Source organism: Pseudomonas putida, from assembly GCF_002906855.1.
GTDB classification, from domain to species: Bacteria; Pseudomonadota; Gammaproteobacteria; order Pseudomonadales; family Pseudomonadaceae; genus Aquipseudomonas; species Aquipseudomonas putida_N.
In genome coordinates this window covers 1639975-2048347 of sequence record NZ_MINI01000038.1, presented here as the reverse complement: position 1 = coordinate 2048347, position 408373 = coordinate 1639975, and the positions used below count along the sequence as shown (strand labels likewise).

The 408373-nt window shown below is 62.3% G+C and carries 345 protein-coding genes, 16 tRNA genes and 7 pseudogenes (1 of these 368 cut by a window edge); 143 read left to right on the top strand and 225 right to left on the bottom strand.

Annotated elements, in window-relative coordinates:
* Positions 1-46: 46 nt before the first annotated feature.
* The 8 genes and pseudogenes from BGP85_RS22095 to BGP85_RS22055 form a co-directional block, all read right to left on the bottom strand.
* Positions 47-163: pseudogene (locus BGP85_RS22095) on the bottom strand (Y-family DNA polymerase); the annotation flags it as partial.
* Positions 153-581, bottom strand: coding sequence for a LexA family protein (locus BGP85_RS22090; protein WP_021785658.1), 429 nt, complete (start codon positions 579-581; stop codon positions 153-155). The gene BGP85_RS22090 and the pseudogene BGP85_RS22095, both read right to left, overlap by 11 nt.
* A 105-nt stretch (positions 582-686) precedes the next feature.
* A complete protein-coding gene (locus BGP85_RS22085) occupies positions 687-1481 on the bottom strand; it encodes a DNA adenine methylase (RefSeq protein ID WP_103449855.1) in 795 nt (264 codons plus the stop codon).
* A gap of 150 nt (positions 1482-1631) precedes the next feature.
* Positions 1632-2192 carry a lysis protein gene (locus BGP85_RS22080; RefSeq protein ID WP_103449854.1) on the bottom strand — a complete coding sequence of 187 codons (561 nt, stop codon included), beginning with the start codon at positions 2190-2192 and terminating at the stop codon, positions 1632-1634.
* On the bottom strand, positions 2189-2740 hold the full coding sequence (locus BGP85_RS22075; RefSeq protein WP_103449853.1) for a glycoside hydrolase family 19 protein: 552 nt from the start codon (positions 2738-2740) through the stop codon (positions 2189-2191). The genes BGP85_RS22080 and BGP85_RS22075 overlap by 4 nt, the downstream gene beginning before the upstream one ends.
* Before the next feature lie 1281 nt (positions 2741-4021).
* Positions 4022-4720, bottom strand: coding sequence for an anti-sigma factor (locus BGP85_RS22065; RefSeq protein WP_103449851.1), 699 nt, complete (start codon positions 4718-4720; stop codon positions 4022-4024).
* On the bottom strand, positions 4717-5265 hold the full coding sequence (locus tag BGP85_RS22060) for a sigma-70 family RNA polymerase sigma factor (RefSeq protein WP_103449850.1): 549 nt from the start codon (positions 5263-5265) through the stop codon (positions 4717-4719). The genes BGP85_RS22065 and BGP85_RS22060 overlap by 4 nt, the downstream gene beginning before the upstream one ends.
* Positions 5266-5368: 103 nt before the next feature.
* Complete coding sequence (locus BGP85_RS22055) at positions 5369-5896, bottom strand: DUF3455 domain-containing protein (protein ID WP_103449849.1); 528 nt, start codon at positions 5894-5896, stop codon at positions 5369-5371.
* A gap of 176 nt (positions 5897-6072) precedes the next feature.
* Between BGP85_RS22055 and BGP85_RS22050 the strand changes: the two genes are divergently transcribed.
* From BGP85_RS22050 to BGP85_RS22040, 3 genes are all read left to right on the top strand, one after another.
* Positions 6073-6648 carry a sigma-70 family RNA polymerase sigma factor gene (locus tag BGP85_RS22050; protein WP_181004553.1) on the top strand — a complete coding sequence of 192 codons (576 nt, stop codon included), beginning with the start codon at positions 6073-6075 and terminating at the stop codon, positions 6646-6648.
* Complete coding sequence (locus tag BGP85_RS22045; protein WP_103449847.1) at positions 6645-7349, top strand: anti-sigma factor; 705 nt, start codon at positions 6645-6647, stop codon at positions 7347-7349. The genes BGP85_RS22050 and BGP85_RS22045 overlap by 4 nt, the downstream gene beginning before the upstream one ends.
* A 73-nt stretch (positions 7350-7422) precedes the next feature.
* Complete coding sequence (locus tag BGP85_RS22040; protein ID WP_103449846.1) at positions 7423-7983, top strand: fasciclin domain-containing protein; 561 nt, start codon at positions 7423-7425, stop codon at positions 7981-7983.
* A gap of 137 nt (positions 7984-8120) precedes the next feature.
* Here the strand turns inward: BGP85_RS22040 and BGP85_RS22035 are convergent, their stop codons facing one another.
* A complete protein-coding gene (locus BGP85_RS22035; protein ID WP_103449845.1) occupies positions 8121-9242 on the bottom strand; it encodes a site-specific integrase in 1122 nt (373 codons plus the stop codon).
* Positions 9243-9343: 101 nt separating this feature from the next.
* Between BGP85_RS22035 and dusA the strand changes: the two genes are divergently transcribed.
* The 4 genes from dusA (at position 9344) to BGP85_RS22015 (ending at position 14072) form a co-directional block, all read left to right on the top strand.
* Positions 9344-10354: a tRNA dihydrouridine(20/20a) synthase DusA gene (gene dusA / locus BGP85_RS22030; protein ID WP_103449910.1), complete on the top strand. Its 1011-nt coding sequence runs from the start codon at positions 9344-9346 to the stop codon at positions 10352-10354.
* A 247-nt stretch (positions 10355-10601) separates the two neighbouring features.
* Positions 10602-11528 carry a transaldolase gene (gene tal, locus BGP85_RS22025; protein ID WP_103449844.1) on the top strand — a complete coding sequence of 309 codons (927 nt, stop codon included), beginning with the start codon at positions 10602-10604 and terminating at the stop codon, positions 11526-11528.
* A 96-nt stretch (positions 11529-11624) separates the two neighbouring features.
* Positions 11625-13466: an alkaline phosphatase D family protein gene (locus BGP85_RS22020; protein WP_103449843.1), complete on the top strand. Its 1842-nt coding sequence runs from the start codon at positions 11625-11627 to the stop codon at positions 13464-13466.
* 150 nt (positions 13467-13616) lie between these two features.
* Positions 13617-14072, top strand: a complete 456-nt coding sequence (locus BGP85_RS22015) for an REP-associated tyrosine transposase (protein WP_103449842.1) — start codon at positions 13617-13619, stop codon at positions 14070-14072.
* Positions 14073-14133: 61 nt separating this feature from the next.
* Here the strand turns inward: BGP85_RS22015 and rssC are convergent, their stop codons facing one another.
* Positions 14134-14616, bottom strand: coding sequence for an anti-sigma factor antagonist RssC (rssC, locus tag BGP85_RS22010; RefSeq protein ID WP_027919583.1), 483 nt, complete (start codon positions 14614-14616; stop codon positions 14134-14136).
* The gene (gene rssB, locus BGP85_RS22005; protein WP_103449909.1) at positions 14613-15797 is read right to left on the bottom strand and encodes a two-component system response regulator RssB; all 1185 of its coding nucleotides are present in this window, start codon (positions 15795-15797) and stop codon (positions 14613-14615) included. The genes rssC and rssB overlap by 4 nt, the downstream gene beginning before the upstream one ends.
* Positions 15798-16067: 270 nt before the next feature.
* Between rssB and BGP85_RS22000 the strand changes: the two genes are divergently transcribed.
* Positions 16068-16367, top strand: coding sequence for a PilZ domain-containing protein (locus BGP85_RS22000; RefSeq protein ID WP_103449841.1), 300 nt, complete (start codon positions 16068-16070; stop codon positions 16365-16367).
* Between the two features lie 51 nt (positions 16368-16418).
* Here the strand turns inward: BGP85_RS22000 and BGP85_RS21995 are convergent, their stop codons facing one another.
* Entirely contained in the window at positions 16419-17126 is a 708-nt protein-coding gene (locus BGP85_RS21995) for an MlaA family lipoprotein (RefSeq protein WP_103449840.1), read from the bottom strand.
* A gap of 188 nt (positions 17127-17314) precedes the next feature.
* Here BGP85_RS21995 and BGP85_RS21990 point away from each other — a divergent pair, with 188 nt between their 5' ends.
* Together BGP85_RS21990 and BGP85_RS21985 are read left to right on the top strand one after the other, a co-directional pair.
* Positions 17315-17878 carry a phosphonoacetaldehyde phosphonohydrolase-related protein gene (locus BGP85_RS21990; RefSeq protein WP_103449839.1) on the top strand — a complete coding sequence of 188 codons (564 nt, stop codon included), beginning with the start codon at positions 17315-17317 and terminating at the stop codon, positions 17876-17878.
* A gap of 123 nt (positions 17879-18001) precedes the next feature.
* Complete coding sequence (locus BGP85_RS21985) at positions 18002-18265, top strand: DUF4404 family protein (RefSeq protein ID WP_103449838.1); 264 nt, start codon at positions 18002-18004, stop codon at positions 18263-18265.
* Between the two features lie 39 nt (positions 18266-18304).
* Here the strand turns inward: BGP85_RS21985 and queF are convergent, their stop codons facing one another.
* Positions 18305-19135 carry an NADPH-dependent 7-cyano-7-deazaguanine reductase QueF gene (queF, locus tag BGP85_RS21980; RefSeq protein ID WP_103449837.1) on the bottom strand — a complete coding sequence of 277 codons (831 nt, stop codon included), beginning with the start codon at positions 19133-19135 and terminating at the stop codon, positions 18305-18307.
* 68 nt (positions 19136-19203) lie between these two features.
* On the bottom strand, positions 19204-19737 hold the full coding sequence (locus tag BGP85_RS21975) for a cupredoxin domain-containing protein (RefSeq protein WP_103449836.1): 534 nt from the start codon (positions 19735-19737) through the stop codon (positions 19204-19206).
* A gap of 150 nt (positions 19738-19887) precedes the next feature.
* On the opposite strand from BGP85_RS21975, the gene cinR reads away from it, so the two are divergent.
* Both cinR and BGP85_RS21965 read left to right on the top strand, forming a co-directional pair.
* Positions 19888-20568 (top strand): two-component system response regulator CinR, encoded by a 681-nt coding sequence (gene cinR, locus BGP85_RS21970; protein ID WP_103449835.1) that lies wholly within the window; start codon positions 19888-19890, stop codon positions 20566-20568.
* On the top strand, positions 20568-21911 hold the full coding sequence (locus tag BGP85_RS21965) for a heavy metal sensor histidine kinase (protein ID WP_181004552.1): 1344 nt from the start codon (positions 20568-20570) through the stop codon (positions 21909-21911). The genes cinR and BGP85_RS21965 overlap by 1 nt, the downstream gene beginning before the upstream one ends.
* Positions 21912-22018: 107 nt before the next feature.
* Here the strand turns inward: BGP85_RS21965 and BGP85_RS21960 are convergent, their stop codons facing one another.
* From BGP85_RS21960 to BGP85_RS21950, 3 genes are read right to left on the bottom strand one after another with little or no spacing between them, the layout of a single operon-like run.
* Positions 22019-23260, bottom strand: coding sequence for a lipoprotein-releasing ABC transporter permease subunit (locus BGP85_RS21960; protein ID WP_103449834.1), 1242 nt, complete (start codon positions 23258-23260; stop codon positions 22019-22021).
* 59 nt (positions 23261-23319) lie between these two features.
* Entirely contained in the window at positions 23320-24003 is a 684-nt protein-coding gene (gene lolD, locus BGP85_RS21955; protein WP_181004551.1) for a lipoprotein-releasing ABC transporter ATP-binding protein LolD, read from the bottom strand.
* A gap of 7 nt (positions 24004-24010) precedes the next feature.
* On the bottom strand, positions 24011-25261 hold the full coding sequence (locus tag BGP85_RS21950; RefSeq protein ID WP_103449832.1) for a lipoprotein-releasing ABC transporter permease subunit: 1251 nt from the start codon (positions 25259-25261) through the stop codon (positions 24011-24013).
* A gap of 93 nt (positions 25262-25354) precedes the next feature.
* Here BGP85_RS21950 and BGP85_RS21945 point away from each other — a divergent pair, with 93 nt between their 5' ends.
* Together BGP85_RS21945 and BGP85_RS21940 are read left to right on the top strand one after the other, a co-directional pair.
* Positions 25355-25939, top strand: coding sequence for a PilZ domain-containing protein (locus BGP85_RS21945; RefSeq protein WP_103449831.1), 585 nt, complete (start codon positions 25355-25357; stop codon positions 25937-25939).
* A 30-nt stretch (positions 25940-25969) separates the two neighbouring features.
* A complete protein-coding gene (locus BGP85_RS21940; RefSeq protein WP_103449830.1) occupies positions 25970-26686 on the top strand; it encodes a glycerophosphodiester phosphodiesterase in 717 nt (238 codons plus the stop codon).
* Between the two features lie 48 nt (positions 26687-26734).
* Here BGP85_RS21940 and sthA read toward each other — a convergent pair whose 3' ends face one another.
* From sthA to BGP85_RS21925, 3 genes are all read right to left on the bottom strand, one after another.
* Positions 26735-28129, bottom strand: coding sequence for a Si-specific NAD(P)(+) transhydrogenase (gene sthA, locus BGP85_RS21935; protein WP_103449829.1), 1395 nt, complete (start codon positions 28127-28129; stop codon positions 26735-26737).
* Between the two features lie 202 nt (positions 28130-28331).
* Positions 28332-29303, bottom strand: a complete 972-nt coding sequence (locus BGP85_RS21930) for an FAD:protein FMN transferase (RefSeq protein WP_103449828.1) — start codon at positions 29301-29303, stop codon at positions 28332-28334.
* Between the two features lie 208 nt (positions 29304-29511).
* Entirely contained in the window at positions 29512-30975 is a 1464-nt protein-coding gene (locus BGP85_RS21925) for a glyceraldehyde-3-phosphate dehydrogenase (RefSeq protein ID WP_103449827.1), read from the bottom strand.
* A 169-nt stretch (positions 30976-31144) separates the two neighbouring features.
* Here BGP85_RS21925 and mfd point away from each other — a divergent pair, with 169 nt between their 5' ends.
* Genes mfd through BGP85_RS21910 form a run of 3 tightly spaced genes read left to right on the top strand, consistent with a single transcriptional unit; the run spans position 31145 to position 38489 of the window.
* Positions 31145-34594: a transcription-repair coupling factor gene (mfd, locus tag BGP85_RS21920; protein ID WP_103449826.1), complete on the top strand. Its 3450-nt coding sequence runs from the start codon at positions 31145-31147 to the stop codon at positions 34592-34594.
* Positions 34595-34603: 9 nt separating this feature from the next.
* The gene (locus BGP85_RS21915) at positions 34604-35176 is read left to right on the top strand and encodes a CsiV family protein (RefSeq protein WP_103449825.1); all 573 of its coding nucleotides are present in this window, start codon (positions 34604-34606) and stop codon (positions 35174-35176) included.
* A gap of 4 nt (positions 35177-35180) precedes the next feature.
* Positions 35181-38489 carry a DEAD/DEAH box helicase gene (locus BGP85_RS21910; RefSeq protein WP_103449824.1) on the top strand — a complete coding sequence of 1103 codons (3309 nt, stop codon included), beginning with the start codon at positions 35181-35183 and terminating at the stop codon, positions 38487-38489.
* 110 nt (positions 38490-38599) lie between these two features.
* On the opposite strand, the gene nagZ is transcribed toward BGP85_RS21910, so the two are convergent.
* From nagZ to BGP85_RS21895, 3 genes are read right to left on the bottom strand one after another with little or no spacing between them, the layout of a single operon-like run.
* Complete coding sequence (gene nagZ, locus BGP85_RS21905; RefSeq protein ID WP_181004570.1) at positions 38600-39598, bottom strand: beta-N-acetylhexosaminidase; 999 nt, start codon at positions 39596-39598, stop codon at positions 38600-38602.
* 22 nt (positions 39599-39620) lie between these two features.
* Positions 39621-40145 (bottom strand): L,D-transpeptidase, encoded by a 525-nt coding sequence (locus BGP85_RS21900; protein WP_103449822.1) that lies wholly within the window; start codon positions 40143-40145, stop codon positions 39621-39623.
* 40 nt (positions 40146-40185) lie between these two features.
* Positions 40186-40893, bottom strand: a complete 708-nt coding sequence (locus BGP85_RS21895) for a TetR/AcrR family transcriptional regulator (RefSeq protein ID WP_103449821.1) — start codon at positions 40891-40893, stop codon at positions 40186-40188.
* A gap of 212 nt (positions 40894-41105) precedes the next feature.
* Between BGP85_RS21895 and lexA the strand changes: the two genes are divergently transcribed.
* Together lexA and sulA are read left to right on the top strand one after the other, a co-directional pair.
* On the top strand, positions 41106-41714 hold the full coding sequence (gene lexA, locus BGP85_RS21890; RefSeq protein ID WP_103449820.1) for a transcriptional repressor LexA: 609 nt from the start codon (positions 41106-41108) through the stop codon (positions 41712-41714).
* A gap of 13 nt (positions 41715-41727) precedes the next feature.
* Positions 41728-42204, top strand: coding sequence for an SOS-induced cell division inhibitor SulA (gene sulA, locus BGP85_RS21885; protein WP_085674816.1), 477 nt, complete (start codon positions 41728-41730; stop codon positions 42202-42204).
* A gap of 39 nt (positions 42205-42243) precedes the next feature.
* Here the strand turns inward: sulA and BGP85_RS21880 are convergent, their stop codons facing one another.
* The 7 genes from BGP85_RS21880 to BGP85_RS21850 form a co-directional block, all read right to left on the bottom strand.
* Complete coding sequence (locus tag BGP85_RS21880; RefSeq protein WP_004376430.1) at positions 42244-42477, bottom strand: hypothetical protein; 234 nt, start codon at positions 42475-42477, stop codon at positions 42244-42246.
* 50 nt (positions 42478-42527) lie between these two features.
* On the bottom strand, positions 42528-43043 hold the full coding sequence (locus BGP85_RS21875) for a DUF6586 family protein (protein ID WP_103449819.1): 516 nt from the start codon (positions 43041-43043) through the stop codon (positions 42528-42530).
* Between the two features lie 88 nt (positions 43044-43131).
* The gene (gene topA / locus BGP85_RS21870; protein ID WP_103449818.1) at positions 43132-45744 is read right to left on the bottom strand and encodes a type I DNA topoisomerase; all 2613 of its coding nucleotides are present in this window, start codon (positions 45742-45744) and stop codon (positions 43132-43134) included.
* A 100-nt stretch (positions 45745-45844) separates the two neighbouring features.
* On the bottom strand, positions 45845-46096 hold the full coding sequence (locus BGP85_RS21865) for a DUF1653 domain-containing protein (RefSeq protein ID WP_103449817.1): 252 nt from the start codon (positions 46094-46096) through the stop codon (positions 45845-45847).
* Positions 46097-46175: 79 nt separating this feature from the next.
* Entirely contained in the window at positions 46176-47351 is a 1176-nt protein-coding gene (fadA, locus tag BGP85_RS21860) for an acetyl-CoA C-acyltransferase FadA (RefSeq protein ID WP_103449816.1), read from the bottom strand.
* Positions 47352-47382: 31 nt separating this feature from the next.
* Positions 47383-49530, bottom strand: a complete 2148-nt coding sequence (gene fadB, locus BGP85_RS21855; protein ID WP_103449815.1) for a fatty acid oxidation complex subunit alpha FadB — start codon at positions 49528-49530, stop codon at positions 47383-47385.
* Positions 49531-50000: 470 nt separating this feature from the next.
* Positions 50001-50438, bottom strand: a complete 438-nt coding sequence (locus BGP85_RS21850) for a hypothetical protein (RefSeq protein ID WP_103449814.1) — start codon at positions 50436-50438, stop codon at positions 50001-50003.
* A gap of 110 nt (positions 50439-50548) precedes the next feature.
* On the opposite strand from BGP85_RS21850, the gene BGP85_RS21845 reads away from it, so the two are divergent.
* A complete protein-coding gene (locus BGP85_RS21845) occupies positions 50549-50989 on the top strand; it encodes a universal stress protein (protein WP_103449813.1) in 441 nt (146 codons plus the stop codon).
* A 57-nt stretch (positions 50990-51046) separates the two neighbouring features.
* Here BGP85_RS21845 and BGP85_RS21840 read toward each other — a convergent pair whose 3' ends face one another.
* Positions 51047-52975 carry an ATP-binding cassette domain-containing protein gene (locus BGP85_RS21840; protein ID WP_103449812.1) on the bottom strand — a complete coding sequence of 643 codons (1929 nt, stop codon included), beginning with the start codon at positions 52973-52975 and terminating at the stop codon, positions 51047-51049.
* Between the two features lie 222 nt (positions 52976-53197).
* Between BGP85_RS21840 and BGP85_RS21835 the strand changes: the two genes are divergently transcribed.
* Positions 53198-55126, top strand: coding sequence for a transglycosylase SLT domain-containing protein (locus BGP85_RS21835; RefSeq protein ID WP_103449811.1), 1929 nt, complete (start codon positions 53198-53200; stop codon positions 55124-55126).
* 60 nt (positions 55127-55186) lie between these two features.
* On the opposite strand, the gene BGP85_RS21830 is transcribed toward BGP85_RS21835, so the two are convergent.
* Positions 55187-55990 (bottom strand): MOSC domain-containing protein, encoded by an 804-nt coding sequence (locus BGP85_RS21830; protein ID WP_103449810.1) that lies wholly within the window; start codon positions 55988-55990, stop codon positions 55187-55189.
* A gap of 55 nt (positions 55991-56045) precedes the next feature.
* Complete coding sequence (locus BGP85_RS21825) at positions 56046-56981, bottom strand: chemotaxis protein CheV (RefSeq protein ID WP_027919546.1); 936 nt, start codon at positions 56979-56981, stop codon at positions 56046-56048.
* 349 nt (positions 56982-57330) lie between these two features.
* Between BGP85_RS21825 and BGP85_RS21820 the strand changes: the two genes are divergently transcribed.
* From BGP85_RS21820 to BGP85_RS21810, 3 genes are all read left to right on the top strand, one after another.
* Complete coding sequence (locus BGP85_RS21820; protein WP_103449809.1) at positions 57331-57840, top strand: histidine kinase; 510 nt, start codon at positions 57331-57333, stop codon at positions 57838-57840.
* A 361-nt stretch (positions 57841-58201) separates the two neighbouring features.
* Positions 58202-59092: a sensor histidine kinase gene (locus BGP85_RS21815; RefSeq protein WP_103466523.1), complete on the top strand. Its 891-nt coding sequence runs from the start codon at positions 58202-58204 to the stop codon at positions 59090-59092.
* Positions 59089-59748, top strand: a complete 660-nt coding sequence (locus tag BGP85_RS21810) for a response regulator (RefSeq protein WP_103449807.1) — start codon at positions 59089-59091, stop codon at positions 59746-59748. Before BGP85_RS21815 ends, BGP85_RS21810 begins: the two co-directional genes overlap by 4 nt.
* Here BGP85_RS21810 and yegS read toward each other — a convergent pair.
* A complete protein-coding gene (gene yegS / locus BGP85_RS21805) occupies positions 59732-60619 on the bottom strand; it encodes a lipid kinase YegS (protein ID WP_103449806.1) in 888 nt (295 codons plus the stop codon). The two genes, BGP85_RS21810 and yegS, sit on opposite strands and share 17 nt — an antisense overlap.
* A gap of 308 nt (positions 60620-60927) precedes the next feature.
* On the opposite strand from yegS, the gene BGP85_RS21800 reads away from it, so the two are divergent.
* Together BGP85_RS21800 and BGP85_RS21795 are read left to right on the top strand one after the other, a co-directional pair.
* Positions 60928-62382: a mannose-1-phosphate guanylyltransferase/mannose-6-phosphate isomerase gene (locus BGP85_RS21800; RefSeq protein WP_103449805.1), complete on the top strand. Its 1455-nt coding sequence runs from the start codon at positions 60928-60930 to the stop codon at positions 62380-62382.
* A 51-nt stretch (positions 62383-62433) separates the two neighbouring features.
* Positions 62434-63681, top strand: coding sequence for a glycosyltransferase family 4 protein (locus tag BGP85_RS21795; protein ID WP_103449804.1), 1248 nt, complete (start codon positions 62434-62436; stop codon positions 63679-63681).
* Here BGP85_RS21795 and BGP85_RS21790 read toward each other — a convergent pair.
* Both BGP85_RS21790 and moaB read right to left on the bottom strand, forming a co-directional pair.
* Positions 63670-64896, bottom strand: a complete 1227-nt coding sequence (locus BGP85_RS21790) for a molybdopterin molybdotransferase MoeA (protein WP_103449803.1) — start codon at positions 64894-64896, stop codon at positions 63670-63672. The two genes, BGP85_RS21795 and BGP85_RS21790, sit on opposite strands and share 12 nt — an antisense overlap.
* Complete coding sequence (moaB, locus tag BGP85_RS21785; protein ID WP_085674853.1) at positions 64880-65419, bottom strand: molybdenum cofactor biosynthesis protein B; 540 nt, start codon at positions 65417-65419, stop codon at positions 64880-64882. Before moaB ends, BGP85_RS21790 begins: the two co-directional genes overlap by 17 nt.
* 168 nt (positions 65420-65587) lie before the next feature.
* On the opposite strand from moaB, the gene BGP85_RS21780 reads away from it, so the two are divergent.
* Together BGP85_RS21780 and BGP85_RS21775 are read left to right on the top strand one after the other, a co-directional pair.
* Positions 65588-65809 (top strand): YgdI/YgdR family lipoprotein, encoded by a 222-nt coding sequence (locus BGP85_RS21780; protein WP_027596642.1) that lies wholly within the window; start codon positions 65588-65590, stop codon positions 65807-65809.
* Between the two features lie 81 nt (positions 65810-65890).
* Positions 65891-65967: transfer RNA gene (locus tag BGP85_RS21775), tRNA-Pro, on the top strand.
* Between the two features lie 53 nt (positions 65968-66020).
* On the opposite strand, the gene mqo is transcribed toward BGP85_RS21775, so the two are convergent.
* The 4 genes and pseudogenes from mqo to BGP85_RS21760 all read right to left on the bottom strand — a co-directional run bounded on the left by mqo (position 66021) and on the right by BGP85_RS21760 (position 71360).
* The gene (gene mqo, locus BGP85_RS21770; protein WP_103449802.1) at positions 66021-67604 is read right to left on the bottom strand and encodes a malate dehydrogenase (quinone); all 1584 of its coding nucleotides are present in this window, start codon (positions 67602-67604) and stop codon (positions 66021-66023) included.
* Between the two features lie 187 nt (positions 67605-67791).
* Positions 67792-68496: a methyl-accepting chemotaxis protein gene (locus BGP85_RS29670; protein WP_374755336.1), complete on the bottom strand. Its 705-nt coding sequence runs from the start codon at positions 68494-68496 to the stop codon at positions 67792-67794.
* Between the two features lie 228 nt (positions 68497-68724).
* Positions 68725-68835 (bottom strand): annotated as a pseudogene (locus BGP85_RS29665) (hypothetical protein); the annotation flags it as partial.
* Positions 68836-69596: 761 nt separating this feature from the next.
* Positions 69597-71360 (bottom strand): ABC transporter transmembrane domain-containing protein, encoded by a 1764-nt coding sequence (locus tag BGP85_RS21760; RefSeq protein ID WP_103449800.1) that lies wholly within the window; start codon positions 71358-71360, stop codon positions 69597-69599.
* A 205-nt stretch (positions 71361-71565) separates the two neighbouring features.
* Between BGP85_RS21760 and BGP85_RS28970 the strand changes: the two genes are divergently transcribed.
* On the top strand, positions 71566-71739 hold the full coding sequence (locus BGP85_RS28970) for a PA1571 family protein (RefSeq protein ID WP_181004550.1): 174 nt from the start codon (positions 71566-71568) through the stop codon (positions 71737-71739).
* Positions 71740-71809: 70 nt separating this feature from the next.
* Here the strand turns inward: BGP85_RS28970 and pdxB are convergent, their stop codons facing one another.
* The 3 genes from pdxB to rlmM all read right to left on the bottom strand — a co-directional run bounded on the left by pdxB (position 71810) and on the right by rlmM (position 74447).
* Positions 71810-72952: a 4-phosphoerythronate dehydrogenase PdxB gene (gene pdxB, locus BGP85_RS21755; RefSeq protein ID WP_103449799.1), complete on the bottom strand. Its 1143-nt coding sequence runs from the start codon at positions 72950-72952 to the stop codon at positions 71810-71812.
* Between the two features lie 60 nt (positions 72953-73012).
* Positions 73013-73255: a sulfurtransferase TusA gene (gene tusA, locus BGP85_RS21750; RefSeq protein ID WP_103449798.1), complete on the bottom strand. Its 243-nt coding sequence runs from the start codon at positions 73253-73255 to the stop codon at positions 73013-73015.
* 127 nt (positions 73256-73382) lie between these two features.
* Positions 73383-74447 (bottom strand): 23S rRNA (cytidine(2498)-2'-O)-methyltransferase RlmM, encoded by a 1065-nt coding sequence (gene rlmM / locus BGP85_RS21745; protein WP_103449797.1) that lies wholly within the window; start codon positions 74445-74447, stop codon positions 73383-73385.
* Positions 74448-74669: 222 nt separating this feature from the next.
* On the opposite strand from rlmM, the gene acnA reads away from it, so the two are divergent.
* Together acnA and BGP85_RS21735 are read left to right on the top strand one after the other, a co-directional pair.
* A complete protein-coding gene (gene acnA / locus BGP85_RS21740) occupies positions 74670-77411 on the top strand; it encodes an aconitate hydratase AcnA (protein ID WP_103449796.1) in 2742 nt (913 codons plus the stop codon).
* A 306-nt stretch (positions 77412-77717) separates the two neighbouring features.
* Positions 77718-79283 (top strand): methyl-accepting chemotaxis protein, encoded by a 1566-nt coding sequence (locus BGP85_RS21735; protein ID WP_103449795.1) that lies wholly within the window; start codon positions 77718-77720, stop codon positions 79281-79283.
* Positions 79284-79352: 69 nt separating this feature from the next.
* Here the strand turns inward: BGP85_RS21735 and BGP85_RS21730 are convergent, their stop codons facing one another.
* The 5 genes and pseudogenes from BGP85_RS21730 to BGP85_RS21710 form a co-directional block, all read right to left on the bottom strand.
* Positions 79353-80237 (bottom strand): pseudouridine synthase, encoded by an 885-nt coding sequence (locus BGP85_RS21730; RefSeq protein ID WP_103449794.1) that lies wholly within the window; start codon positions 80235-80237, stop codon positions 79353-79355.
* A gap of 50 nt (positions 80238-80287) precedes the next feature.
* Positions 80288-80596, bottom strand: a complete 309-nt coding sequence (locus tag BGP85_RS21725; protein ID WP_103449793.1) for a transcriptional regulator — start codon at positions 80594-80596, stop codon at positions 80288-80290.
* A 71-nt stretch (positions 80597-80667) separates the two neighbouring features.
* Positions 80668-81099 (bottom strand): D-Ala-D-Ala carboxypeptidase family metallohydrolase, encoded by a 432-nt coding sequence (locus BGP85_RS21720; RefSeq protein ID WP_103449907.1) that lies wholly within the window; start codon positions 81097-81099, stop codon positions 80668-80670.
* 109 nt (positions 81100-81208) lie between these two features.
* Positions 81209-81448 (bottom strand): glutaredoxin family protein, encoded by a 240-nt coding sequence (locus BGP85_RS21715; RefSeq protein ID WP_103449792.1) that lies wholly within the window; start codon positions 81446-81448, stop codon positions 81209-81211.
* 76 nt (positions 81449-81524) lie between these two features.
* Positions 81525-82639: pseudogene (locus tag BGP85_RS21710) on the bottom strand (ammonium transporter).
* Positions 82640-82958: 319 nt separating this feature from the next.
* On the opposite strand from BGP85_RS21710, the gene BGP85_RS21705 reads away from it, so the two are divergent.
* The 6 genes from BGP85_RS21705 (at position 82959) to BGP85_RS21680 (ending at position 89930) form a co-directional block, all read left to right on the top strand.
* Positions 82959-83273, top strand: a complete 315-nt coding sequence (locus BGP85_RS21705; protein WP_103449790.1) for a DUF883 family protein — start codon at positions 82959-82961, stop codon at positions 83271-83273.
* 9 nt (positions 83274-83282) lie between these two features.
* Positions 83283-83657 (top strand): phage holin family protein, encoded by a 375-nt coding sequence (locus BGP85_RS21700; protein ID WP_103449789.1) that lies wholly within the window; start codon positions 83283-83285, stop codon positions 83655-83657.
* On the top strand, positions 83654-83983 hold the full coding sequence (locus tag BGP85_RS21695) for a hypothetical protein (protein WP_103449788.1): 330 nt from the start codon (positions 83654-83656) through the stop codon (positions 83981-83983). Before BGP85_RS21700 ends, BGP85_RS21695 begins: the two co-directional genes overlap by 4 nt.
* A 103-nt stretch (positions 83984-84086) precedes the next feature.
* Positions 84087-85418: a deoxyguanosinetriphosphate triphosphohydrolase gene (locus BGP85_RS21690; RefSeq protein WP_103449787.1), complete on the top strand. Its 1332-nt coding sequence runs from the start codon at positions 84087-84089 to the stop codon at positions 85416-85418.
* A 283-nt stretch (positions 85419-85701) separates the two neighbouring features.
* Positions 85702-86322: a response regulator transcription factor gene (locus BGP85_RS21685; RefSeq protein ID WP_103449786.1), complete on the top strand. Its 621-nt coding sequence runs from the start codon at positions 85702-85704 to the stop codon at positions 86320-86322.
* Between the two features lie 8 nt (positions 86323-86330).
* Positions 86331-89930 (top strand): ATP-binding protein, encoded by a 3600-nt coding sequence (locus BGP85_RS21680; protein WP_103449785.1) that lies wholly within the window; start codon positions 86331-86333, stop codon positions 89928-89930.
* A gap of 38 nt (positions 89931-89968) precedes the next feature.
* On the opposite strand, the gene BGP85_RS21675 is transcribed toward BGP85_RS21680, so the two are convergent.
* Positions 89969-90313 (bottom strand): YggL family protein, encoded by a 345-nt coding sequence (locus BGP85_RS21675; protein ID WP_085674884.1) that lies wholly within the window; start codon positions 90311-90313, stop codon positions 89969-89971.
* A 187-nt stretch (positions 90314-90500) separates the two neighbouring features.
* Here BGP85_RS21675 and dacB point away from each other — a divergent pair, with 187 nt between their 5' ends.
* On the top strand, positions 90501-91964 hold the full coding sequence (gene dacB / locus BGP85_RS21670) for a D-alanyl-D-alanine carboxypeptidase/D-alanyl-D-alanine endopeptidase (RefSeq protein ID WP_103449784.1): 1464 nt from the start codon (positions 90501-90503) through the stop codon (positions 91962-91964).
* A gap of 126 nt (positions 91965-92090) precedes the next feature.
* Here the strand turns inward: dacB and BGP85_RS21665 are convergent, their stop codons facing one another.
* Positions 92091-94484, bottom strand: coding sequence for a sensor domain-containing diguanylate cyclase (locus tag BGP85_RS21665; protein WP_103449783.1), 2394 nt, complete (start codon positions 94482-94484; stop codon positions 92091-92093).
* A gap of 94 nt (positions 94485-94578) precedes the next feature.
* The gene (rlmKL, locus tag BGP85_RS21660; RefSeq protein WP_103449782.1) at positions 94579-96771 is read right to left on the bottom strand and encodes a bifunctional 23S rRNA (guanine(2069)-N(7))-methyltransferase RlmK/23S rRNA (guanine(2445)-N(2))-methyltransferase RlmL; all 2193 of its coding nucleotides are present in this window, start codon (positions 96769-96771) and stop codon (positions 94579-94581) included.
* Between the two features lie 563 nt (positions 96772-97334).
* Between rlmKL and rmf the strand changes: the two genes are divergently transcribed.
* Positions 97335-97550 (top strand): ribosome modulation factor, encoded by a 216-nt coding sequence (gene rmf, locus BGP85_RS21655; protein WP_079227119.1) that lies wholly within the window; start codon positions 97335-97337, stop codon positions 97548-97550.
* Between the two features lie 96 nt (positions 97551-97646).
* On the opposite strand, the gene BGP85_RS21650 is transcribed toward rmf, so the two are convergent.
* Complete coding sequence (locus BGP85_RS21650; protein ID WP_103449781.1) at positions 97647-98672, bottom strand: quinone-dependent dihydroorotate dehydrogenase; 1026 nt, start codon at positions 98670-98672, stop codon at positions 97647-97649.
* Positions 98673-98799: 127 nt separating this feature from the next.
* On the opposite strand from BGP85_RS21650, the gene BGP85_RS21645 reads away from it, so the two are divergent.
* The 4 genes from BGP85_RS21645 (at position 98800) to BGP85_RS21630 (ending at position 103650) form a co-directional block, all read left to right on the top strand.
* On the top strand, positions 98800-100002 hold the full coding sequence (locus tag BGP85_RS21645; protein WP_103449780.1) for a CmpA/NrtA family ABC transporter substrate-binding protein: 1203 nt from the start codon (positions 98800-98802) through the stop codon (positions 100000-100002).
* 11 nt (positions 100003-100013) lie between these two features.
* Positions 100014-100589, top strand: a complete 576-nt coding sequence (locus BGP85_RS21640; protein ID WP_103449906.1) for an ANTAR domain-containing response regulator — start codon at positions 100014-100016, stop codon at positions 100587-100589.
* A gap of 172 nt (positions 100590-100761) precedes the next feature.
* Positions 100762-101973, top strand: coding sequence for a nitrate/nitrite transporter (locus BGP85_RS21635; RefSeq protein ID WP_103449779.1), 1212 nt, complete (start codon positions 100762-100764; stop codon positions 101971-101973).
* 9 nt (positions 101974-101982) lie between these two features.
* Positions 101983-103650 carry a bifunctional protein-serine/threonine kinase/phosphatase gene (locus tag BGP85_RS21630; protein ID WP_103449778.1) on the top strand — a complete coding sequence of 556 codons (1668 nt, stop codon included), beginning with the start codon at positions 101983-101985 and terminating at the stop codon, positions 103648-103650.
* Positions 103651-103727: 77 nt separating this feature from the next.
* Here the strand turns inward: BGP85_RS21630 and BGP85_RS21625 are convergent, their stop codons facing one another.
* The 8 genes from BGP85_RS21625 to ppsA form a co-directional block, all read right to left on the bottom strand.
* Positions 103728-104765 carry an OmpA family protein gene (locus tag BGP85_RS21625; RefSeq protein WP_103449777.1) on the bottom strand — a complete coding sequence of 346 codons (1038 nt, stop codon included), beginning with the start codon at positions 104763-104765 and terminating at the stop codon, positions 103728-103730.
* Positions 104766-104876: 111 nt separating this feature from the next.
* Complete coding sequence (gene sigX / locus BGP85_RS21620) at positions 104877-105443, bottom strand: RNA polymerase sigma factor SigX (protein ID WP_003248665.1); 567 nt, start codon at positions 105441-105443, stop codon at positions 104877-104879.
* Positions 105444-105556: 113 nt separating this feature from the next.
* Positions 105557-106381 carry a mechanosensitive ion channel family protein gene (locus BGP85_RS21615; protein ID WP_103449776.1) on the bottom strand — a complete coding sequence of 275 codons (825 nt, stop codon included), beginning with the start codon at positions 106379-106381 and terminating at the stop codon, positions 105557-105559.
* Positions 106382-106383: 2 nt separating this feature from the next.
* Complete coding sequence (locus tag BGP85_RS21610; protein WP_103449775.1) at positions 106384-106647, bottom strand: CrfX protein; 264 nt, start codon at positions 106645-106647, stop codon at positions 106384-106386.
* Between the two features lie 93 nt (positions 106648-106740).
* Positions 106741-107736 carry a zinc transporter ZntB gene (locus BGP85_RS21605; RefSeq protein WP_103449774.1) on the bottom strand — a complete coding sequence of 332 codons (996 nt, stop codon included), beginning with the start codon at positions 107734-107736 and terminating at the stop codon, positions 106741-106743.
* 27 nt (positions 107737-107763) lie between these two features.
* The gene (gene rraA, locus BGP85_RS21600) at positions 107764-108255 is read right to left on the bottom strand and encodes a ribonuclease E activity regulator RraA (RefSeq protein ID WP_085674904.1); all 492 of its coding nucleotides are present in this window, start codon (positions 108253-108255) and stop codon (positions 107764-107766) included.
* A 198-nt stretch (positions 108256-108453) separates the two neighbouring features.
* Positions 108454-109446, bottom strand: coding sequence for an alpha/beta fold hydrolase (locus tag BGP85_RS21595; RefSeq protein WP_258035905.1), 993 nt, complete (start codon positions 109444-109446; stop codon positions 108454-108456).
* A 102-nt stretch (positions 109447-109548) separates the two neighbouring features.
* Positions 109549-111924, bottom strand: a complete 2376-nt coding sequence (gene ppsA, locus BGP85_RS21590) for a phosphoenolpyruvate synthase (protein ID WP_103449772.1) — start codon at positions 111922-111924, stop codon at positions 109549-109551.
* A 190-nt stretch (positions 111925-112114) separates the two neighbouring features.
* On the opposite strand from ppsA, the gene ppsR reads away from it, so the two are divergent.
* Entirely contained in the window at positions 112115-112933 is an 819-nt protein-coding gene (gene ppsR / locus BGP85_RS21585) for a posphoenolpyruvate synthetase regulatory kinase/phosphorylase PpsR (protein WP_103449905.1), read from the top strand.
* Between the two features lie 78 nt (positions 112934-113011).
* On the opposite strand, the gene BGP85_RS21580 is transcribed toward ppsR, so the two are convergent.
* The gene (locus tag BGP85_RS21580; protein WP_103449771.1) at positions 113012-117877 is read right to left on the bottom strand and encodes an NAD-glutamate dehydrogenase; all 4866 of its coding nucleotides are present in this window, start codon (positions 117875-117877) and stop codon (positions 113012-113014) included.
* 274 nt (positions 117878-118151) lie between these two features.
* On the opposite strand from BGP85_RS21580, the gene BGP85_RS21575 reads away from it, so the two are divergent.
* From BGP85_RS21575 to BGP85_RS21560, 4 genes are all read left to right on the top strand, one after another.
* Entirely contained in the window at positions 118152-118505 is a 354-nt protein-coding gene (locus BGP85_RS21575) for a hypothetical protein (RefSeq protein ID WP_103449770.1), read from the top strand.
* A 196-nt stretch (positions 118506-118701) separates the two neighbouring features.
* The gene (locus tag BGP85_RS21570) at positions 118702-119412 is read left to right on the top strand and encodes a FadR/GntR family transcriptional regulator (protein ID WP_103449769.1); all 711 of its coding nucleotides are present in this window, start codon (positions 118702-118704) and stop codon (positions 119410-119412) included.
* 103 nt (positions 119413-119515) lie between these two features.
* The gene (gene lhgO, locus BGP85_RS21565; protein WP_103449768.1) at positions 119516-120709 is read left to right on the top strand and encodes an L-2-hydroxyglutarate oxidase; all 1194 of its coding nucleotides are present in this window, start codon (positions 119516-119518) and stop codon (positions 120707-120709) included.
* A 42-nt stretch (positions 120710-120751) separates the two neighbouring features.
* On the top strand, positions 120752-122083 hold the full coding sequence (locus BGP85_RS21560; protein WP_103449767.1) for an MFS transporter: 1332 nt from the start codon (positions 120752-120754) through the stop codon (positions 122081-122083).
* Positions 122084-122143: 60 nt separating this feature from the next.
* Here BGP85_RS21560 and BGP85_RS21555 read toward each other — a convergent pair whose 3' ends face one another.
* Positions 122144-123349, bottom strand: a complete 1206-nt coding sequence (locus BGP85_RS21555; RefSeq protein WP_181004549.1) for a phospholipase effector Tle1 domain-containing protein — start codon at positions 123347-123349, stop codon at positions 122144-122146.
* A gap of 173 nt (positions 123350-123522) precedes the next feature.
* On the opposite strand from BGP85_RS21555, the gene BGP85_RS21550 reads away from it, so the two are divergent.
* The 6 genes from BGP85_RS21550 to BGP85_RS21525 are packed head-to-tail and all read left to right on the top strand — an operon-like array spanning position 123523 to position 130327.
* Positions 123523-124482 (top strand): AAA family ATPase, encoded by a 960-nt coding sequence (locus BGP85_RS21550; protein ID WP_027919334.1) that lies wholly within the window; start codon positions 123523-123525, stop codon positions 124480-124482.
* A gap of 3 nt (positions 124483-124485) precedes the next feature.
* Positions 124486-125430 carry a DUF58 domain-containing protein gene (locus tag BGP85_RS21545; RefSeq protein WP_103449765.1) on the top strand — a complete coding sequence of 315 codons (945 nt, stop codon included), beginning with the start codon at positions 124486-124488 and terminating at the stop codon, positions 125428-125430.
* Positions 125427-125921 carry a DUF4381 domain-containing protein gene (locus tag BGP85_RS21540; protein WP_103449764.1) on the top strand — a complete coding sequence of 165 codons (495 nt, stop codon included), beginning with the start codon at positions 125427-125429 and terminating at the stop codon, positions 125919-125921. Before BGP85_RS21545 ends, BGP85_RS21540 begins: the two co-directional genes overlap by 4 nt.
* On the top strand, positions 125914-126990 hold the full coding sequence (locus tag BGP85_RS21535) for a vWA domain-containing protein (protein ID WP_079227103.1): 1077 nt from the start codon (positions 125914-125916) through the stop codon (positions 126988-126990). The genes BGP85_RS21540 and BGP85_RS21535 overlap by 8 nt, the downstream gene beginning before the upstream one ends.
* The gene (locus BGP85_RS21530; protein ID WP_103449763.1) at positions 126987-128705 is read left to right on the top strand and encodes a tetratricopeptide repeat protein; all 1719 of its coding nucleotides are present in this window, start codon (positions 126987-126989) and stop codon (positions 128703-128705) included. The genes BGP85_RS21535 and BGP85_RS21530 overlap by 4 nt, the downstream gene beginning before the upstream one ends.
* The gene (locus tag BGP85_RS21525; protein ID WP_103449762.1) at positions 128702-130327 is read left to right on the top strand and encodes a BatD family protein; all 1626 of its coding nucleotides are present in this window, start codon (positions 128702-128704) and stop codon (positions 130325-130327) included. The genes BGP85_RS21530 and BGP85_RS21525 overlap by 4 nt, the downstream gene beginning before the upstream one ends.
* Positions 130328-130837: 510 nt before the next feature.
* On the opposite strand, the gene BGP85_RS21515 is transcribed toward BGP85_RS21525, so the two are convergent.
* From BGP85_RS21515 to BGP85_RS21495, 5 genes and pseudogenes are all read right to left on the bottom strand, one after another.
* A complete protein-coding gene (locus BGP85_RS21515; protein ID WP_103449760.1) occupies positions 130838-131794 on the bottom strand; it encodes an SEL1-like repeat protein in 957 nt (318 codons plus the stop codon).
* Between the two features lie 68 nt (positions 131795-131862).
* Positions 131863-132825, bottom strand: coding sequence for a phospholipase D-like domain-containing protein (locus BGP85_RS21510; protein WP_146048991.1), 963 nt, complete (start codon positions 132823-132825; stop codon positions 131863-131865).
* 523 nt (positions 132826-133348) lie between these two features.
* Positions 133349-134419 carry a T6SS immunity protein Tli4 family protein gene (locus BGP85_RS21505; RefSeq protein ID WP_146048990.1) on the bottom strand — a complete coding sequence of 357 codons (1071 nt, stop codon included), beginning with the start codon at positions 134417-134419 and terminating at the stop codon, positions 133349-133351.
* Entirely contained in the window at positions 134413-134916 is a 504-nt protein-coding gene (locus BGP85_RS21500; protein WP_103466519.1) for a hypothetical protein, read from the bottom strand. The genes BGP85_RS21505 and BGP85_RS21500 overlap by 7 nt, the downstream gene beginning before the upstream one ends.
* A 391-nt stretch (positions 134917-135307) precedes the next feature.
* Positions 135308-137098: pseudogene (locus BGP85_RS21495) on the bottom strand (type VI secretion system Vgr family protein); the annotation flags it as partial.
* Between the two features lie 340 nt (positions 137099-137438).
* On the opposite strand from BGP85_RS21495, the gene BGP85_RS21490 reads away from it, so the two are divergent.
* Genes BGP85_RS21490 through BGP85_RS21480 form a run of 3 tightly spaced genes read left to right on the top strand, consistent with a single transcriptional unit; the run spans position 137439 to position 142908 of the window.
* The gene (locus BGP85_RS21490) at positions 137439-138677 is read left to right on the top strand and encodes an exonuclease SbcCD subunit D C-terminal domain-containing protein (protein WP_103449759.1); all 1239 of its coding nucleotides are present in this window, start codon (positions 137439-137441) and stop codon (positions 138675-138677) included.
* Positions 138674-142318 (top strand): AAA family ATPase, encoded by a 3645-nt coding sequence (locus BGP85_RS21485; RefSeq protein ID WP_103449758.1) that lies wholly within the window; start codon positions 138674-138676, stop codon positions 142316-142318. The genes BGP85_RS21490 and BGP85_RS21485 overlap by 4 nt, the downstream gene beginning before the upstream one ends.
* Positions 142315-142908 (top strand): glutathione S-transferase, encoded by a 594-nt coding sequence (locus BGP85_RS21480; RefSeq protein WP_103449757.1) that lies wholly within the window; start codon positions 142315-142317, stop codon positions 142906-142908. Before BGP85_RS21485 ends, BGP85_RS21480 begins: the two co-directional genes overlap by 4 nt.
* Positions 142909-143036: 128 nt before the next feature.
* Here BGP85_RS21480 and BGP85_RS28965 read toward each other — a convergent pair whose 3' ends face one another.
* The 11 genes from BGP85_RS28965 to BGP85_RS21430 all read right to left on the bottom strand — a co-directional run bounded on the left by BGP85_RS28965 (position 143037) and on the right by BGP85_RS21430 (position 154892).
* The gene (locus tag BGP85_RS28965; RefSeq protein ID WP_177334226.1) at positions 143037-143213 is read right to left on the bottom strand and encodes a hypothetical protein; all 177 of its coding nucleotides are present in this window, start codon (positions 143211-143213) and stop codon (positions 143037-143039) included.
* A gap of 123 nt (positions 143214-143336) precedes the next feature.
* On the bottom strand, positions 143337-144467 hold the full coding sequence (locus BGP85_RS21475; protein ID WP_181004569.1) for a lactonase family protein: 1131 nt from the start codon (positions 144465-144467) through the stop codon (positions 143337-143339).
* Positions 144433-144723 carry a DUF5629 family protein gene (locus BGP85_RS21470; protein ID WP_103449755.1) on the bottom strand — a complete coding sequence of 97 codons (291 nt, stop codon included), beginning with the start codon at positions 144721-144723 and terminating at the stop codon, positions 144433-144435. The genes BGP85_RS21475 and BGP85_RS21470 overlap by 35 nt, the downstream gene beginning before the upstream one ends.
* A gap of 66 nt (positions 144724-144789) precedes the next feature.
* On the bottom strand, positions 144790-147165 hold the full coding sequence (locus BGP85_RS21465) for an efflux RND transporter permease subunit (protein WP_103449904.1): 2376 nt from the start codon (positions 147163-147165) through the stop codon (positions 144790-144792).
* Positions 147166-147185: 20 nt separating this feature from the next.
* Positions 147186-148211, bottom strand: coding sequence for a WD40/YVTN/BNR-like repeat-containing protein (locus tag BGP85_RS21460; protein ID WP_374755335.1), 1026 nt, complete (start codon positions 148209-148211; stop codon positions 147186-147188).
* 184 nt (positions 148212-148395) lie between these two features.
* Positions 148396-151053, bottom strand: coding sequence for an aminopeptidase N (gene pepN / locus BGP85_RS21455; RefSeq protein WP_103449754.1), 2658 nt, complete (start codon positions 151051-151053; stop codon positions 148396-148398).
* 13 nt (positions 151054-151066) lie between these two features.
* Entirely contained in the window at positions 151067-151897 is an 831-nt protein-coding gene (locus BGP85_RS21450; protein ID WP_103449753.1) for a DUF2797 domain-containing protein, read from the bottom strand.
* On the bottom strand, positions 151894-152154 hold the full coding sequence (locus BGP85_RS21445; RefSeq protein WP_054885767.1) for a YeaC family protein: 261 nt from the start codon (positions 152152-152154) through the stop codon (positions 151894-151896). The genes BGP85_RS21450 and BGP85_RS21445 overlap by 4 nt, the downstream gene beginning before the upstream one ends.
* A gap of 13 nt (positions 152155-152167) precedes the next feature.
* Positions 152168-153034, bottom strand: coding sequence for a rhomboid family intramembrane serine protease (locus tag BGP85_RS21440; protein ID WP_103449752.1), 867 nt, complete (start codon positions 153032-153034; stop codon positions 152168-152170).
* A complete protein-coding gene (locus tag BGP85_RS21435) occupies positions 153031-154002 on the bottom strand; it encodes a metallophosphoesterase (RefSeq protein WP_103449751.1) in 972 nt (323 codons plus the stop codon). Before BGP85_RS21435 ends, BGP85_RS21440 begins: the two co-directional genes overlap by 4 nt.
* The gene (locus tag BGP85_RS21430) at positions 154002-154892 is read right to left on the bottom strand and encodes an NAD(+) kinase (protein ID WP_103449750.1); all 891 of its coding nucleotides are present in this window, start codon (positions 154890-154892) and stop codon (positions 154002-154004) included. The genes BGP85_RS21435 and BGP85_RS21430 overlap by 1 nt, the downstream gene beginning before the upstream one ends.
* 44 nt (positions 154893-154936) lie before the next feature.
* Here BGP85_RS21430 and BGP85_RS21425 point away from each other — a divergent pair, with 44 nt between their 5' ends.
* Both BGP85_RS21425 and cybB read left to right on the top strand, forming a co-directional pair.
* Positions 154937-155962: a DUF1853 family protein gene (locus BGP85_RS21425; RefSeq protein ID WP_103449749.1), complete on the top strand. Its 1026-nt coding sequence runs from the start codon at positions 154937-154939 to the stop codon at positions 155960-155962.
* Positions 155963-156018: 56 nt separating this feature from the next.
* A complete protein-coding gene (gene cybB / locus BGP85_RS21420) occupies positions 156019-156564 on the top strand; it encodes a cytochrome b561 (RefSeq protein ID WP_103449748.1) in 546 nt (181 codons plus the stop codon).
* Here the strand turns inward: cybB and BGP85_RS21415 are convergent.
* Together BGP85_RS21415 and BGP85_RS21410 are read right to left on the bottom strand one after the other, a co-directional pair.
* The gene (locus tag BGP85_RS21415) at positions 156555-157445 is read right to left on the bottom strand and encodes a 1-aminocyclopropane-1-carboxylate deaminase/D-cysteine desulfhydrase (RefSeq protein ID WP_103449747.1); all 891 of its coding nucleotides are present in this window, start codon (positions 157443-157445) and stop codon (positions 156555-156557) included. The genes cybB and BGP85_RS21415 overlap by 10 nt on opposite strands.
* Positions 157446-157499: 54 nt before the next feature.
* Positions 157500-159536, bottom strand: a complete 2037-nt coding sequence (locus tag BGP85_RS21410; protein WP_103449746.1) for an NADPH-dependent 2,4-dienoyl-CoA reductase — start codon at positions 159534-159536, stop codon at positions 157500-157502.
* Between the two features lie 185 nt (positions 159537-159721).
* Here BGP85_RS21410 and BGP85_RS21405 point away from each other — a divergent pair, with 185 nt between their 5' ends.
* Both BGP85_RS21405 and BGP85_RS21400 read left to right on the top strand, forming a co-directional pair.
* Complete coding sequence (locus BGP85_RS21405) at positions 159722-160840, top strand: nitrilase-related carbon-nitrogen hydrolase (protein ID WP_103449745.1); 1119 nt, start codon at positions 159722-159724, stop codon at positions 160838-160840.
* Positions 160841-160844: 4 nt separating this feature from the next.
* Positions 160845-161885: an AraC family transcriptional regulator gene (locus BGP85_RS21400; protein ID WP_103449744.1), complete on the top strand. Its 1041-nt coding sequence runs from the start codon at positions 160845-160847 to the stop codon at positions 161883-161885.
* A 224-nt stretch (positions 161886-162109) separates the two neighbouring features.
* Here the strand turns inward: BGP85_RS21400 and BGP85_RS21395 are convergent, their stop codons facing one another.
* The 21 genes from BGP85_RS21395 to leuC all read right to left on the bottom strand — a co-directional run bounded on the left by BGP85_RS21395 (position 162110) and on the right by leuC (position 182063).
* Positions 162110-162925 carry a DUF2242 domain-containing protein gene (locus BGP85_RS21395; protein ID WP_103449743.1) on the bottom strand — a complete coding sequence of 272 codons (816 nt, stop codon included), beginning with the start codon at positions 162923-162925 and terminating at the stop codon, positions 162110-162112.
* Positions 162926-163114: 189 nt separating this feature from the next.
* A tRNA-Asp gene (locus BGP85_RS21390) sits at positions 163115-163191 on the bottom strand.
* A 140-nt stretch (positions 163192-163331) separates the two neighbouring features.
* A tRNA-Asp gene (locus BGP85_RS21385) sits at positions 163332-163408 on the bottom strand.
* 99 nt (positions 163409-163507) lie between these two features.
* Positions 163508-163584, bottom strand: a tRNA-Asp gene (locus tag BGP85_RS21380).
* A gap of 67 nt (positions 163585-163651) precedes the next feature.
* Positions 163652-163727: transfer RNA gene (locus tag BGP85_RS21375), tRNA-Val, on the bottom strand.
* 148 nt (positions 163728-163875) lie between these two features.
* Positions 163876-164646: an SDR family oxidoreductase gene (locus BGP85_RS21370; RefSeq protein ID WP_181004548.1), complete on the bottom strand. Its 771-nt coding sequence runs from the start codon at positions 164644-164646 to the stop codon at positions 163876-163878.
* Entirely contained in the window at positions 164646-165857 is a 1212-nt protein-coding gene (locus BGP85_RS21365) for an O-succinylhomoserine sulfhydrylase (protein WP_103449741.1), read from the bottom strand. Before BGP85_RS21365 ends, BGP85_RS21370 begins: the two co-directional genes overlap by 1 nt.
* A 15-nt stretch (positions 165858-165872) precedes the next feature.
* Complete coding sequence (purF, locus tag BGP85_RS21360; protein WP_103449740.1) at positions 165873-167378, bottom strand: amidophosphoribosyltransferase; 1506 nt, start codon at positions 167376-167378, stop codon at positions 165873-165875.
* A 42-nt stretch (positions 167379-167420) separates the two neighbouring features.
* The gene (locus BGP85_RS21355) at positions 167421-167978 is read right to left on the bottom strand and encodes a CvpA family protein (protein WP_103449739.1); all 558 of its coding nucleotides are present in this window, start codon (positions 167976-167978) and stop codon (positions 167421-167423) included.
* A gap of 171 nt (positions 167979-168149) precedes the next feature.
* Entirely contained in the window at positions 168150-168812 is a 663-nt protein-coding gene (locus tag BGP85_RS21350) for an SPOR domain-containing protein (RefSeq protein ID WP_103449738.1), read from the bottom strand.
* A 4-nt stretch (positions 168813-168816) separates the two neighbouring features.
* Positions 168817-170103 (bottom strand): bifunctional tetrahydrofolate synthase/dihydrofolate synthase, encoded by a 1287-nt coding sequence (gene folC / locus BGP85_RS21345; protein ID WP_103449737.1) that lies wholly within the window; start codon positions 170101-170103, stop codon positions 168817-168819.
* On the bottom strand, positions 170103-170996 hold the full coding sequence (gene accD, locus BGP85_RS21340; RefSeq protein WP_103449736.1) for an acetyl-CoA carboxylase, carboxyltransferase subunit beta: 894 nt from the start codon (positions 170994-170996) through the stop codon (positions 170103-170105). Before accD ends, folC begins: the two co-directional genes overlap by 1 nt.
* A 222-nt stretch (positions 170997-171218) precedes the next feature.
* On the bottom strand, positions 171219-171839 hold the full coding sequence (locus BGP85_RS21335) for a phosphoribosylanthranilate isomerase (protein WP_103449735.1): 621 nt from the start codon (positions 171837-171839) through the stop codon (positions 171219-171221).
* Positions 171840-171900: 61 nt separating this feature from the next.
* The gene (truA, locus tag BGP85_RS21330) at positions 171901-172755 is read right to left on the bottom strand and encodes a tRNA pseudouridine(38-40) synthase TruA (protein ID WP_027919148.1); all 855 of its coding nucleotides are present in this window, start codon (positions 172753-172755) and stop codon (positions 171901-171903) included.
* A 98-nt stretch (positions 172756-172853) separates the two neighbouring features.
* Positions 172854-175580, bottom strand: coding sequence for a FimV/HubP family polar landmark protein (locus BGP85_RS21325; RefSeq protein WP_103449734.1), 2727 nt, complete (start codon positions 175578-175580; stop codon positions 172854-172856).
* Between the two features lie 72 nt (positions 175581-175652).
* Positions 175653-176657: an aspartate-semialdehyde dehydrogenase gene (locus tag BGP85_RS21320; RefSeq protein WP_103449733.1), complete on the bottom strand. Its 1005-nt coding sequence runs from the start codon at positions 176655-176657 to the stop codon at positions 175653-175655.
* 141 nt (positions 176658-176798) lie between these two features.
* On the bottom strand, positions 176799-177911 hold the full coding sequence (gene asd / locus BGP85_RS21315; RefSeq protein WP_103449732.1) for an aspartate-semialdehyde dehydrogenase: 1113 nt from the start codon (positions 177909-177911) through the stop codon (positions 176799-176801).
* 63 nt (positions 177912-177974) lie between these two features.
* A complete protein-coding gene (gene leuB / locus BGP85_RS21310) occupies positions 177975-179057 on the bottom strand; it encodes a 3-isopropylmalate dehydrogenase (protein ID WP_103449731.1) in 1083 nt (360 codons plus the stop codon).
* Between the two features lie 54 nt (positions 179058-179111).
* Positions 179112-179876 (bottom strand): class I SAM-dependent methyltransferase, encoded by a 765-nt coding sequence (locus BGP85_RS21305; protein ID WP_103449730.1) that lies wholly within the window; start codon positions 179874-179876, stop codon positions 179112-179114.
* A 112-nt stretch (positions 179877-179988) separates the two neighbouring features.
* A complete protein-coding gene (gene leuD, locus BGP85_RS21300) occupies positions 179989-180633 on the bottom strand; it encodes a 3-isopropylmalate dehydratase small subunit (RefSeq protein ID WP_103449729.1) in 645 nt (214 codons plus the stop codon).
* Entirely contained in the window at positions 180630-182063 is a 1434-nt protein-coding gene (gene leuC / locus BGP85_RS21295; protein WP_103449728.1) for a 3-isopropylmalate dehydratase large subunit, read from the bottom strand. Before leuC ends, leuD begins: the two co-directional genes overlap by 4 nt.
* A gap of 131 nt (positions 182064-182194) precedes the next feature.
* Between leuC and BGP85_RS21290 the strand changes: the two genes are divergently transcribed.
* Both BGP85_RS21290 and BGP85_RS21285 read left to right on the top strand, forming a co-directional pair.
* Positions 182195-183073, top strand: coding sequence for a LysR family transcriptional regulator (locus tag BGP85_RS21290; protein ID WP_103449727.1), 879 nt, complete (start codon positions 182195-182197; stop codon positions 183071-183073).
* A 61-nt stretch (positions 183074-183134) separates the two neighbouring features.
* Entirely contained in the window at positions 183135-186431 is a 3297-nt protein-coding gene (locus tag BGP85_RS21285; RefSeq protein ID WP_103449726.1) for a PAS domain S-box protein, read from the top strand.
* 62 nt (positions 186432-186493) lie between these two features.
* Here BGP85_RS21285 and BGP85_RS21280 read toward each other — a convergent pair whose 3' ends face one another.
* From BGP85_RS21280 to gltX, 10 genes are all read right to left on the bottom strand, one after another.
* Entirely contained in the window at positions 186494-186937 is a 444-nt protein-coding gene (locus tag BGP85_RS21280) for an Hsp20 family protein (protein WP_103449725.1), read from the bottom strand.
* A gap of 242 nt (positions 186938-187179) precedes the next feature.
* Positions 187180-188151: a tRNA dihydrouridine synthase gene (locus BGP85_RS21275; RefSeq protein WP_103449724.1), complete on the bottom strand. Its 972-nt coding sequence runs from the start codon at positions 188149-188151 to the stop codon at positions 187180-187182.
* A 50-nt stretch (positions 188152-188201) separates the two neighbouring features.
* A complete protein-coding gene (locus BGP85_RS21270) occupies positions 188202-188636 on the bottom strand; it encodes an acyl-CoA thioesterase (protein WP_085675562.1) in 435 nt (144 codons plus the stop codon).
* 43 nt (positions 188637-188679) lie between these two features.
* The gene (locus BGP85_RS21265) at positions 188680-189507 is read right to left on the bottom strand and encodes an alpha/beta fold hydrolase (RefSeq protein ID WP_103466517.1); all 828 of its coding nucleotides are present in this window, start codon (positions 189505-189507) and stop codon (positions 188680-188682) included.
* 24 nt (positions 189508-189531) lie between these two features.
* Entirely contained in the window at positions 189532-190071 is a 540-nt protein-coding gene (locus BGP85_RS21260) for a TetR/AcrR family transcriptional regulator (protein ID WP_103466515.1), read from the bottom strand.
* Positions 190072-190244: 173 nt separating this feature from the next.
* A tRNA-Glu gene (locus BGP85_RS21255) sits at positions 190245-190320 on the bottom strand.
* Between the two features lie 42 nt (positions 190321-190362).
* Positions 190363-190438, bottom strand: a tRNA-Ala gene (locus BGP85_RS21250).
* Between the two features lie 53 nt (positions 190439-190491).
* Positions 190492-190567: transfer RNA gene (locus tag BGP85_RS21245), tRNA-Glu, on the bottom strand.
* Between the two features lie 72 nt (positions 190568-190639).
* A tRNA-Ala gene (locus tag BGP85_RS21240) sits at positions 190640-190715 on the bottom strand.
* A gap of 233 nt (positions 190716-190948) precedes the next feature.
* Positions 190949-192430: a glutamate--tRNA ligase gene (gltX, locus tag BGP85_RS21235; protein ID WP_103449723.1), complete on the bottom strand. Its 1482-nt coding sequence runs from the start codon at positions 192428-192430 to the stop codon at positions 190949-190951.
* A 143-nt stretch (positions 192431-192573) separates the two neighbouring features.
* Here gltX and BGP85_RS21230 point away from each other — a divergent pair, with 143 nt between their 5' ends.
* Positions 192574-193629, top strand: a complete 1056-nt coding sequence (locus BGP85_RS21230) for an HlyD family secretion protein (RefSeq protein ID WP_103449722.1) — start codon at positions 192574-192576, stop codon at positions 193627-193629.
* Positions 193630-193678: 49 nt separating this feature from the next.
* Complete coding sequence (locus BGP85_RS21225) at positions 193679-195169, top strand: MDR family MFS transporter (protein ID WP_178083399.1); 1491 nt, start codon at positions 193679-193681, stop codon at positions 195167-195169.
* Between the two features lie 133 nt (positions 195170-195302).
* On the opposite strand, the gene uvrB is transcribed toward BGP85_RS21225, so the two are convergent.
* The gene (gene uvrB / locus BGP85_RS21220; RefSeq protein ID WP_103449720.1) at positions 195303-197318 is read right to left on the bottom strand and encodes an excinuclease ABC subunit UvrB; all 2016 of its coding nucleotides are present in this window, start codon (positions 197316-197318) and stop codon (positions 195303-195305) included.
* A 287-nt stretch (positions 197319-197605) separates the two neighbouring features.
* Here uvrB and BGP85_RS21215 point away from each other — a divergent pair, with 287 nt between their 5' ends.
* The 3 genes from BGP85_RS21215 to BGP85_RS21205 all read left to right on the top strand — a co-directional run bounded on the left by BGP85_RS21215 (position 197606) and on the right by BGP85_RS21205 (position 200348).
* Complete coding sequence (locus BGP85_RS21215) at positions 197606-198802, top strand: amino acid aminotransferase (protein ID WP_103449719.1); 1197 nt, start codon at positions 197606-197608, stop codon at positions 198800-198802.
* A 62-nt stretch (positions 198803-198864) separates the two neighbouring features.
* Positions 198865-198940, top strand: a tRNA-Asn gene (locus BGP85_RS21210).
* Between the two features lie 124 nt (positions 198941-199064).
* Positions 199065-200348: a nucleoside deaminase gene (locus tag BGP85_RS21205; RefSeq protein ID WP_374755334.1), complete on the top strand. Its 1284-nt coding sequence runs from the start codon at positions 199065-199067 to the stop codon at positions 200346-200348.
* On the opposite strand, the gene BGP85_RS21200 is transcribed toward BGP85_RS21205, so the two are convergent.
* The 5 genes from BGP85_RS21200 to BGP85_RS21180 all read right to left on the bottom strand — a co-directional run bounded on the left by BGP85_RS21200 (position 200321) and on the right by BGP85_RS21180 (position 203810).
* Positions 200321-200752, bottom strand: coding sequence for a cupin domain-containing protein (locus tag BGP85_RS21200; RefSeq protein ID WP_181004547.1), 432 nt, complete (start codon positions 200750-200752; stop codon positions 200321-200323). The genes BGP85_RS21205 and BGP85_RS21200 overlap by 28 nt on opposite strands.
* Positions 200753-200855: 103 nt before the next feature.
* Positions 200856-201416 carry a DUF1285 domain-containing protein gene (locus tag BGP85_RS21195; RefSeq protein ID WP_103449718.1) on the bottom strand — a complete coding sequence of 187 codons (561 nt, stop codon included), beginning with the start codon at positions 201414-201416 and terminating at the stop codon, positions 200856-200858.
* Between the two features lie 10 nt (positions 201417-201426).
* Positions 201427-202032, bottom strand: a complete 606-nt coding sequence (locus BGP85_RS21190) for a DUF4823 domain-containing protein (protein ID WP_085675552.1) — start codon at positions 202030-202032, stop codon at positions 201427-201429.
* A 66-nt stretch (positions 202033-202098) separates the two neighbouring features.
* A complete protein-coding gene (locus BGP85_RS21185) occupies positions 202099-203067 on the bottom strand; it encodes a GTP 3',8-cyclase MoaA (protein ID WP_103449717.1) in 969 nt (322 codons plus the stop codon).
* Positions 203068-203174: 107 nt separating this feature from the next.
* Positions 203175-203810: a TetR/AcrR family transcriptional regulator gene (locus tag BGP85_RS21180; RefSeq protein ID WP_011532895.1), complete on the bottom strand. Its 636-nt coding sequence runs from the start codon at positions 203808-203810 to the stop codon at positions 203175-203177.
* Positions 203811-203881: 71 nt separating this feature from the next.
* Between BGP85_RS21180 and BGP85_RS21175 the strand changes: the two genes are divergently transcribed.
* A complete protein-coding gene (locus tag BGP85_RS21175; RefSeq protein WP_103449716.1) occupies positions 203882-205015 on the top strand; it encodes an aminotransferase class V-fold PLP-dependent enzyme in 1134 nt (377 codons plus the stop codon).
* Positions 205016-205922: 907 nt separating this feature from the next.
* On the opposite strand, the gene BGP85_RS21165 is transcribed toward BGP85_RS21175, so the two are convergent.
* The 12 genes from BGP85_RS21165 to BGP85_RS21110 all read right to left on the bottom strand — a co-directional run bounded on the left by BGP85_RS21165 (position 205923) and on the right by BGP85_RS21110 (position 215722).
* Positions 205923-206705, bottom strand: coding sequence for a TatD family hydrolase (locus tag BGP85_RS21165; protein ID WP_103449714.1), 783 nt, complete (start codon positions 206703-206705; stop codon positions 205923-205925).
* A gap of 30 nt (positions 206706-206735) precedes the next feature.
* Complete coding sequence (locus tag BGP85_RS21160; RefSeq protein WP_103449900.1) at positions 206736-207722, bottom strand: DNA polymerase III subunit delta'; 987 nt, start codon at positions 207720-207722, stop codon at positions 206736-206738.
* Positions 207715-208347 carry a dTMP kinase gene (gene tmk, locus BGP85_RS21155; protein WP_103449713.1) on the bottom strand — a complete coding sequence of 211 codons (633 nt, stop codon included), beginning with the start codon at positions 208345-208347 and terminating at the stop codon, positions 207715-207717. Before tmk ends, BGP85_RS21160 begins: the two co-directional genes overlap by 8 nt.
* Positions 208348-208356: 9 nt before the next feature.
* The gene (gene mltG / locus BGP85_RS21150) at positions 208357-209484 is read right to left on the bottom strand and encodes an endolytic transglycosylase MltG (protein ID WP_103449712.1); all 1128 of its coding nucleotides are present in this window, start codon (positions 209482-209484) and stop codon (positions 208357-208359) included.
* Between the two features lie 4 nt (positions 209485-209488).
* A complete protein-coding gene (gene pabC, locus BGP85_RS21145) occupies positions 209489-210304 on the bottom strand; it encodes an aminodeoxychorismate lyase (protein WP_103449711.1) in 816 nt (271 codons plus the stop codon).
* On the bottom strand, positions 210304-211548 hold the full coding sequence (gene fabF, locus BGP85_RS21140; RefSeq protein WP_103449710.1) for a beta-ketoacyl-ACP synthase II: 1245 nt from the start codon (positions 211546-211548) through the stop codon (positions 210304-210306). The genes pabC and fabF overlap by 1 nt, the downstream gene beginning before the upstream one ends.
* Positions 211549-211721: 173 nt before the next feature.
* Positions 211722-211958, bottom strand: a complete 237-nt coding sequence (gene acpP / locus BGP85_RS21135; RefSeq protein ID WP_060513099.1) for an acyl carrier protein — start codon at positions 211956-211958, stop codon at positions 211722-211724.
* Positions 211959-212162: 204 nt separating this feature from the next.
* Positions 212163-212903: a 3-oxoacyl-ACP reductase FabG gene (gene fabG, locus BGP85_RS21130; protein ID WP_103449709.1), complete on the bottom strand. Its 741-nt coding sequence runs from the start codon at positions 212901-212903 to the stop codon at positions 212163-212165.
* 15 nt (positions 212904-212918) lie between these two features.
* Positions 212919-213857: an ACP S-malonyltransferase gene (fabD, locus tag BGP85_RS21125; RefSeq protein ID WP_103449708.1), complete on the bottom strand. Its 939-nt coding sequence runs from the start codon at positions 213855-213857 to the stop codon at positions 212919-212921.
* A gap of 127 nt (positions 213858-213984) precedes the next feature.
* Positions 213985-214995, bottom strand: coding sequence for a phosphate acyltransferase PlsX (gene plsX / locus BGP85_RS21120; RefSeq protein WP_103449707.1), 1011 nt, complete (start codon positions 214993-214995; stop codon positions 213985-213987).
* Between the two features lie 3 nt (positions 214996-214998).
* Positions 214999-215181: a 50S ribosomal protein L32 gene (gene rpmF / locus BGP85_RS21115; protein ID WP_003247154.1), complete on the bottom strand. Its 183-nt coding sequence runs from the start codon at positions 215179-215181 to the stop codon at positions 214999-215001.
* A 13-nt stretch (positions 215182-215194) separates the two neighbouring features.
* Positions 215195-215722 carry a YceD family protein gene (locus BGP85_RS21110; RefSeq protein ID WP_027919446.1) on the bottom strand — a complete coding sequence of 176 codons (528 nt, stop codon included), beginning with the start codon at positions 215720-215722 and terminating at the stop codon, positions 215195-215197.
* 96 nt (positions 215723-215818) lie between these two features.
* Here BGP85_RS21110 and BGP85_RS21105 point away from each other — a divergent pair, with 96 nt between their 5' ends.
* Positions 215819-216397, top strand: a complete 579-nt coding sequence (locus tag BGP85_RS21105) for a Maf family protein (protein WP_103449706.1) — start codon at positions 215819-215821, stop codon at positions 216395-216397.
* A 36-nt stretch (positions 216398-216433) separates the two neighbouring features.
* Here the strand turns inward: BGP85_RS21105 and BGP85_RS21100 are convergent, their stop codons facing one another.
* Genes BGP85_RS21100 through rluC form a run of 3 tightly spaced genes read right to left on the bottom strand, consistent with a single transcriptional unit; the run spans position 216434 to position 219112 of the window.
* Positions 216434-217468 (bottom strand): S49 family peptidase, encoded by a 1035-nt coding sequence (locus tag BGP85_RS21100; RefSeq protein WP_103449705.1) that lies wholly within the window; start codon positions 217466-217468, stop codon positions 216434-216436.
* A 2-nt stretch (positions 217469-217470) separates the two neighbouring features.
* A complete protein-coding gene (locus tag BGP85_RS21095) occupies positions 217471-218166 on the bottom strand; it encodes an HAD family hydrolase (protein ID WP_258035903.1) in 696 nt (231 codons plus the stop codon).
* Positions 218156-219112: a 23S rRNA pseudouridine(955/2504/2580) synthase RluC gene (gene rluC / locus BGP85_RS21090; RefSeq protein WP_103449704.1), complete on the bottom strand. Its 957-nt coding sequence runs from the start codon at positions 219110-219112 to the stop codon at positions 218156-218158. The genes BGP85_RS21095 and rluC overlap by 11 nt, the downstream gene beginning before the upstream one ends.
* A gap of 802 nt (positions 219113-219914) precedes the next feature.
* On the opposite strand from rluC, the gene rne reads away from it, so the two are divergent.
* The gene (rne, locus tag BGP85_RS21080) at positions 219915-223178 is read left to right on the top strand and encodes a ribonuclease E (protein WP_103449703.1); all 3264 of its coding nucleotides are present in this window, start codon (positions 219915-219917) and stop codon (positions 223176-223178) included.
* A gap of 169 nt (positions 223179-223347) precedes the next feature.
* Here the strand turns inward: rne and murB are convergent, their stop codons facing one another.
* The 8 genes from murB to BGP85_RS21040 form a co-directional block, all read right to left on the bottom strand.
* The gene (murB, locus tag BGP85_RS21075; protein ID WP_103449702.1) at positions 223348-224367 is read right to left on the bottom strand and encodes a UDP-N-acetylmuramate dehydrogenase; all 1020 of its coding nucleotides are present in this window, start codon (positions 224365-224367) and stop codon (positions 223348-223350) included.
* Entirely contained in the window at positions 224364-224828 is a 465-nt protein-coding gene (locus BGP85_RS21070) for a low molecular weight protein-tyrosine-phosphatase (protein WP_103449701.1), read from the bottom strand. The genes murB and BGP85_RS21070 overlap by 4 nt, the downstream gene beginning before the upstream one ends.
* A complete protein-coding gene (gene kdsB / locus BGP85_RS21065; protein WP_103449700.1) occupies positions 224828-225592 on the bottom strand; it encodes a 3-deoxy-manno-octulosonate cytidylyltransferase in 765 nt (254 codons plus the stop codon). Before kdsB ends, BGP85_RS21070 begins: the two co-directional genes overlap by 1 nt.
* Positions 225589-225774 carry a Trm112 family protein gene (locus tag BGP85_RS21060; RefSeq protein WP_103449699.1) on the bottom strand — a complete coding sequence of 62 codons (186 nt, stop codon included), beginning with the start codon at positions 225772-225774 and terminating at the stop codon, positions 225589-225591. Before BGP85_RS21060 ends, kdsB begins: the two co-directional genes overlap by 4 nt.
* A gap of 43 nt (positions 225775-225817) precedes the next feature.
* A complete protein-coding gene (lpxK, locus tag BGP85_RS21055) occupies positions 225818-226819 on the bottom strand; it encodes a tetraacyldisaccharide 4'-kinase (RefSeq protein WP_103449698.1) in 1002 nt (333 codons plus the stop codon).
* On the bottom strand, positions 226819-227253 hold the full coding sequence (locus tag BGP85_RS21050; protein ID WP_085675533.1) for an ExbD/TolR family protein: 435 nt from the start codon (positions 227251-227253) through the stop codon (positions 226819-226821). The genes lpxK and BGP85_RS21050 overlap by 1 nt, the downstream gene beginning before the upstream one ends.
* Positions 227250-227885 (bottom strand): MotA/TolQ/ExbB proton channel family protein, encoded by a 636-nt coding sequence (locus tag BGP85_RS21045; protein ID WP_028690976.1) that lies wholly within the window; start codon positions 227883-227885, stop codon positions 227250-227252. Before BGP85_RS21045 ends, BGP85_RS21050 begins: the two co-directional genes overlap by 4 nt.
* Before the next feature lie 72 nt (positions 227886-227957).
* The gene (locus tag BGP85_RS21040; RefSeq protein ID WP_103449697.1) at positions 227958-230177 is read right to left on the bottom strand and encodes a DNA internalization-related competence protein ComEC/Rec2; all 2220 of its coding nucleotides are present in this window, start codon (positions 230175-230177) and stop codon (positions 227958-227960) included.
* A 142-nt stretch (positions 230178-230319) separates the two neighbouring features.
* Between BGP85_RS21040 and BGP85_RS21035 the strand changes: the two genes are divergently transcribed.
* On the top strand, positions 230320-230946 hold the full coding sequence (locus tag BGP85_RS21035) for a DUF2062 domain-containing protein (RefSeq protein ID WP_146048989.1): 627 nt from the start codon (positions 230320-230322) through the stop codon (positions 230944-230946).
* Here the strand turns inward: BGP85_RS21035 and BGP85_RS21030 are convergent.
* From BGP85_RS21030 to BGP85_RS21020, 3 genes are all read right to left on the bottom strand, one after another.
* A complete protein-coding gene (locus BGP85_RS21030) occupies positions 230830-231609 on the bottom strand; it encodes an ABC transporter permease (protein WP_103449696.1) in 780 nt (259 codons plus the stop codon). The genes BGP85_RS21035 and BGP85_RS21030 overlap by 117 nt on opposite strands.
* Positions 231606-232538 carry an ABC transporter ATP-binding protein gene (locus BGP85_RS21025; protein WP_103449695.1) on the bottom strand — a complete coding sequence of 311 codons (933 nt, stop codon included), beginning with the start codon at positions 232536-232538 and terminating at the stop codon, positions 231606-231608. Before BGP85_RS21025 ends, BGP85_RS21030 begins: the two co-directional genes overlap by 4 nt.
* Positions 232539-232671: 133 nt before the next feature.
* Entirely contained in the window at positions 232672-233295 is a 624-nt protein-coding gene (locus BGP85_RS21020; protein WP_103449694.1) for a glutathione S-transferase, read from the bottom strand.
* Positions 233296-233531: 236 nt separating this feature from the next.
* On the opposite strand from BGP85_RS21020, the gene BGP85_RS21015 reads away from it, so the two are divergent.
* Both BGP85_RS21015 and BGP85_RS21010 read left to right on the top strand, forming a co-directional pair.
* Positions 233532-235979 carry an acyl-CoA dehydrogenase gene (locus BGP85_RS21015; RefSeq protein WP_103449693.1) on the top strand — a complete coding sequence of 816 codons (2448 nt, stop codon included), beginning with the start codon at positions 233532-233534 and terminating at the stop codon, positions 235977-235979.
* A gap of 91 nt (positions 235980-236070) precedes the next feature.
* Positions 236071-236481 (top strand): PA2817 family protein, encoded by a 411-nt coding sequence (locus BGP85_RS21010; RefSeq protein ID WP_103449692.1) that lies wholly within the window; start codon positions 236071-236073, stop codon positions 236479-236481.
* 137 nt (positions 236482-236618) lie between these two features.
* Here BGP85_RS21010 and BGP85_RS21005 read toward each other — a convergent pair whose 3' ends face one another.
* The 4 genes from BGP85_RS21005 to BGP85_RS28955 all read right to left on the bottom strand — a co-directional run bounded on the left by BGP85_RS21005 (position 236619) and on the right by BGP85_RS28955 (position 244902).
* The gene (locus tag BGP85_RS21005; protein ID WP_103466513.1) at positions 236619-237107 is read right to left on the bottom strand and encodes a hypothetical protein; all 489 of its coding nucleotides are present in this window, start codon (positions 237105-237107) and stop codon (positions 236619-236621) included.
* A gap of 60 nt (positions 237108-237167) precedes the next feature.
* Complete coding sequence (locus BGP85_RS21000) at positions 237168-240038, bottom strand: hypothetical protein (protein ID WP_103449691.1); 2871 nt, start codon at positions 240036-240038, stop codon at positions 237168-237170.
* A gap of 30 nt (positions 240039-240068) precedes the next feature.
* Positions 240069-244391, bottom strand: coding sequence for a hypothetical protein (locus BGP85_RS28960; protein ID WP_181004546.1), 4323 nt, complete (start codon positions 244389-244391; stop codon positions 240069-240071).
* Between the two features lie 88 nt (positions 244392-244479).
* A complete protein-coding gene (locus BGP85_RS28955; protein WP_181004545.1) occupies positions 244480-244902 on the bottom strand; it encodes a hypothetical protein in 423 nt (140 codons plus the stop codon).
* A 322-nt stretch (positions 244903-245224) separates the two neighbouring features.
* Between BGP85_RS28955 and BGP85_RS20985 the strand changes: the two genes are divergently transcribed.
* The 3 genes from BGP85_RS20985 to BGP85_RS20975 all read left to right on the top strand — a co-directional run bounded on the left by BGP85_RS20985 (position 245225) and on the right by BGP85_RS20975 (position 251192).
* Positions 245225-247261 (top strand): hypothetical protein, encoded by a 2037-nt coding sequence (locus BGP85_RS20985; protein WP_258035902.1) that lies wholly within the window; start codon positions 245225-245227, stop codon positions 247259-247261.
* 183 nt (positions 247262-247444) lie between these two features.
* Positions 247445-249637: an autotransporter outer membrane beta-barrel domain-containing protein gene (locus BGP85_RS20980; protein ID WP_103449690.1), complete on the top strand. Its 2193-nt coding sequence runs from the start codon at positions 247445-247447 to the stop codon at positions 249635-249637.
* 79 nt (positions 249638-249716) lie between these two features.
* Positions 249717-251192, top strand: coding sequence for a hypothetical protein (locus tag BGP85_RS20975; protein WP_103449689.1), 1476 nt, complete (start codon positions 249717-249719; stop codon positions 251190-251192).
* 38 nt (positions 251193-251230) lie between these two features.
* Here the strand turns inward: BGP85_RS20975 and BGP85_RS20970 are convergent.
* From BGP85_RS20970 to BGP85_RS20950, 5 genes are all read right to left on the bottom strand, one after another.
* Positions 251231-251306, bottom strand: a tRNA-Gly gene (locus BGP85_RS20970).
* Positions 251307-251392: 86 nt separating this feature from the next.
* A tRNA-Gly gene (locus BGP85_RS20965) sits at positions 251393-251468 on the bottom strand.
* A gap of 3 nt (positions 251469-251471) precedes the next feature.
* Positions 251472-251547, bottom strand: a tRNA-Glu gene (locus BGP85_RS20960).
* Positions 251548-251639: 92 nt separating this feature from the next.
* Positions 251640-251715: transfer RNA gene (locus BGP85_RS20955), tRNA-Gly, on the bottom strand.
* 4 nt (positions 251716-251719) lie between these two features.
* Positions 251720-251795, bottom strand: a tRNA-Glu gene (locus BGP85_RS20950).
* A gap of 342 nt (positions 251796-252137) precedes the next feature.
* Between BGP85_RS20950 and BGP85_RS20940 the strand changes: the two genes are divergently transcribed.
* Positions 252138-252905: a hypothetical protein gene (locus BGP85_RS20940; RefSeq protein ID WP_103449687.1), complete on the top strand. Its 768-nt coding sequence runs from the start codon at positions 252138-252140 to the stop codon at positions 252903-252905.
* Between the two features lie 49 nt (positions 252906-252954).
* Here BGP85_RS20940 and BGP85_RS20935 read toward each other — a convergent pair whose 3' ends face one another.
* Complete coding sequence (locus BGP85_RS20935; RefSeq protein WP_103449686.1) at positions 252955-253437, bottom strand: GAF domain-containing protein; 483 nt, start codon at positions 253435-253437, stop codon at positions 252955-252957.
* 2 nt (positions 253438-253439) lie between these two features.
* Positions 253440-254327, bottom strand: a complete 888-nt coding sequence (locus tag BGP85_RS20930; protein WP_103449685.1) for an ATP-binding protein — start codon at positions 254325-254327, stop codon at positions 253440-253442.
* A gap of 76 nt (positions 254328-254403) precedes the next feature.
* On the opposite strand from BGP85_RS20930, the gene BGP85_RS20925 reads away from it, so the two are divergent.
* Complete coding sequence (locus BGP85_RS20925; RefSeq protein WP_103449684.1) at positions 254404-256758, top strand: hybrid sensor histidine kinase/response regulator; 2355 nt, start codon at positions 254404-254406, stop codon at positions 256756-256758.
* Here the strand turns inward: BGP85_RS20925 and BGP85_RS20920 are convergent.
* Together BGP85_RS20920 and msrB are read right to left on the bottom strand one after the other, a co-directional pair.
* On the bottom strand, positions 256748-257236 hold the full coding sequence (locus BGP85_RS20920) for a glutathione peroxidase (RefSeq protein WP_103449683.1): 489 nt from the start codon (positions 257234-257236) through the stop codon (positions 256748-256750). The two genes, BGP85_RS20925 and BGP85_RS20920, sit on opposite strands and share 11 nt — an antisense overlap.
* A gap of 2 nt (positions 257237-257238) precedes the next feature.
* Positions 257239-257640: a peptide-methionine (R)-S-oxide reductase MsrB gene (gene msrB, locus BGP85_RS20915; protein ID WP_103449682.1), complete on the bottom strand. Its 402-nt coding sequence runs from the start codon at positions 257638-257640 to the stop codon at positions 257239-257241.
* A gap of 178 nt (positions 257641-257818) precedes the next feature.
* Between msrB and BGP85_RS20910 the strand changes: the two genes are divergently transcribed.
* Together BGP85_RS20910 and htpX are read left to right on the top strand one after the other, a co-directional pair.
* Positions 257819-259030, top strand: a complete 1212-nt coding sequence (locus BGP85_RS20910) for a pyridoxal phosphate-dependent aminotransferase (protein ID WP_085675507.1) — start codon at positions 257819-257821, stop codon at positions 259028-259030.
* Between the two features lie 276 nt (positions 259031-259306).
* Entirely contained in the window at positions 259307-260194 is an 888-nt protein-coding gene (gene htpX, locus BGP85_RS20905) for a protease HtpX (RefSeq protein WP_003259721.1), read from the top strand.
* 48 nt (positions 260195-260242) lie between these two features.
* On the opposite strand, the gene BGP85_RS20900 is transcribed toward htpX, so the two are convergent.
* Entirely contained in the window at positions 260243-260890 is a 648-nt protein-coding gene (locus tag BGP85_RS20900) for a thiopurine S-methyltransferase (RefSeq protein WP_103449681.1), read from the bottom strand.
* 101 nt (positions 260891-260991) lie between these two features.
* Between BGP85_RS20900 and BGP85_RS20895 the strand changes: the two genes are divergently transcribed.
* Positions 260992-261744, top strand: a complete 753-nt coding sequence (locus BGP85_RS20895; protein ID WP_103449680.1) for a DODA-type extradiol aromatic ring-opening family dioxygenase — start codon at positions 260992-260994, stop codon at positions 261742-261744.
* Between the two features lie 57 nt (positions 261745-261801).
* Here the strand turns inward: BGP85_RS20895 and BGP85_RS20890 are convergent.
* Positions 261802-263527: pseudogene (locus tag BGP85_RS20890) on the bottom strand (DEAD/DEAH box helicase).
* A 306-nt stretch (positions 263528-263833) separates the two neighbouring features.
* Positions 263834-264589 (bottom strand): spermidine synthase, encoded by a 756-nt coding sequence (locus BGP85_RS20885; protein WP_103449678.1) that lies wholly within the window; start codon positions 264587-264589, stop codon positions 263834-263836.
* 117 nt (positions 264590-264706) lie between these two features.
* On the opposite strand from BGP85_RS20885, the gene BGP85_RS20880 reads away from it, so the two are divergent.
* Positions 264707-266053 (top strand): class II 3-deoxy-7-phosphoheptulonate synthase, encoded by a 1347-nt coding sequence (locus BGP85_RS20880; protein ID WP_103449677.1) that lies wholly within the window; start codon positions 264707-264709, stop codon positions 266051-266053.
* Here BGP85_RS20880 and BGP85_RS20875 read toward each other — a convergent pair.
* Together BGP85_RS20875 and BGP85_RS20865 are read right to left on the bottom strand one after the other, a co-directional pair.
* The gene (locus BGP85_RS20875; protein WP_103449676.1) at positions 266034-267254 is read right to left on the bottom strand and encodes a winged helix-turn-helix domain-containing protein; all 1221 of its coding nucleotides are present in this window, start codon (positions 267252-267254) and stop codon (positions 266034-266036) included. The two genes, BGP85_RS20880 and BGP85_RS20875, sit on opposite strands and share 20 nt — an antisense overlap.
* A gap of 119 nt (positions 267255-267373) precedes the next feature.
* Entirely contained in the window at positions 267374-267592 is a 219-nt protein-coding gene (locus BGP85_RS20865; protein ID WP_027919490.1) for a DUF1127 domain-containing protein, read from the bottom strand.
* A gap of 96 nt (positions 267593-267688) precedes the next feature.
* Between BGP85_RS20865 and BGP85_RS20860 the strand changes: the two genes are divergently transcribed.
* Positions 267689-268540, top strand: a complete 852-nt coding sequence (locus BGP85_RS20860; RefSeq protein ID WP_103449896.1) for a LysR substrate-binding domain-containing protein — start codon at positions 267689-267691, stop codon at positions 268538-268540.
* Positions 268541-268543: 3 nt separating this feature from the next.
* Here BGP85_RS20860 and BGP85_RS20855 read toward each other — a convergent pair whose 3' ends face one another.
* Positions 268544-269293 carry a sulfite exporter TauE/SafE family protein gene (locus BGP85_RS20855; RefSeq protein ID WP_103449895.1) on the bottom strand — a complete coding sequence of 250 codons (750 nt, stop codon included), beginning with the start codon at positions 269291-269293 and terminating at the stop codon, positions 268544-268546.
* Positions 269294-269406: 113 nt separating this feature from the next.
* Here BGP85_RS20855 and BGP85_RS20850 point away from each other — a divergent pair, with 113 nt between their 5' ends.
* From BGP85_RS20850 to BGP85_RS20840, 3 genes are all read left to right on the top strand, one after another.
* Positions 269407-270363 (top strand): LysR family transcriptional regulator, encoded by a 957-nt coding sequence (locus BGP85_RS20850; RefSeq protein WP_103449674.1) that lies wholly within the window; start codon positions 269407-269409, stop codon positions 270361-270363.
* Between the two features lie 55 nt (positions 270364-270418).
* Complete coding sequence (locus tag BGP85_RS20845) at positions 270419-270874, top strand: MarR family winged helix-turn-helix transcriptional regulator (RefSeq protein ID WP_027919493.1); 456 nt, start codon at positions 270419-270421, stop codon at positions 270872-270874.
* A gap of 141 nt (positions 270875-271015) precedes the next feature.
* Complete coding sequence (locus BGP85_RS20840) at positions 271016-271444, top strand: organic hydroperoxide resistance protein (RefSeq protein ID WP_027596038.1); 429 nt, start codon at positions 271016-271018, stop codon at positions 271442-271444.
* A gap of 56 nt (positions 271445-271500) precedes the next feature.
* Here the strand turns inward: BGP85_RS20840 and efp are convergent, their stop codons facing one another.
* The gene (gene efp / locus BGP85_RS20835) at positions 271501-272070 is read right to left on the bottom strand and encodes an elongation factor P (RefSeq protein WP_013971530.1); all 570 of its coding nucleotides are present in this window, start codon (positions 272068-272070) and stop codon (positions 271501-271503) included.
* Between the two features lie 48 nt (positions 272071-272118).
* Positions 272119-273252: an elongation factor P maturation arginine rhamnosyltransferase EarP gene (gene earP, locus BGP85_RS20830; protein WP_103449673.1), complete on the bottom strand. Its 1134-nt coding sequence runs from the start codon at positions 273250-273252 to the stop codon at positions 272119-272121.
* A 131-nt stretch (positions 273253-273383) separates the two neighbouring features.
* On the opposite strand from earP, the gene BGP85_RS20825 reads away from it, so the two are divergent.
* The gene (locus BGP85_RS20825) at positions 273384-273782 is read left to right on the top strand and encodes a hypothetical protein (protein WP_103449672.1); all 399 of its coding nucleotides are present in this window, start codon (positions 273384-273386) and stop codon (positions 273780-273782) included.
* A gap of 2 nt (positions 273783-273784) precedes the next feature.
* Positions 273785-274255 (top strand): GreA/GreB family elongation factor, encoded by a 471-nt coding sequence (locus BGP85_RS20820; RefSeq protein WP_103449671.1) that lies wholly within the window; start codon positions 273785-273787, stop codon positions 274253-274255.
* Here BGP85_RS20820 and BGP85_RS20815 read toward each other — a convergent pair.
* Positions 274243-275187, bottom strand: a complete 945-nt coding sequence (locus BGP85_RS20815; RefSeq protein WP_103449670.1) for a LysR family transcriptional regulator — start codon at positions 275185-275187, stop codon at positions 274243-274245. The genes BGP85_RS20820 and BGP85_RS20815 overlap by 13 nt on opposite strands.
* 117 nt (positions 275188-275304) lie before the next feature.
* Between BGP85_RS20815 and BGP85_RS20810 the strand changes: the two genes are divergently transcribed.
* From BGP85_RS20810 to BGP85_RS20795, 4 genes are all read left to right on the top strand, one after another.
* Positions 275305-276054, top strand: a complete 750-nt coding sequence (locus BGP85_RS20810) for a 3-oxoacyl-ACP reductase family protein (RefSeq protein WP_103449669.1) — start codon at positions 275305-275307, stop codon at positions 276052-276054.
* 136 nt (positions 276055-276190) lie between these two features.
* A complete protein-coding gene (locus BGP85_RS20805) occupies positions 276191-277372 on the top strand; it encodes an MFS transporter (protein WP_103449668.1) in 1182 nt (393 codons plus the stop codon).
* A 119-nt stretch (positions 277373-277491) separates the two neighbouring features.
* Positions 277492-277872, top strand: a complete 381-nt coding sequence (locus tag BGP85_RS20800) for a hypothetical protein (protein ID WP_103449667.1) — start codon at positions 277492-277494, stop codon at positions 277870-277872.
* 117 nt (positions 277873-277989) lie between these two features.
* The gene (locus BGP85_RS20795) at positions 277990-280128 is read left to right on the top strand and encodes a TonB-dependent siderophore receptor (RefSeq protein ID WP_103449666.1); all 2139 of its coding nucleotides are present in this window, start codon (positions 277990-277992) and stop codon (positions 280126-280128) included.
* A gap of 172 nt (positions 280129-280300) precedes the next feature.
* On the opposite strand, the gene BGP85_RS20790 is transcribed toward BGP85_RS20795, so the two are convergent.
* Positions 280301-280390: transfer RNA gene (locus BGP85_RS20790), tRNA-Ser, on the bottom strand.
* Between the two features lie 199 nt (positions 280391-280589).
* Between BGP85_RS20790 and BGP85_RS20785 the strand changes: the two genes are divergently transcribed.
* From BGP85_RS20785 to BGP85_RS20775, 3 genes are all read left to right on the top strand, one after another.
* Positions 280590-281279 carry a crotonase/enoyl-CoA hydratase family protein gene (locus tag BGP85_RS20785; RefSeq protein WP_103449665.1) on the top strand — a complete coding sequence of 230 codons (690 nt, stop codon included), beginning with the start codon at positions 280590-280592 and terminating at the stop codon, positions 281277-281279.
* 80 nt (positions 281280-281359) lie between these two features.
* Positions 281360-282079 carry a lysophospholipid acyltransferase family protein gene (locus BGP85_RS20780; RefSeq protein WP_103449664.1) on the top strand — a complete coding sequence of 240 codons (720 nt, stop codon included), beginning with the start codon at positions 281360-281362 and terminating at the stop codon, positions 282077-282079.
* Positions 282080-282174: 95 nt separating this feature from the next.
* Positions 282175-283146 (top strand): magnesium and cobalt transport protein CorA, encoded by a 972-nt coding sequence (locus BGP85_RS20775; RefSeq protein WP_103449663.1) that lies wholly within the window; start codon positions 282175-282177, stop codon positions 283144-283146.
* Between the two features lie 58 nt (positions 283147-283204).
* Here BGP85_RS20775 and BGP85_RS20770 read toward each other — a convergent pair whose 3' ends face one another.
* Positions 283205-283939, bottom strand: coding sequence for an amidotransferase (locus BGP85_RS20770; RefSeq protein WP_103449662.1), 735 nt, complete (start codon positions 283937-283939; stop codon positions 283205-283207).
* Between the two features lie 479 nt (positions 283940-284418).
* On the opposite strand from BGP85_RS20770, the gene BGP85_RS20765 reads away from it, so the two are divergent.
* Entirely contained in the window at positions 284419-285219 is an 801-nt protein-coding gene (locus BGP85_RS20765) for a c-type cytochrome (RefSeq protein WP_103449661.1), read from the top strand.
* A gap of 51 nt (positions 285220-285270) precedes the next feature.
* On the opposite strand, the gene BGP85_RS20760 is transcribed toward BGP85_RS20765, so the two are convergent.
* From BGP85_RS20760 to BGP85_RS20745, 4 genes are all read right to left on the bottom strand, one after another.
* Positions 285271-285603, bottom strand: coding sequence for a ribonuclease E inhibitor RraB (locus BGP85_RS20760; RefSeq protein ID WP_060508850.1), 333 nt, complete (start codon positions 285601-285603; stop codon positions 285271-285273).
* 174 nt (positions 285604-285777) lie between these two features.
* Positions 285778-286014 (bottom strand): hypothetical protein, encoded by a 237-nt coding sequence (locus tag BGP85_RS20755; RefSeq protein WP_103449660.1) that lies wholly within the window; start codon positions 286012-286014, stop codon positions 285778-285780.
* Positions 286015-286141: 127 nt separating this feature from the next.
* A complete protein-coding gene (locus BGP85_RS20750; RefSeq protein WP_103449659.1) occupies positions 286142-288199 on the bottom strand; it encodes an LTA synthase family protein in 2058 nt (685 codons plus the stop codon).
* Between the two features lie 144 nt (positions 288200-288343).
* Positions 288344-288535, bottom strand: a complete 192-nt coding sequence (locus BGP85_RS20745; RefSeq protein ID WP_027919512.1) for a PLDc N-terminal domain-containing protein — start codon at positions 288533-288535, stop codon at positions 288344-288346.
* Positions 288536-288659: 124 nt separating this feature from the next.
* Between BGP85_RS20745 and BGP85_RS20740 the strand changes: the two genes are divergently transcribed.
* Complete coding sequence (locus BGP85_RS20740) at positions 288660-289598, top strand: ZIP family metal transporter (protein WP_103449658.1); 939 nt, start codon at positions 288660-288662, stop codon at positions 289596-289598.
* Between the two features lie 62 nt (positions 289599-289660).
* On the opposite strand, the gene BGP85_RS20735 is transcribed toward BGP85_RS20740, so the two are convergent.
* Both BGP85_RS20735 and BGP85_RS20730 read right to left on the bottom strand, forming a co-directional pair.
* Positions 289661-290191, bottom strand: a complete 531-nt coding sequence (locus tag BGP85_RS20735; RefSeq protein WP_103449657.1) for a hypothetical protein — start codon at positions 290189-290191, stop codon at positions 289661-289663.
* Between the two features lie 58 nt (positions 290192-290249).
* Positions 290250-290774 (bottom strand): ankyrin repeat domain-containing protein, encoded by a 525-nt coding sequence (locus tag BGP85_RS20730; RefSeq protein ID WP_103449894.1) that lies wholly within the window; start codon positions 290772-290774, stop codon positions 290250-290252.
* Between the two features lie 267 nt (positions 290775-291041).
* On the opposite strand from BGP85_RS20730, the gene BGP85_RS20720 reads away from it, so the two are divergent.
* The gene (locus BGP85_RS20720) at positions 291042-291314 is read left to right on the top strand and encodes a DUF3509 domain-containing protein (RefSeq protein WP_027596016.1); all 273 of its coding nucleotides are present in this window, start codon (positions 291042-291044) and stop codon (positions 291312-291314) included.
* Between the two features lie 117 nt (positions 291315-291431).
* On the opposite strand, the gene BGP85_RS20715 is transcribed toward BGP85_RS20720, so the two are convergent.
* The 3 genes from BGP85_RS20715 to aroC form a co-directional block, all read right to left on the bottom strand.
* Entirely contained in the window at positions 291432-291974 is a 543-nt protein-coding gene (locus BGP85_RS20715; protein WP_103449656.1) for an oxidase, read from the bottom strand.
* On the bottom strand, positions 291971-293128 hold the full coding sequence (locus BGP85_RS20710) for an MFS transporter (protein WP_103449655.1): 1158 nt from the start codon (positions 293126-293128) through the stop codon (positions 291971-291973). The genes BGP85_RS20715 and BGP85_RS20710 overlap by 4 nt, the downstream gene beginning before the upstream one ends.
* 134 nt (positions 293129-293262) lie before the next feature.
* Positions 293263-294354 (bottom strand): chorismate synthase, encoded by a 1092-nt coding sequence (gene aroC / locus BGP85_RS20705; RefSeq protein WP_103449654.1) that lies wholly within the window; start codon positions 294352-294354, stop codon positions 293263-293265.
* A 142-nt stretch (positions 294355-294496) separates the two neighbouring features.
* Between aroC and BGP85_RS20700 the strand changes: the two genes are divergently transcribed.
* The gene (locus tag BGP85_RS20700) at positions 294497-295459 is read left to right on the top strand and encodes an alpha/beta hydrolase (RefSeq protein ID WP_103449653.1); all 963 of its coding nucleotides are present in this window, start codon (positions 294497-294499) and stop codon (positions 295457-295459) included.
* Positions 295460-295562: 103 nt separating this feature from the next.
* The gene (locus BGP85_RS20695; protein ID WP_103449652.1) at positions 295563-296351 is read left to right on the top strand and encodes a hypothetical protein; all 789 of its coding nucleotides are present in this window, start codon (positions 295563-295565) and stop codon (positions 296349-296351) included.
* Positions 296352-296451: 100 nt separating this feature from the next.
* Here BGP85_RS20695 and prmB read toward each other — a convergent pair whose 3' ends face one another.
* On the bottom strand, positions 296452-297360 hold the full coding sequence (gene prmB / locus BGP85_RS20690) for a 50S ribosomal protein L3 N(5)-glutamine methyltransferase (RefSeq protein ID WP_103449651.1): 909 nt from the start codon (positions 297358-297360) through the stop codon (positions 296452-296454).
* A 180-nt stretch (positions 297361-297540) separates the two neighbouring features.
* Between prmB and BGP85_RS20685 the strand changes: the two genes are divergently transcribed.
* From BGP85_RS20685 to BGP85_RS20665, 5 genes are all read left to right on the top strand, one after another.
* The gene (locus BGP85_RS20685) at positions 297541-298131 is read left to right on the top strand and encodes a cysteine hydrolase family protein (protein ID WP_103449650.1); all 591 of its coding nucleotides are present in this window, start codon (positions 297541-297543) and stop codon (positions 298129-298131) included.
* Positions 298132-298219: 88 nt separating this feature from the next.
* The gene (locus BGP85_RS20680; RefSeq protein ID WP_103449649.1) at positions 298220-298540 is read left to right on the top strand and encodes a hypothetical protein; all 321 of its coding nucleotides are present in this window, start codon (positions 298220-298222) and stop codon (positions 298538-298540) included.
* 76 nt (positions 298541-298616) lie between these two features.
* Positions 298617-299177 (top strand): Smr/MutS family protein, encoded by a 561-nt coding sequence (locus tag BGP85_RS20675; protein ID WP_103449648.1) that lies wholly within the window; start codon positions 298617-298619, stop codon positions 299175-299177.
* Between the two features lie 70 nt (positions 299178-299247).
* Entirely contained in the window at positions 299248-299793 is a 546-nt protein-coding gene (folE, locus tag BGP85_RS20670) for a GTP cyclohydrolase I FolE (RefSeq protein WP_103449647.1), read from the top strand.
* Between the two features lie 58 nt (positions 299794-299851).
* Positions 299852-300217, top strand: a complete 366-nt coding sequence (locus BGP85_RS20665) for a glutaredoxin (RefSeq protein ID WP_103449646.1) — start codon at positions 299852-299854, stop codon at positions 300215-300217.
* Positions 300218-300251: 34 nt separating this feature from the next.
* Here BGP85_RS20665 and BGP85_RS20660 read toward each other — a convergent pair whose 3' ends face one another.
* The gene (locus tag BGP85_RS20660) at positions 300252-300854 is read right to left on the bottom strand and encodes a glutathione S-transferase family protein (RefSeq protein WP_103449645.1); all 603 of its coding nucleotides are present in this window, start codon (positions 300852-300854) and stop codon (positions 300252-300254) included.
* Positions 300855-301000: 146 nt separating this feature from the next.
* On the opposite strand from BGP85_RS20660, the gene BGP85_RS20655 reads away from it, so the two are divergent.
* A complete protein-coding gene (locus tag BGP85_RS20655) occupies positions 301001-302191 on the top strand; it encodes a benzoate/H(+) symporter BenE family transporter (RefSeq protein WP_103449644.1) in 1191 nt (396 codons plus the stop codon).
* Between the two features lie 108 nt (positions 302192-302299).
* On the opposite strand, the gene BGP85_RS29660 is transcribed toward BGP85_RS20655, so the two are convergent.
* The 3 genes and pseudogenes from BGP85_RS29660 to BGP85_RS20645 form a co-directional block, all read right to left on the bottom strand.
* Positions 302300-303163, bottom strand: a complete 864-nt coding sequence (locus tag BGP85_RS29660; RefSeq protein ID WP_371263261.1) for a methyl-accepting chemotaxis protein — start codon at positions 303161-303163, stop codon at positions 302300-302302.
* A pseudogene (locus BGP85_RS29655) lies at positions 303161-303385 on the bottom strand (HAMP domain-containing protein); the annotation flags it as partial. The pseudogene BGP85_RS29655 and the gene BGP85_RS29660, both read right to left, overlap by 3 nt.
* Positions 303386-304354: 969 nt before the next feature.
* Positions 304355-305752 (bottom strand): aminotransferase-like domain-containing protein, encoded by a 1398-nt coding sequence (locus tag BGP85_RS20645; RefSeq protein ID WP_103449642.1) that lies wholly within the window; start codon positions 305750-305752, stop codon positions 304355-304357.
* Positions 305753-305902: 150 nt separating this feature from the next.
* Here BGP85_RS20645 and BGP85_RS20640 point away from each other — a divergent pair, with 150 nt between their 5' ends.
* Positions 305903-307063, top strand: a complete 1161-nt coding sequence (locus BGP85_RS20640) for an MFS transporter (protein ID WP_103449641.1) — start codon at positions 305903-305905, stop codon at positions 307061-307063.
* 29 nt (positions 307064-307092) lie between these two features.
* Here the strand turns inward: BGP85_RS20640 and BGP85_RS20635 are convergent, their stop codons facing one another.
* Both BGP85_RS20635 and BGP85_RS20630 read right to left on the bottom strand, forming a co-directional pair.
* Positions 307093-307875, bottom strand: coding sequence for a lipopolysaccharide biosynthesis protein (locus BGP85_RS20635; protein WP_103449893.1), 783 nt, complete (start codon positions 307873-307875; stop codon positions 307093-307095).
* Positions 307876-308030: 155 nt separating this feature from the next.
* Positions 308031-308792, bottom strand: coding sequence for an SDR family oxidoreductase (locus BGP85_RS20630; RefSeq protein WP_103449640.1), 762 nt, complete (start codon positions 308790-308792; stop codon positions 308031-308033).
* A 173-nt stretch (positions 308793-308965) separates the two neighbouring features.
* Between BGP85_RS20630 and BGP85_RS20625 the strand changes: the two genes are divergently transcribed.
* Both BGP85_RS20625 and kdsA read left to right on the top strand, forming a co-directional pair.
* Entirely contained in the window at positions 308966-309967 is a 1002-nt protein-coding gene (locus BGP85_RS20625) for an NADP-dependent oxidoreductase (protein ID WP_103449639.1), read from the top strand.
* Positions 309968-310024: 57 nt separating this feature from the next.
* Positions 310025-310867: a 3-deoxy-8-phosphooctulonate synthase gene (gene kdsA, locus BGP85_RS20620; protein WP_060483789.1), complete on the top strand. Its 843-nt coding sequence runs from the start codon at positions 310025-310027 to the stop codon at positions 310865-310867.
* 423 nt (positions 310868-311290) lie between these two features.
* Here kdsA and pyrF read toward each other — a convergent pair whose 3' ends face one another.
* Positions 311291-311992 carry an orotidine-5'-phosphate decarboxylase gene (gene pyrF / locus BGP85_RS20615; protein WP_054886624.1) on the bottom strand — a complete coding sequence of 234 codons (702 nt, stop codon included), beginning with the start codon at positions 311990-311992 and terminating at the stop codon, positions 311291-311293.
* A gap of 184 nt (positions 311993-312176) precedes the next feature.
* Between pyrF and BGP85_RS20610 the strand changes: the two genes are divergently transcribed.
* Positions 312177-312344, top strand: a complete 168-nt coding sequence (locus BGP85_RS20610) for a DUF2897 family protein (protein WP_103449638.1) — start codon at positions 312177-312179, stop codon at positions 312342-312344.
* Positions 312345-312405: 61 nt separating this feature from the next.
* On the opposite strand, the gene BGP85_RS20605 is transcribed toward BGP85_RS20610, so the two are convergent.
* The 11 genes from BGP85_RS20605 to BGP85_RS20555 all read right to left on the bottom strand — a co-directional run bounded on the left by BGP85_RS20605 (position 312406) and on the right by BGP85_RS20555 (position 325928).
* Positions 312406-312735 carry a ComEA family DNA-binding protein gene (locus BGP85_RS20605; protein WP_103449637.1) on the bottom strand — a complete coding sequence of 110 codons (330 nt, stop codon included), beginning with the start codon at positions 312733-312735 and terminating at the stop codon, positions 312406-312408.
* A gap of 117 nt (positions 312736-312852) precedes the next feature.
* A complete protein-coding gene (locus tag BGP85_RS20600; RefSeq protein ID WP_103449636.1) occupies positions 312853-314862 on the bottom strand; it encodes a polysaccharide biosynthesis protein in 2010 nt (669 codons plus the stop codon).
* Positions 314863-314904: 42 nt separating this feature from the next.
* On the bottom strand, positions 314905-315909 hold the full coding sequence (locus BGP85_RS20595; RefSeq protein WP_103449635.1) for an MraY family glycosyltransferase: 1005 nt from the start codon (positions 315907-315909) through the stop codon (positions 314905-314907).
* Positions 315906-316838: a UDP-glucose 4-epimerase family protein gene (locus BGP85_RS20590; RefSeq protein ID WP_103449634.1), complete on the bottom strand. Its 933-nt coding sequence runs from the start codon at positions 316836-316838 to the stop codon at positions 315906-315908. The genes BGP85_RS20595 and BGP85_RS20590 overlap by 4 nt, the downstream gene beginning before the upstream one ends.
* Positions 316839-316882: 44 nt before the next feature.
* Positions 316883-317992, bottom strand: a complete 1110-nt coding sequence (locus BGP85_RS20585; protein ID WP_103449633.1) for a glycosyltransferase family 4 protein — start codon at positions 317990-317992, stop codon at positions 316883-316885.
* Positions 317989-319134, bottom strand: a complete 1146-nt coding sequence (locus BGP85_RS20580) for a glycosyltransferase family 4 protein (RefSeq protein ID WP_103449632.1) — start codon at positions 319132-319134, stop codon at positions 317989-317991. The genes BGP85_RS20585 and BGP85_RS20580 overlap by 4 nt, the downstream gene beginning before the upstream one ends.
* Positions 319131-320027: a GDP-mannose 4,6-dehydratase gene (locus BGP85_RS20575; protein ID WP_103449631.1), complete on the bottom strand. Its 897-nt coding sequence runs from the start codon at positions 320025-320027 to the stop codon at positions 319131-319133. The genes BGP85_RS20580 and BGP85_RS20575 overlap by 4 nt, the downstream gene beginning before the upstream one ends.
* Positions 320027-321058 (bottom strand): GDP-mannose 4,6-dehydratase, encoded by a 1032-nt coding sequence (gmd, locus tag BGP85_RS20570; protein ID WP_103449630.1) that lies wholly within the window; start codon positions 321056-321058, stop codon positions 320027-320029. Before gmd ends, BGP85_RS20575 begins: the two co-directional genes overlap by 1 nt.
* Before the next feature lie 344 nt (positions 321059-321402).
* Complete coding sequence (locus BGP85_RS20565; RefSeq protein ID WP_103449629.1) at positions 321403-322803, bottom strand: TolC family outer membrane protein; 1401 nt, start codon at positions 322801-322803, stop codon at positions 321403-321405.
* Entirely contained in the window at positions 322800-324125 is a 1326-nt protein-coding gene (locus BGP85_RS20560) for an HlyD family type I secretion periplasmic adaptor subunit (RefSeq protein WP_103449628.1), read from the bottom strand. Before BGP85_RS20560 ends, BGP85_RS20565 begins: the two co-directional genes overlap by 4 nt.
* Positions 324126-324137: 12 nt before the next feature.
* Positions 324138-325928 carry a type I secretion system permease/ATPase gene (locus BGP85_RS20555; protein ID WP_103449627.1) on the bottom strand — a complete coding sequence of 597 codons (1791 nt, stop codon included), beginning with the start codon at positions 325926-325928 and terminating at the stop codon, positions 324138-324140.
* 588 nt (positions 325929-326516) lie between these two features.
* Here BGP85_RS20555 and BGP85_RS20550 point away from each other — a divergent pair.
* From BGP85_RS20550 to BGP85_RS20515, 8 genes are all read left to right on the top strand, one after another.
* Complete coding sequence (locus BGP85_RS20550) at positions 326517-327398, top strand: hypothetical protein (protein ID WP_103449626.1); 882 nt, start codon at positions 326517-326519, stop codon at positions 327396-327398.
* 17 nt (positions 327399-327415) lie between these two features.
* Entirely contained in the window at positions 327416-328810 is a 1395-nt protein-coding gene (locus BGP85_RS20545) for a DUF4214 domain-containing protein (protein ID WP_103449625.1), read from the top strand.
* Positions 328811-328953: 143 nt separating this feature from the next.
* Entirely contained in the window at positions 328954-331428 is a 2475-nt protein-coding gene (locus BGP85_RS20540; RefSeq protein WP_103449624.1) for a glycosyltransferase family 2 protein, read from the top strand.
* Positions 331425-333908: a glycosyltransferase family 2 protein gene (locus BGP85_RS20535; RefSeq protein WP_103449623.1), complete on the top strand. Its 2484-nt coding sequence runs from the start codon at positions 331425-331427 to the stop codon at positions 333906-333908. The genes BGP85_RS20540 and BGP85_RS20535 overlap by 4 nt, the downstream gene beginning before the upstream one ends.
* A gap of 25 nt (positions 333909-333933) precedes the next feature.
* Entirely contained in the window at positions 333934-335538 is a 1605-nt protein-coding gene (locus tag BGP85_RS20530; protein WP_103449622.1) for an aldolase catalytic domain-containing protein, read from the top strand.
* On the top strand, positions 335535-336230 hold the full coding sequence (locus BGP85_RS20525; protein ID WP_103449621.1) for an acylneuraminate cytidylyltransferase family protein: 696 nt from the start codon (positions 335535-335537) through the stop codon (positions 336228-336230). The genes BGP85_RS20530 and BGP85_RS20525 overlap by 4 nt, the downstream gene beginning before the upstream one ends.
* A complete protein-coding gene (locus BGP85_RS20520; RefSeq protein ID WP_103449620.1) occupies positions 336227-336907 on the top strand; it encodes an HAD family hydrolase in 681 nt (226 codons plus the stop codon). The genes BGP85_RS20525 and BGP85_RS20520 overlap by 4 nt, the downstream gene beginning before the upstream one ends.
* A 37-nt stretch (positions 336908-336944) precedes the next feature.
* A complete protein-coding gene (locus BGP85_RS20515) occupies positions 336945-338054 on the top strand; it encodes a hypothetical protein (RefSeq protein WP_181005070.1) in 1110 nt (369 codons plus the stop codon).
* Between the two features lie 175 nt (positions 338055-338229).
* Here BGP85_RS20515 and BGP85_RS20510 read toward each other — a convergent pair whose 3' ends face one another.
* Both BGP85_RS20510 and BGP85_RS20505 read right to left on the bottom strand, forming a co-directional pair.
* Positions 338230-339240: a hypothetical protein gene (locus BGP85_RS20510; protein WP_103466510.1), complete on the bottom strand. Its 1011-nt coding sequence runs from the start codon at positions 339238-339240 to the stop codon at positions 338230-338232.
* Position 339241: 1 nt separating this feature from the next.
* Complete coding sequence (locus tag BGP85_RS20505) at positions 339242-342661, bottom strand: glycosyltransferase (protein WP_103449619.1); 3420 nt, start codon at positions 342659-342661, stop codon at positions 339242-339244.
* Positions 342662-343093: 432 nt separating this feature from the next.
* Here BGP85_RS20505 and rfbB point away from each other — a divergent pair, with 432 nt between their 5' ends.
* From rfbB to BGP85_RS20435, 14 genes are all read left to right on the top strand, one after another.
* On the top strand, positions 343094-344194 hold the full coding sequence (gene rfbB / locus BGP85_RS20500) for a dTDP-glucose 4,6-dehydratase (RefSeq protein WP_103449618.1): 1101 nt from the start codon (positions 343094-343096) through the stop codon (positions 344192-344194).
* Positions 344191-345093 (top strand): dTDP-4-dehydrorhamnose reductase, encoded by a 903-nt coding sequence (gene rfbD, locus BGP85_RS20495; RefSeq protein WP_103449617.1) that lies wholly within the window; start codon positions 344191-344193, stop codon positions 345091-345093. Before rfbB ends, rfbD begins: the two co-directional genes overlap by 4 nt.
* 11 nt (positions 345094-345104) lie before the next feature.
* Positions 345105-345986, top strand: a complete 882-nt coding sequence (gene rfbA, locus BGP85_RS20490; RefSeq protein ID WP_103449616.1) for a glucose-1-phosphate thymidylyltransferase RfbA — start codon at positions 345105-345107, stop codon at positions 345984-345986.
* Complete coding sequence (rfbC, locus tag BGP85_RS20485) at positions 345986-346534, top strand: dTDP-4-dehydrorhamnose 3,5-epimerase (RefSeq protein ID WP_103449615.1); 549 nt, start codon at positions 345986-345988, stop codon at positions 346532-346534. The genes rfbA and rfbC overlap by 1 nt, the downstream gene beginning before the upstream one ends.
* Positions 346535-346758: 224 nt before the next feature.
* Positions 346759-348786: a hypothetical protein gene (locus tag BGP85_RS20480; RefSeq protein ID WP_103449614.1), complete on the top strand. Its 2028-nt coding sequence runs from the start codon at positions 346759-346761 to the stop codon at positions 348784-348786.
* Positions 348787-349648: 862 nt separating this feature from the next.
* Positions 349649-350638 (top strand): FAD-binding oxidoreductase, encoded by a 990-nt coding sequence (locus tag BGP85_RS20475; RefSeq protein ID WP_103449613.1) that lies wholly within the window; start codon positions 349649-349651, stop codon positions 350636-350638.
* Positions 350639-350650: 12 nt separating this feature from the next.
* Positions 350651-351424 carry a glucose-1-phosphate cytidylyltransferase gene (gene rfbF / locus BGP85_RS20470; RefSeq protein ID WP_103449612.1) on the top strand — a complete coding sequence of 258 codons (774 nt, stop codon included), beginning with the start codon at positions 350651-350653 and terminating at the stop codon, positions 351422-351424.
* 7 nt (positions 351425-351431) lie between these two features.
* Positions 351432-352517, top strand: coding sequence for a CDP-glucose 4,6-dehydratase (gene rfbG, locus BGP85_RS20465; protein ID WP_103449611.1), 1086 nt, complete (start codon positions 351432-351434; stop codon positions 352515-352517).
* Between the two features lie 28 nt (positions 352518-352545).
* Positions 352546-353859: a lipopolysaccharide biosynthesis protein RfbH gene (gene rfbH / locus BGP85_RS20460; protein ID WP_103449610.1), complete on the top strand. Its 1314-nt coding sequence runs from the start codon at positions 352546-352548 to the stop codon at positions 353857-353859.
* 3 nt (positions 353860-353862) lie between these two features.
* Entirely contained in the window at positions 353863-355572 is a 1710-nt protein-coding gene (locus BGP85_RS20455; RefSeq protein ID WP_103449609.1) for a thiamine pyrophosphate-binding protein, read from the top strand.
* Positions 355569-356504 (top strand): NAD-dependent epimerase/dehydratase family protein, encoded by a 936-nt coding sequence (locus BGP85_RS20450; RefSeq protein ID WP_103449608.1) that lies wholly within the window; start codon positions 355569-355571, stop codon positions 356502-356504. The genes BGP85_RS20455 and BGP85_RS20450 overlap by 4 nt, the downstream gene beginning before the upstream one ends.
* Entirely contained in the window at positions 356491-356895 is a 405-nt protein-coding gene (locus BGP85_RS20445; protein WP_103449607.1) for a GtrA family protein, read from the top strand. The genes BGP85_RS20450 and BGP85_RS20445 overlap by 14 nt, the downstream gene beginning before the upstream one ends.
* On the top strand, positions 356888-357820 hold the full coding sequence (locus BGP85_RS20440) for a glycosyltransferase family 2 protein (protein ID WP_103449606.1): 933 nt from the start codon (positions 356888-356890) through the stop codon (positions 357818-357820). Before BGP85_RS20445 ends, BGP85_RS20440 begins: the two co-directional genes overlap by 8 nt.
* Positions 357821-357832: 12 nt before the next feature.
* Entirely contained in the window at positions 357833-360124 is a 2292-nt protein-coding gene (locus BGP85_RS20435) for a DUF7024 domain-containing protein (RefSeq protein ID WP_258035901.1), read from the top strand.
* A gap of 273 nt (positions 360125-360397) precedes the next feature.
* On the opposite strand, the pseudogene BGP85_RS20430 reads toward BGP85_RS20435, so the two are convergent.
* The 10 genes and pseudogenes from BGP85_RS20430 to ihfB form a co-directional block, all read right to left on the bottom strand.
* Positions 360398-361423: pseudogene (locus tag BGP85_RS20430) on the bottom strand (IS110 family transposase).
* A gap of 124 nt (positions 361424-361547) precedes the next feature.
* Positions 361548-364085, bottom strand: a complete 2538-nt coding sequence (locus tag BGP85_RS20425) for a glycosyltransferase family 4 protein (RefSeq protein ID WP_103449605.1) — start codon at positions 364083-364085, stop codon at positions 361548-361550.
* A 5-nt stretch (positions 364086-364090) separates the two neighbouring features.
* On the bottom strand, positions 364091-365593 hold the full coding sequence (locus BGP85_RS20420) for a methyltransferase domain-containing protein (RefSeq protein WP_258035900.1): 1503 nt from the start codon (positions 365591-365593) through the stop codon (positions 364091-364093).
* On the bottom strand, positions 365497-366711 hold the full coding sequence (locus BGP85_RS20415) for an ABC transporter ATP-binding protein (RefSeq protein ID WP_103449603.1): 1215 nt from the start codon (positions 366709-366711) through the stop codon (positions 365497-365499). Before BGP85_RS20415 ends, BGP85_RS20420 begins: the two co-directional genes overlap by 97 nt.
* The gene (locus BGP85_RS20410) at positions 366708-367502 is read right to left on the bottom strand and encodes an ABC transporter permease (RefSeq protein ID WP_103449602.1); all 795 of its coding nucleotides are present in this window, start codon (positions 367500-367502) and stop codon (positions 366708-366710) included. Before BGP85_RS20410 ends, BGP85_RS20415 begins: the two co-directional genes overlap by 4 nt.
* A gap of 2 nt (positions 367503-367504) precedes the next feature.
* On the bottom strand, positions 367505-368866 hold the full coding sequence (locus BGP85_RS20405) for a phosphomannomutase (RefSeq protein ID WP_103449601.1): 1362 nt from the start codon (positions 368864-368866) through the stop codon (positions 367505-367507).
* Positions 368867-368996: 130 nt separating this feature from the next.
* A complete protein-coding gene (locus BGP85_RS20400; RefSeq protein ID WP_103449600.1) occupies positions 368997-370439 on the bottom strand; it encodes a mannose-1-phosphate guanylyltransferase/mannose-6-phosphate isomerase in 1443 nt (480 codons plus the stop codon).
* A 320-nt stretch (positions 370440-370759) separates the two neighbouring features.
* Positions 370760-372205 carry an MBL fold metallo-hydrolase RNA specificity domain-containing protein gene (locus BGP85_RS20395; protein ID WP_103449599.1) on the bottom strand — a complete coding sequence of 482 codons (1446 nt, stop codon included), beginning with the start codon at positions 372203-372205 and terminating at the stop codon, positions 370760-370762.
* Positions 372206-372307: 102 nt separating this feature from the next.
* Positions 372308-372571 carry a lipopolysaccharide assembly protein LapA domain-containing protein gene (locus BGP85_RS20390; RefSeq protein ID WP_103449598.1) on the bottom strand — a complete coding sequence of 88 codons (264 nt, stop codon included), beginning with the start codon at positions 372569-372571 and terminating at the stop codon, positions 372308-372310.
* A 21-nt stretch (positions 372572-372592) separates the two neighbouring features.
* A complete protein-coding gene (gene ihfB, locus BGP85_RS20385; protein WP_012313292.1) occupies positions 372593-372889 on the bottom strand; it encodes an integration host factor subunit beta in 297 nt (98 codons plus the stop codon).
* Positions 372890-373394: 505 nt separating this feature from the next.
* Between ihfB and BGP85_RS20380 the strand changes: the two genes are divergently transcribed.
* Positions 373395-373850, top strand: coding sequence for an REP-associated tyrosine transposase (locus BGP85_RS20380; RefSeq protein WP_103449597.1), 456 nt, complete (start codon positions 373395-373397; stop codon positions 373848-373850).
* 364 nt (positions 373851-374214) lie between these two features.
* Here BGP85_RS20380 and rpsA read toward each other — a convergent pair whose 3' ends face one another.
* From rpsA to mtnA, 7 genes are all read right to left on the bottom strand, one after another.
* Positions 374215-375891 carry a 30S ribosomal protein S1 gene (rpsA, locus tag BGP85_RS20375; protein WP_027918186.1) on the bottom strand — a complete coding sequence of 559 codons (1677 nt, stop codon included), beginning with the start codon at positions 375889-375891 and terminating at the stop codon, positions 374215-374217.
* 124 nt (positions 375892-376015) lie between these two features.
* Positions 376016-376702 (bottom strand): (d)CMP kinase, encoded by a 687-nt coding sequence (gene cmk / locus BGP85_RS20370; protein ID WP_103449596.1) that lies wholly within the window; start codon positions 376700-376702, stop codon positions 376016-376018.
* Positions 376699-378906, bottom strand: coding sequence for a bifunctional prephenate dehydrogenase/3-phosphoshikimate 1-carboxyvinyltransferase (locus BGP85_RS20365; protein WP_258035908.1), 2208 nt, complete (start codon positions 378904-378906; stop codon positions 376699-376701). The genes cmk and BGP85_RS20365 overlap by 4 nt, the downstream gene beginning before the upstream one ends.
* 192 nt (positions 378907-379098) lie before the next feature.
* Positions 379099-380193: a prephenate dehydratase gene (gene pheA / locus BGP85_RS20360; protein WP_060508965.1), complete on the bottom strand. Its 1095-nt coding sequence runs from the start codon at positions 380191-380193 to the stop codon at positions 379099-379101.
* The gene (gene serC, locus BGP85_RS20355; protein WP_103449594.1) at positions 380193-381278 is read right to left on the bottom strand and encodes a 3-phosphoserine/phosphohydroxythreonine transaminase; all 1086 of its coding nucleotides are present in this window, start codon (positions 381276-381278) and stop codon (positions 380193-380195) included. The genes pheA and serC overlap by 1 nt, the downstream gene beginning before the upstream one ends.
* A gap of 149 nt (positions 381279-381427) precedes the next feature.
* Positions 381428-384190, bottom strand: coding sequence for a DNA gyrase subunit A (gene gyrA / locus BGP85_RS20350; RefSeq protein ID WP_103449593.1), 2763 nt, complete (start codon positions 384188-384190; stop codon positions 381428-381430).
* A gap of 418 nt (positions 384191-384608) precedes the next feature.
* Positions 384609-385685: an S-methyl-5-thioribose-1-phosphate isomerase gene (gene mtnA, locus BGP85_RS20345; RefSeq protein ID WP_103449592.1), complete on the bottom strand. Its 1077-nt coding sequence runs from the start codon at positions 385683-385685 to the stop codon at positions 384609-384611.
* 112 nt (positions 385686-385797) lie between these two features.
* Between mtnA and ubiG the strand changes: the two genes are divergently transcribed.
* The 3 genes from ubiG to BGP85_RS20330 are packed head-to-tail and all read left to right on the top strand — an operon-like array spanning position 385798 to position 387941.
* On the top strand, positions 385798-386496 hold the full coding sequence (ubiG, locus tag BGP85_RS20340; protein WP_103449591.1) for a bifunctional 2-polyprenyl-6-hydroxyphenol methylase/3-demethylubiquinol 3-O-methyltransferase UbiG: 699 nt from the start codon (positions 385798-385800) through the stop codon (positions 386494-386496).
* Positions 386497-386498: 2 nt separating this feature from the next.
* Entirely contained in the window at positions 386499-387170 is a 672-nt protein-coding gene (gene mupP / locus BGP85_RS20335) for an N-acetylmuramic acid 6-phosphate phosphatase MupP (RefSeq protein WP_103449590.1), read from the top strand.
* A 30-nt stretch (positions 387171-387200) separates the two neighbouring features.
* A complete protein-coding gene (locus BGP85_RS20330; protein WP_103449589.1) occupies positions 387201-387941 on the top strand; it encodes a YciK family oxidoreductase in 741 nt (246 codons plus the stop codon).
* 81 nt (positions 387942-388022) lie between these two features.
* Here the strand turns inward: BGP85_RS20330 and BGP85_RS20325 are convergent, their stop codons facing one another.
* The 7 genes from BGP85_RS20325 to BGP85_RS20295 form a co-directional block, all read right to left on the bottom strand.
* Positions 388023-388808, bottom strand: a complete 786-nt coding sequence (locus BGP85_RS20325) for a TenA family transcriptional regulator (protein ID WP_103449588.1) — start codon at positions 388806-388808, stop codon at positions 388023-388025.
* A 39-nt stretch (positions 388809-388847) separates the two neighbouring features.
* A complete protein-coding gene (locus BGP85_RS20320) occupies positions 388848-391304 on the bottom strand; it encodes an EAL domain-containing protein (RefSeq protein ID WP_103449587.1) in 2457 nt (818 codons plus the stop codon).
* Positions 391305-391404: 100 nt separating this feature from the next.
* Entirely contained in the window at positions 391405-393237 is a 1833-nt protein-coding gene (locus BGP85_RS20315) for an ABC transporter ATP-binding protein (protein WP_103449586.1), read from the bottom strand.
* A complete protein-coding gene (locus BGP85_RS20310; RefSeq protein ID WP_103449585.1) occupies positions 393230-393862 on the bottom strand; it encodes a DsbA family protein in 633 nt (210 codons plus the stop codon). Before BGP85_RS20310 ends, BGP85_RS20315 begins: the two co-directional genes overlap by 8 nt.
* Positions 393863-393865: 3 nt before the next feature.
* Positions 393866-394798, bottom strand: a complete 933-nt coding sequence (gene trhO, locus BGP85_RS20305; RefSeq protein WP_103449584.1) for an oxygen-dependent tRNA uridine(34) hydroxylase TrhO — start codon at positions 394796-394798, stop codon at positions 393866-393868.
* Between the two features lie 109 nt (positions 394799-394907).
* Positions 394908-395204 (bottom strand): BolA family protein, encoded by a 297-nt coding sequence (locus tag BGP85_RS20300; protein ID WP_103449583.1) that lies wholly within the window; start codon positions 395202-395204, stop codon positions 394908-394910.
* Positions 395205-395214: 10 nt separating this feature from the next.
* Positions 395215-395739 carry a DUF2059 domain-containing protein gene (locus tag BGP85_RS20295; RefSeq protein WP_027918170.1) on the bottom strand — a complete coding sequence of 175 codons (525 nt, stop codon included), beginning with the start codon at positions 395737-395739 and terminating at the stop codon, positions 395215-395217.
* A 154-nt stretch (positions 395740-395893) separates the two neighbouring features.
* Between BGP85_RS20295 and BGP85_RS20290 the strand changes: the two genes are divergently transcribed.
* On the top strand, positions 395894-397288 hold the full coding sequence (locus BGP85_RS20290; RefSeq protein ID WP_103449582.1) for a class II fumarate hydratase: 1395 nt from the start codon (positions 395894-395896) through the stop codon (positions 397286-397288).
* A 118-nt stretch (positions 397289-397406) separates the two neighbouring features.
* Here the strand turns inward: BGP85_RS20290 and BGP85_RS20285 are convergent, their stop codons facing one another.
* A complete protein-coding gene (locus tag BGP85_RS20285) occupies positions 397407-398360 on the bottom strand; it encodes a DMT family transporter (protein WP_103449581.1) in 954 nt (317 codons plus the stop codon).
* A 117-nt stretch (positions 398361-398477) separates the two neighbouring features.
* Positions 398478-399971 carry a polyphosphate:AMP phosphotransferase gene (gene pap / locus BGP85_RS20280; protein WP_103449580.1) on the bottom strand — a complete coding sequence of 498 codons (1494 nt, stop codon included), beginning with the start codon at positions 399969-399971 and terminating at the stop codon, positions 398478-398480.
* Positions 399972-400074: 103 nt separating this feature from the next.
* Here pap and mnmC point away from each other — a divergent pair, with 103 nt between their 5' ends.
* From mnmC to BGP85_RS20255, 5 genes are all read left to right on the top strand, one after another.
* Positions 400075-402042 carry a bifunctional tRNA (5-methylaminomethyl-2-thiouridine)(34)-methyltransferase MnmD/FAD-dependent 5-carboxymethylaminomethyl-2-thiouridine(34) oxidoreductase MnmC gene (gene mnmC / locus BGP85_RS20275; protein WP_103449579.1) on the top strand — a complete coding sequence of 656 codons (1968 nt, stop codon included), beginning with the start codon at positions 400075-400077 and terminating at the stop codon, positions 402040-402042.
* A gap of 172 nt (positions 402043-402214) precedes the next feature.
* Entirely contained in the window at positions 402215-404002 is a 1788-nt protein-coding gene (locus BGP85_RS20270; RefSeq protein ID WP_103449578.1) for an N-acetylglutaminylglutamine amidotransferase, read from the top strand.
* A 3-nt stretch (positions 404003-404005) separates the two neighbouring features.
* Positions 404006-405751 (top strand): N-acetylglutaminylglutamine synthetase, encoded by a 1746-nt coding sequence (ngg, locus tag BGP85_RS20265; RefSeq protein WP_103449577.1) that lies wholly within the window; start codon positions 404006-404008, stop codon positions 405749-405751.
* A 109-nt stretch (positions 405752-405860) separates the two neighbouring features.
* Positions 405861-407045: an osmoprotectant NAGGN system M42 family peptidase gene (locus tag BGP85_RS20260; protein ID WP_103449576.1), complete on the top strand. Its 1185-nt coding sequence runs from the start codon at positions 405861-405863 to the stop codon at positions 407043-407045.
* Positions 407046-407100: 55 nt separating this feature from the next.
* Entirely contained in the window at positions 407101-407328 is a 228-nt protein-coding gene (locus BGP85_RS20255; protein WP_013971435.1) for a YheU family protein, read from the top strand.
* Between the two features lie 66 nt (positions 407329-407394).
* On the opposite strand, the gene csrA is transcribed toward BGP85_RS20255, so the two are convergent.
* Positions 407395-407583, bottom strand: a complete 189-nt coding sequence (csrA, locus tag BGP85_RS20250; protein ID WP_103449575.1) for a carbon storage regulator CsrA — start codon at positions 407581-407583, stop codon at positions 407395-407397.
* A 126-nt stretch (positions 407584-407709) separates the two neighbouring features.
* Positions 407710-408373, bottom strand: the 3' portion of a protein-coding gene (locus BGP85_RS20245; RefSeq protein ID WP_103449574.1) for an SDR family oxidoreductase. 146 nt of this gene lie beyond the right edge of the window; only the last 664 of its 810 coding nucleotides appear in the window; the start codon falls outside the window, past its right edge; it ends in the stop codon at positions 407710-407712.

Genomic DNA, 408373 nt, shown 5'->3' with positions numbered 1-408373 from the left:
GGTGGCGCGGACTCTACAGGATTTACTAACGATTCCCACCCCTCAGATCGTTGTTGCTCAGGACGACGATGGGGGTTTTGGCAAGATCCGGCCGGAACACTCGCTCGCAGCTCGCATAGAAGGAGTTACAGTCGATCAGCGCGAATACTTGGTCACTGGGCATGATCGCGCACGCTGTAGCGAACCACACCCCAGATGACCAGGTCGTCGCCCTCCATGACGTGTCGCGGCGGGTAAGCGGGATTTTCCGACTGCAGGATAACCACCCCGTTGCGCCGGAACAGGCGCTTGCATACAGGCTCCGCGTTTATGGCAGCGATCACGATATCGCCATGCACAGCTTCGTTGCTTCGGTCGACTATGAGCAAATCACCGGAGTAGATCCCCGCGCCTTGCATACTGTCGCCCTCCACCTTCACCAGGTAGACATGGGGAGCGCGTAAGTCAAAGAGCTCGTCGAGGGAGATGTGTCGCTCCAGATGATCCGCAGCCGGCGACGGGAAGCCTGCCGGCACTTGGAACGAATACACCGGCAGCAACGTGGGTCCGCCCGTCGGCGTACCGATGAAGGTGATGGTCATGAGGTACGATCCAAATTAACTGTATATGCGTACAGTTAACTGTGAGATTCTTCCTAGGTCAATGTGCACCTGCCGGGTAACCGACAGGCGCCCAAAAGTGCAGCATCAGAACAGCTGCCCCAAGCCAGCCGGTTGCCAATTCATGATCACCAGCTCGCCGGTCACTTCCGCCTTGCCTTGGCGCTGGTTCGTATTGGTGTAGCGAATATCCAGGTACTCGAAATGGAAGCCGTCGAAGGCACGCCGGATATCTGGGTGGTCGTTGATGCTGACCATCACCTTGCCCTTGCACCGTCGCATGAAGTCGGCCATCCGCTCGTACTCCTCGAAGGGGAAGTCCACGCCATAGCCGGCGGTCTGCCAGTAAGGCGGGTCCATGTAGAAGAAGGTGTGCGCTCGATCGTAGCGCTCCGCGCAGGCGAGCCAGGACAGGTTCTCGACATAGGTACCGGCGAGGCGCTGCCATGCGGCGGACAGATTCTCCTCGATGCGCAGCAGGTTGATGGCCGGTCCGGTGGTAGCGGTACCGAACGTCTGCCCCGTGACCTTGCCACCGAAGGCGTGCTGCTGCAGGTAGAAGAAGCGTGCAGCACGCTGGATGTCGGTCAGGGTTTCAGGGCGCGTCATCTTTTGCCACTCGAAGATCTGGCGGGAGCTGAGCGCCCATTTGAACTGGCGCACGAACTCCTCGAGGTGGTTCTGGACAACGCGGTAGAGGGTGACCAGGTCACCGTTGAGATCGTTCAGCACCTCCACCGGGGCGGGCTGGGGACGCATGAAGTACAACGCGGCACCGCCTGCGAAGACTTCGACATAGCATTCATGAGGGGGAAAGAGGGGGATCAAGCGGTCGGCCAGGCGGCGTTTGCCACCCATCCAGGGAATGATTGGAGAGGTCATAGGCATGCAAGTCTTTACTGTATGGATAAACAGGTGCTAGGCTCGCCGCGCTTTGTGCACAAGGCAGAGGCTGCGGCTGGACTTGCAGGAATGGTCTGCGGGTTCGGCGGGCCGGCTGGATGTTGACGCATCCACCCGGCTCGCCTCTTTTCACTTGGTGACTTCGCGCACGTAGGCCTGGCAGGCCTGCAACGCGATCAGCCCCCGGTTGCCTTCGTCGGTGATGGCGACAATTCGTTGAGCATGCGCTGGGTCAAGTTGGGCGCGTACGGTGCCAGGTACCACGCCTCCGGTGCCGGCGGCTTCTCGCACCCCACCGTCACAACGCGAGGCGGCAAAGGCTCCGGCGTCGACAAGGACTGACAGCCGCAGATCAGAGGTAGCAAGCCTGTCACGCAGGCGAGCTTGAGCTTGTTGAGCATCGTTCATTTCCTTCCAGTGCGTTTGGGCCTGCTGCTGCAGGCGGGCTTCCAGGGCGCCGCGCGCCTTGCGTTGTTCATCCAGCCGGTCTAGCGCCGCAGCTGCTGCCTTCTCCCGCTCAAGGAGATGCGCCCGATCCTTCGCCGCCAGCTGTTCACCGTAATTGTCTGCCTGCTCGGCGAGCTGTTTCATGTAAGCGTTTTCCTGCCACATCCAGGCTGCGCGGGCGCCGGCAGCGCACGCGATGAGCAGCGCAGTCACGACGAGCAAGCGAGTGGCCCAGGCGTTCACTGCAGCACCTCGAGCGCCCGCTTGTAGATCGCTTTGCGCTCATCAAGGCCATTGGTCCCGCCATTGATCCGCTTGGTGATGGCCAGGATGTCGCCCTTATCGGCCAAGCTGTTCAGGCCTTCTTTCTGCCAGAACCAGCCGGCCGACATCGACGCGTAGACCGGCTGCTCGAGCAGCTCGGGGGTATTGAGCAACCGGCTGTCCCCGAACAGGGCCTCGCTGCAGGCCTGATAGTTGAACTTGCCCGTCACCTGGATGAGCCCGCGACCGCAGTACAGCTGGCCATCACCGTCTGCCTCAGGCGTATTGCCCAGGCGCTCTGCCAGGCGGCCGGTGTCGTACTTCGACAGGTACTTGTCATTGCCCAGCTCGCGCACGTACTGCAGCTGGCCCGACTCATGCCCGATCTGAGCGAGGAACGCGGCCATGCGCAGGCGCGTGATGATGGCGAACTTGCCCATGGTGGCGTTGAGGCCGGGAACAAAAACGCCGGCTTTGCGGCCGGCGTTCGGGAGGATCTGCAGCAGCTGTTTCTCGTTGATAGGCATCGTCCATCTCCTGTAGGTAGCCGTCTCGACCGTTACCGATTTTTGAACTGCAGCCACCGGTGGTGGCATCCCTACAGCGGACTTGCTTGGCCGTGATGGTGAAACCGCCGATGCAGGTGCGGGTGCCGGCGGCGCCTTCACCACAGGCACCGGTGCCGGCATACCGACCACGGGGCTGATCGCCACAAGGGGCGCTGCTGGTGGGCTCTCTGCAGTAACTACCCTGGGCTGCTCTTTGCCTTTTGGCTCAGGCGCCTCTGCCACGGCCTCTGGCTTATCCTCCCCGAACAGTTTCTTACTCAGCCACCCGCCGAGCGCTTCGCCACCGATACCACCGATGGCCATGCCAATCGCCCCGCCAATCGCGGTACCGATGACTGGCACAGCCGAACCGATTGCAGCCCCCACCGAAGCACCTGCCCAGGCGCCGGCCATGCCGACTGCCGCGCCGCCATACCCTTCTGCCTTCTCGTCACGCGTTTCAGCATTGACTGCAGTGTCGAGCACACCGGGAATGGCGTCCGCAAACTTGCCACCCGGCAGTTTGCCGATGTACCGGGTGACACCGCGCACGCCACGAACCATCTGCCCCAGGCGTCCAAGCTCAGGGGAAGCCGCACCGGCCAGCGCCTGAGCGCCATGAACAGGCAGTTGAACCGCAGGTTTCGGCAGTTGCTCCGCCAGTGTCAACGTGGGTACCAACGCTTTTGGCGGACGGGCCACCGGAACCGAAGCTGGAGCCGAGGCTACTGCTCGAGGAGCTGGCACGCTTGGCCGCGACCGAGACAACTTGGCCGCAACCCGACGACGACGCCGACGCGCACGGCGGCTCCCAGGTTGCTCTGCCGTTCCCGCCCCGATGCTGCTCTCACCAACACGGCCGATTGCGTTCGCGTTCACCACGAACACCCGTTGCGGATCATTGCCAACCACTGGGCCGGCGTCATTGCTGGCCGGGGCGCCAAGCACCTTGCCCAGTGCGTCCAAGCCCACATCTACCACCGGAATACCCGTCTTGGGCAGAGCGACATCGGCTTGAGCTGCCTCCGCCTTGCCTCCACGCCGGTAACCCAACGCCCCAACCGCAGCCGCCAGGGCTCCCAGCCCCATCACCACTTCCGGCAGCTTGTCCGAGAGCTTGGTGATGCCCTATAACCGGGAAATTGCACCTCGCCTGGCCAGGTGCCGGTGGCCGTCGACATCGTCGACGATCAATCCGGACCGGACTTTGGCGAGGGCAGCTAACGACCCAAAGCGGTCAGTGGTTCTAGACCTTTTTGCTCAAATCACTTTTACCGCGCGGCCAATGAACTTAACCGGCCCCGTCGGCAGCCCGGTAGGTGAACCGCTGGATTTCTCCAGTGTAAGCTCGAACAACTGGTTGGCCTCCAGCGGTGGTAGGCTCTGTAGCGGAACACGATAGGGCTCTCCGGGCTTGACCAGGCCCAGTGAAACTGGTGCGCGCCACTGTTCACCCTTGGTCCAGAACTGAAGGGCCATGCCTTCGGGGACAACATCCAGGCCAAGCGGGATCAACTCGATCATGCGGCTGTCGCTGGTCTGCATCACCCAGCCGGCTGTCTGGCTGCTGGGTGCCACCAGTACCACCACGAATTGAGTGGTGGGCGGGGGCGCAGTAAGCAATGTAAACGCTAGGGCCGCGCTTGCAGCCAGCCCCGCAGCACTCAGCCCTTGCCAAAGGCCGAGGCGTCGCCACCATTTGACTCGCTGTTGTACGGCGGGTGCGGCCAGTTCACTCAGGCTGCGCTGGATACGGCCCCACAGGCGAGCGCTTGCTGGTTGCGGCGCAGCCAGCGCGGTCAGCTCCAGCAAACGTGCCTCCCAGGTATCCACGGCGGCGCGCAAAGCCGGATCGCTGCCCAGGCGCTCAATCACTGTGGCATGTTGCTGTGGCGACAGGGTTCCCAGCACAAACTCGCCGGCGAGGCTGTCCAGTTCCTCGGCAGTATCCGGCTTCATTCCAGGCACTCCCGTAATGCCTTGAGGCTGCGCTTGATCCAGGCTTTGACGGTGCCCAAGGGCGCCCCCAGAAGCCCAGCGATTTCGGCGTGGCTGCAGCCGTCCACATAGGCGTGCAGGATGCAACGCTGCGGTGCAGGCTGCAGTTTTTCGAGGCAACGGTAGATCTTCGCCGACCCTGACCAGAGGTCAATGTCATCGAATCCCCCGTGCAATGTGGGCGTCGTATCCATATCGGCTTCGTCCAGCACCGTTTCGCGGCGGGAATCGCGGATCGAATTCAATGCCAGGTGGCGGGTGATACTGTAGATCCAGCCGCGTGCCGAGCCGCGCGCCGGGTCGAAGCTAGCGGCGCGGGTCCAGATGCGGATAAACGCGTCGTGGACGATATCTTCTGCGCTGGCGTCGTCACGCGCGATGCGCCGAGCAACGCCCAGCAGGCGTGCGCCTTCGTGGTCGTAAAGCGCCTGCAGGGCACGCCGATCGCCCTGTGCGCAGGCCTCCAGGCAGCGGTGGAAGTCGAAGGGGGCGACAGGCGAATTCAACGTGTGCAGCTTCCTTGTGTCATGCAAGGTACCCCGGCCATCCAGCCGGGGGCTTGCCAACGAGCGTAGATGAACGATTGCAAGGTGTCTGCTCAAGTGCGTCTTACTTGGCTGTCCAGAACACATAGTCGGCCTGGTACTGGACGACCTGCTTGGTACCTTTGTTCTGCGCTGTGCAGTCGCTTGCCGGTGCCACGCCGCCGCGGGTGGCCAGGCGCTGGATATAGCTGACCCCTTGCATGGCGCCTTTGCCTTCGGCCGGGTTGGCCTTGACCAGTTGATAGGGTATGGCTCCTTTGTCTGCGGGTGACACCGCCAGCTGGGTACCGGTGACTTTCGAACCATCCTTGGCTTGCCAGGTGGCGGGGGGGCCGAAGTAGTCGCCCACCTGTTTGCCTGCACGGTCATTGAGCACGGCCTTGGGGCCGACGAAGGTCCATTCGGTTTGGCCAGGAGTGTTGGCCTTGTCGCGGCACTCGTAGGTGATTTCGCCGACGCCGACGGTCTCGAGTAAGACGCGATGGCCATCGGGCACCTTGACCGAATCTGGCACTGTGGATTGGGCGTGAGCGGGTTGCACCGCCAGGGCGAGGCAGCAGGCGAGCAGACAGGCGGAGTGTTTGAGGCTCATGGGTAGTGCTCCTTACAGGTCATTTGGTTGGGCAGTCACAAGGCTGCCCATTCAGCAATACCCGCCAACGGTCGAACTGGATGCACCGGATGGAAAAAAAGCTGCGCCATGGCCACCCGAGCAGCGCCTGCAAAGCAGGCTAGAGTGAATGAATGCATCGCAGGAGACCGCCCACTTTGCCTATCAGACCGAACACTGCGGAGTCCGCCCCACGGGAACCCGAGGTCCAGGCACAGGATGTGCTACTGCAGGCGTGCGGCAGCGGTAACCGCCTGGCCTTCGAAACCTTGTACTGCGCCACTTCGGCCCGACTGTTCGGGATCTGCCTGTACTACCTGGGCAACCGCGCCGAGGCAGAAGAGGTACTGCAGGAGGCCTACACCAGTATCTGGCTCAAGGCTTCCAGTTTCGACCCCGGGCTCGCCAGCGCCTACACATGGCTTGCGACCATCACTCGGCACAAGGCCATCGACCGGCGCCGCGCCCGGCGTGTACACGAGCCACTTGAAGCCGCCACGCAATGGGCTGCCAAGGACACGGTCATCGACAGCATCGAGCGCGAACGCCAGGGCAATGCGATCGATCGCTGCCTGGCAACGCTGGCGGAGGATCAGCAACGCTATATCCGCGTGGCATTCTTCGAGGGCTGCTCGTATGCCGAACTGGCCGAACGCCACAGTATCCCGCTGGGCACCATGAAAAGCTGTATCCGTCGGGGGCTGCTGGTCTTGCGTGGGTGCCTGGGCCTATGAACGAGCAAGGTGTGCCATCCGACGAACGCGATCAGTTGATCGCCGAATACGTGCTGGGCGTGCTCAGCGCCGAGGACCGCGCCCAGGTCGAGGCCATGGCTGCACGGGACCCCAATGCTCAGGCGGCAATTGCAGCATGGCAGTCTCACTTTGCGTGCTGGCTTGATCGACTGCCCGAGGTCAGCCCGCCAGCGCATGTCTGGCAGGCGATCGAGGCGAAACTGTTCCCAGTAATCGGCCAGCCGCAGCGCGAACGACCGGTTTGGTGGCGCAGCCTCGGGTTCTGGCGCTGGACTTCGGCGGCTCTGGCGGCCTGCCTGCTCGCAAGCGTTATCACGCTCGTACAGCCGCCACACCCAACGCCGCCTGCAATGCTTGCCCGGCTGGAGCAGAGCGACGGGGTTACACTTTTCGCCGCGACGGTTCAAACCGGTGGCACCAGCGTGCTGTTCGTCCCCACCCGAACCAGCACCTGGCGATACCGCACTGCCCAAGCCTGGGTGATCGGCGGCGATGGCACGCCACGTTCGCTCGGTCTCTTGGCGGCCAATGCAGCCACCGCACTGACCGTGCCTTCGGAGCTTGCTGGAGCACTCACCGACGGTGCGGTGCTGGCGGTATCTCTGGAGCCTCTGAAAGGCTCGCCGACCGGGCTGCCGACCGGGCCGGTCATCGCTCAAGGAAAAATATCGTCGTTGTGATGCATCCGTTGGGGTTGCTGCTCCGTATATTCCTCACCTTCATCCGAAGGCCAAAGAATCGAGGAGACGCATCATGCTTACCTTTGTTCAACGTGTTACCGCGACCTGCCTAGTCGCCCTTTGCCTGACGGCATCCCCTAGCTTCGCCGCCAGCCCGCTTATGGTCGGCGGTGCGCCGATGTACCCCAACAAGACCATTGTCGAAAACGCGGTGAACTCCAAAGACCACACCACGTTGGTGGCGGCTGTCAAAGCAGCGAGTCTGGTGGACACCCTCAACAGTAAAGGTCCTTTCACTGTCTTTGCACCGACCAACGAAGCCTTCGCCAAGCTACCTGCCGGTACAGTCGACACCTTGGTAAAACCTGAGCACAAAGCGGATCTGACCAAGATACTGACCTACCACGTTGTGTCCGGCACCCTCACTGCCAAGCAATTGATGACCGAGGCCAAGGCACACGGCGGCAAGATCATGCTGAAAACCGTCCAGGGTGAACCTCTAACCGTCATGCTACATGGCAGCCAGCTTTGGGTGATGGACGCCAAAGGTGGTAAGGCCGCGGTCACCATCGCCGATGTGATGCAGGCCAATGGCGTGATTCATGTGGTCGATACGGTGTTGATGCCGAAGTAGCGTTGTTGGCCATGGCGGGCATTCTGGCGATGTCCGCTATGGGTCGAAAGCAGCCGTACTCGACTGACCGCAATCGACCCAAAGCCGATGCCTACCACTAGTAAGCGCTTATATAGGTAGCATCGTTACCCACCCGCCTACTCCGCCCGGGCGCCGAGTTTAACCGGTGCCTGAATGATCTGATCCATCCACTTCCAGCCTTTATACCCATCACCTCGCCCACGCAAATGGGTATACCGCCGCAGCGAGTTCCAATCACGGTGACCAGATACACTTGAGACCCTCGGTATGTCCCAGTCCATTTCAAACAACCGACTCACCCCTTCGTGACGCAAGTCGTGGAAGTGCAGATCCTCTATCCCTTTCATCTTGCATGCCTTCGACCAGGCTGTACCGATTGAATCCGTGTTGTAAGGAAATATCTCGCGACATTCTCTGGGCATGCTCTGCACGATGATCCACGCTTCATCCGGCAAGTAACACCAGACATCGTTGCCGATCTTCTGACCGGGGTTTTTCATGTCCCGCACCTTCACTGCCTGCCGGTGCTCATCGAGATCTTCCCACCGTATGCGTGTGATCTCGTCCATTCGGCGGGTCGAAAAAATCGCGAACGCTACTACCTTGGGCATGTGGATGACGCTCGGACGCCGCTGCAACATCTCGAAGAAGTGCTCCATCACCTTATCGATCTCATCGAGCGTAGGACGCCGATCCCGCTCTCGGCTCTTCAGGTTGTAGCCGAACTTCTTCAGCACCAGACGCGCATCTGGCATTGCTTGCGCGTCAATCTCATACCCCCACGCCGCCCTGGCGAGGGACAGCACCGACCCCAGGTGCGCCAGGTCATTGCCGGCAGTCTGCGGTTTAATGCCTCCACCTTCAGGACTCATGCGCCACAGCGCATAGTCCACCAGCACCTGCTGGGTGAGGTCAGAATCCACCTTCTCCCCCAGGTAGCTGTTCTTGATGGCATTCAACGTGCGGCGCTTCGTATCGCCCAACGGCCGGGCTTTCTCGGCCTCGACTAGGTAGCGGTCGATCATCTGCTTGACCGTGTGCCCTACCCGGCTGGCCCGCTCGATTGCACCAGGCTCCGCCAACTCGGTTTCCCGTCGCTTCGCCCAGGCCACCGCCGCCTGTTTGCGGGCGAACGTCTGGCTCTCTTGGTAGACTGTCACCTTATCGCGGTTGATGCGGATCTGAGCTGTGTAGCTGATGGCGCCGTCGGCCTTCTTGCGGGGTCTGATCGTTGCCATGAGAATTGGTACACGTCCTGATTCGATTGGTACATTGCAACAAGCGCTTGGTAAAAACGCCCCAAAACCCCCGAAAATCGGTACGAAACACGTTGAACGAAATCACTGCAAAATCAGGCGCTAAGCCAGATACCACGCGCCCTGAGCCGTCCAGACGCTTCAGCGTGGCTCCCATGATGGACTGGACGGACCGTCATTGCCGGTTCTTCCTGCGCCTGCTCTCCAAGCAAACCCTGCTCTACACCGAAATGGTCACCACCGGTGCCCTGCTGCACAACGACGCGCACCGTTTCCTGCGCCACGACGTCTCCGAGCACCCGCTGGCCCTCCAGCTGGGCGGCAGTGTGCCGGCCGACCTGGCCGCCTGCGCCAAGCTGGCCGAGGAAGCCGGCTACGACGAGGTCAACCTCAACGTCGGCTGCCCGAGCGACCGGGTGCAGAACAACATGATCGGTGCCTGCCTGATGGCCCATCCGGCACTGGTGGCCGATTGCGTGAAAGCCATGCAGGATGCGGTATCCACGCCGGTGACGGTGAAGCACCGCATCGGCATCAATGGCCGCGACAGCTATGCCGAGCTGTGCGATTTCGTTGGCCAGGTGCGTGAGGCCGGCTGCCGGAGCTTTACCGTGCATGCGCGCATTGCGATTCTCGAGGGCCTGTCGCCGAAGGAGAACCGCGAGATCCCGCCGCTGCGCTACGACGTGGCCGCGCAGTTGAAGGCGGACTTCCCAGACCTGGAGATCGTGCTCAATGGCGGGATCAAGACCCTGGCGGAATGCCAGGCGCACCTTGAGACCTTCGATGGCGTAATGCTGGGGCGTGAGGCGTACCACAACCCTTACCTGCTGGCCGAGGTGGATCAGCAACTGTTTGCCAGCCAAGCGCCGGTGGTGAGCCGCAGCGAGGCACTGGAGCAGTTGCGGCCTTATATCGTGGCGCACATGGAGAGTGGTGGCGCGATGCATCACATCACCCGGCATATTCTGGGTCTTGGCCAGGGTTTCCCAGGGGCGCGACGGTTCCGCCAATTGTTGTCGGCGGATATTCACAAGGCGGCGGAGCCGCTGAAGGTGTTCGATCAGGCGGCGGAGTTGATGCAAGGGCGGTGAGGTTGGGGTTGCGGCGAGTCTGACAGGTGCTTGCCACAATATCTTCAGCGCCTGTGGGATCGAGCGCCGCGCGGGCGGCGCTCGATCCCACAGGCGCTAAAACACTCAAGGCGAGCCCTCAGGGAACCTCGCGCCAGCTGCTGACTCGAATCATCACCTTCGGCAATTCTGCCCTGCCCCACTGGCCTCTTGAGCGCCCGTCGGGCCTCGGGTAATGTCGAGTAAATGCACAGGACAGAGCACGCCCATGACCTCCAAGCTGGAACAACTCAAGCAGTTCACCACCGTGGTTGCCGACACCGGGGACCTGGATGCCATCACCCGCCTCAAGCCGGTCGATGCCACCACCAACCCGTCGCTGCTGCTCAAGGCCGCCGCCATGCCGGGCTATGCCGAGCTGCTCAAGCAGGTGAAGGCCGATGCCAAGGGCAATGTCGACCTGGCCTGCGACAAGTTCGCCGTGGCCGTGGGCGCGGGCATTCTCAAGGTCATTCCGGGGCGAATTTCCACCGAGGTGGATGCGCGCCTGTCGTTCGATGAGCCGGCGCTGCTGAACAAGGCACGTCAGCTGATCGGCCTGTACGAAGCCGCCGGGGTATCGAAAGACCGCGTGCTGATCAAGCTGGCCTCCACCTGGGAAGGCATCCGCGCCGCCGAAAAGCTGGAAAAGGAAGGCATTCAGACAAACCTGACCCTGCTGTTCTCCTTCGCCCAGGCCCAGGCCTGCGCCGACGCTGGCGTGTTCCTGATATCGCCGTTCGTGGGCCGTATCTACGACTGGTACAAGAAAAGCACCGGCCAGGACTACGTCGGCGCCGAAGACCCGGGTGTGCAGTCGGTCACGCGCATCTACAACTATTACAAGACCAATGGCTACGACACCGTGGTCATGGGCGCGAGCTTCCGCAATCTCGGCCAGATCGAACAGCTGGCCGGCTGCGATCGCCTGACCATCAGCCCGGACCTGCTGGACAAGCTGGGCAGTGACCAGGGCGAGCTGCCGCGGATTCTCAAGCCGGGCAATGCCGGTGAGGCCAAGCAGGTGCTGAACGAAAGCCAGTTCCGCTGGGCGATGAACGAAGATGCCATGGGCACCGAGAAACTGGCTGAAGGCATTCGCCAGTTTGCCCGCGATCAGGAAAAGCTCGAGAAGTTGATGGCTGAAAAAGCCTGATACATCTAAGGTTTGCCAGACGGGCGGGAAATGTTCAGCATTTTCCGCCCGTTTTGTTTCAGCGGGCTATGAATGCGTTCTGAACTCAAAGGCAAAATGACCTCATCCCCATTGCCCCTCGTACTCGCCGGCCCGGTAATGCGCCGCCTGGAACCGCAAAGGCTAGCCATCTGGCTGGTCGGCAGCCAACCCCTGCAGCCCGAATTCATCCTCGACGGCACCGCCAAGGTCGATTGCCAAGTCGTTGCTGTCGGCCAGCACGCCTTCATTCACCTGCTGGACATTCACTTCGCCGAGCCCCTGCCGCGCAACGTCGCCATCGCCTACGAGCTGCTGATCGATGGCCTGGGCATCGCCGACTGGGCCCCGCACCTGCTTTACCCTTGCAGCCATCGCCCCAGCCTGGTGCTGCGCGACCGCCTTGACCAGGTGCTGCATGGGTCCTGCCGCAAGCCGCATCACCCGGCCGCCGACGGCCTGCTCTGCGCTGACCGGTTGCTACAAACCTGCCAACGACCGGAAGACCGCCCCGCCGTGCTATTGATGACAGGCGACCAGATTTATACCGACGACGTCGCCGGCCCGATGCTGCGCGCCATCCATTCACTGATCGAACGCCTGGGGCTGTTCGACGAATCGCTGGACGGCGCGGTGGTCACCGACAGCCAAACGCTCTACAGCCACCCGGCCAGCTACTACCATCGCGCCGACCTGTTGCCCGCCCAGCAGGGCAACGAAACCCTGCGCGAGCGCTTCTTCGGCGGCAAGCGCAAGCCGATCTTCTCCTCCAGCAACGCCGACAACCACTTGGTGACCTTCGCCGAGGTCATGGCCATGTATCTGCTGGTGTGGGCGCCCGCGCCCTGGCGCCTGGTAGACCTGGGCATGCCTAGCGGCCTGAGCCAGCAAGACCAGGCGCGCTACCGCGAGGAACTGCCGCTGATCGAGGCCTTCGCCGCCAGCCTGAGCGACGTGGCACGGGTGATGGCCCACCTGCCCTGCCTGATGATCTTCGACGACCACGACATCACCGACGACTGGAACCTCTCGGCGCAATGGGAAGAAACCGCTTACGGCAACCCCTTCTCGCGGCGGATCATCGGCAATGCGCTGCTGGGCTATCTGCTGTGCCAGGCTTGGGGCAACGACCCGGATGGCTGCAACATACTGGTCAGCCAGTGCCAGACGCTAACCCGGCAGCAGGATGAGCTGATCGGCGAGCTGTTGCGCTTCCAGGGCTGGCAGTACAGCCTGCCCAGCGAGCCGCCGCTGCTGGTGCTGGACACCCGCACCCGCCGCTGGCGCAGCGAAAGCGACCTGGGCAAGCCGTCCGGCCTGCTCGACTGGGAAGCGCTGTGCGAGCTGCAGCAGGCGCTGCTGGACCACCCCTCGGCAATCATCGTGTCACCGGCACCGATCTTTGGCGTCAAGCTGATCGAGACCGTGCAGAAGGTGTTCAGCTGGCTGGGCTACCCGTTGCTGGTGGATGCCGAAAACTGGATGGCCCACCGTGGCGCGGCGCAGGTGATCCTGAACATCTTCCGCCATTCACGCACACCGGGGCACTACGTGATCCTCTCGGGCGACGTGCACTATTCGTTCGTCTACGAGGTGCTGATCCGCCACCGCCAACGCAGCCCGCATCTGTGGCAGGTGACCAGCAGCGGGATCAAGAACGAGTTCCCACGGCGCTTGCTGGACGTGCTGGACCGGCTCAACCGCTGGCTGTATTCGCCACGATCACCACTGAACTGGTTCACCAAGCGCCGGCAGATGGAGGTGGTGCCACTCACGCCCAGCCGCAGCAAGGCCGGGGAGCGGCTGTGGAATGGGGCGGGGTTGGGGCAGGTGCTGTTCGATGAGCAAGGGCGGCCGGCGCGGGTGTTCCAGCTGAGTGCGGATGGCAGTGAGGCGACCGAGTTTGCGCAGCGGGATTAAATGTCACCTGGCGACCACGCGAATCCTGTAGGAGCGGGCTTGCCCCGCGAAAGGGCCAGTACTGGCAACCAATATCCAGCAACCATTACCTGCTTCACGCCACGGCTACCTGAACTATGTTTCGCTTGAACGCTCATCAAGGGATATCACATGGATCGTGCCCACAACCACCTCCTGCGCCGTGGCCGCTTTTCTCAACCGGGCGAGCTTTACCTGCTCACCACTGTCACCTATCAGCGACAACGCATCTTTACTCAGATGCGCTTTGCCCGCGCCGTCATTCATCAACTGCGGAAAACTGATAGTGATGGACTGACCCAATCTTTGGCGTGGGTCGTCATGCCTGACCATGTGCATTGGCTGATTGAACTGCAAACTGGAACCCTGTGCCATCTGATGCGCCGGTTCAAATCATGCAGTAGCCATGCGCTTTATCAAGCTGGCATGGCGCGCCGCAAAATATGGCAAGCAGGGTATTACGACCGAGCGCTACGCCGAAAAGAGCATGTGCAGGAAGTCGCCAGGTACATTATTGCCAATCCGATAAGGGCTGGACTGGTGACGCGGTCGGGGGACTACCCACACTGGGATGCGATCTGGGTATGAACTGGTGGCCCTTTCGCGGGGCAAGCCCGCTCCTACAATGACCGTGTCATACCGAAAGGGATCAGGTCCGCTCCAGCGCATTCACCAGGTCATGGAAGGCTTCGCGGTTGGAGTCATTGAGCCCCATGAGGATCTTGTGCGCCTCCAGCACCTTGGAGCGCACCACATCCTCGTTCTGATCCTGCGACGGCAGATCGGTCAGGCACTCTGGGCGTGGCACCGGGCGGTCGACGATGTTGAACACCTGGTCGAAGCCCATGGATTGCAGCAGGCGCGAAATGTCCGGATTGGTGGTAACCACGGTCGGCAACAGGCCAACCTTCTGCCGCGACAGGATCGACAGCTTGGCCAGCAGGCCCAAGGTGGTGCTGTCGATGCTCTCGGTTTCGGTCAGGTCGATGACGATGGTCGAGAAGTTCAGCGCGGTGAAAATCTTCTCGATCGTCGCATCCAGCGCCGAACACAGTGTCAGACGCACTTCACCGACGAATTTCAGTACAAAGGTACCGCTCTGCTCGGCGAACTGGATTCTACCGGTACTCATTGAAGGTTCCTGCTCAACACCAATAGGGCGATATCATCCGGCATCTCCCCAAGCGTAGCCAATCCAAATCGTTGGCGCAGCCCATCCAGGCTACCACCCGCTGCATTGACGATCTCCGGCAAGGCAGCTTCTTTATCTTTGAGCGTATGCCCCGGCAAAAGGTCCAGAATGCCATCGGACATCAAGCTCAGGCTGAACTGCGGCGGCAGCTCGATCACCAGGTCCTGGTAGGTCGCCTCGTCGAACAGCCCCACCGGCAGGCCGCGGCCTTCCAGGTAGCGGGCCTGGCCCGGGGTATACAGCACCGGCAGCGGCAAGTGGCCGCCCACGGCGTAGGTCAGCAGGCCGGTTTCTTCATCAATCACACCACCGACCATGGTCACGTGCTTGCCCAACTTGCAGTTGATCAGCCCGCGGTTGATGTGGCTGAGCACTTCCGAAGGCTTGAACTCGCGCAGCTTGCTGCTGCGCTTGAATTCGAACAACAGCCGCGTGGTCATGAACTTCAGCAACACCGTGACGAACGCCGATGATGCACCGTGCCCGGAGACATCGGCCAGGTAGAAGGCTATGCGCCGCTCATCCACACGGAAGTAGTCGGCGAAATCACCCGACAGGTACAGCGACGGGATGATCTGGTGCTCGAAAGAGAACTCGCCGAGCTTCCAGGGGCTTTCCGGCAGCATGTTCATCTGCACCTGGCGACCAGCGGTCTGGTCCTCCTGCAACAGGTGCAGGCTGGCTTCCAGTTCACGGTTGGCCGCTTCCAGCTTGTCGCGGTAGCGCTGGTTTTCCAGCACCAGGCGCGAACGGTCAAGCGCCCGGCGTACCGAGTGTTCGAGCACGGCGAGGTCTTCCAGCGGCTTGATCAGGTAGTCGGCAGCGCCCAGGCGCAAGGCCTCGACCGCATCGCTCATCACGCCGGCACCCGACACCACGATCACCGGCAACTGCGGTGCGCGCTCGCTGATCTGGCGGATCAGTTCGAGGCCGCCCATCTGCGGCATGCGCAGATCGCAGATCACGAGGTCGGGCTGGTGTTCTTCGAAGACCTGGAGCCCCTGCTGGCCATTACCGGCCTGGAGGACGCTGAAGCCACTGTCTTCCAGATAGGCGGCGAGGCTCGCACGGACCACGTCGTCATCATCGATGATCAGCAGCGTTGCACTGATTTTCTGCATGTGGGCGAACGGCGCCGATTTGGGTGGGTGCAGGGGTGCCAGCAAGGCTGACATCCAACTGCTGGAATACTCTGTGGTAACGCTCTACTTGAGTTGTAGGCCAAGAACGCGGCCCAGGCAACCAGTCGAGATACCTCGTAAGGCGCAGACGGTACTCCCATCCGCAAGGCGTTTCAAGCATACGTCGGTCGAGTACGCTGCTCTTTACAGGGTAAATCACCGAGAGTTATAAAAACGCCAACCAGTACAACCTATTGGGAAGGATGCAGCATGCCTCATACACCCTCCAACCACAGCGAGAAACGCGATTTCATCCGCATGCGCATCGACACCGAGGTCAGCCTGCTGCATGAGGGGCAGGTCATCGCGGCGGTGTGCCTGGACCTTTCCAACGGCGGCATGCAGGTCCAGGCGCCGCAGCAATTCAAAGTCGGTGACCACCTGGAGGTGCGCATCGACTCCGATCACCCGGCCCTCAAGGGCCTGCACACCAGCACCGAGGTGGTGTGGATCGCCGATCAACCCGATGGGCAGCAGAAACTCGGCCTTCGCATCCTGGCCATGCATTGAGCGGTAACAAAAACGGCGACCCGAAGGTCGCCGTTTTCATGCCTGCACGGATCAGAAGTCGTCTTCGACTTCGCCATCCTTGACCTTGAACTCGCGGTTCTGCAGATAGGCATTGCGGATGAAGATGTATTTGTCACCCTGAATCAGCTTCTCGGCCGACAACAGGCTGGCCCGGGTGTCGACCACGTTCAGGGCGAAGATCGAGTTACGCACCGGTACATCGTTGATGTAGCGGTAGGGTTCGGTATAGGTGTCGGGGTACTTGGCCAGGCCGTCCCGCACGGTGCTCGGGCCGAGCAGCGGGATCACGACGTACGGGCCGCTGGGCACGCCCCAGCGACCGAGGGTCTGGCCGAAGTCTTCGTCGTTGCGCTGCAGGCCCATCTTGGTGCCGACGTCAAAGAAGCCGCCAAGGCCGAACACGGTATTGACGATCAGCCGCGCGGTATCCACGCCCGCTGCATGGGGCTTGAATTGCAGCACGTCGTTGGCCAGGTTGGTGACATCCCCGACGTTGTTGAACATGTTGTGGATGCCATCCTGCAAGAACTGCGGGGTGACCCACTGGTAGCCCTTGGCCAATGGCTTGAGGCCATAGGTATCGATCGTATCGTTGAAACGGAAAATCGGTCGGTTGACCGCTTCCCAAGGATCTTCCTCGGTGGCGGCCTGAGTGGCTGCCATGGGCGCCAGCAGCAAGCTGGCGCAGACAAAGGCCTGGGTGACTCGCTCGATCACACCGGCACCGATCCTACGCATAGATGTTTCTCCATCGAAATTCTCGGCCGCAAGCGCAACGGGGCGCTGCTGTACTGCGGCAGTATAGAGCCTTGCACGCTGATAAACAGCTTTACACATTTTTGCTCAATAAATTGTGAACAACTGTTGCCCGTCACAGCACGGTAACAATCGTCGAATAGCCTGCGGATTATTTCAGGGACGTTACCATGCTCGCTGCACCCGCCATTACCGCTGTGCTGTTCGGCCTGCGCGGCTGCCTGGTCCAGGCCACCGACGGCAGCCCCCTGCCCGCCCCTGGCGCCCTCGAAACGCTGGCTGGCCTGCGCCATGCGCAGGTGCCGTGCATCTGGCTGGACGACTTGAGCAGCTTGCAAAGCAGGCGCCTGGCCACCGTGTTACCAGACTGGTTGCCAGGTCACTCGGTCAACGGCGTGCGCTGGCCGGCGCCGAATGCCTGCTGGCAGGCCTTGATGAGCCTGGACAGCGAACGCCTGGAAGGTTGCGTGCTGGTCAGCGGTGAGCCCAAGCTCTTGCAGTCAGGCCTCAACGCCGGCTTGTGGACAGTGGGGCTGGCGGCCTGCAGCCCGTCGTGCGACCTCTCCTCCAGGCAATGGCAGGCCATGACCCAGCAAGAGCAGGATCTGGCCCGCGGCAAGGCCACGCTGGCCCTGTTCAGCCTGGGCGTGCATTCGGTAATCGACCACCTCGATGAACTGGATACCTGCCTTGCCGACATCGCGCTGCGCTGCAGCAAGGGCGAAAAACCCTGACACAGCACCATTGATGCGGATCATGCAAAGCGCCAGCGAGTGGATTACGCTAGGAGACAGGCGAGAACCTTTGCCGCTTCGCTGAGGTCCATGCCTTGCCAAGCCATTGATGGAGAAAAGCTAATGCCTGCCCGCGAATTGCAAGAGCGCTTGAACAGCCTGCGCGAGCAACTGGACCGCAACGTACCGCTTACGGATGAAGAACTGGCCGCCCTGCACGAAGAAGCCAGGCAGATCGAAGCGCAGTTGAAGCTCGAGGAAGCCACGCCGGACAACAACGTGGTCGACGGGGTGAACCTGGCGATCGAACGCTTCGAGGCCGACCACCCGGATTTGACCGCCACCCTGCGCAGCATTGCCAACTCGCTGCACAGCATGGGTATCTGAAACGACCGGGGCCGCTTTGCGGCCCCAGCTACATAGAACTTACTGGCGAACCAGTCGCAGGTTCGCCGGGCTAATCGCCCCGGTGCTGCGGTATGGGTTGATATCCAGCCCGCCGCGGCGCACATACCGCGCATACACGGTCAGGTGCTCAGGCTGCAGCAGGTTCTTCAAGTCCAGGTAGATCCGCTCCACGCACTGCTCATGGAAGTCGGCGTGCTGGCGGAAGCTGATCAGGTAGGTCAGCAGGCTGGCATGGTCCAGCGCCCTGCCCTTGTACTCCACCACCACGCTGCCCCAGTCTGGCTGGCCGGTCACCGGGCAATTGGACTTGAGCAGGTGGCTGTGCACCGTCTCTTCGACCATGCGCTCCGGGTTGCAGCTCAGCAATTCAGGTTGCGGTTGCTCGTAGTTGTCGATCGCCACATCCAGCGCATCGATGCATTCCCCGGGCAAGGCAACCACGCCCTGCGCCTCCACCTCCGCCAGGGTGCGCACCTGCACGCCAACTGGCTTGCCAGCGGCCGCCGAAAGGTCCTTCTCCAGGCACGCCTGCAGCTCGCCGATCGAGGCGAATACGGTCTGGTTCAACGAGTTGAGGTAGAGCTTGAAGGACTTCGACTCGATGATGTTCGGCGAATCGGCCGGAATGGCGAACTCACCGATGGCCACCACCGGTTTGCCCGAGGGCAGCAACCACGACAGCTCGAAGCAGTTCCAGTAATCCACGCCCTGCCACGGCAAGGTCTGGGCAGTCACGCCCAGCTCAGCCCACTTGGCCGTACGCGGGATCGGGAACAGCAACGAAGGCGTGTAGGTGGCGATGTATTCGCTGGACTTGCCCAGCGGAGAATGTTCGGCGGCGGGATGCATGGAAACTGACCTGGAGGTTCGAAATTGCCCCTAGTCTACCGGTTTTGCACCCCGCCTTGGAGTGCCAGTCACTCGATGGTCAGCTCCCCGACCATACCGGCCTGATAATGCCCCGGCACGTTGCAGGCGAATTCAATCGGTGCCGACTTGCGGAAGGTCCAGGTCAGTTCGGCGCGCTGGCCAGGCTGCACCAGTACGGTGTTGCCACCGCCATGGCCATGGGCACCGTGGTCCATCTGGCCAGGGGTCATCGGGGCATGGCCCATCTGCGAATGGTCCATGCCCTCATGCTGCATGGCAGCGTTGTACATCTTGCCCTGCATGGCGATCATTTCCTTCTGGTGTTCAGCATGCATGGCCTTGTCACCGAGGTTGAACTCATGGGGCAACTTGCCTTCGTTGATCAGCACGAAACGCACGGTCTCACCGGCTTTCACCTGCAGGCTCTTGGGCTCGAAGGCGATGTCCTTGAGCACTACCTCGACAGTGCGAGTGGCCTTGACTGCCGGGGCGGGCTCGCCGAAAGCGAAGGTTTTCGCCTCGCCGGCCAGGGTGGGCAGGCTGACCAGGGCCAAAGCGGCGGCGATGAACAGGTGTTTCATGATGACTCCAAAGATCACAGCGGGATGAGACCACTCTAGAAAGGCACGGCTGGCGGTTAGCTGACGGGAAGATTACAACTTTGTCAGCTTGGGCGAGCAGGCACATCGTCACGTATCATTTCAGCCATCACCCGACCCTGTAGGAGCCTCATGAAACTGCTGATCGTCGAAGACCAGGCCCGCACCGGCCAGTACCTGAGCCAGGGCCTGAGTGAAGCCGGCTTCGCCACCGAACTGGCTACCGACGGCGAGACCGGCCAGTACCTGGCCCTGACCGGCGACCACGACTTGCTGATCCTGGACGTGATGCTGCCCGGGCGTGATGGCTGGCAGATTCTGCAGGCCGTGCGCACTGCCGGGCTGGATACCCCGGTGCTGTTCCTCACCGCCCGCGACGCCGTCGAAGACCGCGTGCACGGCCTGGAACTGGGCGCCGACGATTACCTGGTCAAGCCGTTCGCCTTCTCCGAACTGCTGGCCCGGGTACGCAGCCTGCTGCGCCGCGGCGCCAGCCCCAGCCAGGACACCACCCTGATCCTGGCCGACCTGCGCCTGGACCTGATTCGCCGGCGCGCCGAACGGGCCGGCACACGCATCGACCTGACCGCCAAGGAGTTCGCCCTGCTCGAACTGCTGCTGCGCCGCCAGGGCGAGGTGCTGCCCAAGTCGCTGATTGCCTCGCAAGTGTGGGACATGAACTTCGACAGCGACACCAACGTGATCGAAGTGGCGGTACGCCGCCTGCGCCTGAAGATCGACGACCCGCACCCGAACAAGCTGATCCATACCGTGCGCGGCATGGGCTACGTGCTCGAAGAGCGCCAGGACTGATGCGCCGGCTTTCCCTCGGCACGCGTCTGGCACTGCTGTTTGCCGCCTGTACCGCCACCGTGTCGCTGGGTGCGGGGCTGCTGTTCAACCGTGCCAGCGAGCAGCATTTCGTCGAACTGGACCAGCAACTGCTGGAATCGCGCCTGTCCCTGTTTCGCAGCCAGCTCGCCGGCCTGAAGGGCCCTGACGATCTGCAGAGCCGTTTGCCAGCCTTGCGCAACGAGCTCAGCCACCAGGCTGACCTGGCGCTGCGCATCGACGGCCGCGACGGCGCGATCTGGTTTGCCAGCCGCGACGGCCTGCCAGACACACCGTCAACGTCCGGGCTGACGACCCTGTACGCAGACGGCGTCGATTATCGAAGCCTGGCAGTGCCGGCGGACGATCAGACGGCTGCGCAACTGACACTGTTTCTCGACATCACCCATCACCAGCACTTCCTGCAAGGCATGCAGCGCCTGATCTGGCTCACCGTCGGGCTGTCGGCCCTGGCCACTGCGCTGCTGGGTGCCTGGGCCGCGCGCAGCGGCCTGCGCCCACTGCGCCAGATGGGCCAGGTGGCCAACAGCGTGTCGGCGCGCTCACTGACCACCCGTCTGCCGGTGGTGCAAATGCCCGAGGAGCTGGCGGAACTGGCCACCACCGTGAACGCCATGCTGCAACGCCTGGACGACGCCTTCCAGCGCCTGTCGGCGTTCTCCGCCGACATCGCCCACGAGCTGCGCACGCCGCTGTCCAACCTGCTGACCCACACCCAGGTCACCCTCACCCGCCCGCGCAGCCTGGAGGAATACCGCGAAGCACTGCATGGCAACCTCGAAGAACTGCAGTGGATGGCGCAGATGATCAACGACATGCTGTTCCTCGCCAAGGCCGACCACGGCCTGCTGGTGCCGGGGCAGGCGGCGCTGGCCTTGCACGATGACGTGGACGCGCTGCTGGAATATTACGCGCCGTTGGCCGAGGACAATGAGGTGCAGTTGCTGCGCGAAGGCGAGGCGGTCTTGCAGGGGGATCGGCATATGCTGCGACGGGCGCTGTCCAACCTGCTCGACAATGCCTTGCGCTTCACGCCGCCGGGCGGGCAGATACGGGTGACGCTGGAGCCGGGCTTGCGGATTTGCGTGGCCAATACCGGGACGGCAATCGAAGCGGCGGCGTTACCGCGCCTGTTTGATCGTTTCTACCGGGTGGACCCGGCGCGGCGGGAAGGGAGTAGTGAGCATGCCGGGTTGGGGTTGGCGATTACCCGATCGATCGTGCAGGCCCATGGCGGGAGTATTCGGGCGCAATGCGGGGACGGCTGGACAAAGTTCGTGATCGAGCTGCCTGAAATCCGGTGAAACGGGGGGCTGCTTTGCAGCCCATCGCGGGGCAAGCCCGCTCCTACAGGGAAATGCGTTACCTGTAGGAGCGGGCTTGCCCCGCGAAGAGGCCCTGGCTGGATGGCTCAGACCGCCAGGCCAATCGCCGGCTGAACCTGCGATGCCCGATACGCCGGATAGATGGTCGCCAGGAAGCTCATCACCAACCCGGCAGCACAGATCATCAGCACATCCCCGCCCTGCAGTTCGGACGGCAAGCTGCTGACGAAGTAAACATCGGAAGTGAAGATGTGCTGCCCGCTCACCCGCTCCAGCCAGCCGACGATCTGGCTGACATTGAGCGCGGCAATCACCCCGAGCACCCCGCCGATCAAGGTGCCGACAATGCCGATCAGGCTGCCCTGAACCATGAACGTACCCATGATCTGCGCAGGCGTGGCACCCAGGGTACGGAGGATGGCGATGTCCGGCCCCTTGTCGTTCACCACCATCACCAGGGTGGCGATGATGTTGAATGCCGCCACCGCAATGATCATCAGCAGCAACAGGCCGATCATGGTCTTTTCCATCTTCATCGCGCTGAACAGGCTCCCTTGGGTGTGCGACCAGTCATCGGCGCGGTAGCCATCGCCCAAGCCCGCAGCGATTGCCTTGGACACCTGCGGTGCTGCGTACAGGTCATGCAGCTTCAGGCGCACACCCTGTACCTGGCCAGGTGCCCAGCGCTGCATTTCGCCGGCATCTGCCACATGCATGTAGGCCTGCGAGCCGTCCAGCTCGGCACCGACCTTGAAGATGCCAACCACAGTCAGGCGCTGCATGCGCGGGGTGATACCGCCGGGTTCCTTGCTGATTTCCGGCACGATCAGGGTCAGCTTGTCGCCAGTGTTGAGGCGGAAGCGCCGCGCGGTCAGTTCGCCGATGACCACGCCGTACTCGCCCGGCTGCAGGTTCTGCAGGCGGCCCTGAACAATATGCTGGCCGACGATCGAGACCTTGTCTTCCTCGGCCGGGTCGATGCCGCTGACCTGGATCGGCTGCATCGCCCCCTTGTACGAAAGCATGCCTTCCATCTCGGTGATCGGCGCCGCGGCCATCACGGCCGGGTTCTGCAACGCAGCGTCGGCCGCCTTGCGCCAGTCGTCCAGCGGCTGCACGCCAAGGATCGAGGCATGCGGCACCAGGCCGAGAATGCGCGAGCTCATTTCGCGCTGGAAGCCGTTCATCACCGACAGCACCACGATCATCGCCAGCACGCCCAGCGACAGGCCGATCATCGAGGTCATCGAAATGAACGAGATGAAGTGGTTGCGGCGCTTGGCCCGGGTGTAGCGCGCGCCAATGAAGATGGGCAAGGGTCTGAACATGTTGGAAACACCCAATTAAAACGGGAAAACGGGGTGGCATCGCCACCCCGTGCACTCGGTCAGATCGCCACCAGGTGGCCGTCGTCGAGCTTCAGTACGCGGTCCATCTGGCGTGCCAGATTGAGGTCGTGGGTCACCACCAGGAAGGCGGTGCGCGACGCACTGGACAACTCCTGCATCAGTTCCTGGATGCCCTGAGCGGTGTGGTGGTCGAGGTTGCCGGTCGGCTCGTCGAGCATCACCAGGCCCGGGCGGTTTACCAGGGCACGGGCGATCGCCACCCGCTGGCGCTCGCCACCGGACAGTTCGGCCGGCTTATGGTGCAGACGATGACCCAGGCCGACCCGCTTGAGCAGCGCTTCGGCACGCTCACGGGCCTGCGGAATGGCGGTGCGGCCGATCAGCAGCGGCATGCACACGTTCTCCATGGCGGTGAACTCTGGCAACAGGTGGTGGAACTGGTAGACGAAGCCCAGCTCGCGGTTGCGCAGCAGGCCGCGCGCACGCTCGCCGAGGGCCGACAGTTCTTCCCCGGCCAGCCATACGCTGCCCTGGGTCGGCCGGTCGAGGCCGCCGAGCAGGTTGAGCAAGGTACTCTTGCCGGAGCCGGAGCTGCCGACGATGGCCACGCGCTCACCGGCATGCAGCTCCAGGTTGAGCCCGGACAGTACCTGCACCGACTCCGGGCCCTCGTCGTAGGACTTGCCCAGGTTGCGGCAACTCAGAACGGCTTTATCACTCATGCGCGACTCACTCATAACGTAGCGCCTCTGCAGGCTGGGTGCGGGCCGCACGCCAGGCCGGGTACAGGGTGGCGAAGAAACTCAGGACCAGCGCCGCACCGCAGACCATGTACACGTCCTGGGACTGGATCTGCGACGGCAGGTAATCGATGAAGTAGACGTCGGCGTTGAGGAACTTGTGCCCGATCAGTTTCTCGATGCCGGCGATCACCGCGCTCACGTTCAGCGCGGCGACGATCCCGACCACGGCGCCGATCAGGGTGCCGATCACCCCGATCACCGTGCCCTGGACCATGAAGATCAGCATGATCTGCCCCGGCGTGGCGCCCAGGGTCCGCAAGATGGCGATATCGCCGCGCTTGTCGTTGACCACCATCACCAGAGTGGAAATGATGTTGAACGCCGCCACCGCGACGATCAGCAGCAACAGCAGGCCGATCATGGCCTTTTCCATGCGGATCGCCTGGTACAGGTTGCCGTGGGTACGGGTCCAGTCGCGGCTGTAGTACTCCTGGTCGCCCAGCTGCTGGGCGATGCTCCAGGCCACCCGCGGCGCCTGGAACAGGTCGTCGAACTTCAGGCGCAGGCCCTGGACCTGGTCCGGCTTCCAGCGGTGCAGGCGGGACAGGTCGGTGATGTTGGTCAGGCCCAGGTAACCGTCGATCTCGCCCGCGCCAACGTGGAAGGTGCCGACCACGGTGAAGCGCTTCATGCGCGGGAACATGCCGGCCGGGGTCACGCTGACCTCGGGGGCGACGAAGGTCAGCTTGTCGCCGATGGCGACGCCCAGCTTGGCTGCGGCCTTGTCGCCGATCATGATGCCCCACTCGCCGGGCGCCAGCTTGTCGAGGCTGCCTTGCTGGATGAAGTTGTCGATGATCGACACCTCGCGCTCGCGCGCCGGGTCGATGCCATTGAGCAACACCTTCTGCACCTTGCCGTCATGGGTCAGCAGGCCCTGCATCTGCGTGTACGGGGCAACCGCCAGCACCTGCGGATTCTGCTTTACTTGTTGGGCAAGGGCAGACCAGTCGTTGATCGGCTGGCCGCTCTCCAGCGTGGCGTGGGGGATCATGCCCAACACGCGGGTACGCATCTCGTGATCAAAACCGTTCATGACCGAGAGCACCACGATCATCACCACCACGCCCAGGGCGAGGCCGATCATCGAGGTCAGGGAAATGAACGAGACGAAGTGGTTACGGCGCTTGGCACGGGTGTAACGCGTACCGATGAATGCGAAAAGAGGTCTGAACATGTCGGGGCTTGTTCGGATGAAAGGGAACGTCCTTGTGGCGAGGCGCCTACGGCGGCTTTACACTCGGACCACCGCCGCAACCATGGGTTCGCCATGACGACATTAGACGAAGAAGATCGCCGCGAATACTACCGCATCGAAGATCGGATCGCACTGGAAATCAGCCCCCTCAGTGCGGCCGAAGCCCTTGAGGCAGAACTGTTGCAGGATGATTCACCGCTGTTCAACCTGCTCAGCGAGCTGCACCTGTCCGACTTCGAGTCGCAGCACCTGCTGCGCCAGCTGAGCGAGAAGGACCGCACCCTGGCGGCGTTCCTGCGGGCGCAGAACAAGCGCCTCGACCTGCTCAGCGCAGTGGTCGCGCAAACCCTGCTCGGTGAAATCGGCCAACCCCAGCGGGTAATCATTTCCGAAGGTGGCATCGAGTTCGCGCAACCCCAGCAGATCGCCCCCGGCACCCGGGTGAAGGTGAAGATGGTGCTGATGCCACGCGCCCACGGCCTGCTGCTGCGCGGCAAGGTCACCCACTGCGACCCGCGCCCGGACGGCGATTTCGAGGTCGGCACGGAATTCACCGACATGACCGATGCCCAACGGCAACTGCTGGCCCGCTACATCCTGCAGCGCCAACAGCAGCAACGGCGCCAGCAACTGGAACAAGACGGCCCCGCCTCCTGAGCCCTATCCCCCTGATTTGAAGGAACGAACGTGACCCTGATCTACGGCCACCGCGGCGCCAAGGGCGAAGCCCCCGAAAATACCCTGAAGAGTTTTCAGCAGTGCCTGTCCCACGGCGTAACCCGCTGCGAACTGGACCTGCACCTGTCGGCCGACAACGAGCTGATGGTGATCCACGACCCCACCCTCAAGCGCACCACCGGCCGACGCGGCAAGGTGGTCGAGCACCCGGCTGCCGAATTGATCAAGATCGATGCGCGCAAGGGTGGCCCGGGCCACGTGCAGCCCTGCCCTATTCCGAAACTCGAAGAGCTGTTCGAGAAGTGCCCATTCGAGCATTGGCAGCTGGAGGTCAAGAGTGCCTCGCGCACCCGCGCCGCCACCACCGTGCTGGCGATCCGCGAACTGGCGCAGCAATACGGCCTGCTGGACAAGGTGACCATCACCTCCAGTTCACGGGAAGTGCTGGGCGCGGCCCAAGAACTGGTACCGGATGTGAAACGCGGGCTGGTTGCCGAGTACGCCTGGCTCGACCCGTTGAAGGTCGCGCAGAACTATGGCTGCGAACTGCTGGCTTTGAACTGGACACTATGCACCCCCGAGCGCCTGCTCAAAGCCCAGGGCCAGGGTCTGCATGTGTCGGTGTGGACGGTCAACGAACCGGCGCTGATGCGCCGGCTCGCTGATTTTGGCGTGGACAGCCTGATTACAGACTTTCCCGGTTTGGCCAAGACCACCCTCGGGTAGGGCTGAAATCGGTCTCCCCGACCGGCTCAGGCCACCGGCCGGAGCCGCTCAAAAAAGCCGGTTCAGGCCGTCGTAGGCAGCTACCCGATAGGCTTCGGCCATGGTCGGGTAGTTGAACGTGGTGTTGACGAAGTACTTCAGATTGTTCTGCTCACCCGGCTGGTTCATGATCGCCTGGCCGATGTGAACGATTTCCGAAGCCTGGTAGCCGAAGCAGTGCACGCCGAGGATTTCCAGGGTTTCGCGGTGGAACAGGATCTTCAGCATGCCTTGCGGCTCGCCGGCGATCTGTGCGCGCGCCATGCCCTTGAAGAACGCCTTGCCCACTTCGTATGGCACCTTGGCCTGGGTCAGCTCCTGCTCGTTCTTGCCGATAGAGCTGATCTCCGGGATGGTGTAGATGCCGGTCGGCACGTCGTTGACGAAGCGCCAGCTGCCGTTGTCGACGATGCTGCCGGAAGCCGAACGGCCCTGGTCGTGGGCAGCACTGGCCAGGCTTGGCCAACCGATCACGTCACCGGCGCCATAGACGTTCGGCACGCTGGTGCGGTAGGCCTCGTCGACCTCGATCTGGCCACGGCTATTGACCTTGATGCCGATGTTTTCCAGGCCCAGCTTGTCGGTGTTGCCGGTACGGCCGTTGCACCACAGCAAGGCGTCGGCCTTGATCTTCTTGCCCGACTTCAAGTGCAGGATCACACCATTGTCCAGGCCCTCGACACGCTCGTACTCTTCGTTGTGGCGTACGGTGATGTTGTTGTTGCTGAAGTGGTAGCTCAGCGCCTGGGAAATTTCCGAATCCAGGAAGCTCAGCAGCTGGCCGCGGTTGTCGACCAGCTCGACCAGCACGCCCAGGCCACTGAAGATCGAGGCGTATTCGCAACCGATTACCCCGGCACCGTAGACGATCAGCTTGCGCGGGGTGTGGCTCAGGCTGAGGATGGTGTCGCTGTCGTAGACGCGCGGGTGGTGGAAATCGATGTCCGCCGGGCGGTACGGGCGCGAGCCGGTGGCGATGATGATGTGCTTGGCGTTGAGCTTCTCGACCACGCCATTGGGGCAGACCACTTCGATGGTCTGCTCGTCGGCGAAGCTGCCCGTGCCGAAGAACAGGTCTACGCGGTTACGGGCGTAGTAGCCGGTACGTGAAGCGACCTGCTTGGCAATGACCTTCTCGGCGCTCTTGAGCACGTCCGGGAACGAGAACCAGCGCGGCTCACCGATGGCGCGGAACATCGGGTTGGTGTTGAACTGCATGATCTGCCGCACCGAGTGACGCAGCGCCTTGGACGGGATGGTGCCCAGGTGGGTGCAGTTGCCGCCGACCTGACGGCGGCTGTCGACCATTGCCACCTTGCGCCCCGCTTTGGCGGCGTTCATTGCCGCGCCTTCACCGGCCGGGCCGGAACCCAGCACCACTACGTCGTAGTTGTAGACAGCCATGCGTACTCCTTCAGAACTGGCCCGGGGTTACGGTTACCCGCGGGACTCGATCATGCCGCCGGGGCGTCATGAGAAAATTCGGGTGCAGTCTAATCAAGCGTGAACGCCGCGCACATTAACCCTTGGTCGCGTCGTAGGCCATTTTTACCTGCACTACATGTCATTCACCGATCCCTGGCGGCGATCATCCCTGCCAACGCTTTCAATCGCCTTTCACCGCCTGCTCGAATGCCGGGGTCGCTCGGGAGACGAAGCCACCTTCGCCCCGAGTCACCAAAACCGCAGCAAGATCATGGGCCAGGGCGAAATCCCAGCCGCGCTCCGGCCCCAGGATCAACAGCAGGGTCGAATAGCCATCAGCCTGCAGCGTCGAGGCATCGAGCACGGTAACCGCGGCCAGGTCGTGGTCGACCGGGCGCCCCTGGCGGGCATCGAAGGTGTGTGAATAGCGCCGGCCATTCTCCTCGAAATAGTGGCGATAGTCACCCGAGGTCGATACCCCCAGGCCATTGACCGGAATGATCTGACGGGCGATCTGGCGGTCTTCGCGGGGCAGTTCCAGGGCGATGCGCCAGGGGCTGCCATCGGGCTTGCGGCCCACGGCCTTGAGCTCACCGGTGGCTTCGGCGACGAAACTGGCCACGCCCATGGCGCGCAGGCGCTCGGCGATCAGGTCGACGGCATGGCCGGCAGCGATACTGTTGAAGTCCAGTTGTACCGGGGCGTCCTTGCACAGCGCCTGGCCGTCGACGCGCAGGTGATGATAGCCGACGCGCTGGCGTGCCTGGGCCAGGGCCTGCGGGGTGGGGAGCTGTTCGTGGCGGGCCTGCGGGCCGAAGCCCCAGAGGTCGAGCAGCGGCTCGACGGTGAGGTCGAAAGCGCCGTCACTCAGCTCTGCGAGGTGCTGGCCGAAGGCGACCAGTTCGAGCATGTCGGGCGGCAAGGCCATGCACTGGTTGGCGGGCAGCAGGTTGAACTGGCTGACCGTGGAGTCGCCGCGGTAGGTCGAGTAATGCTGATCGATGTCGTTGAGCAGGCTTTCGACCGCTGCCTGGACCTGGGCCGGGGCCGGGCCGCCGGGCTCGCGGACGTACTGGATGCTGTAGCTGCTGCCCATGGTCGGGCCGCCCAGGCGCTCCAGAGTCGGGCCCTGGTTGCAGGCGCTGAGGAGCATCAACAATATTGAAAGGAGTGCGCGCAATATCGAGTTCTCGATTGCCTGTGCCGGCCCTTTCGCGGGGCAAGCCCGCTCCTACAGGCGATCGCTTTTCCCTGTAGGAGCGGGCTTGCCCCGCGAAAGGGCCGGCACAGATGACCACAAATGCCAGGCAAAAAAAACGGGAACCCGAAGGTTCCCGTTTTTTCATGCGCTTACAAGCGAATCAGCGTGGAAACGCTGGCGGGTTCACACCCGACATCTCTTCCATCACGCGAACGACCTGGCAGCTGTAACCGAATTCGTTGTCGTACCAGACGTACAGGACAACGCGGTTGTCGTTGGCGATGGTCGCCTCGGCATCCACCACACCGGCGTGGCGCGAACCGACGAAGTCGGTCGAAACCACTTCCTGCGAGCTGACGTAGTCGATCTGCTTGTGCAGCTCCGAGTGCATGGCGGTCTGGCGCAGGTACTCGTTGATCTCGTCGCGGGTGGTCGGCTTCTCGAGGTTCAGGTTGAGAATGGCCATCGAAACGTTCGGCGTCGGAACGCGAATGGCGTTGCCGGTCAGCTTGCCCTTCAGCACTGGCAGTGCCTTGGCGGCAGCGGTGGCGGCGCCGGTTTCGGTGATGACCATGTTCAGCGGCGCGGCGCGGCCACGGCGGCTGCCCTTGTGGAAGTTGTCGATCAGGTTCTGGTCGTTGGTGAACGAGTGAACGGTTTCGACGTGGCCGTTGACGATGCCGTACTGGTCGTTGATGGCCTTGAGCACCGGCACGATGGCGTTGGTGGTGCAGGAGGCTGCCGAGATGATCTTGTCATCGGCAGTGATGTCGCCGTGGTTGATGCCGTGCACGATATTTTTCAGCGCGCCCTTGCCAGGTGCGGTGAGGATCACGCGGGCAGCGCCCGGGCAGGCCAGGTGCTGGCCCAGGCCGTCGGCGTCACGCCACACGCCGGTGTTGTCGACGATCAGCGCATTGTTGATGCCGTACTGGGTGTAGTCGACTTCGCTCGGGCTCTTGGCGTAGATGATCTGGATCAGGTTGCCGTTGGCAGTGAGGGTGTTGTTGGCTTCGTCGATGGTGATGGTGCCATCGAACGGGCCATGCACCGAGTCACGGCGCAGCAGGCTGGCGCGCTTGACCAGGTCGTTCTCGGCGCCCTTGCGCACGACGATGGCACGCAGGCGCAGGCCGTCGCCGCCACCGGTCTTCTCGATCAGGATGCGCGCCAGCAGGCGGCCAATGCGGCCGAAGCCGTACAGGACGACGTCGGTACCCTTGCGAGCCGAAGCGTTCTGCTGACCAACCACGTCGGCCAGTTCTTCACGGACAAACTGCTCGGCAGTTCGGCCATTGCCTTCCTGCTTGAACTTGTTGGCCAGCTTGCCCAGGTCGACCGAAGCGGCGCCCAGTTTCAGCTCGCTCATGGCCTTGAGCAGGGGGAATGTCTCGTGTACGGACAGTTCGGTCTCGTCGGTCTGACGGTGACGCGCAAAGCGGTGGGCTTTGAGGATCGAGATAACCGAACGGTTGATCAGGCTGCGGCCATAAATCGAGCTCACCACGTTGTTGTTGCGGTAGAGCTGACCGATAAGCGGGATCATCGCTTCAGCCAGAGCTTCACGATCAATCCACTCACCAAGACACTGGTCGGGCTTCTGAGTCACGGGAACCTTCCACATGTAGGGACAGAAAAAAGGGGCTACATTATGACGCCCCTGCGCGTAACCGGCAATGAGCGCCTGTCGCCGATGGCAAAGCCCGCAGTTCATGGCCTGTCGAGGCCTGACAGCAGGCACCGTCACCGGTACAATCGATCTCTTTGCCGCAACGCTTGGAGTGCAATCTCCCGTGTCAGTTCTGCGCCTTCCGCAAATGTCGGCCACGGCCGGCAAACAAACCTGGGGCAACCTGCCCGGTGCCGCCCTCAGCCTGGCCATCGCCGAGGCCGCCAGCAGCGCGGGCCGCTTCACCCTGCTGCTGACCGCCGACAGTCAGGCGGCCGATCGTCTGGAACAGGAGCTGCGCTTCTTTGCTCCGCAACTGCCGGTGCTGCCGTTTCCCGATTGGGAAACCCTGCCCTACGACCTGTTCTCGCCACACCAGGACATCATTTCCCAGCGTATCGCCAGCCTCTACCGGCTGCCGGAGCTGAGCCACGGCATTCTGGTAGTACCGATCACCACCGCCCTGCACCGCCTGGCCCCCACGCGCTTCCTGCTGGGCAGCAGCCTGGTGCTGGACGTGGGCCAGACCATCGACGTCGAACAGATGCGCACGCGCCTGGAAGCCACCGGCTACCGCTGCGTCGACACGGTCTACGAGCATGGCGAGTTCGCCGTGCGTGGCGCATTGATCGACCTGTTCCCGATGGGCAGCAAGCTGCCCTATCGCATCGACCTGTTCGATGACGAGATCGAGACCCTGCGCACCTTTGACCCGGAGACCCAGCGCTCGATCGACAAGGTCGACTCGATCCGCCTGCTGCCGGCGCGCGAGTTCCCCATGCAGAAGGAAGAGGTGACCCGCTTCAAGGCGCGCTTCCGTGAGCGCTTCGATGTCGATTTCCGCCGCAGCGCGATCTTCCAGGACCTGGCCAGCGGCATCATTCCCGCTGGCATCGAGTACTACCTGCCACTGTTCTTCGAAGAAACCTCGACCCTGTTCGACTACCTGCCCGCCGACACCCAGGTGTTCTCGCTGCCGGGCGTCGAGCAGGCTGCCGAGCACTTCTGGAACGACGTGCGCGGGCGCTATGAAGAACGCCGTGGCGACCTGACCCGCCCACTGCTGCCGCCGGCCGAACTGTTCCTGCCGGTGGAAGACTGCTTCGCCCAGCTCAAGCAGTGGCCACGGGTGGTGGTCAGCGCCGACGACCTCGAAGCCGGTGCCGGCCGCGAACGCTTCCCGGCGCGCGCCCTGCCCAACCTGGCCATCGAAGCCAAGGCCAACCAGCCGCTGGCGGCCCTGGCCGGGTTCCTCGACCAGTTCAGCGGCCGCGTGCTGTTCACCGCCGAATCGGCGGGCCGCCGCGAGGTACTGCTGGAGCTGCTCGAACGCCTCAAGCTGCGCCCGCAGACGGTCGACAGCTGGGCCGACTTCATTACCGGCCGGGAGCGCCTGGCGATCACCATCGCCCCGCTCGACGACGGCCTGCTGCTGGAAGACCCGGCCGTCGCTCTGGTCGCCGAGAGCCCGCTGTTCGGCCAGCGCGTGATGCAACGCCGGCGCCGCGAAAAACGCGGCGAGGCGGCCAACGACGCGGTCATCAAGAACCTCACCGAGCTGCGCGAAGGCGCACCGGTGGTGCACATCGACCATGGTGTGGGCCGCTACCTGGGCCTTGCCACCCTGGAGATCGACGGCCAGGCCGCCGAATTCCTCACCCTGGAATACGCCGAGGGCGCCAAGCTGTATGTGCCGGTGGCCAACCTGCACCTGATCGCCCGCTACACCGGCAGCGATGACGCCCTGGCGCCACTGCACCGGCTGGGTTCCGAAGCCTGGCAGAAAGCCAAGCGCAAGGCCGCCGAACAGGTTCGCGACGTGGCAGCCGAGCTGCTCGACATCTATGCCCGCCGCGCCGCGCGCAAGGGCTATGCCTTTGCCGACCCGGCTGCCGATTACGCCACGTTCAGCGCAGGCTTCCCGTTCGAGGAGACCCCCGACCAGCAAGCGGCGATCGAGGCGGTGCGCGTCGACATGCTGGCACCCAAGCCGATGGACCGCCTGGTGTGCGGCGACGTCGGTTTCGGCAAGACCGAAGTGGCCATGCGCGCAGCCTTCATCGCCGTGCACAGTGGCCGCCAGGTGGCGGTGCTGGTGCCAACCACCCTGCTTGCCCAGCAGCACTACAACAGCTTCCGCGACCGCTTCGCCGAATGGCCGGTGAAGGTCGAAGTGATGAGCCGCTTCAAGTCGGCCAAGGAAGTGGCCGCTGCGGCCGCCGACCTCGCCGAAGGCAAGATCGATATCCTCATCGGCACCCACAAGCTGCTGCAGGATGACGTGCGTTTCAAGGACCTGGGCCTGGCGATCATCGACGAGGAACACCGTTTCGGCGTGCGCCAGAAGGAGCAGCTCAAGGCCCTGCGCAGCGAAGTGGACATCCTCACCCTGACCGCCACGCCGATCCCGCGCACGCTGAACATGGCGGTGGCGGGCATGCGCGACCTGTCGATCATCGCCACCCCGCCGGCGCGACGCCTGTCGGTGCGCACCTTCGTCATGGAGCAGAACAAGAGCACGGTCAAGGAAGCGCTGCTGCGTGAGCTGCTGCGCGGCGGCCAGGTGTACTACCTGCACAACGATGTGAAAACCATCGAGAAGTGCGCCGCCGACCTGGCCGAACTGGTCCCGGAAGCGCGTATCGGCATCGGCCACGGGCAGATGCGCGAGCGCGATCTGGAACAGGTGATGAGCGACTTCTACCACAAGCGCTTCAACGTGCTGATTGCCTCGACCATCATCGAGACCGGCATCGACGTGCCCAGTGCCAACACCATCGTCATCGAGCGTGCCGACAAGTTTGGCCTGGCCCAGCTGCACCAGCTGCGCGGCCGCGTTGGCCGTAGCCACCACCAGGCCTACGCCTACCTGCTGACGCCGCAACGGCAGAAGATCAGCGCCGACGCCGAAAAGCGCCTGGAGGCCATCGCCAATACCCAGGACCTCGGTGCCGGCTTCGTGCTGGCCACCAACGACCTGGAAATCCGCGGTGCCGGCGAGCTGCTTGGCGAAGGCCAAAGCGGGCAGATCCAGGCGGTGGGCTTCACCCTGTACATGGAAATGCTCGAACGTGCGGTCAAGGCCATCCGCAAGGGTACCCAGCCCAACCTCGAGCAGCCGCTGGGCGGCGGCCCGGAAATCAACCTGCGCCTGCCGGCGCTGATCCCCGAGGACTACCTGCCCGACGTGCACGCCCGCCTGATCCTCTACAAGCGCATTGCCTCGGCGGCCGACGAAGAAGGCCTCAAGGACCTGCAAGTGGAGATGATCGACCGCTTCGGCCTGCTGCCCGAGCCGACCAAGAACCTGATGCGCCTGACCCAGCTCAAGCTGCAGGCGGAAACCCTCGGCATCAAGAAGGTCGACGCTGGCCCCAACGGCGGCAAGCTCGAATTCGAAGCCGAGACCCCGGTCGATCCGCTGACCCTGATCAAGCTGATCCAGGGCCAGCCCAAACGTTACAAGTTCGAAGGCGCAACGCAGTTCCGCTTCCTGGTACCGATGGAACGCCCCGAAGAACGCTTCAATACCCTGGAGGCGCTGTTCGAGCGCCTGACCCCAAAGCCTGCCTAAGGAAGATCCATGCGTGCCATCCGTTGCCTGACCCTGCTGCTCGCGCTGTTCGCGCCAGCCGCCTTTGCCGAAGGGATGTATCAGGTGGAAATGATCCTGGTGCGGCAGAACAGCGTGCCCGCCTTCACCAGCCCGTTCGCCCCGGAAGACTGGAGCGCCGGCGCCCCGCGCCTGGACAAGGGCGCCGAACGCCCGCTGGCCCTGCAGGACGAGGCCACCCGGCTGAAGGCCACCGCCGACTACACCGTGCTGTTGCACAAGGCCTGGCAGCAGCCGGTCAGCAGCGACACCAGCCGCATCGCCCTGGGCGTCGGCAACGAGCAGTTCGGCCACTTCCCCATCGAGGGCAACCTGGGCATTACTGCCGGTCGCTTCATCGCCGTAGAGGCCAACTTCTGGGTCAACCAGCTCGACAGCAACGGTAACGTGCTGCAAAGCGAGCAGTTCAAGCAGAGCAACAGCAACATGAAAGGCGGCCAGCTGACCTTCCTTGATGGCGGCCACCTGGCGCTGCTGCTGAAGGTCACGCCACCGGGCACGCCGAAGATGCCAGTGATGGACCCGGAGATGATGGAGCAGTAAGCCGATGAAGCATGATGCCTTGGCGTTGCTGAACGAATATCCGAACTGGACCCAATCGTTCAGCCAGGCAACCCTCAAGCGTGCCGAACGGTACGCCGAAGAAGGCAAGGTCGAGATCGAAAGCTGCTCGGGGGCGATCATCGAGGCCAACTGCAAAGGGAGCGAAGGCAACCATTATCGGCAAACCATCACCGTCAATGCCGTCAACGGCCGCTGCCACGTGCGCGGCCAGTGCAGCTGCCCCGTGGGGCACAACTGCAAACACTGCGCAGCCGCGCTCTTTTTACTGAGTGACCCGTACTCCACACCTGCGCAAAGCCAGGGCACACTGCCCGCTGAACTGCAGCGCTGGCTCACCGACCTGGAACAGGCGCCACCTAGAACCGCCGACTCGCAAGACAAACGCGGCCGCATGGTGTGCTATCAGCTCAAACTGACCGAAGGTGCAGGTTGCGCCTTGCAGGTACGCAAGGGCACGCGCACTGAAGATGGCATCCGCTACAGCCGCGTCCAGTCTCTTTACGAATTCCTGTACGAACCGCCGCGCTTCGTCACGGATGATGACATCCGCATTCTGCGTCTGTTGTCCGCACTCAATCAGGGCGGCTACCAGGACCGTGGCTATCCACTCAAAGGCCAGGAAGGAGGCGAGCTGTTCCAGCGCGCCCTGGAAACCGGCCGGATGTTTTTTGATGTCGATTTGCCGCTACTTCAGGAAGGTGCTGCACGCCCTGCCGAGTTTCGCTGGGTGCGCCTGGACAATGGCAACTACCGAGGCGTCTGGTGCAGCGGCGAAGAACGGTTGCTCTGCGTCATACCGTTGCTACCGCTTTACTATTTCGATGTCATGACCCGGGAAGTCGGCAGGGTCGAGCACACCCTGGACCCGCACATCGCCATGCAGCTGACGATCGCGCCCGATGTGCCGGAACACCTCGTGGTGCCCCTCAGCCATAAGCTAAAAGCCCTGAATCACCGGGTTCCCACGCCCACGACCGTAGATGTGCAAGTGATCGACGATATCCACCCCAAACCTCATCTGACCCTTGGCAGCCTCGAATTCAGTGCCTACACGCCCAAGACCGGGCGCATGCAACGGCAGATGCAGCACCGCGCCGCACTGGCGTTCGACTACGACGGCCTGCGCGCCAGCGGCAGCGACGACAAGCCATTGACCCGCCTGGTCGACGCCACCAGCCAGCGCATCCGCCGCCAGCCCCAGGCCGAGCAGGCGCTGCGCAAGGTGCTGCGCGACCTCGGTTTCAAGCCCGCCACCCGGCAGAGCAAAGCCTTGCCCGACAGCGCTGGCGAGATGCTCCAGCTGCCCGACGACGAGGCCTGGCTGCGCTTCGCCCGTGAGAGCCTGCCACGCTTGCGCGAGGCCGGCTGGGACATCGACACCCACCGCGACTTCGCCTTCAACCTGCAGGAGGTGGACGACTGGTACGCCAGCATCGACGAAGCGCCTGGGCATGAATGGTTCGACCTGGAACTGGGCATCGTGGTCGAAGGCCAGCGCCACAGCCTGCTGCCGATCGTGCTGCAACTGCTGCGTAGCAACCCCGAGCTGCTGCGCCCCAGCGAGCTGGCGCGGCGCAGCGACGACGAGCACCTGCTGATCGACCTCAACCGTGGCCGCCTGGACAGCCCGGCGCTGCGCGTCGCCCTGCCCTACGGCCGCATCAAGGCGGTGATGGGCACACTCGGCGAGCTGTACCTGCACGAGGATGCGGTCGGCCCGACCCTGCGCATGGACCGCGCCGACGCCGCACGCCTGAACGACATCGAACACCTGCCACTGCACTGGGAAGGCGGCGCCCATGTGCGCGACCTCGGCCGACGCCTGCGCGATGCCCGCGACTTGCAGGTCGAAGTGCCGGTCGGGCTCAACGCCACCTTGCGGCCCTACCAGCAGCAGGGCCTGAACTGGCTGCAGGCCCTGCGCGAAATGGGCACCGGCGGCATCCTTGGCGATGACATGGGGCTGGGCAAGACCCTGCAGGCCCTGGCCCACCTGCTGCTGGAAAAACAGGCCGGGCGCCTGACCGCCCCGGCACTGGCAGTGATGCCCACCAGCCTGGTGCCCAACTGGCTCGACGAAGCCCAACGCTTCGCCCCTGGCCTGCGTGTTCTGGCCCTGCACGGACCGGGCCGCAGCAAGCACTTCGCCAAGCTGCACGAATACGACCTGGTGCTCAGCACCTATGCCCTGGTACCACGCGACCTGGAACACCTGAGCGCTCAAGCCTGGCATGTGCTGGTGCTGGACGAGGCGCAGAACATCAAGAGCAGCACCAGCAAGGCCGCCCTCGCCGTCTGCGAGCTGCAGGCCAACCAGCGCCTGTGCCTGACCGGCACGCCAATGGAGAACAACCTGGGTGAGCTGTGGTCGATCTTCCACTTCCTCATGCCCGGCTGGCTGGGTGACGTGAAACGCTTCAACCAGGATTACCGCACCCCGATCGAACGCCACGCCGATACCGAGCGCCTGGCCCACCTGGTCAGCCGGGTGCGCCCATTCCTGCTGCGCCGCACCAAGGAACAGGTGGCCACCGAGCTGCCGGCCAAAACTGAAATGGTCCACTGGGTTGAACTCAGTGACGCCCAACGCGACACCTATGAAGCGGTGCGCGTGGCCATGGACAAGAAGGTCCGCGACGAAATCGCCCGCAATGGCGCGGCGCGCAGCCAGATCGTGATCCTCGACGCCCTGCTCAAGCTGCGCCAGGTGTGCTGCGACCTGCGCCTGGTCAAAGGTGTCGAGACCAAGGGCAACCAGGCCGACAAAGGCAAGCTAGGTGCGCTGCTGGAGATGCTCGAAGAGCTGCTCAGCGAGGGCCGCCGGGTTCTGCTGTTCTCGCAGTTCACTTCGATGCTGGCGCTGATCGAGCAGGAGCTGGAAAAGCGCAAGATCCGCTACAGCCTGCTTACCGGCGACACCCGCGACCGGCGCACGCCGGTGCAACAGTTCCAGCAGGGGGACAGCGAAGTATTCCTGATCAGCCTCAAGGCTGGGGGTGTGGGGCTGAACCTCACCGCTGCGGACACCGTGATCCACTTCGACCCGTGGTGGAACCCGGCCAGCGAGAACCAGGCGACCGACCGCGCCTACCGGATTGGCCAGGACAAGCCGGTGTTCGTGTTCAAGCTGATTACCCGGGGGACGGTGGAAGAGAAGATCCAGGCGCTGCAGCAGGAAAAGGCAGCACTGGCGGCGAGCCTGCTCGATGGTGGGCAGGCGGGGCAATGGCGGCTGGGGGATGAGGAGATCGAGGCGCTGTTTGCGCCGTTGCCAGGCAAGCGTGGGCGCTAGCCTGTACCGGCCTCTTCGCGGGACAAGCCCGCCCCTACAGGTAGCGCACCGTTCTTGAGGTAGGTGAAGTCCTGTAGGAGCGGGCTTGTCCCGCGAAGAGGCCAGTACAGTCAATCGACCAGTTGTGCGTCTTTCAAGGCCCCCAGGGCCTCCAACCAACGCGGCTGCTGGCGATAATCGGTACGCGCAAAACCACGCCCACGCATCTGCGCAATGCGCGGCGACGGCTTGACCTTCAAGCGCTGCGCTGCGGTCAACGCCAGCTCCGCCGCTGCCCGGTCGTTGCACACCAGGCCCATGTCGCACCCGGCGCTCAGCGCCGCCTCGATGCGATTGGCGGCATCACCAACCACATGCGCACCGGCCATGGACAGGTCGTCACTGAAGATCACTCCGTCAAAGCCCAGCTCGCCACGCAGTATGTCCTGCAGCCAGCGCCGCGAGAACCCGGCCGGCTGGTTGTCGACCTGCGGGTAGATCACATGCGCCGGCATCACCGCCGCCAATTGCCCGCTGAGGCGTGAGAACGGCACCAGGTCCGCCTGGCGCAGCTGATCGAGGCTGCGCTCGTCGGTAGGAATCGCTACGTGCGAATCCGCCTCGGCCCAGCCATGCCCCGGGAAGTGCTTGCCACAGGCCGCCATGCCCGCTGCATTCATGCCACGAATGAACGCGCCGGCCAGCTGTGTAGCACGCTCAGGGTTACCTTCGAAGGCACGGCTGCCTACCACCGCGCTGCGCTGGTGGTCGAGGTCGAGCACTGGAGCGAAGCTGAGGTCGAGGCCGACTGCCAGCACTTCGGTCGCCATCAGCCAGCCGCACTGCTCGGCCAGGTATTCGGCGTTGGCATTGTCGGCAATGGCGCGCATCGCCGGCAGGCGCACGAAGCCCTGGCGCAGACGCTGTACCCGCCCGCCTTCCTGGTCGACCGCCAGGATCAGGTCGGGGCGGATGGCGCGGATCGAAGCGCACAGCTCGCGCACCTGGCGCGGGCTGTCGATGTTGCGGGCAAAGATGATCAGGCCGGCCACTTCCGGCTGGCGCAGGAGCTGGCGATCTTCGGCAGTCAGCCATTTACCGGCGATATCCACCATCAGGGAGCCTTGCAGGCTGGCGGTCATAGGCAATCCTTCATTGCAGATTCAGTGAAGCCCACTGGGGGCAGGCGGCCTCGTCGATACGCACCGGGCAATGTGCCGGAACGCGCTCGAACAGGCCAAGCAGATCGGTGTTGCGCAAACGTATGCAGCCATGGGACAGCGGCACGCCCAAGGGTTCCGTGTCTGGCGTGCCGTGCAGATAGATATAGCGGCGAAAGGTGTCGACACTGCCCAGGCGGTTGATGCCCGGCTCGCAGCCACTGAGCCAGAGGATGCGGGTCAGGATCCAGTCACGCCCTGGATGCTGCGCGTGCAGCGCTGGCGACCAGACCTCGCCGGTCCAGCGCCGGCCTTGCAGCACGGCATTGACTGGCAAGCCCGCGCCGATCCGTGCACGCACCAGTTGCAGCCCTCGCGGCGTGCAACCCGAGCCGATGCGCTCACCCGCACCATTGCGCGCAGTGGACACCGCAAGGCGCACGCGCAGCTGGCCCTGGGCAAAGCCATAGAGGCACTGGTCGGCGAGGGAGATGTGCAGGAAATCGAGGTCAGGCATGGGCGCTAGCTTAGCCGAAGCGCCCCGCCCCGCCCAGCCTTCAGGCCTTGGCGGTGCTGCTGCCAGTCTTGCTCCGCGGGCGCAGCTGGGCACTGGCCATGGCGTTGTCGGTGACACCGGTGTCGGCACGCATGCCGGCGGCCAGGAACGGTACCATAAGGCGCATGACCTGCTCGATCGAAGTATTGATGCCGAAATCGGTCTCGGCAATGGCGCGCAACGCCTTGATCCCGGACATGCTGAACGCCGCAGCACCGAGCATGAAATGCACGCGCCAGAACAGCTCCAGCGGCGGAATGCGCGGTGCGGCTTCATTCACAAGCAGCATGTAGCGGCGGAACACCTTGCCGTACATGTCCTCAAGATAGCGCCGCAAGTGGCCCTGGCTCTGACTGAAGGCCAGGCCCAGCAGGCGCATGAAGATCGACAGGTCGTTATTGCTGCGCGGTTGCACGACTAGCGCCTGCTCCACCAGCATTTCCAGCAGCTCTTCGAGGCTGGGCTTTTGCTCGGGCTTGGCCTGACGCCGTTCCAGTTCGCGTTCCAGGCTGGCACAGAACGGCCCGAGGAAGCGCGAGAAGACCGCCTGGATCAGCGCCTTCTTCGAGCCGAAGTGATAGTTGACCGCTGCCAGGTTGACCCCGGCCTTGCTGGTGATCAGCCGCAATGAGGTTTCCGCGAAGCCTCGTTCCGCGAACAGCTGCTCGGCAGCATCGAGGATGCGTTCAACGGTTTCAGATTGGGCCATCACTACTCCGCCAGACAGAGACAAACAGGTGTTTGAAACATACGTTTCAGGCCTGCTTATGTCAAGGCTCGGTGACTGGGCGGTCGCCATTTAAAAGCGCCAGACTGCAGGCTGCAAGTGTCATCCTGCGTATTTCCCGTTGCTTTGTGCTTGCAGCGCATCCAGTACTGTATATAATTCCAGTCACTGTATAAAAAGACAGAGCGCCTGCCATGTTGAAACTGACGCCACGCCAAGCCGAGATCCTCGCCTTCATCAAACGCTGCCTCGAAGACAACGGCTTCCCTCCGACGCGTGCGGAAATCGCTCAGGAGCTGGGCTTCAAGTCGCCGAACGCCGCCGAGGAGCACCTCAAGGCCCTCGCCCGTAAAGGCGCGATCGAAATGACCCCGGGCGCTTCCCGCGGCATCCGCATCCCGGGTTTCGAGGCCAAGGCCGAAGAAAACGGCTTGCCGATCATCGGCCGCGTAGCGGCTGGCGCCCCTATTCTCGCCGAGCAGCACATCGAGCAATCCTGCAACATCAACCCGACCTTCTTCCACCCCCCCGCCGACTATTTGTTGCGCGTGCACGGCATGAGCATGAAGGATGTCGGCATCTTCGACGGCGACCTGCTGGCCGTGCACACTTGCCGCGAAGCCCGTAATGGCCAGATCGTCGTCGCCCGCATCGGCGATGAAGTGACCGTCAAGCGCTTCAAGCGCGAAGGCAGCAAGGTCTGGCTGATCGCCGAAAACCCCGAGTTCGCCCCCATCGAAGTCGACCTGAAAGAACAGGAACTGGTGATCGAGGGTTTGAGTGTCGGCGTCATTCGCCGCTGATCCAGGAGGCGTCATGCAGCAGTCTATCCAAGCACATCAGCAGGTCCAGCTTCCACTGTTCGAAGCGTTTCTCGCCCAGCCGGTACTGCCAGGCCTGAAGGCCAGCGAGCAGGCACGCAAGAGCAGCCATCCGGAGCTGTTCAGCGAGCTGTCCCTGCGTGGCGCCCCCGAACACTGCCAGAGCCTGTTGGCACCGGTGCTGCGCGAGCTGAGCGAAGAGGAAGAAGCCCGCTGGCTGACGCTGATCGCTCCACCGGCCAGCCTGACCCAGGCCTGGCTGCGCGATGCCGGGCTCAACCGCGAACGGATCCTGCTACTACATCCCCGCGGCAATCAAAGCGCGCTGCAACTGGCTTGCGAAGCGCTGCGCCTGGGCCGCAGCCACACGGTCGTCAGCTGGCTTGGCAGCGTCAACGCTACCGCTCGCCAACAACTGTTACGTGCAGCCAGTGCCGGAAACGCACAAAGCCTGAACATCCGCCTCGGCTGATGTTCAGGCTTTGCCTGTGAAGCAGTACAAGCAGACGCTCTAGTGGAGCACGCGCGGCCCTTCGTCGCGCTCCAGCTCACCATCCATCAGGCGACCAGCCATCTGTACGCCAACGCTCAGCATGGCCTTGGCAACTTCGACATGTTGGCCCTGCAGGAACGCCTTGGCGTCTTCCGAGAAATCCAGGGTTACCAGGGAGCCTTCATCCTCGGCGCGACGCAGCTCGATACGGCCATCAGGCAACTCGACAATTTCCAGAAACGACGTAGACATATAGGGCTGTTCTCCACGAAAGGCGGCTAGTGTACCAGCCGTTGCGGCTATCAGCACTCACTCAACGCGTCGCGGAAACGTCTCACCAAGCCTTTTAGGTTATTACGCCAGCTTTCCAGCTCTTCCCGCGAAAGCGCTGGGTGCTCGGGCTCATCGAGATTGACGGCCTGAATCAGTGGCTGGGTAACGTCGGTTTTTGCTGCTTTTTTCGCGACCGGTGGTCGGAACAAATCGGCATAAGCGCTGAGCAGTTGCGCCAACCAGGTTTCGCGTTGGCGAACCAGCTCCAGCATCTCTGCAACTTCAGGAATGGCGATGTTGTTCAGCGCATCGTCGGCTAGCGCCTGCTCGACCGAAGCCACCACGGGCAGGCGGTAGAAACCGCCGATTTCATGACACAGCCCCAACAGCGCGCCGTACAGGTGGAACAGCGCCGACTCGCGCTCGGCCTGGACCAGGCCTTGGGCGTTCATGGCCTGGCTCTGTTCGGCCTTGGCCATCGACTCCAGGGCGAGGCCTGCGAAGAACAGTTTCTGGTTGGTGCGGGTGTAGAGTTCCTGGGCCATTTCAGTGCCCTCCGTGAGGCTGCAAGGCGGATAGCTGCATCATAAATGATTGGGGCCGCAAAGCGGCCCCAATCACAGCACTGATGGATCAGCGCTTGTCTTCAACCTTCCACGCACCACCGTCGTAGAAAGCCTTCCAGCCAGTCGGCTTACCATCGACCTCGGACTGCACATACTGCTCCTTGGTCTTGCGGCTGTAACGAATCACCGCCGGGCGACCTTCAGGGTCCTTCTGCGGCGCATCGCACAGGAAGTGGTACTTCGGATCGATCTCGTGCTTGTGCGGCACGATCTCCAGCACCAGCGGTGCCCGGGTCTCGCGGTTTTTCGGGAACTGGCTGGCAGCCAGGAACAGCCCCGAAGCGCCGTCACGCAGCACGTAAGTGTCGTCGACCTTCTCGCACTTGAGCTCCGGCATTTCCACCTTGTCCATCTTAGGTGGCGCCGCCTCACCGCTCTTGAGCAGTTTGCGGGTGTTCTTGCACGTCGGGTTGGTGCAACCGAAGAACTTGCCGAAACGGCCCGTCTTGAGCTGCATTTCGCTACCGCACTTGTCGCACTCCAGGCTCGGCCCTTCGTAGCCCTTGATACGGTAGCTGCCCTCTTCGATTTCGTATCCGGCGCAATCCGGGTTGTTACCGCAGATGTGCAGCTTGTGCTTCTCGTCCAGCAGGTAGGCATCCATCGCCGTGGCACAGATCGGGCAGCGGTGCTTGCCGAGCAGCACGCGCGATTCCGATTCACCCTCGTCGTCCGCGGCAATCTCGTCGCCCGGCACCAGGTTCACGGTCGCCTTGCAACGCTCTTTCGGCGGCAGGCTGTAACCCGAGCAACCGAGGAACACGCCAGTGGAAGCGGTGCGGATCATCATCGGCCGGCCGCATTCCTTGCACGGAATGTTGGTCATGGTCGGCTGATTGGCACGCATGCCGCTTTCGGCGGATTCGGCAGTCAGCAGCTTCTTGCTGAAGTCGCCGTAGAACTCGTCGAGCACGTTCTTCCAGTCACGCTCGCCCTGGGCCACGTCGTCGAGGTTCTCTTCCATGCCGGCGGTGAAGCCGTAGTCCATCAGGTTGGAGAAGCTTTCCGACAGGCGCTCGGTGACGATGTCGCCCATCTTCTCGGAGTAGAAACGGCGGTTGTGCAGGGTGACGTAACCGCGGTCCTGGATGGTGGAAATGATCGCCGCATAGGTCGACGGGCGGCCAATGCCGCGCTTTTCCATTTCCTTGACCAGGCTGGCTTCAGTGAAGCGCGCTGGCGGCTTGGTGAAGTGCTGGCTCGGGTCGAGCTGAATCAGCTTGAGCGCCTCGCCCTGGGCCATTTCCGGCAGCACATCGTCTTCGCCCGGCTTGCTCTGTTGTGGCAGCACGCGGGTGTAACCGTCGAACTTGAGGATGCGGCCCTTGGCGCGCAGCTCGAAGTCACCAGCGGCCACGGTAACGCTGGTGGACAGGTATTGCGCCGGTGGCATCTGGCAGGCCAGGAACTGGCGCCAGATCAGCTCGTACAGGCGCTCCGCGTCCCGTTCCATGCCGCTGAGCTTGGTCGGATGGGTGTTGACGTCGGAAGGGCGAATCGCCTCGTGCGCTTCCTGGGCGCCTTCCTTGCTGCCATACACCAGCGGGGCTTCCGGCAGGTACTGCTTGCCGAACTCGCGCTCGATGTAGCTGCGCGCCATGTCCAGGGCGTCGGCCGACAGGTTGGTCGAGTCGGTACGCATGTAGGTGATGTAACCCGCTTCATACAGACGCTGGGCCATCATCATGGTCTTCTTCACCCCGAAGCCCAGGCGGTTGCTCGCGGCCTGCTGCAGGGTGGAGGTGATGAACGGGGCCGACGGCTTGCTGCTGGTCGGGCGGTCTTCGCGCTTGATCACGCTGTAGCTGGAAGCCTTGAGCTTCTCCAGCGCGGCCATGGCCTGGGCTTCGTTCAGCGGCTTGAAGGCTTCGCCCTTCTCGCGCGCCACTTCGAAGCGCACCTTGGCGCTCTTGGCAGTGCCGAGATCGGCATGCACTTCCCAGTATTCTTCCGGGACGAAGGCACGGATCTCGCGCTCACGCTCGACCACCAGCTTCACCGCCACCGACTGCACGCGGCCGGCAGACAGGCCTCGGGCGATCTTGGCCCACAGCAGCGGCGAGACCATGTAGCCCACCACGCGGTCGAGGAAGCGCCGCGCCTGCTGGGCATTGACCCGGTCGATGTCCAGCTCGCCCGGCTGCGAGAACGCTTCCTGGATAGCCTTCTTGGTAATTTCGTTGAACACAACGCGCTTGTAGCGGGTGTCGTCACCACCGATGGCTTCGCGCAGGTGCCAGGCAATGGCTTCCCCTTCGCGGTCCAAGTCGGTTGCGAGATAGATGGTGTCGGCATCCTTGGCCAGGCGGCGCAGCTCTTCGATCACCTTTTCCTTGCCGGGAAGGATCTCGTACTTGGCCTTCCAGCCGTGCTCGGGGTCGACGCCCATGCGCGCCACCAGCTGGCGACGGGCCTTTTCTTTTGGCGACAGCGCCGGAGCCTCACCCGCAGCGGCCTTGCCACGCTTGGCGGCCGGCTCTTTGCTTGCGCTGGCCGAACCGCTGGTGGGGAGGTCTCGGATATGGCCGATACTCGACTTCACCACGTACTGGTTGCCCAGGTACTTGTTGATGGTCTTGGCCTTGGCCGGGGATTCCACAATGACCAGCGATTTGCCCATGGATCGGAGTATTCCTGAATCTGAAGATGAAAAACGCGTCAGGTGCCAGACGCGGCACCGCTATATATAGTGGCAAAAGAGTGAGGTCAAGCGTGGTCGATCACGCTTGCGACTTGCCAGACAGCTCGGGCAGCCCTTCTTCGGCCTTGACCAAAGCAAAGCGCGGCACCTGCTCGCCGTCAACCTCGACGGACTCCAGGAACATCGCAAGGGGCCTTACCCAGAAACTGTAATCACCATACAGGCATTGGTAGAAGACCATCCACTCTTCGTTCTCGGAGTGCCGTGCAACACTGAAGACACGGTACTCAGGCCCTTTGTAATGCCGGTATACGCCTGGTTGTATCTGCATGTCGCCCTTCCTCTTGAAACAAATTCTGTAAAAAACAAAAACCGGGGCACAAGGCCCCGGCTGCTGTCCCGCAACGCGATCAGACGCGTTCGAAGACAGTGGTGATACCTTGGCCGAGGCCGACGCACATGGTCGCCACGCCCAGAGTACCGCCGTTCTGCTTCATGACATTGAGCAGGGTGCCGGAAATACGTGCACCAGAGCAACCGAACGGATGGCCCAAAGCGATGGCGCCGCCGTGCAGGTTAACCTTCTCATCCATCTTGTCGAGCACTTTCAAGTCTTTGAGCACTGGCAGGGCCTGTGCGGCGAAGGCTTCGTTGAGCTCGATGAAGTCGATATCGGCCATGGTCAGGCCGGCGCGCTTGAGGGCTTTCTGGGTCGCTGGCACCGGGCCGTAGCCCATGATCGCCGGGTCGACACCGGCTACCGCCATCGAGCGGATCACCGCCAGTGGCTGGATGCCCAGGTCCATGGCGCGCTGGCCAGACATGACGATCATGCACGAAGCACCGTCGGTAATCTGCGACGAAGTACCGGCCGTCACGGTGCCGCCTTTGGGGTTGAACGCCGGTTTCAGCGACGCCAGGCCCTCGAGGGTGGTCTCCGGGCGAATGGTCTCGTCGAAGTCGAAAACCTTCAGGAAACCGTTCTCGTCATAGCCCTGCATCGGGATGATCTCGTCCTTGAACTTGCCTTCGACCGTCGCCTTGTGGGCGAGCTGGTGCGAACGCAGGCCGAACAGGTCCTGTTGTTCACGGCTGATGCCATGCATCTTGCCCAGCATCTCGGCGGTCAGGCCCATCATCCCGGACGCCTTTGCCGCGTGCAGCGACATGTGCGGGTTGGGATCGACCCCATGCATCATGCTGACGTGGCCCATATGCTCGACGCCGCCGACCACGAATACATCGCCGTTGCCGGTCATGATCGCCTGGGCAGCGGTTTGCAGCGCGCTCATCGACGAGCCGCACAGGCGGCTGACGGTCTGCGCGGCCGAAGTGTGCGGGATCTGGGTCATCAGCGACGCCATGCGGGCGATGTTCCAGCCCTGCTCCAGGGTCTGGTTGACGCAGCCCCAGATCACGTCTTCGACTTCTTTCGGGTCGACCTTGTCGTTGCGCTCCAGCAGCTTGCTGATCAGGTGCGCGGACATGTCTTCGGCGCGGGTGTTGCGGTGCATGCCACCCTTGGAGCGGCCCATGGGGGTGCGACCGAAGTCGACAATCACCACGTCTCTTGGATTCAGGCTCATATCAAATCTCTCGCTCTAGCTCGTTGACCACTCAGTTGAAGAAGCGCTGGCCGTTCTTGGCCATTTCGCGCAGCTTCGCGGTCGGGTGGTACAGCGGCCCCAGGTCGGCGTACTGGTCGGCCAGGGCAACGAATTCGGCCACACCGATCGAGTCGATGTAACGCAGCGCACCACCGCGGAATGGAGGGAAACCAATGCCATAGACCAGACCCATGTCGGCTTCGGCGGCGGTTTCGACGATGCCGTCTTCCAGGCAACGCACGGTCTCCAGGCACAGTGGCACCATCATCCAGTTGATGATGTCTTCGTCGGTCACTTCACGCTGCTCGAAGACGATCGGCTTGAGCACATCCAGCACGGTGGCATCGAAGACTTTTTTCGGCTTGCCGCGTTTGTCAGTCTCGTAGGCGTAGAAACCCTTGCCGTTCTTCTGGCCCAGGCGGTTGGCCTCGTACAGCGCGTCGACGGCCGAGCGGCGCTCGTCCTTCATGCGGTCCGGGAAGCCTTCGGCCATCACATCGCGGCCGTGGTGACCGGTGTCGATGCCGACCACGTCCATCAGGTAGGCCGGGCCCATCGGCCAGCCGAACTTCTCCATGACCTTGTCGATGCGCACGAAGTCCACGCCAGCGCTGACCAGCTTGGCGAAACCGCCGAAGTACGGGAACAGCACACGATTGACCAGGAAGCCCGGGCAGTCGTTGACCACGATCGGGTTCTTGCCCATCTTCTTGGCGTAGGCCACGGTAGTGGCGACGGCGACTTCACTGGACTTCTCGCCACGGATCACTTCCACCAGCGGCATCATGTGCACCGGGTTGAAGAAGTGCATGCCGACGAAGTTTTCCGGGCGCTTGAGCGCCTTGGCCAGCAGGTTGATGGAAATGGTCGAGGTGTTGGAGGCGAGAATCGCATCTTCCTTCACCTGGCCTTCCACGTCGGCCAGCACGGCTTGCTTGACCTTCGGGTTCTCGACCACGGCTTCGACGACGATGTCGACGTTGGCGAAGTCGCCGTACGACAGGGTCGGACGAATGGCGTTGAGTGCCTCGGCCATTTTCGCCGGGGTCAGGCGGCCTTTCTCGACGCGGTTGCCGAGCAGCTTGGAGGCCTCGTTCAGGCCCAGCTGGATAGCTTCCTCGCGGATGTCCTTCATCAGGATCGGGGTGCCCTTGACCGCCGACTGGTAGGCGATGCCGCCACCCATGATGCCGGCGCCGAGTACGGCGGCCTGCTTCACGTCGTGGGCGATTTCGTCATGGGCCTTGGCCTTGCGCTTGAGTTCCTGGTCATTCAGGAACAGGCCGATCAGGCTTTCGGCAACCGAAGTCCTGGCCAGCTTGGCGAAGCCAGCCGCCTCGACTTCCAGGGCCTTGTCGCGGCCGAAATTGGCGGCCTTCTGGATGGTCTTGATGGCTTCGACCGGCGCCGGGTAGTTCGGGCCAGCCTGGCCAGCGACGAAGCCCTTGGCGGTCTCGAAGGCCATCATCTGCTCGATGGCGTTGAGCTTGAGCTTTTCCAGCTTGGGCTGGCGCTTGGCCTTGTAGTCCAGCTCGCCGCTGATGGCGCGTTTGATCAGGTCCAGGGCACCGGCCTGCAGCAACTCAGGAGCTACCACAGCATCGACGGCGCCGACCTTCAGGGCGTCTTCGGCACGGTTTTCCTTGCCGGCGGCGATCCACTCGATGGCGTTGTCCGAGCCGATCAGGCGCGGCAGGCGTACGGTGCCGCCGAAGCCTGGGTAGATGCCCAGCTTGACTTCCGGCAGGCCGATCTTGGCGCTGGTGGACATGACCCGGTAGTCGGCTGCCAGGCACATTTCCAGGCCGCCGCCCAGTGCGATGCCATTGATGGCCGCCACGGTCGGCACTTCGAGGTCTTCGAAGGCATTGAAGATGCGGTTGGCTTCCAGGTTGCCGGCAACCAGTTCGGCCTCGGGCAGCTTGAAGTTTTCGACGAACTCGGTGATGTCGGCGCCGACGATGAACACGTCCTTGCCACTGCTGACGATCACGCCTTTCACCGAGGCGTCGGCCTTGATGGCATCGACGGCCTGGCGCAGCTCGTCCAGGGTCAGGCGATTGAACTTGTTGACGGACTCACCCTTGAGGTCGAACTTCAGTTCGACGATGCCGCTTTCAAGAGCCTTAACCGTGATGGCTTTACCTTCGTAAATCATCAACTGATCTCCACGATATGGAAGCTGAACTGTACACGCCGATCGCTGGTGGAAGAGTAGGTCTTGCCGCCCTTGCCCCAGGCACACCCGTCAGCGCGCTAGTCGGGATTCTGTATGAGCGGTGTGACATACAAACGCTCAATTCATACGCCCGTTTGATTTGGGTATGCACACATTCTCCGAAAAGATCGGCGTTGTCAAATGCTCACGAACGGGGTGAAAACGCGACTTTCCGGTCATTTTGAATCGCCGTAGCACAAAACATGATGACAGTGATTACCGATCATTCATGTCAGCGATTGACCACAAGCAAACGGACGGGACTGCAATTTTTTCATGCAGTGGGCCAGGCAGTGGCTACACTGCGACTGGATTCAACAATTTCCCGGCCTGCCTGGCCTTTTCTGCGCTGCAGAAACGACAAAGCGGCAACCTGGTAACTACCGGGTTGCCGCTTTGTCGTTATGCCATCAAGCGAGGGTGTCGAAGGCGTGGGCAATATCCTGCAATACAGATTCATCCCCGCGTTCGCTCCAGTACAGGGCGATCATGCGCTTGTCGGCCTCGACCTTGTAGACGGTCTCCGGCAGGCGCGCGAACACCTCGTTCAGGCGCGGCTCCTCGCACACTTCCTTCCACTGGTTCCACCAGACGCCAGGGCTGACCTGCCAGTAGCACCAGCTGTCTTCATGCCCCCGACGGCGCCCACGGTGGTACTGCGGGCACGGGCTTGGCGGCTCATTTTCCAGCCAGTGCGGCCACTGCTGCGGTGCCAGCTGCATGGCCAGGCCCATGCGCCGCGCCTCCAGGCGCAAGCTCATCTGCTGCCCCTGCTTGCGCGACAGGCGCAACCAGGAAAGCGGACTGAGCACCAGCGCAAGGATTGACACCACTAGCCATACCGTCATATCTGTAGATTCCATAAAGCGTTGCAAATGAGCGGGTTACTCAGTATTCACGGATGACCTGCCGGAAAGCGACCATACTTCTACTATCGCGATTGTCAGGAGTACAGCTCATGTCCTACGAACATCTTCTGGTCGCTGTCGACCTTACCGAAGAATGCGATCCGGTGATCAAGCGCGCCATGAAGCTCGCCGAACCCACTGGCGCCAAGGTCTCGCTGGTGCATATCGTCGAACCGATGGCCATGGCCTTTGGCGGCGACGTGCCGATGGACTTGTCGCAACTGCAACAGCAGCAGTTCGACCAGGCCAAGGAGCGCATGGACCGCCTGTTCAACAAGTACCCCGACATCAAGCGTGGCGACTCGCACCTGACCTACGGCCAGCCGCGCCAGGAAATCCACCAGTTGGCCAAGGATCAGAAGTGCGACCTGATCGTGGTCGGCAGCCATGGCCGCCATGGCCTGGCATTGCTGCTGGGCTCCACCGCCAACGACGTGCTGCACGGGGCGCCGTGCGATGTGCTGGCGGTGCGACTGCAGAAGAAAGAGTGATGTAGCCAGGACAGGCCTCTTCGCAGGTTTACCCGCGAAGAGGCCTGTGAGGACTGCTCAGCCTTCCAGCTCAGCCCACCGCTCTACCAGCGCATCCAGCTCACCCTGCAGCTTCTCGATCTTGGCCAGCACTGCCGAAGTTTCGGCAATCGGCCGCTGATAGAAGCCAGCAGCGTTCACTTCTTCTTGCGCCTCGGCCATGCGCTTCTCGACCTCGTCGATCTGCCCCGGCAGCATTTCCAGCTCGCGCTGCAGCTTGTAGCTGAGCTTCTTCTTCGAAGCATCCGCCGCCGGCGCGGCTGGCGCAGGCGCTGCCACTTCCACCGGCTTTTCGACCACGGCACTGTTGAGCTCGGACTTGCCACCCTTGCTCTCGGTCACGCCGAGCAGCTTCGCCGAACCACCCTGGCGGATCCAGTCCTCGTAGCCACCGACGTACTCGCGCACCTTGCCCTCACCTTCGAACACCAGCGTGCTGGTGACGACGTTATCGAGGAAGGCCCGGTCGTGGCTGACCATCAGCACGGTGCCTTTGTAGTTGGACAGCACCTCTTCGAGCAGCTCGAGGGTTTCCACATCCAGGTCGTTGGTCGGTTCGTCGAGCACCAGCAGGTTAGCCGGCTTGCTGAACAGCTTGGCCAGCAGCAGGCGCGCACGCTCACCACCGGACAGCGCCTTGACCGGCGTGCGCGCACGCTGCGGGCTGAACAGGAAATCACCGAGGTAGCTCAGCACATGGCGGTTCTGGCCATCGATCTCGATGAAGTCGCGGCCTTCGGCGAGGTTGTCGATGACGGTCTTTTCCAGGTCGAGCTGGTGACGCATCTGGTCGAAGTAGGCCACTTCCAGCTTGGTGCCGCGCTCGACCTTGCCTGCAGTAGGCTCCAGGTCGCCGAGCATCATCTTCAGCAGGGTGGTCTTGCCGGTACCGTTGGCACCCAGCAGGCCGATACGGTCCTGGCGCTGCAGGACCATGGAGAAGTCCTTGACCAGCAGCGGGCCATCGGCGTGATGGAAGCTGACGTTCTCCAGCACCATCACCTGCTTGCCGGACTTGTCTGCCGCCTCGATCTGGATGTTCGCCTTGCCCTGGCGCTCGCGACGCTCGCCGCGCTCCACACGCAAGGCCTTGAGCGCACGCACGCGGCCTTCGTTACGGGTACGGCGGGCCTTGATGCCCTGGCGGATCCACACCTCTTCCTGGGCCAGGCGCTTGTCGAACAGCGCATTGGCCGTCTCTTCGGCGGCCAGCGCGGCCTCCTTGTGCACCAGGAAGCTGGCGTAGTCGCCATTCCAGTCGATCAGGCCGCCGCGGTCCAGTTCGAGGATGCGCGTGGCGAGGTTCTGCAGGAAGGAACGGTCGTGGGTGATGAACAGCACGGCGCCGTTGAAGCCGCGCAGGGCTTCTTCGAGCCAGGCGATGGCACCGATGTCCAGGTGGTTGGTCGGTTCGTCGAGCAGCAGCAGATCAGGCTCGGACACCAGCGCCTGGGCCAGCAGCACGCGGCGGCGCCAGCCACCGGAGAGCTCGGCCAAGGTCTTGTCCGCGGGCAACTGCAGGCGGCTCAGGGTGCTTTCCACCACCTGCTGCAGGCGCCAGCCGTCGCGGGCCTCCAGTTCGTGCTGGACGTGCATGAGTTTTTCCAGGTCGTCATCACCCTGGATGTTCTGGCTCAGGTGATGGAACTCGGCCAGCAGCTCTCCAACGCCATCCAGGCCAGCGGCGACCACATCGAACACCGTGCGCTCGTCGGCAACCGGCAGCTCTTGTGGCAGCTCACCGATCTTCAGGCCAGGGGCGCGCCAGATCTCGCCGTCGTCGCCCTTCTGCTCGCCCTTGACCAGGCGCAGCATGCTCGACTTGCCGGTGCCGTTGCGGCCGATGATGCACACCCGCTCGCCACGGGCGATCTGCCAGGACACTTTGTCCAGCAGCGGCATCGCGCCGAATGCGAGGGACACATCGCTGAATTTGAGCAGGGTCATGTTCGTCTCCAGAAAGCGGGCGCGCATTCTACCTGACTTGGCCCTTTCCGGCATTAAGTTGACTACCGCACAGGGGCTTGGCGACACCCGGTCGGCGTTAACGCCCGGTTACAAGCACAGCGCTATCACCCGCCGCCGGCAAACGGCTAAGCTAAGGCAATCAGATTTCAACAGTGCTGGCTTCGCCGTCACTTCCCCATGGTTCAACTGCCCGGACGTATCATGCGCAGCCGCCTGTTACAGATTGCTTCCTGCCTGCTGCTCACCGCCGCCACCGTCAGCGCGGCGCAGGCCACCGACCTTTCCCAGCAACGCCAGTACTACGACGAGGCCAAGCGTGCGCTGGCCAAGGGCGACAAAGGCCCTTACCTGCGCTACGCCCAGGCGCTGCGCGACTACCCGCTCACACCGTACCTGGCGTACGACGAACTGACCGCGCGTCTGAAGACTGCCAGCAACGAGGAAATCGAAGGTTTCCTGGCCAAGCACGGCGACCTGCCCCAGGCCAACTGGATGAAATTGCGTTGGCTGCGCTGGCTGGCCGAACGCGGCGAGTGGAACACCTTCGTCAAGTACTACGACCCCAAGCTCAATTTCACCGAGCTGGACTGCCTCAATGGCCAGTACCAGTTGAGCCATGGCCAGCGCGCCGAAGGCTTCGCCAGCGCCGAAAAACTGTGGAACGTCGGCAAGTCGCAACCGGCTGCCTGCGACACTCTGTTCGGCATGTGGGCCGCAGAAGGCCAGCTGACAGAAGCCAAACGCTGGAACCGCGCCAAACTGGCGGCCCAGGCGCGCAACTACGCGCTGGCAAACAACATGGTGCAAGGCCTGACTACCCTCGCACCGCAGGGCCGCTTGCTGATCGACGTGGCGCAAAAGCCCGAGCTGCTCAACCAGCCCTCGCGCTTCACCCCGGCCAACGAAGCCATGTCCGACGTGGTCAGCCTCGGCCTGCGCCGCCTGGCCCGACAGGACCCTGACCGCGCCATGGAGATGCTCGACGACTACGCCCAGCGCATGCACTTCTCGCGCGACGAGAAAGTCGCCATCGCCCGCGAGATCGGCCTGACCCTGGCCCGCCGTTACGATCCGCGCGCCCTTGACCTGATGACCCGCTACGACCCCGAGCTGCGCGACAACACGGTCAGCGAATGGCGCCTGCGCCTGCTGCTGCGCCTGGGCCGCTGGGAAGACGCCTACGAGCTGACCCGGCGCCTGCCTCAGGACCTGGCCAGCAGCAACCGCTGGAAGTACTGGCAGGCACGCAGCCTGGAGCTGGCCCAGCCGAACAACCCGCAGATTCCGTTGCTGTACAAGAACGTGGCGCGCGAGCGTGACTTCTATGGCTTCCTCGCGGCTGACCGGGCAAAAACGCCTTACCAGCTGAACAACAAGCCACTGCTGCTGAGCCCGCAACTGGTCAACAAGGTGCGCAATACCCCGGGCATCCAGCGTGCCCTGGAGTTCCACGCCCGCGGCCAGGTCGTCGAAGGCCGCCGCGAGTGGTACCACGTCAGCCGCCACTTCACCCGCGATGAAATGGTCGCCCAGGCACGCCTGGCCTACGACATGCACTGGTACTTCCCGGCCATCCGCACCATTAGCCAGGCGCAGTACTGGGACGACCTGGATATCCGCTTCCCGATGGCCTATCGCGATACCCTGGTGCGTGAAGCCAAAGTGCGTGGGCTGCACTCGAGCTGGGTATTCGCCATTACCCGCCAGGAGAGCGCCTTCATGGAGGATGCCCGCTCCAGCGTCGGTGCCAGTGGCCTGATGCAGGTGATGCCGGCCACCGCCAAGGAAACCGCACGCAAGTTCAGCATCCCGCTGGCTTCGCCGCAGCAGATGTTCAACCCGGAGAAGAACATTCAGGTCGGCGCGGCCTACCTGAGCCAGGTGCACGGCCAGTTCAACGGCAACCGGGTATTGGCGTCCGCAGCCTACAACGCAGGCCCCGGGCGCGTGCGGCAGTGGCTCAAGGGCGCCAAGCACCTGAGCTTCGACGTGTGGGTGGAATCGATCCCGTTCGACGAAACGCGCCAGTATGTGCAGAACGTGCTGTCGTATTCGGTGATCTACGGGCAGAAGCTCAATGTGCCGCAACCGCTGGTGGACTGGCATGAGCGGTATTTCGATGACATGTGATCAGGACTGAGCCGGTACTGGCCTCTTCGCGGCGGTTCGGCGCGAAGAGGCCGGCACGGGTTATTCGAGCACTTCGACTTCCATCCCCACCTCAAGCCAGCCACTGCCATCCACGGCCAGATTCTGCCCGAACAGGATATCCCCTTCCCTCTCGCGGAAAGTCTTCAGGGTCGTCAACGGCTCGCGATCGACACTGCGCTCCCCGGTCGCTGGATCGAGCGTGGTGAAAATGCATCTCACGCTTGGCTTGAGCACTCGAAACTCCAGCGCACCAATGCGAATCCGCTTCCAGCCATCCTCGGCAAACGGCTCAGCACCCTGCACCACCAGGTTCGGCCGAAAGCGCAGCATTTCCATGGGCCGGCCGATCCTGTGGCTCAGATCATCCAGCGAGCCCTGGCCGATCAGCAATAACGGAAAGCCATCAGGGAACGCCGCACGGTCGCTGTTCAGGCCATAACCGTTGGGCAGGTAGCGCGCCCGCTGCTCCGGGCAATGCACCAGGCGTACCGCCTTGCCGAGCCACTGCGACAGCCAGGCAGCCACCTCGTCGCCCGCGTCGGGCACGCGCAAGGTATCGCGCCAGATGGTCACACCGCGCAGCGCATCGTCAGCAGCAGGCACCGCAACGCGCATTGGCGATTGCCCAGGCAACTCCAGCAGCAACTCGCCATCCTCGCCCGCGCGGGCCTTCAACTGGCCCAGTTGTGGCCAGGCGCGCTGGGTGAGGAAGCGTCCATTCTCTTCCTCTACCACCATCCAGCGTCGATCGCCCTGCAACCCCAGAAGGCCCACCGGCGAACCCTGCAGGCATTGCGCCTGCCCCGACTTCACCGGGTATCGATACAATTTACTGAGAAACATCCCTGCCGCCTCATACCTTGTCAAAAGCCAAGCTTATACCTGGCCAGCAGCAGGATCACGCGTTGCTGGTATCCAGCAGCAGGCGCTGCTTGACCACATCGACCAGGCGATCAGGCTGGAACTTGGAGAGGAAATTGTCGCAACCGACCTTCTTCACCATCGATTCGTTGAAGCTGCCCGACAAGGAGGTGTGCAGCACCACGTATAGCTTGCGCAGGCGCGCATCGCTGCGAATCTCGGTGGTCAGCCGATAACCGTCCATCTCTGGCATTTCCGCATCGGTGAAGACCATCAACAGTTTCTCGCAGACATCTTCCCCGGCATCAGCCCAGCCCTTGAGCAGGCGCAGGGCCTTCAGGCCATCACTGGCCACATGAAGCTTGACCCCGAGTTGCGACAGGGTATCGCGCAGCTGCGCCAGCGCCACGCTGGAGTCATCCACCAGCAGCACTTCGCGGCCACGCGCGCGCGCCAGTACCGGATCGGCCAGCTTGTCGCCGGAAACCCGGGCGTTGTAGGGCACGATCTCGGCCAGCACCTTCTCGACATCGATCACTTCGACCAGCTTGTCGTCCACCTTGGTGATAGCGGTCAGGTAATGCTGGCGCCCGGCACTGGAAGGCGGCGGCATGATGGCTTCCCAGTTCATGTTGACGATGCGATCGACGCCCCCCACCAGGAACGCCTGCACCGAGCGGTTGTACTCGGTGACGATGATGGTGCTGTCCGGCCCTGGCTGCAGGGGACGCATGCCGATCGCCTGGGACAGGTCGATCACCGGCAAGGTCTGCCCACGCAGGTTGACCACACCACAGACGAACGCGTGGCGCTGCGGCATCAGGGTCAGTTTGGGCAGTTGCAGCACTTCCTGTACCTTGAAGACGTTGATCGCGAACAACTGGCGACCGGCCAGGCGGAACATCAGGATTTCCAGACGGTTCTCACCCACCAGCTGCGTGCGTTGGTCTACCGTGTCGAGAATGCCAGCCATTGGAAAACCCCCAGGGTTGTGTCGAAAAAATGAAATGATCCGTTCTATATCGGCGCTTCCCTGCGCATCTTGATCCTTGCGAAAAAATGCTCCGCAGGGCAATTGATATCACATTAGCATCATGCTTTACTGCGACACGACCCGCTTGGATCCATTCCAGGTCAACTTGTCGCCCCCTAGGCACCATCAGGGAAACCCCTAGGAGCAATCAGGTGCAACCTGATGTTCGCGATATCCTTTAGCCATTAATGTGACGCCATTCTCACTGCATGAATGGAGTCAGGCTTTTGCTAGCGATCGACATGGCGTGGCCATCCCCTGCTCCAGCCCAACGCGCCGGAGTGTCTTGATGGACAGCAGCGTCTCTAACATCGACACCCTGCAGGACTTCCTGCTGGATGCCCAGGTCTTGTTGACCCAGTCCCAGGAATGCCTGCAGCACCTGGAACTGATCCGCAATGATCCGGACGCCTGCCAATGCCTCAACAACGCCCTCCAGACCCTGGCCCGACGCGCCGGCAACCTGGGCCTGCTCGAAGTCGCCCACTATGCAAGCGTCCTGCACCAGCTGCTTGCCCCAGCCTGCCACCAGCAGTGCCTGGACAATGCAGCCCTGCCCTCGCTGAATGCCTGCCTGACCTTGCTGGCCTGGCAACTGGAACTGGTCGACCTGCACACCGGCCGGCTCGCCCTCGATACCTGCGAGCAGGTGACGCTATTGAGCGAACTGGCAGCCGCCCTGAATCAGCCATTGCCGCAAACGTGTGCGTCTTGCAACGATAACGGCAACGACTGCGTGCATCCGTATTCAACGGTGCCTGCCAGATCACCAGCCAGCGGGTCGACGCTGCGCCACTAGACGGCTTGGCAAACGTAACTAAGCACAGGTTTGAAAACGCGAAAAGGTTCAACTTGTGATGCTCTTCACTAGTTCAGCCCCCTTTCACTTGAATGGCCTTTTGCAAGTTGAACTTGCAGCGCTAATCACCCGGTTAAGCAATGGCACTTTGATGCCTTGCAACCCTGGCGAGCCCCCTCTCCCGGGCCCGGAAATGCTGAGTTTCAAAGCATTACCAGCCGCGACCAAATTGAACCGAAGTGTTAAGATGCGCGCAAACAAATGCCGGCCGCGCGCCATTTGTTGCAAGCACAACGCCAAAGCCTCTGCCATGAGCTATGCACGGCCCCCATCAGCAAGACTTCAGTGGCTTGTCAATTTTATGTTCCCACGCTTGAAGATATCTCTGCGCTGCCGTTCACGCGCCACATTGCTGCGTTGGGCGACAGCATTGCTGTGCGTGGTGTCCCTGCTGGCCAACCTGGCCCTGTTTGGCGGCGGGAACGGCATGCCTGCCAGTCTGTTGCTCCTGCAACTGGTGGCCACGCTTGGCGTCTGCTGGCACCTGAGCCACGGTGCCAAGTCGATCAGCCTGCGCCCGGCCGAGTTGGCCGGGCGCATGCTCAAGGTCCAGGAAAGCGAGCGCCAGCACCTGAGCCGCGAACTGCATGACGACATCGGCCAGCTGCTCACCGCCGCCAAGATGCAGTTGGAATGGTTGCAACGCCGCGTACCGAACGACTTGCAAGTGCACTGTGGCAGCTTGCGCAGCACCCTCGAAGACACGCTGAGCAAGGTGCGCGACGTATCTGCCATCCTCAACCCGCGACAACTGGCCAGCCTTGGCCTCGAAGCCAGCCTGCGGGCGCACCTGGTACGCACTCTGGAAAGCACCGACGTGCACTGGAGCCTGGAATGCCATCAGCGCCTGGGCGGAATCTCCGAAGAGGTCGCCATGGCGGCGTTTCGCATCACCCAGGAGGCGGTGACCAACATGCTGCGCCATGCCCGGGCTCGCAACCTGACCATCCGCCTGCAACGCAGCGCAGCAGGGCTTGCCCTGTCGATCCAGGACGACGGCCAGGGCTTTCTCCCTGCCGCCAATCCAGCCGAGGCCGGCCAGCGCGGCATGGCCGGCATGCAGGAGCGCGCCACCGCCCTCAACGGCAGCCTGGTGATCACCAGTCAGCTGGGCCTGGGCACGACGATTGACGTGCTGTTCCCGTGGCCACCCCGTACCCATGAACGCGCCAGGACTACCGCTTCATCATGACCTGTAGATTGCTGCTGGTGGATGACCACTCGCTGATCCGTGCCGGGGTCCGTGCCCTGGTCTCCGACATCCCTGGCTACACCGTGGTCGGCGAAGCCGATGACGGCGATCAGCTGCTCGAGCACGTTCAGCAACTGGCACCCGACATCGTCCTGCTGGACATTTCCATGCGCTCGACCAGCGGCCTCGATGCCCTCACCCAGCTGCGCGCCACTGGCAACACCTGCAAGGTGCTGATCCTGTCCATGCATACCGACCCGGACCTGATCATGCGGGCACTGGAAAGTGGCGCCCACGGTTACCTGCTCAAGGATGCCACGGCGACCGAACTGGAGCAGGCCCTGGTCGCCTTGCGCAATGGCGAACGCTACCTCAGCCCGGCCATTGCCCATACGGTGATCAACCAGGCACTGATGCGTGCGCAGCACGGCAAGCCGTCTGGCGTCGACCGCCACAACCTCACCGCGCGGCAACTGGAGATCCTGCGCCTGATCGTGCGCGGCAAGTCCACCCGCGAAATCGCCGCCGGCCTGGGCCTGTCGATCAAGACCGTGGAAACCCACCGCTCGCAGATCATGAAGCGCTTGCAGATCTACGACGTGGCCGGCCTGGTGCTGTTCGCGGTGCGCGAGAAAATCATCAGCCTGGATGACTGACCAGCGGTGAGTTCAGCGGCAAGTGCAGGCGCAGCGCACCCGGCACCGCCGCAAAGCGCAGGCTGTCGGCCTGCAGGGGTTCGCCGTCGAGGTTGATGTCCAGCCCCTGCGAACAGGTTATTTCGACCCACGGCAAACGCGCCCGCACGAACAACCCCTCACCCGCCAGCAAGTCACGCAGTGCGCCGACCATTTCCTGGGGTGCCGGCAAGATGGCGATGTCGAGCTGGCCATCATCGACTTGCGCCTCCGGGCACAACACTTGCCCGCCGCCGGCCTGGCGACCATTGCCAATCCCCAGCGCCAGCAGGTCACCCTGCCAGTCGAACCCCGGCCCCGACAGCTGGACCGAGGCGGCCTGCAACTCGCTGAAGCGCGACAGCCCGGTGAACAGGTAGGCCGCGGCGCCGAGCATTTTCTTCAGGTCTTCAGAGGTGCTGGCGGTAACCTGGCTACCGAAACCGCCCGTGGCCATGTTCAGAAACAATTGGTCGCCCACCTGGCCCAGGTCGATCGGTCGTGGCGGTAGCTCCAGCAATGCCAGGGCCTCTGCAGGTTCCAGTGAAATACCGGCGGCCCTGGCGAAGTCATTGGCTGTTCCCAGCGGCAGCAGCGCCAGGCTGGCTTCGCAACGTGCCTGGCCCATGGCCTCGGCGACATCGCGCAAGGTGCCGTCACCGCCGCCAGCGATCACCTGGCTGTACCCGGCCGCCAGTGCTTCGCCCACCAGCCGCCGGGCATCGCCGCCTTCCCAGGTCACCCGTACATCCAGCGTCCAGCCACGCTCGCGCATGGCTGAAACTGCCTGGCGTACCGCTTCGTTCATGGCCTGCTTGCCATGCAGGATCAAGATTGCCTTGCGCTGTGGCATCGCGTGTCTCCGTGGCGATCGTTCGGTCCAGATCTCGACCACAAACAGGGCCGAAATGCTGCACGGCGCAGGAAAATCTGCTCTAGGTCGCGCATTGACTGAGTGCGAAGTCGAGCAAAAAAACTGTCAGATTCACCTAAATATCATTGAAAGCATTTCTGATCGGGCGCATGATCGACAAAAATTTGGCCTTCATGGAAGAAGCTTTAGTGAAAAGTCGGTTTTTTGACTTTTCCGCCAAAACCGTGACAGGTCGCGAAGTTCCCCTTCACTGCGCTGTAACCAGCGCCATGAGTCGAGGCTGTGAAATGAGCGTTCTGATCCCCTGCATCATCGCCGGCGGTGCCGGCACCCGCCTGTGGCCGGTTTCTCGCGAAGCCATGCCCAAACCCTTCATGCGCTTGCCCGATGGCCAGAGCCTGCTGCAGACAACCTTCATCCGCGCTGCGGCGCTACCGGGCGTCGAGCGGATCCTGACGGTGACCAACCGCGAAGTGTTCTTCCGTACCCAGGACGAATACCGCCAGGTAAACCCCGACAAGCTTGCCCTCGACTACCTGCTGGAAACCAACGGCCGCAACACCGCACCCGCGATCGCTGCAGCCGCGCTGCACTGCGCCAGGCATTATGGCCCCGACAGCGTGCTGCTGGTGTTGCCGGCCGACCACCTGATCCAGGACGCCGAGGCCTTCGCCACCGCCGTCGAGCACGCCCGGCAACTGGCCAACGATGGCTGGCTGGCCACCTTCGGCCTGCTGCCCAGCCGCGCCGAAACCGGCTTCGGTTACATCGAGCAAGGCGAGGCAATCGGCAAGCATGCGCATAAGGTCGCCTGCTTCGTGGAGAAGCCCGATGCCCTCACCGCCCGCCGCTACCTCGAAGGCGGCCGCCACCTGTGGAATGCCGGCATGTTCTGCTTGCGTGCAGGCACCGTACTCGCCGAACTGCAGGCGCATGCCCCTGAACTGCTAGCCTGCGTGACCTGCTGCCTGGAGCAGAGCGCGACCAAGCAGGGCGACAAGGCACGGCAGGTAGAACTGGACCCAGACAGCTTCGCCCTGGCCGAGGACATCTCCATCGACTACGCCTTGATGGAGCGGTCCGACAAGGTTGCCGTGGTGCCTTGCGAACTGGGCTGGAGCGATATCGGCAGCTGGGAGGCGGTGCGCGAACTGCGCCACACCGACGACGACGGCAACCACTGCAACGGTGAAGCGGTGCTGCACGACGTGACCAACTGCTACATCGACTCACCAAAGCGCCTGGTCGGCGCCGTCGGCCTGGACAACCTGATCGTCATCGACACCCCTGATGCATTGCTGATCGCCGACGCCGCGCGCAGCCAGGAGGTCAAGGTGATTGCCCAGCAGCTCAAGCATCAGGGCCATGAAGCCTACCGCCTGCACCGCACCGTCACCCGCCCCTGGGGCACGTACACCGTGCTTGAGGAAGGCCCGCGCTTCAAGATCAAGCGGATCATGGTGCGCCCTGGCGAATCGCTGTCACTGCAGATGCACCATCACCGCAGCGAGCACTGGATCATCGTCAGCGGCATGGCCTGCGTGACCAACGGCGAAGAAGAGTTTCTACTCGACACCAACGAGTCGACCTTCATCAAACCCGGCCGCACTCACCGCCTGACCAACCCCGGCGTGATCGACCTGGTGATGATCGAAGTCCAGAGCGGCGAGTACCTGGGCGAAGATGACATCGTGCGCTTTACTGATATTTACGGACGCGTCCCGGCGGCAGCCATCGGCTGAAGGCTGGCGGACGCGTTTTTTGTCCGCAGCCTTCAGCGAGGTTTCCGGTTCATGCGCATTCTCTGGACTCTGCCTTACCTGCCCTGGCCCACCACCAGTGGCAGCAAGACCCGGCAATACCACCTGCTGCGCGCCCTCGCGCAGCAGGGCCACCGGATCACCTTGCTGGTCCAGTCGAAAATCCCCTTGTGCGATGCCGCCCGCGAAGCCCTCGAACCCTTGCTCGATCGCTTGATCGTGCTGCCCCGACGCCCACTGCACAGCCCGCTCAACCTGCTCGCCTCGCCCATCATCGATTACCCGATGCGGGCCATCATCAACGGCCTGGCCCCTGGCTTGCGGCACCAGTTCGAGCAACTGTTGGACGAGCCCTGGGACGTCATCCAGATCGAACACAGCTACAGCTTCCAGCCGTTCGAAAAAGCACTGCAGGCACGCGAACTGCCCTACATGCTCAGCGAACACAACCTTGAGTCAGTGAGCGGCGCCGCCTGCCATGACCGCTTGCCGCTGTGGCTGCGCCCGCTCAATGCCTTCGACCGTTGGCGCTATCGGCGCTGGGAGCAACGCGTGCTGCGCCAGCCCACCGAAGTGGTGGCGGTTAGCCCGCATGACGCCGAACTGATCAGCCAGGTCAGCGGTCGCCCGGTCAATGTGGTGGTCAATGGCGTCGATTGCGATTACTACCAGAACGTCCACCCGGCCCTGCACAGCCAGCGCCTACTGTTCGTGGGCAACTTCGAGTACGCCGCCAATGTCGAGGCCATTGAATGGGCCCTGGAAGAAATCCTGCCCCAGGTGTGGATGAGTAACCCGGCGGTACGCCTGGCCATCGCCGGGCATGCCCTGCCGATCAGCTGGAAACTGCGCTGGAACGACCCACGCATCGAGTGGGTCGGTTATCGCCCTGACCTGCGCGAGCTGCAGAGCCGTTCCGCGCTGTTCTTTGCACCCTTGCGCTATGCCGGTGGCTCCAAGGTGAAGATCCTCGAAGCCATGGCAGCCGGGCTACCGGTGATCAGTACCGGCAAAGGCGTATCAGGCCTGGCCGCCAACAACGGCGAGCACTACCTGGGCAGTGACGACGGTGACCAGTTGGCGCTAATGGTCACGCAACTGCTCAACCAGCCGTGGCGCATGTGCCAATTGAGCGAGGCCGGCCGCCAGTTTGCCCGTAATCGCCACGACTGGAGCGTGGCCGCCCAGCAACTGGAAATGGTGCACATGCGCCTCACCCAGTCGGCACCGGCCGACGCCACCCAGGGCGGTGGCGCCTGGCTCGGTCGCTCAGCCGAGTAGTTCGCTCAGCGGTATGAACGGCACGCTGTCGCCCGGCTTCGGCGTGCTGCCCTCGCGCACCTCCACCAGCCCCTCGGCCCAGGCCGCGCTGCGCAGCACACCGGAGCTCTGGTTCTTGTAGATGCGCACCTGGCCATTGTCGATGCGCGCACGCAGGTACTCGCGACGGGTGCCAGCCTTGGTCCATTCGAAGCCGGCCGGAACATCGAAACGCAGCGGTGTGACATCGGCTACGCCCTGGCGGCGCAACAGGTAGGGCCTCGTCAGCAGGCCGAACGTCACCAGGGTCGACGCCGGGTTGCCGGGCAGGCCGATCACCGGCACACCGCGGTAATGCCCGAAGGTCAGCGGCTTGCCAGGCTTGATCGCCAGCTTCCATAAGGCCAGTTCGCCAGCTTCGCGCAGCGCGGCGCCGAGGTAGTCGGCCTCGCCCACGGAAACGCCGCCAGTGGAGAGGATCAGGTCGACATCACCCAGCCCCCCCAGGCATTCGCGGGTACGTTCCAGGTCATCGGGAAGAATGCCCATGTCGCGCACTTCGCAGCCCAGCCGTTGCAGCCAGCTGACCAGCAAGCGTCGGTTGCTGTTGTAGATCTGCCCCGGGCCCAATGGCAGGCCAGGCTCAACCAGCTCATCGCCAGTGGACAGCACCGCCACCCTTACCCGCCGCACCACCTGCAACTGCGCGTGGCCAAGGGTTGCCGCCAGGCCCAGTTCGATAGGCCCGAGCCGCGTGCCAGCGACCATCACCTGCTCGCCTTTGCGAGTTTCCTGGCCCTGCGGGCGAACGTTCTGATCAAGCGTCAGTGCTTCGAGGAAGCGCACCCGGCCACCTTCCAGCACCTCGGTGTTTTCCTGCATTTCGACACAGTCGGCACCTGCCGGCATCGGCGCGCCGGTGAAAATCCGGGCGCAAGTGCCGGGCTGCAGAGGTTCGGGGGCGTGGCCGGCGAAGATCCGCTGGCTGACCGGCAAAGGCTCGCCCTGCAGGTCGGCCAGGCGCAAGGCATAACCGTCCATGGCACTGTTGGGCCACGGCGGCAGATCGAGCGTGGCCACCAGTTCGGTGGCCAGCACGCGGCCTTCGGCCTCGGCCAGCGAGACGTTTTCGGTTTCCCGGATTGGCGCGGCCTCGGCCAGCGCCAGCAGGCGCTCCAGGGCTTCTTCCACCGGCATCAGTGGCCTGGTAGCGGGTGCCTCAGCCACGGCTGTCACAGGCCGCTGCCTGTTTCAGGTGGGCGACGAAATTGCACGGCCGATGGCGGGCATCCAGCTGCTCGGCGAGGATGCCGTCCCAACCGGTGCGCACGGCATTGGTCGAGCCCGGCAGGCAGCACACCAGGGTGCCGTTGGCCAAGCCGGCAAGGGCGCGCGATTGCACGGTGGAGGTGCCGATATCGGCCACGGAAATCTGCCGGAACAGTTCGCCGAAGCCTTCAACCTGCTTGTCCAGCAGGCACGCTACGGCTTCTGGCGTGCTGTCACGGCCGGTAAAGCCGGTACCACCGGTGATCAGCACCACCTGCACGCTGTCGTCGGCAATCCATGTGGCGACCTGGGCACGGATCTTGTACAGGTCGTCCTTGAGCAGCACGCGGGCGGCCAGTGTGTGGCCAGCGGCGGTGAGGCGGTCGACAAAGGTTTGCCCGGAAGTATCGGTTTCAAACGTGCGGGTGTCGCTGACCGTGAGCACGGCAATGTTCAGCGCCACGAAGGGGGTATCTGCCTTGGCTTTCATGGGTGTCCGTCGCAGGAAAAGGGGATGGGCGCAGTTATATCACAGGCGGCCGTGCAGGCAGGCACAGGTCAATAACCCAGACTTGCCGCTATGCTGGAATGTAAAAGGAACTTGCGTGGACGCCCTGCGTCATAAAGTCATCTTGCACCATCGCACTGGAGAAACACGATGATTCAACGGACCCTTCCCGCCTTTCTGCTCGCCCTGGGCCTTGGCGCCCTCGCTGGCTGCGCATCGCCGACCGTGATCACCCTCAATGACGGCCGCGAAATCCAGGCAGTGGATACACCATCCTTTGACGAGGACTCCGGTTTCTACGAATTCGAGCAGCTCGACGGCAAACGCACGCGCCTGAACAAGGACCAGATCCGCACCGTCAAGGAGCTGTGATCCGCGTGCTGTTTTTGGCATAAGCCCTTTTAACTACAAGGGCTTGTGCCAGAAAATTCCATGCAGTAGGATTTTGCTTATCGGAGTGTAGCGCAGCCAGGTAGCGCGTCTCGTTCGGGACGAGAAGGCCGCAGGTTCGAATCCTGTCTCTCCGACCAAAACCTTCAGCAAAAAGCCCGCCTTGCGCGGGCTTTTTGTTGTGCCTCGGAAATTAGTTGACCGCTGTCACCTGCTCCGCCTGCACCGGCACATACAGCAACTGCAGACGCGAGCTGCTCCACTCACGGGTGCGGTTGGTCAGCTCGATGTCGTTATTCAGCTTCTGCCCATAGCTCGGCACGATATCCTTCAGGCGCGCCTGCCATTCCGGCGTCTTGATGCGGTCCTTGAAGGTTTTCTCCAGCACCGTCAGCATGATCGGCGCGGCCGTCGAGGCGCCCGGCGAAGCCCCCAGCAGCGCGGCGATGCTGCCATCCTGCGCGGCCACCACTTCGGTACCGAACTGCAGGATGCCACCGAGTACCGGGTCCTTCTTGATCACCTGCACGCGCTGGCCAGCCTGCAGCAGCTTCCAGTCCTCGTTCCTGGCATTGGGGAAGTACTCGCGCAGGGCCTGCATGCGGTCGTGGAAGCTGAGCATCAACTGGCCCATCAGGTAGGTGCTGAGGTCGAAGTTGTCGATCCCAGCGTTCACCATCGGCAGGATATTGTGGCTGGTCAGCGAGGCGAACATGTCCAGCAACGATCCGTGCTTGAGGTACTTGGTGGAGAAGGTCGCGAACGGGCCGAACAGCAACACTTCCTGGCCATCGATCACCCGCGTGTCCAGGTGGGGTACCGACATCGGTGGCGCCCCGACCGAAGCCTTGCCATACAGCTTGGCCTTGTGCCGAGCGACGATGTCCGGGTTGTCGGTCATCAGGAACTGGCCACCAACCGGGAAACCGGCATAACCGTCCGCCTCCGGGATGCCCGACTTCTGCAGTAGCTTCAGCGCGCCGCCACCGGCCCCGATGAACACGAAGCGGGCATTGACGCTGGCCTCCTTGCCGCCTTGGGCCAGGTCAGCCACCACCACTTTCCAGGTGCCATCGGCATTGCGCACGATATCGCGCACTTCGTGGCTCAGGTGCAGCTTGACGTTGGGGTTGCGGGTCATCGAGGCAAACAGCTGGCGGGTGATCTCGCCGAAGTTCACGTCGGTACCGATGGCCATGCGCGTGGCGGCCACTCGCTGTTGCGGGTCACGCCCCTCCATCACCAGCGGCACCCACTTGCGGATCTGCTCGTGGTCTTCGCTGATCTCCATGCCCCGGAACAGCGAGCTGTGCTGCAAGGCGGCAACGCGCTTGTGCAGGAAGGCGATGTTCTCGTCACCCCAGACGAAGCTCATGTGCGGCACATTATTGATGAACGACTTCGGGTTGCTGAGCACACCCTGCTCGACCTGGTAGGCCCAGAACTGCTTGGAGATCTCGAACTGCTCGTTGACCCCGACAGCCTTGCTGATGTCGATGCTGCCGTCCTTGCCTTCGCTGGTGTAGTTCAGCTCGCAGAACGCGGAATGGCCAGTGCCGGCGTTGTTCCAGGCGTTAGAACTCTCTTCGGCGACCTGGTCCATGCGCTCGTAGACGCCGACTTTCCAGTTCGGTTCCAGCTCGGTGAGGTAGGTGCCCAGGCTTGCACTCATGATGCCGCCGCCAATCAGCAGCACATCGACGGTCTTCGCAGGCTCTTCGGGTTTGGAGCAGCCGATGACGCCCAGGCAGAGGAACGTCAGCAGGAATTTCTTCATTGATGTTGTCCAGTTGTTGTGTACACGCGCGGCGCATAGAGCAGGAAGCGTGCCAACTGGGTTTGGACCAATGAATACGGGTGTGACAGCGGGTCGCATGGCGACATTCCGCCACAGCGAGAACAGTTTTTCCTGCTCAATGGCGGGTTTCCCCCAAAGGGGGCCGCTGCGCGGCCCCGGCCATTGATCAGGCGGTCAGCCGCGAGGTGACCTCACCCAACTGCCCCGACAACCCATGCAGGCGCTGCCCCGCTTGCTCGGTATGCTGCACCGCCTCCTGGTTGGCGGTGGCAATCCGGGTGATTTCGATCAGGTTGCGCGAAATGTCTTCGGCCACGCTGGTCTGCTCTTCGGCCGCCGTGGCGATCTGCCGGTTCATATCGCGGATCGCCTCCACCGCCAAGGTGATGCGCTGCAGCATCTGCCCGGCTTGTTGCACCTGCTCGGCGCCCTCCTCGCTGCGCTGCTGGCCGCTCTCGATGGCCTTGACCGCCTCCACTGCGCCCGACTGCACGGCTTCGATGATCTGGTGAATCTCGGCAATCGATGCCGCCGTGCGTTGGGCCAGGCTGCGCACCTCATCGGCGACCACGGCAAAGCCACGCCCGGCCTCACCCGCACGGGCCGCTTCGATGGCGGCATTGAGCGCCAGCAGGTTGGTCTGCTCGGCAATGCCACGGATCACTTCCAGCACCTTGCCGATGCGGGAGCTGTCATTTTCCAGGTCGCGGATCACCGCAGCAGTGCCGGCGATCTCGCGGTTGACCACGCCAATGATGTCAATGGTCTGCTGCATCACCTGTTCACCCGCCTGGGCGCTGTGGTCGGCATCATCGGCGGCACGTGCAGCCTCGGCGGCGTGGCGGGCCACTTCCTGGGCGGTGGCAGACATCTCGTGCATGGCCGTGGCCACCTGGTCGGTGCGCTGGAACTGGTCGTGAGTACCACGGGCCATGTCACCGGCGATATTGCGCAGCTGGCCGCTGGCGCCTTCCAGCTCCTGCGCGTTGTCCTTGAGGCGGCCAACGGTCTCGGCGAGGAAGTCGCGCAGGGTATTGGCAGCACGCGCCAGACGGCCCAGTTCGTCCTCGCGACGGCTGTCGACGCGGGCGGCAAAGTGGCCCTGGCTGAGTTGCGCCACGTATTCGATCAGTTGGCGAATCGGCTCGATCAGGCTGCGGTTGAGCAGCCACAGGCTGAGCAGGCCGACCAGCAATGCCGACCCCAGCATCACCAGCACGCCCAGCCACACGGTGCGTTCGGCACCGGCATTGATCTCGGCGGCACGGCCCCGGGCTTCGGCGCGCAGCTGCTCGACCAGCGCGCTCATCTGCTCGCTGGCCGCCCGGTCCACGCCCTTCACCGCCTGGTCACCGGCTACCGGGTCGCCACCAGCCCCCAGAAATGCCTGACGCCCTTGTGCGTATGCCTGGCCGAGCTGACGATGGCTGTCACGCAGTTGCTGCAGCGGTGCCTTGAGCTTGGCATCGCTGCTGTCGATCAATTCCCCAAGCAGTTGTTGAACCTGCTGCTCGCGGGCCTGGAACTGCTGCCAGTACTTGTCCAGCTCGGCCGGCTGGCGGCCACGCAGCAGCACATTCTTCCATTCCTGCACCTGGATCTTGAACTGCAGGTTGGCTTCATCGATCAATTGCGACGCCCGCAGCGGCCCGTCCACCAGTTCGCCATAGCCTCGCACGCTGGATGACAGGAACTGGAAGCACACCAGGGCGATCAGCAGCATCGCCGCCAGGCTGCCGCCCAGCAGGGTGAGAATTTGCACTCGGAGTGATTTACGCAACATCGCGGATCTCGGGAACAAGGAATAAGGAAACGGCGCGCCGTAGCAGCGCCGCGACAGACATCCTTGTCCTCGTTCGCAGGCCAAAAAAAAGCTGCCATCGATCGATAGCAGCCAGGTCGAGCACTTACGCAACAGTTGAATTCAATACTCTCAGGCAATTGCTACAGAAATGTTACAAGTGCACGAAGCTAGCCCGTGGTGAACTGAAGCTCGGCCAGGCGAGCGTACAACGGGCTTTCTTCGATCAGCTGCCGGTGCGTGCCGACCGCGACCACTCGCCCCTTGTCGATCACCGCGATGCGGTCGGCGTGCTGCACCGTGGCTAGGCGGTGCGCGATGACCAGCGTGGTACGCCCGGCCATCAGGCTCGGCAGGGCCTGCTGGATCAGGTGCTCGCTCTGCGCATCGAGGGCGCTGGTAGCTTCGTCGAGCAGCAGGATCGGCGCATCCACCAGCAGCGCCCGGGCGATTGCCAGGCGCTGCTTCTGGCCACCGGAAAGGCCAACGCCGCCCTCGCCCAGTGGCGTCTGGTAACCCTGTGGCAGTTGCCGGATGAATTCGTCGGCATGGGCGCCCTGCGCTGCCGCCTCGACGTCGGCCAGGGTCGCCTCGGGCCGACCGTAGCGGATGTTGGCCTCGACCGTGGCGCGGAACAGTGACGGGTTCTGCGCCACCAGGGCGAACTGGCGGCGCAAGTCGTCCGGAGCCAGCGCCGTGATCGGCTGGCCGTCGAGCAGGATGCGCCCCTGCTGCGGATCGTAGAAGCGCAGGAGCAAGTCGAACAAGGTCGACTTGCCCGCCCCCGACGGCCCCACCAAGGCCACGGTCTGGCCTGGTTCGATGGTCAGGCTGAGGTGGTCGATGGCCGCCACCGATGGCCGCGAGGGATAGGCGAAAGTCAGCTGCTGCAGTTCGATGCGCCCACTGGCACGCTGCTGCGCTAGCGTCACGGGGGCCGCTGGCGCCAGGATCGTGCTGCGCGCGGCCAGCAGCTCGGCGATGCGCTCGGCGGCCCCGGCGGCGCGCTGCAACTCGCCGATCACTTCACTCAGGGTGCCGAAGGCACTGCCGACGATCAGGCTGTAGAACACGAATGCTGCCAGCTCCCCTGCGGAAATGCGCCCGGCAATCACATCCATGCCCCCCACCCACAGCATGACGCCAACCGCGCCCAGCACCAGCACGATCACCAGGGTGATCAGCCAGGCACGCTGGGCGATACGTTGCCGGGCCACGGTAAACGCAGCCTCCACCGTACCGGCGAACAGCTCGCGGTCACGTGCCTGGTGGTTGTAGGCCTGCACGGTCTTGATCTGCCCAAGGGTCTCGGCCACATAGCTGCCGACATCGGCCACCCGATCCTGGCTCTGCCGCGACAGGCTGCGCACCCGCCGGCCAAACAGCAGGATCGGCGCCAACACCAGCGGCAATGCCACCACCACGATGCTGGTGAGCTTGGGGTTGGTGATGAACAGCAGCACCACGCCACCGATCACCATCAATGCATTGCGCAGGAACATCGACAGCGACGAGCCGATCACCGATTGCAGCAAGGTCGTATCGGCGGTCAGCCGCGACTGGATCTCGGAACTGCGGTTATCCTCGAAAAAGCCTGGATGCAAGCCCACCAGGTGATCGAAGACCGCGCGGCGGATGTCGGCAACGCAGCGCTCGCCGATCCACGACACCAGGTAGAAGCGGCTGAACGTACCTGCCGCCAGAGCCAGCACCAACACCAGGAACAGACCGATGGTCTGGTTCAACTGGTGCGCTGAGCGGGTCATGAAACCCTGATCGACCAGCAGGCGGATACCCTGGCCCATGGACAGGGTGATGCCGGCGGTGACGACCAGCGCCAGCAAGGCCAGCAAGGCCTGGCGACGGTACGGACGCATGAACTGCCAGGCCAGGCGCAGGGCACGGCGTTGGCGAGAAGAAGCCGAATCGAGCATGAGGTGAACCGGGGAAAGCAGGAAGAATGAAGACTACCATTCATCCACGTTGCGCGTACCTATAACCCATCGATCTAACAGGCCTCTGGAGCTTTGCCGCGCTTTCTGCTGGACTGTGCAGGCCTTGGTGCACACGATAACTTTTGTAACAGGCCAGTCACGGCGCAGGTTTAACCTGAACCTGATCCTGATGAGGAGATATTCTATGAGCTTGCAACATGGCAGCGACACTGTGAAGCCGCAGAACAAACCACAACCCAAGGCCTGTGGTTCGATCGTCGACGCCCAGGGCCGCGAGATCGAGATCACCGAGCAGATGATCCAGCAGGCCTGCAAGGACCTGGAAGACAGCCGCGTGAAGAAAGTACGCCACGGCTGAAGCAAGAATGCTTTGAAACCCGGCTATATGCCGGGTTTTTTGTTTTTACCCGTACTGGCTTATCGGGCAATCAGGCCAACACGCCGCCCAGGGCATTGACCATCTGCGCCAACTGCGGCGCCTCGCCCCTCACGCGCACCGCCAACCCTTCGATCTCCCGCCGTGGCGGATACTGCTTGCGCAACTGGTCGAACGCCGCCCGCTGCTCAGCCACATCGTCACTCAGGCTGCGACGGAAATCGGCATCATCCCGCCGTGGGTCATACACTGCCCGGCACAGAGCCGCCAGAGCCCAGGCAGGCTCCGCCGTGCCGTCCAGCTCGATTTGCGCCAACGGCGGCGGCGGCAGCAGATCGGCCAGCCGCACGCTTTCGGCTTCGCCCAGGTAGCGGCACAAGGCCTGATAGATCTGCGCCGTGCCACGCTGGCGGCCATCCAGGCTGTAGCCGGCAATGTGCGGCGTGGCCAGGGTGCACAGGTCTGCCAACTGCAGGTCGACCTGCGGCTCGCCTTCCCAGACATCGAGCACCGCGTGCACATCTTCACGATCCAGCAGCAGCTCACGTAGCGCTGCGTTGTCCACCACTGGCCCGCGGCTGGCGTTGATCAGCCAGGCACCGGGGCGCAGTTGCGCCAGCTGCGCTTCACCGAGCAGGTGCCAGGTCGGATGCTCACCGCCACGCTGCAGCGGGGTGTGCAGGCTGATCACGTCGCATTGTTCAAGGATCGTCGCCAGGCTGACGAAGTCGCCGCCCTCGGCGGCTTGGCGCAGCGGGTCGCAGACCACCACCTTCCAGCCCAGGCCGTGCAGCACACGCACCAGACGGCCACCGACTTCGCCAGCGCCCACCACACCATAGGTGCGTTGTGGCAGTGCCACGCCGTCCAGGTCGGCCAGGGTCAGCAGGCTGCCCAGCACGTAATCGACCACGCCACGGGCATTGCAGCCCGGTGCGCTGCTCCAGTGGATGCGGGCTTCGGCGAAGTAGTCCAGGTCCAGGTGGTCGGTGCCGATGGTGCAGGTGCCGACGAAGCGCACCTTGCTGCCTTCGAGCAGTTGCCGGTCGACCTTGGTCACCGAGCGCACCAGCAGCACATCGGCGTCCTTGACGCTGGCGGCGTCGAGGCTGCGGCCGGGATAACGGCGGATCTCGCCGAAGCTTTCAAAGAAGGCATCGAGCAGCGGGATATTCTCGTCGGCAACTATCAGCATGGCGCTCTCCTGTCTGGAGAGCGCAGTGTAGGCGCTACGCGAGGTGTGTTCCAGCGCGGTTCAGTCGGTTTTCTTGCGGATCCAGTACAGGTAGGTACCGGCTTCTTCCTGCTGCTGCAGCAATTCGTGGCCGAGGAAGTTGCAGAACTTGGGGATGTCACGGCGGGTCGACGGGTCGGTGGCGATGACCTTGAGCAGGCCGCCAGCGGCCAGGTTGCGCACGTGCTGGTGCAGCATCATCACCGGTTCCGGGCAGTTGAGGCCGGTGGCGTCGAGGATGGCATCGGGGGTGAAATCAGTCATGGGGGGCTCCGCAAATGATCGCCTATTGTGGCGCATCCGGTCGTGTCGACCAAGAGGTAGGGCGCTGGTGCATGCCTTGAGTGGTGCGTGTGGCCCACGCAGCACTCAAGACTTGCGCCTGGCAACCTCAACGCGGTTTCAAATCGAGCCGACGCAAATGGCAAGTCACTTCCTCACGGTCGTGATACAGCTGCTTGCAGGCAATCGACACCTTGACCTTACGCGCCTTGAAAGTCGCCTCCATACGGTCCAGCAACCGGCGCACCTCGGCATAACGCTGCTTCATCGGCAACTTCAGGTTGACCACTGCCTCACGGCACAGCCCCTCCCCCAGCCACGTCTCGATCAGCGAGGTGGTCCGCGCCGGCTTCTCGACGATATCGCAGACCATCCAGTCCACCGGCTGCTTCGGCTGCCAGGTGAAACCGTCCGCCATCAGGTGCTCTACCAGCCCAGTCTCCATCAGGCTTTCGGCCATCGGCCCATTGTCGATGGCAGTGACCAGCATGCCACGGCGCACCAGCTGGTAAGTCCAGCCGCCTGGCGAAGCGCCCAGGTCGACACCCTTCATGTCGTCGCCAAGGCGCTGCTCCCAGTGCTCACGCGGGATGAACTGGTGCCAGGCCTCTTCCAGCTTGAGCGTCGAACGGCTGGGGGCCTCGCGCGGGAACTTCAGGCGCGGGATACCAATCGGCCAAAGCGCGCTGTTGTTCGCCTCGGCCACGCCAACGAATACCCGACGGCCGCTGATGAAAGTCAGCAGCAGGCGCGGCAGGCTGGCGTTGTCGACCAGGCGGCCGGCCTTTTCCAGGGCCTTGCGCAGCGGCACTTCGAACTTGCGGCAGAAAGTCGACAGCTCCTTACCCTCGTTGCTGTCCAGTACCTCCAGCCACAGGCTGCCGAACACCGGGTGCTCGGCCAGATGCGCCAGCAGCACGCTGATGCGGTCGGTTTCCGGCAGCTCGATGTACGTGCCCCGCGCCCACTGGCGAGGGAAGATCAGTTGCGCGAAGCGCAGCTGGGCCATCAGGCGCTCGGCACCTTCGGCCTCGGCACAGACGAACTCGGCACAAGCGCTCTGCGGCTTGCCCTTGGCATAACCGGCCACACCCAACTGGGCGGCATGTTCGCTGATCTCGGCGCAGACCTCACCCTCGAAACCGGGCCGGCAATGCATGAACAGGGTATTCATCTCTCACTCCACTACGGCTGGCGCACCACGGGCGCCGGCAGGGCGGCGATGATAAAGGAAGATCGGAACCTGCGACATGCCCCGCCGGTCCAGAAAAGAGTCAGGGGCACCAAACGGAGCTAACCTGACCATTCAGCCAGGTCCGTGCCGTACGGGCCGAAACAGCGCGGTGGCACCGGCCACAAGCAGCCGTGCCGGGCCCCGCCGCACAAGGAGTTGGCAATGCCCTCGCTCGATAGCCTGAACACCCTCAAGACCCTCCAGGTGGCTGACCGCACCTATCACTATTACAGCCTCGTTGAAGCCGGCCGCAAGCTAGGCGATCTGCAGCACCTGCCCATGTCGCTCAAGGTACTGCTGGAAAACCTGCTGCGCTGGGAAGACGGCAAGACCGTCGGCACCGATGACCTGCGCGCCCTCGCCGACTGGCTGCATAAGCGCCGCTCCGACCGCGAAATCCAGTACCGCCCGGCGCGAGTGCTGATGCAGGACTTCACCGGCGTGCCGGCAGTGGTCGACCTGGCCGCCATGCGCGCCGCCATGGCCAAGGCCGGCGGCGACCCGCAGCGAATCAACCCGCTGTCGCCGGTGGACCTGGTGATCGACCACTCGGTGATGGTCGACCACTACGCCAAGCCGCAGGCCTTCTCCCAGAACGTCAACATCGAAATGCAGCGCAATGGCGAGCGCTATGCCTTCCTGCGCTGGGGCCAGAGCGCGTTTGACAACTTCCGCGTGGTACCGCCGGGCACCGGCATCTGCCACCAGGTCAACCTGGAATACCTCGGGCGCACGGTATGGACCCGCGACGCCGGTGACCGCACCTATGCCTTCCCCGACACCCTGGTCGGCACCGACTCGCACACCACCATGATCAACGGCCTCGGCGTGCTCGCCTGGGGCGTGGGCGGCATCGAGGCGGAGGCGGCCATGCTCGGCCAGCCGGTGTCGATGCTGATCCCCGAAGTGATTGGCTTCAAGCTCACCGGCAAGCTGCGCGAAGGCATCACGGCCACCGACCTGGTGCTGACCGTGACGCAAATGCTGCGCAAGAAAGGGGTCGTCGGCAAGTTCGTCGAATTCTACGGCGACGGCCTGGCCGACCTGCCGTTGGCCGACCGCGCGACCATCGCCAACATGGCACCCGAGTACGGCGCCACCTGCGGGTTCTTCCCGGTTGACGAGGTCACCCTCGACTACCTGCGCCTGTCCGGTCGCCCCAGCGAAACGGTGCAACTGGTCGAACAGTATTGCAAGGCCCAGGGCTTGTGGCGCCTGCCTGGTCAGGAGCCGATCTTCAGCGATACGCTGGCCCTGGACATGCAAGACGTCGAGGCCAGCCTGGCCGGGCCCAAGCGGCCACAGGACCGGGTCGCCCTGGGCCTGGTCCGCCAGGCCTTCGACCACTTCATCGAACTGCAGCCCAAGCCGCTGGCCAAGGAGGTCGGCCGCCTGGAGAGTGAAGGCGGTGGCGGCGTGGCGGTCGGCAACGCCGATCAGGCCGGCGAAATCGACTACAACCATGAAGGGCAGACCTACACCCTGCGCGACGGCGCCGTGGTGATCGCCGCAATTACCTCGTGCACCAACACCTCCAACCCCAGCGTGATGATGGCGGCCGGCCTGGTCGCGAAGAAGGCCCTGGAAAAAGGCCTGCAGCGCAAGCCCTGGGTCAAGAGTTCGCTGGCCCCCGGCTCGAAGGTGGTGACCGATTATTACGAGGCTGCAGGACTGACACCTTACCTCGACCAGCTTGGCTTCAACCTGGTCGGCTATGGCTGCACCACCTGCATCGGCAACTCCGGGCCACTGGACGATGCCATCGAAAAAGCCATCGGCAGTGCCGACCTCACGGTCGCCTCGGTCCTCTCTGGCAACCGCAATTTCGAAGGCCGCGTACACCCGCTGGTCAAGACCAACTGGCTGGCCTCACCACCGCTGGTGGTGGCCTACGCGCTGGCCGGCAGCGTGCGCATGGACCTGACCAAGGATGCACTGGGGACGGGCAAGGACGGCAAGCCCGTCTACCTGCGCGACATCTGGCCAAGCCAGCAGGAAATCGCCGACGCCGTGGCCAAGGTCGATACCAGGATGTTCCACAAGGAATACGCCGAAGTGTTCTCCGGCGATGCGCAATGGCAGGCCATCGAGGTGCCCCAGGCGGCGACTTATGTCTGGCAGGACAACTCCACCTACATCCAGCACCCACCGTTCTTCGATGATATCGGCGGGCCGCTGCCCGAAATCAAGGACATCCAGGGTGCGCGTATCCTCGCCCTGCTCGGTGACTCGGTCACCACCGACCACATCTCCCCGGCCGGCAACATCAAGGCCGACAGCCCGGCCGGGCGCTACTTGCGCAGCAAGGGCGTGGAGCCGCGAGACTTCAACTCCTACGGCTCACGGCGCGGTAACCACGAGGTGATGATGCGTGGCACCTTCGCCAATATCCGCATTCGCAACGAGATGCTGGCGGGCGAAGAAGGTGGCAATACGGTGCATGTGCCCAGCCGAGAAAAGCTGTCGATCTATGACGCCGCCATGCGCTACCAGGCCGAGGGCACACCGCTGGTGGTGATCGCCGGCAAGGAATACGGCACCGGCTCCAGCCGCGACTGGGCGGCCAAGGGCACCAACCTGCTGGGGGTCAAGGCCGTGCTGGCGGAGAGTTTCGAACGCATTCACCGCTCCAACCTGGTGGGCATGGGCGTGCTGCCACTGCAGTTCAAGGCAGGGCAGGACCGCAAGCAACTTGGGCTGACCGGCAAGGAGCAGATCGACCTGCTGGGCCTCAGTGGCGCGCAGATCAAACCCGGCATGAGCCTGCCGCTGCGGATCACCCGCGAGGATGGGCAACAGCAGCAGATCGAAGTGCTCTGCCGGATCGATACCCTCAACGAAGTGGAGTACTTCAAGTCAGGGGGGATTCTGCATTATGTGCTGCGGCAGATGATTCGCAAGTGACCTGCTGACCCCATCCACTGCCCTGTTGCCTTTAGCGCCGCGCCTGCGGCGCTGGAGGCGCATGCCCACAAGAAAAGTCTGCCATTGCCAGTAGCACTTTGATGGCCGGTCGGTCATCATTGGCTCTAACTGTCATCTAACGGTCATGAACGCAAGCAAACTGCCCCTTCCCAGCACTGGACGGCGGTCGCCCATACTGCAATCGCGCTGATGGCCAATTGCCCCAGATCAAGTAATTTAAATATCCATTCAATAAAACCAGTGGCTTGCCGATATCTGTCGAAAGCCTTACGGACTATTCAGCTCATGCGCAACAACCAGCCGATTACCCAAAGGGAACGGACTTTCCCTGCCCAACAACGGTTGATCTCCACCACCAATGCCAAGGGTGTGATCACCTACTGCAACGATGCGTTCGTCGAGATCAGCGGTTTCACCCGTGAAGAGCTGATTGGCGCCCCCCACAACCTGGTGCGCCACCCCGATGTGCCGACTGCGGTGTTTGCCCACATGTGGCAAACCCTCAAGCAAGGCTTGCCGTGGATGGGCATCGTCAAGAACCGTTGCAAATCCGGCGACCACTACTGGGTCAACGCCTACGTCACACCGATTTTCGAGAACAACCAGGTCGTCGGTTTCGAGTCGGTGCGCGTCAAACCGACCGCCGAGCAAATCCGCCGTGCCGAGGCCTTGTACCAGCGCATCAACGACGGCAAGACTGCCATCCCGCGCCGTGATCGCTGGCTGCCGGTACTCCAGGACTGGCTGCCGTTCATCCTGGTCAGCCAGGTCGGTTTCCTGATTGGCAACTGGCTCGGCCACTCCTGGGGCTTCGCGCTGGCCGCCGGCCTGTCGGTACCGCTCGGCCTGTTCGGCCTGAGCTGGCAGCAGCGCGGCCTCAAACGCCTGCTGCGCCTGGCCGAGCAGACCACCTCCGACCCGCTGATCGCGCAGATGTACACCGACAGCCGTGGCGTGCAGGCACGTCTGGAGATGGCCATGCTCAGCCAAGACGCGCGCATGAAGACCTGCCTGACCCGCCTGCAGGACAGCGCCGAGCACCTCAGCGACCAGGCCCGCCAGTCCGATGCCTTGGCGCACAAGAGCTCCTCGGGCCTGGAGCGCCAGCGCGTGGAGACCGAACAGGTCGCCGCCGCCGTCAACCAGATGGCCGCTACCACCCAGGAAGTGGCCAACCACGTGCAACGCACCGCTGACGCCACCCAGGAAGCCAACCGCCTGACCAGCCAGGGCCGTCAGATCGCCGGGGAAACCCGGGATGCCATCGAGCGCTTGTCCAGCGCCGTGGGCGGGACCGGGCAGACCGTGACCCAACTGGCCAAGGACAGTGACGAGATCGGTGGTGTGGTCGATGTGATCAAGGGTATCGCCGACCAGACCAACCTGCTGGCGCTCAACGCCGCCATCGAAGCGGCCCGTGCCGGCGAGATGGGCCGTGGTTTCGCCGTAGTCGCCGACGAAGTACGCCAGCTGGCCCAACGCACTGCCGAATCGACCGGGCAAATCCACGGCCTGATCGCCAAACTGCAACAGACGGCAAACAACGCCGTGCTGACCATGGAAACCGGCCACCGCCAGGCCCAGGAAGGCGTCGAGCGCGTCATGCAGGCCGACCAGGCACTGGTCGGCATCAGCGAAGCAGTGGCCAATATCACAGACATGGCGACCCAGATCGCCGCCGCCACCGAAGAGCAGACTGCAGTGGCCGACGAGATCAGCCGCAACATCAGCACCATCGCCCAACTGGCCGACCAGACAGCCGAGCAGGCGCAGCATTCGGCGCTTCTCAGCGAAGAGCTGACCAGCACTGCCGGCGGCCAGTATTCGCTGGTGGAGCGATTCAACCGCTAGGTCGGTTGCCGACCTGTACCGGGCTCATCCCCGCTTTGCTGGCGAAGAGCCCGGTACAGGCCGCAACACTCACCAGTCCAGTGTCAGCCTGCTCTCGAAGTAGCGCTCCTCGCCGGTCAACGGGTCGGCAAATCGCAAGCTCTGCGCCAGCAGCTTCAACGGCCGCTGATAGTCGTCTTGTTCCTTGAGCAACTCGGGATAGAACGGGTCATTGCAGATCCCCGCCCCCAACGCCGCCATGTGCACTCGCAACTGATGCGTCTTGCCCGTTACTGGCGACAGCCCGTAGCGCCACATCTCACCATGCCTCTCGAGCACTTCGGCAAAGGTCTCGCTGTTGGCCTCCCCTGCCACTTCGTGCATGCGGAAGAACGGCTCGCCATGCACCAGGCGACTCTTATGCACCAAGGGGAATGCATGCTGCGGCAAAGCGGCAGCGATGGCTTGATAGCGCTTGTCGATCCGCCGCTCAGGGAACAACCGTTGATACACGCTGCGCGTCTGCGGATTGGCGGAGAACAGCACCAGCCCGGCGGTGTGCCGGTCGATGCGATGCAACGGCACCAGGTGCGGGTTGCCCAGGCGTCGGATCAGGCGGCGCAACAGGGTGTGCTCGACGTATTCACCGGTTGGCGTCACCGGCAGGAAATGCGGCTTGTCGGCCACCACCAGGTGCTCATCCACATGCAGGATGGTTTCCTGCACCGGAATCGGCCGCTCGTTGGGCACCTCGCGAAAATAGTGAAGACGCATACCGCGCCGGTAGGGCAAGTCGGCAGCAATCGCCCTGCCCTCGGCATCGAGCACCCGGCCGCGCGCGAAGCGGTCAAGCCACTGCGCGCGCTCAATGGCCTTGAAATGGTCGCACAAGCAATCGAGTACCGTCTCCCAATTGCCGGGCGGCAGGCAGACCGTGCTGGCTTGCTGGTGGGCGGGGTCGAAAGACGTGGTCATGGCAGGGCTCGAGCAATCAAAGCCGGGCATTATCCCCCAAGCCCGGCGCCTCAACCAGCCTCGATCACCCCCTCGCTATGCGCCTTCAACCAACGCAGTACCTGCACGGGTTCCCAGCGCCCAGGGTCATATAGCGCATAGACCAGGCCCTGGTAACCCACGACATCCAGCCCACGGTGGTAACCGGCACGCTGGAACAAGGCCTCGATCTCGGCAAAACACGTGTTGAAATGCACCTTGCCGAACGGCGTACGGTCGTCGGTGACCAGGCCTTCGAGGCGCAATTCCAGCACGGCGTCGCACACCCGCTCCACCGGCATACGGTTGACGCTGTACTTGAGTTGCTCGACGTTGAGCATGAGTTCACCTCGATACTGTATTTATATACAGCATACGAAGAGCGACACCGCGCCGTCAATCGGCTCGAACGCTACTGCAAGCCTGGCAGGTAGCCCGTACCCTTGCGAATGGTCAGCACCTCGCCGCGCGGTGCGGCCGTTGATACCGACAGATGAACCCAGCGGTCGAATTCCAGGATCAACTGGTCGAACGCCACATCACTCTTGCTTATCTGCCTGACCACTTCCCGGTTATCGACGCCGATCACCGTGAAATCCGCAGCCAGGCCTTGCACGTGTTGGCTGCCTCGCGCCCCGCCGACGCGCGCATTGACCGCCGCACTGCGGTATCCGCTGCTGACAATGATAGGGCAACCGAACAACCCTCGGACCTGCTCGAGCGCTTGGCAAAGCAGCCGCAGATTACTCAAGACTTCAGGCGTAGGGGTGTTGTCCAACCCTTCTCTCGCGGCAACTTGCGAAGTAATCAGCTCTTCCAGGGCGAAATGTGGCGTGATCAGCATGGCGGGGCTCTCGATGAAGATGCAAAATGGACCGATGACCATTCAACGGTTCGTCATCTTCATTCCTGGCCTGCAGGCCATACACGAGGGCAAGCATTCCCGCTGCCCGTCACTGGGCGAGGAAGGCCACTACCTGTTCGGCATCGAATGGCCAGTGCAGCTCTGCCGAATTATCGCAGCGCCGCAACACCGGAATGATCAATCCGTACCGCTCGAACAACGCCTGGTCATCGGCGATATCGACCAACTCGATCAGCAAGCCGTGTTCAACAAAGGGCATCAGCACGGCTTCGGCCACTTCGCACAAGTGGCACCCGACGGTACCGAAGAGTTGGCATTCAGGCAGCATGGAGGGCAAGAACCGATTTGGCTGTAGGAAGAGACTTATTCTAAGTCTGTCCTGCCCACTCTGCACCTGACCCTGCTCAATCCTGGCTGGTGGCACCGATCCGGTGCAGCGACAGGTCTGCGCCCTGGAACTCCTGCTCATGGCTCAAACGCAGGCCATGCAGTTGGCGAATCAGGCCATACACGGCAAAACCACCGATCAGTGCGACCAGGACGCCAGGCCGCACAAGCCGTGCAGCGGCCAGACACCGAGCACATCGTCGATCTTCCAGCGATTCTGCGCAGCCGTGAAACTCCAGACGAACAGCACCCCTGCCACCAGGCCGGTGGCCAGCGCACCGATGGGGTGCATGAGATCAGAGCCGGCACAGATCGCCACCAGACCCGCCAGCGGGCCATTGTGCAGGAAGCCCGGGTCGTTGCGCCCGGCCAGCAAGGCCGCCAGGGTGCCGCCGACCATGGCCATCAGCGAGTTGATCGCCACCAGGCCGCTGACGCCCTGCAAGGTCTGGGCACTCATCACGTTGAAGCCGAACCAGCCGATGATCAGGATCCACGAGCCCAGCGCCAGGAACGGAATGCTCGACGGTGCGAAGGCCACCAGCCGACCGTCCCGATAGCGCCCGCGCCGCGCACCCAGCAACAGCACCGCCGCCAGCGCCAGCCAGCCGCCCATGGCATGCACCACCACCGAGCCGGCAAAGTCATGGAACGGCGCACCGAAACGGGCCTGCAGCCAGGCCTGCACACCCAGATTGCCATTCCATACCACCCCCTCGAAGAAGGGGTAGATGAACGCCACGATCAACGCCGTGGCACATAGCTGCGGCGCGAACCGCGCACGTTCGGCGATCCCCCCCGAGATGATCGCGGGAATCGCGGCGGCGAAGGTCAGCAGGAAAAAGCATTTGACCAGCGCATAACCGTGGTCAGCTGCCAGTTGCGACGCTGGCTGGAGGAAATTCACGCCATAGGCGATCCAGTAGCCGATGAAGAAATACACCAGCGCGGAGATCGCGAAATCACTGAGGATCTTTGACAGCGCGTTGACCTGGTTCTTGTGGCGCACGGTGCCCACTTCGAGGAACGCGAAGCCGGCGTGCATGGCGAGCACCAGAATGGCGCCCATGAGGATGAACAGGGTATTGGAGCCGTGGACGAGGGAGTCCATGGCGCTGTGCATGTTTTCCATGAAAGTGGCAGACCTGCTAAAAAGGCACCAGGACAGTTCAAGAATCTGCATCCCTGCACCGAATCGGTGCCAGCTTTTGCCCTGATTTGCCGAACCGGGCGCAGCCTGCGTGGTTTTTTCTTGGGTTTGTCGTGGATTGGGTTAAGGTTTATCGGTATCCATCAGGGGCGACGCCCTGGTTCGGCGCACCGCCCCGGGCTACGCCCCGCGTTGTGGCAGATTTCATTAGCAAGGCCCATACCAGCCCTCTAGTGAACCTTCCACACACCCAGTCACTCGAATGACCTACATACCTGCACACCTGCATAGGGAGAGCCCAATGGCCAGCAAATCGGCAAAGACTGCACAAGAGATATTGATGGCTGACTTCCAGGCCTTGGTCCGCGATACCGAGAAACTGCTGGCCGATACCGCCAACCTGGCGGGCGACCAGGCCGACGAGCTGCGCGAGCAGATCCACGAGCGCCTGACCCAGGCCCGCGAAACCTTGCAACTGACCCAAGACTCTGTGCGTGAACGCGGCCAGGCAGCGCTCGGCAGCGCCGAACAGTACGTCCAGGAAAACCCCTGGCAGGCCATCGGGATTGCCGCAGGGGTCGGCCTGTTGATCGGCCTGCTGGCCAATCGGCGCTGAGGAGTCCCCATGGAGAATGACAGCATTGGCACCAGCGCCTCGGGCAAACGCCTGGGCGCGGCGCTGCTGGGGCTGCTGCACAGCCACATCGAACTGTTCGGCATCGAGCTGCAGGAACAGAAAGCACGCACCCTGAGCCTGCTGCTTTTTGCCGGCCTGGCACTGGTGTTCGCGCTGCTGCTGCTGACGGCCTTGTCCGGCTTGCTGCTGGTGCTGCTGTGGGACAGCTATCGCCTGGCTGGCATCATTGGCCTGTGCGTCTTCTATGGCGTGGCGGCGCTGTATTGCGGCCTGCGCCTGAAAGCTGCCGTATTCGATGAGTCGTCCCCCTTTGGCGCGACTCTCGACGAACTGGCCAAGGATCGGGAGCGCCTGTTGCCATGAGCCTGCCGGAACTACCGAATACCCGTAACCCACGGGAACTGCGCAAGGCGCTGCTGCGCCTGCGCATGGAAATGCACCGTCAGGAAATTCGCCATGAGTCCGGGCAGCTGCTGCAACCCTTGCAGCGCCTGCGAGGCATGGGCAGCTCGCTTCATGACGGGTTGGGTATCAAGCATGCCCCCTTGTGGGGCATCGGTGCCGTCGTGGCGCTGGGTTTTCTCACCGGCAAAGGGGTACGCAGCGGTAACCTGAGCCGCCTGGTCCGCCTGGGAACCAGCCTGCTGCCACTGGTGCGCCTCTACCTGCAGGGCAACCGTCGCCCTTGATCGCCTACCGGCCCTGATCCCACAGGGCCGGTCCCTATCTGCCCCTTGCACGCCTGCTCACGACACCGGAAGCTATACCCCTCGATCGACAGGAGACCGCGCCTTGGACTGGCACACCCTGCTCACCCGCGAACGCCTCGGCAAAGCCCTCTACAGCGCCGAAGAACTCGGCCGCAGCCCCTTTCACAAAGACCATGACCGGATCATCTTCTCAGGGGCGTTTCGCCGCCTCGGGCGCAAGACCCAGGTCCACCCCGTTTCCAGCAACGACCATATCCATACGCGCCTGACCCATTCCCTGGAGGTCAGCTGCGTGGGCCGCTCGCTGGGCATGCGCGTCGGCGAAACGCTGCGCGACAGCCTGCCTGAGTGGTGTGAGCCCAGCGACCTGGGCATGATCGTGCAGTCGGCCTGCCTGGCTCACGACATTGGCAACCCACCATTCGGCCACTCCGGCGAAGACGCCATTCGCCACTGGTTCCAGCAGGCCGCCGGGCGTGGCTGGCTGGACGACATGAGCGACGACGAGCGCGCCGACTTCCTCAACTTCGAAGGCAACGCCCAAGGCTTTCGCGTACTCACCCAGCTCGAGTACCACCAGTTCGATGGTGGCACCCGGCTGACCTACGCGACCCTTGGCACCTACCTCAAATACCCCTGGACCGCCCGGCATGCCGATGCCCTCGGGTACAAGAAGCACAAGTTCGGCTGTTACCAGAGCGAGCTGCCACTGCTCGAACAGATCGCCCGCAAGCTCGGCCTGCCGCTGCTCGAAGAACAGCGCTGGGCACGCCATCCGCTGGTTTACCTGATGGAAGCGGCAGATGACATCTGCTACGCCCTGATCGACCTGGAAGACGGCGTAGAGATGGAGTTGCTGGACTACGCCGAAGTCGAGGCGTTGTTGCTCGACCTAGTCGGTGACGATTTGCCGGAAACCTATCGCCAGCTTGGCCCTGCCGACTCCCGGCGACGCAAACTGGCCATACTGCGTGGCAAAGCGATCGAGCATCTGACCAACGCTGCTGCGCGCGCCTTCGTCGAGCAGCAGCAGGCACTGCTGGGCGGGCGCCTGAGCGGTGACCTGGTCGAGCACATGCACGGCCCGGCCAAGCGCTGCGTACTGCAGGCCAAGGACATGGCACGCAACAAGATTTTCCAGGACAAGCGCAAGACGCTGCATGAGATTGGCGCCTATACCACGCTGGAAATCCTCCTCAACACGTTCTGCGGTGCCGCTCTGGAACAGCACGGCGGACGCACCCCTTCGTTCAAGAGCCGCCGCGTGCTCGATCTGATCGGTAACAACGCACCCACCCCGCAAGACTCGCTGCACAAGGCGTTCCTGCGCATGATCGATTTCATCGCCGGCATGACCGACAGCTATGCCAGCGAGATGGCCCGGGAAATGACCGGGCGCTCGAGCCCGACCTGAAGTCACGTCAGCGTCGCCCGGTAGCAGTACCGAGCGACGCCTTTGACGTTAAGAAACTTCCTACAAACAACCCCAGTTCATTAAACATCAACTACACAGGCCAATGAAAAGTTAGCAAAACACCTTCAACAGCGAAGCATATCCTTACACTTCGTAGCCGAAATTGATCTTAGCTGTAAGCCGTTTCCCATATATAGCCAATCTTCCGACTGCGTCCCCCTGCCGACTTGCAACTGGGGTAAGGTGCCTCCTGCCTCCGTCATCCGCCGCAGGAAACCTGTACATGAATACTGTATTTATTGTCGATGACCATCCTGTCATCCGCCTTGCTGTCCGCATGTTGCTCGAGAATCAGAACTACAAGGTAGTGGGCGAATCGGACAACGGTGTGGAAGCCATGCAGATGATTCGTGAATCTCAACCTGAGCTGGTCATTCTGGACATCAGCATCCCCAAGCTCGACGGCCTAGAGGTCCTTTCGCGCTTCCAGGCCATGGCCCTGCCGCTCAAAGTCCTGATCCTCACTGCACAGTCTCCGGCGCTGTTCGCCGTGCGCTGCATGCACTCGGGCGCGGCGGGTTATGTATGCAAGCAGGAAGACTTGAGCGAACTGCTCAGTGCTATCAAGGCCGTACTCGCCGGATACAACTATTTCCCCAGCCAGGCCATTCACAGCAATCACGAAACAGCAGACTCTGATTTGCGACTTTTCCGACTCGTTAACGACCGAGAGCTTATGGTCTTGCAACTTTTCGCCCAAGGCCGCAGCAACCAGGAGATCGCCAAAGGGATGTTCCTCAGCAACAAGACCGTCAGCACCTACAAGAAGCGACTCATGCAGAAGCTGCAGGTCGACTCGTTGGTCGACCTGATCGAAATGGCCAAACGCAACGCGCTGGTCTGAGGTCGTCAATGGTGCAATTGATCGCCTGCCTCGGGCTTGTCCTGACGCTGGCCTGCAATCTGGTACAGGCCTCATCACATGAAGTCGTGCCCTTTACGCTGCTCGCCCGCTCTTCAACCATGCCACTGAGCCCGCAACTGACGGAGCAACAACAGCATTGGCTGCAGGGCCGGCAAGCCCTGATCCTGGGCACCTCGGCGCCCGACTATCCACCCTTTGACATCACCAGTGGCGGGCAGATCTACCAAGGTCTCACCGCCGAATATGCCAGCCTGATCAGCAAAGCACTGAACCTGCCGATCCAGGTCATGCGCTATCCCCACAGGCAGGCGGCGCTACAGGCGCTCAAACGTGGAGAGATCGACCTGCTCGGCAGCGCCAATGGTTATGAAGCGGCAACCGAAGGACTGACGCTTTCACACCCTTATGCGGTTGACCAACCCGTGCTGGTCACCCGGGAAGATGAACCGCGTGCCCTTAGTGGCGGCCTGAATGGCATGCGCCTGGGCATGCTCTACCACTACTTGCCCCAGGAGGTAGTTCATGCCGCCTACCCCAAGGCCGAAGTCCTGGTTTTCGGCTCCTCCACCCAGGCCCTCAATGCCGTGGCTTTTGGCCAGGCCGACGTGTTCTTCGGCGATACCATTTCGACGCACTATCAGCTCAATCGTGGCCACCTGCCACGCCTGCGCATCGCCAGCTTCGGTCAACACGAGAACTTCGGTTTCAGTTTTGCCATGCGCGCCGAGGATGAGCAGCTCAAGGAATTGGTCAATGCAACCCTCGACCGCCAGTCCGGCGCCGTGCGCACCAGTATTCTCAAGCGCTGGAGTGCTGGCAGTGAGCTGCTGCTAAGTGATCGCCAGCTTCAGTTGACCCCCGAGGAAGAGCATTGGCTGCTCAGCCATCCGGTCATGCAGGTCGCCATCGATGAAACGGCGTCACCGCTGTCCTATTTCGATGGCAATGGCCATTTTCGCGGGATAACGGCCGACCTGCTTGACCTGATACGCCTGCGTACCGGCCTGCGCTTTGAGGTACAGCGGGCCAATGGCATCGCCGATATGCTCGCCCGGCTGGAGAGCGGGCGTGTGAGCATGATCGCCGCCCTTGCCAGCGACGGCTCCACCGACAAGCGCCTGCACCTGAGCCGGCCATACCTCGAAAGCCCACATGTACTGGTCACCCGCGCCCAGGATGAGCAGTACGGTTCACTGGAGAAACTGAACGGGCGCCGGGTTGCCATTTCCCGTTACAGCAACCTGGACGACTTGCTGACAACCCGTTTCCCACAGATTGGCTGGATCGATACCGAGAGCCCCTTTTATTCCGTGGCACTGCTCAACAGTGGCGCTGTCGACGCCGTGATCACCCCATTGATTGATGCCAACCACGCCTTGGCCAGCAATACCAACCTGATCATTCGCAGCACGGTGGGCAGCGAGCCGGCCATCTTTTCCATGGCCACCCGCGATCAGGACATGCCACTGGCCTCGATCCTCGACAAGGCCCTGCTGAGTATTTCACCGGAAGAGCTTGGGGTCATAAACAACCGTTGGCGTGGCTACGACCTGCATGAAGACGCCAGCTGGTCAACCTTGCGACGCCTGATCCTGAAAGTGCTTCTGGGCACTGGCGTGTTACTGCTGCTGGCATTGATCTGGAACGCCCGCCTGCGGGGGCAGATCAAACAGCGCCAGCGCGCCGAACGTGCATTGAACGATCAGCTGGAGTTCATGGGGGCGCTGCTCAACGGTACGCCACACCCCATGTACGTCCGCGACCGGGAAGGCCGCCTGCAAAGCTGCAACGCCAGCTACCTCGAAGCCGTCCAGTCCGGCCTTGAAGAGGTGATTGGCAGGCGTCTGGATGAGAGCCTGTTCGCGGGCGCCGAGAACATCCGCCAGATCCAGGCAGACTATCAACAGGTGATGGCTGCCGGCGTGCCGCTGATCATCGACCGCCCTCTGCGCTTGCGGGATCGTGAAATTACCATCTATCACTGGATCCTGCCCTATCGTGATTCGCTGGGTGAAGTGCAAGGGATCATCGGCGGCTGGATCGACATCAGCGAGCGCCGCAAGCTGGTTCAGGAGCTGCGCGAAGCCAAACGCCTGGCCGACGACGCCAATCGCGCCAAGAGCACCTTCCTTGCCACCATCAGCCACGAAATCCGCACACCGATGAACGCGGTCATCGGCATGCTCGAACTGGCATTGAGGCGCGCCCTGCAGGGGCAGGCGGATCCCGCCTCGCTGGAAGTCGCCCATCACTCGGCCAGGGACCTGCTGGGCCTGATCGGCGATATCCTGGATATCGTGCGTATCGAGTCAGGCCACCTGTCCCTCAGCCCGGAAGCAGTCGATCCCGCGGTATTGGTCGAGTCGGTTGGCCGCGTATTCGATGGTCAGGCCCGGCAGAAAGGCCTGGCCCTTGACATCAGTATCAGCCCCAGCGCTCGCTGCCATGGGTTGCTCGACCCACTGCGCTTCAAGCAGGTGTTGTCCAACCTTGTCAGCAATGCCATCAAGTTCACCGAGCAAGGGCAAGTACACGTCACGCTCCACTTGCGCGAAGAAGGCCCTGGCTCCCCCCCAACCCTGGAGCTCGAAGTACGTGACAGCGGCATCGGCATTCATGACGATGACCTGCAGCGGCTGTTCAACCCGTTCGTCCAGGCCAACCCGCACAGCCCGGGTGCGCGTGCAGGCACTGGGCTGGGCCTGGCTATATGCCGCAGCCTGTGCGAGATGATGGGTGGCAACCTGAGCATCAAGAGCCTTCCGGGGTTGGGCACACAGGTTCGCCTGCTGATGCCGCTGGAGCGCGTCGACGCCCCGGCGTGCCCCGCTTTTGAAGTCGAAGAGGTCGAAGCTCCCGCCCCCGGCCTTAAAGTGCTGGTCATCGATGATCACCCTGCCAACCTGCTATTGATGGCGCAGCAACTGAGCTATCTGGGGCTCAGCCATGCCAGCGCCAGCAATGGCCGCGAAGGCCTGGACAAATGGCGGAACGTACCATTCGACGTACTGGTACTCGATTGCAACATGCCACACATGAACGGTTACCAGCTAGCCACCACCGTGCGCAGCGAGGAACGCCAGAGCGGGCGCCCGCGTTGCGTCATCCTCGGCTACACGGCGAACGCGCAACCCGAAGTCAGGCAAAAGTGCCTCAGCGCCGGCATGGACGATTGCCTGCTCAAGCCCATCAGCTTGCGTACACTCAGCCAACGCCTGGCCAAGATTGCGCCCCATCGACGGCAAGCCATTGCGCCACTGTTCAACCTGGCAGGCCTGGCTGGCATCGTCGGCAACAACGCCAGCAGTCGTGCTCGTTTTCTCACCGCCGTGCACACAAGCCTGCAGGAAGATCTGGCAATGCTCATGGACCTTGATCCGCACCATCAGGCCGCCGAGATTCGCGAGCAGGCGCACAAGATCCTCAGCGCGGCACGGCTGCTGGAAGCCAAGGGCATGATGAAGGCCTGCAAGGCCCTGGAGGAAGAACGTTCGTCTGCAGCCTGCATCAAACTGCAGCGCCAGGTACTGGCTCGGCATATGCGCCGAGTGGAGAAAGCGCTGGCCAGGGAACTGACCAGCGCTTGACTGAGCGACGCCCGCGCGGGGCGCCGCTCAAGCACAGATCAGGAAGCCGGGTTGATCGGCTTTTCCGGATACCAGGCGTCCAGCAGTGGGCTGACTTCGATGTTGGTCAGTTCGCTGCGGCCTTTGAGCCAGGCTTCGACAGTGGCGCGCTGCTCTTCGCTGACCGAACCACGGTTGGCCAGGCAAACCAGACCGAAGTCATCGCCGCCGACGTAGTCCAGGCCGTTGGCATCCATGGCTTCTGCCAGGAAAGCGTCGAGGAAGGCATCAATGGCTTCGTCAGACAGGTCTTCCTTGAAACCCAGGTTCAGTTCGAAACCCAGCTCCTGGAATTCATCAACGCACAGCTTCTTGCGCAGACGACGGGAACGGTTGGTAGCCATGAAACAATCCTCTTGAGTAATTACGCGCGGCACTTTACCAGTTTCCACGCTACAAAGGCGCTTTTCCGTCGAACGTGGCGCATGAACGCTGCGCTTGGGGCATAATGCGCTCTATATTTCATCCTGGGGTGACCATCTCTTACAGCCCCATTGTCTTTTTCCCTCGTCCGCAGGGTATTTAATCCATATGATCAAAAAGCTCCGCCCCCTCGTTCTCGCCGGCCTGCTGCTGCCGCTTGCATTGCCCAGCCAGGCCGCTGCCGTCAACACCTCCCTGCCGCCGAAAGTCCAGCAGGCGCTCAAGGCCAACAAACTGCAGGACAGTGCACTGTCGCTGGTCATGCTGCCGCTGAACGGCCCAGGCTCGGCCACCGTGTTCAACGCCGACGTATCGGTCAACCCGGCATCGACCATGAAGCTGGTGACCACCTACGCGGCCCTTGAACTGCTCGGCCCGACCTTCCAGTGGAAAACCGAGTTCTACACCGATGGCACCCTGAGCAACGGTGTGCTCAATGGCAACCTGTACCTCAAGGGCGGTGGCGACCCCAAGCTGAACATGGAAAAGCTCTGGCTATTGATGCGCGACCTGCGCGCCAATGGCGTACGCACCGTTACCGGTGACCTGGTGCTGGACCGCAGCCACTTCGTGCAACCCAACCTGCCGCAGTTCGACGATGACGGTGGCGACGTCAACAAGCCGTTCCTGGTCAAGCCCGACTCGCTGATGATCAACCTCAAGGCCCTGCGCTTCGTAACCCGCAACGACGGCGGCAAGGTCACCGTCGCGGTCGAGCCACCGATCGCCAGCATCCGCATCGACAACCAGGTCAAGGCCGTAGCTTCCAAGCAGTGCAGCGGCGACGTGCGCTACAACCCGGTGCCCCAGGCCGATGGCATCAGCGTGACCGTCACCGGCCAGTTGGGCGATGGCTGCAACTCGCAGACCTACCTGTCGCTGCTTGACCACCCGACCTACGCTGCCGGCGCGGTGAGGGCCATCTGGAACGAACTGGGCGGCAGCATCCAGGGCCGAGACCGCATCGAGAACGTGCCGAAGAGCGCACGCCTGCTGGCCCGAGCTTTCTCGCCCGATCTGGTGGAAGTGATCCGCGACATCAACAAGTACAGCAACAACACCATGGCCCAGCAGCTGTTCCTGAGCCTGGGTGCGCAGTTCCGCACCGACGCCGATGGCGACGACGCCCGTGCCGCACAGCGCGTGGTGCGCCAGTGGCTGGCGAAGAAGGGCATCACCGCGCCGCACCTGGTGATGGAGAACGGCTCCGGGCTGTCACGTGCCGAGCGGGTCAGCACCCGCGAGATGGCGGCGCTGCTGCAGGCGGCGTGGAACAGCCCTTACTCGGCCGAGTTCATCAGCTCGATGCCGCTGGTGGGCATGGACGGCACCATGCGCAAACGCCTCAAGCGCACCGCCATGACCGGTGAAGGGCACATCAAGACCGGTACCTTGAACACCGTGCGGGCGATTGCCGGCTTCAGCCGCGACAGCAACGGCAACACCTGGGCAGTGGCGGCGATCCTCAACGATCCGAAGCCATGGGGCGCCTCGCAGGTGCTCGATCAGGTGCTGCTGGACCTGTATCGCCAGCCGAAGCTGAACAACAGCGCGACGGCAGCCGCGCAATGATGCTTCGATAACCTGTTCCGGCCTCTTCGCGGGGCAAGCCCGCTCCTACAGATACTGCCCAAATCTTAAAAAATGGCGCAAATCCTGTAGGAGCGGGCTTGTCCCGCGAAGAGGCCGGGGCAGCCATCAGGCCAGTTCTGACTCTACCCGGTCCCGGCCTGCCTGCTTGGCCGCATACACCCCGGCATCCGCCCGCAACAACAAAGCATCGGCCCCCTCCCCCTGCCGCCATCCGGCCACGCCAAAGCTCGCCGTCACCTTGCCCACCCCTTCGACCGGCACACTGCGCACGCCGTGCCACAGCTCCGTCGCCAGCATCCGCGCCTGCTCGGCATTGCTGCCCGGGCACAGCACCATGAACTCCTCCCCACCCAACCGGCAGAACACATCGGTGCGACGCAAGCGCTGACCGATCCGTTGGCACAGACTGCGCAGCACGTGGTCCCCCACGGCATGGCCGTACTGATCGTTGATCCGTTTGAAATGATCGATGTCGAGCATGATCACGGCCAGGTCCAGCTCATCACGCTGAGCGCGGTCCAGTTCGACCTTGAGCCGCTCCTGGAAATAGCGGCGGTTGTGAATGCCGGTCAGCGCGTCGGTCACCGACAGTGTCCGCAACTCCTCCTCGACCCCCTTGAGGTCGGAGATGTCGGTGAGGTAGCCATGCCACAGTGTGCAACCGTCCTCGCCAGGCTCCGGCGTCGCTTCGCCGCGCACCCAACGCAAGCCGGCACGCGGCAGGCATACCCGGTACTCTTCGCGCCACGGTGAAAGGTGTTCTGCGGAGTAACGCACCGAACGGCGCACGCGCTCCAGGTCATCGGGGTGAATGCGTTCGAATACCGCCGTGGCATGCTCGCGCAGCAACTGCAGGTCGACCTCGTAGATGTCGAACAGCCCCTGGCTGGCATAGGGGAAGCACGAGTGACCATCGGCATCCAGCTGGTACTGGTAAATCCCGCCAGGCACTTCCGCGCTGAGCTTCTCCAGCAAGCGATCACGCAGGGCCAACGCCTCGTGTACCCTGCGCCGCTCGGTGACATCGATGCAGATCGCCAGGTAGCCGACCCACAACCCCTGCTCGTCGAGCACGGCGGTGACCAGCATGTTGGCCAGCAAATGGCTACCATCCTTGCGCACCAAGGTCCACTCGCCCGGTTCGCCACCACTGTCCTGGATGGTTTCGGCGAACATCGCCTGGCCACCGGCGATATGCCGCCCATAACGCAGGCTCAAGGCATGGGCGCGATGGCTGAGCTCTTCAGGCATCACCAGGTCTTCCAGCTGCAGGTGCCCGACGGCTTCACTGGCCGAATAGCCCAGCATGCGTTCAGCACCGGCGTTAAAGGTGCTGACCTCGCCCTTGAGACTGGTCGCGATGATGGCCACCTGGGTTGCGGCATCCAGTACGCTGCGCAACTGGTTGTGGGTATCGCGTAACGATTGTTCGCTGACCCGCAGCTCCGCCGTGCGCTGCTCGACCAGGGTCAAGGCCCGCTGGCGCTGGCTGAACAGGCTGTAGAGCAACGCGCTCAGCAACAGGCTCAGCAAACCGCCGAGCAGCGCCACGGACAGGACGGCGGCAGACTGGTTGGCCTGCATGAATGCCTGGCTCGGGCGAATGTCGAGCTGGAAATGGTGGTCGGCCAGGTGCAGCAACTGCGTGCTGACCAAGGCCAGTGCCGCCACCGGGTTCTGCGAATCGAACAGCACTTCATGGCCATCTCGCCCGCTAGGGTCGATGATACGGACCACCAGGTTGTCATTCGCAGCGACCGGCAGGCCTTCGGTGACCAACTGGCGCATGTTCAGCAAGGCCATGACATAACCCGCCGGCGGGTCATCAGGCCGTGCATCGGAGAACACCGGAGCTACCATCAGTAGCCCACGAGTAAAGTCGGGGGCGACGCTGAGCATGTCCAGCGGTTCGGAAACCGCCATGCTGCCGGGCTGCAGTGCCCGCGCCAAGGTCTGCTCGCGGGCCGGCTGGCTGCGCAGGTCGAGGCCGTAGGGTTGCCCCTGCAGATGGTCGGCCTGGGTGTAGAGCACCGGGTAGTAATGGTCGCGCCGTGGCGATGGGCGCCAATTACCTGCGCCATCCACCTCGCGGATCAGGTAATTTTGCCCCAACCAGATGCTCGCCTGACGCTCGAACTCGCGCCGTTGCCCGGCCTCGACCCGTGGTGCCCAGGAATAAGCCTGGGTCCGCTGCAGCAGAGGCCGGGCGTAGCCATCAAACTCGTTCGGGGTGATTTCATTGGAGTAGGTGAAGAATCGCCGCAAGCCATCCAGGCGTTGTTCCTGGTCATCGAAACGCTCGGCAATGCGGCTATGGCGCTCGCTGGCCAGCAGCTCGAAGCGCTGGCGCAACTGCTGTTTGTAGAATGCCTGGGCGGCCAGCGCCAGGCCAACCGACAGCAGGACGCCGGCGACCAACGCCACCAGCGCCACCGCCCAGGCAGCCATCGCCTCGCTGCACAGGCCCAGCACCTTCGCACGCACGCCCCACTTCGACATAGATCGATCTCATCACGTCAGCGTCCTGCGAATTCTCTGGCCCTGTGCTGAGTTATAGCTATTGGCCATTAGGCACGCAATGCGCCTCGTCGAATTAACGCAATTGCAGGCGCCAGGCGCGGTGAATGCGGTTGTTGCGGGCGAAGTCCGGGTCCAGGGTCTGGGCGCTGATTTCCTCCACCGCATAGCGCGTGCTCACATGCTCGTCGAGCTGGAACTTGCGGAAGTTGTTGGAGAAATACAGCACGCCACCCGGTGCCAGGCGAGCCATGGCCAGGTCGAGCAGTTGCACATGGTCGCGCTGGACGTCGAACACCCCTTCCATGCGTTTGGAGTTGGAGAAGGTCGGCGGGTCGATGAAGATCAGGTCGTAGCTGTCGCGGTTGGCTTCCAGCCAGGCCATCACATCACTCTGCTCCAGGCGGTTACGCTCGGAGAAACCGTTCAGCGACAGGTTGCGCCGCGCCCAGTCCAGGTAGGTTTTCGACAGGTCGACGCTGGTGGTGCTGCGTGCACCGCCCTTGGCCGCATGCACGGTGGCCGTGGCGGTGTAGCAGAACAGGTTGAGGAAGCGCTTGCCGCTGGCCTCGCGCTGGATGCGCATGCGCATCGGGCGGTGGTCGAGAAACAAACCGGTGTCGAGGTAGTCGGTCAGGTTGACCAGCAGCTTGACGCCACCCTCGTTCACTTCCTGGAAGCGACCTTCGGTAGCCTGGCGCTCGTACTGACGAGTGCCGCTCTGGCGCTCGCGACGCTTGAGCACCACACGCTGTGGGTCGATGTTCAGTGCCTGTGGGATCGCCGCCAAGGCATCGAGCAGACGTGCCTGGGCCTTGTCCGGGTCGATCGAACGGGGGGCTGCGTATTCCTGCACGTGCACCCAGTCCTGGTAGAGGTCGACTGCCAGGGCATACTCAGGCATGTCGGCATCGTACAGGCGGTAGCAGTCGATCTGCTCACGACGGGCCCACTTGCCGAGCTGCTTGAGGTTCTTCTGCAGGCGGTTGGCAAACATCTGTGCGCCTTCCGACAGGCGTGCCGGCTCGCTGGCAACCGCCACTGGGCGGCGGACCTGGCCATTGTCGGCCTGGGCCTCGCGGCGCTCGCCGGTGACGAACTGGTCAGGCTGGACCTTGAACAGCAGCAGCTTGCACGGCAATGCGCCGTTCCAGAAGGCATATTGCTTGCGGCTGCGGATGCCCATGCGCTTGCCCAGCTCCGGTGCGCCGGTGAACACCGCCGCTTCCCAGCCCATGCAGGCCTGGCGCAGGCGCTCGCCAAAGTTCTGATAGAGGTACAACAGGCTGGCCTCGTCACCCAGGCGCTCACCGTACGGCGGGTTGCTGATGACCAGGCCTTTCTGGTTCTGGTCCGGGCGTGGCTCGAAGGTGCTGACTTCGCCCTGGTAGATCTTCACCCAGTCGCCCAGGCCTGCACGCTCTACGTTGTTGCGCCCCGGCTGGATCAGCCGCGGGTCGGCTTCATAACCGCGAATCCACAGTGGCGGCTTGGCCAGGCCGGCTTGTGCGCGGGCCAGGCCCTCTTCATGGACCTTGCGCCAAGTGGCCGGCACATGGCCGAGCCAGGCACTGAAGCCCCAGCGTTCACGCTTGAGGTTGGGCGCGATATCGGCAGCGATCATCGCCGCCTCCACCAGGAAGGTACCAACACCGCACATCGGGTCCGCCAGGGCGCCGCCTTCGGCGGCAATGCGCGGCCAGCCAGCGCGGATCAGCACCGCAGCCGCGAGGTTTTCCTTCAGCGGCGCGGCACCTTGCTGCAGGCGGTAACCGCGCTGGTGCAGGCTGTGGCCGGACAGGTCGAGCGAGAGGATCGCCTCGCCACGATCCAGGCGCAGGTGCACGCGCACATCCGGGTCGACCTTTTCCACCGACGGGCGCAGGCCCTCACGGTTGCGCAGCTTGTCGACGATCGCGTCCTTGACCTTGAGCGCACCGAAATGGGTGTTGTCGATGCCCGAGCCATGGCCACTGAATTCCACCGCCAGGGTACCGTCGGCAGCCAGGTGGTCGGCCCAGTCGACAGCATGCACGCCATCGTAGAGGTCGTCGGCGTTCTTCATCGAGAAGCGCTTGAGCACCAGCAACACGCGGTTGGCCAGGCGCGACCAGAGGCACAGGCGGTAGGCGGTTTCCATGTCGGCGGCGCCGCGAATGGCCGAAGTGTGCTCACGCACATCATCGAGGCCGAGGCCTCGGGCCTCTTCGGCAAGCAGGCCTTCCAGGCCTTTGGGGCAGGTAAGATAGAGTTCGAAACGGTCCGACATGAGTATTCCAGCGCCTTGGGCTATATAAGTGACGAGGCGACGCATCGCCTTGCCGATGTTTGCCCGAACGCCCTTCCAGCAAGCGTCCGAGTGGCCTTCCCCGCTGCATCAGCGCAGCCGAGGGGCCGGGCCGCCTGATGGATCCGCTGCTCGCCAGGTGGCAAAAACAGCTTAGATCATCAGGCAGTACCAATAATTTCCGTCGACTTCGGGGCCGGTGTGACCCTTCGTCGCATTACCAAATATTTCTGTCATCCCGCAGCAACGCTGGCGAAATGACGTCAAGGTTAGGCAAACCCTGATCACAGCGGGCTCAACGCCAAACAAGGTTGAGTCGCATTTATTTACTTATCCCCTCACCCTTGGAAACGTTACGTGCTTATGACAAATCGATCATTCACACGGTGACCTGCATTCGATAGAACTGGTCTCAGGCCGCTTCGCAACGAGGTGGCACTTTCAGCTCGCCACGCCGGCAGCGAGCGCAAAACCGGCAGAAAGACTCTGCCCGGCCTCGGAGAGGCCGACGGGACATTACAGTCAACAAGTGAGGGCAACACCCTATGAGAAGACTTAAGCGTGATCCGTTGGAAAGAGCATATTCACGTGGCTACCAATATGGGGTCACCGGCAAATCCCGCGAACTTTGCCCCTTTACTCTTCCTTCAGTTCGCCAAGCCTGGATCAACGGCTGGCGCGAAGGTCGCGGCGATAACTGGGACGGAATGACTGGCACCGCTGGCATCCATAGACTCAACGAAAATCACGCCGTTGGCTGAACGAGGACACTGAATTCGAGTCACCATGCGCGCCCTATCCGGGCGGCGGGCTTCGGCCCAGGGGCCCCTTGACGGGGCCCTTTTTTATGCCCGCCCTCAGCCCTTGGGCATTGCCGCGATCGCATCCACCGCTTCGCGAATCAGTGCCGGCCCCTTGTAGATGAAGCCCGAGTAGATCTGCACCAGGCTCGCCCCAGCGGCGATCTTCTCTGCCGCATGACGGCCTTCGGTAATGCCACCGGCGGCGATGATCGGCAGCTTGCCACCCAGCTCGCCCGCCAGCACCTTGACGATGTGGGTGCTCTTCTGCAGTACTGGCGCACCCGACAGGCCACCGGCCTCGCCACCATGCTCCAGCCCTTCGACACCTTCGCGACCCAGGGTGGTGTTGGTGGCAATCACTGCATCCATTCCCGACTCCATCAGCGCCGAAGCCACCAGTGCGGTTTCTTCGTCGCTCATGTCCGGTGCGATCTTGATCGCCAGCGGCACGCGCTTGCCCTGCTCGGCGGCCAGGTGCTCACGGCGTTCGGCCAGGGCATCGAGCAGCTGCTTGAGCGAGTCGCCGAACTGTAGGCTGCGCAGGCCCGGGGTGTTCGGCGAGCTGACGTTGACGGTGATATAGCTGGCTTCGCGATAGACCTTGTTCAGGCAGATCAGGTAATCGTCGACCGCACGCTCGACCGGGGTATCGAAGTTCTTGCCGATGTTGATGCCCAACACGTCGTCGTAGCGCGAAGCACGCACGCGCTCGAGCAGGTGATCGACACCCAGGTTGTTGAAGCCCATGCGGTTGATGATCGCCGTTGCCTGCGGCAGGCGGAACAAGCGTGGCTTGGGGTTGCCCGGCTGTGGACGCGGGGTCACGGTGCCGATCTCGACAAAGCCGAAGCCCAGCTGAGCAAAGCCGTCGATGGCCGCACCGTTCTTGTCCAGGCCCGCAGCCAGCCCCACCGGGTTGGCGAAGTTCAAGCCCATCACGGTCACCGGCAACGCGGCCGGCTGCTTGCACAGCACGCCGTTGAGCCCAAGCCGGCCACCAGCGCCGATCAGGTCCAGGGACAGGTCATGGGAGGTTTCCGGGGAAAGCTTGAACAGCAGCTGGCGGGCCAGGGTATACATGGGCGGGCAAGGCTCGGGGTGAGTGAGGCAGCGATTATAGCCAGCGCGCGCCCGGCATGACAGGGGCTTGGCACATGGGTTGCTACTTCCCTTGCCTACAGCCTGTTCAGTTTGGCCGAGGACCTTCGTGAATACAGCACCTCTAGCCTGGGTAAACGGCAGCGACGCACCGGAAAAACCCAGCCTCAACATCGGCTACATGGCCCTGACCGATTGCGCCTCGGTGGTGGTCGCCGCCACCCAGAGCTTCGCCCAGCAACACGGCCTGACCCTCAACCTCAAGCGCCAGGGCTCTTGGGCCGGCCTGCGCGACAAGCTGGCCAGCGGCGAGCTGGACGCTGCCCATTGCCTCTACGGCCTGGTCTACGCCGTGCACCTTGGCATCGGTGGTGTACCGGCCAGCGACCTGGCGGTGCTCATGGGGCTGAACCAGAATGCCCAGGCCATCAACCTGTCGCCGGCCCTGCAACGCAGGGGCGTGACCAGCCCTGAGGCACTGGCGCAACAGGTGCACCAGCACGGCGCACGGCTGACCTTCGCCCAGACCTTCCCCACCGGCACCCATGCCATGTGGCTGTATTACTGGCTGGCCAGCCAGGGCATCCACCCGTTGCACGACGTCAGCAGCGTGGTGGTGCCACCGGCACAGATGGCGGCGCATATCCAGGCCGGGCGCATCGACGGTTTCTGCGTCGGTGAGCCCTGGGCCGCTGCTGCCGTCAGCCAGGGCCAAGGCTTCACCCTGGCCACCAGCCAGTCGATCTGGCCCGACCACCCGGAGAAGGTACTGGCCTGCACCCGCACCTTCGTCGAGCACAACCCCAATAGCGCACGTGCACTGGTCAAGGCGGTGCTTGCTGCCAGCCGGTTCATCGAACAGAGCCCGGAGAACTTGCGCAGCACCGCGCAACTGCTCAGTGGTAGCGCCTACCTCGACACACCGGTCGAAAACGTCGAGCCGCGCCTGCTGGGTGACTATCAGGACGGCCTGGGCAACGCCTGGCACGACCGGCACGCCCTGCGCCTGCACGACCAGGGCCGCGCCAACCTGCCTTACCTGTCGGACGGCATGTGGTTCATGACCCAGTTCCGCCGCTGGGGCCTGCTGCGTGACGACCCCGACTACCTCGGTGTTGCTCGCCAGGTGCAGCAACTTGCACTGTACCGCGAGGCCGCCGAAGCACTCGGCGTGCCCTGCCCCGAGTCAGCCATGCGCAGCAGCCTGCTGATCGACGGTACGCGCTGGGACGGCACGGATCCGTATGCCTATGCACGCAGCTTCCGCCTGCACGCCCTGGGCCATGCGCCCGATGCCCGAGTCGGTCTGTGAGGGCCATCACCATGCTGCGCATCCTGCTGATCGACGATACCCAGAAGAAGGTTGGCCGCCTCAAGGCCGCACTGCGCGATGCCGGATTCGAAGTGATCGAGGCGCCAGACCTGACCATTGACCTGCCGGCCTGCGTCGAAACGGTGCGCCCGGACGTGGTGCTGATCGATACCGACTCACCCGACCGTGACGTCATGGAGCAGGTGGTGCTGGTCAGTCGCGACCAGCCACGGCCCATCGTGCTGTTCACCGACGAGCATGACCCTGCGGTGATGCGCCAGGCGATCCAGGCCGGGGTCAGCGCCTACATCGTCGAAGGCATCCATGCGGCGCGGTTGCAGCCCATTCTCGATGTCGCCATGGCGCGCTTCGAGAGCGACCAGGCGCTCAAGGCCCAGCTGTTGGCCCGCGACCAGCAGCTGGCCGAGCGCAAGCGCATCGAGCAGGCCAAAGGGTTGCTGATGAAAATGAAAGACTGCAACGAGGAACAGGCCTACACCCTGATGCGTCGACAGGCCATGAGCCGGCAGCAGAAGCTGATCCAGGTGGCCGAGCAGATCATCGCCATGCACGAAATGCTGGGCTGAGGCCACCTCGCCAGACCCGAGTTGGCCCAGCTCTTGCTGAAGATATTTCACCGGTAGCCAACGGCGGTTGCCTCATAAAACTCCCGACAAAGACGTCGCTCGCCCCTCCACGCCAGTGGACCGGGTAGCGGCGTCTTTTTCGTTTCCGTTGCATTGCCGAGTGAGGTGTTCGATGAGTACCAGCTTCTGGAAATCCGGGCATGTGCCCACGCTGTTCGCCGCGTTCCTGTATTTCGACCTGAGCTTCATGGTCTGGTACCTGCTTGGCCCGCTGGCGGTGCAGATCTCCACTGACCTGCAACTGAGCGCCCAGCAGCGCGGCCTGATGGTGGCTACGCCGATCCTTGCCGGCGCAGTACTGCGCTTCGTCATGGGTGTGATGGTCGATCGCCTGTCGCCGAAGACCGCTGGCCTGATCGGCCAGGTGATCGTCATCATCGCCCTGGCCGGCGCCTGGTATCTGGGCGTGCAAAGCTATGAGCAAGCCCTGCTGCTGGGTGTATTCCTCGGTGTTGCCGGTGCTTCGTTCGCCGTGTCGTTGCCGCTCGCCTCGCAGTGGTATCCGCCGCAGCATCAGGGCAAGGCCATGGGCATCGCGGGTGCGGGCAACTCGGGAACCGTGTTTGCCGCCCTGCTGGCCCCGGTGCTGGCCGCCGGGTTTGGCTGGAACAATGTATTCGGCTTTGCCGTGCTCCCGCTGCTGCTGACCCTGGCGCTGTTCGCCCTGCTTGCCCGCAATGCCCCGCAAAGACCCAAGCCCAAGGCGGCAGCCGACTACCTCAAAGCCTTGGGTGACCGTGACAGCTGGTGGTTCATGTTCTTCTACAGCGTCACCTTCGGTGGCTTCATCGGCCTGGCCAGCGCCTTGCCCGGCTACTTCAGCGACCAGTACGCCCTGAGCCCGGTCACCGCTGGCTACTACACCGCCGCCTGCGTGTTCGCCGGCAGCCTGATGCGCCCGCTGGGTGGCGCCCTGGCCGACCGCTTCGGTGGCATCCGCACGCTGCTCGGCATGTACAGCGTGGCCGCGATCTGCATCGCGGCCGTCGGCTTCAACCTGCCAAGCGCCGCAGCTGCCTTGGCGCTGTTCGTCAGTGCCATGCTCGGCCTCGGCGCCGGTAATGGCGCGGTGTTCCAGCTGGTACCACAACGCTTCCGCCAGGAGATCGGCGTAATGACCGGGCTGATCGGCATGGCCGGTGGCATCGGTGGTTTCCTGCTGGCGGCAGGGCTCGGCGCCATCAAGCAGCACACCGGCGACTATCAACTGGGCCTGTGGCTGTTCGCCAGCCTCGGCCTGTTCGCCTGGTTCGGCCTGCACGGGGTCAAGCAACGCTGGCGCACCACCTGGGGCTCGGCTGCGGTTACCGCTGCGCGGGTCTGAGGCACGAAGATGAGCCTGCAGCTCAGCTTCGCCCAGGCCAGCGCCACTGGGCCACGCACGGAGAACCAGGACGCCCTGCGCCTGGTCACGCCAGCACCGGAGCTGGCCGCCAGCAAAGGCTACCTGTTCGCCCTCGCCGACGGTGTCAGCCAGTGCGCCGACGGTGGCCTGGCAGCCCGCGCCAGCCTGCAGGCGCTGGCCATGGACTATTACGCCACGCCCGCCACCTGGGGCGTGGCCCAGGCCCTGGACCGCCTGCTGCTGGCACAGAACCGCTGGTTGCGCGCCCAGGGCAGCCAGCCGCTGCTGACCACACTGAGCGCATTGGTGCTACGCGGGCGCCGCTTCACCCTGGCACACGTGGGCGATTGCCGTGCCTATCGCTGGCACGCCGGTCGCCTGCAGTGCCTGAGCGAAGACCATGTCTGGGACCAGCCCGGCATGCAGCACGTGCTCAAGCGTGCACTGGGCCTGGACCAGCACCTGCTGGTCGACTACCTGGACGGCGAGCTGCAGGCTGGCGAGTGCTACCTGCTGCTCAGCGACGGCGTCTGGGCCAGCCTCGGCGACCAGCACATCCAGGCCGTGCTGCGCGAGCAGCCCGACCTGCAGTCGGCCGCTGACACCCTGGTTGCCAGCGCCCATCACAATGGCAGCCAGGACAACGCCAGCGCCTTGCTGGTGCGGGTCGAGCAGCTGGGCGCGGCCAACCTCGGCGACACCCTGGTGCAACTGCAGCAATGGCCATTGCCTGGCCCCCTGCGTGAGGGCCAGGCGCTCGATGGCTGGCAGGTCGAGACGCGCCTGACACACAGTCGCCAGTCGCTGCTCTACCGAGTACGCGATACCCAGGGCCAACCCTGGCTGCTGAAAACCCTGCCCGGCGAGCGCGAACAGGAACCCGGCGCCGCCCAGGGTCTGCTGCTGGAAGAATGGTTCCTGCGGCGGGTCGCTGGCCGTCACTTCCCCGAGCTGCATGCTGCGAGCCAGCGCCAGTACCTGTACTACGTGATGCGCGAACACAGCGGCAAGACCCTCGCCACCCACCTCGACGAACACGGCCCACTGGCACTGGCACAGTGGCTGGAGATCGCCCGCCAGCTGCTGCAGGCCGTTGGTGTGCTGCACCGGCGCAACCTGCTGCACCGCGACATCAAACCGGAAAACCTGCACCTGGGGGATGATGGCCAGGTGCGCCTGCTGGACTTTGGCCTGGCCTACTGCCCAGGCCTCTCGCAGGAGCCGACGCACGAATTGCCCGGCACGCCCTCGTACCTCGCACCGGAAGCCTTCGAGGGCCAGCCACCGTGCCCGCGTCAGGACTTGTATGCCGCCGGGGTCACGCTCTATCGGTTGTTGACCGGGCATTATCCATACGGAGAAATCGAGGCCTTCCAGCGCCCGCGCTTTGGTCAGGCCGTAAACCCCTCCCGTTATCGCCCCGACCTGCCCGAATGGCTCCAGCACAACGTGCTGCAAGCTGTTGCCGTGGAACCGGCGCAACGTTTCGAAACCGCCGAGCAATGGTTGCTGTTGCTCGAACGCGGTGACCGCCAGGATCTGCCCAGCCGCCCCCGCCCACTGCTGGAGCGTGAGCCGTTGAAAGTCTGGCGCAGCCTGGCCCTGCTGGCCCTGCTGCTCAACCTGATACTGTTGTTCGCCCTGCTCAAGGGCTGAACGCACCCTTGAACCACAAACTGCAGGCAAAGAAAAACCCGGCCTAGGCCGGGTTTTTCATTGAAGCTTCAAACCAATTACTTGGCCTGGGCTTCTACCTGAGCTTCAACGCGACGGTTGATAGCGCGGCCTTCTTCGGTGGCGTTGTCGGCAACCGGACGGGTTTCGCCGTAGCCAACCGACTGAACGCGGCTGGACTCAACACCGTACTGCTGGGTCAGAACCTGCTTCACAGCATTGGCACGACGCTCGGACAGCTTCTGGTTGTAAGCGTCTGGACCGACGGAGTCAGTGTGACCTTCAACCACGGTGGTGGTCTGTGGGTACTGCTTCATGAAGTCAGCCAGGTTCTTGATGTCGCCGTAGCTGTTTGGCTTGACGACCGACTTGTCGAAGTCGAACTTGACGTCCAGCTCAACACGAACGACTTCGGCAACAGCCGGGCAGCCATCAGCGTCAACGGTAACGTTGGCTGGGGTGTCTGGGCACTTGTCGACGTTGTCGCAAACGCCGTCGTTGTCGGAGTCGGAGCAGACTTCGGCAACTGGAGCCGGAGCAGCAGCAACCTTGCCACCGCTACCACCGAAGTTCAGACCCACACCAACGGTTGGGCCCCACTCGGTGTTGCCGTCGTCGATGTTGTACATGGCTTCAACGCCAGCACGGGCGAAGAACATGTCGGTGATGTACCACTTGGCGCCAGCGCCAACGTTGGCGAAGGTGGAGTGGTCGCGGCCGCTACGAGTGGCCTGGCCCAGGCTCTCGTGAGCGAAACCAGCGGAAACGTACGGACGCAGAGCGTCGCCGACGGTACCGAAGTGGTAGGTAGCGTCCAGCTTGGCCTTGGAACCTTTGATGTCTTTGTTGAAGACTTCGCCACGAGCGTTGTGAGTCTCGTTGTAGCCCAGGTCCAGGGATACGTCGTCAGTCAGGAAGTAGCCCAGACGAACGCCAGGATTGGTGCCGTCGTTCTTGAAGTTACGTTCGCTGTCGTAGTACTGCTTGGTAACGTTACCTTCGATTTCGACTGCGCCCTGGCCTTGAGCCATAACGCCGAACGAAGTAGCTGCGACGAGCGAGCCAATGGCCAAGCCCAAGGTGTTTTTCAATTTCATCCGTTAAATCCCCATCTGGTGATAGTTAAGCAGTCCCACCAACATCCGGGGGGACAACTCGACGGCAAGTCTAGCAGAACTCGCCGATCCGTTAGAGATATTTACAAGGGGCTAAGTTTCATCCAGCCCTGCAAATTTCTCACGAAGCTTGTCTAGCGCGCGCTTGTAGCGCATTTTCGTTGCGCTCAAGCCCATGTGCATGATATCGGCGATCTCCTGAAATTCCAGTTCCGCGACAAAACGCAGCACCAGAATTTCCCGATCGATCGGGTTCACATGCACCAGCCACTTGTCCAGCCCGCCTTTTTCTTCCGGTTTCGGAGCCTTGTCTTCGGACGCCTCTTCGACAGGGTCCAGGCTCAAGGCATCCATCAGCCGGCGTTTACGACGCTCCTTGCGGTACTGGGTAATGCATTCGTTGTAGGTAATGCTGTAGAGCCAGGTCTTGAACTTGGACTTGCCCTCGAAGTTCTTCAGACCGTAGAGCACCTTCAGCATCACTTCCTGACAGACATCGTCAGCGTCGCGGTCGTTCCCCAGGTAACGCGCACAGACGTTGAACAGGGTCCGCTGGTAGCGCCGCATGAGTTCCTCATAGGCGCGGGTTACGTGATACAGCTCCTCATGCGAACGCGCCACCAACTCCTCGTCGGTGAGTTCGCGGGGGTCGTAACGCATGGGCGGCGAATGAACTTTATTCAAAACGGATCTGGCCGACAGTCAGGTCAATGTCGCCGCTCAGCCCCGTTGGGCTGATTTCGCGGCGGCATACATTAACAGCTTTTGTGCGGTTAGCGGCTATTGACTCGCTGCTCCAGGAGCACGCGATTGGACAGCGACACCAGTTCGCCATCATCGGTCAACAGCGTCGTCTTGACCGTGCCGATCTCTTCGATCATTCCTTCAACCTCTCCAATCCGCACCTGCTGGCCGACCTGGTAAAGTTCGCGAACATAGATGCCGGCCAGAATCTGCCCGGCGATTTCGCGGCTGCCAAGGCCCATGGCAAGCGCAACGGCCAGACCAACGGTTATCAGGCCAATGACGATCACATGGTTGAGCAGGTCGGTTTTGACCTCGAGCTGGCTGATGGCCACCGAGATGCTGATGATGATCACCAGGCCTTGGGTGATGCGCCCCAGGCCTGCGGAGTATTCCAGGCCAATCCCTTCCGCCGCGCCGCGCACCAGGCCGTTGGCCACCTGCGCCAGCAGTACGCCGACCAGCAGTACCAGGGCTGCGCCGAACACCTTGGGCAGGTACAGGGCGAGCATGTCGAGGGTGGCCGAAACCCGCTCCAGGCCCAGCGATTCAGCGGCAGAGACGAGGAAGATCAGCAATACGAACCAGTAGACGATCTTGCCAATCAAGGTCGAGATAGGCACCTGGATGCCACCCCGGGCAAGCATCTTGGTCGCCCCGGTGCCGGCCATCAGGCGGTCCAGGCCGAACTTGGCCAGGAGTTTGGAAAGCAGTGTGTCGAGCAGCTTGGCCACCACGAAACCGAGCAGCACCACGACCAGCGCGCCGAACAGGTTGGGGATGAAGTTCGCTACCTTGGTCCATAGGGCGGTCATCGCAGTGACCAGGCTCTGGGTCCAGAGATCGAGTTCCATATTCAATCGGCCTTATCTGCTTTGCTGCCATTGGCAGCGTTGCGGGTAGAGTGTCGGCGCACCGGCGCAACGTGCGCCGAGCCATTGTTCACGGCGATCAGCAGCGCCTGGCTCCAGCGGCCAAGCAGGCTGAACAGATCACCGGCGCCGACCTGACGGTTGGCGGTTTTCAGCACGCGCCCCAGGCACGCGGCATCGTCTCGCTCCTCACCGGAGGGCGACGCCTTGAGCAGGTCACGCAGGGATTCTTCAAACGGATCGTGCATAGGCACCTCGCGCAGTGTCACTCAGAGACGAGGTGGCCGGGCGATGGGTCACACATCGCAGTGGAACGAATGTTTCAAGATCACTCGGCATCTTCAGACCCAGCGCAACCGCCGGAACAACCACCACTGCCCCACCGCCAGGCCAAGCACGACGATGCAGGCCAGCAGGAAGCCATAAGGGTTGCTCGACCCCGGAATGCCGCCAACGTTGATGCCGAGCAGCCCCGTGATGAAGCTCATGGGCAGGAAGATGCAGGTGATGATGCCGAAGCGGTACATGGTCCGGTTCATCCGCTCGCTGCGCCGACGGTCTTCGCTTTCCAGCACCAGCGCTGCCCGCTCGCGGGTCAGTTCGAGCTCTTCGAGGTAGCGGATCAGGCTGTTGTTCAGCTCATTCCAGTAATCCGCGTCGGCATCACAGAACCAGCTCCATTTGCTGCGCGACAGCTGGGCATAGATCTCCCGCTGTGGCGCCAGGAATCGGCGCAGCCCTGCGGCGCGGCGGCGAATCTGCTGTAGGCTGCCATGCTCCGGCGTATACCGTTCGTCGGATTCGACCTTTTCCTCTTCGTCGTCGACCAGCTCCGAGAGGTCGCTGACCAGGCTCTGGACCTTCTCGGTCAGCAGTTCGCCCATCAACAGCAGCAGTTCGGACGCCGATTTCGGCCCCCGGCCCTCTTCAAGCTGCTGAAGGATCTCATCGCTGGCACGCAACGGCCGCAAACGCAGCGAAATGACCCGCTGCGCCTGGGCATGGATGCGTACCGAAACCATGTCCTCGGGCTCGGCGCCCGGGTTGAGGTTGACCCCGCGCAGGAACAGCAGCATCTGCTCTGCGGCCTGCGGCAACAGCCGTGGCCGGGTATTCTCCTCCAGCAGCAGGTCGCAGGCGAACTCGCTCAGGCCACTGTCCTGCAGCAACCAGGTGCGGGTTTGCGGATGACTGCGATCCCAGTGCAGCCACAGGCTTTCGTGTGGCTGCAATTGCAGGTCGTCCAGCTCGGTCCGGGCGATCGAACGCGCGCCGCCTTTACCATCGAGCACCAGGGCATGCACCAGCCCCCACTGCGCGTTGTCTTCCTCGAACATCAAAGCTCCATCAGCGCGTACGGCGCATCACTCCGGCATTTTCAGCGGGCTTGGCGAGATGATCACGCCGTTGTTGTCGGCATACAGGTACTCGCCTGGGCGGAAGGTAACGCCGGCAAAGGTCACAGCCACGTTGAGGTCACCGATACCACGCTTGTCGGTTTTCATTGGGTGGCTGGCCAGCGCCTGCACTCCGACATCAGTCTGAATCAGTACGTCGACGTCTCGCACGCAGCCGTAGATCACCAGACCTTCCCAGCCGTTCTTGGCGGCCTTTTCGGCGAGCATGTCACCGAGCAGGGCACGGCGCAGCGAGCCGCCCCCGTCGACCACCAGGACCTTGCCCTTGCCATCGAGCTCGACCTGATCCTTGACCAGCGAGTTATCTTCGAAGCACTTGATGGTGACGATCTGGCCACCGAAGGAATCGCGGCCACCGAAGTTGCTGAACATCGGTTCCAGCACCTGTACCAGGTCCGGGTAGGCGTCGCACAGGTCGGGCGTTACGTAATGCTGCATGGGAAGCTCCTGTCAGTCACAACGAAAGCGGGTATCGGCCAAGGCTACACCGTAGCAGCTGTCGCAGTCATCCGGGACTGAGCGGTCAAGTTTTGCCTGTACCGGCCTGATCGCGGGGCAAGCCCGCTCCTACAGGATTACCACAGCCTTGTAGGCGCGGGCTTGCCCCGCGAAGAGGCCGGTAAAGGGGAAGCAGATTCAGCCGACAGGCACAGGCTCACGCACCACCGTCGACTCATGCACCGGCAACAGCGGATCGCGCAACCAGCGCTCCACCAACGGCCAGACCTGCGTCTGCGCCGCCTTGCTCACCAGCATGTCGACATGCCCAAAGGCCTCGAAACCCTCTTCACGGCCCAGGCGCAGGAACTGCTTGCGCTCGCCACCCAACTGATCGAAGAGCTTGCGGCAAGCCCACACCGGGTCCTGGAAGTCCCCCGCGCCGGCCACCGCCAGCAACGGCACATCCACGTCGGCCAGCCCCGCCCACCAGTCGTTCTGCTTGTCGCCAAAGCGCCCGAACAGGCCATGCCAGCGCATGCTCTCAAGGGCCAGGCCGATCGGCTCGTCTTCCGGCCCACGCTTGAACCGCGCCCCGGAAATCTGCCCCCAACGCTTGAGCAGCATTTTCGCCCCCCAAGTCAGCGGCGGCACTTTGAGCGGCCAGTAGACACGGCTGATCTGAGTACCGAAAAGCGCCACGCTGGCCACCTGCCCGGCCTTGAGAAAACCGCCACCCAGGGCCGCCACCAAGGTGGTTCCACCCAGGGAGTGGCCGACCCAGTGCGGCGCCTGGCCAGACTGCTCATGGACGAATGCAGCAATCAGCGGCAGGTCGTCGCGGGCGTAGTCGGCCACGCTGTTGTGCGTCCAGTTGCGGTTACGCGGGGACAGGCCGTGGCCGCGCATCTCCGGGATCCAAACATCGAACCCGGCCCGCGCCAGATAGGCCCCCAGGCCGATGCCCTTGGGCGAATACCAGAAGCGCCGGTTGGAGAAACTGCCATGCAGCAGAATCACCGGCACGCCCTGAGCCCGGCCAAGATCAGCCAGGCCCAGACGGGTAATGGCCAGCTCGACGGTAGGGTCAGGGCCGTTGCCGGCCTTGATCCGGTACACGTCTTCGCTGAGGTCGCCGCGGCGCTCGGCACTGAGCAAGGCCACGGGAAAAAGGTTGCTGCTGCTTTGCATAAGGTTGCTTGGTGCACAAAAAAGGGCGTGATCCATCACTGGAACTCGCCCTGGAAAAAACCAGGCGGGGGCGCGCCAGACGCGCCCCCGCAATTTACCGCATCAGGCCGCGCCCTGCCCTTCGGCCAGGAAGAACCAGGTCTCCAGGACCGAGTCCGGGTTCAGCGACACGCTTTCGATGCCCTGCTCCATCAGCCACTTGGCCAGGTCCGGGTGGTCCGATGGGCCTTGGCCGCAGATACCGATGTACTTGCCGGCCTTGTTGCACGCCTGGATGGCGTTGGCCAGCAGCTTCTTCACGGCCGGGTTACGCTCGTCGAACAGGTGGGCGATGATGCCCGAGTCGCGGTCCAGGCCCAGGGTCAGCTGGGTCAGGTCGTTGGAACCGATCGAGAAGCCGTCGAAGTACTCGAGGAACTCTTCGGCGAGGATCGCGTTGGACGGCAGCTCGCACATCATGATCACGCGCAGGCCATTGTCGCCGCGGGCCAGGCCGTTTTCCGCGAGCAGGTCGACGACCTGGCTGGCTTCGCCCAGGGTGCGCACGAACGGCACCATGATCTCGACGTTGGTCAGGCCCATCTCGTTGCGCACGCGCTTCAGCGCACGGCACTCGAGCTCGAAGCAGTCACGGAACGACTCGCTGATGTAGCGCGAGGCACCGCGGAAGCCCAGCATCGGGTTTTCTTCTTCCGGCTCGTACAGTTTGCCGCCGATCAGGTTGGCGTACTCGTTGGACTTGAAGTCCGACAGACGCACGATGACCTTTTTCGGGTAGAAGGCCGCCGCCAGGGTGCTGATGCCCTCGACCAGCTTCTCGACATAGAAACCGACCGGGTCGTTGTAGCCGGCGATACGCTTGTCGACGCTTTCTTTCAGGTCGGCTGGCAGGCCGGCGTAGTTCAGCAGCGCCTTGGGGTGCACGCCGATCATGCGGTTGATGATGAATTCCAGACGCGCCAGGCCCACACCTGCGTTAGGCAGCTGGGCGAAGTCGAAGGCGCGGTCCGGGTTGCCGACGTTCATCATGATCTTGAACGGCAGTTCCGGCATGGCGTCCACCGAGTTCTGCTTGACGTCGAAGCCCAGCTCACCTTCGAAGATGAAGCCGGTATCGCCTTCGGCGCAGGATACGGTGACGCCCTGGCCGTCTTTCAGCACCTGGGTGGCGTTGCCGCAGCCGACCACGGCCGGGATGCCCAGCTCACGGGCGATGATCGCCGCGTGGCAGGTACGCCCGCCACGGTTGGTGACGATGGCGCTGGCGCGCTTCATCACCGGTTCCCAGTCCGGGTCGGTCATGTCGGAGACCAGTACGTCGCCCGGCTGCACCTTGTCCATCTCGGACACGTCATTGATCACGCGGACCTTGCCGGCGCCGATGCGCTGGCCAATGGCGCGGCCTTCGACCAGCACGGTGCCCTTCTCTTTCAGCAGGTAACGTTCCATGACGTTGGCGCTGGCGCGGCTCTTCACGGTCTCAGGGCGGGCCTGGACGATGTACAGCTTGCCGTCGTCACCGTCCTTGGCCCATTCGATGTCCATCGGGCGCTGGTAGTGCTGCTCGATGATCATCGCCTGCTTGGCCAGCTCGTTGACTTCGTCGTCGCTCAGGCAGAAGCGGGCGCGATCGGCACGGTCAACCTCCACGGTCTTGACCGAACGGCCGGCCTTGGCTTCGTCGCCATAGACCATCTTGATCGCCTTGCTGCCCAGGTTACGGCGCAGGATAGCCGGGCGGCCAGCTTCCAGGGTTTGTTTGTGCACGTAGAATTCGTCAGGGTTGACCGCACCCTGCACCACGGTTTCACCCAGGCCGTAGGCGCCGGTGATGAACACCACGTCACGGAAGCCCGACTCGGTGTCGAGTGTGAACATCACGCCAGCGGTGCCGGTTTCCGAGCGGACCATGCGCTGCACGCCAGCGGACAGGGCCACCAGCTTGTGGTCGAAGCCCTGGTGCACGCGGTAGGCGATGGCGCGGTCGTTGAACAGCGAGGCGAACACTTCCTTGGCCGCGCGGATCACGTTGTCGACGCCACGGATGTTGAGGAAGGTTTCCTGCTGGCCGGCGAACGAGGCATCCGGCAGGTCTTCGGCAGTGGCCGAGGAACGCACGGCCACGGCCATGTTGTCGTTGCCCTTGGACATTTCGGCGAAGGCGGTGCGGATTTCCGCATCCAGGCGGGCCGGGAACTCGGCCTCCATTACCCACTGACGGATCTGTGCGCCGGTCTTGGCCAGGGCGTTGACGTCATCCACGTCGAGGGCGTCGAGGGCCGCATGAATCTGGTTGTTCAGGCCACTCTGTTCGAGAAAGTCACGGTACGCCTGAGCCGTAGTGGCAAAGCCGCCCGGCACCGACACACCGGCACCAGCGAGGTTACTGATCATCTCGCCCAGGGATGCGTTCTTGCCCCCCACATGCTCCACATCGTGGACGCCGAGCTTATCGAGGGAAACTACGTACTCTACCAAGGTGATCTCTCCACTAACTGTATTGGAAAAACTCAAGGGCGCCCGCCTGCCTTCGTTGACTGGGCCGGACACTTGTGGCCTGTACCTGGAAAATAGGTTCGCAAAATATGGCAGAATGCTGACAGCCACGTTCGGCAAACCGAACTTATCATATCCAAGAATCGTCATCAGCTTAAGGCCCAGATCGCAAATGAAACGAACCGCGTTCTTCATCTCCGATGGCACCGGCATCACCGCCGAAACCCTGGGCCAGAGCCTGCTCGCTCAATTCGAAAGCATTCCGTTCAGTAAATTCACCCGTCCGTACATCGACAGCCCGGAAAAAGCGCGGACCATGGTGCAACAGATCAACGCTGCCGCAGAGCGCGATGGCATGCGGCCGATCATCTTCGACACCATCGTCAATCAGGATATCCGTGAGATCCTGGCGACGTCGAACGGCTTCATGATCGACATCTTTTCTTCGTTTTTATCCCCGCTTGAGCAGGAACTGACTGCCCATTCGTCGTATTCCGTGGGCAAATCGCACTCGATTGGCGGCAACTCCAACTACATGGAACGCATCGAGGCGGTGAACTTCGCCCTGGATAACGATGACGGCGCGCGCACCCACTACTACGACAAGGCCGACCTGATCCTGGTCGGCGTGTCGCGCTGCGGCAAGACCCCGACCTGCCTGTACATGGCCATGCAATTCGGTATCCGCGCCGCCAACTACCCGCTGACCGAGGACGACATGGAACGCCTGCAGTTGCCGGCGGTGCTGAAAAAGCACCACAGCAAGCTGTTCGGCCTGACCATCGACCCTGACCGTCTGACCGCCATCCGCCATGAGCGCAAGCCCAACAGCCGCTATTCGAGCTTTGCCCAGTGCGAGTTCGAGGTGCGCGAGGTGGAGAACCTGTTCCGCCGGGAGAACATTCCAAACATCAACTCCACGCATTTCTCGGTGGAAGAGATTTCGGCGAAGATCCTGGTGGAGAAAGGCGTGGAGCGCAGGTTCAAGTAAGCCCGCGAAAGGGCCGGCACAGGAGCACAAAAAAAGCCCCGACATCGCTGCCGGGGCTTTTTCATTTCAGCGCGCAGATCAGGACGGCACCACCGCCGCCTGCCCACTCAGCGCCAAATCAACCAACTCGCGGTTGGCCACCGCGTACATCGCATAGTCGGTACCGGTGGCATTGCGCAGGTCGTCGAGCATGGCGCGCCAGCGCTCGACCATCACCCGGTGCTGCTCGGCCCACAGCGCCACACGGGCGTCCATGTCTTCCGGAGCATCGACCATCTGCAGCACCGAGATGGTGATTGCCCGCTGCTGCAGGTCGATGTCGTCGCGGAACGCCTCGCGGGCCAGGGCCTGCCAGTTGTTTTCCACCGGCAGGTTGCTGATTTCCTGCAGGTACCAGGTCAGGTCCAGCGCGCTGCCCACGGCGAAGAACGCCTTGGCCACCTGCGCCGGGTCATGGCCGGTGACGTCCGAGGCCTCGATGATCGGCAACAGGGTGTACAGGTGAGTGGTACCGGCAACCATGCGCGCCAGTAACTCTGGTACGCCGGCATCGACGAAGCCCTGGTAACGCACCATCCAGCGCTCGCGGGTCGGGCCTTCCAGCAGCTCGTCGAGCTTGAGCCCCAGCTGGGCGATCTTCGGCCCGAAGTGCGCGCTGTCACGCCCGGCATCCTGCTCGTTGCGTCGGCTACGCAGGAACCAGCGGGTGGCGCGGCGGCCCAGGCGCATCAGCTCGTCCATCAGCGTCAGCTGGATTTCCGCTGGCACCTGATAGTCCAGCGCCTCGATCTGGCGGAACCAGTGCGGCAGGTGGAAGATGTCGCGCACGATCACATAGGCGCCGGCCACGTTGGCCGGGCTCATGCCGGTCGACTCCTTCAGGCGCTGAACGAAGGTGATGCCCATATTGTTGACCAGGTCGTTGGCGATCTGGGTGCTGACGATCTCGCGCTTCAGGCGGTGACGGCGCATGGCATCGGCGAACTTGCTGACCAGCGACGGCGGGAAGGCAGTTTCCATGTCGCGGGTCAGGTAGTCGTCGTCTGGCACCAGCGACTTGAGCAGCTGCTCCTTGAGGTCGATCTTGCTGTACGAGATCAACACCGACAGCTCGGCACGGGTCAAGCCCTGGCCAGCGGCCAGGCGCTCGGCCAGCTGTTCCTCGGACGGCAGGAACTCGATGGCCCGGTCCAGCTTGCCACGGCCTTCGAGGTCGGCCATCAGGCGCTTGTACTCGGCGATCCGCTCGCGGGCGCGGCGGGCGGCCAGCGACAGCGCCTGGGTCTGCTTGTAGTTGTTGCCCAGCACCAGGCCGGCGACTTCGTCGGTCATGCTGCCGAGCAGCTGGTTGCGCTGCTTCTCGGTCATGTCGCCACCCTGCACCACTTCGTTGAGCAGGATCTTGATATTGACCTCGTGGTCGGAGCAGTCCACGCCACCGGCGTTGTCGATGAAGTCGGTGTTGGTGGCGCCGCCGTGCAGGCCGAACTCGACACGGCCGAGCTGGGTCATGCCGAGGTTGCCGCCCTCGCCCACTACCTTGCAGCGCAGCTCGTTGCCGTTGACCCGTAGCGCATCGTTGGCCTTGTCGCCGACATCGGCGTGGCTTTCGCTGCTGGCCTTGACGTAGGTGCCGATACCGCCGTTCCACAGCAGATCGACCGGGGCCTTGAGCAGCGCGTGCAGCAGCTCGGTCGGGGTCAGGCGATCGGCCTCGATGGCAAAGCGCTCTTTCATCTGCGGGCTGATGGCGATGCTCTTGGCACTGCGCGGGAAGATCCCGCCGCCTTCGGACATGATGCTGGTGTCGTAGTCGCTCCAGGCCGACCGCGGCAGGTCGAACAGGCGCTGGCGCTCGACGAAACTGGTGGCCGGGTCGGGGTTCGGGTCGATGAAGATGTGCAGGTGGTTGAACGCCGCCACCAGTTGCAGTTTGTCGGACATCAGCAGGCCGTTGCCGAACACGTCGCCGGCCATGTCGCCGACGCCGATCACGGTGATCGGGTCCTGCTGCACGTTGATGCCGCGCTCGCGGAAGTGGCGCTGCACGCCAACCCAGGCGCCACGGGCGGTGATGCCCATCTTCTTGTGGTCGTAACCGGCCGAGCCACCCGAGGCGAACGCATCGCCGAGCCAGAAGCCGTAGTCGATGGCAATGCCGTTGGCGATGTCGGAGAAGGTCGCGGTGCCCTTGTCGGCCGCCACCACCAGGTACGGGTCGTCGTCATCGTGACGGACCACGTTGGCCGGCGGCACCACGCCACCGTCCTTGAGGTTGTCGGTGATGTCGAGCAGGCCGGAAATGAAGATGCGATAGCAAGCCACACCCTCGGCGGCGATCTCGTCGCGGGTGCCGCCCAACGGCAGCCGACGCGGCAGGAAGCCGCCCTTGGCGCCAACAGGCACGATGACCGAGTTCTTCACCTGTTGGGCTTTGACCAGGCCCAGCACCTCGGTGCGGAAGTCTTCCTCGCGGTCCGACCAGCGCAGGCCGCCGCGGGCGACGTTGCCGAAGCGCAGATGCACGCCCTCGACTCGAGGCGAATAGACGAAGATCTCGAACTTCGGCACCGGCTTGGGCAGCTCGGGGATCAGCTTGGGGTTGAACTTGAAGCTGAAGTACGACTTGTTCTGACCGTTGGCATCCGGCTGGTAGAAGTTGGTGCGCAGGGTGGCCTTGATCAGGTCCAGGTAGCGCCGCAGGATGCGGTCCTCGTTAAGCACCTGGACCTCGTCCAGGGCCGTGAGGATCGCCTGCTCCAGGCGCTGCTGCTTGTCATCCAGGTCTTCATTGGTGAGCTTGCGCGCCAGGTAGAAGCGGGTCTTGAACAGCCGGGTCAGCTCGCGGGCGATGTCGGTGTGGTTGTTCAGGGTGCTGGCGATGTAGCCAAGGTCGAAGCCCAGGCGGATCTGCTTCAGGTAGCGGGCATAGGCACGCAGCAGCGCCACGTCACGCCATGGCAGGCCGGCAGTGAGCACCAGGCGGTTGAAGGCATCGTTCTCGGCGTCGCCCTTGACGATGTGGATGAAGGCATCCTGCAGGGTGTCGTTGAGCTGCTGGATGTCCAGGTCCAGGCCTTCGCTGTAGGTGAAGGCGAAGTCGTGGATCCAGAACTCACGCCCGCTGGCGTGGCGCAGACGGTAAGGGAACTCGCCGAGCACGCGCAGGCCGAGGTTTTCCAGGATCGGCAGCACATCCGACAGCGCCAGCGGGGTGTCGGCGTGGTACAGCTTGCAGTGCAGCAGGCGCTCGCCCAGGCGGGTCAGGGGCTGGTAGAAACTCATCGCCAGCGGCTTGCTCTCGGACAACGCCACCACGTGCTGCAGGTCGACCACCGCCGAATGCGCCGGGAAGCGCTCGCGGTAGCCCGCCGGGAAGCCCTTGGGGAAGTCGCCGAGGATGTTGGTGCCCTGGGCTTCGCCGAAGTTCTCGATGACCAGCGCCGAGTAGTCGTCTTGCCACGAGCGGCAGGCCTGGATCACTTCGTTTTCCAGCTGCTGCGGGTCGATGTCGATGCGGTTCTTCGGGTCGACCCGAAGGATCAGTTGCACACGTGCCAGCACCGATTCGGAGAAGAAGGTCCAGAATTCGCAGTCGCTGGCCTTCAGACGCTCCATCAGCACCTGCTGGATCTTCTGCCGCACTTCGGTGGAGTAGATCTCGCGCGGCACGTAGGCCAGGCCGTAGCAGAAGCGCCCGTACGGGTCCTTGCGCAGGAACACGCGAATCTTGTTGCGTTCCTGGATCTGCACGATCGACATCACAGTGTTGAACAGCTCGTCGATCGGGGTCTGGAACAGGTCATCGCGCGGCAGCACTTCGAGCACCTGGGCCAGTTCCTTGCCCAGGTGCGCTTTCGAATCGAAGCCGGAACGGCGCTCGACTTCGGCGACCTTCACGCGGATGTAAGGGATGGCATGCACGCTCTCGCCGTACACCGACGAGGTGTACAGGCCCATGAAGCGGTGTTCCTTGATGACCTTGCCATCGGCATCCAGCTGGCGGATCGACACATAGTCCGGGTAGGCCGGGCGATGCACGCGGCTGGGCAGTGCGGCCTTGGCGAACGACAGCAGCAGCGGCTCGTTGAGGTAGGCCACGGCGTAGTCTTCGATGCGCAGTTCTTCCGCCGTCAGGCCCACCCGCAGGCGGCGCGGCAGACCAAGGAACGACTGTTCGTCGTAGACCATCTGGCCACCGTCGCTGTCGGCCTGGACGGTGAATTCTTCATAGCCGAGGAAGGTGAAGTGGTTGTCCAGCAGCCATTCGAGGAAGGCCTTGACCTCGCCCTTTTCATGCTGGGCCGGGCCGTAGGCGGTGTTCTCCACTTCAGCGACGACTTCGCGCAGCTTGGCTTTCATCGGCTCGAAATCAGCCACCGCCACGCGCACTTCGGCCAGCACCTGCTCGATCTCGCGGGCCAGCACGGTCAGCTCGGCGGCATTGGCGCAGCGGTCGATCTCCAGGTACATCAGCGACTCGTGGCGCACGCCCTCGCCCTGGGTACCCTTGGGCAGCAGCTCGAGCAGTTCGCCCTTGACGCCCCGGCGCACGCTCAGCACCGTGGTCTGCAGGGTGTGGATACTGTAGCCACGGCGGTTCAGCTCGGTGCGTACCGAGTCGACCAGGAACGGCAGGTCGTGGTGCAGCACTTCGACCACAGTGTGGGTAGATTGCCAGCCATTGCGTTCGTAATCGGGGTTGTACACCCGCACTTGCGGGTACTCGGGGTCGAAGCGCTCGATGATGCGCCACGCTGACAGGGTGCAGCCGGCCAGGTCCGAAAGCCGGCGCTGGGTGAGTTCGTCCAGAGAGATGATGCCGAAGAACTGCTCGGCGAATAGCGCCACTTGTGGCAGGGACTGTTCGCTGATGTGCTGCGCCAGGGCCGCTTGCAGTTGATGCTGGAAGTCGGCTTTGCTGGCTGCGGTGAAGAACGCCATCTATGGTACTCCGCTTGGGCTTTGTATTAGTTGAAGCGTCGCGCACGTCCGCCATGTACGGATCAACAATAGCCAACCCATGGCAAGCCGGACGGTAAAACCAGACGTTGAACATGGCAGGCACGTTCAGGGCTCGCCGAAGCTTAACGACTGAGCGGTCATTGCCGCTTGCGAGGCTGCGACAATTTCGGTCAAGGGCTGGCAACTTTACGTTTATGGATGTGTGCAAGGCTGTCAGAATTCCCTCTCATTTCCAGAAACCCGAGCCGTTGCCATGCAAATCAAGACCGCCCTGCTGTTCGCCACCCCTTGCGATGACGAGGAAGACAACATGGCGACCTTGTGCTGCCACAGCGACAAGGGGCAGATGTTTCTGCTGACCCGTTATCCGGATGAAGACACCGTCGACCTGACCCTGGATGACGAGCCGTCGACCCTGGATGGGCTGAAGGTGACCTTGAGTGCACAGCGTTTGCTGATCGAGGTGGCGACTGGGGATCGGGATGCGCTGAAAGGGGATGAGGCACTGGAGATCGTGCTGACTTCGGCAGGGTCCGACCTTGAGGAAGTGGCGCTGACCTTACGTAATATCCTTGACGGCACTGGCACCTTCGTCAGCGAGCTCTGATTTTCCTGTGCCGGCCCTTTCGCGGGGCAAGCCCGCTCCTACAGGTATCCCACAATCCAAAACCTGTGTTGCACCTGTAGGAGCGGGCTTGTCCCGCGAAAGGGCCAGACCTCACCCCATAACCCAATGAATACATTGACAGCGCCGCCCCACGACAGGCATTGTCTGACAACCTGATAACTAGGCAACCGTTTCCATGCTAGAGCTCCAGCGCCCCGACACCCTGGTAGACCGTGTCGTCAGCGCCATTCGCGCCGAGATCGACTCCGGCCGTCTGGCCGCCGAATCGCGCCTGCCCACCGAACAGCAACTGGCCGAACAGCTGAACGTCAGCCGCTCGGTGGTGCGTGAAGCCGTGGCGCAGCTCAAGGCCGACGGCGTGCTGATCGCCCGTCGCGGGCTCGGTTCCTACATCTCGCAAACACCTGCCGGTACCGTGTTCCGCTTCCCCGGCAGCAATGGCCGCAAGCCGGACCTGGTGCAGATGTTCGAAATGCGCCTGTGGATCGAAACCCAGGCCGCCGCGATCGCCGCCCGCCGCCGCGACGAGCACGACCTGGCCCACATGGCCAAGGCCCTGCAGGAAATGCTCGACAAGCGCAGTGACTTCGCCACCGCCTCGGCCGCCGACGTGGCCTTCCACCGGGCGATTGCCGAAGCCAGCAAGAACGATTACTTCGTGGCCTTCCACGACTTCCTCGGTGGCCAGCTGGCCAGTGCCCGGCGCACCGCCTGGGAAAACTCCGCAGCCCACTCGGTGGGTGGTTCGGCCGATGCCAATCGTGAACACCAGATGCTTTACCAGGCCATCGCCGATGGCGACCGCCAGGCGGCTGCGGCCTGCGCCGAAGCGCACCTGCGCGCCTCGGCCAAGCGCCTGAAGATCGACCTCCCCGCCCTCGACTGACCCTGGAGAAACCGACGCGGCCTGACGCGGGCCTTTTTACGCACTACTTAGTCTGACAACCTGATAAGCAGATCCACCGACAAGAACATCAAGGTACCCCTGCATGACTTACGACTACTGCATCATCGGCGGCGGCATCGTCGGCCTCGCTACTGCGATGGCCCTGCTCGAGCAGCGCCCGGGCGCATCTCTGCTGATCCTGGAGAAGGAAGCCAGCCTCGGCCGCCACCAGACCGGCCACAACAGTGGCGTGATCCATGCAGGCATCTACTACGCACCGGGCAGCCTCAAGGCCGACCTGTGCAAGCGCGGCGCCCAGGCGACCAAAGACTTCTGCATCGAGCACGGCATCGCCTTCGAGGTCTGCGGCAAACTGCTGGTGGCCTCCAACGACCTGGAAGTGCAACGCATGCAGGCCCTGTACGAGCGCTCGCAGCAGAACGGCCTGAAGGTCGAGCGCCTGGACGCCGCTGCGCTGGCTGAACGTGAACCGAACATCGTCGGCAAGGGCGCGCTGTTCCTCGATGCCACCGGTATCGTCGACTACACCCAGGTATGCAACGCCATGGCCAAAGTGATCCGCCAGGCAGGCGGCGAGGTGCACCTGTCCACCCGCGTGCGCGCCATCCAGGAGCACGCCGACCATGTCGCCGTCGACACCGACAGCCACACCTGGCGCGCCCGCCAGCTGGTGGCCTGCGCCGGCCTGCAGTCCGACCGCCTGGCGCGCCTGGCCGGGGTGAAGATCGACCACCAGATCATCCCTTTCCGCGGTGAGTACTACCGCCTGCCGGCCAGCAAGAACCAGATCGTCAACCACCTGATCTACCCGATACCCGACCCGGAGCTGCCATTTCTCGGCGTGCACCTTACGCGCATGATCGACGGCAGCGTTACCGTCGGCCCGAATGCCGTGCTCGGCTTCGGCCGCGAGAACTATCGCAAGCTTTCGGTCAACTGGCGCGACGTGGCCGAGTACGCCCGCTTCGCGGGGTTCTGGAAAACCATTTGGAACAACCTCGGCTCCGGCACCACCGAGATGAAGAACTCGCTGTTCAAGCGCGGTTACCTGCAACAGTGCCGCAAGTACTGCCCATCGCTGGAGGTCGCAGACCTGCTGCCTTACGAAGCGGGCATTCGCGCCCAGGCGGTGATGCGCGACGGCACCCTGGTGCATGACTTCCTGTTCGCCGAGACCCCGCGCATGGTGCATGTCTGCAATGCCCCTTCGCCGGCTGCCACCTCGGCCATCCCCATCGGCCAGATGATCGCCGAGAAGATCCTCAAGGCCCGCTGAAATCTGCGTCACCCACAACTACAAAGACAATAAGGAACCCCCATGTCGGTACATGAGGCGGCCCCGGCCGCGCACGAGACCCCGCAACAGCAACGCAAGCGCCTGCGCAAGGTGGCGGCGGCGACCATCTTCGGCTCGATGCTGGAGTGGTACGACTTCTACCTCTACGCGACCATGGCAGCGATCGTGTTCTCGAAGATCTTCTTCGATGCCAGCAACCCGGCAGTAGCCTCGCTGCTGGCCTTCTCCACCTTCGCCATCGGCTTCATCGCCCGTCCCTTCGGCGGCGTCCTGTTCGGTTACCTGGGCGACCGCTTCGGGCGCAAGCACGTACTGGTAATCACCTTCTGCATGATGGGCGTGTGCACGGCGCTGATCGGGCTGATTCCAAGCTATGCCAGCATCGGCATCTGGGCACCGATCCTGCTGGTGGTGATCCGCATCATCCAGGGCCTGGGCGCGGGGGCCGAGCTGTCCGGCGCGGCGGTGACCTCCTACGAACATGCCAGCGAAGGCAAGCGCGGCAGCCAGGGCGCCTGGCCGGCGCTGGGGCTGAACCTGGGCCTGCTGCTGTCGTCGCTGACCGTGTACCTGCTGACCATGAATGGCAACGAATTCCTCCTGGCCGGCGGCTGGCGCATCCCGTTCATTGCCAGCATCGCCCTGGTGGCGGTCGGCCTGTGGGTGCGCAAGAGCATCCCCGAGACGCCGGACTTCAAGGAACTCGACAAGGCCGACAGCAGCAAGCCACAGGTGTCGCCGCTGAAGCTGCTGTTCAGGAACGACCTCAAGGGCCTGGCCGTGGTGTTCTTCGTGGCCATCGGCTACAACGCCCTGAGCTACATCTTCAAGACCTTCTCGCTAGCCTACCTGACCCAGTTCAAAGGCGTGGAAGCGCATGTCACCTCGCTGTCGGTGACCATCGCCAGCCTGGTGGCGATCTTTGCCGTGCCGTTCTTCGGCTGGCTGTGCGACCGCTGGAGCAGCAAGACCGTGCTGATGCTCGGCGGAGTCCTGTCGGCTCTGTTCGCCTACCCGTTCCTGCAGCTGTTGAGCACCGGTGAGCCCACACAGATCTACATCGCCATCGCGATCGGCACCGGCATCCTCGCGCCGATGATGTTCGCCCCGCAGGGGTCGTTTCTCAGCCGCCAGTTCCCGACCCAGACACGCTCGTCGGGCTTTGGCACCGGCCGTGAGATCGGCACTGCGGTAGCCGGCGGCCTGGCGCCGCTGGGCGGCCTGGCCCTGGTGGCCCGATCGGCAACCCATTCCACCGATGGCGTGGCGCTGATCCTGGCGATTGCCGGGGTGCTGGTGGTGGTGTTCGCCCTGTGCGACCAGGGGCGCAAGCACTCAAGCGCGAAGAACTGAAGCCTGTTACTGCCTCATCACCTCGCTGGCGATGAGGCAGGTACTGTCAGGCAGGCCCCTTCAGCCAACAGGATTCTCATGCACCACCCTGCCCCCCTGCGCCGGCCGGTCGACAAACAGCACATCCAGCCCGCTGCAACGCAATCCCTTCAACGCGTTCCAGTGCGCTGAGGCATGTACATACCTCTTTTGCAACAATGCCTCTTCCTCCGCAGTCAGCCATGCCCCGCCGTTCAGCACATAGTCGTGCAGCGAGCGACTGATCCCCCGCAGCTCATCCGGCACCCGGTGAGCCTCGACATCACCCAAGGGCAAAAAAGGCACGCCGTGACGCAGGCCCAGTTCACGCATGATGCTCAGGTAAACCCGCGACAGGTGGCCGTACACTTCTCGTTCCCGGTAAACCGCCGCATAAACGTCTTTCTGCGCCTCATCCCGCTGCGCCCGAGCTCCGCTCACCGGCTCTTCCCAAGTAAGCACACGCGCCACGGGGTCGCCAAGCTCGGTGAGCAAGGCGTGGGCCTGGGCATAGGCGTTGGTTCGTTCGGCTTGCGTTGCCTGCGTCACCCGGCTCGAAAAGGGCTTGTTCAGCAACACCTGCTCGAGCATCGATTGCGCATAACCGCCACCGATGTTGGAATGCACGCCAGGCACGATGATGTCGTTGCCACTGAGCACCAAGGCAAAGTTGTGCCGTTGCTCATCCCTGGCCACCAGTTGCACCACCTGCCGGGCAATGCCCTCTGGCAACCCAAGGCATAGGCCGCCCAGGCGCGCGTCGGCGGGGTCGAATTGACCACGCAGGGGCTCGACGATGGCCGCGACCGTGTCGAACAGGCCAATGAAGTTGATCACCCGCGCACGCTGCAGTTCGGCCGGCAGCCCTTCATCGCTACCAAGCTGGTTGGCCAACTGCCTGGCCGTCGCCGCGCCGCGGCTAAAGCCGAACAGGTCGAACTCGACCCGCTCGGGTACTGCTAGCAGGCGCAACTGCTCGCCAACCCTGACCAAAGCCTGGTTCACACGCGCCTGCACACCGGTTGCGCCCCTGCCAGTTCCCTGCGCATACAGCGAATCGGCCTCTCCCGTGGTCGTACCAACCCCTTCCACATACAGTTTGATGAATGCCTGGCCACCCACCTCCCCTTGCGGGTAAAGCCCATGCAACAGGGCGATGTTGCTGAGAGGCTGGGAGACATTGCCCTGGTTGTTGCCCGTACCGTCAAAGAAGATACCCACTCGCACACAGCTGCATTGCTTGCCCATCGTCGTATTCCTGTTCAGCTTGGAGGCAACAGGAAGCGACAAACTGTCCATGGGCAACATCAGCGAACCCCACAACGCCTGCGTGCAGATTTCGACGCGGCACCGCGGATAGATTAAAGTATCCCCCCTGCCAGGCTGCCCGCCCCCTGGCGCAAACCCAGGAACCGTCGCCGATGGAACACCGTGAAGCGCTGATCGCGCTACGCACCTTTCTTTCCTCCCAGATCCTAGGCCAGGAGAAACTGGTCGAGCGCCTTTTGATCGTGTTGCTGGCCGACGGCCACATGCTGGTCGAGGGTGCGCCGGGCCTGGCCAAGACCAAGGCCATCAAAGAGCTGGCCGAAGGCATCGAGGCGCAGTTCCATCGCATCCAGTTCACTCCCGACCTGCTCCCGGCCGACATCACCGGCACCGAGATCTATCGCCCGGAAACCGGCAGCTTCGTGTTCCAGCAGGGGCCGATCTTCCATAACCTGGTGCTGGCCGACGAAATCAACCGCGCTCCGGCCAAGGTGCAGTCGGCGCTGCTCGAAGCCATGGCCGAGCGCCAGGTCAGCGTGGGCCGCAGCACCTACGACCTGTCGCCGCTGTTCCTGGTCATGGCCACGCAGAACCCGATCGAGCAGGAAGGCACCTACCCGCTGCCCGAAGCCCAGCTCGACCGTTTCCTGATGCACGTGAAAATCGGCTTCCCCGATGCCGCCGTAGAGCGCCGCATCCTGGCCCAGGCTCGGGGCGAAGCGCTGGGCGGCGAGGTGAAGCCTGAGCGCCGCGTCAGCCAGCAGGCGATCTTTGCCGCGCGCAAGGAAATCCTCGGCCTGTACATGGCCGACGCCGTGGAGGAATACCTGGTGCAACTGGTCATGGCCACCCGCACTCCGGCCAAGTTCGACGCCGAGCTGGCCGACTGGATCGCCTACGGCGCCAGCCCGCGTGGTTCGATCGCCCTCGACCGCTGCGCGCGTGCTCATGCCTGGCTGGCCGGGCGCGACTTCGTCAGCCCCGAAGACATCCAGGCGGTGCTGTTCGATGTGCTGCGCCACCGCATCATCCTGTCGTTCGAAGCCGAAGCGGCGGGGATCGACCAGGACCGCGTGGTCCAGCGCATCCTCGACGTCGTGGCCGTCGCCTGACCCATGCCCACCGCGCCGCAGGCCGAACCCGGCATCCGCATTGGCCTCGCCGAACTGATCGACATGCGCCACCGCGTGCGCGAGATCCAGCTGTTTTCACGTCCTGGCCAGCGCAGCCCGCTGGTCGGCCTGCACCACTCCAAGCTGCGCGGGCGCGGCGTGGACTTCGACCAGGTGCGCGTGTACCAGGCCGGTGACGATGTGCGCAACATCGACTGGCGCGTCACCGCACGCACCCAGGAGCCACACACCAAGCTGTTCCACGAGGAACGCGAACGGCCGATCTTCATCCTCGTCGAACAGAGCCAGCGCCTGTTCTTCGGCTCGGGGCTGATGTTCAAGTCGGTGCTCGCAGCCGAGGCCGCCGCGCTGTTCGGCTGGGCCGCGCTGGGCCACAACGACCGCATCGGCGGGCTGGTGTTCGGCGACAACGAGCACCACGAGATCAAGCCACGGCGCAGCAAGCAGAGCCTGCTGCAGCTGCTCAACCGCCTGGCCAAGGTCAACCAGGCCCTGCACACCGAAGCCGCGCCACAGACCGACAGCCTCGGCCTGGCTCTGCGCCGCGCCCGTGAAGTGCTGCGCCCCGGCAGCCTGGCCATCATCATCTGCGACGAACGCTCGCTCAGCGCCCAGGCCGAGCAACACCTGGCCATGCTCTCGCGCCATTGCGACCTGTTGCTGATGCCGGTGTCCGACCCGCTCGACCACGCCCTGCCCGCCGCCGGCCTGCTGCGCTTCGCCCAACGCGGCTCGCAGCTGGAGCTCGACACCCTGGACGCCAACCTGCGCCAGGCCTACCGTCAACAGGCCGAAGCGCGCATCGAGCGCTGGGAGCTGATGGCGCAGAAGCTGCGCGTACTGTTGATGCCGCTCAGCACCCAGAGCGAGATGATCGAGCAACTGCGCGAGTATCTGAACGCCCAGCGCCCCGGGAGCGGCCAATGAACCCGCTGGACCAGTTGCAACCACTGATTGCACCGCCGGCAATCGGCATGTGGCCGCCGGCACCGGGCTGGTGGCTGCTGCTCGCATTGCTGCCGCTGCTGGTCTGGGGCCTGTGGCGGTTGCGCCGCTGGCGCCCGGGCAAGCGCCCGGTGGTGCGCGCCGAGCTGCCGCTCGACCCGGTGCGCCTGGAAGCCCTGGCCGAACTCGCCCGCCTGCCGCGCCCCTATGACGGCGCCCCGGCCGGCGCCTGGCTGCAGCAGATCAACGCCCTGCTCAAGCGCCTGTGCCGCAACCACTACCCCGGTGCCAACAGCCATACCTTGAACGGCCGCCAGTGGCTGGCCTTTCTCGACAACCGCTGCCCGGCCGCCGGCCTGACCCGCTGGATGGTGCTGGTCGAAGGCGCCTACAAGCCCGAGTGCAAACTCGACGACAAGGCCATCGTCGGGCTCAGCCAGGCGGTCGAAACCTGGATTCGCAAACATGTTTGAACTGGCCTGGCCGTGGATCTTCGTGCTGCTGCCGCTGCCGTGGCTGGCGCGCCTGCTGCTGCCCGCCGCCGACAGTGGCGAGCCGGTGCTCAAGGTCGGCTTCCTCGACGAGCTGGAAGGGCTGGCCGGGCGCCGTGCACGCCTGAACCTGCCGACCCTGCGCCAGCAGGCGCCATATGTACTGATCTGGCTGTTGCTGCTGCTGGCCGCTGCGCGCCCGCAATGGCTCGGTGAACCGGTGCCGGTGGCCGCCAGTGGCCGCGACCTGCTGGTGGCGGTGGATGTGTCGGGCTCGATGGACTTCCCCGACATGCAGTGGAAAGACGAAGACATCAGCCGCCTCGACCTGGTCAAGGCATTGCTCGGCGACTTCCTGCAGGACCGCGAAGGCGACCGTGTCGGCCTGATCCTGTTCGGCAGCCAGGCCTACCTGCAAGCCCCGCTGACCTTCGACCGGCGCACCGTGCGGACCTTCCTCGACGAAGCGCAGATCGGCATCGCCGGCAAGAACACCGCCATCGGTGACGCCATCGGCCTGGCGGTCAAGCGCCTGCGCCAGCGCCCGGCACAAAGCCGGGTATTGGTGCTGGTCACCGATGGCGCCAACAACGGCGGGCAGATCCACCCGCTGACCGCCGCCCGCCTGGCCGCCCAGGAAGGCGTGCGCATCTACACCATCGGCATCGGCGCCAACCCTGAGGCCAGCGGCACGCCCGGCCTGCTCGGCCTGAACCCGAGCCTGGACCTCGACGAAGCGTCGCTCAAGGAAATTGCCGACATCACCCACGGCGCCTACTTCCGCGCCCATGACGGCGCCGAACTGAACGCCATCGGCGACACCCTCGACCAGCTGGAGCCGGTGGCCCAGCAACCGACCCAGGCGCGCACGGCCAAAGCCCTGTATGCCTGGCCGCTGGCCTTGGCCCTGCTGCTCAGCGTGTTGCTGGTGGTGGCGGTGCAATGGCCCGACAACCTGCTGCACAAGGTGCTGCGCAAACCGCGTTTCCTGCAGCCCCATCCGGAATGGCGCCAGCGCCTGAAACGCCTGCGCTTGAGGAAACGCCGATGATCGATCTCTGGCCACAATGGCTGCGCCCGGTCTGGCTGCTGGTCGTGCCCCTGCTCGGCTGGCTGCTGTTCAAGCTGTGGCACCGGCGCAAGCGCGCCGGGCGCTGGCAGATGATCCTGCCGCCAGCGTTCCACCCGGTGCTGCTCGGCGGCGGCACTGGCAGCAACAGCAAGCTGCCCTGGGTGGCCCTGGGCCTGGCCTGGCTGCTGGTGGTACTGGCCCTGCTCGGGCCAAGCTGGCAGCGCCTGGAAGAAACCCGCCAGCGCCCGGCCGACCCGCTGGTGATCCTGCTCGAACTGACCCCGCAGATGCTTGCCGAAGACGTTGCGCCCAACCGCCTGGAACAGGCCCGGCGCAAGATCCTCGACCTGCTCGAACACCGCAATGACAGCCAGACCGCGCTGGTCGTCTATGCCGGCAGTGCCCACACCCTGGTGCCGCTGTCGGATGACCTTGGCACCACGCGTAACCTGCTGGAAGCCATCGACCCGTCGATCATGCCCAAACCCGGCCAGCGCGCCGACCTGGCCGTGCAGAAAGGCCTGGCCCTGCTGGCCCAGAGCGGCCTCGGCCAGGGTCGCCTGCTGCTGGTCGGCTCGGCGCTGAGCGCGCCGGAGCGCCAAGGCATCACCCAGGCCCTCGGCCGCCAGGGCCCGAGCCTGCTGATGCTCGGCATCGGTACCGGCGACGGCGCGCCCGTGCGCCAGGCCAATGGCGAATATCTCAAGGATGACCAGGGTGGCATCCTCCTGCCGCGGCTCGACAGCGCCAGCCTCAAGGCCTTCATCAGTGGCACTGGTGGGCGCTACCGCCATGCCCGCATCGACGACCTCGACCTGCGCGGCCTTGGCCTGTTCGACAACCCGCGCCACCTGCACGATGCCGGCCAGACCCTGCAACTGGACAGCTGGGCTGACCAGGGCTACTGGCTGTTGCTGCCATTGTTGCTGCTGGCCGCCTGTGCCGGGCGCCGCGGCTGGCTGTTCTGCCTGCCGCTGCTGCTGGCCCTGCCGCAACCGAGCCAGGCCTTCGAATTCAACGACCTGTGGCTGCGCCCCGATCAACAGGGCCAAATGCTGCTGCGCAAGCAACGCCCGGCAGACGCCGCCCGGCATTTCCAAGACCCGCAATGGCGCGGCATGGCGTTGTACCAGGCCGGCGACTATGCCGGTGCCGCCGAGGCCTTTGCCCAGGGCGACAGTGCCGCAGCCCACTACAATCGAGGCAATGCCCTGGCCCGCAGCGGCGAGCTGGAAGCCGCCCTGGATGCCTACGAACAGGCGCTGGAGCGCCAGCCCGACCTGCAGCCGGCACTGGCCAACCAGGCGCTGGTGCAGCAGCTACTGCAGCAACGCAAGGCCCAGGCCGAAGAACAACCGGCCAACAGCGATGCCCAAGGCACCCCCGGCAGCGAAACCGAAGGCAACAGCAGCTCGGCCAGCAGCCCCACCCAAGGCACCCCCGGCAGTGAGGAACAGGCCAAGGCCGAAGAGCCCGGTGAAGGCAGCAACAACAGCCAGGCGGCGCCTGGCAACCAGGGCGGCGATGACGACAGCATCACCCAGCCGCCGCAGCGCCCGGTATCGACCAGCCTCGATGCCGAACAGCGCCAGGCCCTGGAACAATGGCTGCGCGAGATCCCCGACAACCCGGCGGAGCTGTTGCGGCGCAAATTCTGGTATGAACAGCAATTGCATCAGGAAAACACACGATGAGTCGCTTCGGCGTCTTTCTACTCAGCCTGTTGTGGACCGTCACGGCCCAGGCCCTACCCACGCTGCAGGCCAGCGTCGATCGCACGCGCCTGGAAGCCGGCGAAACCCTTGAGCTGACCCTCGAAAGCCAGGACGTGACCGAGTTCGGCAAGCCCGACCTGCGCGCCCTGGACAGCGACTTCGAAGTGCGCGGCACGCGTCAGCTGAACAGCCTGCACACCCTCGACGGCGAAACCCGCGCCAGCACCCGCTGGATCATCACCTTGCTGCCACGGCGCAGCGGCAGCCTGCGTATCCCCGAACTACAACTGGGCCAGTCGCACAGCCAAGCCATCGACCTGCAAGTGCTGCAGGCCGACAGCAGCCGCCCGGAAATCGCCTCGCAGGTGTTCGTCGAGGCCACCCTGGACAGCAACGCGGTGTACGTCCAGGCCCAGGCCGTGCTGACCCTGCGCATCTACCACTCGGTGTCGCTGTACGACGACAGCAGCCTGAGCCCGCTGCAGCTGGAAAACGCCAAGGTCGAGCCGCTGGGTGAGTCGCGCACCTACGAGAAAGAAATCAACGGCGTGCGCCATGGGGTGATCGAAACCCGCTACGCGGTGTATCCGCAGCAGAGCGGCGATCTCGACATCCCACCGTTGACCTTCACCGCCACCGCCGCCGACAACGGCCAGCAACCCGCCGGCACCACCCGGGCAGGCCGCCAGGTGCAGGTCAGTTCGTTGCCTCTGCGCCTGGCCGTGCGCCCCATCCCCGCCGACTGGCCCGCCAACGTGCCCTGGCTGCCGGCACGCAGCCTGACCCTGGAAGAACACTGGAACCCCGACCCGGCCAGCCAGCAGCCACAGATCGGCGACTCGCTGACGCGCAGCATCACCCTGCGCGCCGAAGGCCTGTCCAGCACCCAACTGCCGCAGCTGCCTGCCACCGAAATCGTCGGCCTGCGCCGTTACCCGGACCAGCCGGTGCTGCGCAACGAGATCAGCGAGCGCGGCATGACTGCCAACCGCGAGGAACGCGAGGCCCTGGTGCCGACTCACAGCGGCAAGCTGGCCTTGCCGGCATTGGAAGTGACCTGGTGGAACACCCGCGAAGACCACTTGGAGCACAGCAGCCTGCCGGCGCGTATGTTGGACGTGCAGGACAACCCGGCACTGAGCGCCGACACTCCGGTTGGCGACAGCAGTGGTGCCAGTCACCTGCTCTGGCCTTGGCAGCTCGCCACCCTGTTGTTCGCCCTGACCACGGTGCTGGGCTTCGCCCTGTGGTGGCGCGCCCGCTCGCGACCAGCGGTGCTGCGCGCTGCGCAGAATGGCCCGAGCCCCCGTACTCTGCTGGATGACCTCAAGCGCGCATGCCAGGCCAACGACCCCCAGGCCACCCGCCAGGCGCTGGATGCCTGGGCACGGCAGCAGCCGGAAACCCTGGCCGAGATGGCGGCGCGGTTCGTGCCGCTGTCGGATGCGCTGGACGGGTTGAACGGGGCGTTGTACAGCGAGAGTGGGCAGTATTGGCAGGGTGAGGACCTGTGGCGGGTGATCGGAACGATTCCGCCGGCGGAACAGGTGTTGTTGCCGACTGGGGAGATTGGGAGTTTGCCGCCGCTTTATCCGAAGTGAGGGGTGTGGCTGAGAGGTGCACACGTTTGGGATCTTCAGCCAGGAACCTGACAGCCCGGACGCAATCATGATTTAGGTCAATGCGTCCTTCGACATTTGCGCGCGACCGCTCTGACGCATAGCACAATTTCGAGTGCTAAAAGGTGCATTATCGCGGGACCGACGCCTTTGCTTTAAATGTGAATACAAGCATGAGGCAGGCTTGCACAAACAAATAGACAGACAGATAGAAAAGGGATTCATACTTACCCTTACTGACGCCAAAGAAGACCATAGAATAATAAGCCCCAGGAAGCGACAGAACAAACGAAATAAGAAATTGATACTTAGGAATACAATCCAAAGGTCGCTTCCCGCTGCACAAGAATACGATCGCTTTGAAAGGAGCGTAACAGGCCCCGGAAAGCGGGATCGCCAAAATTACAGCCATCAATATATAGAATAGAATGCCCGGCATTTTCTGTCCGCCTCTTTAATCCATGCTGATACCGTCGACCCGAGTTACATTACTCAGGTTTTCCGCGGAAGACCAGTTACAGGATCAAGATGTTTCTCTGCACTTAGACGCTCAACCAAGTCCTGACTAGGCTTCACCGGATTTGTTTTCGACGCACGCTCTTTCTGCCATTGAAACGAACCATCCCAACTGGGGAGCTGGGCAGGCGGAAGAGGTACGATATCATCTATATCGGGCAGCTTTGCTCCAAGCTGCTCATTTTCCTCTAAGAAATCACTTATTTTCTTGTATCTTACAGAGCGCTCCTTATCGGCCTCTAATGCAATATAATAAAGACTGTCTTCTGGGGGGGCATCAAAAGCTTCTCCAAGTTTTCTGGCTGATGCAGCATCTCCCGATTTTACGCCTTGCTGATAAACCTGCACCGCTTCGTTGTAATTGGCACTCACGCGTAGAGAAACCGCCAAATTTTCCGCAGCTCGCCTGTGCCCTTGGAACGCCGCGCAACGACGCATCTCCGTCACTACGCTATGCGTTCCTATAACACGACCCAACAGACTTGCAACATAGAACTGCGCATCAGGACTTCCCAAGTCTGCCGCCTTACGGAAATAAGCGTTTGCTTTATCGCGGTCCTGCTCAACGCCAAAACCTAATTCAAGGTAATGCGCCATATCATAATAGGCGCCAGGTATGCCTTGAGCCATAGCGCTTTCAACAAGTTCAATTGTTTCTTTTTGTGGGTCGGGAGAATTAGCCAGTCCCTGAGAGATGAGTGCCTGCAAATTGGTAGAAGCCTTGTAGTGACCATGAGATGCTGCAATACGATAGTATTTTGCAATTTCATTGAAATCCTTGGGCCCCTCCTGCTGCTCTAGAAAAAGCCCGTACTTATAAAGCGAATCTGCGCCTGGATCCAATGGCGGAAGCACATCAGCCTCACGACGGCATTCAAATGTGAGATCTTTATACATTTCGGACGTATCGGACGTTTCAGTCTGCATCGGCATCAGGCGCTCCTCGAATGCTATAATTAAGCCAATAAAAATAACACACGCAATATATATACTTATACATTTTAATCCAAGTTTTTACGTGCAGGGCTGTCGCGAAAGAATTCTATTAGCGAAGCATATGGAGCTTTTTTCTCATCCAATGATGAAATTTTATTTTGCTCTTGACGTTGATTATTTTCCAAAATGATATCATTCCACCTGAGAAATGCTTCCGCTGCATCGTCTTGCGCACCCATCCCCTTCGTATGTATATCCCAAAGGTGTTTGCGAAGAGGTTTTGACAACGCAGAACTCTCATGGCATATATTGAGCTCGCTGTCGACCTCCATGCTGCGTATGTTTATATTGGCGGAGCCTAACGTCGTGCATACATCATCGATTATCGCTAGCTTGCTATGAATATAAACAGGCATCCAGTTATCTGGCGGTGAATCAGGAGCGACCAATGTGCAGATGTGCACCTTGAGCCCCGGGATCTCTACCGGAACAATGGCTGCATCTTTCTTGATCGCAATCGACGCCTCGAGTTCCTTCTGCCTGGCTTCTGCCGCTGCGACTTTGGCTTCACGCTCATTTTTCATCTTTTGCAAGAGCCTGGAATCTACCAGGGGTTGTGCAACATAGTTCAGTGACATCAAGGATTGCCTGGCGCTTATCGTTTCTGAGCGTGCCAGCCTGAGTTGTTCATCCAGCTTTTCATTTCGCTCAAGCTTCGAAACGGTAGGCATGACATCTTCCCGCCCCAGGCTGCGCAACATCCTGTGAGTGTTCATTGAGCCGTCACCCATTCCTTCGTCGCTTGAGTTCGTTACGACAAACAGGTGAATAGCCCCATGTTTCGCATGGTTCCTGCCCCATTCCAGCTGCTTTTGCGCGGCGTTTTTTATTGCGGTTGCAACAGGTTCCCACCTGAAATACTGATTCTCCATGTATATATAATTTGTGACGTTATTGGTCGCTTTCAGATAAAGCGCCTTGATATCATGCACACCTTCCTGCTGCTGTGTACGAAGCAGTTGCGCCATGACAGGCGTGCCTGCATCGGGTCGAACTTTTAAATTCGTTGCACTACTTTTTCGTTTCGACAGCAGATCAACGCCGGTTTCACGCTTCCACGCCTGACAAAAGTTGTGATTGAGGTGCTCAAGGATCGGTCCTGTGACTTTACTGGAGATATCCTGACCCGATTAATAAAAATAGGGAGATGATGCAGCCAACAATTGCAAGGCCAATACTGGCGACTCCTAAAAAGCGCACAGGGTTTGGGGAAATAGAAATCATGGGCAGTTTTCTCACTGTGGGATTGTCATAATGCAGTATGAGTTGTCATTCCGATATTTCAAAAAACGTCGCAGCGATGCCATGTCCCCAGCATGGACTGGGGAACCGACGGTTTTGACGAAAGCTACACTCTGCGTGAAAAACCTTGTTGCTCGGTGACGCTGCATTTGAAATAACCTCGGAAGGCTAATTTACAACCCGTAGACTCCGCTTTCTTAGCTATTTTCGCTTTGACAGAGCTTCGTCTCAAGAATTTTCACACAGATACTAGTATGAGATGAGTGAGTTGAGAGCCTCATCCCATATCCTCATAAAACGTTCCTCGTCTATGGAGTCCGTTTCCGTTGGGTCAGGAAATCCTGCGCCATTCTTCGGCGGCTGCTTGGTGGTGTAGCTGTAATCCAAATCGAAACGAACTTCAGGTTTGTCATCGCTATTTGGTTCGCCGGGATAATACCATACAGCATTAACTTCAGTGAGATATCCCTCACCGGATTTCTCTGTGCTCGCCTCAATTACCTCTTCGCCTAGAAGATTATTAATAGTCCGCTTGGTGTTGCGATAGGTGCGGTGTTGGAAATCAGATTTCATCATCCAAGCAGCCCCGTCAGCCGGTTTGAAGATGCTATTATTTCTTTGAGATAAATATTGATTAGCTGTGCCGCCATATTGTTTTGATGTAAACTTTGCCCTTAAATTTGGATGTTCTGCGAAATTAAAGTCCACATAAACACCTTCGTTGCCAGTCTGGTGAGTGATGCAACCAGTTACATAGCAAAGGCTTTGCTGATTGCCCATATCGCTGAGCGGTATTGAATCAAGAATTAGACTGATTTGTTTTTCGCTATTGAGTGTGCTGTCATTGCCGAGTACAAATTTCATGTTGTTGAACCATTTGTATGCCAGCGTGGAATACACTACTTTGTTAATCGGCTCGCCATCGAGTCCTTCGCCGGTAATTCGAGTGTGGTCGTATTTGAAGACTATAGCACCATTCTCTAACGACTTCTTCGTTGCCTTGTGTTCTGCATTACTAAGATTTCGTTCTTCTATGGTAAGCCATTTTTTTTGTGCCTCTCGATCCACACGAGCCTTTATGTAGTCTGGTGTAATGGCTACAGGTACGCCATTCAGCTCAAGTAATGCGCCATCAAAGACTGCGTCTTTCGGCAAAACAATACTGAACCGACCTGCTCGGACCATTTTTGTTTGACTTTTAGTTGAGTCCATCGCTACTGGTGCTCCTCTCGCAATAGGAATAGTCAGTGGGGCAATCAATAAAGCACAGCCAATCACAAGTGCAACTGCACCCGTTAAAGCGGTACGAGGCATTAGCATAAGTTTTTAGCGTCCTTGGCGAGGCTGATTATCGAGTGGAGCGTAATCGCACGAGCCGACTTATCATTGTAAGAAGCGCTGTGCTCAAAGCCAGAAAGACGTGCTGAAAATTTGATATGGTCCGTCACAGCGGCAGCAGAGTGCGAAGGTACTGTGCCATCTCCCGTATCATCCTGTGAGGCCATCGCCGCATGATAGGCATCCCCGCTATATTCAGCCCCTATAACTGCGGGACCGTGCAGCGGTTGGTAGGCAATCTTGCCGGCTGTTTGCGCATTAGCTAGTGTTAGGTAATTAATTCTATTATCTGTACTGAGCTTCAGGTGTGGCGTCGCTTCTTTTGATGATGCAGGAGAGAATTGGCCCGTCATATTTCTGAATGCTTTAAGCACCCAGTCAATCTTGTTCCATGCGGGGAACTTGCTGTCAGACCCAAAATGCGCATAGGTTTGATGGAAGTAATAAGTTCCCAGTTCGGCATGGAAATTTTGAGCCATTTTCAAGTTCTTTAAATATAAATTCCAGCCCTTTTCAAGCTCTTCTCGATTTTGCGCGCGAGGCTCTACCAAGCGTGGATCGCAAAGACGCCACCATGCAGTAGTTTTCGAATAAATTTCGTCGTAAGGGTTGGACGTCCGGGGTAGTGACATCAGAATGGGGCCGTCTTTTTTCTCCCAGCGGACATTCAGCCAACCGTTGCCGTAGAGCTGATTCGGGAGCAATTGTAAAGGACCTGGCGCGCCAAAGACCGGGGTGACTTCGTCGGCATTTGCTCCTATGGCTAAGCGTCCTGTGAAATCCTCCCACCCGGCTCTCACGCGCCGATATGCTGTGCCGGCACCGATCGCAGGCTGCACGCCGTGGACAACCCCCAGTATATTTTCTGGATATTTTTGTGCGCAGCGCCTCCCTACGAGACCACCCATCGAGTGGGTAACGCTGGGCGCGCAGGGCGCCGTAGGCGTCGGTGCGCAGCTCGAAGCCGGTACCGCGCAGGGCGCCGCGGTTGTTGCCGCGCTGGTCGATCAGGTAGCCGAGGTTGAGCTGGGTGTGGCCATGGCTGCTGTGCAGCTGGGTGCGCACCTGGCCGGTGGAATCGTCCATCACCCACTGGTTGAAGCCGCCGCCGCCGATCTCCTTGCTCTTGTAGCCGCTCATCAGGCCGCTGGAGTGCCAGGCCGGTTTGTGGCCGCCGTACACCTGGCCCATGATCAGCGGGCGGTCGATGTCATTGTCGAGGAAGGTGACCACCACTTCTTCACCGGCGCGTGGCACGTGCACGCTGCCCCAGTCCGGGCCGCTGCTCGGTAGCAGCATGCGTAACCAGCAGGAACTCAGTTCACCGTCTTGGCTGAGACGGTCCCAGTGGAAACGCACGCAGACGCGGTTGAGGCTGTCGGTGAACAGTTCATGGCCGTTGGGCGAGACCACCACGGCAGTCTGCGGGCCGGGCGAGGTGGGCTTGGTGTGTTCGAACGGGCTGCGGTACGGCGCGCTGTGCAGCTGGCCTTCGAAGTGGCTGATGAAGAAGCCATAGGACCCTTCGCTCAAAGCCGAGCCGAGCAGACCATCGTCGGGTGCCGGGCGCACGGTCTTGAACAGTGGTGCCAGGCTGCCAGGCGCGTCGCGGCGTTGCTGGGCCATGGGCAGGTTGCTTTCGGCAAAGAACTGCACCTCGATCAGCAGGAACTGCCGGGCCTCGGCGGCCTTGCGCTCGTACAGCGGATGCTGGGTCAGCTCGAACCAGCGGCCGGCCTGCAACTGGCGCACGCCGCCCTGACCGTGGACGCGGCGGGCCTGGGATTCGTGCTGCTCGATCTGCACGCGGCTGAGCCAGTCGCCGCGCTCCTGTTTCTGCCAGTTGTACTGGCCCTGGTATTCGTAACGCTCCAGGGCGGCAGGCGCGGAGGCGGCCTGCAAGGCCGGCATCACGCTTTCACGCGGCTGGCTGTGAGCCAGGTAATCGACGCTGCGCCAGTTGAGCTTGCCGCTGAGCAGTTGCGAGCCGGTGCTCCACTGGGTGATGCCGTCCTGCTTCTGGGTCACGCTCTGGGTGTGGAACGGCACTTGTTGCGGGGCGAGCGCGGGCAGGGTGTCGACGCTGTCGGTGAAGACGATGCAGTGGCTGTCGGCCTTGTGATCGACGTACCAGAAAATCCCTTCGAGCTCGCACCAGCGCTGGACGAAGTTGGCATCGGTCTCGTTGAACTGGGTGACGTAGGACAGCGGTGCGTATTCGCGGCGCAGGTCGAGGCGGTAGTTGCCCTTGGCCTGTTCGTACTGGGCGAACACGTCTTCGAGGATCGCGGGCAGGGCCTTGTCCTGCCAGATGCGGCAGTCGCTGCGGTATTCGAGCAGGCTGAACCAGGGCGCGAACACCAGCTGCCAGTCGTGCAGGCCGCCGTCGCTGCCCAGGTAACGCACGCTCTCGACCAGGCCATGGCGCGGGGCCTGGCTGCCGTCGTCGCAGAGCAGGGCGAGGCTGACGGGCTGGCCGATGAGTTTTTCCGGGTCGTACTCGGTGTCTTGCACCAGCACGTCGAGGGTGTAGCGCGGGGTGCGGCCGATGCGTTCGACGCCATGGGCGCGCAGGGCCTGCAGCTGGTCGGCACCCAACGGGGTGGTCAGTTGCAGCAGGCGGCCGCTTTGCGAAAGCGGGGTGCCGAAGGTCAGGTCCATTGAAAAAAACTCCGTTTACTGGCAGCACACCCCGAAGGCAGCTCAACACTGCGCCAGTGCCTGGTGCCATATGCCCTTCCATGGGATTAGCAATTTTGTTCGGACATTGGAAACTAGGACATCGGATATAGACCGTCAATAGACCAAATGTTCAATGCGAAGGCACATTTGTAGGACGTGAACCACATCGCGCTCAAGGCCGCTCAAGCCCGGCAACGCCGATTGCCGGCACATGCACTTACCTGCCCTACCGCCCTGGCTTGGGTTACCATACCCGGCTCCGCGAAGCCCATCATTCAAGCCAAGCCCCGGCTTGCTGACTCGACACCACAGGTCATCCATGCGTCTGTTTCACACCTCCGACTGGCACCTGGGCCAAAGCCTGCACGGCCAGGAACGCGACTTCGAACACGCCTGCTTCCTCGACTGGCTGCTCGGCCAGCTGCGCCTGCGCCAGCCGGACGCGCTGCTGATCGCCGGCGACATCTTCGATACCGTCAACCCGCCGGTCAAAGCCCAGGAGCGGCTCTACGACTTCATCGTCCAGGCCCACGAGCAGCAGCCGAAGCTGGACATCGTGATGATCGCCGGCAACCACGACTCCGGCTCGCGCATCGAGCTGCCCGCCGCACTCATGCGCCGCCTGCGCACCCACGCGCTGGGCCGGGTGCACTGGCTCGACGAAGGCCAGCTGGATGCCGAGCGCCTGCTGATCCCGCTGACCAACGGCCGTGGCAAGGTCGCTGCCTGGTGCCTGGCCCTGCCCTTCCTGCGCCCGGCCGAAGTGACCGGCCCGCAGCTGGGTGACGACTATCTGCAAGGCATCACCCAGGTGCACCAGCAGCTGATTGGCGCGGCGCAGAAAAAGCGCAAGAAGGATCAGGCGCTGATTGCCATCAGCCATGCGCACATGGCCGGTGGCGCGGTGTCCGAAGACTCCGAGCGCAGCCTGATCATCGGCAATGCCGAGGCCTTGCCGGCCAAGCTGTTCGACAAGTCGATCAGCTACGTGGCGCTCGGCCACCTGCACAAGCCGCAGAAGGTCAACCGCGAAAGCCGCATCCGCTACAGCGGCTCACCGATCCCGCTGTCGTTCGCCGAAATCAACTACCCGCACCAGGTGCTGGAAGTCGAACTGGAGGGCAGTGAGCTGATCAGCGTCGAACCGCGCCCGGTACCGCGTGCGGTGGCCCTGCAGCGGGTCGGCCCGGCACCGCTGGGCGAACTGCTCGAACAACTGGCCGAGCTGCCGGTGATCGACCTGCTCGAAGACCCCAACCGCCAGCCCTGGCTGGAGGTTCGAGTGATTCTGGACGAGCCGCAACCCGATCTGCGCCAACAGATCGAAACCACGCTTGAGGGCAAAGCCGTGCGGTTGATCCGCATCAGCGCTGAATATGCTGGCCGCAACAACAGCGAAGATGACGACCAGGCATTCGTCGAACTGGCGCAGATGACCCCGCAGGACCTGTTCAGCCGTGCCTGGGAGCAAGCCTACGGCAACCCCGTCGACGAGCAGGCCCTGGCCGATTTCGCCCTGCTGCTGCAGGAAGTCCAGCTGGAAGAGGAACAGCCATGAAGATTCTCGCCATCCGCCTGAAGAACCTGGCATCCCTGGCCGGCCCGGTAGACATCGACTTCACCGCCGAGCCCCTGGCCAGCGCCGGCCTGTTCGCCATCACCGGGCCCACCGGCGCCGGCAAGAGCACCTTGCTCGATGCCCTGTGCCTGGCCCTGTTCGGCACCGTGCCGCGCCTGAACGACATCGGCCGCGAAGCCAAGGTGCCGGATGCCGACGGCGAAATCCCCACGTCGGACCCGCGCAACCTGCTGCGCCGTGGCACCGGCAGCGGCTTTGCCGAAGTCGATTTCGTCGGCATCGACGGCCACCGCTACCGCGCCCGCTGGGAAGCCAACCGTGCCCGCGACAAGGCCAACGGCAAGCTGCAGTTCAGCCGCCAGAGCCTGTATGACCTGGACAGCGAACAGGTGCTGGGCAGCGGCAAGAGCGAATACAAGCAACTGATCGAAGCCCGCCTGGGCCTGAATTTCGAGCAGTTCACCCGTGCGGTGATGCTGGCGCAAAGCGAGTTCGGTGCCTTCCTCAAGGCTGACGACAAAGAGCGCAGCGAGCTGCTGGAAAAGCTCACCAACACCGCCATCTACACCCGCCTCGGCCAGCGCGCCTTCAGCAAGGCGCGGGAAACCGGCGAAGCACACAAAGCGCTCAATGACCGCGCCAGTCACTTGCTGCCGATGGCCGCCGAAGCCCGCGCCGAACTCGACCAGCGCCTGGAGCAGGCGTTGCAGCAGTTCAAGGCCGACCAGGCCGGCGAGCGCCAACTTGAGCAGCAACGCAACTGGCTCAATGAACAACGCCAGTTGCAGGCTCAGCACGCCGAAGCCGGCGCCACCCTGCAAGCCGCCGAACAGGACTGGCAGCAGCTGGCCGAGCAGCGCCTCGACCTGCAACGCCTGGAGCGCCTGTCGCCGCAGCGCCACCAGTTCCACCGCCAGCAGATGCTCGGCGCGCAACTGGCTCCGGTCGCGGCGCAGATTGCCGAGCAACAGCGCCAGCAAAGCGAATTGCACAAGCGCACCGCAGAGCTGGAACAGGCATTGCTGGCGTCTCACGAGGCCCTGGCCCAGAGCCAGACCCTGCACAGCGAAAATGCCCCGCGCCTGCGCCAGGCCTTCGCCGGCCAGGACAACCTGGCGCGTCTTGACCAGGAACTGGCGGGGCAACGCACCGCCTGCGATCAGGCCGCGCAGCAGGTCGCAGAAGGCCAGCAGCAACTGCAGCAAACGCAAGAGAACCAGCAGCGTAGTCAACAGCAGCTGGCCCAGATCGACACCGCCCTGGCCGACAGCCAGCACCTGGCCGGCCTGGCCAATGCCTGGCAGGCCTACCTGCCGCAACTCAAGCAGGTGATGCTGATCGGTGGCCGCCTGGCCAAGGGCCGCGAGGAACTGCCTGGCCTGCAGGCCCAGGCCAGCCAGGCCAATGTCCAACTGCAGACCCAGCGCGACCACTTCGAGCTGCTGTTCCGCGAAGCCAAGGCCGAACCCCAGGCCCTGGCCGAACAGATCGACCTGCTCGGCAACATGCTGCAGGACAACCGCAAGCAGCAACGCGCCGTCGAAGAGCTGTCGCGCCTGCATGGCCGTGAGCAGGAGCTGCGCCAACAGCTCGATGCCCTGCGTGAGCGTCAGCAGCAGGCCATGCAGCAACGCCAGCAACTGATCGGCGAAGGCACGGCGGCCAAGGCCGAACTGGAAGCCGCCGAACAGGCGCTCAACCTCACCCGCCAGTTGCTGGAACGCCAGCGCCTGGCGCGCAATACCAGCGTCGAGGAACTGCGCGGCCAGTTGCGCGATGGCGAGCCCTGCCCGGTGTGTGGCAGTGCCGAGCACCCGTTCCATCAACCTGAGGCCCTGTTGCAGAGCCTTGGCCGCCATGACCAGGCCGAAGAGGATGCGGCACAGAAACAGGTCGAAGCCCTCAACGGCAAGCTGGTCGAACTGCGCACCCAGCTCGGCGTGGTCAACGCCCAGCTCAAGGACTATCAGCAGCAACAGCAGCAGCTTGGCGAACAACTGCAACCGCTGGTGGCGCAGGAGCAGGCGCACAGCCTCTGGCCCGCCCTCGCCCCGCAGGACGACAAGGCCCGCAGTGCCTGGCTCGACAGCCAGCTGCGACGCCTGGACGAAGAAATCGGCAAGGACGAGAAGCGCCTGAGCGCCCTGCTCGCCCTGCAGAAGGATGCCGCCCGCCTCAACCAGCAACTGCAGGCAGCGCAGGAAGCCCAGCAACAGGCCCAGCGCCTTCTCGACCAGCAGCACCAGGCCCTGGCCAGTGATGAGCAGCAGCTGGAGCAGGGTCTCAAGGACTTGGCCAACGTACTCCCGGGCGACGTACTCAACGCCCTCAGCGATGACCCGGCCAATGCCTTCCTGACCCTCGACCAACAGATTGCCCAGCGCCTGCAACTGCTGGAGCAGCGCAAGGATGAGCAGGAAGAACAGCAGGCACGCCAAGTGCAGCTGGACAAGCTGCGCGACCAGCAGCAAGCCCGCGTGCAAGCCCTGGCGCAGGTAGAGCAACAGCTCGCCGCACTCGACACCCAACGTCAGCAAGCTCAGACCGCGCTGGCCGAGCTGCTCGGCGAGCAGACCAGCGCCGAAGCCTGGCAACAGCACATGGACAGCCAGCTGGAACAGGCCCGTGCCATCGACGCAGACACCGCTCAGCGCCTGCAGGACTTGCGCACCCAGGGCGTGCAACTGGCCAGCGAACTCAAGGCCAATACCCAGCAGCAGCAGGCGCTGGAAAGCGAGTGCCGGCAACTGCAGGGCGACATCGCCCAGTGGCGCGCCGAGCATCCGGAGCTGGACGACGCCGGGCTGGATCGCCTGCTGGCCATCGACGACGCCCAATTGGGTGAGCTGCGCCAGCGCCTGCAAGGCGCCGAGAAGGCCATCGAACAGAGCCGCGTGCTACTTCAGGAACGCGCACAGCGCCTGCAGCAACACGCCGCGCAGATGAGCGTCGATGCTTCGGCCGAAGACCTTGAGCAGGCACTGGGCGAGCTGCGCGAGCGGCTGGCCGGCCATGAGCAACAATGCGCCGAACTGCGCGCTCAGCAGGCCGACGACCAGCGCCGCCAGCAGGCGAGCCAGGCCCTGGCCGGTGAAATCGAGCAGGCCCGCCAGCAATGGCAGCGCTGGGCGCGGCTGAACGCCCTGATCGGCTCGGCCTCGGGCGATGTGTTCCGCAAGATCGCCCAAGGCTACAACCTAGACCTGCTGTTGCACCACGCCAACGCCCAACTGCGCCAGCTGGCGCGCCGCTATCGCCTCAAGCGCGGTGGCAGCGCCCTGGGCCTGCTGGTGCTGGACACCGAAATGGGCGACGAGCTGCGCTCGGTGCACTCGCTGTCCGGCGGTGAAACCTTCCTGGTCTCGCTGGCCCTGGCTCTGGGCCTGGCATCGATGGCCTCGAGCACCCTGCGCATCGAATCGCTGTTCATCGACGAAGGGTTCGGCAGCCTCGACCCGGAATCGCTGCAACTGGCCATGGACGCCCTCGACGGTCTGCAGGCGCAGGGGCGCAAGGTTGCGGTGATCTCCCACGTGCAAGAGATGCACGAGCGCATTCCGGTGCAGATCCAGGTACGCCGCCAGGGCAATGGCCTGAGCGACGTGGAGGTGTGCGGGTGATCCTCTACTCGTTCCGTCGCTGCCCGTGGGCCATGCGTGCGCGTCTGGCGCTGCGCTATGCTGGCTGCGCGCTGGAGATCGTCGAGGTGGCGATGAAGAACAAGCCGGCAGCACTGCTGGCCTTGTCGCCCAAGGGCACGGTGCCGGTGCTGGATACCGGTGACGGCGTACTGGAAGAGAGCCTGGACATCATGCGCTGGGCGCTAGAACAACACGACCCACAGAATTGGCGCCTGCAGGCCAACCCGGCCGCTGCACAGCGCGCCGAGGTGCTGATAGCCCGCAACGACAGCACGTTCAAGGCGCAGGTGAACCTGTACAAGTACGCCGAGCGCTACCCGGAGCACTCACGCGAGCACTATCGCCAGCAGGCCGAGGCCTGGCTGGCGGAGCTGGAACAGTTGCTCGAAGGCCAGCCATACCTGCTGGCCGATCACCCGAGCCTGGCCGATGCCGCGCTGTTGCCCCTGATGCGCCAGTTTGCCGGGGTCGAACCGCAGTGGTTCGCCGAGGCGGCTTATCCGCGGGTGCGGAGCTGGCTGGAGGGGTGGTTGGCTTCGGACCTGTTCAAGTCAGTGATGGCTCGGTGAAATACTCTCAGCCTTGACTGGATCCCTGTAGGAGCGGGCTTGCCCCGCGAAACAGGCGCCGCGATGGCTGGCACCGGCTTCGCCGGTGTTCGCGGGGCAAGCCCGCTCCTACAAGGACCGAGTAATGTTCAGTGGCTGTGCTTGCCACTCAAGGCCGCATGAAAGTTGGCGCTCTGGCGCAGGTACTGCTCGGTGTAGCTGTGGGTGGTCGTGGCCTTGCTGCTGTCGGCATGGGCATGGGCCGGCAGCACGACGGAGGCGGAGATGGCGGATGCGGCAATCACGGGGAAGAGATTGAAGTTCATGGTGGCTGACCTCGACGTGTGTGGTTTGACGTTCAGCCGCTTGGGCCTTGGGTCAAACTTACGCCGCTGAGGTCGCCCGCAGAAATTCATTGCGCTGGTAAGGGTTATCACCGCTATCGATAGTCAATCGATGAACTTGAGATCCGAAGGCGCATCCTGCTTGAAGTTCTGCACCGTCTCGCCGAGCTTGCCGCTGCGCGGGTCGCGGCGCATGACCACGATCTGGTTGCTCTTCTGGTTGGCCACCAGCAGGAAATTGTCGCTCGGGTCCAAGGCGAACTCCCGCGGGTGGTCGCCCTCTACCGAGCGGCGCTGCAGGAAGGTCAGCTGGCCATCGTCCTTGCCCACGCTGAACACCACGATCTCGTTCGCCGTGCCGCGGTTGCTGACGTACAGGAAGCGCCCGTCCGCCGACAGATGCAGGCCACCCGAGGCCTTGGCGGCGACATCCTGCTGCTCGGTCAGCGGCAGGCGCTGACGCGCCAGCAAGGCAGCGTCCTTGACGTCGAACATCACCACTTCACCGCTCATTTCCAGCGTCAGGTAGGCATGCCGGCCCTTGGCATCGAACAGCAGATGACGCGGCCCGCTGCCGGGAGGCAGGTCCACCGACGCCGGGGTCGCCGCGCTCAGCGGGTGATCGGCGCTGGCGCCGTCGTAGTCATAGATGAAGACCTTGTCGGCGCCCAGGTCGCAGGCATACAGATGCAAGCCATCCGGTGACAGCACCAGCGAATGCACGTGGGCCCCGGCCTGGCGCTCGGGGTTGACGCCACTGGGCTTGTGCCGCAGCTGCTGCACCACATCCTTGAGCTTGCCATCCTTGGCCACCGGGATCACCACCAGGCTGCCGCCCGGGTCGGGGGCAACGGCGTAGTTGGCGACGAACAGGTAGCGCTGGTCGCGGCTCAGGCTGGCGTGGGTCGGTTCATCACCACGGCTGGCCACCTGGTTCAGCGGCTTGATCTCGCCCTTGGTGCTGACGCTGAAGCTGCTGACTTGGCCGTTCGGGGTTTCATTGACCGCGAACAACTGGCGCTGGTCGGCTGACAGCACCAGCCACGACGGGCTGACGCTCTCGACCACCTGTTGCGGCGTCGGGTCGATCTGCCCGGTCTTGCTGTCGAACGCGTAGCGGTAGATGCCCTGGCTCTGGCCATCGGTGTAGCTGCCCACCAGCAACGTGGCGGCGTGGGCGGTGATTGTCAGGCTCATCAGGCTAGCGGTCAGCAGGTTCGTCCAGATCCGGTTCATCATCGTCTTCATCCGGGGCGCGAAAGGCACTCATACAGACTAGACGATGCTCGCCCTGGGCATCGGCGAGTTGCCATTCATCACCGGCACCGACGGCGGCAGCGAGCTGCTCGGGGGTGAACGACCAGCGGCGGTGCTGGCGACCATCCATGCACTTGATGGTCAGGCCGGATTCGTCGCAGGTGAAATCGAAGGCGTGCAAACCGTCGATCAGGAGCATGTCGCAGGATGCGAGGGCGGTGGCGAGAGGGGACATGGGAATACCGATCAAAAATGAGCCGGCAGTATACCCCGAGGGCCGCGTTGCGGCCCTCGGGGTATATCAATGGGCGAAAATCGAACCACCCTCCTTGCCCGCCATTTTCTCCGGCTTGATCAAAAACCGCGCCAGCGCCGGCAGCAGCCACAGCGCACCAAACATGTTCCACAGCAACATGAAGGTCAGCATCAATCCCATGTCGGCCTGGAACTTGATCGCCGAGAAGATCCAGGTGCACACGCCGATCGCCAGGCACAGGCCCGTGAACAGCACCGCCTTACCGGTCGAGCGCAGGGTCTGGTAGTAAGCCTCCTGCAACGGCAGGCCGGCACGCAGGAAGCTTTCCAGGCGGCTGTAGATGTAGATGCCGTAGTCCACGCCGATACCTACGCCCAGGGCCACTACCGGCAAGGTCGCGACCTTGACGCCGATGCCCATGAACGCCATCAGTGCGTTGCCCAGCACCGAGGTCAGCACCAGCGGCAGGACGATGCACAGGGTCGCGGCAAACGAGCGGAAGGTGATCATGCACATCACTGCCACGCAGAGGTAGACCAGGATCAGGATGGTCAGCTCGGCCGACTTGATTACCTCGTTGGTGGCCGCCTCGATCCCGGCGTTGCCCGCTGCCAGCAGGAACTGCAGGCCCTCCTTGTCATGGCTATCGGCGAATGCCTTGGCCACTGCGGTGACACGCTCCAGGGTCTCGGCCTTGTGGTCGTTGAGGAACACCAGTACCGGCGCCAGCGAGCAGTCGGCGTTGTACAGGCCATCGGCACGGGCGATGGAGTTGTTGAGGATGTCCGGGTTGCGCGACAGCGTCTCCCACTTCAGGCTGCCCTCGTTCATGCCCTTGATCACCTGTTTGGAGACCGTCACCAGGGAGATCGCCGACTGCACGCCTGGGGTGTTCTGCATGGTCCACATCAGCTCGTCGATCGGCGCCATGGTCGAGTGGATCGAGCAGCTTTCCGGCGGCGTCTTGACCATGATCACCAGCACATCGGAACTGGTCGAGTAGTTGCTGATGATGAAGTTGTTGTCCTGGTTGTAACGCGAGTCCGGGCGCAGCTCCGGCGCCCCCTGGTCAAGGTCGCCGATCTTCAGGTTCTGGCTGTACCACAGGCCGCCAGCGAAGGCGATGAGCGCCAGGGTGATCGACACCGGGGCCACCTTGGCACTGGCGAAGTTCGACAGCAAGCGCCAGAACGGGTGCTCGCGGGTCGCGTCCTTCTTGCTGCGTTCGATGGCCTTCTTGCTGATGCCGACGTAGGAGATCGCCACCGGTAGCAGGATCAGGTTGGTGAACACGATCACCGCCACGCCGATGGACGCGCCGATGGCCAACTCACGGATCACGCCGATGTCGATGATCAACAGGGTGATGAAGCCCACGGCGTCGGCGAGAATGGCGATCATCCCCGGCAGGAACAGCTGGCGGAAGGTGCGCCGGGCTGCGGTCAGGGCATTGTCGGCGTCACTGGACTGCAAGGCGATGCCGTTGATCTTCTGCACGCCGTGGGAAATGCCGATGGCGAAGATCAGGAACGGTACCAGCATCGAGTACGGGTCCAGGCCGAAGCCCACCGCGTGCATCAGGCCCAGCTGCCAGATCACCGCCACCAGCGTGGTGATGAGCACGGCGATGGTGCTGCGGATACACCAGGTGAACCAGTACAGCAGGACCCAGGTGATCACCAGGGCCACGCCGAAGAACATCGCCACCATCACCAGGCCGTCGATCAGGTCGCCGACCTTCTTGGCAAAGCCGATGATGTGGATCTTCACGTTGGGGTTCTGCGCCTGGAACTTGTCACGGATCTTTTCTTCGAGCTGGTGCGAGAACTGTTGGTAATCCAGCTTGACCTGCTTGCCGGGGTCCTGCGGATCAGGGAAGCTTTCCAGCAGTGGCACGTCGACGATGCTGGACTTGAAGTTGTTGCCTACCAGGCGCCCGACCTGGCCGGACTTGAGCACGTTGTCGCGCAGGGTATCGAGGCTGTCCTGGGAGCCGTTGTAGGTGTTGGGGATGACTTCGCCGCCGGAGAAGCCTTCCTCGGTGACCTCGCTCCAGCGCACGCTGGGGCTCCACAGTGACTTGAGGCCGGCGCGGTCGACACCGGGGATGTAGAACACCTCGTCATGGATCTGCCGCAGCGTTTCCATGTAGTCCTTGTCGAAGATGTCGCCATTGACCGCCTCGACCGAGATGCGCACGGTGTTGCCGAGGTTGGCCAGGTCGTTGCGGTGCTCCATCATCTGTTCGATGAACGGGTGCTGCAGCGGGATCATCTTCTCGAAGCTGGTCGAGGGGCGGATCTGCGTGGCCTGCCAGAACAGGAAGATGCTGACCAGCAGGCACAGGGCGATGACCACCGGCCGGTTGTTGAAGATCAGGCGTTCGAGCAGCGTGGCCTTGTCCTGATGGTGCGGATGCATGGTGATGCTCTCCCTGCTGGTCATGGACGCACCTCCTTGGCCGCCGGCTCTGCACCTTCGGCGTTGGCCAGGTGCACGCCCCCCTGCCCTACCAGTAGCAGCCCGCCATTGGCCAGGCCACTGACACCGGCCAGGGCGATGCGGTCGCTGCGGTTGTAGACGCTGAAGGTCTGGCCATCATCGGTGCTGCGCAGCACGCTGCCGCCATTGCCGACCAGCACCAGGCTGCCATCTTCGACAAGCGTAGCGCCTGCCAGGCCGAATTCGAGTTCGCCGCGGGCGGCCTTGAGTGCGATCGGCTGCCAGCTGTCACCAAAATCGGCGGAGCGGAACAGGTTGCCGCGCAGGCCGTAGGCCAGCAGCGTATTCGCCTTGGCGGTACCGATCACGCCGAACAGCGAGCCCTCGTATGGGCCCTGGACCTTGGCCCAAGTCTGGCCGTCGTCGCTGGAGCGGTACATGCCGCCCTGCTCGCCGACGATGAACAGGCCAGCGTCGCGCACCCGAGTGATGCCGTTGAGGTGGAGTTGGTCGGGGTTGTCCAGGCGCTCGGCGATGTCCTGCCAGTGCTGGCCGCCGTCGCGGGTTTCCAGCAGCGCGCCGTAGGCGCCCACGGCAAAGCCGCGCTGGGCGTCGAGGAAGCTGACGTCCAGCAGCGGCGCTTCACGGGAAAGGTCTTCGAACTGTTTGCTCCAGGTGGCCCCCCCGTCGCTGCTGGCGAGGATCTGCGCATCGTGGCCCACTGCCCAGCCACGCTTGTCGTCGAGGAAGAACACGGCGGTGAGCAACTGCCGGGTGGGCACCCGGGCCTGGGTCCAGGTGCTGCCCTGGTCGTCGGAGAACAGAATGTGGCCGCGATCCCCCACCACCACCAGGCGCTTGCCGGCATGGGCGGCGCCGATCAGCAGGCTCTGGCTGGCCTTGGCTGATTCGGTCGAGTATTCGTCAGCGGCAGCGGCCTGCGCGCTGTCGGCCCACATCCCCAGTGCCAGCGCCAGCATTGCGCCGGCCGCCAAAGGCCAGGCTCCACGCCTGGCCTGCGTCATCACCCGCTGCTTCATGACCATCCCCTGTTGTGTTTTTCTTGGTGGGTCTGTGCTGTGAAAAGCCTGTGTTAGAGGCTTGGGGGGATCGTATCGGGGAAGGTTGCGCGATTACAACGAACGGGACGTTATGTTTTGTTAACCGCCAAAAAACCGGGGCCGCTTTGCGGCCCCAGGTCTACCAGGCTTACGCCAGGCTCTTGCTCACGACTTCATACACATCGCTGGACAGCTCTCCAGAAGCGAGAATCCGCTCCAGTTCGCCCTTCATCAGCACCTGGCGCGCATCGTCATACTTGCGCCAGCGGGTCAGCGGTGCCAGTTGGCGTGAAGCGATCTGCGGGTTCAGCGCATTCAGCTCGATCACCAGATCTGCCAGGAAGCGATAGCCCGAACCATCGGCGGCATGGAAGTTGACCAGATTCTGCCCGGCAAAGGCACCGATCAGCGCCCGCACCTTGTTCGGGTTCTTCAAGGTGAACGCCGGGTGCTGCATCAGCGCCTTGACCCGCGCCAGCCCACCCGGCAGCGTGCTGGCGGCCTGCACGCTGAACCACTGGTCCATGACCAGCGGGTTGTCCTTGAAGTGCTCGGCAAAGCTCTCCAGCGCCTTGGCGCGCTCGGCCTCGAACGGCGAGTTGACCAGCACGGCCAGCGCGGTCAGGCGCTCGGTCATGTTGTCGCAGTGCTCGAACTGCTCCAGGGTCGCCTCCAGCACCTGCGCCTTGCCGCTCTGCATCAGATACGACAGGGCGATGTTCTGCAGGCTGCGGCGGGCGAAGTGTTCGGCGGCGGCCACGTAAGCGGTTTTGCGCGACACCTCGCGGTTGGCCTGGTAGCGCGCCCACAGGGCGTCGAACAGCTGCTCGGCGATCTGCTGGCGGGCGAACTCGCGGGCGGCGTGGATGGCGTCAACGTCGGCCACCTGGCTGATTTCGGTCAGGTAGGCCTCACCTGGCAGCGAGAGCATCTCGGCGACCATGGCGGCGTCCAGCGACTCATTACCCAGCACGGTGCCGAGCGCGGTGATCAGGCGCTGGTCGAGCTTCAGCGTTTCGCCGCGCTGATGCTGGCCGATCAGCTCCTGCAGCACCTGTACCGACAGCTGCTGGCCCGCTTCCCAGCGGTTGAAGCCGTCGCTGTCGTGCTGCATGAGGAACATCAGCTGGTCACGGTCGTACGGGAAGCTCAGCTTGACCGGGGCGCTGAAACCGCGCAGCAGCGACGGCAGCGGCTTGGCCGCGATGCCCTGGAAGGTGAAGGTCTGCTCGGCTTCGGTCACCGACAGCACACGCGAGGTACCCGTTGCGGCAGCTTCGCCAGCCAGTTGCAGCGGCAGATCGTTGCCTTCGGCGTCCAGCAGGCCCAGTTCGACCGGGATCACGAACGGCAGCTTCTCGGCCTTGTCCGGGGTCTGCGGGCAGCTCTGGCGGAAGGTCAGGCTGTAGGTCTGCGCGGCCGCGTCATAGGCTTCGCTGACCTCCAGGCGCGGGGTGCCGGCCTGGCTGTACCAGCGCTTGAACTGGGCGAGGTCGACGCCGTTGGCGTCTTCCATGGCCTTGATGAAATCGTCGGTGGTCACGGCCTGGCCATCGTGGCGTTCGAAGTACAGGTCGCTGCCTTTGCGGAAGCCGTCTGCACCCAGCAAGGTGCGAACCATGCGCACCACTTCGGCGCCCTTCTCGTACACGGTCAGGGTATAGAAGTTGGAGATTTCGATGAAGCTGTCCGGGCGCACCGGGTGAGCCATCGGGCCGGCGTCTTCGGCGAACTGGTGGGTACGCAGATAGGCGACGTCCTCGATGCGCTTGACCGTGCGCGAGTTCATGTCGGCGCTGAACTCGGCATCGCGGAACACCGTGAAGCCTTCCTTGAGCGACAGCTGGAACCAGTCGCGGCAGGTCACGCGGTTGCCCGACCAGTTGTGGAAATACTCGTGGGCAACCACACCCTCGACGCGCTGGTGGGCGGCATCGGTGGCGGTTTCGGCGCGGGCCAGCACGCAGCTCGAGTTGAAGATGTTCAGGCCCTTGTTTTCCATGGCGCCCATGTTGAAGTCGTTGACCGCGACGATCATGAAGATGTCCAGGTCGTACTCGCGACCATAGACTTCCTCGTCCCAGCGCATGGACTTCTTCAGGCTGACCATGGCGTGGTCGCACTTGTCGATGTTCTCGGGCTCGACATAGATGCGCAGGGTCACGTCGCGGCCGGACTGGCGGGTAAAACTGTCTTCGACGCACCACAGGTCACCGGCCACCAGCGCAAACAGGTAGGCCGGCTTCATGAAAGGGTCTTCCCAGGTCGCCCAGTGGCGGCCATCTTCTGCCGGCCCGCTGCCGATCGGGTTGCCGTTGCTGAGCAGCACCGGGTAGCGATGCTGTTCGGCGATCACCGTGGTGGTGAAAGTGCTCATCACGTCCGGGCGGTCGAGGTAATAGGTGATCTTGCGAAAGCCCTCGGCCTCGCACTGGGTGCAGAACATCTTGCCAGACTTGTACAGGCCTTCCAGCGCGGTGTTGCTCTCTGGGTGGATCTTCACGCTGGTGTCGAGGGTGAAGCGTTCGGCCTTGGGATGGACCGTCAGGCTGTCGGCTTCGAGCTGGTAGTCGCTCGCTTGCAGTTCGACATCGTCCAGCGAGGCGCGCAGCAGCTCCAGCTGCTGGCCGTCCAGCTCCAGTGGCGGCAGGCCGGCACCGCGTGCCGGGTTGCGGCGCATGACCAGTTGCGCGTGGACCAGGGTGTGGTCCTCGAACAGTTCGAAGGTCAAGTGCGTCTCGTCGATCAGGTACTCGGGCGCCTGGTAATCCTTGAGGTAGATCACTTGCGGTTGTTCGGTACGCATGTGCAGGTCCTTTTTACTGGAGCACGGCCAACTGGTAGGCCGTGTACTTGCGAATATTGATCACGCCGGTGTCGAAGACCAGGTACTGGCCCTTGATGCCCAGCAGCGTGCCTTCGGCCACCGGGTCCTTGTCGAGGTTGAAGCTGACGATCTTTTTCGGATAGGCCTCGACCGGGTAGCGCATTTCCACCACTTCGGCGTCAGGCAGCGGCTGGATCGCCTGCAGGCCGAAGCGGCTCTGCAGCTCGCGCAGGCCGTCGGCGCAGGCGTCGAAAATCTGATCGCGGATGGCGGGCAGGTCGAGCACTTCGGCGTCGCCCTTGAGCAGCGTGCGCCAGTTGGTGCGGTCCGGCACCTGGCTGCGCAGGATGTCTTCGACCAGGCCCGATTGCTGGCGGGTGGCAACGCGCATGATCGGCAGCGCCTGGCTGGCACCCTGGTCGAGCCAGCGGGTGGGCAGCTGGGTGGCACGGGTGATGCCGACCTTGATCCCCGACGAGTTGGCCAGGTACACCACGTGGTCGGTCATGCAGAACTGTTCGCCCCAGGATGGTTCACGGCAGGTGCCGGCGTCGTAGTGGCATTTTTCCGGGGCCATGATGCACACGTCGCACTGGGCCAGCTTGGTCATGCACGGGTAGCAATAACCCTGGCTGAAGCTGGTCTTGGTGCGCTTACCGCAATGGCTGCAGTGAATGGCGCCGAGGTATTCCAGGCGCAGGCGCTGGCCGATCAGCGGGTTGACCGCCACCTGGGTGTCATCCAGGCGGAAGCTGTATTGCACCACGGGTGCCTGCAGGGTGACTGCCATCTTGCTCAAAGAGCCACGAGCGAGTTCGATCAATGTACCGAGTCCGACTTGAACAGAATGTTGGCGATAGGTGCCGACTTCGACGCGCATTCTTGCGGGCCCATGTAACCGGTGCGCTGTTCTTCGGGCAGGTTCTTCATCTCCCAGGCGATCACCGCCTGCAGCGAAAGTTCTTTCTGCTCGGCGGTGAGCTTGCGCCCATCCGACCATTTGCCGATTTCCACGGCCAGTTTCAGGCTCTGGTAGATTTCCGGGGTGATGTTTTCGATCATTTGCGCGAAAGTGGACATAGTGTCTCCTGATTCAAGCCGACAGTTTACGCCGGGCCAGCGCCCCACCCAAGAGCCCGGTCAGGCATCCGATGAGCAGGCCACCGACGTGGGCGGCGTTGGCGATCTGGCCGAAGCCGAGCTGGCCGACCACGCCGGTCAGGCAGATCACCAGCCAGATCAGCATCATCACCAGCACGCCCTTGGGCAGGTTGAAGTGAGGGTTGGGCGCCAGCCACTGGTACAGCCAGACGTGGCCGAGCAGACCGTAGAGCACGCCAGACAGGCCACCGAACAGGCTCGGGCCACTGGTGTAGTGCTGGGCCAGGTTGGACACCAGGCTGAACAGCAGGGTCAGGCCCAGCAGCAGCCAGGGGCCCTGGCGCAGTTCGATGCGCTTGCCCAGCTCCCAGTACCACAGGCCGTTCATCGCCAGGTGCAGCACGCCAAAGTGCAGCAGCATGGGCGAGACCAGGCGCCACCACTGGCCTTCGGCGAGGCCCTGGGCCAGCGGGGTGAAATGCAGGTATTCACCCTGGACGCGGAAGTCGAGGAAAGTGAACCAGCTGATGGCGTTGAGGTTGTCGCCCAGGCTGGTGAGGCCGGCGACGACCAGGCACAGGACGAGGATGGTGGCGGTGACCTTGCAGGCTTTGGCCTGGTCTGCCAGAGAGGGCTGCGTGGGAGCCATCGCGGATAAATCCGCTCCTACATCGGCGTTACCGTCGGGGAAGCGCTGGTACAGTTCGCGCACGTCGGCAACCAGAGTGTCGGGGGCCCAGAGCACTTGTTCCTCGCCCTCCTCGCTGACCCGGTGCGGTACCTGCAGGCGCTGCAGCAGGTGGACGAAGCCGCTGAGGTCGACCGACAGCGGCAGGCGCATCACTTCGATGATTTTCATTGATTGGCCTGAGGGCGTTCGACGTCGACCCAGACGAACTTGTGCGGGTCGATGCGGGTTTCATCATCCAGCCGGTAAGCCGCCAGCTTGCCGTACAGCACCGCGCTGTAGTCCAGGCAGGCCAGGTTGGCGCGGATCGGCGCCGGGCGGCCGCTGCGCCAGTAGTGGCCGACGAACAGCAACGGTTCGTCCTCGGCGTAGCGCAGCAGGGCATTCTTTTCGGTGTGGCTGAGTGGCGTGCGGGCAACGTCGTCGGGCAGCGCATCAGGCTGGAAGACGATGTCGCCGTAGGTCTGCGGGTCTTCTTCCCAGAACTTGGTGCGGAAGAAGGCGCGGGTCAGGCCGTCGCCGCCGGTCAAGGTCAGGCCGTCCGGCAGGCGCATGTCGGTGCCGCGCAGCAGGCGGTTGCACACGGAGGCGGCAAAGCTGCCGGACACCGCCGACGCCTGGATGAAGTGCTCGTCGATACGCCCGCCCGGGTACTGCTGGCGCAGCGGTTCGATCAGCCGTGGGTCCCAGCAGGCATGCACCAGGCGGAAGCGCCCGGCGTCGATGAACAGTGGCAGCTCGTAGAACCACTGCACGAAGTCGTGCCAGTCGCCGGGGTGGTGGGCGAACTGGGTCAGGGTTTCGTCGATCAGCCGGGCGTGGCGCGGGGTGTGTTCGCGCACGAACGCCTTGCCGCTACCGGGCAGTGCCGGGGTGACCCAGCCCAGGGCGTTGTACTCGTGGTTGCCCATGATACAGAACGCCTGGCCGGCCTCGACCATGTCATGCACGATGTGCAGCGCCTCGCGGATGCGCGGGCCACGGTCGACGATATCGCCAAGGAACAGGGCCAGGCGCCAAGGGTGACGCCAGACGCCGCCGACACGTTTGTAGCCGAGGGCGTCGAGCAGGCGTTCGAGGGTCAGTGCACAGCCGTGCACGTCGCCGATGATGTCGAAACTGCGCGCCGGATCGAGCATCAGTCGTCCCTGCCTCCCAGGCGGCTGCCCCAGCCGAGTTTGGTGCGACACACCTCATAGTAGTTGTGGTCGAGCGGGTGGATCAGGCGCAGCTTCTGCGGCTTCTTGCTCACCGTGATGGTGTCGCCTGGGGCGCAGGTGAAGTGGTTCTGGCCGTCGCAGGACACTTGCGGGTAGATCTGCAGGTCCTTGGACACCACGATCTTCAGCTCGCTGTTGCCGTCGACCACGATCGGCCGCCCCGACAGGGTATGTGGGTACATCGGCACGATGACGATGGCGTCGAGCTTGGGGTGCATGATCGGGCCGCCGGCCGACAGCGCGTAGGCGGTGGAGCCGGTCGGGGTGGCGACGATCAGGCCGTCGGCCTTCTGGCTGCAGACGAACTGGCCGTCGATGTAAATCTCGAACTCAATCATCCGCGTCGACTTGCCCGGGTGCAGGACCACGTCGTTGAGCGCATCGCCCTGACCGATGGCTTCGTGATGGCGGCGCACCTCGGCCTGCAGCAGGAAACGGTTTTCCACCAGGTAGTGGCCGTCAAGCACCTCGGCGACTTTCTCCTCCAGCTCGTCCGGGCGGATGTCGGTCAGGAAGCCCAGGTTGCCGCGGTTGATGCCCAGCACCGGCACATTGTGCCGGGCCAGGGCGCGGGCGGCGCCGAGCAGGCTGCCGTCGCCTCCGACCACGATGACCAGGTCGCAGACCTCGCCGAGCAGCTTGCGCGTCGAGGTTTGCAGGCCGTGGCCGGGCAGCACTTCGGCGATGGTGTCCTCGAGGATCACGTGCAGGTGGCGCTCGAGGAGGAATTTTTTCAGTCGGCGAATGGTGTCGAGCACCTGCGAGCTGCCAAGGCGGCCGATGATACCGATATTGCGAAATTGCTCCATGGGGCTCCTGCGAGGCTCTGCGGCGGGGTGACGATGTCGCGATTATGGGCGAAACGACTGGGCAGCGGCAAACCGGCTATGCTCGCAGCATGATGCCATTTGCCGAGCTCCATGAGCTGCCCCGCCGCTTGCACCGCCCTGCCGTGCGCGACCTGGCCTGGACCCTGCTGTCGCCCGCGCTGCTGAGCGCCCCGCCCTGCCCCCAGCGCCATCCGCTGGCGGGCAGCGCCTGGGCGGGCGATCCGCAACGCCTGCAGGACTGGTTGCACGCAATGGATGCAGATGACCTGCCCTTGCGCGACTGGCTGGCAAGGATCACCAGCCGGCGCCTGGGGCTGTACTACGAAGGTCTGTGGCAGTTCGCCCTGGCGCACGCGCCCGGGGTCGAGCTGCTGGCGTCCAACCTGGCGATTCGCGCAGGCGGGCGGACTCTGGGCGAGCTGGACATTCTGCTGCGTGATGGCGAAGGCACTCATCATCTGGAGCTGGCCATCAAGCTGTACCTGGGGCCGACCGAGGACGACGGCCGCGACCCGGCGCATTGGCTCGGGCCTGGCTGCCATGATCGGCTCGGCAGCAAACTGGCACACCTGGCCGGGCACCAATTGCCCATGTCGGCAGACGCGCAGAGTCGCGAAGCGCTGATCGCGGTAGGTGTCGACCAGGTGCAGGCACACCTTTGGCTGGGCGGTTACCTGTTCTATCCATGGCCGGGGCATGCCGAGCCGCCTGCGGGGGCCAACCCTCGGCATTTGCGCGGCCGCTGGATACGACGGCGGAATTGGGCAGCAACAGCAGACGAACGCTGGCAACCGCTGCCACGGCATGCCTGGCTGGCGCCAGCACGGGCAGAACCAGACGAATGCTGGACGGTGCCGCAGTTCGCGGCCTGGCTAGTTCGGCTGGACGAACATGCCCCCGCGCAGTTACTGGTCAGGCTGGAGCCGGATGACGAAGGTGCCTGGCAGGAAGTCGAACGCGTGTTTCTGGTGGCGGACAGTTGGCCACATTTGCCAGACAACAGAATTTTCACAGATCCAGCTCAAAGATTTGTTTCAAATAGCCATTAGAGTGCTATTTGAGCGCCAGCAAGAGCGCCATTCCTACCTGATGACGAGGACCGATCATGGTTTCATCCACTCCCGCGCCCCATTACGCACGCCTGTCCATCGCCCTGCATTGGCTAATGCTGTTGTTGCTGGCCGCCGTGTACGCCTGTATCGAATTTCGCGGCCTGTTCCCCAAGGACAGCGCCGAACGCAACCTGATGAAAGACCTGCACTTCATGCTCGGCCTGAGTGTGTTCGTGCTGGTCTGGCTGCGCTTGGCCGTGCGCCTGGTTCGCCCGACCCCGCCGATCGTGCCCAAGCCACCGGCCTGGCAGACCGGCCTTGCGCACCTGATGCACCTGGCGCTGTACCTGCTGATGATCGGCCTGCCCGTGGCCGGCTGGCTGATCCTCAGCGCCGCCGACAAGCCGGTGCCGTTCTTCGGCCTGGAGCTGCCGCACCTGATCGGCCCCGACCCGGACCAGGCCAAGTTCATCAAGGGCTGGCATGAGCGGGTGGCGACCTGGGGTTACTGGCTGATCGGCCTGCATGCCGTGGCCGGGCTGTACCATCACTACGTGCAGCGCGACAACACGCTGCTGCGCATGCTGCCCTACAAGTAACCACGACGGCCTTGCAGGCCGCCGGTGTGGACGAAGATCAGGCGGGTACCGGGCGCGAACAGCCCGGCCCCGACCTGATCGCGCAGGGCCAGCAATGCCTTGCCGGTGTACAGGGCTTCCAGCGGCACGCCACTGTGCCGCTCGCTCTCGGCGATGAACGCCAGCAACTCATCATCGAATTTGCCGAAGCCGCCGCGGCAGGCGTCGTGCAACTGGTAGCCCTGTATGCCCGCCAGTTCGGTGACTGTCTCCGGCACGCCGTGATCGATTGGCACCGCCAGAGCAGCATGCACGAGGTGTTCTCCTGCCTCGGCACGAACCAGACCGGCCAATGTCGTACCGGTACCCGCAGCCAGCCACCAGGCGTCGTAGCCCGACCATCCCAGCGCTGACAGCTGCGAACGGGCCTGCTCGACGATCAGCGCACAACCTTCGGCACCCGCCGCCCCGCCACCGCCTTCGGGAATGCACTGCCAGCCTGGATAACGGGCCTGCCAAGGCTCCCAGAAGCCCGGCTCATGGCGTGCCCGATAGCCACCGTAGCCCAGCCAGTGCAATTGCATACCCAAGGCTTGCAGGTCGCGCACTGTGGGGGTGTCTTGCGGGTGGCCGCGCAGCAGGCCGGCGGTGGCGAAGCCGAAGCGTTTGCCGGCGGCGGCCAGGGCGTGGAGGTGGTTGGAATGGTTGCCGCCCAGGCTGATCAGGCCTGAAGCGCCTGCGGCATGGGCATGCTGCAAGTGGTGGCGAAGCTTGAACCACTTGTTGCCGCTGATCAGTGGGTCTATCAGGTCCAGGCGCAGGATGGCCACTTCGACGTTGGAATTCGCCAGCCAAGGCAGATCCAGGATCTGTAGCGGAGCTTGAGGTAAATTCAGATACATGGAACGGAGTTTATCAGTGAAATCCCTGGGGCCGCTAAAGCGGCCCCGGCGGTCTCAGAGTTCAGCGGCCAAGCGCGACCCTTGGTTGATCGCCCGCTTGGCATCCAGCTCGGCCGCCACATCGGCACCACCGATCAGGTGCACCGACTGCCCCGCCGCCACCAGCCCTTCATGCAGCTCGCGCAGTGGCTCCTGCCCGGCGCAGATCACCACGTTGTCCACTGCCAGCAGCTGCGGTTCGCCTTCACCAACGCGAATGTGCAGGCCAGCGTCGTCGATCTGCAGGTACTCGACGCTGTTGAGCATCTGCACCTGCTTGTTCTTCAGGCCGGTACGGTGAATCCAGCCGGTGGTCTTGCCCAGCCCGTCGCCGACCTTGGATTTCTTGCGCTGCAACAGGTACACCTGCCGCGCCGGCGCATGCGGTTCGGCCGTGATCCCGGCAACGCCACCGCGCGCCTCCAGCTGGGTATCGATCCCCCACTCTTTCCAGAACGCCTCGCGATCCCGGCTGCTGGCTACGCCCTGATGCACCAGGTACTCGGAAACATCGAAACCGATGCCGCCCGCACCAATCACCGCAACCGACTTGCCCACCGGCTTGCGCTCGAGCAGCACGTCCAGGTAGCTGAGCACCTTGGCATGCTCGACACCCGGGATGGCCGGGGTACGCGGCGCGATACCGGTGGCCAGGATGATTTCGTCGTAGCCACCGCCTACCAGCGCTTGCACATCGACCCGGGTATTCAGGCGCAGATCGACGCCGGTGCTTTTCACCTTGTTGCGGAAGTAGCGCAAGGTCTCGTGGAATTCTTCCTTGCCCGGCACCCGTTTGGCGACGTTGAACTGCCCGCCAATCTCGCTGGCAGCATCGAACAACGTCACTTCATGGCCACGCTCGGCCGCCACGGTGGCCGCTGCCAGGCCTGCAGGACCGGCACCGACCACGGCGATGCGCTTGACGGCACGCACCGGCAAGTAGTTGAGCTCGGTTTCGTGGCAGGCGCGCGGGTTGACCAGGCAACTGGTCAGCTTGCCACCGAAGGTGTGGTCCAGGCAGGCCTGATTGCAGCCGATGCAGGTGTTGATCTCGTCGGCGCGCCCTGCGGCCGCCTTGTTGACGAAGTCGGCGTCGGCGAGGAACGGCCGGGCCATGGAAACCATGTCGGCATCGCCCTCGGCCAGCACGAATTCGGCCACTTCCGGGGTGTTGATGCGGTTGGTGGTGATCAGCGGAATGCTCACAGCGCCGCGCAGCTTGGCGGTGACCTTGCTGAACGCTGCCCGCGGCACCTTGGTGGCGATGGTCGGGATGCGCGCCTCGTGCCAACCGATACCGGTGTTGATCAGCGTCGCGCCGGCCCGCTCGATGGCCTTGGCCAGCAGCTCGATTTCGTCCCAGGTGCTGCCGCCCTCGACCAGGTCGAGCATCGACAGGCGGAAGATGATGATGAAGTTCGGCCCTACCGCGTCGCGCACACGGGTGACGATCTGCACCGCCAGGCGCATGCGGTTCTCGTAGCTGCCACCCCAGCGGTCGGTGCGCTGGTTAGTGTGGGCGGCGAGGAACTGGTTGATGAAGTAGCCTTCGGAACCCATGATCTCGACACCATCGTAGCCGGCACGCTGGGCCAGCACGGCGCAATTGACGAAATCGGCAATCTGCTTCTCGATGCCTGCTTCATCCAGCTCCTTGGGCTTGAACGGGTTGATCGGCGCCTGGATCGCGCTGGGTGCCACCTGACGCGGGCTATAGGCGTAGCGCCCGGCATGCAGGATCTGCAGGCAGATCTTGCCCCCGGCTTCATGCACGGCTTCGGTAACGATGCGGTGCTTGTCAGCCTCTTCCTCGGTACTGAGCTTGGCGGCGCCGGAATACACGCCGCCTTCATCGTTCGGCGCGATGCCGCCTGTGACCATCAGGCCGACGCCACCACGGGCGCGCTCGGCAAAATACGCCGCCATGCGCTCAAAACCGCCCGGGCGCTCCTCAAGGCCGGTGTGCATCGAGCCCATCAGGGTGCGGTTGCGCAAGGTGGTGAAGCCCAGATCGAGCGGGGCGAGCAAATGCGGGTAGCGGTCGGCAGCCATGGTAGGTTCCCCAGGTGGCGTGGTCACGGAGTGCGGGTACCTCTGCGGGCCCCGTCGTTTATCTGCCTGCGACATTAAACAGCCGTTTGAACGCGCTCAATGATCGAAACTGACAACTTATTGATCCTCCCGCGCACCAGGACTACCCTAGGGAACCCTCGATTCCCAAGGCGCTGTACCGCTTGATGCGAAAACTCCTGGCAGGCGCCCTGGCGCTGGTAATGATCACCGCTCTGTGCGGCTACGTTTTCTGGACCCAACAGCGCCCGGAAGGCCACTACCTCTCCGATCTGCGCGTCGACCTGGCGCTCAACCATGGCGTGCCCGGCGAGCATGGCAACCTGCTCGGCATCGAGCCGTTGCTGTTCCCCAGCGACTACCAGAACCTGCAACGCCTGCACCGCAAGCTTTCAGCCTACCTGGAACAGGCGCGCACTCAGGGCCTGGTTGGCCCGCGCACGGTCGTGGTGCTGCCGGAACACATCGGCACCTGGCTGTGGGCGCGAGGCGAGAAGAACGAGCTGTACCAGGTCACCCGCAACCGTGACGCCGAGCAATGGCTGGAGCTGAGCAACCCGCTGCGTTATGGCTTGGCGATGCTGAACGCCAATGGCGACGATCGGCGCGCCGATGCCCACCTGCGCATGAAAGCCCAGCAGATGGCCAGCGATTACCAGCAACTGTTCGGCGGCCTGGCCAAGGAATTCGGCGTAACCCTGGTGGCGGGCTCGATCGTGCTGCCCGCCCCGTACGTAGAACAAGGCGTGCTGCACATTGGCCACGGGCCGCTGTTCAACAGCAGCCTGGTATTCGCCGCCGATGGCTCGCCGCTGGGCCAGCCGCAACACCAGCAATACCCCGACAGCGAAACACGGCGCTACATCCACCACGGCCGGCACTTTCCGCTGCAGGTGCTGCAGACTCCCGCCGGGCGCCTCGGCGTGCTCATCGGCAGCGACAGCTGGTACCCCGAGAACCAGCGGCAGTTGCAGCAACAGCAGGTCCAGTTGATCGCCAACCCGGTGTTCCTCAGCGGCAAAGGCAGCTGGGATGAACCCTGGCGCGGCAATCGCCATCAGGACGCTGCTGCCGAGCTGCCCCTGCAACGCGGCGAAGTCAGCGAGCAGACCGCCTGGCAACGCCTGACCGAGCCCGCAGGTGATGGCGTCAGCATCATGAGCGTGTTCATGCGTGGGCAGTTCTGGGAACAGGGCAGCGACGGCCAGGGCTTCGCCCATCAGGCAGGCGAGTTGCTGGCGGGGCCTCCCAGCCACGGTGCACGCCTGCTGAACCTGTGGCTGTAGACACATGAGCCGCCCCCGCGTGCGCCTGGGCGACCTTTCGGTGGGCTTCGTCCAGCCCCTGGCCGAAGCCCTGCGCGAGCAAGGTCATGATCCGGCGCCGTTGCTTCAGCGCTACGGGCTCGATAGCGCACGCCTGGCCGAAGCTGGCGCGCGCCTGTCGATCCCGCGCTACATGCACCTTGGGCATGCGGCCATCGCGCTGTGTGGCGAGCCAGCGCTGGGCCTGCGCATGGGGCGCCTCAGCCGCCTGGCCCAGGCCGGTCTGGCCGGCGTCACGGCAGCCCAGGCCCCTACCCTGGGCGAGGCGGCACGCACTCTGCTGCGCTTCGAGCCACTGTACGCCGCCAATTACCGTGGCCACTCCAGCTATCAGGAAGACGCGCTGGGCGCTTGGCTGACGTTCTACTCGATCAGCCCCTACAACGACTACAACCGCTTTGTGGTCGATTCGCTGCTGGCCGGCTGGCTGGCGCAACTGGCCGCCCTGGCTGGCGCCCCCTTGCAGGCCGAGCGCCTGGAAGTCGAATTCGATGCGCCCGACTACGCCGCCGGCTACCAGCCCCTTTGCAGCACGCCCGTGCAATTCGGCGCCAGCGCCAACCGCGTGCGGCTGAGCCGCAGCACGCTCGAGCACACCAACCCACAGCACTGCCCGAGCACCTTCAGCCACCTTCTGCAGTTGTGTGAAGCACAAATGCTCCAACGCACCCGGGTGCGCAGCCTGGGCGAGCGCATCACCCACCTGCTTGGCCCGCTGCTCAATGGCGGCCGCGAGCCTGACCTGGAAGAAGTGGCATTGCACCTGCAACTGCCAACCTGGACACTGCGGCGCAAACTGGCTGAAGAAGGCACGCGCTTTCGCGACCTGCTCAACGACACACGACGCGACCTCGCCGAAGCCTATATCCGCGATACGGAGCTGGCTTTTGGCGAGATCGCCTATCTGTTGGGGTTTGCATCGGCAGAGGCCTTCCAGCGCGCATTCAAGCGCTGGACGGGCGTTACGCCGGGGGAGTTTCGCCGCAGCCAGCGGCGGGCAGGTTAAAGCTCTGTAGCGTCGTCTGCCGGTTCTGGCGGATCCAGTTCGTAAGCCTGAAATTCGAGCAGCTCTTCCTGATAGTCATCCATCGCCCTACGTCCCCTTCTCATCTGTCTTCTTTGGTCATGCCTTCAACCTAAACGGGCCGGGTGAAGGAATGATGACAAGCTCATGAGTGGTAAACGTAGCAGGTGTTCAGGCAGTTATCGCCGCTCATCTGTTACAGCGAATTAAAGCGACGACGGAGCAGGCTGCGCATCCTGCTGCACCTGAATCGGTGCGGCTTCCACTGGCGGCGCCACCGGTTGCGAACTCTGGCTATCATCGACTACCGGCTTGGCCGCCGCTTCACTGGCAGGTGCAACCGCCGCAGGTGCGGGTGTGGCGTCAACCAAGGGCGCAGCCGCTGGCGCTACGACGGCCGGCGCTACCGAGGCCTGCTCCGGCAAGCCCAGGTCAGGCGCTGGCTTTTCCGGCTTGGCCACAGGTGCTTCAACCTTGGCCTTGGCGACCTTCTTCGGCTTGGGCAGGAAACTTTCCACCAGGGCGAAGTAGCGATCGTAGAACTGCGCCGCCGTCACCGTCTCGCTGGCGACCTTGACCATCGAGTCGTCGCTGGAGCCGATCGGCATGGATACCGAGCCGAGCACGCCGACCCCCAGGCTGGCCGAGCTGTTGGACTTCTTCAGGCTGTAACGGTCCTGCAGGGCGTTGGCAAACATGGTCGAACGCTTGTCGTCGTTGACGTCTGGCGCACAGGTCACGTTGAAGCTGATCTGCAGGTGGTTTTCGCTGTTCTGCTGGAAGCTCTTGTTGCCCATCACCTGGTTGGCGCCACTGCTGGTGATGATGTAGCCCTGGCTGAGCAACGCACGGCGAGCCGCTTCGCAGGAGCCGGCATCGGTCACCGGGAAGCTGCGCGAGTAGGTCCCCGAGTCGTCGAAGTTCTCGTGCTCGTAGATGGCGGCTTTCTTCGAAGAGCAACCGGTCACGCCCGCCAGCACCAGGGCCAGCCCGAGCGCACCAAAGACGGATGATCTGGTCATTGCGAATTCCGGGTAAGTCAAAAGAGGCCTATTGTGCATCACTGCAGGCAAGCACTGAAACCGTTGATCGGTGAAGAGTCTGTCAGGATCGTGTAAATCTGGTCGCCGGCACGGCCCAGAAACGAAAAAAGCGACCCGAAGGTCGCTTTCTCGTTGCTTCAAGGCGTTCAAGGGGCCTTGAGGCGAAGATGGCGCAGCGGACGGGACTCGAACCCGCGACCCCCGGCGTGACAGGCCGGTATTCTAACCGACTGAACTACCGCTGCGTATCATTCAGGCTTTCGCCCGATTGAAAACTGGGTCTACCCTTCCGGCGCGATGGCCTCAGGGCAGGCACAAAAAAAGCGACGTGTGATCGCTTCATTTGTGTTTGCTTCAAGGTGTTCTAGGGACCTCGAAACGAAGATGGCGCAGCGGACGGGACTCGAACCCGCGACCCCCGGCGTGACAGGCCGGTATTCTAACCGACTGAACTACCGCTGCGTATCGTTCAGGCTTGCGCCCGATTGAAACTGGGATCAGCCTCAGGCATTTCGCCTTCGACTTCAGACCGGTGCCAGGCACCCATCTGTTACTGAAAAATGGCGCAGCGGACGGGACTCGAACCCGCGACCCCCGGCGTGACAGGCCGGTATTCTAACCGACTGAACTACCGCTGCGCAGTGTGTTTCTCTCCGGCTTTCGGCTTCATCAGAAGCGCCCAGCGCTAGAAACAACCTCAGGAAGTGGTGGGTGATGACGGGATCGAACCGCCGACCCTCTGCTTGTAAGGCAGATGCTCTCCCGGCTGAGCTAATCACCCTCGCGATGTTGCTTGTTGCGTTTGCTTCGCTGAGGCCGCGAAATTTACGCAGGTGCCGAAGCTAAGTCAATAGCCCCGTTGAATTTTTTTCAAAAAAGGCCAAAACGGAAAAGGGACCTTTCGGTCCCCTTCCCTTACTGCAGCCTGCTCAGGTGTAGATCATCTTGCGGGTCATGCCGCCGTCGACCACGAACTCCTGGCCAGTGACGAACCCGGCCTGGCGCGACAGCAGCCAGGCGACCATGGCCGCCACATCCTCCACCGTCCCTACCCTGCCCGTCGGGTGCTGGGAATGGTCGGCCTCGGTCAAGGGCTCGGCACGGCGCTGGGACGGGTCACGGGCATCGATCCAGCCAGGGCTCACCGCATTGACGCGGATCTCCGGGCCCAGGCTCATGGCTAGGGCATGGGTCAAGGCTACCAGGCCGCCCTTGCTCGCCGCGTAGGCCTCGGTGTCCGGTTCGGACTGCCGGGCACGGGTCGAAGTCAGGTTGACGATCGCCCCATTGTGCGCACGCAGGTACGGCGCACAATGCTTGGCCAGCAACATCGGGCCATTGAGGTTGACCGCCAGCACCCGGTTCCACTGCGCCAGGCTCAGGCTTTCCAGAGTCTGGTTGTGTGGATTGGCGATCGCCGCGTTGCATACCAGCGCATCCAGCCGCCCGAACTGACCAAGCACCTCGGACACCCCGGCACTGACCTGGGCCTCGTCGGCCACGTCCATGGTGATGAACCAGGCGTTTTCGCCCAGGGCCTTGGCCACCTTGGCACCGCGCTGGCGGTCAAGGTCGCTGAGCACCACTTGCCAACCTTCGCAGATCAGCCACGCGGCAATGCCCAGGCCGATGCCGCGGGCGGCACCGGTGACCAGGGCAACCCGACCGTTATGGCCGGGTACACCGCCGCGGATTTCCATCACAGCGCCGCCAGCCCACGGGCGAGGTCCGCCTGCAGGTCGGCCACGTCTTCCAGGCCCACGGCAACCCGGATCAGGCTGTCGCGGATGCCCGCAGCTTCACGCTCCTGCGGCGTCAGACGGCCGTGGGAGGTGGTGGCCGGGTGGGCGATGGTGGTCTTGCTGTCGCCGAGGTTGGTGGTGATCGAAATCACCCGGGTCGCATCGATGAAGCGCCAGGCGCCCTCTTTGCCACCTTTGACCTCGAAGCTGACCACCGCACCGAAGCCGCTCATCTGACGCTTGGCCAGCTCGTGCTGCGGGTGGCTCGGCAGGCCGGCGTAATGCACCTTCTCCACGCCCTCCTGCTGCTCCAGCCATTCAGCCAGGATCTGGGCACTCTCGCAGTGCGCACGCATGCGCAGCTTGAGGGTTTCCAGGCCTTTGGTGAAGATCCAGGCGTTGAACGGGCTGAGGGTCGGCCCGGCAGTACGCAGGAAGCCCACCACTTCTTTCATCTGCTCGGCACGGCCGGCAACCACGCCCCCCATGCAACGGCCCTGGCCGTCGATGAACTTGGTGGCCGAGTGGAACACGATGTCGGCACCCAGCTTGAGCGGCTGCTGCAAGGCCGGGGTGCTGAAGCAGTTGTCCACCACCAGCATGGCACCACGGGCGTGGGCAATTTCAGCCAGCGCAGGAATATCCACCAACTCGGCCAGCGGGTTGGACGGGGATTCGACGATCAGCAGCTTGGTGTTGGCCTTGATGGCCTTTTCCCAGCCAGCAAGATTGACCAGTGGCACGTAGTCCACCTGCACACCGAAACGCTTGAAGTACTTCTCGAACAGGCTGATGGTCGAGCCGAATACGCTCTGCGACACCAGCACGTGGTCGCCGGCACTGCACAGCGACATGACTACGGCAAGGATCGCCGCCATGCCGGTGGAGGTGCCCACGGCCTGCTCGGCGCCTTCCATGGCCGCCAGGCGCTCTTCGAACGCACGCACGGACGGGTTGGTGTAGCGCGAGTAAACGTTGCCCGGCGTTTCGCCGGCAAAGCGCGCAGCGGCATCGGCCGCCGTGCGGAACACATAGCTGGAGGTCAGGAACAGCGCTTCGCTGTGCTCGGCCTCCGGTGTACGGTTTTGACCGGCGCGCACCGCCAGGGTGTCGAAACCGACACCCTCGAGGTCACTGTCCAGTCGTCCGGCATCCCATTGATCCGTCATGCCGTCGCTCCCAAATCAGTTGTTGTAGAGGTCGATGATTGCGCTGACCGCCTGGTTCTTGACCTTGGCCAGATCGTTACGGGCCTGCTCGATACGGTCAAGGTAGGCTTCGTCGATGTCACCGGTGACGTATTCACCGTTGAACACCGCGCAATCGAAGTGTTCGATCTTGACCTTGCCGCCACCGACCGAGTCGATCAGGTCCGGCAGGTCCTGGTAGACCAGCCAGTCGGCGCCGATCAACTCGGCCACCTGTTCGGTGGTACGGTTGTGGGCGATCAGTTCGTGAACACTCGGCATGTCGATGCCGTAGACGTTGGGGTAGCGCACCGCAGGGGCTGCGGAGCAGAAGTAGACGTTCTTGGCGCCAGCTTCGCGGGCCATCTGGATGATCTGCTTGCAGGTGGTACCGCGCACGATCGAGTCGTCCACCAGCATCACGTTCTTGCCGCGGAATTCCAGCTCGATGGCGTTGAGCTTCTGGCGCACCGACTTCTTGCGTGCGGCCTGGCCAGGCATGATGAAGGTACGGCCGATGTAGCGGTTCTTGACGAAGCCTTCGCGGAACTTAACGCCCAGACGGTTGGCCAGCTCCAGCGCGGCAGTACGGCTGGTGTCCGGGATCGGGATGACCACGTCGATGTCGTGCTCGGGGCGCTCGCGCATGATCTTGTCGGCAAGCTTTTCACCCATGCGCAGACGGGCCTTGTACACCGAGATACCGTCGATGATCGAATCCGGGCGGGCCAGGTAGACGTGCTCGAAGATGCACGGCTGCAGCTTCGGTGCATCGGCACACTGCTTGGTGAACAGCTGGCCTCCTTCGGTGATGTACACCGCTTCGCCCGGCGCCAGGTCGCGGATCAGGGTGAAGCCGAGCACATCGAGGGCGACGCTTTCCGAGGCGATCATGTATTCCACGCCTTCGTCAGTGTGACGCTGGCCGAATACAACCGGACGGATGCCGTTCGGGTCACGGAAGCCGACGATACCGTAGCCGGTGATCATCGCAACCACCGCGTAGCCACCGACGCAACGGCTATGCACGTGGGAAACGGCTGCGAACACGTCTTCTTCGGTCGGTTGCAGCTTGCCACGCACGGCCAGTTCATGGGCGAACACGTTCAGCAGCACTTCCGAGTCGGAATTGGTGTTGACGTGGCGCAGGTCGGACTCGTAGATCTCCTTGGCCAACTGCTCGACGTTGGTCAGGTTGCCGTTGTGCGCCAGGGTGATGCCGTACGGCGAGTTGACGTAGAACGGCTGGGCTTCGGCCGAAGTCGAGCTGCCCGCGGTCGGGTAGCGCACGTGGCCGATACCAATGCTGCCGACCAGGCGCTGCATGTGGCGCTGCTGGAAAACGTCACGCACCAGGCCATTATCCTTGCGCAGGAACAACCGGCCGTCGTGGCTGGTCACGATACCGGCAGCGTCCTGGCCGCGGTGCTGGAGGACCGTAAGCGCGTCATACAGCGCCTGATTGACGTTCGACTTACCGACGATACCGACGATGCCACACATGCGACGCAACCCCTACTTTGATGAAACTTGAACGAACAGTGCTCAGGGCTTTGCCGGCCCGAGCAACTGCTCCTTGAATGGAAGATCAGCCGGAGCGCTGATCAGCCCACTGGGAGTCCACTGACCGGTGAAACCCAGGATCAGGTTTTTCGACCAGTCAGCGACCAATAGAAACTGTGGTATCAGGCGTGATTCCTGCCACCAGGTGTCTTGCTGCACCGGCCCCAGGCTGAGCAGGCCGACGGCCACCACCACCAGCAACCCCCCGCGCGCGGCACCGAAGGCCATGCCGAGGAAACGATCGGTGCCGGACAGCCCGGTCACGCGGATCAGCTCGCCGATAAGGAAGTTGAGCATGGCCCCCACCAGCAGGGTGGCGACGAAAAGAATGGCGCATCCGGCGATGGTGCGCATCGACGGCGTCTGGATATAGCTTTCAAGGTACACCGAAAGCGACCCACCGAACATCCAGGCGACCGCCCCTGCAACGATCCAGATGAGCAGGGACAAGGCTTCCTTGACGAAGCCGCGCTTGAGACTGATCAGTGCGGAGACGGCGATGATCGCGATGATCGCCCAATCAACCAGAGTAAAGGCCACGGTGCTGCCTGCAGACGTTTGAGGCGGCGCATTTTACCAGAGCGAAAGGCCGGGAGTAAGCGGAATGTCAGGTGGATCCCTGAGTCAGGTTTTCAGGCCTGCGTCGCCCTTCTGCAGGAGCGGCCTCATGTCGCGAAAGGCCGCCCGTACCGGGACAGTACTGACCCTGATTCAGCCTTTTTCAGGCTGGAATCGGGTCACGAAGCCATTGAGCTTCTGCTGGCGGTTGATCACGTCTTTCAGCTTGTCAGCCTCGGCGCGCTCGATCAACGGCCCGACATACACCCGGTTCATGCCACCGGCCGAGCGAATGTAGGCGTTGTAGCCCTGGCTGCGCAGGGTCTTCTGCAAGTTCTCGGCGCCGGCCCGGCTGGACAGGCTCGCCAGCTGGATCGACCAGCTCACCGGCAGGCCATTGACGTCGATCTTCGACGGCGCAGGCGCTGGCGCAGTTGCCACTGGGGCGGCCGGCTTGGCAGCGGGCGCCGGCGTTGGCACTGGGGTCTGCGGCTTGGGCTGAGCTTGTACCTGGGGCTGAGTCTGCGGCGACGGCGTGATCGGCTGGCTTGGTGTCCTTACCGGCGCCGTCGACTCATTGACCACCACCGGCGGCTGCTCGGGCTCCTCTGGCAGCGGCTGTGGCTCAGGTACCGCCACCTGCTCCACCTTGACCTCGGGCAGGGTCGGCATGGCCGGCGCCTGCGGGGCGTCGACACGCACCTGGCGCATCTCGTCCTGGCGGGTGAACAGCATCGGCAGGAAAATCACCGCCAGCGCCACCAGCACCAACGCACCCACCATGCGCTGCTTCATCCCTTTGTCCAGCACTGCCATCTAGTCACCCCTCCAGGGCCTGCCGCTCCAGCCATTCCAGGGCCTCGGCGACACAGAAAAACGAACCGAACAGCAGAATCTGATCATCCGCCATCGCCTGCGCACATTGCCCTTCCAGGGCGGCGTCGACGCTGGCGTAAGACTTCACCGCAGCACCATGGTTCGTCAAGGCAGCGGCCAATTCGGCAGCCGGACGGCTGCGTGGGGTGTGCAGAGGCGCTACCGCCCAGTCGTCGACCAAGCCGTGCAGCGGCGCGATGACGCCCTGCAAGTCCTTGTCGGCGAGCAGGCCGAACACTGCCAGGCGCCGCCCCTTCAGTGGGCGCGCAGCCAGACGCCGGGCCAGATACTCCGCAGCGTGCGGGTTATGCCCAACATCCAGCAGCAGTTCCACCGCCCTGCCCTGCCAGGTCAACTGGCGACGATCGAGACGGCCGGTGATGCGGGTGTCGAGCAAGGCCTGACGGACCCGCCCGGCATCCCACGGCAAGCCCATCAGCAGATAGGCCTGCAGGGCCAGGGTGGCGTTCTCCATGGGCAGGTCGAGCAGCGGCAGACCGTGCAAGGCTACCGGCGTGCCGTCTGCAGTGACCCCGCGCCAGTCCCAGCCACTTTCGTGGCTTGCCAGATCGAAGTCGCGACCGCGCAGGAACAGTGGCGTTGCCAATTCGGCGGCCCTGTCCAGCAACGGCTGCGGCGGATCGAGGTCGCCGCACAGCGCCGGCTTACCCTGGCGGAAGATGCCGGCCTTCTCGAAGGCCACCAGCTCGCGGGTATCGCCCAGGTAGTCGACATGGTCGACGCCGATGCTGGTCACCAGCGCCAGGTCGGCATCCACCACGTTCACGGTGTCCAGACGACCACCAAGGCCCACTTCGAGCACTACGGCATCCAGCTGCGACTGGTAGAACAACCAGAACGCCGCCAGCGTGCCCATCTCGAAGTAGGTCAGGGAAATCTCGCCCCGCGCCGCCTCGACGGCGGCGAAGGCCTCGCACAGGCGCTCATCGCTGGCTTCCTGGCCATCGATCAGCACCCGCTCGTTGTAGCGCAACAGGTGGGGCGAACTGTACACCCCTACCTTCAACCCCTGAGCCCTCAGCAGCGAGGCCACAAAGGCGCAAGTCGAGCCCTTGCCATTGGTACCGGTCACCGTGACCACCCGTGGCGCCAGCTTGCCCAGCGCCAGCCGGGCAAGCACCTTCTGCGACCGCTCCAGGCCCATGTCGATAGCCGAGGGGTGCAACTGCTCGAGGTAGGCGAGCCACTCGCCCAGGGATCGTTGTTTCATCACGCGACCGCAGCGACCTCGCGGGCCTGCTCCGGCGTTTCCTGGCCGGTCATCTGCGCCAGCAGGCGAGCCAGACGCGGACGCAGGTCGCCACGGGAGATGATCAGGTCGATGGCGCCGTGCTCCAGCAGGAACTCGCTGCGCTGGAAGCCTTCCGGCAGTTTTTCGCGCACGGTCTGCTCGATCACGCGTGGGCCGGCGAAGCCGATCAGGGCCTTCGGCTCACCGACGATGACGTCGCCGAGCATCGCCAGGCTGGCGGAAACACCGCCGTAGACCGGGTCGGTCAGTACCGAGATGAACGGGATGCCTTCTTCGCGCAGGCGTGCCAGCACGGCCGAAGTCTTGGCCATCTGCATCAGCGAGATCAGCGCTTCCTGCATGCGCGCACCGCCGGAGGCGGAGAAGCAGACCATTGGGCAGCGGTTTTCCAGGGCATAGTTGGCGGCACGCACGAAACGCTCACCGACGATGGCACCCATGGAGCCACCCATGAACGAGAATTCGAAGGCGCTGACCACGATCGGCATGCCCATCAGGGTACCGCTCATGGAGATCAGGGCGTCTTTTTCGCCGGTCTGCTTTTGCGCACCGGCCAGGCGGTCCTTGTACTTCTTGCCGTCACGGAACTTCAGGCGGTCGACTGGCTCCAGCTCGGCGCCCAGTTCGGCGCGGCCTTCCGGGTCAAGGAAGATGTCGATGCGGGCACGTGCGCCGATGCGCATGTGGTGGTTGCACTTGGGGCAGACATCCAGGGTCTTTTCCAGCTCCGGACGATACAGCACGGCCTCGCAGGCCGGGCACTTGTGCCACAGGCCTTCCGGCACCGAGCTCTTCTTCACCTCGGAACGCATGATCGAAGGGATCAGTTTGTCGACTAACCAGTTGCTCATGCTTTCTTTCTCCAGTATTGGCGGACGGGGACCGGACTGGCCGGCCATGCCCTGCCCTTGAGCTCAAATTCTTCTATGAAACGATGACGGCCCGGCCGCAGGGGCTGCCTGCGCACCGCGCCGTCTTCAATCTGTGTTGTGGCCATGCAGCATGCTGCTGGCCGCCCCGCAGGGCTGCGAAACCTATGGACGATGGCGCGCCGCCAGCCGTCACATCTGCCGTCACGCCTGTTTCACAGCGCGCATGAAGGCTTCGATCTTCGCCGCATCCTTGATGCCCTTGGCCTGCTCCACACCGCCACTGACATCCACCGCATACGGCCGCACCTGGGAGATCGCCTGGCCAACGTTGTCGGCCGACAACCCGCCCGCGAGGATGATCGGCTTGCTCAGCCGCGCCGGCACCAGCGACCAGTCGAAGGCCTCGCCGGTACCGCCAGGCACACCGGCAACGTACGTGTCGAGAAGAATGCCGCGAGCGCCAGCATAGTGCTGGCAGGCGGCTTCCAGGTCATCGCCCGGGCGCACGCGCAGGGCCTTGATCCAGGGCCGATGATAACCTTCGCAATCGGCCGGGGTTTCGTCGCCGTGGAACTGTAGCAGGTCCAGCGGCACCACTTCGAGAATCTCGTTCAGCTCGCAACGCGAGGCGTTGACGAACAGCCCGACCGTGGTCACGAACGGCGGCAACTCGGCAATGATCGCCCGCGCCTGGCGAACGTCCACGGCACGCGGACTTTTGGCATAGAAGACGAAACCGATGGCATCGGCCCCCGCCTCAGCGGCGGCCAGCGCGTCCTCGATGCGGGTGATCCCGCAGATCTTGCTGCGAACGTTGCTCATGGACTGCAAACCCTGAGTGAACTTGTGAAGGGCCCGATGTTAGCAAATGACTTTTGACGCGTCAGTCGGCCAACGCCTCGTAACCGGTCAAAAAGTGTGGGCCAATGTAACGCTGCGGCAACTGGAACTCTTCCGGGTACTCCACTTGCACCAGGTACAAGCCGTAAGGGTGCGCGGTAACCCCGCCCTCGCGGCGGTTGCGCCCTTCCAGCACCTCGCGCGCCCATTCGACCGGGCGCTCACCGGCACCGATGGTCATCAGTACGCCGGCAATGTTGCGCACCATGTGGTGCAGGAAGGCCGTGGCGCGCACGTCCAGCACGATCATCTGGCCATGGCGGGTCACGCGCAGGTGATGGATGTGCTTGATCGGCGACTTGGCCTGGCACTGGCTGGCACGGAAGGCGCTGAAGTCATGGGTACCGAGCAGGTACTGGGCAGCCTGGGCCATGCGCTCGACGTCCAGCGGGCGGTGGTTCCAGGTCACTTCCTCGGCCAGGTGCGCGGGGCGGATCGGGTCGTTGTAGATCACGTAGCGGTAGCGCCGGGCACAGGCCTTGAAGCGCGCATGGAAGTCCGCCGGCATCGGCCGCGACCAGACCACACTGATGTCGTGGGGCAGGTTGAAATTGGTGCCCAGGGTCCAGGCACGCTCGTCACGCACGGCGCGGGTGTCGAAATGCACGATCTGCCCACAGCCGTGCACGCCGGCATCGGTGCGCCCGGCGCAGATGACGCTGATCGGCTCGTCGGCCACCTTCGAAAGCGCCTGCTCGAGGGCCTGCTGGACGCTGGGCACACCGCTGGCCTGGCGCTGCCAGCCGCGGTAGCGCGAGCCCTTGTATTCCACACCCAGGGCAATGCGGGTGAAGCCTTCGGCGGCCGATTCGGTGGCGGCGGTGTCGATGATGTCCAAGAGCGTGAAACCTGTGGGTGATACGGAATGGCGGGGATTATAACGACAACGGCAGCCGTGTAGGGCTGCCGTCGTGGTTGTTACTGCCTGAAGCGGAATCAGACCAGGCGCGAGAGCATCTCTTCGGCTTCCTGACGCTGGCCGTCATCACCATCCTTGACCACTTCGTCGAGGATGTCGCGGGCACCCTGGTGGTCGCCCATATCGATGTAGGCGCGTGCCAGGTCGAGCTTGGTCGCTACTTCGTCGGCACCGGAGAAGAAGTCGAAGTCGAGGTCGTCCAGTGGCTCGGGCTCGGCTGCGGCGTCTTCGGCAGTGAAGTGCGGCTCCAGCGATGGCGACTCCAGGCTCTGCGACAGCTTGTCGAGCTCGGCGTTGACGTCGCTCAGCTCCGAGGCAAAGCTCTTGGCTGCCGGCGAGTCGTCATCCAGCGACAGCGACAGGTCGAAGTCGTCCGGCAGTTCCAGCTCGGAAATCGGGTCGAATTCCGGGATGGCGTCGAAGGCTGCCAGCTCGGCGGCAACGTCCACCGGCTCTTCTTCCGCCGCAACCGGGGTAGCCGGAGCAGCCGTTTCGCCACTGTCCAGATCGAAATCGGCCAGGTCGAAATCAGCCAGGTCGTCGACGCTCTGCGGCTCGGCCTGAGCCTGGGCCAGCAAGGCTTCGAAATCGTCATCGGCATCGGTTTCCGGCGCAACGGCTGGCGGCTCGGCTTCCATCTGCGCTTCGGCCAGTGGCGCCTCATCCAGCATCGGCGGCTCGAGCTGATCATCAACTGGCAGATCATCACCCAGGCTCAGGTCGAAGGCGCTATCCAGGTCGTTATCATCGAGCACCGAGGTCTCGGTGAACGCCTCGGCGGCTGCTTCGAGCTCAGGTTCAGATGCTGGTTCAGGTGCCGGCTCTTGCTCGACGACTGCCTGCGGCTCAGGTGCCGCTTCAGGCTCTGCTTCTGCTTGCGGCTCTTCCTGAAGCAACTCCTGCACATACTGCTCGTCCATTTCGGCGGCCAGTGCCGCAGCACCCACACCGACGGCGGCAGCAGCAGCGAGCCCCAGCATGGCCGGGTAGCGCTCCTTGAGGCTGTTGACCTGCGCGGTGTTCGCTTCGCTACCAGGCAGCTTGCGCTCCTGCTCGACGAAGGCGCTGTGGTCGCCCTGGCGGGCATAGACGTCCATCAGCTTGAGGCGCAGGGCATCATTTTCCGGCTGCGCCGCCACTGCCGTTTCCAGCAGGTCGGCCGCATGATTCAGGCGACCACGTGACAGGCTCAGATCCACCTCAGCCAGCAGTTCTGCGTTCGGGTCCTGTGCCGGCTCGGGCGAGGCAACCGGGGCAACAGGCGCAGCAGCAGCCGGTTTTTCCGCAGCCACAGCAGCGGCAGCAGAAGCCGCCACCACGGCAGGCGACAGGGTGACGCTCGGCGCGGACACTTCCAGCTCGTCGAAGCTGCTAGGTGGCAGGTCGAGATCAGGGCTGCGCTCGCCCTCCTCGGCCAGCGCACGGGCCATGCGCAGGTGTTTTTCCGCTTCCTGCTGGGCCTTGCGCTTGCGTGCCAACAGCAACAGCAGGAGCAACAGCACCAGGAACGCGGAGCCGGCGATCAGGCCGAGCACCATAGGATTGGCCAGCATCTTGTCGATTGCGCCTGGCTGCGCAGGTTCAGCCCCATCGGCGGGGGCTGCAGCCGGGGCCGTATCGACAGCGGCCGGTGCCGGTGCGACCACAGGCTCGGCCGGGGCCGCCTCTGCCGCAGCGGGCTGAGCAGGGGCCGGCTCGCCCGGCAAGGCGCCCGCAGGCGGTGCTTCAGGTGCCGCGCCCTGGGCTTCCAGTCGCGCCAACTGGTCATTCTTCAGCTGGATCAGCTTCTGCAGCTTGTCCATCTGACTCTGCAGGTCGCTCACCCGACTCTTCAGTTCGTCGTTGTCACGACGGCTGGTATCCAGGCTTTCCTGGGCCACCGCCAACTTGTCGCTGATGGCCTTGGCGCTGTTGCCGCCAGTCTGCTTGCCAGGGCTGACCAGGCGCAAGTTGTCGCCCTGGGCGATACGCTCGGGCGCGGCGTCGGCGGCACCGCGGCGGGTGGCATCCAGCTGCCGCGCACGCGGCCCCAGGCGCCGACCTTCACGCCAGGCCGCGTACTGCTCGGCCACTTCGCGATTGGCTTCGCGCTGGGGAATGCTCTGGGCCTGCTGCGGGTCGGGCAGGCGCAGGACCTGGCCAACCTTCAGCTGGTTGATGTTGTTGCCGATGAAGGCATCCGGATTGAGCGCCTGGATGGCGATCATGGTCTGCTGTACCGAGCCACCGCCCTGGGTATTGCGGGCGGCGATTTGCCACAGGGTGTCGCGGCGCTTGGTGGTGTAGCTGCCTGCGCTGCTGGTCGCCGGGTTGACATTGGCCGCAGCGGGCTGCTGGCCCTGGGCCTTGGCCTGGTCAAGCAGCACGCTGTAGTCGCGCAGCAGGCGACCCTGGGGCCACATTACCTGGACCAGGAACTTGACCACCGTGCCTGGCAGTGGCTGGCTGGAGGTGACCCGCAGCACGCTCTTGCCGTTGGGGTTGATCACCGGGGTGAAGGTCAGGTCTTCGAGGTAGCTCGGAAACTCCACCCCGGCCTTGCTGAACTCTTCCGGTGGCGCCAGGCTCGGCGCCACTTCGGCTGCGGTGAGGTCGCGCACATCGAGCAGTTCGATCTCGGCGTCCAGAGGCTGGTTCTGTGCCGACTTCAACGTCAGTTCACCCAACCCCAGGGCATTCGCCATGCCCGACGTCAGCGCAGACGCTGCCGCCATGGCCAGAACCAGTTTGCGAATTCGAAGCATGACCTCTTCCCTTGTATGAATCGTCCCAAAAACCTGCGTGCGGCGCGGGACAAAAGTGCTCGCCAGTATCTTTTACGCCATGTGTTTAATCAACAATTGCGCCACCTGCACGGCGTTCAAAGCAGCGCCCTTGCGCACATTGTCGGTAGTCAACCAGAGATTGAGCTGCTGGTTTTCGTCAATTCCATGGCGTACACGACCAACATAGACCACGTCTTGGCCGACTGCGTCACCGACCGGAGTCGGATAATCATCGTTTTCCACCAGTTCGACACTTTCGGCCTGTTCCAATGCCTGGTTGACCTGCACCAGATCGACCGCGCGACCACTCTGCACCGCCACACTGAAGCTATCGCCGAAAAACACCGGGACTTGAATGCAGCTCACGGAAATCTTCAGTTCCGGCAGGCCCAGCAGCACACGCAGTTCGCCAACCAGGCGGCGCTCCACGGCAGTATGCCCGTGCTCGTCGACCGCACCGACCTGGGCCAGCAGGTTGAAGGCCATCTGCCGATCGAAGAAACGTGGCTCCAGCGGGCGGGCGTTGAGCAGCTCGGCGGTTTGCCGGGCCAGTTCGCTGACCGCTTCGCGACCTTGCGCGGACACCGCCAGGGCAGCCATGACCTGCACCCGTTCGATATCCAGCTGACCTTTGAGCGGTGCCAGGGCAACCGCCACGGCAACGGCTGCGCAGCTAGGGCTGGTAATGCGGGCTGGCAGGTTCAATGTGGCAAGGCTGTCGCCATTAGCCTCCGGGACCACGGCCAGGGCATCCTCCAGGCCACCGGAAAGGTCGATGACCGTGCAGCCGGCCTGCTCGGCCTTGCTGGCAAAGCTACGACTGACGGCCGGGCTGGCGGCGAAGAAGGCCAGCTTGACCTGAGCGAAGTCAAAGCTGTCGACCTCACGCACCTTGAGCTTCTTGCCGGCGAACATCACGCTGCTGCCCGCCGACTCCATGCTGGCCAGCAGGTGCAGGGTGCCGACCGGAAAGGCCAGTTCTTCGAGGATCTGCACGAGGGTTTCACCGACGCTGCCAGTGGCGCCGACGACGGCGATGTCCAGGGGGGTGGTCATGGTAGAGATCCTTTTGCTGAAACGGCGGGGGGCGGCACTTTACTTGGATTGTAGTGTTTTGTCTTTGCTGGCCTCTTCGCGGCACAGGCATAAAAAAACCCGCACTGTCACCAGCGCGGGTTTTCTGTGCAGCAGAAGCGATCAACGCTCCAGCAGGATCCGCAGCATGCGGCGCAGCGGTTCGGCAGCGCCCCACAGCAGCTGGTCACCCACGGTGAAAGCGCCCAGGTACTGGGAGCCCATGTTCAGCTTGCGCAGGCGGCCAACCGGGATGTTCAGGGTACCGGTGACCTTGGTCGGGGTCAGCTCTTGCATGCTGATCTCGCGCTGGTTCGGTACCAGTTTCACCCATGGGTTGTGCTGGCTGATCATGCCTTCGATGTCGGCCAATGGCACGTCCTTGTTCAGCTTGATGGTCAGTGCCTGGCTGTGGCAGCGCATGGCGCCGATGCGCACGCAGATACCGTCGACCGGGACCGGGTTCTTGAAGCGGCCGAGGATTTTGTTGGTCTCGGCCTGGGCCTTCCACTCTTCACGGCTCTGCCCGTTCGGCAGTTCCTTGTCGATCCACGGGATCAAGCTGCCGGCCAGCGGCACGCCGAAGTTTTCGGTCGGGAACGCTTCGCTGCGCATGGCTTCAGCCACCTTGCGGTCGATGTCGAGGATGGCGCTGGCCGGGTTGGCCAGGTCATCGGCAACGGCCGCATGGGTAGCGCCCATCTGCTTGATCAGCTCGCGCATGTTCTGTGCGCCGGCACCGGAGGCCGCCTGGTAGGTCATGGCACTCATCCACTCGACCAGGCCGGCTTCGAACAGGCCACCCAGGCCCATCAGCATCAGGCTGACGGTGCAGTTGCCGCCGATGTAGTTCTTGGTACCGGCGTCGAGCTGCTGGTCGATGACCTTGCGGTTGACCGGGTCGAGCACGATGACCGCGTCGTCCTGCATGCGCAGCGACGAAGCGGCATCGATCCAGTAACCCTGCCAGCCTGCTTCACGCAGCTTGGGGAACACCTCGTTGGTGTAGTCGCCGCCCTGGCAGGTCAGGATCACGTCGAGGGTCTTGAGTTCTTCAATCGAATAAGCGTCCTTGAGCGGAGCAATATCCTTGCCCACGTTCGGGCCTTGGCCACCCACGTTGGACGTGGTGAAGAACACCGGCTCGATAAGGTCGAAATCCTGCTCCTCCAGCATCCGCTGCATGAGCACGGAACCGACCATACCGCGCCAACCGATCAGACCTACACGTTTCATCGCAACTACACCTTTGCTAAAAGTGGGCCGCCACCTTGAGTTTTTGGTGGCGGGCCAGAGAGATTACAGATTCCGCAGCGCTGCGACTACTGCGTCGCCCATTTCCTGCGTGCCTACTTTATCGCAGCCTGCCGACCAGATGTCGCCGGTACGCAGGCCCTGGTCCAGGACGATGCTGACGGCCTTCTCGATTGCCTCGGCTGCCACCTGCTGATTGAAGCTGTAACGCAACATCATCGACACCGACAAAATGGTCGCCAGCGGGTTGGCGATGCCCTGCCCGGCGATGTCTGGAGCCGAACCGTGACAAGGCTCGTACATGCCCTTGTTGTTGGCATCCAGGGAGGCCGAAGGCAGCATGCCGATGGAACCGGTCAGCATGGAAGCCTCATCCGACAGGATGTCACCGAACATGTTGTCGGTCACTACCACGTCGAATTGTTTCGGTGCGCGGACCAGCTGCATGGCAGCGTTGTCGACGTACATGTGGCTCAGTTCGACGTCCGGGTAATCCTTGGCCACGTCTTCGACCACTTCACGCCACAGCTGGCTGGAAGCCAGGACGTTCGCCTTGTCCACCGAGCACAGCTTCTTGCCGCGCACGCGGGCCATGTCGAAGCCAACGCGGGCGATCCGGCGCACTTCGCTTTCGCTGTACGGCAGGGTGTCGTAGGCCTGACGCTCGCCGCCTTCCAGCTCGCGCTGGCCACGTGGAGCACCGAAGTAGATGCCGCCGGTCAGCTCACGGACGATGAGAATATCCAGGCCCGCGACGATTTCCGGCTTCAGCGAGGAAGCGTCGGCCAGCTGCGGGTAGAGGATGGCCGGGCGCAGGTTGGCGAACAGGCCCAGTTGTGAACGGATTTTCAGCAGGCCGCGTTCCGGGCGGATGTCACGCTCGATCTTGTCCCATTTCGGGCCGCCCACGGCGCCCAGCAGCACGGCGTCGGCCTTGCGTGCACGCTCCAGGGTCTCATCGGCCAGCGGTACGCCGTGCTTGTCGATGGCGGCGCCGCCGATCACGTCGTGCTCGAGGCTGAAGCCGAGCTGGAACTTGTCGTTGGCCAATTCCAGCACCTTGACCGCCTCGGCCATGATTTCCGGACCAATGCCATCACCTGGGAGAATCAGAATCTGCTTGCTCATGCTTTCCTCTATCCATTCACGCGGTGCGGCCAAGCGGGCCCCACCGAAAAGTGCTTATCGCTCGGCCCACAACACCAGTACATCAGTGCTGAACGAGCCATCGGCCTCGATCTGGTAATACTGCCGTACTTCTTCGCCCATGGCTTGCTGCAATTGGAGGATGGCAACGCGCATCGACTCCGGGGTGCGCATGCGCTCCACCCAGCTGGCAAACTCCAGGCGCAACGGTTGGCGCGTGTGGCTGCGCACATGCAGGCCAGCTTCGCTGACCTGGCGCTGCCATTCGGCAGCGGAGTAGTCGCGCACGTGACTGGTGTCACGCAGCACTTCCACAGTTTGCAGGTAGGTGTCTAGCAACGGGCTGCCCGGCGACATCACGTCGATGAACGCTGCCACGCCACCCGGCTTGAGCACCCGGCGAACTTCGCGCAGGGCCAGGCCGAGGTCGCTCCAGTGGTGCGCCGAATAGCGGCTGAAGACGAAATCGAACGAAGCGTCGCCGAACGGCAGGCGTTCGGCGGCACCGCGCTCGGTAGTGATATTGCCCAGGCCGCGCTCGCTGGCGGCGCTGGCGACCACGTCGAGCATCGATTGCGAGAGGTCGTAGGCGACCACTTCGGCAACCAGGGGCGCGACGTGAAAACTGACATGGCCGGCACCGCACCCCAGGTCCAGCACGCGGGCATTGCCCTGCCCCGCCAGTGCTGCCTGCAGCAGGGCGAATTCGCTGCCCTGGGCGTGCACGGCGCTACTGAGGTAGGCGCTGGCCTGTTCGCCGAACTGGCGTTGGACCACATCGGTGTGGGAGGTGCTGGTCATGGCTGAATCCTATGGTTTTTTTGTTGCCTGTACGGGCCTCTTCGCGGGGCAAGCCCGCTCCTGCAGGGAGCGGGTTTACCCGCGAAGAGGCCAGCACTGCTAGCTACGCACTTCAGGCATCACGGAACAGCCAAGGCTGGCCGACGCGGTGCTTGCCTTCGAATGCCTTGATCGCGTCGCTGTCCTGCAAGGTCAGGCCGATGTCGTCCAGGCCATTGAGCAGGCAGTGCTTGCGGAACGCATCGATCTCGAAGTGCAGCACCTTGCCATCCGGGCGGGTCACCGCCTGCGCCTGCAGGTCGATGGTCAGCTGGTAGCCTGGGGTGGCTTCAACCTGCTTGAACAGCTCGTCGACTTCCTCGTCGCTGAGAATGATCGGCAGCAAGCCGTTCTTGAAGCTGTTGTTGAAGAAGATATCGGCGAAGCTCGGTGCGATCACGCTGCGGAAGCCGTACTCGTCCAGTGCCCACGGCGCGTGCTCACGGCTCGAACCGCAGCCGAAGTTCTCCCGCGCCAGCAGCACGCTGGCACCTTGGTAACGTGCGTGGTTGAGCACGAATTCCTGGTTCAGCGGGCGCTTGCTGTTGTCCTGGTACGGCTGGCCGACATCCAGGTAGCGCCACTCGTCGAACAGGTTGGGGCCGAAACCGGTGCGATTGATCGACTTGAGGAACTGCTTGGGGATGATCTGGTCGGTGTCGACGTTGGCACGATCCAACGGCGCGACGAGGCCAGTGTGCTGGGTAAAGGCTTTCATGCTGCGCTCCCTTGGATCAACTCGCGGACATCGATGAAGTGGCCGGTCACTGCGGCGGCGGCAGCCATGGCCGGGCTGACCAGGTGGGTACGGCCACCAGCGCCCTGACGGCCTTCGAAGTTGCGGTTGGAGGTGGACGCGCAATGCTCGCCACTTTCCAGGCGGTCCGGGTTCATCGCCAGGCACATCGAGCAGCCGGGTTCACGCCATTCGAAGCCGGCTTCGAGGAAAATCTTGTCCAAGCCTTCACGCTCGGCCTGGGCCTTGACCAGGCCCGAGCCCGGTACGACCAGCGCCTGCTTGACTGTCGCGGCGACCTTGCGGCCCTTGGCGATTTCGGCAGCGGCGCGCAGGTCTTCGATGCGCGAGTTGGTGCACGAACCGATGAACACGCGGTCGAGCTTGATGTCGGTGATCGCCTGGTTGGCGGCGAGGCCCATGTACTTGAGGGCACGCTCGATAGAACCACGCTTGATCAGGTCTGGCTCAGCGGCCGGGTCCGGAACACGCTGATCCACGGCCAACACCATTTCCGGCGAAGTGCCCCAGCTGACTTGCGGCTTGATCTGCGCGGCATCGAGCTCGACCACGGTGTCGAACACGGCGTCGTCGTCGGAAACCAGGTCTTTCCACGCTTCAACGGCACGCTTCCAGTCCTCGCCCTTCGGCGCGTACGGGCGGCCTTCGACGTAGGCGACGGTGGTGGCATCGGTCGCTACCAGGCCAACACGGGCACCGGCCTCGATGGACATGTTGCAGATGGTCATGCGGCCTTCCATCGACAATTCGCGGATGGCGCTGCCAGCGAATTCCATGGCGTGGCCGTTGCCACCGGCGGTGCCGATCTTGCCGATCACGGCAAGGACGATGTCCTTGGCGGTGACACCAGCCGGCAACTGGCCTTCGACACGCACCAGCATGTTCTTCATCTTCTTGGCGACCAGACACTGGGTGGCGAGCACGTGCTCGACCTCGGACGTGCCGATGCCATGGGCCAAGGCACCGAAAGCGCCGTGGGTGGAGGTGTGCGAGTCGCCGCAGACTACGGTCATGCCTGGCAAGGTTGCACCCTGCTCCGGGCTGATGACGTGGACGATGCCTTGGCGTTCGTCGTTCATCTTGAATTCGACGATGCCATATTCGTCACAGTTCTCATCGAGGGTCTGCACCTGCAGGCGCGACACCTGGTCGACGATGGCTTCGATGCCGCCCTTGCGCTCTGGCGTGGTCGGCACGTTGTGGTCCGGGGTGGCGATGTTGGCATCGATGCGCCACGGCTTGCGGTTGGCCAGGCGCAGGCCTTCGAAGGCCTGGGGCGACGTCACTTCGTGAATGATATGGCGGTCGATGTAGATCAAGGACGAGCCGTCATCACGGCGCTTGACCTCATGGGCTTCCCAGAGTTTGTCGTAGAGCGTTTTACCAGCCATCAGACTGTTCCTCATCAGCGTCTTTCTATGCCAAAGACCCCTTGGCTTGTACGGACGATGCTATGGGGTTAGATTGAATAACTCAAATTCATAATTTTTATGCTTTGGATAACCAAAAGGAATCCTAAATCGTGGACCTGGCCAACCTGAGCGCGTTCATTGCCATTGCCGAGACCGGCAGCTTCTCTGGCGCCGGCGAACGCCTGTTCCTCACCCAGCCGGCGATCAGCAAACGCATCGCTGGCCTGGAACAGCAACTGGACGTGCGCCTGTTCGATCGCCTGGGTCGCGAAGTGACCTTGACCGAAGCCGGCCGCGCACTGCTGCCCCGCGCCTACCAGATCCTCAACGTCCTCGATGATACCCGACGGGCGCTGACCAATTTGACGGGGGAAGTGAGCGGTCGTCTCACCCTGGCCACCAGCCACCACATCGGTTTGCACCGCCTGCCCCCGCTTTTACGGGCTTTCACCCGGCAGTACCCGGCTGTGGCATTGGATATCCAGTTCATGGATTCGGAACAGGCCTACGATGAAATCCTCCATGGCCGCGCTGAAATTGCCGTCATTACCCTTGCCCCTGAGCCTCATCACCTGGTCAGGGCCGTACCGGTCTGGGACGACGCCCTGGATTTCGTGGCGGCGCCCGAGCATCCACTGGCCAGCAACCAGGCGGTCAGCCTGGCCGATGTCGCCCGCAACCCGGCGGTATTCCCCGGCGGCAACACCTTCACCCACCACATCGTCCAGCGCCTGTTCGAAAGCCAGGGACTGACGCCGAACATCGCCATGAGCACCAACTACCTGGAAACCATCAAGATGATGGTGTCGATCGGCCTGGCGTGGAGCGTGCTGCCCCGGACTATGCTGGATGATCAGGTTGCACCTATCGCTTTGCCCGGCATACAGCTGTCGCGCCAGCTAGGCTACATTCTGCACACGGAGCGCACGCTATCGAACGCTGCAAGGGCCTTCATGGCCCTGCTCGACAGCCACGCAGGGTCCGCCTGACCGGTCGTCAGCTCGGCATTTCCAACTCATGGACGCGTCACACGCCAAAGGTTTGGTACCAATGCCCAAATCAGCAAATCGCTTTCCGCGCCTGCCGCGTATCCCTGCGGCCGACCCGCAGGAATCGGAACAGGCCTGGCAGAACGCCCCGCAGCTGCTGGCGGCACTCAATGGCGCACGCCTGGGTGCCTGGCTGTGGGATATCGATACCGGCCGGATCAGCTGGTCACGGGGTACCCAGGCGCTGTTCGGCTTCGACCCGCAACGCCCGCTGCCCAACGACATCGACTACCTCGACCTGCTGCCGGAAGAAGACCGCGCCCGCACCCGCCAGCTGTTTCATGCAGTCGTCAATGGCGAACCGGTGGAACAGGCCATGCGCCATCGCATCCGCTGGCCTGACGGCAGCCTGCACTGGCTGGAAATCAACGGAAGCCTGACCCACGACCGCCATGGCCGACGGCAGATGATTGGGGTAATCCGCGAAATCACCCGCCAGCGCGAACGGGAAACCGCGCTGATCAACTCGGAAAAGCGCTTCGCCACGCTGTTCCACCTGAGCCCCAACGCCATTTTGCTGAGCCGCCGCCAGGACGGCATGATCATCGAGGTCAACCAGCACTTCGAGGACATGTTCGGCTGGCCCGGCGGCCAGGTGATCGGCAAGACCAGCATCGAACTGGGCTTGTGGGTCAACCCCGAGCAGCGCCATCAGGTGATCGAGGCCACCCGCAGCAACCACGGCCCGGCAATCATGGAAGTGCAGTTCCGTGCCAGCACCGGCAAGCTCCACGACGGCATTCTGTGCACCCAGAGCATCGAGATGGAAGGCGTCACCTACCTGATCAGCACCTTCGTCGATACCACCGAACGCAAACGCGCAGAGCAAGCCCTCAAGGACAGCCAGGAGCGCCTCGACCTGGCGCTGGACTCGGCGCAACTTGGCACCTGGGACTGGCATATCCCCAGCGGCATGCTCTACGGCTCGGCCCGCGCTGCGCAACTGCACGGGCTGGACCCGGTGCCGTTCCATGAGTCGTTCGATTCGTTCTTCGAAGGCGTACCGGAACACGAACGCGCCAGCATGCGCCAAGCCTACCGCAGCCTGCGCGAAGGCCCGGCCGGAAACTACCAGATCACCTACCGCGTACAGCTGGAAAACGGCACCTCGCGCTACATCGAAAGCCGTGCCCGCCTGTATCGCGACGACCAAGGCAACCCGTTGCGCATGGCAGGCACCTTGCTCGATATCACCGAGCAGGTAGAACGCGAACAGCGCCTGAGCGCCTCGGAAGAGAAATTCGCCAGCCTGTTCCAGGTCAGCCCCGACCCGATCTGCGTGACCCGCCAGGACACGGGCCAGTTCATCGAGATCAACCCGGCCTTCACCCAGACCTTCGGCTGGAATGCCGAACAGGTAATCGGCCGCACCGCCGAAGAGATCGGCCTGTGGGCCGAATCGATCGAACGCGCCCAGCGCATCGAGCGGGTGATCCGCGAACAGGCACTGAGCAATGTCGCGGTGGTGGTCAACCACCGCAACGGCTCGCCGCTGACCTGTGTCATCGCCAGCCGCCTGATCAGCGTCGATGACCAGCCGTGCAGCGTCACCACCCTGCGCGACATCACCCAGCAGCAACGCGCCGAGGCGGCCCTCAAATCCAGCGAAGAGAAGTTCGCCAAAGCCTTCCACTCCAGCCCCGACGCCATCACCATCACCGAACGCCGCAGTGGCCGCTACCTGGAAGTCAACGACGGCTTCTGCCGGCTGACCGGCTACAGCGCTGACGAAGTGATCGGCCGCAGCGTCTACGAAATCGGCATCTGGGCCGACGACAAGCAGCGCGGCGCCCTGCTCAGCGAGCTCAAGGAGCGCGGCCGTGTGCACCACCGGGAGATGCTCGGGCGCAACAAGCGCGGCGACATCCTCACCGTGGAGGTGTCCGTGGAGCCGATCAGCCTCAATGAGGTCGACTGCCTGCTGCTGACTGCCCGCGATGTCAGCCAGCTGAAGAACGCCCAGGCGCAGATCCGCCACCTGGCCTACCACGACCCGCTGACCAACCTGCCCAACCGCGCCTTGCTGATGGACCGCCTGAGCCAGCAGATCGCCCTGCTGCGCCGCCACAATCTGCGCGGCGCGCTGCTGTTCCTCGACCTCGACCACTTCAAGCACATCAACGACTCGCTCGGCCACCCGGTGGGCGACACCGTGCTGAAGATCATCACCGCACGCCTGGAGGCCAGCGTGCGCCTGGAAGACACCGTGGCGCGCCTGGGTGGCGATGAGTTCGTGGTGCTGCTCAGCGGCCTGGAAGGCAGCCGCGAAGCCGTGGAAAGCAAGGTCCGCGAACTGGCCGACACGCTGCGCGAACTGCTGGCCGAACCGATGTCGCTGGACGGCCAGCGCCTGCAAGTGACACCGAGCATCGGCGTGGCACTGATCCCCGACCACGGCACCACGCCGGCCGACTTGCTCAAGCGCGCCGACATCGCCCTTTACCGGGCCAAGGATTCCGGGCGCAACACCACCGAGCTGTTCCACACCACCATGCAAAAGGCCGCCAGCGAGCGCCTGCGCATGGAAAGCGACCTGCGCCTGGCCCTGGCCCGCGGCGAGCTGGCCTTGCATTTCCAACCCCAGGTCGATGCCCGCGACAATCGCATCGTCGGTGCCGAAGTACTGCTGCGCTGGCACCATCCACAGCTGGGCCAGCAACCCCCCGCGCAGTTCATCCAGGTACTGGAAGAAAGCGGCCTGATTCTCGAAGTTGGCAGCTGGATCCTCGACGAAGCCTGCGACGCTTGCGCGCACATGCTCGAAGACGGCCTGATCGACGCCAATGACTTCAGCCTGTGCGTGAACATCAGCCCGCGGCAGTTCCGCCAGAACGATTTCGTCGAACGGGTGCTGCGCAGCCTGGACGACTACCGATTACCGCGGCAGATCCTGAAGCTGGAGATCACCGAGGGCATCGTCATACAGAACCTGGAAGACACCATCAGCAAGATGCGTGAACTCAAGCGCTATGGCGTGAGCTTTGCCATGGATGACTTCGGCACGGGCTATTCCTCGCTGACCTACCTCAAGCGCCTGCCGGTGGACGCGCTCAAGATCGACCAGACGTTCGTCCGCGACGCGCCGGAAGACCCCAACGATGCCGAGATTGTCCGCGCCATCGTGGCCATGGCCCGCAGCCTGGACCTGGCGGTGATTGCCGAAGGGGTGGAACTGACCGAGCAACTGGCGTTTCTCGAACGCCTGGGCTGCCACCTGTACCAAGGCTACCTGCACAGCCGACCACTGCCGCTGCCGGAATTCAGGCAGATGTTGCTGGAAGCACCGGCGGATTACTGAAACGAAGAAAGGGCACCCGAGGGTGCCCTTTCTTTGATCCCGCTGAACTGGGTTCGTCGGAATCAGTTCAGTGCAGGCTTGTCGCCATTGATCGGGATGCGTTTGGCCTTGGCCTCTTCCGGGACGATGCGCAGCAGGTCGATGCTGAGCAGGCCGTTGGCCAGGCCCGCCGCCTTGACCTCGATATGGTCAGCCAGGCGGAACGACAGCTTGAAGGCGCGCTGGGCAATCCCCTGGTGCAGGTAGGTCACTTCAGCGGCGCCATTTTCGCGCTTGCCACCGATGACGGTCAGAACACCTTTTTCGACTTGCAGGTCGAGGTCCTGCTCCTGGAAACCGGCTGCGGCAACTACGATGCGATAGTGGTCCTCGCCATGTTTTTCCACGTTGTAGGGAGGGTAGCTGCTACCCGCCTCGTTGCGTGCCGCGGACTCGAACAGGTCATTGAAACGATCGAAGCCAACGGAATGACGGAACAGTGGAGCGAGAGAGAAAGCGGTAGTCATGGTCATAAACTCCTGAGATTCAGCAAGTAAAGTCACTACGCGACCCGACTTCGGCATCGCGCACTCAAGAGATAGGGTCGGCGGGAAAGCTTTCAAGGGTAGAGCTGAAAAAATCTGTTCGGAGCTGATGGCCCTTTCGCGGGGCAAGTCGGATCGCCGCACCGCCGCTCCTGCAGGATGCGCACAATCCTCAGGTTTACGGTGATCCTGTAGGAGCGTGCTTGTCCCGCGAAAGGGCCGGATCAGGCGACACAAGACTCGAAGGAGATCGCGTCGACCCCAAGCAACCGACTAATCCGCGCGCAATCATCCTCACGCCGCAACTCGGCAAACAGCACCACCGCCTCGGGATAACTGCGGGTCAGCATCGCCAGCCACTGCTTCATCCGCCCCGGCGCATAGCGCGGCGACAGCTTGGCCTGGGCCTGGCGCCAGAACTCCCGCAGCAGCGGCAGCAAGTCATCCCAGCTCATCGGCTGGTATTCGTGCCCGTCGCGCGCGGCAGCGATCTGCAAGGCCAGGTCCGGGCGTGACACCAGCCCGCGCCCCAGCATGATGTCTTCAGCACCGCTGACCTCGCGGCAACGCCGCCAGTCGTCGACGGTCCAGATTTCACCGTTGGCGAACACCGGCACCCGGACCACATCCTGCACCCGCGCCACCCACTCCCAGTGAGCGGGTGGCTTGTAACCTTCAACCTTGGTCCGCGCATGCACCACAAGGTGCGCCGAGCCGCCTTCGGCCAAGGCCGTGGCACAGTCCAGCGCCCCATACGGGCTGTCGAAGCCCAGGCGCATCTTGGACGTGACCGGGATATGCGCCGGCACCGCGCGGCGCACTTCACGGACGATGGCATGCAACAGCTCCGGCTCCTTGAGCAGCACCGCGCCGCCACGCGACTTGTTCACGGTCTTGGCCGGGCAGCCAAAGTTCAGGTCGATTACCGGCGCGCCCAGTTCGCAGGCCAACGCGGCGTTCTCCGCCAGGCATACCGGGTCCGAGCCCAACAACTGCACGCGCATCGGCACGCCAGCGGCCGTGCGGGCACCCTGGCGAAGCTCAGGGGCGAGCTTGTCGAACGAGGACGCTGGCAGCAGGCGGTCGCACACGCGGATGAACTCGGTGACGCACCAATCGATGCCGCCCACTCGGGTCAGGACGTCGCGCAGGATGTTGTCGACCAGCCCCTCCATGGGGGCCAGGGCAATTTGCATGTCTGGGTCTCGGCGGAAAAGGCGGCAGTCTAGCAAAAAATGCTGCCGCTTCAGCTGCCGATCAGCGCCGGCCCGTAACCGTCGAGGAACTCCGCCGGCATGCGCTTGGGCTTGCCGCTGGACAGTTCGATGCAGGCGAAGGTGGTCTGCGCACGCAGCAAGGTCACGCCATCGCGTGGGCGCTTGAGCTGGAAGCGACGAGTCATGCGCAGGCGCTGGTCCCAGTCGATGATCCAGGTGGCCAGTTGCAGCTCATCATCCTCGTAGCCCGCAGCGAGGTAGTCGATTTCGTGGCGCACCACCGCCATGGCCCGGTCCAGGCGCCGGTATTCGGCCAGGTCCAGGCCCAGGCGCTGGGAGTGGCGCCAGGCGCAGCGCTCCAGCCAGGTGACGTAGACCGCGTTGTTGGCGTGGCCGAGGCCGTCGATGTCCTCGCTACCGACGCGCAGGTCGATGATGAATGGCGTTGCCAGGTCCCAGCTCATGCCCGCTCCCAATATCAGTGAACGGGCCGAGTGTAACGGATGTTCAGGCACTCTGCCGCGAAGGTTCACGGGCCAACAGCTCCAGCACCGCCTCACCCAGGCGCGGATCAGCCAGCACGCGTTGGTGCCCCCCCTCCTGCAGCAGCATCAGTCGGCTGTCGAACCAGGCCTTGTGGATGACCTGCGCCTCACTAGCTGGCACCAGCGCGTCGTCCGCGGCATGCACCACCAGCCCCGGCAGCTCCAGCTGGTAGCCACTGACATCAAGGCGAGCAATCTGCATGCCGACATCCCGTTCTACCTGGCGTATGAATGCCGCCCTTGCCCGCGCCGGCATGCCCAGATGGTGAGCAAAGCCGCGCAACACGCCCAGCAGCTGCGCTGGCGCGGCAATGCTGACTGCAGCCTCGGCACGCAGCCCCATCTGCAGGGCCAGCATGACACTCGCGCCGCCCATGGAATGACCGATCACGGCGCGCAGCGGCGGCAGCTCGGCGGCCGCTTCCAGCAACGCCCGGGCAAACAGCACCACATGCGCCTGCTGGCCGGGCGAGCGTCCATGGGCCGGGCCCTCCAGCGCCACCACCGTGTGCCCTGCCTGCACCAGGGTTTCGATCAGCGCCGCAAACTGGGTTGGGCGCCCTTCCCAACCATGCATCAGCAACACTGTCGGCCCACTGCCCCAACGCAAGGCCGACAATCCGAAGCGCAAGGTGATGCGCTCGGCACTGGCCAGCAGCGGCAGCTCCCATTGCCGTGGCGGCAGGTTGCGCGGGGTCATGAAGGCACGGCGCATCTTGCCGGCGATGTGTTCGGGGGCCAGTCGGCCCAGGGTGCCATTTACGCCACGAATCCAGCTCAGGGTAGTCATCGCCTTGCTCCAGGATCAGGGGTATCAGAGAACTGCCGACTTGGCGGCACGCAAAATGCGATCAGACAATTCGCCCGGGCCCAAGGCCCGCGCCAGGGCCAGGCCGCCGATCATCAGCGCCAGGTCAGCCAAGGCTTTGTCGGCGTCTTCCGGGCGGTCGACCATGGCCGCCGCCATCAGCTCGATATGCTCGGCCAGCACCTCACGGAAGGCTTCGGGCAAGCGCTGCATCTCGCCAAGCGAGTTGGGCAGCGGGCAGGCACGCACTTCAGCGTCACGGTGCTTGCGCGACAGGTAGAAGGCGCTCACCAGGGCCCGACGCCCTTCCCCATCCAGGTTCGGATCGACCTGGGCAAGCAAGGCACGGCGCTCATTCAACAGCTGGCGGAAGGCCTCGAGCATGAGCTCATCCTTGCTCTCGAAGTGCGCATAAAAACCGCCAACGGTCAGGCCTGCGGCACCCATCACCTGGCTGACACTCGGCTCGGCCGGGCCGTGCTGGATCAGCGCACTGCGGGCCGCTTCGAGAATACGCTCGCGGGTCTTGCTCTTCTTGTCGCTCATTCGGCGGCTCACCTTGAGAAATATGATGATCGAAATATTATTCTCATAATATTTTTTGGCAAGCAGAATTTGCCACCACTTGTCGGCGCCGAAATTTTTGGGAAGGGAGAAAAACAAAAGGCTCATTCAATAAGCGAATGAGCCTTTAAAGTCCCGCAAAACGCGGGTAAAAATGGCGTCCCCTAGGGGACTCGAACCCCTGTTACCGCCGTGAAAGGGCGGTGTCCTAGGCCACTAGACGAAGGGGACGTAACCTTCGCGAAGATCCGATCAATCGAACCCTGGCAGAATTGGTGGAGCTAAGCGGGATCGAACCGCTGACCTCCTGCATGCCATGCAGGCGCTCTCCCAGCTGAGCTATAGCCCCGGATTTCTAGCCTCTCGGCCCAGCGACATCGTGAAACATCGCTTGTGCAAAGCTGGCGTCCCCTAGGGGACTCGAACCCCTGTTACCGCCGTGAAAGGGCGGTGTCCTAGGCCACTAGACGAAGGGGACGAACCTTCTTACCTTCAAGACCCGGTTGCTGGACCCGGTCTTGCTCGACAGCCTTGGCTGCCAAGCGGAATTTGGTGGAGCTAAGCGGGATCGAACCGCTGACCTCCTGCATGCCATGCAGGCGCTCTCCCAGCTGAGCTATAGCCCCACAATGTCGCTTTGAACAGAAGCGCTGGCTGGGTGCCTGGCGTTTCGTTTTCGTTCATCGCTGTGGACGGGGCGCATATTAAGATCGGATTGCAGGGCTGTCAAACTAAATCTTTAAAATATTCAAAATTTTTTTCACAGATAACAATCACTTACCGCCCTGCCCCGCTATCGCGGGGTATTCGCTGCTGCCGGAGCAGGCAAGCCCGCTCCGGCAGCAGACATGGAAAAGCCTCAGGCGATGTTGGCCAGCAGCTTTTCCCATTCCTTGTTTTCTTTCTTCGACACACCACCGAGCAGGTCCAGGGCCTGGCGCAGGCGGTAGCGAGTCAGGTCAGGGCCGAGGATTTCCATGGCGTCGAGCACCGACACCGAGCTGGCCTGGCCGGTAATGGCGGCGAACATCAGCGGCATGGCGTCACGCAGCTTGAGCTCCAGCGCTTCGACCACGGCCTGGATGCAGCCGGTGATGCGCTCTTTCTCCCACTGACGCAGGCTTTCCAGTTTCCACAGGATCAGCTGCATCACCTGGCGCACCTGGTCGGCGGACAGCTTCTTGCTTTCGAACAGCTTGGCATCGAGCTTGAGCGCGCCTTCGAAGAAAAAACCACCCAGCGGGGCGATCTGGCTGAAGGTCTCGACCCGGCCCTGTACATGCGGGGCAATCTTCATCATGTAGTCGCTGTTGAACGCCCACTGCTGCACGCGAGCGGCGAACTCTTCCACCGGCAGCTCACGCAGCCACTGGCCGTTGAGCCAGGACAGCTTCTCGATGTCGAAGATCGGGCCACCCAGGGAAATGCGCGACAGGTCGAAGTGCTCGACCATCTCGGCCAGGGAGAACTTCTCGCGCTCGTCCGGCATCGACCAGCCCATGCGGCCCAGGTAGTTGAGCATGGCCTCGGGCATGAAGCCCATGCGCTCGTAGAAGGTCACCGACGTCGGGTTCTTGCGCTTGGACAGCTTGGACTTGTCCGGGTTACGCAGCAGAGGCATGTAGCACAGCTTCGGCTGTTCCCAACCGAAGTACTCGTACAGCTTGATCAGCTTCGGCGCCGACGGCAGCCACTCTTCGCCACGCAGGACGTGGGTGATACCCATCAGGTGGTCGTCGACCACGTTGGCCAGGAAGTAGGTCGGCAGGCCGTCGTTCTTCATCAGCACCTGCATGTCCATGCGGTCCCATGGGATTTCGACGTCGCCACGGAGCATGTCCGGCACCACGCAGATGCCTTCGCTCGGCACCTTCATGCGGATCACGTGCGGCTCGCCAGCAGCCAGACGGCGCTGGACTTCTTCTTCGCTCAGCAGCAGGGCACGGCCGTCGTAGCGCGGGGTTTCACCACGGGCCATCTGCTCGGCGCGCATCTGCTCCAGCTCTTCGGCGGTGCAGAAACAGTAGAAGGCGTGGCCGGCATCGACCAATTCCTTGGCGTACTTGGCGTAGATCTCGCCACGCTCGCTCTGCCGGTACGGGCCGTGCGGGCCACCGACATCCGGGCCTTCGTTCCATTCGATGCCGAGCCAGCGCAAGGCGTCGAAGATCTGCTGTTCCGACTCGCGCGTGGAGCGCAGCTGGTCGGTGTCTTCGATACGCAGGATGAACTCACCGCCGTGCTGCTTGGCAAAGCAGTAGTTGAACAGGGCGATGTAGGCGGTGCCGACATGGGGGTCGCCAGTGGGCGATGGCGCGATACGCGTGCGAACGGTGGTCATGGAGAGTCTCGAACGAAAGATGAAACAAAGGCGGGATGTTAGCAGGGAGCAGGCACCGGGCTCCAGCAATGGCGCGAACGTCACTTGTCGGCTGGCCATCTGCCGCTGTTAAAATTACTTACATTTCTGGAACGATAGTCCTCATGCCTGCCCAACTCAAACGCCGCCTGGCGATCTTCTTCACCCTGGTGGCCATCATTGGCCTCGCCTTCCTGGCCGAGTGGTATTTCAAAGGCCGCTTCTTTGAGAGCACCGACAACGCCTACGTGCAGGGCGAAATCACCCGCATATCCAGCCAGCTTGGCGCACGCATCGACGAGGTGCGGGTCGACGACAACCAGCACGTGAACAAGGGTGACCTGCTGGTGCGCCTGGAGGCTGCCGACTTCGAACTGGCCGTGGAGCGCGCCCGGGCCGCCCTGGCCACCCGCGAGGCCGAATATGCCCAGGCGCAGAGCCGCCTGACCCAGCAAGGCAGCCTGATCGCTTCCAGCCAGGCCCAGGTGGCGGCCAATCAGGCCACCTTCGACCGCTCGCGCCTGGACCTGAGCCGCGCCGAAAAGCTGCGCAAGCCTGGTTTCGTCTCCGAAGAACGGGTGACCACCCTGTCGGCAGACAGCCACGTGGCCGGCTCTCAGGTCGACAAAGCCCGCGCCGACTTGCAAAGCCAGCGCCAGCAAATCAATGCCCTGAATGCCGACCTCAAGCGCCTCGACGCGCAGATCGCCAATGCCCGCGCCGACCTGGCCCAGGCCGAACTGAACCTGACCCGCTGCGAGATCCGCGCACCGCTCAACGGCACCATCGGCCAGCGCAATGCCCGCAATGGCCAGGTGGTGCAGGCCGGCGCCTACCTGTTGTCGATCGTGCCCGATGAAAACATCTGGGTGCAGGCCAATTTCAAGGAAACCCAGATTGGCAAGATGCAGCCCGGCCAGCGCGCCGAGCTGCTGTTCGACAGCTACCCCGACACGCCGATCGAAGGCCGCGTCGAGAGCCTGTTCGCCGCTTCCGGCGCGCAGTTCAGCCTGCTGCCGCCGGACAATGCCACCGGCAACTTCACCAAGGTGGTGCAGCGTATTCCGGTGAAACTGACCTTCGCCGCCGACAATCCGCTGCACGGGCGCATTCGCCCGGGCATGTCGGTCACCGCTACCGTCGACCTGCGCCGCGAAGACGAAGGCCACGATGGCCGGTGATCAACTGCTGCGCCCGACTGCGGAGCCAAGCCGGCGCGACTGGATCGCGGTGATGAGCGTGATGCTCGGCGCCTTCATGGCGGTGCTGGACATCCAGATCACCAACTCTTCGCTTAAGGACATCCAGGGCGCGCTGTCGGCGACCCTGGAGGAAGGCTCGTGGATTTCAACCTCGTACCTGGTGGCGGAGATCATCATGATTCCGCTGACCGCGTGGCTGGTGCAGCTGCTGTCGGCACGGCGCCTGGCGGTGTGGGTATCCGGGGGCTTCCTGCTGTCCTCGCTGCTGTGCTCAATGGCCTGGAACCTCGAGAGCATGATCCTGTTCCGCGCCCTGCAGGGCTTCACCGGCGGCGCACTGATCCCGCTGGCGTTCACCCTGACCCTGATCAAGTTGCCCGAGCACCACCGCGCCAAAGGCATGGCCATGTTCGCCATGACCGCCACTTTCGCCCCCTCGATCGGCCCGACCCTTGGCGGCTGGCTGACCGAGAACTGGGGCTGGGAATACATTTTCTACATCAACATCCCGCCTGGGCTGGTGATGATCGCCGGCCTGCTCTACGGATTGGAGAAGAAGGAAGCGCACTGGGAACTGCTGAAAAGCACCGACTATGCCGGCATTGTCACCCTCGGCGTGGGCCTGGGCTGCCTGCAGGTTTTTCTTGAGGAAGGCCACCGCAAGGACTGGCTGGAGTCCAACCTGATCGTCGGCCTGGCGACTGTTGCCCTGATCAGCCTGATCACCTTCGTCATCCTGCAGCTTTCCAAGCCGCACCCGTTGATCAACCTGCGCATCCTCGGCAACCGCAATTTCGGCCTTTCGAGCATTGCCAGCCTGGGCATGGGCGTGGGGCTTTATGGGTCGATCTACCTGCTACCGCTGTACCTGGCACAGATCCAGGGCTACAACGCCCTGCAGATCGGCGAGGTGATCATGTGGATGGGCATTCCGCAGCTGTTCCTGATTCCGCTGGTGCCACAGCTGATGAAGGTGATACCGCCCAAGCTGTTGTGCGCCCTCGGCTTCTGCCTGTTCGGTGCCGCCAGCTTCGGTTCGGGGGTGCTTAACCCGGACTTTGCCGGGCCGCAGTTCAACCATATCCAGATCATCCGCGCCCTAGGCCAGCCGATGATCATGGTGACCATTTCGCTGATCGCCACGGCGTATATCCAGCCTCAGGATGCCGGGTCGGCTTCGAGCCTGTTCAACATCCTGCGTAACCTGGGCGGTGCGATTGGCATCGCCTTGCTGGCGACCTTGCTGGATGCACGGACCAAGGTGTATTTCGATTATCTGCGGGAATCGGTGGTGCCGAGCAACCCACAGGTGGCCGAACGGTTGGCGCAGCTGGCGGAGCGGCTGGGCAATGACAATGCGGCGCTGGGCAAGTTGAGCGAGATTGCCCACCAGCAGGCGCTGATCATGGCCTACAACGATGCATTTCACTTTGTCGGGATCGGGCTGGCGGTGAGCATGGTGGCGGTGCTGTTGACCCGCAAGCTGCCGGAGGGGTTGAAGGCTGGTGAAGCCCACTGAGTTTTGTATTGCCCGTACCGGCCTCTTCGCGGGACAAGCCCGCTCCTACAGGACTTCACCTACCTCAAGAACGGTGCGCTACCTGTAGGAGCGGGCTTGCCCCGCGAAGGGGCCAGTACAGACAGTCAAGTAATCAGCTGGTGATCAGGCGCTCGCGCAGCTGGGTAATCTCGTCACGCAGCTGGGCGGCGGCTTCGAACTCCAGGTCGCGGGCAAACTGCATCATTTTCTCTTCCAACTGCTTGATGCGCTTGGTGATCTCGCCCGGCGTACGCAGCTCGGCCTCGTAACGAGCGCTCTCCTCCGCTGCCTTGGCCATGCCCTTGCGCTTCTTGCTGCGCGCGCCGGGCACGGTGGCGCCCTCCATGATGTCGGTGATGTCCTTGACCACACCCTTAGGCACGATGCCGTTGGCCTGGTTGAAGGCGATCTGCTTCTCGCGGCGCCGTTCGGTCTCGTCGATGGCGCGCTGCATGGAACCGGTGATGTTGTCGGCATATAGGATCGCCCGACCATTGAGGTTACGCGCGGCACGGCCGATGGTCTGGATCAGCGAGCGCTCGGAACGCAGGAAGCCCTCCTTGTCGGCATCGAGAATCGCCACCAGCGATACCTCTGGCATGTCCAGGCCCTCGCGCAGCAGGTTGATACCCACCAGCACATCGAAGGTGCCCAGGCGCAGGTCGCGGATGATCTCGACGCGCTCCACCGTGTCGATGTCCGAGTGCAGGTAGCGTACCCGCACGTCGTGGTCGGCCAGGTAGTCGGTGAGGTCTTCGGCCATGCGCTTGGTAAGCGTGGTGGCCAGTACCCGATCGCCCTGAGCGACGCGCTTGCGGATCTCCGACAGCAGGTCGTCGACCTGGGTCAGCGCCGGGCGCACTTCCACCTGAGGGTCGACCAGGCCAGTCGGGCGCACCACCTGCTCGACCACGCGACCTGCGTGCTCTGCTTCGTAGGGGCCCGGGGTGGCCGAGACGAAGATGGTCTGCGGGCTGACATCCTCCCACTCGTCGAAGCGCATCGGCCGGTTGTCCAGCGCCGACGGGAGGCGGAAGCCGTATTCGACCAGGGTTTCCTTGCGCGAGCGGTCGCCCTTGTACATGGCGCCGACCTGCGGAACGCTGACGTGGGACTCATCGATTACCAGCAGCGCATCGGGCGGCAGGTAGTCATAGAGCGTGGGCGGCGGCGCCCCGGCCGGGCGCCCGGACAGGTAACGCGAGTAGTTTTCGATGCCGTTGCAGTAACCCAGTTCGAGAATCATCTCCAGGTCGAAACGGGTGCGTTGCTCCAGACGCTGGGCTTCGACCAGCTTGTTGGCCTTGTGCAGATATTCGAGCCGGTCCTTCAGCTCTTCCTTGATGCCCTCTACCGCCTCCAGCAGGGTTTCCCGCGGGGTCACGTAGTGGCTCTTGGGGTAGAAGGTGAAGCGTGGCAGCTTGCGGAAGACCTCGCCGGTCAGCGGGTCGAAGGCGGCGATATTCTCGACCTCGTCGTCGAACAGCTCGATGCGGATGGCCTCCAGGTCGGATTCCGCTGGAAAGATGTCAATCACGTCGCCACGCACACGGAACGTGGCGCGGGCGAAGTCCATCTCGTTGCGGGTGTACTGCAGGTCGGCCAGACGGCGCAACAAGGCGCGCTGGTCGAGTTTGTCGCCGCGGTCGACATGCAGGACCATCTTCAGGTAGGTCTCTGGGCTGCCCAGGCCATAGATGCAGGACACGGTGGTGACGATGATCGCATCGCGCCGTTCCAGCAGCGCCTTGGTCGCCGACAGGCGCATCTGTTCGATGTGGTCGTTGATCGAGGCGTCTTTCTCGATGAAGGTGTCCGACGACGGCACGTAGGCCTCTGGCTGGTAGTAGTCGTAGTAGGAAACGAAATATTCCACCGCGTTGCTCGGGAAGAACGCCTTGAACTCGCCATACAGCTGCGCCGCCAGGGTCTTGTTCGGCGCCAGCACCAGAGTCGGCCGCTGCACCTGCTGAATGACGTTGGCGATGCTGAAGGTCTTGCCCGAACCGGTCACCCCAAGCAGGGTCTGGTGCGACAGGCCTGCCTCAATGCCCTCGACCATCTGGCGAATGGCTTCGGGCTGGTCGCCGGCCGGCTGGAAACGGGTGACGAGCTGGAACTCGGACATGACGGACCTCGCGGTAACGCAGTAACTGTAAATTTAGCCAGTAGTCTATACCCAATTGCGCCCGCCAGGGACCGCAATCTAGGCCAAGCTGTGAGCGCGCATTACGGTGGACCCGGCAATTCGACCAATGGTCGAAAAATATTTGCGCAAATAACCGGAAAACCTGCGCCAAGCTGTCGCAGTGACCGGTCGGTATCACTATACTGACTCCCCGTTTGTGCACCGCTTCAGTGCATTCGGCTGGAGCGTGTACGCCCTATCACTCTCCAATCAGAGCCGAAGTAACAATGAGCCTGTTTTCCGCTGTCGAGCTGGCACCCCGCGACCCTATCCTGGGCCTCAACGAAGCATTCAACGCCGACCCACGTACCGACAAGGTCAACCTGGGCGTAGGCGTCTACTGCAATGAGGAAGGCCGCATTCCGCTGCTGCGCGCCGTGATCGAAGCCGAGACCCAGCGTGCTGCCCAGCACGCCTCGCGCGGCTACCTGCCGATCGATGGTATCGCCACCTACGACCAGGCCGTGCAGAAACTGCTGTTCGGTGCCGAATCGCCACTGCTGGCCGCTGGCCGCGTGGTCACCGTGCAGGCCGTTGGCGGCACTGGCGCTCTGAAGATCGGTGCCGACTTCCTCAAGCGCATTTCGCCGAATGCCGTGGTGGCCATCAGCGACCCAAGCTGGGAGAACCACCGCGCGCTGTTCGAAAGCGCCGGCTTCCCGGTACAGAACTACCGCTACTACGATGCCCCGAGCAACGACGTCAACCGTGCCGGCATGCTCGAAGACCTCAACGCCCTGCCGTCCGGCTCGATCGTGGTACTGCACGCCTGCTGCCACAACCCGACCGGCGTCGACCTGACCCTGGACGACTGGAAAAACGTTCTGGAAGTGGTCAAGGCCAAGGGCCACGTGCCATTCCTCGACATGGCCTACCAGGGCTTCGGTGACGGCATCGGCGAAGACGCCTTCGCCGTGCGCCTGTTCGCCGAGTCAGGCATGGAGTTCTTCGTTTCCAGCTCGTTCTCCAAGTCGTTCTCGCTGTACGGCGAGCGCGTCGGCGCACTGTCGATCGTCACTGCCTCGAAGGACGAGAGCACCCGCGTGCTGTCGCAGGTCAAGCGCGTGATCCGCACCACCTACTCCAACCCGCCGACCCACGGCGCGACCATCGTCGCCACCGTGCTCAACAGCGCCGAACTGCGCCAGATGTGGGAGGCCGAGCTGGGCGAGATGCGCGAGCGCATCCACGGCATGCGCAAGCAGATGGTATCGCTGCTGGCCGAATACGGCGCCAACCGCGACTTCAGCTTTGTCGGCCGCCAGGTGGGCATGTTCTCCTACTCGGGCCTGACCGTTGAGCAGGTTGCCCGCCTGAAGAACGATTTCGGCATCTACGCCCTGGACACCGGTCGCATCGCCGTCGCCGCGCTGAACCAGAGCAACATCCACGTGGTCACCAAGGCCATCGTTGAAGTGCTGTAACTGATTGATTTGTCAGGAGGTCGCTTGACTTCCTCCTGGCAATCGGTAAGATACGCACAGATTCCGCGATAGCTCAGTCGGTAGAGCAAATGACTGTTAATCATTGGGTCCCTGGTTCGAGTCCAGGTCGCGGAGCCAAACACTGAAAAACCTCCAGTTGCGCAAGCACTGGAGGTTTTTTGTTGCACTTCTTTTTACCCCTGTCGGCACAACGCTGCTGTATCGTCCACGTTCACTCGACGACCGCAGAGCCTCGATCAGCGTGAACGATATTACTCACAACGCCCAGCAAGCGGTTGCGATTGCCGCCAAGCAGGCGCTACTGGCAAGCCGACAAGCAACATTCGCAGTGGGTGGATGCATCATCGAAAACGCCACCGGCAAGGTTTTGGTCGCCCTGCACAACAGCGTGCTCAAGCCTTTCCCGAACAGCGAGGCGCAGCCTGCCTTCAGGCTCCATGACCCAACCGCCCATGGCGAACGGCGCCTGATCGACTGGTATTACGAAAATCAGCAGCGCCTGGCCCTGCCCTCCCCTCACGCGCTGACCTTGGTAACCACGCTCGACCCCTGCGCCATGTGCGCGGGGGCCTTGCTAACAGCCGGTTTCAATGTCGCGGTCAGCGCTCTGGACACCTTCGCCGGCATCAACCACAACGCCTGCTTCAACTTTCCCGGCCTACCTGCGGCACTGCCAAAAGTCGCGCAAGCCACCTGGGGCTACTACGCGATTGAAGCGCCTTTGGAGCGGGAATATGCGGGCCCCCTCGCAGGCCCGATCTACGCAGGCGAACACATCGAAGCCGCGACCGCCAGCCTGACCAGCTCTCTATTCGAAACCAGTGTGAATACGGTCCACGATGAAAGCAGCTCTGCCGGCCTGCCTCCGTCTGAACTAAAGGACCCGAGCAATCTCCCGCCGCATAGCAAGGTGCGCCAAGCCTTGGCCAACCTCAGCCCTTGGAGCCTACGTAGCAAAAGTGACAATCCCCGCCTTGCCGGACCAGAGCTGGCCCAACCCCTGCTAGAGACGGCCAGCCAGGCGGACACCTTCAATGCAGTCGCGTTGCTCGATCCATTCGGCAACCTGCTGTCATGCCTGGGCGGCAGCGAGAAGCGCTCGCCCATTCGCAGCGCATTCATGGAAACGACCCGCAGCTATGCGGCCCTGCGCTGGACCTTGATGAACCATGTCGACCCACTGGTCCGCAACGAAGCGGCGGAGCACCTGACACATCCGCGTCACTGCACATTCGTCATGCTTGTCTTTCCAGACCCGACTGGCAGCGAAGCGGTCATGACCCTTGGCGCCTATGGATCCACCGTGGAGCGCAACACCGCACCGTCCTTCCCTTCCAGCCTGCAGTACGTGTTGCTGCCAGCGGGCCGGACGGGCAAAGAGGTCGCTCGACTCGCACAGAACCTGCCGCCTTTCTACACCCACAACGTACAGCTCGCGCCAAGCCAGGTATGGGACAAAGCACTGGTGCGAGCTGTATGCAGCAAGCTGTGTCACGCTCAGCGCGCTGATTTCGCCCCGGAGTAGGGCAAAGTGACTGGCTTGCCTTCATCCACCAGGCTCCATACCAGCAACTTGGCAGGCCGGGACTTGCTGGCATTGCGCGATACGCTGTGCACGGTGCCGGGTGCTTCGTACCAGTACTCACCGGCCTTGTAGGTCTTTTCCTGCTCGTCGTTGAGTTTCGATACCACCGCACCTTCCAGTACATAGGCCATGACCGCCCCCGGGTGCTGGTGGGCGGGCGAAGCCTGCCCGGGGGCATAGCTGACCGTGAGCATGACAGCGCTCTTGCCCGGGGCATTCGAGGGCTGTTGTTGCTGCAGGATTTTCACCTGGTCAGCGGCGTCGCCGTGCGCCCAGACAGGGGACTGAAGACCGAACAGGCCAGCGGCAATGAGCAAGGCAAAAGAAAATTTGGCAGATTTCACGGGCGTACTCCTGATTGGCAAGTGCCTGCAGGTTAGGCCCAGTGGCACAGGACACAAACGGCCAATCAAGAGAAAAAGCAGGGGGCCAGTCGGGAACGCGCGCTCAACAATTGCGCCCGATCGGGTAAAACACACCATGGCTCCATACCCCGAGCCATTCCTCGCCATCGATCACCCGCGGCACCGCCAGGTCGACCAGCTGGTAGAACACATTGCGATGGATCAATGCCTCAAGATTGCTACGCATCAGCACATAAGGCGCCGGCTCCTGGGTCTCCGGATCGATCTCGACCCGCAACGGGTTCTGCGGCCCCGCTTCGGCCTGATCCTCGACATTGCTGGTAAAGCGCAGCACCTGCGCCTCACCACTGCCCAGCACCTCAAGCGTGACGGCCACGAATGGCGCATCATCGACGCGGATACCGACCTTCTCCACCGGGGTGATCAGGAAATAATCATCGCCATCGCGGCGAATGATGGTGGAGAAAAGGCGAACCATCGGTTTGCGCCCGATGGGCGTACCCAGGTAGTACCAAGTACCATCGCGGGCAATACGCATGTCGATATCGCCGCAGAAATCCGGGTTCCACAGATGCACCGGCGGCAGCCCCTTGTGCTTGGGAATCTGCGCCAATAGATCGTTGGCCTTGCCGGAATCCGTCATATCCCTACCCTCACTCGCTCATGCCCAGAAGGCTACGAGCGTACTCGCGCATCGGTGCGCCAAGCAAATCCTGGGGCGACTGGTCGTGGAACGTCAACAAACCGCCGCGGCTCTTTATCCGCGCGGTGTCGATCAGGTAACGAGTGTTGGTCTCGATCAGCATCATCTGCACCACGCCGGTATCCCAACCCAAGCGGTCGACGGCCTGCTCGTCATACCATTCGTCGCCATTACCGATACGGTCATCCGTGCGGGCGAAGCGCGTATACAGCACATAGTCGGCGCCCACCGACCGGGCCTGGGCAATCGCTTCTTCAAGGCCCAGCGGCCCTTGGGCGCGACGCACCAGCGGGAAGTACTCGACGAAACTCTTGAAGGCCTCATCGGCCACGGCATTCTGCTTCGGCACCGGGCCTTTGCCTGGCGGCATGAACGCGCCCTGGCCGATGAAGATGAACGAATCCGGCTGTAGGCGAATCGACAAGGTACGACGGGTATCGCTGTGGTCCAGCAAGCCGGCATCGCTCATGTGGTAACGGACGCCCTCGCCCATATCGCTGACATTCATGCAACCGCCCAACGCCATCAGCGTCAGCAGCAAGACCAGGCTACGCATCTTTCCTCCAATGGCCGGTGACGAAAAACCGGCGAATAGCCGGCGGATGCAGCTTTTGCGCCAGCTTCAGCCGCCAATGACCTTCATCACCGTCACCCCCCCGGAAAACGCAAGTTCCTGCTTGTCTGCCAAGGCTTTTACCAGCAGCCGCTGCAAACCAGGCAGCGCCTGATGACGAGGTTTTTCCAGCAGGTCGCCGACAAAGTGGCGATTGCCGGAAGACAGGCAGCCGTGCAGCCAGCCGGTAGAGGACAGGCGCAGGCGCGAGCAGGTTCGGCAGAACGGCACGCTTTCATTGGCGATGACGCCGAAATAGCCCTGACCCGGGATCTGGTAGCGCAGCGCCGTGGCATCCAGCGGTGCGTCGACCTGCTGGTAGCCATGGCGGCCGCCGATCACATCAAGCAATGCATCGAGCCCGACAAACTGTTGCAGGAACGCATTGTTGTCCCGTGCCAGGTGCCCCATGCGCATCAGTTCGATAAAGCGCAGCTCGAAACCACGCGCCATGCAGTAGTCGAGCATCGGTAGCACTTGATCGAGGTTTTGCCCACGCATCGGCACCATGTTGACCTTGATCCGCATGCCCATGGCACTGGCCTGGTCCATGCCTGCCAACACGCTGGCCAGATCACCGCCACGGGCGATGCGGCGGAATGCTTGGGGATCGAGGGTATCGAGGGAGACGTTCAGGCGACGAATGCCAGCCGCCTGCAGCTGCGGCAGCTTGCGAGCGAGCAATTGCCCGTTGGTGGTCAGCGTGATGTCATCAAGGTCGAGCTTCGCCACCGCCGCCAGAAAGGCATCCAGCCGAGGGCTGACCAATGGCTCGCCACCGGTGATGCGCAAACGCTCGATGCCGGCAACTTCAATGAGGTAGGCCACCCCACGCGCCAAGGTTTCCGCCGACAGCTCATCCTGGGCTGCGACCAGGCGCTTGCCATCTGGCACGCAGTAGCTGCAGGCGTAGTTGCAGGCAGCCGTCAGGCTGACGCGCAGATTGCGAAAACGCCTGCCTTGACGATCGACGATCATGAATGACTCCGGCATGGATGAATCGGGGCTGGCAAAACTTGACTCATGGTTCAAGTTTTTGCAAGTCCCCATTTCACGCCAGGCTCACCCGGTGACGACGAATGCCTTCAGTTGGCGGCTTCCGGATCACGCTTGCGCTTGTTGCCCATGCGCACGCCGATATCCATGAGGAACTGGAAGAAGCCTTCCTGATCCTCCAGCACGTTGCTCCAGAACGGCGAGTGGTACAGCGCCACGGCGCCGTGCACCAACGCCCAGGCGGCGCAGTAGTGGAAGTACGGTGGCACGTCTTCGAGCTTGCCTTCGCTGATGCGTCCCTTGATCAACTGGGTCAGGCGGTCGAAGTTGGAAGCGCGGATGCTGTGCAACTGCTCGACCATTTCCGGCACCTGGTTGCCCTTGACCACCTTCTCTTCCAGGCGATCGAACAGCCGGTAGCGCTGCGGGTCACGCATACGGAACTCGAAGTAGGCGCGCGACAGTGCCTCCTTGTCGCGGTCGACATCGGCCGAGTGCAACAGCTCGTTCAAGTCACGCTCATAATCGAGCATCAGGCGCAGGTAGATTTCCGCCTTGGACTTGAAGTGCTTGTAGATCGTGCCTTTTCCGATACCCACGGCGTCGGCGATCATCTCGACGGTGACGCTGTCTTCACCCTGTTCGAGGAACAGCTTTAGCGCTGTATCGAGGATTTCCTGTTCGCGACGGCGAAACTCACGGACCTTACGAGGTTCTTTCTGCATAGGAAGGACTGGATGACATTGAAGCGGTTTATTATGCCTAACTTGCAGCAAATTGCACGGATCATCCAACCATGTCTATGTTTCACGATGAGTTCGAACAGGCACCGGGGCTGCGATACCTGAACCATGCGGCCATCGCTCCCTGGCCGCGTCGGGCCAGCGAGGCCGTGGCGCGCTTTGCACGGGACAACGTGCGTCAGGGCGCGAGCGGATACCCGACATGGTTGGCCACCGAACGCAGGCTGCGGGAAAGGCTCGCGCGCCTGGTCAACGCCCCCACCTGGGCTGACATCGCGCTGGTGAAGAACACCTCCGAGGCGCTTTCACTGGTTGCGTTCGGCCTCGACTGGCAAGCCGGCGACCAGGTGGTGATCAGCGACGAGGAGTTTCCCTCCAACCGTATCGTGTGGGAAGCATTGCGCGAGCGCGGCGTGGTGGTGTCCGAGGTGAGCCTTGCCGGGCCAGACCCGGAAGCAGCGCTGCTCGCGGCCTGCGGCCCGCTTACGCGCCTGCTGGCCGTGAGTGCCGTGCAGTTCGCCAGCGGCCTGCGCCTGGACCTGCCTCGCCTCGGTGAGGGCTGCCAGGCCCGCCATGTGCTGTTCTGCGTCGATGCCATCCAGCAGATTGGCGCCCTGCCCTTCGACGTGCAGCGCTACCAGTGCGATTTCGCCATGGCCGACGGCCACAAATGGATGCTCGGGCCCGAGGGCCTGGGCTTGTTCTATTGCCGCGCTGCTTTGCGCCCACAGCTTAGGCTGCATGCCTATGGCTGGCATATGCTCGAGCATCTGGGCGACTTTGATCGCCGCGAGTGGCAGCCGGCAGGAAGCGCCAGGCGTTTTGAAAGTGGCAGCCCGAACATGTTGGGCGCGTATGCCCTGGAGGCCAGCCTGTCATTGCTGGAGGAAATCGGCATGGACGAGGTCGGCCGGCAATTGCAGCTGCGGGTCGAGCAACTGCTTCAGGGCCTGGCCGGTATTCCTGGGGTATACCTGCATAGTCCCGCAACCCCGGAAAAACGGGCGGGTATCGTTACCTTCAGCCTTCTGGGGCAGGACAGTGCGGCTGTCTATCGATGCCTGCTGGCGGAGCAGACAATATGTGCACTAAGAGGGCCAGGTATACGATTTTCGCCACATTTCTACACCAGTGATCAGCTGATCGACGAAACTGTCCAGCAAGTACGGCGTCTGGCCATGCGCTGAGGGAGGAAGGGACGGCGGCCGTATTCCAAATCTGTTTAAAAAACGAACAGAGAAGCACTGGCACTGTGCCAAACCTGACCAATACTTGAAGTGTTGGCGCGGCGCATCCCCCCCAAGTGGCGCGCCGATAAAGGTGCTCAGGGACCGCGTACCTTTGTTTTACTCCTAATGGTCTTAACCCGGATTCCCCCCCCAGAACCCGGGTTTTTTTTGCCCAGGACCAGCCGCCAGGCTCTGGCTCTGGCTCTGGCTCTGGCTCTGGCTCTGGCTTTTGATTTTGCTTCTAAGCGCGCGATAGTTCAGGCAACGCGAAATGCGACTTCAGGAGGCCGAGCGCAGGCGTCTGGAGGGCCAGGGTGCGCAGCACCCCTTCGGCGTAGCCGAAGGCGCGTTTGACAAAAAGTGACCCGCCGTAAGGGCGGAAAGGTGACTGTGCGTCGCCATAGCAAATGAATGTACTCGACTGAGTCAAAACCACCACAGTCGAGCTTTTGGCTTTTGGCTTTTGGCTTTTGGCTTTTGGCTTTTGGCTTTTGGGAGTGGGCTTTCAAATCAGGTCTACATTCATTCGCCAGGGTGGCGCTGAGTCACCTTTCCGCCCTTACGGCGGGTCACTTTTTGACTGGGCAAAAAGTAACCAAAAACCCCGGCTCCCATCATCCGGCCCCTGCGCTGCGCTGCGGGGTCCCCTCACTCCGGCGCCTTCCGGGCCCGCGCGGCCTACGACTTGCTGCGCAAGTCTACATCTCGCGCCTTCGGCTACGCCGAAGGGGTGCTGCGCACCCTGGCCCTCCAGACGCCTGCGTTCGGCCTCCTGAAGTCGCACTCACCGTCGCCTGAACTATCGCGCGCTTAGAAGCAAAAGCAAAAGCAGAGCAAAAGCAGAGCAAAAGCGATTGGTCTGGATTCAGGCCACTCGCGCCAGCGGGAACAGGCGCTTGAAGTTGGACGTGGTTTGCTCTGCCAGCTGCTCGTAGCTGACCCCACGCAACGATGCCACATACTCCGCCACCTCCCGCACATACTGCGGCAGGTTCGGCTTGCCACGATGCGGGATCGGTGCCAGGTAAGGTGAATCGGTTTCCACCAGCAGGCGGTCGACCGGCACCTGCCGCGCCACCTCGCGCAGGGCATCGGCATTGCGGAAAGTGACAATGCCGGACAACGAGATGTAATAGCCCAGGTCCAGCGCCGCCTTGGCCATGTCCCAGTCTTCGGTGAAACAATGCAGCACGCCCGCCTGAGGCAGATTCGCTTCACGCAGCAGCGCCAAGGTATCGGCCCGCGCCGCACGGGTGTGCACAATCACCGGCTTGCCAGTCTGACGCGACGCCTCCAGGTGCAGGCGGAACGATGCCTGCTGCAACTCGGCAGCCTCCGGTTCGTAGTGGTAGTCCAGCCCGGTTTCGCCAATCGCCACCACATGCGGGTGCGCCAGCTCACGCAGCAGCCACTCCAGCGCCGGCGTCTCGCCTGGCGCCAGGTCCAGCGGGTGCACCCCCACCGAACAGTCGACATCGGCGTACTGCTCGCTCAGCACCTTCACCGCCCCGGCATTTTCGGCACTGACGCCAATGCACAGGAAATGCCCGACCCCGCGCTCACGCGCCGCCTGCAGGGCAGCATCGAGGGAACCCTGGTGGGCGCTCAGGTCAAGACGGTCGAGATGGCAATGGGAATCTACGAGCATGGCAGGCGGCACACATGAAAAGATGGAAAATCAGCGGGAACCCGGCAGCTGTACCCAATGGGCCAGCAGCGCTTCCAGCAGCAATACACGATTGAGGTTGGCTTTACCGAGCACCTTCTGGCGCTGCTCGAGGATCCACGCCTGGACCTCCAGCACCTTGCCCTGACGGGCCTTCTGCGCCAGGTACTGCACCACCTTGCGCATGTCGGCCAAGCCCAACCCCTCTTCATCCTGGGTCAACTGGTAACGCAGGATCAGGTGCGACCAGTCGCAGAACCAGTCGAACAGCAGCAACAACGGCACACTGCTCCAGGCCTCGGCCAGCTGGCTGGGCGATTGCTGCTGCTTGAGCAGCTTCTTCACCCCGTCGGTCACCAAGGCCCGCTGCTCACGCACACCTTGCGCTTGCAGGCTGACCGCCATCAGCGGCGAACCGGCAGCCAGCGTCAGCAGCTCCTCGCGCTCGGCCTCGTCGCTGTCGGGCAAGGCCGTGGCCAGCCACGCCTGGCTCTGCGCCATGCTCGGCTGCGGGCAGACAACTTGCTGGCAGCGGCTCTTGATCGTCGGCAACAGGCGGCTGGGCTGGTGACTGACCAGCAGCAGCACGGTATCGCCCGAAGGCTCTTCCAGGCTCTTGAGCAAGGCGTTGGAGGCATTGACGTTCATCGCCTCGACCGGCTCGATCAATACCACTTTACGCCCGCCCAGCTGCGCCGTCTGCACCACGAACGACACCAGCTCGCGCACCTGGTCGACCTTGATTGGCTTGTCGGCCTCTTCTGGCTCCAGCACGAAGTTGTCCGGGTGGCTACCGGCCTTGAGCAGCAGGCACGACTTGCACTGCCCGCAGGCATCCAACCCCTGCGGCTGCTGGCACAGCAGACGCGCCATCAGCCGCTCGGCCAAGGCGCGCTTGCCGATGCCCTGCGGCCCATGCAGCAGGTAGGCATGGGCGTGCCGGGCACGCCCTGCCAATTGCTGCCACAGCGCCTGCTGCCAGGGGTAGGCCTCAGCCACGGCAACGCCCCACGATGGCAGGCAGCAGCGCATCGATGGCACGCTGTACGGCCTCTAGTGGCTGGGCGGCATCGAGCAGGCTGTAGCGCTGCGGTGCGCCATGGGCGCGTTGCAGATAGGCTTGGCGCACGGCTTCGAAGAAGGCCTGGCCTTCCTGCTCGAAACGGTCCAGGCGACCGCGCGCGGCGGCACGGGCCAGGCCGACTTCCACGGGCAAGTCGAAGACCAGGGTCAGGTCCGGGCGCAGATCCCCCTGGACGAATTGCTCCAGCGCAGCGATACGCTCCACCGACAGGCCGCGACCACCGCCCTGGTAGGCGTAGGTGGCATCGGTGAAGCGATCGCAAAGCACCACCGCACCACGGGCCAGCGCTGGGCGAATCACTTCGGCCAGGTGCTGGGCACGGGCAGCGAATACCAGCAGCAGCTCGGTGTCTGCGGCCATCACTTCCTCGCTCGGCGCCAGCAACAGCTCGCGGACTTTTTCAGCCAGCGGCGTGCCGCCAGGCTCGCGAGTCAGCACCACATCCAGGCCCTGCTCGCGCAAGCGCGCAGCCAGGTAATCACGGTTGGTGCTCTTGCCCGCGCCTTCGGGGCCTTCAAGGGTAATAAACAAGCCGCTCACAGGCAGTCCTTAATGTTGTTCGTCAGGCGTTGGTGCGTCGGCCGGCGCAGTTTCGCTGGCAGGGTCCTGCTCAGCGGGCTCGGCTGCGTCCGCCGGTGCACTTTGCGGCGCCGGGCTGGACCGGTAATCCGCGCGACGCTTGAGCTGAAACTCGCGCACCGCCGAGTTGTGATCGTCCAGGTCATCGGAGAACACGTGGCTGCCATCGCCACGGGCGACGAAGTACAGGCTGGTGCCATCGGACGGGTTGAGCGCGGCATGGATCGCCTCGCGCCCGACCATGGCGATGGGTGTCGGTGGCAGGCCGGTCATGGTGTAAGTGTTGTAGGGCGTCGGTTCGCGCAGGTCGGCGCGGGAAATCCTGCCGTTGTAGCGCTCACCCATGCCGTAGATCACCGTCGGGTCGGTCTGCAGCATCATGCCCAGGCGCAGGCGGCGGACGAAGACGCCAGCGATCTGCCCACGCTCCTGAGGGATACCGGTTTCCTTCTCTACCAGCGAGGCCATGATCAAGGCCTGGTAGGGATCACGGTAAGGCAGGTCAGTGGTGCGCTCGGCCCATTCCTTGGCCAGCACTTCGTCCAGGCGCATGTACGCCTGCTGCAGCAGCTCGACGTCACTCATGCCGCGCACGAAGCGGTAGGTATCAGGGAAGAAGCGGCCTTCAGGGAACACACCGGTGTGGCCGAGCTTGTCCATCACCTCGGAGTCGGAAAGGCCATCCAGGGTGTGTTTGAGCTTTTCATGCTTGGCCACCGCCGAACGCACCTGGCGGAAGGTCCAGCCTTCGACCAGGGTCAGGTTGTACTGCACCACATCGCCACGGCGCCAGACGTCGAACAGGTCTTCCACGGTCATGCCAGGGGTGAGGCGATACTCGCCGGTATGCAACTGGGTGCCGGCCATGTTGAAGCGCCAGTACAGGCGCAGCCAGACGGCATCGTCGAGCAAGCCGTCGGCCTGCATGCGATAGAACATGCGGTTGGGGTTGGTGCCGCTGGGCACGTCGAGCAGGCGCTCTTCGGCAACATGCAGAGGCTGCTCCAGCACCGAGTTGATCTTCCAGGCCGACCAGCCCAGGGCCAGGCCGGCGAGGATCAAGCCCATTTCCAGCAGCAGCAGGAATTTGCGTCTCACGAATTCAGGTATCCAGTAACGTACGGGCAACGGCCTGCAGTTTACGGGTGAGCGGGCCCGGCGACCAGTTCAGCGCGGCAATTCCACGCACGGGCCAGACACCGTAGACACTGTTGCAGACGAACACTTCATTCGCCTGCTGCAGTTCGTCGAATGCGATATCACGCACCTGTACCGCGATGCCCAGCCGTTGTGCCTGCTCCAGCAGGGCACCGCGCATCACGCCGGCTACGCCGCAACGGCTGAGGTCAGCCGTGAGCAGCACGCCATCGCGCACCAGGAACAGATTGCTGTATACGCTTTCGATCACCCTGCCCTGCCCGTCACGCATCAGGCCCTCGGCATGTTCGCTGTCCTGCCATTCGGCACGGGCCAGCACCTGCTCCAGGCGATTGAGGTGTTTGAGGCCGGCCAGTAACGGTTGCTCCCCAAGCCGGGTCTGGCAGGGGAACAGCCGCACGCCGTGCTCGGCATGTTCGACAGGATAGCTGGGCAGCGGGCCGCCCTGGAGGATTCGGCGCGGCGCAGCGCCGGCAACCGGCGCGTAGCCACGCTGGCTGTCGCCACGAGTGAGGACCAGCTTGGCGACACCGTCGCCGAGCTGACTGGCGAAGCGCAGGATTTCATCACGCACCAGCGCCAGGTCGGCGTCGATCATCAGCCGCTGGCAACCCAGACCCAAGCGAGCCAGATGGCCGTCCAGCAGACTGGGCCGGCCACCCCGCACGGCGATGGTCTCGAACAGACCGTCGCCGTAGGCCAGGCCGCGGTTCTGCAAATTGATTGCAGTCGCGGGCTGGCCGTCGATCCAGCTGTGCATCAACCGATGAACCGGCGGAACACCAGCGAACCGTTGGTGCCGCCAAAGCCGAACGAGTTGGACAGCACCACGTCGATCGGCATGCTGCGCGCTTCGTGCGGTACGAAGTCGAGGTCGCAGCCTTCGTCCGGTTCATCGAGGTTGATGGTCGGCGGTGCCATCTGGCTATTGATCGCCAGCACGCTGAAGATCGCCTCTACCGCGCCGGCAGCGCCTAGCAGGTGGCCGGTCATCGACTTGGTCGAGCTGACCGCGAGCTTGTAGGCATGCTCGCCGAACACGCGCTTGATCGCTGCAACTTCGGCGATGTCGCCAGCCGGGGTCGAGGTGCCGTGGGCGTTGATGTAGCTGACCGCTTCAGGCTGGATGCCAGCATCGCGCAGGGCATTGGCCATGCAACGGGCAGCACCTTCGCCGCTGTCGGGCGGCGAGGTCATGTGGTAGGCATCACCGCTCATGCCGAAACCGACCAGCTCGGCATAAATGGTCGCACCGCGGGCCTTGGCGTGTTCGAGCTCTTCGAGCACCAGCGCACCGGCACCGTCGGATAGCACGAAGCCATCACGGCCCTTGTCCCACGGACGGCTGGCACGGGCTGGCTCATCGTTACGGGTCGACAGTGCACGGGACGCACCGAAGCCGCCCATGCCCAGGCCGCAAGCGGCCATCTCGGCGCCACCGGCGATCATCACGTCAGCTTCGCCGTAGGCGATGTTGCGCGCGGCCATGCCAATGCAGTGGGTGCCGGTGGTGCAGGCGGTGGCGATGGCGTAGTTCGGCCCCTGCAGACCCAGGTGGATCGACAGGAAACCGGAGATCATGTTGATGATCGAACCCGGCACGAAGAACGGCGAGATCCGGCGCGGGCCTTGCTCGTGCAAGGTGCGGCTGGTTTCTTCGATGTTGGTCAGGCCGCCGATACCCGAGCCCATGGCCACGCCAATGCGCTCACGGTTGGCGTCGGTGACTTCCAGGCCAGCATTACGCACCGCCTGGAACCCGGCCGCCAGGCCGTACTGAATGAACAGGTCGAGCTTGCGGGCCTCTTTGGCCGACAGGTACTGCTCAACTTCGAAGCCTTTCACCGAGCCGCCAAAACGGGTGGAGTAGGCAGACAGGTCCGTGTGTTCGATCGGACCAATGCCACTGCGGCCAGCCAGAATGCCCTGCCAGGTGCTCGGTACATCGGTACCCAGTGGCGACAGCATACCCATACCGGTGACCACGACGCGTCTACGCGACACAGTACTCTCCTTTTCTAATCACAGAGTTTCTTGCCATTGCATTCAAGCAATGGAATGAAATGGCAACAAGCTCTCGGCGCAAGTGAAGCGACGCGGAAGGCTTGCAAAGAAAAAACCGCACGCCGGCAAAGGCAGTGCGGTTCTTCTCGACAAGAAGCGTCGACTACAACGTCTTAAGCCTGGTGGTTTTTGACGTAGTCGATTGCAGCTTGAACGGTAGTGATCTTCTCGGCTTCTTCGTCAGGGATTTCGGTCTCGAATTCCTCTTCCAGAGCCATCACCAGCTCAACGGTGTCAAGCGAATCGGCACCCAGGTCATCGACGAAGGACTTCTCGACAGTCACTTCCTCTTCCTTGACGCCCAGTTGCTCGGCGACGATTTTCTTGACGCGTTCTTCGATGGTGCTCATACCTAGTTTTCACTCCTAATGGACATATGTCAGGCAGCTGGCCGGTGACCAAGTTTATAGAAAGACGTTCGCTTTTCAAGCGGAACGCACCTTCCCTTGAGCCACCGCACCCGCTGCCTGGAATCTGGTTGCAGCTTTATAACGGATTTTAGGCTCGCAGTATGACTCTTTTTTGAAGCAATCCGTCACATTGCGTTGCAGTTTTTACATGTACATCCCGCCGTTGACCGGCACGGTTGCGCCGGTAACGTAGCCAGCGCCGTCCGACGCCAAGAACGAAACCACCTTGGCGATTTCGTCAGCCTGGCCCAGGCGGCCCAGCGGAATCTGGGTCTGCAGGGCTTCGCGCTGCGCTTCAGGCAGCTCGCGGGTCATGTCGGTGTCGATGAAGCCCGGGGTCACCGAGTTGACGGTGATGCCACGCGAGCCCACTTCACGCGCCAGGGCGCGGCTGAAGCCTTCGAGGCCGGCCTTGGCCGCCGCGTAGTTGGCCTGGCCGGCGTTGCCCATGGCACCGACGACCGAACCGATGCTGATGATACGACCCCAGCGCGCCTTGGTCATGCCACGCAGCACGCCCTTGGACAGACGGTAGAGGCTGTTCAGGTTGGTGTCGATCACGTCGAACCACTCGTCGTCCTTCATGCGCAGCATGAGGTTGTCGCGGGTGATACCGGCGTTGTTGACCAGAATGGCGGGGGCGCCGAACTGCTCGCCGATGGCGCCCAGTACTGCTTCCACGGACTCGGCGCTGGTGACATTCAGTTCCATGCCGGTGCCAGTGATGCCGTGCTCTTTCAAGGTGGCGGCGATGCGCTCGGCACCGGAAGCCGAAGTGGCGGTACCGATCACGGTCGCGCCCTGGCGGCCCAGCTCGAGGGCGATGGCCTGGCCAATACCACGGCTGGCGCCGGTGACCAGTGCAACTTTACCTTGCAGGCTCATGCAAGCTTCTCCAAATCAGGCCAGCGCCGCGCGGGTGGCGGCGACAGCGTCAGGGGTATTGAGGTTGTAGGTGGTCACGCCGTCGGCGCAACGCTTGTTCAGGCCAGCCAGGACCTTGCCCGGGCCGCACTCGACCAGGTTGACCGCACCGTTGGCGGCCAGGGTCTGCACGCATTCAACCCAGCGTACCGGCTGGTACAGCTGCGCCAGCAGGTCCTGCTTCAGGGCATCGAGGTCGGCGGCGACGGCGGCAGTGACGTTCTGCACCACCGGAATCTGCGGGGCCTTCCATTCGATGGCGTTGACGAATTCGGCAAAGCGCTCGGCAGCCGGCTTCATCAGGGCGCAGTGCGATGGCACGCTGACCGCCAGCGGCAGGGCGCGCTTGGCGCCCTTGGCCTTGCACAGCTCCATGGCGCGGTCGACCGCAGCCTTGTTACCGGCGATGACCACCTGGCCTGGCGAGTTGAAGTTCACGGCGCTGACCACTTCGTCTTCGGCCGCTTCGGCGCAGATTTCCACCACGACGGCGTCATCCAGGCCGAGGATCGCCGCCATGGCGCCATGACCGGCAGGCACGGCTTCCTGCATCAGCTGGCCACGGCGCTCGACCAGGCGCACGGCATCTTTCAGCGACAGTGCGCCGGCTGCAACCAGGGCGCTGTATTCACCCAGGCTGTGACCAGAAACGAAGGCCGGCTGCGCGCCGCCCTCTTCCAGCCACAGGCGCCACAGGGCGATGGAGGCGGTGAGGATCGCCGGCTGGGTCTTGTCGGTCTGGTTGAGTTGTTCTTCCGGACCTTCCTGGACCAGCTTCCACAGGTCATAGCCCAGAGCCTCGGAAGCCTCCTTGAAGGTCTCGATGATCACAGGCTTTTCAGCGCCGAGTTCGGCGAGCATGCCCAGCGACTGGGAACCTTGACCGGGGAAGACGAATGCGAGGGATGCAGACATTGAACAAGCCCTTATGATCTTGTCGTCGGATAGGGTGCACCAGGCCTTTGGCCAGGCGCGGAATCTGAAAACTTGGATGGAAACGCAGACCAAGCGGTCACATTTAAGCACTTCATCGGCGAAATGCCTAAGGCAACAAATCTTCGAGGCGGCCATGCAGCCGCTGCGGGAGGTTTTCCTGGATCTCGATCAGCGCCCGCTGGATCGCGCTCTGGAAGCCCTCTACGCCCGCCGAGCCATGACTCTTGATGACGATGCCCTGCAGGCCGAGGAAGCTCGCGCCATTGTGCCGCGCCGGTGCCAGGTCGGCCTGCAGACGCTTGAGCAGCGGCATCGCCACCGCCCCAGCGACCCGCGACAACGCACCGCCCTTGAACAGCTTTTCGATACGCTCGCCAATCATGGTCGCCAGGCCTTCGCTGGACTTGAGCAGGATGTTGCCGACAAAGCCGTCGCACACCACCACGTCCGCCTCACCGCGGTACAGGCCGTCACCTTCGACGAAGCCGACATAGTTGAGGCCGCGGGCGTTCTGCAGCAACGTGGCCGCCAGCTTGACCTGCTGGTTGCCCTTGATGTCCTCGGTACCGATGTTCAGCAGCGCCACGCGCGGCCGGTGAATGCCCAAGGCCTGGGCAGCCACGGAGCCCATGACGGCAAACTGGTAGAGGTTCTCGGCACTGCAGTCGACGTTGGCACCAAGGTCGAGCAGCTGGCAGTAACCTGCCTGGGTCGGGATTGCCGCAACCATGGCTGGCCGATCGATACCCGGCAAGGTCTTGAGCACGAAACGCGACAACGCCATCAGCGCCCCGGTATTGCCGGCACTCACGCAGGCCTGGGCCTTGCCGTCACGCACCAGTTCGAGGGCGATGCGCATCGACGAGTCTGGCTTGCCACGCAACGCCTGGGATGGCCGCTCGTCCATACCGATCACCTCACTGGCGGCGACAATTTGCAGGCGCGCGCGATCCGCAGCTGCCAGGCCGCTGACAAGATCTTCAAGGAGGGAGGGTTGACCGACGAGGGTCAGGTGCAGCGAGGGGGTAGCCGAAAGGCAGGCAATGCTAGCCTGGACAATGCTGCGGGGACCGAAGTCCCCGCCCATTGCGTCGATCGCGATGATCTGAGCGGACAAGGATTACTCGTCAGCGCCCTTGTCGACCACTTTGCGACCACGGTATACGCCTTCTGGCGAAACGTGGTGGCGCAGGTGTACTTCACCGGTGGTTTTCTCTACCGACAGCGCGTTTTCCGACAGGGCGTCGTGCGAACGGCGCATGTCACGGGCAGAGCGGGATTTTTTGTTCTGCTGAACAGCCATAATTGATTAACTCCTAAACGTTTGGGTCACGCTTTAACTGCGCCAAAACACTGAACGGGTTGGACCGCGATACCTCGTCCTTGCTCGATTCGGGCTCGTCTGCGCCCGCCGGCTGCTGGCATTCTTCCGGATGATGAGCAGGCACGATAGGCAAGGCGAGCAGCAGCTCCTCCTCGACCAAGGCCTGCAGATCCAATGGATCTTCGCCCAGTTCCAGCACGTCATAGCCTTTCGGCAACGACTGGGTATTCGCACCCTCCTTCACCACGGCGTATGTACATTCGCTGTGGATCGGCAGGGTGACCAGCTCAAGACAACGCTGGCAAACCATTTTGACTTCGACGTCCAGCTCGCTGTGGATAACCACCACGTGCTGTTCATCTCGTTCAAAATCGAACTTCGCCTGCACCGTACCGACATCGTCGGAAAGCGGGTCGCAGAGTCTTTCCAAATCAGCGAGTTGCAGCGTACCAGTGATGGATACGCCTCGGTCGGCTAATTTGCGCGGGTCAACGTGAGGTGGAATCGGGTCATTCAACATAGGCGCAGCATTCTAGGGATGCCCCCCGCCCCTGTCAAAGGAAATTCGGCGACATCTCGCATGTTAGAATCAGGTTCAACTGACCAGGAGTCTATCATGCTGCCTCTGTTGCTGGCTTCCAGCTCTTCCTATCGGCGCGAACTGCTCGCGCGCCTGCGCCTGCCCTTCACCTGGGCAAGCCCCGACCTAGACGAGCGGCGCCTGGCTGACGAGCCCGCCGTGGAGCTGGTACGGCGCCTGGCCAGGCAAAAAGCCGAAGCGCTCGCCGCCAGCCATCCAGGGCACCTGATCATAGGCTCCGACCAGGTCGCGGTGCTGGGCGAGCAGATCCTCGGCAAGCCGCACACCTTTGATCGTGCCTGCGAGCAATTGCTCGAAACCAGCGGCCAGCAGGTGACCTTCCTGACCGGACTGGCGCTGCTCAATACCGCGACAGGGCGCTGCCAGGTCGACTGCGTGCCGTTTACGGTGACGATGCGCGAACTGGATCGGGAGCGGGTGGAGCGCTATGTGGCAGCGGAGCAGCCGCTGGATTGCGCCGGGAGCTTCAAGGCGGAGGGTTTGGGAGTCAGTTTGTTTCAAAGCACACACGGGTGCGATGCGACCAGCCTGATCGGGCTGCCGCTGATTCGGCTAGTGGATATGCTGACCAGGGAAGGCGTGGTCATACCTTGAGATTTTTGGGGCGCTTTGCGCCCCGCCAATCTCCAATCAGCGCAACTGAGGCCCCTGGAACCCCATCCACATGGCCAGATGCTCGGCCACGCTGGCACCAATGCGCTTGGAGAAGCGATCAAACGGTGATTCCTGCACAGTGTAATCAACCAGGTCCTTCTCACCCACGATCTCACGCGCCACATAACTGGCACTGCCCAGCCCATCCACCAGCCCCAGCGCCTTGGCCTGCTCACCCGACCAGACCAGGCCGCTGAACAGCTCCGGATGCTCCTTGTCCTTCAGGCGGTCGCCCCGCCCCTGCTTGACCATGGCGATGAACTGCTGGTGCGTGGTATCCAGCACCCCCTGCCAGAACGCTCGCTCATCAGGCTTTTCAGGCGAGAACGGATCAAGGAATGCCTTATGCTCGCCAGCGGTGTACGTACGCCGCTCGACACCCAGCTTTTCCATTGAACCGACAAAGCCGTAGCCAGCCGCCGTCACACCAATGGAACCGACCAGGCTGGCCTTGTCGGCATAGATCTCATCCGCCGCACTGGCGATGTAGTAGGCGCCGGAAGCTCCCAGGTCCGTGATTACCGCATACAGCTTGGTATCCGGGTGCTCGCCACGCAGACGACGGATCTCGTCATACACGTAGCCCGCCTGCACCGGGCTGCCGCCCGGACTGTTGATGCGCAGGACCACCGCCTTGGTCTTGGGGTCCTTGAACGCATCGCGCAGGCTCTTGACGATATTGTCGGCGCTGGCAGCCTCCTGATCGGCAATCACTCCCCGCACCTCAACCAGGGCCGTGTGACTGCCACTGCGCGACGCAGCCTTGTCCACATCCATGAACGGCAGGAACAAGGCCAGGATGCCGAACAGGTAGACGAAGGTCAGCAGCTTGAAGAAGATCCCCCAGCGCCGGGACCGACGCTGCTCCTGAACCCCGGCCAGCAGGGTCTTTTCCAGCAACTTCCAGCTCTTCTGCTCGACACGATCCTCTTCGTTCTGCGCTTCACGCGCTTCGCGAGCGAGGCGCTCCTCTTCGGTTTCGTTAACCGGCGCTTTCCACTCGTCAGCCATGCTCACCTACCTTGGAATTGAACTTGCCTGGAACCTGCCAGCCACTCGCGCAGCTGGGAAAAATGATCGATGCACACCTGCGGCCCAAACTCGGCCAGCGCCTGCAGCGACATGGCACCATAGCCCACCGCCACCGAATGCATACCAGCATTGCTGGCCATCTGCAGGTCGAATGCCGAATCACCAACCATCAGCGCCTGGCCGGGCCCGACGCCGCAATGCCCGAGGATTTCCTCAAGCATCAGTGGGTGGGGCTTGCCACGGGTTTCGTCGGCGGCACGGGTAATGTCGAAGAACTGCTCCCAGCCATTGGCCTTGAGCACGCGATCCAGCCCGCGGCGCGCCTTGCCGGTCGCTACCGCCAGGCGATAACCTTCGGCACGAAAGGCATCCAGCGATTCGACCACACCCTCGAACAGCGGCGAAGGCTGCTGATCCAGAGCCATATAGATGTCGGCGTAATGCTGACGGAAGGTATCGACCTGCAGCGGATCAAGGTGCGGATACAGCGTCGAGATGGCCTCCCCCAGCGCCAGGCCGATGATGCCCTTGACGGCGCTCTCGGGGCTTGATGCCTCTCCGGCACGCTCGGCAGCAGCATTCATCGCCTCGACGATACGACCGATGGAATCGGCCAGGGTGCCGTCCCAGTCGAAGATCAGCAACTCGTAAGGTTTGCTCGACAGATCACGACGCACTCAAACGCTCCACGGTCTTCGCCCAGACTTCGTCCACGGGCGCTTCGAGCTTCAGCTCGCCACCATCCGGCAGCGGCACGGTCAAGGCGTAGGCATGCAGGAACAGGCGCTTGCCACCCAGCTCGCGGATCTCGCGGCTGAAGTCTTCGTCGCCATACTTGCTGTCACCGGCGATCATGTGCCCGGCATGCAGGGTATGCACGCGAATCTGGTGGGTACGACCGGTGATCGGGCGCGCCTCGACAATGGTGGCGAACTCGCCGAAGCGGCGCAGTACGCGGAACAAGGTCAGCGCCTCCTTGCCTTCGTCGTTGACTTCGACCATGCGCTCGCCAGAGCGCAGGTTGCTCTTGAGCAGTGGCGCGTTGACCTGCTTCTTCGAGGTCGGCCAGTGGCCACGTACCAGCGCCATGTAGCGCTTGTCCACGCCATCACCACGCAGGGCAGCGTGCAGGTGACGCAGCATGCTGCGCTTCTTGGCAATCATCAGCAGGCCCGAGGTGTCGCGGTCCAGGCGATGCACCAGCTCCAGCTCCTTGGCGTCCGGGCGCAGCTGGCGCAGCGCCTCGATCACGCCGAAGCTCAGGCCGCTGCCGCCGTGCACGGCGATGCCGGCCGGCTTGTTCATCACGATCAGCGCCTTGTCTTCGTAGACGATGGCAGCTTCCAGGCGCTGCAGCAGCCCCTGGGCCACTGGTGCCGGCTCGTCACGCTCAGGCAACCGGACAGGCGGCACGCGCACGATATCGCCGGCCTGGATCTTGTACTCAGGCTTGACCCGCCCCTTGTTGACCCGCACCTCACCCTTGCGCAGGATGCGGTAGACCAGGGTCTTGGGCACGCCCTTGAGCGCCGTGATAAGGAAATTGTCGATGCGTTGGCCGGCAAGTTCCGGCGCGACTTCGATCAGCTGAACGCCGGAAGTCGGAGGGGTATTGGTCGTCATGGCGGGAATAATAACAATTATTTATGGAATTGAAGCACTTAATCATCAATGCTATAGTCGCGAACGCCGCCAAAAGCGGCAGGCCAGTGAAACCAGGCCCTGGGCCGGTTCCTGACCTACGCAGTTCTCCAGGACGCGAGGCCGTCCTAGGGGGTTTTCGCCAGTTTACCGAATTGCCTGGAATCGCCACCAGCGCTGTGTAGAGAAGACCGAAAAAAAACGACAAGTGTGGTTTTTCACCTGCTTCCCGATTCTTTTCGCTGCACCTCTGCCCGCCCCCGTCGCTTCCACGCAACGCCAGGCGAATACTTCGGAAATACCTGCCTTGGATATGTAATGGCGTCAGCTTCCCAATCGAAGCTGGCGAAAAATGCAACCCGTTGCGGATTCAGCGCGCGGCAGCACCCGAATTATCAGGGATACGTGCAGGGTGGAGATGCACAGCCCTCGGACCGTGTAGCACCGCGTCCGGCCACCGGCCCACTGAATGGCCGGCGAGCGGATAAGGTCCTGAACAGATGCCCTCGGGCGTCCACGGCTGACGGTTGATTCCTCCTCCTGACTGAGTGCACGAGGCCCGCTTGGTTGATTCGGATACCCATTCGAAGCCACCGGGGCCTGGTAGGCACCGCAGCAAACAGGACGCGTCGTCGCGACAACGGCAGGCTGGGCAACCGGCTGGTGCCGAACGTTGCTCGACACGGGGGGTGGCCCGGCCACCCTTTGCGCACCTTGGCACCGACCATGAGAAGTCGTGTGTGCCGAACGCCGTTTCCGGCAGCCCGGAAACCGACGGTACAACATGAAAAGAATGCTGATTAACGCAACTCAACCCGAAGAGTTGCGTGTAGCCCTGGTGGACGGCCAACGTCTCTACGACCTGGACATCGAGTCCGGCGCGCGCGAGCAGAAAAAGGCCAACATCTACAAAGGCAAGATCACCCGGATCGAGCCCAGCCTCGAAGCCGCCTTCGTCGACTTCGGTTCCGAACGTCACGGCTTCCTGCCGCTGAAGGAAATCTCCCGCGAATACTTCAAGAAGTCCCCTGAAGGCCGGGTCAACATCAAGGACGTCCTGAGCGAAGGCCAGGAAGTCATCGTCCAGGTCGAGAAGGAAGAGCGCGGCAACAAAGGCGCCGCCCTGACCACCTTCATCAGCCTGGCTGGCCGCTACCTGGTGCTGATGCCCAACAACCCACGTGCCGGTGGCATTTCCCGCCGCATCGAAGGCGAAGAGCGCAACGAACTGCGTGAAGCCCTTAACGGCCTGACCGTGCCGGGCGACATGGGCCTGATCGTGCGCACTGCCGGCCTTGGCCGCAGCAGCGAAGAAATGCAGTGGGACCTCGACTACCTGCTGCAGCTGTGGACCGCCATCAAGGAAGCGTCCCAGGACCGCGCCGCTCCATTCCTGATCTACCAGGAAAGCAACGTCATCATCCGCGCCATCCGCGACTACCTGCGCCAGGACATCGGCGAAGTGCTGATCGACAGCATCGATGCCCAGGAAGAAGCCCTGACCTTCATCCGCCAGGTGATGCCGCAGTACGCCAGCAAGGTCAAGCTCTACGAAGACAGCGTACCGCTGTTCAACCGCTTCCAGATCGAAAGCCAGATCGAGACTGCCTTCCAGCGCGTCGTCGACCTGCCGTCCGGTGGCTCGATCGTGATCGACCCGACCGAAGCCCTGGTGTCCATCGACATCAACTCGGCGCGCGCCACCAAGGGCAGCGACATCGAGGAAACCGCCCTGCAGACCAACCTGGAAGCGGCCGAGGAAATCGCCCGCCAGCTGCGCCTGCGTGACATCGGCGGCCTGATCGTCATCGACTTCATCGACATGACCCCGGCAAAAAACCAGCGCGCTGTAGAAGAGCGCGTGCGTGAATGCCTGGAAGCCGACCGCGCTCGCGTCCAGGTCGGCCGCATTTCGCGCTTCGGCCTGCTGGAGATGTCTCGTCAGCGCCTGCGCCCATCGCTCGGCGAAAGCAGCGGCATCGTCTGCCCACGCTGCTCCGGCACCGGCATCATCCGTGACGTCGAATCGCTGTCGCTGGCCATCCTGCGCCTGATCGAAGAAGAAGCCCTGAAAGACCGTACTGCCGAAGTACGCGCCCAGGTGCCGATCCCGGTGGCCGCGTTCCTGCTCAACGAGAAGCGCAACTCGATCACCAAGATCGAACTGCGTACTCGCGCACGCATCATCATCCTGCCGAACGACCACCTGGAAACCCCGCACTTCGAAGTCCAGCGCCTGCGCGACGACAACCCAGAAGTGCTGAACAACCAGTCCAGCTACGAAATCGCCGCCTCGGAAGCCGAAGAAGCGCCGCAACCGACCGCCACCCGCACCCTGGTTCGCCAGGAAGCTGCGGTGAAGACCGCCCCGGCCCGCACCAACGCCCCGGCACCGAGCGCCGCCGAAGAGCAGCCTCAGCCTGCTGCACCGGTAGCCCCTGCGCCGAGCGCACCTGAGCCAAGCCTGTTCAAGGGCCTGGTGAAGTCGTTGGTCAGCCTGTTCGCCGGCAAGGAAGAACCTGCCGCCGCACCGGTCGTTGCTGCCGCCGAGAAGCCCGCTGCCGAGCGCAGCCAGCGCAACGAAGAGCGCCGCAACGGCCGCCAGCAGAGCCGCAACCGCAACGGCCGTCGCGATGAAGAGCGCAAGCCGCGCGAAGAGCGTGCCGAGCGCGCACCGCGTGAAGAACGCGCACCGCGTGAGGAACGTGCCCCACGTGAAGAACGTGCACCTCGCGAAGAGCGTGCTCCACGTGAAGAGCGTGCACCACGTCAACCACGCGAAGATCGCCGTGGCAACCGCGGTGAAGAACGCGTACGTGAGCTGCGCGAGCCGCTGGACGCTACACCGGCAGAACGCGAAGAGCGTCAGCCGCGTGAAGAACGTGTAGCCCGTGAAGAGCGTGCTCCACGTGACGAACGCGCCCCACGTGAAGAGCGTGCTCCACGCGAAGAGCGCGCACCTCGCGAAGAACGTGCCCCACGCGAAGAGCGCGCATCTCGCGAAGAACGTGCTCCACGCGAAGAGCGCGCCCCGCGTGAGGAGCGTGCACCTCGCGAAGAACGCCAGCCTCGCCCACCGCGCGAAGAGCGCCAGCCACGCCCGGCCGAACAAGCCGCCGAGCAGGCTGCCGAGCTCGCCGAGGAGCAACTGCCGAACGAAGAGCTGCTGCAGGACGAGCAGGAAGGCACCGATGACGAGCGTCCGCGTCGTCGCTCCCGTGGCCAGCGCCGCCGCAGCAACCGTCGTGAGCGCCAGCGCAATGCCAATGGCGAGCTGATCGAAGGCAGCGACGAGGAAGGCAGCGACGAGCAGCCGCAACAGCACCAGGCCACCGAGCTTGGCGCCGAACTGGCTGCCGGCCTGGCCGTCACCGCAGCTGTCGCCAGCAGCCACATCAGCGCCAGCGCCGAAGTTGAAGCCAACCAGCAGGCCGAACGCGCCAGCACCGAAGCCGTAGCGACCGAAAACAGCGAAGTCGCCCAGCCGACCGAGCAGGTGGAAGTGGCCGCTCAAGCCGAGGAAGCTGTCATCGCCCCGGTGGTCGAACAGCCCGTCAGCGAGCCGGTCGCCGTGGTCGAAGCCAGCGCTGAGCCAGTGGTCGAAGTCGCACCGCAGCCAGTGGTTGAAGAAGCCCCTGCCGCCGAGCCGCAAGTGGTTGCTGAAGCGCCGGTCGAGGCCCCTGCTGTCGAAGCCAAGGTGATCGAAGCACCAGTGGTCGAGGGCGGTGAAGCTGAGAAGGCTCAGGTTGTAGTTGATGAAGCAGCGGTTGCCGAGCAGCCCGTTGCGGTCGTCGAAGCCCAGCCGGAAGTGATTGCAGAGCCCGCGCCTGCCGTCGTTGAAGCCGCCCCGGTAGCCATCGAGCCGGCCCCTGTCGAAGAAGTACAGGCAGTCGCCGAAGCCGCCACCGTGATGCTGCCAAACGGGCGCGCGCCGAACGACCCACGCGAAGTGCGTCGCCGCAAGCGTGAAGCCGAGGCCGCTGCCAAGGCTGCGCAGGAAGCCGCCGAGCCAGTACTGGAAGCCGCCGATGAGCACAAGCCTCATTGATAGCCGACGCTGAATGAAAAAGCCCCGCCAGTGCGAACTGGCGGGGCTTTTTCTTGGCTATCTGTTTCAGCAGGACCGGCCTCTTCGCGGGGCAAGCCCGCTCCTACAGGTATCGCATTTCTTGTAGGAGCGGGCTTGTCCCGCGAAAGGGCCCGCCCAGGCACTGCAATCAGTAAAGATTGGGCTCCATTTCCAACTCCACCCCGAACCGCTCCAGGATATTCGCCTGGATTCGCTGTGCCAGCGCATGCACCTGCGCCCCGCTCGCCAGGCCATAATTGACCAGTACCAGCGACTGCAGCCGATGCACACCGGCATCGCCTTCACGGTAGCCTTTCCAGCCCGCCTGCTCGATCAACCAGCCCGCAGCCAGCTTCACCTGGCCGTCAGCCTGGGGATAAGCGACCACTCCCGGATACTGGGCACGGATGCGCTCCACCTGCTCAGCCGACACCACCGGGTTCTTGAAGAAGCTACCGGCATTGCCCAGCTCGGCTGGATCCGGCAGTTTCTCGCGACGAATGCTGCAAATGGCGTCACTGATCGCCTGTGCGGTCGGTTGCTCGACCCCCTGCTCCAGCAGACGCTGGCGTACTGGCCCGTAATCCAGATGGGCATGCAACGAACGGCTCAAGGCAAAACGCACACGCAGGATCAACCAGCGCCCGGGGTTGCGCTTGAACACGCTGTCGCGGTAACCGAAGGCACATGCCTCCAGGTCAAAATCACACAGCTCGCCAGTCTCCCGGTCCAGCGCGGTCAACCCGGCGAATACATCCTTGATCTCGACACCGTAGGCGCCGACGTTCTGCATCGGCGCAGCACCCACGGTGCCTGGGATCAGGCTGAGGTTCTCCAGGCCACAATAGCCTTGCGCCAACGACCATTGCACGAACGGGTGCCAGGGCTCGCCGGCTTCTGCCTCGACCACCACCTGCTCGCCATCATCACTCAGCACGCGTCGACCACAGCTGGCCATGTGCAGCACCACAGCATCGATGTCGCGGGTCAGCAGCAGGTTGCTGCCACCACCGATCACCTGCACCACCAACCCATGCTGACGCGCCTGGGCCAACGTCTCGCGCACGTCGTCATCACCGTGCGCCTGGGTGAAATAGCGGGCTTTCACATCGATGCCGAAGGTGTTGTAGGGTTTGAGCGAAACCTGCTCCTGCCAAACCGCTGTCATAGCCGCCCCTTGATTTCCACGACCAGCTCGCGGCATGCAGCCTCGATCAGGTCGAGCACCTGCTCGAAGCCCTCGGTACCGCCATAGTAAGGGTCCGGCACCTCGTCCAGAGCCGCACCGTAACGGCGCAGGAACAAGTCGAGTTCGCCAGCGGCGTTGTGCGGGCGCATGGCGCGCAGGTGGCCAAGGTTGCTCTCATCCATGGCCAGGATCAGGTCGTACTCAGCGAAATGCGCCGGTTTGACCTGCTGGGCACGTTGCTGCGACAAGTCATATCCACGCGCCAGCGCGGCCTTGCAGGTGCGGCTGTCAGGGGCCTTGCCGACATGCCAGTCGCCAGTACCGGCAGACGCCACATGCACCTGCTCAGCCAGCCCGGCCACCTGCAACTGATGGCGCAGCACGCCTTCGGCGGTGGGCGAGCGGCAGATGTTGCCAAGGCAGACGAACAGGACGCGCATCAGGCCTCCAGCAAGCGCCGTACGCGCTCCAGGTCTTCAGGGGTATCGACACCCACGGCTGGCGCCTCGATGGCGTCCTCGACATGAATACGCACGCCATGCCACAGCGCACGCAGCTGCTCCAGGGCCTCGGTCTGTTCGAGCCAGCATGGGCCCCAGCTGACGAAGTCCTGCAGGAAACCGACGCGGTACGCGTACATACCGATGTGGCGACGATAAGGTACGCCCTGCGGGAGCTGATCGCGGTCCTTGGCAAAGGCATCGCGGGCCCACGGCAGCGGCGCGCGGCTGAACGTCAGGGCCAGGCCGTTCTTGTCGCTGACCACCTTGACGGCATTGGGATTGAACACGGTTTCCGGTTCATGGATCGGCTCGGCCAGGGTAGCGATGCCGGCTTCCGGGTGGGCAGCCAGGTTGGCGGCCACCTGGTCGATGATCACCGGCGGGATCAGCGGCTCGTCACCCTGCACGTTGACCACGATGGCATCGGCCGGCAGGCCGAGGTGCACGGCCACTTCGGCCAGGCGATCGGTACCCGATTCATGGTCGGCGCGGGTCATCAGCACTTCGGCGCCGAAGGCCTGGCAGGCTTCGAGGATGCTGGCGTCATCGGTGGCGATGACCACTCGGCTGGCACCACTCTTGCGCGCCTGCTCCCAGACATGCTGGACCATCGGCTTGCCGGCGATCGCCAGCAATGGCTTGCCCGGCAGGCGCGTGGAGCGCAGCCGGGCAGGAATGACCACGGTGAAATTCACGCTCATTTGCCCAGACGCTCATCGTCGGTCAGGGTACGCGCCTCGCTTTCCAGCATCACCGGGATGCCGTCGCGGATCGGGTAGGCCAGGCCAGCGCCCTTGCTGATAAGCTCGGTCTTGTCGGCACTGAGCTTGAGCGGGCCCTTGGTGATCGGGCAGGCCAGGATATCGAGCAGTTTGGTGTCCATGGAAGCGTCCTTGAGGCCGGATGGCCGTAAATTGAAGAAGGGCTCAGGGCTTGCGCAGCAAGCGCTGCAGCTGGCTGTCGAACCAGGCGCCGAAGGCTGGCGTGGGCTGTGCCTCGACAGCCAGGTACCACCAGTCATCGGCAGCGAAGGCTCGGCATTTCACCGCATCCTTTTCGGTCATGACCAGCGGCAGCGCCGGGCTGAATGCCAGGCTTTCGGCGCTGAACTGCGCATGGTCGGCAAAGGGATGCGGCACCGGCTGCCAGTTTAGCCCCAGCAGGGTGTTGAAGAAACGTTGCGGGTTACCGATACCGGCGACCGCGTGCAGGTGTTGGCCTGCAGGAAAAAGATCGAGCTCGCGGCGCTCGCCGCTGCGCAGGTTGACCAGGGCGGACGGTTGCAGGCGGAAACCGAAACCCTCGGCGCAGTCTTCAGTGGCGCCGTTGAACAGCACGGCATCTGCTTCCTGAAGGCGTTCGACAGGCTCGCGCAGCGGCCCGGCCGGCAGACAACGGCCATTGCCCAGGCCACGGGCGGCATCGATCAGCACCAATTCAAGGTCACGGGCCAGGCGGTAGTGCTGCATGCCGTCGTCGCACAGGATCAGGTCGAGCGGTTCACTGGCCAGCAGCGCCCGCACCGCAGCGGAACGGTCAGGGTCGATCATCAGCGGCACGCCAGTGCGCTGGACGATCAGCAAGGGTTCGTCACCGGCCTGTTCGGCTGGTTGGCTGGCGGCCACCCGCCACGGGTAGTGTGGCGGCTTGGCACCGTAGCCACGGCTGACCACTCCGACCTTGAGGCCCTGGCGGCGGCAATGTTCGATCAGCCAGAGAATCATCGGCGTCTTGCCGGTGCCGCCCACCGTGATGTTACCCACCACGATCACCGGTACCGGCGCCCGGTAGCTAGCACTTTCACCCCTGAGAAAACGCGCACGCTTGCGCGTCACCACACGCCGGTACAACGCCTCGAGCGGGCGCAGCAGCGCCAGGGCCGGATGCCCGGCGTACCAGGCAGCGAGCAAGCGGTCGGCGAGCGCCATCAAGGTGTCCCCTGAGCGGCCTCGACGGTGGTCATGCGCAGGTGGCTGAAACCGAGCTTGCCGGCAGCATCCATTGCAGTGATCACGGCCTGGTGCGGAGTCTTGCCGTCGGCGCTGATGGCCAGCGGCAGCTTGTTGTCACCACCCGACTCGCGCTCGATGGCCTCGGTCAAGGTCGCCAGGTCACTCTTGGGCAGCAGGTGGTTGTTCACCGAATACACGCCATCGGCGCTGATAGTCACTTCCACCAGCTTGCCCTGATCGGCCGGTGCCTGCTCGGCGCTGGCCGCTTCGGGCAGCTCGACGCGCAATTGCGTCTCGCGGGTGAAGGTGGTGGTGACCACGAAGAACAGCAGCAGGACGAACACCACGTCGATCAACGACGCCAGGTTGATGTCGACGTTCTCCCGCTGGCGATTGCGCCGGAACTTCACGCCTTGCCTCCGGCCACTTCCACTTCGCGGTCGCCCTGCAGCACTTCCACCAACTTGATTGCCTCCTGCTCCATGCCCACCACCAGCTCATCGATGCGGCGCAGCAGGAAGCGGTGGAAGAACACCGCCGGGATACCGACCATCAGGCCCGCGGCAGTGGTGACCAGGGCCTTGGAGATACCGCCAGCCAGCACGGCGGCGTTAGCGGTCATCTGCGAGCCCATGAAGGCGCTGAAGATGTCGATCATGCCCAGCACTGTGCCCAGCAGGCCGAGCAGCGGCGCCATGGCGGCGATGGTGCCAAGGGTGCTGATGTAGCGCTCAAGTTCGTGGATGACGCGCGAGGCGGCTTCCTCGATGCACTCTTTCATGATCTCGCGGCCATGGCGCGAGTTGGCCAGGCCCGCCGCGAGGATTTCGCCCAGCGGCGAGTCGGCGCGCAGGGCCTTGAGCTTGTCACTGGTGAGTTGCTTGTCCTTGATCCACATCCACACCTGGCCCAGCAGGTGTGGCGGGGTAACGCGGCTGGCGCGCAGGGTCCACAGGCGCTCGACGACGATAGCCATGGCGGCGATGGAACTCAGAATGATCGGCAGCATCATCCAACCACCGGACTTGACCAATTCCCACACAGTAAACGCCCCCCTGGAAAAAGGCCGCCACTCTAACACAGGAGCGCAAGGGGCTCATCTGCCGGAGGTCAGTCAAATGGCAGGACCGGCCTCCCGCCAGAATCGCCGCTGCCGACGCACACCCTCGACTTCGCCATGGCTCCCCAACACCAACCGCAAGGCCCCCTCCCCAGCCGTATCGTGAACGACCAGTCCATGCCGCCGATAACGCTCGACCACCTGTGCATGCGGATGCCCGAAACTGTTGTTGCGTCCCCGCGAAATCAGCACGCCACGTGCAGCCGTGGCGCGGATGAAGGCCTCGGTGGAAGACGTACGGCTGCCATGGTGCGGGGCCTGCAGCCAGTCGACACGTGGGGCAGCGGTGTCCGCCAGCCAGGCCCGCTCGGCGCCAGCCTCTATATCCCCCGCCAGCAACATCCGCTCGCCCTGCGCCTCGACCATCAGCACACAGGAGCGGTCGTTGCCACTTTGCCCATCCGCCCAGTGCCATAACGAAAAATGCGCGCCGTCCCATGTCCATTGCTCACCACTGCTACAAGGCTGCAGTTGAACGCCATCCAGCGCTTCACCGCCAATCATCCGACCGATCGGCAAGCCTCGCTGGATGGCCGCAGCGCCGCCCGCATGGTCGGCATGAGCGTGGCTGATCAGCATCAGATCCAGGCGATCCACCCCCAGCTTGTGCAGGGTCGGCAGCACCACCCGCTCGCCCAGGTCGGTTTCGCCCCTCGCCGGCCCGGCGTCGTAGAGCAGAGTGTGATGCTGTGTGCGCAACAGCATCGCCAAGCCCTGACCGACGTCCAGCTGCCAGATCTCGACCTGCCCAGGCGGCACGGGCGCCCTCGGCACCCACAAGGCCAGCAGCATGACCGCGCCCAGCCCACGCAGCGGCATACCGCGAGGCAACAGCAACAGCAGCGCCCCGCAGCACACCAGCAACCAGGCGAACACCGGCAGTGCCGGCGGTATCCATACTGGCCGCCAGTCCGCCAGCAAGCCAAGTAGACGGAACAGGATATCCAGCAGGCCACCCGCGACCCACAGCAGGCCCTCGCCTATACCCGCCAGCGGCAGTAACAGCGTACCGAGCAATGCCAGTGGCAGCACCGCCAGGCTGACCCAGGGCACTGCCAACAGGTTCGCTGCAGGCGAACTCAGGCTGACCGGCAATCCCGTAGCCAGCAGCACCGGCAACAAACCGACGGCGATCACCCATTGGGCCCGCGTCCACGCCTGCCAGGGTCGCCAGGCGCCAAGCCGTGCCGCAAAGCTGTAGATGAGGATCGCCACCGCCGCGAACGAGAGCCAGAACCCAGGGAGCAACACCGCCAGGGGTTCGGCCAGCAACACCAGGTTCAAAGCCAGCAACAACGGCAACACCGCCCCCAACTGGCGAAAACGCAGACGCCACAGCAGAACCACCGCCAGCATCAGGCAAGCGCGTTGCACCGGCACCCCCGCACCGGCCAACCAGCCGTAGCCCAGAGCCGCCGCCAGCGCAAGGCCGCAGGCCCACGGCAACCACGGCCAACCCTGTGGCCAAAGCCCCCAGCGTGCCAGGCCCGCGACCAGGGCATACAGCAAGCCCGCGAGCAGACCGATGTGTTGCCCGGAAATCACCAGCAAGTGCACCGTGCCGGTTGCCTGCAACGTCTGCCACTGCTCACGGGCCAGGCCCGCCCCGTCGCCGAGCACCAAAGCCACCAATGCCGCTTCCTGCCCCTGCGCATCGACCTTGAGCAGGCGCTCGCGCAACGCATCCCGCCACCCTGGGGCCGCGGCGTGCATCAACTGGCCCGCCTTTACCGTGCCAGTGGCGCCGATGCGTCGGGCCAGCAGCTGCGCCTCGCGATCCGGGCCATGGGGGTTGAGCAAACCGGCCGGGCGCTGCAAGGTGACCGCCATGCGCCAACGCTCGCCAGCACGCATGACCGGGCCATCGAACCAGCTCAGCTGCAGGCGCCGGGGCAGCTCGGCGCGGCGCGATTGCGGTTGCTCCAGCTCGAAACGCATGCCCTGTGCGGTCCGCGTTGGCAGCCCGACCACCCTCCCTTCCAACCATAAAGTGCTGCCATCCAGACCGCGGGCCAGGCGGTCATCCAGCGCCTGCTGGGCCGACCAGCAGGCCCAGCACAGCCCCAGCAGAAAACAGCCCAGCGGCAACAGCCGAGTGCACACGCAGACGCCACCAGCCAGTGACAGCAACAGCAGCCACCCGACCGACGGCAAAGCGGGGAGAAAGCCCAGGCACAACAGCCCGAGCGCGAGCGCAAACATCCCTGTGCGCATGAGATAGGGCTCCAGTAACGGAATCGCTTACTGAGGCATAGACGAAAAGCCGGCGTTGCCTGCTCAACAATTGTCACAAACTCTAAACGAGGATGAACGCGAATCGAGGCATACTGCCCCGATCAACGCTCCGGGAGCCTACATGCCGCGCCGACTTTTCAAACGCTACATGCCGGACCCGACCAGCATTCGGGAACACAAGTCCTTACGCTTTTTCGGCAAGCTGCTGCATGACCCGAACCTCTGGCACCTCAACCGCCATTCGGTGGCGCGGGCAATGGGGGTGGGCCTGTTCGCGGCGCTGATCCCCATTCCCATGCAGATGCTGCTGGCCGCGGCACTGGCAATTCCGGTACGCGGCAACCTGCCGATCGCCGTCAGCCTGGTCTGGCTGACCAATCCGCTGACCATGCCACCGGTGTTCTTCGTCACCTACATGACCGGCGCCTGGCTCATGCAGGTTCCACCGCGCAGCTTGCCGGACGAACTGACCTTCGAATGGATCACCGACCAGCTGGCCAGCCTGTGGCAGCCGTTCCTGCTGGGTTCGGTGGTGTGCGGGGTGGTGCTCGGCGTGGTCGCCTACTTCACCACCCTGCTGTACTGGCGCTGGTGGATTGGCCGGCAGTGGCGCCGGCGCAAGCAGCGGCTGTCAGGCGCGCATGCCGCGGCCGCTGACCAGCAGGCGAACGCACAGCACGTAGAGCACCGCAGTAGCCACCAGCATGAAGGTGATCGCCGTGCCAATACTGATGTCCGACACCCCTAGGATGCCGTAGCGGAACGAGTTGACCATGTGCAGCACCGGGTTGGCCAGCGACACGGTCTGCCAGAACGGCGGCAGCAGGTTGATCGAATAGAACACCCCGCCCAGGTAGGTCAGCGGCGTCAGCACGAAGGTCGGGATGATCGAGATATCGTCGAAGTTGCGCGCGAACACCGCGTTGACGAAGCCCAGCAGCGAGAAGATGGTGGCAGTCAGCAGCACCACGACCACGGTCACGCCCAGGTGATGGACCTGCAGGTTGGTGAAGAACATCGACAGGATGGTCACGATCACCCCCACCGCCAAGCCGCGCAGCACGCCACCCAGCACGTACCCCACGAGAATGGTGTGTGGTGACACCGGTGACACCATCAGCTCTTCGATCGAGCGCTGGAACTTGCTGCCGAAGAAACTCGAAACCACGTTGCCGTACGAGTTGGTGATTACCGACATCATGATCAGCCCCGGCACGATGTACTGCATGTAGGTGAAGCCGCCCATGTCGCCGATCTGCCGGCCGATCAGGTTACCGAAGATGACGAAGTACAGGACCATGGTGATCGCTGGCGGCAGCAGGGTTTGCGGCCAGATGCGCAAAAAGCGCCGCACTTCGCGGTAGACGATGGTGTTCAGGGCGACCCAATTGGTGCGCAGTTCCACACTCATATGGCCACCTTCGACAGGTTTTTTTCCACCAGGGACACGAACAGCTCCTCGAGTCGGTTGGTCTTGTTGCGCAGGCTCTGCACTTCGATGTTCTGCAGCGCCAGCTGGCCGAACAGCGCGGTGATGCCAATGTCTTTTTCCACCTGCACTTCCAGGGTGTGCGGAGTCAGCAGTCGACACGGGTAGCCCTGCAGCACCGGCGCCGTGGCCAGGTCCTGCTTGATGTCGAGGACGAAGGTTTCAACATGCAGCTTGCCCAGCAACTGGCGCATGCTGGTGTTCTCGACAATGGTGCCGTGGTCGATGATGCCGATGTTACGGCACAGCTGTTCCGCCTCTTCCAGGTAGTGGGTGGTGAGAATGATGGTGATGCCCTTCTGATTGAGCTCGGTGAGGAAGCTCCACATCGAACGGCGCAGTTCAATGTCCACGCCAGCAGTGGGCTCGTCGAGGATCAGCAGGCGCGGCTCGTGAATCAACGCGCGGGCAATCATCAGACGGCGCTTCATGCCACCGGACAGCGAACGCGAAGGCACGTCGCGCTTGTCCCACAGGCCCAGCTGGGTCAGGTACTGCTCGGCGCGCTCCTTGGCCACCTTGGCCGGAATACCGTAGTAGCCCGCCTGGGTGACGACAATGTCGAAGCACTTCTCGAACTGGTTGAAGTTGAACTCTTGCGGCACCACGCCCAGGCAGCGTTTGAGCGCCGAAGGCTCGCGGTCCAGGTCGTGGCCGAACACGTTGACCGTGCCGCTGGTCTTGTTCACCAGGGTGGAGAGGATGCCGATGGTGGTGGACTTGCCGGCACCATTGGGGCCAAGCAAGGCGAAGAAGTCGCCTTCGGCGACGTCCAGGTCTATGCCCTTGAGGGCCTGGAAGCCGTTGCCGTAGGTCTTGGTCAGCTGTCGAATGGACAGGGCGGAACTCATAGCGGGTCACTTACCGAAGAAAAAGGTGCAGGACACGCCAGGGCAGATCACTGGCGCAGTGAGTGCGACCATGGTGCAAGGCCAGGCCGCACAAGTACAGTCACATGTATTGATAATGACTATCGAAGCAAGGTCAGGTCAGCGCGGTCATCACGGCGGCCTGATAAGCCGGGCGAGCCTTGAGGCGCTCATACCAGGCTTCCAGGTGACGCATGGCCGGGCGTTCGATAGGCATTTCGAACCAGGCGTAGACGAAACTACCCAGTGGGATGTCGCCCATACCGATCTGGTCACCGGACAGGTACGGTTGTTTGGCCAGGGTTTCATCGGCGATGGCCAGCAACTGGGCACATTGCTTGTGTGCGGCATTGATTGCCACCCAGTCGCGCTGGTCTTCCGGGGTGCGCAGCAGGCCCCAGAACAGCGGGCGGAACGGGCCGGCGAAGGACGAAGTGGTCCAGTCCATCCACTTGTCGGCCAGGGCGCGCTGGCGGGGGTTTTCCAGGTACCAGCCCTGCTCTGCGCCGTATTCGGCGCACAGGTAACGGACGATGGTATTGGACTCCCACAAGGTCAGGTCGCCGTCTTCCAGCATCGGTACCAGGCCATTGGGGTTACGGGCGCGATAGTGCGGCTCGTTGACCACGCCGAAGGCACCGCCAGCATCGATCGACTCGAAGTCCAGGCCCAGTTCGTGGGCGATCCACAGCGCCTTGCGCACATTGCTCGAGTTCTTGCGGCCCCAGATCTTCAGCATGGCAACGTCCTTATGAATGCGGAGGGCTGACAGTCTACTCCAGAGTTTTGTCGCCTGTACCGGCCTCTTCGCGGGCAAGCCCCCTCCCACACAATCGCCACAGATTCTGATACAGGTGAACACTGCACTGAAACTCCTACCGCCACACCCTGTCACTCTTCTGAACCGGCCGTTCACAGCGTTGCGTCTAAGCTTTACGGGACGGCTCAAGCCCCTGGTTCCAAGGAGGACCGATTATGTTGCTGTTGTGGCTGGTAGTGCTGGTGATCGGCGCGGCGTACCTCACGCACAGGCGCCTGGCGCCCTTGCAGATTCTCGGCATCATGGCGGCCTATGTGCTGCTGATGGGCATTTTCAGCCATGCCCCCGGCTGGCTGCTGACCCTGATCTGGCTCGTGCTGGCGCTGAAGATTGCCCTGGTGGCACTGCCGGAATGGCGGCGCAAGGTATTCACCGGCCCGGTGTTCAAATGGTTCCAGCGCACCCTGCCGCCGATGTCACAGACCGAACGCGAAGCGATCGACGCAGGCACCGTATGGTGGGATGGCGAACTGTTCAGCGGTCGCCCCGACTGGCGCACCTTGCTCGCCTACCCGGCACCGAAGCTGACCGAAGAGGAACAAGCCTTCATCGACGGCCCTACCGAAGAACTGTGCGCCATTGTCAGCGACTGGCAGATCGGCCAGGACCTCGACCTGCCGCCCAAGGCCTGGACGCACATCAAGCAGAACGGCTTCTTCGCCCTGATCATCCCCAAGGAATACGGCGGTAAAGGTTTCTCTGCCTACGCCCACTCCCAGGTAGCGATGAAACTGGCCACCCGCAGCGGCGATCTGGCGTCAACGGTGATGGTACCCAACTCCCTCGGCCCGGCTGAACTGCTGTTGCACTACGGCACCGACGAACAACGCAACCACTATCTGCCCCGCCTGGCGCGCGGCGAGGAAATCCCTTGCTTCGCCCTCACCGGCCCACTGGCTGGCTCCGATGCCGGCGCCATGCCCGACACCGGAGTCATCTGCAAAGGCCAGTGGCACGGCGAGGAAGTCATCGGCCTGCGCCTAAACTGGGAAAAACGCTACATCACGCTTGGCCCGGTCGCAACATTGCTGGGCCTGGCCTTCAAGGCCCATGACCCGGATCACCTGCTGGGTGAAGAGGAAGATCTGGGCATCAGTCTGGCGCTGATCCCCACCGACACACCTGGCGTGGAAATCGGCAAACGCCACCTGCCACTGGGCGCCGCGTTCATGAACGGCCCCAACAGCGGCAAGGATGTATTCGTACCGCTGGACTTCCTGATCGGCGGTCAGGCCATGCTCGGCAAGGGCTGGATGATGCTGATGAACTGCCTGTCGGTCGGCCGCTCGATTTCCCTGCCGGCCGTGGGCACCGGCGCCGCCAAGTACACCAGCCTGGTCACTGGCCAATACGCAAACATCCGCGAACAGTTCAATGTGCCGCTGGCGGCCTTCGAAGGCATCCAGGAATCCCTGGCGCGCATCGGCGGCAACGCCTGGCTGATGGACAGCGCCCGCCTGCTGACTGCCAAGGCCGTGGACCTCGGCGAAAAACCCTCGGTTCTGTCAGCGATCCTCAAGTACCATCTGACCGAGCGCGGCCGCGAGTGCATCCAGCACGCCATGGATGTGCATGGTGGCAAGGGCATCATCATGGGCCCGAACAACTACCTGGGCCGCAACTGGCAAGGTGCGCCCATTTTCATTACGGTCGAAGGGGCGAATATCCTCTCACGCAACCTGATGATCTTCGGCCAGGGTGCCATCCGCTGCCACCCGTTCGTACTCAAGGAAATGGCCCTGGCCGGGCGGGAAGACCATGACCAGGCGCTGCGCGAATTCGACGATCTGCTGATGAAACACATCATGTTCGCCGCCGGCAACGCAGCCAGCACGCTGGTACTCAACCTGGGGCTGGGGCGCCTGGAAAGCATGCCGGGAGATGCCTTGAGCCAAGGCTACTTCCGCGCCCTCAACCGCCAGGCATCTGCTTTTGCGCTGTTGGCTGACCTGTCGATGATGCTGCTGGGTGGGGCACTCAAACGCCGCGAACGCCTGAGCGCACGGCTGGGTGACGTGCTGAGCTATCTGTACCTGTCCAGCGCCGCGCTCAAGCGCTATCACGACCTCGGCTCCCCTGAGCATATGCAGCCATTGCTGCGCTGGGCCATGGAAGAAAGCCTGGGCCAGGCGGAAAAAGCCCTGGACCGACTCCTGGACAACTTCCCCAACCGCGCTGTCGGCTGCGTGCTGCGCGTGCTGGTGTTCCCCTTCGGCCGCCGCCATACCGGGCCGAGTGATGAACTGGATGCCGAGGTGGCGGCATTGATCGGCCGCAGCAAGGGTGATCCCGCACTGGAAGAGCTACTCGCCGGCTGCTTCAGGCCACAGGCTGACGGTGACCCGGTGGCGGCGCTGCAACAGGCTTGCGACTTGCTGGATGCAGCGGCGCCGCTACACAAGGCGCTGCATCAGGCAATCAAGGAAGGCATGGTACGGCCGGCACCCGGGCAATCTGTGATCGATGCAGCCGTTGAGGCCGGCGCATTGCAGGCCGGCGAAGGGCAACGGCTGCATGCGGCGGAACAGGCTCGTCGGGCAGTGATTGATGTGGATGCCTTCGACAAGATGCAGTTACTGCCGGAGCAAGGCAAGGTGCGCTGAACCAAGGGGGCCGCATTGCGGCCACCTTCCCCAACCCGACCTCAACCGGCGTATACTCCGCCCCCGTTTCAACCACCTCGAGGACCGCCCTATGGCCAATCCCCACCTGCAATACCACCTGCATCTGCTGAACCACCTGCGTACCATCCTGGTGGCCCTGGGTGAAGCAGAGCAGGTACCGGAGGAAAGCCACGCCCTGTTTCTCGAACGCTTCGACGAGCTGCTGACCCTTCTGCCGCAAGACCCACTGCAGAGCCAGTACCTGGGCCAGGACCTGATTTGCCAGGTGATCCAGCGCTATCCGCAAGTCGCCCACCTGGTACCACGTGACCTGCTGTGGTTCTTCGGCGGCGACTGCCTGCACTACATGCCGGATGCAGAACTGGACCTTTACCAGCATCTGGAAGAGCGCCGCTACGAGGCCGAGCAGCGCGGTGAACCTTTCGACTGGAACGCAGAAAAACAGTTGCTAAGCGCAGCCAACCCAACACTGCACAGTTGATCTTGCCAGGCACCACTGAGGGAGCAGAAGACAATGCGACGCCCAAGGGGGCTGCGGGCCCTTGGGCGTCGGACGAACTCCACGTTGAAGCTTCAGCATCACAGCTTGTTTACAGCCGAACCGAGGGCAGTGAGCGTTCAGTACTCAACGGTGACACATGACAACTTACCACCTATATTTCCATGGTCATAGTTTCCGCGCTTATAGAGAAGCCCTTTCGAAATAATGTCTCCCGGCTCTTTGCCCTTGATATTCGAGATCAATTCCCAGTTCCCTGTAACATTATTTATGTACGTCTGGGTAACAAAATACCAATCAACACCGTCTGACGTACTGCAACTTTTCTCAGAATGAAAGGTTACCCTAACAGCAGAAGGAACGTTCCACAGCTGGTAATAATACATGTCATCATTGGGACAAATAACATCCTTCCCAAAGACGTATTCCTTCGTGCCACGCTCGACAATCAATAAGCAACTATTACCCACATCAGGCTTTCCATCCTTACTACCTGCAAACTGAATTACCGCATCCGAATCGGAATGTCTTTCATTCGCAGTCTTCGCGCAACCCAACAATAGCAGCGAAAGAATGCTCAACGAAGAAAAAAACAGGCTCGCTTTCATAAAAGTTCTCCAGTTGACTCAAACGAGCAGTTCGCCCGCCGCGCAGGCGAACCGGCAATCTCACAAGATAAAATAGTCTATGTAGTTGCGAGGGCTCGAATAAAGAGGCGCCTCATGTTTGAAGTACAAGTAATGAGGATTCCCCTGATGATCACGCAACAGCACATAGAAACCTTCCGAAAGCGTGTCACGGTCAAGCTCACCTGGCGCCTTGTAGCTGAAATCCGGCACCCGATGATTGGTAATGACAAAGGCACCTTCAACGAAGCGCTCCAACAACACGTCTGTATCAAGCTCTTTGCGCCCACCCATAAGCTTCTGCAGGCGCTCATCAAAAACGATCTTGACTTCCAAATTCATCCACTTTTCTTCTTCCTTGGAAAAGCGGTCCCTGAAAATCGAGCCTGTAAAGCTGAACATCGTTTCATTATGATGCTCAGACTCCCACCGGATCATTGATTGATGCACGGGATAGATTGAGGACCGCTTGATAAACTCAGCCGTCTCAAAACTGCCATCTTTCAGCCTGAAGACCCAATAATCGATCGTTTTCAAATGAAAATCGAATGCAGGGTCATCTGGCATTTCTGGATCAATGGGCCTATTGGGGTCGGGATTATCTCCACCGCCTTCCACGCGCACCGGCGTCAGGTAATAATCTGACTGATCCCGGACGGGCGCTGCTTTTGGCCTCACCACTATCTGCGAATCAAACTTGAGTGACGTTTCGGTACCACCGACATCGACCCGGAATCCGCTGTAAAGCGTGACATCAACATCGGCCTCATCGCCACAATGCAAGTAGAGTACCCGGCGTGTCACGTTTTCTTCACGCGCCTCAATTGACACTGGGTATGCTGGCTGGAATCGGTTAGGCACATTACGTGTTCCCCACCGATGTAGGTCATCCTGTTCTATGCCACCACTGGGGTTATCATCATTGAGCGCAACCAGGCGTTGTTTACTCCCCTCGAAATACAGGCCGATGCTTGCACGCTCATCCTCGCTGAGGCGATAGTATTTCCCATCTACCGGCAGGGGCTCGATCTCTACCGCCACGTGCAACGGCTGGAGTCCATGATTGATCAACTCGCCGTAGCTTTCATTGGCGTCGCCACCGGGCACAGTGACCTTGTGATACCTGAGTTCGTGCCAGCGCCCTTCCTCTGCCAACAGCGGCTCGCCAAATGCCAACAGGCTGTAACCGGCTGCCAGCACAACGCCGTTATTGACCGCCTCACAGACCACCACACTGGTGCCCCGCTCATTGCCCGATGGTGCGGTGTAGTTACGGCCTTCGAGCTGGCCTGGGCCAATCAGTCGCCAACGCCGTTGTGCTCCGGCAAGGAACGCCGGGTCTCGCTCTCGCAGTGATACGCTCTGGCCCGCCTCCAGGCCCGTGGTACGAGCAGGCTCAATGGCCAGCGATTGCAAGCCGTTGAGCATGACCAAGGTCGACATTCGCTGCTGCTGCCCTTTGGCTTGCACCCGCTGGACGCTCAGCTGACGTCGGCTGGCAGGCTTCTCGGCGATGAACGTCACCCGCTTGCCCTGGGCCCGGTCAAGCTGGCCGTGCTGCTCACCAAGCAGCGACCAATTGATTTCATCCGCCTGCAAGGCCGCGCTCAGGACCATCGGCGTGCGCGCTGCGAACACGCCGATCTGCGGCGAAACCTGTTCGTGCTCGAAGTGCACCACCAACTGGGTGGTAGCACGGTGCATCTGGCTATCCTTTTTGATCTCTGCCGTAATCAGGATCGTCAGGCTGTGGTGGCCAATATCAGGTAACCCCACGGCCTGGTAAAGCCCATTACCGTCGATCTTGCCGTCGCCAATGGCAAGACGGCTCTGACGGCTTCTGGCAAACCAGTTCGTCGCCCTGACCTCCGCCCCCTGCTGGTCAACCAACGTGAATTGCTGTTTTTCACCGGCCAGCATGGTCGCGCTTTTCGAACGGATGCTGTACAACGCCGGCACAGCATCGATCGTGCCGAACACAGCAAGGTCATGGGGCTCATGCCGTTCCTTCTCGGCGAACTTGTGCGATGTCGAGAACAGCAACGATGCGAGTACATCCAGACGGTCGTCGGTGACATGCTTGAGCATGCTTTTGTCCACCACCATCGTCGCCGAGTACTTCTCGCTGCCGTCGCTGTTGCGGTCATCAGGAATCAGGTAAGGGAAATCATGCTCAGGCAACTCGCCCTCATGATCATTTGCCTGCAACTGAATGAACGCCAGTACCGCCCCGTCGCCGTAGTTGTCAGCGCCCAAGGTCTTGGCACCCGGCGCCGCCTGGGTGAGGATGCGAAAGTGCGTGGGCGTCAGTGCCGTGTAGCCAGAGAAGTCGAGCATGCCGAGTTCGAACTGGCCTCGGTGTTGCGGTAAATCTGCGAACTCTTTTTCAATGGCCGCAGCAATTCGCTCGTTGACGTGCTCCGCTGCACCGGCAAGGTTACAGCTGAAGCTGGACGCCTCGCGCAAATCCAGCGTAACCCTGCCACGATGGTCGACTTCACCGGTAACCAGGCGTAGCTCGATCGCCATGACCAAGGTGAAACCCATGCTTTCATCGATGATGAAAGACGTCAGCAGGTTTTCTGCCAAAGGCGACCGTTGCAAGTACTCACCGGCCACGATGGGGAAGGTCAGTTGTGCTCTGGAATCACTGAGCGATGCATTGGTAAACGACAGCAAAGGTGCGCCGAACTCGATGTTGCGCAACTTGCTGCGGGTACGAACATGATCTTCGTGATCAACAACGGCATTGAACAACGGCAAGAAACGCAAGTCGCTCAAGCGCTGCCGGTATTGTTCATGCAGCATATCGTTCATCAGCTTGCGGGCGATCGCCGCGACGGCGCCCCAGCCTCTGGTGATATTGCGCCCGGTCATTCGGGCCAACACGTGTTCAATAGGGTTAATGGGCATGTCATTCTCCTGAAAGTGCTCGCCGGGGCTTCACACCGAACGTGGTTGTGGTGCCAGCAACTGACTGCACAAGCCCGGGAAGCGGGTAGCCTGCAGTGGCATGATCAGATGCCCTTCGAAGGTGCCGAAATCGTCTGATTTGAAGGTTGCTAGCACCAGAATGCCGGGTGGCAGATCTGCACTTTGCGGGGGGGTATAGAGCCCGTCGGCGTCGATGGTTCCGGGCCCTACGCCCAACTGCCATTCAGGGGTAACCAGGTTGCCGTTGATGCGGGCAACGAACTTCATTCGACCATCGGCGCGTGGCGTTTCGGCGAGTGTCACAAGCACCGCTGGTTCGCGCTGAATCACCAGAACATGCAGGGACTGTTTGTCATCCGCGCCTGCTACCTGGATTTCATCCAGCCAATAGGTATTGGGCTTGCCCGGGTTGGCCGGCTTGGCCAGATAGCGGCAGCGCCGCCCCTGGGCCTCCTCGACCAATTCACCGCTCTGCCCAGGGTCGTTGGTGACATTGGTCCACTTCAATGGCGCCTTGCCCAGCGCTGCGGCTGTCAATATCCGCTCCGTTCCAGCTTGCATCGTGGTGATGAACGGGTTCGCCCGCAGACTTTGGCGCATTACGGTAATAACGACGTCGCAACGTTGATCCCCAGCACTGGCGCTCACAAGCACTTGCCCGGAACGCCCCTGCAAGGTGTCGGCAGAAGGTGCGGTGTACTTGCCATCCTTGATGACTCCGGGGTGCGTCGGGCCACCCGGGAGGCTTTTAACCGTCCAGGTCAACGTCAACTGCCCGGGGTTCTCAACGTCAAGCGGCTGTTCGCGCCCCACCAGTACGGGTTCGTCAACATCACGAATGCGCAGCTCGGCATTGGCGGCCAGCGACGCCGAGACGGCCATGGCGCCCGGGAACTCGAAGCTGCCTGGCTGCAGCTTGGTCGATGCCCCGATCTGCAACCCCTTCAGCCAGTGCTCTGCTGCTGCCGGATCAAGTGCACGCACCATCCCTTGCAGGATCGCCTGCCGAATCACGAAGGCAGCAAAATCTTCAGCCTGCACCCTCAGTTCTGCGTACTCATCGCCTTCAGGCAGGCCCTTGAGCACACGTGCTTCCTGTTGTTCAGGCCAAGGCGAGAAGAACTGCCCTTCCAGCCAGTAGGGGCCGGGCTCTGTACCGGCCAACAAATAGTAGCGATGGTGCAGGGACAGTTCGAACGTGGCCGTATACACTTCCGCAGCGGCCTGGTGCTCGGACTGACAACTGAACGTCATGCTGCAGTCAATGTTCAGGTGCTGGCTGGCCCAGTCCAACTCGAAACGGGCCTGTAGCCCGCCAGCCACGTCCAAATCGAAGGCCTGCACCTTGAAAAGGTAATCGCTGGATGGGTATTGAGCATCAGGTACCTGCAGCCTGCCCGCGCTGGCAACCATGCTGGCGAGCCGTCCATCCTGATACACCTCATCGAAGATCGCATCCGTCAACTGCCCTTTGAAGCCGTTCAGGTAGGCATTGCGATGCAACAATCGTGAGCTCAGCAACTCAACAGCGGCATCTGGCTGAGGTGGCGTCGGCAACAGCCGTGGGAAGTCGCTGGCCTGGCCAGGGAAGTTGCCTTCACGACCGTAGCCAGAAGAGGCGAACATCACCAACGTATCGCCCTTACCCTCGTCATCGGCCTGAGTACCAAGGTAGGCAGCCTGCAGGGCCCGCTCTGGCCCGGCGTGGGGGGCCGAAAGCATTGAGTAATCGAGCTTGCCCGGGTTGGCTGGAAGCTGCTGCTGAAGCCAGTCACCGGCCAGACTCTGCTCGGCCAGATCATCGCTTACGGCCAAGCGCACGTTTTCGCCCTTGGAAACATCCAGCACCAGCGCCCCCTCCTTGAACACCAAAGGGACCTGTTGGCTTAACTCCAGGTAGTCAAGGGGGTCGTGCGCCGCCAGGCTGAGCACCTTGTATGGCTTCTGGGCCTTGACCAAGGTGCCGCCGTGCAGATTGGCGAGCATGTCCAGACGCGCATTTTCATAGCTGACTCGGCCAATGCCGACTTGGGGCGCTGACATCTGGTAACCGGCGAAGTGATAGACGATATCCGTCATTTCAATCTCGAGTTCGCCCGAGATGTTATCGATACCCTGCCCTTGCTCAAGGTGGGAAGCGTGAGTCTGACTCAGCGAAGCATTACCTGCGGACAGGGATACGCCTGTAATGCTGTCCCACTGCTGTAGATCGGGGTTGTCGGCCAGCCATTTACTCAGTGGGGCTCGCCTTTTCACATTCGAGGGCCCGTGTCGCTCAGCCACTGGGTTGTGCTTCTGAACCTGGTAAGCCCCCACGCCCTGTACCGCGTCCTCCAGCGCTACCGGTGGCAGGGTTTGCAGCACATAGCCTTCAAAGGTGCCCAAAAACCCTCCGTCAACAGAGGCGGTAATCAGGGCGAATAGGTCGCTCCCGGATGGGAGGTGCTTGAAGATACCCGTTGCCGGATCAATCTCACCCGATTGCGAGCCATACCTGACTCCCCACACGACCTTTGCCGGTGATACCGGGTTGCCGTTGACCTTGGCCGTCAACTGCACGGTGCCATTGGTTGGGTCAACAACCCGGCTTATCACCAACGGCAGTTTATCCGCGCTTTCAGTGATCAGAACGGCTGTCTGGCCATGGCCGTCTCCGGGGGCGCTCAACTGCACTTCGTCGACAGCGTAGGCGGCAAGTTCCTCGGGGGCTTGCGGATTGCTGGGTGGCATTTTTTCAGGTGCCGTATAGGTCGCAGTTGCCCAGCTCCCCACCAGTGTTCCATGGCCCGGGTTCTTCAGCGCCCATGTCAGTTTGCTGGCGTCACCGAAGTAGCCGGCCTGCAAGTTGATCGTAGCTTTTGCCTGTGCGACATAAGCCAGCGGATTGATCTGCACGGTTTTTTTCATAACCGTGACCAATGCCGAACTGCTGTTGGTCGGGGTCGCCTTGTCTACTGCGTTGACACGCAGTTGCACGAAGGCGCCATCGACTTCATTGGCCGTTGGCGGGGTATACAAACCAGTGTCCTTGTTGATGGAACCGATCTTGCTGTCCAGCACGGTGTCCACTACTGACTCGATCGACCATTCCAGGTTATTGTTGGCCGGGACCGAAATGAACTGCTTCGGAGCACTACCTACCGTTAAGGTATGCTCCATGGGATCTACCGCGAACGCAGTAACCGCCGGGTTGATATTGCCAAAGAAAGCAATGTCATTGGGTGCATACTGATCCTCCCCGACGATGGTATTTCCAAAGTTGAGCTTGATGGTGTCCTGGACCAATTGTTTGACAGAGCTGGAGAATTTGAAGTTTCGCTCAAGGGCGTCGCGCACGACCGACTCGACACTTGGGAACTGTGGATTTCCAACAGCTTTCAGTACCGCCGCAACCGCAACCAGTATGGCACCCGCAATCAACCACACCATTCCACCGGTAAATAAACCCAAAATGAGCCAATATATGGGGTCATCGCGCGGGTTCTCTGGCGGTTTAATTTCCCCAACCTTTGGAGCCGGCGCCTTGACTTCCTTCATCTCAAATGCTTCATGCTCCAGGGTTCCACCCTCTTCGTCTACCAGACGATAAGTGGACGTCACCACATACTCAAAGTCATCCGTAGCCGGCTTATAGAAATCCGAAGTATCAAACCCAAATTTGATCAAGTTACTCTTGATGTACCCTGTTTCATCATCCAAGTCCAAAGGCTCAATGGTCATCTCGCCTTTGAGGCGCCATTCAACGACGACCTTGCCCTCTTCCATATATACATTAAGCACTTCGGCCATGTGCAAATCGACCGGAGAGATCTTCAGTTGTAAAACCATCTTGAAGTATCTACCCCACAAGTCCGGCTCCGTTTCAAACCGTTCGGTCACAGTTTGTCCTGGAACCTGCATCAGCCCACGTGTGGCACGCGCGCCCGACGGCCTTCCCTCGTCGTCTCGGGTAATTTCAAACTCGACATCTTTCGCGACCGTACGCAAGGACTCGAGCAACTGCGCCAGCATGATCCTGTTTGGGTCAAACAGCACCGTAGCGTCATACTCCCTGTCGCTGGGTAGCAGGTATGTGTAAGCAGGTCCGGGGTAATCCCCCTCCTTGTCACCCTCGTAACGTATCAGCGCGAGCACCGCGCCTTCGCCATCCTTGTCGTTGCGCCCACGTGCCTGGGTGCGCAAGGAGAACGATGCTGCCTCCAGAAGAGGATTACCGCCCGCTTCGATCTGGCCAAGCGGGAGTACCCGCTGCGCATCTGGTAATGCTTCAAACTTCTGCTGGAAGAACTGGCCCACCAGCCGTTGCTCGACCGGGTCGTCGGTCACCTGCATCGTGAAGTCCGAGCTTTCTCGAAGGTCAAGCCTGACTCGCCCTTCTGCACCGACGACCCCAGGTACGTTGGCCAGCAGCAGGTCAAGGCTAAGTTCCGGCCCCTGCAATGGGCTGGTTTCGCGAATTTCCCTGACGCGCCAATCCCCCCCCCGCATTGACCAGGCCAAGCTGGATGCCCTCGATCACCCGCATGTACAAACGCGCCCTGGAGTCATTGGACAACTTTGGCGAAAAGCTCAGGCGCGGCCAATCCAGGGTGAACTTGCTCAACGCAAAGCGCCGATCATCCCCGTTGGGAATGCTCCCATAGATCGGTGCCAGGTAAGCGCCTGTGTTGAACCGGCGTATATACACTTGAAGAAGCAGACGGTCCAGATCTTCCCGGCGCAGGAAACAAAGCATGCCCCAACCGAGCGCGCGCGCCTCTTCCTGCAACCATTCATATAACTTATCAAAAGTCAGCTCTGACATTTTTTCAACCCTCAACCATCCCAGGAACATGACGTGCATTTGACGGCCATCGCGAATGCTGGCTAACGCCCTCTATGAAACGGCCTGATGCAGGCTGGCAGCACTCTATTGGCTGTCATTTGCCTGTCCACGTCGTTGGGCTTTTTTACACCTATTCGGTAGCCGGCTGAAACTAGCACTTTTACCAGGTACCTCATAAAAAATATAAACAAAAGTCGTGCCAGCCTTACCTAGCATTTTTACCAGTTACCCGGAACCCCCCTTCACGCTAGTGTGTGATCACCAACCTGCCAAGGGCTCCAAAACTTACTTTCAATTCTGACCCTTGCGCACTTTCATCCGTTAAACTGGAGCGATATACATGAATTCACCCTCTGCAAATCAGGCACGTCTTGATTATCTGAGCGAGCGTTCACAAAAACATCTTGAAGAGGCTCAGACCCACAGAAAAGACCTGCTCCCGGCGCTCGAAGTTGAGGGAGTGATCCCGGCTACCGAAGGCACCATCCACAAGGATAGGCTCGGCATCCCTCTCAACGTTACCGTTCCAATTTGGCTGCTTTTGCCAGACCCAATCGAGGATGAAGATAAGGATTTGCTTAAACTGCAAATAGCTGAAGTCGACGCTTCAGGAGTGGTCGGCGAGTTCAAGGATATTGGTGATATTCACGAGTATGACAGCACCCAAATAGGCGACATCGAGCTTGAAATACCAGTAACAGATTATCCAGTCAACGGAAAACGCCAACTGCGGTACGCAATGAAAAAGCACAGCTCCTCAACATATAGAGAGTCCGATCCGCTCGACCTGATTTTCGACACAATCCCGCCTTGGGGCAGTCAAAATCCCCCACTTGCGGAGATCCCCGTCATTTCAGGCAACGTCATTACCGATGCGTTCTTTGTGGGCTCCCCGGCTGGGCTGGAAGTTACACTGAAGCCTTATGACAATCAGCGCCAGCAAGATACCTATGCACTTTATTTCACCGACACCCCTCCCGCCGATGGCGCGCTGCCAGTTCCAGTGGAGAGCGGCGCTGTACCCCCAGACCGAAAGCTGCTAATTCCAAAATCAACTATTGAAACACTGGGTGATGGTATTTACTATCTTGCCTACATCCTGATAGACCCTGCTACCCATGTCAGCCGCATCTCCCACCTGGTAAAAATCACCGTTAACTTAGGTGCACTGCCCGCTAACCTGAAGCCACCGGTCGTTCCACTGGCGGCAGATGGTGGCCTGATCGACCTGGACGATGTACGACTTGGCGTCGTCACCCAAATTGAATATGACAATCATCGATCCGATGACTTCGCCGAAGTAACCTGGGGCAACTCCGATCCCTTTAAAGTGCAAATTGGCACTAGCGGTATGCCGCATTCCATCCGCATCCCCTACGCGACCCTGAGAGCGGCCTACGACTTCTCACTTGGCTCTCCCCAAACTGCCACCGTCAGCTATCGAATACTGCGCCATGATGTTTCCTACGGGCTGGAAAGCACGGATGTGAACGTCGACTTGTCGACCGCAGGCCCCGACCCGGACCCTATCCAACCAGGCCCGATTAACCCGGAGCTGCGCGCCCCCGTGATCAAAGGCGCCGTAACTCCCGAGGACAACAAACTAAGGGAGGAAGACGCAGGCCAACCCGTCCAACTGACGTGGGATCTGCACCCTGATCTCAAAGATGGTCAACGGATGAGGTTCTCCTGGGGCGGGATCGTGGTACCTGACCCTGCGGCCCCAGATACACCACTTGAAGTAATCATCGATACTGCAGTGGACCCCATCACAGTCAACCTCGAGTGGGACGTGGTCGAGAAAGCAGGTAACAGCTCCAAAACGCCGGTGCACTGCATATTCCTCAAGGAAACGGGCGAAGACAATCAACAGCACTCAATAAGTCAATTGGTCGATGTTGACGCCATTATCATTGAACCGGACCCGGCCGTGTTCGAGCGCTCGGTTAGTGGCGAAGGCAAAATTCTCGGTTGCGAATCGCTATGGGTCGACCCCAAAAACCCTGACGGTGAACCCGCGTTTCTGGTGACTGTCCACGGTCTAAGCGAGTACCTGCCTGCAGGTGGGAAAATCAACATGAAATGGACCCCCCTGCTCGGCCGCACCGGTGAAAATCCAATTTCCGGGGCCGGACTGGAGATAGCTCTCGATTTCACTAAGGAACAAGCCGAAGAAGGTTTCCAGTGGGAAATCAAACCCTACGAAAAGCACATCTTGCCTATTTTTAGCACCGACATCTCACAGCCGGAGGGCCGCGGGCGTGTTGAGTACAGCTTCGAGTTAGATGGTAAGCCTCTCAAGTCGAAACCTGCAACGATAAGGGTTGCCCTAGGTGAACCTACCGGTGGGAGCTGCCCGCTACCTGTCAAACCTTGACCAAGACGCCTGTGGGCGGGGTGAAGATTTAACTACAGCCCGCCGAGCACAGGAATAGTCGTCGCATTTACCGGACTTTTCCTACAGGAAAAGTTCGGTAAATGCCTAGAATTCGGCGCGATTGGTCGGCCCTGGCGATGCCAGCCGACCCTTTCCGACTTGGACAAATCGCAGGTAATCCGCATGTCAGCATTCTACCCTTCACCTATGCGACGCGCATTGCGCATCGCCTCTTTAGGCCCACTTCTGCTGCTCAGCCCGAGCAGCTGGGCGCTGACCACCATCGAGTTCGATACCACGATCGACCGCAACACCGCGCCAGACAGCTTCAGGGTAATCAAGGGAGCCACCCTCACAGCCAACGGTGCCACAACCAGGCAGATCGAGTTGAGTGGCGGCTCAAACCTCAAGTTCAATGCCAGCCAGATCAACGCGACAGGCATCACTGCCGGACTCAGCGTGACTCAGAGCGTAGCCGACCTCCACGATAGCCGCGTGACCTCGGAGCGGCAAGGCGTAGAAGCCGGTGAGAACGCGAAAATCAATGCATACGGTAGCACCATCATCGGCAGCAGCATGGGTGCATTGGTCAACACCAGCGAGCTGAACCTGTTTGGCAGCCACTTGGAGGCTACCAACCCCAACGCCCCAGGGGTGAACCTGTACGATGGCATCGTGAATGCCTCTGCAGGCAGCAGTATCATCGGCGCCGGAGAGGGCATCCGCGTCCGCGGCGACAACGGCAACCCTGCCGGCGTCGGCACAGTCTTGCTGGATGCCAGCCACGTAGAAGGCAGGACCGGCTCGGCCATCACTGTCGGCATCTCGGGCCGCCTGCCGACCACCGCCGACATCAAGATAATGAATGGCTCTACCCTCAAGGCCGGTAACGGCACCCTGGTGCGAGTCGGCGCCCTGAGCAGCGCAGACATCCTGGTCAGCGCCAGCAAGCTGGAAGGCGATATCGTTGTCGCCGAAGGCGGTAGCGCCAAGCTGGCCCTGGAAAACCTGGCCATTCTCAAGGGCCGCCTGGAAAACCTCGACAAACTGGACTTGAACAGCGGCGGGCAGTGGACCCTGATCGGCGACGCCGAGCTCAAACACCTGGCGATGGACGGCGGCGCCGTGGCTTTTCACGACAATGACGACGAGAACGAAAAGGACAAGTTCTACGCACTGCAAGTGGCCAACCTGGAGGGTAACGGCACCTTCATCATGAACGTCGACTTCGCCGACGGCAAAACCGACTTCCTGGAAGTGACTGGCAACGCCAGCGGCAACCACCAGATCCGCGTGGCCAGCACGGGCAAGGACCCACTGGCCGACACCAACCTGCACATGGTGCATACCGCAGCCGGTGACGCGAGCTTCTCGCTGGCCGGCGGGCCAGTTGACCTGGGCACCTTTGCCTATGGCCTGGTGCAGCATGGCAATGACTGGTACCTGGACGCCTCGATGCGTTCGCTCAGCAACGGCACGAAAACCATCCTGGCCCTGGCCAACACCGCCCCTACCGTCTGGTACGGCGAGCTCACCACACTACGTAGCCGCATGGGCGAAGTGCGTCGCAACGATGGCGCGGCAGGTGCCTGGATGCGCAGCTATGGCAACCAGTACAACGCCTCCACCTCCGGGTTTGGTTACAAACAGCAGCAGCAAGGGTTGTCGTTCGGTGCCGATGGCCGCCTGCCTGCCGGTGACGGTAACTGGCTGCTCGGGGTAACTGCAGGCTACAGCAACTCCGACCTGAACCTGCAAGGCGGCAGCTCGGGCAAGGTCGACAGCTACCACATCGGTGCCTACACCACCTGGCTCGACCCACAGAGTGGCTACTACTTCGACGGCGTTGCCAAGTTCAACCGTTACCAGAACCGTGCCGATGTGCAACTGAGCGATGGCAGCAAGACCAAGGGTGACTACAGCAACCACGGCCTCGGTGTCTCGGCGGAGGTCGGCCGGCACATCAAGCTGGATGATGGCTACTTCATCGAGCCTTATGCGCAGTTGGCCGCCATGACCATCGAAGGGCAGTCGTATCACCTGGCCAATGGCATGCAAGCCTCCGGCGACGACACGCGTTCGCTACAGGGCAAGCTTGGCGCAACCGCCGGACGCACCTTCGACTATGGCCAGGGCCGCATGATCCAGCCTTACCTCAAGGTCGCCGGGGCCCATGAGTTCGTGAACAACAACCGCGTGAAGGTCAATGGCAACAGCCTGGACAACGACCTGGCGGGTTCCCGTGCAGAACTGGGTGTTGGCGTGGTGGCGGCCTGGGCCGAGCAATGGCAGGTGCATGCGGAGTTCGACTACGCCAACGGCGAACGCCTCGAGCAACCGTGGGGCGCCAGCGTAGGCGTGCGATACAACTGGTAGCGACAACGCCCTGCAGCAGCCTTAGGGTTTTTGCAGGGCTTACTACGGGTACAGATTCTTGCGCCCTGGAGGCAATTCAATGTCTTTGAAATCCATCTTGCACTCACTTTTTACTCGCCTTTTTTTGCGGCGTACCAACCCGGACAACTTGCTCAAGCCCGTTGTCATCGAGGGGTTGCTTGCCGACATCGAGGGCGGCGAGACCAACCTGCTGCCCTACAGCGCAACGCAGACCCCGTTGAAGGTGGCGTTCGAGAAGTGGGCACACTCAACCGAAGACCCAGAGGATATTGATAAAGTGACGCTGCACTGGGATGGCCACGATTTCGGTCCCAAGGATTATCCCGGACCGATCGATGAAAAAAACCTTTTCATCATGGTGCCCACCAGCTTGCTGAACGAAGATGGTCCGCACACCTTGACCTACACGGTTGTAAATTACGCCAATAACAGCTCGACCTCCGAACCCCTGACCATCACCACGGATACCACCCCACCCAAACTACCCACTGACAGCCGCCTGCAGGTCGCAGGCGAAGTCGTCGGCGAAGACGGGGTTACCGATGCCTACCTATGGGCAAACGGTGATGCCTTGCCAGCCACGATCCCGTCCTATGCTGACATCCGCCCCGGCGATGTGTTGACCTGGTACTGGAGCACAACACCTACAGGCACCGAGCAGGTGGACACCTGGACCTTGAAGCTGAGCGATACTACCCAGCCCCTGCAGATCAAGTTCCCCGGAGCGTTCATACGCAACCTGGGGGACGGGTTGCGCTACCTGTACTACACGGTCCAGGACCGTGCCAAAACCCCGATTCAAACCTCGGCGGTCTTGCCATTACAGTGCAACGCCACCCCGCTGCCAACCACGTTCTCCTCCCCCTACGTGAAAGAAACAGGCAGCACCGGCGGCGACAGCAGTACCCTGGACCCGGTCCGGGCTGTGAACGGTGCAACAGTAGTCATCGAAGCAGTGAACCGCTTCGACCCCAATGACGATGTGATGGTTCACTGGGGCCGGCCGGGTGAGCACGGCGCCTACAGCGCACCCGTGAGCATTGCTTCCGGTGATATCGTTTGCCCCATCCCCAAAGCGAATGTTGCGGCACGCATGGGCAGCGATCTGGAACTGTATTTCGTGGTAACACGTCGCGACATGCCCTATGAATCGGCCGTGCACAGTTTGAAGATTGATGTGCCCAGCACCCTGGAGGCACCTCAATGCGACAAGATCACCGGCAAGGTGTTGAAACTGAGCAATATCGGCACGGGCGCGACCTTTACCCTTGAGCGCTGGCCACTGATGGATACCAGCCAGTTTGTCAGGCTCCACATCAGCGGCGAGCGCCAGGATGGCAACCAAGACCCGGTCGTGGTCGCGGATGCCATACCGGTACCTTCGCCTGTGGCCATGACGGTGGGTAAAGTGACCCTTACCGATATGGGTGTCTTCGTTGTCCCGACCGCGCTGAAAATCGAGGCCTTTTTCAGCGTGGACGACAAGAAAAACTGGATCCCATTCCCGCTTGTTGAGGTAATGCTGGAAAAGTGACAAAAAAAAACCACTCCTGCTGGAGTGGTTTTTTGAATTGGAGCGGGAAACGAGACTCGAACTCGCGACCCCGACCTTGGCAAGGTCGTGCTCTACCAACTGAGCTATTCCCGCATTTTGAAGCTTTACCGCTAATCGGCGTGAGGCGCCTTTAAGACCCTCACCACCACTGCACCGTGCGAACGCCACAGTATTTAAACTGGAGCGGGAAACGAGACTCGAACTCGCGACCCCGACCTTGGCAAGGTCGTGCTCTACCAACTGAGCTATTCCCGCATTTGGCGTCCCCTAGGGGACTCGAACCCCTGTTACCGCCGTGAAAGGGCGGTGTCCTAGGCCACTAGACGAAGGGGACACACAACACTTTTCAGTGCACCAGCACCTGAACCTCACGATCCAGACTGGATTTCTATTTCCCGCCCCGCCGTTAAGCGTTGCCGGAGAATTTGGAGCGGGAAACGAGACTCGAACTCGCGACCCCGACCTTGGCAAGGTCGTGCTCTACCAACTGAGCTATTCCCGCAATTTGGCGTCCCCTAGGGGACTCGAACCCCTGTTACCGCCGTGAAAGGGCGGTGTCCTAGGCCACTAGACGAAGGGGACACGCTGCTGGCATTACTGCCTGCTTTCACTCCCTGCCGCGTTTCGCTGTGTGCTTTACGCTGCAAGTGGCGCGCATTCTATGGATGGTTGGAAGGGCCGTCAACCCTTTTGTAGAAATTTATTTAAATCAATGACTTCGGCCCATATAGAAGGTGCCACAAGGCGCCGCCGACGGATTGGCGTTGATTTTCTGACGACACCTCGGGCAAGCTCACCATCAATGTGCCAGCATGCAGCTATAAGGCTGATTGCCGATAGAACGAGAGATTTGCCTGCCAAGGCCTCTCGAGAGCAAGCTCGCTCCTACACTCTATATGCAAACCTATTGATGAGGCGTTAACGGTGACACCACTTCTGATCACTCTGCTCATCGTGGCGGGTATCGCGTTGCTGATCGTGATCGGCTACCTCAACAACGTGGTCGAAAACAGCAAGCTCGAACGCGCGCGGCTGAAAGTCGAACTCGCTGACCGGGTACGCCGCTGTGGCGAAATCACCGAGACCTTCCCGGGCCAGTTCATGACCCCGGCCCTCAAGCTGCTGCTGGCGCGCCTGGAGCTGAACCTCAACCAGCGGCAACTGGCGCTGGACAAGCACAACGCGCAACTCAAGGCACGCATCGCCGAACTCGAAGGGCTGGTCGCCCAGGGTGAACGCATCCCAGTGAACAACCCGCCCTGCCCGATCCAGACCGAGGTCAAGGCCAAGGATGTGCGCTTCCTGCTCGAGGCGCTGCACAACCAGATCGTCAAGGGCAGCCAGGAAAACGTGCTGCATACCAACGAAGCCAAGCAGTGGGTCAAGGAGATCCGCCATATCCTGGTGCTGCTACATATCGAGTTCTTCAACAACCTCGGCCAGCAGGCGCTGCAACAGGAACAGCCGGGGCAGGCGCGGCTGGCCTTCGAGCGCGGCGTGCAGTACCTGCGCAAGCAGCCGGAACCGAGAGTGTATGAAGAGCAGCTGACCTATCTGGAAAAACTGCTGGCGCGGGCCAATGCCCAGGTGCTGGACAAGATGGAACCGGCAGAGAACGAACAGAACGAATTGACCGAGGGGCTCAAGACCGACGAGGACGAGACCTGGAAAAAGCGGGTGATCTACGACTGATCCTTTAACCTGTACCGGCCTCTTCGCGGCCGGTACAGGCAGCACAGCATCAGCAGTCGGTCAGCTCCAGGAAGATCGCTGCCAACCTTTCCAGCCCCACCTGGTCCGCCTCACTGAAACGCGCCAACTTCGGGCTGTCCAGATCCAGCACGCCAATCAACCGCCCTTCCTTCACCAGCGGAATCACCAGTTCGCTGGCGGACGCACTGTCACAGGCGATATGCCCCGCAAACGCATGCACATCCTCGACCCGCTGGGTCTGCCGGGTAGCCGCGGCCGCGCCACACACGCCCTTGCTGAACGGAATGCGCACGCAGGCCACCTGGCCCTGGAACGGGCCGAGCACCAGCTCTTCGTTGCGGTTGAGGTAGAATCCCGCCCAGTTCAGGTCGTCTACCTGGTTGTAGAGAAACGCCGAAAACTGCGCGGCATTGGCGATGAAGTCGCGCTCGTCGGCGAACAGCGCCTGCACTTGCGCGGCCAGCAGGTTGTAGCCGTCGAGGCCGGCGCCACTGGCATTGAGGTCGATCATGTTTACTTTTGCTCCAGCAATTGCAGCCCGACCCAGTAGCGGGCGAACTGATAGGCACAACGGCCATTACGGTTGCCGCGGCCTGTGGCCCAGCGCACGGCGAGAATTTCCAGGGCTTCGTCACGCTGCCAGGCCAGGCCAGCAGGGCGGGCCAGCTGGCCGATCCAGTGCTCGACCACGTCGAGGAAGTGTTCCTGGCTGAACGGGTAGAACGACAGCCACAGGCCGAAGCGGTCGGACAAGGCAATCTTGTCTTCCACCGCCTCATTGGGGTGCAGCTCGCCGTCGATCATTTTCCAGTTTTCGTTGTCGCTCTGTTTTTCCGGCACCAAGTGGCGGCGGTTGGACGTCGCGTACAGCAGCACGTTGTCCGGCGCCTGCTCCAGCGAGCCGTCGAGCACGCTCTTGAGCACCCGGTAGTCGCCTTCCCCGGCTTCGAACGAGAGGTCGTCGCAGAACAGGATGAAGCGCTGCGCCAGCTTCTGCAGCTGCTCGACGACGCGCGGCAGGTCGGCCAGGTGGTCGCGCTCGATCTCGATCAGGCGCAGCCCGGCATCGGCATGCTCAGCCAGCAGGGCGCGCACCAGCGACGACTTGCCGGTGCCTCGCGAGCCCCACAGCAAGGCGTGGTTGGCCGGCATGCCGTTGATGAACTGATGGGTGTTGCGGCCCAGCTGCTCGCGCTGTTTATCCACGCCAATCAGGTCAGTCAGGCGGATGTCCAGGCTGACGTCCAGCGGCATCAGGTAGCCGGTGCGGCCGTCGCGCTGCCAGCGCGCAGCCAGAGTGGTGCTCCAGTCGATCTGCGGGCGCGGCGCCGGCAGCAAGGGTTCGAGACGCGCCAGCACCGATTCCGCGCGTTCCAGGAAAGCATTCAAGCGAGCGTCCATGACGACTCCTAGCAAGACAGGTGAGATTTAAAGCTGAATGTGTGACAGGCCCGCCAGCAGCCGGGGCTGATCGGCTATGCTTGCGCAGCGCAAGGGACGTGAAACCGGCTCGGGACTCATGGATATCAAGTTCACCAATCGCCTGTCATACAAGCAAGCCCGGTTGACAGTCCTGGTCGGCTTCATCCTGGGAACATTGCTCAGTCTCATCCAGATCGGCATCGATTATGCCAGCGAAGACGCATCCATCAACCGCGAAGTGCGGGCGTTGCTGCAAATCAGCCACAATCCGGCCTCGCGCATCGCCTACAACATCGATTCGGAGCTGGCCCTGGAGCTGACCCGCGGCCTGCTGCAGTCACCGGCGATCATCCGTGCACGGCTGATCGACAACAACGAAACCGTACTGGCTGACGTCGAGCGCCCGCGCCTGCACGATCGCTACCGAATGTTGAGCGACTTCCTGTTCGGCGAGCAACGCCAGTTCAAGGAGCGCCTGTTCCTCACCCACATGCCCGACGAATATCTCGGCACGCTGTACCTGGACGTCGACACCTACGCCTTCGGCAGCCGTTTCCTCGACCGCGCCGGGGTCACCCTGCTCAACGGCTTTGCCCGCAGCCTGGTGCTCACCGGTATTCTCCTGGCACTGTTCCACAGGCTGCTGACCAAGCCGTTGGTGACGGTGATCGGTGCCCTCACCGGCCGCGACCCGCGCCAGCCCGGGCAAACGCGGGTGAACTGCCCGCCCGGCCACGAACTCGACGAGATCGGTGTGCTGGTCAAGGTCGCCAACCAGCAGTTCGTCAGCATGTCCACCGAGATCCAGCAGCGGCGCACTGCGGAAAACCGCCTGACCCAGTACCTCAACGAACTGGAGGACATCGTCTCGGCACGTACCGAAGAGCTCAAGGCCAGCAACAGCCGCCTCAGCCAGTCCAACCAGGAGCTGGAAGAGGCCCGCCAGCGTGCCCTCGACATGGCCCAGGCGCGCGCGGCCTTCCTGGCCAACATGAGCCACGAGATCCGCACCCCGCTAAACGGCATGCTCGGCATGATCGCCCTGGCCCTGGACAGCCCGCTGGCCGGTGAGCAGCGCCAGCAGCTGTCGATCGCCCATGACTCGGGCAAGGTGCTGGTGGAGTTGCTCAACGATATCCTCGACCTGTCCAAGTTCGATGCCGGGCAGCTGGAGCTGGAACGCATTCCGTTCGACATGGGCGCGATGGTCGAGGACACCGCCAACCTGCTGTCGCAGAACGCTGCGCAAAGCGTCGAGCTGACCTGCCTGATCGCCGACCGCTTCCCCAGTTCGGTGCTGGGCGACCCGACGCGGGTGCGCCAGGTGGTCAGCAACCTGTTGTCCAACGCCCTCAAGTTCACCCGCTTCGGCCGCGTCGACGTGCGCCTGGTAACGATCGTCGGCGGCGTGCGCCTGGAAGTGCGCGACACCGGCATCGGCATTCCCGAAGCGGCCCAGGCGCGCATCTTCCAGCCGTTCACCCAGGCGGGCGCCGGCATCACCCGCCAGTACGGCGGCACCGGGCTGGGGCTGGCCCTGACCCGCAACCTGTGCAAGGCCATGCAGGGCCATCTGCACATCCAGTCCGAGCCTGGCTTTGGCAGCCGCTTCAGCGCCGAACTGCCGCTGACCACCCACACCGAAGCCATCGCGCCGGCCGCCCTGCAGGGCAAGGTGGTCGCCCTCAGCGACGCCGGCAGCGGCCTCAGCGAACTGCTGCAAGGCCTGCTGCCCGGCTGGGGGCTGGATTACCAGCGGCACGACAGCAGCACAGCCCTCGACAACAGCATCGACCTGCTGATCACCGACGACCTGGAGCAGCTGTTCCAGCTGCGCCCGGCCCTGAAGGCCCCCATCCTGCTGGTGACCGCCTACGGCAACTTCCTGCCCAGCGAGCAATCGGCGCAACTGGCGCCACTGCACCAGCTGGCCCGGCCACTGGCGCGCAACGCCCTGTACCAGACCTTGCGCCGCACCCTGCAGGGGCATGCCCCGGAGCACCCGCTGGCCACCCCGCTGCTCACCGTCGCCGACGGCCGCGCGCGCATCCTGCTGGTAGAAGACAACCCGGTGAACCAGCTGGTGGCCAAGGGCATGCTGGCCAAGCTCGGCTGCCAAGTGCAGGTCGCCACCCAAGGCGTCGAGGCTCTGGAATGGCTGGAGCGGGAAGACTTCGACCTGGTGCTGATGGACTGCAACATGCCGGTGATGGACGGCTATGAAGCCAGCCGGCGGATTCGCCAGAGCGGACGCTGGCCGGAGCTGCCGATCGTCGCCCTGACCGCCAACGCCATGCCCGAAGAGCGCGAGCGCTGCCGCGCGGCGGGCATGAGCGACTACCTGGCCAAGCCGTTCCGCCGCGAGGAGCTACTGGCGCTGATCGACCACTGGGTGCCGCTCAGCGGCTGAGCAGGCGCTGGATGTCAGCTTCCAGGGCCTGGGGCTTGGTGGTCGGCGCGTAGCGGGTGACTTTGCCGCTGGCCGGGTCGACCAGGAACTTGGTGAAGTTCCATTTGATCTTCTGCGTGCCCAACAGGCCAGGGGCGCGCTGCTTGAGTTCGACGAACAGCGGATGTGCGCCAGGGCCGTTGACCTCGATCTTGCGAAACAGCGGGAAACTCACGCCGAAATTGGCTTCGCAGAACTGGGCAATGTCCCGCGCATCACCCGGCTCCTGCTTGCCGAACTGGTTGCAAGGGAAGCCCAGCACCACCAGGCCGCGCTCGCGGTAGTCCCGCCACAACTGCTCAAGGCCCTTGTACTGCGGGGTGAAGCCGCACTGGCTGGCGGTGTTGACCACCAGCAGCGCCTTGCCGACGAAGTCGCCGAGCTTTTTCTGCTCGCCGCCCAGGGTCACGCAGGGGATGTCCAGCATCGATCCGGCCATTTTCAGGCTCCGTCGCGGGGTTTGAAGTCCAGGCATACCGAGTTGATGCAGTAGCGCAGGCCGGTCGGTGGCGGGCCGTCGGGGAACACGTGGCCCAGGTGCGCATCGCACTGGGCGCAGGTGACCTCGGTGCGGATCATGCCGTGGGAGGTGTCGCGGATCTCGACCATCGCGCTCTCCTCGATCGGCGCGTAGAAGCTCGGCCAGCCGCAGCCGGAATCGAACTTGGTCTGCGAGTCGAACAGCGGCAGGTCACAGCAGATGCAGTGGTACACGCCGGCACGGCGCTCGCTGTTGTACTTGCCGCTGAACGGCCGTTCAGTGCCCTTGAGGCGGCACACCTGATACTGGGCGGGGTCGAGCATTTCGCGCCATTCTTCAAGTGTCTTGTCGATCTTTTGCATAAGTGAACCTCGGCAGGCTGAATTTCACCTCACGCCGTCTTTTCCGTAGCGCGGGTGGCACGTATATTAGTTGGCTTCGTGTGCAAGGCTTCCAGTCTGGCACCCGCTTCCTGCCCTTTCAAACCTTTCGAACGTTTCGCAAAGGGCCGCAGTGCGTATTCTCAATCGGGACCACATCATGCAGTTCAGCAAATCGAACAAGCTCGCCAATGTCTGCTATGACATTCGCGGCCCAGTGCTCAAGCACGCCAAACGCCTGGAAGAGGAAGGCCACCGCATCCTCAAGCTGAACATCGGCAACCCGGCGCCGTTTGGCTTCGAGGCGCCGGACGAAATCCTTCAGGATGTGATCCGCAACCTGCCCACCGCCCAGGGCTACAGCGATTCCAAGGGCCTGTTCAGCGCGCGCAAGGCAGTGATGCAGTACTGCCAGCAGAAGGAGATCGAAGGCGTCACCATCGAGGACATCTACCTCGGCAACGGTGTCTCCGAGCTGATCGTGATGTCGATGCAAGCGTTGCTGAACAACGGCGATGAAGTACTGATCCCGGCCCCCGACTACCCGCTGTGGACCGCCGCGGTGAGCCTGGCCGGTGGCAAGCCGGTGCACTACCTGTGCGACGAGCAGGCCGACTGGTTCCCGGACCTGGAAGACATCAAGGCCAAGATCACCCCGAACACCAAGGCCCTGGTGATCATCAACCCGAACAACCCGACGGGCGCGGTGTACTCCAAGGAACTGTTGCTGGGCATGCTGGAACTGGCCCGCCAGCACAACCTGGTGGTGTTCTCCGACGAGATCTACGACAAGATCCTCTACGACGAAGCCGTGCACATCAGCACCGCCTCGCTGGCCCCGGACCTGCTGTGCCTGACCTTCAACGGCCTGTCCAAGTCGTATCGAGTGGCCGGTTTCCGCTCCGGCTGGCTGATCATCTCCGGGCCCAAGCACCACGCCCAGAGCTACATCGAAGGCATCGACATGCTGGCCAACATGCGCCTGTGCGCCAACGTGCCGGCCCAGCATGCCATTCAGACGGCCCTGGGCGGCTATCAGAGCATCAACGACCTGGTGCTGCCGCCAGGCCGCCTGCTGGAACAGCGCAACCGCACCTACGAGCTGCTCAACGAAATCCCGGGCGTCAGCTGCGTGAAGCCGATGGGCGCGCTGTATGCATTTCCGCGGATCGACCCGAAGGTCTGCCCGATCCTCAACGACGAGAAGTTCGCCCTCGACCTGCTGTTGTCGGAAAAGCTGCTGATCGTTCAGGGCACGGCGTTCAACTGGCCGTGGCCGGACCACTTCCGCGTGGTGACCTTGCCGCGAGTGGATGACCTCGAAGCCGCGATTGGTCGGATCGGTAACTTCCTGCGGACTTATTCGCAGTAGCTGATGGCCTCTTCGCGGGACAAGCCCGCCCCTACAGAGTCACGCAATCCTCTGTAGGAGCGGGCTTGCCCCGCGAATGGGCTGCAAAGCAGCCCCCTGCACTATCGCAGGATGTTTCTTACATCCTGCAACGCTCTATCTCACTGCCCGCGCAAAATCCTCTGCCATACTCCGCCGTACACAGTTTGAAATAGTCGCCCGATTGAATCCTGGCGGCCGGGACCTTATATACCCCGCAGTAAGCGACAACTCATCCGTCAGGAGAACGTAACAACCATGATGCGCATTCTGTTGTTTGTAGCCACCAACCTTGCGGTGGTGCTGGTTGCAAGCATTACCCTGAGCCTGTTCGGCTTCAACGGGTTCATGGCCGCCAACGGGGTTGACCTCAACCTCAGCAGCCTGCTGGTCTTCTGCGCCGTGTTCGGCTTCGCTGGCTCCCTGGTCTCGCTGTTCATCTCCAAGTGGATGGCGAAGATGACCACCGGTACCCAGATCATCAGCCAGCCGCGCACCCGCCACGAGCAGTGGCTGCTGCAAACGGTCGAAGAGCTGTCCCGCGAAGCGGGCATCAAAATGCCAGAGGTGGGCATTTTCCCGGCCTACGAGGCCAACGCCTTCGCCACTGGCTGGAACCGCAACGACGCGCTGGTCGCGGTATCCCAAGGCCTGCTGGAGCGCTTCTCGCCCGATGAAGTGCGCGCTGTGCTGGCCCACGAAATCGGCCACGTGGCCAACGGTGACATGGTCACCCTGGCGCTGGTGCAGGGCGTGGTGAACACCTTCGTGATGTTCTTCGCCCGCATCATCGGCAACTTCGTCGACAAGGTGATCTTCAAGAATGAAGAGGGCCAAGGCATTGCCTACTACGTGGCGACCATCGTCGCCGAGCTGATCCTGGGCATCCTCGCCAGCATGATCGTCATGTGGTTCTCGCGCCGCCGCGAGTACCGTGCCGACGAAGCCGGTGCGCAACTGGCCGGTACCGCTGCAATGATCGGCGCCCTGCAACGCCTGCGCGTGGAACAAGGCCTGCCGGTGCACATGCCCGACACCATGAAGGCCTTCGGCATCAATGGCGGCCTCAAGCACGGCCTGGCCGGCCTGCTGATGAGCCACCCGCCGCTGGAAGACCGCATCGAGGCCCTGCGCCGCCGCGGTTGATCCATCAGGCAAAAAAGGGCGACTTCGGTCGCCCTTTTTCGTTTTCGCTCAGAACTTCACGCGATATACCCGCTCAACCAGGCTCTTGACCCCGGCCTGCAGGAACTTCGGGCTCTGGCTGATCACTTCCTGCGCTTCGAGCGCCTCGACCTGCCAACCGGCAAACCCGTGCCTCACCTCATCGTCGGCCACCGAAAACGGCGGCCCGGCCAGCAGTTCCTGCTGATAATCCAAGGTCACCAGCAGCCCGGCACCTGTCGGCAATACCTGCGACAGCAAACGCATGTAATCCACACGCATTTCAGGTGGCAGGGCAATCAGTGCGGCGCGATCGTAGAGCGCCACGCAATCCGCCACATCCGCCGCGCGCAAGGCGAAGAAGTCGCCACACCACAGCTCCACATCGCCACTGCGCCAGACTTCGAAGGCACCCTGTTGCGCCACCTGTGGCTCCAGCCCATGCTCACGAAAAAAGGCCTGCACCGCCTGCCGTGACAGCTCGACCCCCAACACTCGGTGCCCCTGCCCCGCCAGCCAGGCCAGGTCAAGGCTCTTGCCACACAGCGGCACCAGCACGCGGCTGCCCGGCGCCAGCTGCAGCTGTGGCCAATACTGTTGCAGATAAGGGTTCACCTGCGCTTGATGAAAACCGATCTGGTTGTCGGCCCACCGCTGCTGCCAGAACGCTGGCTCCATGATCACTCCCGATTTTTAGATGGATTGTCGGCAAAACTTGGTTTGGATTTCGATCGGTAGTTGATCGAAGATGATTGCATCATAACCCTCAGGACCCCGCCATGCTGCCCAGCCTGTTCATTTCCCATGGTTCTCCCATGCTTGCCTTGCAACCCGGCGCCAGCGGGCCGGCATTGGCCGGGCTGGCCAACGCCCTGCCACGACCGAAAGCGATTGTGGTGGTGTCAGCGCACTGGGAAAGCCGCGAGCTGCTGGTGACCAGCGGCGCGCAGCCAGAGACCTGGCACGACTTCCACGGCTTCCCGCCGGCGCTGTACGCGGTGCAGTATCCGGCGCCTGGCGAACCAGCCCTGGCCAGCCGAGTCGCTGAATTGTTGCAGGCCCGCCTGGACCCCCAGCGCCCCTTCGATCACGGCGCCTGGGTGCCGCTGTCGTTGATGTACCCGGATGCGAGCATTCCGGTGATTCAGGTTTCGTTGCCCAGCCAGATGGGGCCGGGGTTGCAAGTCAAGGTTGGCCAAGCGCTGGCGAGGCTGCGTGCTGAAGGCGTTTTGCTGGTGGGTTCCGGCAGCATCACGCACAACCTGGGTGAACTGGACTGGCATGCCGGGCCGAATGTGATCGAGCCCTGGGCCATGGCATTCCGGGACTGGGTGGTGGAGCGGCTGAAGGCAGATGACCAGGCTGCGTTGCTGGATTACCGTAAACAGGCGCCGTTTGCGGCGCGCAACCATCCAAGCGATGAGCATTTGCTGCCGCTGTTCTTTGCCCTGGGGGCTGGTGACAGGTTCGGCATCGTGCACCAGGGCTTCACCCTGGGGGCGCTGGGGATGGACATTTACCGGTTCGACTGAAGGGCCAGGCAAAAAAAATCCCCGACCTAGGCCGGGGATTTTTTCATTGCATCAGGATCAATCTTCGCGATAACGGCGCAGCTTCAGCTGCTTGCCGGCTACACGAGTGTCCTTGAGCTTGGTCAGCAGACGCTCCAGGCCATCTTCCGGCAGCTCGATCAGGCTGAAGCTGTCGCGCACCTGGATGCGGCCAATGGCGTCACGGGCCAGGCCACCTTCGTTGAGGATCGCGCCCAGCAGGTTCTTGGCGGCGATACCGTCACGGGCACCCAGGGCGGTACGGCAACGCACGCGGCCTTCGGCCAGCGGCATTGGCGCACGACGCTCGCGGTCACCACCACGGTCGCCACGATCACCACGGTCGCTGCGCTCACCACGCTCGGTACGCTCGCCACGCGGGGCGAAGCTCGGTACCAGCGGCTGCTCGCGCTCTACGGCGGCCAGGTCCAGCGCCTGGCCGTTGGTGGCCTTGCGCAGCAGGGCCGAAGCCAGGGCGCGAGCGCTGCAGCCGAGGTCGGCAGTCAGACGGTCGAACAGCTCGCCATGGGTGGCTTCTGCTTCAGCAACCAGCGGCGCCAGGCTGTTGGTCAGCTTCTTGATGCGGGCGTCCAGTACAGCCTGGGCGTTCGGCAGGCGGGCTTCGGCAACCTTCTGCCCGGTCACGCGCTCGATCACCTGCAGCATGCGGCGCTCACGCGGGGTGACCAGCAGCAGTGCACGGCCATCGCGACCGGCACGGCCGGTACGGCCGATACGGTGCACGTAGGATTCCGGGTCGTACGGCATGTCGACGTTGAACACGTGAGTGATGCGCGGTACGTCCAGACCACGGGCAGCGACGTCGGTGGCGACGACGATGTCCAGGCGGCCATCCTTCAGCGAGTCGATCACGCGCTCACGCTGATTCTGGGCGATGTCGCCGTTCAGCGCAGCAGCCTTGTAGCCCTTGGCTTCCAGCGCGGCGGCCAGGTCCAGGGTGGCTTGCTTGGTGCGCACGAAGGCGATCAGCGCGTCGAACTCTTCGACTTCCAGCAGACGCAGAACAGCCGGGATCTTCTGGTCGGCGTGGACCATCAGGTGGGCCTGGTCGATCGCGGTGACGGTCTGGGTCTTGCTCTGGATCTTGACGTGCTTGGGCTCGCGCAGGTGGCGTTCGGCGATCGAGCGGATCGACGACGGCAGGGTTGCGGAGAACAGTACGGTCTGGCGGCTGGCCGGGATGGCATCGAAGATCACTTCGAGGTCGTCCATGAAGCCCAGCTTGAGCATTTCGTCGGCTTCGTCCAGTACCAGGTACTGTACGGTCGACAGGACTTTCTCGTCACGACGCAGGTGGTCGCACAGACGGCCCGGGGTAGCGACGACGATTTGCGCGCCGTTGCGAATGGCACGCAGCTGTGGGCCCATCGGGGCACCACCGTAGACGGCCACTACATTAACGCCCGGCATCTGCTTGGCGTAGGTTTCGAAAGCGGTAGCTACTTGCAGCGCCAACTCACGGGTTGGCGCCAGGATCAGGGCTTGCGGTTCGCGCTTGCTCACATCGATCTTGTTGAGGATCGGCAGGGCGAAGGCAGCGGTCTTGCCGGTGCCAGTCTGCGCCTGGCCGATCATGTCGTGACCGGCGAGGATGATCGGGATCGATTGTTGCTGAATGGCGGACGGCTCTTCGTAGCCGGTAGCCAGAACGGCAGCAACAATGTTCGGATTAAGATCGAGAGCGGCGAAGCCGCCGGTTTCCTGGGTCATGGGTCTGCCTCTAAGTGCATCCGCAAAGACCCATGCTGCAAAGCTGCACATGCCTTGAAAGACCGGAACGGTCACCCAGGCAGCTTTGTCGGCGGGGATTTGCGAAAACGATTGAAAAAGAAAACTTTAGGAAGGTCCGCCTAGCGGACGTGCAGCCGAAGCTGGACTCGGAGGATTTGCACCACCTGATTTTGAGGTCCGCTAAAAGACCGGCGCGTACTATACCCGAAAAAATAGTGGGGAGTGAGTAAATTTTTCTGGCCCAACGACCAGTATCGGGCCATCAGGCAGAGATAGCTGAATCGTTTTTCTGTAACACCGCGAAGCAGGCGACGCGGTCTCAAGTAGCAGGCCGGATCTCGCGGATCAACCCTTCCAGGCTATACCCCAAACGTGGCGCCAGGGCCTCGGCCCGCGCCCGCAGGGCATCGAGATCCAGTTGCTGATCCAGGTCCGCCGGCACCAGCAGGATCACATTGCCCTCCTTCACCGGCAGTTCCCAGTAATGCCGGTGGTACAACCCGCGCAACAGCGCCGCGCCCAGCGGTTTGCCGTCGTCGTTGGCCCACTGGTTGATCACCAGCCAGCCACCTGGGTTGAGTTTCTTCTGACAGTTCTCGAGGAACTTCCACGCCAGGTGCCCGACGCCCGGCCCGTAATCGGTATACAGGTCGACGAACAGCAGGTCGGCCTGCTCTGCCGTGGGCAGCAACTCCAGGGCGTCGCCAATGCGCACGTACAGCCGCGGGTCATCGTCCAGCCCCATGTATTCCATGGCCAGGCGCGGCACGTCCGCACGCAGTTCGATGGCCTCGATGTCTTCGAGCGGCAGGAACTTCATGCAGGCCTGGGTCAGGGTGCCGGCACCCAGGCCGAGAAACAGCGCACTCTCCGGCTGTTCGTGGCAAAGCGCGCCGACCAGCATGGCGCGGGTGTAGTCGTACTCCAGCCAACTCGGATCGGAGGTGAACACGCAGCTCTGCTCGATGGCATCGCCGAACTCAAGGAAGCGGTAATCCTCCACCTCGTACACGCTGATGACGCCAAAGGCATCCTCGACCCGGGCCAACAGCTTCTCTTCCCGCTCCGTCGCCATCTACCTGCCACCCGCCCGCGCAAAAACGCGCATTGTCCGTCAACGCCCCGGATGCAACAAGCTCGGCGCCGCTGTTACCATGGCAGGCAGCCTATAACAGACAAGACCGAGCCCGTGATGAACCGACCGTGGAGCCCCGACAGCTGGCGCGCCCTGCCGATCCAGCAGCAACCGACCTACCCCGACGCCGCGCACCTGCTCAAGGTCGAGCAGACCCTGGCCAGCTACCCGCCGCTGGTCTTCGCCGGCGAGGCGCGCGAGCTGCGCCGGCAGTTCGCCGAGGTCACCGAGGGCCGTGCCTTCCTGCTGCAGGGCGGCGACTGCGCAGAGAGCTTCGCCGAGTTCTCGGCGGCGAAGATCCGCGACACCTTCAAGGTGCTGCTGCAGATGGCCATCGTCATGACCTTCGCCGCCGGCTGCCCGGTGGTGAAGGTCGGGCGCATGGCCGGGCAGTTCGCCAAGCCGCGCTCCTCGGGCGACGAAACTATCGGCAATGTCACGCTGCCGGCCTACCGTGGCGACATCGTCAACGGCATCGGCTTCGACGAGAAGAGTCGCGTGCCGGACCCGGAACGCCTGCTGCAGGCCTACCACCAGGCCACCGCCAGCCTCAACCTGCTGCGCGCCTTCGCCCAGGGCGGTTTCGCCGACCTGCACCAGGTGCACAAGTGGAACCTCGACTTCATCGCCAACTCGGCGCTGGCCGACAAGTACCACCAACTGGCCAACCGCATCGACGAAACCCTCGCCTTCATGCGTGCCTGCGGCCTGGACAGCGCGCCACAACTGCGCGAAACCAGCTTCTTCACGGCCCACGAAGCGCTGTTGCTCAACTATGAAGAAGCCTTCGTGCGCCAGGACAGCCTGACCGGCGACTACTACGACTGCTCGGCCCACATGCTGTGGATCGGCGACCGCACCCGCCAGCTTGACGGCGCCCATGTCGAATTCCTGCGCGGCGTGCACAACCCGATCGGAGTCAAGGTCGGCCCGAGCATGAACCCCGAAGAACTGATCCGGCTGATCGACACGCTCAACCCGAGCAACGACCCCGGCCGCCTCAACCTGATCGTGCGCATGGGCGCCGGCAAGGTCGGCGCGCACCTGCCGGGGCTGATCCGCACCGTCGAGCGCGAGGGGCGCAAGGTGCTGTGGAGCTCCGACCCGATGCACGGCAACACCATCAAGGCCAGCAGCGGCTACAAGACCCGCGACTTCGCGCAGATCCTCGACGAGGTGAAGCAGTTCTTCCAGGTGCACCAGGCCGAGGGCAGCCATGCGGGCGGTATCCATATCGAGATGACCGGGCAGAACGTCACCGAGTGCATCGGCGGCGCCCGGCCAATCACCGAGGATGCCCTGTCCGACCGCTACCACACCCACTGCGATCCACGGATGAACGCTGATCAGTCGCTGGAGCTGGCCTTCCTGATCGCCGAAACCCTCAAGCAGGTGCGGCGCTGAGCAAGGCCTGACGCAACTGGCTGCCTTCAGCCCGAGGGCAGTTCAGTTGCACCCGCTCCAGGCCCAGCCACTGGGCCATGCGCAGCAGATTACACGCCAGGGCATGGTAGCCCTGCGCGTCCAACGCTATCGATTCCGCGTGTACGGCATGCACCGCCAGTTGCCCCTGGGCGCGCTCGGCGCGCAGGTCCAGGCGCGCGGCGATGCGTTCGCGGTAGAGGAACGGCAGCACGTAGTAGCCGTATACCCGCTTGTGCGCAGGGGTGTAGATCTCCAGGCGAAAATGGAAATCGAACAGCCGCTCGGTGCGGTTGCGTTCCCAGACAAGCGAATCGAACGGCGACAGCAACGCGCTGGCCTCGATGCGCCGGGGGATGCGCGGTGAACCGGCGCAGTAGGCCGGCTGCTTCCAACCCTGTACCTCGACCGGCTGCAGGCGGCCATCGGCGACCAGCTCGTGTAGCGCCGCCCTACCCTGGCCAGGCTCGAGGCGGAAGTAGTCGCGCAGGTCGCGCTCGGTGGCCACGCCCAGCGCCGTGGCGGCATGCAGCATCAGGCCTTGATGGGCTTCGGCTTCGCCCGGCAGCGCCTGGTCGAGGATCGCCTTGGGCAGGACCCTTTCCGGGACATCGTAGAGCCGCTCGAAACCGCGCCGCCCCGCCACCGTGACTTCACCGGCGGCGAACAGCCATTCCAGCGCGTGCTTTTCTTCGCTCCAGTCCCACCACGGGCCGGCCCGCGCCTGCCGGGTGGACAAGCTGCCCGCACCCAGTGCGCCCTGTTCGCGCACGGTGGCCAGCACGCGGGCGATCAAGTCCTGGCGTTCGCGGCCGAACTGCGCGAGCTGGCGGTAGATACCGCGGCCATCGGCGGCATGGGCCATGCGCCAACGCAGCAGCGGATAGAGGTTCAGGGGTAACAGCGAGGCTTCGTGGCCCCAATACTCGAACAGCTGGCGCTGGCGACCACGGCCCCAGGCGAGTTGGTCGAGCATTTCCGGCGGGTAGCCGCCGAGGCGGGAGAACAGCGGCAGGTAATGGGAGCGGACCACGGCGTTGACCGAGTCGATCTGCACGACGCCCAAGCGTTGCAGCATGCGTTTCAGTGCGGGCAGGGTCGGAGGGGCGTCAGGCTGTTTGCCGAATCCCTGGGCTGACAGGGCCAGGCGGCGGGCCTGGCTGATGGACAACTTGAGCGGCAAGCCTGATCTCCTTGTGGTGTCTGTTACGGCCCTTTCGCGGGGCAAGCCCGCTCCTACAGGGGAACGCGTTTCCTTGTAAGAGAGGGCTTGCCCCGCGAAGAGGCCATAACAGGTTTAGCCTATTTCCGCAGGGGATCATCCCAGAAATGCCGCTCGGCCTCTTGCTGGATATCCGCCCGGCTCAAGCCCAGGTCATGCAGGGTCGCATCACTCAGGCTGGCCAGTTCCTGGCGCTGGCGGTAAAGCTGCAGCCACCGGGCCGGGCGGTCCAGGGCCACGTGCCACAGGTGGTTCAAGGAAAAGGCAGGTTGCTGGATGCTGCTGACATGACCTTTCATCGTGAAGCCCTCCGTGTTGATGGCTCCAGTCTCTGCCCAGGCTTAAGATCAATCCAACGAATGTTTCTGATGCCATGCATCTCGGAGATTGATGCAATGTCCCAGTACCAGAGTCTCGATGCCGACGTGCTGCGCACCTTCGTCGCCATCGCCGAGCAAGGCGGCTTCACCCGCGCCGGGGAAGTGGTCAACCGCACCCAGTCGGCGGTGAGCATGCAGATGAAACGCCTGGAAGAAGACATCCTGCAGCGCCAGCTGTTCGAGCGCGACGGCCGTCAGGTCCGGCTTACCGCCGAGGGCCAGGTGCTGCTTGGCTACGCCCGGCGCATCCTCAAGCTGCATGGCGAAGTGTTCAATACCCTGCGCATGCCGCACATGGTCGGGCTGGTGCGTATCGGTACGCCGGATGATTACGCCATGCGCTTTCTGCCGACCATCCTCTCCAGCTTCGCCCAGGCCTACCCGCTGGTGCAGGTGGAGGTGCATTGCGACTCGTCCAAGCAACTGATGCTGCGCCAGGACCTGGACCTGACCATCGTCACCCGCGAGCCGGGCAACGAAGTTGGCCAGCTGCTGCGCCAGGAGCGCCTGGTGTGGGCCGCCGCCGAAGGTTTCTGCCCACAGGAACAGCGGCCAATGCCGCTGGCGCTGTTCAACACCGACTGCTTCTGCCGCGCCTGGACCTGCAACGCCCTGGAGGCCCAGGGCATCGACTACCGCATCGCCTACACCAGCCCCAGCCTGGCGGCGATCTTTGCCATCGTCACCGCCGGGCTGGCGGTAACGGCGCAATTGCAGAGCCTGGTCGGTGGCAATATCCGCATTCTCGGCGAGAGCGATGGATTGCCGCAGTTACCACTGGCAAACGTGATGCTGCTGCGCAACAGCCAGGGCCAGTCGCCGATCACCGACTGCATGGCCGATTACATCGTCGAAGGGTTCATGTGACGCTTACAGCTCGAAGCCCAGCATCACCGCACAGACCACCAGGAACACACAGAACATCGCCCGCAATACCTTCTCTGGCAGTGCATGGGCCAGTTTCACCCCCCAACTGATGCTCAGCAGCCCACCGACCGCCAATGGAATGCCCACGCTCCAGTCCACGCTGTGGTGCACCCCATAGGTCACCAGGGTCACCAAGGTACTCGGCGCCGCCAACGCCAGTGACAGCCCCTGCGCCACTACTTGGGTGGTGCCGAACACACTGGTCAGAATCGGCGTGGCCACGACGGCCCCACCCACGCCGAACAGGCCGCCCATGGTCCCGGCAAAACTGCCGAGCACGCCCAGCCACGGCCAGGCATAACGCAGCTCGGCACTGGGCGGCGAGACCTTGAGGAACATCCGCGCCACGTTCCAGATGGCCAGGGCTACCAGGAAGCCGACGAAGCCCAGGCGCATCGCGTGGGCGTCGATACCCACCGCCCAGATCGACCCGAGCCAGGCGAACAGGAAGCTGCACAGCGACAGCGGCACGGCATGGCGCAGCTCGATGCGGTTGCGCTGGTGATAGCGCCACAGCGCCAACAGTACGTTCGGCACCACCATCACCAACGCGGTGCCCTGGGCCAACTGCTGATCGAGGCCGAACAGCACGCCCAAGGCCGGGATGGCGATCAGGCCGCCGCCGATGCCGAACAACCCACCCATGGTGCCCAGGCCGGCACCCAGCACGATATACAAAAACCACTCGATCATCAGGGCCTCATCCGCCTGTGTTTGGAATGCCAGCATGCTAACGATTGCGCTCTAGCGGGGAAACGCATAGCAACGCACAATGGCTTTGCGTTTCTCGCATAAGCGGAATGACCATGAGCCCCGATACCCTGACTCACCAGCTGAGCCTGTTTCTCGATGTGCTGGAGAGCGGCAGTTTCTCCGCCGCCGCCCGTCGCCACCCACTGACCCCGTCCGCCGTGGCCCGACGCATCGACAACCTGGAAAGCGCCGTGGGCAGTCGCCTGTTCACCCGCAGCACCCATGCCGTGCGCGCCACCCCGGCGGGCAACGCCTTCGCCGAGCGCGCCCGGCGCATCATCGAAGAACTGCGCCTGGCCCGTGCCGAGGCGGTATCGCTGAGCAATGCCCCCGAGGGCCTGATCCGCATCGACGCCCCGGCCGCCTTCGGCCGCCGTCACCTGGCGCCAGCGATTGCCGACTTCCTGGTGGCCTATCCAGGCCTGGATGTGCAATTGCGCTTGATCGATAGTTTCGTCGACTTGCATGGCAGCCACCTGGGCGAGGTCGATCTGGTACTACGCGCCGGCCCCCTGGCCGACACCCGCCTGGTCGCCACCAAACTGGCGCACATGGTGCGCATCGCCTGCGCCAGCCCTGCCTACCTGGCCAGCCGCGGCATGCCCAGCTGCCCCAGCGAATTACCTGCTCACGACGGCCTTGACTGGGACGGCCTGGCACCGCCGTTCGCCTGGCGCTTCGCGGTCGACGGGCAGGTGTGCCTGTACCGCCCGGCGCGCATGCGCATGGCCGCCAACAACGCCGAGACCCTGTTGTTCGGCGCCCTCGCCGGCCTCGGTATCGCCCACTTGCCGACCTGGCTGATCAGCGACTACCTGCTGCGCGGTGAACTACTGCCGCTGTTCTGCGACAACGGCCTGCCCGAAGCCGAAAACAGTGGCATTTATGCACTGCGCCTTGAACATGAAACGAACTCTCGCAGCCGTTTGCTGCTCGAATTTCTCAAGAGCCGCTTCAGCCCGGTTCCCCCCTGGGACCTGGCACTGCGCAGTGAACTGCGCTGGCAGTAAGCGCCCCAACCTTCAGCGTGCTAGATTTCTCCATTGATGACATTCAAGGACCTGCATGAACGCCAACACCCAAGCTTCCTGTGACGAGCTGCTGCTGGACAACCAGGTCTGCTTCGCCCTGCACTCCACCTCGTTGCTGATGACCAAGGTCTACAAGCCGCTGCTGCAAGCACTGGGCCTGACCTACCCGCAGTACCTGGCCATGCTCGTGCTGTGGGAGCAGGACGGCCTGACCGTAGGCGAAATCAGTCAGCACCTGCTGACCGACCCCGGCTCGCTCACGCCCCTGCTCAAGCGCCTGGAGAGCGAAGGCCTGCTGCAGCGCAACCGCAGCCGCGAGGATGAACGAGTGGTGCTGGTGCAATTGACCGACAAGGGCCGTGCCTTGCAGCAGCAGGCCCGGGAAGTACCACAATGCATCCTCAAGGCCAGCGGCCGCAGCCTCGAACGCTTGCAACAGCTGCAGGCCGACCTGCTGGAGCTGCGCGACAGCCTGCAAAAAAACCTCTGACGGCTACGCTGTGTGATGCCCGTTCGGATGAGCGGTGAAGATTTATCTTGCGCACTAACTAATTGCGCGCTAATTTAAATCCCGTACCCACATGACGCCACCTGATCACCAGGGGCGCACAGCACACTAGCGAGGCTCAAGATGCAAAAGGTCACTCCGCTGTACATCGCAGAAGCCACCTCCACCGGCGGTCGCGACGGCAAATCCCGCTCCAGCGACGGCAAGCTGGAAGTCAAGCTGAGCACTCCCAAGGAACTCGGCGGCGCCGGTGGTGACGGCACCAACCCTGAACAGATGTTCGCCGCCGGCTACTCGGCCTGCTTCATCGGCGCCCTGAAGTTCGTGGCCGGCCAGGAGAAGAAAGCCCTGCCTGCGGATGCCTCGATCACCGCCAACGTCGGTATCGGCCAGATCCCTGGTGGTTTCGGTTTGGACATCGACCTGCACATCAACCTGCCAGGCCTAGCCCAGGCCGATGCCGAAGGGCTGGTGGAAAAGGCCCACAAGGTCTGCCCTTACTCCAACGCCACCCGCGGCAATGTGGATGTGCGCCTGCACGTGACCGTGTAAATCACAGGCACAAAAAAACCCGGCCAAGGCCGGGTTTTTGCGTTTCGCAAGAAGGATTACTTCTTGGAGCGGCCTTTGAAGCTGTTGTCGCGAGTGTCGATGTCGATCCACTCGTCGATCTGGATGAAGTCGGCAACCGAGATCTCGGTACCGTTCTTCAGCTTGGCAGGCTTCATGACCTTGCCCGAGGTGTCGCCGCGAGCAGCGTTCTCGGTGTAGACAACCTGACGGCTGATGGTGGTCGGCAGTTCAACCGATACCAGACGGCCTTCGAAGAACACGGCTTCGCAGACGTCTTCCATGCCTTCTTCGATGTACGGCAGAACGGCTTCGATGTCCTCGGCGTTCAGCTCATACATGGTGTAGTCGGTGGTGTCCATGAAGGTGTATTCGTCACCGTTGATGAACGACAGGGTCGCTTCTTTGCGATCCAGGATCACGTCGTCCAGCTTGTCGTCTGCACCGTAGACGGTTTCGGTCTTGTAGCCGGTCAGCAGGTTTTTCAGCTTGGTCTTCATGATCGCGCTGTTGCGACCCGACTTGGTGAACTCGGCTTTCTGAACCAGCCACGGGTCGTTGTCGATCCGCAGTACGGTACCGGGTTTCAGTTCTTTACCAGTTTTCATTACGAAGTATCCGAATCTGGATGGATTTATAAAAATCGAGGCCGCATATCATAGCCAATTTCGGTAAAACTGTACCAGCGCCTTGGCAAGGTCCGGCCGAGCGGCTTGACTCACGGCCCATTCAGCGGCGTGCTGTTGCAGTTCCGCCCAGTGTTTGCGGGCGCCTTGCCAGGCCGCGTGCATGTCGCGGTCCATGTTCCAGGCACGCCACAATGCCATCAGCGCCTCGCTGGCCTCGTCCGACAAGCCCTGTCGATAATGCGCGAGGAAGGCTTCGAGTTTTTCCCAGTGGGCATTTTCGTCCTGCACATAGATGTGCCACAGCATCGGCCGGCCAGCCCACTGGGCGCGCACGAACGAATCTTCCCCCCGCACCGCGTTGAAATCGCAGCTCCACAGCAAGCGGTCATAATCGTCCTGGCTGATGAACGGCAGGATCTGCACGGTCAACGTGCCGCGCTGGTGCACATCGCCCGGCTGCAACTGTTGCTCACCCAGCCAGGCGCCCAGGTCGCCGAGAATGCGCCCTTGCGGGACCAGCAGGTGAACCGGCTCGGCATCCTCGGCCAGCGCATCGAGCCAACCGCCCAGTTGGCCGTTTTCGTAAGCGAACAGCGACATCAGCAGTGCACCAGGCTGCACCTGCACGCCCAGGCCCTGGAGGAATGCCGCACGCGCTTCGGCCGACTGCTCGAAGGCTTGCCGGCGCGGCAGCAGGCTGGCCTCGCGCAATAGCCCGCCGGTCTTGTCGGTGAAGCCTGGGAAGAAGAACACCTTGCGCAGGCCATTGGGCTGGGGCGATGGCAAGCCATGGCAGCCTTCGACCCAGTCCTCGGCGCTGAGGTATTCGAGGTTCAGCCACAGCACCGGCGCCGTGCGCGCGCGCATCGCTTCTACGTAAGCTGCCGGCAACTGGCAGGCAAAGGCCCCGATCACCACGTCGGCAGGCTCGACGGGCTGCCAGTCGGCAGGCCACAAGCGCACGTCGACATTTTGCTGCCATTGCTGTGCGGCACTGGCATCGGCACCCGGGCACAACGGCACGAAGGCATCCAGGTCGTCCACCCACAGGCGCACCGCCAGGTTGTGCTCGGCCACCAGCTGCCGAGCCAGGCGCCAGGTCACACCGATATCGCCATAGTTGTCGACGACGCTGCAGAAAATGTCCCAAGTGGTTTTCATGTGCCCTGCCTCGCCCTGCGCGAAAACCGCGAATTCTGCGGATAAATTGTCGTCGACAAAAGCACCACACGGAAAAAAGCGCCAGCGCCATGCGACAATGGCCCCTTCGCCCGCCCTGCCAGGAGGCCGCCATGCCCCGCCACCGTGAACTGAAGATCACCCTCAAACCGCTGCAACTGATTTTCTGCGTGGCCTTTGGCCTGTGGCTCGGCGCCGTGGCGATTGCCCTGAGCCTGTGGCTGGCCCTGCAACTGTGGCCAGAACAGGTTGAGCCCGTGGCCCAGGCTGTGGCACCGGCCTACAGCAAGCCGGCACCGACGACTGCACCCGCCCAGCCGGTGGACGCGCAAAGCGAGATGTTCGAGCGCTACAAGGACATCCTGCACAAGCAGGAAGTGCAGCAGGCCGCCGAGGCCGCCCAAGGCAACCCGCGCAACCTCAACAGCCCCAAGTGCCAGTTCTGGCTGTCGCAGAACCGCACCGCGCCTACCGACAAGAGCCAGGCCAACGTACTGGAGTTCTGCTACTGACCATGGACAAGGCCACCCTGCTCAAGCGTATCGTCGCGGCCCTGGAAACCGACATGGAGGTGTTGCGCCGTGCGGCCCAGACCGCCTACGAGGCGGCTACTGCCGAAGAGAACATCGCCGAGAACAAGTACGACACCCTGGGGCTGGAAGCGTCGTACCTGGCCACCGGGCAGGCGCGGCGCACAGCCGAGATTCGCCAGGCGCTGCTGACTTACCAGCAATTGCTGCTGCGCGAGTATGACCCGTCGCGAGGGGTACAGGTGAGCAATCTGGTGACGCTGGAAGATGAAGATGGCGGGCGGCGGTTATTGTTTCTCGGGCCAGAGGCGGCCGGGTTGAAGATTGGCGAGGGGGATGACCTGGTTACCGTGATCACCCCGCGTTCGCCATTGGGACAGCAACTGGTGGGCAAGAAAGTCGATGACGAAATAAGTCTTGGCACCCAGGTATTCTACGTAATCTATGTTGCCTGACATGCCAAGGCATCGAAACGAGTCGCCAACCCTCGGCAGGCAAACTGCTCCACCACAAAGTCGATGAACGCCCGGGTCTTGCCCGGCAACAGCTTGTGCTCGGCGTAATACAAGCTGATATGCCCATCATCCACATACCAGTCCGGCAACACCCGCTGCAGCTGCCCGGCCTCCAGGTAGGGTACGGCAAACGGCAAGCTGACCAGGGCAATCCCCAACCCCTGCTGCGCTACTGCACACGCCGCATCTGAATCGCTCATGGTCATCGCCTGGCGCAACAGCAACGGCTGCTGTTCCTGCCAACGACTGGTCAAGGGCCAGGTGCGTACCCGCCCGGTCTGCGGGGAACGGATCAGAATCCCGTCGTGGCGCTGCAGCACCTCAGGGCTGTCGATAGCGGCATGCCGGTCCATGTACGCAGGCGCCGCCACCAGCACCCGATGCGCGGGGGTCAGCTTGCGCGCCACGACGCCCAACGGCAGCTCGAAACCACCGCCAATGGCCGCATCGAAGCCCTGACCGATCAGGTCTACCTGGCGGTTGTCGAAATGCCAGTCCGGGGTGATCGCCGGGTAGCGGCGCAGAAACTCACCCAGCAGCGGCAGCACGTACAGGCGGCCGAACACGGTGCCCATGCTCACCCGCAGCAACCCGGCCGGCTGACCCTCGGCGCTGGCCAGGTTGGCCACGGCGTACTGGATGGTGCGAAAGCTGTCGCTCACCTCGCCCAGAAATCGCTGCCCGGCCTCGGTCAAAGTCAGCTTTCGCGTACTACGCTGGAACAGCCGCACCCCGAGGCGCGCTTCCAGCTGGGCAACGTGCTTGCCCACTGCCGCCGGGGTGATGCTCAGGCGCCGGGCCGCTTCGGCGAAACTGCCCACCTCGGCGCTTCGAATGAAACACTCGAGGGCGTTGAAAGACTCCATGGCCATGATTGCCAACCAAAGGTTTACTCTGCTGATAGTGATTGCCATCTTATCAGCAGGTAATCATCGGTCGATACTGCGTCCATCCAAGGCATCCGGCCTTGCTTCCAGCAGGAGATCAGCATGTCCAAGAAACTTACCCTCGAAGGCAAAGTCGCCTTCGTCCAAGGCGGTTCGCGCGGTATCGGCGCAGCCATCGTGCGGCGCCTGGCCCACGAAGGCGCACACGTCGCCTTCACCTACGTCAGCTCCGCCGGCCCAGCCGAAGCGCTGGCCGACGAAATCAAGGCCGCTGGCGGCCAGGCCCTGGCCCTGCGCGCCGACAGTGCCGACGCCGCCGCCTTGCAGCTGGCGGTGGACGACGCCTTCAAGGCCTTCGGCCGCCTCGATATCCTGGTCAACAACGCCGGCGTACTGGCGGTTGCGCCGCTGGCCGAGTTCGACCTGGCGGACTTCGACCGCACCCTCGCGGTCAATGTGCGCAGCGTGTTCGTCGCCAGCCAGGCTGCTGCCCGGTATATGGGCCAAGGGGGGCGCATCATCAACATCGGCAGCACCAATGCCGAACGCATGCCGTTTGCCGGTGGCGCCCCGTATGCCATGAGCAAGTCAGCGCTGGTCGGCCTGACCAAGGGCATGGCCCGGGATCTGGGGCCGCAGGGGATTACCGTGAACAACGTGCAGCCAGGGCCGGTGGACACCGACATGAACCCGGCCAGTGGCGAGTTTGCCGAAAGCCTGATTCCGCTGATGGCCATCGGGCGGTACGGGCAGGCGGACGAGATTGCCAGCTTCGTGGCCTACCTCGCAGGGCCCGAGGCGGGTTACATCACTGGAGCCAGCTTGTTGGCCGATGGTGGGTTTGCGGCTTGAGGGTTGTATAAAGGCGGCAACGTGCACGGCTTGAATTTTATGCTGGTGCAAAGATCGAGCGCCGCGCGGGCGGCGCTCGATCTGACAGGCGCCACAAAATCACCGACGAACACCCCCAGCACCAAACGAGAATCTCATGAAATCCCCCTCCCTGAGCCGCGCCATGATCCTGCTGATGGCCACGGCCACCGGCCTTGCCGTGGCCAGCAACTACTATGCCCAACCGCTGCTGCACAGCATTGCGCAACAGTTTGGCCTGAGTACCGCCAGTGCCGGCAGCATCGTCATTGCCGCGCAACTGAGCTATGGCGCCGGCCTGTTGCTGCTGGCGCCGCTGGGCGATCTGTTCGAACAGCGCCGGCTGATCGTGGTGATGACGGCCATCTCCACCCTGGGCCTGGTCATCAGCGCCTGTGCCCCGAGCCTGCCCTGGTTGCTGCTCGGCACCTCGCTCACCGGCCTGTTCTCGGTGGTGGCGCAGATCCTCGTGCCGATGGCCGCCACCCTGAGCGAGCCGCATCAGCGCGGTCGCGCCGTGGGCACCTTGATGAGCGGGCTGCTGCTGGGCATCCTGCTGGCGCGTACCGCTGCCGGCTTCATGGCCGAGCTGGGCGGCTGGCGCAGCATCTATGTGCTGGCCGCCGTGCTGATGGCGCTCACGGCGTTGGCGCTGTACCGCAACCTGCCCGAACACAATAGCCATGCCGGCCTCAAGTACCCGGCGCTGATCGGCTCGGTGTTCCGCCTGTTCATCGAAGAGCCGGTGCTGCGCCTGCGCTCGCTGCTCGGCCTGCTGGCGTTCAGCCTCTTCGCACTGTTCTGGACACCGCTGGCATTCCTGCTGGCCAGCGGGCCGTACCACTACTCCGACGCGGCCATCGGCCTGTTCGGCCTGGCCGGAGCGGCCGGTGCGCTGGCGGCCAACTGGGCCGGGCGCCTGGCCGACCGCGGCAAAGGCTCGCTGGGCACCACGGTTGGCCTGGTGGCGCTGCTGTTGTCGTGGATCCCGCTGGGCTTTGCCGAAAGCTCGCTGCTGGCCTTGCTGGTGGGTGTGCTGGTCCTGGACCTGGCCGTGCAGCTGGTGCACGTGAGCAACCAGAATGCGGTGATCGCCCTGCGACCTGAAGCCCGTACGCGGCTGAATGCCGGGTACATCACCTGCTACTTCATCGGCGGTGCGCTAGGCTCGTTGCTGGGCACACAGCTGTTCCAGCGCCAAGGGTGGATGGGCATCGTGGTGGCAGGCCTGGTGATCGGCACTCTGGCCCTGGTGGTATGGGGCCTGGCGCAGCGCAAGGCCGCCGCACAGCTAGCCTGAAGGCATCACTGAGCGCGACAACCCACCGCATTACCCTCCGTCGCCTGGCCGTTGACTTGCCTGCCCAGGCGGCGCTCAGTAGGCGCTGGTCAAGGACCTTTCACTGACAGGATGAATCAATGACAAGACTCACGGTGCAATCCGGCGATTTCTTGCAAGGTGAAGGCGAGTTTCGCAATGGATCGCTCACACTCAAGACCCCGCGCAGCCCTTCACCCGGCGAGCGGATTTCCCTGGCCCGTATCGCTGACCTGCGCCTGGCCAGCCTGGAGTCCAGCCGTAGCCTGGGCACCGCCCTTGGCTGGGGCGTGGCCGGGGCGCTGGTGGCCGGCCCGGTGGGCCTGCTGGCCGGGCTCTGGCTGGGCGGCAAGGAGGAAGAAGCCACCTTCCTGGCCACCTTCAAGGATGGCCGCAAGCTGATGGCCATTACCGATGGCAAGACCTGGTCGAAGATCGACCACACCTGGCGCCAGCATCGCCGCCCGGCAACTGCTGACTGAGCCCCTGCAGGGCCTGGGCCTGCTAAGATAGCGGCTTTTTTTCTGTCTGTTCCGGCCCTTTCGCGGGTTTACCCGCGAAAGGGCCTGCGCGGTCTTCGCCCCAAGGACGCCCTCTGCATGTCTCTGCTTCGCCCTCACCTGCCCCTGAGCCTGCTCAGCCTGGGCCTGGCCCTGCACAGCCCTCATGGCCTGGCCGAAGACAGCCTGGAACTGGCCCCGGTGCAGGTGTCCGACACTTACGACGATGAAGGCTACCAGGCGCGCGAGGCCTCGGTCGGCGGCTTCCAGCCTGCACCCTTGCTCGACACCCCGGCCTCGGTCAGCGTGTTCAGCCAGCAACTGCTGGAAGACCGCCAGGTCCGCCTGCTCAGCGAAGTGCTGCAAAGTGACGCCTCGGTGGGCGAAAGCTATGCCCCGATCGGTTACTACGAAAACTTCAATGTGCGCGGCTTCGAGCTCAACGCCGCCAGCAGTTACCGCATCAACGGCCAGACCATCGCCGGCGAGCAGAACGTGGCACTGGAGAACAAGCAGCAAGTCGAGCTGCTCAAGGGCCTTTCCGGGCTGCAGAGCGGCGTGTCCGAGCCGGGCGGGCTGATCAACTACGTGACCAAGCGCGCCGCCGACGTGCGCAGCGTGACGGTTTCGACCAACGCCCAAGGCGAGCGCTACTTGGCCACCGACCTCGGCGGCTGGTTCGGCGGTGAGCGGCAGTTCGGCCTGCGCGCCAACCTCGCCCACGAGGACATCCGTTCCTACGTCGACCATGCCGACGGCAAGCGCGACTTTGCCTCGCTGGCCTTCGACTGGCAGATCAACCCCGACGCCACCTTGCAGCTCGATGCCGAGTACCAGCACCGCGAACAGCGGTCGGTGCCGGGCTATCAGTTGTTGGGCGGCAGCGAATTGCCCCATGGCATCGACCCGAGCGACCGCCTGGCCTACCAGCACTGGGCGAAGCCTGTGCAGAACGATTCGCTGAACCTGGGCGGGCGCTTCGAATACCGCTTCAACGAGGCCTGGACCAGCACCCTGAGTGCATCGCACAGCAAGGTGGTGATCGACGACTACAGTGCGTTCGCCTGGGGTAGCGAGGGCGGCAGGCAGTCGCATTTCAGCCCCGAAGGCGACTACGACATCTATGACTTCCGCAGCCCCGACGATACCCGCCGCACCGATGAAGCCCAAGCCATGCTCAAAGGCCATTTCGACGCACTGGGTGTGCAGCACGACCTGACCGTGGGCAGCAGCGCCCAACGCCGCACGCTCGACCAGCGCCCCTATTACAACGAGCTGGTCGGCAGCGGCAACATCTATACCGGCGCGCCGGCCGTGGCGCCGTCGGACAAGCCGGTCGGTGCCAGCGAAAAGCGCCTGGACAGCCGCCAGTACGGCCTGTTCGTCAGCGACCGCATCAGTTTCAACGAGCAATGGCAGACCGTGCTGGGCGCCCGCGAAGTGCGCCTGGACGAAAAAACCTGGGACGAGAACGGCGTGGCCGGGCGCCATACCCGGCAATACCAGCTGCTGCCCAATGCCGCGTTGATCTACAAACCACGCCCCGACACCACGCTGTATGCCAGCTACGCCAAGGGGTTGTCGGCGGGCGGCACAGCACCCTGGTACGCCAGCAACGCGGCCGAGATACTCGCCCCTACCCTCTCCCACCAATTGGAGCTGGGCATCAAGCGTGACTGGCATGGCATGAGTTTCACCGCCGCGCTGTTCCAGATCCGCCAGGCCTACCAGTACGCACGCCCAGAAGGCGACGGCAGCTTCACCTATGTGCAGCACGGCCAGCAGAAGAACATCGGCCTGGAACTCGGCGCCAGCGGCTGGGCAACCTCCAATCTGCAGCTTCAGGCAAGCGCTGCGGCGATTCGCGCCCGGGTGCAGGACAGCGGCACCGATGCCTATGAGGGCCATCAGGCGATCAACGTGCCGCGACTGCGCGCGGCCCTGCATGCCGAGTACAGCCTGCCAGTACCCGGCCTGGCCTTGCTCGGCGGGGCGCGCTACAGCGCCAGCAAGTATGCGAGCCAGGCTGGCAACGTCGAGGTGGGTGGGTACGCCGTGTTCGATATCGGTAGCCGCTACCGCACACAGCTCGGTGGGTATGACACCGTGCTGCGGCTGACGGTGGATAACGTTTTCGACAAACGCTACTGGCGTGATGTGGGAGACTACCTGGGCGACAACTACCTGTTCCAGGGGGCGCCGCGGACGGCGCGGTTGTCGGCGTCTGTAAGCTTCTGACAGGCTCACACATAGCCTTGTAGGAGCGGGCTTGTCCCGCGAACGGGGGCGACGCGGTGGCTGGCACCGGCGTTGCCGGTGTTCGCGGGGCAAGCCCGCTCCTACAAGGGATCGCCAAGCGCAGAATGCAAAAAGCCCCCGAACTTTTCAGCTCGGGGGCTTTCGCAGAATGTGGCGGTGAAGAAGGGATTTGAACCCTTGATACGATTTCTCGTATACACACTTTCCAGGCGTGCTCCTTCGACCACTCGGACACTTCACCGTTTTCTCTTCAAGGCTTTCACCCCGTCGAGGCGCGCTAATTTAGTAGAAGAGCTTTTCTTTGGCAAGCATTTTTTTCAAATTTTTCATGTATTTGCATGGAGGGACCAATAAACGCTGACCGACCAGTCAGCCTTGCTGCTTTACCTGGCCTTCGGCGCTGGGTAACGTCAGCGCCACGCCCCCCAAAGGACCCTGCAATGAGCGAGCTGATTACCTACCACGCCGAAGACGGCATCGCCACCCTGACCCTGAACAACGGCAAGGTCAACGCCATCTCGCCGGACGTCATCGCGGCCTTCAATGCCGCCCTCGACCGCGCCACGCAGGAGCGTGCCGTGGTGATCATCACCGGCCAGCCGGGCATCCTCTCCGGGGGGTACGACCTCAAGGTGATGACCTCCGGCCCCAAAGAAGCCGTCGCCCTGGTTACCGCTGGCTCCACCCTGGCCCGCCGCCTGCTGTCGCACCCGTTCCCGGTAATCGTCGCCTGCCCCGGCCATGCCGTGGCCAAGGGTGCCTTCCTGCTGTTGTCGGCGGATTACCGCATCGGCGTCGAAGGCCCGTACAAGATCGGCCTGAACGAAGTGCAGATCGGCATGACCATGCACCACGCCGGCATCGAGCTGGCCCGCGACCGCCTGCGCCGCTCGGCCTTCCACCGCTCGGTGATCAATGCCGAGATGTTCGAGCCCAAGGATGCACTGGATGCCGGCTTCCTCGACAAGGTGGTGCCGGCCGAGCAGTTGCTTGAAGTCGCCCAAGGCGTTGCCCGCGAGCTGAAGAAGCTGAACATGCTGGCGCACAAGAACACCAAGCTGAAAGTGCGCAAGGGGCTGCTGGATACTCTGGACGAGGCGATTCTGCTCGATCAGGGCCACATGGGCTGATCGCACCGGCTCACACCAGGTTTGCCCCGGCCAGTGCACAGCCGTACACTGCGCCGCGACTGTCTGGTGTGAGTCGTACCATGCTTTATTCGCTTCGCATGCTCCTGCTGGGGCTGCACTTTTTGCTGGCGGGCGCCCTCGGCCTGCTGATCGGCCTGCTGCGCCCCTTCAACCGCGACAACAGCCGTCTCTTCGCCCGCCTCTACAGCGTGCCGGCCACCTGGCTGATGCGCATCAGGATCAAGGCCGAAGTCGGCCCACTGTGGGACCAGCCGCCCGGCTGCGTGATCGTGGCCAATCACCAGTCCAACTACGACCTGTTCATCCTCGGCCATGTCGTGCCGCAACGTACTGTCGCCATCGGCAAGAAGAGCCTCGGCTGGATTCCGCTGTTCGGCCAGCTGTTCTGGCTGGGCGGTAACGTGCTGATCGACCGCAAGAACGCCTACCAGGCGCGCAAGGCCATGCAGACCACCACGCGCATCCTGCGCGACGATACTTCGATATGGATCTTCCCGGAGGGCACGCGCAACCCCGAAGAACAGCTGCTGGCGTTCAAGAAAGGTGCGTTTCACATGGCCGTGGAAGCCGGTGTGCCGATCGTGCCGGTGTGCGTCAGCCGCTATGCCCGGCGCCTGAGCCTGAATAGCTGGCGGCGGCGAACCGTGATCATCCGTTCACTGCCACCGATCGCCACCAGCGGCCTCAGCCAGCAGGATGTGCCGGCATTGATCGAACAGTGCCGTACCCAGATGCAGCAATGTATCGACCTTATGGAAGGTGAACTGAAAAAGACCTAGTTTGCTTCATCGCGAGCAAGCTCGCTCCTACAGTTGCTCTACGGCCAACTACAGCCCAAGCTGTAACCCGTGTGCAACCGAACAAGTGGATAACCATGGGTCGAGTCGTGGCATCGGCGGTGTATGCCGCCGGCAGAAAGGTCACCAACATCAATATCGACGAAGGCAGCGAGTGGGCGCGCAAGCCGGGGCACTTCGTGTGGATCGGCCTGGAAGAGCCCAACGCCGAGGAGCTGGCCAACCTGCAGTGCCAGTTCAATCTGCACGAACTGGCCATCGAGGATGCCCTGGAGAAGCACAGCCGGCCCAAGCTGGAAACCTTCGGCGACGCGCTGTTCATCGTCACCTACTCGCCGGTACGCCACGAAGGCAAGCTGGAGTTCATCGAAACCCACATCTTCGCCGGCAACGGCTACATCATCACCTGCCGCAACGGCCACTCGAAATCCTACGCCCTGGTGCGCCAGCGCTGCGAGGCGCGCCCGCTGCTGCTCGAACATGGCGAAGACTTCGTGCTGTATGCCCTGCTCGACTTCGTCACCGAGAACTACCAGCCGGTCAGCGAGGCCATTCATGGCGAGATCGAGGAGCTGGAACAGAGCGTGCTGAGCACCACACTGCAGGAGGAGGATATCCAGCGCCTGCACAGCCTGCGCCGCGACATCCTGCGCCTGCGCCGCTACGTGGCGCCAATGGTGGAAGTCAGCGAGGAACTGCAGCGCTTGAGCTTCCCGTTCATCGACAAGAACATGCGCCCGTACTTCCGTGACGTGCAGATCCACGTGACGCGGCAGATGGAGGACCTGGCCGGCATTCGCGACATCGCCAGCCAGACCATCGAGATCGGCATGCTGCTGGAATCGTCACGGCAGAGCATCGTGCAACGCAAGTTTGCCGCCTGGGCGGCGATCCTCGCCTTCCCCACGGCGATTGCCGGGATCTACGGGATGAACTTCCAGAACATGCCGGAGCTGGGGTGGCACTATGGCTACTTCGGGGTGCTGGGTGTGATCGTGCTGGGGTGTTCAGGGCTGTTCGCCAGCTTCAAGAAATCTGGCTGGCTTTGAGGGCCTCTTCGCGATCCGAGTTGCCCGAGAAAGGGCGCAAAGCGCCCCCGGCAATTGATCAGGCGGCGCTGTCGCTGGCCTTGGCCGGCTGCTGGATGAAACGCATCATCCATTCGCCCACCAGGTCGCCCTGGTGCTCGGTGGCCAAACTGGCAATGGCCTTGTGGTACACCTCGTCCCCCAGGTACTCCTGACGCGCATCGAGCAGTGCCCGGGAGTAGTCATGGACGAACTCCGGGTGGCCCTGGAAGCACAGCACCTGGTCACGGATGTGGTACGCCGCATTCGGGCAGAAGTCACTGGAGGCAATCACCGTGGCGCCTTCCGGCAGCTCGGTAACCTGGTCCTGATGGCTGATCAGCAAGGTCAGCTCGGAAACTTCCGGGTCCATCCACGGCGCATGCGCCGCCAGCGAGTAGCGGTGAACGCCCACGCCCCAGCCCTTCTCGGCGCGCTCGGCCTTGCCGCCCAGGGTCAGTGCCAGAAGTTGATGACCGAAGCACACGCCCAGCAGCTTCTCGCCACGCTCGTAGAGCTTGAGCAGGTAGGCCTTGAGCGTCTGGATCCAGGGATCGCTACCGAACGAATCGGCCTTGCTGCCTGTTACCAGGTAGGCATCGAAGCGTTCGCCGTCGGGCGGGTAGTCGCCGTTCATCACGTTGTACACACGAAACTCGGCTGCGATCGGCTGACGCGAGAAGAGCTGCTCGAACATCCTTCCGTAGCCCTGGTACTGCGCGGTCAACTCCGGTCGCAGGACATCGGTTTCAAGGATGCAGATGCGTAACGACATAGGGATAGTCCTGAACGACATGGGTGGAAATCTGTTGTAGAGACTGACGCGAAAGCCACGTACAAGCAAGTAGGCTGCACTGACGAACGGTCACATTTTGTCGGGGAACTGCAGGTGGCTACGCGGCTGTCTAGGCAGAGCTACCCAGCGCTATGGCCACTGGCCTCATAGCCAATCGAAATTCTCGATCAAGCTGCTTAGAACAAAGGGTTCTCAATAATGGTTAACGTTCGCCCTTCGGGTGGTTTATATCCACATACATGAGGCAAGCAGACCCGACAAGGAAGCCACCGGGTATTCAGGAATAACAACAAAAAGGCGGTCCGCCATGTTCAGACAATCGAAACTTCGCCAAGCCGGGCTCATTCTCTTCGCCACGACTTTGCTGCTGATTCTTCCCAACCTCACGCGGTTGTTCGGCTGACAGCGCCAATGCTGCGCTTGGGTTAATCTTCCGGCTTTCTGCTCGGAGACTGCCCATGCGCTACTGCCCTGCCCTGCTAGCCCTGTTGTTGAGCCTGCCGCTGTCGGCGGCGCAGTTGCACCTGGAGCTGGGTGACAGTGCCCGGCAGTGGTCCAGCGAAGACCTGTTGACGCACCCTCTGGCCCGCGACATCGACATCGATCAAGACGTTTCCTACAAGCGGCCCATGCATTATCGCGCCGTGCCCGTGGCAGCGCTGCTGCAAGGGGTCAAGGCCGATGACCATCTGCAGGCCGTGGCGCTGGACGGCTTTGCCGCAGAAATGCCGGCCGGGCCATTACTGCAGGAGGGCCCGGCACGCGCCTGGCTGGCGGTCGAAGACCCGGCCAGGCCATGGCCAGCGCTGGGCGATGGCAAGCCGAGTGCCGGGCCGTTCTACCTGGTGTGGACCAAGCCGCAAGCGAGTGGCATTCGCCCAGAGCAATGGCCCTTCCAGGTCACCACGATCCGCCGCTTGGCGCCGGTCGAACATCGTTTTCCGGCGCTGCTGCCCGACCCAAAGCTGCCGGCCACTGACCCGGTACGCCAAGGCTTTGCCCTGTTCCAGCAGAACTGCCTGGCCTGCCATCGGCTCAATGGTGCGGGGGATGCGCAGTTCGGGCCGGACCTGAATGTGCCGCACAACCCGACCGAGTACTTCAGGCCTGAGTACCTGCGCATGTACATTCGTGACCCACAAAGCTTGCGGCAATGGCCGCAGGCCCGGATGCCGGGGTTTGCCGAGAGCGTGTTGAGTGAGCAGGAGCTGGATGAACTGCTGGCTTATCTAGGGCATATGGCCGGACGCCGGCCCTGAAATCGGGGGCTTCTTCGCGGGCGTGCCCGCGAAGAAGGCAACATAGCCATTTCAGGCAATCAGCCTTTCCTGCTTGACGCCCCACCCTTCGACTTCGCCGCCATAGGGTGAAACGACCTGCTCGAAGGCTTCCTCAAAATCACCAATCCCGCCGTAAGTGGCGTACATGACCTTGCTCAGTTCCAGATGCCACGCGCCATCGTCCAGTTCACGCACCTGAGCATTCAACGATTCGCCACGAAACTGCCCGGCTGCCCGTCGTGCGCCGGCTTCATCTGGAAAGACCGCGTAGAACTCGATGGGGTGGATGCGGGTGAAGTCGAAACCGCCAGCTTTCATCTGGCGCAGGACATTGCTGCTGATATCGTCGTTCAGGCTGCTCATGAATCGTCCTCCCGAATAAAGCAATGGATAGACTTTCCGTGCACTACGCACCTGCCGGCACTGCCGACAGATCGAGCTGATGCAAGACGCGAGTTGAATGGATGCAGGGCCGCAGAAAAGGCCGGCACCTCCCACCAGCGTAGTGCCTGCGCAGGCACCACGCCAACCGGTGATTCAGAGCGCTTCGTGGATGCTGGTGATGATCACGCCGTTCTGCTCCTTGAGCCAGCGTGCCGTAGGGGATGGGGCGCGGTCCTGGAAGTCGTTGAGGTCCAGCTCATCCATGACCGGAAACAGATGCGAACGGATGGCGCGGGCCGCTTCCTCCTCGCTGGGGCACTGTTCACCGTGCAGCAGCAAGGTAGTTGGCTCGCCTTTCTGGTCGGCAAAGATGACTTCCCACTCTTTCATTGAATTGCCCTCTCAATCAAAGAACACCCGGTGTGTGACACCTGTTAATGCAGACCTTGGGCCTGGGGATTCGTTCCTGCAACAGAAAAGGGCCGCAATGCGGCCCTTTCTGTTTGCTACATGATGCTTATTTCTTTGGCGTAGCGTGAACAACACCGGCGGTGTTGTCCAGCAAGCTCTTGGTCGCGGTCTGGATGAAGGCCTCGAGCTGCTGCAGCATCTGCGGCTGCTCAGGGCTTTCGATCAGTTCGGCCTTGAACTCGCTACCCAGCTGGTAGCGGTACATGCGCGGGCTCATGTCCTTGGACTCGATGAGCAGGTGGTCGCCCTTGACCAAGCCGACGATCTGCTCGCTGCCCGACGGCTTGATCATGCCGATGCCCGGGTCGCCCTCAGGCAGGTTGAGCAGGTCGCGGCCCCAGCACTGGTGACGGGTCTCGCCACCCAGGCGGCCCATGATGGTCGGCACGATGTCGACCTGGGTCCCCACCGTGTGGTTGACCGCACCGAACTTCTCCTGGATGCCCGGCGCGATCAGCAGCAGCGGCACGTTGAAGCGGCCCAGGTCCAGCTCGGTGACCTGCTGCTGGTTGCCGAAGCCGTGGTCGCCGACGATCACGAACAGGGTGTCCTTGAAGTACGGCTCTTTACGCGCCTTCTCGAAGAACTGGCCCAGCGCCCAGTCGGAGTAGCGCATGGCAGTCAGGTGCTCGTCCAGGCGACCTTGCCCGGTGACCTTCTCGACCGGCAGGTTGCTCGGCAGCGCGTAAGGCGTGTGGTTGGACAGGGTCTGCAGCAGCGCGTAGATCGGCTTCTTCTGGTCGTGCTTGGCCAGTTCCTCGTTGCCGCGGTCGAACATGTCCTGGTCGGACACGCCCCAGGTCGGGTCGGAGAACACCGGGTTGACGAAGTCGTTACGGCCAATGAACGTGGTCATGCCCTGATTGCCGAAGAACCCGGACTGGTTGTCCCAGGCGAAGTCGCCGTTGTAGACGTAGACGTCATCGTAGTCACGGGCACTGAGCAGCGCCGGCAGGCCCGACAGCTTGTGGCCACCCTCAGGGGTCTGCATCAGGTATTCGAAGCCTGGCAGGTTGGGGAAGCAAGCCATGGTGGCGAACATGCCCTGGTGGGTATGGGTGCCGTTGGAGAAGAAGCGGTCGAACAGCAGGCCTTCTTTGGCCAGCTTGTCGAAGTACGGGGTGATGTTGTTCGGGCTGCCCAGGGCGCCTACCGAGTGACCGGCGAAGCTTTCCATGAGGATCACCACGACGTTCTTGATCGGCAGGGTGCGGTCAGCCGGCGGCACGAAATCGCGGCGTACGGCGGCCTCGTCGGCGTCGACCAGGGTGTCGTTGGCGGTCAGCAGCTGCTTGCGCACGGTCTCGGTGGCCAGCTCCTGCTTCAGCACCGGCTTCCAGATATTGGCGCGGTCTTCGCCGAAGCGGCTCTTGGCAGCGTCGATCAGGGTCAGGGTGCCGTTCAGGCCCAACTGGTTGACGAAGTTGGAGTCGGTGGTGAAAGCATCACCCCAACGCATTGGCGGGCCTTGGCGCAGGGTGCCACGGGCGGCGACCACCGCCACCAGCAGAATCACCATGAACACTGCCACGCGGGCGTACCATGGCGCCACGCGCTGTTCGCCGGTACCCCGGGTCAGGCGGTCGATGCCCTTGAACAGAAGGCTCAGCAGCCAGGTGCCAAAGGCCCAGGCCAGCAGATAGCGAACCACCGGGAAGCCGTACCAGAGCATGCTCAGCACGGTCTTCGGGTCTTCCTTGATGTACTGGAAGACCAGGCCGTTGAGACGCTGGTGGAACTCACGGTAGAAGTCCATCTCCATCAGGCCGAGGAACATCACCACGCTCGAGGCGACGGTCAGCCAGAAGCGGAACAGCCCGCGCCGGGCCATGAGCCAGGGGCTCAACATTGCCAGCAGCAGCGGAATGCTCAGGTACACCACCACCCGCAGGTCGAAGCGCAACCCGTTGAAGAAGCCTTCGGCGACGGTCGAGTAAGGGGTGTCGCCGATCATGTCGCTGTTGTAGACCAGCAGCGCCAGGCGCACCAGGCTGAGCATCAACATGATCACCAGGCCGCTGAGCAGCGTATAGGCCAAGTGCGATTTCAAGGTCGGCGTGAACGCTCGCGCGCCCTGTTGCCTCAAGGCATCCGTGTTAGCCATGAATGGGAAGGTCCTAGGATTGCGGTTTGCGGAGATGGCGTTGGGGCTGGCCCAACGCAAGCATTATGCGGGAGCGGATTCTGTTTAATCCAATGTGAAAATTTTGTCACGTTACTATTGCTGATTTTGTCTGGGACGCGGCTTTCATATACGGACATTACCCCGCGGCCCGGCAATCGCCCAGATCACCAGGCCGATCACTGGCAACAGGGCAATCAGCAGAATCCACAGCACCTTGATCCCCACTTCGCTGCCGCTCTTGATCACATTGAGGATTGCCCAGATGTCCAGGGCGAGGATGATCAGGCCGACCAGGCCATTGAATGTAGAGCCCATTGCCACGTTCTCCTTGAAAGGCTGTTGCTGAGCATAGTCCTCTATCGGGGCCATAAAAGGGAATCCTTGGCCAGCCGCGCAGGTCACTGCATAAACTGCAAGCATTCATGGATTCGAGGTTCGTATGCCCCCCGCCCACAGCCAAAGCGCCACTCCACCCTCCTTGCTGAATGCCTGGCGCCAGCAAGTAATCAGCACCCCATGGCTCAGCGCGGGCCTGGGCGTGAGCCTGCTGGCGGTGATCGCGCTGCTGGCGGCCAGCTTCTGGAACGCCATCAGCGGCGACCACGCCGATAACCTGCACCTGGCCGCCCTCGGCGGGCTTTCCGGTTTTGCCGCCACCGCCCTGGGCGCGGTTCTGGCGGTGGTGCTGCGCGATGTCAGCGCGCGCAGCCAGGATGTGATGCTCGGCTTTGCCGCCGGCATGATGCTCGCTGCCAGTTCGTTCTCGCTGATCCTGCCTGGCCTGGATGCCGCCCGGGCGATCACTGGCAACGGCCCGGCGGCGGCGTTCACCGTGGTGCTGGGCATGGGCCTGGGTGTGCTGCTGATGCTCGGCCTCGACCGCTTCACCCCGCACGAGCATGAAAGCACTGGCCCCTGCGGCCCGGAGGCCGAGCGGCTGAGCCGGGTGTGGCTGTTCGTGCTGGCGATCACCCTGCACAACCTGCCCGAAGGCATGGCGATCGGGGTGAGCTTCGCCAATGGCGACATGAACATCGGCCTGCCGCTGACCAGCGCCATCGCCATCCAGGACATTCCTGAGGGGCTGGCCGTGGCCCTGGCCTTGCGCGCGACCGGGCTGTCGAACCTGAAAGCTGCGCTGGTGGCGATTGGTTCGGGGCTGATGGAACCCCTTGGCGCGGTGATCGGCCTGGGCATTTCCACCGGGTTCGCCCTGGCCTACCCGATCAGCATGGGGCTGGCGGCGGGGGCGATGATCTTCGTGGTGTCCCACGAGGTGATTCCCGAGACCCACCGTAACGGGCATCAGACGTCGGCGACCCTGGGGTTGATGGGCGGGTTTGCGGTGATGATGTTTCTGGATACCGCATTGGGCTGAGGCTGCTGGATGCCTGTGCCTACCTCTTCGCGGGTAAACCCGTGAAGAGGCAGACGGTGTATTCAGACGTGAACAGCGACCTTCAAGGCCTCCAGCGCCGGCTCCACCTTGATCCCCACTTCTGCCCCCAGCTCCAGCACCCGCGCCAGGTCCTGCTGGCCAACCATCACCATCTGCAGTTCGTCATCCAGTAGCTGGCTGAAGTTGAGCAGCACATAACCGCCCGCCTCCTTGTTCAACGCGCCCATCTGCACCTGGATGCGGTTGAGTGCGGTCAGCGGCTCGGTGCGCGCCAGCTGCTTGGCCTTGAGGGTGAACGGCACGCTCTGGTCAAACGAATCGCTGATGTGCTGGAACAGCTCCTGATAACTGTCGGCCTGGAACACCACAGTGTCGGGCAGGCTGCCGAGCACGACCCATTCGCCCAACGGGATCGGGAAGCTGTCGTCGTAGTTGATGTCCGGGTTGGCGGCGAGGAAAGCAGCGGGGTCGGCGTAGGCCTGGGCGGCCTCGTCGGCGATGCGCTCGATTTCCTCATCACGCATGCAGCCGGCGCCGATGAGGCTGATGAATTCGAGCAACTGGTTTTTCATGAGGGGGCCTGCGACGGGTGAAAAGGCGCCAAGGATAGCCGCAAATGCCCCCGGGCAGTTAGCCGGCCAGCGCTTGCAGGCGTGCAGCGGCGTCCACCGCGCCCATGGTCTGCGCCGCCATCAGCGCCGTGGCGCCACGGGCGTCCTGGCGCGCCGGGTCGGCACCCTCGGCCAGCAGGTAGTCGAGAATCTCGCTGCGATTGAACATCGCCGCCAGCATCAGCGCGGTACGCCCGTCCTGCGCGGCAGCATCCACCGGGACGCCGCTTTCCAGCAGCAGGCGGATCATCGCCAGATCGCCCTTGAAGGCCGCACCGGCGATTGGCAACTGGCCGTTGTCGTTGGCGATCAGCGGGTCGGCGCCGTGGGCCAACAGCACCCGCACCGCTTCATGCTGGCCGTGGTAACTGGCCAGCATCAGCAAGGTATCGCCCTTGTGATTGCGCAAGTTGGCCGGCAAGCCGCTGGCAAGCAGGCGGCCGAGCATCTCGGCGTCGCCCTGGCGGGCTCGCTCGAAGACCTGCTCGGCAAAAGCGGCGGTTTCGTCTTCGGTCATGGCAGTAGCGGTGGGTTGAGCGGACATCGGGAACCTCCTGGCATAAATGATTGCCCAAGTTTTTGTCAGGCATGCCATTGCGGTCAAAGGTTCAGATTCTATGGGGCCGATAGGTAAAGCCTGAGCCGTGCAAAATGCACTGTGCAAAATGCACGACCTTGCAGCCTGCACGATGCCACTTGTGAAACCACCCCATAAAGCCCCGTATTTACTGGACTTTCCCCGTCTCCACGTTCTGGCACGGTCACTGCAAAGATCAACTCACGTCTGCCCACCCAACAGTCAGGAGTTGATATGGACCTTATCCAGGAAAAATTCGTCTCGGTGTTCTCGGCCTACCAGGTCGCCACCCAGCCCCGCCCTGATGGTGGCGTGCTGCTGACCCTGCGCGCCGCCGATGGCAAGGTCACCCGTCGCGTGCTGACCTACGGCCAGCTGCACAGTGCCGAGCAGTTGTCCTGGGCGATCAGTGCCATTCGCCGTGACCTGGCCGAGCAGGCCAGCGAACTGCCGGTGATTTCCATGCTGCAGAGTCAGCAGCGGTTTGCGCTGCCGACTTACCGCTGAGGTTTGTCTGTACCGGCCCTATCGCGAGCTTTGCTCGCTTCTGCAGGGGTATCGCATTGCCCATAGGGATGGCGGGGTACCTTTGTAGGAGCGAGCGCAGCTCGCGACAGGGCCCGGTCAGACACTAAGCTCATCGAACCCAAGAAACGCCCGAGCAGCCGCATCCCCAGTAAACCGTGGCTGCACACCCTGCTCACTGGCAAACAGGCGCAACGCCAGGCAGAACGGATTGTCCCCCAGCTCCACCCAGCGCCGCGTCCCTGCCGGCAGCATCAGCTGGTCACCCTTCTCGCACAACACCGCATACACGTATTCGCCCAGGCGAAGACCAATTTGTGCGCGGCCCGTCACCACGGCGAACACCTCGTCGCTGTCGTGCACATGCTCGTCACGCACATCAACCTGCGTCGGGTCGACGCCATCACGGTTGAGCAGCGTGAACGCCGCGCAGCCCTGGGCCGTCATCAGTTGGTCGAGGTACCCGCGGCAGGCGTCGAGCACATCAGCCTGGCTGCTGCCCGGGCGCACGCGCAGCTCCAGCGGGCTATGGCTGAAGCACACGCCCTGCTCGGCCAGAGTCGCGGCGATGTCGTCGTGGTGGGTCAGCACCTTGTTCGGCAAGTCCGGGCTGGACGGGTGGAAAACACAGAGGATGCTCATCGGCTGCTGGTCCTGGTCGATTTCGAACGAGTGGCAATGATAACGGCTGCCGCCAACGCTGCGGCGCTGGCCATACCAAAGGTGAAGGTCGGCCCCAGCATTTTCCAGCTGTAGCCCGAATACAAGGCGCCCAACGCACCGCCGGTACCCGACAGCGCCGCATACAGCGCCTGGCCCTGGCCTTGCTGGCGGGCACCGAAACTGGCCTGGACGAAGGCGATGGAGGCGGCGTGGAAGCAACCGAAGGTGGCCGCGTGCAGCAGCTGGGCGAAGATCAGCACGGCCGGCTCATCCGCCAGGTTGCCCAGCAGCAGCCAGCGCAGCGCCGCCAGCAGGAAGCTGACCAGCAGCACCCGCTGCACGCTGAAGCGGGCAAACAGGCGGCTCATGACCATGAACATCAGCACCTCGGCCACTACCCCCAGCGCCCACAGCAAGCCGATGGCACCACGGCTGTAGCCCAGGTGTTCGAGGTGCAGGGTGAGGAAGGTGTAGTACGGGCCGTGGCTGAGCTGCATCAGCGCCACGCAGATATAGAAAGCGATCACCCCTGGCGCTGTCAGCTGGCGCAGGAAGCCGCCCGCCGCCGGGCGCTCGCCCTGCTCCACTGGCTGGGCGTTGGGCACCCACAGGCTGGCGGCGACGATGCCGGCCATGATGGTCACCAGGGCCACCGGGTAGATGTCCAGGCTCAGCCATTCGAACAGCCGGCCCAGGCCGACCACGGTGAGGATGAAGCCGATCGAACCCCACAGGCGCACCTGGCTGTAGCGCGAGGTCTGCCCATGCAGGTGGGCCAGGGTGATGACTTCGAACTGCGGCAGCACTGCGTGCCAGAAGAACGCATGCAGCGCCATGACCAGCGCCAGCCAGGCGTAGCTCTTGCCGAAGAAGATCAGCGAGAAGGTGGCCAGGGTCGACAGGGCGCCAAGGCGTACGATCAGCAGGCGCTGGCCACTGCGATCACCGAGCCAGCCCCACAGGTTGGGGGCGATGCAGCGCATCAGCATGGGGATGGCCACCAGCTCACCGATGCGAGCCGGGGAGAACCCCAGGTGGTCGAAGTACAAGGCCAGGAACGGCGCGGTAGAGCCCAGCAGGGCGAAGTAGCACAGGTAGAAGCTGGACAGGCGCCAGTAGGGGATCGGGGGCATGGAGTGGGCCTTGTGTGAGCCTGTACCGGCCTCTTCGCGGGGCAAGCCCGCTCCTACAGGATCACCGCAAATTCGACATTGTGCGGTCTATGTAGGAGCGGGCTTGTCCCGCGAAAAGGCCGCGCCTGGCTAAATCAGAGCTGGCCCAGCACCGGGGTGTTGACCTTCACATCGGCATTTTGCGCGCGGTGGCGCAGCAGGTGGTCCATCAGCACGATGGCCATCATCGCTTCGGCGATCGGCGTGGCGCGGATGCCGACGCACGGGTCATGGCGGCCCTTGGTGATCACCTCGACCGGGTTGCCATCGACGTCGATCGAGCGGCCCGGGGTGGTGATGCTGGAGGTCGGCTTCAGCGCCAGGTGGGCGACGATCGGCTGGCCCGAGCTGATGCCACCGAGGATGCCGCCGGCATTGTTGCTGAGGAAGCCTTCCGGGGTCAGCTCGTCACGGTGCTCGGTACCACGCTGGGCAACGCTGGCGAAACCGGCGCCGATTTCCACGCCCTTGACCGCGTTGATGCTCATCAGCGCATGGGCCAGCTCGGCGTCGAGGCGGTCGAAGATCGGCTCGCCCAGGCCTGGCATCACTCCTTCGGCCACCACGGTGATCTTCGCTCCGACCGAATCCTGGTCACGACGCAGCTGGTCCATGTAGGCCTCGAGCTCCGGAACCTTGCCCGGGTCGGGGCTGAAGAAAGCGTTTTCCTCGACCGAGTCCCAGCTCTTGAACGGGATCTCGATCGGGCCCAGCTGGCTCATGTAGCCACGCACCTGGATGCCCTGGGTGGCCAGGTACTTCTTGGCGATGGCGCCGGCAGCCACACGCATGGCAGTTTCCCGGGCCGAGCTGCGGCCGCCGCCACGGTAGTCGCGGATGCCGTACTTGTGGTGGTAGGTGTAGTCGGCGTGGGCCGGGCGGAACAGGTCCTTGATCGCCGAGTAGTCCTTGGACTTCTGGTCGGTGTTGCGGATCAGCAGGCCAATCGAGCAGCCGGTGGTACGGCCTTCGAATACGCCGGAGAGGATCTCCACTTCGTCGGCTTCCTGGCGCTGGGTGGTGTGCCGGCTGGTGCCAGGCTTGCGCCGGTCAAGGTCGTGCTGCAGGTCGGCGAGGGAGATTTCCAGGCCAGGTGGGCAACCATCGACAATGGCGACCAACGCCGGGCCATGGCTTTCGCCAGCGGTGGTGACAGTGAACAGCTTGCCGTAGGTATTGCCGGACATGGACGCTCCGCGAAATCTGCCTGAGATGAACGAAAGCGGGCAGTATACAGATGGAATGGCAATCTGTGCGCAGCCTCGGCCTTGCCTGCGAACCTTCCCGCAAACATTGGGTCAAAGCGTCATCTCCCCACTGTAGTACCGCATGATGTCGCGCCTGGTCGCCTTCTTCCTCCTGCTGTGCACTGGCCTGGCCCAGGCCGCTGCCCCCACCGTGCTGCAACGCCCCATCGACCTGGACACGGGCCAGGGTGTGCTGCACGGCAGCCTGCTGCTGCCGCAACAGGACACGCCCCCGCCTGTGGTACTGATCATCGCCGGCTCCGGCCCCACCGACCGCGACGGCAACAACCCGGCCTCGGGGCGCGTCGACAACCTCAAGCGCCTGGCCTTGGTGCTGGCCAACGAGCACATCGCAAGCGTGCGCTACGACAAGCGTGGGGTGGCGGCCAGCCAGCCGGCCACGCCCGATGAGCGCGACCTCAGTGTGCAGCGCTACGTCGACGACGTGGTGGCCTGGAGCCGCAAGCTCAAGGCCGACCCACGTTTCGGCCCGCTGATCCTGGTTGGCCACAGTGAAGGGGCGCTGATCGCCAGCCTGGCTGCCGAGCGTGCCGGCGCCAGCGCGGTGATCACCCTGGCCGGCATGGGCCGGCCATTGGCGGACGTACTGCGCGAGCAGCTGGCCCAGCGCATGTCACCGGCGCAACTGGCCGGTGGCAGCGCCCTGCTCGACCGCCTGCAGGCCGGGCAGACCAGCCTGGACGTGCCGGCACCGCTGCGCCAGGTGTTCCGCCCCAGCGTGCAGCCCTACCTGATCACCCTGCTCCAGCAGGACCCGGCACAGGCCTTCGCCCGCTTGCCGATGCCTGCGCTGATCGTGCAGGGCCGCAATGACGTGCAGGTCGACGTAACCGATGCCGAACGCCTCAAGGCAGCCAAGCCGGATGCGCAGCTGGTACTGATCGACGGCATGAACCACATGCTGCGCATCAGCCCCAAGGACATGCACCTGCAGCGTGACAGCTACCTCAACCCGGAACTGCCACTGGCACGGGAACTCGGCGAGCGAGTGGTCAGTTTCATTCACCAGTTGCCTTCGGCCTGACCCTCAAACATCGGCAAAACCTGCCGATAACGCGGTATCGGTGCTGATTGGGGCTGCAAAGCGGCACCCGTCAGCGCCTGCCCGTATCTGAGGAAATGCCTTGATGACCGATGCCCCCGCCGCCGTCGAACCGGCCGAAGAGCCCCACGCCCCGGAACCTGCCGCCCTGCCTTGGGCCGACCTTGCCGTCGAACACTTCCAGCTGCTGCGCCTGGCGCCCTTGCCGACCGACCGCAACAGCGGTGCACGGCCATTGCGCTTCGTCGAGTTCGCCTATGCCGAGCGCCATGACAAGGCCCACAGCCTGCTGCGCATGGAAATCCGCCTGCCCGGGCAGAAAGTGCGCAAGGAGCAGAACCAGCTGGATGTGCGGGTGGATCACACCGAGCGCCGGGTGACCCTCGGCAGCGACAGCGGCCTGCAACTGGAGCCGCTCAACCGTGGCCTCGGCCGCTTCATGCTTGGCCAGGCCGTGCAATGGCTGCAGCGTCGCTGGTCGAATTACCGGGTCGAAGGCATGGCGCTGCCGAACAAGGATGCGCTGAACGAAGACACCCGCCTGCGCCGCGACCGCTTCATCACCGCCAGCGGCATGGAAGTGGAATACGCCGACCCGCAGCACCTCAAGGGCCGCACGCTCGACACCACGGTGAGCCAGCTCAAGGGCGGCTGGAATACCGAAAAGGTGCAGCAGATAAGCATGCTCGATGCGGCAGGCATGCTGCAGCAGGCAGAGCAGCAGTTGCTGGAGAAAGAGGGGCAACTGCGCGAACGCGATGAGCGGGTGGCCAAGTATCGGCGCGAGGATAGCGGCTTGCGCTTTACCATCACCTGCCTGGTGGCGTTTGCCGTGTTCCAGGCGGGTTTGTTGATCTGGATCGCTACACGCTGAGACCGCGGCGCCTGCTTCGCGGGACAAGCCCGCTCGCGATCGCCTGCAGGAGCGGGCTTGTCCCGCGAAAGGGCTGCAAAGCAGCCCCAGCAATCCAGCGTCAGACGCGAGCCTTGAACAGCTCCTGGTGCTGACGACACTGCTCGGCGGTGAGCATGAACACACCATGCCCGCCACGCTCGAACTCCAGCCAGGCGAAGTCCACCTCCGGGTACAGCGCCTCGACATGCACCTGGCTGTTGCCGACCTCGACGATCAGCAAACCCTTGTCGGTCAGATGGTCGCCCGCCTCGGCCAGCATCCGCCGTACCAGGTCCAGGCCGTCGTTGCCGCAAGCCAGGCCCATTTCCGGTTCGTGGTGATATTCGGCCGGCATGTCGCCGAAGTCCTCGGCGTCGACATACGGCGGGTTGGACAGGATCAGGTCGAAACGCTGCCCCGGCAGGCCGGCGAAACCATCACCCTGCACGGTGAACACACGCTCGTCGAGGCCATGGCGCTCGATGTTCTGATTGGCCACTTCCAGCGCGTCGAACGACAGGTCGGCCAGCACCACTTCGGCCTCGGGGAACACCTCGGCGGCCACGATACCGATGCAGCCAGAGCCGGTGCACAGGTCGAGGATGCGTGCCGGCTCCTGCGCCAACCACGGTTCAAAGCGCTTTTCGATCAGTTCGCCGATCGGCGAACGGGGCACCAGCACACGCTCGTCGACGATGAACGACATGCCGCAGAACCAGGCTTCGCCCAGCAGGTAGGCAGTCGGCACCCGCTCTTCGATGCGGCGCTTGAGCAGGTGCTGCAGGCGTACCCGCTCGTCATCCTCGAGCTGGCAGTCCAGGTAGCTGTCGGCGATTTCCCATGGCAGGTGCACAGCGCCCAGCACCAGCAGGCGAGCTTCGTCCCAGGCATTGTCGGCGCCGTGGCCGAAGAACAGCTCGTGCTCATGGAAGCGGCTGACCGCCCAGCGGATATGGTCGCGCAACGTGCGCAGACGAGATGTGATCACGGGGTACTCCTAATTCAGACCGTACAAAAGTCTAACAGCCCCACCCGCACATTTGTTCCCCGCGATGCCCCAATGGCAGGCCACAAGCCAGTAACCACGCCGCTTGCGATGTCAACCATTCCCATTGACGCCAAGGCAAGGGAGAATAGGTATACAAAAGCCCTACCCAAGGAGCCCTTGATGTCCGTTCCAACCACGATGTTCCGCCTCACTGGCCGCGACTACCCGCCGGCCAAGCTGAGCCAAGCCAGCCTGATCATCATCGATGCGCAGAAGGAATACCTGAGCGGTCCTCTGCAACTGTCGGGCATGGACGAGGCCGTGGCCAACATCGCCCGGTTGCTCGACGCCGCCCGCAAGGCCGGCCGTCCGATCATCCACGTTCGCCACCTCGGTACCGTAGGCGGCCGCTTCGACCCGCAGGGCCCGGCCGGCCAGTTCATCCCCGGCCTGGAGCCGCGCGAAGGTGAAATCATCATCGAAAAGCGCATGCCCAACGCCTTCAAGAACACCAAGCTGCACGACACCCTGCAGGCGCTGGGGCACCTGGACCTGATCGTGTGCGGTTTCATGAGCCACTCCAGCGTCAGCACCACTGTACGCCGCGCCAAGGACTATGGTTATCGTTGCACCCTGGTGGAAGACGCCTCGGCAACCCGCGACCTGGCGCTCAAGGATCAGGTGATCCCAGCCGCGCAGATCCACGCGTGTGAAATGGCCGTGATGGCCGACAACTTCGCCTGTGTCGCCCCTACCGCCAGCCTGATCTGAGCTGACGTTGTGATGACCGCCCGGCAGCCGGGCGGAACCCGAGGGCCGGGCCCAGGTCGAATTCCGGATGTCCACAGAGGAAACTGGAATGAAGCTCAAAGGCAGTTTCGACGCCAAGCGTCTGCGCCCGCGTGAACCGCGTAACTGGGGTGCTCGTATTGCCGCCGGGCTGTCGGCCCTGATCGCCACGCTCGGCGTGCTGCTGGCCATGGCCGGCATCGCCGGGCTGCTTGGCAACTACACCGCCCTGGCCGAACTCAATGCCAACCGCCCGCTCGCCATCATCCTGGCCGTGGGCGGGCTGTTGCTGCTGTACCTTGGCGTGCGCTTCTGGCGACGCAGCCGCATTCGCCTGCGCCGCGGGCGCGAGCTGAACCTGTCGCCGCACCTGATGAAAAAGCATGATTAGTGGTTTACCGGCGAAGAGGCTGGTACTGACGACACTGGGTTGATCGCGTAAACTACGCCGCCCATGTGGAGGCACCATGCAAGACGACGATTTTTCCCTGTTCAGCGCTGAAGTGCGCGGCGTCAGGCCGATCAAGCACGACCGCGCTGACGTGGGCAAGCCGAAAACCGACCGCAAGCAGCTGGCCGGCCTGCGCCAGGCGGCGACCATCCGCAGCGACCAGGCCCTGGTGATCGACGGCCTGTCCGACCAGTTCGTCATCGACGTCGGTGCCGAAGACGAGCTGATGTGGCGCCGCGACGGCGTACAGGAAGGCCAGATCCGCAAGCTCAAGCTCGGCCAGATCGCCTTCGAGGGCAGCCTCGACCTGCACGGCATGAGCGTGGAGAAAGCCCGTGAAACCCTGTGGGCCTTCATCGCCGAAGCCACCCGGCTGGAAGTCCGCTGTGTACGGGTGACCCACGGCAAGGCCGCACGCCTGGACGGCAAGCGCCCGATGATCAAGAGCCATGTCAACACCTGGCTGCGCCAGCACCCGCAAGTGCTCGGTTTCACCTCGTGCCAGGCCCGCCATGGCGGCACTGGCGCGGTGTATGTGATGCTCAAGCGAACCATGATGGAAGGCCGCGACGAGTAACGCCGTGCTTGCAGCGCCGCGCGCGGCGCCGTACCCTTCCTTTTTGCGATTTTTACCCACAGGTAGATACATGTCCCTGGAACAGAACTACACCGAGATCCTCAGCCAACTTGGCGAGGACGTCTCCCGTGAGGGCCTGCTCGACACGCCCAAGCGGGCTGCAAAGGCCATGAAGTACCTTTGCCGCGGTTACGAGCAGACGCTGGAAGAAGTCACCAACGGCGCGCTCTTCACCTCCGACAACAGTGAGATGGTGCTGGTCCGGGACATCGAGCTGTATTCGATGTGCGAACACCACATGCTGCCTTTCATCGGCAAGGCTCACGTGGCTTACCTGCCCAAGGGCAAGGTCCTGGGCCTGTCGAAGGTTGCGCGCATCGTCGACATGTTCGCCCGCCGCCTGCAGATCCAGGAAAACCTCAGCCGCCAGATCGCCGAGGCCGTGCAGCAGGTGACTGGCGCCGCTGGCGTGGCAGTGGTCATCGAAGCCAAGCACATGTGCATGATGATGCGTGGCGTGGAAAAGCAGAATTCGACCATGCTCACCTCGGTGATGCTAGGTGAGTTCCGTGAAAACGCCTCGACTCGCAGCGAGTTCCTCAGCCTGATCAAGTGATCGGCGCATGACCCGAGCCGGCCCCCAGGGGTCGGCTTTTGCATTTCAGGAGTAACCCATGATCGTCAAAGCCCTGCGGGTCGGCCTCGGCCAGCTCATCGTGTTCGGCGACTGGATCAGCCGCCCGGCCAAGCAGAAGCGTGATGCGGCGGCCCAGGCGCGTATCGAGCAAGAGGCCAAGGGCCTCGCGCTGTACCAGTTCCATGCCTGCCCGTTCTGCGTGAAGACCCGCCGCACCCTGCACCGCCTGAACGTACCAGTGGCGTTGCGTGATGCCAAGAACGACGACGTGCATCGCCAGGCGCTGCTCGAAGGGGGTGGCCGGGTGAAAGTGCCGTGCCTACGCATCGAAGAAGCGGGCAAGGTGACCTGGATGTATGAATCCAAGGCCATCATTGCCTATCTGGACAAGCGCTTCGCCTGAAGCGCCCGCGCGGTCCTAGTGGGACCGCGCCAGCTTACTCGACCATCGGCACATGCCGCGGATGACTGGCCACCCGCTCCAGCCAGGCGCGAACTGCCGGATAATCGGCCAGGTCGAACCCGCCCTGATGCGCCACATGGGTGTAGGCATACAGTGCCACATCGGCAATCGAGTACTGGTCGCCGACCAGATACGGCGTCATCTGCAACTGCCGCTCCATCACCTTCAACGCCTTGTAACCGCCCTTGTGCAGTTTGCGGTATTCCTCCACGCGCTCTTCCGGCAGCCCGAGGTAGAACTGGATGAACCGTGCCACGGCAATATACGGCTCATGGCTGTACTGCTCGAAGAACTGCCACTGCAACACCTGGGTCCGCAGGCGCGGTTCGCTGGGCAGGAACTCGCTGCCGTCAGCCAGGTAGTTGAGGATGGCGTTCGATTCCCACAGGCAGGTACCGTCCTCGAGCTTGAGCACCGGCACCTTGCCATTGGGGTTCATTGCCAGGAACTCTGGCGTTTCGGTCTCGCCCTTGAGGATATCCACCGACTGCCATTCATATGGGCGGTCGAGCAGGCTGAGCATCAGCTTGACCTTGTAGCAGTTGCCTGACTGGTAGTCACCATACACCTTGAACATCGCCCGTCCCCTCCCATGCAGTTGCGAAAACTTGCCCAATAGTTGGCGACTGTACGGCTAAAAGCAATGCCTGCTGTATGGCAAGGATCAATCCGCCCCGCGTTAGTCTGAAAAAACTGCTTACACATGGACAAGGACCCAACCCAATGACCGATGCCACCTCCGCACGCCTGCGGCCCCTGGCAGACACCTCCCCATCGGCGGTGGTCGCCGGCTTCATCGCCATGCTCACCGGCTACACCAGCTCGCTGGTGCTGATGTTCCAGGCCGGCCAGGCAGCCGGCCTGACCAACGCGCAAATTTCTTCGTGGATCTGGGCGCTTTCGATCGGCATGGCGGCGTGCAGCATCGGCCTGTCGCTGCGCTACCGCACCCCCATCACCGTGGCCTGGTCGACCCCCGGCGCGGCGCTGCTGATTACCAGCCTGGGCGGGGTCAGCTACGGCGAGGCCATCGGTGCCTACATCACCTGTGCGCTGCTGGTGCTGGTCTGCGGCCTGACCGGCAGTTTCGAGCGCCTGGTCAAGCGCATCCCGGCCTCGCTGGCCTCGGCCTTGCTGGCCGGCATCCTGTTCAAGATCGGCAGCGAGATCTTCGTTGCTGCCCAGCACCGCACCCTGCTGGTCCTGGGCATGTTCTTCAGCTACCTGCTGGTCAAGCGCCTGTCGCCGCGCTACTGCGTGCTGGCCGCCTTGCTGGTGGGCACGGCGTTGTCCGGCGCCCTCGGCCTGCTCGACTTCAGTGGCTTCAAGCTGGAGGTGGCCACCCCGGTGTGGACCACGCCGAGCTTCTCGCTGGCTGCGACCATCAGCATCGGCATTCCGCTGTTCGTGGTAGCCATGACCTCGCAGAACATGCCTGGCGTGGCGGTGCTGCGCGCCGACGGCTACCAGGTGCCCGCCTCGCCGCTGATTTCAACGACGGGCCTGGCTTCACTGCTGCTGGCACCGTTCGGCTCACACGGGGTCAACTTGGCGGCGATCAGTGCGGCGATCTGCACCGGCCCGCACGCCCATGAAGACCCGAGCAAGCGTTATACCGCGGCGGTGTGGTGCGGGATTTTCTATGGCATTGCCGGCACGTTCGGCGCCACCCTGGCGGCCTTGTTCGCGGCGCTGCCGAAGGAGCTGGTGCTGTCGATTGCGGCGTTGGCGCTGTTCGGTTCGATCATGAACGGGCTGACCGTGGCCATGAGCGAAGCCAGGGAGCGCGAGGCGGCGCTGATCACCTTCATGGTGACGGCTTCGGGGTTGACCCTGTTCTCGATCGGCTCGGCGTTCTGGGGGATCGTGGCGGGAGTGTTGACCTTGATGATCCTCAACCCACGCAAGGCCTGAAATTGATAATGCCGGTACCGGCCCTTTCGCGGGGCAAGCCCGCGCCTACAGGTATCGTGGTAGCCCTGTAGGCGCGGGCTTGTCCCGCGAAGAGGCCAGCACAGGCGATCACAGCCTGAAGTGGCCGACCATGCCCTTCAGGTCATTGCCCAGCTGCGCCAGTTCGATACTGGACCGGGCATTGTCCTGCATTGCCAGCGCCGCCTGGTCGGCACTACCGCGGATCTGTGTGACGCTACGACTGATCTCTTCGGCCACCGAACTCTGCTGCTCCGCCGCCGCCGCAATCTGCTGGTTCATCTGCTGAATCAACGACACCGCCACCGCAATGCTGCCCAGCGCGCTTTCAGTCTGCAGCGCATCGGCCACGGCCAGGCGCACCAGCTCGGTACTGCCACGGATCTGCGCCACCGATTGCTGGGCATTGCCGCGCAGGCTAGCCACCAGGCGCTCGATTTCCTCGGTCGACTGCCGGGTACGCCGGGCCAGCGCCCGTACTTCGTCGGCCACCACCGCAAAACCACGCCCCTGCTCACCCGCCCGGGCCGCCTCGATGGCTGCGTTGAGCGCCAGCAGGTTGGTCTGCTCGGCGACGCTCTTGATCACCTCCAGCACATCGCCAATGGTGTGGATCTCGGCACTCAGGCTGTCGATGCCGGCACTGGCCGTGTCCGCAGCCGTCGCCAGCTGCTCGATGCGCTGCATGCTCTCGCGCACCACGCGCTGGCCGGCGTCAACCTTGTCATCGGCGGCCTGCGCCGCCTGTGCGGCTTCTTCGGCATTGCGCGCCACGTCATGCACAGTGGCGGTCATCTGCTGCATGGCGGTGGCCACCTGCTCGGTTTCTTCCTTCTGGCTGCCGACTTCGCGGTTGGTCTGCTCGGTCACTGCCGACAACGCCTGGGCGCTGCCGGCCAGCTGCTCGATACCCTGCTGCAGGCCGCTGACCACGCCTGACAACCCGGCGGCCATCTGTTGCATGGCCTGCATCAACTGGCCGACTTCATCACTGCGCGCCGCCTCGCTCTCCAGGCTCAACTCGCCTGCGGCAATGCGCTGGGCACGGCCGATCACGCGCTTGAGCGGGCCGACCACCGCGCGGGTAATCAGCCAGGCAGCGAGAAGACCCACCAGCAACGCCAGCCCGGTGGCGAGGGCGATGGCCAGGCTGTTGCGCGCCAGCTCGGCCTGCATCGCCTGCTGATCGACGGCATAGGCCTGGTCAACCCGGCCCGTGACCTGCTCGGCACGCGCCTGCAACTGCGCCTTGATGCCTTGCTCCTTGCCCAGCAGGTCGGTGTATTCGTTGAGCTTGTCGGTAAAGCTGACAATGTGCCCGGCCACCTCGCCGAGCACACTCTGGTAGCCCGCGTCACCGACGGCGGCCTTGAGTTGCTCGACCAGCTGCGCCGCCTCGACCGTCTGGGCGATGCGACCTTGCTCCCCCTCCTCGCCCTTGCGGCTCTTGTCCAGGCGCACCCGCGCTTCGTCCATGGCCTGCAGCATCAGCCGCGACACTTGCGCCACCTGCCCAGCCTGCTCAAGGAACTCGCCGCCTTGCTGGCCCTGGGACTGCTTGAGGGTATAGGTGGCATCGTCGGCCAGGCCGGCCTGCAGCACATCAAGGTTGTTGGCCACGCTGGACACCGACCAACTGGCCATGTCCAACGCCAGCTCCTTGGCCTGCACCGCTTCGACGAAGGCTTCGAAGGCCTGGCCGTAAGCCGCCAGGTCCGCCTCGGCCGCCGCCAACGCTGGCAGGCTGCGGGCGCGCTCGGCAAGGTTCTGCAAGCCGCTGCGCAAGGCCTCGGCCTCTTTGATATCGGAGCGCAGGGCAAAGGCCTGCTCGTGCTGACGCAGCCGCAGCAGGTCGGTATTGATCTGGCCCAGCTGGCGCAGGCCGTCGAAGCGCTGGCCGACGCTGTGCAGCGCCGCGATACCGATGGCCGCCACCGCGACCGTCAGCAACAACACCAGGGCAAAACCCAGGCCCAGTTTGCGGGCCATGCCCAGATTGGCCAGAACACCGTGCCTGCTCGTCGCCATCGCCGATTCCCCTTCACCGTGCCAGGTTTTGCCGAGGGCCAAGCGTGGCAACGTTATCACTCTGCTAACAAGAGGTTGGCGCCCAAATGGTGTCAAATGGCTATGAGCGTGTCGCGATCAGCTAGCTGAAGGTCGCCCTGCGTGCTGAAGGAAGCCCTGGGCACGGGCGTCCTGCCCATAGGCGACATTGATGCGCAGCCAGTCGCTGGCGGCGCCCTGGTAGTCGAAGGCGCTGCCCGGAGTAAGCAACACCGCATGCTCCAGTGCCAGGCGCTCAAGGCTGACGAAATCACGTCCAGGCACCCGCGTCCAGACGAACATCCCGCCATACGGCTCACAGAACACCTGCCAGCCGTACTGTTCCAGTTGCCCGAGCAATTTGGCCATGTGCTGCCCCAGCCGCACCCGCAGGCGCTGGACGCTCTTGCGGTAGCTGCCATTGGCCAGCATCTGCCCGACCACCTGTTCGGCGAAGCGCGAAGTACCGATACCGCTGACCATCTTCAGCTCGGCCAGGCGCGCCACCAAGGGTGCATCGGCCACCAGGTAGCCGACGCGCAGCGAACTGCTCAGGGTCTTGGAGAAACTGGCCAGGTAGATCACCCGTTGCTCGCTGTCGAGGGTGGCCAGGCGGGTGGCCGGGCCTTCCTGGAAGTCAGCGTAGATATCGTCCTCGATGATGCGCAGGTCGTACTCGCGGGCCAGCTCCAGGAGGCGATAGGCAACCTTGGGCGCAAGGCTGGTGCCCGTGGGGTTCTGATACAGGCTGTTGGTGAAAAGGCAACGCGGGCGGTGCTCGGCCAGCAAGCGTTCGAGCATTGCAAGGTCAGGGCCGGTCGCCGTGCGCGGCACCGGCAGCATGCGCACCTGATGCTGGCGCAGCAGGTTGTACAGGTTGTAGTAGCCAGGGTTTTCCACCAGCACGGTGTCGCCGGGGCGCAACAAGGTACGCACCAGCAGGTCGAGGCCATGGCTGGCACCTTGGGTGGTGAGGATGCGTTCGGGGCCGGCAGCGATGTCCAGCCGTGCCAGGCGCTTGTGCAAGTGCTGGCGCAGGCTGGCCAGGCCTAGCGGCGGGCTGTAGTCGAACAGGTCCTGCGGGTTGCCGCGGCTGACCTGGCGGATCGCCTGGGCCAGTTCGACGTCCGCGCGCCAACTGTTCGGCAGCCAGCCGCAGCCGAGCTTGAGCAGTTCGTCGTGGCCTTCGCGGAACTGGCGCCAGTTGCTATCGCCCGCCTCGCCCCACACAGGCTGATGCTCGGCTGCGGCGGTGGCTTTGCGTTCGGCGACGAAGAAGCCGGTGCCATGACGTGCCTCGAGCCAGCCGCTGGCGACCAGACGGTCGTAGGCCTCGATCACGCAGGAGGCACTGACCGACTGGTCGCGGGCCAGGCTGCGGATCGATGGCAGACGGGCACCGGGACGCACGCGCTGCTGTTCGATCCAGGCCAGCAGGTGGTCGGTGAGTTGCTGCACCAGCGGGGTGGGGCTTTGGCGGTCGAGGGTGAAGTGCATGGCGCTGGGTGTTTGCTAATTTTGGGCGAACAGTTAAGCATAAATGCGGGCCGGGTGTGCCTTGTTGGGTGTTTGGGCTGAGGGCAATGTCCCCTGTACCGGCCCCGCGAAAAGGCCGGTACTGACAACCCAAGAACCAGGACCGTACCTATGCCCTCGCGCTACTCCCCCGCCCTGCTGGCCTTCGCCCTGTGCCTGATCACCCTGGCGGTCAACCTGCAGGCCCCGCTCTATATCACCTACGCCGACCTCTCCGGCCAGGGCGCCGCAGCCACCGCGGTGGCCTTCTCCGGTTACGTGGTGGGCGTGCTGCCGGTGTTGCTGGCCCTGGGCGGGCTGGCCGACCGGGTCGGGCGGCGGCCGCTGATCCTCGCGGCGCTCATGCTGTCCATGGTCGCCACCTTGCTCATGCTGTTCGCCCCCAGCCTGCAAACCCTCGGCGTAGCGCGCTTCTTCCTGGGCCTGGGCACAGGCCTGGCATCAGCCACGGCAACGGCCTACATGGCTGAACTGATGGGCACCGGCAGCAGTGCGCGTGCCGCCAATTGGGTCACCGCCAGCACTTCGCTGGGTTTTGGCCTGGGCGCGGCGCTGACCAGCCTGTTCCTGCTGCGTGGCCCGAGCCTGACACCCGGCAGCTTCCACCTGCAATTGCTGCTTGGCGCGGTAGCTGTGCTGCTGGTATGGCGCTTGCCCGACCCGCGGCCGGCACAGCGCAGTGCCATGCTGCGACTGCCCTGCTACCCGGGTGTTAGCGTGGTATATGGCTTGGCCATTCTGCTGGCCTGGGCCTGCGTCGGGCTGGTGATCGCCCTGCTGCCTGGGATCCTGCGCCAGCACAACTTGAGCGCATGGTCGGGGTTTTCGACGTTCTGCGTTATCAGCTGCGGCCTGCTGTTCCAGCCGCTGGCCCGGCGTATGTCCAGCCGCACGGCCACCCTGCTGGGCCTGGCGATCCTGCCGTGCAGCTATGCCTTGCTGGCCTGGGGCGCCGAAAGCGGCCGCCTGTGGGCGGTGCTGGCCGGCGCGGTGGCAGCCAGCAGCGCCTGCTATGGTTTCATCTACCTCGGCGGACTGGCGGCGGTGAATGAACTGGCCGGGGCCGAAAAGACGCGTGCCAGCGCGGGGTTCTTCCTGCTGGCCTACCTGGGCTTCAGCGTGCCGGTGATCTTGACCGGGGTACTGAGTGACCGCCTGGGTTCGGGCGTGGCCTTGCTAGGGTTTGGCGGGGTCTTGCTGTTTGGGTGTGTGGCCGTTGCCGGAGCGCTGCAGGGCGTAGGGCAAAGCGCGCAACAAGCCAGCAGCCATTGAGCCGATCATGATCTGCTGGGAGTAAACGGTCACGCAAGGTGGTTGCACAGTAACGCCTGTGCAGCGCTGCCAAGGATGATCGCCTGGGCCTGCTCGACAGTGATTTTCGGGATGACCGAATCCGGCATTTTCGACGTGGCAGAAAGGTTGTAGACGGCAAAGTCTTCGCCGACCACTTGATCGGCCATCAGCTTGAACGAGGGCAGGATGCGCCGTTGATAGGCCTCGTCCAGGTGGCAGCGCGAAACCGCCTGACCTGGAGTTTCATAAAAGCGCCCCACCGACTGGTCGAGGTCCACACCCACCAGGAAAACCTGGTTGAAGCCCAGATGACAGGCAATTTGCAGCGCGGCATACGCCACCGTGCGGGCATCGAAAAAGCCTTGCGAGAGGTCTTTGCTGAAGCCTACAGAGCGCGAGCGGTTGCCCCAGAAGGCACGGCTGCGCACCACGGCCGGATCAGGATTGAACAGTGAGTCGAACAGGCGCGAGCGCGCCGCCTTGGCCAGCGGGAAAACCTGCGCCTTGGTCGATACAGGCAGTGCTCCGACTTCACTTGGCCAGATCGCCAGGCGCCGGCTAAGGCGCACCGCCTTGGCGTAAAGCTCAGGCTGCTGGTGCGCAAACCCGGTATCGGTACACACGTAGAAGTACGGACGCGGGCCCTGTTCCGAGAACATCGAGATCGCGCCGTTGAGCGTGATCATCGGCACATTGGCGAAGCGCTGCATGGGGAAGCCCTTTGCCGAGGCCCCCGACGCGACGATGAACACGGGCCCCTCGGCAATCCCACGACAGGCCGCGAAGTCCATGATCGAAGGATGCCGGGCTGGCTTGTTGCCATTTTCTGCTTCCACTGTTGCCCCCAGACTCCGAGAAGCAAAAGTATAGACAGCCGACAAAAAATCCGCATTCACACAACTTAACGTTCTGCGTCAAGAAGTTGCGGGCTACATTCAACCTCGGCTCAAATCGCGGTTGCCCCACCATCCACCGTCAAACTGTGCCCGGTGGTAAACGCCGCCCCGTCACTGCACAGGTACAGCACCGCACTGGCAATTTCCTCGACCTTGCCGATACGCCCGACCGGGTGCATCGCGGCGGCAAATTCGGCCTTGCGCGGGTCTGCCTCGTAAGCGCGGCGAAACATGTCGGTGTCAATCACCGCCGGGCACACGGCATTCACCCGGATGCCCTTCTTGGCATACTCGATGGCCGCCGACTTGGTCAGGCCGATCACAGCATGCTTGGAGGCGGCGTAGATGCTCATCTTCGGCGCCGCACCCAAGCCCGCCACCGAGGCGGTGTTGACGATCGCCCCGCCGCCCTGGGACAGCAACAACGGCAGCTGGTATTTCATGCACAGCCACACGCCCTTGACGTTGACGCCCATGATGGCGTCGAACTCCGCCTCGCTACCCTCGGCCAGGCGCCCCTGTTCGATTTCGATGCCGGCATTGTTGTAAGCGTAATCCAGCCGCCCGTAGGCCTCGATGGCCCGCTCATGCAGTTGGCGCACCTGGGCATCCTTGGTCACGTCACAGGCCACGAACAGTGCTTCACCACCCGCCTCGCGAATCGAGGCGACCGTGGCCTCGCCACCGGCCGCGTCGAGATCGGCCACTACCACCTTCAGGCCCTCGCGGGCAAAGGCCAGTGCCGTCGCCCTGCCGATACCCGCCGCACCGCCGGTGACCATGGCTACCTGGCCGGAAAAAGTCATGCTCATCGTCTGCTCCTGGGGGGTGATGAATTGGTCCTGAGTCTAGTCAGCCCGCCGCCCGGCTGGGCAGCATCATCAAGGCAGCGGTTGAGCTACCATGCTTACCAGTGATATTGCGGACCAACCTGCATCAGCGGGTTAAATTGACTGCTGTACCTCATCGCCCACAAGGACCTGCCATGACCCAGACCAACCGCCGCTTCCTGCTTGCCAAACGCCCGGTCGGCGCCGTGCGCCGAGACGACTTCACCTTCGAGACGGTACCCGCCGAAGCCCCTGCCGCCGGCCAGATCCAGGTGCGCAACCTGTACCTGTCGCTGGACCCGGCCATGCGCGGTTGGATGAACGAAGGCAAGTCGTATATCCCGCCCGTCGCCCTTGGCCAGGTAATGCGTGCTCTGGGCGTCGGCGAAGTGGTCGCTTCCAACCACCCGGACTACAAGCCCGGCGATCATGTCAGCGGCGCCCTCGGCGTACAGGACTACTTCACCGGCGAGCCACAGGGCCTGCACAAGATCGACCCCAGCCTCGCCCCGCTGCCCCGCTACCTCTCGGCCCTGGGCATGACCGGCATGACCGCCTACTTCGCCCTGCTGGAGGTCGGCCAGCCCAAGGCCGGCGACACCGTGGTCATTTCCGGCGCAGCCGGCGCGGTGGGCAGCATCGTCGGCCAGATCGCCAAGCTCAAGGGCTGCCATGTGGTCGGCATCGCCGGTGGCGCGCAGAAGTGCCAGTACCTCAAGGACGAACTGGGCTTCGACGGCGTGATCGACTACAAGACCGAAGACGTGCTGGCCGGCCTGAAGCGCGAATGCCCCAAGGGCGTTGACGTGTACTTCGACAACGTCGGCGGCGACATCCTCGACGCCGTGCTCACCCGCATCAACTTCAAGGCGCGCATCGTCATCTGCGGCGCCATCAGCCAGTACAACAACAAGGAAGCCGTCAAAGGCCCGGCCAACTACCTGGCACTATTGGTGAACCGCGCCCGCATGGAAGGTTTCGTGGTGATGGACCACGCCAAGGACTATGGCAAGGCCGCACAGGAGATGGCCGGCTGGCTGGCCACCGGCAAGGTCAAAAGCAAGGAGGACGTGGTCGAAGGGCTGGAGACGTTCCCCGAGACGCTGCTCAAGCTGTTCAGCGGCGAGAACTTCGGCAAGTTGGTGTTGAAGGTGTGAGTCTGTAAGATTGGCTATCGCCACTGAAACCAGTGACTGGGATTTGCAGAGTAGACCATGATCAAGATCACCCCAACCATCGAGTGCTCCAACACCGCCCCGTTCGTCCTCTTCGGCGGCATCAACGTGCTCGAGTCCGAGGACCTGGCCCTGACCGCCTGCGCCGAGTACGTCCGGGTTACCGAGAAACTGGGCATCCCTTACGTGTTCAAGGCCAGCTTCGACAAGGCCAACCGCTCCTCGATCCACTCCTACCGTGGCCCGGGCATGGAAGAAGGCCTACGCATCTTCGAGAAAGTCAAAGCCGAGTTCGGCGTACCGATCATTACCGACGTGCACGAGATCTACCAGTGCGCGCCGGTCGCCGAAGTGGTCGACGTGCTGCAGCTGCCCGCCTTCCTGGCCCGCCAGACCGACCTGGTAGTGGCACTGGCCAAGACCGGTAAACCGGTCAACATCAAGAAGCCGCAGTTCCTTAGCCCCTCGCAGATGCAGAACATCGTGCACAAGTTCAAGGAAGCCGGTAACGACCAGCTGATCCTGTGCGACCGTGGCACCTGCATGGGCTACGACAACCTGGTCGTGGACATGCTCGGTTTCGGCGTGATGAAGCGCACCTGCGACAACCTGCCGATCATCTTCGACGTGACCCACGCCCTGCAGAACCGCGACCCGTCCGGCGCTGCCTCCGGTGGCCGTCGCGAGCAGGTGGTCGACCTGGCCCGTGCCGGCATGGCAGTTGGCCTGGCTGGGCTGTTCCTGGAAGCTCACCCTAACCCGGACCAGGCCAAGTGCGACGGCCCAAGCGCCCTGCCGCTGGACAAGCTGGAGCCGTTCCTGGCGCAGATCAAGGCGCTCGACGACCTGGTCAAAGGTTTCCAACCGCTGGTTATTGCCTGATTCGAGGGTAATAAAAAGGTTCTTCACGCAATGTCGGGATAGTGCCTGCGGTCTGCTTGCCGGGAGATTGGGTGAAGACTGCCAAGGGTTTGTCTCGTGTTCTGAGTTGATGCGCAGATCGAGCGCCGCCCGCGCGGCGCATCGCGAGCTGCGCTCGCTCCTACGTTGTTTCGGGCCAATTATTCCTGCGTGATTTGCGCGCGGACGCCTTGGCGCATGGCGGGATATCGCGTCGTACCAGCAAGGCGGTCGCGCGCGCCTGCCACAAGCGTTACTGGCCAGAAACAAACGTAGGAGCGAGCGCAGCTCGCGATGCGCCGCGCGGGCGGCGCTCGATCTTACTGACGCTAAAAATGCTGTGGCGTGCGCTCAAAAAAAGGGCCGACATGCACTGTGCATGTCGGCCCTTTTTATTGGCTGATATCAGCCGCGGATCTCTGCCACCACGGCTGCCAGTGCCTGGGCCGGATCTGCCGCCTGGCTGATCGGGCGGCCGATCACCAGGTAGTCGGAGCCTGCATCCAGCGCCTGGCGCGGGGTGAGGATACGGCGCTGGTCATCCTGGGCACTGCCCGCAGGGCGAATGCCCGGGGTGACCAGTTGCAGCGCCGGGTGCGCAGCCTTCAGCGCCGGGGCTTCCAGTGCCGAGCACACCAGGCCGTCCATGCCCGCCTTTTCGGCCAGCGCCGCCAGGCGCAGCACCTGCTCTTGAGGGTCTACGTCCAGGCCGATACCGGCGAGGTCTTCACGCTCCATGCTGGTCAGCACCGTCACGCCGATCAGCAGCGGCTGCGGGCCACTGCGCTTGGCCAGCTCTTCGCGGCAGGCAGCCATCATGCGCAGGCCACCGGAGCAATGCACGTTGACCATCCATACCCCCATCTCGGCAGCAGCCTTCACCGCCATGGCGGTGGTGTTGGGGATGTCGTGGAACTTGAGGTCGAGGAACACCTCGAAGCCCTTCGCGCACAGGGTTTCGACAATGCCCGAAGCGCTGCTGGTGAACAGCTCCTTGCCAACTTTTACCCGGCACAGGGCGGGGTCGAGCTGGTCAGCCAGCTTCAGGGCGGCGTCACGGGTAGGGAAATCCAGGGCGACGATCAGGGGCGTCTGGCAGGCGGACATGGTCGGGTTCTCTTGGCAAGTCGTAAACGGCGCGCATTGTAAACGAAGTGGCACAGGCTTTGGGGGCCGCGGGTCAACGGAATTGGCCCGGCAAGGCGTGATGCCTATAATTGAACCAACGGAACCGGCAACTGCTCAATATTTGTACAAGCACTGCCCCATGACGCTGACAGGAGAACACACGATGCCCTGGTATGCCTGGCTGATACTCATCATAGCCCTCGGCTCGATCATCGGCGGGCTGATGATGCTGCGCGATACGGCGAAAAAGCTGCCCCTGACCGAGGAACAACTGCGCAAGGTGCATGAACGCAATGCAGAGGCCGACGCCAAGGATGCCCAGGACAGGTAAGCAGGAATGCTGGCAATGAGGGCGGCATTGCATGGCGCAAGCGCCGCCCTGCAAACGCGTGTTACTCCACACTCAACTTGTCGCGATTACGCTCCAGCAGCGCATTGCCGATGCCTTTGATCTCCAGCAGTTCATCCACTGAAGCAAACGCCCCGTTGGCCTCGCGATAGGCCACGATGGCTTCGGCTTTGGCCTTGCCGATGCCATTGAGTTCTTTTTGCAAGGTTGCGGCATCGGCCTGGTTGAGGTTCAGCAGGGCTGAGCCGGTGGTTTTCTGGCTCACCATCGGTACCGGCTGAGCGACCGGTGTATCTGCCGGCGCGGCGCTGACCGAAAACGCGAGGCCAGCGAACAGGGGCAGCAACAGGTAGGAAAGAACGGTATTACGCATACAGACACTCCTTCGGATGGATTAACGAGGCAGCGTTTCCTTGGCTGCCTGCTCAAAGTATCGATCCGAAGGGGGCCTGCGAAGCGGCTGAATCCGCGCTTGCTGTAGGAATCAGCGTTACCTGTCCTTGTGCTGCTGTTGATACAACCAGTCAACGATCTCACCTTCTGGCGAATAACCGTTGACCAGCTCGCGCAACAGATGCCGGATCCGGCTGAAATCATCTTCCGCCACCGCCTTGAGCAAGGCAGCCAGGCGCTCGCGAAGCACCTCCCAGGGCAGGAAGTCTTCGTTGGCGGTCATGATCATCGGGTGCACGGTCGGCGAAACGTCGTCTCCGATCAGCAACTCCTCGTAAAGCTTCTCTCCCGGCCGCAAGCCGGAAAACTCGATGGCGATATCGCCATGGGGGTTGCCAGGGCTGCGCACGCTCAGGCCGGATAGGTGAATCATCTTCTCGGCCAGCTCGACAATTTTCACCGGCTCGCCCATGTCCAGCACGAACACATCACCGCCCTGCCCCATGGCCCCTGCTTGCACCACCAACTGTGCAGCTTCGGGGATGGTCATGAAGTACCGGGTGATCTTGGGGTGCGTGACCGTGAGCGGCCCACCGGCCTTGATCTGCTGATGGAACAGCGGAATCACCGAGCCTGAGGAGCCCAGTACGTTACCGAACCGCACCATCGTGAAGCGGGTCTTGTTCACCCGTGAAATCTTGCTGCTGTCGCCATACATCACTGGCGCAGCTTCGCGGCTTAGGGCCTGAAGAATCAGCTCGGCGAGGCGCTTGGTGCTGCCCATGACGTTGGTCGGGCGCACAGCCTTGTCGGTAGAAACCAGCACGAAGTTGGCGACGCCTGACTGCAACGCGGCCTGAGCGGTGCACAAGGTGCCATAGACATTATTGAGGACGCCCTCGGCCATGTTGTGCTCGACCATCGGCACATGCTTGTAGGCAGCCGCGTGGTAGACCGTGTCGACCCGCCAGGTACTCATGATGTCGACCAGGTGCTGCTGGTTGCGTGCCGAACCAAGGATCGGCAGCAGGCGTACCGACAGCGACTCACGGGAAATGCGCTGCTCCAGCTCACTGAGAATGCTGTACAGGTTGAACTCGCTGTGATCGAACAGCAGCAGGGTCTTGGGCTTGAGCCCGATGATCTGCCGGCACAGCTCCGAACCGATCGAACCTCCGGCCCCGGTAACCAGCACAACCTGATTCTTGTTGCAGCGGTCGAGCAGTTCGTCCTGGGCCGGCACCGGGTCGCGCCCCAGCAGGTCGGCAATGTCGACGTCCTGAATGTCATCAACCTTGACCCGGCCGCTGGCCAGGTCGGCAAAAGCCGGAACGCTGCGCACGTGCAGCGGGTACGGCTCGAGGAAGGCCAGGATTTCCTTGCGCCGGGCCCGTGAGGCACGGGGCAAAGCCAAAAGAATTTCTTGGGCGCCGCTTTCCTTGATCATCTGCCGCAGGTGCTTGGGCTTGTATACCTGCAGGCCGGAGATGACCCGGTTGGCAAGATCACTGTCGTCGTCGATGAACGCCACAGGGCGCATCACTCGGCCCATGCGCAATGCCGCCAGCAACTGGTTGCCGGCTGTACCTGCACCGTAGATGGCGACCTTGATCAGGCCATCGTCGCGGTTGGCAAAGGGAATCTGGTGGTTACCCGTGAACCAGTCACCGAGGAAGAACTGGCGCATGATCAGGCGCAGGCCGCCGATGATGACCAGGCTCAGCCACCAGTAGTTGAAGATGATCGAACGCGGTACCACGACCTTGTGGTTGCTGTACCAGTAGACCACCACAGCCAGGATCAACGACGACAGAGTGACAGCCTTGATGATAGTGACCAGCGCGTCGTTGCCGAAGTAGCGCATTACCGCGCGGTACATGCCGAAACGGATGAATAACGGCACAGCCACTACCGGTGCCGCGAGGAACAGCCAGGTGTGTTCCAGGATCGGGTTGTACATGTCATCGATGCCCAAGCGCACGATGAACGACAGCCACAACGCCAGCCAGATAAGCAGCATGTCGGTGCAGACTTGTATCAGGCGCTTCTGCCGCCGTGACAGGTTCACCAGGAACTGGCGCAGCCTGTCTTTGTTTGCATCGCTCATCCAGCTCTCCTCAACGTGCCATGCCCGGCTTGCTCGACCATGTTATTCCCGCTTCCCGGCATGGTATTTGATCGCTAGCAGTATAAGAGGGAAATAGGCCACGATGGTTCCCGTTGCGCCGTCCAGCCCTAGCGCCACGACCGCCAGCGCCACTGGCAACAACCAGCCCAGGTTGATGGCCGCCACCGCCAGGCTTACCGGCCGGTGGCTACCCTGCTGACGTGAAGCATACTGATAGGCATGGCTACGATGCGCCTCGTAGACGCGCTCGCCGCGCAGCAGCCGTCGCACCAGGGTAAAGGTCGCGTCGACCACGAATACACCCAAAAGTATTAACCACCCCCAGAAGAGTAGCGGGTTTATCCAGGCAGCCTGCAACGCCAGCAGAGCCAGCACGATACCCAGGAAGCCACTGCCGGCGTCCCCCATGAAAATACGCGCTGGCGGGAAGTTCCAGAACAGGAAGCCGGCCACCGTCGCAGCCAGTAACATTGGCAGCCACAGCGCCTGCGGATAGCCACTGACCAGGTACAGCAGGCAGCCTCCGATACAGGCACAGATGGCTTCGATGCTGGCGATGCCGTCGATGCCGTCCATGAAGTTGTACAGGTTGAGCAGCCACACCAGGTACAGCATCCCGAACAGCGCACTTAACCAGGCGCTGTCCAATGCCCATCCGAACACCATCAGCGGCGGCATGCCTCCCATCCAGTAAAGCCCCCAACCTGCGGCCACGAAGTGGCCAAGCAGGCGCCATCGTGCAGCGATATGGCCGTGGTCGTCCATGAAACCGATCACCGCCACCAGGCCACCAGCGCCGAGAAGGGCGACCAGCAGCGCTGGCGCCACCATGCCAGCCCAGCCCAGGGCAAGCGCGCCCAGCAGGAACGAGAAGACGAACGCCAGGCCACCACCACGCGGGGTCGGAAGGGCGTGCGAGCTGCGCGCATTGGGGATGTCCAGCAGGCTGCGCGCCAGGGCATAGCGGCGCAGCCCCGCCGTCATTGCCAGCGCGGCCACGCCAGCCAGTAGAATCAGCCAGATCATCGATTTTGAGCGTCCAGAAAAGCGCGAGCGGTCAGGTTGAGCCCTTGCTCCAATGTGAAGGGAGGGGTCCAGCCAAGCAACTGGTGATTCTTGGCGATGTCGACCTGCAACGAGCCTAGCAGGCGCTGGGCCAGATCACCGCGCCCCAACACCCGCGCCGCCGCGTGCAGCAGCGAAGGCGGTACTGGCAGCAACCGCGCCGGGCGGCCCAGCGCCTGGCCGATGGCCCGCAACAACTGGCTCAGGGTCACGTCCTGGCCATCGCTGGCGAGGAACACCTGATTGGCCGCCTGCGGGTGATCGAGGCAAGCCATCACCAGATCGACGAGGTTATCCACGAACACCAGGCTGCGGCGGTTTGGCAAGGCACCGAGCGGCAGCGGCACACCCCGCTGCACCCAGCGCAGCATGCTGAGGAAGTTAGCCTTGACGCCCGGTCCGTAGACCAGCACCGGGCGAATCACCACCACTTCCATACCGGTGGCCGCCGCCAGCTGTAGCAAGCCCTGTTCGGCTTCATGCTTGGATACCCCATAGGCATCCTGCGGCGCAGGCGTGTCGTCGGCGCGCAAAGGCTGCCCAGGCTGGCTGAGTTCGCCATTGACCTTGATCGAACTGATGAAAATGAAACGGCGCACCCCGGCAGCGGCGGCTTGCCGGGCGAGGTTGAGGGTGCCATCGACATTGACCCGGCGGAATTCGGCCTGGCTGTCATTGGCGTTCTCCTGCATCACGTGCACGCGGGCCGCGGCGTGTATCACCGCGTCGACACCGGCTAGCGCAGATACCCAGTCGGTCTCAGCGGCCAGCTCGGCGTCACGACGTGACGGAGCGCGGACACTGAAGACGCCCAGCGTGTTCAGTTGGCGGCACAGGGCACTGCCAACGAAACCGCTGGCGCCGGTGACAAGAATCGTTCGACTATCCATGCAAGTTATTCTTATCTAAAGGCTGAAGCAGGCATGCTTGGGGACTACAGCAAGCTACGGTACAGGTCGGCATAGGCCGCCGCCATGGCCGGCGCGGTGAAAACTGCTTCGTAACGTTCCAGGGCCTTGGCCCCCATGGCCTGGGCCATGGGGGGGTCATCCCAGAGGCGTTGCATGGCGTGGGCCAGCGCCGGAGCGTCACGCGGCGGTACCACCAGCCCGGTCTGCTCGGCCAGGTTGATGTACGTGGTGCCCGAGCCCATCTCGCAGGAGATCAGCGGCTTGCCGAACATCGCTGCTTCCAGTAACGAAATGCCGAACGACTCGGAACGCAGGTGCGAGGGGAACACGAAGCCATAACAGAGCTCAAGCAATGCCGCCTTGTCTTCATCAGCCAGACCACCGAGGAAGTGCACATTGCCCAGCCCCAGAACAGCGGCTTGCTGCTTCAGCTCACCCTCAAGGAAGCCACCGCCCATGATCACCACCGGCAAGCCGTTGATCTTGGCGGCCTGTAGCAAGTAGTCCAGGCCCTTGTAGTAGCGTAGCGCGCCGACGAACAGGAAGAAGCGCTCCCCCAGCCGCTCGCGCCAATAGGCCAGCTTGCTGACCGAAGCCTGCGGGTACGTGGCCCGGTCCAGCCCGTAGGGGATGATCGAGACCTTGTCGTGGAAACGCGTCAGCACCGGGCTGTGCGCCGCGTAGTTGGGCGAAGACGCCACCACCCGGTCAACGCTGGAGAAAAACCGATGCATCAGCGGCTGATAGAGTTTCAGTAACCACTTCTGCTTGACAATGTCCGAGTGGTAACTGACCACCGTCGGCTTGTTCAGTCGCGCCAGGAAATGCACCAAGTCCATGTACGGCCAGGGGAAGTGGTAATGCACGACGTCAGCTTGACGCGCCAGTTCGGCAAAGTCTTTCAGCGCCGACAAGGAAAACCCCGTCGAAGCCAGGTGCAGATCGAGCTTGGAACGGTGAGTCAGGTGGTTGGCGACCCGCTCATTGCGAGCTGCACCGCGGTCGCTGAGGTAGAGCACCTCGGAATCGATGCCTTGGGCGCGGGTGCCTTCGGCGATCTGGAAGATGACCTGTTCGATACCCCCCATGGAATCGGGATAATAGGTTTTGAAAAAGTGCAGTACCTTGATCATCGTCCCTCACTGACCTTCCGGTAAACCTCGATGGTGGCCTGAGCACAACACTCCCAGGAGAAGCCGGCTGCATGGCGCAAGCCCTGCTCCACCGCCGACAGGCGCCAGCTTTCGTCCTCCAGCCCCTGGCGTAACAGGGCGCTAAGGCCCTCCACGTCATCCGGCGCGCACATGAGCGCGGCCTGCCCTGCCACTTCTGGCAACGACGAGCTGTTGGAGCACACCACCGGCACGCCCGAGCTCATCGCTTCGAGCACTGGCAAGCCGAAGCCTTCGTAGTGCGAGGGGAAGGTGAAAAGCCGCGCTCCGGCATACAGCAGTGGCAGGTCTTCACTGGCCGCGAAACCCAGATAGCGAGCCCAGCCCTGTTGCTGCGCTTGGGCGATACGCTGGTGGATGGCCTCGCTGCGCCAACCATGGTAGCCGGTGAGGACCAACGGCCAGCGCTGGCGCAGCGCCAGCGGCAGCTTACCGTAGGCGTCCAGCAGGGTTTCGAGGTTCTTGCGCGGCTCGATGGTACCGACAAACAGGCTGTAGCCGCCCGCCTCCAGGCCATGGCGGGCCAGCGTTTCGCGCAGGGCATCGCCGCTGCGAGGGTAGAACTCGGGCGAACTGGCCAGTGGCACTGCGTGGATGCGCTCGATGGGCCAGGCGAAATAATCGGCCAGCTCCTGACGCGTGTAGTGCGAATCGGTGATCAGCGCGTCGGCACGTTCGAGCGTGAGCTTCAACTCTTTCTGCAGGTAGCGCGCGATTTGCGGTGCATGACAATGCGCCCAGGTAAACGGCGACAGGTCGTGGAACGTTGCCACACTGCGCCCGGCAAACGGCGGCAAGTAGTAATTGGGGCTGTGGTAGAGATGATCCTCATGCCCCTTCAGCGCGCGCTTGCGCAGGTACGGCATCAGCCGCCGGTAGGCCTCGACGGCCAGTGCGTTCTTCTGCACAAGGCGCTTCAGGCCATGCACCGCGTCGGATTGCTCGGCCGCGCTCGGCAAGGCCGGCAAGAACCGCCGCCCGGCAAAGAACTGCAGGTCGGTGATTTCGCTACTGCTTTGCAGCCGGGTGGCCAACTCGTAGGTGTAGCGCCCGATGCCGGTCAGCGGGAAGCGGACCGGCTCGACGGAAAGGATGAGCTTCATTTACCCGCAAGCATCCAACCCAGGGTTTCATCCAGCGACGGGGTTTGCCAGCCCGGAACCAGGGCGCGCAGGCGGCTGTTGTCGCCGCAGAGGGTCTTGACCTCGTTGGCCCGAACGAACGCCGGGTTGACCTGCACCTCGATCTGATGGCCGGTGATGGCCGAGCATTTGGCGATCACTTCGCGCAGCGAGTGGGTTTGCCCGGAGCTGACGTTCACCGTCTGCCCCACCGGGCGCGCTTCGATCAGGCCACGGTAGGCCTGCACCACTGCCCGCACGTCGCTGAAATCGCGCCAGACGTCGAGGTTACCGAGTTCAATGGTGGCCGCCTTGCGCTTGAAGTGCGAGACGATCTTGGGCAGCAGGAAGTTTTCCGCCTGCCCGACACCGGTGTAGTTGAAGGGGCGCGTGATGACGATCGGCAAGCGATCGAACCACAGGCGGGCCATGTATTCCATGGCCAGCTTGCTGACCGCGTAATCGTTGGCTGGCGCCGGCAAGGTCTGCTCATCGAGCATCCCTTCGGAAACATTGCCATAAACGTTGGCGCTGCTGGCAATCAACACGCAATCCGGTGTTTTGCCGCAGGCCGCGATGGCTTCGAGCAGGTTGCGTGTACCCACCAGGTTGACCTGGTAGAACGCGTCGGCTGCACCGTGACCGACAAAGGCGATGGCAGCCAGATGCACAACGACATCCGGCTGCAGTTCGGCCAGCAATGCGCGCAGGCCAGGGCCGTCAGTCAGGTCGACCTGATGATAATCAGGTGCCTGCAACGGCTGGCTGCCCGTCCCTATGACTTCATAACCACGGGCTCGCAGTTCGGCTGCCATATAGCGACCGGTGAAGCCCTGAATCCCTGTGATAAGCGCGCGTTTGCTGGCCATTTGCATCAGAACGAGAACCCTTTTTCGTTACGACGCAGGTCAGCTTCGACCATCATGCGGCACAGCTCTTCGAGGCTGGTTTTCGGTTCCCAACCCAGTACTTCCTTGGCCTTGACCGGGTTGCCGATCAGCAGCTCGACTTCCGCAGGGCGGTAGAATTTCGGGTTGATCACGACCAGCACCTTGCCAGTGGCGGCGCAGGTGCCCTGCTCGGCTTCGTCCTTGCCGCTCCACTTAATTTCGATGCCGGCAGCCTTGAAGGCCATCGAGACGAAGTCACGCACGGTTTCGGTGCGGTTGGTGGCGAGCACGAAGGTGTCTGGCACGTCAGCCTGCAGCATGCGCCACATGCCTTCGACGTATTCCTTGGCGAAGCCCCAGTCGCGCTTGGCGTCGAGGTTGCCCAGCTCGAGCTTGTCGAGCAGGCCCAGTTTGATCTTGGCCACCGAGTCGGTGATCTTGCGGGTCACGAACTCACGGCCACGCAGCGGCGACTCGTGGTTGAACAGGATGCCGCTGGTAGCGAAGATGCCGTACGACTCGCGGTAGTTGATGGTCATCCAGTGCGCGTACAGCTTGGCCACACCGTACGGGCTGCGCGGGTAGAACGGGGTATCCTCGACCTGCGGGATAGCCTGGACCTTGCCGAACATTTCCGAGGTGGAGGCCTGGTAGAAGCGTACCTTCGGGTTGACGATGCGGATGGCTTCGAGCAGGTTCACCGCGCCCAGGCCGGTGATTTCAGCGGTGGTTACCGGCTGTTCGAAGGAAACACCCACGAAGCTCTGCGCCGCGAGGTTGTAGACCTCGGTGGCTTCGGTGGTCTGCAGCAGACGGATGCTGGCCGACAGGTCGGTGAGGTCGTACTCGACCAGGTGCAGGTTAGGGTTGGTGTGGATGCCCAACTCCTCGATGCGCCAGAAATTGACCGAGCTGGTGCGCCGGTAGGTGCCGTAGACGGTGTAGCCCTTCTCCAGCAGCAGTTCCGCCAGGTAGGCGCCGTCTTGACCAGTGATCCCAGTGACGATTGCTTTCATGCGACTTAACCAACTCCGATAGTGCCGTGCGGGCATGTGTGAATGTCAGACCGGCGCGGGCGATTCCTGCCTCGCGCGTTAAGGTTCGATGACGGAGTATACATCTGTTGGGCAGCGTACTCGACTCGGAAAAAGCGGCCGCGCGCCAGCAGGTAAAAATGCCACCTGTGCAGGGTATAAGCGAGGTTTTTCAGCAGCAACCGGACGCCAATCGACAAGGGGCGTACGATAAATTCCAGAAGCGGGCGTTTCCAGCGAAATGATCGTAGGAAATTTCGGAAATGCTGGATGGGATTGGGGCGGCGCTCGATCTCACAAACGCCGCACCCCCACGGCAAACCCAATCAGCGCCCTACGTCCAGCAATGCCACATCACCACCTGGAAGACTGGTCTCCGGCACTGGGCTCAGCCATACATTGACGTGATCGACACTGTCCTGATTCAACTCCCCCGCCCAGCGGTTAAGCAGGAACAGATTGGTGATGAAGTCGTACTGTGACTTCAGCAGATCACGACGAGCCTTGAACTCGTTCTGCACCGCCGTCAGCACATCCACCGCGTTGACTACGCCGAAAGTGAAGGCCTTCTGCGCCGCCACGCTCGACTTCTGGGCCGACGACAAGGCATTGCGGTTGGCGCGGATCTTCTCGACGCTGGACTGGGCGGTCAGATAAGCCGTGGTGGTTTCCTTCACCACCTGCCGACGAATGCCCTCGGCCTGCTCCTCGGCCGCCAGCTGGTCGTCATACAAACTGCGCACCCGGGCCGAAGTGGAACCACCGCTGTAGATCGGGATCTTCACCCCCAGCGAGGCCACATAGCTATCGCTGCGCGGCGCCTGGGTGTTGTCATAACCCTGGTCGCTCTGCTGGGCGCTCAGGCTCAGGCCCAGTTGCGGGTAATGCTCGCCCTTGCCCTCGCGCACCGCCGCGTTCGCCGCCTCGGCGCCGCTCTGGGACGCCTTGAGCATCGGGTTGGTCTCCACTGCCTGGGTGATCCAGCTTTGCAACGGCCGGGTCGGTGCCTGCAAGGCCACATCGTTGCGCACCCGACTCAGCGGCTCGGTCACTGGCCGGCCGACGATTTCGGCCAGGGCCTCACGGCTTACCTGCACCTGGTTGCGCGCATCCACCTCTTGCGCCGCCAGGGCATCCACCCGAGCCTGCATGTCGAGCTTGTCGGTGATCTTGGCCATCTGCCGGTCGAACATCATGCTGACGCGGTCGAGGTTTTTCTGCGTGGCGCGGCGCTCGGCCTGCACCAGCGCCAGCTCATCGTCCGCCGCCAGGGCAACGAAATAGCGCTTGGCAAGATCGACGGTGGCCTCGGCCAGGGTGTCTTCGGCTTGCTGGCTCTGCTGCGCCTTGACGCTCTTGGACTTCTGGTAACGCTCCCAGGCCGGCTTGTTGTACAGGTACTGGGTAAGGCTGAGCGAGTAGCTCTCGTTGTTGTATATGTCGCGCGTAAGCTCGTTCTTGCGCAACACGCGGCTGGAGTTGGCGTTGGCCGACACCTGAGGCAGCAACTGGCCAAAAGCCTCTCGCTGCTTCTCGGCAGCGGAACGCGCACGGGCATAGCCAATCAGCACACGCGGGTCTTCAAGCCGGGCTTCGCGATACAAGCCCGCCAGGTCCAGCGCGTAGGTCGACGCCGAAACGCCCTTCGGGCCTTGGTTTTCAACAGCCACCGCCTGCCAGGCGGCCACGCACATCAGTACACCGGGTAGCAAACGCAGCACAATCATTCCTCGATCAGCGATTCGGCAAACATGTTGCGCGCCGGTTTCAGCAGGTACTGCAGCATGGTGCGGTCGCCTGCGTTGATGAGGACTTCAGCCGGCATGCCGGGTTGCAGCTTGCGGTTGCCGAGCTTTTTCATGCCGTCTTCGGTGACGTTGACGCGCACGAGGTAATACTGATCGCCGGTACGCTCTTCGGTCAGGCTGTCGGCCGAGATGCGGGTCAAGGTGCCTTCGATGACCGGCGTGGTAGCTTGGTTAAAGGCGCTGAAACGGATGTCTGCCGTCTTGCCCAGTTCCAGGCGGTCGATGTCCTTGGTCGCCACCTTGGCTTCGATCACCAACTCCGAGGAGGCCGGCACGATGTCCAGCAAGGGAGTAGCCGCACTCACTACACCACCGATGGTGTGCACTTTCATGTCCAGCACCATGCCGCTTTCAGGCGCACGGATTACTACTCGCGACAGGCGGTCACGCAGGGCTGCTTCCTTTTCCTGCAGGTCGAATACCTTGGCCTGGGTATCTGCCAGTTCGTTGGCCACATCGGCGTCGAACTTCTTTTTCAACTGCACGATCTGCAGCTCTGTCTCGCCGATCTGCAGTTTGGTCTTGGTGATGCTCGACTCATGGTCGGCGACTTCGGTCTTGAGCATGTCCAGCTTGCGCTCCTGTTCGAGCAGGCGCTGGTTGTCGACGAAACCTTCGGCGAGCAGTTCCTTCAGTTGCTTGATCTCACCACTGTAGGATTTCTCCAGGCCAGTCTTGGTGCGGATCATGTCGTTGAGGCCGGCGATCTGTTGCTTCATCTGCTCGATACGTTCGCGGTTGACCGAAATCTCGCCCTGCAAGGAGTCACGTCGGGCCTTGAACACTTGCTGTTCACCGACCAACGCCTCGTTGGCGCGGTCCGAATCGGTGCCCTCCATGGTCACGCCGGGAATCGCCGGCAGGCCATCGCGCTCGGCGCGCAGGCGCGCTTCTTTATAGCGAGCGACGATCAGCTGGTTGCGGGTGGATTCGTATTCGGAACTCAGCTGGCTTTCGTCCAGCACAATCAACGGGTCGCCCTTTTTCACCAGGTCGCCGTCGCGGGCATGCAGCTCTTTGACGATGCCGCCTTCCAGGTGCTGAACGGTCTTGCGGTAGTTCTGCACAGTGACCGTACCGGAGCCATGCACAGCGTTGCTGAGCGGCGCGAAGGCCGCCCAGGTGCCGAAAATGCCGAAGGTGACAAAGACGATGGTCAGGCCGATGCGGCGAATGCCGCGGTCGGAGGTGGGCATGTCGTCGAAATTGTGGTCGAACGTGGTGATCGCTTTACTGCTCATCTGAAAATCCTTTTACGCGCCAGTGCTGCTGGTGACCGCTGGCGCAGCGGCGGCGGCCGCTGGGGGAACCGGGTGAGGTGCGGCGGGTGCGGCGGGTTGGGCAACGCGCTGCTGGGCCTTGGCCTGTTGCGCCGCAAGCTCGGCGATGACGCGGTCGCGCTCGCCGTACAACGAGATGGTGCCGCCGGCCATGACCAGGATACGGTCGAGGCGCGTGAGAATGTTCGGCCGGTGCGACACGATGAACACCGTGGCGCCGGTTTCCTTGAGCTTCTGCAGGGCCACGCCCAGCGCACGCTCGCCGATGTCGTCGAGGTTGGAGTTGGGCTCGTCGAGCACGATCAGCCGCGGGTTGCCGTAGAGCGCGCGGGCCAGGCCGATGCGCTGGCGCTGCCCGCCGGAGAGGTTGATGCCGTCACTGCCGATGACCGTGTCGTAGCCGTCGGGGAGCATCAGGATCATTTCGTGCACGCCGGCCATTTGCGCGGCCTCCACGACTTTTTCCGGGTCGACCTTGTCGAAGCGGGCGATGTTTTCGCTGATGCTGCCTTCGAACAGTTCGATGTCCTGTGGCAGGTAGCCAACATGTGGGCCGAGGGCTTGCTTGTCCCAACTGGCGATATCGGCGCCGTCGAGGCGGACTACGCCGTGCTGAGGCGGCCAGATGCCCATAAGGCCGCGCACCAGGGTGGACTTGCCGGCGGCGCTTGGCCCAACGATACCAACGATGGAACCGGCAGGGGCGACAAAACTGATGCTGCGCAGGACTGGAGCTTTTGCGCCGGGCGGCGCGAGGATCAGGTTTTCCACCTGAATGTGACCTTCCGGCGCGGGCAATGGCATGCGCTCGGGCTCTTTTTTCAGGTCGTCCATGACTTTGTTCAGGCGATCGTACTGGACCTTCGCGGAAACGAAGCCCTTCCAGCTGGAGATTATCTGGTCTATCGGTGAGAGCGCTCGCCCCAACAGCAGCGAACCGGCCATCAGCAGCCCAGGGTTGATTTCGTGAGTGACTACCAGGTAAGCACCAATGGCCAGCATGAATGACTGCGACAAGATGCGGAACGTTTTTGAGGCAGAGCTGACGATCCCGCCCTTATCGCTCGCCTCGGACTGCAGCAACATGATGTTGCGCTGGCGCTTGGCCCAACGATTCATCAACGTTTCCAGCATGCCCATCGACTCGATCACTTCGGCATTGCGCAGTGTCTTGGTGGTGATCATGTTGGAGGCAACGTTCTCTTTGTTCGCGGTCGCCAACGCCTTGCCCGTCACCCGATGATTGACCACAGCCAGCACCGCGAGCACAACGCCGCACGCCACTGTCATCCAGCCGAACCATGGGTGGAACAGGAACATCACGGCGGTATAGATGGGGAACCAAGGTGCGTCGAAGAAGGCAAAAAGCCCTGGACCAGTGAAAAACTGTCGCATCGAGGTCAGGTCGTTGAGCGATTGCGCCGTGGCATCGGCACCACCGCTATTGAGCGCACGCTTGAAGCTGGCCCGGTAGACATCACGGCTGAGCATCACATCAAGCCGGTTGCTGATGCGCACCATGATGCGCGAACGCACCCATTCCAACGCCCCCATGGTCACCACCAGTACCGTCAGGATAAGTGTGAGCATCAGCAAGGTGGATGTGCTGCTGGAAGGGACGACACGGCCCGACACCTGAATCATGAAGAAGGTGGGCACCAGCATCAGGGCATTAACGAAGAAGCTGAAGAAACCGACCGAAAGGAAGCTGCTTTTACAGGCTTTAAGGGCGGACTGCAGGTTATTTTCGGATAGTGAACTCATGGTATCCATACGCGAGGAAAGCGAAAACGGCCGGCAGTGTAACACCCACTTGCGACTACGGAGTGCATTGGTCGGGTTCCGGCGATCAGAGAACTGACGAAATGCCGGCTAGTTGACACTTTCATGAAATCGTTGGCGGCCGCGAAAGACCGTCGCAATCCACAGCCAACGTAGCTGTTCAACAGCCTGAAAGTTACACGGCACATTGCCACCAAACACCGGGCAGAACCCTACGGATGGCGCCTACGACCGGGTAGCCTGTTTTTTTTATTACCCCGACGAGCCCGAAAATTGACGCCTATCAAAACGATCGTTCCAATATCATGATTTTGCTAATTTTTTCATGTCATATATATGACCTAGCAGGCAGTACCGTTATGCCCTTGCAACCCAGCAGCGACGCGGCTAAGCCGATTTAGTTCGTTTTTTTAATGAAATTTTTTTTAACCATCGCGGTTGACAAGCTTTTCTCACCGCTGCATCTTCGCGGCTTGCAGGGAGCCATCACTGGCCGTATTGGTTACGCACAGGTTTGAGCAAGTTAGCTGCCAGTGTTGTACGTAAAAGGAGCTTAACAAAGCCATGTCTATGCCTTCGCAACCGCTTGACGGCCTGAAGATCAGTTCGCGGGTGACGTTGCTCGAACCCGGCATGTACATCTTCCGGTACGCCTCGCAGCCCCCGGCCGACAAGCCCGTGTGCATTGCCTTGCAGCAAGCGCCCCTGGGCAAAGGCTCCATCGACTTCTTCCCGGCCGAAGGCGTCAGCAAGAACATGCTGACCAAGCTCGGCGACACTATCGTGGCGCGGGTCAAGGGTGGGGTCACCACCGTCCTGATCACCGAATACCACATGTTCGACGACGTGATCGAACCGATCGACCTGCGCATCGACCGCATCGACAACTCCCCTGCCATCATGCGCACCTTTGCCGTGGTGTCCAGCACCGAGCCAGCCCCGGCCATTGCCAGCAGCGCAGCACCAACGCCTCTCGAACTGACCGCGCACCTGCAGCGCTCAGGCGAGGTGGTGTCCAGCGAAGGCTGGGTCGGCATGCCAAACAGCGACGAATTCATCGAGAGCTTTGCCATCAACTGGCCGAACAAACCGGCCGGTGTCGACCTGCTCTACACCTGCATGGTCGCCGGCTCCGGCCCTAGCCGCAACGTATCCACCGGCACCTTCGTCGGCGTACGTGGCGAAGGCCTGCCGCTGATCTGCACCGGCTTCAGCCTGGTCGGCCCACAGCGCAAACGCTACGAACTCACAGGCCACATCGTGTTCGGCAACGCCGAGCCGCAGCGCCTGGTCTCCAATCAGATGATGCATGGCCCCACCGGCACCGAGCCGTTGGTGGCGCTGCATATCGCCGTTACTCCCGTTACGAAGATGAACGCTGCCCGCTCTAAGTCTCCGTGGGAACACTCTGCGCAACCGCAGAAAATCAGTGCAACAAGCCAACTGGCTTGAAGTAACAGGAATACACAATGCAATACGATAATCCCGTAGCGGAACTGCAAGACCACCTGGCAGCGTCCTCCCTGTCGGCCACCACCGTCGACGCCATCAGCTCGCTGCTGGGCCTGGACGCTGAAGGCGCAACCGTCAACGTTGCTACCTTCGACGGCGTGAACCTGGTTCTGCCAGAAGGCGGCAACGCCAACGTGGTAACCGGCGTAGTCGTTGGTGCCCAGCACGACCAGGTAGTGGTTGACCTGACCGCAGCCCAAGCTGCCGGCGCCAACACCTTCATCCTGGAAAGCGACGCCAACCTGGTTGTCAATGTTCCGACTCCGGCTGCCCAAGTTGCCACCCTGGCCGCTACTGGCCAAGTCGACCAGATCGTCACCACCGGTAACGGCGACGACCTGATCACTGTTGCTGGCGACCAGAACGTCTTCATCGACGCAGGCAACGGCAACGACACCATCATCACCGGCAACGGCAACAACACCGTGGTCGCTGGCGCTGGCAACAACTACGTGAAGACCGGTTCGGGCACCGACACCGTGATCCTGAGCGGCAGCAACCACGCTGACGTGGTCGACACCGGCGAAGGCTTCGACGTTGTTCAGCTGGATGGCGCACGTGGCGACTACAACTTCGCTGTCGGCAACAACTACAGCGTCAACCTGACCGGTAACCAGACTGCGCTGATCTCCAACGCAGAGTTCCTGACCTTCGCCAACGGTGACACCGTAGCTCTGGCTCACAGCGAAGCTGAAGCCACCGTGCTGCGCATGTACGAAGGCCTCCTGGGCCGCGACGTTGATGCCAATGGTGCGCAAAACTACGCATCGGAGCTGGCAGCTGGCACCTCGCTGCAAGACCTGGCCAACTCGTTCCTGAACTCTGCCGAGTTCTCCAACACCGTGAGCGCGGTCGACATCAACGAGCTGTACCAAGCTCTGCTGGGCCGTGATGCCGAAGAAGCTGGCCTCAGCAACTGGCAAGCCGAATTGGCCAAAGGTGTCAGCCTGACTGATATCGCTGCAGCCATCTCGACTTCTGCAGAAGCTCAGGCACTGAACGAGTCGAACGCCGACTTCGTATCGAACCTGTACAGCAATGTACTGGGTCGCGAAGTTGAAGCCGAAGGCCTGAACAGCTGGGTAAACCTGCTGTTCAACGGCACCAGCCGTGCAGACGTTGCCAAAGCCATCGTGGGCTCGGAAGAGGCTGGTAACAAGTCCAACAGCGACTTCATCGACGCTCTGTACCAGTCGGCACTGGGCCGCGACGCAGAAGAGGCAGGCAAAGCCGGCTGGATGGCTGCTCTGGAGAACGGTGGCACTCACGCCGACGTCGCTCTGGGCATCGTTGGTTCCGCCGAAGCTGCTAACCACATCGACAACGTCGTTGTGCTGCACGGCCAGGTGTAACTAGCCCTGCTGTAGCCCGCATATGCCCGGCCGCAAGGCCGGGTATACGCCAAAGGGGCGACTTCCGGGTCGCCCCTCTTTTTATTTTTTGTAGCCAAGCCAAGCTTATGTCCAGAATTCTTGACCATGGGCGCGAAACGCTCATGGACATCTTCCACCGCCATCGGCAAGCCAATGCGCATGACCTGGCGGCCGCCGCACTCGAGCGCGCCTTGCAGACCGCCGAGTACCGGCCGGAAGCCCAAGTATGGAAAGGCATCGCGGCCCTGCCGCAGGCGCCTGAGCTGGCCTTTTTGTTTTTCAGCAATGCCGCCCGGGCCCTGCCCGAACGCGCCGACATCCATGCCCTGATCGGTCGCAGCCTGCTAGCCCAGGGGCACAGTGCCCTGGCCTGCAAATACCTGACCACAGCGTGGCGCAAACAGCCCAATGAAGCGGCCATCCGCATGACCCTGTGGGAGGCCCGCAGCCAGGCGAATACGCCCGCCGAACTGCGCCGGATGATCCTCGCCTACCTGCCAGAAATCGCCTCCGGCAAAGAGCTGGCCTTGGTGCTCAAACTCCTGGCTGCGCAAGCTGACGCCCCGCGCACCGTCGGGGTGATGCGCTACGTCGAGGAACGCCGCGAGATCCATGGCTGGGCCATCGACCTGCGCAACCTGCAAGCGCCAGTCACCCTGCAACTGGAAGCCAACGGCGCCAAAGTTGCAACTACGGCCAGCGCCCCTCACCCGCTGCTGAGCGCCGCCGGCCTGCCTGCCACCCATGGCGGCATCCGTATCAGCGTGCCCAACCCGACAGCCGCCGTGCACGTGCGCTTCGCCGACGGCACTTCACTGCAGGGCAGCCCGGTGTACGCCATGCCGGCCCTGGTGCCGCCGCCTGCCGCAGGCGGTGGCGGCCTGGAACAACCGGTTGATGTGTTGATCCCGGTTTATGACGGCCTTGAAGAAACCCTCGAGTGCATCAACAGCGCCCTTGAAGCCCGCAAGCTTAACCGCACGCCCCACCGCTTGGTGGTGTTCGACGATGCCTCACCGCAGCCCAAGCTGACCAAGGCGCTGAAGGTGCTGGCGGCGAAAGGCAAGATCACCCTGGTGCAGAACGCCGTGAACCTCGGCTTCATCCGCACCATGAACCGCGCCATGGCCCTGAGCCCGAACAAGGACGTGGTGTGGCTGAACGCCGACACCCGCGTGCACGGCGCGTGGCTCGACCGCCTGCGCCAAGTGGCCTACAGCGCCGACGATATAGCCTCGGTCACACCCTTCACCAACAACGGCGAGCTGATGAGCTTCCCGCAGAGCCAGGTGTGCCATGACATGCCTAGCGCCAAGGCGCAGGCCGAGCTGGACGAACTGGCCCGCCAGGTGAATAGCCCACCGATGGAAATCGAGACCGGCTGCGGCTTCTGCCTGTACATCAAGCGCGCCGCGCTGGATGAGGTGGGCTACCTGGACGAAGTGCACCTGTCGCGCGGCTATGGCGAAGAAACCGACTGGTGCCTGCGTGCCCGCGAGCATGGCTGGCGGCATATGGGGGCACCCAACGTATTCGTCGCGCACCAGGGCGGCATCTCGTTCGGTGCCGAAAAGATCATGCGCGTGGCGCACAACAATGCCATTTTGCGCAAACGCTACCCCGACGCCTCGGCGCGCTACAACGCCTTCATCCTGCGCGACCCGATCAAGCCGGCGCGGCAGGCGCTGCAACAGGCGCGCCTCAAGCACCTGGCCGGCAAGTCGGCAAGCGAACAGAACGCTTGCTGGCCAGCTGGGGCCAACAAGGCCTTGTACATCCATGACGGTTCGAACAGCGACGCGGACTTCAGCCTGAGCTACCACCGCGATAGCCATCGCGAGTGGGCAGTGCTGCGCGCGCCCCTGAAGCCACTGACGCTGAACCTGGAGTTCGAGCTGCCGGGCGACCTCCCCCCCCTGGTCGAGTGCCTACGCACCTTGCCGCTGCAGCACCTGGTGTTCCAGCAGCTGGCGCGCTGCCCGGTGCCTTTGTGCGACCTCCCTGCTCTGCTGGACATCCCGTACCGCATCTTTTGCCACGACGACCGCCTGCTCAGTCAGCAAGGTGACTACGACTGGCAGCGCTTTGCCCGGGAAGCCGCCAGCGTGCAGCTGCCTTGGAAGGCACTTCAGGAAAGCTATGCGGATACCTTGCCTGGCGCCCCGTTGCTCGCACAAACGAGCTCGCTTCGCGGGATTGCACCTGCCGCTACGCCAAAGGTACTGCTGATTGGCGACAACCTGCGTGATCCTGACACCGCCCAGCGCTGGCTAAAGCTCGCCAAGCATATCAGGCGCGAGCAGCTGCCAATTCGTTTGCTGGCACAGGGCAACAGCCCTTGGCTAAAACAATTGCGAGCCATCGGTACCGTACACGAGCTTCCTGAAGTCCATGACTTCAGCCTGGCCGAACGCGCCCAGGCAGCTGGCTGCGAAGCCGTACTGAGCCTCGCCGAAAACCCTGGCAGCGACTGGCATGCACCAGCACTCGCGGACGAACTGGCCCAACCACTATTCGCTCACCCCAGCCTGCTTGCGAGCGAAGCCGGCGCAACCGCCCACACTTCTTTGCCTTTTAAACCGAGCCCGGACCGATGACCCAACACCTCCTGGATCAACCACAGGCGGCTCAGCAGCCCGTCATCCCTCCTGCCTTCAATGGCGCCATCCTCGGCTTGCAGGGTGACGTGCTATATGGCTGGGCCATGAACAATGCACAGCCGGAACAACGCCTGGTCATCGAGGTGTTCGTCGATGGCGCCAGTGTCGCACTCGCCCGCGCCGACCAGTACGAGCCGCAAGCGCCGGCTGGTGACCAGTTCCATGGGTTTGTCGTGCAACTGCGCCAGAGCTGGCTTGATGAGGCACGCGTCATCACCGCGCAGATCGCCAACCAGGCGGTGTCTCTCGATGGCCAGGTATTGTTGCCCACCACGCCAAGCCAGGACACTGCCTCCGTTGCGTCACAGGTATGGCACACCGGCGGCCTGCGGGTCGGCGGCTGGTGCTGGGACCCACAGGCTCCGCGCCGCCATGTGCAAGTGACGGTGCGTGAAGGTAACAAGGTCATCAGCCAGGCCTCGTGCAACGTGCATAACCAAGCCCTCGCATACAGGGCTACCAGCGACCACGGATTTGCGATCGACCTGCCCTGGGAGCTGGCTGACGGTAAGGTGCACGTGCTGGATGTGGTCAATGACCAGGGGCAACCCCTGGCGGGCAGCCCCATCCGCCTGTGCTGCTGGCCGCAGGGTGTGGAGGGCCTGATCAAGCAGCTTGACTCTACGCAGGATGCCGCAACGCTGGAGCTGATCAGCGCGGTCGCCAACGAGCAAAGTTTGCGCCTGCCGAAAAGTGCTGGCTGGGAGACTTATCCTCAGTGGTTTGAGGCATTTCAGCGTCTGGATGAAAAGGACTCCCCAGCCCTGCAAGGCAAACTCGGCCTGCTGCTGATCAGCGAGGGTGAAGAGACGCTGGAGCAAATCAGCCTGACGAGCCTCAGCGGTAATCGTGCAGACGTTCATACATTGGCCATCGCACCGCCGGCAGATCTGACACCAGGAATTACTCAACTGCTGTCGGCAGGCTGTGATCGCATCTTGCCGCTGCACGCCGGTGATCGCCTGGCACCTCATGCCCTGCCTCACCTTAGCGCATTGCTCGATGATGGCAGTGCGTGGGCATTTGCCGATTGTGACCGGGACGGTCCTCAAGGCGAGCGCAGCCTGCCCTGGCTGAAACCGGTGTGGGACATCGACCTGTTTATCGGGGCCGATGTCTTCACGCCGGGTGCGATCTTTGGCGCAAGTATCGTAGAAACAGCCCTTGCACTGCTAGGCACCCGAGGTGATCAAGCATCCGTTGGCTGGCACGAGCTGATTGCAGGCGTGGCCTTGGCCACTCAGAACAGCGACGCAAGTGTTGCCCACTTGCCTCGCGTGCTTTACCACCGTGCCAACCATGCACCGGCCAGCCCGGAGCAGGCCGAGCCATCAGCGCAACGCCTGAGTGCGGTCGAATGGTTGTGCCAAGCGCTGGCAACGGGCGCTACGGTATGCCGCGTGCACGATTACCCGGCACTGCTCAGGGCACAATGGCCGCTGCCGGAAGAGCTGCCACGAGTCAGCCTGATTGTACCTACGCGAGATCAATACAAATTGCTGCACGCCTGCATCGAAGGGCTGCTGAACGACACCGACTATCCAAATCTGGAAATCATCGTTGTCGACAACCAGTCCAGTGATCCCGCAACCCTGGCCTATTTCGAGGACATCAAGGCGCGGGGCGTGACCCTTCTGCACCACCCCTACCCGTTCAACTATTCGACCATCAACAATCGTGCTGCCAGCATTGCGACGGGCGAGCTTATTGGCCTGGTGAACAACGATATCGAGATTATCGAGGGCGGGTGGCTCAAGGAAATGGTTGCTCAGTTGCTCCGGCCAAGAGTTGGCGCAGTGGGGGCGAAACTGCTATGGCCAAACCGCATGGTGCAGCATGGTGGCGTGGTTGTGGGGATAAATGGCCTCGCAGCACATACCGGCAACAACCTTGAACAGCATGATGCCGGATATCTGGGGATGAACCAGGTCACCCGTAGGCAGAGCGCCGTGACTGCAGCTTGCTTGTTGCTGCGAAAATCGGTGTTTGATGAGGTAGGCGGCTTGGATGAGCGTGCGTTTCCGGTGGCATTCAACGATGTGGACCTGTGTTTGCGAATTCAGCAGCGAGGGATGCACTTGCTTTGGAGCGCTTTTGCGCAGCTGATACATGCTGAGTCAGCTAGCCGAGGGAAAGATCTCACTGCAGAAAAAAAATCTCGAGCTCAACGCGAGCAAGAGAATTTCATCAAGCGCTGGGGCGCCACCCAGAATGACCTTAACTATCACCCTGCACTTAGCCTCGATTACTTGACTGGTCCTTATGGTGGGATCGCATTACCACCGCAGCGGGCAGGCCAGCGGCTCAACAATCTCTCAGTCACGAAGCCACATATAACGTCTATAGATCAAAAAATTAGCCGACATCAGGGATCCTGTCAGTCACTAGCTGACAGCCATGAACCGGTCATATATTAACCACCTCAAAATGGACGGATCATAAATGAAGCATTTGGATTGCACGCTACGAGACGGTGGCTATTACAACAACTGGAATTTCTCCGAAACGCTGGTAGCGCAGTACATCGCTGCCATGCAAGCCGCAGGCATCCACACCATTGAGCTAGGGCTCCGCTCCCTGAAAAATAACAAATTCAGTGGCGCGTGCGCATACACTACTGATAATTTCCTGCGCACCCTGGCTATTCCACCATGCTTTACCGTCGGCGTGATGGTGAATGCTAGCGAACTGGTAGGTCAGCTTCCGCTTCAGCAAGCACTGAACCTTTTATTCCCTGTTAGAGCAGATGATTCGCCTATTGATCTGGTACGTATTGCTTGCCACGTCCACGAATTTGCCGATGCGCTGCCAGCCTCTAACTGGCTGAAAGAGCGCGGTTATCAAGTCGGCTTTAACCTGATGCAGGTAGCCAACTGCTCAGAGCGTGAAATCAAATCACTGGCGAAGCTTGCCACCGGCTTCCCACTGGACGTTCTTTACTTTGCGGATAGCATGGGCAGTATGTCGCCTGACGACGTTGCTGAAATTATAAAATGGATCAAGAGTGAGTGGCATGGCCCGCTGGGAATCCATACCCATGATAACTTGGGCCTTGCTTTGTCCAATTCGCTACGCGCTATGGATGAAGGCGTCACCTGGATTGATTCGACAGTGACCGGCATGGGCAGAGGTCCAGGGAATGCTCGTACAGAAGAACTTGCGATTGAAATCTCTGCCCGAGAGCAAAAAGCATCGAATTTCATCCCATTAATGCAACTACTTCGCGAACACTTCAAACCCATGCAAGCAGAATATGGCTGGGGCACCAACCCATATTATTATCTCGCCGGCAAGTACGGCATTCACCCTACTTACATCCAGCAAATGCTCAGCGACTCTCGCTTCGGGGAAGAAGATATTCTTGCTGTCATTGAGCATCTTCGTAAAGAGGGTGGAAAAAAATACAGCGAAAACACATTAGACGCTGCCAGGCATTTCTACCAGGGAAACCCGACTGGAAATTGGCTACCTGAAAGCCTTTTCCTGGAAAAGGAAGTACTGCTGTTGGGTACTGGACCGGGTGTTGCTGCACACCGGCGAGCATTGGAGCAATTCATCACCGAACATAAGCCATTGGTCGTGGCATTGAACACACAAAGCTCGATTGCAGCTGAGTTTATCGATGTGAGGGTAGCCTGCCATCCAGTGCGTTTGCTTGCAGACTGTGAAGCGCATATCAACCTGCCTCAACCTCTGATTACACCGTTTTCAATGCTCCCAGCCGATGTACAGGATGCGCTGAGAAGCAAGAATATTTTTGACTATGGGCTGAATGTACAGAGTGAGAAATTTTCTTTCGAGGAAACGCACTGCACCATTCCGACCTCACTAGTGGTTGCTTATGCGCTAGCCGTAGCTGCTTCCGGTAAGGCAAAGCGTATTCTGATGGCAGGCTTTGATGGTTACACCGGCGAGGACCCGCGCAACGCCGACACCAATAACTTGCTCAAGAAGTACCAAGAAACCCCAGGCAGCACCCCTCTGCTGTGCCTGACCCCAACGCGCTACGACATCAAATGCCAAAGCATCTACGGACCAGTGAAATGAACAAGCAAAAGCTAACTTGCTTCCTCCCCTGCAGAAAGGGAAGCGAGCGGATCCCACAAAAAAACATCAAGCCATTTGCAGGATTTGAATTTGGCATGATTGAAATCAAACTTAAGCAACTGATTGAGTCGAGCCGCGTCGACGAAATCATGCTAAGCACCAATGACGACTGCATTCTCGAATATGCGTCCTCCCTGAAATGCGAAAAAATCAGACTTCACAAAAGATCCGAGGCACTGTCTTCAAGCAGCACAAGCACAGATGAACTCGTAGCGCACGCGGCATCCTTAATCCACGAAGGGGACATTCTCTGGACGCACGTCACATCGCCATTCTTAACAGCTGACCATTACAACGACATCATTTCCCTTTACTACCAGAAGATTAGCGAAGGGCATGACTCGCTAATGACAACAACGCTTCTACATAGCTTCCTCTGGGATCAGAAACAACCACTCAACTATGACAGGAATGTTGAAAAGTGGCCTAGAACCCAGACCCTCGAAGCGATCCATGAGATCAATAGCGGCGCCTTCATTGCCAGCACTGAAATTTACAAAAAACTAGATGACCGTATCGGCAAGAAACCCTACCTTCACCCACTTGATAAGCTCGTAAGCCATGACATCGACTGGCCTGAAGATTTCACAGTTGCAGAATGCCTGATTGACAGAGGACTGGTGAGGGTATGACAAACTGCAAACTCGATCTGTCAAACTACTCAACATTAGTTTTCGACTGCGACGGAGTTGTACTCAACTCTAACAAAGTAAAGACCCAAGCCTTTTACCAAGCTGCTTTACCCTATGGAAAGCAAGCCGCAGAGGCGTTGGCAAAATACCATGTTGAAAATGGCGGAATATCTCGCTACAAAAAGTTCTCATACTTCTTAGAGCACATAATCCCTCAACAAACCACCGAAGGTCTTATTGACACTCTGCTATCCGTTTACGCCAACCATGTCCAGGAGGGACTACTGAATTGTGAGATATCACCAGGAATCTATGACCTGCGCAAAGAAACCGAACACGCCAAGTGGCTAATTGTGTCCGGCGGCGATGAAAATGAACTTCGCTCCATTTTCGAAATTCGTAATATTTCTAGTATGTTTGACGGCGGCATATTTGGAAGCCCTGACACTAAAGAACATATCCTTTCTCGCGAACAAAGCAATGGCAACATCAGCTCAAGCTCGCTATTCTTAGGCGACAGCAAATACGATCACCACGCCGCCATCGGCGCCAACATGGATTTTATATTCCTAAACAAGTGGTCGGAAGTTAACAACTGGCAGCAATGGTGCGAAGATAAAAAAATCCGTCACCGTTCTGACCTGTCCTCATTGACCTCCCTATCGTGTAATTATTAGCACTACCTGTACCAGCCACTCGTCGATACGAAAACCAATGAGAGCTAAACAAATGATTATCGGACCATCACATGTTGTGCGATGGAATAGATTAAAAAACTTTTTCGCCATCGACGAAGACTTTTATGGCCTAGGTGGATTACCGATCTGGCACCACAATATAAAGAAAACGATCAACACCGACCGTCAGTTCATCATGGTTGGCGATTTCAGGTTCGGCAATTCATACCATCTAACCAACAATGAAATCGATGCCTTTACGGTAAACAAAGACCTAATCAACCACGAAACAGATCGACTTATGTTCGAGAAGTCCAGCGAGAGCCTTCACCAGCTGACCACGAACAATATACGATTAGTATTTTGGTGCCTATTTATCAGAGAATACAAAAACATTCAAAGCTTCAAATACGTAACGAAAGGTGATTACAAGCACCCAATCTGGAACTTGACATCCATCGAAAACACTTACCCAAACTGCATAAAACTCTCGGGCCTACTTAAGCATAGTTTAGATTTTTTATTTATCGACAGCAGCAATCACCCCTCGACATTTGGATATATCTTCCTCAGAGCTCTGCATAACGGCCAGAATGCAAACCAAGCGATGCTAACAGCCCTCCATGCAAAGGCTGAACTCTTTAAAATCTACAATGTATTCAGCAATAATAAATTTATTATATCTGGCACGAACAGTACTTTCCGCCTTGTAAAAGACTACCTTAGCAAAGGCATATTAGATTCAAGTAAACTGCATAACCTGCACGTACGAGAAGCAGACGAAGCTTTATTCGCCTCACACAAATTCCACAAAAACATCATTTACTTCGCAAAAGATGAAGACGCGAAACTTGACAGCACAGAGTACTCGTTCTTTGATAAAGCCCCATACGAAAACAAAGTACTTATCATAAAAAGACTTGAAAAAACATATTTCTACTCTGCCAATAAATTGGAAAAACCCAAGCTTGTTTTCGTATTAGTCACAAATGAGGACGACGAAGAAATCGTTGGAAACATATACAACCTAATCGGGCTATCACAAGTCCTCTATTACGCGATGGCCATTTGCTCAAGCCACGAAACCATTACAAACAACCCCTACCTAACATTTAGAGAACTAGCCAGACGCCACCCCGCGGAATAATTCTTCGCCCAACAAGCCCCTTCAGAATCAGAAGCGCACTTAAAAACAACCACGCATGACACAGAATCAAACCACGAGTGCAACCCCCAAGGGTACTTCAAAATAGGTAAACACATAGAATATGGCCCTAGCGCCCTCTAGAGCCATACTTTCAATGCAATGCCTTATCAAGCATTTATGAACTGAGCAACTTTTCGGCACCATCAAAGAACTTACTATTGAATTTTATCCTTGAATTTTGAAAACGACTAAATATAGCGGAAAACACAATTTTTCCGGAATATTTAAAATCAGCATACCTTGACTCCGGCGGAATTTTACTCAAACTTTTCGCTGCACACTTTAGAGCCAGCTCTCCCAGATTCAATAGGGCATGGCAATCAGACAACTGACCTAGTACCCAGTCATTGCGGCCATGATAAATATCATTTATCGATTTTCTCGAAAACTCAAAAGCTGCCAAATATTTCCAGCCTGCCGCCTTAGCGTCCCCCTCGCAGCGAAGCATAGTTGCCTTTAAAATCAAACAAAGGCAATAGTTCCAGTAGCTTAGCTGATTCAGATGGGGCTCATACGATTGTATGGTGACATCAACAATAGCATTGGCCGTCTCTGTTCTATCATTCAATAGGAGAGCTAGGGAAAGCGCAGTCGTGGAGGAGATCCCCCAGCGCACAACATTTGGGAGCGTTCGATCAACTGAATCATCAAAGCTTTTCTTCGCCTCGACCAATACATCCAAAATCCAGCCTCTATACTCGGGAGCCTCCAAGTATTTATATGAAATGAGCGTGATTAAAGAACCATAAAAGTGATTAGCCGAAGGCATTATAGACAAAGCGTTGTAGGCAACAAAGAACAACTCATTGTTACTCAATCCACGCGTTGAAGCATTAACTATCGCACCGGTGACATAAAACTCATCAGAAAGCCGATCACAGTCTAGTCGATACTTCGAAAATACATCACTTAAGCTAACACCACCCGATTCCGAGCAAACCACAAGATCTTCATAAATACTAAAATCTTTAATATTTACTTCGACAGACAAGCGCTCACCGCCGTGATTACTGAGCTGCTTGAACGGCACCTCCACCTGCCCTTGCCTTACAGATTGTACGCTTGTAATTTCACTCTCTGAAAGTGCCACAATAACAGAGGAAAGGCCAACATCAACAATCTTCATATCAACGATCCTTTTCTTCAGCAGCCCTTTCATAAACGCTAACCAGTAAAGCAACTTGATCAGCCGCCGTTTTCCTGATCACTTCACGAGAAAGTTGTTTATGCTCGATTACAGCGCTATCTATTCGCGCCAAGACGTTAGCGATATCGCTTTCAAAGGGTTCAATTACGTAACCACTCACACCAGGGACAATATCTTCCCCTATACCGCCCAGATTGCTTGCAACTACCCAACAGCCGCACGCGACCGCCTCGCGGGTGACCAGACCAAAACTCTCCGGCCAAGTTGAGGGCGCGAACAGAACATCAATTTTACGATAAAGATCAACTACATCCTCCTGCCTAACCCGCCCAATAAATTTAACGGGGACGTCCCCCCAGTGCGAGTAATGCTCGTACCCTTCTTCCTTCGAGTGGTCAACGACAAGGAACTCTATATTCTTAGGCTGAGATGCAAGTACAGCCTCCTTCAGCAGGTAGTACCCTTTGTGCTCAGACATCCCGCCAATGTGGCCACAAACCACTTTACTGGAGTAGGCCGTGTCTTTACTCTGCCATCGCACGTCATCGGATATCCCATTCGGTATCACTGTAACTTCAGCAATCCCATTCGCTCTGTAAATCTCTGCAAATGCGTTGGATACGGTCAGGACTTCAGTAGCTCCAAGCAACAACTCCTTAAGATCACGACGACGCTCGATAGAGTCTGCGAGCTTGATATTGGTCGGCAACTCAATCTTTTCATATAGGTCTGGGTGCCCTTGCGGATAGACTTTAGAGTTATGGTCCACCAAAAACTGAAAATCTGAAATCCACCAGGCATCGTGCGCTGTAACAACGTATGGCACGCCACTGTCTTTTGCAGCAGCTACTATAGAAGCAGTTAAACGCTGGACACAGTGGAAATGTATAAGGTCCGGCTTTTCACTGTCCAAGAACTCGCTGAAAAGGCGATACATTTCAGGATCTTTCGGATGCCAGTCCATATGTTCACGCCAAAGCGTGGTCGCACGATAAACACGACAGCCTTCGTGATTATAGACGGTTAGCTTGTGCGGTTCGCGACACTCAACATCAGCAGTAAATACACACAAGTCAAATTGATCAGCGTAATCCTTCACCAGCGTTGAGAAATTATCTGCAACAACACGCGTCGCCCCACCAATTGATTGGGGAGGGAAAAACACGTTAACCAATGCAACTTTTTTCTTTACTGCAGCCTTAGAGAGTGCATAACTACCAATGTTCTTGCCCAGGGATTTACCTAGCGCGTCCAAACCATAGTCGGAGATTGCGCGGCGTTGAGCAGTATCTCCAACCGCACGGCGTAAATCGCTATCACCTACCAACTGCTTCAGCGCCGAATACCACTCACTTTCACTGCTTGCCAGATATCCGTCCTCACCATCCTTGACGACATCTCTGTAGTTCTCCGTCGTGCTCAATACGGACGGAATCCCGTAGCACGCGGCTTCAAACCATTTAAGCTCACTTTTGCAGGAGTTGATCCGATCATCATGCAGCACGGCAATATTGATATCGGCCTGTTCCAGAAGCGACCAATAACCTTGCACACTATCAATTGCAGGAAGATGAATGTACCTTCCCTCATAGGCTTGTTGAAACGCCTTCGGCAATCGAAGATAACCAACTACAATCAACCGAACATTAGCAAAATCATTAAATATCCGCTCGATTGCAGGCAGCGCCTGCTCAATAAAATCAGTATTATGTGCCTGCGTCCCACTTCCGTAGAAGATATCTATGTGCTTCTTGGCAGTTTTGTCAGAGGTGCGTATTTTATTGAGGCTATCCAAACCGTTACGATGAAGCCAGCAACGCTGTTCCTGCACCAAGCTTTGCAACTCGCGTCTTAGGGGTTCTGTCGAGGCAATACCATGCCGGCACAGTCGAGCTGCGGCGTTGAATAATGCCATCCCTCGAGTCAATTCTCGATAGGTCTCAATGGACACATAGCCGCCATAACTTTCCAAGACAGGCGGATACTCTGGTACAAAAAGCAGATCATCAATTTCGTAGAGACTGAGCTTTCCGGTCGCGTTAACCTGCGCGATGGCCTTAATGACTTGCACCACGGCAGGTACACGATAGAATATTACAACATCATGCAGCGCCAATTCATTCTGTTTGAATTGAAGCTCAGTCCAGTCTATCGCGGTGGCTTTCTTCCCCTGCAGCTGCAGTTGCTCAAGCTTTTGGTCTATTCGGTAGCGAACGCATTGCGGAACGTGGAAATCACCAACAATAAGAACACGATCGGTATTGATATCTCCTAGCGGCCCCAATTTCGGAATGGAGGACTCGCTACTCGATGCATCAACACCGCTGGCAGTCAGATAAGCGCGATAGATAAAATTTACAACCTCACACGCTTCTTTAATTAAAAGACCACGATCTTGCATATCCACGCGAACCAGCATGGACGCATGTTGATCTTGCCACTTCTCCTCGACCAATCGATCTAATTCATCATAGAGCGCTCGATGATTAGGATTGCGTAAAATGCCTTGCGAGAGCATTTCAATCGCTTCATCAGGGCGGTGCAGCCTCTTAAGGCAGAGCGCACAATTAAACTCCGTCCAGATTGATGCACCTGGTATAACCGATGCTGCCTGGAAGTATCGGAGCGCAATACTGACATGGCCTTCATCCAGATAACTGGAGCCCAGTTTATTTAACGCTTCAGCGGAAGGTGCAATGCCGAGCGCGGCTTGAAGAAGGTTACGCCCCTGCTGCTTCTTTTGGGACTCAAGGTAGTATGAACCCAAGCCAAGCAGTACAACTTGAGTCTTGTGTGGTGTATCTTCAAGTGGCAAAGGGATGACATTGTTACCTAGCAATGTATCAAAAACCCGCTGAGGGCTTACTTCAAAACCATCACGAGCACTGCGCTCAAGAACGGCAGAAATATTAAAACCTGTTGGAATCAGACGCTCAGACAGGTTATTCTTGGCTGCCCATTTTGCAATAGAAGGAGTGCGCCCTTCAGATTTTCCATACCGTTGATAATGTAGTTCCGCCTGCGGCAGCGTTGTGATGCCATTGGCTTTCAAGTCTGGATACAGAGCAAGGTAAAAATCCAGCTCCACTTTTTGGTTCCGTAGTGAGCGGGGCTTCGACTCTGGTGCGGTTTCGACTACGGACTTCTCACTGGCGAGCTCAGCATCGCCTGCTGCATGGGACGCTGACCCATACCGCCCTTCTCGATAGCCAAATTCATGCCAGTGACGTATAAGATCTTCATCGCTCAAGTCAGCCAAGTCAGCATAACTGAGGCGATAATAAGCGGCATCCAAAGCAATTCTATACGATCCGGCCTTTTGCTGAGTCGCAATCGCCCCGGGCGCAGCCTCAATACGTGCTCGCCCTTCAAAACTTTGATCTTTTTCCCTGACTGACATCTATAACGTTCCTATTCATTCCCATCACCCATTAAAAGTGGACAATTGGATAATTCCCTTTCTTACTAATCAAGCTGAACTAGCAAGCATTTTTAATGTCCATCTATACAATCTCTGATCAACTTGCTCCGGATCAGCGTCTTTGCCCCACCACAGCCATTAAGACCCCTTAATGTCAAGCGTCTGCTCATCTTCTCCAGGCTCGCATTGATCGCCATCACCTTGAGCCCTCTGCTGCGGCCCTTCTTAAGAGCAGGATTGCCGACCTGGGAGATTGTGGCGACAAACACCACCTCACCATCAAGTGTGTATTTTTACAAATCAGGGTGGTCTAATTCAGACACGCGCTGATTTTCTGGCTAAGGTTGATGCGAAGTTTCTCAGCGTGGTGTGCTTAGGACAACATTTTTCGATCAAATAGAGCAGCTTTCTATGATATTTGTAACAGGCGGTGCCGGCTTCATCGGCTCGAATTTCGTACTGCAGTGGTGCGCGAACAACAGCGAACCCGTCGTCAACCTTGATGCGCTCACCTATGCAGGCAACCTGGGCAACCTGCAGTCGATAGAGGGCAATACACAGCACCAGTTTGTTCGCGGCAACATCTGTGATGCAGCGCTGCTGGCCCAACTATTCGCTGAGCATCGCCCCCGCGCGGTCGTGCATTTCGCAGCGGAGTCGCACGTTGACCGCTCAATCACTGGCCCCGAAGCTTTCGTCGAAACCAACGTAGTAGGCACCTTCCGCCTACTCGAAGCGGCACGCGCGCACTGGAACAGCCTCGAAGGCGACGAGAAAGAAGCATTCCGCTTCCTGCACGTCTCCACCGACGAGGTGTACGGTACGCTCGGGCCAAACGACCCAGCGTTCACCGAAACCACTCCGTACGCCCCCAACAGCCCTTACTCGGCCAGCAAAGCTGCCAGCGACCACTTGGTGCGCTCGTACTTCCACACCTACGGAATGCCGGTGCTGACCACCAACTGCTCGAACAACTACGGCCCCTTCCACTTCCCGGAAAAACTGATCCCGTTGATGATCGTCAACGCCTTGGCCGGTAAAGCACTGCCGGTATATGGCGACGGTCAGCAAATCCGCGACTGGCTGTATGTGGAAGACCACTGCTCGGGCATCCGCCGCGTGCTGGAGGCCGGAACCTTCGGCGAAACCTACAACATCGGCGGCTGGAACGAGAAAGCCAACATCGACATCGTTCGCACCCTTTGCGGCCTGCTCGATGAGCTTGCCCCTGCCACCTCGCGCCAAGTGATCAATCAGCAGACTGGCAAACCGGTCGAGCAATACGCAGAACTGATCACCTATGTCACCGACCGCCCAGGGCACGACCGCCGCTACGCCATCGATGCTCGCAAGATCGAGCGCGAATTGGGCTGGAAGCCTGCTGAAACCTTCGATACCGGTATCCGCAAGACCGTAATGTGGTATCTGGCCAATCAGGAGTGGGTAAAAGGCGTCATGGATGGCAGCTACCGCGACTGGGTTGCTCAGCAGTACGGAGCAAACAAGGCGTGAAAATCCTGCTGTTGGGAAAAAACGGCCAGGTAGGCTGGGAACTACAGCGCGCTTTGGCCCCGCTGGGTGAAGTCATTGCACTGGATCGCCAAGGTAGCGGCGAGCTCTGTGGCGACTTGGCTGAGCTGGAAAACCTTGCTGCCACCGTGCGCCAAGTGGCCCCCGATGTGATAGTCAATGCGGCCGCCTACACGGCGGTGGACAAGGCGGAAAGCGAACAGGCGCTAGCAACACTGATCAATGCCGAGGCTCCTGGCGTGCTGGCACGCGAAGCTGCAGCATTGGGCGCCTGGCTGATTCACTACTCCACGGACTATGTGTTCGATGGCAGCGGGCAGAGCCGCTGGCAGGAAGATGCCCCCACTGGTCCATTGTCTGTCTATGGCCGCAGCAAGCTCGAAGGTGAACGCGCCATCAAGGCCAGCGGCGCCCGCGCCGTGGTACTGCGCACCAGCTGGGTGTATGCTGCGCGGGGTCATAACTTTGCCAAGACCATGCTGCGCCTGGCTGCCGAGCGTGATGCGCTCAATGTAGTAGCCGACCAGTTTGGTGCCCCTACCGGGGCTGAACTGATCGCAGATGTCACTGCACACATCCTGCGACAGATCACCAATGCTGCAGACGCAAGCCAGTTGGCCGGTACCTATCACCTGGCCGCAGCGGGCGAAACCAGCTGGCACGGCTTTGCTCGGTTCGTGCTGGCTCACGCCGGCAGTAAAGGTGTTGCGCTGAAGGTTTCGGCCGAGCAGGTCGGTGCCATCAGCACCGAGGACTATCCAGTACCCGCACCACGGCCGCGCAACTCGCGCCTGGCGCTGGACAAGCTCGAAAGCACCTTCAAACTCAAGATGCCGCTTTGGGAGCAAGGCGTGCAACGGATGCTGGACGAAATTCAGTAATAGGGACTCTCATGGCTCGTAAAGGAATTATTCTGGCTGGCGGCTCAGGCACTCGCCTGCACCCAGCCACACTGTCGGTATCGAAACAGCTGCTGCCGGTGTATGACAAACCGATGATCTACTACCCGCTAAGCACCCTGCTGCTGGCTGGTATTCGCGACATCCTGATCATTTCCACACCGCAGGACACGCCGCGTTTCGAACAGCTGCTGGGCAACGGCAGCCAGTGGGGCCTTAACCTTTCTTATGCAGTGCAGCCAAGCCCGGACGGGTTGGCGCAAGCATTCACCATCGGTGCCGACTTCATTGGCAACGATACGTCGGCCCTGGTACTGGGTGACAACATTTTCTACGGCCACGACTTCCAGTCGCTGCTGCTCAACGCCGGCCAGCGTGAAACTGGCGCCTCGGTTTTCGCTTACCACGTTCAGGACCCGGAGCGTTACGGCGTAGCGGAGTTCGACGACAGTGGTCGCGTGCTCTCGCTCGAAGAGAAGCCGAAAGTACCTAAATCCAGCTATGCAGTGACCGGCCTCTATTTCTACGACAATCAGGTTGTCGACCTGGCCCGAGGTCTGAAGCCGTCCGCCCGTGGCGAACTGGAGATCACCGACCTCAATAACCTCTACTTGCAGCAAGAACAACTGCAAGTCGAGATCATGGGTCGCGGTTACGCCTGGCTGGACACTGGCACCCATGACAGCCTGCTGGATGCCAGCCAGTACATCGCTACCATGGAACGGCGCCAAGGCCTCAAGGTCGCCTGCCCGGAAGAGATCTGCTATCGCGCCGGCTGGATCGATGCCGAGCAGCTCGAACGTCTGGCTCAACCGTTGCTGAAAAACGGCTACGGGCAGTACCTGAAAAACCTGCTCAAAGAAAAGGTGTTCTGATGCACGCGGTTCCTTTGGCCATCCCCGACGTTTTCCTGTTTACCCCGAAGGTGTTCGGCGATGAGCGTGGCTTCTTCTACGAAAGCTTCAATGCCAACATCTTCAGCGAAGTCACCGGCCAGCGCCCCGAGTTCGTTCAGGACAACCATTCGCGCTCGGTGAAGGGCGTCCTGCGCGGCCTGCATTACCAAATGCCGCCACACGCCCAAGGTAAACTGGTGCGCGTGATCCAGGGCGAAGTGTTCGACGTTGCGGTAGATATTCGTCGCTCCTCCCCTAGTTTTGGCAAATGGGTTGGCGCAATCCTTTCCGCTGAAAACAAGAGCCAGATGTGGATTCCTCCAGGATTCGCGCACGGCTTCGTCACCCTGAGTGATACCGCCGAGTTCCTGTACAAGACCACCGATTTCTACTCGCCTCGCAGCGAGCGCTGCATTGCCTGGAATGACCCGGCAATCGCGATCGAGTGGCCGATCGACTTTACTCCAAGCTTGTCTGGCAAGGATCAGCTCGGGGTGGCACTGGCTGACGCCGAACTGTTCGACTGATGATGTGAACGAGGCTGCGCACTACCATCGCAGCCTCGTTCCTCACCTGAAAAATCAGATTTCGCCTCTTTCTTGTAGTCCATATCCCAAAGTTGCTGTTGAAGCTCACGCGAGCACTCTTTTCGATCAGCAAGCAGTCTTTGAGGCAACAACAAAATAGCCCTGCTGTGGCACCTGTGATTGAATGCCGCCATTAAAATCAAAAAATGCAGGGATAACGTTCAATGGCAAGGCGTTTCACCCCCTCCGCTTCAGCGCAAACCGTCATAAGCAAGATCATCACCACCTTCGTCATCTTTTCCGCCTGCCTGGTGCTGATGGCGCTCCTGATTGCGTTCGCAGCTCCGTACTTCCACATCGGAGAGGGTGTCCAAGCCCCCATTCTCGCAACCCCCAGGATAGAGACCCCGAACCCGATAAGCCCCGAGCCCGTGGAGCGGCTCATCTTCGTACTCCTCGCCGCTCTTTCGCCTGCCGGGCTTGTTCTGGCCATCAAGTACAGCCAAGGCATTCAGTTCAAGGCGCGCCTCAATATTCTGGTAGCCGGCTTACTGTGCTTGGTATCCATCTACCCTTTCGTCACGTCGGATTTCGCTGGGGTCATGTTCTTTCCGGCCAGCGTTGCTGAAGTTGGCAAACCCGCCATGCTACTCATGGCCGCAGTACTCTGCGGGTTAGTCCTGAGCAGCGCCCGTTTCACCAAGACCGAACACCCAAGACCGCTGCTCTTCTCTTTGGGCATCGCTTGCTTGGCGGCAATCTTGCTGCAGATTCTCCCCTACCGCTTCAGCACGGCCAACACGGTCACCGAGGCACTGCAATGGTCCGTGAGTTACGACGCCGCCATCTTTGCCTTGACTCAGGTCGTGGCCGGCAAAACGCTGCTCGCTGACCTGCCTTCGCAATACGGTTTGTTTCCCGAACTCATCGCCCCCGTGTTCAAGGCGGTCGGCCTCAGCATTTCCTCATTGGCTACTTTTTTCGCGCTATTGCAGTTGATTGGCCTGCTGGGAATCGCGGCGATCCTGCATTGGTACGTGCATAACCCATTGCTCAGGCTGATGACATTCCTGTGCTTATTGGTTTCCACTGGCCTTTTCCTTTACCTGAACGGTTTTACTCAGGAGATCTACCTGCAGTACTACCCGATACGCTTCTTCTGCCCTACCGTTTCAATAGTGCTGTTCGCCCGCTACTGCTCTCAACCCAGCAACAGGCGCTTGACTTTCCTGGGCATGGCTGCGGGGTTATCGATATTCTGGAACCTGGATACGGGCATTCCCGTTCTGGTCGCAATCGGCGCATCGCTGACCGTAAAGTCCTGGTTCAAGCACCCTGTACGCCTGAGTGGGTTGCTCCCCGCCCTGAGCTTTACCGTTGCCGCCCTCGCCACCTTTGCAGGGCTAATGATGATCTTGCGGATCAAGGCGGGTGCGCCACTCGGCATCCAAGAGGCTCTCAGCGCCCAGAAGCTCTTTTATGGCAGCGGCTTCATGATGTTACCCCTGCCACAGCAGATGCACCCATGGCAGGTGGTGCTGGCAGTGTACGGGGCGGGGGCCATAACGGCCGTTTCAGCCTGGAAGCGCCACAGCAACCACCCCGTCTACGATGTACTGTTCTGCTGTTCGGTGCTGGGCCTTGGCTTGTTTACCTACTATCAGGGGCGATCACACATCTTTTGCCTGATGCTGGTGCTCTGGCCAGCACTGGTGGTGGCTGCAATCATGTGCGACTTGCTACTACGCTCATTTCGCAGGGGGGCACTTCCTGTGCCGTTTCTCCTCTTGGTTGCGCCATTTGTTTTTTTTGTAAGCCTGGGCAGTGTCACACTGGCCATGTCCAGCAGCGACCTGATAGCAACCGGTATCCGCAATCTTGCAAACGCCAGTGAGGCCAGGGATGCAACCGTTGCCAACGAACTCGAGTTCCTTCGGGCTACCGACAATGGCCGCAACTGCCTGATCCTCGCCCAACGGCAAGCCATCTACCATGCCGAGCTGAACACCGCCTCCCCAGTGCCGGGGCCGGGAATGATCGAAACGCTGCTACAAAGCGAGCTTGACACGCTCCAAGCGAATGCACTTTCGTTACAAGTGAAATGCATCTACCTCGGTGTAGGACCTAACTCGAAAACGTTGGCCTGGCTGGATGAGGCGCAGCTACTCGAGCATTTCGTCATTTCCGGCAAAAACAGTCTTGGAACGCTGTGGCTGTTGGAGCCCAAAGTAACAAACGCAATGAATAACTAACGCCCCGATACCGTGGCGCATAATTTGTCTGTTCAATGACATATGCGCCGCTTAATTAGGGATTATTGGCAATGGCAGGTGTCAACAGCAGCGACCTGCCGCCGTCATCACCTCAGAGGCCTGGCACTAGACGCATCCCAGAGTGCACTCACCCCGCACGTCAGATATGATGGCAGCGACTGACAGCGCGCCGTCTTCGGCCCGGCGCCTCATCGCACTCAGCATGGACAAGCACTTCAGCGTGATTAATGGATTTTCAGCTGGCGCCACGGCAGCCCAGCAAGCAACCCAGGCGCCCTTCGCCTACCACCAGCCCTGCCCCCCGCAGCCCCTCTCGGGCGCCGCGCAACGCATTCATCTCGCGGGGCGAGGACCCAGGCCAACTGTACCTTGCGATATTCTTTTGTCAGAAAAATCGCAGTTTTTCAGCCGCCCGGCAATTCATCCGCGCGATTTCGCTACGCAGTGGTAGACTCGCTCACCCAATGTATCTCTAGATGCTCCAGTGTGAAGGGGGCCACGGCGTGCTTGCCCTGTACACCGCTCTTCGAAGTATCCTCGGTGGATGGCCTTGCCGCAACAGGGCTGCGGGGTATTCAACAGGGGTGAATGAGCTACTTGTACAGGTCCTGAATTCAACACATAAGTGCAACGCTCACCCCTGTATGCACTTCGTACGGCGTCTTCCAGCCCAAGCGCTTGCGCGGGCGTAGATTGATCCTCGCTACTGGTCATCTGCGCTTGAATCCTTCGGTGTGAGAGCCTGGATTCTACCGGTGGCTGGCTCTCTGCCTCTCGTTTCAAGCGTTGCGCTTATTCTATGAATTCAGGGGTCTTTGTTATTTTCAACCCGGTAACCTAAATGGCTTCAGTAAAACTTCAAAACGGCAAGACATTCAGTTCCGAATCCGGCACCTCACTGCTCGACAGCGCCAAGGCCGCCGGCATCACCCTGGAATACAGCTGCCGCACCGGCCGTTGCGGTGTCTGCAAGACCACCGTCGTCTGCGGTGAAACTGAAGCCTTCCGTGAAGAAACCTCGCTGACCGCCGAAGAGCGGGCTGCCGGGATGATCCTGACCTGCTGCCGCCACGCCGCCAGCGACGTGGAAATCGACGCCGAAGATCTCGGCGCCCTCGGCGACATCGTGGTCAAGACCGTGCCCTGCCGTATCGACAGCCTCACCCGCCTGGCCGACAACGTGGTCGAGGTGGTGCTGCGCGTGCCGCCCACCGGCAAGCTCAACTACCTGCCCGGCCAGTACCTGGACGTGATCGGCGAAGGCGGCCTGCGTCGCAGCTACTCCATTGCCAACGCCCAGCGCGAAGACGGCAAGCTGGAGCTGCAGATCCGCGAAGTCGAGCAAGGCATGATGTCGCAATACTGGTTTGGCAGTGCCAAGCACAACGACCTGCTGCGCCTGGAGGGCCCGCTGGGCACCTTCTGCCTGCGCGACAAAGAGGCAGGCACCATCGTCTTCCTCGCCACTGGCACCGGCATTGCGCCGGTCAAGGCCATGCTCGAACAGCTGCTGGGTAACCCCGAGCTGGCCGCCGGCAAGAAAATCTACGTCTACTGGGGTGGGCGTCATCCTGGTGATATCTACTGGACCCCTCAACTCGAAGGGCTCAACGCCGAATTCATCCCGGTACTGTCGCGTGCCCACGCCGACTGGCCAGGGCGCACCGGCTACGTGCAAAAGGCACTGCTCGATGACGGCATCGAACTTGCTGACGCGGTCATCTATGCCTGCGGCTCGGAAGACATGATCCATTCCGCCCGTGATGCACTGACCGCCGCCGGGTTGCCGGCCAAACACTTTTACTCCGATGCATTTGTAAGCTCAAACTAACAAGGAGCAGTCATGAAAGCAGTCATTCTGGCAGGTGGACTGGGGACGCGCTTGAGCGAAGAGACCGGTACTCGCCCCAAGCCGATGGTCGAAATCGGCGGCAAGCCGATCCTCTGGCACATCATGAAGATGTACTCCTCGCACGGCATCAATGACTTCATCATCTGCTGCGGCTACAAGGGCTACATGATCAAGGAGTACTTCGCCAACTACTTCCTGCACACCTCGGATGTCACCTTCAACATGCGCGACAACAGCATGGAAGTGCACGACAAGCGTGCCGAAGACTGGAACGTGACCCTGGTGGACACCGGCGAAACCTCGATGACCGGCGGCCGCCTGCGCCGCGTGGCCGACTACGTGCGCCACGAAGAAGCCTTCTGCTTCACCTACGGTGATGGCGTGGGCGACATGGACATCAGCGCCACCATCGCTTTCCACAAGCGCCACGGCAAGGACGCGACCCTGACCGCGACCTACCCGCCGGGCCGTTTCGGTGCGCTGGACATCAGCGAAGGCCAGGTCCTGAACTTCAAGGAAAAGCCAAAAGGCGACGGCGCCATGATCAATGGCGGCTTCTTCGTCCTTTCCCCGAAGGTGCTCGACCGCCTGAGCGCCGACAGCACCGTCTGGGAGCAGGAGCCGCTGATGGGCCTGGCCGACGACGGCCAGCTGATGGCCTTCGAGCACGCCGGTTTCTGGCAGCCGATGGACACCCTGCACGACAAGAACCTGCTGGAAAAGCTGTGGCAGAATGGCACCGCGCCGTGGAAATCCTGGGAATAACTAGAACATGAAAGCTTCCGTCTCGGCCGCCTTCTGGCAAGGCAAGAAGGTATTCCTCACCGGCCATACCGGCTTCAAGGGCAGCTGGCTGGCCCTGTGGCTGCAGGGCATGGGCGCGCAGGTGAAGGGCTTTGCCCTGGCACCGCCGACCACCCCGTCGCTGTTCGAACAGGCGCAGGTCGAGCGCGGCATGCACGCCTCGCAGATCGGCGACATCCGCGACCTGGCGGCCATCACCGAGAGCATGACGGCGTTCGACCCGGACATCCTGATCCACATGGCAGCTCAGCCACTGGTACGGCTGTCGTATCGTGAGCCGGTGGAAACCTATGCCACCAACGTGATGGGCACGGTGCACGTGCTGGAAGCCGCACGCCAATGCCCGAGCCTGCGCGCCATCGTCAATGTCACCACCGACAAGTGCTACGAAAACCAGGAATGGGAATGGGGCTACCGTGAAAACGAGCCCATGGGCGGCCACGACCCCTACAGCAACAGCAAGGGCTGCGTCGAGCTGATCACCAGCGCCTACCGCAACTCGTTTTTCAACACTGAACATACGGCGGCTCTGGCCTCGGCCCGCGCCGGCAACGTCATCGGTGGCGGCGACTGGGCTGACGACCGGCTGATCCCCGACATCCTGCGCGCCGTGGCGCAGGGTGAGCCGGTGGTAGTACGCAACCCCAAGGCCACCCGCCCCTGGCAGCACGTGCTGGAGCCGCTGAGCGGTTACCTTGTTCTGGCCCAGCAGCTATGGGAGCATGGCCACGCCGTCGCGCAGGGCTGGAACTTCGGCCCCCGCGACGAAGATGCACGCCCCGTCGAATGGATCCTCGACCACATGGTCCAGGCGTGGGGTGATGGCGCTCGCTGGCAGCTGGACAACGACCCGCAGCCGCACGAAGCCCGCTACCTGAAACTGGATATCTCCAAGGCCCGCGCCCACCTGAAGTGGGAGCCGACCTGGAACCTCGAGACCACCTTGACCTACATCGTCAACTGGCACCGCGCCTGGCTGCAGGGCGATGACATGCACGCCCGTTGCGTGGACGAAATCAACAGCTACATGGCCGCCATGGCTTCTGGCGCCTAAACCACAATTAGCTTGAGCAGGAACTACTATGACCCCCGATATGCTCCGTCAGGAAATCAGCCAGCTCGTCGAGCGCTATGCCCAGATGGCCCTGGCTGCCAAACCTTTTGTTGGGGGCGAAACCGTCATCCCTCCTTCGGGCAAGGTGATCGGCGCCCGTGAACTGCAACTGATGGTCGAAGCTTCGCTGGACGGCTGGCTGACCACCGGCCGTTTCAACGCCCAGTTCGAGAAAAAACTGGCCGAGTTCCTCGGCGTCAAATACCTGATCACCGTCAACTCGGGTTCGTCGGCCAACCTGGTGGCCTTCAGCACCCTGACCTCGCCCAAGCTGGGTGAGCGCGCCATCAAGAAAGGCGACGAAGTAATCGGTGTGGCCGCCGGCTTCCCGACCACCGTCAACCCGATCGTGCAGTTCGGTGCCATTCCGGTGTTCGTCGACGTCGACATGGCCACCCACAACATCGATGCCGACCTGATCGAGGCCGCCATCACCCCGAAAACCAAGGCCATCATGCTTGCCCACACCCTGGGCAACCCGTTCAACCTGGCCAAGGTCAAGGCAATCTGCGAGAAGCACAACCTGTGGCTGGTCGAAGACTGCTGTGACGCCCTGGGCGCCACCTACGACGGCAAGCTGGTCGGCACCTTCGGCGACATCGCCACCCTGAGCTTCTACCCGGCTCACCACATCACCATGGGTGAAGGCGGCGCGGTGTTCACCAACAACGCCCAGCTCAAGCTGATTGCCGAATCGTTCCGTGACTGGGGCCGCGACTGCTACTGCGCGCCGGGTTGCGACGACACCTGCGGCAACCGCTTCGGCCAACAGTTCGGCAGCCTGCCACAAGGCTACGACCACAAGTACGTGTACGCCCACCTTGGCTACAACCTGAAGATCACCGACATGCAGGCCGCCTGTGGCCTGGCGCAGCTGGACCGCGCGCCGGAGTTCATCGAAACCCGCAAGCGCAACTTCAAGCTGCTCAAAGAGCGCCTGTCGACCCTGAGCGACTTCCTGGAAATCGCCGAGCCAACCCCAAACAGCGAGCCGTCCTGGTTCGGCTTCCCGGTCACCCTGAAGGAAAGCGCAGGGGTCAAGCGTGTCGACCTGCTGAAGTTCCTCGACCAGCACAAGATCGGTACCCGCCTGCTGTTCGCCGGCAACCTGATCCGCCAGCCGTACTTCCACAACGTGGAATACCGTGTAGTCGGTGAGCTGACCAACACCGACCGGACCATGAACCAGACCTTCTGGCTGGGCGTTCAGCCTTCGCTGGGCCAGGAACACTTCGACTTCGTCGGTGAAAAACTGGAAGAATTCTTCGGGATTGGTTTCTAACTTATGAAAGCTTCAGATGCAGTGGCAAAAGTTCTGGCGGACCACAACGTCCTCTATGGTTTTGAGCTCATCGGTGGAATGATCGCCCATCTGGTGGACAGTATTAACTTGCTCGGCAAGACCAAGTTGGTATCCATGCACCATGAGCAAGGCGCGGCCTTCGCTGCATCTGCGGTCGCCCGTGCGACCCATCACAAGGTCATGGGCATAGCCCTGGGCACCAGCGGCCCAGGCGCTACCAACCTGATCACTGGCATTGCCGACTGCTGGCTGGATAGCCACCCGTGCGTGTTCCTCACCGGGCAGGTGAACACCCACGAGCTCAAGGGCGACCGCCCTATCCGCCAGCAGGGCTTCCAGGAACTCGACAGCGTGGCCCTGGTGAGCAGCATCACCAAGTATGCGCACCAGGTCACCCACGTCGACGAACTTATTCCGAGCCTGCTCAAAGCGCTGCGTATCGCGCGAGAAGGCCGTCCAGGGCCTGTCCTGCTGGACATCCCCATGGACATCCAGCGCGCCGAAATTGATGAGGCCGTGCTGGACCAATTGCTGAAAGCCAGCCTGGCGGCCCCTGCGGCCGAACCACAGGCCTCGTACGGCGAGGTCTGGGCCGCGCTGGCCAAGGCGCAGAAGCCGCTGTTCCTGATCGGCGGCGGCGCTGTCAACTGCCCCACCTTCAACGCTTGGCTAAGCCAGGTCGGCAAACTGGGCATTCCCCACGTCGCCAGCCTCAAAGGCGCTGAGAAGCTCACCGCCAGCGAGCACTACCTGGGCATGCTCGGGGCCTATGGCACCCGCGCCGCCAACCATGCCGTACAAAACTGCGACCTGCTGGTAGTGTTCGGTAGCCGCATGGACGTACGCCAAACCGGCGCCAAGACCGAAACCTTCGCCGCCAATGCCCAGGTCATCCAGTTCGACCTGGATGCTGCCCAGCTGGACAACCGGGTCAAGGCGCAGCAGTCGATCCACGCCGAACTCGATGGCGTGTTCGCCGACTTCATCGCCCACGCCGCCACGCTGCAGCCGGCTCCGGCAGCCTGGCGCCAGCACCTGAAGAAGGTGTTCGCGCAGTCGTTCGCTGACGAATACGCGGCCTGGGGCGTCAGCCCGTTCGCACTGTTCAGCAGCCTCAACGACCTGACCGCAGACCGCGCCCTGGACTACGTGGCCGACGTCGGCAACAACCAGATGTGGGCCGCGCACACCCTGCGCCTGGGCCCCAATCAGGCCATGCACCATTCCGGTGGCCTGGGCACCATGGGCTTCGCCATCCCTGCTGCCGTTGGCGCGAGCATCGCCGGCGACAAGCCGGTCATCGTCATAACCGGTGATGGCGGTGCACAGCTCAATATCCAGGAATTGGACATCATCGCCCGCGACCAACTGCCGATCCTGACCATCGTCATGAACAACCACTCGCTGGGCATGGTGCGCGGCTTCCAGGAAATGTATTTCGAGGGGCGCAACTCTTCGACCTATTGGAACGGCTACACCTCGCAGTTCAAGGCGCTTGGCGAAGCGTACGGCATCCCGTCGCACAGCGTGATCGACCTGGCCGCCTTCAATGTGGCGGTGGCCGAATTCCTGGCCAACGGCAAGCCGATGCTGATCGAAGTATTGATGCCCGATGCCCGCGAATGCCGGCCACGCCTGGAATTCGGTCGGCCGATCGATGAGCAGTCGCCGCTGATGGACCTTGGCCAGTGAGGTTGGCAATCCTCGGGGCCAGCAGCCACATTGCCAAGGACCTGGTCGCCAGCATCGCCGCACACACTGCCTACGCCTGCACTTTGTTCGTCCGCGCGCCCGCCGCGCTGGACGCCGAGTTGCTGGCCATTGCGGCGCGCAAGGGCTATGCCGTCAGCAACTATGCCGGCTTCGACGCCAGCTGCCAGTTCGACGCGATCATCAACTTCGTCGGCGTGGGCGACCCGGCCCGCGCCGTGCAGATGGGCAAGGATATCTTCACCGTCACCGAGCAGTACGACAACCTCGCACTGGACTACCTGCGCAGCCACCCTTCGTGCCGCTACATCTACCTCAGCAGCGGCGCGGCCTACGGCAGCAATTTTGCGGCGCCGGTGACCGAGGCCTCCCATGCGGTGTTCCCGATCAACGGCCTGCGCCCGCAGGACTGGTATGGCGCGGCCAAGTTCCAGGCCGAATGCCGCCACCGCGCACTGCCCGAGGCGGCGATCGTCGATGTGCGGGTATTCAGCTACTTCAGTCATCGCCAGGCCCCGGAGGCTCGCTTCTTCCTTAGCGACATCCTGCGTGCGCTGCACAATGGCAGCGTATTGGAAGTGGCGCCGGACGACATGCTGCGGGATTACCTGACCCCTGCCGATTTCCTACAGCTGATCGACCGCATTCTTCAGGCACCGCCGTGCAATGCCGCCATCGACTGCTACAGCCAGGCGCCCGTCGGCAAGTTCGAGCTGCTGGCGGCACTGGACCAGGCCTTCGGCCTGCAACACTGCGTTGCCGGTGACCAGGCCCGAGTCAATGCCACCGGCCCCAAGGCCCATTACTATTCCCACAACCGCCGGGCCGAGCACCTGTTTGGCTATGTGCCCGGTGACTCGTCGCTCAGTGGCGTGGTTCGCGAGATCAGGCAGCAGCTCGATGCAAGATACTAACCCGTCACTCCCCTGGATACGCCGCCTGCTGCAGGTAAAGCTGTTCCGCTTCCTGCTGGTGGGCGTGCTGAACGCGGCATTCGGCTACGGCTGCTTTGCCGGGTTCCTGTACCTGGGCCTGCACTACAGCGCGGCCTTGCTACTGGCCACCATTCTGGGCGTTGCCTTCAATTTCAAAAGCACCGGGGCCCTGGTGTTCGGCTCGAAGAACAACAAACTGATCTTCAGGTTCGTGGCCGGGTATGGCGTGGTTTATGGCGCCAACGTGGCCGGCATCGCAGCGCTCAAGCTGCTGGGTGTCGACCCCTACCTGGCCGGCATGGCATTGATCGTGCCTATGGCCCTGCTCTCCTTTGTCATCAATAACAGGTTCGTTTTCAATTATGCGTAAGCTGATCAGCATAGTGACTCCCTGCTACAACGAAGAAGCCAACATCGATGAGCTGTACCAGCGCATCGTCGAGGTCATGTCACGCCTTGATTACGATTACGAACATGTGTTCATCGACAACTGCTCCACCGACGGCAGCCACGCGAAGCTGCGGGCACTGGCCGCACAGGACAAGCGCGTCAAGGTGATCTTCAACGCGCGCAACTTCGGCCATATCCGCTCGCCTTACCATGCCCTGCTGCAGGTCAACGGCGACTGCGCCGTGCTGATCGCCTCCGACCTGCAAGACCCGCCCGAGATGATCGAAGAGTTCGTCAAAAAGTGGGAAGAAGGCTTCAAGACCGTAATGGCAGTGAAGCCGGAAAGCGAAGAGTCGCGCATGATGTTCCTGGTGCGCCGCGCCTACTACCGCTTCGTCACGCGCATTTCGGAAGTGCCCCTGGTGCAGAACGCCACCGGTGCCGGCCTGTTCGACCGCGCCGTGCTGGATATCCTGAAGAAGATCGACGACCCGTACCCGTACTTCCGCGGCCTCCTGTGCGAAATCGGCTTCCCGATCGCCACCGTGCCGTTCAAGCAGCCACGCCGCCAGCGCGGCATCACCAAGAACAACTTCTACACCCTGTATGACATCGCCATGCTGGGCATCACCAACCACTCCAAGGTGCCACTGCGCCTGATGGTGATGGGCGGCGGCCTGCTCGCGGGCCTGAGCCTGTTGGCTGCGTTCGGCTTCCTGCTGGCTAAGCTGGTGTTCTGGAACTCGTTCCAGATGGGTATCGCGCCACTGCTGATCTCGCTGTTCTTCTTCAGCTCGGTGCAGATCCTGTTCCTTGGCATGCTGGGTGAGTACCTGGGGTCGGTGCATACGCAGATGCGTAACATGCCACTGGTGGTGGAAGCTGAACGTGTGAATTTTGACTAGGTGAGCAGCTCGGTGAATTCTCAACACTTCGCACGCCCGGCCATGGCTGGCCAAACCTCTGCACCTGGCCTGAAGAGCATACTGGCTGACAGCTGGGGGTTGATGCTGGTCGGCGCAATATTCTCGTTTTTCTTCGCCAGCATCTTGATGAGTGGTACACCGGCAGGTCTGATTCCAGACCTGTCCACCCCTTACAGCTATGCCGGCGACAGCCTGTTCCATGCCTGGATGGCACAACGTGTCGAAGAAGGTTGGGTGTTCGACAATGCCCGTAGCGGTTACCCCTTCGGCTCTAGCTTCCTCGATTTCCCGGGGTCTGATGGTGGCAGCCATCTGGCCATCAAGTTGCTGTCCATGCTGGGAGGGAGCTGGGTCGCCGGCGTCAATCTGTTCTTCCTGCTGGGCTTTCCGGTGTGCTTCGTCGCAACGTTCGCCACGAGCCGCGTATTTGGGCTGAACCGCAGCTTTGCGATGGCCGCAGGCCTGCTCTACACCTTCCTGCCATTCCATTTTCTGCGCCTGCAACACTTGTTCTACACGTGGTACTTCATTGCTCCTGTATTCTTCGGTCTCGCGCTGAGTGTGTACCGCACATGCCCAAGCTTGCCCGCCAAGGGTCAGGCCAGCACGCGTGGCAAACTGGCCGGCATGGCCTTGGGCCTGATCGTACTCGCCTCCTTTGGTGTCTACTACGCTCTGTTCGGCGTGATAGTCATCGCCATGGCAGGTGTGCTGAGCTGGATCAAAACGGGCCGGCCGCGCGGCATGGGCAAAGCTGCGGCGCTGTGTGCAGCCGTGGTCTTCGGCATCCTCATCAATGTCGCTCCGAATCTCTTGGGCAACTTCACCGAAGGTCGCAACCCCGAAGTCGCCAAGCGCTCATTCGTCGAATCAGAGATTTACGGCCTGAAAATGATGCAGCTGCTGCTGCCACGGCCGGAGCACAGGTCTTCGACGCTGGCCAAAGTCGGCCAGGCTTATAACAGCTCGACCCCCCTGATCAACGAGAACAATACCTCGTCGATGGGCCTGATCGGCGCCGCAGGCTTCCTCCTGGCACTGCTCTACGTCGTGTTCTCGCCAGCGGGGGTGCTGGCCGACGAGCGTCTGCGGCTGGTGGCGGCAACCACACTGGTGCTTTTCCTGTTCGCCACCATCGGTGGCCTTGGCTCGCTATTCGCCATGCTGGTATCCCCATCAATCAGGGGCTGGAACAGGATCAGCATCTTCATTGCCTTTGGCGCGATTCTTTTCCTGTTCCTGGCACTTGAACTGCTTCTGCACCGTTATGCGCCTCGCCTTTCGCGCTACCCGGCCGCAGTGGCATCGGCCATGTTGCTGGTTGGCCTGTATGACCAGACCAGTCCAGCGTGCCTTGGCTGCAACCAGCTGCAGAAAAACGCATTCGAAAGCGACAGAGCCTTCGTCCACGCCATCGAGCAGGCATTGCCCCAAGGCGCTGCCATCTACCAGCTGCCCTATATTGGCTTCCCGGAGACCCCGCCATTGCACCGTCTGCTGAATTACCAGATGATGGCCGGCGTACTTCATTCCACCTCGTTGCACTGGAGCTTTGGCGGAATGAAGGGGCGACCGGGCGACCTGTTCTATCGCTCGTTGGCCCAAGAGCCGATGGCCAAGCAGATTGAAGTGGCGCGCAACCTCGGCTTCGAAGGCATTACCATTGATCGTCGGGGTTATGCAGATAATGCCGAGGCCTTGATCAGCGAGCTCGGTTCGCTCCTGCAGGAACCTGCAACGCTGCAGAGTAGCAATGGCGAACTGGTGTTCTTCAAGCTCCCCGGCAGCAAGCATCCGCAGTTGCAAGGCAAGTCTGCCCTGGAAATCATGCAGCAAGCAGGCTATCAGGCCGACGCCCTGGGCACCCGCTACCCCGCTACTCTGGATGCCGGCATCGACTTCACGAAGGGCCGCTGGCCGGACTTTATCCGAAATGCGAAGGGTGTTTCCAACTTCGAACCCTGGGGACTTTGGTCGGACAAGTCGCGCGTGAAATTCGAATTCAACCGCAAACTGCCGCACAGATTCACTCTGGTCCTCGAAGCACAGGCTTATGCGGCCAATGTGGGGCAGTCGATTCGCGTGGAAATCGGCAACCAGGCGTATCCGATCGTGTTGCAGAGCGGCGTGACGCAAGTACGTGTCCATGTGGACCTCGGGAATACTGACGCTGACAGCATCACCTTCATCCCGCCGCACCCGATCTCGCCCAAGGAAGTCAGTGGTAGTGGCGATGAACGACGATTAGCCATCGGGTTCGTCGCCTTGCGTATCGTGGAATAAGCATTCCGCCATGAAAATCTATGGTCACCCCATTTTTTGCAATACTGATTAACGGATGAAATGGATGGCTTGCTTAAATCTATCCGGCGTCAAATTGGGGCAAGCCCCGCGCCACGATGAGAGCCGCGCCTGACGATCCTTAAAAACCGCTCGGCTTCGAGAGCCGATTTTTATGTCAGGATCCTCGCCAGGCCGGTAGGCCGTTTATTTCATCTATTGCTCAGCTATCGCAAAACCTGAAAGGTGAATCGTGGTACAGCAACAACCACAGGGTCAGGCGTTCAAGGCGCCTGGCCCTGTTTCGTATTGGGAGTGATGAGCAGAAATCGCCCAAGCTATGCGGGCGAATTTATTGGCCAGTGCACAGGCGACCACGTTTGAGTGTCGGCGCGTCATAAGCGCTCGCACCCAGTCCGCCAGAGCCCCCTTCTGCCGCGCCAGGTTCTGCATGTAGACCCTGGCGCATTGCACCAAAAGGCGTCGCAGATTCTTGTCGCCTCGCTTGCTGATCCCTAGCAAGTTAGCTTTGCCGCCAGTGCTGTACTGCCTGGGCACCAAGCCTAGAGAAGCGGCAAAATCGCGACTGCAGCCGTATTGCTGACCATCGCCCATTTCCACAGCCAGCAGGCTGGCGGTGATCGGCCCGACACAGGGCATGCTCAACAAACGACGCCCTAGATCATCGTCGGCCAGCTGGCCAACCAGCTCTTTATCCAGTGCCTTGACCTGCTCGTCCAAATAGGCGAAATGGTCATGCAGACGTTGCAGCAGCACTGTCAGCCGAGCAGGCAGCTCGTGCTCCGCTAGAACAGCAGACAAACGCTTCATGACCGCCAGGCCCTGAGGCAAGCTGATGCCGAACTCAAGCAAGAACCCATGCATCTGGTTGACGGCCTTAGTGCGGTCACAGATCAGTGACTCGCGTAGGCGATGTCACACAGAAAGAGTCTGCTGAGCTTCGGTCTTGGGCGAAACGAAACGCATCGAAGGGCGCGAAGCGGCTTCGCAGATAGCTTGCGCATCGACGAAATCGTTTTTGTTGCCTTTGACAAAGGGCTTAACGAACTGAGGAGAAATCAGCCTCGCCTGATGCCCCAGGGCGGTCAGCTCAAGAGCGACGAAATGTGCGCCGGCGCATGCTTCCATCACCACGGTGCACGCTGGCAGGTTGGCGAAGAACCGCATCATTTGCTGTCGTGAGAGCTTCTGGCGAAACAGCTCCCGGCCGGGCTTATCCTGGCCGTGCAGATGAAAGGTATGTTTGCCGAGGTCGATACCGACCAGTGCCAAATCGCTCATGATGATGGCCTCCGGAATGAAAACACCCTGCGAAAGCGTAGCCCTCGCAGGGTGTCGGGGTGACCATCTCATTAACCGCCCCCGACTCAACATCGGGGGCGGTTTTCTTTTACCACTCAATCACTCATGCCTGGGCAAAGGGCACTTTGCGTACTCGGTTCAACTCGCTGGCGAGTTGCCCTGCACTTTGCTTCCAAGTCATCCATGGCATGGCAGTGGAGGTGGGTTGCTTGCCGCCCGCATGCAGCTCCAGCCAGGCTTGAAGTCCCGACGCCATCTCCTGCGCATCCGGCCCCTTGAAATAGAATGCATGCTCACCGGCCACTTCCCTGAACACTGGAAGGTCTCGGGCAAAGATCGGCAGGCCCTGCTGGGCAGCCTCGATCAACGGCAACCCGAACCCTTCGCCATAAGACGCTGCGATGAGGCAATCACACGACTTGTAGAGATGCTCAAGGTATTCATCACTCGCGCCGTTGAGCCACAGCAAGCGCTTGCCTCGCTCGGGGTGGTTAGCCAGCTTGGCAGCCAATTCATCCACCAGCCAGCCATGCTTGCCAACGATGACCAGGTTGGCCTGCACGCCCTGCGCCCACAGCAACTCGAAGGCTGCCAGGGTCTGCGCATGGCCTTTGCGCGGTTCAAGCGTTCCCACCATGAGGAAGTTGGTATTCGGCACCAACGCCTCCAGGCGCATCGCCGGGTCCTCGGGAAGCCCCTTGGACGGCATCGACTGGTCGATGTCCGCACCCAGATGGAAGGCACCGATGCGGAAGTTTGGCAGACGCTCTGGATAGTGCTCACCCAGCCATTCGCGAAGTTCATCGGCCACAGCATGGGAGATGCACAACGCACCGTCATACTGTGCGACGGCCTGGATCCATTTAAGGTAGTGGGTCTGCAGGCTGTCCACGAAGCAGTGAGGCAACTGCAGAATCAGCAGGTCGTAAACGACGAAGAATATGCTCACGCCGTGCGCGCGAAGGGTGTTGAAGTAGCTGCGCTTGTGGGGCAGCACATCCATCAACAAGTCCAGGCACAGGTAGGCATCACCTGCCCGATACGTAATAGCTTCATCCTCAACGCCCTCGAAGGGCTTGCCAAGGAACTTGGCAGTGAAGCGCGAGGCGTACCTGTAGAAAGCTTCGCCCGCCACCGTGTACACAGGCTGAACGTCATAACCGGCAGGCGGGTGGCTCAACCACTCCAGCAAGATACTGCGCACCACTCGCTGGATGCCACTCTTGCCGTCATGTTTGCTCAGCTCGGAAATATCGACCAGAAGCTGAGGTTTGCCTGACAGCCCTTGCAGCGAGTAATCGATAGCCTTGGCAAGACGATGGATATCCAGGCTACCATCATGCAACAAGTTGCTTTCAGCCAACTGCGCGATCAAGGCTTCCACTGGGTCGGCCGTGGCGGCGGGTTTCGTTTTGCCATCCAACTGTTTCAAGGCTTGCTCAAAAGCTGCGATCGCAGCCTTGCCGGTAAGATCCCACGAGAACGTTTCGGCACGCTGCAGGCCGTGTGCAACCAGCGCGCTGCGGAACTCGTCGTCGTTCAGCGCCTGCAGCACCTTGCCAGCGATCGCCTGGACGTCCAACGGGTCGAACGTCGCATCGTCCCAACCGATTACCTCAGGCACGCTGGAGGTGTTGGACCCGATCACCGCAGCGCCACACTTCATGGCCTCGAGCGGTGGCAAGCCAAAGCCCTCGTGCCAGGAGGGGAAGACATAAACCCGGCAGGCGTTATACAAGGCCACCAACTCTTCGTCGGTGATATAGCCGGTGAACACCAGGTCAGTCTCGCTCAGCCCTTGGCTCAGTGCAGCAGCACGGTACTGGTCGATATGGAACTGCGGCATCTTGCCGGCGAACACCAATTGGACATTGGCAACGTCCCGCTTGACTTTGGCGAAGGCTTTGATCAGGCGGACAAGGTTCTTGCGCTCATCCGCCCCGCCCGAATAAAGCACGAACGGCTCTCGCAACTTGAACTTGGCAGCCAGGGCCTTGCACTGTGCCTCGTCCTGGATAATAGGCCGAAAGATAGCGTCCGCTGCTGTGGACACATTGACCACGCACGCTTGCTCGAGCGGCAACAGCGAAAGTGCCTCCTGGCGCGCGAATTCGGAAATCGACAGCAGTAGATCGTAATGCTTGTAGGCCTCGACCTTCTCCAGGTAGTGCTTTTTGTAGGCCGGGTTAGTGTCCAGATATTTATCTGGACTTATCAGCGGAATCAGGTCGTAGAGCGTGCAACTGACCAGAGCTTGGCTGTCGAGTTGCGGGGGACCGATCACCGCGTCATCGATGAAACCTTCTACTGAACTGGTGATATGCACCACATCAGGCATCAGTTCATCAATGCAGGCCTGGCGAATACGCTCTGCGACCAACCGGCGGCCATGGTTAGCGGGATCTCGGTCAGATACCGGCCCTTGGGCGTACCACACGCGAATCTGGCTTTGCGGCAGAAGATCGATGAACGCCGCGCGGATCGGCTCGATACTTTCGTGCAGCATGCCATTGAGCAGCAGGTAAACCTCATGGTCTGCGCAGTTGCGCACAATGCCCTGTGCCAGAGACAAACTGTAGCGCCCAATACCTCTGAAGCGGCTTTCGGTTTGCGCACCTTGCATGTCAATTACAATACGCATTCGTTTCAGCCCTTCTTCGTTGCAGATCGGAGGGCGCTTTCGATCGCACGGCCTCGCGGGGTCAAAGGTGCATGGTCGATGACGCCATGCTGGAGTTCATTAGCTACATCCACAGGTTCTGGCGCAAGCAGCGCACGCACCCTGTCGGCGAGCCCCGGGCAACGTCGCAGCACGGCCATGGCCAAACGGCGAACTGCCGGGCGTCGGCCCACCCAGAGGCGGGCATGGGGGGCAACACGGCGCAGAAGCTTAAGCAGTGAGGCCTTGCCATGCTGGGTCGGCTCCTGCAGTAAGTGAGCAAGCCAACGAACGGGCGCGGTCAGGCGCCACGAACTGCTCATGCGCATCAACTGCACCTGTTGCTCGGCTGCCGCCGCACGCAAGTAATGGTGATGGCAGTTTTCCAGCGCCAGATTGCGCTCTTTCGCTGCGCTTTCGGCACTTGCCTGCGCGCGCGATACACTGATCTGGGCCTGTTCCAGCCGCTCCTGCAGCGCACCGAACTGCCGCTGCAACGCCGCCATTGCGGTTTCATGCATCTCCTGCACCGCCAACAGGTGTTCAAACTGCCCCTGCGACTGCGCCACTGGACGCGCTACACGGCTGTGATTAGCCTGGTGAAGATGAACGACTTCGAGTTTTTCTTCCAGTTTGGCCAGGCGAGCTTCCAATGCCTGGTCAAAACGCTCGGCCAACTGGTCGAGCGAAACACCATAGTCAGCCTCAAATACCTTGAATTCATCCATCACTGAAGGCTCCCCATTTTTCTGTGCGACGACAGCATAGTCGGGACTTGCACCGCATAGAACTTGCCGCACACCGATTTTGCCCAGCTCGTCACGCAGCTCGGGAGCCTCCTGCAGGCGCACGACCTTGGAACGTGCGAAGCCGGCATGCTCGGTGAGGAACGATAGCAGCTGATTTGGCAATGGCCGCTCATGGGTAGGGTCAAGGTAGAAGTTGTTGGTACCGACCATCACGTTTTCGGCGTTGGGCGTCTCCAGAATCAGCATCCCGGCCGGGCGCAGCACCCTCAGGGCCTCGGCGACCAGTTCTTCGAGCACGGGGAACGGCACATGCTCGGCAATGTGGAAGCCACTGACCACTACCTGGCTATCGTCCGGCAACTTGCGCAAAGCGCTGAGGGCGTCGTCCTTGTGGGCGGGCAGCTGCAGGGCCTGGCAGGCTTCGAGCATGCCTTCGTCGAGGTCCACGCCGACCGGCGCATAGCCTTCGCGCAGCAGCAGTTGCACCCACTCACCGCGGCCGCAACCGATATCGAGCACCGGGCAGTCGGGGTAAATCGACTTCAACGGCTCAAGAAACGGCAGGTAGGCTTCAAGCCGCTGTGTGATCAGATCTCTCGAGCCGCGGTAGCGATCCTCGAAAGCCCTATAGAAACCAGCACTCATTACTTGCACTCCACGGTCGGCGGAATCCATGCCAGGCCGACGAATGTTTTTTCGGACATGTTGACTACGTTGAACAACAACGCCAGGTCGCGCCATTCAAAGTTATCGGCGATGTGGCTGTCGGTCGTGTGCAGGGCGATCGCCACCGAGTACGAACCAACGCCCAAGTTGGCCGGGAAGCGGAAACGGTAATCCAGCACAGTGCCCGCGCTCAGGTCGTGGCGCACGCACTCCAGGTGATGTGTGTTGGTACCGAACACGTCCTGGCCGAGACGGTCCTTGATCACGTAACCGACTACCAGCTCGGGCAGGGGCGCGTTGACCTTGACCCGAATACTCAGGCACACGTCCTCGCCCACCGCAATGTACTCGACGGGTAGCCCCTGCGCATTGTAGAGGGCCACGCTGTCGATATTGGCCTTGCCGTTGCCCGAGCGGGTCTGCACAGTGCCATCGGCCAAGGTCTGCAACTCGACGGTGGCGTTTTCCTTCTGGGCGATGATGGCGTTGTAGTAATCCATCACCTCCTCGGGCGGGCCATCCTTGATCACGGTGCCGCCGTCTAGCAGGATCGCCCGGTTACACAGGGCCTGGATGGCACCGCGGTCGTGGGAGACGATCAGCAACGTGGTACCAGCCTTTTGGAACTCCTTGATGCGGCCAAAGCTCTTGTGCTGGAAGTAGCTGTCGCCGACCGACAAGGCTTCGTCGATGATAAGGATTTCCGGGCGGAAGGCGGTCGCCACGGCAAACGCCACACGCATCTGCATACCGCTGGAATAAGTGCGCACTGCTTGGTCGAAGTACTCGCCGATTTCGGCGAAGTCTTCGATGTCGTCGATCACGCTGTCGATCTGCTCGGTGGTGAAACCCATCAGCCCGGCCGCGTGGTAGGCGTTCTGGCGCCCGCTGAGCTCGGCATTGAAGCCCATGCCCAGTTCGAGAATGGCAGCGATGCGACCATGCACCAGAACCCTGCCCTCGGTCGGCTGCAGGGTGCCGGTAATCATCTTCAGCAGGGTCGACTTGCCGGCGCCGTTCTGGCCGACCAGACCGATGGCCTCGCCGGCCTCGATGTTGAAGCTGATGTGCTTGAGCACCCAGTGCTCACTGCTGGCCTTGACCGGCAGGTAGAACCAGCGGGCGATGCGTTGCCATTCCGAGCGGTAGCTGCGGTACGCCTTGCCGACATTGTTGACGGACATGAGTGTCATAGGGAGTCCACCATTTCCGCGGAAGCGCGACGGAACAGGAACAAGCCCAGCACCATCAGGCCCAGGGCAATGCCGACCGGGGCAGCTAGTGCGGCCAAGTCAGGCGCAAGTTTGTAGACCAGCACATTGTGGTAGGCGGTGACGATGGCGAACATCGGGTTGAGGTCAAGCGTCCCCTTGAGGTAATCCGGGACGATATTCACCGAATAGACGATCGGCGTGAACCAGAACCACACCTGCAGGACGATAGGGATCACCTGGCCGATGTCGCGCAGGAACACGTTCATCACCCCCAGCACCAGACCAAGCCCCACGGCGAAGGCCACTACCACCAGGGTCAGTGGCAGCAACCAGAACATCTGCAGGTTGGGCGCATGACCGAGCACGGCGAAGATGATCATCACGGCGGCAAACAACAGCAAGTTGTTGAGCAGGCACGAGCCCACCACGATCACCGGCAGTGCAATGCGCGGAAAGCGCATTTTCTTCATCAGGTTGCCCTGCTCGATGAACACCGTTAGGCAACGCCCGACGATTTCGGCGAACAGGTTCCACGCCAGGATGCCAGCGATCAAGTACAGCGCATAGGCGTACTTGTTGTCGATGCCCGGCAGGCGTGCGCCGAGGACATTGGACAAGATGAGGGCATAGATGGCCACCTGTGACAGTGGGTGGATGATCATCCACAGACCACCCAGCTTGCTGCGTGCAAAGCGCGAAATGAACTCGTTCTTGATGGAGGTGAGAATGAAGCCTCTGTAATCCCAGATGCCCCGGAGCATGCCGAACATAATTATCCTTGGATCAGACGGGCAATTTCATAGACGCGACGCCCCACCAGCGCTTCATCGCCACGGCTCTCGACATTCAGGCGCAGCAACGGCTCGGTATTCGACCCGCGCAGGCTGAAGCGCCAGTCGGCAAACTCGACGCTGATGCCGTCGGTACGGTCGACACTCGGCTCCTGCGGCAGGTAGAAGGCCAGAATCTTCTCGATGGTGCCTTTCACATCGGCCACTTCGTAGTTGATCTCGCCACTGCAGGGGAACGCCGCAATGCGCTCGTCCACCAACTGGGCCAGGCTCTTGCCGGTGACGCTCATCAGCGCGGCAACCAGCAGCCACGGGATGTTGCCGCTGTCGCAGTAGGCGAAGTCGCGGAAGTAGTGGTGGGCGCTCATTTCGCCACCGTACACGGCATCTTCAGCGCGCATGCGCTCCTTGATGAAGGCATGGCCAGTCTTGCTCTGGATGGCCTGGCCACCGGCAGCACTGACTTGCTCGATGGTGTTCCAGGTCAGGCGCGGGTCGTGGATGATCTTGCTGCCCGGGTGCTTGGCCAGCAGCATTTCGGCCAGCAGGCCGACCACATAGTAGCCCTCGATGAAGCGGCCCTGATTGTCGAAGAAGAAGCAGCGGTCGAAGTCGCCGTCGAAGGCGATGCCCATGTCGGCACCCGTGTCGAGCACGGCCTGGCGGGTCAGGTCGCGGTTCTCTGGCAGCAGCGGGTTAGGGATGCCGTTGGGGAAATTGCCGTCGGGCTCGCCATTGATGATGGTGATGTCTAGCGGCAGGCGCGCCTTGAGCAGCTCAAGCACCGGGCCGACCGCGCCGTTGCCGGGGTCGGCCAGTACTTTCAGGGGTTTGAGCGCGTCCAGGTCGATGTAGGTCAGCAGGTGGTCAATGTAGGCGGTCTTGTCAAACGCTTCGCGGATGCTGCCCGCTGTTACAGCCTGGGTGCCGAGGTCGCCGGCTTCGACGCGTTGACGAATATCGTTGAGGCCAGTGTCACCGCTGATCGGGCGCGACTGTTCGCGCACCAGTTTCATGCCGTTGTAACCCTTGGGGTTGTGGCTGGCGGTGACCATGATGCCGCCGTCGGCCTCATAGTGGCTGGTGGCGAAGTAGACTTCTTCGGTACCGCACAGGCCAATGTCGATCACATTGGCGCCGCCTTCGGTCAAGCCTTTCATCAGGGCGCGGGACAGGCCTGGGCTTTCCAGGCGCATATCGCGGCCAACCACGTAACTGCGCCCGCCCAGCTGGGCCACAAGGGCGCGGCCGATACGGTAGGCGATGTCGTCGTTGAGGTCGGTCGGCACTTGGCCGCGGATGTCATAGGCTTTGAAGCAGCGGGTCTGGATAGGAGCGTACATACATCTCTCTCGGTGCGGTGACGCCTGCGCGTGCACTGACGGGAAGGGGATGGCCGGCGAATGGATTGCCGAATGAGCATCGGCCCGGCACCTCGGCGAGGTACCCATGGGCCGACTGAAAAGGCCTGGATCAGGCGTCGCAACGACCGTACTTGTCCTCGAAGCGGACGATGTCGTCTTCGCCGAGGTAGTCGCCGCTCTGAACTTCGATCAGGACCAGGTCTATGACACCTGGATTTTGCAAACGGTGTTTGTGGCCAGCACGAATGAAGGTGGATTCGTTGGTGTTGAGCATCAGCTCCTGGTCATCGTTGACCACTACGGCCATGCCGCTGACCACGATCCAGTGCTCGCTGCGGTGATGGTGCATCTGCAGCGATAGCGAGGCCTTGGGCTTGACCACGATGCGCTTGATCTTGAAGCGCTCGCCGTCTTCCAGGGTGGTGTAGGTGCCCCACGGGCGGTGCACGGTCTGGTGCAGCATGTGGGCGGCGTGGCCGTCGCTCTTCAGGCGCTTGACGATGTGTTTGACGTCTTGCGCGTGGTCTTTGTGGGCGATCAGCAGTGCGTCCGGGGTATCGACCACCAGCAGGTCCTGCACGCCGACCAGGGCCGCCAGGCGGTCCTCAGTGCTGACATAGTTGTTGCTGGCGTCGTAGGCCATCACTTCGCCTTCGAAGCGGTTGCCGTGTTCGTCCGGAGGGGTCAGCTCACTCACCGCATTCCAAGAGCCGATGTCGCTCCAGCCGATGTCGCACGGAATGGTCGCAACCTTGCGCGAGCGCTCCATCAGCGCGTAATCGATGGAGATGTCCGGCACGTTGGCGAAACTATCGGCGTCCAGAGCCAGGCAGCTGTAGCCCTTGGAGCTGGAGCGGCGAGAAGTTTCGAGGGTTTGCACGACAGCTTCGAGCACGTCTGGCGCATGCGCCTTGAATTCCTCGATAACCGCGCCGACCTGGAAGCAGAACATGCCGGCGTTCCAGAAGTAGTTGCCGGCAGCCACATAGGACTCGGCGGTCTTCTGGTCGGGCTTTTCAACGAAACGCTCAACCTTCAGACCACCCTCGAGCACACCACCAGCGGCGGCCTCGATGTAGCCGAAGCCGGTTTCCGGGTATTGCGGCTTGATGCCGAAGGTTACCAGCCAGCCTTTTTCGGCAAGGTGCACGGCTTTGCCTACAGCTTCGGCAAACGCGGATTCGTTCTGGATCAGGTGGTCCGCAGCCAGTACCAGCATGTAGGCCTGCGGGCCGTGGGTCTGGTGCAGCTGCAGCGCGGCGGCGGCCACTGCGGCTGCAGTGTTGCGGCCAAACGGCTCGAGAATGTAACCCTGGGCATGGCCTTGGGTATTGATGGAACGGTATTCGTCTTCGGTCTTGAACAGAAGCTCACGGTTGGTGACGGTCAGCACTTCGACCACACCGTCCAGGCGAGCGGCGCGCTGGAATGTCTTCTGGATCAGATTCTGCCCGTCCGGCAGGGTCATGAAGGGCTTTGGGTGAGCCTCACGGGATACTGGCCACAAACGGCTGCCAACGCCACCGGATAGAATTACCGGGATCAATTCCATAATCGAGTCCTTAACGGCCACTTGAAGTAATCAACCTCAGGGAACCTGCATGTGTCTTATCTGACCGCCGCCGCGACGATCGCGACAGCGCTTAAATGTACGCGCCCAGCGTATTTATTCCCTGGCCATCCATAGGCTCAAGACGCAAGCTTCGGCCTGTAGAATACCAGAGATTTTTACCCGTAGCTTGCCTCCCCCAGCGCAAGAAATGCGGCCTTCAACGGGTATTGACCGGCAAACCGCACCACCTGTTAACGCCATGAGACAAACTGTGCGCGCATCAGACAGCATCACTCGTCAACGTTCAGTGAAAGCCGGACTTATTGCGCAATAAAAATGCCCATCGGTCGGCTCAGTTGCGCAAGACGCTGTTCCAACTGCCGCTTCAGAGCCTCTTTAGCACGCTGCTCGCCATGTACCAAAACAACCTCCCTTGGTGCATACGGTATACCTTCGACAAACTTTACCAATCCATCTTGATCCGCATGCCCTGAATAGCCAGCCAACGTAACCACTTTTGCATGGATCTCATACATCTGCCCATCCAGGTCGATCTGCACGAAGCCTTCTGCACCTTCGCTGGCCTGGATCACTGCACCGGGCGTGCCCTTGGCCTGATAGCCGACGAACATCACTTCATGCCGCGAATCGCCGAGCATGGCCTTGAGGTAATTGACGATGCGCCCACCGGAGCACATGCCATTGCCAGCAATGACAATCGCCGGGCGCCCGGTGCTCTTGAGGTAATTGACCACCTGCTGGTGCCTGGCATGGGTATCGATACACACCAGTTGGCCGAACCCTAGAGGCGCCCTACCCTCGCCCAACCGTTGGCGGGCCTCGGCATTCCAGTAGGCATGGAGTTCGCCATATACCTGGGTAATCCGCTGCGCCAGAGGCGAGTCGAGGATAATTGGCAATCGGGTCCAGTCCAACGCCAGTGGGTCAGCCTCGGCTACCCCACCCTGCTCCGGTGACAACTGCTTACGGTGCAGAATATCCTCGATCTCATACAGCAGCTCCTGAGTGCGCCCCAGGCTGAACGCAGGAATGAGGACGGTGCCGCTGTCGGCCAAGGCCCTGTCAATCGCCGCCTCCAGTTGCATCTGTCGGTCGGAGCGACCGCTGTGCAGCCGATCACCGTAAGTGCTCTCGAGCACCAGAGTATCAGCGCGCTCAGGCGACTTCACCGCCTGCAGAAGCGGGTTGCATGGGGCACCCAGGTCTCCAGAGAACACCACCCGACTACTGGGCTCGCGCCCCGGGTAACATATATCGCACTCGACATAGGCCGAGCCGAGCAGATGGCCTGCACGCTGCAGACGCACGGAGCAGCTGACTTCCCGGCCCTCGATGACAGGGTGCCATTCACCGAAAGGAAGCGCCACGATCAACCGCTGCAACAGCGCCAGGTAGCGGTCGACCTGTACGGGGTCAGCGCTGATGCCCAGCTTGTAGGCATCTTCCAGCACCAGCGGCAATAGCCTGGCGGAGGGTTCGCTACACAGGATAGGGCCGCGAAACCCTGCGGCCAGCAAGGCAGGAATGCGACCGACATGATCGAGATGGACATGGGTGACAACCAGTGCCTTGATACCAGCGATATCGAAGCCGATGGGCGCAAGCTCAGCACCTGGTGCGGCATCAACCCCCTGCTCAAGGCCGCAATCGACCAGTAGGCTGGCGGTCGCTTCAAGGTGCAGTTGGTGGCACGAACCGGTTACGCCACGGGTGCCGCCATGATGGGAAAGGCTGGGGAATGTCATACGGGTGCACGCTTGCCTGGGCCGAAAATGAAGCTGCTATTACTCCATTTCGACCGAGAGGTGCACAGGTGAAATTTTCCTAAGAAACCGTAGGAATTTTCATTAATTGTCGCTGAGGACAGCCTGACGCGCGGATGCGCGAATCTTGCGCTTGCTGCGCTGTACACCGTAGGCGCCGAGCAGCGGGCCTACCGCCAAGCCGACGACCAGAGCAGCCAGTACAGGTACTGCTACCGGCATCGCCGGGGCCACCCAGCCAAACATCATCAGCGCCACCGGTTGCTGGTTCTCCAGCACGAAGAACAGCACCACAGCTGCCAACAGCAGCACGAACAGCGCCGCCAGGGCGCGCTTGAGGTTACGCATCAGATTGCTCCTCTCTATAACTCAAGGGTGCTCGTGCTCTTCTTCATTGACCCGGTCACGCAGCTCTTTACCCGGTTTGAAATGCGGCACGAACTTGCCTTCGAGCTCCACCGACTGACCCGTCTTGGGGTTGCGACCCACCCGCGGTGCGCGATAGTGCAAGGAAAAACTGCCAAAACCACGGATCTCGATGCGATCGCCAGTGGCCAGGCATTGGGACATCTGTTCAAGCATGGTCTTGATGGCCAACTCCACGTCCTTGGACGAGAGTAGCCCCTGATGGGTGACAATACGTTCGATCAGCTCCGACTTCGTCATATTTTTCCCTTCGTTATCAAGCAGCTAGATCATTGCTTAATCAGTTTGTAGCACGCTCGGAGGGATTTGAACAGGGTGGTTCTTGACTTAATAAAAAAATTCAAGATTGAAAAGAAAGGAAATATGTCGCGGTGGGGCTGGGAAGTGCATGCCTTGAGGGGCGTGGTGATTTTGAGATCGAGCGCCGCCCGCGCGGCGCATCGCGAGCTTTGCTCGCTCCTACGTTTGTTTCTGGCCAATAACGCCTGAGACAGGCGCGCGCGACCGCCTTGTTGGTACGACGCGATATCGAGCCATGCGCCAAGGCGTTCGCGCGTAAATGCCACAGAAATAACTGGCCCGAAACAAACGTAGGGGCGAGCAAAGCTCGCGATGCGCCGCGCGGGCGGCGCTCGATCTCTTGGGCGCCACACCTCTCCCGCCATTCACATCCTGAAAACCTGATTTCCGCTGAACCCAAGCACCATGACTACGCTGTGCCGGGAAGCGCTCAAGGATGAATGCAATGACCAAACCCCACGGCTGCAGACTTCGCCATGCCCGATGCTCGGTGCCAGGCAGGCTCTATATGTTGACGACTGTTACCCATCATCGTCGCTCTTTGTTTCTCGACCTCCGCCATGCACGACTAGTCATTCAGAATCTTCGCCACGCAGAACAGCAACACTACTGCAACTCGCTGGCTTGGGTTGTTATGCCTGACCATGTGCACTGGCTGATTGAATTGAAAAACACGACGCTTGGCACGCTAATGCAACGGTTCAAGTGCCAATCCAGCAATGCATTGCGAAAGGCTGGAGTGAGGGCATCGCCGATCTGGCAGGCGGGTTATTACGACCTGGCATTGCGTCGGGATGAAGATATTCTCAAGGTTGCCAGATATATCGTTGCCAATCCGATCAGGGCAGGATTGGTGGCAAAGGCTGGAGATTATCCTCATTGGGATGCGGTGTGGCTTTGAAGGTATGGCGATAGAGTGGCGGCGCCTGATGGATCGAGCGCCGCCCGCGCGGCGCATCGCGAGCTGCGCTCGCTCCTACGTTTGTTTCGGGCCAATCAGTGCTGTGGGATTTGCGCGCGAACGCCTTGGCGCATGCCTCAATATCATGTCGTACCAACAAGGCGGTCGCGTGCGCCTGTCACAGGCGTTACTGGCCAAAAACAAACGTAGGAGCGAGCACAGCTCGCGATGCGCCGCGCGGGCGGCGCTCGATCTCAAAAGCGCAAAACCCCTCACGGCGAACACCCCGCAACCCAAACACATTTCCAACACGCAAAAAAAAGGGTGGCCCGAAGGCCACCCCTTTTTACCGATCAAACAGAACTCAGTTCTGCTTGGCCATAGCTTCGCGCAGCAGCGCGGCCATGGTGGTGTCGGCAGCCGCTTCCGGAGCGTTTTTCAGGCTCTGGATGGCTTCACGCTCTTCAGCGTCGTCTTTCGACTTGATCGACAGGCTGATGACGCGCGATTTGCGGTCAACGCTGATGATCTTGGCTTCAATCTCTTCGCCTTCCTTCAGGACGTTACGCGCGTCTTCAACGCGGTCACGGCTGATTTCGGAAGCTTTCAGAGTGGCTTCGATGTCGTCGGCCAGGGTGATGATGGCGCCTTTGGCGTCAACTTCTTTCACGATGCCCTTGACGATAGCGCCCTTGTCGTTGACAGCAACGAAGTTGGAGAACGGATCGTCTTCCAGCTGCTTGATACCCAGGGAGATGCGCTCGCGCTCTGGATCAACCGACAGGATGACGGTTTCCAGCTCGTCGCCCTTCTTGAAACGACGTACGGCTTCTTCGCCGGTTTCGTTCCAGGAGATGTCGGACAGGTGAACCAGGCCGTCGATGCCGCCGTCCAGACCGATGAAGATACCGAAGTCGGTGATCGACTTGATGGTACCGGTGATCTTGTCACCCTTGTTGAACTGGCCGGAGAAGTCTTCCCATGGGTTGGACTTGCACTGCTTGATGCCCAGGGAGATACGACGACGCTCTTCGTCGATGTCCAGAACCATGACTTCCACTTCGTCGCCAACCTGAACGACTTTCGACGGGTGGATGTTCTTGTTGGTCCAGTCCATTTCGGAAACGTGTACCAGACCTTCAACGCCTTCTTCCAGCTCAGCGAAGCAGCCGTAGTCGGTCAGGTTGGTAACGCGAGCCTGTACACGAGTACCTTCTGGGTAACGTGCAGTGATAGCTACCCACGGATCTTCGCCCATCTGCTTCAGACCCAGGGAAACGCGGTTGCGCTCACGGTCGAACTTCAGAACGCGTACGTCGACTTCGTCGCCAACGTTAACGATTTCCGATGGGTGCTTGATGCGCTTCCAAGCCATGTCGGTGATGTGCAGCAGGCCGTCGATACCGCCCAGGTCCACGAATGCGCCGTAGTCGGTGAGGTTCTTGACGATACCTTTGACTTGCTGGCCTTCCTGCAGGGTTTCCAGCAGGGCTTCGCGCTCGGCGGAGTTCTCGGCTTCCAGCACACTGCGACGGGAAACGACAACGTTGTTGCGCTTCTGGTCCAGCTTGATGACCTTGAATTCCAGCTCTTTGCCTTCCAGGTGGGTGGTGTCGCGCACTGGGCGGACATCAACCAGGGAGCCCGGCAGGAACGCACGGATGCCGTTAACGTCGACAGTGAAGCCGCCCTTAACCTTACCGTTGATAACGCCCTTGACCACTTCTTCGGCGGCGAAAGCTGCTTCCAGAACAATCCAGCACTCGGCGCGCTTGGCTTTTTCACGGGACAGTTTGGTTTCGCCAAAGCCGTCTTCGACCGCGTCCAGCGCAACGTGAACTTCGTCACCGACCTTGATGGTCAGCTCGCCAGCTTCGTTGTAGAACTGCTCGAGCGGGATGACGCCCTCGGACTTCAGGCCAGCGTGTACGGTAACCCAGTCGCCGTCGATGTCGACAACGATACCGGAGATGATGGCACCCGGCTGAAGATTGAGGGTTTTCAGGCTTTCTTCAAAGAGTTCTGCAAAGCTTTCGCTCATTTTAATTCCTGTAGATTCGGGCGAAACAGACGCCCATCGCCACATTCCAGACAATGTGGGTTTGTTTTAAGTAAAGGAAAGCCGGCAGGACGTTGACTGGTGCCCCTGCCTGCTCTCCTGGCTATCAGACCAAGTCGCGCTGGGCGAGCTCGCTTCTGATACGTTGCAGCACCTGCTCGATGGACAACTCGGTAGAGTCCAGCTGAATGGCATCGGCCGCTGGCTTCAGCGGGGCCACTGCACGCTGGGTGTCACGTTCATCACGCGCACGAATCTCATCTAGCAGACTCGACAGACTAACATCTTCACCCTTGCCCTTCAACTGGAGGTAGCGGCGACGGGCACGCTCCTCTGCACTGGCAGTGAGGAAGACCTTCAATGGCGCGTCCGGGAACACCACGGTGCCCATGTCACGACCGTCTGCGATCAGGCCTGGCATTTCCCGGAACGCGCGCTGGCGCTCCAGCAATGCCTCACGCACCGCAGGCAGCGAGGCGACCATCGAAGCACCGGCACCGACGGTTTCGGTACGGATGACCTGGCTTACGTCCTCACCCTCGAGGATGGTCTGTTGAAGCTTACCGGGCTGGGCGGCGATGAACTGCACATCCAGATGGGCGGCCAACGCCTTGAGCAGCTCTTCGTTGGTCAGGTCGACGCCGTGGTTGCTGGCATTGAACGCCAGCAAGCGGTACAGCGCGCCGGAATCCAGCAGCTTCCAGCCCAGCTCGCGAGCGAGGATGCCGGCAACGGTACCCTTGCCCGAGCCGCTCGGGCCGTCGATGGTGATGACCGGTGCCAGGCTATTCACGCTTTGCCCTCTTCGGCGACGCGGATACCCACATCGGCGCACAGCTTGAGGAAGTTCGGGAACGACGTGGCGACGTTGGCGCAATCATGGATGCGGATCGGCGCGCTGGCACGCAGCGAGGCGACGCTGAAGGCCATGGCGATACGGTGATCACCGTGGCCGTGCACTTCGCCACCGCCGAGCTGGCCGCCGTCGATGATGATGCCGTCCGGGGTCGGCTCGCACTTGATACCCAGGGTGATCAGGCCGTCGGCCATGACCTGGATGCGGTCGGATTCCTTCACCCGCAGCTCTTCGGCGCCACGCAGCACGGTACGCCCTTCGGCGCAGGCAGCGGCCACGAACAGCACCGGGAATTCGTCGATGGCCAGCGGCACCAGCTCTTCAGGGATGTCGATCCCCTTGAGCTTGGCGCCACGTACGCGCAAGTCAGCCACCGGCTCGCCGCCGACTTCACGCTGATTCTCCAGGGTGATGTCACCACCCATCAGGCGCAGGATGTCGATCACGCCGGTACGGGTCGGATTGATGCCGACGTGCTCGAGCACCAGCTCGGAGCCTTCTGCGATCGATGCAGCCACCAGGAAGAATGCTGCAGACGAGATGTCTGCCGGTACTTCGATTCGGGTGGCGGTGAGCTTGCCGCCGGACTGCAGCGAGGCGACCGGGCCGTTACTTTCGACCGAGTAGCCGAAGCCGCGCAGCATGCGCTCGGTGTGGTCACGGGTCGGTGCCGGCTCAGTGACGGTGGTCTTGCCTTCGGCGTACAGGCCCGCCAGCAGCAGGCAGGATTTGACCTGGGCACTAGCCATTGGCAGCGTGTAGGTCAGCCCTTTCAGCTTGCTGCCACCACGAATGGTCAGCGGCGGACGGCCGTCCGGGCCAGTCTCGACCACGGCGCCCATTTCGCGCAGCGGGTTGGCCACGCGGTTCATCGGGCGCTTTGACAGCGAGGCGTCGCCAGTCATGGTGACATCGAACGGCTGGCCGGCCAGCAGGCCGGAGAGCAGGCGCATCGAAGTGCCGGAGTTGCCGACGTACAGTGGGCCGGGTGGCGGCTTGAGGCCGTGCAGGCCGACGCCATGAATGGTCACGCGGCCATGGTTCGGGCCTTCGATGACCACACCCATGTCACGGAATGCCTGCAGGGTCGCCAGGGCGTCCTCGCCTTCGAGGAAACCTTCGACTTCGGTCGTGCCCTCGGCCAGCGAGCCGAGCATGATCGAGCGGTGGGAAATCGACTTGTCGCCCGGTACGCGGATTCGCCCGGTCAGGCGGCCACCCGGTTGGGCCAGGAAAATCAGATCGTTGGCGTTCATAGCGTCCACATAGGCCCGGCGGGCCAGGATTTTACTGAAATGCTCGCGGGCAACGCGTGCACGGGTGAATACACCCAGCAGCTGGTGCCCGTCCCCAGCATCAACCGCGTCGCGCAAGGCGTCGAGGTCGCTGCGAAATGTGTCCAGAGTGCGCAGGACAGCCTCGCGGTTGGCGAGGAAGATGTCGTGCCACATGGTCGGGTCGCTACCGGCGATTCGCGTGAAATCGCGGAAACCTCCCGCAGCGTACCGGAAGATATCGAGGTTTTCATTGCGCTTGGCAAGCGAATCGACCAGGCCGAAGGCCAGCAGGTGCGGCAGGTGGCTGGTGGCTGCCAGTACTTCGTCGTGGCGCTCCACCGGCATGTGCTCGACATCGGCATCCAGCGTGCGCCACAGGCGATCAACCAGGGCCAGGGCGGCCGGATCGGTCTCTTCCAGCGGTGTCAGGATGACCTTGTGCCGACGGAACAGAGTAGCGTTGGAGGCCTCCACCCCGCTCTGCTCGGAACCGGCGATCGGGTGGCCGGGCACGAAGCGTGGCAGGCGCTCACCGAAGACGGCACGCGCCTGACGCACGACGTTGCCCTTGGCACTGCCGACGTCAGTGATCACGGCATTGCCGAGGTCAAGCTGGGACAGACGGGCCAGGACCTTTTCCATGGCCAGAATCGGCACGGCAAGCTGGATGACGTCGGCGCCGATGCAGGCGGCAGCGAGGTCTTCTTCGCAACGGTCGACCACGCCCAGCTCGACAGCCAGCTTGCGCGACGGGGCATCCAGATCGACACCGACCACTTCGCGGCACAGGCCGCTTTCACGCAGGCCCTTGGCGAAGGAGCCACCGATCAGGCCGAGGCCGACCACGACCAGGCGATTGATGATTGGCGCGGGTTTGGTTTTTGCTGCATTTACCACTGGTGCGAACCCTGTTCAGAAATCTAGGCAGTCTGTGAGGCCCATTGGGGCCGCTTCACGCCCCTTCGCGGGGCAAGCCCGCTCCTACAGGTACAGCGCCCTCCTGTAGGAGCGGGCTTGCCCCGCGAAGGGCTGCTCAGCAGCCCCCGGGGCCTTGAATCAAAGCACTGCCTTTGGATAGGAACCCAGCACCTTGAGCGCTACAGCTTCCTGGCTGATCTTCTCCAGCACCGCCTTGATCAGCGGGTCGCGGTGGTGGCCGACGAAGTCGATGAAGAACACGTAGGTCCACTTGCCGCTGCGCGACGGACGGGTTTCGATACGGGTCAGGTCGATGCCGTTCTCGTGGAACGGTACCAGCAGCTCGTGCAGCGCACCGGGCTTGTTGCTCATCGAGACGATGATCGAGGTCTTGTCGTCGCCGGTCGGCGGCACTTCCTGCTGGCCGATCATCAGGAAGCGCGTGGAGTTGTCCGGGCGGTCTTCGATCTTTTCAGCCAGGCGAGTCAGGCCATACAGGTTGGCCGCCATGTCGCCGGCGATCGCCGCCGAGTTCCACTCGCCCTTGACCCGCTTGGCCGCCTCGGCATTGCTCGAAACAGCAACGCGCTCGACGTTCGGGTAGTGCGCGTCCAGCCACTTGCGGCACTGGGCCAGCGATTGGGCGTGGGAGTAGATGCGGGTGATGCTGTTGGTCTTGGTGTTCTCGCCCACCAGCAGGTGATGGTGGATGCGCAGCTCGACTTCGCCGCAGATCACCATGTCGTGCTCGAGGAAGCTGTCCAGGGTGTGGCTGACCGCGCCCTCGGTGGAGTTTTCCACCGGCACCACGCCGAAGTTGACGGCACCGGCCGCCACTTCGCGGAACACTTCGTCGATGGCCGCCATCGGGCGGCTGACCACGGCGTGGCCGAAGTGCTTCATGGCCGCCGCCTGGGTGAAGGTACCCTCAGGGCCGAGGTAGGCGACCTTGAGCGGTTCTTCCAGGGCCAGGCAGGACGACATGATTTCGCGGAACAAGCGCGCCATCTCTTCGTTGCCCAGCGGCCCCTTGTTGCGTTCCATCACGCGCTTGAGCACCGCAGCTTCACGCTCTGGACGGTAGAACACCGGCTTTTCGCCTTCTGGCAGCGAAGCCGTCTTGACCCGCGCCACTTCTTCGGCGCAGCGGGCGCGATCGCTGATCAGCTCGAGGATCTTCTCGTCGAGGCTGTCGATGCGTACGCGCAGGGCTTTGAGTTCCTGTTCGGACATCAGCCGTGCTCCTTCTCGAATTCGGCCATGTAGGCGACCAGGCCTTCTACCGCTTCCAGGCCCAGGGCGTTGTAGATCGAGGCGCGCATGCCACCAACCGAACGGTGGCCCTTGAGGTTGAGCAGGCCACGGGCGTCGGCGCCGGCCAGGAAGGCCTTGTCCAGGCGCTCGTCAGCCAGGCGGAACGGCACGTTCATCCACGAACGGGCGTTGTGGGCGATCGGGTTGGTGTAGAACTCGCTGGCGTCGATGAAGCCGTACAGGCGGTCCTTCTTGGCGCGGTTGCGCTGCTCCATGGCCTCGACACCCCCCTGCTCCTTGAGCCACTCGAACACCAGGCCCGAGAGGTACCAGGAATAGGTGGCCGGGGTGTTGTACATCGAGCCGTTGTCGGCCGCGATCTTGTAGTCGAGCATGGTCGGGCAGCTGCTGCGGGCGCGGCCGATCAGGTCTTCACGGACGATCACCACCACCAGGCCGCTCGGGCCGATGTTCTTCTGCGCGCCGGCATAGATCATGCCGTACTGCGAGACGTCGATCGGGCGCGAGAGGATGTCGGAAGACATGTCGACCACCAGCGGGACGTCGCCGGTTTCTGGAACCCAGTCGAACTGCAGGCCACCGATGGTCTCATTGGACGCATAGTGGACGTAGGCGGCGTTCTTGGTCAGCTTCCACTCGTTCTGGCCTGGGATGGCCAGGTAGTCGTAGGGCTTGGCGCTGGCGGCAACGTTGACGGTGCCGAAGCGGCGCGCTTCCTCGATGGCCTTTTTCGACCAGATGCCAGTTTCGACGTAGTCGGCAGTGCCGTTTTCCGGCAGCAGGTTCAGCGGGATTTCAGCGAACTGCTGGCTGGCACCACCCTGCAGGAACAGGACCTTGTAGTTGGAGGGGACGGACAGCAGGTCACGCAGGTCCTGCTCGGCCTTTTCGGCGATGGCCACGTAATCGTCGCTGCGATGGCTCATCTCCATCACCGACAAGCCCTTGCCGTTCCAGTCCAGCATCTCGGCCTGGGCGCGCTGCAACACAGCGTCAGGAAGCGCGGCAGGGCCTGCGCAGAAGTTAAAGGCTCGTTTGCTCACATCCACTCTCGCTCTGCCAAATAGAACAAAAACTTGATTCGGTTACTACATACCCTGCAGGAACCGTGGCGCCTGCATCGCGAGCTACGCTCGCTCCTAAACAGTCAAACGGGGCGACCTTGGTCGCCCCGCTCGGGTTTCACGCTTGCTTATTCCTGCGGAGCCTCTTCGGCGCCTGCAGCTTCGTCATCCGGCGCATCGGCCTCGACGCCCTCCTCGTCCGTCTCGATCACATTATCGAGTTCGTCCTCGGATGGTTCCTGGATACGCTCCAGGCCCACCAGCGTTTCGTCAGCGGCCAGCTTGATCAGGGTAACGCCCTGGGTGTTACGGCTCAGGCTGGACACTTCACCAACCCGTGTACGCACCAACGTGCCCTGGTCGGAGATCAGCATGATCTCTTCGCCTTCCTGCACCTGGATAGCACCGATCAGCAAGCCATTGCGCCCCTTGGTACCCATGGCGATCACGCCCTGGCCACCGCGGCCGCGACGCGGGAACTTGGACAGCGGGGTGCGCTTGCCAAAGCCACGCTCGGACGCGGTCAGAATCTGCGAGCCGGATTCCGGGATCAGCATCGAGATGATCTGCTGGCCCTTGCCCAGTTTCATGCCGCGCACGCCACGGGCGGTACGGCCCATTTCACGCACCACGCTCTCGGCGAAGCGGATGACCTTGCCGGCGTTGGAGAACATCATGACTTCTTTGGCGCCGTCAGTGATGGCAGCAGCAATCAGGGTGTCGCCCTCTTTCAGCTTCAGGGCGATCAGGCCATTGGAGCGCGGACGGGCGAACTGCACCAGCGGGGTCTTCTTGACGGTACCGGAGGCAGTCGCCATGAAGATATACGCACCGGTCGGCTCAGCAACCCATTCCGGGGTGTCGCCGTCTTCTTCGTCGACTTCTTCGGCCTCTACCAGCTCACCTTCAAGCACGGAGTCATCCGCGTCTTCCAGCTCTTCGTCAAGGTCGGCGTTCTGCTGCAGCGCTTCGAGGTCGATCTGCAGCATGGCGGTGATGCGCTCACCCTCCTCCAGCGGCAGCAGGTTGACCAACGGGCGACCACGGGCTGCGCGGGACGCTTCAGGGATTTCGTAGGTCTTTTTCCAGTACACCTTGCCCTTGCTGGAGAACAGCAACAGCGTGGCGTGGCTGTTGGCGACCAACAGGTGCTCGATGTAGTCCTCGTCCTTCACGCCGGTCGCCGACTTGCCCTTGCCGCCGCGGCGCTGGGCCTGGTAAGCGGACAATGGCTGGGTCTTGGCATAACCACCGTGGGAGATGGTCACCACACGTTCTTCTTCCGGGATCATGTCCCCGTAGTTGAGATCGTGGCTGGCATTGAGGATTTCGGTGCGACGCGCGTCGCCGTATTCGGCGCGGATTGCTTCAAGCTCTTCGCGGATCACTTCCATCAGGCGCTGGGCGCTGCTGAGGATGCGGATCAGCTCGCCGATCTGTTCCAGGATCTCCTGGTACTCGGCCAGCAGCTTCTCGTGCTCCAGGCCGGTCAGGCGGTGCAGGCGCAGGTCGAGGATGGCCTGGGCCTGCTCCGGCGACAGGTAATACTTGCCTTCACGCAGGCCGTACTGCTCCGGCAGGTCCTCAGGGCGGCAGGAGTCGGCGCCAGCGCGCTCGACCATCACCTGCACGGCACTGGATTCCCACGGCGTGGAAACCAGGGCTTCCTTGGCTTCGGACGGGGTCGGCGAGGCTTTGATCAGGGCGATGACCGGGTCGATGTTGGACAGCGCGACCGCCTGGCCTTCAAGGATGTGGCCACGTTCGCGGGCCTTGCGCAGCTCGAACACGGTACGGCGGGTCACCACTTCGCGGCGGTGACGGACGAACGCTTCGAGCAGGTCCTTGAGGTTGAGCAGGCGCGGGCGACCGTCGACCAGGGCAACCACGTTGATGCCGAACACGCTCTGCAGCTGGGTCTGCTGGTAGAGGTTGTTGAGCACCACCTCCGGCACCTCGCCGCGGCGCAGCTCGATGACGATGCGCATGCCGTCCTTGTCGGACTCGTCGCGCAGCTCGGTGATGCCTTCGATCTTCTTCTCTTTGACCAGCTCGGCGATCTTCTCGATCAGGCGGGCCTTGTTCAGCTGGTACGGCAGCTCAGTGACGACGATCTGCTGGCGGCCACCGACCTTGTCGATGTCTTCGATCTCGGAGCGGGCGCGCATGTAGATGCGGCCACGGCCGGTACGGTAGGCCTCGATGATGCCCTGGCGGCCGTTGATGATACCGGCAGTCGGGAAGTCAGGACCCGGGATGAACTGCATCAGCTCATCGATGGTGATTTCAGGATTGTCGATCAGCGCCAGGCAACCGTCGATGACTTCACCGAGGTTGTGCGGCGGGATGTTGGTCGCCATGCCCACGGCGATACCGCTGGAACCGTTGACCAGCAGGTTGGGGATACGGGTCGGCATGACCGCCGGGATCTGCTCGGTGCCGTCGTAGTTGGGCACCCAGTCGACAGTCTCTTTGTGCAGGTCGGCCAGCAGCTCGTGGGCCAGCTTGGTCATGCGCACTTCGGTGTATCGCATGGCTGCGGCGTTGTCGCCGTCGACCGAACCGAAGTTGCCCTGGCCGTCGACCAGCAGGTAGCGCAGCGAGAATGGCTGGGCCATACGCACGATGGTGTCGTAGACAGCAGTGTCGCCGTGCGGGTGGTACTTACCGATCACGTCACCGACCACACGGGCGGATTTCTTGTACGGCTTGTTCCAGTCGTTGCCCAGTTCGCTCATCGCATAGAGAACGCGACGATGCACGGGCTTCAAGCCATCACGCGCATCGGGCAGCGCTCGCCCGACAATCACGCTCATCGCGTAGTCGAGGTAAGACTGTCTCAGTTCGTCTTCGATATTGACCGGGAGGATTTCTTTGGCCAGTTCGCCCATGAGAAGCCTGATTCCTTTTTCTGGTGAAACTTCGCAGCTCCATCAAGGGCCGAACGAAGCTCGCCGCCGCAGCGCATAGGGGTGCGACGACTTACGACAAATCAATGAGTTGTTGCATGGATCTGCGCAATGAAGGCCGCCTTCGTGGGCGGTCTTGGAAACTGCCGGATGTTATCACAAAGGCGGGGCGGTGGGGAGATATGGCGCTGGGGTGCTCGCCTCGAGTTTTGCGCCGCCCATGAGGTCGAGCGCCGCCCGCGCGGCGCATCGCGAGCTGCGCTCGCTCCTACGTTTGTTTCAGGCCAGTAACGCCTGCGACAGGCGCGCGCGACCGCCTTGTTGGTACGACGCGATATCGCGCCATGCGCCAAGGCGCTCGATCTCACCGGCGCTGAAAATCCCCCACCCTACGCTTTGATCAATGCAGACGTTTGCGGCACATCAACTGGGCCAGCTTGGCGGTGTCCGGCCGCTCGACGATGCCGCGCTCGGTGACGATCACGTCGACCAGGTCGGCCGGGGTCACGTCGAACACCGGGTTGAATGCCTCGACCTGCGGCGCCACGCGGGTGCCAGCGTAGTCCAGCAGCTCATCGGCCTCACGCTCTTCCAGCGGAATATCCTCGCCGGTAGCCAGGTTGAGGTCGATGCTGGTGCTCGGCGCCACCACCATGAAGCGCACGCCATGGTGCATGGCACTGACGGCCAGCTGGTAGGTGCCGATCTTGCTCGCCACATCACCATTGGCGGCGATGCAGTCGGCGCCGACCACCACCCAGGTGATCCCTTTGGTCTTCATCAGATGGGCCAGCGCCGAGTCAGCGCACAGGGTCACCGGGATACCCTCGTTGGCCAGCTCCCAGGCCGTCAGGCGCGATCCCTGCAGCCAGGGGCGGGTCTCACCGGCATACACACGCTCGACCATCCCCTCCAGATAACCGGCGCGAATCACCCCCAGGGCCGTACCGATACCACCGCTGGCCAAGGCGCCAGCGTTGCCGTAGGTCAGCAAGGTCTGCTCGTTGCCCTGATGGCGACGGATCAGTTCGATGCCATGCTGGGCCATGGTCAGGTTGGCTTCGCGGTCACTTTCATGGATGGCAATCGCTTCGGCTTCCAGCGCGGCCAGCACGTCTTCTTCGCCACGCACACGCAACAGGCGCTCGCGCATGCGGTTCAGCGCCCAGAACAGGTTGGCCGCAGTGGGCCGGGCTTCAGCCAGGCTGAAGAAGTCCTCCTCCAGGTCCATTTCCCAGTCGCCGCCCTGGGCCAGGCGCTCTTCCAGGGCCAGGACCAGCCCATAGGCTGCAGCAATGCCTATGGCAGCGGCGCCACGCACGGCCATGTCGCGAATCGCCGCCACCACCTGCGCGACATTGTCGCAGGTCAGCCAGCGTTCTTCCGACGGCAGCAGGCGCTGGTCGAGCAAGTGCAGGACGCCGCCTTGCCAGCGCATCCCGGTCACCTTCTCCGCCGCCAAAAGTCGCTCGCGCATCGCCTCTCCCCGTCGTTCGGATATCAAAAGCCGGCGATTATAGCGACCCTCGGCCGCAGACGCTCGGGTATACTGCGCCCCATTTGAAGTGCAAGTTCCAGAGGATTGTTCAATGAGCAACGTCGACCACGCCGAAATCGCCAAGTTCGAAGCCTTGGCCCACCGCTGGTGGGACCGTGAAAGCGAGTTCAAGCCGCTGCACGACATCAACCCGCTGCGCGTCAACTGGATCGATGAGCGCGTCGGCCTGGCGGGCAAGAAGGTGCTGGACGTCGGCTGCGGCGGCGGCATCCTCAGCGAGGCCATGGCCTTGCGCGGCGCCACTGTCACCGGCATCGACATGGGCGAGGCCCCCCTGGCCGTTGCCCAGCTGCACCAGCTGGAGTCGGGCGTCGAGGTCGAATACCGGCAGATCACCGCCGAGGCCCTGGCCGAAGAGATGCCCGAGCAGTTCGACGTGGTCACCTGCCTGGAGATGCTCGAGCACGTGCCCGACCCGTCCTCGGTGATCCGCGCCTGCTACCGCATGGTCAAGCCTGGTGGCCAGGTGTTCTTCTCGACCATCAACCGCAACCCCAAGGCCTACCTGCTGGCCATCATCGGCGCCGAATACGTCCTGAAGATGCTGCCGCGCGGCACCCACGACTTCAAGAAGTTCATCCGCCCGTCCGAGCTGGGCGCCTGGAGCCGTGTCGCCGGCCTCGCCGTCAAGGACATCATCGGCCTGACCTACAACCCGCTGACCAAGCACTACAAACTGAGCAGCGACGTTGACGTCAACTACATGATCCAGACCCTGCGCGAGGAATGAGCATGCGTTTGCAAGCAGTACTCTTCGACATGGACGGCACCCTGCTGGACACGGCGCCGGACTTCATCGCCATCTGCCAGGCCATGCTCGCCGAGCGCGGCCTGCCAGCCATCGATGACCAGCTGATCCGCGACGTGATCTCCGGCGGCGCCCGCGCCATGGTTGCCGCAACCTTCGCCATGGACCCCGAGGCCGAAGGTTTCGAGGCCCTGCGCCTGGAATTCCTCGAGCGCTACCAGCGCGACTGCGCCGTGCACAGCAAGCTGTTCGACGGCATGGGCGAGCTGCTGGCCGACATCGAAAAGGGCAACCTGCTGTGGGGCGTGGTGACCAACAAGCCAGTGCGCTTCGCTGAACCGATCATGCAGCAGCTGGGCCTGGCCGAGCGTTCGGCACTGCTGATCTGCCCGGACCACGTGAAGAACAGCAAGCCCGACCCTGAGCCGCTGATCCTCGCCTGCAAGACCCTGGGCCTGGACCCGGCCAGCGTGCTGTTCGTCGGCGACGACCTGCGCGACATCGAGTCTGGCCGCGACGCCGGCACGCGTACGGCCGCGGTACGCTACGGCTATATTCATCCAGAGGACAACCCGAACAACTGGGGCGCCGATGTGGTGGTGGACCACCCGCTGGAACTGCGCAAGGTGATCGACAGCGCCCTGTGCAGCTGCTGATCTCCCCCAGGCTCTTCAAGGACACCTGACATGTTCGACTATACCGCCCGCCCCGGCCTGCTCGCCGGCCGCGTCATCCTGGTCACCGGTGCCGGCCGCGGCATCGGCGCCGCTGCCGCCAAGGCCTATGCCGCACTGGGCGCCACCGTGCTGCTGCTGGGCAAGACCGAAGCCAACCTCAACGAGGTCTACGACCAGATCGAGGCCGCCGGCCACCCGCAGCCCGTGGTGATCCCGTTCAACCTGGAAACCGCCCTGCCCCACCAGTACGACGAGCTGGCAGTGATGATCGAGGAACAGTTCGGGCGCCTCGACGGCCTGCTCAACAACGCCTCGATCATCGGCCCGCGCACGCCACTGGAGCAGCTGTCGGGCGACAACTTCATGCGCGTGATGCACATCAACGTCAACGCCACCTTCATGCTCACCAGCACCCTGCTGCCGCTGCTCAAGCTGTCGGAGGACGCCTCGGTGGTGTTCACCTCCAGCAGCGTCGGGCGCAAGGGCCGGGCGTACTGGGGGGCCTACGGGGTGTCGAAGTTTGCCACCGAAGGGCTGATGCAGACCCTGGCCGACGAACTGGAAGGCGTGGCGCCGGTACGCTCCAACAGCATCAACCCGGGCGCCACGCGCACGGCGATGCGTGCGCAGGCATACCCGAGCGAAAACCCGCAGAACAATCCGCTGCCGGAAGAGATCATGCCGGTCTATCTGTACCTGATGGGGCCGGATAGCAAAGACGTGAATGGGCAGGCGCTCAACGCCCAGTAAGCCTTGTGCCGCCTGTACCGGCCTCTTCGCAGTTCAGACCTGTAGGAGCGGGCTTGCCCCGCGAAGAGGCCAGTACAGGTTTCACCCGGCAGCCAAGGCCGGGCGCAGGCGCCCTTGCTGACGCCCTTCCAGTTGCATGCACCGCTCCAGGAACAGGTACATGCAGTCATAACTCTTGCAGACCGCCTTGCGCAGCTCGTTGCGCAGCCCCTGGGTCGGGTTCTCGCCCGCCAGCGTGCAGATGATCTCCAGCGCCTCCCACGGGTGCGCATCATCGTACTGAGCATGCATCTTCAGCCACTTCATCGCCCGCTTGCGTACATCCTCCGGGAAGCCCATGGCATAGGTGTCCTCGGCGCACACCACCGCCGACCACTCGCCGGTCGCCCCCTCGATCGCATAGTTGGTCGCCGCCATGGCGATCGCCAGCGACTCGGTAGTGCAGACGCGCCAGCACCAGTCGTTCAGCCCGTTCAGCTCTGGCGGCACTTCCTGTGCCTGCAGGTCGTGCAGGTGAACGCCATGGGCATGGCACCAGTTCACCCAGTAGTCGGCATGGTTGAGCTCGACGCGGATGTTGCGCATCAGCCAGCGCCGTGCCATGTCCTCGCCTGGATGGCGGGCATAGCGAGTCTTGGTCAGGTTGTGGGCCATGTACAGGGAAAACTGCTCGACCACCGGCCAGCCACCGATCAGGTACTGGCGAATGGTCGACTGGCGCAGCTCGCCATCACGCAGGCGCTGATAGAACTCGTGCTCGACCACCCGGCGCTTGCTCTCACGGCAATCCTCGATGAGTTGCTGGGCCCACTGGGGGTAACTGGCCGGGTCCATCAAGGGCCCGATACGTACGAATGCATCAATCACTTTCAGCTCCTTGATCCTTGTGATTTTGCGGACGTGTTTTCAGCGAAATGTACCTGGCGCCCGATGCAACAAGGGCCGCGCAGCAATCCGTTGGCGCTGCAGACTGTCACAGGTGAACACCTGTGGCCGTTCAATCAGATAGCCCTGGGCGTAATCCACGCCGATCTCCTGCAAGGCCTGCTCGATCAACGGTGTTTCGACGAACTCGGCGATGGTCCGCTTGCCCATGACGTGGCCGATGTGATTGATCACCTCGACCATGGCACGATTGACCGGATCGTCGAGCATATCTTTGACAAAACTTCCGTCGATCTTCAAGAAGTCGACGGGTAAATGTTTCAAATAGGCAAATGACGACATCCCGGCACAGAAGTCGTCCAGGGAGAACTTGCAACCCAGCCCCTTCAATTCATTGATGAAGCGGATGGCGCTGCCGAGGTTGGCAATGGCACTGGTCTCGGTGATCTCGAAGCAGATCATGCGCGGCGGAATGGCATATTCGACGAACAACCGCTGCAGGTACTCGAGGAACTTGTCGTCACCGATGCTGGTGCCGGAAAGGTTGATCGCGCACATCGCCAGCGGCCCGTCCCGTCCTTCGTCCAGGCATTGGCGGATGACCTCGAAAACGCTGCGCACCACCCAGCGGTCCAGCGCCGTCATCAGGCCATAGCGCTCGGCGGCTGGAATGAAGCTGTCCGGGAGGATGGTGCGACCGCTTTCGTCGTGCAGGCGCAGCAGGATCTCGATATGGCCTGGACCCTCGATGGCTTTCAGCGCGGCGATTTCCTGGCAATAGAGGCAGAAGCGGTTTTCCTCCAGGGCCACATGCAGGCGCTGGATCCAGGCCATTTCACCAAAGCGCATGGACAGCTCGCTGTCGTCGGCATGGTACACCTGCACCCGGTTACGGCCCTTTTCCTTGGCCATGTAGCAGGCCATATCGGCGGCCCGCAACGAAGCCTCCAGCGTTCCCGGCGCCTGCGCCATGTGCACCAGGCCGATACTGACGGTGGTCACGAACGGCCTGCCCTTCCACACGAAATGCAGGCTCTGCACAGCCTGGCGCAAGTTCTCGCCGATGCGCTCGGCCTGGTCGGCCGGGCAGTTTTCCAGCAGCACACCAAATTCATCGCCACCCAGGCGCGCGAGGGTATCGCCTTCACGCAGCCCCGACTGCAACACCGCACAGATATGCCTGAGCAACTCGTCACCGGCAGCATGGCCGCAGGTATCGTTGACCAGCTTGAACTGGTCGAGGTCGAGGAACATCAACGAATGCCGCCCGGCCTGGCGCACCAGGCCATTGAGCGCCTGCTCCAGGCGGTATTCGAATTCGCGGCGGTTGGCCAGGCCGGTCAGGGCATCATGGGTGGCCTGCCAGGACAGGTTGGCGATGTACTGCCGCTCCTGGGTCATGTCGTGCAGCACCAGCACGATACCGGCCAGCTGGTCGTTATTGATGATCGGCGAGCCGACCAGGTTGACCGACACCGTACTGCCATCCAGGCGTTGGATCAGCCGGGAGTGCTCGGCGCCGCCCTTGAGGCTGCCACTGAGCACCTGCTCGACCAAGGTGCAGCCTTCGCCCTGCTCCTCCTCGTCGAGAAGGCTGAACAGTGCACCCAGCGGCAGGCCCTGCGCCTGCCCGGACTGCCAGTGGGTCAGCTGCTCGGCAGCCGGGTTCATGTAGACGATATTGCCCTCGACATCGGCAGTGATCACCGCGTCACCAATCGACTCCAGGGTGATCTGCGCCCGCTCCTTCTCCTCCCGCAGAGCACTGGCGAACGCCTGGCGCTGGGCCAGCAGCTTGCTCGAACGGCGCCAGGCAATAGTAATGAGGAACAGTGCGGTCAGCAGGTTGGTGACCAGCAGCACCCGCAGGAGCATCCGCGAGCCCTCACCCAGGGCGTCACTGAAGGCCTTGGCTGCGGGCGTGACGCCTTCGTTGATAGCGACGATGCGGCTCTTCCAATCCTTGAGCTGGGCGGCGTCGACCTGGCCTGCGGCGACACTCGCGTGCATTTCGCTGGCCAGCACATCGAGCTTGGCCAGGTAGTCATCGCCGATGTTCCAGTAGTCGATCGCCGTCTGCATGTAGCTGACCTGGCGGAAATTGCGGTAGAACCAGATGATCCGGTCGACATCGTCCGGGTGGTTGCCACCCTGCAGCACGGCCTGGCGGGCGCCTTGCAGGTCCGGGCTGGCCTGGTCGAGCAGTTCACGCAGGTCGTGGTCGCCCTGGGGCACGGTAATGGCCTGGCGATAGCGCTGATAGGTGCGCTCGTCGCGGTCATCGGCATACAGGTTGAGGTAATAGATGGCGTCTTTTTGCGCCTTGGACCAAAGGCTTTCACCGGCCACATAGGCACGGACTGCCGACAATGCATAAAGGCTGAGGCTGCCCAGCAATACCTGGAATACGACAACGGCGATGAAGGGCCAGATGATACCTACCAACCTTGGCGCTTCTTGAGTGCGATTTCCCTTCATTTAGTCCCTGTCGCAGAGCAGATAAGACTTCGAATCAACCCAGACAAGCACAGCGTAGGCCATTTGCTATCTACATGGAGGGGAATTTTTTGTCGGGCACTCAGGTCTGCTGCAGATGCCCATAGAGCTTGGCGTACAAGCCTCCCTCGGCAATCAGCTGCTGGTGGTCGCCATCCTCGGCCACATGGCCACCGTCAAACACCAGCACGCGGTCGGCCTGCTTCACCGCCGACAAGCGGTGGGCAATGATCAGCGTGGTCCGGCCGTTGAGAAAGCGCGCCAGTGCCTGGTGCAGGTTGTACTCGGTGGCGGCATCCAGCGCCGAGGTAGCCTCATCGAGAATGACCACCTTGGGCTCGGCCAGCACCATGCGGGCGATTGCCAGGCGCTGACGCTGCCCACCCGACAGGCGCACCCCCGAGCGGCCGACCACGCTGTCCAGCCCTTGCGGCAAGGCGGCGATGGTGGCGTCCAGCTGGGCAATACGCAGTGCCTGCCAGCAGGCCTCGTCGGTGCATTCGCGCCCCATGGTCAGGTTGGCGCGCACGCTGTCGTTGAACAGCGAGGGGTGCTGCAGCACCACTGCGACGTTCTCGCGCAAGGTCTCAAGGCCGATTTCCTGCAGGCTGGCACCGCCAAAGCGGATGGTCCCGGCCTGCGCGCTGTACAGGCCCAGCAGCAACTGCACCAGGGTGCTTTTGCCGCCACCGCTGGCACCGACGATGGCCACCTTCTCACCGGGGGCAATGACCAGGTTCAACTGGTCCAGCACCGGTTCATCGGCATAGGCGAAGCGCAGGTCGCGCACCTCGATACCCACCGTCTCGCGGCCGACGAACGGGTCACTGGCGGCCGGGTACTGCGGCTCGTCGGCCCGCGACAGCAGCTCGTTGAGCCGGCTCAGCGCGCCGCCGGCGGCGTAGTAGGCATATTGCAGGTTGAGCAGCTGCTCCACCGGGCCGATCATGAACCACAGGTAGCTGAACACCGCCAGCATCTGGCCGATCGACAGGTCGGAGAACAGCACGGTCAGCATCGCTGCAGCGCGGAAAATATCGATACCGAACTGGAACAGCAGGCCACTGGCGCGGCCACTGGCATCGCTCTTCCATTGCGACTCCACGGCATAGTCGCGCACTTCACGGGCCCGCAGGCCGAGGCGGCCGAGGAAGTAGCCCTGGCGGTTGCCAGCACGGATTTCCTGGATGGCATCCAGGGTTTCCGACAACGCCTGGGTAAAGCGCGAGGTGCTGTCGTTCTCGAGTTTCTTCAGGTGCTTGACCCGCTTGCCCAGCTGCACGGTGAAATAGATCACCAGCGGGTTGAACAACAGGATCAGCAACGCCAGCTTCCAGTGCATCCAGATCAGGATCGCCGCCGTGCCGGTGAGAGTCAGCATGGCCACCAGGAAGCGGCTGAGGGTTTCGCCGACGAACTTGTCGAGGGTGTCCAGGTCAGTGACCAGATGTGTGGTCACGGTACCGCTGCCAAGGCTTTCGTATTCCTTGAGCGAGATGCGCTTGAGGCGCTCGATCAGGCGAATGCGCAGGCGGTAGACGATGTCCTTGGCCAACCCGGCGAACAGCTTGGCCTGCACCACGTTGAAGACCAGTGCCGCCAGGCGCAGGCACAGCGTGGCCGCCAGCATCAGGCCGATGTAGCCGGCCGCCACTTGCCAGCCGCTCGGCAGCAAGTGGTTCATCCATTTCAGGGCGGCGTCGCCGTGGCCCAGCAGCACTTCGTCGACCAGCAACGGCAGCAGCAACGGAATCGGCACGCTGCAACAGGCCGCGAGCACGGCGACGAGGTTGGCGGTCCAGAGGTTTTTCTTGTGATGCAGGGCCAGGCGGCGGATTTCCGCCCAGCTCAGGCGATCAGACACAGCGGCGGGCTTCCCTGGCACAGGGTCTGGCGACCCTGGCAGATCAAGCACAGACGGCCTGCTGCAGCCAGCGGCCAAGCAAGGGTTGCAGGCTGTCCAGCGGCTGGTAGCCGTTGGTCAGCAACGCCAGTTGGCCGTTGCGCTCGGCCAGCAGGGTCGGGAAGCCGGCGATGCCGAGGTCCTGCACCCAGCTGAAGTCCGCGCTGGTGGCGGCGCGGGTGTCATGGCTGGCGAACTGCTGGGCGAAGCGCTCACGGTCGAAGCCGGCCTGTTCGGCCAGCTCGACCAGTTGCGGGGCGCGGGTGACATCCAGGCCGTGCTCGTAGAACGAACGCTGGATCAGCGCCAGCAGCGGCCAGACACGTTCGGCGTCCAGCTCGCGGGCAGTGACCAGGGCGCGGCAGGCCGGTTCGGTGTCGTAGACGAAGCCGTCAGGCATGGCGCCTTCGAAACGGAACGGCTGCCCGGTGGCTTCGGCCACCGCCTGCCAGTGTTCGAGGATGTACTTGCGGGTCGAGCCGTCCAGCGCGCTGCCACCGCTGCGCAGGCCGCCCGGCACCAGCCGCGTGCTGACGCCCGCCTCGGCGGCCTGTGCGATCAGCGCCGCAGCCACTGGCGCGAACCCCCAGCACCAGGAGCACATCGGGTCCATCACATAGATCAGGCGGGCGGTCATGGTTCAAGCCTCGGCTTTGTAGTTGTAACCAATCGGGTGTGGCTGGTTGCGGGCCTTGGCCAGCTCGATCTGCTTCTGCCGGTCGATGGCGCTGCGCCGGGTCTTCTCGCTCAGGGTGTCCCAGCAATGCGGGCAGCTCACGCCTGGCGAATAGTGCTCGGACTCGCGGTCCTTGGCATCGACCGGGTGGCGGCAGGCATGGCACTGGTCGTACTCGCCTTCGCTCAGGTCATGGCGCACCGTGACACGGTTGTCGAAGACGAAGCAGTCGCCGTCCCAGAGGCTTTCTTCCTGAGGCACTTCCTCGAAGTATTTCAGGACGCCACCCTTAAGATGATAGACCTCCTCGAAGCCTTCACCGAGCATGTAGCTGGAAGCTTTTTCGCAACGGATGCCGCCAGTGCAGAACATCGCGACCTTCTTGTGCTTGCTCGGGTCGAAGTTGGCCTTGATGTACTCGGGGAACTCGCGGAAGGTCTCGGTCTTCGGGTCGATGGCGCCCTTGAAGGTACCGATGGCCACTTCGTAGTCGTTGCGGGTGTCGATCAGCAGCACTTCCGGGTCGCTGATCAGGGCGTTCCAGTCCTTGGGCTCGACATAGGTGCCGACGGCCTGGTTCGGGTCGACACCCGGCACGCCGAGGGTGACGATCTCTTTCTTGAGCTTGACCTTGGTGCGGTAGAACGGCTGCTCGTCGCAGTAGGACTCTTTGTGATCGACATCCACCAGGCGCGGGTCGTTGCGCAGCCAGGCGAGCAGGCCGTCGATGCCTTCGCGAGTGGCCGAAACGGTGCCGTTGATGCCTTCGCGGGCCAGCAGCAAGGTGCCTTTGACGCCGTTGTCGAGCATGGCCTTGAGCAGTGGCTCACGCAGTTCGACGTAGTCTTCCAGAGTGACGAACTTGTACAGCGCCGCCACGACGATAGCTTGGGACATGAAATCGGTTCTCCAGGTGGTCACCCTCGTAAGGGGCGGACCGGAATGACAAATAAAAACGCGCCGACAAGCGGCGCGTTGGGCAGTCTACCAGATTGCCGGAAAGGATTCAGTGCCCGCCGCCTGCACACACCGGCGAGGCCGGTGCCACGCCCACCTTGGCCCACTCCTCGGCCGTGTAGGTGTGGATCGCCAGAGCGTGTATCTGGCCCATCAGCTCACCCATGGTGGCGTAGACCTTCTGGTGGCGCTTGACGCTGTTGAGCCCGGCAAACTGCTCGCTGACGATCACCGCCTTGTAGTGGGTTTCCTGGCCACGGCTGTGCATGTGGCTTTCGTTGAGCACTTCAAGGTGTTGCGGGGCCAGGGCGGCCAGTTGTTGCTCGATGCGTTGCTGCATGCTCATCGGGCGTTACTCACTTCTTGGCCGGGGCGGCGGCCTTGCCTGCGTTCGGGTCCAGCTCCTTGGTCATGTCGTCCAACAGCTTGTTGACCACCGGTACGGCCGGTTCCAGGCTGGTCTGGGTCAGCTGGGCCGACTGCTGGGTGACCTTGGGCATTTCACGCAGGACTTTCTTGCCCAGCGGCGACTCGTAGAACTTGACCAGGTCCTTGAGCTCCTGCTCGGTGAAGGTCTGGGTGTACAGGTCGACCATCTTCGGCTTCAGCTTGTTCCAGCCGATGGCGTTGTCCAGCGCGGCGTTGGCCTTGGCCTGGTAGCTCTCGAGCACCGGCTGCTTGGAGGCCGGGGCCTTGGTCTGGGCGAAACGCTGGGCGAACATCTGCTGGACCTGCATGTACACCGGGGTGCCCAGCTTGTCGGCATTGGCCAGGGTCAGGAATTTCTCGGCGGCAGCATTGTGGCTGGCAGTGGCAGCGAGTACCTGGCCGCTGGCACAGGCCAGGGCGACGGCAGCACAGAGGACACGGAGACGGGTCATTGCATTTCCTTCAGGAGGGGGAGGCGGTACCTCAGAGTAGAGCATTCTGCTCCCGTCAGGGCGCAGCGCTCAAGTGGCACGACGAGCGAATGAACCGCTCGATCGCATGAGGGCCTAAACTGCTGATTCTGACTGACAAAGGAGTGAACGCAGCATGAGCCGTATCGAGACAGACAGCCTGGGCCCGGTCGAAGTTCCTGAGGACGCCTACTGGGGCGCACAGACCCAGCGCTCGCTGATCAACTTTGCCATCGGCAAGGAACGCATGCCGCTCGCGGTGCTGCACGCCCTGGCACTCATCAAGAAAGCCGCCGCGCGGGTCAACGACCGCAACGGCGACCTGCCCGCCGACATCGCCCGGCTGATCGAACAGGCTGCCGACGAAGTGCTCGATGGCGAACATGACGACCAGTTCCCGCTGGTGGTGTGGCAGACCGGCAGCGGCACCCAGAGCAACATGAACGTCAACGAGGTGATCGCCGGGCGCGCCAACGAGCTGGCCGGCAAGGGCCGCGGCGGCAAGGCGCCAGTGCACCCCAACGATCACGTCAACCGCTCGCAGAGCTCCAACGACTGCTTCCCCACCGCCATGCACATCGCCGCAGCCCAGGCGGTGCATGACAAACTGCTGCCGGCGATTGCCGAGCTGTCGGCGGGGCTGGCCGAGTTGTCGGCGCGCCATAGCAAACTGGTCAAGACCGGCCGCACGCATATGATGGACGCCACGCCGATCACCTTCGGCCAGGAGGTGTCGGCCTTCGTCGCCCAGCTCGACTACGCCCAGCGCGCCATCCGTTCCACCTTGCCAGCGGTGTGCGAGCTGGCCCAGGGCGGCACCGCCGTGGGCACCGGGCTGAACGCCCCGCACGGCTTTGCCGAAGCCGTGGCCGCCGAGCTGGCCGCCCTCTCCGGCCTTCCCTTCATCACCGCCCCCAACAAGTTCGCCGCCCTCGCCGGCCATGAGCCGCTGACCAGCCTGGCCGGTGCCCTGAAGACCCTGGCAGTGGCGCTGATGAAGATCGCCAACGACCTGCGCCTGCTCGGCTCCGGCCCACGCGCGGGGCTGGCCGAAGTACGCCTGCCGGCCAACGAGCCGGGCAGCTCGATCATGCCCGGCAAGGTCAACCCGACCCAGTGCGAGGCCCTGTCGATGCTGGCCTGCCAGGTATTGGGCAACGACGCGGCAATCGGCTTTGCCGCCAGCCAGGGGCACCTGCAGCTGAACGTGTTCAAGCCGGTGATCATCCACAACCTGCTGCAGTCGATCGAGCTGCTGGCCGATGGCTGCCGCAACTTCCAGCAGCATTGTGTGGCCGGCATCGAGCCGGATGCCGGGCAGATGGCGGCGCACCTGGAGCGCGGTCTGATGCTGGTAACGGCGCTGAATCCGCACATTGGCTATGACAAGGCGGCGGAGATTGCCAAGAAGGCCTATGGCGAGGGCAAGACCTTGCGTGAGGCAGCGCTTGAGTTGAAGTACCTGACCAATGAACAGTTCGATCAGTGGGTAAGGCCGGAGAACATGCTGGCGCCCGGTGGCAAGGGCTGACTCATCAATAGCCTGTGCCGGCCTCTTCGCGGGGCAAGCCCGCTCCTACAGGTGATCGCGTACCCTCTGTAGGAGCGGGCTTGCCCCGCGAAGAGGCCGGCACAGGCAACTTTTCAGCTCAAGCCAATCGTGCCCTTCTGGCCTTCCACCCGGCCACCAGCGAAGGCCCCAGGGCCACCAGCGTCGACCCCGCCACCACCGTCACCGCCCCCACATAGCCCAAGGTATTGATGTCCTCGGCCTGCACATACTCCGGCCACACCACGGCGGCCAACGCCACCGCAACAAAGGTGACGAGCGGCGTCAGCGCCAGCGTGGCACTCACCCGCGACGCCTCCCAATGCGCCAGCGCCTCGGCAAACGCGCCATACGCCACCAGGGTGTTCAGGCAGCAGGCCAGTAGCAGCCAACCCTGAACGGGGGTCAATTGCAGCGCCTCCAGCGGATGTACCCACGGCGTCAGCAGTGCCGCGCAGCTCAGGTAGATGACCATCATCACCTGCTGCGAATGCCACACCGTCAGCAGTTGCTTCTGGCTCAGGGCATAGAACACCCAGATGCTGGTCGCCATGAGAACGGTCAGGACCCCCGTGGTATAGGCGCCAAGTGAGGTCAGCAGCTCTTCCAGGCGCTGATTGAAGAACAGGCCAAAACCGCACAGCAGCACCAGCAGGCCGATGCCCTGCCCCAGGCTGAAGCGCTCCTTGAACACGAACACGCTGGCCACCAGCAACAGCACCGGCCCCATCTGCACCACCAGCTGGGCGGTGCCGGGGCTCAGCAGGTTCAGGCCGATCAGGTACAACACGTAGTTGCCCATCAGCCCGAACACGGCCACCACGATCAGGGCCCTGCCCTTGGGCGCCAGCTTGCGCAGCGAAGGCAGGCGCCGCTGGGCCGCCAGCCAGGCGAACAGCACGCCGCCGGAGACCAGCAGGCGGTACCAGGTGACGGTCATCGGGTCGACCACCTGCAGCACCTGCTTGAGTTTGATCGGCAGGATGCCCCAGAGCAGCGCGGTCAACAGTGCCAGGAACAGGCCGTAGCCCCAACGGCCGGAAGTCGTGTGCATACAGTCCTCGAATTAGCCCTTGGTGCGGGTAACCGAATTCTAAGGGCTTGGCGCACCGAGCCGGAGGAAAATGCCGGGAAATAAATTCATCGGGTCATTCCCTCGCGGCATGCCTGGTTATTTCTTGTCCTTGGCGAAAGCCGCCTCCAGGGCCTCATTGATCGTGCGCAGCACCTTCACCCGTGCCCAGCGCTTGTCGTTGGCTTCGACCAGTGTCCAGGGTGCGATCTCGCTGCTGGTGCGGTCGACCATGTCGCCCACGGCCTGGGTGTAGTCGTCCCACTTGTCGCGGTTGCGCCAGTCGTCTTCGGTGATCTTGTAGCGCTTGAACGGGATCTGCTCGCGCTCTTCAAAGCGCTCCAGCTGGGTCTGCTGATCGATCGCCAGCCAGAACTTGACCAGCACCACGCCCGCATTGACCAACTGCTCCTCGAAATCGTTGATTTCGCCATAGGCGCGCATCCAGTCGGCTGGCGTGCAGAACCCCTCGATGCGTTCAACCAGCACGCGGCCGTACCAGGAGCGGTCGAAGATGGTGAACTTGCCACGCGCCGGAATGTGCCGCCAGAAGCGCCACAGATACGGCTGCGCACGCTCTTCCTCGGTCGGCGCGGCAATCGGCACGATCCGGTACTGCCGTGGGTCGAGCGCGGCGGCGACGCGGCGGATGGCACCGCCCTTGCCAGCAGCATCATTGCCCTCGAAGGCGGCCACCAAGGCATGCCGGCGCATATGCTTGTGGCGCAGCAGCCCTGCCAGCCGAGCCTGCTCGGCGACCAGCTGCTCCTGGTAGTCTTGCTTGTCCAGGCGCAGGGTCATGTCCAGCGCGCCCAGCAGGTTGCGCTGGTCGATGCTGCGGCCCAGCGGCGCGATATTGCCCTGGTGCTTTCCCTTGGGGTTCACGGCCAGTGCGGCCTGCAGGCTATCGAGCAGGATGCGGCCCACGGCCAGGCTGCGGTAGTGAGGGTCGACACCTTCGACCACATGCCAAGGTGCATAGTCGCGGCTGGTGCGGCGCAGCACACGCTCGCCGAAGCGCACGAAACGGTCGTAGGTTTCCGACTGCTGCCAGTCCAGCGGGCTGATCTTCCAGCTGTGCAGCGGGTCGTCCTTGAGCGATTTCAGGCGCGCCTTCATCTGCTTCTTGGACAGGTGGAACCAGAACTTGATGATCAGCGCGCCTTCGTCGCAGAGCATCTGCTCCAGGCGCTCGGCCCCGGCAATGGCCTGGTCGAGCACGGCATCCTTGAACACGCCGTGCACCCGGCCCTGGAGCATCTGGCTGTACCAGTTGCCGAAGAACACGCCCATCCGCCCTTTGGGCGGCAGCGCCCGCCAGTAGCGCCAGGCCGGGGGCCGGGCCAGTTCTTCATCGGTCTGCTGGTCGAAGGTGAGCACGTCGATCATGCGCGGGTCCATCCACTCGTTGAGCAGCTTGACCGTTTCGCCCTTGCCGGCGCCTTCGACGCCGTTGATCAGCACGATCACCGGGAAACGCGCCTGCTGCTTGAGTTCGTACTGGGCCTCCAGCAGCGCCTCACGCAGCGCGGGGACTTCTGCGTCGTAGGTTTCCTTGTCGATGCTGTGACCGATTTCCGCGGATTCGAACATGCACTGGCTCCTTCATTGGATAAGCAAGACTAGCGGATTTGCAGAGTGCCTGTGCAAACCCAGATGGCATAAAATCCGTACATCCGCTGCAACCGAGCCAATCATGTCCACCCTCCTCCAGCATGCCCAGATCGACTGGGACGACCAGGGCCGCCCTCACTCGCGGCAGTACGACGACGTCTATTTCTCCAAGAATGAAGGCACCGACGAAACCCGCTACGTATTCCTCGAGCAGACCCGCCTGGCGCAACGCTTCGCCGACCTGGCGCCACATGGCTGCCTGGTGATCGGCGAAACCGGCTTCGGCACCGGCATGAACTTCTTCTGCGCCTGGCAGCTGTTCGCCGAAAAGGCCCATGCCGATGCGCGCCTGCACTTCATCAGTGTCGAGAAGTACCCGCTCGGCCATGACGACATGGCCCGCGCCGTGCGCCTGTGGCCCGAGATGGCGGCCTTCACCGAGCCGTTCCTGGCGCAGTACGTGGCAGTACACCCGGGTTTCCAGCAGTTCAGCTTCGACAATGGCCGGATCACCCTGACCCTGCTGATCGGTGACGTGCTGGAACAACTGCCGCAGCTCGACGCGCACATCGACGTGTGGTTCCTCGACGGCTTCGCGCCCGCGAAGAACCCCGACATGTGGACCCCCGAGCTGTTCGCGCAACTGGCCAGGCTGGCGCATGCCGGTACCGCATTGGGTACCTTCACCACCACCGGCTGGGTACGCCGCGGGCTGATCGATGCCGGCTTCACCATGAAGAAGATCCCTGGCATCGGCAAGAAGTGGGAGGTGATGAGTGGCGAATACACCGGGCATCCCTCTACGGCCAGCGCCGCGCCCTGGTACGCCCGCCCTGCCCCCGTGGCCGGCCCGCGTCGGGCACTGGTGATCGGTGCCGGCCTGGCGGGCAGCGCCAGTGCCGCCAGCCTGGCCGCACGCGGCTGGCAGGTGACGGTACTGGAGCGCCACGGTGCACCTGCCCGGGAGGCCTCGGGCAATCCGCAGGGCGTGCTGTACCTGAAATTGTCCGCCCATGGCACCGCCCTGTCGCAGATGATCCTGTCCGGCTTCGGCTTCACCCGGCGCCAGCTCGAACGCTTGCAGCGTGGCCGCGACTGGGATGCTTGCGGCGTGCTGCAGCTGGCCTTCGACAGCAAGGAAGGCGAGCGCCAGGCCAAGCTTGCCGATGCCTTCGACAGTAGCCTGCTACGGGCACTTGAGCAGGCCGAAGCCGAGGCGATTGCCGGGGTGGCGCTGCCGGCGGGCGGCCTGTTCTATCCGGAAGGTGGTTGGGTGCACCCTCCCGCGCTGTGCGAGGCGCAGCTGAAGCATCCGGATATTCGCATTCAGCTGCACCAGAACGTGGTCGAACTGCGCAAGGCCGACGGCCTGTGGCAGGCGTGGGATGGCGAGCGTTTGCTGGCCAGCGCGCCGCTGGTGGTGCTGGCCGGGGCCGCAGATGTGCGCCGCTTCGAGCCTTGCGCGCAATTGCCGCTCAAGCGCATTCGCGGGCAGATCACCCGCCTGCCGGCCACCACGGCCAGCCGCGCATTGCGCACCGTGGTCTGTGCCGATGGCTACGTCGCACCGCCCCGTTGTGATGAGCACACCTTGGGCGCCAGTTTCGATTTCCACAACGACGACCTGACACCGACGGTCGCCGAGCACCAGGGCAACCTGGCATTGCTGGACGAGATTTCCACCGACCTGGCCTCGCGCCTTGGAGCACAGACACTCGACATCGAGCAGTTGCAGGGTCGTGCGGCGTTTCGTTGTACCAGCCCCGACTACCTGCCGATTGTCGGGCCGGTAGCCGACCCTGCGTTGTTTGCCGAGGCCTATGCCGTGCTTGGCAAGGATGCGCGACAGGTGCCGGAGGTGGCGTGCCCGTGGGTGGATGGGCTGTATGTGAACAGTGGGCATGGCTCGCGAGGACTGATCACGGCGCCGTTGAGTGGGGAGCTGATTGCAGCCTGGGCCAGTGGTGAACCGTTGCCGTTGCCACGGCCGGTGGTCGAAGCCTGCCACCCGAACCGGTTCATGTTGCGCAAGCTGATTCGAGGGAAGTGACAGATTGGGCTGCTGCGCAGCCCTTCGCGAGACAAGCCCGCTTCCAGAACAGGCAGATACCGATCGTTATAACAGATCGATCTAAAACTCCCACAAACCACACGGGTCAGTTCCTTACAGGGTGCCCTAATCCGGGGCACTCATTCCCCAACGGAAAAACCGGTAAGGACTTATGTGCGGATTAGCAGGAGAGTTGCGTTTCACCCCCATCGACCAAGCCCCTCGCCCAGCCGACCTGGCTGCGGTAGAGCGCATCACCCATCACCTGGCGCCCCGCGGCCCCGATGCCTGGGGCTTCCATAGCCAGGGTCCGATCGCCCTCGGCCACCGCCGGCTGAAGATCATGGACCTGTCGGACGGTTCGGCACAGCCGATGGTCGATAACACCCTGGGCCTGTCGCTGGCCTTCAACGGCGCCATCTACAACTTCCCCGAACTGCGCCAGGAGCTGCAGGACCTGGGCTACAGCTTCTGGTCCGAAGGCGACACCGAGGTGTTGCTCAAGGGCTACCACGCCTGGGGCGCCGCTTTGCTGCCCAAGCTCAACGGCATGTTCGCCCTGGCCATCTGGGAGCGCGACAACCAGCGCCTGTTCCTGGCCCGCGACCGCCTCGGCGTCAAGCCGCTGTATCTGTCGCGCAACGGCGAACGCCTGCGCTTCGCCTCGACCCTGCCGGCGCTGCTCAAGGGTGGCGACATCGATCCGATGATCGACCCGGTGGCGCTCAACCACTACCTCAACTTCCATGCTGTGGTGCCTGCTCCGCGCACGCTGCTGGCCAATGTGCAGAAGCTCGAACCCGGCACCTGGATGCGCATCGACCAGCACGGTGAAGTCGAGCGCCAGACCTGGTGGCAGCTGAAGTACGGCCCCAACCTGGACGAACGCGACCTCGACCTGGAAGACTGGACCACCCGTGTGCTCGACGCCACCCGCGATGCCGTGGCGATCCGCCAGCGCGCCGCCGTGGACGTCGGTGTACTGCTGTCTGGCGGTGTCGACTCCAGCCTGCTGGTCGGCCTGCTGCGCGAGGTCGGCGTGGACGACCTGTCGACCTTCTCCATCGGCTTCGAGGATGCCGGCGGCGAACGCGGTGACGAGTTCCAGTATTCCGACCTGATCGCCAAGCATTACGGCACCCGCCACCACCAGCTGCGCATTGCCGAACACGAGATCATCGACCAGTTGCCGGCTGCCTTCCGCGCCATGAGCGAACCGATGGTCAGTCACGACTGCATCGCCTTCTACCTGCTGTCGCGGGAGGTGGCCAAGCATTGCAAGGGCGTGCAGAGTGGCCAGGGTGCCGACGAGCTGTTCGCCGGCTACCACTGGTACCCGAAAGTGGACGGTGCCGACGATGCCTTCGCCGCCTACCGTGACGCCTTCTTCGACCGCAGCCATGACGAGTACCGCGACACGGTCCAGGCCCCTTGGCTGCTGGAAACGGACGCCGCCGGCGATTTCGTCCGCGAGCACTTCGCCCGCCCCGGTGCAGCCGATGCCGTGGACAAGGCCTTGCGCCTGGACAGCACGGTGATGCTGGTCGACGACCCGGTCAAACGGGTCGACAACATGACCATGGCCTGGGGCCTGGAGGCGCGCACGCCGTTCCTCGACTACCGCCTGGTCGAGCTGTCGGCGCGCATTCCAGCCCGCTTCAAGCTGCCCGACGGCGGCAAGCAGGTGCTCAAGCAGGCTGCACGGCGGGTGATCCCCCACGAGGTGATCGACCGCAAGAAGGGCTACTTCCCGGTGCCCGGCCTCAAGCACCTGGAAGGCGCGACCCTGGGCTGGGTGCGCGACCTGCTGACCGACCCGAGCCAGGACCGCGGCCTGTTCAACCCGGCGATGCTCGACCGCCTGCTGAGCAACCCGCACGGCCAGCTCACCCCGCTGCGCGGCTCCAAGCTGTGGCAGCTGGCGGCCCTGAACCTGTGGCTCAGCGAACAAGGAATCTGACCGATGAAAGCCCACGAGATCGCTTACGGTCAGCGCCTGCTGCGCGGCCAGGCGCCGTCTTACGAGCGCCTGCAGGCGCGCCTGGCCGGCGACGGCAGCGAGCCCCACGACCAGCCGCGTGCCTTGCACTGTGGCTGGGGGCGGCTGCTGATCGGCCACACCTACCCGGTCCCCGCCAGCCTGGCCGCCGCGCTACAGGACGAACGCCCCGGCGAACGCGACATCGCTTTGTACGTGGCCGCCCCCCAGCAGCTGTTGGCCCAGGCGCCGCAGCAACTGTTCCTCGACCCCTCCGACACCCTGCGCCTGTGGTTCACCGACTACCGCCCGGCGCAGCGGGTGTTCCGCGGCTTCCGCGTGCGCCGGGCGCAGAACCCCGGCGACTGGCAGGCGATCAACACCCTGTACCAGGCCCGCGGCATGCTACCGGTCGACCCCGACCTGCTCACCCCGCGCCACCTTGGAGGCCCGGTGTACTGGCTGGCCGAGGATGAAGACAGCGGCGCGGTGATCGGCAGTGTCATGGGCCTGAACCACAGCAAGGCGTTCGACGACCCCGAGCACGGCAGCAGCCTGTGGTGCCTGGCAGTAGACCCGCAATGCACCCGCCCGGGCGTCGGTGAGGTGCTGGTGCGTCATCTGATCGAACACTTCATGAGCCGTGGCCTGGCGTATCTGGACCTGTCGGTGCTGCACGACAACCGCCAGGCCAAGCGCTTGTACGAGAAGCTCGGGTTCCGCAACCTGCCGACCTTTGCGGTCAAGCGCAGGAATGGCATCAACCAGCAGCTGTTTCTCGGCCCCGGCCCGGAAGCCGGCCTGAACCCCTACGCCCGCATCATTGTCGACGAAGCCTTGCGCCGGGGTATCGAGGTGCAAGTAGACGATGCGGCTGGCGGCCTGTTCACCCTCAGCCTCGGCGGCCGCCGGATTCGCTGCCGCGAGTCGCTGAGCGACCTGACCAGCGCCGTGACCATGACCCTGTGCCAGGACAAGCGCCTGACCCAGCATGCCCTGCACAGCGCCGGGTTGCAGGTGCCGGCGCAGCAATTGGCCGGCAACGCCGACGACAACCTGGCGTTTCTCGACGAGCATGGCGCGGTGGTGGTCAAGCCGGTGGATGGCGAACAGGGCCAGGGCGTGGCGGTCAATCTCACCTGCATCGAGGACGTGACCCAGGCCGTGGAAAACGCCCGCCGCTTCGACAGCCGCGTGCTGCTGGAGAGCTTCCATGCCGGCAGCGACCTGCGCATCCTGGTGATCGGCTATGAAGTAGTGGCAGCAGCGATTCGCCACCCGGCCCAGGTTATCGGTGATGGCAAGCACAACATCCGCCAGTTGATCGAGGCGCAGAGCCGTCGGCGCCAGGCGGCAACCGGTGGCGAAAGCCGCATCCCGCTGGACGACGAGACCGAGCGCACCCTGCGCGGCGTGGGCCTGGGCTACGACGATGTGCTGCCGGCCGGGCAGCGCCTGGCGGTGCGGCGCACGGCCAACCTGCATACCGGTGGCACCCTGGAAGACGTCACCGAGCGCCTGCACCCGGTGCTGGCCGATGCCGCGGTGCGCGCGGCGCGGGCGCTGGAGATCCCGGTGGTGGGCCTGGATTTCATGGTCCGCGATGCCGAGCACCCGGATTACGTGATCATCGAAGCCAACGAGCGGGCCGGCCTGGCCAACCATGAACCGCAGCCCACGGCTGAGCGGTTTGTCGACCTGCTGTTCCCGCATAGCCGGGCTTTGGCGTAACACAGTGCCGGCCCTTTCGCGGGACAAGCCCACTCATACAGGTTATCGCCCCCCCTGTAGGAGCGGGCTTGCCCCGCAGAAGGGCCGGCACAGGAAAAGAGGACTCCCAATGACCGAACGACACCTGGAACCCGACCTCGACTACATGAAGCGCGTCCTGCTGGAAATGCTCGCCATCCCCAGCCCGACCGGTTTCACCGACACCATCGTGCGCTATGTGGCCGAACGCCTCGACGAACTGGGCATCCCCTTCGAACTGACCCGCCGCGGGACCATCCGCGCTACCCTCAAGGGCCGGCAGAGTTCGCCCGACCGCGCCGTCTCGGCCCACCTCGACACTATCGGCGCCAGCGTGCGCCAGTTGCAGGACAATGGCCGCCTGGCCCTGGCCCCGGTGGGCTGCTGGTCGAGCCGCTTCGCCGAGGGCAGCCGGGTCAGCGTGTTCACCGACACTGGTGTGTTCCGCGGCAGCGTCCTGCCGCTGATGGCCAGCGGGCACGCCTTCAATACCGCGATCGACCAGATGCCGATCAGCTGGGAACACGTCGAAGTGCGCCTGGATGCCTACTGCACCACCCGCGCCGATTGTGAAGCGCTGGGCATTGCCATTGGTGACTTCGTCGCCTTCGACCCGCTGCCGGAGTTCACCGAAAGCGGCCACATCAGCGCCCGACACCTGGACGACAAGGCCGGCGTGGCAGCCCTGCTGGCGGCACTCAAGGCGGTGGTGGAAAGCGGCCGCCAGCCGCTGATCGACTGCCACCCGCTGTTCACCATCACCGAAGAAACCGGCTCTGGCGCCGCCGCCGCCCTGCCCTGGGACGTCAGTGAGTTCGTCGGCATCGACATCGCCCCGGTCGCCCCCGGCCAGGCCTCCAGCGAGCATGCGGTGAGCGTAGCCATGCAGGACTCTTCCGGGCCGTACGATTACCACCTGTCACGCCACCTGCTGAAGCTGGCCGGCGACCAGGATGTGCCGGTGCGCCGCGACCTGTTCCGTTACTATTTCAGCGATGCGCACTCGGCCGTAACAGCCGGGCACGACATCCGCACCGCGCTGGTGGCGTTCGGCTGCGATGCCACCCATGGCTACGAACGGACGCATATCGACAGCCTGGCCGCGCTCAGCCGCCTGCTCTCGGCCTACCTGCTGAGCCCACCGGTGTTCGCCAGCGACTCGCAACCGGCCAATGCCTCGCTCGAGCGGTTCAGCCACCAGCTGGAGCACGATGCGCAGATGGAGAGCGACACCCGCGTGCCGGCGGTGGACAGCCTGGTAGGAAACAAAAGCTGATGGCCATGGAATCGCGTAGCATGCAGGGATTCCTGAACAACACCGTGCGCTGCCCATGCTGATCCCCTACGACCAACTGCAAGCCGAAACCCTGACCCGCCTGATCGAGGACTTCGTCACCCGCGACGGCACCGACAACGGCGACGATACCCCGCTGGAAACCCGCGTGCTGCGGGTGCGCCAGGCATTGGCCAAGGGCCAGGCGTTCATCCTGTTCGACCCTGAGAGCCAGCAGTGCCAGCTGCTGGCCAAACATGATGTGCCCCGCGAGCTGCTCGACTGACAGGCCCGACCGCTTCGCGGGCTTGTCGGGGCGCCGAACCGCCGCGAAGAGGCCGCTACAGGCTGATCAGGGCTGATCAGCCTTGCGCGCCTGCGCCGCCTTGATCCGTCGATAGACTTCGGCCCGGTGCACCGGCACCTTGCGCGGGGCTTCCACGCCAAAGCGCACCATGCCATTGCGCGATTCCACCACCTTGATCCGAATATCGTCACCAATGGTGATGACTTCACCGACTTCACGCCCGATCACCAACATGCTCCGGTCCTCTCAACAGGAAAAAACCGCAGAGTGCTTGGGGATATTCGTCTGGACAATGCTTCGCCAGCAATTAAGAGCGAACCTACAGGGGCCGGTAATTTCTCCTACAGACAGATCCTACAGTCAGCGCGGCTGCGCCTTGGCTCGCATCTTCACCGCCATGTCCGCCATCTCGTCGTACAGCCGCTCCGGTGCCTGACGTTTGAGCTGCCAGGCCTGGCGCCCGGCCTCATGGGGCAGGATCAGAAACTCACCCGCCGCCACCTGCTGGTGGATGTAGTCGGCAATATCCGCCGCGCTGATCGGCGATCCTTCCAGCAGCTTGCCGACCTGGGCCTTCATCGCCGGGTTCGGCCCGCGGAAGGAATCGAGCAGGTTGGTCTGGAAGAACGACGGGCATACGCAGTGCACGGCAACTTCAAGCTGGCGCAATTCCACCAGCAGGCTTTCCGACAGCGCCAACACGCCGGCCTTGGCCACATTGTAGTTGCTCATCCCCGGGCCCTGCATCAGCGCTGCCATGGAGGCGACGTTGATGATACGCCCCTTGCTGCGCTCGAGCTGCGGCAGGAACGCCTTGCAGCCCTTGACCACCCCCATCAGGTTGACCGCGATCTGCCAGTCCCAGTCTTCCAGTGACAGCTCGGCGAAGAAGCCGCCCGAGGCGACACCGGCGTTGTTGACGACCACATCGATGCCGCCGAACCTTTCTTCGCAGGCCTGGGCCAGGGCGGTGAGCTGGCTGTAGTCGCGTACGTCGCAGCGCTGGACGAAGCCCTCGCCGCCT

Excerpts from the sequence above, each read along its gene's own strand:
- moaB (WP_085674853.1), bottom strand. The coding sequence starts at position 65,419 with ATGAAAGCCAAGGCAGATACCCCCTTCGTGGCGCTGAACATTGCCGTG.
- BGP85_RS21335 (WP_103449735.1), bottom strand. The coding sequence starts at position 171,839 with ATGAGCAACGTTCGCAGCAAGATCTGCGGGATCACCCGCATCGAGGAC.
- BGP85_RS21810 (WP_103449807.1), top strand. The coding sequence starts at position 59,089 with ATGACCTGTAGATTGCTGCTGGTGGATGACCACTCGCTGATCCGTGCC.
- BGP85_RS20260 (WP_103449576.1), top strand. The coding sequence starts at position 405,861 with ATGACCGAACGACACCTGGAACCCGACCTCGACTACATGAAGCGCGTC.
- BGP85_RS20735 (WP_103449657.1), bottom strand. The coding sequence starts at position 290,191 with ATGAAAAACCAGTTGCTCGAATTCATCAGCCTCATCGGCGCCGGCTGC.
- BGP85_RS21110 (WP_027919446.1), bottom strand. The coding sequence starts at position 215,722 with ATGTTGAATGACCCGATTCCACCTCACGTTGACCCGCGCAAATTAGCC.
- BGP85_RS21475 (WP_181004569.1), bottom strand. The coding sequence starts at position 144,467 with ATGAACCGGATCTGGACGAACCTGCTGACCGCTAGCCTGATGAGCCTG.
- rssB (WP_103449909.1), bottom strand. The coding sequence starts at position 15,797 with ATGCAGAAAATCAGTGCAACGCTGCTGATCATCGATGATGACGACGTG.
- earP (WP_103449673.1), bottom strand. The coding sequence starts at position 273,252 with ATGAAAACCACTTGGGACATTTTCTGCAGCGTCGTCGACAACTATGGC.
- BGP85_RS21995 (WP_103449840.1), bottom strand. The coding sequence starts at position 17,126 with ATGCGTAGGATCGGTGCCGGTGTGATCGAGCGAGTCACCCAGGCCTTT.
- mtnA (WP_103449592.1), bottom strand. The coding sequence starts at position 385,685 with ATGCGCGAGCGACTTTTGGCGGCGGAGAAGGTGACCGGGATGCGCTGG.
- BGP85_RS21780 (WP_027596642.1), top strand. The coding sequence starts at position 65,588 with ATGATTCAACGGACCCTTCCCGCCTTTCTGCTCGCCCTGGGCCTTGGC.
- BGP85_RS20985 (WP_258035902.1), top strand. The coding sequence starts at position 245,225 with ATGAATTCACCCTCTGCAAATCAGGCACGTCTTGATTATCTGAGCGAG.
- queF (WP_103449837.1), bottom strand. The coding sequence starts at position 19,135 with ATGCATCCCGCCGCCGAACATTCTCCGCTGGGCAAGTCCAGCGAATAC.
- BGP85_RS20595 (WP_103449635.1), bottom strand. The coding sequence starts at position 315,909 with ATGATCTGGCTGATTCTACTGGCTGGCGTGGCCGCGCTGGCAATGACG.
- BGP85_RS20610 (WP_103449638.1), top strand. The coding sequence starts at position 312,177 with ATGCCCTGGTATGCCTGGCTGATACTCATCATAGCCCTCGGCTCGATC.
- BGP85_RS20255 (WP_013971435.1), top strand. The coding sequence starts at position 407,101 with ATGCTGATCCCCTACGACCAACTGCAAGCCGAAACCCTGACCCGCCTG.
- BGP85_RS21630 (WP_103449778.1), top strand. The coding sequence starts at position 101,983 with ATGAGCCTGCAGCTCAGCTTCGCCCAGGCCAGCGCCACTGGGCCACGC.
- BGP85_RS21485 (WP_103449758.1), top strand. The coding sequence starts at position 138,674 with ATGAAGATTCTCGCCATCCGCCTGAAGAACCTGGCATCCCTGGCCGGC.
- topA (WP_103449818.1), bottom strand. The coding sequence starts at position 45,744 with ATGGGCAAATCGCTGGTCATTGTGGAATCCCCGGCCAAGGCCAAGACC.
- BGP85_RS20635 (WP_103449893.1), bottom strand. The coding sequence starts at position 307,875 with ATGGACTTCGCGGCCTGTCGTGGGATTGCCGAGGGGCCCGTGTTCATC.
- BGP85_RS20475 (WP_103449613.1), top strand. The coding sequence starts at position 349,649 with ATGGCTTCAGTAAAACTTCAAAACGGCAAGACATTCAGTTCCGAATCC.
- leuC (WP_103449728.1), bottom strand. The coding sequence starts at position 182,063 with ATGGCTGGTAAAACGCTCTACGACAAACTCTGGGAAGCCCATGAGGTC.
- BGP85_RS20730 (WP_103449894.1), bottom strand. The coding sequence starts at position 290,774 with ATGTCCGCTCAACCCACCGCTACTGCCATGACCGAAGACGAAACCGCC.
- BGP85_RS21680 (WP_103449785.1), top strand. The coding sequence starts at position 86,331 with ATGGTGCAATTGATCGCCTGCCTCGGGCTTGTCCTGACGCTGGCCTGC.
- csrA (WP_103449575.1), bottom strand. The coding sequence starts at position 407,583 with ATGTTGGTGATCGGGCGTGAAGTCGGTGAAGTCATCACCATTGGTGAC.
- BGP85_RS20560 (WP_103449628.1), bottom strand. The coding sequence starts at position 324,125 with ATGAGCAGTAAAGCGATCACCACGTTCGACCACAATTTCGACGACATG.
- BGP85_RS20420 (WP_258035900.1), bottom strand. The coding sequence starts at position 365,593 with ATGGCGCGACCTGGCGTTGTTGTTCAACGTAGTCAACATGTCCGAAAA.
- BGP85_RS21105 (WP_103449706.1), top strand. The coding sequence starts at position 215,819 with ATGCTGCCTCTGTTGCTGGCTTCCAGCTCTTCCTATCGGCGCGAACTG.
- rssC (WP_027919583.1), bottom strand. The coding sequence starts at position 14,616 with ATGAGTACCGGTAGAATCCAGTTCGCCGAGCAGAGCGGTACCTTTGTA.
- BGP85_RS21010 (WP_103449692.1), top strand. The coding sequence starts at position 236,071 with ATGGCCAATCCCCACCTGCAATACCACCTGCATCTGCTGAACCACCTG.
- BGP85_RS21830 (WP_103449810.1), bottom strand. The coding sequence starts at position 55,990 with ATGTTTCTCAGTAAATTGTATCGATACCCGGTGAAGTCGGGGCAGGCG.
- efp (WP_013971530.1), bottom strand. The coding sequence starts at position 272,070 with ATGAAAACTGGTAAAGAACTGAAACCCGGTACCGTACTGCGGATCGAC.
- cinR (WP_103449835.1), top strand. The coding sequence starts at position 19,888 with ATGAAACTGCTGATCGTCGAAGACCAGGCCCGCACCGGCCAGTACCTG.
- rfbA (WP_103449616.1), top strand. The coding sequence starts at position 345,105 with ATGGCTCGTAAAGGAATTATTCTGGCTGGCGGCTCAGGCACTCGCCTG.
- BGP85_RS20640 (WP_103449641.1), top strand. The coding sequence starts at position 305,903 with ATGCCCTCGCGCTACTCCCCCGCCCTGCTGGCCTTCGCCCTGTGCCTG.
- acnA (WP_103449796.1), top strand. The coding sequence starts at position 74,670 with ATGCCCTCGCTCGATAGCCTGAACACCCTCAAGACCCTCCAGGTGGCT.
- BGP85_RS20455 (WP_103449609.1), top strand. The coding sequence starts at position 353,863 with ATGAAAGCTTCAGATGCAGTGGCAAAAGTTCTGGCGGACCACAACGTC.
- BGP85_RS21625 (WP_103449777.1), bottom strand. The coding sequence starts at position 104,765 with ATGAAATTGAAAAACACCTTGGGCTTGGCCATTGGCTCGCTCGTCGCA.
- BGP85_RS21595 (WP_258035905.1), bottom strand. The coding sequence starts at position 109,446 with ATGCAAAGCAGCAGCAACCTTTTTCCCGTGGCCTTGCTCAGTGCCGAG.
- rfbF (WP_103449612.1), top strand. The coding sequence starts at position 350,651 with ATGAAAGCAGTCATTCTGGCAGGTGGACTGGGGACGCGCTTGAGCGAA.
- BGP85_RS21990 (WP_103449839.1), top strand. The coding sequence starts at position 17,315 with ATGCTCGCTGCACCCGCCATTACCGCTGTGCTGTTCGGCCTGCGCGGC.
- gyrA (WP_103449593.1), bottom strand. The coding sequence starts at position 384,190 with ATGGGCGAACTGGCCAAAGAAATCCTCCCGGTCAATATCGAAGACGAA.
- BGP85_RS28955 (WP_181004545.1), bottom strand. The coding sequence starts at position 244,902 with ATGCACGTCATGTTCCTGGGATGGTTGAGGGTTGAAAAAATGTCAGAG.
- BGP85_RS20515 (WP_181005070.1), top strand. The coding sequence starts at position 336,945 with ATGAGAGCTAAACAAATGATTATCGGACCATCACATGTTGTGCGATGG.
- rpsA (WP_027918186.1), bottom strand. The coding sequence starts at position 375,891 with ATGAGCGAAAGCTTTGCAGAACTCTTTGAAGAAAGCCTGAAAACCCTC.
- ubiG (WP_103449591.1), top strand. The coding sequence starts at position 385,798 with ATGAGCAACGTCGACCACGCCGAAATCGCCAAGTTCGAAGCCTTGGCC.
- tusA (WP_103449798.1), bottom strand. The coding sequence starts at position 73,255 with ATGACTGATTTCACCCCCGATGCCATCCTCGACGCCACCGGCCTCAAC.
- BGP85_RS20290 (WP_103449582.1), top strand. The coding sequence starts at position 395,894 with ATGAGCCGTATCGAGACAGACAGCCTGGGCCCGGTCGAAGTTCCTGAG.
- BGP85_RS20695 (WP_103449652.1), top strand. The coding sequence starts at position 295,563 with ATGACCGATGCCCCCGCCGCCGTCGAACCGGCCGAAGAGCCCCACGCC.
- BGP85_RS22045 (WP_103449847.1), top strand. The coding sequence starts at position 6,645 with ATGAACGAGCAAGGTGTGCCATCCGACGAACGCGATCAGTTGATCGCC.
- BGP85_RS21370 (WP_181004548.1), bottom strand. The coding sequence starts at position 164,646 with ATGGAAATCCGCGGCGGTGTACCCGGCCATAACGGTCGGGTTGCCCTG.
- BGP85_RS21445 (WP_054885767.1), bottom strand. The coding sequence starts at position 152,154 with ATGTCCACTTTCGCGCAAATGATCGAAAACATCACCCCGGAAATCTAC.
- BGP85_RS21960 (WP_103449834.1), bottom strand. The coding sequence starts at position 23,260 with ATGTTCAGACCCTTGCCCATCTTCATTGGCGCGCGCTACACCCGGGCC.
- BGP85_RS22035 (WP_103449845.1), bottom strand. The coding sequence starts at position 9,242 with ATGGCAACGATCAGACCCCGCAAGAAGGCCGACGGCGCCATCAGCTAC.
- BGP85_RS21900 (WP_103449822.1), bottom strand. The coding sequence starts at position 40,145 with ATGCCTGACCTCGATTTCCTGCACATCTCCCTCGCCGACCAGTGCCTC.
- BGP85_RS21400 (WP_103449744.1), top strand. The coding sequence starts at position 160,845 with ATGAGCCGCCCCCGCGTGCGCCTGGGCGACCTTTCGGTGGGCTTCGTC.
- BGP85_RS21545 (WP_103449765.1), top strand. The coding sequence starts at position 124,486 with ATGCCCACCGCGCCGCAGGCCGAACCCGGCATCCGCATTGGCCTCGCC.
- rmf (WP_079227119.1), top strand. The coding sequence starts at position 97,335 with ATGAGAAGACTTAAGCGTGATCCGTTGGAAAGAGCATATTCACGTGGC.
- BGP85_RS21720 (WP_103449907.1), bottom strand. The coding sequence starts at position 81,099 with ATGCTGATCACGCCACATTTCGCCCTGGAAGAGCTGATTACTTCGCAA.
- BGP85_RS21735 (WP_103449795.1), top strand. The coding sequence starts at position 77,718 with ATGCGCAACAACCAGCCGATTACCCAAAGGGAACGGACTTTCCCTGCC.
- BGP85_RS21575 (WP_103449770.1), top strand. The coding sequence starts at position 118,152 with ATGCAAATCAAGACCGCCCTGCTGTTCGCCACCCCTTGCGATGACGAG.
- murB (WP_103449702.1), bottom strand. The coding sequence starts at position 224,367 with ATGACAGCGGTTTGGCAGGAGCAGGTTTCGCTCAAACCCTACAACACC.
- BGP85_RS20505 (WP_103449619.1), bottom strand. The coding sequence starts at position 342,661 with ATGTCAGTCAGGGAAAAAGATCAAAGTTTTGAAGGGCGAGCACGTATT.
- BGP85_RS20530 (WP_103449622.1), top strand. The coding sequence starts at position 333,934 with ATGAAGCATTTGGATTGCACGCTACGAGACGGTGGCTATTACAACAAC.
- BGP85_RS20880 (WP_103449677.1), top strand. The coding sequence starts at position 264,707 with ATGAACCGACCGTGGAGCCCCGACAGCTGGCGCGCCCTGCCGATCCAG.
- BGP85_RS20850 (WP_103449674.1), top strand. The coding sequence starts at position 269,407 with ATGAGCCCCGATACCCTGACTCACCAGCTGAGCCTGTTTCTCGATGTG.
- BGP85_RS21760 (WP_103449800.1), bottom strand. The coding sequence starts at position 71,360 with ATGCTCGATTCGGCTTCTTCTCGCCAACGCCGTGCCCTGCGCCTGGCC.
- BGP85_RS21950 (WP_103449832.1), bottom strand. The coding sequence starts at position 25,261 with ATGTTCAGACCTCTTTTCGCATTCATCGGTACGCGTTACACCCGTGCC.
- BGP85_RS21015 (WP_103449693.1), top strand. The coding sequence starts at position 233,532 with ATGTTGCTGTTGTGGCTGGTAGTGCTGGTGATCGGCGCGGCGTACCTC.
- BGP85_RS20655 (WP_103449644.1), top strand. The coding sequence starts at position 301,001 with ATGACCGATGCCACCTCCGCACGCCTGCGGCCCCTGGCAGACACCTCC.
- lolD (WP_181004551.1), bottom strand. The coding sequence starts at position 24,003 with ATGAGTGATAAAGCCGTTCTGAGTTGCCGCAACCTGGGCAAGTCCTAC.
- BGP85_RS21985 (WP_103449838.1), top strand. The coding sequence starts at position 18,002 with ATGCCTGCCCGCGAATTGCAAGAGCGCTTGAACAGCCTGCGCGAGCAA.
- BGP85_RS21180 (WP_011532895.1), bottom strand. The coding sequence starts at position 203,810 with ATGCAGAAAGAACCTCGTAAGGTCCGTGAGTTTCGCCGTCGCGAACAG.
- BGP85_RS21975 (WP_103449836.1), bottom strand. The coding sequence starts at position 19,737 with ATGAAACACCTGTTCATCGCCGCCGCTTTGGCCCTGGTCAGCCTGCCC.
- BGP85_RS21850 (WP_103449814.1), bottom strand. The coding sequence starts at position 50,438 with ATGACGGTATGGCTAGTGGTGTCAATCCTTGCGCTGGTGCTCAGTCCG.
- BGP85_RS29660 (WP_371263261.1), bottom strand. The coding sequence starts at position 303,163 with ATGGCCGCCGGGTTGTCAGGCGTGGTCAGCGGCCTGCAGCAGGGTATC.
- BGP85_RS20765 (WP_103449661.1), top strand. The coding sequence starts at position 284,419 with ATGCGCTACTGCCCTGCCCTGCTAGCCCTGTTGTTGAGCCTGCCGCTG.
- BGP85_RS21700 (WP_103449789.1), top strand. The coding sequence starts at position 83,283 with ATGGAGAATGACAGCATTGGCACCAGCGCCTCGGGCAAACGCCTGGGC.
- BGP85_RS21325 (WP_103449734.1), bottom strand. The coding sequence starts at position 175,580 with ATGCTTCGAATTCGCAAACTGGTTCTGGCCATGGCGGCAGCGTCTGCG.
- BGP85_RS21230 (WP_103449722.1), top strand. The coding sequence starts at position 192,574 with ATGCCTGCCCAACTCAAACGCCGCCTGGCGATCTTCTTCACCCTGGTG.
- accD (WP_103449736.1), bottom strand. The coding sequence starts at position 170,996 with ATGAGCAACTGGTTAGTCGACAAACTGATCCCTTCGATCATGCGTTCC.
- rfbC (WP_103449615.1), top strand. The coding sequence starts at position 345,986 with ATGCACGCGGTTCCTTTGGCCATCCCCGACGTTTTCCTGTTTACCCCG.
- kdsA (WP_060483789.1), top strand. The coding sequence starts at position 310,025 with ATGATCAAGATCACCCCAACCATCGAGTGCTCCAACACCGCCCCGTTC.
- BGP85_RS21535 (WP_079227103.1), top strand. The coding sequence starts at position 125,914 with ATGTTTGAACTGGCCTGGCCGTGGATCTTCGTGCTGCTGCCGCTGCCG.
- BGP85_RS20390 (WP_103449598.1), bottom strand. The coding sequence starts at position 372,571 with ATGCGTAACCTCAAGCGCGCCCTGGCGGCGCTGTTCGTGCTGCTGTTG.
- BGP85_RS21030 (WP_103449696.1), bottom strand. The coding sequence starts at position 231,609 with ATGAGTGTGGAACTGCGCACCAATTGGGTCGCCCTGAACACCATCGTC.
- BGP85_RS20555 (WP_103449627.1), bottom strand. The coding sequence starts at position 325,928 with ATGAGTTCACTATCCGAAAATAACCTGCAGTCCGCCCTTAAAGCCTGT.
- kdsB (WP_103449700.1), bottom strand. The coding sequence starts at position 225,592 with ATGAGCGTGAATTTCACCGTGGTCATTCCTGCCCGGCTGCGCTCCACG.
- BGP85_RS20760 (WP_060508850.1), bottom strand. The coding sequence starts at position 285,603 with ATGAGCAGCCTGAACGACGATATCAGCAGCAATGTCCTGCGCCAGATG.
- BGP85_RS22015 (WP_103449842.1), top strand. The coding sequence starts at position 13,617 with ATGGATCGTGCCCACAACCACCTCCTGCGCCGTGGCCGCTTTTCTCAA.
- BGP85_RS21000 (WP_103449691.1), bottom strand. The coding sequence starts at position 240,038 with ATGCCCATTAACCCTATTGAACACGTGTTGGCCCGAATGACCGGGCGC.
- BGP85_RS21650 (WP_103449781.1), bottom strand. The coding sequence starts at position 98,672 with ATGTATACCCTGGCCCGCCAGCTGCTGTTCAAGCTTTCCCCGGAAACC.
- BGP85_RS22090 (WP_021785658.1), bottom strand. The coding sequence starts at position 581 with ATGACCATCACCTTCATCGGTACGCCGACGGGCGGACCCACGTTGCTG.
- BGP85_RS20925 (WP_103449684.1), top strand. The coding sequence starts at position 254,404 with ATGCTTGCGCAGCGCAAGGGACGTGAAACCGGCTCGGGACTCATGGAT.
- BGP85_RS20405 (WP_103449601.1), bottom strand. The coding sequence starts at position 368,866 with ATGTACGCTCCTATCCAGACCCGCTGCTTCAAAGCCTATGACATCCGC.
- BGP85_RS21685 (WP_103449786.1), top strand. The coding sequence starts at position 85,702 with ATGAATACTGTATTTATTGTCGATGACCATCCTGTCATCCGCCTTGCT.
- ngg (WP_103449577.1), top strand. The coding sequence starts at position 404,006 with ATGAAAGCCCACGAGATCGCTTACGGTCAGCGCCTGCTGCGCGGCCAG.
- fadA (WP_103449816.1), bottom strand. The coding sequence starts at position 47,351 with ATGAGCCTGAATCCAAGAGACGTGGTGATTGTCGACTTCGGTCGCACC.
- BGP85_RS20815 (WP_103449670.1), bottom strand. The coding sequence starts at position 275,187 with ATGGCCATGGAGTCTTTCAACGCCCTCGAGTGTTTCATTCGAAGCGCC.
- BGP85_RS21910 (WP_103449824.1), top strand. The coding sequence starts at position 35,181 with ATGAAGCATGATGCCTTGGCGTTGCTGAACGAATATCCGAACTGGACC.
- BGP85_RS20855 (WP_103449895.1), bottom strand. The coding sequence starts at position 269,293 with ATGATCGAGTGGTTTTTGTATATCGTGCTGGGTGCCGGCCTGGGCACC.
- BGP85_RS20750 (WP_103449659.1), bottom strand. The coding sequence starts at position 288,199 with ATGGCTAACACGGATGCCTTGAGGCAACAGGGCGCGCGAGCGTTCACG.
- BGP85_RS20550 (WP_103449626.1), top strand. The coding sequence starts at position 326,517 with ATGCCTTCGCAACCGCTTGACGGCCTGAAGATCAGTTCGCGGGTGACG.
- BGP85_RS20975 (WP_103449689.1), top strand. The coding sequence starts at position 249,717 with ATGTCTTTGAAATCCATCTTGCACTCACTTTTTACTCGCCTTTTTTTG.
- BGP85_RS20800 (WP_103449667.1), top strand. The coding sequence starts at position 277,492 with ATGACAAGACTCACGGTGCAATCCGGCGATTTCTTGCAAGGTGAAGGC.
- BGP85_RS21605 (WP_103449774.1), bottom strand. The coding sequence starts at position 107,736 with ATGTTCGAGGAAGACAACGCGCAGTGGGGGCTGGTGCATGCCCTGGTG.
- BGP85_RS21005 (WP_103466513.1), bottom strand. The coding sequence starts at position 237,107 with ATGAAAGCGAGCCTGTTTTTTTCTTCGTTGAGCATTCTTTCGCTGCTA.
- BGP85_RS20270 (WP_103449578.1), top strand. The coding sequence starts at position 402,215 with ATGTGCGGATTAGCAGGAGAGTTGCGTTTCACCCCCATCGACCAAGCC.
- mupP (WP_103449590.1), top strand. The coding sequence starts at position 386,499 with ATGCGTTTGCAAGCAGTACTCTTCGACATGGACGGCACCCTGCTGGAC.
- BGP85_RS20285 (WP_103449581.1), bottom strand. The coding sequence starts at position 398,360 with ATGCACACGACTTCCGGCCGTTGGGGCTACGGCCTGTTCCTGGCACTG.
- pdxB (WP_103449799.1), bottom strand. The coding sequence starts at position 72,952 with ATGCTGATAGTTGCCGACGAGAATATCCCGCTGCTCGATGCCTTCTTT.
- BGP85_RS21275 (WP_103449724.1), bottom strand. The coding sequence starts at position 188,151 with ATGCAAATTGCCCTGGCCCCCATGGAGGGGCTGGTCGACAACATCCTG.
- BGP85_RS20840 (WP_027596038.1), top strand. The coding sequence starts at position 271,016 with ATGCAAAAGGTCACTCCGCTGTACATCGCAGAAGCCACCTCCACCGGC.
- rlmKL (WP_103449782.1), bottom strand. The coding sequence starts at position 96,771 with ATGTCGGACCGTTTCGAACTCTATCTTACCTGCCCCAAAGGCCTGGAA.
- BGP85_RS21440 (WP_103449752.1), bottom strand. The coding sequence starts at position 153,034 with ATGAAAATCATCGAAGTGATGCGCCTGCCGCTGTCGGTCGACCTCAGC.
- BGP85_RS21025 (WP_103449695.1), bottom strand. The coding sequence starts at position 232,538 with ATGAGTTCCGCCCTGTCCATTCGACAGCTGACCAAGACCTACGGCAAC.
- lpxK (WP_103449698.1), bottom strand. The coding sequence starts at position 226,819 with ATGGCGCTCGCCGACCGCTTGCTCGCTGCCTGGTACGCCGGGCATCCG.
- BGP85_RS20685 (WP_103449650.1), top strand. The coding sequence starts at position 297,541 with ATGTCCGTTCCAACCACGATGTTCCGCCTCACTGGCCGCGACTACCCG.
- BGP85_RS20630 (WP_103449640.1), bottom strand. The coding sequence starts at position 308,792 with ATGAGCATGACTTTTTCCGGCCAGGTAGCCATGGTCACCGGCGGTGCG.
- BGP85_RS21550 (WP_027919334.1), top strand. The coding sequence starts at position 123,523 with ATGGAACACCGTGAAGCGCTGATCGCGCTACGCACCTTTCTTTCCTCC.
- BGP85_RS20535 (WP_103449623.1), top strand. The coding sequence starts at position 331,425 with ATGACCCAACACCTCCTGGATCAACCACAGGCGGCTCAGCAGCCCGTC.
- BGP85_RS21715 (WP_103449792.1), bottom strand. The coding sequence starts at position 81,448 with ATGCTGCCTGAATGCCAACTCTTCGGTACCGTCGGGTGCCACTTGTGC.
- ppsR (WP_103449905.1), top strand. The coding sequence starts at position 112,115 with ATGAAACGAACCGCGTTCTTCATCTCCGATGGCACCGGCATCACCGCC.
- rluC (WP_103449704.1), bottom strand. The coding sequence starts at position 219,112 with ATGACGACCAATACCCCTCCGACTTCCGGCGTTCAGCTGATCGAAGTC.
- BGP85_RS21305 (WP_103449730.1), bottom strand. The coding sequence starts at position 179,876 with ATGACCAGCACCTCCCACACCGATGTGGTCCAACGCCAGTTCGGCGAA.
- BGP85_RS20510 (WP_103466510.1), bottom strand. The coding sequence starts at position 339,240 with ATGAAGATTGTTGATGTTGGCCTTTCCTCTGTTATTGTGGCACTTTCA.
- BGP85_RS20930 (WP_103449685.1), bottom strand. The coding sequence starts at position 254,327 with ATGGACGCTCGCTTGAATGCTTTCCTGGAACGCGCGGAATCGGTGCTG.
- BGP85_RS20825 (WP_103449672.1), top strand. The coding sequence starts at position 273,384 with ATGCCCCGCCACCGTGAACTGAAGATCACCCTCAAACCGCTGCAACTG.
- BGP85_RS20440 (WP_103449606.1), top strand. The coding sequence starts at position 356,888 with ATGCGTAAGCTGATCAGCATAGTGACTCCCTGCTACAACGAAGAAGCC.
- BGP85_RS21260 (WP_103466515.1), bottom strand. The coding sequence starts at position 190,071 with ATGAGCGACAAGAAGAGCAAGACCCGCGAGCGTATTCTCGAAGCGGCC.
- htpX (WP_003259721.1), top strand. The coding sequence starts at position 259,307 with ATGATGCGCATTCTGTTGTTTGTAGCCACCAACCTTGCGGTGGTGCTG.
- BGP85_RS21560 (WP_103449767.1), top strand. The coding sequence starts at position 120,752 with ATGTCGGTACATGAGGCGGCCCCGGCCGCGCACGAGACCCCGCAACAG.
- sthA (WP_103449829.1), bottom strand. The coding sequence starts at position 28,129 with ATGGCTGTCTACAACTACGACGTAGTGGTGCTGGGTTCCGGCCCGGCC.
- BGP85_RS20520 (WP_103449620.1), top strand. The coding sequence starts at position 336,227 with ATGACAAACTGCAAACTCGATCTGTCAAACTACTCAACATTAGTTTTC.
- BGP85_RS20755 (WP_103449660.1), bottom strand. The coding sequence starts at position 286,014 with ATGAAAGAGTGGGAAGTCATCTTTGCCGACCAGAAAGGCGAGCCAACT.
- yegS (WP_103449806.1), bottom strand. The coding sequence starts at position 60,619 with ATGCCACAGCGCAAGGCAATCTTGATCCTGCATGGCAAGCAGGCCATG.
- BGP85_RS21840 (WP_103449812.1), bottom strand. The coding sequence starts at position 52,975 with ATGACCCTGCTCAAATTCAGCGATGTGTCCCTCGCATTCGGCGCGATG.
- BGP85_RS20895 (WP_103449680.1), top strand. The coding sequence starts at position 260,992 with ATGCTGCCCAGCCTGTTCATTTCCCATGGTTCTCCCATGCTTGCCTTG.
- BGP85_RS21820 (WP_103449809.1), top strand. The coding sequence starts at position 57,331 with ATGGACAGCAGCGTCTCTAACATCGACACCCTGCAGGACTTCCTGCTG.
- sulA (WP_085674816.1), top strand. The coding sequence starts at position 41,728 with ATGCAGCAGTCTATCCAAGCACATCAGCAGGTCCAGCTTCCACTGTTC.
- BGP85_RS21865 (WP_103449817.1), bottom strand. The coding sequence starts at position 46,096 with ATGCAGATACAACCAGGCGTATACCGGCATTACAAAGGGCCTGAGTAC.
- BGP85_RS21435 (WP_103449751.1), bottom strand. The coding sequence starts at position 154,002 with ATGCTCGATCCGGCGCGCAGTTTCGACATCATCGGCGACGTGCACGGC.
- BGP85_RS28965 (WP_177334226.1), bottom strand. The coding sequence starts at position 143,213 with ATGAACTTCAATCTCTTCCCCGTGATTGCCGCATCCGCCATCTCCGCC.
- BGP85_RS22000 (WP_103449841.1), top strand. The coding sequence starts at position 16,068 with ATGCCTCATACACCCTCCAACCACAGCGAGAAACGCGATTTCATCCGC.
- BGP85_RS20590 (WP_103449634.1), bottom strand. The coding sequence starts at position 316,838 with ATGGATAGTCGAACGATTCTTGTCACCGGCGCCAGCGGTTTCGTTGGC.
- BGP85_RS20805 (WP_103449668.1), top strand. The coding sequence starts at position 276,191 with ATGAAATCCCCCTCCCTGAGCCGCGCCATGATCCTGCTGATGGCCACG.
- BGP85_RS21280 (WP_103449725.1), bottom strand. The coding sequence starts at position 186,937 with ATGACTACCGCTTTCTCTCTCGCTCCACTGTTCCGTCATTCCGTTGGC.
- BGP85_RS21500 (WP_103466519.1), bottom strand. The coding sequence starts at position 134,916 with ATGGCTCAAAATTTCCATGCCGAACTGGGAACTTATTACTTCCATCAA.
- cybB (WP_103449748.1), top strand. The coding sequence starts at position 156,019 with ATGGTTTCATCCACTCCCGCGCCCCATTACGCACGCCTGTCCATCGCC.
- mnmC (WP_103449579.1), top strand. The coding sequence starts at position 400,075 with ATGTCCACCCTCCTCCAGCATGCCCAGATCGACTGGGACGACCAGGGC.
- BGP85_RS22075 (WP_103449853.1), bottom strand. The coding sequence starts at position 2,740 with ATGCCTATCAACGAGAAACAGCTGCTGCAGATCCTCCCGAACGCCGGC.
- BGP85_RS20415 (WP_103449603.1), bottom strand. The coding sequence starts at position 366,711 with ATGACACTCATGTCCGTCAACAATGTCGGCAAGGCGTACCGCAGCTAC.
- BGP85_RS20320 (WP_103449587.1), bottom strand. The coding sequence starts at position 391,304 with ATGAAGGGAAATCGCACTCAAGAAGCGCCAAGGTTGGTAGGTATCATC.
- folC (WP_103449737.1), bottom strand. The coding sequence starts at position 170,103 with ATGAAACAACGATCCCTGGGCGAGTGGCTCGCCTACCTCGAGCAGTTG.
- BGP85_RS21695 (WP_103449788.1), top strand. The coding sequence starts at position 83,654 with ATGAGCCTGCCGGAACTACCGAATACCCGTAACCCACGGGAACTGCGC.
- BGP85_RS21285 (WP_103449726.1), top strand. The coding sequence starts at position 183,135 with ATGCCCAAATCAGCAAATCGCTTTCCGCGCCTGCCGCGTATCCCTGCG.
- BGP85_RS21165 (WP_103449714.1), bottom strand. The coding sequence starts at position 206,705 with ATGCTCGTAGATTCCCATTGCCATCTCGACCGTCTTGACCTGAGCGCC.
- BGP85_RS20545 (WP_103449625.1), top strand. The coding sequence starts at position 327,416 with ATGCAATACGATAATCCCGTAGCGGAACTGCAAGACCACCTGGCAGCG.
- BGP85_RS21175 (WP_103449716.1), top strand. The coding sequence starts at position 203,882 with ATGTCTATGTTTCACGATGAGTTCGAACAGGCACCGGGGCTGCGATAC.
- BGP85_RS21540 (WP_103449764.1), top strand. The coding sequence starts at position 125,427 with ATGAACCCGCTGGACCAGTTGCAACCACTGATTGCACCGCCGGCAATC.
- BGP85_RS20675 (WP_103449648.1), top strand. The coding sequence starts at position 298,617 with ATGCAAGACGACGATTTTTCCCTGTTCAGCGCTGAAGTGCGCGGCGTC.
- BGP85_RS21070 (WP_103449701.1), bottom strand. The coding sequence starts at position 224,828 with ATGCGCGTCCTGTTCGTCTGCCTTGGCAACATCTGCCGCTCGCCCACC.
- BGP85_RS21465 (WP_103449904.1), bottom strand. The coding sequence starts at position 147,165 with ATGCATCCGCACCATCAGGACAAGGCCACGCTGCTCGAACGCCTGATC.
- rraA (WP_085674904.1), bottom strand. The coding sequence starts at position 108,255 with ATGCAGCATTACGTAACGCCCGACCTGTGCGACGCCTACCCGGACCTG.
- aroC (WP_103449654.1), bottom strand. The coding sequence starts at position 294,354 with ATGTCCGGCAATACCTACGGCAAGCTGTTCACTGTCACCACCGCTGGC.
- BGP85_RS28970 (WP_181004550.1), top strand. The coding sequence starts at position 71,566 with ATGAGCTTGCAACATGGCAGCGACACTGTGAAGCCGCAGAACAAACCA.
- lhgO (WP_103449768.1), top strand. The coding sequence starts at position 119,516 with ATGACTTACGACTACTGCATCATCGGCGGCGGCATCGTCGGCCTCGCT.
- fabG (WP_103449709.1), bottom strand. The coding sequence starts at position 212,903 with ATGAGCCTGCAAGGTAAAGTTGCACTGGTCACCGGCGCCAGCCGTGGT.
- BGP85_RS20295 (WP_027918170.1), bottom strand. The coding sequence starts at position 395,739 with ATGACCCGTCTCCGTGTCCTCTGTGCTGCCGTCGCCCTGGCCTGTGCC.
- BGP85_RS21640 (WP_103449906.1), top strand. The coding sequence starts at position 100,014 with ATGCTGCGCATCCTGCTGATCGACGATACCCAGAAGAAGGTTGGCCGC.
- purF (WP_103449740.1), bottom strand. The coding sequence starts at position 167,378 with ATGTGTGGCATCGTCGGTATCGTCGGTAAGTCGAACGTCAATCAGGCG.
- pepN (WP_103449754.1), bottom strand. The coding sequence starts at position 151,053 with ATGCGTACCGAACAACCGCAAGTGATCTACCTCAAGGATTACCAGGCG.
- fabD (WP_103449708.1), bottom strand. The coding sequence starts at position 213,857 with ATGTCTGCATCCCTCGCATTCGTCTTCCCCGGTCAAGGTTCCCAGTCG.
- dacB (WP_103449784.1), top strand. The coding sequence starts at position 90,501 with ATGATCAAAAAGCTCCGCCCCCTCGTTCTCGCCGGCCTGCTGCTGCCG.
- BGP85_RS29670 (WP_374755336.1), bottom strand. The coding sequence starts at position 68,496 with ATGTCTGCCACCGCCCAGGAAGTGGCCCGCCACGCCGCCGAGGCTGCA.
- folE (WP_103449647.1), top strand. The coding sequence starts at position 299,248 with ATGTCCCTGGAACAGAACTACACCGAGATCCTCAGCCAACTTGGCGAG.
- BGP85_RS20780 (WP_103449664.1), top strand. The coding sequence starts at position 281,360 with ATGCTTTATTCGCTTCGCATGCTCCTGCTGGGGCTGCACTTTTTGCTG.
- rfbH (WP_103449610.1), top strand. The coding sequence starts at position 352,546 with ATGACCCCCGATATGCTCCGTCAGGAAATCAGCCAGCTCGTCGAGCGC.
- BGP85_RS21675 (WP_085674884.1), bottom strand. The coding sequence starts at position 90,313 with ATGGCTACCAACCGTTCCCGTCGTCTGCGCAAGAAGCTGTGCGTTGAT.
- BGP85_RS20585 (WP_103449633.1), bottom strand. The coding sequence starts at position 317,992 with ATGATCAAGGTACTGCACTTTTTCAAAACCTATTATCCCGATTCCATG.
- BGP85_RS20715 (WP_103449656.1), bottom strand. The coding sequence starts at position 291,974 with ATGAGCATCCTCTGTGTTTTCCACCCGTCCAGCCCGGACTTGCCGAAC.
- BGP85_RS21580 (WP_103449771.1), bottom strand. The coding sequence starts at position 117,877 with ATGGCGTTCTTCACCGCAGCCAGCAAAGCCGACTTCCAGCATCAACTG.
- BGP85_RS21825 (WP_027919546.1), bottom strand. The coding sequence starts at position 56,981 with ATGGCTGGCATTCTCGACACGGTAGACCAACGCACGCAGCTGGTGGGT.
- BGP85_RS21365 (WP_103449741.1), bottom strand. The coding sequence starts at position 165,857 with ATGACGGATCAATGGGATGCCGGACGACTGGACAGTGACCTCGAGGGT.
- acpP (WP_060513099.1), bottom strand. The coding sequence starts at position 211,958 with ATGAGCACCATCGAAGAACGCGTCAAGAAAATCGTCGCCGAGCAACTG.
- BGP85_RS20720 (WP_027596016.1), top strand. The coding sequence starts at position 291,042 with ATGGACCTTATCCAGGAAAAATTCGTCTCGGTGTTCTCGGCCTACCAG.
- trhO (WP_103449584.1), bottom strand. The coding sequence starts at position 394,798 with ATGTCCCAAGCTATCGTCGTGGCGGCGCTGTACAAGTTCGTCACTCTG.
- BGP85_RS20740 (WP_103449658.1), top strand. The coding sequence starts at position 288,660 with ATGCCCCCCGCCCACAGCCAAAGCGCCACTCCACCCTCCTTGCTGAAT.
- ihfB (WP_012313292.1), bottom strand. The coding sequence starts at position 372,889 with ATGACGAAGTCGGAGCTGATCGAACGTATTGTCACCCATCAGGGGCTA.
- BGP85_RS20820 (WP_103449671.1), top strand. The coding sequence starts at position 273,785 with ATGGACAAGGCCACCCTGCTCAAGCGTATCGTCGCGGCCCTGGAAACC.
- uvrB (WP_103449720.1), bottom strand. The coding sequence starts at position 197,318 with ATGTCCGAGTTCCAGCTCGTCACCCGTTTCCAGCCGGCCGGCGACCAG.
- BGP85_RS20330 (WP_103449589.1), top strand. The coding sequence starts at position 387,201 with ATGTTCGACTATACCGCCCGCCCCGGCCTGCTCGCCGGCCGCGTCATC.
- BGP85_RS20700 (WP_103449653.1), top strand. The coding sequence starts at position 294,497 with ATGATGTCGCGCCTGGTCGCCTTCTTCCTCCTGCTGTGCACTGGCCTG.
- BGP85_RS20605 (WP_103449637.1), bottom strand. The coding sequence starts at position 312,735 with ATGCGTAATACCGTTCTTTCCTACCTGTTGCTGCCCCTGTTCGCTGGC.
- BGP85_RS22085 (WP_103449855.1), bottom strand. The coding sequence starts at position 1,481 with ATGACCTCTCCAATCATTCCCTGGATGGGTGGCAAACGCCGCCTGGCC.
- BGP85_RS21615 (WP_103449776.1), bottom strand. The coding sequence starts at position 106,381 with ATGGAACTCGATCTCTGGACCCAGAGCCTGGTCACTGCGATGACCGCC.
- gmd (WP_103449630.1), bottom strand. The coding sequence starts at position 321,058 with ATGAAAGCAATCGTCACTGGGATCACTGGTCAAGACGGCGCCTACCTG.
- BGP85_RS21190 (WP_085675552.1), bottom strand. The coding sequence starts at position 202,032 with ATGCGTAGCCTGGTCTTGCTGCTGACGCTGATGGCGTTGGGCGGTTGC.
- BGP85_RS20885 (WP_103449678.1), bottom strand. The coding sequence starts at position 264,589 with ATGGCGACGGAGCGGGAAGAGAAGCTGTTGGCCCGGGTCGAGGATGCC.
- BGP85_RS20795 (WP_103449666.1), top strand. The coding sequence starts at position 277,990 with ATGTCTCTGCTTCGCCCTCACCTGCCCCTGAGCCTGCTCAGCCTGGGC.
- BGP85_RS21530 (WP_103449763.1), top strand. The coding sequence starts at position 126,987 with ATGATCGATCTCTGGCCACAATGGCTGCGCCCGGTCTGGCTGCTGGTC.
- rfbB (WP_103449618.1), top strand. The coding sequence starts at position 343,094 with ATGATATTTGTAACAGGCGGTGCCGGCTTCATCGGCTCGAATTTCGTA.
- pyrF (WP_054886624.1), bottom strand. The coding sequence starts at position 311,992 with ATGTCCGCCTGCCAGACGCCCCTGATCGTCGCCCTGGATTTCCCTACC.
- BGP85_RS21185 (WP_103449717.1), bottom strand. The coding sequence starts at position 203,067 with ATGATCGTCGATCGTCAAGGCAGGCGTTTTCGCAATCTGCGCGTCAGC.
- BGP85_RS20425 (WP_103449605.1), bottom strand. The coding sequence starts at position 364,085 with ATGCGTATTGTAATTGACATGCAAGGTGCGCAAACCGAAAGCCGCTTC.
- BGP85_RS21040 (WP_103449697.1), bottom strand. The coding sequence starts at position 230,177 with ATGCGCACAGGGATGTTTGCGCTCGCGCTCGGGCTGTTGTGCCTGGGC.
- BGP85_RS21430 (WP_103449750.1), bottom strand. The coding sequence starts at position 154,892 with ATGGAGCAATTTCGCAATATCGGTATCATCGGCCGCCTTGGCAGCTCG.
- BGP85_RS21635 (WP_103449779.1), top strand. The coding sequence starts at position 100,762 with ATGAGTACCAGCTTCTGGAAATCCGGGCATGTGCCCACGCTGTTCGCC.
- BGP85_RS21100 (WP_103449705.1), bottom strand. The coding sequence starts at position 217,468 with ATGGCTGACGAGTGGAAAGCGCCGGTTAACGAAACCGAAGAGGAGCGC.
- BGP85_RS21725 (WP_103449793.1), bottom strand. The coding sequence starts at position 80,596 with ATGCTCAACGTCGAGCAACTCAAGTACAGCGTCAACCGTATGCCGGTG.
- BGP85_RS21800 (WP_103449805.1), top strand. The coding sequence starts at position 60,928 with ATGAGCGTTCTGATCCCCTGCATCATCGCCGGCGGTGCCGGCACCCGC.
- BGP85_RS21510 (WP_146048991.1), bottom strand. The coding sequence starts at position 132,825 with ATGGCGCAACTGCTTCGTACACAGCAGCAGGAAGGTGTGCATGATATC.
- tal (WP_103449844.1), top strand. The coding sequence starts at position 10,602 with ATGACCTCCAAGCTGGAACAACTCAAGCAGTTCACCACCGTGGTTGCC.
- BGP85_RS21515 (WP_103449760.1), bottom strand. The coding sequence starts at position 131,794 with ATGCCGATGCAGACTGAAACGTCCGATACGTCCGAAATGTATAAAGAT.
- leuB (WP_103449731.1), bottom strand. The coding sequence starts at position 179,057 with ATGAGCAAGCAGATTCTGATTCTCCCAGGTGATGGCATTGGTCCGGAA.
- lexA (WP_103449820.1), top strand. The coding sequence starts at position 41,106 with ATGTTGAAACTGACGCCACGCCAAGCCGAGATCCTCGCCTTCATCAAA.
- BGP85_RS21320 (WP_103449733.1), bottom strand. The coding sequence starts at position 176,657 with ATGACCACCCCCCTGGACATCGCCGTCGTCGGCGCCACTGGCAGCGTC.
- leuD (WP_103449729.1), bottom strand. The coding sequence starts at position 180,633 with ATGAAAGCCTTTACCCAGCACACTGGCCTCGTCGCGCCGTTGGATCGT.
- BGP85_RS20540 (WP_103449624.1), top strand. The coding sequence starts at position 328,954 with ATGGACATCTTCCACCGCCATCGGCAAGCCAATGCGCATGACCTGGCG.
- BGP85_RS21195 (WP_103449718.1), bottom strand. The coding sequence starts at position 201,416 with ATGACGGATTCCGGCAAGGCCAACGATCTATTGGCGCAGATTCCCAAG.
- rlmM (WP_103449797.1), bottom strand. The coding sequence starts at position 74,447 with ATGAATACCCTGTTCATGCATTGCCGGCCCGGTTTCGAGGGTGAGGTC.
- BGP85_RS20300 (WP_103449583.1), bottom strand. The coding sequence starts at position 395,204 with ATGAGCATGCAGCAACGCATCGAGCAACAACTGGCCGCCCTGGCCCCG.
- BGP85_RS21415 (WP_103449747.1), bottom strand. The coding sequence starts at position 157,445 with ATGTATCTGAATTTACCTCAAGCTCCGCTACAGATCCTGGATCTGCCT.
- BGP85_RS21395 (WP_103449743.1), bottom strand. The coding sequence starts at position 162,925 with ATGACCAGATCATCCGTCTTTGGTGCGCTCGGGCTGGCCCTGGTGCTG.
- BGP85_RS20665 (WP_103449646.1), top strand. The coding sequence starts at position 299,852 with ATGATCGTCAAAGCCCTGCGGGTCGGCCTCGGCCAGCTCATCGTGTTC.
- rne (WP_103449703.1), top strand. The coding sequence starts at position 219,915 with ATGAAAAGAATGCTGATTAACGCAACTCAACCCGAAGAGTTGCGTGTA.
- pap (WP_103449580.1), bottom strand. The coding sequence starts at position 399,971 with ATGTTCGAATCCGCGGAAATCGGTCACAGCATCGACAAGGAAACCTAC.
- BGP85_RS20575 (WP_103449631.1), bottom strand. The coding sequence starts at position 320,027 with ATGCAAATGGCCAGCAAACGCGCGCTTATCACAGGGATTCAGGGCTTC.
- BGP85_RS21425 (WP_103449749.1), top strand. The coding sequence starts at position 154,937 with ATGGGCGAAACGACTGGGCAGCGGCAAACCGGCTATGCTCGCAGCATG.
- BGP85_RS20980 (WP_103449690.1), top strand. The coding sequence starts at position 247,445 with ATGTCAGCATTCTACCCTTCACCTATGCGACGCGCATTGCGCATCGCC.
- BGP85_RS21705 (WP_103449790.1), top strand. The coding sequence starts at position 82,959 with ATGGCCAGCAAATCGGCAAAGACTGCACAAGAGATATTGATGGCTGAC.
- BGP85_RS21965 (WP_181004552.1), top strand. The coding sequence starts at position 20,568 with ATGCGCCGGCTTTCCCTCGGCACGCGTCTGGCACTGCTGTTTGCCGCC.
- BGP85_RS20910 (WP_085675507.1), top strand. The coding sequence starts at position 257,819 with ATGCAGTTCAGCAAATCGAACAAGCTCGCCAATGTCTGCTATGACATT.
- BGP85_RS21930 (WP_103449828.1), bottom strand. The coding sequence starts at position 29,303 with ATGCTCCTCAGCGCCTGCAACCAGGGCCCGACTCTGGAGCGCCTGGGC.
- BGP85_RS20900 (WP_103449681.1), bottom strand. The coding sequence starts at position 260,890 with ATGGAGCCAGCGTTCTGGCAGCAGCGGTGGGCCGACAACCAGATCGGT.
- BGP85_RS20865 (WP_027919490.1), bottom strand. The coding sequence starts at position 267,592 with ATGAAAGGTCATGTCAGCAGCATCCAGCAACCTGCCTTTTCCTTGAAC.
- BGP85_RS21265 (WP_103466517.1), bottom strand. The coding sequence starts at position 189,507 with ATGACTACCCTGAGCTGGATTCGTGGCGTAAATGGCACCCTGGGCCGA.
- BGP85_RS20580 (WP_103449632.1), bottom strand. The coding sequence starts at position 319,134 with ATGAAGCTCATCCTTTCCGTCGAGCCGGTCCGCTTCCCGCTGACCGGC.
- BGP85_RS20920 (WP_103449683.1), bottom strand. The coding sequence starts at position 257,236 with ATGGCCGGATCGATGCTGGACATCCCCTGCGTGACCCTGGGCGGCGAG.
- BGP85_RS21610 (WP_103449775.1), bottom strand. The coding sequence starts at position 106,647 with ATGCACGATCCGTTTGAAGAATCCCTGCGTGACCTGCTCAAGGCGTCG.
- BGP85_RS22040 (WP_103449846.1), top strand. The coding sequence starts at position 7,423 with ATGCTTACCTTTGTTCAACGTGTTACCGCGACCTGCCTAGTCGCCCTT.
- BGP85_RS21880 (WP_004376430.1), bottom strand. The coding sequence starts at position 42,477 with ATGTCTACGTCGTTTCTGGAAATTGTCGAGTTGCCTGATGGCCGTATC.
- BGP85_RS21895 (WP_103449821.1), bottom strand. The coding sequence starts at position 40,893 with ATGGCCCAATCTGAAACCGTTGAACGCATCCTCGATGCTGCCGAGCAG.
- BGP85_RS21875 (WP_103449819.1), bottom strand. The coding sequence starts at position 43,043 with ATGGCCCAGGAACTCTACACCCGCACCAACCAGAAACTGTTCTTCGCA.
- BGP85_RS21845 (WP_103449813.1), top strand. The coding sequence starts at position 50,549 with ATGTCCTACGAACATCTTCTGGTCGCTGTCGACCTTACCGAAGAATGC.
- BGP85_RS28960 (WP_181004546.1), bottom strand. The coding sequence starts at position 244,391 with ATGCAGGTGACCGACGACCCGGTCGAGCAACGGCTGGTGGGCCAGTTC.
- BGP85_RS20745 (WP_027919512.1), bottom strand. The coding sequence starts at position 288,535 with ATGGGCTCTACATTCAATGGCCTGGTCGGCCTGATCATCCTCGCCCTG.
- BGP85_RS20810 (WP_103449669.1), top strand. The coding sequence starts at position 275,305 with ATGTCCAAGAAACTTACCCTCGAAGGCAAAGTCGCCTTCGTCCAAGGC.
- rfbG (WP_103449611.1), top strand. The coding sequence starts at position 351,432 with ATGAAAGCTTCCGTCTCGGCCGCCTTCTGGCAAGGCAAGAAGGTATTC.
- BGP85_RS21505 (WP_146048990.1), bottom strand. The coding sequence starts at position 134,419 with ATGCTAATGCCTCGTACCGCTTTAACGGGTGCAGTTGCACTTGTGATT.
- BGP85_RS20860 (WP_103449896.1), top strand. The coding sequence starts at position 267,689 with ATGTCCCAGTACCAGAGTCTCGATGCCGACGTGCTGCGCACCTTCGTC.
- BGP85_RS21470 (WP_103449755.1), bottom strand. The coding sequence starts at position 144,723 with ATGTCCCCTCTCGCCACCGCCCTCGCATCCTGCGACATGCTCCTGATC.
- pabC (WP_103449711.1), bottom strand. The coding sequence starts at position 210,304 with ATGCACAGCTGGATCGACGGCCAGCCCGCGACTGCAATCAATTTGCAG.
- BGP85_RS20645 (WP_103449642.1), bottom strand. The coding sequence starts at position 305,752 with ATGCACTTCACCCTCGACCGCCAAAGCCCCACCCCGCTGGTGCAGCAA.
- msrB (WP_103449682.1), bottom strand. The coding sequence starts at position 257,640 with ATGCAAAAGATCGACAAGACACTTGAAGAATGGCGCGAAATGCTCGAC.
- BGP85_RS20785 (WP_103449665.1), top strand. The coding sequence starts at position 280,590 with ATGAGCGAGCTGATTACCTACCACGCCGAAGACGGCATCGCCACCCTG.
- BGP85_RS20400 (WP_103449600.1), bottom strand. The coding sequence starts at position 370,439 with ATGGAATTGATCCCGGTAATTCTATCCGGTGGCGTTGGCAGCCGTTTG.
- BGP85_RS20380 (WP_103449597.1), top strand. The coding sequence starts at position 373,395 with ATGACCAAACCCCACGGCTGCAGACTTCGCCATGCCCGATGCTCGGTG.
- BGP85_RS21405 (WP_103449745.1), top strand. The coding sequence starts at position 159,722 with ATGCGAAAACTCCTGGCAGGCGCCCTGGCGCTGGTAATGATCACCGCT.
- BGP85_RS21020 (WP_103449694.1), bottom strand. The coding sequence starts at position 233,295 with ATGCTGAAGATCTGGGGCCGCAAGAACTCGAGCAATGTGCGCAAGGCG.
- fadB (WP_103449815.1), bottom strand. The coding sequence starts at position 49,530 with ATGATTTACGAAGGTAAAGCCATCACGGTTAAGGCTCTTGAAAGCGGC.
- BGP85_RS20775 (WP_103449663.1), top strand. The coding sequence starts at position 282,175 with ATGGGTCGAGTCGTGGCATCGGCGGTGTATGCCGCCGGCAGAAAGGTC.
- BGP85_RS21730 (WP_103449794.1), bottom strand. The coding sequence starts at position 80,237 with ATGACCACGTCTTTCGACCCCGCCCACCAGCAAGCCAGCACGGTCTGC.
- BGP85_RS20310 (WP_103449585.1), bottom strand. The coding sequence starts at position 393,862 with ATGACCGCCCGCCTGATCTATGTGATGGACCCGATGTGCTCCTGGTGC.
- BGP85_RS21570 (WP_103449769.1), top strand. The coding sequence starts at position 118,702 with ATGCTAGAGCTCCAGCGCCCCGACACCCTGGTAGACCGTGTCGTCAGC.
- BGP85_RS20565 (WP_103449629.1), bottom strand. The coding sequence starts at position 322,803 with ATGATTGTGCTGCGTTTGCTACCCGGTGTACTGATGTGCGTGGCCGCC.
- BGP85_RS21460 (WP_374755335.1), bottom strand. The coding sequence starts at position 148,211 with ATGACGCAGGCCAGGCGTGGAGCCTGGCCTTTGGCGGCCGGCGCAATG.
- gltX (WP_103449723.1), bottom strand. The coding sequence starts at position 192,430 with ATGACCACCGTTCGCACGCGTATCGCGCCATCGCCCACTGGCGACCCC.
- BGP85_RS21555 (WP_181004549.1), bottom strand. The coding sequence starts at position 123,349 with ATGGGCAAGCAATGCAGCTGTGTGCGAGTGGGTATCTTCTTTGACGGT.
- BGP85_RS20395 (WP_103449599.1), bottom strand. The coding sequence starts at position 372,205 with ATGACATTCCCCAGCCTTTCCCATCATGGCGGCACCCGTGGCGTAACC.
- BGP85_RS20935 (WP_103449686.1), bottom strand. The coding sequence starts at position 253,437 with ATGATCGACCTCAATGCCAGTGGCGCCGGCCTCGACGGCTACAACCTG.
- pheA (WP_060508965.1), bottom strand. The coding sequence starts at position 380,193 with ATGTCCGAACAGGAACTCAAAGCCCTGCGCGTACGCATCGACAGCCTC.
- BGP85_RS20445 (WP_103449607.1), top strand. The coding sequence starts at position 356,491 with ATGCAAGATACTAACCCGTCACTCCCCTGGATACGCCGCCTGCTGCAG.
- mqo (WP_103449802.1), bottom strand. The coding sequence starts at position 67,604 with ATGAAGAAATTCCTGCTGACGTTCCTCTGCCTGGGCGTCATCGGCTGC.
- sigX (WP_003248665.1), bottom strand. The coding sequence starts at position 105,443 with ATGCGTTACGACCCCCGCGAACTCACCGACGAGGAGTTGGTGGCGCGT.
- rpmF (WP_003247154.1), bottom strand. The coding sequence starts at position 215,181 with ATGGCTGTTCAGCAGAACAAAAAATCCCGCTCTGCCCGTGACATGCGC.
- BGP85_RS20770 (WP_103449662.1), bottom strand. The coding sequence starts at position 283,939 with ATGTCGTTACGCATCTGCATCCTTGAAACCGATGTCCTGCGACCGGAG.
- BGP85_RS20680 (WP_103449649.1), top strand. The coding sequence starts at position 298,220 with ATGAAGCTCAAAGGCAGTTTCGACGCCAAGCGTCTGCGCCCGCGTGAA.
- BGP85_RS20410 (WP_103449602.1), bottom strand. The coding sequence starts at position 367,502 with ATGTTCGGCATGCTCCGGGGCATCTGGGATTACAGAGGCTTCATTCTC.
- BGP85_RS22055 (WP_103449849.1), bottom strand. The coding sequence starts at position 5,896 with ATGAGCCTCAAACACTCCGCCTGTCTGCTCGCCTGCTGCCTCGCCCTG.
- BGP85_RS21665 (WP_103449783.1), bottom strand. The coding sequence starts at position 94,484 with ATGTCGAAGTGGGGCGTGCGTGCGAAGGTGCTGGGCCTGTGCAGCGAG.
- BGP85_RS20480 (WP_103449614.1), top strand. The coding sequence starts at position 346,759 with ATGGCAAGGCGTTTCACCCCCTCCGCTTCAGCGCAAACCGTCATAAGC.
- BGP85_RS20525 (WP_103449621.1), top strand. The coding sequence starts at position 335,535 with ATGAACAAGCAAAAGCTAACTTGCTTCCTCCCCTGCAGAAAGGGAAGC.
- BGP85_RS21925 (WP_103449827.1), bottom strand. The coding sequence starts at position 30,975 with ATGTGGAAGGTTCCCGTGACTCAGAAGCCCGACCAGTGTCTTGGTGAG.
- BGP85_RS21490 (WP_103449759.1), top strand. The coding sequence starts at position 137,439 with ATGCGTCTGTTTCACACCTCCGACTGGCACCTGGGCCAAAGCCTGCAC.
- BGP85_RS22065 (WP_103449851.1), bottom strand. The coding sequence starts at position 4,720 with ATGAAGCCGGATACTGCCGAGGAACTGGACAGCCTCGCCGGCGAGTTT.
- BGP85_RS21215 (WP_103449719.1), top strand. The coding sequence starts at position 197,606 with ATGAGCCTGTTTTCCGCTGTCGAGCTGGCACCCCGCGACCCTATCCTG.
- BGP85_RS21915 (WP_103449825.1), top strand. The coding sequence starts at position 34,604 with ATGCGTGCCATCCGTTGCCTGACCCTGCTGCTCGCGCTGTTCGCGCCA.
- BGP85_RS21060 (WP_103449699.1), bottom strand. The coding sequence starts at position 225,774 with ATGGACACCAAACTGCTCGATATCCTGGCCTGCCCGATCACCAAGGGC.
- BGP85_RS21525 (WP_103449762.1), top strand. The coding sequence starts at position 128,702 with ATGAGTCGCTTCGGCGTCTTTCTACTCAGCCTGTTGTGGACCGTCACG.
- BGP85_RS22020 (WP_103449843.1), top strand. The coding sequence starts at position 11,625 with ATGACCTCATCCCCATTGCCCCTCGTACTCGCCGGCCCGGTAATGCGC.
- BGP85_RS21035 (WP_146048989.1), top strand. The coding sequence starts at position 230,320 with ATGCCGCGCCGACTTTTCAAACGCTACATGCCGGACCCGACCAGCATT.
- BGP85_RS20625 (WP_103449639.1), top strand. The coding sequence starts at position 308,966 with ATGACCCAGACCAACCGCCGCTTCCTGCTTGCCAAACGCCCGGTCGGC.
- BGP85_RS20600 (WP_103449636.1), bottom strand. The coding sequence starts at position 314,862 with ATGAGCGATGCAAACAAAGACAGGCTGCGCCAGTTCCTGGTGAACCTG.
- BGP85_RS21350 (WP_103449738.1), bottom strand. The coding sequence starts at position 168,812 with ATGGCAGTGCTGGACAAAGGGATGAAGCAGCGCATGGTGGGTGCGTTG.
- BGP85_RS21815 (WP_103466523.1), top strand. The coding sequence starts at position 58,202 with ATGTTCCCACGCTTGAAGATATCTCTGCGCTGCCGTTCACGCGCCACA.
- BGP85_RS21270 (WP_085675562.1), bottom strand. The coding sequence starts at position 188,636 with ATGAGCTGGGACCTGGCAACGCCATTCATCATCGACCTGCGCGTCGGT.
- BGP85_RS21835 (WP_103449811.1), top strand. The coding sequence starts at position 53,198 with ATGCGCAGCCGCCTGTTACAGATTGCTTCCTGCCTGCTGCTCACCGCC.
- BGP85_RS21410 (WP_103449746.1), bottom strand. The coding sequence starts at position 159,536 with ATGGCTGCCGACCGCTACCCGCATTTGCTCGCCCCGCTCGATCTGGGC.
- asd (WP_103449732.1), bottom strand. The coding sequence starts at position 177,911 with ATGAAACGTGTAGGTCTGATCGGTTGGCGCGGTATGGTCGGTTCCGTG.
- BGP85_RS20660 (WP_103449645.1), bottom strand. The coding sequence starts at position 300,854 with ATGTTCAAGGTGTATGGTGACTACCAGTCAGGCAACTGCTACAAGGTC.
- BGP85_RS20710 (WP_103449655.1), bottom strand. The coding sequence starts at position 293,128 with ATGCCCCCGATCCCCTACTGGCGCCTGTCCAGCTTCTACCTGTGCTAC.
- BGP85_RS21795 (WP_103449804.1), top strand. The coding sequence starts at position 62,434 with ATGCGCATTCTCTGGACTCTGCCTTACCTGCCCTGGCCCACCACCAGT.
- BGP85_RS21945 (WP_103449831.1), top strand. The coding sequence starts at position 25,355 with ATGACGACATTAGACGAAGAAGATCGCCGCGAATACTACCGCATCGAA.
- BGP85_RS20845 (WP_027919493.1), top strand. The coding sequence starts at position 270,419 with ATGAACGCCAACACCCAAGCTTCCTGTGACGAGCTGCTGCTGGACAAC.